The 351,129-nt window shown below is 50.1% G+C and carries 329 protein-coding genes, 8 tRNA genes, 2 rRNA genes, 1 other RNA gene, 2 pseudogenes, 1 CRISPR repeat array, 3 riboswitches and 1 other annotated feature (2 of these 347 only partly in view); of the genes and pseudogenes, 152 read left to right on the top strand and 190 right to left on the bottom strand.

Features of this window, described 5'->3' with window-relative positions:
• From TTER_RS03825 to TTER_RS03810, 4 genes are all read left to right on the top strand, one after another.
• Positions 1–1,710: ribosomal RNA gene (locus TTER_RS03825) — 23S ribosomal RNA — on the top strand; it begins 1,226 nt to the left of the window's first position.
• Between the two features lie 57 nt (positions 1,711–1,767).
• Positions 1,768–1,881, top strand: a 5S ribosomal RNA gene (rrf, locus tag TTER_RS03820).
• A gap of 39 nt (positions 1,882–1,920) precedes the next feature.
• The gene (locus TTER_RS16340; RefSeq protein WP_012874714.1) at positions 1,921–2,631 is read left to right on the top strand and encodes an endonuclease III domain-containing protein; all 711 of its coding nucleotides are present in this window, start codon (positions 1,921–1,923) and stop codon (positions 2,629–2,631) included.
• Positions 2,631–3,380 carry an MBL fold metallo-hydrolase gene (locus TTER_RS03810; protein WP_012874713.1) on the top strand — a complete coding sequence of 250 codons (750 nt, stop codon included), beginning with the start codon at positions 2,631–2,633 and terminating at the stop codon, positions 3,378–3,380. The genes TTER_RS16340 and TTER_RS03810 overlap by 1 nt, the downstream gene beginning before the upstream one ends.
• 39 nt (positions 3,381–3,419) lie before the next feature.
• Here TTER_RS03810 and TTER_RS03805 read toward each other — a convergent pair whose 3' ends face one another.
• The 3 genes from TTER_RS03805 to TTER_RS03795 all read right to left on the bottom strand — a co-directional run bounded on the left by TTER_RS03805 (position 3,420) and on the right by TTER_RS03795 (position 5,440).
• Positions 3,420–4,133 (bottom strand): metal-dependent hydrolase, encoded by a 714-nt coding sequence (locus TTER_RS03805; RefSeq protein WP_012874712.1) that lies wholly within the window; start codon positions 4,131–4,133, stop codon positions 3,420–3,422.
• Between the two features lie 61 nt (positions 4,134–4,194).
• Complete coding sequence (locus TTER_RS03800) at positions 4,195–4,623, bottom strand: VOC family protein (RefSeq protein ID WP_012874711.1); 429 nt, start codon at positions 4,621–4,623, stop codon at positions 4,195–4,197.
• A 28-nt stretch (positions 4,624–4,651) separates the two neighbouring features.
• Complete coding sequence (locus tag TTER_RS03795; protein WP_012874710.1) at positions 4,652–5,440, bottom strand: SDR family oxidoreductase; 789 nt, start codon at positions 5,438–5,440, stop codon at positions 4,652–4,654.
• 256 nt (positions 5,441–5,696) lie between these two features.
• On the opposite strand from TTER_RS03795, the gene TTER_RS03790 reads away from it, so the two are divergent.
• The 4 genes from TTER_RS03790 (at position 5,697) to TTER_RS03775 (ending at position 8,217) form a co-directional block, all read left to right on the top strand.
• Positions 5,697–6,677: a sigma-70 family RNA polymerase sigma factor gene (locus TTER_RS03790; RefSeq protein ID WP_012874709.1), complete on the top strand. Its 981-nt coding sequence runs from the start codon at positions 5,697–5,699 to the stop codon at positions 6,675–6,677.
• A gap of 123 nt (positions 6,678–6,800) precedes the next feature.
• Complete coding sequence (locus tag TTER_RS03785) at positions 6,801–7,415, top strand: sigma-70 family RNA polymerase sigma factor (RefSeq protein WP_012874708.1); 615 nt, start codon at positions 6,801–6,803, stop codon at positions 7,413–7,415.
• Positions 7,408–7,641, top strand: coding sequence for a mycothiol system anti-sigma-R factor (rsrA, locus tag TTER_RS16335; protein ID WP_012874707.1), 234 nt, complete (start codon positions 7,408–7,410; stop codon positions 7,639–7,641). The genes TTER_RS03785 and rsrA overlap by 8 nt, the downstream gene beginning before the upstream one ends.
• A gap of 21 nt (positions 7,642–7,662) precedes the next feature.
• Positions 7,663–8,217 carry a DUF3090 domain-containing protein gene (locus TTER_RS03775; protein ID WP_012874706.1) on the top strand — a complete coding sequence of 185 codons (555 nt, stop codon included), beginning with the start codon at positions 7,663–7,665 and terminating at the stop codon, positions 8,215–8,217.
• Between the two features lie 398 nt (positions 8,218–8,615).
• Here the strand turns inward: TTER_RS03775 and queG are convergent, their stop codons facing one another.
• Together queG and TTER_RS03760 are read right to left on the bottom strand one after the other, a co-directional pair.
• Positions 8,616–9,767, bottom strand: coding sequence for a tRNA epoxyqueuosine(34) reductase QueG (gene queG, locus TTER_RS03765; RefSeq protein ID WP_012874704.1), 1,152 nt, complete (start codon positions 9,765–9,767; stop codon positions 8,616–8,618).
• Positions 9,768–9,795: 28 nt separating this feature from the next.
• The gene (locus tag TTER_RS03760; protein ID WP_012874703.1) at positions 9,796–11,271 is read right to left on the bottom strand and encodes an MDR family MFS transporter; all 1,476 of its coding nucleotides are present in this window, start codon (positions 11,269–11,271) and stop codon (positions 9,796–9,798) included.
• A gap of 105 nt (positions 11,272–11,376) precedes the next feature.
• On the opposite strand from TTER_RS03760, the gene TTER_RS03755 reads away from it, so the two are divergent.
• The 4 genes from TTER_RS03755 to TTER_RS03740 all read left to right on the top strand — a co-directional run bounded on the left by TTER_RS03755 (position 11,377) and on the right by TTER_RS03740 (position 15,096).
• Positions 11,377–12,501 (top strand): acetoin utilization protein AcuC, encoded by a 1,125-nt coding sequence (locus TTER_RS03755; protein ID WP_012874702.1) that lies wholly within the window; start codon positions 11,377–11,379, stop codon positions 12,499–12,501.
• A 15-nt stretch (positions 12,502–12,516) separates the two neighbouring features.
• On the top strand, positions 12,517–13,281 hold the full coding sequence (locus TTER_RS03750) for a nucleotidyltransferase domain-containing protein (protein ID WP_012874701.1): 765 nt from the start codon (positions 12,517–12,519) through the stop codon (positions 13,279–13,281).
• A gap of 15 nt (positions 13,282–13,296) precedes the next feature.
• Positions 13,297–14,416 (top strand): peptide chain release factor 2 gene (prfB, locus tag TTER_RS03745; RefSeq protein WP_012874700.1). Its coding sequence is split into 2 segments (ribosomal slippage): positions 13,297–13,365 and positions 13,367–14,416, totalling 1,119 coding nucleotides; the frame shifts between segments, so codons are not numbered across the junction.
• A gap of 20 nt (positions 14,417–14,436) precedes the next feature.
• Positions 14,437–15,096 carry a DsbA family oxidoreductase gene (locus tag TTER_RS03740; protein WP_012874699.1) on the top strand — a complete coding sequence of 220 codons (660 nt, stop codon included), beginning with the start codon at positions 14,437–14,439 and terminating at the stop codon, positions 15,094–15,096.
• A gap of 97 nt (positions 15,097–15,193) precedes the next feature.
• Here the strand turns inward: TTER_RS03740 and rpsI are convergent, their stop codons facing one another.
• The 39 genes from rpsI to rpoB all read right to left on the bottom strand — a co-directional run bounded on the left by rpsI (position 15,194) and on the right by rpoB (position 43,908).
• Entirely contained in the window at positions 15,194–15,598 is a 405-nt protein-coding gene (gene rpsI, locus TTER_RS03735) for a 30S ribosomal protein S9 (protein ID WP_012874698.1), read from the bottom strand.
• 17 nt (positions 15,599–15,615) lie between these two features.
• Positions 15,616–16,056, bottom strand: a complete 441-nt coding sequence (rplM, locus tag TTER_RS03730; RefSeq protein ID WP_012874697.1) for a 50S ribosomal protein L13 — start codon at positions 16,054–16,056, stop codon at positions 15,616–15,618.
• A gap of 2 nt (positions 16,057–16,058) precedes the next feature.
• Complete coding sequence (truA, locus tag TTER_RS03725; RefSeq protein WP_012874696.1) at positions 16,059–16,781, bottom strand: tRNA pseudouridine(38-40) synthase TruA; 723 nt, start codon at positions 16,779–16,781, stop codon at positions 16,059–16,061.
• A gap of 27 nt (positions 16,782–16,808) precedes the next feature.
• Positions 16,809–17,165 (bottom strand): 50S ribosomal protein L17, encoded by a 357-nt coding sequence (rplQ, locus tag TTER_RS03720; protein ID WP_012874695.1) that lies wholly within the window; start codon positions 17,163–17,165, stop codon positions 16,809–16,811.
• Between the two features lie 2 nt (positions 17,166–17,167).
• Positions 17,168–18,208, bottom strand: a complete 1,041-nt coding sequence (locus TTER_RS03715) for a DNA-directed RNA polymerase subunit alpha (RefSeq protein WP_148211881.1) — start codon at positions 18,206–18,208, stop codon at positions 17,168–17,170.
• A gap of 102 nt (positions 18,209–18,310) precedes the next feature.
• On the bottom strand, positions 18,311–18,715 hold the full coding sequence (gene rpsK / locus TTER_RS03710; RefSeq protein WP_012874693.1) for a 30S ribosomal protein S11: 405 nt from the start codon (positions 18,713–18,715) through the stop codon (positions 18,311–18,313).
• Between the two features lie 49 nt (positions 18,716–18,764).
• Complete coding sequence (gene rpsM / locus TTER_RS03705; protein WP_012874692.1) at positions 18,765–19,139, bottom strand: 30S ribosomal protein S13; 375 nt, start codon at positions 19,137–19,139, stop codon at positions 18,765–18,767.
• Positions 19,140–19,151: 12 nt separating this feature from the next.
• Positions 19,152–19,265: a 50S ribosomal protein L36 gene (rpmJ, locus tag TTER_RS15280; protein WP_012874691.1), complete on the bottom strand. Its 114-nt coding sequence runs from the start codon at positions 19,263–19,265 to the stop codon at positions 19,152–19,154.
• A 21-nt stretch (positions 19,266–19,286) separates the two neighbouring features.
• Entirely contained in the window at positions 19,287–19,508 is a 222-nt protein-coding gene (infA, locus tag TTER_RS03700) for a translation initiation factor IF-1 (protein WP_012874690.1), read from the bottom strand.
• Between the two features lie 20 nt (positions 19,509–19,528).
• Positions 19,529–20,275, bottom strand: a complete 747-nt coding sequence (gene map, locus TTER_RS03695; RefSeq protein WP_012874689.1) for a type I methionyl aminopeptidase — start codon at positions 20,273–20,275, stop codon at positions 19,529–19,531.
• A 26-nt stretch (positions 20,276–20,301) separates the two neighbouring features.
• Positions 20,302–20,952, bottom strand: a complete 651-nt coding sequence (locus tag TTER_RS03690) for an adenylate kinase (protein WP_041424637.1) — start codon at positions 20,950–20,952, stop codon at positions 20,302–20,304.
• A gap of 26 nt (positions 20,953–20,978) precedes the next feature.
• Positions 20,979–22,280, bottom strand: a complete 1,302-nt coding sequence (gene secY / locus TTER_RS03685) for a preprotein translocase subunit SecY (RefSeq protein WP_012874687.1) — start codon at positions 22,278–22,280, stop codon at positions 20,979–20,981.
• Positions 22,281–22,282: 2 nt separating this feature from the next.
• Positions 22,283–22,744 carry a 50S ribosomal protein L15 gene (gene rplO, locus TTER_RS03680; RefSeq protein WP_012874686.1) on the bottom strand — a complete coding sequence of 154 codons (462 nt, stop codon included), beginning with the start codon at positions 22,742–22,744 and terminating at the stop codon, positions 22,283–22,285.
• 22 nt (positions 22,745–22,766) lie between these two features.
• Positions 22,767–22,955, bottom strand: a complete 189-nt coding sequence (rpmD, locus tag TTER_RS03675; protein WP_012874685.1) for a 50S ribosomal protein L30 — start codon at positions 22,953–22,955, stop codon at positions 22,767–22,769.
• On the bottom strand, positions 22,945–23,517 hold the full coding sequence (gene rpsE / locus TTER_RS03670; protein WP_012874684.1) for a 30S ribosomal protein S5: 573 nt from the start codon (positions 23,515–23,517) through the stop codon (positions 22,945–22,947). The genes rpmD and rpsE overlap by 11 nt, the downstream gene beginning before the upstream one ends.
• A 9-nt stretch (positions 23,518–23,526) precedes the next feature.
• Positions 23,527–23,904 carry a 50S ribosomal protein L18 gene (rplR, locus tag TTER_RS03665; protein WP_012874683.1) on the bottom strand — a complete coding sequence of 126 codons (378 nt, stop codon included), beginning with the start codon at positions 23,902–23,904 and terminating at the stop codon, positions 23,527–23,529.
• Between the two features lie 15 nt (positions 23,905–23,919).
• Complete coding sequence (gene rplF / locus TTER_RS03660) at positions 23,920–24,474, bottom strand: 50S ribosomal protein L6 (protein WP_012874682.1); 555 nt, start codon at positions 24,472–24,474, stop codon at positions 23,920–23,922.
• A gap of 19 nt (positions 24,475–24,493) precedes the next feature.
• A complete protein-coding gene (rpsH, locus tag TTER_RS03655; RefSeq protein ID WP_012874681.1) occupies positions 24,494–24,898 on the bottom strand; it encodes a 30S ribosomal protein S8 in 405 nt (134 codons plus the stop codon).
• A gap of 8 nt (positions 24,899–24,906) precedes the next feature.
• Positions 24,907–25,092 (bottom strand): type Z 30S ribosomal protein S14, encoded by a 186-nt coding sequence (locus TTER_RS03650; protein ID WP_012874680.1) that lies wholly within the window; start codon positions 25,090–25,092, stop codon positions 24,907–24,909.
• Between the two features lie 22 nt (positions 25,093–25,114).
• Positions 25,115–25,669, bottom strand: coding sequence for a 50S ribosomal protein L5 (gene rplE, locus TTER_RS03645; protein WP_012874679.1), 555 nt, complete (start codon positions 25,667–25,669; stop codon positions 25,115–25,117).
• Between the two features lie 10 nt (positions 25,670–25,679).
• Positions 25,680–26,003, bottom strand: a complete 324-nt coding sequence (rplX, locus tag TTER_RS03640; protein ID WP_148211880.1) for a 50S ribosomal protein L24 — start codon at positions 26,001–26,003, stop codon at positions 25,680–25,682.
• Positions 26,004–26,071: 68 nt separating this feature from the next.
• A complete protein-coding gene (rplN, locus tag TTER_RS03635) occupies positions 26,072–26,440 on the bottom strand; it encodes a 50S ribosomal protein L14 (RefSeq protein ID WP_012874677.1) in 369 nt (122 codons plus the stop codon).
• A 1-nt stretch (position 26,441) separates the two neighbouring features.
• Positions 26,442–26,699: a 30S ribosomal protein S17 gene (gene rpsQ / locus TTER_RS03630; RefSeq protein ID WP_012874676.1), complete on the bottom strand. Its 258-nt coding sequence runs from the start codon at positions 26,697–26,699 to the stop codon at positions 26,442–26,444.
• 8 nt (positions 26,700–26,707) lie between these two features.
• A complete protein-coding gene (gene rpmC / locus TTER_RS03625) occupies positions 26,708–26,899 on the bottom strand; it encodes a 50S ribosomal protein L29 (RefSeq protein WP_012874675.1) in 192 nt (63 codons plus the stop codon).
• An 18-nt stretch (positions 26,900–26,917) separates the two neighbouring features.
• Complete coding sequence (gene rplP / locus TTER_RS03620; RefSeq protein WP_012874674.1) at positions 26,918–27,352, bottom strand: 50S ribosomal protein L16; 435 nt, start codon at positions 27,350–27,352, stop codon at positions 26,918–26,920.
• A 32-nt stretch (positions 27,353–27,384) separates the two neighbouring features.
• On the bottom strand, positions 27,385–28,065 hold the full coding sequence (rpsC, locus tag TTER_RS03615) for a 30S ribosomal protein S3 (protein ID WP_012874673.1): 681 nt from the start codon (positions 28,063–28,065) through the stop codon (positions 27,385–27,387).
• 27 nt (positions 28,066–28,092) lie between these two features.
• Entirely contained in the window at positions 28,093–28,425 is a 333-nt protein-coding gene (gene rplV / locus TTER_RS03610; protein ID WP_012874672.1) for a 50S ribosomal protein L22, read from the bottom strand.
• A 10-nt stretch (positions 28,426–28,435) separates the two neighbouring features.
• Positions 28,436–28,720: a 30S ribosomal protein S19 gene (gene rpsS / locus TTER_RS03605; RefSeq protein ID WP_012874671.1), complete on the bottom strand. Its 285-nt coding sequence runs from the start codon at positions 28,718–28,720 to the stop codon at positions 28,436–28,438.
• A gap of 13 nt (positions 28,721–28,733) precedes the next feature.
• Complete coding sequence (gene rplB / locus TTER_RS03600; protein ID WP_012874670.1) at positions 28,734–29,555, bottom strand: 50S ribosomal protein L2; 822 nt, start codon at positions 29,553–29,555, stop codon at positions 28,734–28,736.
• A 24-nt stretch (positions 29,556–29,579) separates the two neighbouring features.
• Positions 29,580–29,879: a 50S ribosomal protein L23 gene (rplW, locus tag TTER_RS03595; RefSeq protein ID WP_012874669.1), complete on the bottom strand. Its 300-nt coding sequence runs from the start codon at positions 29,877–29,879 to the stop codon at positions 29,580–29,582.
• The gene (gene rplD, locus TTER_RS03590; RefSeq protein WP_012874668.1) at positions 29,879–30,550 is read right to left on the bottom strand and encodes a 50S ribosomal protein L4; all 672 of its coding nucleotides are present in this window, start codon (positions 30,548–30,550) and stop codon (positions 29,879–29,881) included. The genes rplW and rplD overlap by 1 nt, the downstream gene beginning before the upstream one ends.
• Before the next feature lie 24 nt (positions 30,551–30,574).
• Positions 30,575–31,189 carry a 50S ribosomal protein L3 gene (gene rplC / locus TTER_RS03585; RefSeq protein WP_012874667.1) on the bottom strand — a complete coding sequence of 205 codons (615 nt, stop codon included), beginning with the start codon at positions 31,187–31,189 and terminating at the stop codon, positions 30,575–30,577.
• Between the two features lie 10 nt (positions 31,190–31,199).
• The gene (gene rpsJ, locus TTER_RS03580) at positions 31,200–31,508 is read right to left on the bottom strand and encodes a 30S ribosomal protein S10 (protein ID WP_012874666.1); all 309 of its coding nucleotides are present in this window, start codon (positions 31,506–31,508) and stop codon (positions 31,200–31,202) included.
• A gap of 113 nt (positions 31,509–31,621) precedes the next feature.
• Positions 31,622–32,824: an elongation factor Tu gene (gene tuf, locus TTER_RS03575; protein ID WP_012874665.1), complete on the bottom strand. Its 1,203-nt coding sequence runs from the start codon at positions 32,822–32,824 to the stop codon at positions 31,622–31,624.
• Positions 32,825–32,874: 50 nt separating this feature from the next.
• Positions 32,875–34,968: an elongation factor G gene (gene fusA, locus TTER_RS03570; RefSeq protein ID WP_012874664.1), complete on the bottom strand. Its 2,094-nt coding sequence runs from the start codon at positions 34,966–34,968 to the stop codon at positions 32,875–32,877.
• A gap of 39 nt (positions 34,969–35,007) precedes the next feature.
• Positions 35,008–35,481: a 30S ribosomal protein S7 gene (rpsG, locus tag TTER_RS03565; RefSeq protein WP_012874663.1), complete on the bottom strand. Its 474-nt coding sequence runs from the start codon at positions 35,479–35,481 to the stop codon at positions 35,008–35,010.
• A 28-nt stretch (positions 35,482–35,509) separates the two neighbouring features.
• Positions 35,510–35,935 (bottom strand): 30S ribosomal protein S12, encoded by a 426-nt coding sequence (gene rpsL / locus TTER_RS03560; protein WP_012874662.1) that lies wholly within the window; start codon positions 35,933–35,935, stop codon positions 35,510–35,512.
• Positions 35,936–36,051: 116 nt separating this feature from the next.
• Entirely contained in the window at positions 36,052–40,278 is a 4,227-nt protein-coding gene (gene rpoC / locus TTER_RS03555) for a DNA-directed RNA polymerase subunit beta' (protein ID WP_012874661.1), read from the bottom strand.
• 18 nt (positions 40,279–40,296) lie between these two features.
• Positions 40,297–43,908, bottom strand: a complete 3,612-nt coding sequence (gene rpoB / locus TTER_RS03550) for a DNA-directed RNA polymerase subunit beta (protein ID WP_012874660.1) — start codon at positions 43,906–43,908, stop codon at positions 40,297–40,299.
• A 200-nt stretch (positions 43,909–44,108) separates the two neighbouring features.
• Between rpoB and murJ the strand changes: the two genes are divergently transcribed.
• A complete protein-coding gene (murJ, locus tag TTER_RS03545) occupies positions 44,109–45,653 on the top strand; it encodes a murein biosynthesis integral membrane protein MurJ (protein ID WP_012874659.1) in 1,545 nt (514 codons plus the stop codon).
• Between the two features lie 2 nt (positions 45,654–45,655).
• The gene (trmD, locus tag TTER_RS03540; protein ID WP_012874658.1) at positions 45,656–46,384 is read left to right on the top strand and encodes a tRNA (guanosine(37)-N1)-methyltransferase TrmD; all 729 of its coding nucleotides are present in this window, start codon (positions 45,656–45,658) and stop codon (positions 46,382–46,384) included.
• Positions 46,385–46,424: 40 nt separating this feature from the next.
• Here trmD and TTER_RS03535 read toward each other — a convergent pair whose 3' ends face one another.
• On the bottom strand, positions 46,425–46,679 hold the full coding sequence (locus tag TTER_RS03535) for an HU family DNA-binding protein (RefSeq protein WP_012874657.1): 255 nt from the start codon (positions 46,677–46,679) through the stop codon (positions 46,425–46,427).
• A 177-nt stretch (positions 46,680–46,856) separates the two neighbouring features.
• Between TTER_RS03535 and TTER_RS03530 the strand changes: the two genes are divergently transcribed.
• Both TTER_RS03530 and TTER_RS03525 read left to right on the top strand, forming a co-directional pair.
• Positions 46,857–47,720 carry a DUF1028 domain-containing protein gene (locus TTER_RS03530; protein WP_012874656.1) on the top strand — a complete coding sequence of 288 codons (864 nt, stop codon included), beginning with the start codon at positions 46,857–46,859 and terminating at the stop codon, positions 47,718–47,720.
• 93 nt (positions 47,721–47,813) lie between these two features.
• Positions 47,814–49,085 (top strand): S1C family serine protease, encoded by a 1,272-nt coding sequence (locus TTER_RS03525; protein ID WP_148211879.1) that lies wholly within the window; start codon positions 47,814–47,816, stop codon positions 49,083–49,085.
• A gap of 387 nt (positions 49,086–49,472) precedes the next feature.
• Here the strand turns inward: TTER_RS03525 and TTER_RS03515 are convergent.
• From TTER_RS03515 to TTER_RS03485, 6 genes are all read right to left on the bottom strand, one after another.
• Positions 49,473–49,548, bottom strand: a tRNA-Gly gene (locus TTER_RS03515).
• Between the two features lie 11 nt (positions 49,549–49,559).
• A tRNA-Gly gene (locus TTER_RS03510) sits at positions 49,560–49,630 on the bottom strand.
• 81 nt (positions 49,631–49,711) lie between these two features.
• Positions 49,712–50,629, bottom strand: coding sequence for an ABC transporter permease (locus TTER_RS03505; protein WP_012874653.1), 918 nt, complete (start codon positions 50,627–50,629; stop codon positions 49,712–49,714).
• A 10-nt stretch (positions 50,630–50,639) separates the two neighbouring features.
• Entirely contained in the window at positions 50,640–51,575 is a 936-nt protein-coding gene (locus tag TTER_RS03500; protein ID WP_012874652.1) for an ABC transporter permease, read from the bottom strand.
• Positions 51,576–51,588: 13 nt separating this feature from the next.
• On the bottom strand, positions 51,589–53,361 hold the full coding sequence (locus TTER_RS03495; RefSeq protein WP_012874651.1) for a peptide ABC transporter substrate-binding protein: 1,773 nt from the start codon (positions 53,359–53,361) through the stop codon (positions 51,589–51,591).
• Positions 53,362–53,489: 128 nt separating this feature from the next.
• Positions 53,490–54,869: a UDP-glucose dehydrogenase family protein gene (locus TTER_RS03485; RefSeq protein ID WP_012874650.1), complete on the bottom strand. Its 1,380-nt coding sequence runs from the start codon at positions 54,867–54,869 to the stop codon at positions 53,490–53,492.
• Positions 54,870–54,997: 128 nt separating this feature from the next.
• On the opposite strand from TTER_RS03485, the gene TTER_RS03480 reads away from it, so the two are divergent.
• Genes TTER_RS03480 through TTER_RS03470 form a run of 3 tightly spaced genes read left to right on the top strand, consistent with a single transcriptional unit; the run spans position 54,998 to position 59,044 of the window.
• Complete coding sequence (locus tag TTER_RS03480) at positions 54,998–56,161, top strand: metallophosphoesterase family protein (protein ID WP_012874649.1); 1,164 nt, start codon at positions 54,998–55,000, stop codon at positions 56,159–56,161.
• A complete protein-coding gene (locus TTER_RS03475) occupies positions 56,158–58,014 on the top strand; it encodes an ATP-binding protein (protein ID WP_012874648.1) in 1,857 nt (618 codons plus the stop codon). The genes TTER_RS03480 and TTER_RS03475 overlap by 4 nt, the downstream gene beginning before the upstream one ends.
• Positions 58,015–58,057: 43 nt before the next feature.
• Complete coding sequence (locus TTER_RS03470) at positions 58,058–59,044, top strand: ABC transporter ATP-binding protein (RefSeq protein WP_012874647.1); 987 nt, start codon at positions 58,058–58,060, stop codon at positions 59,042–59,044.
• On the opposite strand, the gene ftcD is transcribed toward TTER_RS03470, so the two are convergent.
• Together ftcD and TTER_RS03460 are read right to left on the bottom strand one after the other, a co-directional pair.
• Positions 59,031–60,548 carry a glutamate formimidoyltransferase gene (gene ftcD, locus TTER_RS03465; protein WP_049822944.1) on the bottom strand — a complete coding sequence of 506 codons (1,518 nt, stop codon included), beginning with the start codon at positions 60,546–60,548 and terminating at the stop codon, positions 59,031–59,033. The genes TTER_RS03470 and ftcD overlap by 14 nt on opposite strands.
• Complete coding sequence (locus TTER_RS03460; RefSeq protein ID WP_169302612.1) at positions 60,538–61,119, bottom strand: Maf family protein; 582 nt, start codon at positions 61,117–61,119, stop codon at positions 60,538–60,540. The genes ftcD and TTER_RS03460 overlap by 11 nt, the downstream gene beginning before the upstream one ends.
• Positions 61,120–61,222: 103 nt before the next feature.
• On the opposite strand from TTER_RS03460, the gene TTER_RS03455 reads away from it, so the two are divergent.
• Both TTER_RS03455 and TTER_RS03450 read left to right on the top strand, forming a co-directional pair.
• Positions 61,223–62,776, top strand: a complete 1,554-nt coding sequence (locus TTER_RS03455) for a 2Fe-2S iron-sulfur cluster-binding protein (protein WP_012874644.1) — start codon at positions 61,223–61,225, stop codon at positions 62,774–62,776.
• A 52-nt stretch (positions 62,777–62,828) separates the two neighbouring features.
• Positions 62,829–62,910: transfer RNA gene (locus TTER_RS03450), tRNA-Leu, on the top strand.
• Positions 62,911–63,129: 219 nt separating this feature from the next.
• Here TTER_RS03450 and ssrA read toward each other — a convergent pair.
• Positions 63,130–63,485, bottom strand: a transfer-messenger RNA (tmRNA) gene (ssrA, locus tag TTER_RS15275).
• 15 nt (positions 63,486–63,500) lie between these two features.
• Positions 63,501–63,986: an SsrA-binding protein SmpB gene (gene smpB / locus TTER_RS03445; protein ID WP_012874643.1), complete on the bottom strand. Its 486-nt coding sequence runs from the start codon at positions 63,984–63,986 to the stop codon at positions 63,501–63,503.
• A gap of 70 nt (positions 63,987–64,056) precedes the next feature.
• Between smpB and TTER_RS03440 the strand changes: the two genes are divergently transcribed.
• From TTER_RS03440 to TTER_RS03395, 11 genes are all read left to right on the top strand, one after another.
• Positions 64,057–65,061, top strand: a complete 1,005-nt coding sequence (locus tag TTER_RS03440) for a D-alanyl-D-alanine carboxypeptidase family protein (RefSeq protein WP_012874642.1) — start codon at positions 64,057–64,059, stop codon at positions 65,059–65,061.
• Entirely contained in the window at positions 65,054–65,815 is a 762-nt protein-coding gene (locus TTER_RS03435) for a pseudouridine synthase (protein WP_012874641.1), read from the top strand. Before TTER_RS03440 ends, TTER_RS03435 begins: the two co-directional genes overlap by 8 nt.
• Positions 65,749–66,465, top strand: coding sequence for a (d)CMP kinase (gene cmk / locus TTER_RS03430; protein WP_049822943.1), 717 nt, complete (start codon positions 65,749–65,751; stop codon positions 66,463–66,465). Before TTER_RS03435 ends, cmk begins: the two co-directional genes overlap by 67 nt.
• A gap of 89 nt (positions 66,466–66,554) precedes the next feature.
• Positions 66,555–67,184: a lysophospholipid acyltransferase family protein gene (locus TTER_RS03425; protein ID WP_049822942.1), complete on the top strand. Its 630-nt coding sequence runs from the start codon at positions 66,555–66,557 to the stop codon at positions 67,182–67,184.
• Complete coding sequence (locus tag TTER_RS03420) at positions 67,177–67,683, top strand: MogA/MoaB family molybdenum cofactor biosynthesis protein (protein ID WP_012874638.1); 507 nt, start codon at positions 67,177–67,179, stop codon at positions 67,681–67,683. Before TTER_RS03425 ends, TTER_RS03420 begins: the two co-directional genes overlap by 8 nt.
• Before the next feature lie 198 nt (positions 67,684–67,881).
• Entirely contained in the window at positions 67,882–68,817 is a 936-nt protein-coding gene (locus tag TTER_RS03415; RefSeq protein ID WP_012874637.1) for a hypothetical protein, read from the top strand.
• 23 nt (positions 68,818–68,840) lie between these two features.
• Complete coding sequence (locus tag TTER_RS03410) at positions 68,841–70,496, top strand: R3H domain-containing nucleic acid-binding protein (protein ID WP_012874636.1); 1,656 nt, start codon at positions 68,841–68,843, stop codon at positions 70,494–70,496.
• 1 nt (position 70,497) lies between these two features.
• A complete protein-coding gene (tmk, locus tag TTER_RS03405) occupies positions 70,498–71,148 on the top strand; it encodes a dTMP kinase (protein ID WP_012874635.1) in 651 nt (216 codons plus the stop codon).
• Positions 71,145–71,474 (top strand): cyclic-di-AMP receptor, encoded by a 330-nt coding sequence (locus TTER_RS03400; RefSeq protein WP_012874634.1) that lies wholly within the window; start codon positions 71,145–71,147, stop codon positions 71,472–71,474. Before tmk ends, TTER_RS03400 begins: the two co-directional genes overlap by 4 nt.
• Positions 71,475–71,546: 72 nt before the next feature.
• Positions 71,547–71,924, top strand: a complete 378-nt coding sequence (locus TTER_RS16330; protein ID WP_012874633.1) for a zinc ribbon domain-containing protein — start codon at positions 71,547–71,549, stop codon at positions 71,922–71,924.
• An 87-nt stretch (positions 71,925–72,011) separates the two neighbouring features.
• Complete coding sequence (locus tag TTER_RS03395; RefSeq protein ID WP_012874632.1) at positions 72,012–72,290, top strand: hypothetical protein; 279 nt, start codon at positions 72,012–72,014, stop codon at positions 72,288–72,290.
• On the opposite strand, the gene TTER_RS03390 is transcribed toward TTER_RS03395, so the two are convergent.
• The 5 genes from TTER_RS03390 to folP are packed head-to-tail and all read right to left on the bottom strand — an operon-like array spanning position 72,287 to position 77,019.
• A complete protein-coding gene (locus TTER_RS03390) occupies positions 72,287–73,501 on the bottom strand; it encodes a 6-phosphofructokinase (protein WP_012874631.1) in 1,215 nt (404 codons plus the stop codon). The two genes, TTER_RS03395 and TTER_RS03390, sit on opposite strands and share 4 nt — an antisense overlap.
• On the bottom strand, positions 73,485–74,582 hold the full coding sequence (locus TTER_RS03385) for a glycosyltransferase family 9 protein (protein ID WP_012874630.1): 1,098 nt from the start codon (positions 74,580–74,582) through the stop codon (positions 73,485–73,487). Before TTER_RS03385 ends, TTER_RS03390 begins: the two co-directional genes overlap by 17 nt.
• Positions 74,583–74,585: 3 nt before the next feature.
• A complete protein-coding gene (gene fabZ / locus TTER_RS03380; protein ID WP_012874629.1) occupies positions 74,586–75,026 on the bottom strand; it encodes a 3-hydroxyacyl-ACP dehydratase FabZ in 441 nt (146 codons plus the stop codon).
• A gap of 15 nt (positions 75,027–75,041) precedes the next feature.
• A complete protein-coding gene (locus tag TTER_RS03375; RefSeq protein ID WP_012874628.1) occupies positions 75,042–75,857 on the bottom strand; it encodes a lipoate--protein ligase family protein in 816 nt (271 codons plus the stop codon).
• 16 nt (positions 75,858–75,873) lie between these two features.
• Positions 75,874–77,019 (bottom strand): dihydropteroate synthase, encoded by a 1,146-nt coding sequence (folP, locus tag TTER_RS03370; RefSeq protein WP_241215213.1) that lies wholly within the window; start codon positions 77,017–77,019, stop codon positions 75,874–75,876.
• A gap of 105 nt (positions 77,020–77,124) precedes the next feature.
• On the opposite strand from folP, the gene TTER_RS03365 reads away from it, so the two are divergent.
• The 8 genes from TTER_RS03365 to TTER_RS03330 all read left to right on the top strand — a co-directional run bounded on the left by TTER_RS03365 (position 77,125) and on the right by TTER_RS03330 (position 85,306).
• Positions 77,125–78,204, top strand: a complete 1,080-nt coding sequence (locus TTER_RS03365) for a M24 family metallopeptidase (protein WP_012874626.1) — start codon at positions 77,125–77,127, stop codon at positions 78,202–78,204.
• Positions 78,205–78,412: 208 nt separating this feature from the next.
• Positions 78,413–79,504, top strand: a complete 1,092-nt coding sequence (locus TTER_RS03360) for a sigma-70 family RNA polymerase sigma factor (RefSeq protein WP_012874625.1) — start codon at positions 78,413–78,415, stop codon at positions 79,502–79,504.
• Between the two features lie 26 nt (positions 79,505–79,530).
• Positions 79,531–79,968: an acyl-CoA thioesterase gene (locus TTER_RS03355; RefSeq protein ID WP_012874624.1), complete on the top strand. Its 438-nt coding sequence runs from the start codon at positions 79,531–79,533 to the stop codon at positions 79,966–79,968.
• Between the two features lie 55 nt (positions 79,969–80,023).
• Positions 80,024–80,677 (top strand): class I SAM-dependent methyltransferase, encoded by a 654-nt coding sequence (locus tag TTER_RS14585; protein ID WP_083768764.1) that lies wholly within the window; start codon positions 80,024–80,026, stop codon positions 80,675–80,677.
• Positions 80,678–80,804: 127 nt separating this feature from the next.
• Entirely contained in the window at positions 80,805–81,761 is a 957-nt protein-coding gene (locus TTER_RS03345; RefSeq protein WP_012874622.1) for a TIGR03557 family F420-dependent LLM class oxidoreductase, read from the top strand.
• A 151-nt stretch (positions 81,762–81,912) separates the two neighbouring features.
• On the top strand, positions 81,913–84,099 hold the full coding sequence (locus TTER_RS03340; protein WP_012874621.1) for a S8 family serine peptidase: 2,187 nt from the start codon (positions 81,913–81,915) through the stop codon (positions 84,097–84,099).
• 95 nt (positions 84,100–84,194) lie between these two features.
• A complete protein-coding gene (locus TTER_RS03335; protein WP_012874620.1) occupies positions 84,195–84,683 on the top strand; it encodes a VOC family protein in 489 nt (162 codons plus the stop codon).
• Positions 84,684–84,763: 80 nt separating this feature from the next.
• Positions 84,764–85,306 carry a DoxX family protein gene (locus TTER_RS03330; protein WP_012874619.1) on the top strand — a complete coding sequence of 181 codons (543 nt, stop codon included), beginning with the start codon at positions 84,764–84,766 and terminating at the stop codon, positions 85,304–85,306.
• A gap of 60 nt (positions 85,307–85,366) precedes the next feature.
• On the opposite strand, the gene TTER_RS03325 is transcribed toward TTER_RS03330, so the two are convergent.
• From TTER_RS03325 to TTER_RS03280, 10 genes are all read right to left on the bottom strand, one after another.
• Positions 85,367–86,011: a Sec-independent protein translocase subunit TatA/TatB gene (locus TTER_RS03325; protein WP_012874618.1), complete on the bottom strand. Its 645-nt coding sequence runs from the start codon at positions 86,009–86,011 to the stop codon at positions 85,367–85,369.
• A gap of 24 nt (positions 86,012–86,035) precedes the next feature.
• Positions 86,036–86,938 (bottom strand): phosphoribosyl-AMP cyclohydrolase, encoded by a 903-nt coding sequence (gene hisI, locus TTER_RS15265; protein ID WP_012874617.1) that lies wholly within the window; start codon positions 86,936–86,938, stop codon positions 86,036–86,038.
• Positions 86,914–87,669 (bottom strand): imidazole glycerol phosphate synthase subunit HisF, encoded by a 756-nt coding sequence (gene hisF / locus TTER_RS03315; RefSeq protein ID WP_012874616.1) that lies wholly within the window; start codon positions 87,667–87,669, stop codon positions 86,914–86,916. The genes hisI and hisF overlap by 25 nt, the downstream gene beginning before the upstream one ends.
• Before the next feature lie 6 nt (positions 87,670–87,675).
• Positions 87,676–88,407 (bottom strand): 1-(5-phosphoribosyl)-5-[(5-phosphoribosylamino)methylideneamino]imidazole-4-carboxamide isomerase, encoded by a 732-nt coding sequence (hisA, locus tag TTER_RS03310; RefSeq protein WP_012874615.1) that lies wholly within the window; start codon positions 88,405–88,407, stop codon positions 87,676–87,678.
• The gene (gene hisH / locus TTER_RS03305) at positions 88,404–89,045 is read right to left on the bottom strand and encodes an imidazole glycerol phosphate synthase subunit HisH (protein WP_012874614.1); all 642 of its coding nucleotides are present in this window, start codon (positions 89,043–89,045) and stop codon (positions 88,404–88,406) included. The genes hisA and hisH overlap by 4 nt, the downstream gene beginning before the upstream one ends.
• A 5-nt stretch (positions 89,046–89,050) precedes the next feature.
• Complete coding sequence (gene hisB / locus TTER_RS03300) at positions 89,051–89,641, bottom strand: imidazoleglycerol-phosphate dehydratase HisB (RefSeq protein WP_012874613.1); 591 nt, start codon at positions 89,639–89,641, stop codon at positions 89,051–89,053.
• Between the two features lie 3 nt (positions 89,642–89,644).
• Positions 89,645–90,757 carry a histidinol-phosphate transaminase gene (gene hisC / locus TTER_RS03295; RefSeq protein ID WP_012874612.1) on the bottom strand — a complete coding sequence of 371 codons (1,113 nt, stop codon included), beginning with the start codon at positions 90,755–90,757 and terminating at the stop codon, positions 89,645–89,647.
• A complete protein-coding gene (gene hisD / locus TTER_RS03290) occupies positions 90,757–92,058 on the bottom strand; it encodes a histidinol dehydrogenase (RefSeq protein ID WP_012874611.1) in 1,302 nt (433 codons plus the stop codon). The genes hisC and hisD overlap by 1 nt, the downstream gene beginning before the upstream one ends.
• A 17-nt stretch (positions 92,059–92,075) precedes the next feature.
• On the bottom strand, positions 92,076–92,954 hold the full coding sequence (gene hisG, locus TTER_RS03285) for an ATP phosphoribosyltransferase (protein ID WP_012874610.1): 879 nt from the start codon (positions 92,952–92,954) through the stop codon (positions 92,076–92,078).
• A gap of 112 nt (positions 92,955–93,066) precedes the next feature.
• A complete protein-coding gene (locus TTER_RS03280) occupies positions 93,067–94,377 on the bottom strand; it encodes a DUF1015 domain-containing protein (RefSeq protein ID WP_012874609.1) in 1,311 nt (436 codons plus the stop codon).
• Between the two features lie 195 nt (positions 94,378–94,572).
• Here TTER_RS03280 and TTER_RS03275 point away from each other — a divergent pair, with 195 nt between their 5' ends.
• The 3 genes from TTER_RS03275 (at position 94,573) to TTER_RS03265 (ending at position 96,745) form a co-directional block, all read left to right on the top strand.
• Positions 94,573–94,875, top strand: a complete 303-nt coding sequence (locus TTER_RS03275) for a hypothetical protein (protein ID WP_012874608.1) — start codon at positions 94,573–94,575, stop codon at positions 94,873–94,875.
• Between the two features lie 113 nt (positions 94,876–94,988).
• On the top strand, positions 94,989–95,765 hold the full coding sequence (locus TTER_RS03270) for an electron transfer flavoprotein subunit beta/FixA family protein (RefSeq protein ID WP_012874607.1): 777 nt from the start codon (positions 94,989–94,991) through the stop codon (positions 95,763–95,765).
• A complete protein-coding gene (locus TTER_RS03265; RefSeq protein ID WP_012874606.1) occupies positions 95,762–96,745 on the top strand; it encodes an electron transfer flavoprotein subunit alpha/FixB family protein in 984 nt (327 codons plus the stop codon). Before TTER_RS03270 ends, TTER_RS03265 begins: the two co-directional genes overlap by 4 nt.
• Positions 96,746–96,758: 13 nt before the next feature.
• Here TTER_RS03265 and TTER_RS03260 read toward each other — a convergent pair whose 3' ends face one another.
• Positions 96,759–98,243: an ABC transporter ATP-binding protein gene (locus TTER_RS03260; RefSeq protein ID WP_012874605.1), complete on the bottom strand. Its 1,485-nt coding sequence runs from the start codon at positions 98,241–98,243 to the stop codon at positions 96,759–96,761.
• Positions 98,244–98,424: 181 nt separating this feature from the next.
• Between TTER_RS03260 and TTER_RS03255 the strand changes: the two genes are divergently transcribed.
• On the top strand, positions 98,425–99,426 hold the full coding sequence (locus TTER_RS03255) for a Gfo/Idh/MocA family protein (protein ID WP_012874604.1): 1,002 nt from the start codon (positions 98,425–98,427) through the stop codon (positions 99,424–99,426).
• A gap of 36 nt (positions 99,427–99,462) precedes the next feature.
• Here TTER_RS03255 and TTER_RS03250 read toward each other — a convergent pair whose 3' ends face one another.
• From TTER_RS03250 to TTER_RS15560, 11 genes are all read right to left on the bottom strand, one after another.
• Complete coding sequence (locus TTER_RS03250; RefSeq protein WP_012874603.1) at positions 99,463–100,326, bottom strand: hypothetical protein; 864 nt, start codon at positions 100,324–100,326, stop codon at positions 99,463–99,465.
• A 12-nt stretch (positions 100,327–100,338) separates the two neighbouring features.
• Positions 100,339–100,938, bottom strand: a complete 600-nt coding sequence (locus tag TTER_RS03245) for a polysaccharide deacetylase family protein (RefSeq protein ID WP_169302610.1) — start codon at positions 100,936–100,938, stop codon at positions 100,339–100,341.
• A 77-nt stretch (positions 100,939–101,015) separates the two neighbouring features.
• Positions 101,016–102,872, bottom strand: a complete 1,857-nt coding sequence (locus tag TTER_RS14580; protein ID WP_012874601.1) for an MGDG synthase family glycosyltransferase — start codon at positions 102,870–102,872, stop codon at positions 101,016–101,018.
• 414 nt (positions 102,873–103,286) lie between these two features.
• Positions 103,287–104,087 (bottom strand): hydroxyethylthiazole kinase, encoded by an 801-nt coding sequence (thiM, locus tag TTER_RS03235; protein WP_012874600.1) that lies wholly within the window; start codon positions 104,085–104,087, stop codon positions 103,287–103,289.
• Positions 104,088–104,104: 17 nt separating this feature from the next.
• Positions 104,105–104,899: a bifunctional hydroxymethylpyrimidine kinase/phosphomethylpyrimidine kinase gene (gene thiD, locus TTER_RS03230; protein ID WP_012874599.1), complete on the bottom strand. Its 795-nt coding sequence runs from the start codon at positions 104,897–104,899 to the stop codon at positions 104,105–104,107.
• Positions 104,900–104,905: 6 nt separating this feature from the next.
• The gene (thiL, locus tag TTER_RS03225; protein ID WP_012874598.1) at positions 104,906–105,910 is read right to left on the bottom strand and encodes a thiamine-phosphate kinase; all 1,005 of its coding nucleotides are present in this window, start codon (positions 105,908–105,910) and stop codon (positions 104,906–104,908) included.
• Positions 105,907–106,557: a thiamine phosphate synthase gene (gene thiE, locus TTER_RS03220; protein ID WP_012874597.1), complete on the bottom strand. Its 651-nt coding sequence runs from the start codon at positions 106,555–106,557 to the stop codon at positions 105,907–105,909. Before thiE ends, thiL begins: the two co-directional genes overlap by 4 nt.
• A complete protein-coding gene (gene tenA / locus TTER_RS03215; RefSeq protein ID WP_012874596.1) occupies positions 106,545–107,237 on the bottom strand; it encodes a thiaminase II in 693 nt (230 codons plus the stop codon). The genes thiE and tenA overlap by 13 nt, the downstream gene beginning before the upstream one ends.
• Positions 107,238–107,301: 64 nt before the next feature.
• Positions 107,302–107,423: riboswitch (TPP riboswitch) on the bottom strand.
• A 70-nt stretch (positions 107,424–107,493) separates the two neighbouring features.
• Entirely contained in the window at positions 107,494–107,685 is a 192-nt protein-coding gene (locus tag TTER_RS03210; protein ID WP_012874595.1) for a hypothetical protein, read from the bottom strand.
• Between the two features lie 170 nt (positions 107,686–107,855).
• Positions 107,856–108,536 carry a hypothetical protein gene (locus tag TTER_RS03205; protein WP_012874594.1) on the bottom strand — a complete coding sequence of 227 codons (681 nt, stop codon included), beginning with the start codon at positions 108,534–108,536 and terminating at the stop codon, positions 107,856–107,858.
• 177 nt (positions 108,537–108,713) lie between these two features.
• The gene (locus TTER_RS15560; RefSeq protein ID WP_012874593.1) at positions 108,714–113,660 is read right to left on the bottom strand and encodes a PAS domain S-box protein; all 4,947 of its coding nucleotides are present in this window, start codon (positions 113,658–113,660) and stop codon (positions 108,714–108,716) included.
• 139 nt (positions 113,661–113,799) lie between these two features.
• Between TTER_RS15560 and TTER_RS03190 the strand changes: the two genes are divergently transcribed.
• Positions 113,800–114,339 (top strand): hypothetical protein, encoded by a 540-nt coding sequence (locus tag TTER_RS03190; protein ID WP_041424332.1) that lies wholly within the window; start codon positions 113,800–113,802, stop codon positions 114,337–114,339.
• A gap of 20 nt (positions 114,340–114,359) precedes the next feature.
• On the opposite strand, the gene ispH is transcribed toward TTER_RS03190, so the two are convergent.
• Positions 114,360–115,241, bottom strand: coding sequence for a 4-hydroxy-3-methylbut-2-enyl diphosphate reductase (gene ispH / locus TTER_RS03185; RefSeq protein ID WP_012874591.1), 882 nt, complete (start codon positions 115,239–115,241; stop codon positions 114,360–114,362).
• 562 nt (positions 115,242–115,803) lie between these two features.
• Here ispH and TTER_RS03175 point away from each other — a divergent pair.
• From TTER_RS03175 to TTER_RS03165, 3 genes are all read left to right on the top strand, one after another.
• Entirely contained in the window at positions 115,804–117,024 is a 1,221-nt protein-coding gene (locus TTER_RS03175; RefSeq protein ID WP_420894130.1) for a sodium:calcium antiporter, read from the top strand.
• 58 nt (positions 117,025–117,082) lie between these two features.
• Positions 117,083–118,435 (top strand): ornithine cyclodeaminase, nickel-pincer nucleotide-dependent, encoded by a 1,353-nt coding sequence (locus TTER_RS03170; protein WP_012874588.1) that lies wholly within the window; start codon positions 117,083–117,085, stop codon positions 118,433–118,435.
• A 310-nt stretch (positions 118,436–118,745) separates the two neighbouring features.
• A complete protein-coding gene (locus TTER_RS03165; protein WP_012874587.1) occupies positions 118,746–119,111 on the top strand; it encodes a helix-turn-helix domain-containing protein in 366 nt (121 codons plus the stop codon).
• Positions 119,112–119,143: 32 nt separating this feature from the next.
• Here the strand turns inward: TTER_RS03165 and TTER_RS03160 are convergent, their stop codons facing one another.
• The 3 genes from TTER_RS03160 to TTER_RS03150 form a co-directional block, all read right to left on the bottom strand.
• Entirely contained in the window at positions 119,144–120,319 is a 1,176-nt protein-coding gene (locus TTER_RS03160; protein ID WP_012874586.1) for a DUF4268 domain-containing protein, read from the bottom strand.
• 89 nt (positions 120,320–120,408) lie between these two features.
• Complete coding sequence (locus tag TTER_RS03155; RefSeq protein ID WP_012874585.1) at positions 120,409–121,566, bottom strand: C39 family peptidase; 1,158 nt, start codon at positions 121,564–121,566, stop codon at positions 120,409–120,411.
• Between the two features lie 82 nt (positions 121,567–121,648).
• A tRNA-Asp gene (locus TTER_RS03150) sits at positions 121,649–121,722 on the bottom strand.
• A gap of 80 nt (positions 121,723–121,802) precedes the next feature.
• Here TTER_RS03150 and TTER_RS03145 point away from each other — a divergent pair.
• From TTER_RS03145 to TTER_RS03135, 3 genes are all read left to right on the top strand, one after another.
• Entirely contained in the window at positions 121,803–123,572 is a 1,770-nt protein-coding gene (locus TTER_RS03145) for a dynamin family protein (RefSeq protein WP_012874584.1), read from the top strand.
• A gap of 12 nt (positions 123,573–123,584) precedes the next feature.
• Positions 123,585–123,776 carry a hypothetical protein gene (locus TTER_RS03140; protein WP_012874583.1) on the top strand — a complete coding sequence of 64 codons (192 nt, stop codon included), beginning with the start codon at positions 123,585–123,587 and terminating at the stop codon, positions 123,774–123,776.
• An 81-nt stretch (positions 123,777–123,857) separates the two neighbouring features.
• A tRNA-His gene (locus tag TTER_RS03135) sits at positions 123,858–123,934 on the top strand.
• 478 nt (positions 123,935–124,412) lie between these two features.
• Here the strand turns inward: TTER_RS03135 and TTER_RS03130 are convergent.
• Positions 124,413–124,973: a DUF488 domain-containing protein gene (locus tag TTER_RS03130; RefSeq protein ID WP_012874582.1), complete on the bottom strand. Its 561-nt coding sequence runs from the start codon at positions 124,971–124,973 to the stop codon at positions 124,413–124,415.
• Between the two features lie 88 nt (positions 124,974–125,061).
• Here TTER_RS03130 and TTER_RS03125 point away from each other — a divergent pair, with 88 nt between their 5' ends.
• Complete coding sequence (locus TTER_RS03125; protein ID WP_338131989.1) at positions 125,062–126,462, top strand: TrkH family potassium uptake protein; 1,401 nt, start codon at positions 125,062–125,064, stop codon at positions 126,460–126,462.
• A gap of 12 nt (positions 126,463–126,474) precedes the next feature.
• Entirely contained in the window at positions 126,475–127,149 is a 675-nt protein-coding gene (locus TTER_RS03120; protein ID WP_012874580.1) for a potassium channel family protein, read from the top strand.
• Positions 127,150–127,339: 190 nt separating this feature from the next.
• On the opposite strand, the gene TTER_RS03115 is transcribed toward TTER_RS03120, so the two are convergent.
• Entirely contained in the window at positions 127,340–127,531 is a 192-nt protein-coding gene (locus tag TTER_RS03115; protein WP_041424330.1) for a hypothetical protein, read from the bottom strand.
• A 578-nt stretch (positions 127,532–128,109) separates the two neighbouring features.
• Here TTER_RS03115 and TTER_RS03105 point away from each other — a divergent pair.
• Genes TTER_RS03105 through TTER_RS03095 form a run of 3 tightly spaced genes read left to right on the top strand, consistent with a single transcriptional unit; the run spans position 128,110 to position 129,834 of the window.
• On the top strand, positions 128,110–128,640 hold the full coding sequence (locus TTER_RS03105; RefSeq protein WP_041424329.1) for a hypothetical protein: 531 nt from the start codon (positions 128,110–128,112) through the stop codon (positions 128,638–128,640).
• A 16-nt stretch (positions 128,641–128,656) separates the two neighbouring features.
• Entirely contained in the window at positions 128,657–129,316 is a 660-nt protein-coding gene (locus TTER_RS03100; protein ID WP_012874577.1) for a hypothetical protein, read from the top strand.
• A complete protein-coding gene (locus TTER_RS03095; RefSeq protein WP_012874576.1) occupies positions 129,289–129,834 on the top strand; it encodes a hypothetical protein in 546 nt (181 codons plus the stop codon). The genes TTER_RS03100 and TTER_RS03095 overlap by 28 nt, the downstream gene beginning before the upstream one ends.
• 264 nt (positions 129,835–130,098) lie before the next feature.
• Here the strand turns inward: TTER_RS03095 and TTER_RS03090 are convergent, their stop codons facing one another.
• Positions 130,099–131,214, bottom strand: a complete 1,116-nt coding sequence (locus TTER_RS03090; protein ID WP_012874575.1) for a glycoside hydrolase family 172 protein — start codon at positions 131,212–131,214, stop codon at positions 130,099–130,101.
• A 110-nt stretch (positions 131,215–131,324) separates the two neighbouring features.
• Here TTER_RS03090 and TTER_RS03085 point away from each other — a divergent pair, with 110 nt between their 5' ends.
• The 4 genes from TTER_RS03085 (at position 131,325) to TTER_RS14575 (ending at position 135,114) form a co-directional block, all read left to right on the top strand.
• On the top strand, positions 131,325–132,170 hold the full coding sequence (locus TTER_RS03085; RefSeq protein WP_012874574.1) for a sugar phosphate isomerase/epimerase family protein: 846 nt from the start codon (positions 131,325–131,327) through the stop codon (positions 132,168–132,170).
• Positions 132,171–132,204: 34 nt separating this feature from the next.
• The gene (locus tag TTER_RS03080; RefSeq protein ID WP_012874573.1) at positions 132,205–133,569 is read left to right on the top strand and encodes a nickel pincer cofactor-dependent isomerase, group 22; all 1,365 of its coding nucleotides are present in this window, start codon (positions 132,205–132,207) and stop codon (positions 133,567–133,569) included.
• Positions 133,570–133,580: 11 nt separating this feature from the next.
• On the top strand, positions 133,581–134,600 hold the full coding sequence (locus tag TTER_RS03075; protein ID WP_012874572.1) for a galactitol-1-phosphate 5-dehydrogenase: 1,020 nt from the start codon (positions 133,581–133,583) through the stop codon (positions 134,598–134,600).
• 85 nt (positions 134,601–134,685) lie between these two features.
• Positions 134,686–135,114 carry an NUDIX hydrolase gene (locus tag TTER_RS14575; protein ID WP_169302609.1) on the top strand — a complete coding sequence of 143 codons (429 nt, stop codon included), beginning with the start codon at positions 134,686–134,688 and terminating at the stop codon, positions 135,112–135,114.
• A gap of 36 nt (positions 135,115–135,150) precedes the next feature.
• Here TTER_RS14575 and TTER_RS03065 read toward each other — a convergent pair whose 3' ends face one another.
• Entirely contained in the window at positions 135,151–136,674 is a 1,524-nt protein-coding gene (locus TTER_RS03065) for a carboxypeptidase M32 (RefSeq protein ID WP_012874570.1), read from the bottom strand.
• A 99-nt stretch (positions 136,675–136,773) separates the two neighbouring features.
• Positions 136,774–136,847, bottom strand: a tRNA-Val gene (locus TTER_RS03060).
• A gap of 107 nt (positions 136,848–136,954) precedes the next feature.
• Positions 136,955–137,016, top strand: a riboswitch (Fluoride riboswitch).
• 54 nt (positions 137,017–137,070) lie between these two features.
• Between TTER_RS03060 and TTER_RS03055 the strand changes: the two genes are divergently transcribed.
• The 14 genes from TTER_RS03055 (at position 137,071) to TTER_RS02990 (ending at position 151,700) form a co-directional block, all read left to right on the top strand.
• Positions 137,071–137,799, top strand: a complete 729-nt coding sequence (locus TTER_RS03055) for a DUF6062 family protein (RefSeq protein ID WP_012874569.1) — start codon at positions 137,071–137,073, stop codon at positions 137,797–137,799.
• Between the two features lie 10 nt (positions 137,800–137,809).
• Positions 137,810–139,090, top strand: coding sequence for a DUF190 domain-containing protein (locus TTER_RS03050; RefSeq protein ID WP_012874568.1), 1,281 nt, complete (start codon positions 137,810–137,812; stop codon positions 139,088–139,090).
• A gap of 16 nt (positions 139,091–139,106) precedes the next feature.
• On the top strand, positions 139,107–139,598 hold the full coding sequence (locus TTER_RS03045; RefSeq protein WP_012874567.1) for a hypothetical protein: 492 nt from the start codon (positions 139,107–139,109) through the stop codon (positions 139,596–139,598).
• Between the two features lie 4 nt (positions 139,599–139,602).
• The gene (locus TTER_RS03040) at positions 139,603–141,084 is read left to right on the top strand and encodes an inorganic diphosphatase (protein ID WP_012874566.1); all 1,482 of its coding nucleotides are present in this window, start codon (positions 139,603–139,605) and stop codon (positions 141,082–141,084) included.
• Positions 141,085–141,205: 121 nt separating this feature from the next.
• Positions 141,206–144,562: a formate dehydrogenase gene (gene fdh, locus TTER_RS03030; RefSeq protein ID WP_012874565.1), complete on the top strand. Its 3,357-nt coding sequence runs from the start codon at positions 141,206–141,208 to the stop codon at positions 144,560–144,562.
• Complete coding sequence (locus TTER_RS03025; RefSeq protein ID WP_012874564.1) at positions 144,562–145,401, top strand: 4Fe-4S dicluster domain-containing protein; 840 nt, start codon at positions 144,562–144,564, stop codon at positions 145,399–145,401. Before fdh ends, TTER_RS03025 begins: the two co-directional genes overlap by 1 nt.
• 11 nt (positions 145,402–145,412) lie before the next feature.
• Positions 145,413–146,342 (top strand): NrfD/PsrC family molybdoenzyme membrane anchor subunit, encoded by a 930-nt coding sequence (nrfD, locus tag TTER_RS03020; protein WP_012874563.1) that lies wholly within the window; start codon positions 145,413–145,415, stop codon positions 146,340–146,342.
• 6 nt (positions 146,343–146,348) lie between these two features.
• Entirely contained in the window at positions 146,349–146,570 is a 222-nt protein-coding gene (locus tag TTER_RS15555; RefSeq protein WP_012874562.1) for a hypothetical protein, read from the top strand.
• A gap of 20 nt (positions 146,571–146,590) precedes the next feature.
• Positions 146,591–147,460 carry a formate dehydrogenase accessory protein FdhE gene (locus TTER_RS03015; RefSeq protein WP_012874561.1) on the top strand — a complete coding sequence of 290 codons (870 nt, stop codon included), beginning with the start codon at positions 146,591–146,593 and terminating at the stop codon, positions 147,458–147,460.
• Between the two features lie 119 nt (positions 147,461–147,579).
• Positions 147,580–147,846 carry a hypothetical protein gene (locus TTER_RS03010; protein WP_241215212.1) on the top strand — a complete coding sequence of 89 codons (267 nt, stop codon included), beginning with the start codon at positions 147,580–147,582 and terminating at the stop codon, positions 147,844–147,846.
• 148 nt (positions 147,847–147,994) lie between these two features.
• Positions 147,995–148,801, top strand: coding sequence for a GNAT family N-acetyltransferase (locus TTER_RS03005; RefSeq protein ID WP_169302608.1), 807 nt, complete (start codon positions 147,995–147,997; stop codon positions 148,799–148,801).
• Complete coding sequence (locus TTER_RS03000; protein WP_012874558.1) at positions 148,798–149,355, top strand: GrpB family protein; 558 nt, start codon at positions 148,798–148,800, stop codon at positions 149,353–149,355. Before TTER_RS03005 ends, TTER_RS03000 begins: the two co-directional genes overlap by 4 nt.
• A gap of 19 nt (positions 149,356–149,374) precedes the next feature.
• Positions 149,375–150,898 (top strand): gluzincin family metallopeptidase, encoded by a 1,524-nt coding sequence (locus TTER_RS02995; protein WP_012874557.1) that lies wholly within the window; start codon positions 149,375–149,377, stop codon positions 150,896–150,898.
• A complete protein-coding gene (locus TTER_RS02990; protein WP_012874556.1) occupies positions 150,891–151,700 on the top strand; it encodes an inositol monophosphatase family protein in 810 nt (269 codons plus the stop codon). Before TTER_RS02995 ends, TTER_RS02990 begins: the two co-directional genes overlap by 8 nt.
• Before the next feature lie 5 nt (positions 151,701–151,705).
• On the opposite strand, the gene TTER_RS02985 is transcribed toward TTER_RS02990, so the two are convergent.
• Positions 151,706–152,557: a serine hydrolase gene (locus TTER_RS02985; RefSeq protein WP_049822934.1), complete on the bottom strand. Its 852-nt coding sequence runs from the start codon at positions 152,555–152,557 to the stop codon at positions 151,706–151,708.
• A 175-nt stretch (positions 152,558–152,732) separates the two neighbouring features.
• Between TTER_RS02985 and TTER_RS02980 the strand changes: the two genes are divergently transcribed.
• From TTER_RS02980 to TTER_RS02970, 3 genes are read left to right on the top strand one after another with little or no spacing between them, the layout of a single operon-like run.
• Positions 152,733–153,512, top strand: coding sequence for an alpha/beta hydrolase (locus TTER_RS02980; RefSeq protein ID WP_012874554.1), 780 nt, complete (start codon positions 152,733–152,735; stop codon positions 153,510–153,512).
• Between the two features lie 43 nt (positions 153,513–153,555).
• Positions 153,556–153,801 (top strand): 4Fe-4S dicluster domain-containing protein, encoded by a 246-nt coding sequence (locus TTER_RS02975; protein ID WP_012874553.1) that lies wholly within the window; start codon positions 153,556–153,558, stop codon positions 153,799–153,801.
• A gap of 29 nt (positions 153,802–153,830) precedes the next feature.
• Positions 153,831–154,751, top strand: coding sequence for a proline dehydrogenase family protein (locus TTER_RS02970; protein ID WP_012874552.1), 921 nt, complete (start codon positions 153,831–153,833; stop codon positions 154,749–154,751).
• On the opposite strand, the gene TTER_RS02965 is transcribed toward TTER_RS02970, so the two are convergent.
• From TTER_RS02965 to TTER_RS02955, 3 genes are all read right to left on the bottom strand, one after another.
• Positions 154,748–155,089: a zinc ribbon domain-containing protein gene (locus TTER_RS02965; RefSeq protein WP_012874551.1), complete on the bottom strand. Its 342-nt coding sequence runs from the start codon at positions 155,087–155,089 to the stop codon at positions 154,748–154,750. The two genes, TTER_RS02970 and TTER_RS02965, sit on opposite strands and share 4 nt — an antisense overlap.
• Before the next feature lie 20 nt (positions 155,090–155,109).
• Positions 155,110–155,463 (bottom strand): zinc ribbon domain-containing protein, encoded by a 354-nt coding sequence (locus TTER_RS15550; protein WP_148211876.1) that lies wholly within the window; start codon positions 155,461–155,463, stop codon positions 155,110–155,112.
• A gap of 102 nt (positions 155,464–155,565) precedes the next feature.
• Positions 155,566–157,056: an NCS2 family permease gene (locus TTER_RS02955; protein WP_012874550.1), complete on the bottom strand. Its 1,491-nt coding sequence runs from the start codon at positions 157,054–157,056 to the stop codon at positions 155,566–155,568.
• 139 nt (positions 157,057–157,195) lie between these two features.
• Between TTER_RS02955 and TTER_RS02950 the strand changes: the two genes are divergently transcribed.
• Positions 157,196–159,553, top strand: a complete 2,358-nt coding sequence (locus TTER_RS02950) for a DNA-directed RNA polymerase subunit alpha C-terminal domain-containing protein (RefSeq protein ID WP_012874549.1) — start codon at positions 157,196–157,198, stop codon at positions 159,551–159,553.
• A gap of 4 nt (positions 159,554–159,557) precedes the next feature.
• Here TTER_RS02950 and TTER_RS02945 read toward each other — a convergent pair whose 3' ends face one another.
• The 11 genes from TTER_RS02945 to TTER_RS02895 all read right to left on the bottom strand — a co-directional run bounded on the left by TTER_RS02945 (position 159,558) and on the right by TTER_RS02895 (position 170,756).
• Positions 159,558–160,274, bottom strand: a complete 717-nt coding sequence (locus TTER_RS02945) for a cyclic nucleotide-binding domain-containing protein (RefSeq protein ID WP_041424326.1) — start codon at positions 160,272–160,274, stop codon at positions 159,558–159,560.
• Positions 160,258–162,561 (bottom strand): ATP-binding cassette domain-containing protein, encoded by a 2,304-nt coding sequence (locus tag TTER_RS02940; protein ID WP_012874547.1) that lies wholly within the window; start codon positions 162,559–162,561, stop codon positions 160,258–160,260. Before TTER_RS02940 ends, TTER_RS02945 begins: the two co-directional genes overlap by 17 nt.
• A gap of 110 nt (positions 162,562–162,671) precedes the next feature.
• Entirely contained in the window at positions 162,672–164,051 is a 1,380-nt protein-coding gene (locus TTER_RS02935) for an NAD(P)/FAD-dependent oxidoreductase (protein ID WP_012874546.1), read from the bottom strand.
• Between the two features lie 180 nt (positions 164,052–164,231).
• On the bottom strand, positions 164,232–165,029 hold the full coding sequence (locus TTER_RS02930) for an LLM class F420-dependent oxidoreductase (protein WP_012874545.1): 798 nt from the start codon (positions 165,027–165,029) through the stop codon (positions 164,232–164,234).
• Between the two features lie 100 nt (positions 165,030–165,129).
• Complete coding sequence (locus TTER_RS02925) at positions 165,130–165,369, bottom strand: heavy-metal-associated domain-containing protein (RefSeq protein ID WP_012874544.1); 240 nt, start codon at positions 165,367–165,369, stop codon at positions 165,130–165,132.
• Positions 165,370–165,382: 13 nt separating this feature from the next.
• The gene (locus tag TTER_RS02920) at positions 165,383–165,628 is read right to left on the bottom strand and encodes a hypothetical protein (RefSeq protein ID WP_012874543.1); all 246 of its coding nucleotides are present in this window, start codon (positions 165,626–165,628) and stop codon (positions 165,383–165,385) included.
• A gap of 4 nt (positions 165,629–165,632) precedes the next feature.
• Positions 165,633–166,340, bottom strand: a complete 708-nt coding sequence (locus TTER_RS02915; protein WP_041424606.1) for an ABC transporter ATP-binding protein — start codon at positions 166,338–166,340, stop codon at positions 165,633–165,635.
• Positions 166,341–166,408: 68 nt separating this feature from the next.
• Positions 166,409–167,176 (bottom strand): ABC transporter ATP-binding protein, encoded by a 768-nt coding sequence (locus TTER_RS02910; protein ID WP_012874541.1) that lies wholly within the window; start codon positions 167,174–167,176, stop codon positions 166,409–166,411.
• A gap of 12 nt (positions 167,177–167,188) precedes the next feature.
• Entirely contained in the window at positions 167,189–168,385 is a 1,197-nt protein-coding gene (locus TTER_RS02905; RefSeq protein ID WP_012874540.1) for a branched-chain amino acid ABC transporter permease, read from the bottom strand.
• A gap of 12 nt (positions 168,386–168,397) precedes the next feature.
• Positions 168,398–169,321: a branched-chain amino acid ABC transporter permease gene (locus TTER_RS02900; RefSeq protein ID WP_012874539.1), complete on the bottom strand. Its 924-nt coding sequence runs from the start codon at positions 169,319–169,321 to the stop codon at positions 168,398–168,400.
• A 73-nt stretch (positions 169,322–169,394) separates the two neighbouring features.
• Positions 169,395–170,756, bottom strand: a complete 1,362-nt coding sequence (locus tag TTER_RS02895; protein WP_012874538.1) for a branched-chain amino acid ABC transporter substrate-binding protein — start codon at positions 170,754–170,756, stop codon at positions 169,395–169,397.
• Positions 170,757–170,916: 160 nt separating this feature from the next.
• Here TTER_RS02895 and TTER_RS02890 point away from each other — a divergent pair, with 160 nt between their 5' ends.
• Complete coding sequence (locus TTER_RS02890; RefSeq protein ID WP_012874537.1) at positions 170,917–172,422, top strand: sulfite oxidase; 1,506 nt, start codon at positions 170,917–170,919, stop codon at positions 172,420–172,422.
• Position 172,423: 1 nt separating this feature from the next.
• Here the strand turns inward: TTER_RS02890 and TTER_RS02885 are convergent, their stop codons facing one another.
• From TTER_RS02885 to mptA, 5 genes are all read right to left on the bottom strand, one after another.
• Positions 172,424–173,101 carry a DUF4230 domain-containing protein gene (locus tag TTER_RS02885; RefSeq protein ID WP_012874536.1) on the bottom strand — a complete coding sequence of 226 codons (678 nt, stop codon included), beginning with the start codon at positions 173,099–173,101 and terminating at the stop codon, positions 172,424–172,426.
• Positions 173,102–173,120: 19 nt separating this feature from the next.
• Positions 173,121–173,531 carry a VOC family protein gene (locus TTER_RS02880; RefSeq protein WP_012874535.1) on the bottom strand — a complete coding sequence of 137 codons (411 nt, stop codon included), beginning with the start codon at positions 173,529–173,531 and terminating at the stop codon, positions 173,121–173,123.
• 49 nt (positions 173,532–173,580) lie between these two features.
• Complete coding sequence (gene cobA, locus TTER_RS02875) at positions 173,581–174,375, bottom strand: uroporphyrinogen-III C-methyltransferase (RefSeq protein ID WP_012874534.1); 795 nt, start codon at positions 174,373–174,375, stop codon at positions 173,581–173,583.
• The gene (locus TTER_RS02870; RefSeq protein ID WP_012874533.1) at positions 174,372–175,052 is read right to left on the bottom strand and encodes a precorrin-2 dehydrogenase/sirohydrochlorin ferrochelatase family protein; all 681 of its coding nucleotides are present in this window, start codon (positions 175,050–175,052) and stop codon (positions 174,372–174,374) included. Before TTER_RS02870 ends, cobA begins: the two co-directional genes overlap by 4 nt.
• 202 nt (positions 175,053–175,254) lie before the next feature.
• Positions 175,255–176,697 carry a GTP cyclohydrolase MptA gene (gene mptA, locus TTER_RS02865; protein WP_012874532.1) on the bottom strand — a complete coding sequence of 481 codons (1,443 nt, stop codon included), beginning with the start codon at positions 176,695–176,697 and terminating at the stop codon, positions 175,255–175,257.
• 166 nt (positions 176,698–176,863) lie between these two features.
• Here mptA and TTER_RS02860 point away from each other — a divergent pair, with 166 nt between their 5' ends.
• On the top strand, positions 176,864–177,442 hold the full coding sequence (locus TTER_RS02860; RefSeq protein ID WP_012874531.1) for a BP74-related protein: 579 nt from the start codon (positions 176,864–176,866) through the stop codon (positions 177,440–177,442).
• Positions 177,443–177,501: 59 nt separating this feature from the next.
• On the opposite strand, the gene TTER_RS14570 is transcribed toward TTER_RS02860, so the two are convergent.
• The 5 genes from TTER_RS14570 to TTER_RS14565 all read right to left on the bottom strand — a co-directional run bounded on the left by TTER_RS14570 (position 177,502) and on the right by TTER_RS14565 (position 181,450).
• Positions 177,502–178,236: a C40 family peptidase gene (locus tag TTER_RS14570; RefSeq protein ID WP_083768760.1), complete on the bottom strand. Its 735-nt coding sequence runs from the start codon at positions 178,234–178,236 to the stop codon at positions 177,502–177,504.
• Positions 178,237–178,553: 317 nt separating this feature from the next.
• Positions 178,554–179,009 carry a PRC-barrel domain-containing protein gene (locus tag TTER_RS02850; protein WP_012874529.1) on the bottom strand — a complete coding sequence of 152 codons (456 nt, stop codon included), beginning with the start codon at positions 179,007–179,009 and terminating at the stop codon, positions 178,554–178,556.
• Positions 179,010–179,027: 18 nt separating this feature from the next.
• The gene (locus TTER_RS02845) at positions 179,028–179,786 is read right to left on the bottom strand and encodes a hypothetical protein (RefSeq protein WP_012874528.1); all 759 of its coding nucleotides are present in this window, start codon (positions 179,784–179,786) and stop codon (positions 179,028–179,030) included.
• Between the two features lie 66 nt (positions 179,787–179,852).
• Entirely contained in the window at positions 179,853–180,503 is a 651-nt protein-coding gene (locus TTER_RS02840) for a DedA family protein (protein WP_012874527.1), read from the bottom strand.
• Between the two features lie 164 nt (positions 180,504–180,667).
• The gene (locus TTER_RS14565) at positions 180,668–181,450 is read right to left on the bottom strand and encodes a 3D domain-containing protein (protein WP_012874526.1); all 783 of its coding nucleotides are present in this window, start codon (positions 181,448–181,450) and stop codon (positions 180,668–180,670) included.
• A 282-nt stretch (positions 181,451–181,732) separates the two neighbouring features.
• Between TTER_RS14565 and TTER_RS02830 the strand changes: the two genes are divergently transcribed.
• On the top strand, positions 181,733–182,683 hold the full coding sequence (locus TTER_RS02830) for a D-2-hydroxyacid dehydrogenase (protein ID WP_012874525.1): 951 nt from the start codon (positions 181,733–181,735) through the stop codon (positions 182,681–182,683).
• Positions 182,684–182,945: 262 nt separating this feature from the next.
• Positions 182,946–183,314, top strand: coding sequence for a SaoD/DsrE family protein (locus tag TTER_RS02825; RefSeq protein WP_012874524.1), 369 nt, complete (start codon positions 182,946–182,948; stop codon positions 183,312–183,314).
• A 64-nt stretch (positions 183,315–183,378) separates the two neighbouring features.
• Here the strand turns inward: TTER_RS02825 and TTER_RS14560 are convergent, their stop codons facing one another.
• Complete coding sequence (locus TTER_RS14560) at positions 183,379–184,512, bottom strand: LCP family protein (protein WP_012874523.1); 1,134 nt, start codon at positions 184,510–184,512, stop codon at positions 183,379–183,381.
• A gap of 47 nt (positions 184,513–184,559) precedes the next feature.
• A complete protein-coding gene (locus TTER_RS02815; RefSeq protein WP_012874522.1) occupies positions 184,560–185,528 on the bottom strand; it encodes a nucleoside hydrolase in 969 nt (322 codons plus the stop codon).
• A 74-nt stretch (positions 185,529–185,602) separates the two neighbouring features.
• On the opposite strand from TTER_RS02815, the gene TTER_RS02810 reads away from it, so the two are divergent.
• Entirely contained in the window at positions 185,603–186,904 is a 1,302-nt protein-coding gene (locus TTER_RS02810; RefSeq protein ID WP_012874521.1) for a (Fe-S)-binding protein, read from the top strand.
• A gap of 17 nt (positions 186,905–186,921) precedes the next feature.
• Here TTER_RS02810 and TTER_RS14555 read toward each other — a convergent pair whose 3' ends face one another.
• On the bottom strand, positions 186,922–187,887 hold the full coding sequence (locus tag TTER_RS14555) for a sortase domain-containing protein (protein ID WP_012874520.1): 966 nt from the start codon (positions 187,885–187,887) through the stop codon (positions 186,922–186,924).
• A gap of 92 nt (positions 187,888–187,979) precedes the next feature.
• Between TTER_RS14555 and TTER_RS02800 the strand changes: the two genes are divergently transcribed.
• The gene (locus TTER_RS02800) at positions 187,980–188,792 is read left to right on the top strand and encodes an SAM hydrolase/SAM-dependent halogenase family protein (RefSeq protein ID WP_012874519.1); all 813 of its coding nucleotides are present in this window, start codon (positions 187,980–187,982) and stop codon (positions 188,790–188,792) included.
• On the opposite strand, the gene TTER_RS02795 is transcribed toward TTER_RS02800, so the two are convergent.
• Positions 188,789–190,150: an arginine deiminase gene (locus TTER_RS02795; protein ID WP_012874518.1), complete on the bottom strand. Its 1,362-nt coding sequence runs from the start codon at positions 190,148–190,150 to the stop codon at positions 188,789–188,791. The genes TTER_RS02800 and TTER_RS02795 overlap by 4 nt on opposite strands.
• Before the next feature lie 222 nt (positions 190,151–190,372).
• On the opposite strand from TTER_RS02795, the gene groES reads away from it, so the two are divergent.
• From groES to TTER_RS02780, 3 genes are all read left to right on the top strand, one after another.
• Entirely contained in the window at positions 190,373–190,681 is a 309-nt protein-coding gene (gene groES, locus TTER_RS02790; RefSeq protein ID WP_012874517.1) for a co-chaperone GroES, read from the top strand.
• 34 nt (positions 190,682–190,715) lie between these two features.
• Positions 190,716–192,335, top strand: coding sequence for a chaperonin GroEL (gene groL / locus TTER_RS02785; RefSeq protein WP_012874516.1), 1,620 nt, complete (start codon positions 190,716–190,718; stop codon positions 192,333–192,335).
• A 129-nt stretch (positions 192,336–192,464) separates the two neighbouring features.
• A complete protein-coding gene (locus TTER_RS02780) occupies positions 192,465–193,367 on the top strand; it encodes a BON domain-containing protein (RefSeq protein WP_012874515.1) in 903 nt (300 codons plus the stop codon).
• A gap of 254 nt (positions 193,368–193,621) precedes the next feature.
• Here the strand turns inward: TTER_RS02780 and TTER_RS14550 are convergent, their stop codons facing one another.
• Complete coding sequence (locus TTER_RS14550; RefSeq protein WP_012874514.1) at positions 193,622–194,371, bottom strand: PDDEXK family nuclease; 750 nt, start codon at positions 194,369–194,371, stop codon at positions 193,622–193,624.
• A gap of 124 nt (positions 194,372–194,495) precedes the next feature.
• On the opposite strand from TTER_RS14550, the gene TTER_RS02770 reads away from it, so the two are divergent.
• Positions 194,496–195,998, top strand: coding sequence for an aldehyde dehydrogenase family protein (locus TTER_RS02770; RefSeq protein ID WP_012874513.1), 1,503 nt, complete (start codon positions 194,496–194,498; stop codon positions 195,996–195,998).
• A 10-nt stretch (positions 195,999–196,008) separates the two neighbouring features.
• On the opposite strand, the gene TTER_RS02765 is transcribed toward TTER_RS02770, so the two are convergent.
• The 3 genes from TTER_RS02765 to TTER_RS02755 form a co-directional block, all read right to left on the bottom strand.
• Positions 196,009–196,668, bottom strand: a complete 660-nt coding sequence (locus tag TTER_RS02765; RefSeq protein ID WP_012874512.1) for a DJ-1/PfpI family protein — start codon at positions 196,666–196,668, stop codon at positions 196,009–196,011.
• 52 nt (positions 196,669–196,720) lie between these two features.
• Positions 196,721–197,800, bottom strand: coding sequence for a Gfo/Idh/MocA family protein (locus TTER_RS02760; RefSeq protein WP_012874511.1), 1,080 nt, complete (start codon positions 197,798–197,800; stop codon positions 196,721–196,723).
• 95 nt (positions 197,801–197,895) lie between these two features.
• The gene (locus TTER_RS02755; protein ID WP_169302607.1) at positions 197,896–198,261 is read right to left on the bottom strand and encodes a response regulator; all 366 of its coding nucleotides are present in this window, start codon (positions 198,259–198,261) and stop codon (positions 197,896–197,898) included.
• A 183-nt stretch (positions 198,262–198,444) separates the two neighbouring features.
• Here TTER_RS02755 and TTER_RS15735 point away from each other — a divergent pair, with 183 nt between their 5' ends.
• Genes TTER_RS15735 through TTER_RS02745 form a run of 3 tightly spaced genes read left to right on the top strand, consistent with a single transcriptional unit; the run spans position 198,445 to position 200,808 of the window.
• Positions 198,445–198,618, top strand: a complete 174-nt coding sequence (locus TTER_RS15735; protein ID WP_012874509.1) for a hypothetical protein — start codon at positions 198,445–198,447, stop codon at positions 198,616–198,618.
• Positions 198,611–199,600, top strand: a complete 990-nt coding sequence (gene galT, locus TTER_RS02750; RefSeq protein WP_012874508.1) for a galactose-1-phosphate uridylyltransferase — start codon at positions 198,611–198,613, stop codon at positions 199,598–199,600. The genes TTER_RS15735 and galT overlap by 8 nt, the downstream gene beginning before the upstream one ends.
• Positions 199,597–200,808 (top strand): galactokinase, encoded by a 1,212-nt coding sequence (locus TTER_RS02745; protein WP_012874507.1) that lies wholly within the window; start codon positions 199,597–199,599, stop codon positions 200,806–200,808. The genes galT and TTER_RS02745 overlap by 4 nt, the downstream gene beginning before the upstream one ends.
• Here the strand turns inward: TTER_RS02745 and TTER_RS02740 are convergent.
• The gene (locus TTER_RS02740; RefSeq protein WP_012874506.1) at positions 200,787–202,205 is read right to left on the bottom strand and encodes a phytoene desaturase family protein; all 1,419 of its coding nucleotides are present in this window, start codon (positions 202,203–202,205) and stop codon (positions 200,787–200,789) included. The two genes, TTER_RS02745 and TTER_RS02740, sit on opposite strands and share 22 nt — an antisense overlap.
• Before the next feature lie 26 nt (positions 202,206–202,231).
• Entirely contained in the window at positions 202,232–203,275 is a 1,044-nt protein-coding gene (locus tag TTER_RS02735; protein WP_012874505.1) for a helix-turn-helix transcriptional regulator, read from the bottom strand.
• Positions 203,276–203,417: 142 nt separating this feature from the next.
• Here TTER_RS02735 and TTER_RS02730 point away from each other — a divergent pair, with 142 nt between their 5' ends.
• On the top strand, positions 203,418–204,311 hold the full coding sequence (locus TTER_RS02730) for an HD domain-containing protein (RefSeq protein ID WP_012874504.1): 894 nt from the start codon (positions 203,418–203,420) through the stop codon (positions 204,309–204,311).
• Position 204,312: 1 nt separating this feature from the next.
• Here the strand turns inward: TTER_RS02730 and TTER_RS15730 are convergent, their stop codons facing one another.
• On the bottom strand, positions 204,313–204,468 hold the full coding sequence (locus TTER_RS15730) for a hypothetical protein (RefSeq protein ID WP_169302606.1): 156 nt from the start codon (positions 204,466–204,468) through the stop codon (positions 204,313–204,315).
• 203 nt (positions 204,469–204,671) lie between these two features.
• On the opposite strand from TTER_RS15730, the gene TTER_RS02725 reads away from it, so the two are divergent.
• Positions 204,672–205,271, top strand: coding sequence for a Crp/Fnr family transcriptional regulator (locus TTER_RS02725; RefSeq protein WP_041424323.1), 600 nt, complete (start codon positions 204,672–204,674; stop codon positions 205,269–205,271).
• 222 nt (positions 205,272–205,493) lie between these two features.
• Here TTER_RS02725 and TTER_RS15725 read toward each other — a convergent pair whose 3' ends face one another.
• On the bottom strand, positions 205,494–205,799 hold the full coding sequence (locus tag TTER_RS15725; protein ID WP_169302605.1) for a hypothetical protein: 306 nt from the start codon (positions 205,797–205,799) through the stop codon (positions 205,494–205,496).
• 343 nt (positions 205,800–206,142) lie between these two features.
• Here TTER_RS15725 and TTER_RS02720 point away from each other — a divergent pair, with 343 nt between their 5' ends.
• The 5 genes from TTER_RS02720 (at position 206,143) to TTER_RS02700 (ending at position 210,864) form a co-directional block, all read left to right on the top strand.
• Positions 206,143–207,522, top strand: a complete 1,380-nt coding sequence (locus TTER_RS02720) for a WD40 repeat domain-containing protein (RefSeq protein ID WP_169302604.1) — start codon at positions 206,143–206,145, stop codon at positions 207,520–207,522.
• A gap of 82 nt (positions 207,523–207,604) precedes the next feature.
• The gene (locus TTER_RS02715) at positions 207,605–208,639 is read left to right on the top strand and encodes a hypothetical protein (protein ID WP_012874499.1); all 1,035 of its coding nucleotides are present in this window, start codon (positions 207,605–207,607) and stop codon (positions 208,637–208,639) included.
• A 50-nt stretch (positions 208,640–208,689) separates the two neighbouring features.
• Entirely contained in the window at positions 208,690–209,319 is a 630-nt protein-coding gene (locus TTER_RS02710; RefSeq protein ID WP_041424322.1) for a hypothetical protein, read from the top strand.
• A 14-nt stretch (positions 209,320–209,333) separates the two neighbouring features.
• Complete coding sequence (locus tag TTER_RS02705; protein WP_012874497.1) at positions 209,334–209,978, top strand: hypothetical protein; 645 nt, start codon at positions 209,334–209,336, stop codon at positions 209,976–209,978.
• Between the two features lie 124 nt (positions 209,979–210,102).
• Complete coding sequence (locus tag TTER_RS02700; protein ID WP_012874496.1) at positions 210,103–210,864, top strand: HD domain-containing protein; 762 nt, start codon at positions 210,103–210,105, stop codon at positions 210,862–210,864.
• A 1-nt stretch (position 210,865) separates the two neighbouring features.
• Here TTER_RS02700 and TTER_RS02695 read toward each other — a convergent pair whose 3' ends face one another.
• The 3 genes from TTER_RS02695 to TTER_RS02685 form a co-directional block, all read right to left on the bottom strand.
• Positions 210,866–211,618: a sugar phosphate isomerase/epimerase family protein gene (locus TTER_RS02695; protein ID WP_012874495.1), complete on the bottom strand. Its 753-nt coding sequence runs from the start codon at positions 211,616–211,618 to the stop codon at positions 210,866–210,868.
• A 22-nt stretch (positions 211,619–211,640) separates the two neighbouring features.
• Positions 211,641–212,705, bottom strand: a complete 1,065-nt coding sequence (locus TTER_RS02690) for a Gfo/Idh/MocA family protein (RefSeq protein ID WP_012874494.1) — start codon at positions 212,703–212,705, stop codon at positions 211,641–211,643.
• 85 nt (positions 212,706–212,790) lie between these two features.
• Complete coding sequence (locus TTER_RS02685) at positions 212,791–213,714, bottom strand: ribonuclease Z (RefSeq protein WP_012874493.1); 924 nt, start codon at positions 213,712–213,714, stop codon at positions 212,791–212,793.
• Positions 213,715–213,839: 125 nt separating this feature from the next.
• Between TTER_RS02685 and TTER_RS02680 the strand changes: the two genes are divergently transcribed.
• The 4 genes from TTER_RS02680 to lon all read left to right on the top strand — a co-directional run bounded on the left by TTER_RS02680 (position 213,840) and on the right by lon (position 218,079).
• Entirely contained in the window at positions 213,840–214,325 is a 486-nt protein-coding gene (locus TTER_RS02680; protein WP_012874492.1) for an Hsp20/alpha crystallin family protein, read from the top strand.
• A 112-nt stretch (positions 214,326–214,437) separates the two neighbouring features.
• A complete protein-coding gene (locus tag TTER_RS02675) occupies positions 214,438–215,184 on the top strand; it encodes an RNA polymerase sigma factor (RefSeq protein WP_012874491.1) in 747 nt (248 codons plus the stop codon).
• Between the two features lie 28 nt (positions 215,185–215,212).
• A complete protein-coding gene (locus TTER_RS02670; protein ID WP_012874490.1) occupies positions 215,213–215,635 on the top strand; it encodes an Hsp20/alpha crystallin family protein in 423 nt (140 codons plus the stop codon).
• Between the two features lie 17 nt (positions 215,636–215,652).
• Positions 215,653–218,079 carry an endopeptidase La gene (lon, locus tag TTER_RS02665; protein ID WP_012874489.1) on the top strand — a complete coding sequence of 809 codons (2,427 nt, stop codon included), beginning with the start codon at positions 215,653–215,655 and terminating at the stop codon, positions 218,077–218,079.
• A 59-nt stretch (positions 218,080–218,138) separates the two neighbouring features.
• Here the strand turns inward: lon and TTER_RS02660 are convergent, their stop codons facing one another.
• The gene (locus tag TTER_RS02660; protein WP_012874488.1) at positions 218,139–218,810 is read right to left on the bottom strand and encodes a YceI family protein; all 672 of its coding nucleotides are present in this window, start codon (positions 218,808–218,810) and stop codon (positions 218,139–218,141) included.
• Between the two features lie 85 nt (positions 218,811–218,895).
• Positions 218,896–220,083 carry a S1C family serine protease gene (locus TTER_RS02655; RefSeq protein WP_012874487.1) on the bottom strand — a complete coding sequence of 396 codons (1,188 nt, stop codon included), beginning with the start codon at positions 220,081–220,083 and terminating at the stop codon, positions 218,896–218,898.
• Between the two features lie 256 nt (positions 220,084–220,339).
• Here TTER_RS02655 and TTER_RS02650 point away from each other — a divergent pair, with 256 nt between their 5' ends.
• On the top strand, positions 220,340–220,552 hold the full coding sequence (locus TTER_RS02650; protein ID WP_012874486.1) for a hypothetical protein: 213 nt from the start codon (positions 220,340–220,342) through the stop codon (positions 220,550–220,552).
• Positions 220,553–220,594: 42 nt separating this feature from the next.
• Here TTER_RS02650 and TTER_RS02645 read toward each other — a convergent pair whose 3' ends face one another.
• The 3 genes from TTER_RS02645 to TTER_RS14545 all read right to left on the bottom strand — a co-directional run bounded on the left by TTER_RS02645 (position 220,595) and on the right by TTER_RS14545 (position 223,399).
• Positions 220,595–222,205, bottom strand: a complete 1,611-nt coding sequence (locus TTER_RS02645; RefSeq protein ID WP_012874485.1) for a multicopper oxidase domain-containing protein — start codon at positions 222,203–222,205, stop codon at positions 220,595–220,597.
• Positions 222,205–222,579 carry a DUF6220 domain-containing protein gene (locus TTER_RS02640; RefSeq protein WP_012874484.1) on the bottom strand — a complete coding sequence of 125 codons (375 nt, stop codon included), beginning with the start codon at positions 222,577–222,579 and terminating at the stop codon, positions 222,205–222,207. The genes TTER_RS02645 and TTER_RS02640 overlap by 1 nt, the downstream gene beginning before the upstream one ends.
• Positions 222,580–222,745: 166 nt before the next feature.
• Positions 222,746–223,399 carry a response regulator transcription factor gene (locus TTER_RS14545; protein WP_012874483.1) on the bottom strand — a complete coding sequence of 218 codons (654 nt, stop codon included), beginning with the start codon at positions 223,397–223,399 and terminating at the stop codon, positions 222,746–222,748.
• A gap of 79 nt (positions 223,400–223,478) precedes the next feature.
• On the opposite strand from TTER_RS14545, the gene TTER_RS02630 reads away from it, so the two are divergent.
• The gene (locus TTER_RS02630) at positions 223,479–225,545 is read left to right on the top strand and encodes an ArnT family glycosyltransferase (protein WP_012874482.1); all 2,067 of its coding nucleotides are present in this window, start codon (positions 223,479–223,481) and stop codon (positions 225,543–225,545) included.
• 43 nt (positions 225,546–225,588) lie between these two features.
• On the opposite strand, the gene TTER_RS02625 is transcribed toward TTER_RS02630, so the two are convergent.
• Together TTER_RS02625 and TTER_RS02610 are read right to left on the bottom strand one after the other, a co-directional pair.
• Positions 225,589–227,052, bottom strand: coding sequence for a sulfatase family protein (locus TTER_RS02625; protein WP_012874481.1), 1,464 nt, complete (start codon positions 227,050–227,052; stop codon positions 225,589–225,591).
• Positions 227,053–227,282: 230 nt separating this feature from the next.
• A CRISPR array of direct repeats spans positions 227,283–228,410; the repeat unit is 29 nt; unit sequence CGGTTCACCCCCACGCGTGTGGGGACAAT.
• A gap of 1,318 nt (positions 228,411–229,728) precedes the next feature.
• Complete coding sequence (locus tag TTER_RS02610; RefSeq protein ID WP_012874479.1) at positions 229,729–230,010, bottom strand: hypothetical protein; 282 nt, start codon at positions 230,008–230,010, stop codon at positions 229,729–229,731.
• Positions 230,011–230,172: 162 nt separating this feature from the next.
• Here TTER_RS02610 and TTER_RS02605 point away from each other — a divergent pair, with 162 nt between their 5' ends.
• Together TTER_RS02605 and TTER_RS02595 are read left to right on the top strand one after the other, a co-directional pair.
• Positions 230,173–230,361, top strand: a complete 189-nt coding sequence (locus tag TTER_RS02605; protein ID WP_012874478.1) for a hypothetical protein — start codon at positions 230,173–230,175, stop codon at positions 230,359–230,361.
• Positions 230,362–230,779: 418 nt separating this feature from the next.
• On the top strand, positions 230,780–231,055 hold the full coding sequence (locus TTER_RS02595; RefSeq protein ID WP_041424317.1) for a hypothetical protein: 276 nt from the start codon (positions 230,780–230,782) through the stop codon (positions 231,053–231,055).
• Positions 231,056–231,747: 692 nt separating this feature from the next.
• On the opposite strand, the gene TTER_RS02590 is transcribed toward TTER_RS02595, so the two are convergent.
• From TTER_RS02590 to TTER_RS15540, 3 genes are all read right to left on the bottom strand, one after another.
• The gene (locus TTER_RS02590) at positions 231,748–232,119 is read right to left on the bottom strand and encodes a hypothetical protein (RefSeq protein WP_041424316.1); all 372 of its coding nucleotides are present in this window, start codon (positions 232,117–232,119) and stop codon (positions 231,748–231,750) included.
• Positions 232,116–232,400 carry a hypothetical protein gene (locus tag TTER_RS02585; protein ID WP_041424315.1) on the bottom strand — a complete coding sequence of 95 codons (285 nt, stop codon included), beginning with the start codon at positions 232,398–232,400 and terminating at the stop codon, positions 232,116–232,118. Before TTER_RS02585 ends, TTER_RS02590 begins: the two co-directional genes overlap by 4 nt.
• A gap of 487 nt (positions 232,401–232,887) precedes the next feature.
• Positions 232,888–233,121 (bottom strand): hypothetical protein, encoded by a 234-nt coding sequence (locus TTER_RS15540; protein WP_148211873.1) that lies wholly within the window; start codon positions 233,119–233,121, stop codon positions 232,888–232,890.
• A 99-nt stretch (positions 233,122–233,220) separates the two neighbouring features.
• Between TTER_RS15540 and TTER_RS16190 the strand changes: the two genes are divergently transcribed.
• Complete coding sequence (locus TTER_RS16190) at positions 233,221–233,343, top strand: hypothetical protein (protein WP_277422773.1); 123 nt, start codon at positions 233,221–233,223, stop codon at positions 233,341–233,343.
• Between the two features lie 1,403 nt (positions 233,344–234,746).
• Here TTER_RS16190 and TTER_RS02570 read toward each other — a convergent pair.
• Complete coding sequence (locus TTER_RS02570; protein ID WP_012874472.1) at positions 234,747–238,151, bottom strand: C39 family peptidase; 3,405 nt, start codon at positions 238,149–238,151, stop codon at positions 234,747–234,749.
• A gap of 466 nt (positions 238,152–238,617) precedes the next feature.
• Between TTER_RS02570 and TTER_RS02565 the strand changes: the two genes are divergently transcribed.
• Complete coding sequence (locus TTER_RS02565) at positions 238,618–239,880, top strand: MFS transporter (RefSeq protein ID WP_012874471.1); 1,263 nt, start codon at positions 238,618–238,620, stop codon at positions 239,878–239,880.
• On the opposite strand, the gene TTER_RS16325 is transcribed toward TTER_RS02565, so the two are convergent.
• The 3 genes from TTER_RS16325 to TTER_RS14540 all read right to left on the bottom strand — a co-directional run bounded on the left by TTER_RS16325 (position 239,864) and on the right by TTER_RS14540 (position 241,652).
• Positions 239,864–240,394 (bottom strand): c-type cytochrome, encoded by a 531-nt coding sequence (locus TTER_RS16325; RefSeq protein ID WP_012874470.1) that lies wholly within the window; start codon positions 240,392–240,394, stop codon positions 239,864–239,866. The genes TTER_RS02565 and TTER_RS16325 overlap by 17 nt on opposite strands.
• The gene (locus TTER_RS02555; protein ID WP_148211871.1) at positions 240,369–241,034 is read right to left on the bottom strand and encodes an SCO family protein; all 666 of its coding nucleotides are present in this window, start codon (positions 241,032–241,034) and stop codon (positions 240,369–240,371) included. The genes TTER_RS16325 and TTER_RS02555 overlap by 26 nt, the downstream gene beginning before the upstream one ends.
• A 108-nt stretch (positions 241,035–241,142) precedes the next feature.
• Complete coding sequence (locus TTER_RS14540) at positions 241,143–241,652, bottom strand: copper chaperone PCu(A)C (protein WP_012874468.1); 510 nt, start codon at positions 241,650–241,652, stop codon at positions 241,143–241,145.
• A 171-nt stretch (positions 241,653–241,823) separates the two neighbouring features.
• Here TTER_RS14540 and TTER_RS02545 point away from each other — a divergent pair, with 171 nt between their 5' ends.
• Both TTER_RS02545 and TTER_RS02540 read left to right on the top strand, forming a co-directional pair.
• On the top strand, positions 241,824–242,756 hold the full coding sequence (locus TTER_RS02545) for a sodium:calcium antiporter (RefSeq protein WP_012874467.1): 933 nt from the start codon (positions 241,824–241,826) through the stop codon (positions 242,754–242,756).
• A 124-nt stretch (positions 242,757–242,880) separates the two neighbouring features.
• A complete protein-coding gene (locus TTER_RS02540; RefSeq protein ID WP_041424314.1) occupies positions 242,881–243,117 on the top strand; it encodes a hypothetical protein in 237 nt (78 codons plus the stop codon).
• 99 nt (positions 243,118–243,216) lie between these two features.
• On the opposite strand, the gene TTER_RS15720 is transcribed toward TTER_RS02540, so the two are convergent.
• Positions 243,217–243,384 (bottom strand): hypothetical protein, encoded by a 168-nt coding sequence (locus TTER_RS15720; RefSeq protein ID WP_169302603.1) that lies wholly within the window; start codon positions 243,382–243,384, stop codon positions 243,217–243,219.
• A 108-nt stretch (positions 243,385–243,492) separates the two neighbouring features.
• On the opposite strand from TTER_RS15720, the gene TTER_RS02535 reads away from it, so the two are divergent.
• Positions 243,493–243,708 carry a hypothetical protein gene (locus tag TTER_RS02535; RefSeq protein WP_012874466.1) on the top strand — a complete coding sequence of 72 codons (216 nt, stop codon included), beginning with the start codon at positions 243,493–243,495 and terminating at the stop codon, positions 243,706–243,708.
• A gap of 359 nt (positions 243,709–244,067) precedes the next feature.
• On the opposite strand, the gene TTER_RS02530 is transcribed toward TTER_RS02535, so the two are convergent.
• Both TTER_RS02530 and TTER_RS02525 read right to left on the bottom strand, forming a co-directional pair.
• Positions 244,068–244,141: transfer RNA gene (locus TTER_RS02530), tRNA-Arg, on the bottom strand.
• A 128-nt stretch (positions 244,142–244,269) separates the two neighbouring features.
• Entirely contained in the window at positions 244,270–244,794 is a 525-nt protein-coding gene (locus tag TTER_RS02525; protein ID WP_012874465.1) for a cob(I)yrinic acid a,c-diamide adenosyltransferase, read from the bottom strand.
• A 128-nt stretch (positions 244,795–244,922) separates the two neighbouring features.
• Between TTER_RS02525 and TTER_RS02520 the strand changes: the two genes are divergently transcribed.
• Genes TTER_RS02520 through TTER_RS02510 form a run of 3 tightly spaced genes read left to right on the top strand, consistent with a single transcriptional unit; the run spans position 244,923 to position 248,318 of the window.
• Complete coding sequence (locus tag TTER_RS02520) at positions 244,923–246,467, top strand: ABC transporter substrate-binding protein (RefSeq protein ID WP_012874464.1); 1,545 nt, start codon at positions 244,923–244,925, stop codon at positions 246,465–246,467.
• A gap of 40 nt (positions 246,468–246,507) precedes the next feature.
• Entirely contained in the window at positions 246,508–247,437 is a 930-nt protein-coding gene (locus TTER_RS02515; protein WP_012874463.1) for a carbohydrate ABC transporter permease, read from the top strand.
• The gene (locus TTER_RS02510; RefSeq protein ID WP_012874462.1) at positions 247,434–248,318 is read left to right on the top strand and encodes a carbohydrate ABC transporter permease; all 885 of its coding nucleotides are present in this window, start codon (positions 247,434–247,436) and stop codon (positions 248,316–248,318) included. Before TTER_RS02515 ends, TTER_RS02510 begins: the two co-directional genes overlap by 4 nt.
• Before the next feature lie 15 nt (positions 248,319–248,333).
• On the opposite strand, the pseudogene TTER_RS16430 reads toward TTER_RS02510, so the two are convergent.
• The 7 genes and pseudogenes from TTER_RS16430 to guaB all read right to left on the bottom strand — a co-directional run.
• Positions 248,334–248,603 (bottom strand): annotated as a pseudogene (locus TTER_RS16430) (PDZ domain-containing protein); the annotation flags it as partial.
• A 27-nt stretch (positions 248,604–248,630) separates the two neighbouring features.
• A pseudogene (locus TTER_RS16425) lies at positions 248,631–248,861 on the bottom strand (NrdH-redoxin); the annotation flags it as partial.
• A 2-nt stretch (positions 248,862–248,863) separates the two neighbouring features.
• A complete protein-coding gene (locus tag TTER_RS14535; protein ID WP_012874460.1) occupies positions 248,864–249,565 on the bottom strand; it encodes an HAD family hydrolase in 702 nt (233 codons plus the stop codon).
• Positions 249,562–250,290 (bottom strand): bifunctional demethylmenaquinone methyltransferase/2-methoxy-6-polyprenyl-1,4-benzoquinol methylase UbiE, encoded by a 729-nt coding sequence (gene ubiE, locus TTER_RS02495; RefSeq protein WP_012874459.1) that lies wholly within the window; start codon positions 250,288–250,290, stop codon positions 249,562–249,564. The genes TTER_RS14535 and ubiE overlap by 4 nt, the downstream gene beginning before the upstream one ends.
• On the bottom strand, positions 250,287–252,068 hold the full coding sequence (glmS, locus tag TTER_RS02490) for a glutamine--fructose-6-phosphate transaminase (isomerizing) (protein WP_012874458.1): 1,782 nt from the start codon (positions 252,066–252,068) through the stop codon (positions 250,287–250,289). The genes ubiE and glmS overlap by 4 nt, the downstream gene beginning before the upstream one ends.
• A 313-nt stretch (positions 252,069–252,381) precedes the next feature.
• Positions 252,382–253,230, bottom strand: a complete 849-nt coding sequence (locus TTER_RS02485) for a ParB/RepB/Spo0J family partition protein (RefSeq protein WP_012874457.1) — start codon at positions 253,228–253,230, stop codon at positions 252,382–252,384.
• Between the two features lie 8 nt (positions 253,231–253,238).
• Complete coding sequence (guaB, locus tag TTER_RS02480) at positions 253,239–254,711, bottom strand: IMP dehydrogenase (protein WP_012874456.1); 1,473 nt, start codon at positions 254,709–254,711, stop codon at positions 253,239–253,241.
• 212 nt (positions 254,712–254,923) lie between these two features.
• On the opposite strand from guaB, the gene TTER_RS02475 reads away from it, so the two are divergent.
• On the top strand, positions 254,924–255,484 hold the full coding sequence (locus tag TTER_RS02475; protein WP_012874455.1) for a hypothetical protein: 561 nt from the start codon (positions 254,924–254,926) through the stop codon (positions 255,482–255,484).
• A 15-nt stretch (positions 255,485–255,499) separates the two neighbouring features.
• Entirely contained in the window at positions 255,500–256,465 is a 966-nt protein-coding gene (locus tag TTER_RS02470; protein ID WP_012874454.1) for a prephenate dehydrogenase, read from the top strand.
• A 1-nt stretch (position 256,466) separates the two neighbouring features.
• On the opposite strand, the gene TTER_RS02465 is transcribed toward TTER_RS02470, so the two are convergent.
• On the bottom strand, positions 256,467–256,940 hold the full coding sequence (locus tag TTER_RS02465) for a hypothetical protein (protein ID WP_012874453.1): 474 nt from the start codon (positions 256,938–256,940) through the stop codon (positions 256,467–256,469).
• Positions 256,941–257,152: 212 nt separating this feature from the next.
• On the opposite strand from TTER_RS02465, the gene TTER_RS02460 reads away from it, so the two are divergent.
• Positions 257,153–259,450 (top strand): lamin tail domain-containing protein, encoded by a 2,298-nt coding sequence (locus tag TTER_RS02460; RefSeq protein WP_012874452.1) that lies wholly within the window; start codon positions 257,153–257,155, stop codon positions 259,448–259,450.
• Positions 259,451–259,509: 59 nt separating this feature from the next.
• Here the strand turns inward: TTER_RS02460 and mrdA are convergent, their stop codons facing one another.
• Complete coding sequence (gene mrdA / locus TTER_RS02455; RefSeq protein ID WP_012874451.1) at positions 259,510–261,837, bottom strand: penicillin-binding protein 2; 2,328 nt, start codon at positions 261,835–261,837, stop codon at positions 259,510–259,512.
• 130 nt (positions 261,838–261,967) lie between these two features.
• Between mrdA and TTER_RS02450 the strand changes: the two genes are divergently transcribed.
• From TTER_RS02450 to TTER_RS02440, 3 genes are read left to right on the top strand one after another with little or no spacing between them, the layout of a single operon-like run.
• The gene (locus TTER_RS02450; protein ID WP_012874450.1) at positions 261,968–262,909 is read left to right on the top strand and encodes an AAA family ATPase; all 942 of its coding nucleotides are present in this window, start codon (positions 261,968–261,970) and stop codon (positions 262,907–262,909) included.
• 6 nt (positions 262,910–262,915) lie between these two features.
• Positions 262,916–264,112 carry a DUF58 domain-containing protein gene (locus TTER_RS02445; RefSeq protein WP_012874449.1) on the top strand — a complete coding sequence of 399 codons (1,197 nt, stop codon included), beginning with the start codon at positions 262,916–262,918 and terminating at the stop codon, positions 264,110–264,112.
• Positions 264,113–264,115: 3 nt separating this feature from the next.
• Positions 264,116–265,558: a DUF4129 domain-containing protein gene (locus TTER_RS02440; protein WP_012874448.1), complete on the top strand. Its 1,443-nt coding sequence runs from the start codon at positions 264,116–264,118 to the stop codon at positions 265,556–265,558.
• Here the strand turns inward: TTER_RS02440 and TTER_RS02435 are convergent.
• The 5 genes from TTER_RS02435 to TTER_RS02415 all read right to left on the bottom strand — a co-directional run bounded on the left by TTER_RS02435 (position 265,545) and on the right by TTER_RS02415 (position 268,049).
• Positions 265,545–266,087, bottom strand: a complete 543-nt coding sequence (locus TTER_RS02435) for an RNA methyltransferase (RefSeq protein WP_012874447.1) — start codon at positions 266,085–266,087, stop codon at positions 265,545–265,547. The two genes, TTER_RS02440 and TTER_RS02435, sit on opposite strands and share 14 nt — an antisense overlap.
• A gap of 104 nt (positions 266,088–266,191) precedes the next feature.
• A complete protein-coding gene (rpmE, locus tag TTER_RS16185) occupies positions 266,192–266,476 on the bottom strand; it encodes a 50S ribosomal protein L31 (RefSeq protein WP_012874446.1) in 285 nt (94 codons plus the stop codon).
• Positions 266,477–266,504: 28 nt separating this feature from the next.
• Positions 266,505–266,765 carry a 50S ribosomal protein L27 gene (rpmA, locus tag TTER_RS02425; protein WP_012874445.1) on the bottom strand — a complete coding sequence of 87 codons (261 nt, stop codon included), beginning with the start codon at positions 266,763–266,765 and terminating at the stop codon, positions 266,505–266,507.
• Positions 266,766–266,784: 19 nt separating this feature from the next.
• On the bottom strand, positions 266,785–267,096 hold the full coding sequence (rplU, locus tag TTER_RS02420) for a 50S ribosomal protein L21 (protein WP_012874444.1): 312 nt from the start codon (positions 267,094–267,096) through the stop codon (positions 266,785–266,787).
• 98 nt (positions 267,097–267,194) lie between these two features.
• Entirely contained in the window at positions 267,195–268,049 is an 855-nt protein-coding gene (locus TTER_RS02415; RefSeq protein ID WP_012874443.1) for a polyprenol monophosphomannose synthase, read from the bottom strand.
• A gap of 202 nt (positions 268,050–268,251) precedes the next feature.
• Here TTER_RS02415 and TTER_RS02410 point away from each other — a divergent pair, with 202 nt between their 5' ends.
• Together TTER_RS02410 and topA are read left to right on the top strand one after the other, a co-directional pair.
• Complete coding sequence (locus tag TTER_RS02410) at positions 268,252–269,322, top strand: mannose-1-phosphate guanylyltransferase (RefSeq protein WP_012874442.1); 1,071 nt, start codon at positions 268,252–268,254, stop codon at positions 269,320–269,322.
• A 159-nt stretch (positions 269,323–269,481) separates the two neighbouring features.
• Positions 269,482–271,617 (top strand): type I DNA topoisomerase, encoded by a 2,136-nt coding sequence (topA, locus tag TTER_RS02405; protein ID WP_012874441.1) that lies wholly within the window; start codon positions 269,482–269,484, stop codon positions 271,615–271,617.
• 117 nt (positions 271,618–271,734) lie between these two features.
• Here the strand turns inward: topA and TTER_RS02400 are convergent, their stop codons facing one another.
• Positions 271,735–272,118 carry a hypothetical protein gene (locus TTER_RS02400; RefSeq protein WP_012874440.1) on the bottom strand — a complete coding sequence of 128 codons (384 nt, stop codon included), beginning with the start codon at positions 272,116–272,118 and terminating at the stop codon, positions 271,735–271,737.
• An 861-nt stretch (positions 272,119–272,979) separates the two neighbouring features.
• On the opposite strand from TTER_RS02400, the gene TTER_RS02390 reads away from it, so the two are divergent.
• Positions 272,980–273,723 (top strand): ATP-binding cassette domain-containing protein, encoded by a 744-nt coding sequence (locus TTER_RS02390; RefSeq protein WP_012874438.1) that lies wholly within the window; start codon positions 272,980–272,982, stop codon positions 273,721–273,723.
• Between the two features lie 244 nt (positions 273,724–273,967).
• On the opposite strand, the gene TTER_RS15535 is transcribed toward TTER_RS02390, so the two are convergent.
• Positions 273,968–274,378, bottom strand: a complete 411-nt coding sequence (locus TTER_RS15535) for a hypothetical protein (protein ID WP_148211870.1) — start codon at positions 274,376–274,378, stop codon at positions 273,968–273,970.
• Here TTER_RS15535 and TTER_RS16320 point away from each other — a divergent pair.
• From TTER_RS16320 to TTER_RS02325, 13 genes are all read left to right on the top strand, one after another.
• Positions 274,332–274,952, top strand: a complete 621-nt coding sequence (locus TTER_RS16320; RefSeq protein WP_420894131.1) for a DUF7224 domain-containing protein — start codon at positions 274,332–274,334, stop codon at positions 274,950–274,952. The genes TTER_RS15535 and TTER_RS16320 overlap by 47 nt on opposite strands.
• Positions 274,953–275,880: 928 nt before the next feature.
• A complete protein-coding gene (locus TTER_RS02375; protein WP_012874435.1) occupies positions 275,881–276,072 on the top strand; it encodes a hypothetical protein in 192 nt (63 codons plus the stop codon).
• Positions 276,073–278,931: a DEAD/DEAH box helicase gene (locus tag TTER_RS02370; protein ID WP_012874434.1), complete on the top strand. Its 2,859-nt coding sequence runs from the start codon at positions 276,073–276,075 to the stop codon at positions 278,929–278,931.
• Between the two features lie 195 nt (positions 278,932–279,126).
• Positions 279,127–280,257 carry an RNA polymerase sigma factor gene (locus tag TTER_RS14530; protein WP_012874433.1) on the top strand — a complete coding sequence of 377 codons (1,131 nt, stop codon included), beginning with the start codon at positions 279,127–279,129 and terminating at the stop codon, positions 280,255–280,257.
• Entirely contained in the window at positions 280,214–281,236 is a 1,023-nt protein-coding gene (locus tag TTER_RS14525; RefSeq protein WP_012874432.1) for an ABC transporter ATP-binding protein, read from the top strand. Before TTER_RS14530 ends, TTER_RS14525 begins: the two co-directional genes overlap by 44 nt.
• The gene (locus tag TTER_RS14520) at positions 281,233–281,976 is read left to right on the top strand and encodes an ABC transporter permease (protein ID WP_012874431.1); all 744 of its coding nucleotides are present in this window, start codon (positions 281,233–281,235) and stop codon (positions 281,974–281,976) included. Before TTER_RS14525 ends, TTER_RS14520 begins: the two co-directional genes overlap by 4 nt.
• Positions 281,977–282,087: 111 nt before the next feature.
• Positions 282,088–282,306, top strand: a binding site (T-box leader).
• Positions 282,307–282,560: 254 nt separating this feature from the next.
• Positions 282,561–287,138 carry a glutamate synthase large subunit gene (gene gltB, locus TTER_RS02355; RefSeq protein ID WP_012874430.1) on the top strand — a complete coding sequence of 1,526 codons (4,578 nt, stop codon included), beginning with the start codon at positions 282,561–282,563 and terminating at the stop codon, positions 287,136–287,138.
• Positions 287,128–288,597 carry a glutamate synthase subunit beta gene (locus TTER_RS02350; protein ID WP_012874429.1) on the top strand — a complete coding sequence of 490 codons (1,470 nt, stop codon included), beginning with the start codon at positions 287,128–287,130 and terminating at the stop codon, positions 288,595–288,597. The genes gltB and TTER_RS02350 overlap by 11 nt, the downstream gene beginning before the upstream one ends.
• Before the next feature lie 105 nt (positions 288,598–288,702).
• Positions 288,703–288,833: riboswitch (cyclic di-AMP (ydaO/yuaA leader) on the top strand.
• A gap of 83 nt (positions 288,834–288,916) precedes the next feature.
• A complete protein-coding gene (locus TTER_RS02345; protein WP_012874428.1) occupies positions 288,917–290,203 on the top strand; it encodes an NTP transferase domain-containing protein in 1,287 nt (428 codons plus the stop codon).
• Between the two features lie 53 nt (positions 290,204–290,256).
• Positions 290,257–291,900 (top strand): glycerol-3-phosphate dehydrogenase/oxidase, encoded by a 1,644-nt coding sequence (locus TTER_RS02340; protein ID WP_012874427.1) that lies wholly within the window; start codon positions 290,257–290,259, stop codon positions 291,898–291,900.
• 30 nt (positions 291,901–291,930) lie between these two features.
• On the top strand, positions 291,931–293,430 hold the full coding sequence (gene glpK, locus TTER_RS02335; RefSeq protein ID WP_012874426.1) for a glycerol kinase GlpK: 1,500 nt from the start codon (positions 291,931–291,933) through the stop codon (positions 293,428–293,430).
• A gap of 35 nt (positions 293,431–293,465) precedes the next feature.
• Positions 293,466–293,963: an MgtC/SapB family protein gene (locus TTER_RS02330; RefSeq protein WP_012874425.1), complete on the top strand. Its 498-nt coding sequence runs from the start codon at positions 293,466–293,468 to the stop codon at positions 293,961–293,963.
• 543 nt (positions 293,964–294,506) lie between these two features.
• Positions 294,507–295,160, top strand: coding sequence for a hypothetical protein (locus tag TTER_RS02325; RefSeq protein ID WP_012874423.1), 654 nt, complete (start codon positions 294,507–294,509; stop codon positions 295,158–295,160).
• A 60-nt stretch (positions 295,161–295,220) separates the two neighbouring features.
• Here the strand turns inward: TTER_RS02325 and TTER_RS02320 are convergent, their stop codons facing one another.
• Genes TTER_RS02320 through ggt form a run of 3 tightly spaced genes read right to left on the bottom strand, consistent with a single transcriptional unit; the run spans position 295,221 to position 298,483 of the window.
• The gene (locus tag TTER_RS02320; RefSeq protein ID WP_012874422.1) at positions 295,221–295,706 is read right to left on the bottom strand and encodes a YbaK/EbsC family protein; all 486 of its coding nucleotides are present in this window, start codon (positions 295,704–295,706) and stop codon (positions 295,221–295,223) included.
• A 6-nt stretch (positions 295,707–295,712) separates the two neighbouring features.
• Positions 295,713–296,810 carry a type I phosphomannose isomerase catalytic subunit gene (locus TTER_RS02315; protein WP_012874421.1) on the bottom strand — a complete coding sequence of 366 codons (1,098 nt, stop codon included), beginning with the start codon at positions 296,808–296,810 and terminating at the stop codon, positions 295,713–295,715.
• Positions 296,811–296,857: 47 nt separating this feature from the next.
• Positions 296,858–298,483 carry a gamma-glutamyltransferase gene (ggt, locus tag TTER_RS02310; RefSeq protein WP_012874420.1) on the bottom strand — a complete coding sequence of 542 codons (1,626 nt, stop codon included), beginning with the start codon at positions 298,481–298,483 and terminating at the stop codon, positions 296,858–296,860.
• A 253-nt stretch (positions 298,484–298,736) separates the two neighbouring features.
• Between ggt and TTER_RS02305 the strand changes: the two genes are divergently transcribed.
• Positions 298,737–299,237, top strand: coding sequence for an Hsp20/alpha crystallin family protein (locus TTER_RS02305; protein WP_012874419.1), 501 nt, complete (start codon positions 298,737–298,739; stop codon positions 299,235–299,237).
• A 70-nt stretch (positions 299,238–299,307) separates the two neighbouring features.
• Here TTER_RS02305 and TTER_RS02300 read toward each other — a convergent pair whose 3' ends face one another.
• The 4 genes from TTER_RS02300 to TTER_RS02285 all read right to left on the bottom strand — a co-directional run bounded on the left by TTER_RS02300 (position 299,308) and on the right by TTER_RS02285 (position 302,796).
• Complete coding sequence (locus tag TTER_RS02300) at positions 299,308–300,150, bottom strand: ABC transporter permease (protein ID WP_012874418.1); 843 nt, start codon at positions 300,148–300,150, stop codon at positions 299,308–299,310.
• The gene (locus TTER_RS02295) at positions 300,147–301,064 is read right to left on the bottom strand and encodes an ABC transporter ATP-binding protein (protein ID WP_012874417.1); all 918 of its coding nucleotides are present in this window, start codon (positions 301,062–301,064) and stop codon (positions 300,147–300,149) included. Before TTER_RS02295 ends, TTER_RS02300 begins: the two co-directional genes overlap by 4 nt.
• Before the next feature lie 86 nt (positions 301,065–301,150).
• Entirely contained in the window at positions 301,151–302,044 is an 894-nt protein-coding gene (locus TTER_RS02290; protein ID WP_148211869.1) for a hypothetical protein, read from the bottom strand.
• A gap of 218 nt (positions 302,045–302,262) precedes the next feature.
• Positions 302,263–302,796, bottom strand: a complete 534-nt coding sequence (locus TTER_RS02285) for a sigma-70 family RNA polymerase sigma factor (protein WP_012874415.1) — start codon at positions 302,794–302,796, stop codon at positions 302,263–302,265.
• Between the two features lie 147 nt (positions 302,797–302,943).
• Between TTER_RS02285 and TTER_RS02280 the strand changes: the two genes are divergently transcribed.
• The 8 genes from TTER_RS02280 to TTER_RS02245 all read left to right on the top strand — a co-directional run bounded on the left by TTER_RS02280 (position 302,944) and on the right by TTER_RS02245 (position 311,703).
• Positions 302,944–304,593: an amidase gene (locus tag TTER_RS02280; protein ID WP_012874414.1), complete on the top strand. Its 1,650-nt coding sequence runs from the start codon at positions 302,944–302,946 to the stop codon at positions 304,591–304,593.
• Positions 304,590–304,820 carry a hypothetical protein gene (locus TTER_RS02275; protein ID WP_012874413.1) on the top strand — a complete coding sequence of 77 codons (231 nt, stop codon included), beginning with the start codon at positions 304,590–304,592 and terminating at the stop codon, positions 304,818–304,820. Before TTER_RS02280 ends, TTER_RS02275 begins: the two co-directional genes overlap by 4 nt.
• Positions 304,821–304,928: 108 nt before the next feature.
• On the top strand, positions 304,929–305,486 hold the full coding sequence (hslV, locus tag TTER_RS02270) for an ATP-dependent protease subunit HslV (RefSeq protein WP_012874412.1): 558 nt from the start codon (positions 304,929–304,931) through the stop codon (positions 305,484–305,486).
• Between the two features lie 63 nt (positions 305,487–305,549).
• The gene (hslU, locus tag TTER_RS02265) at positions 305,550–306,953 is read left to right on the top strand and encodes an ATP-dependent protease ATPase subunit HslU (protein WP_012874411.1); all 1,404 of its coding nucleotides are present in this window, start codon (positions 305,550–305,552) and stop codon (positions 306,951–306,953) included.
• Positions 306,954–306,968: 15 nt separating this feature from the next.
• Positions 306,969–307,937: a TIGR03560 family F420-dependent LLM class oxidoreductase gene (locus TTER_RS02260; protein ID WP_012874410.1), complete on the top strand. Its 969-nt coding sequence runs from the start codon at positions 306,969–306,971 to the stop codon at positions 307,935–307,937.
• Between the two features lie 245 nt (positions 307,938–308,182).
• Positions 308,183–309,841 (top strand): ribosomal protection-like ABC-F family protein, encoded by a 1,659-nt coding sequence (gene abc-f / locus TTER_RS02255; RefSeq protein ID WP_012874409.1) that lies wholly within the window; start codon positions 308,183–308,185, stop codon positions 309,839–309,841.
• Positions 309,834–310,613, top strand: coding sequence for an SDR family oxidoreductase (locus TTER_RS02250; protein WP_012874408.1), 780 nt, complete (start codon positions 309,834–309,836; stop codon positions 310,611–310,613). The genes abc-f and TTER_RS02250 overlap by 8 nt, the downstream gene beginning before the upstream one ends.
• 70 nt (positions 310,614–310,683) lie before the next feature.
• The gene (locus TTER_RS02245; protein ID WP_012874407.1) at positions 310,684–311,703 is read left to right on the top strand and encodes an SDR family NAD(P)-dependent oxidoreductase; all 1,020 of its coding nucleotides are present in this window, start codon (positions 310,684–310,686) and stop codon (positions 311,701–311,703) included.
• Here the strand turns inward: TTER_RS02245 and selD are convergent.
• Complete coding sequence (gene selD / locus TTER_RS02240) at positions 311,679–312,743, bottom strand: selenide, water dikinase SelD (RefSeq protein WP_012874406.1); 1,065 nt, start codon at positions 312,741–312,743, stop codon at positions 311,679–311,681. The genes TTER_RS02245 and selD overlap by 25 nt on opposite strands.
• A gap of 169 nt (positions 312,744–312,912) precedes the next feature.
• Between selD and TTER_RS02235 the strand changes: the two genes are divergently transcribed.
• Entirely contained in the window at positions 312,913–316,008 is a 3,096-nt protein-coding gene (locus TTER_RS02235; protein ID WP_012874405.1) for a GNAT family N-acetyltransferase, read from the top strand.
• Positions 316,009–316,085: 77 nt separating this feature from the next.
• Here the strand turns inward: TTER_RS02235 and TTER_RS02230 are convergent, their stop codons facing one another.
• The 3 genes from TTER_RS02230 to TTER_RS02220 are packed head-to-tail and all read right to left on the bottom strand — an operon-like array spanning position 316,086 to position 318,675.
• Positions 316,086–316,958, bottom strand: coding sequence for a glycosyltransferase family 2 protein (locus tag TTER_RS02230; protein ID WP_012874404.1), 873 nt, complete (start codon positions 316,956–316,958; stop codon positions 316,086–316,088).
• Between the two features lie 9 nt (positions 316,959–316,967).
• Complete coding sequence (locus TTER_RS02225) at positions 316,968–317,588, bottom strand: P-loop nucleotide/nucleoside kinase family protein (RefSeq protein WP_012874403.1); 621 nt, start codon at positions 317,586–317,588, stop codon at positions 316,968–316,970.
• The gene (locus tag TTER_RS02220) at positions 317,581–318,675 is read right to left on the bottom strand and encodes a Gfo/Idh/MocA family protein (protein WP_012874402.1); all 1,095 of its coding nucleotides are present in this window, start codon (positions 318,673–318,675) and stop codon (positions 317,581–317,583) included. Before TTER_RS02220 ends, TTER_RS02225 begins: the two co-directional genes overlap by 8 nt.
• 331 nt (positions 318,676–319,006) lie before the next feature.
• On the opposite strand from TTER_RS02220, the gene TTER_RS02215 reads away from it, so the two are divergent.
• Complete coding sequence (locus TTER_RS02215; RefSeq protein WP_169302602.1) at positions 319,007–320,653, top strand: glycoside hydrolase family 3 protein; 1,647 nt, start codon at positions 319,007–319,009, stop codon at positions 320,651–320,653.
• 347 nt (positions 320,654–321,000) lie between these two features.
• Here TTER_RS02215 and TTER_RS02210 read toward each other — a convergent pair.
• The 4 genes from TTER_RS02210 to TTER_RS14515 all read right to left on the bottom strand — a co-directional run bounded on the left by TTER_RS02210 (position 321,001) and on the right by TTER_RS14515 (position 327,775).
• A tRNA-Trp gene (locus TTER_RS02210) sits at positions 321,001–321,076 on the bottom strand.
• Positions 321,077–321,130: 54 nt separating this feature from the next.
• Positions 321,131–321,415, bottom strand: coding sequence for a hypothetical protein (locus TTER_RS02205; RefSeq protein WP_012874400.1), 285 nt, complete (start codon positions 321,413–321,415; stop codon positions 321,131–321,133).
• Between the two features lie 96 nt (positions 321,416–321,511).
• The gene (locus TTER_RS02200) at positions 321,512–322,393 is read right to left on the bottom strand and encodes a class I SAM-dependent methyltransferase (RefSeq protein ID WP_012874399.1); all 882 of its coding nucleotides are present in this window, start codon (positions 322,391–322,393) and stop codon (positions 321,512–321,514) included.
• A gap of 24 nt (positions 322,394–322,417) precedes the next feature.
• On the bottom strand, positions 322,418–327,775 hold the full coding sequence (locus TTER_RS14515) for a PAS domain S-box protein (RefSeq protein WP_012874398.1): 5,358 nt from the start codon (positions 327,773–327,775) through the stop codon (positions 322,418–322,420).
• 232 nt (positions 327,776–328,007) lie between these two features.
• On the opposite strand from TTER_RS14515, the gene TTER_RS14510 reads away from it, so the two are divergent.
• Positions 328,008–330,452 carry a SpoIID/LytB domain-containing protein gene (locus TTER_RS14510; protein ID WP_012874397.1) on the top strand — a complete coding sequence of 815 codons (2,445 nt, stop codon included), beginning with the start codon at positions 328,008–328,010 and terminating at the stop codon, positions 330,450–330,452.
• Here the strand turns inward: TTER_RS14510 and TTER_RS02185 are convergent.
• Genes TTER_RS02185 through argS form a run of 3 tightly spaced genes read right to left on the bottom strand, consistent with a single transcriptional unit; the run spans position 330,449 to position 334,841 of the window.
• Complete coding sequence (locus tag TTER_RS02185) at positions 330,449–331,741, bottom strand: sulfatase family protein (RefSeq protein WP_041424567.1); 1,293 nt, start codon at positions 331,739–331,741, stop codon at positions 330,449–330,451. The genes TTER_RS14510 and TTER_RS02185 overlap by 4 nt on opposite strands.
• 3 nt (positions 331,742–331,744) lie before the next feature.
• Positions 331,745–333,031: an arginine deiminase gene (locus TTER_RS02180; protein ID WP_012874395.1), complete on the bottom strand. Its 1,287-nt coding sequence runs from the start codon at positions 333,029–333,031 to the stop codon at positions 331,745–331,747.
• A gap of 4 nt (positions 333,032–333,035) precedes the next feature.
• On the bottom strand, positions 333,036–334,841 hold the full coding sequence (argS, locus tag TTER_RS02175; protein WP_012874394.1) for an arginine--tRNA ligase: 1,806 nt from the start codon (positions 334,839–334,841) through the stop codon (positions 333,036–333,038).
• A gap of 154 nt (positions 334,842–334,995) precedes the next feature.
• Here argS and TTER_RS02170 point away from each other — a divergent pair, with 154 nt between their 5' ends.
• The 3 genes from TTER_RS02170 (at position 334,996) to TTER_RS14505 (ending at position 337,381) form a co-directional block, all read left to right on the top strand.
• On the top strand, positions 334,996–335,301 hold the full coding sequence (locus tag TTER_RS02170; RefSeq protein WP_012874393.1) for a PRC-barrel domain-containing protein: 306 nt from the start codon (positions 334,996–334,998) through the stop codon (positions 335,299–335,301).
• A gap of 45 nt (positions 335,302–335,346) precedes the next feature.
• Positions 335,347–335,817, top strand: coding sequence for a D-aminoacyl-tRNA deacylase (gene dtd / locus TTER_RS02165; protein ID WP_012874392.1), 471 nt, complete (start codon positions 335,347–335,349; stop codon positions 335,815–335,817).
• Positions 335,818–336,682: 865 nt separating this feature from the next.
• Positions 336,683–337,381, top strand: coding sequence for a C40 family peptidase (locus TTER_RS14505; protein ID WP_012874391.1), 699 nt, complete (start codon positions 336,683–336,685; stop codon positions 337,379–337,381).
• An 80-nt stretch (positions 337,382–337,461) separates the two neighbouring features.
• Here the strand turns inward: TTER_RS14505 and TTER_RS02155 are convergent, their stop codons facing one another.
• From TTER_RS02155 to TTER_RS02120, 8 genes are all read right to left on the bottom strand, one after another.
• The gene (locus tag TTER_RS02155; RefSeq protein WP_012874390.1) at positions 337,462–338,643 is read right to left on the bottom strand and encodes a pyridoxal phosphate-dependent aminotransferase; all 1,182 of its coding nucleotides are present in this window, start codon (positions 338,641–338,643) and stop codon (positions 337,462–337,464) included.
• A gap of 21 nt (positions 338,644–338,664) precedes the next feature.
• Entirely contained in the window at positions 338,665–339,672 is a 1,008-nt protein-coding gene (locus TTER_RS02150; RefSeq protein WP_041424310.1) for a phosphotransferase, read from the bottom strand.
• Between the two features lie 26 nt (positions 339,673–339,698).
• Entirely contained in the window at positions 339,699–341,825 is a 2,127-nt protein-coding gene (locus tag TTER_RS02145) for an amylo-alpha-1,6-glucosidase (RefSeq protein WP_012874388.1), read from the bottom strand.
• Positions 341,826–341,907: 82 nt separating this feature from the next.
• Complete coding sequence (locus TTER_RS02140) at positions 341,908–343,533, bottom strand: C39 family peptidase (RefSeq protein ID WP_012874387.1); 1,626 nt, start codon at positions 343,531–343,533, stop codon at positions 341,908–341,910.
• Positions 343,534–343,662: 129 nt separating this feature from the next.
• A complete protein-coding gene (locus TTER_RS02135) occupies positions 343,663–346,434 on the bottom strand; it encodes a glycoside hydrolase family 2 protein (RefSeq protein ID WP_012874386.1) in 2,772 nt (923 codons plus the stop codon).
• A 38-nt stretch (positions 346,435–346,472) separates the two neighbouring features.
• A complete protein-coding gene (locus TTER_RS02130; RefSeq protein WP_012874385.1) occupies positions 346,473–347,336 on the bottom strand; it encodes a carbohydrate ABC transporter permease in 864 nt (287 codons plus the stop codon).
• A gap of 21 nt (positions 347,337–347,357) precedes the next feature.
• Positions 347,358–348,290 (bottom strand): carbohydrate ABC transporter permease, encoded by a 933-nt coding sequence (locus tag TTER_RS02125; RefSeq protein WP_012874384.1) that lies wholly within the window; start codon positions 348,288–348,290, stop codon positions 347,358–347,360.
• 66 nt (positions 348,291–348,356) lie between these two features.
• Complete coding sequence (locus tag TTER_RS02120; protein WP_012874383.1) at positions 348,357–349,850, bottom strand: extracellular solute-binding protein; 1,494 nt, start codon at positions 349,848–349,850, stop codon at positions 348,357–348,359.
• A gap of 425 nt (positions 349,851–350,275) precedes the next feature.
• On the opposite strand from TTER_RS02120, the gene TTER_RS02115 reads away from it, so the two are divergent.
• On the top strand, positions 350,276–351,129 hold the 5' portion of the coding sequence (locus TTER_RS02115; RefSeq protein ID WP_012874382.1) for a LacI family DNA-binding transcriptional regulator. It continues 292 nt past the right edge of the window; the window shows 854 of its 1,146 coding nt (coding positions 1–854); it begins with the start codon at positions 350,276–350,278; its stop codon lies off the right edge, out of view.

The raw sequence follows: 351,129 nt of genomic DNA, 5'->3' as shown, positions 1-351,129 counted from the left end.
AAGCTGCGACAGCCTATTTGGCTGGGTAGGGGAGCGTTGCGTAGGGCTGTGAAGGCGGAGCCGAGAGGTCCGCTGGAGCCATCGCAAGTGAGAATGCCGGTATGAGTAGCGCATTGCCTGCGAGAACCAGGCACACCGAAAGCCCAAGGTTTCCTAAGCAAGGTCAATCCGCTTAGGGTTAGTCGGGCCTAAGGTTGCAAGCCGGAGTGCTTGTGGCCGATGGACAACGGGTTGATATTCCCGTACCAGCGTCTGGTCGCTATGAGCGATGGGGGGACGCGGCAGGGTAGGCCGGAGCGGGGCAGTACCGTCCAAGCCTTCCAGGGAGTGCCGGTAGGCAAATCCGCCGGCACATATCCGTGGGGGTGATGGGGAGAGCCCGGGGCAACCCGGAGCTCAACTCGGCCGAACGCCCATACCGCCAAGAAAAGCCTCTAAGCCAGACCAGATGCTGCCCGTACCGCAAACCGACACTGGTGGGCAGGTAGAGGATACCAAGGTGAACGGGATACCCCTCGTTAAGGAACTCGGCAAAATGGCCCCGTAACTTCGGGAGAAGGGGCGCCTCCTTGGGTGATGAGCTCGAGGAGGCCGCAGAGAAACGGCCCAGGCGACTGTTTAACAAAAACACAGGTCCCTGCTAACTCGTGAGAGGATGTATAGGGGCTGATGCCTGCCCAGTGCCGGAAGGTCAAGGGGAGGGGTGCACGTAGCCCCAAACCGAAGCCCCGGTAAACGGCGGCCGTAACTATAACGGTCCTAAGGTAGCGAAATTCCTTGTCGGGTAAGTTCCGACCCGCACGAAAGGCATAACGATCTGGGCACTGTCTCAACGAGGGACCCGGCGAAATTGAAGTACCCGTGAAGATACGGGTTACCCGCGACAGGACAAAAAGACCCCGTGGAGCTTTACTACAGCTTGACACTGGCTCGGGGCTACGTATGCGTAGGATAGGTGGGAGCCTGTGAAGCCCCTCTTGCGGGAGGGGTGGAGGCGCCGGTGAAATACCACTCTTACGTGGCCTTGAGCCTAACCGGGCAACCGGGACAGTGTCTGGCGGGTAGTTTGACTGGGGCGGTCGCCTCCTAAAAGGTAACGGAGGCGCCCAAAGGTTCCCTCAGGCCGAATGGAAACCGGCCGGTGAGCGCAAAGGCATAAGGGAGCTTGACTGCAAGGCCGACAAGCCGAGCAGGGACGAAAGTCGGGCTTAGTGATCCCACGGTACCGCGTGGAAGGGCCGTGGCCTAACGGATAGAAGCTACCCCGGGGATAACAGGCTGATCCTGCCCAAGAGTTCACATCGACGGCAGGGTTTGGCACCTCGATGTCGGCTCGTCTCATCCTGGGGCCGGAGTAGGTCCCAAGGGTTGGGCTGTTCGCCCATTAAAGAGGCACGCGAGCTGGGTTCAGAACGTCGTGAGACAGTTCGGTCTCTATCCGTCGCGGGCGCAGGAGGTTGTGAGGGGATCCGTCCCTAGTACGAGAGGACCGGGATGGACGGACCTACGGTGTACCGGTTGTCAAGAGTTGGCACCGCCGGGTAGCCGAGTCCGGTCGGGATAACCGCTGAAAGCATCTAAGCGGGAAGCCCACCCCAGGATTAGACCTCCCCACTAGACCCCAGGAAGATGACCTGGTAGATAGGCCGCAGGTGCAAGCACCGTAAGGTGTGCAGCCAAGCGGTACTAACGGTCGACCGTCTTGCCCGCCTCCATCCTCCCCTTACGACAAGATCCAAATTACCCCATCCGCTACCCATAACACGGGAGCGTGGCTCAAGCGGAGGGGAACCACCCGGCCCCATCCCGAACCCGGTAGTGAAACCCTCCAGCACCAATGATACTGGCTCTCCCAGCCGGAAAAGTAGGCCGCCGCGCTCCCTACCCCTTACCACACCACACCTCTGCTATACTGCAGATATGCAGCAATCACAATGCTACACTCTCCCTCCTAAGGAAAAAGTCAAAATAATTGATGATATCCTAACTCGTACCTATGGCAACCCAGAGTGGGTATCACGTTTAGACCCCGTTAGCGAGCTTATACTAACTATTCTTTCCCAGCACACATCAGATAAAAACTCCGGAGCAGCATTTGATAGGCTCTACGATCACTTTAACGGTGACTGGAAAAGGGTCATGGAGGCACCTACTGAAGAGGTAGCCCAACTGATAAAGTCTGCGGGCTTAAGCAACATTAAGGCACCTCGCATACAATCAGTTCTAAAAGAGATTTGGTCCCGGCTAGGGTCTTTTGATTTACAGTTCCTGAAAGATATGCCTATTAATGCCGCCAAGGAGTGGCTCACAAGCATCAATGGTGTAGGACCCAAAACAGCCGCATGCGTGCTTATGTTCTCTCTAGGGTTACCAGTTATGCCTGTGGACACCCACGTTCATAGAGTATCGCTCAGGCTAGGTCTCATACCTCCAAAGACTAACGCAGATAGAGCTCATGATATCCTCGCCCAAATAGTTTCCCCCGAGCGCGCCTATCCTTTCCATATCAACTTAATCAGGCACGGGAGAAGAGTATGCAAAGCTCCTGTACCAAAGTGCACTATATGCCCATTAACCTGTTTATGCGTATACTTTCACCAAAACAGCCTTAGCATCAGAGAGGGGAAATAATGACTAGACTGAAGATTCTAGGAAGCGAGCCAGCATGGCCCTCTGCTAACCGAGCTTGCAGCGGGTATATCCTCGACATCGAGCAACAAACTATACTCATAGATGTTGGAACAGGCGTATTCGAGAGACTAAGGGCAACAGCAGATCCTGAGTCAATAACAGCTATAGTCATATCTCACTTACACTTCGACCATTGGGCTGATCTGATACCATATCGCTACTATCTGTCCTTAGAAGCAAAGCCTTCTAATCCTCCTAAGCTTTATCTTCCTCCAAACGGTGTTGAGATTCTAAGAAGAGTTGTCGAGCCTATAGATCCCAATCCAGATTTCTTTACAGGCACATTTGAGACTTTCGAATACGATCCACAGTCAGGATTACACATTGGAAAAGCACATTTCCAATTCAGGAAGATGTTACACCCCATAGACACATACGGTATGAGAATATCAACAAACGATAGGACCTTTGTATATTCTGCAGATACAGGATGGGAAGACTCGATCTACGAGTTTACAGAGCAAGCAGACCTGCTATTGTGTGAGGCCGCTTATGTCGACCAACCGGGGAATCCAAATGTACATATAACTGCCGAGCAGGCTGGTAAGATTGCTCAGGCTGGTAACGTCAAAAAGCTTGTACTGACACATCTACCTGAACGAAAAGCAGAGGTAGCTATAGGCTTAGCTAAAAGAGAATTCAATGGTGAGGTTGATTACGCCTACAGTTCTAGGGAATTTGAGGTTTGATCGCAGCCAAAGCTGCGATCAAACCTGAATATAGACGATTTACTTGAGGCTCTCACCAGGACGAATATCCAACACCTGTACACCCCCTATATCTCCTACCATATTTCGGAATTCTTCAGGGGTACCAGTGAGCACAGGGAATGTGCCATAATGCATCGGTATCACCTGGGTTGTCCCCAATAACTTAGTGGCCATAGCTGCTTCACGTGGCCCCATAGTAAAGTGGTCTCCTATAGGAAGCATGCATAGATCAGGCTTATACAACTCTCCTACAAGCTGCATATCTGAGAAGACTGCAGTATCACCAGCATGGTATATCTTGAATCCATTCTCCAACTCTATGACGTAACCTGCAGCTTCCCCCCCGGGAATAAGCTCTCCATCGTCGACAACACTGGAGGAGTGTACAGCGTGCACCATCGTGACTTTGATATCACCAATTCGCTGTGTCCCTCCTTTGTTCATAGGTGAAGTGTTCTGGATACCTTTGCTCCCTAGCCAAGTACATATCTCAAATATTCCGATGCAAGTAGCACCTGTTTGTTGAAGGATCTGTATAGCATCTCCCATATGGTCTGAATGACCGTGGGAGATGAGAACTAGATCCACATTACCTAACTGCTTCAGATTATCAGGACACTTAGGATTATTCATCACCCAGGGCTCCAGCAATATGCGCTTGCCTCCTGGCGTATCCACTATAAAAGTGGAATGTCCCAGGTAAGTAATAGTGGTATCATGACCTATCTGCATCCCTCCAAACCTCCAGATAATCTCCTAGATTAGTCATTGACAGCAATTTGTGTGCAAGAGATTATTCTCTATAAGCATCGAGGTCAAATTTTTCTTGAATAAGCCAGCCGTCTGGTATAGAGCCATACCTATTTTCATCAGACAAGTACAATAAGTTGCCGTCGGGGTCCATAACTGCCAGAATACCCTCATCTATTTGCCAAAAGACAACGCCTCTATACTCAAGCTCGCTAACCATAGCAGGGAGATCATTGACTACAAAACTTACGTAGAATGAGTTGTGTTTTGGTCCTTTGGGTAATTCTTGGCCTTCACCACCTGATAGTATCAGGATGCTAAGCCCTCTTGCGTCTTTTAGCAGAGCACGCTCTTTCGATTCGTCTATATCTACAGGGGATAGACCAATTACATCCACATAGAAGTCAACTAACTCATACCAGTCTTCAGCAAGCACGCATATCAAGCCCAAGCTTACTTGTTGTTTGCTCATAATCGATTTAACCTACCAACTAATACAACTAATAAATACACTGCAACGCTCCACCATCTACCTGTAATGTTGTCCCTGTGACATAAGAAGCTCTATCACTGACAAAGAAGGCTACAACATCTGCAAATTCATCTGGAGTACCGTACCGTCCAAGGGGAATGAAGCTCTCTTGTTCAGCTCGCACATCATCGACAGAGCGCCCCTCCCTGCTGGCGCGTATCTCGTCCAAAGATCTAACTCTATCTGTAAGAATTCTTCCGGGACATATGTTATTTATAGTGATATTGTAACGCCCAACATCCAGGGACAGCGTCTTGGCCATACCTACCACAGAAGCTCGTATAGAGTTGGACAGTATGAGCCCTCTGATTGGGGACTTAACCGATGTGCTGACGATATTAGCAATGCGTCCATATCGTTGACTCTTCATAATCGGTAATACCTGACGGATAAGCCGAACTGAGCTCATCATATTGAGATCAAAAGCCCTGTACCAATCATCATCATTGAAGTCTTCGAAATCGCCTGCAGGTGGCCCGCCGGCATTGGTAACTAATATATCAACACGTCCCCACTTTCCTACAGTGGTATCTACTAACTTCTTTATGTCATCTGGGTTCGTCACATCAGCCACCACAGGTAAGACACTATCTTCACCCCTTGAGATTTCATTTGAGGCCTTATCAACCCTCGCATGGTCTCTTGAACATATAGCTACTTTTGCCCCCTCCTCGACTAACCTGGCAGCAACAGCCTTTCCCAAACCGCTACTAGCGGCAGCAACTATAGCTACTTTCCCTGAAAGTCCCAGGTCCATAATCAATTCCTCCTCTAAATCGCTATTTTCGGCATAGAAGATGCTGTTAGGGTTATTAACTCTCTCAATATTGAAACCTTAGGAAACTACAATACGTAATCATTAATGACACAAAACTTGTACTTTGGGTGTTTATATCTATGAAAGCTATATCTCACGGTAAGGGAGGTGGTTCGGAGGGACTGTGCAAATTATCTTGTGAGTTTTGTTGAGGGGATTAGGAGTGCCTTGATAGGTCTAGACTGGAGTAAGAACCATGAACATGCACGTCACCGACGAACCCTTTGCTGAAGACTATGTGCAGGAGAATGACAGCTATATCTCTGCTGAAGAGAGTTCTGGATCCGAAGATTCAGTTTCTGTATATCTGAGGGATATAGGCGCTATTCCCTTGCTCACTCCTATGGAGGAGATAGCGCTAGCAAAAGCCATAGAAAAAGGCCGTCAAGCAACTAGAAAGCTACACCAGGATCTTAGCCCTGAGGAGAGAGAAGCCGCACTGAGAGATAAAGAACGAGGCGAGATGGCTCGTCGGAGAATGATCGAGTGCAACCTCAGGCTTGTAGTCTCTATAGCTCGAAGATACGCTGGAAGAGGCCTACCACTCTCCGACCTCATAGAAGAAGGCAACCTGGGACTGATGCGAGCTGCGGACAAGTTTGACTATCGTAGAGGGTATAGGTTTAGTACCTACGCAACGTGGTGGATCCGTCAAGCCGTGACTAGAGCTCTCGCGAGCCAGTCAAGAGTAGTAAGATTACCAGTCCACGTAACGGAGCTGATGCACAACATCACCAAGGTATCCCACAGACTTTCTCAAGAACTAGGTAGAGAACCTACCAGTGAAGAGATAGCAGCGGAGCTCAATATCACCCCTGAGAGGGTTAGAGAGGTAGTCAAGGCATCGCAATATCCAATGTCGCTCGAACAACCATATGGAGAGGATGGCGACGGCACAGTCGAAGAGATCATAGAGGATCCTAATATAGAGTCTCCTGCTGACCAGGTCTCAAGGGATATTCTAAGGGAGCAGATATTAGCATTATTAGACGATCTCACGGATAGGGAGAGGCAAGTACTGGATCTTCGCTATGGACTAACAGGTAACCATAGCTACACACTAGAAGAGGTGGGAAAGGTCCTTGGAGTTACTAGGGAGAGGATAAGACAGATAGAGAAAGAAGCTCTCTCTAAACTTAGACCTCATGCTGAATCTCTAAGATCTTTTATGGGATAATTCTCCAATCAACATAATAGCCAGTAGACCGGTACAACTGGTTAGGGATTTTTTGTCTTCTAATTCCAACTATAGGCTATAATAGATTTGTAGCCCGCAACATGATTGCGGGCAGAGTTGCTTATGGGACAGTATACAGATACACAACTACAAACTGAAGATCTATTCTTTGAAGAGGCCTTATCATACATAGATTCCCTGTACCGCACTGCCCTCAGATTAACCAATAACCCAGCGGATGCAGAGGATCTAGTACAAGAGACTTATCTTAAGGCTCATCGTTTCCGCGATAGTTTCAAGCCAGGAACAAACCTGCGTGCTTGGTTGTTCAGAATATTGACAAACACATTTATAAACGATTACCGGAAGAAGTCTCGCCAGCCTCAAACCACCGAGATGGGTGAGCTAGGCGAGATGGAAGATTACTATCTGTTCAGAAGGGTCAAAGAGGCTGGTGAGTCTCTTGGAGAGGACCCAGAGCAAACTGTCTTGAATATGTTTGTTGATGAAGAGGTAAGAGAAGCTTTAGACTCTCTACCAGAACAGTACAGGTTACCTGTGCTTCTGGCAGATGTGGAGGGCTTCTCTTACAAAGAAATAGCAGACGTTCTAGGGATTCCAGTAGGTACAGTGATGTCCAGATTACATAGGGGTAGAAAACAGCTACAGCAGAAGCTCTGGGAGTATGCTCGCCAAAGAGGGTATAAAGTAGAGCCTCCGGAGGCACAAAATGAGTGATTGCCACGAGGTACATCAAAGGCTGTACCTTTACCTAGATAGGGAATTGCTTCCGGAGGAGGTCATAGAGATAAGGCAGCATATTCTCAACTGTAAAGAATGCTTCGAGTTGGTGAGCTTCGAGTCCGGAGTGATCAAGCTTATTAAAAGGGATTGTGGGTGTGATAAGGCCCCAGACCATCTAAAGGCGCGTATAAAATCGATCCTAAAGAAGAAAACATATTAGTAGAGGTCGAGCTAATACTATATGGCAAGTGAGACTTACGACTTCGGAGTTATTGATAGACTAGGCGCGGACGCCGTTGGACTCCCGGGTCAGAGGACATTTCGCCTAAGATTTCTTAACGAACGCGGCGAGGGGGCTGACCTGTGGATAGAGAAAGAGCAGATGCAGGCACTAGGGCAGGCTATAGAGCAATTGCTTGCGCAGCTTAGTGATGACCCTTTTATAGACCTGGTAAGCAATGAACCAGAAAAGGAAGAACCCAACATTCAGCTACCTTTCCCACAACCGCCGACGGTGGAATTCAAGGTGGGGAGACTAGCTCTTGGCTACGACGAAGGGAAAGGGCGCTTTGCTTTGCTAATACATGATATTGAAGAAGAACAAGAAGGTGCACCTGATTTCAGGTGCTTGGTTACAAGGGAGCAACTCAAAGAGCTGAGTAAGCAAATTGACACCGTAGTGAAAGCGGGCAGACCCCGCTGCCCCCTATGCGAAACTCCGCTTACACCTGGTGTAGCTCACTTCTGTCCACCCTCTAATGGGCATGCTCGGGTGCAACTGGAGGACGAAGGATAAATAAATTGAGCCTGGTAGCTAATTTACAGCTACCAGGCTCGTACTTGGTCACTTGCGTGCCACCCTCTGTGACTAAATAGATGCCACCATCCTCTCCCGATTTATACAGAAGCCATCTCCTGAACTTATAACCCTGATATTGCGCATCTACGGGTAGCCTAGACTCGGAATCCCTTACGAATGATTGATTTCCTATTTTTAGGATCTCAGGAGGGTCAGGATTCATCCTAGGCAGAATGCCTCTCAATCTACTACAGTAACCACTACTCACCCGATAATTGCTAGGACCCTCCCATTTGTTCACCAGCGCTGCATGCAAAGGATAGTTGATCCACCCATAAATGCAGGTACTAGCAGCTATGATCACAGAGACCAGCAACAGCATATTGGCTCTAGAGTTATACCTCAATCTCATCTAATGCTAGCTGTATCTCCTCTCTTACATAACTATCTTCCTCTATTTGGAGGCGGGATTCCAAGGCATATTTAGCCTCAGACCCGCCGAGTCTACCCAGAGCCCAGGCAGCATGCCCTCTAACTAGGGGCTCGTGATCAGACAAAGCCTCCACCAAAACTGGCACAGCCCTTCTGTCGCCGGAGTTACCAAGAGCCACAGCCACGTTTCTTAATAAGCCCCTACGTTTGGTTCTTTTCACAGGGCTTCTTCTGAATTTGTTTCTGAATTCATCTTCAGTCATTCTCATTAGGCTTACGAGATCAGGTCGATGTCCCCACCCAGGTAGATCCGAAAACTCAGGATGATTAGGCTTCTTGCCCTTTATATTTACAGGGCAAACTTCCTGGCATATATCACATCCAAATATCCAGTCCCCGATAAGTGGCCGTAAGTCCCTTGGTATAGGACCCTTTAACTCTATCGTTAGATAAGAGATGCATCTTCTACTATCGAGAACACCAGGAGCTACCAGAGCACCTGTAGGGCAAGCTGATATACACCTTGTACAACTCCCACAAGACTTCCTTATATGCGAAGAAAGGGGGAGGTCTATATCAACTAAGGCAGTTCCTAAAAGTACCCAAGATCCATAGCCTGGAATCAGAATATTGGTGTTCTTTCCGTACCAACCTACCCCTGCCCTGGCTGCCACCGCTCTATCTATTACAGGGCCACTATCCACACTTATTCTGGAAGCGAAATCCTTGCCAGTTATAACCTTCAGCTTATCAAGGAAAAGCTCTATCTTCTCCTTTAGAAAATAGTGGTAGTCCTCCCCTAATGCATATCTAGCAACCCTACCCCTGATAACCCCATCATTTTCATTGGGAACGTTGGAATCTCTTAGGTACGAATACGCGAAAACTAGTATGCTCCTAGCTCCTGGTAGCATATCCTGAGGAGAGCACCCCAAATTTATGCGTTCTGGTGTTATCCACCTCATCTCACCAAAATAGCCTTTAGCATATCTTTCCAGGTATATCTGCCTTACATCATCAAAGGAATCAGCAGAAGTCACTCCTACCACATCGAGAGAACATTCCGTAGCCAGCTTCTTGATATCTTCTATGGTTAGAACAAGAGAAGTCTGCATAACACTTTACTATAACAAAAATGTGCTGCTAACCCTTGTCATTTATATCTCCAGAAGGCATAAAACATATGGCGATGAAGGTGATGCAGGCAGTGACTAACTGCCAGAAGAATACCGACTGGGAAGCATGAGAGATAGCTAACCTTACAGACTCCATGCCTTGGACAACAGCGCCGGATGAACCAGGCTGTAACAACTGGTTTATCATCTGAGGGGCTCTTGGGCTGTTAAGATCGGATATAAGTACGTTATTCGCTATTGCACCCAATAAAGCCACCCATATCGACGCGCCCATGCTCCTAAGAAACAAGTTAGAGGATGTAGCAACTCCCCTACGACTCCAATCTACCGCGTTTTGAATACCTACTATAAAAGCCGTAGTAGAGAAACCCATACCCGCCCCTATAACAAACGAAGCAACGGCAATCAGCAGGGGGCTGCTCAGATGTGAGAAGTAGAATAATAGCCCAGAACCCAGGACTAGGAAAACTCCTCCAACAACGGCTGTTATCCGGTATCCTACCCTCAAGATTAACCTTCCAGAAAGCGATGAGGCTATAGGCCACCCGATAGACATCGTTGCCAGCACAGCCCCAGCCACCGTAGCGGACGTACCCAGTGATCCCTGAGCAAACAACGGAACGTAGGTTGTAGCACCTATCATAACCCCACCAGCTAGCAAACTGGCTATACCAGAGACAGCTATCATCCTATCGGCAAATATCGATAGTGGCAGTATAGGTTCCGAAACCCTGACCTCAACCAATAGAAATGCAATAATAGATAGCACTGCAAACAAAAACACCGATATGCTTTGCGCGCTGACCCACTCCCAGTCCCTGCCTCCTGACGTGAGCGCCAGCAATAATGCTGCTGAACCTGCCATCAAAGCAATCGCGCCTACGTAGTCCACAGAATGTTGGTGCACTTGAGTCTTCTCATGAAAGAAAAATATGAGAACCAGGAGAGATAACAAACCAGCCGGTAGGTTTATTAGAAATACCCAGCGCCAGCTAGTGTTGTCAACTATTAACCCGCCCAAAGCAGGACCAACTATGGCAGATATCCCCCACACGCTACCCGTCAAACCTTGTACACGGGCTCTCTCCTCAATACTAAAGATATCTCCAAAGATAGTCATAGTAATAGGGAGTATCGCACCAGCGCCAATACCTTGAATACCTCTGAATATGACCAGCTGGAGCATGCTCTGAGCCAGGCCACATAGACCGGAACCCAACAAGAACACGAGAATACCAAACAGGAGAACCCTCTTACGACCATAAAGATCGGCAAGTTTCCCATATATCGGAACAGTGACTGTGGACGTCAGAAGGTATATCGAGAACACCCAACTGTAAAGACTAAAACCGCCTAAAATGCCAGTTATAGTCGGCATAGCAGTACTTACTACGCTGCTATCCATAGCCGAGAGGAAAGTGGCCAACATAAGGCCCACAACTATCAGCTTGCGCGAATTTCTTGCAAGACCTTCAGATACCACAAGTAACTCCGTTCACCTTCTAGAATTTGTATGATACAAGGAAAGAATCTACAAAGAACGGGTTTGACGGAAGAATAATCTATCTAGCTAGGAGTTAGCCTAATTATGAATAGACCCCTCTATGTTTTCTATGGGGATGAAATCCTAACCTATTACTTTGGGCCATCCCATCCATTTAACCAGAAAAGAGTAAAACTGTCTGTTGATCTTATGAAAGACCTGGGATTATTTTCCCATAAGAACCAACTACTACCTATACGCCAAGCATCCATAGAAGAGGCACTTGCCTTTCATCAAGAAAAGTACATAAATTTCCTGCAGGAAGTAGAAAAGACAGGAGACATCTATCTAGATCAAGGAGATACCCCAAGTTTCCGAGGATGTCTGCAAGCCTCATTGTGGATAGTCGGCGCCACGCTACAAGCTCTGGATGCAGTACTAACAGAATCCGTCTATGCGTTCAATCCGGGCGGAGGTTTACATCACGCACATAGATATAGAGCTTCTGGGTTCTGTATACTCAACGATGCAGCCATTGCATTAGAGATAGCTAGACGCAAATATGGCATTAATAAGGCAGCATATATAGATATAGATGTCCATCACGGAGACGGAGTATTTTACGGATTCTATGCTGAAGATTGGCTTCTAGACTTAGATTTACACCAAGATGGTAGAACGTTATTCCCAGGAACTGGATTTGTGCAGGAAATAGGTGAGGGGGGTGCATTAGGACTAAAGCGGAACATACCGCTTGCCCCCGGTGCAAGCGATGACTCAGCTATGTATGCTTGGAGAGAAGTCATAGAACCTTCGATAAGGGAGTTCAAACCTGAAATGATAGTCATGCAATGTGGGGCTGATGCTCACTACGGAGACCCGCTAGCCATGCTGAGTTGGAGCAACAACACCTACACCAACTTCGCAAGATCTATAGCTGAGCTATCAGAAGAAATATGTAACGGCAGGTTGTTACTTCTAGGGGGAGGGGGGTACAAACCCTCTAATGCGTGTCTGGCATGGGCAGCAATAGCTTTGACCGTTTCTGGTCAGGAGGCTCCAGACAGCTTACCTGATAGTTGGACAGAAAAGTTTAAGGAAGCCTATGGATATTCCCCCCCGGAGAGTATATTAGAGCCCGAAACACAAGACCCAAGAACTCTACAGTCAACCCAAAAGACTGTTCAAAACCTGAAGGCATTGATCCAAAGCAGAATAACCCCAAGCTAAATTAGGTTAAGAAATATGGAAGGCAACAAAGAGCAGGTAAACGAGCTGGTCATAAGACTATCCGGAGAATTAGCAGCACAAGGTGCTGCAGCGGTGATCCTTCTAGGAAGTAATGCCAGGGGAGATGCAGATAGCAGATCAGATATCGACATCTATGCGCTGGGAGAAGGGCCAGGATACACCCTTAGAATCATAGACAACAGATTAGTTTCCATCTCCTGGCACAAGATGGAAGATGAATACCTGGCATTCCATGCTCCTGAACGAGCAGTCTATACCGTACCCGCATGGAGGGATGCAGTCATATTATACGACCCCAGCGGGATTGCTGACCAAATCAAGAGGCATGCACTAGAATGGACTTGGGAAGAGATAGATCCAAAGAGGATAGACAGATACGTAGCGGACGAGATCACTGGACTCGCTGAAGAAGTAGTTAAGCTTGTTGTTAGCATGGATAAACATAATTGGACTAATGCAGCAGCTCAGAGATCAGTGCTAGCACTGAGAATCCCTGTCATACTGGCAGTACAAAAAAAGATTCTATATCGAAGCGAGAATGAGGTCTGGGATAAGATCTCTAACATTATGGGACATAAATTCTCCCAAGCTATGAAGCAGGCTCTACTCTGTGATGGTGTAGTCCTCACAGAAAGTTGTCAGGCAGCATTGGACATGTACTATATTGCTGCACAAGAGGTCTACAAGATGCTGAGCCCAAGACAGAAAGAGGTAGTTGACTACGCCTGTACGATTGCTAAGTGTAGTAAGACCAATTAACGGAGGTGAAAGCAAATGTACGAAGAGTTGAAGGACAAGATAGATAACCTCAGGGAAAGGATATCCACCTTCAAGGAGCATCTTTGACCTGGAGAATAAGCGTTTAGAGATAGAAAAATTGGAGCAACGAGCCGCCAGCAGCGAGCTATGGGCAGATCCTGCCGAAGCTCAGAAAGTGATGAAAAACCTGAATGATCTTAAAGATCAGCTTGAAGTATGGAGCAAGATAGAGCGTCGGCTGGAGGATGCAGAAGTATTACTGGATTTAGCATACGAAGAAGATTCAGCTTCGGATTTTCATGAAGCTGCTTCACAGATTCGTGCCCTGGAAAACCAGCTAAACCACCTTGAATTAGAACTACTTCTTTCCGGAAGTTATGACCAGGAGGATGCAATCATAGCTATTCATGCTCGAGAAGGTGGTATAGATGCTCAGGATTGGGCCTCCATGCTGGTCAGAATGTATCTCCGATGGGCACAAAGAAGAGGTTGGCAAGCCGAGCTGGTCAGCAGCATAGAAGGCGAGGAGGCAGGCTATAAGTCTGCCACTATAGAGATCAAAGGCAAATATGCCTATGGTTATGCCAAAGCCGAAGCTGGACAGCATCGTCTGGTAAGACTATCACCTTTTGATCAAGCCCATAGAAGGCATACAAGCTTTGCCCTTGTAGAGGTTCTTCCCGACGTTGAGGAAACTCCCGAAGTCCAGATAAGAGAGGAAGACCTGAAAATCGATACTTATAGGGCCTCGAGCGCAGGAGGACAGCACGTAAACAAGACGTCATCTGCGGTGAGGATCACACACATCCCGACAGGTATAGTAGTAACCTGCCAGAATGAGCGCTCTCAGTTCCAGAACAAGGAGACAGCACTAAAGATCCTTAGAGCTCGGCTACTCGAGTTAGAGCTGAGAAGGCAAGCCGAGGAACAAGCTAGGCTTAAGGGAGAACACATCGCAACAGGATGGGGATCTCAAATAAGGTCTTATGTCCTCCATCCGTACACAATGGTCAAAGATCACCGTACTGGCTATGAGGTCTCAGATGTAGAGTCCGTGCTGGATGGAGAAATTGATCCATTTATCGAAGCCTACCTGAGCCAAACACTAGCTGCAGGAGACTCGGCAAGAGTATAGTAAATGCTGGGAGGAACATCATGGCCACGCTCGAGTTCTGGGCCGACTACATATGTCCCTGGGCGTATGTAGCAAGGGTAAGGATAGACCCTCTTATAAAAGAGTACAAAAACAGTGTAAAGCTTGAGATAAAAGCACTACCCTTAGAGTGGGTCAATGGAGTCCCCACATCCAGGGAATCTCTAGAGGCCGAATGGTGGGTAGCTGCAGTTCATGATCGCAGAGCTGTATTTGGTTTGTACAGAGACAACACTTTCCCTAATACAGCCATCCCTGTTTTCAGAGCAGGTAAAGCTGCCCTATTACAGTCATATGACAAGTTCCTGGAATTTGACCTGCAAGTGCGTAGAGCTCTCTTTCAAGACGGGATGGATATCTCTAAAGTAGATGTATTGCTAAGTATCGCAAGTAGGGTAGGGTTAGATCTAGACCGCTTCAGGAAATATATGGATTCCGAGGAATCCCTCGAGGCTGTAAAACAGGATTACGAACAGGGACGGGAAAAGTTGGATCCCCAGGGCAGCCATTCATTTGTACTCCCGAACGGTAAGCATTTGTACAATCCGGCGGCAGCATCCATTACTTGGGATAGAGATAGGATAGTAGGTTTGAATCCGCCTCCCTGTATAGGCTCCAACTGTGATGAGATCTATAGATTGCTATTCGAAATCAGCAAATAACAAAATAGTTCAGGGAGAGATGGTTAATTATCACCCTCTCCCTGAACTATTCTCTTCAAGATGGCAAGATAGAAAGGCAAAATCAGCCTACAGGATATTATCGCTTAGTGTACTGTGGAGCCTTGCGAGCTCTCTTAAGTCCCACCTTCTTGCGCTCTTTGACTCTCGGATCCCTTGTCAATAATCCTGCCTGCTTGAGGGACTGACGCAGGTTCTCATCAAATGCAAGCAAAGCCCTGGCAATACCATGGCGTACTGCCTCAGCCTGCCCAGTTACACCTCCCCCCTCGACCTTAGCCACCACGTTAAACCTGCCCTGAGTACCGGTAACACGGAAGGGCTGCTCTAGAGCAACTCGATAAGCATCTCTCCCGCCAAAGTATTCCTCGGCAGATTTATCGTTGACTATTATCTGGCCGGTACCCGGATAAAGACGTACTCGGGCAACAGAGGTCTTTCTTCTACCTGTTCCGTAGTAATATCTTACTGCTGTGTTAGTCAATCTGCCCTCCGTCCAATCTACTTCAGATTAGTGATTTTGTATTCTTTTGGCTGTTGAGCAGCGTGAGGATGCTCAGGTCCAGCATATACTTTGAGCTTTCTAAATAGGTCTCTACCCCTTCTATTCTTAGGTAGCATTCCTTTAACAGCAAGCTCAAGCGCCCTGGTAGGGTGCTTAGCAAGCATGGCTTCCAAGGTAGTTGCCTTTATCCCTCCTGGATAGCCACTATGTCTGTAGTAGACCTTTTGTTGTAGCTTCTTACCGGTAACGGATATCTTATCGGCATTGACTACAATTACAAAGTCGCCGGTATCAAGGAAAGGAGTGTACACAGGCTTATGCTTGCCCATTAACAAGCGGGCTATCTCAGACGCTAATCTACCCAGGTTCTGACCAGTAGCATCTATTAGCCACCAATCCCTAGTGTAATCATTAGCCTTAGGTGTATAAGTCTTCATGCTCAGCATTCTCCGTAACCTACTTCAACTAGTGTTAAGTTCTTTGCCGGGGCTGGCCCCGGAAGTAGCTGTCTAGCCTTGATCTCAACGGCCCTTAATAACTCAACGACCTCTATTTTACCAGTTCCGACCCATATTAGTGCGCTCACAATCCTTCTGACCATCTGGCGAAGGAAAGCATCAGCAACAATTTCAATACATAGGTTATTAGCCGCCTTATCCCAGATTACATTTATATCAAGTATTCGCCTCACGGTCCCACGCGGCCCCAATTCGCTCTGGGAAGCAAAAGCAGCAAAATCTTTCTCTCCCACCAAGGCCCTAGCTGCCTGCCTCATGCTTTCAACGGATATAAAACCAAAACGTGCTATCTCATCTTTTGAAAAAACGTATCTGTACCTTCTCCAGATTGCCGATTTCCGAGCATCAAAATTATCCGAGACCCTCTCAACCTTTCGGATCTCTATACCTTGAGTCAAGTATTTCCTTAGTTTTTCTAACAGCTCTTCTGGAGTACCAGGCCAATCCGCTTTTATAGTAGCTACCTGGCCTAGAGCACTTACGCCTGCATCAGTACGGCCTGCGAGTACAGCCCTACACCTGGAACCTGTTACCTTTTCCCAGGCATTTTCCAGCTCTTCCTGAACCGTACGTTTACCAGGCTGTATTTGTGATCCTGAGAAATATTCCCCCTTATAGCTTATTACTAATTTCCAGGTGCTCAAAGGGATCCCTTTTTCTACAAAACACTTTTATTCTATTATCTCGATAACCGCCATGGGAGCACCATCTCCTTGGCGGTTGCCAAGCTTATAGATGCGTGTATAGCCCCCATTCCTTCCACTCATTCTAGGTCCTATGTCATCAAACAGCTTAGCAACAGCTATTCTGTCGCCAAGTCTTGACTCAGCAAGACGCCGATTATGAGGCGTATCTTCCAAGCTAAGCGTGATCAAAGGCTCGACTATACGTCTGACAGCCTGAGCTTTAGCAAGTGTGGTGCGTACCTTATCGTGCTTGATAAGGGACACAGTAAGATTTTTTAGCATTGCGGCACGTTCATCGGGTCTACGGCCAAATTTCTGAGACCCTGCTACTCTATGTCTCATGGTTAACTTTCTCCCTCCATATTAGAAGTTGAAACTGACACTGCGTCACTAGAAGATCGAGCCAGTACCCCTATGGGTTGATCGTCCGGAGCGTTCTCTATTGCACCCTCTGGGAGATCAGATGGCAAATATCCAAACTCTTTGAGCTTGGCTTCAAGCTCATGAAGCGATTTGTCTCCAAAGTTTCTTATGCTGAGCAAGTCATCCTTGGTCTTACTAAGTACTTGCCCTACAGTCGTAATGTGGGCACGCTTCAAGGAGTTCAAAGTCCTGGCACTGAGACCTAGCTCATCAATACTCCTGTTGTCTACCTCAGGCACCGACATGGTCTCTGTTGGTAGCTCGATACCAAAGCTGGTCTCAGCGTTAGCATAGGCAGCTATAATCTGGAACTGCCCTACCAATATCGATGCCGCCTGACTAAGAGCCTCACCAGGGGCAATGGTACCATCCGTCCAGATTTCAATTATTAGGTTGTCGTAATCAGTACGCTGCCCAACTCTTGTGCGCTCAACGACATAATTGACCTTTGTCACAGGACTGTATATAGCATCGACTGGAATGCGTCCGATCTCAAAGAAGTCCTGCGACTCAGCAGGTACATATCCTCTACCTTTTTGCACGGTAAGTTGCATGCTCAAGGTAGCATCCTCAGAATCTAAGGTAGCTATAGGCTGGTCAAGGGAAACTATATCAACGTCTGCATGCGGCCTTATATCAGCAGCCGTTACAACCTTAGGTCCTGTAGCCTCTAATCTCAAAGTAACTGGTCTATCTGAATAACTTCTGACCCTAATACGCTTTATGTTCAATATAATGTCGGTTACATCTTCCTTCACACCAGGCAAAGCCATGAACTCATGCCTGGCACCCTCTATCTGTACAGAGGTGATAGCAGCACCCTCCAAGCTGCTAAGCAATACTCTTCTAAGCGCATTGCCTATAGTAAGACCATAACCAGGCGCTAGAGGTGATATACTGAAGCGTCCGTAGTTATCAGCTATACCTATGCATTCTACCTTGGGTGTTGTCAATTCAATCACTGAATCTAGCCTCCTCTGGGCTTGGACTCTCAAAAATATCAAATAATTGAGGAACTGGGGCATAACGCCGTCCAGTTCCCTTTAAGCTAGAACGAGAAATAACTAGACTCTTCGGCTCTTAGGCGGACGGCAACCGTTATGAGGTATGGGCGTAACATCAGAAATAGACATTACGTTAAGCCCAGCCGCCTGTAGAGAACGAATTGCAGCTTCGCGGCCAGCCCCAGGCCCCTTAACGAACACATCAACTTGTCGCATTCCATACTCCATGGCCTTCCTGGCTGCATTTTCCGCGGCTACTTGTGCTGCATATGGTGTGCTTTTTCTGGAGCCCTTAAAACCAGATGCTCCAGCGCTCGACCAACACAACACGTTCCCGCTGGGATCAGTTATAGTAATAATAGTGTTGTTAAAGCTGGATACTATGTGAGCTCTTCCGCGAGGAACTTGTCTGCGTTCCCTTCGCCTTGCTCTTGCTTGTGCTCTTCTTCTTGCCTCCTGAGACATCCTTACTCCTACTACTCTAAAATTTTTTAGTTCAAGCTATATCAGCAAACTACCTCTTGCTCTTACGTGCGCCAACGGTCTTACGAGGACCTCTTCTCTGCCTTGCATTAGTACGTGTTCTCTGCCCATGAACAGGCAGATTCCTTCTATGTCTTATACCGCGATAGCAGCCTATCTCTATAAGCCTTCTTATATTCTGCGCCACCTCTCGGCGGAGATCACCCTCCACCACATATTCATGCTCTATTACATCTCTAATACGAGCAACCTCATCCTCGGTTAGATCCTTGACCCTGGTATCTGGATTAACGCCAGTCTTTTCCAGGATCTTCTTACTAGACGTAGGTCCAATTCCATAGATATATGTAAGAGCCACCTCCACTCTCTTGTCTCTTGGTAGATCGACCCCAGCAATTCTCGCCATTTATATCTCCTTCTAACCCTGTCTTTGCTTATGCCTTGGATTAGTACAGATCACACGCACAACGCCTTTTCTTCTTATGATCTTACACTTCTCACAACGTACCTTTACAGAAGCTCTAACTTTCATGAGTAGACCTCTCCTACAACGTTATCTATATCTATAGGTAATTCTGCCCCTGGTAAGGTCATAAGGGGACAACTCAACAAGCACACGATCTCCAGGCAGGATACGTATGAAATTGAGGCGTATCTTGCCTGATACGTGTGCCAGTATCTCATGCCCATTATCCAGTTGTACCTTGAACATGGCATTGGGCAAGGCTTCTACAACCTTACCCTCAACCTCTATGACGTCTTTCTTTTTCGACAACCTGCTTTCCTTCTCCTACCCTACCTAGTTAGTATAAAAGGACCGTCTTCTGTGATAGCAACGGTATCTTCTATCTGCGCTGAAAGTTTACCATCCTTGGTTTTAACAGTCCATTTATCTTCTGCAAGAATCACCTCATGAGTACCCTCGTTAACCATCGGCTCTATTGCCAGAGTCATCCCTACACGAAGAATAGGTCCCTGCCCGGGAAAACCAAAGTTTGGAACCTGAGGATCCTCGTGCAGGCTTCTGCCCACTCCATGGCCCACATAATCCCTAACCACGGAGAAACCCTCAGACTCCACCACTGTTTGGATTGCAGAAGATATATCTCCTACTCTGTTACCAGGGACCGCTTTGCTTATGCCAGCATCTAGAGCCTTAGCTGTTACACTCACTAACCTCTTAGCAGCTGCAGACGCATGACCTACCCAGAAAGTCCTGGATGCGTCTGCATGAAAACCTTCATACAAAGCCCCAACATCAATTTTTACAAGGTCACCTTCACGCAGCTGCCTGCTGCTAGGTATGCCATGCACAACTTCTTCGTTTATACTTATACATGCAGAAGCTGGAAAACCATAAAGGTTTTTGAAAGAAGGTTTGCAGTTTTGGTTCCGTATGTAAGATTCTATAAATGCGTCTAATTCTCCCGTAGTGACGCCAGGCTTAATCTTAGGCACGAGAAGGTCAAACAGATCCCTCAACACCAGACCTGCCCTTCTCATCCTATCTATTTCTTTTTTGGACTTAAGTATTATAGCCAAAACGCCTTCCAGAAGTAAGTTTATGTCTACAAGTCACGTTTTAAGATCGTCATTATATCCTGGGTTACCTGCTCAACCGGTTTGTTAGCATCAACCTTATAAAGTATTCCCCGTGACTGATAGTAATTAACCAAACCCTCGTTTTCCTTGGCCCAGACCTGTAGCCTTTTTTCTATAGCCTCCGGGGTATCATCAGGACGTTGATACAACTCACCTCCATCCAGATCGCACTTGCCCGGAACCTTGGGAGGCTTAGTTTCGAGGTTGTAGACCGCTCCACAAGTCCTGCATATTAGCCTCCCTGTAAGTCTCTTCTTGACTACTTCGAGAGGAGCTACTAATTCTACAACTTTGTCTATCTGACTCCCATTACTGGCCAAGGCTTTATCCAAAGCTTGGGCTTGAGTTACATTCCTAGGGAACCCATCTAGGACAACTCCTTGCCCATTTAAGTGCTTGTTTATCTCCTGCACTATGAGCTCTATAACCACATCATCTGGAACGAGCTCACCAGCATCATAGTATTTCTTTACCAGTCTTCCCAGCGGCGTATCTAGCTCCCTAGCCTCTCTCAGTAGGTCACCGCTAGCTATATGTCTTAGGCCTAATCTTGTTTCAAGTTCGGCTGCCTGGGTACCCTTTCCAGATCCTTGAGGTCCCAATAGGATAACGTTCACTATCCAACCCCAAAACAATAAATTTCTTACTTTATGAAGCCCTCATATCGTCTCATCAGCAGCTGGGCTTCTAGCTGCCTCATCGTGTCTATAGCCACTCCTACTACTATCAGGAGCGCAGTGCTGCTTATCAGCACATTATTCAATCCCGTGACGATTCCAACTAGCCAGGGCAATATCGCCACGAATCCAAGGAAGAGAGCACCTATAAGGGTTATCCTATTCAGTACCTTCTGCAGATACACCGCAGTTGGTCTGCCTGGACGTATACCAGGAATGAACCCTCCTTGCCTCTGCAGGTTTTCTGGAATGTTCTGCTGCTGGAATATGACCATTGTGTAGAAGTAAGTAAAGACCACCACCAGGAAGAAGTAGCCAACCTGGTACAGCAAAGATTCTGGATTGAAGGTAGCCTGAACCCACTGTGCTATATCCCTAATTATCTGGCTACGAGCACCAAGGAAAAAGCTAGCTACAGTGCTAGGAAAGATCATGATTGAAATAGCAAATATCAACGGGATCATACCGGCATAGTTAACTCTTAGTGGGAGGTGGGTGCTACCTCCACCGCGTACTATCCTGGCACCACGCACACGACGTGTATACTGTATAGGTATTCTCCTCTCCCCTAGAGTTATCAGAACTATTCCAGCAATAGTGATAACAGTTACTACTACTATTGCTAAGATCTGGAAAAAGCTAATGAATGCAGTCCCACCACTAAGGACCTGACCAGCTATGCTTGGCAGGTTCGCGACTATACCACCAAATATGATGATTGATACGCCGTTCCCAATACCTTGCTCAGTTATAAGCTCTCCCATCCAGACTAGCAGCATGGTGCCAGCAGTCATGGAAGCGATCAGCGATAGGGTTGTAAGCCAGCTTGGACCAAACAGCCCAAATTCCGGTATGACACCTTGCGAGTGTAATAGAGATGCCTGACCATAAGCCTGGAGGGCAGCAAGCGGTACAGTTAGATAATGTGTATACTGGTTGATCTTGATACGTCCCTGTTCTCCCCCCTCCTTAGACAATTCCATAAGGCTAGGGATAACGGGTATCAAAAGCTGCATTATTATGCTTGCTGTTATATATGGATAAACACCCATAGCCACTATGGAGAAGTGACGTATGGTGCCTCCTGAGAATATGTTGAGGAGATTGAGCGTCTGATTCTGCTCAAAAAGATTCCTCAACCTCTCAAGATCCACACCCGGGATTGTTATCTGAGCCAACGCTCTGAATATAACTAGTATACCCAGGGTGAATAGTATGCGACGTCTAAGATCTGGTAGCCTCCAGGCATTAACAAGTGCTTGCAACATCTCTATATCAGTTCCTCTACACGACCTCCAGCAGCCTCGATTTTCTCTTTGGCGCTGGCAGAGACCTTATGTACCTTGACGGTTATGGCTCTATCAATCTCTCCCTCGCCCAAAACCTTTACAAGCAGGTCACCTCTCTCCAACTTCTTTCTAGGTACGAGCCCTAGATCTACAAAGACCTCTGGAGTGAACTCACTTATTGAGGGAAAACGCTGCAGGTCAGAGAGGTTGAAGACTTTATATTCCTTCCTGTTAGGATTTGTAAAACCACGCTTGAAAGGCATCCTTTGTATCAGAGGATTCTGTCCGCCTTCAAACCCTATCCTCAGATCATTGCCGGTACGAGCTTTCTGACCCTTGGTACCCCTCCCAGCAGTCTTACCATGACCAGATCCCGTACCTCTTCCGACACGCTTCCTATCTTTGTGAGCACCGACAGGTGGACGCAATTCGTTCTGCTTCACTTTCCCTCTTACACTCCCAAATTTATTCTTTGATTTCCTCAACAGAAACCATGTGCTGAACTTTCCTAATCATACCCCTAAAAACAGGGGTATCAGGTTTCTCTACTACAGAGCCGATACGCCTTAAACCAAGAGACTTAACGGTAGCTCTCTGCTTTGGAGTTCTATCGATTAGAGACCTTTTCAGGGTTATTCTCAACTTATTGGCCATTCTGAGCCTCCGTTGATTGGCCATTATTAACTGCACTAGAGCCATTATTACCGCTCTTTTGATTAGATGTAGAAACTCTTCTTCTCTGAGCCATAATCTGTTCACGTGATCTCATTAGAGACAACCCTTTGAGAGCGGCACGAGTAAGGTTGACTGGGTTATTGCTACCCAGGGATTTAGTTAGAACATCTCTGATACCAGCAGCCTCCATAACGGCACGTACACTGGCCCCTGCAACTACACCAGTACCAGGCGCTGCTGGTTTGAGTAGCACCTTAGACGCTCCGTACTTGACCGTTATCTCATGAGGAATAGTGCCGTTGTGTATAGGCACCTCTATCATGTTCTTCTTGGCATCCTCCGCGCCCTTACGAATAGACTCGGGCACCTCACTCGCGTGCCCCAAACCTACCCCCACATGGCCCTGTCCATCGCCAACAACGACCACAGAGCTGAAGCTGAAGTGTCTTCCACCAGCATGGACTTTCGCCACACGGTTTATCTGCACTACCCTTTCGGTCAGATTTTCAAGTTGATTCGAATCTATGCGTTTACGGGGCACTTTGACCTCCTAGAAATCAAGTCCTGCTTCTCTTGCGGCTTCTGCCAAGGCCTTTACCCTGCCATGGTACAGCCAACCACCACGATCAAATACTACCTTGCTTATACCCTTAGCCTTCGCACGCTCTGCTACGAGCTTCCCCACCTCTCTAGCTTCCTCTACTTTGGTTAGTTGAGCCATCTTGCTCCTGATCTCAGGCTCCAAAGTAGATGCTGCCACCAGGGTATGGCCTATAGTGTCATCGATAATTTGAGCATAAATATGCTTTGCGCTTCTAAACACGTTCAACCTGGGTCGTTCGGGCGTACCATTTACTTTCCCTCTGACCCTTATATGACGCTTTTGACGAGGAGAAAGCTTTTTACCAACGTACTTCGCTGCTCTCATTTATCCCTTTCACCCTTATCGTCGACCGCCACCAGCCTTGCCGGCCTTACCAGCCTTTCTCCTGATGACTTCGTCGACGTACTTGATTCCTTTACCCTTATAGGGTTCCGGTTCTCGCACAGACCGTATGCGTGCTGCCTCAGCCCCCACTAGCTGCTTGTCAATACCCTGCACACTTATGCGCGTGGGGCTCTCAACTACATAAGTTATGCCTTGAGGGGGCTGCAATCTTACAGGATGAGAGTACCCAACAGATAGCACCAAAGAGTCTCCCTCCTTGGTAGCCCTGTAACCAACACCGCTTATCTCAAGATCCTTACGAAAACCTTGAGTAACACCAATTATCATGTTGTTTATAAGAGTCCTGGTGAGACCATGGAGAGACCTATGATATTTTTCATCAGATTTACGAACGACCCGCAAGGTGGAGTCCTCACGGATAACTTCAATCTCCCCAACTATCTTCTGCCTTAGCTCACCCTTAGGTCCCTTTACTATAACCTCTCCATCCTGTACAGTAACATCCACGCCAGACGGTATCTGTATGGGAGCATTACCTATTCGAGACATCTCTCCAACTCCTTGCGATTTACCAGACGTAGCAGATTATCTCGCCACCTACACCTTGCCTATAGGCCTGGCGCCCAGACATAACCCCCTTGGGGGTTGATAGGATGGCTGTGCCTAGGCCACTAAGAGGTCTTGGGATCTGACTACGCTTGGTATAGATGCGCAAACCTGGCTTACTAATCCTCTTTATACCCCTTATGACTGGCTGTCTATCCTGATCGTATCGAAGAGTGATCCTTATTTCAGGCTGATTACCCTTACCAGGAACAACCTGGTAGTCCTCGATATAGCCTTCCTCCTTTAGGATCCTAGCAATAGCTTCCTTCATCTTAGAGGAAGGTAGTGCCACCACCTTATGGCGTGCCTGAGATGCATTACGCAATCTTGTCAGCATATCAGCAATTGGATCAGTTGTTGTTCCCATCACTTCTCCTACCAACTAGCCTTGATCACTCCAGGGATTTGCCCCTTAGACGCCAGTTCCCTGAAACATATTCTGCACATACCAAACTTTCTAATATAGGCCCTGGGCCTACCGCAGAGCTTACATCTGTTGTAAGCTCTGGTCTTGTATTTTGGTGGGCGTGAAGCCTTTACTATAAGAGCTTTCCTTGCCAATTAAGCCTCCCTATTCAATAGACTATGCAGCTTGTTGCCTTCGGAAAGGCATACCAAGAAGCTCAAGAAGCCTCCTTGCTTCCTCATCAGTTTTAGCAGTTGTAACTATACTGACCTCAAGACCTCTTATCTTGTCTATCTTGTCGTAATCTATCTCAGGGAAAACCACCTGTTCCCTGAGCCCCAATGTATAGTTACCTCTACCATCAAAAGACCTGGCAGAAACCCCTCTGAAATCTCTTATCTGAGGCAAAGCAATGTTGATAAGACGGTCTAGGAATTCCCAGGCCCTATCGCCTCTAAGAGTAACCATAACCCCTATTGGGTTACCCTGCCTGATCTTAAACTGAGCTATGCTCTTCCTAGCTCTCGTAATGACCGGCTTTTGGCCCGTTATGGCTGCAAGATCAGCAGACGCAGCATCCAAGGCTCTGGGGTTCTGAGTTGCCTCTCCCAGACCTATATTGAGGACTACTTTTTCTATCTTAGGTACCTGCATGGGATTAGAATAATTGAACTCCCTTTGCAAAGCAGGTACCACTTGTTCTTTATACAATTGCTTGAGTCTAGGTACCACCTATAACCCCCTAGCTTCTCTCAATACTTTCGTTACATCTTCGGCAGTATCTAGTCTTATGACCCTTCTCATCCCTCTTGATAGCAACTCTAGTTGGCGCACCACAATGAGGGCATACAGCCATTACGTTGCTTACATGTATAGGGCTTTCCATCTCAATTATGCCGGCCTGTTGGACTCCGGGGCGGCCTCGCTGATGCTTCTTAACAATGTTGACCCCTTCCACAACCACTCGGTTCTCGGAAGGGATCGATCTTCTTACTACGCCCCTTTTGCCCTTATCCTTGCCGGCGATGACCAAAACTTCATCGCCTCTCTTTATTCTCACTGCCAATACCTCAGTCAATTATTGTCGGGCACAAGATATTATTATATACAAGTCAAACTGCTTGCGCCAATAAATTAGAGCACTTCAGGAGCTAGGCTGATGATTCTGCTGAAGTTCTTCTCTCGGAGTTCTCTAGCTACAGGACCAAATATTCTTGTTCCTCTTGGGTTACCCTGCTGATTTATAAGCACTGCTGCGTTATCGTCAAACCTGATATAAGAACCATCTTCCCGAGCTATAGGCTGCGCAGTCCTCACTATGACAGCGCGCACAACATCACCCTTCTTGACAGCCCCATTAGGTTGGGCTTGCTTGACAGATGCGATGATTACATCACCTACAGAGGCGGTCTTGCGATTTGAGCCTCCAAGGACACGGATGCACATGATCTCGCGGGCACCCGTGTTGTCTGCGACACGCAATCTAGTCTGCGGCTGGATCATCTTACTTGCCTCTCTCCAGAATGTTTAATACCCGCCATCTCTTCTCTTTGCTTAGAGGGCGAGATTCAATGATCCTCACAATGTCACCCACCTTGGCCTCATTGTTCTCATCATGTGCTTTGAATCGACGCACCCTACGCACAGTCTTGTGATAAAGGGGGTGCTTCTTGAGGTAGGTGACTGCGACGACTACAGTTTTGTCCATCTTGTCGCTAACTACCTGTCCGACCTTTATTTGCCTTCTACCTTGCTCTCCCATATGAACTCCTACCGTCCACGACGCTCACGTAGTATAGTTAGTATCCTCGCTATATCCTTCTTTAGAAGCCTTATTCTGGCGGTATTGACGGACTTGCCTGTAGCCAGCTGAAACCTAAGATTAAATAGTTCCTGCTTGGCGTCTTGCAGTTGCTGCTTGAGCGCGGCATCATCCATCTGTCTAAGTTCTGAAGCCCTCATTTTACCAGCTCAACTCCTCTATTCACTTGTTTCTACTACTCCGCCTTCCCGCTCAACGATTCTGGTCTTTACGGGAAGTTTATGCCCTGCGAGCCTTAGAGCTTCTTCAGCCACCTCTCTGCGTACACCTGCTATCTCAAAGAGGACTCTTCCTGGACGGACAACCGCCACCCATCGATCGGGTGAACCCTTGCCGCTACCCATTCTTGTCTCTGCAGGCTTAGCAGTAATGGCTTTATCAGGGAATATTCTTATCCAGACCTTACCACCACGCTTGACATGGTGAGTTATAGCGCGCCGGGCAGCCTCTATCTGCCTATTGTCTATCCAGGCAGCTTCAAGTGCCTGCAAACCAAACTCTCCAAAAGCAACCGTTGTACCTCTGGAAGCAGTCTGTTCGTTAGTTTCACCCCTATGGGGTTTACGATATTTGACTCTCTTAGGCATCAACATAATTACTTAGCTCCTCCAACGCTTACTAGCCACTACCTAGAGCCTACCAGCTCTGTGGTAGCAGCCTGGCCTGAAGTTTCTGCTTCAGGTAGCACATCACCCTTATAAATCCAGACTTTGACGCCTATACGACCTCCAGGTGTATAAGCATGTACTTGGGCGTAGTCGATGTCGGCTCGGATGGTTTGCAGTGGCACACGACCGTCTATCTCAACGATCGATCTCGACATGCTAGAGGGGCCTCCAACCAGTCCTGAAACCCTGATTTTTATGCCCTTAGCTCCAGCACGCATAGCCCTCTGTACGGCTTGCTTCATAGCCCTCTTATAGGACACTCTCTTGCTTATCTGCTCTGCGATACTATCAGCAACAAGCTGAGCATCCAATTCAGGCTGTCTCACTTCTTCAATGTTGAGCGTTACCTTCTTTCCAGTCATATTTTCCAACTCGGTACGCAGAGCATCCACCGTAGCACCGCCTTTACCTATAACCACTCCAGGTTTAGCGGTGTAGACTGTAACGTTGAGATCGTCGCCCGATCTACTTATGACAACATGAGATATGCCAGCGTTCGACAGTCTGTTGAAGACTGTCGATCTAATCTTTATGTCCTCGTGCAGTTGCTGAGTGTAGTTACGCTCAGCAAACCACCTGCTCTCCCAAGTCTTTATGCCTCCGAGCCTAAATCCTATAGGGTTTACTTTTCTACCCAAAACTGTTCCTCCTACCTGATCTCCGCTTTATCTCTGATCAAGCACTACTGTAAGGTGTGATGTGCGCTTGACATATGGATGTGCTCTACCTCTGCTTGCTGGACGCCATCTCTTAAACCTCGGGCCATCGTCGGCATAAACCTCTGCAACGTAGAGAGTATCCGCGTCCAGCTCGTAGTTGTTTTCTGCGTTAGCTATAGCAGAGCGTAGAAGCTTATCGAAATCCCTTGCCACAGCCTTATTAGTATAGCGAAGAATGGCAAGGGCTTCTCCTACCGACTTACCTCTTATCACATCTGCTACCAGGCGCGCCTTTCTAGGCGAAGTCCTCACATATCTGGTTGTAGCTCTTACTTTCATCTCGCAAACCCTACTTCAACCTAGTAGATCTTTCCGTCGCACCACCATGTCCCCTGAAAGTACGGGTTGGTGCAAACTCTCCAAGCTTATGACCCACCATATTTTCAGTTATATAAATGGGGACATGCCTACGCCCATCATGGACAGCTATCGTATGACCAACCATATCAGGAAAGATGGTGCTAGCTCTCGACCAAGTCCTGATAATACGGCGCTCTCCACGAGCATTCATCTCTTGTATCTTCTTCAACAGCTTGGGATCTACAAATGGTCCCTTCTTTGTACTCCTAGACATAGGCAGAACCCCCTTACTTCCTGCGACGTACTATGTATTTGTCGCTTGGCTTAGATTTTCTAGTCTTGACACCCATTGCAGGCTTACCCCACTTCGTCTTGGGTTGACCTCCGATGGGTGCCTTACCCTCACCACCGCCATGCGGATGGTCTCTCGGGTTCATTACAGAACCGCGAACCACGGGCCTCCTGCCGAGCCACCTGGATCTACCTGCTTTACCGATATTTATAAGCTCATGTTCCAGATTACCCACTTGTCCGATGGTGGCCATGCATTCAACTCTAACCATCCTAAACTCACCCGAAGGCAGTCGAAGAGTGGCATAATCCCCTTCTCTTGCAACCAACTGAGCGGACTGTCCGGCGCTTCTAGCAAGCTGTCCACCCTTTCCAGGTGTGAGCTCAACGTTATGGATCTGAGTTCCTATCGGGATCTTGCTCAGTGGCAAAGCATTACCCACTCTTATCTCAGCATTAGGACCGCTCATGACTCTATCGCCTACCCGGAGCCCATTTGGTGCTATTATGTAGCGCTTCTCTCCATCAGCATATTGAATAAGCGCTATACGGGCAGACCTATTTGGGTCGTATTCTATAGCAACAACCACGCCGGGCACATCGAACTTATCTCTCTTGAAGTCGATTACTCTATACTTCCGCTTATGACCGCCACCTCTGTGACGAACCGTAATCTTACCCTGAGAGTTACGACCGGCTTCCTTGACAAGGGGCTTGAGCAAACTCTTCTCAGGTTCAGCCTTAGTGATCTCCTCAAAAGTGGAGACCGTCATGCCCCTTCTTCCTGGTGATGTCGGCTTATACTTCTTTATAGGCATCTTGACTCACCTTACCTCGTAATTCTAGACCCCTTCAAAAATCTCGATTCTCTGACCAGGAGCAAGCTTGACGATAGCCTTTTTCCAAGAAGAGGTTCTCCCTACGATTGGCCTACCGCCTCTTCTCCTCTTAAGCTTGACCTTAGATGGTACGTTGATCGTGTTGACAGCCAGCACGTTGACCTTGAATATCTCCTCCACGGCTGCCTTTACATCATGTTTTGTAGACTTAGGGTCAACTTCAAAAGTGTACTGCCCCTGATCCATCAAGAAGGTGTTCTTCTCTGTAATTACTGGTCGCTTGATAACATCGTAGGCATTCATTAGCTAGTCGCCTCCGTGAATTGAGCTGCTCGACGCTTCCCCACGCTACGCAGCAGAATTTCCTGTAGGGAATTTACCGCTCCGTCTTCCAAGAATAAATAATCGTACTTCAATAGGTCGGCGATATTTAGATTAGAAGCGTGTATGACCTTTACATTAGGAAGGTTAGACCCTGCCTTCTGTACGGACTCATTACGACCGTTAGTCGCGATGAGTACCTTTTGACCAGCAAGGCCTAGCTTCTCCAGAGCAGCTATCATTGCTTTCGTACGGGGTTCTATCTCAGAAAGGCCAGTAACTACTAACAACCTCTCCTCAGCTACTTTCTGAGATAGAGCACTACGAAGCGCCAATCTACGCATCTTGCGAGGCATCCTCTGCTCATAGCTGCGGGGGTGGGGCCCGAAAACCACACCGCCTCCCCTCCATTGAGGAGCCCGTATGCTACCCTGGCGAGCCCTACCTGTACCCTTCTGACGCCACGGTTTGCGACCTCCACCACTTACTTCGGCACGAGTACGAGTGTCATGAGTGCCAGTGCGAGCGTTAGCAAGTTGACGCACCAGTGCCTGGTGCATGACGGCAAGATTTGGCTGAATGCCAAATACGAGATCGCTCACCTCTAGCTGAGAAACTATATCACCATTTAGGTTATAAACTGGTAGTTGCACTTCCCTCTCCGTCACCTAATAGATTTATTTCGCCTTGCGAATCTGCAGAAGACCACCATTGGCTCCGGGGACGGCACCCTTGACCAATAGCAGGTTGCGATCCGTATCTACAGCTACCACGGTGAGCCTCTTCACTGTAACACGCTCGCCTCCAGCTCGACCAGCCATTCTCTGCCCTTTGAGCACCTTACCGGGGGTGGTAGTAGCACCTATCGATCCTGGAGCTCGGTGTCTATCTGATTGACCGTGAGTCTTTGGTCCTCCCCCGAAGCCATGGCGCTTAACCACACCAGTAAAACCTTTACCCTTCGAGGTGCCCGTTACATCAACTTTTTCTCCAGCCTGGAATATAGAAGCATCCACCTTCTGCCCAACCTGCAACTCAGAGATGTTATCTGCTTTGAACTCTCTGAGATGCCTGAGCGGTGGCAAATTCTTTAGATGTCCTCTTTCCGGCTTTTTGAGTTTCTTGACTTCTTCGAAACCCAGCTGTACAGCCTCGTAACCATCGCGCTCTTTAGTTTTAATGAAGGTCACGAAATTCGGCCCTGCCTGTATCACAGTAACGGGCACAAAACGGCCGTTTTCATCAAAAATATGAGTCATTCCAATTTTTTTACCTATCAAACCTTCAACCATAGCTCTCGCCTTACAGTTTGATCTCTATATCTACCCCTGCGGGTAGATTCAAGCTCATTAATTCAGATATAGTTTGCCTTCTAGGCTCTAGCACATCGATCAATCTCTTGTGAGTGCGAATCTCAAACTGCTCCTGAGAGTCCTTATCTATGAAAGGACTTCTGATCACGGTGAACCTCTTTATCTCAGTCGGCAAGGGCACAGGCCCGGCTACTTGCGCGCCTGTCCTCTGAGCCGTCTCAACTATCTGTTGAGCCGACTGATCCAAAAGTTTATGATCATATGCCTTTAGACGGATGCGTATCTTCTGCTTGGACACGCTCTTCTCCTGATACTAAAAGTTTTCAAACCCAATGGAACACCAGTCGTACCAAAGTCTGGAGCAGGCTATTATACCTGCTCCAGACTAGTTTCGTCATCCTATAATGGTAATTACTCTAGGATTTGGGTAACGACGCCAGCGCCCACTGTGCGTCCACCCTCCCTGATAGCAAACCTCAACCCCTCCTCTATCGCCACAGGCGCTATCAGCTCCACCTCCAAGTTCACATTGTCCCCAGGCACCACCATCTCTACCCCCTCAGGCAGCTTCACCTCCCCTGTCACATCCGTCGTCCGAATGTAAAACTGCGGCCTGTACCCACTGAAGAACGGTGTGTGCCTGCCTCCCTCCTCCTTCGACAACACGTATACCTCAGCTCTGAACCTGGTGTGCGGGTTGATGCTCCCTGGCGCCGCCAACACCATACCCCGCTCTACCTCTGTCCTCTCTATCCCCCTCAACAAACACCCTATGTTATCTCCTGCTACCCCCTCATCCAACGTCTTCTGGAACATCTCCACACCCGTCACTACCGTGCTCCGCCTCTCTGCCCTCAACCCTACTATCTCTACCGTGTCACCTACCTTGATCCTACCCCTCTCTACTCTACCAGTTACTACCGTCCCCCTACCCTTGATCGCAAATACGTCCTCTATCGGCATCAAAAACGGCTTGTCCACAGCCCTCTGCGGCGTCGGTATGTACTCATCTACCGCATCCATCAACTCCAATATCGGCTGATACTCCGGAGCATTGATGTCCGTGCTGCTGCTCTCCAACGCCCTGAGCGCACTCCCACGTATGATCGGCACCTCATCCCCAGGAAATCCATACCGCGTCAATAGCTCCCTCACCTCCATCTCCACCAGCTCCAACAGCTCCGGATCATCCATCATGTCCACCTTGTTCAAAAACACCACTATCGCAGGTACCTCCACCTGCCTCGCCAACAATATGTGCTCCCTCGTCTGCGGCATCGGCCCATCCGGCGCACTCACCACCAAAATCGCTCCATCCATCTGCGCCGCACCCGTGATCATGTTCTTGATGTAGTCCGCATGCCCAGGACAGTCCACATGCGCATAATGCCTCTTGTCCGTCTCATACTCCACATGCGCTATCGAAATCGTTATCCCCCTCGCCCTCTCCTCAGGCGCCTTGTCTATCGTCTCAAACGGCCGGTACTGCGCCTCCCCCTTCAATGCCAGCACCTTCGTGATCGCTGCCGTCAACGTCGTCTTCCCATGATCCACATGCCCTATCGTCCCTACGTTCACATGCGGCTTCGTCCTCTCAAACCTCTGCTTCGCCAACCTCAGGCCTCCTTAGTAAAGATTTTGTTAGTTATCTTATTTTCCAAAGCTTAGCGCTTATTCCTAGCCTGTATCTCAGCGCTAATAGATTGCGGAACCGGTTCGTAATGATCAAACTGCATAGTGTAAGATGCTCGACCCTGTGTCATAGAACGCAGATCGGTAGCATAACCAAACATCTCAGCCAACGGCACTTTGGCTCTAATAGCCTGGGCATTACCCCTTAGTTCCATGCCTTCGATATGGCCCCGCCTTGAGCTGAGATCACCAGTTACGGCTCCCATGAACTCCTCAGGAGTAACAACCTCCACCAACATTATTGGCTCCAGCAGTATGGGTCCTGCCTTCTGCGCAGCTGCCCTGAAAGCCATGGAACCGGCTATCTGGAAAGCCATCTCGCTGGAGTCCACTTCGTGGTAAGAACCATCGTACAAGATAGCCCTTACTCCTAGGACTGGATAACCAGCTACCACTCCATTATCCATGGCCTCTCTTATACCTGCCTCCACAGCAGGGATGTATTCACGAGGTATAACACCGCCCGTGATCTGATTGACGAACTCGAACCCAGTCTTGTCCTCTAGTGGTTCGAGCCTAATCCATACGTGGCCATACTGACCCTTGCCACCTGTCTGCCTTACAAATCTACCTTCCGCTTCGGCAGGGCGGGTGATGGTCTCGCGATATGCCACCTGTGGCCTACCTATATTCGCGTTCACCTTGAACTCACGCGTCATTCTGTCTACGATGACTTCCAGGTGAAGCTCACCCATACCGCTGATGATAGTTTGTCCACTTTCAGGGTCAGTCTGTACGCGGAAAGTTGGATCTTCCTCAGCCAAACGTGCCAAGGCATTGGCCATTTTGTCCTGGTCAGCCTTGGTCTTAGGCTCTATAGCAACGGATATCACCGGCTCTGGGAATTTAATGGATTCCAGCACCACAGGCGCGGATTCGTCAGCCAGGGTATCTCCTGTGAAAGTATTCTTCAAACCCACAGCCGCGGCTATATCGCCTGCGAATACTTCGGATACTTCCTCTCGGTGATTGGCATGCATCCGCACGAGCCGTCCTATTCTTTCTCGCTGGTTCTTAGTGGTATTCATCACATAGGAACCAGCCTTAAGGCTTCCGGAGTATACTCTGAAGTAAGAAAGCTTACCTATGAAAGGATCCGCTACAATCTTGAACACTAATGCCGAGAAAGGTTCGTTCTCATCGACCGTTCTCTCCACCTCTTCTCCAGTACGTGGATCTATCCCTCGTACAGGAGGTATATCTATAGGAGATGGCAGATAGTTCACTATAGCATCCAGCATTGGCTGGACGCCTTTGTTCTTGAGTGCTGCACCGCAGAGAACAGGCACTAGAGTACGAGCTATTGTAGCTCTCCTGAGGGCTGCCCTTATCTGATCGGGAGTTATATCTTCACCCTCCAGGTAGAGCATCATGAACTCTTCATCTGCTTCAGCTATAGCCTCTATCATTTGTTCTCTGGCTGCAGCAGCTTCTGCTTCAAGATGCGAGGGTATAGCGGTCTCTTCTAGACGAGTACCTAGATCATCTGTATAGATGATCGCGTCATAATCTATAAGGTCGACTACGCCCTGGAAGTCGCTTTCGGACCCAATCGGTAGCTGAATAGGAACTGGGTTGGACCCCAGCCTGTCGCGCATCATCTGGACAGTACGCTCAAAGTTGGCGCCCATTCTGTCCATCTTGTTCACGAAAGCTATACGTGGTACACCATAGCGGTCGGCTTGACGCCAAACGGTTTCGCTTTGCGGCTCAACACCAGCAACGGCATCGAATACCACTACACCACCATCCAAAACCCTTAGCGAGCGCTCAACCTCAACGGTGAAGTCCACGTGGCCCGGCGTATCGATGATATTGATCCTATGATCCCTCCAGAAGCAGGTTGTGGCAGCTGCAGTAATGGTAATACCACGCTCCCTCTCCTGTTCCATCCAGTCCATCGTGGCGGCCCCTTCGTGGACCTCACCCATCTTATGCACTCGCCCTGTGTAGAACAGGATTCTTTCAGTAGTAGTGGTCTTCCCGGCATCAATATGGGCGATGATACCGATATTTCTTGTTCTTTCTAGTGCTGTAAGTCTTTCTTTTTCTACAGTCGCTGCCAACTTTAACCTTCCTCTGAACTCAAAGAGTATTGTCAATATTTACCAACGATAGTGTGCAAATGCCTTGTTAGCCTCGGCCATCCTGTGGGTGTCCTCGCGCTTCTTGACAGTTGCACCCACATTATTCGAGGCATCTATTATCTCAGCTGCAAGCTTTTCGATCATGGTTTTACCAGCCCTAGCACGAGCTGACTGAATAAGCCATCTCATGGCTAGGGAAAGCCTGCGATCACCTCTTATCTCCACAGGCACCTGATACGTCGATCCCCCAACACGGCGAGGCTTGACTTCTAGCACGGGAGTTGCATTCCTGATTGCCTGCTCAAAAACCTCCATTGGATCTCTGTTTGTGCGTTGACCGACAAGGTCGAAAGCCCCATATACAATCCTCTCGGCAACTCCCTTCTTGCCATTCCGCATTACCTTGTTTATGAACTTGGCAACCATCACACTGTTGTAGCGCGGATCAGGCAAGACCTCCGGCTTCTTGAACGAATTGGGTCGACGTGGCATATCTACTTATTCCTCCACATGCACATTATTACTTAGGCTTCTTAGTTCCGTACTTGGAACGACCCTTCTTTCTATCCTTGACTCCAGCAGTATCCAAGGCACCACGCACAATGTGATATCTGACTCCTGGCAGATCAGGCACTCTTCCGCCACGAATGAGTACCACAGAGTGCTCCTGCAGGTTGTGACCCTCTCCCGGTATGTAAGCGGTGACTTCCATACCGTTACTCAGCCGGACTCGCGCCACCTTTCGGAGGGCCGAGTTCGGCTTCTTCGGGGTAACAGTTCTCACCTGCACAGCCACCCCTCTCTTCTGAGGGGCTCCCTTAGGCTGTGGTCTAAGTCTACCAGCGTACCTACCAAGAGCGTTGTTTGTGTACCTAAGTGCCGGAGCCTTAGTCTTCTTAGTTGGTTTCTGTCGTCCCTTACGAACTAGCTGATTTATTGTAGGCATTGAACACTCCTAGGTTTCCTACTCATTTGCAAATGCACACACAATTGTGGTTGGGCTGAGGATGCCCAACCACAATCAATAAATTTATCAGACGAAACCCTAGTAGTCAAGCTACTTTACTCAGTCTGCATCAGTCCTATGAGTGCCAGGTCATCAGTTGCAAGCTCAGTCTCCTCGGCTGTCCTCTTCTTCCAGCCAGAGCCAGCTGGTATGAGCTTACCTATGATCACGTTTTCCTTGAGCCCTCTGAGGTAATCTACGCTCCCGTTTATTGCAGCTTCGGTAAGGACCCTAGTTGTCTCCTGGAATGAAGCTGCAGACAGGAAGCTGCTAGTCCTCAGAGAAGCCTTGGTAACTCCAAGCAACTCATAGTATGCAGTAGCTGGGATACCTCCCTCCGCTATAACCCTGGAGTTTACCTCCATCAAGGTGAACTTATCTATAAGCTCACCGGGGAGCAGCTCAGTGTCGCCAGGGTCATCTATAGTTACCTTGCGTAGCATCTGACGCACGATTATCTCTATGTGCTTGTCGTTCGTGTTCACGCCTTGGCTTCTGTAGACCCTCTGAACCTCGTCTACGAGATATCGCTGAGCCTCTTCCCTACCATTGATCCTAAGTATATCGTGAGGATTAGAGTTACCCTCCGTCAGCTGATCCCCAGCGTTGACGTGCTGTCCATTCTCAACTCTGAGCCTGGCAGCTGCTGGTACTACATACTCTTTCTCCTCTCGAGTTATACCAGAGACTTCTATACGACCATCATTGATCACAGCTTGACCAGCCCTTCGAGCTGTTATATCAGCCCAGGAATCGCCTTCCTTCCACCTGGCCAATGCCATACCCTGCACAACTGATTGGCCACTCTCGATTAGCAACTCAGCGCCCTCTGGGAACTTATACTTATCGATGAACGGATACTCGTAGACGATCTTCAGTTTGCGAGTACCGTCCTCGTTCTCAGTGATTTCAACCGTACCGTCCTGCTCGGATATGAGAGCCTGACCCTTAGGTGTCCTGGCCTCAAATAGCTCTTCAACCCTTGGGAGACCACTTGTTATGTCTCCGGACTCTGTAGCCACACCACCTGTATGGAACGTACGCATCGTTAGCTGCGTACCAGGCTCACCGATCGACTGAGCAGCAATAATACCCACTGCTTCGCCTAGTTCTATCAGAGATCCTGTGGCCAAGTCGCGCCCATAGCACATCCTACAGACACCGAACGAGGTCTCGCACTCAAGTGGCGATCTGACTACTACCTCCTGAATGCCAAGCTCTAGAATCTTGTCTCTAAGCTCCTCTGTGATCTCCTGATTACGCTCAACTATAACCTCACCAGTCTCCGGATCGACCACGGGCTTGGCGGCTACTCGACCAAGCAGTCTCTCAGAGAAGGTAGGTATTAGACCGCTCTCATCCTCTTCATTCTTGAGTACTATACCGTTCTCCGTACCGCAGTCATCTTCGGTAACTATCACATCCTGGGCAACATCTACCAGACGCCTCGTTAGGTAACCAGAGTCTGCAGTTCGTAGAGCCGTATCTGCCAACCCTTTACGTGCACCGTGAGTAGATATGAAGTACTCCAGAACTGATAGACCCTCTCGGAAGTTCGAGACAATGGGCAGAGGTATTATTCTGCCAAGAGGATCCGCCATCAGTCCTCTCATGCCCGCCATCTGGCTGATCTGTTGCATGTTACCTCGAGCACCAGATATAGCCATCATCTTGATGGCGCCATAATCGTCCAGCGTCTCCTGTACGGCCTTGGTAAGTTCTTCCCTGGTTTCTGTCCATATCTTGATCGTCTCTCGCTCGCGCTCCTCAGCAGTGAGTAGACCGCGTGCGTAGTCCTCATCTACCATGCGGACTCTTTCATTAGCCTGAGCTATCAGATCCTTCTTGATACTAGGTATCTGGAGGTCATCTACAGATATGGTCATACCACCCTTAGTGGCATAATGGAAACCTATCCTCTTGATTACGTCTACTACCTGAGCTGTGCGCTCTCTACCATACCTCCTGTAAACCTCTGCCACAATGTTACGCAGCCCCTTCCTATCGGTGACCTCAGATAGGAGCTTAGGATCACGCCGCATCTCAGCAGGTAGAGCATCCAGGAATATAAGCCTACCTACAGTAGTCTCTACCGTCTGAGCGTCTCCATTGTTGCCCAGACGCACCTTGATGGGAGCCTGGAGGTCAATGTAGCCGAGCTCATAAGCAAGCTGTGCCTCCTCGGGGTTGGCAAACATCTTGCCCTCTCCCTTGGCTCCAGGACGAGCTTTGGTCATATAGTAGACACCCAACACTATATCGTGTGTAGGTGTGACGATCGGATCACCGTTTGAGGGCGACAACAGGTTTACCTTAGAGAGCATTCTCTCCTTAGCCTCCTGCTGAGCCGCCTGAGATAGCGGTAGGTGCACCGCCATCTGGTCACCATCGAAGTCAGCGTTGAATGCTGCACATACCAAAGGATGAAGCTGTATGGCTGAACCTTCGATGAGCACGGGCTCAAAGGCTTGTATACCTAGCCTATGCAGGGTTGGTGCGCGGTTCAGGAGCACTAGATGCTCGCTCGTAACCTCTTCGAGGACGTCCCAAACCTCCGGGCGCATGCGCTCAACTATTCTCTTGGCGCTCTTTATGTTTACTGCGTAGCCCTTCTGAACCAATCTGCGCATGACGAAGGGCTTGAACAGTTCCAGCGCCATCCTCTTGGGTAGTCCGCACTGATGAAGCTGAAGATCGGGACCTACCACGATTACTGATCTACCAGAGTAGTCAACCCTCTTTCCAAGCAGGTTCTGGCGGAACCTTCCCTGCTTGCCTTTGAGCATGTCAGACAGGCTCTTGAGCTTATGCTTGCTCGAGCCGGCTACTGGTCTGCCCCTACGCCCGTTATCAATCAGCGCATCAACCGCCTCCTGCAGCATACGCTTCTCATTACGGATTATGATCTCAGGGGCGCCAAGCTCCTGCAACCTCTTCAATCTATTATTGCGGTTGATGACCCTTCTATATAGATCGTTCAGGTCGCTAGTAGCGAACCGACCTCCGTCTAGCTGCACCATTGGACGCAGGTCAGGAGGCAGAACAGGAAGAGCCGTGAATATCATCCACTCAGGTTTATTCCCACTTCTCCTGAAGGCCTCTACAACTCTTAGTCTCTTTGTAGCCTTCTTCCTTCTTTGTCCAGAGGAACTCTGCATCTCAAGCCTGAGCTCTTCCGCAAGCTTATCAAGATCAATATTCTTTAGTATCTCAAGGATGGCTTCTGCCCCCATGCCGGCACGGAAAATATCACCGAACTCAGCCTGCAGCTGCCTGTACTCCGTATCAGTTAGCAGCGTCATGGGGCGCAGCATATCAAGAAGCCTCTTCTTCTCCTCGAGCTGCCTGCGCAGAGCCTCTTTCTCCTTATGAGCCTGCTCAGCAACCTTCTGGCGATCAGAGGAGCCCGCAAAGAGCAACTGCTCCCTCTCGGCCTCCATTAGGGCACGGGCGCGCTCAAGCTTATCGTCATACTCTCTCTCTATGCGTGCTATCACGCTCTCTACGATGTCGTGCAGCTCCTCTATCCTGGACTCGTTGATGGCTTCCCCTTCTTCCACCAACACATGCTGCCATGGCTGCCCCTTGCCGAACCATATCTGCTCAGACGCAGCCTCACCAATCATGGAAGAGAGCTGCTCTTCAAGAGCATTAGCCTCCTCATCTATCGCAGCAACTTTGGCTTTCTTCTCAGCCAGTATCTGATCCATGGATATCCTGCCCGCCTCTTCTATTCGGGCAACCTCATCTCTTGTGCTCTGGTCTAGATTTTCTATATTCGAAGAGAGCACACTCTCGATCTCAGCAGACCTGCTAGCTAGCTCCTCTTCCAGGGAAGCCTTTATCTTCTCCAAAGCTTCATTATCTACCCAGGTAACTATGTAGGAGGCGAAGTACAACACGCGCTCCAGGTTACGAGGAGACATATCTAGCAATAGACCCATCCTGCTGGGAGTGCCCTTGAAGAACCATATATGGCTGACTGGGGACGCCAGCTCAATATGGCCCATCCTTTCACGGCGCACCCTGGAGCGAGTGACCTCTACGCCGCACTTCTCACATATGACGCCTCTGTAGCGTATACGCTTATACTTACCGCAGTAGCATTCCCAATCCTTAGTTGGTCCGAAGATACGTTCATCAAATAGTCCGTCTCTTTCAGGCTTCTGGGTTCTATAGTTTATAGTTTCTGGCTTAGTGACCTCGCCATAGCTCCAAGCCCTGATTTGCTCAGGTGAAGCAAGGCTTATTCTGATAGCACCGAATTCATTAACCTGTACCATATCACTCTCCCTGCCGATCTATTCGCCCTTCTCAGGATGGCTTAGATCTATATCCAAATCACTTATGTACTCACTTTGACCATCGCTGGATATGGACACCGGCACCAAATCTTCATTGAGAACCTCAACAGACAACCCAAGGCTCTGAAGCTCTTTCATCAATACCTTGAATGATTCTGGCACGCCCGCACCACTTATTGGCTCACCCTTGACTATCGCCTCGTAAGTACGGACTCTACCAACTGTATCATCAGACTTGACAGTGAGCATTTCCTGCAAAGTATAGGCAGCTCCGTATGCTTCGAGAGCCCATACTTCCATCTCGCCAAACCTCTGGCCACCGAACTGAGCCTTGCCTCCCAGAGGCTGCTGGGTAACTAGGCTGTAAGGACCTGTGGATCGAGCATGTATCTTGTCCTCCACCAAGTGAGCCAGCTTCATGATGTACATGACACCCACAGCCACTGGCTGATCAAACTTCTCGCCCGTACGACCATCGTACAACTCTATCTTTCCATCTTCTGGTAGCCCTGCCCTGCGGAGCTCTTCCTTGATCATCTCCTCAGAAGCTCCATCGAAAACAGGACACGCCACCTTGAAGCCAAGAGTACTAGCCGCCCATCCAAGATGGCACTCCAGGATCTGTCCCAAGTTCATTCTTGAGGGCACACCTATCGGGTTCAGGATAACATCCACGGGTCTACCATCTGGTAGGAAGGGCATATCCTCTATCGGGAGTATCCTGGATATAACGCCCTTATTACCGTGCCTACCCGCGACCTTATCGCCCTCGCTTATCTTTCTCTTCTGGGCTATCATCACCCTGACCATCTGGTTTACACCAGCCGGCAGGTCATCATTTTCAACCCGCGTGAACACCTTTACGTCGATCACCTGGCCGTGCACACCATTGGGAACCCGGAGGCTAGTATCTCTAACATCACGGGCCTTCTCCGAGAATATAGCTCTTAGCAGGCGCTCTTCAGCAGTCATTTCCGTCTCACCCTTAGGTGTGACTTTACCCACGAGTATGTCGTTGGGCTTGACCTCAGCGCCTACATAGACTATGCCTCTCTCATCCAAGTTAGCCAGTGCCTCTTCGCCCACGTTGGGGATATCACGAGTTATCTCCTCCGGCCCGAGCTTGGTATCACGTGCCTCTACCTCGTACTTCTCGATATGTATCGAGGTATATACGTCATCTCTCACTAGCCTCTCGCTGATCAGCACAGCATCCTCAAAGTTACCTCCCTCCCACGGCATGAACGCCACAAGCACATTCTGGCCGAGGGCTATTTCGCCATTGCTTGTGCTGGCGGAATCAGCGATTATCTGTCCAGCATAGATCCTATCGCCCTTGTTAACTATCGGACGCTGGTTGAGAAGCGTATCCTGGTTAGTGCGAACGAACTTCTCGAGCTCGTAGGTCCTCAGGTTCCCGTCGTCTTCCTCGACAACTATCCTCTCGGCAGTAACACTACGCACGATACCGTCCGCCTTAGCTATCACCACCTGACCGCTATCTCGGGCAACCTGAGCCTCGACACCTGTGCCAACCACTGGAGAATCAGGCACCAACAGAGGCACAGCCTGCCTCTGCATGTTGGCACCCATCAGAGCCCTGTTAGCATCATCATGCTCAAGGAACGGAATCAACGAACTCGCTACACTGACGACCTGCTTCGGAGAGGCATCAACGTAGTCCACCTCATCAACTGGGACGATCATGAACTCTGTGCCTCCACGACGCAGGCGAATGCTAGCTCGAGCCTCGACTCTATCCTCAAGGAAGTAACCTCTCTCATCGAGAGGAGAGTTGGCCTGAGCAACAGTAAACAGATCTTCCCTATCAGCCGACAGGTACTCAACCTCGTTCAAGACCCTAGGCTTGACCTTGATTTCATCAAGACCTAGGGCGACTATCTTCTCAGCCACCTCCCGGGTTATCTCAGTACCTACAGGCACAACTTCTTGACCGTTGGAGTCCATTATAGGCTCCCTGGTTATATGGCCAACCATGGCATCGATAGAATCACCAGGTACCGACTTCACTACCTTCCGGTAAGGAGTCTCGATGAAACCATATTCATTGATCCTGGCATACGTTGCCAACTGACCAATAAGCCCGATGTTAGGACCTTCAGGAGTCTCAATAGGACATATACGTCCATAGTGAGATGGGTGCACATCGCGCACATCCAGACCAGCTCTATCTCTGCTAAGACCACCAGGACCAAGAGCAGACAATCTTCTCTTGTGGTTGATCTCTGAGAGCGCGTTCACCTGATCCATGAACTGCGATAGCTGGCTGCCGCCAAAGAATTCTCGCATAGCGGCCACTACAGGCCGGATGTTTATCAGGTTGTTAGGAGTAGCACTCTCAGCATCCTGGATGGACATGCGCTCCTTTATGACCCTCTCCATACGGAGCAGACCAACGCGGAACTGATTTTGTATCAGCTCACCAACCGCCCTGACTCGCCTATTACCCAGATGATCTATATCGTCCCCTTCCTCCTCGCTGCCAGGAGGTAGGTTATTCAACCTTATAAGGTTCCCTACGATGTTGATCAGGTCGCGTCCCGTTATCGTTCTTAGCCTTTCACCGTACACCCGGCTATCGATCTCGAAATCAAATGTGGGGCCATTAGACCTCGCAACTACCTCGCGTAGCTGTTCCCACTTGCGAGTGAGCTTATATCTACCGACCCTAGCCAGATCGTATCTGCGGGGGTCAAATAGCAACTGACGCAACAACGTACGAGCATTCTCAGGGTTGGGAGGATCGCCAGGTCTAAGCCTCCGGTAAAGCTCCACCAAAGCTTCCTGGCTGTTCTTTGTTGGATCTCGCTCGATCGTAGCTGCAAGATTCTGGTAGCGGCCATCGCGACTAACCTTACCATATAGAGCCCATAGCCACTCATCTGTACCAGGAGTAGTTGGGCCCATGTCGCCTTCAGCCTCAACAACCTCTGAATCTATGGCAGCAACTGCTCTCAGGAGAACGGTCACAGGAATCTTGCGCTTGCGATCTACCTTGACATATAGCACATCTTTGTTAGAGGTCTCGAACTCGAGCCAGGCCCCACGGTTCGGTATAAGCTTTGCGGTCCAGAGGGTCTTACCACTGGCTTCATCGAATACATCCTTGAAATACACGCCTGGCGATCTAACAAGCTGGGAGACAACCACCCTCTCAGCTCCATTTATAACGAAGGTACCCTTCTCGGTCATGAGAGGGAAGTCACCCAGAAATATCTCCTGCTCCTTTATCTCACCGGTCTCCTTGACCAGCAGGGTAGCCTTCACCTTCAAGGGTGCGGAATAAGTGAAATCTCTTTCTCTGCACTCCTTTTCGGTATACCTGGGCTCCCCAAAGAACTGACCGGAATCTGGCTTATCGAAACGGAGCTCCATTAGACGACCAGTGAAGTCTACTACTGGATTTATTTCATCAAAGAGCTCCTGAAGCCCTTCCTCCTTAAACCAGTTAAATGAATCCAACTGGATCTGAATGAGGTTGGGCATTTCAATGGTATCTGGTATACGAGCATAGGATTTTCTTTGAACTTTAGATGCTGGACGTGTCTGAGCTTCAACGCTAGGTCTGACCTGCGAGGTGTTCGTCATTTACTACTCTCCTCAAAACTTGGGGGAAATGAGACTGGCCAAATCTCTTGTTTTGTGAAAAGCTCTATCACAAACTCTCTCTAGATAGAATGCGGCCCTTTATAATAACAAGTAATCATCCTACGAGTCAATACTTTTTTAGCGAAATCCTCGTAGAAGACTCAAACTAGTAATATACCATAAACTGAGACAAAATAAAGGTGGATAAGCGACTAGCACGTTTTGCCATAATCACCACCCTTGCTTTTATAGTAAGCAGACTATTAGGTTTACTTCGAGATCAAATCATAGTAGCCCATACAGGTGCTAACTACCAGTTTAGCGCTTATGTATTGGCAATGCAGATACCAGACACGATATTTGTCCTCCTATCCGGAGGTGCACTTGCATCCACTTTCATTCCGAAGTTCCTCGAAGTAAAGGGCAATAAAGGGGAAAGATATGCACTGAAACTAGCTAAGGATATACTGTTGGTAATCGGTATAGGTACCCTGATCACATGCACACTCATATGGTTGTTGACACCGTACATAGTAGACCATGTTCTTCTCAGAGGATCTAACGATCCCAGAGTTCCTCAACTCACGTCGGAGTTACTGAGACTAGTGCTGCTGCAACCTATCTTTCTAAGCTTATCCACGGTAGCTACATCCATACTTCAGTCGTACGAAAAATTCCTCATCCCTGCCATAGCTCCGATCTTTTACAATCTTAGTATTATTGCCTCCGCGATATTCTTATATCCAATGTTCGGGATGATAGGCATAGCCTCAGGAGTAGTCATAGGTGCTATGCTGTTCCTGCTGCTACACATACCCCAACTAGCAAGACTTGGTTTGAGTAAAGGTCTGGGAATAAGTAGCCTAAGTTGGGAGGTAAAAGACATCCTCTTGCACATGGGTCCAAGACTCTTCTGTCAAGCAACAATACAGATAAACCTACTAATAGCTGTAGCATTCGCTAGCAGAATTGGTCCAGCGGAAGTAGCTGCTTTCCGCCTAGCCTGGGTGGTATTCTTTCTCCCTATAAGCGTCTTCAGCGCTAGCATAGGAACAGTTACTCTACCGAGGCTGTCACAGAATGCTGTAGAAAGGGAACTAGAAAGCTTTAGAAGGTTACTTCAAAGCTCTATTACCACCGTAACGTTTATTATACTTCCCGCATCCATAGGATTAGGACTAATAAGCACACAGGTGATAAGACTTCTCTACGAGCACGGAAAGTTTGGCCGATCCGATACCATAGCCACCGCAAGCATACTCTCACTCATGAGTCTTGGGATGGTCGGCTATGGCATGCTCGACCTACTACCCAGGGCTAGCTATGCATTATCCAAAACCCTGCCTCCAGTTATTAGCTCTCTGTTAGGAACGATCTGTAATATTTCTATCGTTGAGCTGCTTATCAGCAGGATGGGCATAGAGAGTGTGGTAATCGGCTTTATTACCTCGGCACTAGTCAACTCTACGATACTGATTATTTATCTATCTGTTAGCATTGGTAACCTCTTGGACAGAACATTCTTCACATCTATAGGTAAGCAGATAGTCGCCAGCGCATCGATAGTTCCGGTAATCTACGTAACGCAGCAATTTGCATCTTCAAACCTATTCCTGCAAGTATTGGCACCTGTAACCTGCGGATTAATTGTCTATGTATTAGTAAGCGTGATGTTTAGGCAGAAGGAATTAGAGATAATAGTTAGATCCCTAATACCCGAAAAAATTCTAGAGAGGGTAAGTTAGTTATGAGATTTGATGTCTTTACCCTCTTTCCACAGATGTTTCAGGGACCACTTACCGAGAGCATAATCAAGCGAGCAGTTGAAAGAGGCATAATCCAGATACATATTCATAATATTCGTGATTGGGCCACAGACAAACATAAAACCACCGACGATTATCCATATGGAGGCGGGCCAGGCATGGTCATGAAGCCCGAGCCTATATTCCTGGCAGTGGAAGAGGTTCTCGGGAAATCCCCTGAGGAAAGAGGAGATACACCCATCATTTTGATGAGTGCAAGTGGTCGAAGATTTGAGCAAAAACTTGCCGAGAAGCTATCTCAGAAAAAGCGCCTGGCCCTGATATGCGGACATTATGAGGGCGTTGATGAAAGGGTTAGGGAACACCTTGCAACCATGGAATTATCTATAGGGGATTACGTCCTAAGCGGTGGCGAACTACCGGCAATGGTGGTAATAGACGCCGTAGCCCGCCTGGTACCAGGAGTTATAGACGAGGAGTCCAAGAAGGAGGAGTCTTTTACCTCCGGGCTATTAGAATACCCACAATATACAAGACCAGCAGAGTTCAGGGACATGAAAGTCCCTGACATCCTGCTCAGCGGCAACCACCAGGCCATCGCCAGTTGGCGATTAGAACAAGCCCTTAAGAGGACACAACAAGTTAGGCCGGACTTAGCTGCTAAATGGGTGCAAGCACACCGAGCAAAGCAGAAAGAAGAGGACTGTTGATAACTGATATGCCAGTTATCAACAGTCCCATTAATGTAAGCTATTTGCTCATCCTGAAGGTAACTCTCTTCCCTCCAGGTATCTCTATCTCCTCACCAGTTCGGGGGTTTCTACCCTTCCTGGGTGACCTTTCAGTAACCTTGAAAGTTCCAAAGCCTCTTATGATCACGTCCTCCCCCTTCTCAAGAGAGGATCTGATTTCACTCAACATCTCTTCGAACACTTTCTGGACCTGCGACTTAGTCATACCAGTACGTTCTGCCACCTGATTTATTAATTCTGTCTTTCCAGGCATGTTAGTCCCTCCCGAAAACTTTTCTCTCCTGCTCACAATATATGTGAGTTGGCCGCGATTATAACATATACTTCAGCTATACTCACATAGTATATAGACCATATGCTACACGACTTTTGACTCTTAGCCGGCAAGATGCCTGCCACAATAAATAAAGTTTTATCAGGAGTGTACCTAATGATAAAGCCTTCTACGTTCTCCATAGTCGCCTTAGATCCAGCCACTGGAGAATTGGGCGTAGCCACCCAAAGTAAATTCCTAGCCGTGGGGTCGGTAGTACCCTGGGCTAGAGCCAAGGTGGGCGCCATAGCCACTCAGTCATGGGCAAACACTTCTTATGGTCCCAAAGGACTGGATCTGCTCGAGCAAGGACTTTCCCCTCAGGAGGTGTTAGATAGGTTACTAGAGGAGGATCCGGATAGGGAATTTCGCCAGGTAGGCATAGTGGACTTCCAGGGCAGATCCGCAACCTTCACAGGCTCTGAGTGCTTCCCCTGGGCAGGGGGTAGAAATGGTCCTTACTATGCCTGTCAAGGCAACATACTAGTTAGCGAAGACACAGTCATAGCCATGGAACAGACATTCAACGAAACCGGAGGAGAGTTAGCAGATAGATTAATAGCTGCACTGCAGGCTGGCCAGAAAGCCGGGGGTGATAGCAGAGGGCAACAATCAGCAGCCTTGTTAGTGGTCAAAGATAAAGGGGGTTATGGTGGCTTTAACGACATATACATAGATCTCCGGGTCGATGATCACTCATCACCTATAGATGAATTAGCAAGGCTGTTGAGACTGCATAAGCTGTACTTCCCCAGGGAGAATGAAGAGCTACTAGAGATAGACGATAATATCCTCAGCGAGATATCTAGCGCATTATCTTCTCTTGGTTACCTAGAAGATAGTAACCAAGACAAAGAATCCATCATGAAAGCCTTTGAAAAATTCGCAATGAAAGAAAACCTGGAAGAAAGGCTACGAGAAGATAACAAGATCTATCGGATCGTGCTTGACTTTCTTGCGGAGAAGGCAAGTAATCGTTGAGCATCATCAGAAGCACTAGCTTGGCCTATATCCTGCTGTGGGCATCTGTACATCAGAGAGGATTCATTAGGAGTAGACTATAGAGTAATGATAATGAAGCATCAATCATCCACCTCTTGGACACCACTGAAAAAGATATATCTATTGTTCTTAGTAGTGACGCTATTGCTAGCAGCCTGCAGTATAGGGCAGGAAACTGGCAGCCAGAACAAAAGCAGTACGCCCACGGAAGTTAGCAGTGTACCGAGCCCGAGTCCTGCCGCGAGTTCCTCTCAAAACCCTCCTCCTAGCCCGACCGCCACACATATAAGCAACTCATCTAGCAGCAGCGCTAGCGCAAATCAAAACAAGCATACTAATATCCCTCAATTCATCCGGCAGGAGGGGGATCTAAGCATACCGGAAGTAGTGCACATGGTGAAGCCTTCTGTAGTGGAGATAATAGCGTGTGAATTTGAGAATTGCAGTCGCGGTAGCTCCGGTACTGGATCAGGCTTCATCATCGACAAAGAAGGTCACATAGTGACGAATAATCATGTGGTGGAAGGTGCTCGCCGCGTAACAGCCATACTTTACGATGGTCGAATCAGAGAAGCCAAAGTCGTGGGCACAGATCCCCTCACGGACGTAGCCCTAATAAAGATAAACGACAACAACTTGCAGCCTGCGAAGTTAGGAGATTCCAGTAAGGCACAGGTAGGAGAGACCGTAGTAGCTATAGGTAGTGCATTGGGATTGATGGGCGATCCTACCGTCACCGTAGGGGTTATTTCAGCTTTGGATCGAGCTCAGGAGGAGCCAAGCACGGATCCGACACAGCCTGGAACCAACCTATATGGACTAATTCAGACGGATGCTGCAGTCAACCCTGGTAACAGCGGCGGGCCCTTGCTTAATCTCAAGGGCGAAGTCATAGGCATAAACACGCTTGGGGCTAGACTAACTGAAGGTGGAGTCCCCGTTCAAGGTATAAACTTCGCCGTATCGATCAACACAGCCAAGGATGTTGTCCAGGAGATACTACAGAAGGGAAGAGTTACCTATCCATATATAGGCATATGTACGACATTCATCTACCCTGAGGATGTAGTACGCCAGAACCTTCCTAATGTAAGAGGTCAACTAATAACACCCTGTGCACCAGGAGTTCCCGGAGTGAGACCTGGTACACCAGCAGCCAGGGCTGGTCTGCAGGAAGGGGATATAATCGTCGCCATAGATAATCATAAGATCAGCAACGAAAGCGACTTCGTCAGGATACTTAGAGAGCACGAGCCTGGAGATAGAATTACCCTAACAATAGAAAGAAACGGCAAGAAGATTCAAAAGGAACTAGTACTAGCGGAGAGACCATCTAATTCATAGTTCATAAATACTACAAAAACGAGAGTATCCCACAGGTAACATAATAGACAGAACCTGTGGGATATCTTTGTAGGGGCTGAGAGTTTATATGCGTAGGAACTGGGCAGATGTAGTACTCGAATCCTGCACGATCTTCGTATTGGTTATGGCTCTTTCTTACCTAGGAAGGTCAAAGTTCAGAGATCTTGTGCTAGATCTGGGTTGGCTGTCCTCTCACGGCCCCACCAAAGCATTCGCGGAATGGTATATAGCAACACCTGGGCATGCAGCTATCAGCTGCTTAGTTATAGCTGTAGCTATTAGTAGCTTATACATACTCTCGCAACTCATGATATTTAAAGCTAAAAGCTAGAAGGGGAGAGGATTAACCTCTCCCCTTCTAGACATTGGAGCGAGGGACGAGACTCGAACTCGCGACCTCTTCCTTGGCAAGGAAGCGTTCTACCAACTGAACTACCCCCGCATCATCCTAGGAGCGGGCAACGGGAATCGAACCCGTGCCTGGTGCTTGGGAAGCACCTGTGATACCTCTTCACCATGCCCGCTTGTCAAGGTTCATCTCGATTGCATCGATAGTATAGAAAGAGTACAGTCTTGGTGTCAAGACCAAGGTGGCTATACAAGACCTATCGCTTGGAACTGTAGGGATCCAGTACATCACGAATACCATCTCCTATATAGGAGAGAAGGATAACCAGAAGGACAAGCATAGCACTGGGCACGAAAACCTGAAACTGAGATTGAGAGAAGAACTTAACCGCGTCATTTATCATCCTGCCTATGCTTGCCATCGGAGGCTGAGTTCCGAGTCCAAGCAGGCTTAGAACTGATTCGTTAATTATTACTCCCACAGCATCCAAGGTTGCAGCTGTAATGACCAGGCCGGTAACGTTAGGCAACACATGATTTAGGAGTATACGCCGGTCCGTTACGCCCAAAGCTCTAGCTGCTAGAATAAATTCGCGCTCTCTTATAGAAAGTGTTTCACCACGCACAAACCTGGCCATAAGAGGCCAGCTTACCAGGCTAAGCGCCGTAGCTACTAGAAGTAGCCTACCAATACTCCCAAAGTGCTTGGTAACCCAATCCCCCCACACTGCAGCAACTAATATTGCCAAGAGCAAACCCGGAAAAGCAAAAAGCATATCCGCCAGGCGAGATAGCAGGTTGTCAACCCACCCTCCCAGGTAGCCTGCTAGTAAGCCAATGGTAGCTCCCAGAAGCACATTGATCGCTTCTACTACAAGTACTACCAGCAATGAGACCCTTAAGCCCTGCAATAAACGGGCAAGCGTGTCTCTTCCCAGGTTATCTGTTCCCAGAGGGTGAGAAAGAGAAGGTGCGCTATTAATAGCTAAAAAATCGGTAGCAGCTGGGTCGACTCTATATACAAAAGGGCCTATCAAAGCAGCTAACACTATAAGCACGAAGACAATAAAACTTACGAACGTAACTCTGTTGCGGCGAAATCTCTGCCAGTAGCTGTCTCTGACATGTGATGGCTCTGCTAGCAGCTGGATTGCAGATTCTTCTTGAGCCTGCATAGATTTCTTCCTAACTCACCCTTATTCTGGGATCCAATATCATGTAAGCCATATCTGTCAATAAATTCATGATAACTACAGCCACACCAAGGAGGATAGTAGTTCCCTGAATAACTGCGTAATCCCTCTGCTGAATCGACTGAACAGTGAGGAAGGCTATACCAGGAACATTAAGCAGGTTTTCTACCACAAAAGCACCTGTGATAAGAAAAGCTACTGAGGGTCCTATTACCGTGACTAAAGGTAGCATAGCGTTCCTAAAAGCATGTCTCCAAATTACCAGTCGTCTAGGCAGCCCTTTGGATCTAGCAGTACGAACGTAATCCTGGGTAAGCACCTCGAGCATGCTATTGCGTGTAAGGCGAGTTATATAACCAATATTGGCAGCAGCCAATATTACGACTGGTAAGACATAGTGCTGCCATGTTCCCCATCCAGCAACCGGCAAAGTAGGCAATCCAGCACTGTTCATAAACCTTATTATCTCCCAAGCAATAGGGATAAGAACGAATGAGGGAACAGCATAAAAAGCCAAAGTCAAAAATACTATTGACCTATCTACCACGGAGTTATGCTTTATGGCAGCAATGACTCCCAGTGGTATCCCAATCATCAATCCCAGAACTAGGCCCAAGCCACCTACCCTAAACGAGACAGGTACCCCTGACTTAATTAGATCCCATACGCTTCTACCCTCGTATCTATAGGAGAGTCCAAGGTCACCATGCAACAATCCCCATATATAACTCAGATATTGGGCCCATAACGGCTTATCCAATCCATACTCATGTCTTAGACGAGCGTATGTGGTTGGATCCTGGTGAGGCCCCATCAGTATAAGGATGGGGTCACCAGGAGCTAAGTGTCCTACCATAAAGGTTATGAACGTCAAGCTAAAGAGCACGAACAGAGCACTAAGCAGCCGTCGTGCTATAAACGATCCCATTGCGTTCGGCCTTTTATACAGTCACCTTAGACCAGTCAGGAGCCATTATGCCCTGACCAGTAAGTACAAGCCCCTTTACAGAAGGCCTGATCAGAGCAGTTACCAGTGGATTGTACAAAGGTAACCAACCAACCTCGTTTATAGCTATCTGCTCAGCCTGATTATAGAGCCTGAGTCTTTCCTTGAACTGAGAGCTAGCGCTCATAATATCGGCTTTCTCAGTTAGTTCATCGAACTTTTTATTGGACCAATGACCGTTGTTGTTTGGTGACTCAGTCTGTAGTTGCTGTGACAAGAAGTTTTGAGGATCTGGATAATCTGCTCCCCAAATACTTAGGTAAAACTGCAATCCTTTCGTAGGGTTCTCGCGAGTAACATCCAAATTCTTTGAGAAAGTACCCAACTCCATGGGCTGCAAGTTGACTTTTACACCTAGGTTAGTCTGCCACATGCTCTGCAATGCCTCGACAACACGTTCATTGTCGCCCTCCTGACCATAAGCAAGAGTTACATTAATAGAGGAGGGGTCAATCCCAGCAAGCTTTAGTTCTTGCTTTGCCTTATCTGGATCATATTCTAGACCCTTCACAGGCAAATCAGATCCTGGAATTCCCTGAGGCAATATACGATCGGTAGCGTGGACCGTACCGCCTAGCACTTTCTCCGCTAATGTATTGCGGTCAGTTGCGAAAGCAAAAGCTCTTCTGACGTGGACATTATCGAATGGCTTCAGCTTATTGTTGAAGCCTATATACCTCACAGCCAGAGCTGGTACCTCCTTGTAGTCGGGCTTGCCTTTTACGTTAGGAATCTCCTGCGCTGGGATACCATCCTGCCCACCCCCTGTAATATCTAACTGACCGGTTTGATAGAGTTGATAAGCAGTCTCGCTGTTTTGAATAAATGGCATCTGTATGTTTATCTGTGGTTTGCCCTGCCAATAATAGGGGTTAGGCTCGAGAGTCATGCTCTGGTTGTGTTTCCACTCTTTGATCCTGAAGGGTCCTGTGCCGAAAGCTTTGTTTGTCCAATCCTTACCACTCTCAACCAGCTTTCGGGGAGCAGCAAACGAGTACGGGAAGGTCATCAGGTCTAGGAAATAGGCTATAGGTCTTTCTAGGGTTATCTCTAACGTCTGCTTATCTATAACACGGACACCTTTAGCCTCTTTTGCCTTGCCGCTTGCTACGTCCTTTGCACCCAGGATATCCTGTAGCTGGAAAGGAGCAGCAAAGCTCTGCGTAGTTGGAGTCAAGGCTCTATTGATTGCATAAGCAAAATCTTCGGCGGTGCACTCCGAGCCATCTGCATACTTGAGACCAGTTCTGAGCTTGAATGTATAAACTGTACCATCTTTAGATACTTTCCAACTCTCCGCAGCGTCTGGCACAACCTCTAGCTTCTCATTAAGTTTGACCAGTCCAGAGAACACCAGGTTGATAATAAGAATGCTCTGAGCATCCTTAGGGTTAGCCGGATCTATGCTAGATGGTTCAGAAATACCTGTATTAGCCCACCTTAGTACCCCTAAAACTGAAGGAGTTGCCGCACCAGATACTTGAGTTGCAATTGGGGTGCTAACAACAGATACAGTCGGGGATGCGCTTGGTACTGTAGTCGGAGATGGGCTGGGAGACGAAGGAGGTTGCGAAGGATTTGGAGTTGCAGTTGGACCAGTGATGGATATTCCAGTAGTCGGTGTAGCAGTTGAGGATTTGCCACAGGCTGCCAACGCAAGCAGAGCACTGGTTTTGAGACTTAGCCCCAGGAACTTTCGTCTGTCCATATCTTACTCTCCTGAGAGGATTATGAGGTTACCACTGTTGAAGAAGCGGGCTAAGATTAGTATAATCCTCGCAAGCTTCATCATCAAAAAGTTAGGGGTTATCTGCTCAGCCGCAAGTATAGAAATAACTAATCCTCACCAGAGAGAGTAGACCATTCTCCATCGGGATGAATCAGCGCATCAGACTCTACTTCTCTGTACTTCCTGACTTTACCCCTACCAACCCCCACGTAGTGTAATCCTGCTTCCTGAGCCTTCAATGGATCTAGAACATTCCTGCCATCGATAATGATCGGCGTGCGCATAATAGAAGCCACTCTCTTGAGGTCGATGGATTTGAACTCTGTCCACTCAGTAAGTAGCAGTACAGCGTCCGCACCCTCAGCCACCTCATATACATTTCTGCACATCCTGACATTGGGCAATCTCCTTGAGGCCTTGGGCATGGCTACTGGGTCGTAAGCCTTTATCTCTGCACCCTCCTGTTCGAGCAGTCTCATAATCTCTACAGATGGTGACTCGCGTATATCATCAGTGTTGGGCTTATATGATATGCCCCATACGCCTATAGTTCGCCCTTCGATATACCCTAGCTGCTCCCTTAGCTTGAACAGGACTCTACGAAACTGGTGAGTGTTGACATCCATCACAGCCTTCAAGAGCTTGGGATCTGCTCCATGTATCGCTCCAAGATGTGCCAAGGCCATAACATCTTTAGGGAAGCAAGATCCACCGTAGCCTACGCCAGGACGAAGGAAAGCTTTCCCTATCCTTTTGTCCAATCCCATACCTTCGGCGACTACCGAGACATCAGCCCCAACCTTCTCACAGATATCCGCTATCTCGTTGATAAAGCTTATCTTGGTAGCAAGAAAGGCGTTTGAAGCGTACTTGATCATCTCGGCACTCTTGGTATCTGTAATAAGCACCGGGGCATCAATTGGTTCATACACCTGCCTTAAGCGCTCAGCAGCATACCTGTCTTCTGCACCTATCACTATGCGATCCGGGCTCATGAAATCCGAGATCGCTGATCCCTCACGTAAGAATTCAGGATTAGACAACACCTGAACCCCCGCTAATCTAGGATTGACTGTCGATATCAGCCTCTGCAAGCTCTGGCATGTACCAACAGGGGCCGTACTCTTGTTCACCACCAGCACATCCGAAGACTGTATTACCTCGGCGATCCTGGCTACAGCAGCTCGTAGTATGGTCACATCAGCGGCTCCATTGGAACTGGGAGGAGTAGGTAGACATAGAAAGATAAAATCTTTATTTATCAGCCCTTCACTGTAATCAGTAGTAAAGAATAACCTGTCGCTGGCAACATTGCGATGTACGAGCTCCTCAAGCCCAGGCTCGTAGAAAGGAATCTCCCCTCTTCGCAGACCATCAATACGCTCGACATCTATGTCTATACAAATCACTGAGTTGCCCAGCTCTGCGAAGCATGCACCAGTTACAAGTCCTACATAGCCAGTGCCTAATATTGCTATCTCATGCACAATCCTTACCTCGTAAGGTTATTAGTATTCATCACCAAATTTTCAAGGCAGTATATCAACCCTGTAGCAGATTCTTGCAACCTGCATCTTATATTGCGTGATCACCAATCACAACTTTACAATATTACGTGTCCAAATTACTTATCGTTGCTACTGCAGATAATCACCTAAGCAAACACTACGCCAAGCTAACTCCCCGCAAGCTAGAGACTAGAAGATCCTGGCTGCAGAGATCCTTTAAGGCGGCAGTTGACTATGCCATCCAACACAATGCCGATATATTCGTGCAGGCAGGAGATCTATTTGATACTCCTAACCCTTCCAACGCCGACTTGGATTTTGTGGCCTCCTGCTATAAGAGACTCCTACAGAGGGGCACAAAGATCCTGGCAGTAGGAGGGAATCACGATACGCCATCCAACCAAAGTGTGCAAGGTGGAAAATCACCACTAGCCCCGTTAGCGACGCTTGGCGCGCTCAGCTTGCCAGAACGCGGCAAACCATATCAGCTCAATGTTAACTTTGAAGGAAAAAATCTAAGTATTATCAGCTTCACACCCGATTTTGACAGCCGCTCAACTGATCCCCTTGAAACTGTCCTGGATCTCGGCTTAGAGCCAGACATCTTAGTAACTCATGCTGCAGTCGAGGGGCTTACACCTTCTATGGAAAACGATCCTGTAATCAAGTTCGAATCTATTAACAGGGCTCAGCAGCTCAGGCTTGTGGTCACTGGCCACATACATCAGCATCAAAGATTTCAGCTTGGTAGGGTCCAAGTGCTTATACCAGGGGCTACCGAACAGATAACGTTTGGAGAAGCGGGTAATCCTACGGGATTTGCTGCAATCAAAATATCTTCAGACATGAAGATAGAGATACAGCACGTAGATACTCCTCACCAGCCAAGAATCAACCACAACATATACATTACTGATGGAGACACGAACCTACATGAAAAACTCCTCTCAACTATCCTGGAGTCAGCTTCGCCAGACACACTCATGAGGTTAGTGTTATCGGGAGATATCTCAAGGACAACTTATCGATCTCTTGCGCTGGCACAGCTGCTGAAGGCAGGTCAGGAGGCTAATTTCCACTTTGAGATAGATACCACACGCCTGCTTGTGGTAGAGGAGTTTTCAGCAGGTATATCCAGAGGACTGAGAGTATCTCAAGTCGACGGAATCCGCGAGGTGGCTGAAGAACTGATAGGCGTCACAAACGAGCCCTCACAGGTCGATTTGATCCAAAAGGCAAGAGATCTCATACTGGAGCTTTACAACGAGTGATTACACTAGGGGAATTGCAAATCACCAATTTCAAAAGAATTAGGTCGCTCTGTATAACTTTCCCGCGTCAAGGAACAATACTGGTAGAAGGGCCAAATGAATCTGGGAAGAGTACCCTCTTTGAGGCCATATACTTTGCTCTTTATGGTCAACCCATAGTCACAGAGACCAATAGGAAATCTCTGGACGATCTCATAACTTATGGTGAAAACCAGCTTCGAGTAAAGTTATCGGTGCATACTGACAAAAATACCCTGTACATAGACAGGACCGTGAAAAGAAGCAAAGGGTCGACGATTACACTCAGGGTAATGAGCGGGTCTGGGATAGAAGAGGTTATAAACTCCGTTAGAGCAGCAAACAGCCGGATAGTACAGGAACTTGGTGGAATCGATGGCTCTGCTTTACTTAACTCCTGCTTAGTAGAACAAAAAAAGCTCTCCAAGCTTGAGGAACTAGATGCCAAAGAAAGGCGAGACTCCCTCATGAAGATACTCAACTTGGAGAAGCTCTCGTACATCGAGGACAGGCTTCGAGTACCCAAAGGGGAGATAGAGCAGCTCGATGCACTGAAGATTAGGTATGAACTTGCAAACTGCCTGTCGCAGAAGGAGCAGTTGCTGGTATCACTTCAGGAGCTGGAAGAAGACTACAGGAATGGGCTCATAAACATGGCCTCCAGCCAAAGCAAATCACTGTACTCTAAAATAGCCAGCGCTAAGAACGACCTTGGGCAGGCTACGGAGTTACAACAGCTATTAGCTCGCAAAAGGGAGCTCGAAGGAACCATCTCAGCTAATAAGCCCAATAGGTCATTCCTGGAACCTAATACCCTAGCAGCTTTATTTCTATCAGTAATTATCCTGCTTGTAGCATTGTTCGCAAATATAAGTTGGTTCATCAAAGGTCTATTACTCATAGCCTCTGTAGCCTTTATAGCTTACCTGGTGGTTAGCAATCTAAGGAGGTTAACCTCAAAGGACGCAACTTCTCAAGCTTCAGAAGCTCAATTATTGGCACTCGATCGTAAGGTCAGTGAAATAAGCACTAGTCTTGGGTTGAAAGATCTTAACGACTTACAAGACCTGGTAAACCATAGGAATATGCAGATAGCCGAATATGAGGCACAGATAAAGTTCCTGCAAACCAATCCTGAGATGGTGCTTGGTGTAGATTTGCAAAGTAGAAAACAAAAGATCGATCAGATAAAGCAGGAAATACAAGTACTTGACCATAGGATAAATTGGCTCAGAAGCGAAATACCTTCTGGCGAAGAAAACTTGCGCTCTCCTCAAGAGTACAAGAAGGAGATAGACAGGCTTGAGGAGGACATAAGAGTACGTGAAATTGCGGTGCATATCCTGCAAGAGTCAACCAAGCGCATAATCTCCAATGTACTACCTGATACTGAGAGGAACATGAACCTGCTTCTACCCGTCCTCACCGCTGGTCGGTACCACGATGCCAGAATAAGTGAAGATTACAAGATAGAAGTCTGGGACGAAGAAGCTGGTCGATACGTAGGGAAAAACATCTTCTCAGGCGGTACCAAGGACCAAATGAGCCTTGCATTGCGATTGGCCTTTGCCATCGCCAGCCTGCCACAGGAAAGGGGCACTTCACCAGGATTCCTGTTTATGGATGAGCCCCTGAGCTCGTTCGATGAAGAGAGGACGCAGTCCCTAATAGACCTGGTAACTATTGGAGAGCTGGCGAAGATATTTCCACAGATATGCATAATATCCCACAGCAAGTCCTTTGATCCGGGTACATTCCAGTACTTCATACGTATGGAGGATGGCAGAGTTACCTCTAGCAACCTAAGTAGACGAGAAGAGTTAAGCCTGGCCTAAAGAATGCTATAGCGACCACTAGCCCAACACTTATGGAGGCGATATGTGGGAAGAGCATCAAGATGACATAGCCATCGTAGCGAAGAACGTCTGGAAGGAATTCGATGGCACTCCAGTAGTCAAGAATGTGTCCTTTACAGTCTCACAGGGAGAGATCTTTGGCTTCATAGGACCTAGTGGGTCCGGCAAGACAACCATGGTAAGGATGCTAGTTGGGTATTATCTCCCTACGAAGGGTGATATAAGAGTACTTGGCATGCCTCCTAACAAGCTTGGACGAAAGGGTCGCAGGAGATTAGGATACTTGCCCCAAAGCTTCGTACTTTATCCCAACTTGTCAGTTATGGAGAACATGCGGTTTGCTGCATCCCTCTATGGGTTACTCCCTATACAGAGGCGAAAGTACATAAGAAACACTTTAGAGTTCCTGGAGCTTTGGCCTCACCGAAAGAAGTTAGCAGATGATCTCTCTGGAGGCATGCAACGCAGATTGGAACTTGCTGCTGCGTTAGTACACAATCCGGATATTCTGTTTGCAGATGAACCTACTGCAGGCATAGATCCAATCCTTAGAGAGCACATCTGGGAGGGATTCAGGCAACTCAAAGGGGAAGGAAAGACTCTCTTTGTTACAACCCAGTATGTTACAGAAGCAGAATACTGTGACCATGTAGCCCTAATGTCAAATGGACAGATAGTAGCTTACGACACCCCTGAAAACCTCAGGAGGACAGCTATAGGTGGGGATGCTATTGATGTTGAGCTAGAGGGCGTCATTCAAGGCGACTTAGCAGACGTAATACAGTTTGAAGAACTGAAAAGAGTTGAAAAACTTTCGGATAACACTTGGAGATTTTATGTGAACAATGCTAGCTCAAGCGCGCAGGTGCTGGTCACCTGCCTGAACTCGTGCGACATATCTGCAAGGTCCATAAAAGAGTACAGACCTAATTTTGACGAAGTCTTCGTAAGACTGCTACAGGGGAGAGAAAAAACAGCCCCAAGCGAATCGGATTCTACCCCCCATTGATTCTGGAGCGAACTATTGCCATCACCTCGCTGGATTTGGATCTGGCAGTGGATTCAATTTCCTCTGCCCGTCTCCTATATCCATCCGCCTGAGTACTATCCTTCATCAAGTTACAATTTATGTACACATTCAGAAGTGCTCCCCTCGCTGCTGCCTCAGCCATCAATGCAGATACACCAGCATCACTAACTGCATTAGCATTGCCATTACCTGCCACATACTCAGATAGCTCGAGCACCTCCACGCATTTCTGAGCGATAGTCAAAGGCACCTCACAAGCTCCAATCAATGCCTTTTGTATCTCAGCATTCCTTGCAGCTACCTGTTCTTCGGTATCTTTGGGCAATCTGAATGCATTCATTAGAGCATTATAAGCTTCCTCATCATCATGCATAAGCTGTAGCAAGGAGGACCTGAGTTCCCCACAGGAAGCTACCACCTTCCTCATATCCTCCTCAAATTGCATATATTTCTTCTTCCCTATGGTGAGGTTGGCCACCATAGACGAGAGTGCAGCTGCTATCGCCCCTACAAGTGCCGAGGCTGCACCACCCCCAGGTGTTGGTGCACTGCTGGCAAGGCTGTCAAGAAACTCTTCCAAATTCACCTCAGACCTCCTAGAAAGTATCGACATTTCTACAAGCTGACTAAAACTCAAGCTTGGTAGGCCAAGAGCATGCGAAGCAGCTCCAAGAGCCACACTAGAAGGCATTAGGCCCACAAGCTCACTACTGACCACGTAGGTTCCCTCCTGAGCAGCCAGCTGCTTCACCCTCTCAAAAACCACATGTAGTGGGGCCTTTACCGGGTCAACTATATTCATTGATACCTGAGCAAGTCCCAGGCTCTCCAACCATAAGCCCAATGCCCTGACACCCAGCATACCTCCAGAGGATTCTCTTATTCTGAAGGCTATCCTTCTTGCTACAGAAACGTCAGGTGTACCCAGAACACAGTTAAAGGCTATCAGTGGTCCCCTGGCACCTACAACACAAGCGCCTGCTGTCGGATGCGGCATGAAAGGGCCAAAATCTGGTTCCAGGAAATTCCCAGCTAGTATGGCTTGGGAATAAAGCCTTCTAACATCCGGTAGAGCCCTGTACTCGGGATGCCTCGCAGCCCACTCGTACAGGTATACAGGAACTTCGAGTTCATTTCCTACTCTAGATGCAACCTCAATTGCCGCCTTTACGCTATCCTCCTGAGTAGCTGCTCCAAGCGGGACAAACGGCACTACATCCACAACCCCTATTCTGGGATGCACACCCACGTGGTACCTTATATCTAACAACTCCACAGCCCTTCGTATCATAGACATTACAGCTTCAACTATTTGGTCAGCAGGAGCAGCCAGAGTGACAACTGAACGGTTATGGTCAGGATCTGAGTGTATGTTCAGGACGTAAGCTCCCAATGCTCTAGCAGCTGAGGCTATTGACTCTATCTTCGCCCTATCTCTGCCCTCGCTAAAGTTGGGTACGCACTCGAGCCATCTACCTAACAACTGCAGCACCACCCAGCATTTTGATATCGAATCTCTCAAGCATTCTCACTACAGCTTCCAAAGGCAAGCCCACTACATTGGTGTATGATCCTTCCATCCTCTCCACCGGCGAGAAAAACTCATCCTGAACAGCATATCCCCCAGCTTTATCCATAGGGGAGCCAGTTTCCACGTATGAGGCGATTTCCCCATCGCTATAGTTGCGCATCTTTACTCGAGTCGTCACTACGCTGCAAAGCAGCAGCGTTCCGTCACCAACACAGACAGCGGTATGCACTAGGTGTTCTCTGGCTCGGAGTGACTTTAACATCTCGAAAGCTTCCTCTCTGGAATTTGGCTTTCCGAGCGAGCGACCGTCGAGATCAACAACAGTATCAGCAGTGATCACCAGGTAGTCTTCAAAGCCAGATTTGGATACTACATTCCCCCACTTCTCATAGGCCAGTCGCCGTGCGAGATTCCATGGACTTTCACCTGGAGCAACATCTTCAGGAATATCAGGTGAGAAGATCTCAAACTGAATCCCCAGTCCAGAGAGTAGTTCTTTTCTACGTGGTGAGGAAGAAGCCAAAACGATCTTTCGATGCAGCATTCCATAGATAGACTAGCAAAAACTGTAAAAGCTTGAGTACAAATCCTAGTAACTGTAACTCCAAGTTGATAGAGTCGTTAGCGTGAGTGGAGAAGAAAGACAACTCAAGAAAATAAGAATAACTCTTCTACCAGCTGCCCAGAGATTTATCCTCAATGCAGATAAGACCCTAACGGAGCAGGAAGATAGCGCAGCCATGGGGATAGAGTCCCCATGTGACGGGGCAGGGTTCTGCGGGAGATGTAGAGTCCGCTTTCTTGAAAACGTCCCACCACCAACAAGTTGGGACAGGCTACACTTTGAGAGCAAGGAGCTATCTGCAGGCTTTCGCCTGGCCTGCAAGGCAAAACTAGACTCGGACTCTATAGTGGTAGTACCGAATAAGCCCGGTAAGGTGCGTATACAGGGCAAAGAGTACAAATACAACTTTGCACCTAGCGCGCAAAAAACAGTAATACATGCCTCACTATCAGATATTACAGATGATAACAGGCATATCCTGCCTATAACTATCCTGACAGCTTACAGGAAGGAGCTAACATTATATTCTGTCGGGAGCGATCTAACAAAGACGGAGCCCGGAGCAAGTAAGAAACAGTGCCAAGGAGTGGCAGCAGTCGTAAGAAACAGAAGAATCTCTGTGTGGGCCCACGATCTAGAGAGTGGCGAGGAGATCTTCACGGATACAGTCAAGGAGATCAGTAAGGGTCAGTCTCTGCAGGGCTTGCTAAGAGCAGCTTGTCTTAAGCACGGCAGACGACTTTCTGACATAAACGACGCACTCATAGTAACAGACGGAACCCTGAGGATAGATGAAGAGGAAGGCAACTATAAGATCTTTGGACGTGAGAAGCCTTCCATTTGCGGGCTTGCGATTGCTTCGATGATGGGAGCAGATATACAAACAGACGCGCCGCACATGCTTATGTCCCTGGAACCCTACCCATGGATTCTGCTCACCGTCGGAAACAGATGTCTACTCACCTGGGACTACAATGGCTTCTTCAGGAAGGATCTATTCAATTTTGAGCACGATATAGCTGATGAACTTAAACCAACCTTTGCACAGGCAATCGAAGCCACGATAGCCTTAAAAAGGATTGATCTAATTGATGATAAAGGACTGCTCCACCCCACATCCCCTAACAGAAAGATCCTAGAGATAGAAGTCCTTGATATAGTCCATAACGACAAGAACCTATCTATTCGAATTCGCACACAGACAGATACATTCCTGCTTTCCCAAGCGCACATACGGCAAGTTCAAAGGATCAAGGGGGTACTTGCAGATCTTCAGGATAAATTGCTCACCAAGGCAGATATAGATAGTAATGAGTTGGTGAAGATAGTGTTAGCAGGTAACTCCCTTGGATTTGCTTCTCAGAAAGGTCTGAAAGATCTAGGTATTCTGAGAGCATCCGAAGGCACAGTTATAGAATCCTTCCCTGATGCTGAGGCATTTGGCGCAAGGCTAATGTTGCTTTCGTCTCGAGCTTACAAGGACGCTAACAGGCTATTGGAAACCATCGAGGCCACCCCTAATCCAATGCTAAGCAGGGACTGGGCATCTAACCTCTACATCTCAACACAGAGCAAAAATAGCCACAAGCTAAAGCCTAAGGAAAAAGTCCTTTAGAAGCTCAACAGGACTTGAATTTGGCAGCTATGAGTTGATAGACTTTTTATGCGCGGAAGTGTCGGAATTGGCAGACGAGCATGACTTAGGATCATGTGCCGCAAGGCGTGTGGGTTCGAGTCCCACCTTCCGCACCTAAAGCGAACAAGACATATAAAAATAGCTGGAGGTGATTATCCTCCAGCTATTTTTATATGTAGGACTGGGCTGTTGACACACCACGCAAGCTGGAATCGTATACAAGGCCAGCTAACAGGGCTGCTTATTAACTAACGAAGGCAGCTTTCAAGCCCCGGAAAAACCAAGGCCTGAGAAACTAAAAAATAAAGCGGGGAACCTAAGGTTCCCCGCCCTGGTGGAGATGGGGGGAGTCGAACCCCCGTCCAGAGGCTTTGGACCGAAACATCCTACAGGCTTAGCCGATCTTTGCTTTCTCGCTTGAGTACTCCCGACCGGCAGGGTTACTCAAGCCAGCCGGATTTAGTCTTAGGCGTTCGCGCTCCGGCAAGCGCTAGCGCCGCACTCCGGTTTCTCGACGCCCATCTCAGCTCCACCGGAGAAGGAACTGAGTGGACGTAGCCGCAGCTAAATTAGGCGGCTAGAGCGTATTCTGTGTTGGCAGTTGTTTTTTTGCCCCTTCGTCACGGGGTCGAGGCATCCCCGGCCTGCAGTTTCGCGCCCTACACCCCTGTCGAATCCGGTCATCCCCATGTTTTCAAGGTGCCTATCTAACTCTATGCTTCATAGCCGCCTGGATCTCTCTTTGAGCATCCCGCTCGGCTATAGCCTGACGCTTGTCATACTCGCGCTTGCCCTTAGCAAGGGCAATTTCTATTTTAGCAATCCCATTCTTAAGATACAACCTTAGGGGCACCAATGTATAGCCCCTTATCTGCTGCTTGCCCGCCAAGCTAGCTATCTCTTTACGATGCAGCAATAATTTGCGAGGTCGAAGTGGATCATGATTGAAGTACTTCCCACTCTGTTCGTAAGGAGATATGTGCATGTTGTACACCCAAGCCTCGCCATTTTCGACTCGAGCATAAGCATCCCTTAGATTTACCTTACCCTGACGTATGGACTTAATCTCACTACCTGTGAGAGCTAAACCAGCTTCGATCTTATCTTCTATGGCATAGTCATGAAAGGCCTTACGGTTAACAGCAATAGTCTTCTGCCCTTCAGCAGATGATTGTTGAGTCTTTGACATTTCCCCCTACCTTAGCGCCCCTGTTCTCTACCGAGAGTATGATGATAACACATAATGTATAATCGCTGTGATGTGGTCCAAGGATCATAACAACCAAACACTAAGATGTATTTCATGCCTGTTTATCGTCTTTCTGCTCTTGATAGCAGGGATTATTGTTCCCATATCAACAGCCAACGCTGCATTACCCGCATCTAACGCTGTCGTCTTGCCATATCCGGAACCTGAGATAACTGCCAAATCAGCTCTAGTAATGGATCGTAGGACCGGTAAGATCCTATGGGCCTACAAACCTAACAAGAAGTTAGCCATGGCCAGCACTGCCAAAATGATGACGGCCATCCTTGCTCTACAGTATGCCGATCCAAATGAGGTCATCAAAGTCTATCCTCGTGACCTTGTAGGCGGATCCACTGCTTACCTGCGTGCAGGAGAAAAGCTAACCCTGACAGATCTCCTCAAGGCAGCCCTTATACCATCCGGTAATGACGCAGCAGTAACAATAGCAGATTACGTAGGACGAAAGTACCTGGGTGGGGTAGGGGACAATGGTATCCAAGTATTCGTTGATGAGATGAATGCTAAGGCACATGAGTTAGGTTTAGACCATACGGTGTTTCGTACTCCCAACGGTTTCGATGCTCCCGGGCAGTATTCAACAGCCTTGGACCTAGCCAAACTGGGGAGGGAGCTGCTCGATAACCCTCTACTGTCTTCGATTGTTGGAACTTATAGAACAAGGGTAATCGGACACTTGGGGGGAAAGCCTGTATATCACACGTTGGTATCCACCAATGATCTATTACCCATATATCCTGGTATGCAGGGTATCAAGACAGGCACTACGCCCGCAGCTGGAGAGAACCTAGTATCTTATGTGAAAAGGGGCAATATAGAGCTTATAGCGGTTGTATTAGGATCGCAAGACAGATTTGCCGATACTAGGGCTATCCTCGACTGGATGTTCAGTAGTTACTCCCTCGCAGAGTCGATTCTACCTATAACTTCGCCAACGACTGCGCATGTAAACTACCTTCAGATGTACCCCTACTATCTGGAGGCTAGAGGTGAATGAGCCAATACGTCTACACAAACTGCTCGCACAGATGGGCGTTGCGTCCAGAAGAGCGGCGGAAAGAATGATAGCTGAGGGGAGAGTCTCAGTAAACGGTCGTATCGTCAATACACCTGGAGCGATGGCCAGTCCTGAAGACGAGATCAGGGTGGATGGCAAGCTGGTACGACAGCAACCCAAAATGAGGTACATACTGCTGAATAAGCCAGCAGGCGTACTGAGTACAGCAAAAGATGAACGAGGCAGAAAAACGGTTATAGATCTACTCGGACAATCTAACCGCGTCTATCCGGTGGGCAGGCTTGATAAGGATTCTGAAGGATTGATGCTACTCACCAACGATGGTGAGCTTGCCCAAAGGATTACTCATCCACGCTACGGTGTGCACAAGCAATATATGGTAGAGGTAGAGGGTTATTTCTCGGATAGATCGCTTCAAGACCTGCTGCAAGGTGTGGAGTTAGAAGACGGCTTCAGCAAGCCGCTAGATGCCAAGATCATCAGCAGATCCCGTGACAAGAGCAAGTTACTTATCACGATGGGTGAAGGTAGAAAGAGGCAGGTACGCAGGACCTTAGCAGCATTGGGTTACAAGGTAAAGAGGCTAACGAGAGTTGCACTGGGCCCGCTGAGCCTAGGTAATCTCAAACCTGGTGAGTACAGAGAACTAAGTGATCAGGAGGCAAAATGGCTAAGGAGTCAGCTGGGGCTAACTCCAGAGATATCCAACATTCAGCAAAACCACGGACGATAGCCATAGACGGGCCATCTGGAGTCGGAAAGAGCACCATAGGCAGACTTTTGGCGGATCGATACGGATATCTATTCTTCGATACAGGGGTTCTCTACCGAGCACTAGCGCTCAAGGCAATTGAGAAGAACGTAGATCCCACAGATGAAGAAGCTCTGGCTAATATCGCATCAAGTATGAGAGTGGACGTATTACCTTCGCCTGCAACTTCTCACTCCATGTATAAGGTAATAGTTGATGGAAGCGACGTTACCGACAGGCTACGCTCCTCTGAGGTCGAAAATATAGTCTCAATCGTATCAGCGCACCCAAAAGTAAGACAGTCCTTGCTGGAGCATCAAAGGCGTATAGCGAAATCTGGCCCGAGCGTAGTCGTAGGCAGAGACATAGGCACAGTCGTCCTGCCGGATGCACAACTAAAGATCTATCTAGACGCCGCACCAGAGGAGAGAGCCAATCGAAGATACAGAGAGCTTTTATCTCGGGGGGTAAACACCACCTACGAGCAGGTGCTCATGGACATCCACCGCAGGGATAAGCTGGACTCAAGCAGGGCAGCTTCTCCACTAAGGGTACCTAAGGATGCGGTAGTAATAGATACTACCGGTAAGAATATCCAGGAAGTATTAGCAGAGGTGGAGCATTGGATGTAAAACATCAACACAGTACAAACCGATCTCCAAAAGACCGACTCTCACATATAATAGCCAGGTGGATTATAGTCCACATAATTACCCCTCTAATGGTCAAACTAGAGGTCATAGGTAGGGAAAACATCCCCAAGGAGGGTCCATTCATAGCCGCTGCTAATCACCTGAGCAACCTTGATCCTCCACTACTGATGTCGCAGTTGCCACGTGTTCCCAGAGTAATGGCCAAAAGGGAGCTATGGAGGTTTCCAATAGCCGCAGCTTTCTTCAACTGGGTTGAAGCCATTCCTATCAAGCGTGAAGGATACGATAGAAGAGCTCTTCGGGAGGCTGAAGAGGTGTTGGCTTCAGGAAGACCTTTTGGTATTTTCCCCGAAGGTACCCGCAGCAGAACAGGCAAGCTACAACCAGGATTACCAGGAGTAGGGATGCTAGCGATCCGATCTAAGGTACCTGTGGTTCCAATAGCCTTTATAGGTACTAACCAAGTTTTCAAGGGGCGCAAATTCCACCCAAGAACTAGAATAAAGATGATCATAGGAAAACCTATTTCTCCCGAAGAGATACAGCAATTAGGAAATGCCAAAGCTGTAACAGACTATATCATGAGCAGAATAGCTCAAATGCTTCCACCAGATATGCGTGGGGTATACTCTGAAGAAAAATTCGAGAAAGAATCTGAGAGAGATCTATCCTCTAGGGAGGAACAGAGTAATGTTTAGAGCCGCAATAGTAACTGCATCGGATCGAGGTTTTGCAGGAGTCAGAGAGAAGGACGAGAGCGCAGAAGTTATACGCGATATGTTAAAGGACCTGCCAATCGAAATCGTTTCGTATCAAGTAGTGCCAGACGATCTAAACAAGATAGCCTCAACCTTGTTGACACTATCCACCCGTGAGGACGTTCATCTCATATTGACCACTGGAGGCACAGGACTATCACCCAGAGACGTTACACCTGATGCAACACTACAGATCATAGACTATGAGGTACCAGGTATAGCAGAGGCAATGAGATTGGAGGGATTGAAGCATACCCCCATGTCCATGCTCTCGAGAGCAGTTGCTGGAGTAAGATCTGACACCCTAATTATAAATCTGCCAGGCAGCCCCAAGGGCGTAAGGGAATCTCTTTCTGCCATCATACCAGCTTTAGTGCACGCGCTGGAAAAGCTCTCAGGAGATGAAGAAGATTGCTATCCACAACCAGAAAATAACTAGAACCTCTACAACGTAGCATCAGAGTTCCCATAAAATACTGTATAGAGGAATTACTATTAGCTAAAATTTGAAAGCGGATAGCTTATTCATATACACTCTAGTGTTAGGTAAATATTTAGTGGGGCAGGATTGATAAGGCCCATTCATATCACGGACCTACCGTATCTAATCAGGCGGCAGCGACTCACGTCGCTAGATATGCCAGAAACCTCGGTTAGAGGCTTCTCTCCAGTAGTTTTTGCTCTCAAGTCTTCACTTTATCCCATGAGAAAGCACTACCGAGCTTTCGCCTATACTACCCCAACCCATATAAGAAGCATATGCTATACCCATACAACTCAGAACGAGGACACACTGCACCTTGTAGCCCTTGGAGAGTTTGGAAATTATTCTCCTAAGACAGAAATCTACAGAGAGAAGTTGTTGTCTTCTGTGTGCGCTTGGGCTGTGAGGGAGGGCAAACAGAAGGTAGTAGCTAAAGTGGCAGAGGATGACCCTCTTGTTGAGGTACTGGTAAGTCTAGGCTTCACTAGAGTCACTGAGGAAAAAGTATTTAGCCGCGAGATATTCAATGCAGGATCCGGTCCGGCTACACCTGAAACTAGCCTGGCTGAGCAGGACATATGGGATGCATGGAGGCTATATAACCACACAGAACCCGCAACGATAAGAAGGGCTGATGGTCTGACTCCGAGCATGTGGAAGCGTAATCATATGGAGAAGACCCAGCGCAAGGAATGGATTGTGCGAAACCCGGAAGGTAACCTTGCTGTATACGGTAGTCTGAAAAGTGGGAAAAGGAATTATATTCTGAATTTCTTCTATGACCCAGATATCCCAGAGTTAGAGCAGAGCCTGCGCCTAGCCCTAAACCTGGGTATCAACAAGATATCGCAAATAGGACATGTTCAGGTTTATTGTACAGTCAGGGAACATCAGGACGAATTGGAGTGTTTATTAAATGATGAAGGGTTCTCTCTCCTACATAACCAATTACGGCTTGTCCTGTACACTACAGCATTCGTCAAATCCAAAGACAACCAAACAGTACCGTCAGTCGAAACAAACCCGGCAGCTCTCCAGACAGGCTTCTTCCAGAAGAAAGATACTACACAAAAAGACGCTATAATTTAGTTATGTCAATAAACGAGGTGCTTATGGTGCACGAACTGAGATACGAACACAACGAAGAATACACAGTAACAGATGATCTGGATGCCATGCTTGCGGCTATTCCACCTCGTATCAGCAGGCCTCTCAAGGAGATGCCTGACCTACCTGATTTAATCGAGGTGGTAATGGACCTTGGCAGGCTACCTGAAGCTAGGTTTCCACATAGAGAGGTTACCCTAGGGGATAATGAGGTAACCCATGAGGATCTACGCTATGTCATAAGCAGGATCGGAAGCTTCGGGGACGATAACAGAGCGGGAATCGAGAGAACCCTGCATCGTATAAGTGCTATACGCAATCGTAAGGGAGATGTGATTGGTATCACATGCCGAGTGGGCCGGGCGGTTATGGGCACGATAAATATCATTCGTGACCTAGTAGAGACCGGCAAGAGCATCCTGATACTTGGCCGTCCTGGTGTTGGTAAGACCACCATGCTGCGTGAAGTCGCAAGGGTACTATCAGAAGACCTGAGAAAACGCGTGATAATAGTCGACACTAGCAACGAAATAGCTGGTGATGGTGATATACCACATCCAGCGATTGGACGTGCAAGAAGAATGCAGGTACCCACACCTAGCATGCAGCATGCTGTGATGATAGAGGCCGTGGAAAATCACATGCCCGAGGTCATCATAATCGACGAGATCGGGACTGAGCTTGAGGCAGCAGCAGCGCGTACTATAGCTGAGCGAGGCGTACAGCTGATAGGTACAGCACACGGTAATACGCTCGAGAACTTGATGATGAACCCTACCCTGTCGGACCTAATAGGCGGTATACAGTCCGTCACATTAGGCGACGAAGAGGCTAAGCGCAGGGGCACCCAGAAGAGTATCCTCGAGCGCAAAGCTCCTCCGACATTTAATATCCTTGTAGAGATACAAGATAGGGATAGGGTAGCCATACACCCAGATGTGGCTGAAACGGTAGACGCTATCCTTCGTGGCTATGAGATCAAGCCAGAGGTCAGATGGAGAGACGCTACTGGCAAAGTACATATCGAGAGAGGCGTAGCCTCGTATTTCCAGGAGCGTCCCTCCAGACGCCTCGAAAACAGGATGGACAGCGGAATCGATAGAAAAAGTGTCCCAGTAACTACTGAGACACAGAACATCCCGAGAAACACCAAGCAGGAAAGTGAGGAAACACTGCCCGAGGCTCAGGAGCCTATAATCAAGCCGAAGAAGGTCTATCCTTTCGGTGTAAGCCGCAACAAGCTGGAGCAGGCAGCTATCAGGATGGGAGTCCCTATCATAATAGTCAAGAATCTTGACGAGGCAGAAGTAGTTATTACAGTAGATAACTACTACAGAAAAGCGCCTCCAGCTATAAAGGATGCTGGGACGAGAGGCAAATCCGTATACGTACTGCGAACCAATAGTGCTACACATATAGAGCGCCTGCTGTCCAGCTTGTTTCACATACCGATTCCAGTAGACCCAGTACTGTCGGCTCAATACGAAGCCGAGGAGGCAGCACAGAAGATCCTGAACGATGAGGTTCCAGCCGTCAAATTATCTCCTCAAACACATTCCATAAGGAGAATGCAGCACCAGATAGCTGAGAGATATAATCTCCAGTCGCGTAGCAGCGGCAAAGAACCTTTTCGAAGCGTGACCCTCTTCAAAGGGGAGTAGGGTGTTCATAACTTTCGAAGGACCGGAGGGCAGTGGCAAAACTACTCAAGCTAGAATGCTTGCCACTGCCCTTGAAACACTGCAATGTAAAGTAGTACTAACCCGCGAGCCTGGGGGCACACTCGTAGGCGAAGAGATTCGAAAGATACTGCTCGGACCTTTAGGCAAAGATCTTGACCCTAAGTGCATTCTCCTGTTATTCTCTGCCGCAAGAGCACAGTTAGTCAGGCATATCATCAAGCCTGCAATAGACTCAGGTAAGATAGTCATATGCGACAGATACGCTGACTCCACCAGGGCTTATCAATGGGGGGGTGATGGGATACCAAGGGACGAAGTAGAAAGAGCCATACAGCTAGGGACTGAAGGCTTGGAGCCGGACATAACTTTCTACCTAGACTTAAGCCCGGAAGAAGGACTAAGACGACGCAGAACCGATTCGGCCAGAGGGGCAGAGAGCGGCTGGAACTCCATGGATGCCAGAGAGTTAGAGTTTCATCAGAGAGTTAGAGAAGCCTATCTATCCCTGGCTAAGGAGTACAGTTCAAGATTCTATGTAATAGATGCCGCAGGGCGCATCGAAGATATTCACAGGACTATAATCGAGATCGTCAACAAGAAGCTACAATCGCGCATAGGAGGGAAGGTTTGAAGTTAGTCATTGCAATTATCAGCAGTCGAGATACCAATGCACTGCTAGATGCACTCAACCGTGAGGAGATAGGAGCAACGCTCATCAACTCAACTGGAGGATTCCTCCGAGAAGGTAATGCTACCGTCTTTATTGGAGTGGAAGACGAGCGAGTAAATAGAGTCATCACCATTCTGTCGCAGACTTGTAAAACCCGAACTCGATTAGTAAGCCCCTCAATCCCGGCCATTGAATCCGGCGAATACTTACCTACCGGGCCTATAGAAGTAGAGGTGGGCGGCGCAACTATATTCGTCCTGCCCGTAGAAAGATACGTGCGCATATAAGTACCGAAAGTGAACACCAGCTTATACGAGCTTGTACGGCTGGGGCTGGCTCTTGCTGGGGCATTTATAGCCATGATATGGATAGCATTAGCCCTTTGGACGTACAAGGACTCGCAGAGCAGATCAAACAACATTCTAGTCCCTATACTCTCAACCATCCTGGTAGCAGCCACTTTCTTTATAGGATGGTTGATATATCTAATGCTGCGCCCCAGTTATACCCTTGAGCAGGTACGCCTAATAAAGCTCAGAGAAAGAGAATCACTCGCTAAAGCCTCTGAAGTAGAACTATGCCCAAGGTGCAAGACGCGCGCACAACCAGAATTCAAATACTGCCCGATCTGCGGATTAGATCTTAAGAGCACTTGCCCAAACTGCAGACGGTCGGTCCGAATTACATGGAACATATGCCCTTACTGTGGGCATCAGCTTGAAGACCTAGAAACCTAACAAGTCTGTGATATAGAAATAAGTTACATTATGTCTTATAATTATTGTCCACATAGCGTATCTATTCCCAAGGCCGGAGGTCACATTATGCATAACACAGACACCTCCCGACAGTGCGCAATATGTGGACATCCTCTACCCGAAGATCACTTCTACATCGAGGAGCGCTGGAGCAAGAGTGAGGTAGAGAGCAGCCACATAACCCCTCAGAGACTTAGCAGGTCACAGATAGATGATCAAGGCAGATATGTATTTTACTTCTGCCGATGGAGGCATCTAGGAGATTTTCTCTCGGAGTGCGGCTTGACATCTACCCAGCGTAGAGAAAGAGATGAGCACGCAGACTCCACCTACCAAAAAGCCTAGATTGTCTTCAGGGCTATTCTCTTGCCTTGCAGGCGCGGAAAGCTCACGGCACTCCCACCAATAAGTGGCATTGCGTACTCCACAAACGCCTTTGTAACGAAATTGCCCTCTGGCGAGATGTATTCCTCAGGTAAAAGTTTTTGCTGGTTGGCTATCTTCTCCAGCTCTACCAGACCAGGCTTACTCATATAGGGGTCGTTTGATATCCGTTCTATGGTTACCATGCGGTTGGTAGTACCCTTGGTAACCTCTTCTACAGCATATCGTCCCACCATATAAGCCTCTTCCAGATCCACCTGGCTAGCCATTGCCATAGACATCCTCTGGATGGTGCCCGGCTTATCGTACCGAGCTCGTAGTCCCAGATCACGGCTAACAAGATCAGCAAGATAAGCTGCGGTGCCTGAGATATACTTGTGACCGAAAGCGTCTTGACTAAATACCGGATCAACCCTAGCTATATGGTTGCCGTTCTCATCTCGCACTGTTTCGGCAACTACAACCAGCACATAGCCGTACTTCCGATAGCAATTCTCAACGTCTTCCAGAAACTTCTCCCTAACTAATGGCCGCTCAGGCACATATATAAGATGTGGCGCATCCGTCTCTCTGACCTTACCAAGGATCGATGAGGCAGCTACCCATCCAGCATCCCTACCCATAACCTCTAGGATCTTGACTGGATCTACCCTACGCATGGCTTCGGTGTCTAGACCAATCTCCTGGGTGACTGTGGAGATAAATCGAGCTATGCTTCCATAGCCGGGAGAGTGGTCTGTGTATGGAAGGTCGTTATCTATGGTCTTCGGCACAGCTACCGCATATAATTCGTAATTTGCTGCTTGAGCTGCTAAGGCTATCCTATGGGCTGTATCTGCGGAATCGTTACCACCTATATAAATAAAGTACCTTACATCCAGAGAGCGCAGGATCTGTAGAGCTCGATCTATATCATCATCAGAGAGCTTGTAACGATTGGAGCCTAGTGCAGCAGATGGTGTTTTCTTGATTTCTTCCCATACACCGTCAGGCTCAGCTCGCAAGTCTACTACCTCGCTACGGAACAAACCTTCCACACCGTGCAACATACCGTAAACTTCACCCACAGCAGGACTCTTCAGGGCAGTCTGAACCACTCCGACCAAACTGGAGTTTATAACCGCCGTACAGCCACCGGATTGACCTACTATCAGGTTACCTTTTACAGCCAACTTTACCTCCGCTCCTCAATAATCTTATGGCAGCATCCACCACAGATTCGGGATCTATATCTCCAAGATCACAGGCTTGAGAAACATTACCCATTTTATGCCCCACATATAGAGAAGGCTTCGGTCTGTTAGGTGCCCTTATGCATACAGAGGGTGGTGCACCTATTTCTTCACATGGCCCCCAAGCCCGCTCATTGGTGGGTCCCCACAGTGAGACTATCTTGGTGCCCACTGCCTCGGCTACGTGCATAGGACCGGAATCGGGACCTATATAAAGGTCACATCTAGAAAGCACTGCAGCTAGAACTTGCACGCTAGTCTTACCAACTAAGTTTACCAGCTCTGTCCTTGAGGCTTTGATTACCTCCTCAGCCCCTCCTACCTCTTCAGGTCCTCCAATAAGGATGAAGCTACCACCCAAAACTTGATGTAGTCTATCAATAACCTTGGCGTAAAGCTCCGCACGCCATGCGCGTCCTGGGATCCATCCTCCTAGACCATGGTGCACAGCTATTAATGGTCTAGCTATGTTATTTCCCAATAAGCTATCAACCTTGGCGTAGGACTCGGGACAGACCTTTATGCCCAAATTGCCACCACTTGCACAAGGCGCTAATGCTAGTACTATATCCCGCCAGTAAGCTCCCTCACATTTGGCTCCAAAACCCTGGTCAGGCAGGGAAGCGTTGAGAAACCACCCTCTACCATTATCAATACCAGCCCTAAGAGGTGCGCCCGATGCAAGTGCTATGGAGAACAACTTAAGGGTACCCAGAAAAGTAGTCATATGATGGGCAAAAATGACGATATCGTAGTGTCGTCTGTATACGGACCATAGGAGCTTTATCCAAGCGATGATCGACCGAGGTGTGAAAGCCCTAATGCCCTCTATGAGCTTCCGATCAAATGTTATTACTTTGTTGACTCTTTCATCACAGGCGAATACTTCACCTCCGGCACTGCCGAGTAAAACATCTATACTGTATTCAGGCAGGCAGGAGCTAGCTGCATCCACAGCCGCAGTCAATATAACTGCATCGCCCAGGTCCCCTAGTTTGACAATAAGTAGGCGCCTGCTCAAATACTATTCACTCCCAGGCCAGTCGCCTAGAGCAAAGATGAATCTCCCCTCAGTAGTGACAGTATCACCCACCCTGGCTACTCCTTTACCTGTGCCGATCTTACCTCTGACCCGATCCAGGACCACTTCAAGAGTAAGTACATCCCCGGGCTTAACTGGTTTCCTGAATCTTACATCATCTATACCTGCGAAGTAGGCAAGCTTGCCTCGATTTTCCTCCATGCCAAGTATGGCTACAGCACCCACCTGAGCCAAAGCTTCCACCTGTAACACACCAGGCATTATGGGCATACCAGGAAAGTGCCCCTGAAAGTAAGGTTCATTAGCGCTCACGTTTTTTATTCCTACTGCACGTACCCCATATTCTATCTCGATGATTCTATCCACTAGTATGAAAGGATACCTGTGAGGGATTATCTTCTGTATTTCTTCAGCTTCAAGCACAGTAACCTCCAAAAGCTATTTCTTACAGGACCATTCTAGGGATCTATACTTATCGTTTGCCAGTTGCCCTGCAAGCTGTCTTTCGTAACTGGTGAGATCACCTACACACAACTGTAACTGCCAGACAAGACTAAACCCCTCAATCAGGGCTTTTTCCACGTCTTCTCTTTCCGGTACAAAACCAAGAGCCTCCTGCAGGCAGGTTGCCTTGTTCTTGCTGGACTGAAATGCTAACAGTCTGGTGTCGTTATCTGGAAAACTCAGCCCCATAAACAGCTTATATTGAGGATCCGTTAGTGGTATTGAACCATGTTGGAGGAGGGCTTTCCTTGTTCTAGTCTGAGCACTACCTATCAGCTTACGACCCATGTAAGTTAGCTCGTATTGTGAAGGTATTGTAGAGCAGGCAGGATTAGTCCTGAGCAACCTGGCATCCCCCTTTGGAGCAAGCTGTACATCTGCCCCCAGAAGCCTTAGACCAGCAACCAAACAGGAGGATATCTTCCTATAACTCTCAGTTACTGAACCGCTCACTCGTTCATCAGACAGAGGCGCTGCTATACTGTAGGTAACCTCACTTGTGCTGTGATAAAGGGCCCTACCTCCGGTAGGTCGTCTTACCCAAGTTATACCAGGAATAGATCTTGCATCCTCGTTTAAGTCAGAATATGGTTGAAATCTTCCTAATGAGTAGCAACCAGGTGACCAACCATAGAGCCGTATAGTAGGAGGAGCCTTGCCTTCATCTACGGCCGCTAGCATGGCCTCATCTATGCCCATATTGGTAGCACCATCACAAGCACGATCTAATATCAGACGCCAGCTTTGCATGACAGAAGGTGTACTCCTACAGGAATTCCCTTCGCACTATTGCATCAGCCACAAGGCACACGTCAAGCATCTGCTCAACATCATGCACTCGCACTATATCAGCTCCAGCAGCCACGGAAAGTGCTACAGTTGCGGCCGTGCCAAACTTTCTCTCCTGAGGATCTTTCCCGGTTATCCTGCCGATAAACCCCTTCCTGGAAGTACCTATCAGCACGGGATAACCCATTGACTTGAACTCTCCAAGACGAGCGATTATCTCTAAATTATGTTCAATAGTCTTTCCGAAACCTATACCAGGGTCTATAATTATGGATTCTCTACGCACCCCTGAATCCAGCGCCCTACTCACCCCGGCCTCTAGTTCAGAATAGATCTCGCTGATGAGGTCATCGTATTGAGGATTGTCCTGCATATCTTTTGGTGTTCCCTTCATGTGCATCACAACCACACCAGCTTCATAAGCAGCTACTAGCTTAGCCATTTCTGGATCGCGCAGGCCAGACACATCGTTAATGATATCCGCTCCCGCTTCCAGAGCAGCCTGTGCTGGACCCAAGCGGTAGGTGTCCGCTGAAATAGGGACATCAGTCATAGGCCTAATCCGAGATATCAGGTCTTTGAGCCTACTTGCTTCCTCTTCCTCCGGGATAGGGTCTGATCCCGGCCTGGTACTCATTGCGCCTATATCGATGATATCTGCTCCCTGATCGAGGAAGGTCTCCACCCGAGATACCGCCGCCGATATATCCTCCAGGCCATCGCCAGAGAACGAATCGGGGCTTATATTGACAATCCCCATAACTAGAGTCCGAGATCCCAGCTCTATAGTCTTGTCCCTGGCGTATAGCACACTAGGGGTATTCATCCTTAGGACATTACGAATCTGTCTTGAAAGGTCTTTATAGGAACTGGCCAAACGCCCAGCCCACCACTCACATCTCTGAGAGCTGCCTATCACCAGGGCTCCTTCTTTTCCACTCAAGACAGCGAGTCCTTCATTCTCAGCATATCTGAGAATAGCATCGTCTAAGCTTTCTTCCGACGATACCCTAAGAACCACAGGCTGGTAATCTTCGTCTGTACTAATCGTTGCTCCCAGCCTGCTAGCTTCAGCTCTAATGATATCTGGTCTTGGGGTTATCCTACGAACAATAAATCTCATCAGTCTTCCTCTGGCGGGCAGTATACCATAACTAAATGACAGACATGCACTCGGTTGACTAACTATAAGCTATAGACCAATAATTGCTCCACAAGGAGGTAACAGGTGTACAGGAATAGGATAGAAAGAGCTCAACAGATAATGAGAGAGCGAGGAGTAGATGCTCTGATCCTGGGGCCAGGATCGGACCTCTTATACCTCACTGGTTACAACATTCATTCAAGCGAGAGATTGACCGCTCTGCTGGTCTTTGCACACGCCGACCATAGGCTATACATCCCCGAGCTAGAGGCAAGCAGAGTCACTGACCCATCACTAAGCCTTGTAATTTGGAAGGAATCAGAGTCTCCTACCAAACTGATATCAAAAGAGCTAGCTGCACAGGGTGTACAGACGATAGCAGTAGGAGACCAGCTGTGGAGCATCTTCCTCCTAACATTACAGGAAGATATAAAGCATGTCAGGTGGATACCTGCAAGCACAATACTCGCACCGATGAGACTGATAAAGAACGCCGAAGAGGTAGAGTTCATGAAACGGGCGAGCAAGGTGGCGGACCGTGTATGGGAAAGGATCTTGACGATTGATCCCAGGGGACTCACCGAACGTAAGATGGCTCAGATAGTATCCGACTTGCTTTTAGAAGAAGGTGCCGAGGATATAGCCTTTAACATAGTAGCCTCTGGGCCTAACAGTGCTTCCCCACACCACTCTCCTTCTTCCAGGACAATATCAGAAGGGGACATGGTCATATTTGATTACGGCGGTCCTTTGATGGGCTATAACTCAGACATAACTCGTACCCTACATGTTGGGAGAGCTGATGAAGAAGAGCTGAAGGTTTACAAAGCTGTTAAGGAAGCACAGCAACTAGCCTTCCTGGCAGTGAAGCCTGGGATTCCAGCGAGAGAGGTAGATAGGGCTGCTCGGGATCACCTTGGATCGCTAGGTCTAGACAAATTCTTCATACACCGTACTGGGCATGGGCTAGGATTGGATGTGCATGAGCCGCCATACATAACTCCTGATAGTGATCTACAACTTCAAGAAGGAATGGTCTTCAGCATTGAGCCCGGGGTATATATCCCCGGCAAGTTTGGAGTCAGAATAGAGGACATAGTGGTAGTAACACAACAGGGTGCCGAGCGTTTAAACCTGGCAACAAGAGAGCTTATAGAGGTCTAGTCCTGATATGTGCTTGCATTGGAGGCAGGCAGGATATATACGCTAACAGCCAGACCTTACACGTACATGGTGATAAACTAATAAGTTACAATTCAATTGTTGATTACGAGGGATTAAGCATGTTGCTTCAACCCCAATTGGTACATCTCTTGCAGAACTAGGCCTAGTTTTGTAACCCTATGACCCATAGCATTAGGAGGGGTCGACCATGGCGCAAAAGACGAATACCGAGCTTGAAGAGGCCATAAAAAGATTGATCACCCTTGGGAAGAGCAAGGGTCATGTAACTGAAAGAGATGTCTTCGAGCTTGTTCCCGAGGCCGAAGATAACATTGACTGCTTTAATCAGGTCAGTGATGCTCTCATTCGGGAAGGAATAGAAGTTCTTCCTGAGGAAACCACAGAAGCAGAAGCCGGACCAGAGGAAGATCTGGACCAGACCCTAGAAGAACTGGAGAACGACGGTTATCTCACCGATGCTGTCAAGATTTACCTTCGAGAGATAGGGTCTGTTCCTCTTCTTACTCCTAAGGAGGAGGTCGAGCTAGCTAAGAGAATAGAGAAGGGCGATACCGAAGCCCTACAAAGGTTCGTCCTGGCAAATCTTCGTCTAGTGGTAAGTATAGCCAAGAGATATGTAGGACGAGGTCTGCCTTTGTTGGACCTAATACAGGAAGGTAATATCGGCTTGATGCGAGCGGTCCAAAAGTTCGATTGGCGCAAAGGGCACAGGTTCAGCACATACGCTACTTGGTGGATTAGGCAAGCCATTACACGTGCTATAGGTGATAAGTCCAGAGAAATCAGGCTTCCAGCTCATATAAATGAAGAGCTCAATAGAATCAACAGGATAAGACAGCAGCTCTCACAGACTGTAAATCGTGAACCCACACCTGAAGAGATCGCGGAAAAGGCTGGCACTAGTCCAGAGCGGGTAAGAGAACTCCTTGGGTACTTACAGCAACCTGTATCTCTCGATACGCCTGTCGGGGAGGAAGCAGATAGTACTCTTGGGGAGTTCGTCCCTGACGTTCGAGCCAATCCTGAGGAAGAAGCTACTGATGAGGTACTCAAAACCGAGATGGATAGAGTACTGGATGAGGTGCTTACCCCTCGCGAGAAACGCGTCTTGCAGCTAAGATATGGGCTTGGTGATGGTCATACTTATTCGCTAGAAAAAGTGGGGAGAGAACTAGGAGTCACCCGCGAGCGAGTGAGGCAATTAGAGAAGCAGGCACTTGAGAAACTCCGTAGAGGCCCCGCTATAAGAAAGCTTGCCGAATATATGGAGGAACGTTGATACTCAATCTGGAGGTATAGGCATAGTTGGCCGCACACAAGACTCAAGTAAGGGTAAGATACGCACATACTGATCAAAGTGGTGTTGTATATCATACACGTTATATAGAATGGTTTGAGGCAGGCAGGTCCGATGCAATGCGTGAGCATGGTATGCCCTATAGTGAAATAGAAGCCTTAGGCATCCTACTGCCCGTAATAGAGGTCTACGCGCGTTACCATAGGCCTGCTGTATATGAACAGCTACTCGATATCTGGACCTATGTAGGAGAACTTACCCGGACTAGAATTAGATTTGACTACCGAATTACTGTGGCCGAACAAAATGACCCATTAGTCACAGGTTATACTGTACATCCCTTTATAAGCAGAGATAACAAAATACTTCGACTGGACCGTATGCCCGAATTATGGCAAAGGCTACAGGAAGCCGCACGAGAGCTCTCTCACGATGCTGTGCATTGAAAGTCCTTGCTGTACATTGAAAATCCTTTGACCTAAGGTAATCTTCTTGCCTCAAATGAACGCAGTTCAACGTATCTTCGGAGCAGCACTAAGGCAGGTAATATTTCCCGCGCTGTATAACTGTCTGGCTGTTATATATGATCCGATCAGTTTCTTAGTATCCGCTGGACAGTGGAATACTTGGCGACTATATGCTCTAGATTACATACGAGGCAAAGAGGTCTTGGAGATAGGTTTTGGCACGGGCAGGCTGCTTGCTGCTTTGTACTCGCTTGGCTACTACGTAACAGGTATTGATCCTTCCACTAGAATGCATGCTCTGGCTAAAAAGAGGCTGCCTGAAGAGCTCACTAAATCTAGACTTATAGTCTGTAGAGTGCAAAAGATGCCATTTCCTGATGCATCTTTTGACACAGTAATCAGTACTTTCCCTACAGAATATATCCTGCAGGAAGACACATTCAGAGAAGTTCATCGCGTCCTTAGAGAAAATGGCAGATATGTGATAGTGCTCTCGGGAGAGTTGTTGCCAACGAATTGGTACAACAAGGTACTTATCAAGGTATTTAGTATCCTCGGATACAACACATGTCCAGCCCATATCTACGATAAAGTCCCTTATAGAAAGTATTTCGTAGGCAGGCGCATCACGCGGCAAAACAACAAGAGCCTTGCACACATACTGATCCTCGAAAAGGTCCCCAACTAGACATACGCTCAGGCATTCTACATTAGCGCTCAAGACAATGGCACGTATATTGCAAAACTTACAGCCATCCATCTTCCTTTACAACATCCCTTGACAGTCGGTAAGTGAGGTACATGGAGGATTCGAAATGGCAAGTATTGGTTATTCTCTTTCATGCGAGGAGCACAGACCTAACGACCTAATAAAATATGCCAAGATGGCAGAAGAGGCAGGATTTGAATTCGCCCTTATATCCGACCATTTTCACCCATGGACGGATAAGCAGGGGCAAAGCCCTTTTGCGTGGAGCGTACTTGGGGGGATAGCGCAGGTAACAGACAAGTTGATACTTGGTACTGGAGTTACCTGTCCCATCGTGAGATACCATCCCACAATCATAGCTCAAGCTGCAGCCACAATAGCCGATATGATGCCAGGTAGGTTTTTCCTGGGATTGGGCACAGGAGAGAACCTGAACGAACACATACTTGGACAGCACTGGCCTGAACCAAAGATAAGGCTGGATATGCTCCAGGAGGCCGTAGAGATCATAAGAAAGCTATGGGAAGGAGGATACAAAAGCCACTACGGGAAGTACTTTAAGGTAGAAAATGCACGTATCTATACCTTGCCCGAACAGCTACCTCCGATAATGATCGCCGCATCCGGCACTCATAGTGCACAAGTAGCAGCTAGCATAGGCGATGGCTTTATAGGTGTTGGCCCTAGTGGCGACCCCATTGACGCCTTTAACAAGAATGGCGGCGCAGACAAACCTAAGTATGGGCAATTGACTGTCTGCTGGGCAGAGAGCACTGAAGAGGCCGTCAAAACAGCCTATGAATGGTGGCCTAATGGAGCTCTGAAAGGCGACTTGAACCAAGAACTACCCTTACCACTTCACTTTGAGCAAGCATCTAGCATGGTAACAGAACAGGATGTAGCTAAGTCTATAACGTGCAGCTCAAATCCAGATGACCATTTAGCGGCTATACAACAAATGTTGGACGCGGGCTATACCCATGTATATGTACATCAAGTGGGCCCTAATCAAGATGGATTTATAAGATTCTATCAGCAGCACGTTCTTCCAAGATTACAGTAATCCCCTCCATTTCTATTCTCCTAATCAATAGATGAAGGTAGCCAAATGTCATAAGCTACCTTCATCTATTGATTTATTTCATAAATGTTGTATGCTACTAACTATTCTCAAGCTAGATAAGGGGAATTAATAAAAAGCGAGGGGATAGAAGATGAAAACAAAAGCAAGGTTGTGGATTTGGTTAGTAGTATGCCTAGCCATAGCGCTGTCCGGTTTTTCGATCTCATACGGGAAACAAACTTCGGATAGCACTACTAGTAAACCGAGTTACACCACCGAATACGCATTGGTTCAGTTAGTTGGAGACCCTCTCTCAACCTATTCAAAGACTAAGCCACTCCAGGGAAAGAAGATAGACTTCAACAGTTCGCAAGTCAAATCATACCGAGCTTTGCTGGCAGAGAGAAGGAACGAATTCAAGAGCTGGCTACGAGAGAATGCACCTAATGCTAGAGTTACGGGAGAATATGATCTTGCACTCAACGCAGTGTCTGTGAAATTAAATGGGACGAGCCTTGACACGTTACGTAAATCTCCCCTAGTCAAGACTGTTGAGTATGAGGGGCTTTATTATCCCACAGATGCTAACGATCCGGACCTCAACATCATCAACGCACTGCAGGCATGGGCACAGGGCGGTGGACCTGCTAATGCCGGCAAGGGAGTCAAGGTAGCCATAATTGACTCTGGGATAGATGTGAATCACCCATGCTTTGATGATTCAGGATACCCACAGCAAAGACAGTTAGGTGATACAAGATTCACCAACAACAAGGTCATCGTAGCCAAGGTCTTTTATAACAAGGCTAAGGTACAGGGCCTCACACCAGAAGCTATTGATACTCATGGCACACACGTAGCTGGAACCGTAGCCTGTAACCTGGACACACCTGCAAACGTTAATGGTGTCGATATTCCCTATAGAGTATCCGGTGTGGCTCCTAGAGCGCTTCTAGGCAACTACAATGTATTCCCTGGTACAGTTGGTAGTGCCAGATCAGAAGACATCCTGAATGCTCTTGAAGAGGCATATAAGGATGGCTTCGACATAGCCAACATGAGCCTTGGGGGAGGTTACCGAGGAGTTCAGGACCTGCTGACCCAAGCAGTTGATAATCTGGATCGCGCCAATATGGTGATAACAGTATCGATGGGGAATAATGGGCCAGGATACTTCACAGGTGGCTCTCCAGGCTCTGCTGAAAGAGCTCTCACAGCAGGAGCCAGCACTGTGCCTCACTTTGTAGGTGCACCTGTGACCGTAGATGGTAAGGGGACATTTGGTGCTGCCGCAGGCGATTTCGCCACAGTTTCAGAGAACCTTACCGCACCATTGGCCGTAGTCACATCCAATGACAGTCTAGATACTGCATGCACGGTTCCTCAGCGCGATCTATCAGGCCACATAGCATTGATATCCAGAGGAGTATGCTCCTTCTCTACCAAGATCAGAAACGTACAACAGGCTGGAGCTATAGCGGCTTTGGTAGCAAACAACGTTGCTGGTGACCCGACAGCTATGGGACAGGATGGCACACCCAACCAGCCAACCATACCTGCCTACATGATCTCTAGAGATGCTGGCCAAGAGCTTCTGGATGCTGATGGTAATAGCACTACCATATCGGCTTCCCTAAGCTACTTCCTTACGAATAGTGTGGATATTATGGCAGGATTTAGCTCATGGGGGCCTACCCGCGTAGATTACAGAATTAAGCCAGATGTTGTGGCACCCGGCGTGAACGTACTAAGCTCTATACCGGGTGACTGTGGAGAGCTGGGTTGTTGGGCTTTCTATCAGGGGACCTCAATGTCGGCTCCGCATCTAGCAGGCTCTGCGGCTGTGATCAAGAGCCAGCATCCAGATTGGAGCTCATGGCAGATCCGATCCGCCATCACAAACACGGCTAATGATGATGTACTGAAGGATTATAGAGACGGTACCACTATAATTAGAGATTCCCTGATCCGGGGCGCTGGTCGCGAAGACCTGCTGGCTGCTGTAAATGCCAAGGTAGCTCTGGATCCAGTAAGCATAACCTTTGGGCTCATACCATCAGGATCTGGGCAAAGCAGCAGCAGGACAGTCACTGTAGCTAATATAAGCGGTACTACGTTGACAGGTCTCAGCGTACAGATCACCGATGTAACTGGCAGTGGAGTGACTTATAATGCCAGCATCTCCAGTTCTACACTGGCAAATGGAGAGCAGGACACCATTAGGGTGAACATGAAAGCTAGCAAAGGAGCTCCTACTGGCTTCCACGAAGCTACGCTCCGAATATACTCAAACGGTACTGAGATAGCACACGCTGAGATACTTACTGTAATAAAGTGAGGCTTATAGCATAAAATAGCGCAGGGCATCCATGTGAGGATGCCCTGCAACTTCTTATTCATGATACATGTAGGGAACCTAAGGATAAATCAATAATGTCAGACTATATAGTACCCCCAGCTACGAAAATAGGACATGTTCACCTCAAGGTCTCAGACCTTGAGAGGTCTCTCTGGTTCTATCAGGAAGTACTAGGCTTCGAAGTTATAGCCAAGATGGGATCAAGTGCAGCGTTTCTTTCTGCAGGTGGATATCACCACCACATAGCCATAAATACATGGGAGAGCTTAGGCGGCTCTCCACCGCCTTTAGGATCTACAGGGCTTTATCACTTCGCTATCAACTATCCCACTCGGAAAGATCTGGCAACTATATTTGACAGACTACTGCAGTATAATTGGCCTATAGACGGCGCCTCGGATCATGGCACCCACGAAGCTATATATACCCACGATCCAGACATGAACGGCATTGAGCTGGCATGGGATCGTGATCGAAGCGAGTGGCCAACGACTAACGGTAAGATACACTTCTACACTCGACCACTCAATGTAGACAGCCTGTTGTCCGAAATCCAAAAGTAACAGTCGATATCGGCTATCCTCCAGGCACGGCTCTTGCTAATATTTAGTTACGAACTAACTAATATAAAGGAGGATCACATATGGAGGATGCCGCCAAACTGATACTACGTCTCACCACTGGGTCCTTGGTAGCCGGTCATGGTGCCCAGAAGCTCTTTGGTCTGTTTGAGGGCCCCGGACTTGAAGGCACTTCCGGTTGGTTGGAGTCTATGGGGCTAAAGCCAGGCAATGCTTGGGCTTGGCTCGCAGGGCTTGCTGAGTTTGGTGGAGGTGCACTCACAGCGCTAGGCTTAATGAATCCCCTAGGACCATTAGGAATCATAGGTGCCATGTCTATGGCGACAGCCAAAGCTCACTGGGGCAAGCCCATCTGGGTTACAGCAGGAGGCGCAGAACTACCAGTCACAAATATAGCAGTAGCTACTGCTATAGCCCTTGCAGGTCCGGGCAAATACTCACTAGATCACGCTCTAGGGATAAAGCTCCCCAGATGGATGTTTGCTGCAGGACTTGCAAGCATACTCAGCACCGTCGTTTATGCCAAGATTACCAGCGAGATGCTAGCTAGCCAGCAAAGTGGACAACAAGCTCAAGAGGCTAAGCAAGAGCAAGCTGCCGAATAGATTCTAAAACACGAGCAGGGTAAATAGAATCAAATTACCCTGCCCGTGTTTTAGTTTGGGCTATATAGGAGGAAGCTTGGGCCTACTAGGCAAGTCAAGATTACTCTCGTAATCCTCCGAGGTAGAGGCTACATCGGTAGATTCTGTAACATCTGGTTCGTGGAACTCAGGAGTAGAAGTATCTGGCAAACGACGGTAATGGTCACCCCAAGCTACATGCCCCTCAGCGGGCTTGATCTTGATCTCCCCATCAAGAGAATTAGATCCAACTGATTGCTGCCTCTCGATCTCTCTAAGAACCTTCTCGACCTCATCCTCAGAACTCTCAGTAGATGCTGCCTCTTCGTTAGCTGAAGAATATATGTCCGCAGGAGCATCTTGAGAGGCAAGCTCCTCAGAACCAGACTGGAAGGAAGACTCCTGGTATATGGGGTTCTCCTCTTCAATTAGCTCAGCTTCCACCTTTTGTGTATCTATATCCTCGTCGAGCACAGAACTGTTGGAGTGGTTATAGTTATTGTCGCTATACCTTGGCTCATCATTCAGAGAGAGGCTGAGCTCGCGTGTCACGCTATCGGTAGCGCTCCTAAACTCTCTTATCATACGCGCAACGGTCTTACCGGCCTCGGGAAATTTCTCTGGGCCAAGAACGATAAGCGCAATTATAACTATTACCAACATCTCCATCGGGCCGATACCGAACATAGGCTACCTCCATGCGGCATTATATCATCTTGGGGCAGAAGCCTCACCTATAAAAGCCGCCATGTAATCCTTTGATAATAGATCTTGAAGATCAGATCTAACTACTTCCATAGGATCTAACCCAGCCAAACGACATGCAGTTCCCAGAGCACGCCAATAAATTAGTAATTTGTTCTTTCTGTTATGTTCCTTGTTACCAATGGCAATGAGGTGCTCTATCTGGGAAACCTCCTGTTTCTCAGAATCGATAAAAGCACCATGGATCTCTTCAATTGAAGGACGATCATCTAAGAGCACGTAGCATAGACAAGTCCAATAGAGCACCTGGTAGGCCTCTAACTTAGCATCCTCATAGTAGCCTTTGTGTACATGAGTACCTTCGAGCACACCTAGAAGCTCTTGCCACTCTTCCAGTAACCTAGCCCAAGGATCAGGCCCAGCACCATGCAATATCTTGGAGGTACTCGAGCTATCTATGGTAGGCTGTCTACTAAGCCAATCATAGGCTCCTAACAGCACAGACAGGTCAGAATATACATCTTCAGGATCAAATAATGGCGGCTCGATCTCGACGAGTTCTCCATCCTCAAGACGGCGATAGAAGCAGGAGAAATGACCTGTGTGGCATGCCCCTGGCAAACGCTGGTCTACTAGGATTAAAAGAGAGTTTAGCTCGCAGTTTGGCCTTAACTCCCTGACATGCAGAGTTCTACCCGAGGTCTCGCCCTTAAGCCAAATTTTCTTCCTGCTGCGGCTCCAGAAATGCACCAAACCTGTTGATAGGGTGCGTTCTAGCGCCTCTCTGTTCATAAAAGCTACCAATAACACTTTGAGGGTAGCAGCATCCTGTACTACCACCGGTAGTAGACCATGCTCATCATACTGGAGCATATCAACAAGATTTACAGCCTTACTGGTATCCCGCATTCACTCATCCTCTTTTTTGCCTGGGATACGGTATAGTGACCATAGTGGAACATAGATGCAGCCAGTACCGCGTCTGCTCCATGCTGAATCGCTTCTACAAAGTGGTCGGGAGTTGATGCTCCACCAGAAGCTATAACTGGGATCGAAACAGCAGAGGCAACAATGTCAAGTAGATCCAGATCGTAGCCCTCTCCCGTGCCGTCACGGTCGATACTAGTCAGCAGGATCTCACCCGCACCTCTATCCTGAGCCTCACGCGCCCAGTCTACAGCTCTTTTGCCTGTGGGTTTTCGTCCGCCATGGGTATACACATACCAGTCATCAGTTTCTTTCTTGGCATCAATCGCCACCACTATGCACTGGCTACCAAAACGCTCAGCACCGGCCGTGATGAGGTCAGGATTCCAGGCTGCCGCAGTGTTTATAGCTACCTTATCCGCACCAGCTCGCAAGACCCTGTGCATATCTTCTACCGAAGAAATTCCACCAGCAACGGTAAGCGGTATGAAGATCTCGTTTGCAGTGCGGTTGACAAGGTCGATTATGAGTTTTCTGCCCTCCACTGAGGCTGTTATGTCCAGAAACATGAGTTCGTCTGCACCTTGAGCGTTGTATATAGATGCTAACTCTACCGGGTCTCCCGCATCCGGCAAAGGGGTGAAGTACTGGTAGTTCTTCACCACCTTACCATCTTTCACATCCATACAAGGTATTACTCTCTTCGTGAGCATGACCGGCTACTCCATATATTCCTTAGGCGCAGAATATGTGGTTATGACTTCCTCAGGGAGCCTGCCCTCATATAATGCCTTGCCTACTATCACAGCATAGACTCCAGCTTTGCTAAGTTCCTCTAGGTCCTCTGGCTCACTTATTCCTCCACTTGCTATAACCGGCACGGAAACATGGCTCATCAATCTCTGCACGGCGGCGATATCAGGACCTGTCATTGTGCCATCGGTCTCGATAGCAGTGAAGAGAATGTAGCCAACACCTGCATCCTCTACCAATTTCGCTACTTCCAGGACGTCTAATCCCGAGGACTTAGTCCAACCATCGATCGCAACAACACCATTGCGAGTGTCCAGAGCTGCCACGACCATATCAGGGTATTTAGCACAAACTTCCCTAAGGAACTCAGGATCTTTTACAGCAGAGGTACCAAGCACTATCCTGCTGGCTCCTAGCTCGACTATACTCTGGATATCCTCCAAAGTCCTTAGTCCTCCTCCTACCTGCACCTGGGGGCCAAACTCCATGATTACAGATTTGATCACATCGACATTTACGGGATGGCCCTGACGAGCACCGTCTAGATCGACAACATGTAACCATTGTGCTCCGATAGCCTTCCACTTTCGTGCAACGACAACAGGATCATAGGAGTAAACTTTTTTTCTTGAGTAATCACCTTGGGTGAGTCTGACCAGCTGACCTTCTAGGATATCTATCGCAGGGATTACGATCATGTAATAGGTACCTCTCCTCTAACGATACGCATAAAGTTTTCATACATGTGAATCCCGATATCGCCGCTCTTCTCCGGGTGAAACTGGGTGCCAAGCACATTGCCTCTAGCCACAGTGGACACTATCGCGCCCTCATAATCGGTAGTACTAACAACTATATCCGGCTCTTGATCTACTACAACATGATACGAGTGCACGAAATACACATACGAGCCTTCCTCAACCCCTTCTAACAGAGGATTTTGCCGTATTATGTTCAAACTATTCCACCCCATATGAGGCACTTTGGTGCGTCCTCGAAGAAGAGCCACTCTCCCTGGAAGTATACTTAACCCCTTGGTAGGTCCCTCTTCGTTCTCTCCAAACAACAGTTGCATACCAAGGCATATACCAAACAGTGGTTTGCCCCGATCTACCTGATTAAGGATCTCTTGATCAATATGCTTCTCCACTAGAAAATCCATAGCGGATTTAGCGGACCCGACGCCCGGCAGTATTATGCCATCAGCTTTTGCTAGATCTTCGGGGACATCAGTTATAAGAGGAGTCCCCCCTGCTTTCTCTACTGCCCTCGTCACACTATGCAGGTTACCTGCCCCGTAATCAACTATTGCTATTAAAGGCGATGAATCTTTCATACAGCTTAATCCAGAGCTCCTTTAGTAGAAGGAACATCACTACCATGTATGGTAATAGCCTGGCGAATAGCCAGGGCAAGGGCCTTGAACATAGCTTCTATGGAATGATGAGGATCATGTCCATATAGCAGTTCTACATGCAGGGTAACGCCAGCTTCCTGTGCAAAGGATCTAAAGAAATGCCCCACCAGGTAGGTCTGAAATCTACCCACATGAGATTCCAGACCAGAAGCCTTGTACACTGAGTAGGGCCTTCCACATATATCTATTACTGCCCGCGCCAACGAGTCGTCCATAGGAGCGTAGGCATAACCAAACCTGGCTATACCAACTCGATCGCCCACAGCTGCTCTGAAAGCTTTGCCCATAACCAATGCAACATCCTCGGTAGTATGATGATCATCTATATGCAGATCACCTTTGGCTTGGACCAAAACATTCATACCGGAGTGGCGGGCAAGTGAGATTAACATATGGTCCAGGAAGGGGATTCCTGTATCTACCTCGGCACGTCCTTCCCCATCAAGAGTCAACTCGACCCTTATATCAGTTTCAAGAGTTTTTCTATGAAAGCTGCCAGTCCTGCTCGCTATCATGATTTATCCTATCAACACGGAGTTCTTGATATCATCCAAAGCTTCGATCAGGCGATCAGTATGCTCAGGCAGTCCAACGGATACGCGTAGGCAATCTTGTATCCTAGGCTTGGAGAAGTGTCGTACAAAAATACCTCTCTTCGCGAGCTCTTCTCTCACAAGCTTTGCATCTCCATTGACTCTACACAGGAGGAAGTTAGCCTTGGAAGGATAAGGCTGAAGTACACCTTGCTCCCTGAGCTTAGTGAACATACGCTCTCTTTCCTCTACAAGCCTGCGCACGTTGTCCTGTAACCTGTCAATGTCTTGTAGGGAAGCTAGAGCAGCAGCCTGCCCTGCAACTGTAACGTTATATGGCTGCTTGATCTTCAGCAATTCGTTGACTATGATCTCGGACGCTAATAGATACCCCACTCTCAAGCCAGCAAGACCCGCAAGCTTACTGAAGGTTCTTACTATAAACAGGTTGGGATACCTAGGCAACAATCCTACGAAAGTTTTACCGGCGAATTCATAATAAGCTTCGTCTATTACCACGGGGATGCCAGTATCTAGCAAGCGTACAACATCCTGTTCTGATACGAGATTACCAGTAGGGTTGTTAGGCGAACAAATAAATACCAGTTTTACCGGCCAGGCTGCTAGAACCTTGAGTATGGACTGCAAATCAATGTTCCAATCGTCACCCCTAGGAACATCTATGACCTCGCCAGCATTCTGTAGAGTAAATAACGAATACATGCTGAACGTAGGCTGACAATCCACCACAGCTTCTCCCGTCCCAACGAACAGGCGGATCAGTAGCTCTATGATCTCGTCAGCCCCCGCACCTACCAACACCTGTTCAGTAGTTACACCCGCATATTCAGCTATCTTCCTCCTAAGGGATGTCGATAACGGATCAGGATACCTATTGATATCCTGCAGGTTGGCAAGAGCCTGATACACCAAAGGAGATGGCCCATAGGGGTTCTCGTTAGCATCCAACTTAACTATCTGAGATACATCCAACCCATACCTCGCCGCCAGGGAGTCTATGGTCTCCACTCCCCTATAGGGCTCGAGAACTTCCAGATGTTGCCTAAGATATTTCCTTACATCCTGCTTTGAACTCATCAGACAGAAAACCTCACCTCAATAGCTCTAGCATGTCCTTCCAGGTTCTCAGCACGTGCCATAGCTGTTACAGCATTTGATATAGATCTTAAGCCTTCTTGTGTAAGCTCCTGCACCTGTACCCACTTACCAAATTCCTCGGTCGACAGAGGACCAAATGTGCGTGCGCTCCCACTGGTGGGCAGCACATGATTACTACCCACCGCATAATCTCCGGCAGGAACAGGTGAGTACCTTCCGAGGAATATGGACCCTGCGTTATTGATACCTTCCAGAATCTCTCTAGGAGAAACAGTAACTATCTGAAGGTGTTCTGGAGCATACTCATTGACAAACCCTACAGCCTGAGCAAGATCCTCTACTAGGAGGATGAAACCATTGCTCCTGAACGAGCTGATGACCCTGTCCCTATTTGGCAAGTCTTCCAGCTGCCTCGTCAGCTCAGATAGTACCGCCTCCGCGAGGCTTTCGGAGGTGGTAACCAGTACGCTTGCGTTATCAGGAGCATGCTCAGATTGCGCTATAAGATCCGCAGCCGTCTCTCTAGGATCAGCCGTATCATCCGCGATAATTACTAGCTCAGAAGGTCCCGCAGGCTTGTCTATATCCACATCACCAAACACAAGCATCTTGGCAGCAGTAACGTACACATTACCTGGTCCAAAGATCTTCTGAACTGGCGGTATGGTTTGAGTACCGTATGCCATAGCAGCTATAGCCTGCGCACCACCGATACTGAACACCCTGGTGACGCCCGAAAGCGCTGCCGCCGCTAAAGTCGCTTCTGGCACCTTGCCATCAGGTCCTGGGGGTGTGCACAATACTATCTCACTACAGCCTGCTACCGATGCTGGTACAGCGTGCATCAGGACGGTAGACGGATATCTAGCTCCACCACCCGGCACATACACCCCTACCCTCTCAATAGGGCGCCACACACGCCACACCTTTACTCCCGGTGAAGTCTCTACTACAGGTTCAGGATGTATCTGAGCACTATGAAACGCCCTGATATTAGATGCGGCGATGGACATAGCCTCTGCCAGATGCTGGTCTATACGATCCAAAGCAGTTTCGATCTCTACGCGGGGCACCTCTAGGGAATCAAGTTTTACCCCATCAAAGCGCTCTGTATACTCCCGAACTGACTCATCACCCTTCTGGCGCACATCTTCCACTATCTGACGTACGACAGAAGTCACATCCATAGAAATGGCCCCAGATCTATGTGTTAGCCTTCGACGCTCTTCAGGTGATAGATCTGCTAGCCTTATAGTGCGTACGGGAGCTACGCTGTTCAAAACGGGACTCCTTTCAGTTAGAGTAAAAGCTTTTCTATAGGATTGACCAGTATCTCGGAAGCTCCAGCTTCCCTTAGTTTCTCGATAACTTCCCAAAACTCGCTCTCTTGGATAACGGTGTGTACCGCCACCCAATCTGGATCAGCCAGCGGTACAACCGTTGGAGATTTAAGTCCCGGTGTGATCTTACGGATCGCAGGCAGTGCCCATCTAGGGGCGTTCATCATCACGTATTTGTATTGCTTGGCGGCAAGTAGGCTCTTGATCCTGAGAAGCAGCCTGTCTATGTTGGGTTTTACATCAGATGACTCAACGGTCTCAGGATTAGCTATCAACACGGCCTCGGATTCCAAAACGGTGGCTATAGTCCTTAGGTCATTTAGTACCAGAGTGCTACCGGTGGCACTTATGTCTACGATAGCCGAGGCTATTCCGAGCGAAGGTGCTACCTCTACCGACCCAGATAGCACTACCAATTCCACCTCTACTCCCAAGTTCTGAAAGTATCGCTTGGTAGAGTTCGGATAGGAGGTAGCAACCCTTTTACCATGCAGTTGTTCAGGAGACTCAATATTGGAATCATTGGGCACAGCTACTACCAAGGAGCAGTATCCAAATCCCAAAGGAAGGAGCTCTTCAACCCTAGCCTCTTTCTCGACTATCATGTTGCGGCCGACAATACCTAGATCTACGGTGCCATCGGCTACATACTCAGGGATATCATCATCGCGACCGAAAAGTATATCAAGTGGGAAATTGCGGCAAGGAGTCAACAGGCGTTGTTGATAGCTCTCAAATTGCAGCCCTATACCTCGGAGGAGCGAGGTAGTTCCTTCCGTCAACCTACCCTGCCTCTGCATAGCCAGCCGAAGCCTGCGCTCTTCGCCGGTACCCAAAGCCTACCTCCTTACAAAGCGGGACCGCATGTTTGTAGTAGCAGAGAGACCACAATCAAAACCACCAAGATGACAAAGGTTATCTGAGACCAGTTTCTTCTACCCTTGCCCATTAACGCATAACCTCCGCTATTCGCGGCAAACGCACATCCAGCCTATTGATTATCAACCCTGCTGGGAACTTGGGATAGAAGTAAGTGCTCTTATGAGGCATCCTGTCACCAGCATCAGCTACTGCCCTCAGTTGATCGACCCCTGTAGGTCGGACAAATGCAGCCAATTGGAAATCACCATCATTAACTGCAGCAACTGCATACTCAATGCTTCTAGTGTATTGCACGTATTCTTCAATATTTCCAAGGTCCATATCCAGTAATTTCCGGAACACTAGCTCGTGCAGAACGGCCAAGTCCAGCTTCTTCCAGGCTTCGGACCTATCCTCTGGAAGATAAGCAGCAACCTCGTGGTCTGCCGTGAAAAGCCAAGCTCCTCGACGGCCGTATATTAAGAAAGCATAATCCCAGTCATTACGAAGTATCTGTTGTACAGCTCCCTCACTGGTCGAAATCAACTCAACGTTATCAACACTAAAGAACTTACCTGCTCTACCAGGAAGTTCGTCCACCAGAGTCGGAGCCAGATTTTTTATAAGTCTGTGTGTAGGCAGCACTACGAGGCCAGGATCATCGAAAGCAACCAGGCTCATAGCAACATAGTTATAGGCAGCATTATCGTAGTTACCATCCTGAAGCCTACGCTCATCTCTGTAGGCCAGCGCTGTTTCATAGCGGTGATGGCCATCTGCTATGTAGATCCTGGAGTCTCTCATAGCACTATGGATTGTAGCCAGTTGCTTAGCATCGGTAATTGCCCAGACTCTATGCTCAACATCAGGTTCAAAGGCTACAATCAGGGGTTCACCCGCAGATACCACCGAGGCTATTACCTCAGCTACTGGCGGCTTCTGCTCATAAAGTCCAAATATAGAGCTGGGAGCTACATGGGTGGCCCTCAGGAGTTCAAGCCTGTCCTTCTTAGGGCCGGCAAAAGTACGCTCGTGAGGGATCACCACGCCGGCTTCCCAAGGCTCCAGGCGAACGCCTGCTACCAACGCAGTGCGAGTGTAGTTCTTGCCGTGGCAGGTAAAAGTCTGCTGATGTACAAACATAGCAGGTTCAGGAAACGGCTGTAAAACCCCAGAAGCCACCCATTCCTGAACGAGCTTAGCGGCTTCCTCGTAGGGGTTAGAATTACTGCGGGCAGAGGGCAACTCTATGTGTATGGCGCTATAAGGGTGCCTTGCCCTGTAAAGAGCACACTCTTCGGCGCTAATCACATCATAAGGTGGAGTAATTACAGAAGAAACATCTCCAACCAATTTGGCGTTATATATAAATGGGAGAATCGGACTCAGCTCTGCCAAAGGGACTACCTCTAGTTGTTTCTCAGGTCAATTGTAGTAATCGCAAAGAGCTGATGTCCAGTCGCAACCTTTGGCATGCTAGCTGCTATACACTCTTGGTAACTACCTGTGTAGGTACTATGTCTTGAATTGCCAAGCTGTTATACTTATTATGAAAGCCAAGTAGGCCGCAGGCCCGGAAATGGAGTTGGAGTTATGAACCAGAGTGAGATAAGGGAAGTCAAGGAAAACCAGGCCAGCGAGACCCAGAGGCAGCAGCCCAAGGTCAAGACTTATGACCGTTGGCAGCTATTCTTCCTGGATAGATTGCACAGACTTTGCCTGCTTAGGGAACAGATAGATTCGGGCAACATTGAGGACTACAAGGTAAGCGCACTCAAGAGAGCCATCTTCTCCACCCTGTTGGACTGCGACGCGGCAGGTGTGGGCGAAGAGGCTCGACAAATGCTGTACGGCCCTTCTTATAAGAGCAGTAAGCCACAACAACAATCCGAGTAATAGTAATCCCTGTAGATAAGACTCGAGGGGCGGGAGATAACTCCCGCCCTTTATTGCTTTATAAAGCTGTTTATCAGCGTATAATACCCCCGTACAACTGCTTGGAGACTCATATGCGAATTGTTGTATGTGTGAAACAAGTACCAGATCCTTCTAAGGTGGATTTAAAGGTAGATAAACATACACTCCGGGTAGTTAGAGAAGGAGTACCTAACGTCATGGATCCAGGAGACGAGGTAACCCTGGAAGGGGCTTTGCGCCTAGCAGAAGCTACTCCAGATAGCCAAGTAACATTGGTATCCATGGGACCGCAGAGCGCTGTAGAGCCTCTGCGGATGGGTCTTGCTATGGGAGCAGATGCTGCAGTATTAGTTTCGGACGAAGCTCTGGAAGGTGCGGATGCTTTCGTCACAGCACGAGTATTAGCATCAGTTATATCTACTATGCCCTATGACTTGATAATGACCTCAACTGAGAGCTCAGACGCCTCAAGTGGGTTAGTACCTGGTATGCTGGCCGGTCTGCTAGGGGTGCCTCACATCTCTCTGGTAAGAAAACTGTCCATGGATAACAACAGCCTAGGTATAGAGCGACTAACAGCAGATGGTTATCAAGAAGTCTTGAGCAGTACACCGGCGCTGCTCACTATATCCAGTGGGGCTTACACACCAAGGTACCCAACTTTGCGGGGTATCATGCAGGCAAAGAACAAACCGATAAAGATATTGAGCATCAGCGAGATAGGACTATCCTCAGATGACCTTGAGAATATAGAAGAGGTCATAGAGATTGTAGAACCCCAAGTTAAAGCAGAGCCTCAAATAATTACAGATATCAATGAAGGAGTGGAGCGTATACTTACCATACTGACTCAGAGGGGACTGCTATGAGCAACGATATCTGGATATATGGAGAACACAGTAATGGCAGACTTGCCGAAAATACACGGGACATTCTAAGCAAAGCCTCCAGTATGGGGCGCACGTCACTGATATTACTTGGGAGAGAAGCAGATAGAGTGGTAGATGAAGCCTGTGAAGCAGGAGCCTCTGAGATAATCGTAGACGCTGACCCTAGATACGATGAATATTTGGCTGAGCCACATGCCAGAACCCTGTACAGGTTAATAGATCAAGGTACGCCCCCTAGAATTCTGTTGTTCACATTCGATCCGCCCTCAAGAGACATCGCCTCCAGACTAGCCTCAAAGTTGGGGACGGGTGCGCTCTCCAACGTGCTGGATGTTAGTGAAGAAGATGGCCTTACGGTGGCTGCTGTCCAATGGGGATGGAGCTACACTGCCAAGTGCAGACTCAAAGGTAAAAATCCTCACATACTTCTGATAAGGCAAGGCGCATTTTCAGACCACTCCCTAAAGATGGCAAATGCAAATAACGTGGGGGGTATAACCAGGTACATAAGCATGTTCGAGCCGGACGAAACCTTCCCACGCGTTATCAGAAGTACAGTGGAAAGAAAACCAGGTCCTACTCTTACGAACGCCAGGTTGGTCATAGCTGGTGGAAGAGGTATGGGTAGTGCTGATAACTTCAGGCTCATAGAGGAACTGGTAGCCATGCTAGATGGGGCTATTGGCACTACAAGAGCTGCCGTCGACGCTGGTTGGCGACCCTACACTGAGCAAATAGGGCAGACAGGCGCTAGCATCAGACCCGATGTGTATATAGCTTGTGGTATATCTGGCGCCGTGCACCATATGAAAGGTGTGCGGGGATCCAAAAGCATAATAGCCATCAATAAAGATCCAGATGCACCTATCATGCGTATGGCTGATGTGGGGATTGTTGGCGACGCTGTCGAGCTACTAAGGCTTCTACGAGAGAAGTTACAGGAGAGACTTGGCAGGTGAAAGGCACTAATTACTAATCGTTAGCCACCAGTGCTCCTTGCTCCACAATTCTACCATCGGACATCAGCATCTGATGAGTTATAAAGACCGGTATATCCTCATTATAATGACTGGTGAGTACCAGGCTTGTCCCATTTCTAGCGATATAACCAAGTATCTTCGATACATTTGATCGCGATCTGAAGTCCAAGCCATCGAAAGGCTCATCAAGCAGAAGTATCTTAGGACTATTGACGAATGCCCTAGCCAGAAGCACCTTCCTTAGCTGACCATGCGACATTCGCCCTAAAGGTTTACCAGTTAGCTCTCCAATCTCCATAAAGCGCATAACTTCCCTAACTCTGAGCATCTGCTCCTGGGAAAAAGGTCTTTGGGGTTCGAAAGAAGCCTCAAAACCCGAAGCTATGACCTCTTCTACAATAAGATCTCTTCTGAAAATCTCCTGCATCTCAGGAGAATAATAGCCAATATACTTCTTGATCTCCCACAATCCGAGCCTATCTAGACCAAACCTGCTGATGGTTCCGCCCAATGCGGGGCGATAATCTCCCAGAATAAGTCGGAGGAACGTGCTCTTACCTGCGCCATTGCCTCCACGGATAATCCAGTGCTGACCAGGATGGAGCATCCAGTTTATACTCTTCAGCACTTGACGATTATTTAAGTAGACATCTGCTCCCTGAATCTCTATTAAGGATGGGCCTTCGGTAGTCAGCTGTTCATTGTGGATATGAAGACTTTCCCTCCAGACATTAGTCTGTTCGTTCTCTGTTTCAACCTCCTGAAGCAAATGATAGTATTCGGATATCCTCCCCTGCCAGACTACCCTGCCATCCTGCAAGCGGATCACATGGGTTATAGATGGAAAGACATCCTCATCTCTATGTGAGGATATCACTATCGACACTCCAGATAAGGCTATTTGGTCAAGCATATTTAGAATATCTCTCCTGGCAGCTGGATCCAAGCCAGAACACACCTCATCAAGCAACAGAAGAGCAGGTTGTCTAACCACAGCTCTAGCTATCAGCACCTTACGTAACTCGCCATACGACATCTCTTGAATCGGTACGTCCATCAGATTACGGATAGCTAAACGATCCACCCAGCAACTAGCGAGAGATATCTGGTCAGTATTCAAGGGACTGTATAGTAGGAAGGTATCTGAGAAGGCGGACAGTACCACTTGCCAGCCTGTGAGAGAATACTCCAGATTTTTGAATTTAGTTTGTAGTTCAGGAGAGACAATAGCTATGTGCCGCTTGGCATCTATCGGGCTCCTGCTAGGGGTACCTGTGAAGTTATATGTACGGGTCCCAACCCTAGGTTCTGGCCATAGCTCAGCCCCTAAGACCCTCATCAAAGTGCTTTTTCCAGAACCGTTCGGGCCAACCAGCAACCATTGTTGTCCACGCTCGATAGTCCAGCTAATATAGTGCAGAACTCTTTCCCCTTGAAGAGAAGCACAAATCCCCTTGAGCTCAACTAAAGCGTTCACCCCGTAACCTCAGAAGCAACGGATGTAAAAGGAAAGGTCATAACAAATGATATCGATCAATACCTATTACACACAAGCATAAGCAATAAGATGTAGTGCTTACTTATAACCTTGACCTTCTAATCATGGCAGAGGGTAAAATCCACTGGGCACACAAAATAACATATCAGGGAGTTGAAAGGTGACTGTTAAGATAGGACTAATCGGCTGTGGAGGAATCGCTCATCAACATGCGAGAGGGTATACAAAGTACCCAGATTTAGTCAAAGTAACAGCGGTATGCGACATAGTAGAGGGTAACAGGCAGGAGATAGCAGACATCGTTGGTGGAGCAGAACAGTACAGTGATTACCACAAGATGCTGCAAGAAGCAGATATAGATGGCGTAGATATACTCCTACCACACCATCTGCACAAAGATGCCATCGTTGCGGCCGCGAAAGCTGGCAAATACATCATGTGTGAGAAGCCGCTATGCTTGAACATGCAGGAGGCTGAGGAGATACGTCAAGTAGTACGTGAGAACGGTGTTACCCTCATGTGTGCCCACAACCAGCTGTTCTATCCTTCCGTCCAGAAAGCCAAGGAGATCCTGGATCAGGGATTACTGGGAAAGATCTACGAGATTCGAACCGTGGACACTTTCTTTAATAAGTGGGTGAATGCTAATGCTGGGTGGAGGGCCTCTCGCGAGTTAGTGGGCGGAGGTGAACTCATAGATACTGGGTATCATCCTTCCTATCTCCTTCTCTATCTAGCTGCCAGTGAGCCTGTAGAGGTAGTCGCTATGCTCAGCAGGCACAGGCTGAACATAGAGGGTGAGGATTCAGCACAGGTACTTGTACGCTTTGAAAATGGCGCAGTCGGTAACATCGTGACCAGCTGGGCTTACGATAAACCCGAAGGGTGGTCTCAGTTTCTAGTGATAGGCGAGAATGGCCAACTTTACCGCAAAGATAACAACCTAGTCCTCGCCCTTGATGGGCAAGAACCTCAGGTTTATGAGTTTCCAGCAGTCAACACTTTCCACATAGAGATGGGCGAGTACGCGAAGGTAATTGCTGAGGGTAAGCGTCCGCTTCAGAACGAGGAAGATGGTATCAGAGTACTAGAGCTTATACTCGGAGCCTACAAGTCTGCAGAGGAGAAAAGAATCGTCTCCCTAGGAGCTGTCACCGCTTAGAATCGAGGCCCTGGGATATTCCAGGGCCTCACTTTTTCACTTTTTTGTAGAGGCGGTTGAGGCCCCAATTCGAGATATATTTGAAGATACAGAAAGCATCAAGGTGCCAACCATGCTCATACTTATTCCCAGCATGAGCAAAACTCTCTTGAAGTTGTCTGCTGGCCATGTCTCACCAAATAATATAGGTGCTGCCGCCAAGGGTAACATGTTACTTATAGCCAGAATGATAGGGGATACAGTTGAAGCGGATCCATATCTTAAAGCTCTTACCTCTTCCCAAAAACCCCACAGGCTAGTGACTACAAGGCCAATTAGAAGCAATGCTAGTGGTAATAAGTGTTTACTTGATATATAGATGGCTATAGCCTTGTTACACACCCCGCTAAATGCATATGCAGATCCTGAGGCTATAGCTTCCAATGACACCCTCTTAGACAATTGAAATATTTCAAGCAGATATGGAAGCGTAGCCAGGCTTAAAAACAGAATGCACAGAAGAAACCATTGCACCAAGCTAGGTGTAATATTCCCCATAGGTGGAGATGCTATAACTGTTAGCATTGTTCCTAGCAACAATACGCCTACAAGAGCAAGGTCCCGCCTGCCAATCATCTCTCTTAGGCTCCAACGTGCCATGATTAACAGGAATCCAACACCAGCTACACTGAGCACTCTAGCCAACGTCAGGGAGATAAGCCTCAAGGATAGAACTTCGAACACCCAGCCAAGAGCGTTCATTAAGACTATGAGGATCACGCTATTAGCCTGATTTAAAAGCCAGGATCTAGATATAAACCTGATACCTGGCAAGTGCGTCCTTACGAGAGCCGCCAATACAACTGTGGCAAAATTGTAGGCCAGGCTAGATAGAAGAATAAACAGTATACCTAACAACATCGACCCTATTCCTTAGACTAGATCACAGAGGAGGGTGGTATGCATCCCTTTATCCGCAATATGTTGCAGAATGATCGGAATTGCCTCGATCGTACGCAACGGTGCGCCTGGATAGGAATACCTATCAGAATCGTGCAAGAGTATGATATCACCAGCCTCTGGAGTTCCGATATTCTGAGCTATTTGTAATGGCGTGGCTTCGGGCATCCAATCTTTGCCCCACCGTGACCATAGCACACGCATCCATCCCTGTCTGACGCTCTCTACCCAAGAGGCCAAAGAAAACACACCATAAGGAGGACGTATATATCTTGGAGAAACGCCTGTTGTGTCCTCGATGATTACTTTGCACCTACGCACATCCTCTATAGTCGTCAATGGGGCACGCAGGAGATGGCTCACGTGCCTGTATCCGTGTATGCCTATCTCATGGCCTGCGGCAACCACTTCTCTCAGCAGATTGGGATGGCGCTCGACCTGTTCACCCACCACGAAGAATACCGCCTTAGTGTCATATCTTGAAAGAACGTCCAAGATCTTTACCGTATATACATCTGGACCATCATCAAAAGTGAGCACAACAGAATCGCTACTGTCTACCCTTCTGATCACAGGAAATAATAATCCGCCCATACCAAGACGAGAAACAGCAGGCAGTGCATGGGCAATTATAATCCCTGCGGGCAGAGCTATAAACCATTTATAGCTGTGCACGTCAATCCCCTAAGCCTGATAGCGTCCATTGTCGAATGCAGGTGATGAACAGCTTCTGATGGAGATAATCCCCTAGCATCAACAATGATAAGACCTTTATCTGGAAAATGTCTGCCTGTTTTATGCCAGGTGGCAAGATGTGTATGCTTAGGCATTTCGATCAATTCGGTAATGTTCGGACTCCCTGCAGGGAGAAAATAATGAGGATATTCACCGGTATGATCCTGGATCTCATGAGCTATCAAAGCTGCATGTCTCCGTTCGCTGAATGGAGAGTGCAGTCTACCTTGATATGAGGGCTCAGACACACCAAACTGCACTTTTCTACTAGGGTACAGACCAATCGCAGCCTTGTCATCGGCAAAGATCGTTATGCATCCATCAGTATTCCAGGCGGCTTGCTCTATAGCCCTGGCAGTTAGAGGGTCGCTTACTCTCACCCCTATAGACACCCTACCTTTAGGAGCATGATAGCCAACCACCGGCAATTTCAATGCCCTTGAAGCAAGCACTAATCCTGTTGGAGTAAGTGATAGCCACAGGAACACACTGGCAGCTATGATGCCATACCCAACTCGGCGCAACCAGTCTGTAGCATTACTTACACCAACGGTTGCACGTGCAGGTCGAGCAATTGTGCTATCTACAGCATCTACCACAGAGGGTGTAAGAGAGGAGGGTATCGGCGTATGTAATGATCTCTGTCCGCTCATGACCTCAGTCAATAGATTAGTAAGTTCTTGAGGTGTACGGGCACAACAGACTGCTCCCGCTTGCTCCATGACGCGTACGTTCATCTCTCCGTGCCCAGGTACTGGATTGTACATTATGATTGGCAGCCCCACATGTAGGGCCTCCAGGCAGGTAACTCCACCCGCATTCTGTATGAGACAATCAGAAGCTGCCATGAGATCAGGCATGTTATCAGTCCAACCTAAGATCTTGATATTAGGTGTATTCCCAAGACAGGCTTCTAGGTGTTTCTTTAGACCAACGTTCTTACCCGTTACAACTATAGTAAATGCTCCTGCTGCAGCTGCATGCTCGGCCGCTCCTCGTATATCGCCAATACCCCAAGCGCCACCAACTACTAATGCTACAAAGGCCGCCTGTGGAATTCCCAGCTTAGTACGGGCAATACTCTTAGGAGGCAGATTATCAAAAGAAGGATCGACTGGCATTCGGACTACCCAAGCTTTCCCTCCAGCAGACTCCACCAGCCTAGCAGATTGCTCTGAGGTTACTAGATGCATATCCGCATATGGAGATACCCATAGTGCATGCACACCGTAATCTGGTATAACCGCAACCACGGGCACTTCCAGCTTACCAGTCCTTCTGAGATATCCTAACGCAGCAGTGACCAATGGATAGGTCGATATTACAATGCTTGGTTTACTCTCTTCTATTACAGGCAGTAACCTTCGAGAAAAGAATACCCCCACAAGCAGACGAATTAGGCGTGCAGACCAACCAAATGCAGTCAGTTTGAAAGTCACATCCCACATTAGCGATCCAAGAGATTTTCTGGACCAGCGCATATGCCTGAGCATTCTGGCGTAGGAGCCTACCATTATCCAGTTGATGAGATCTCCCATCAGTCTCAATCCATCTTCAACATGTACGGTGTAGCCATTCCTTTCAAGCTCTGCTCTAACTGCTTGTCCTATAGCCTCATGTCCACCACCAACAGAGGCGGTGAGAATAATTGCAATCGGCTTGCCTTCATTTCGTACAGTAGGTGTTGATGAAGCATTTGTACGACAAGATAAGTATCTTAGGATCAGTACTACTAGGGCGATAAGAAGTATAGATAACTCACCGATGATCAAGACACCCTCCAGGTAGTAGAAGAATTTTAAGGAATATGGTGCTGAACGATAGTTTTTGGCCCAGCCAAGTATCAAACGAAGAAGCTACAAAGGATGTTCCTATCAAGCAACGTAATCAACCCTATAGAGGTAAGTCTGCAGGGACAAACTAAGACAAGCCTGAGGATCAAAGGTGGGAGAACTCGAACTTATCAGCGCTTTAAAATGCAGCCTTTTGTTCGTACCAAGAATTTAAGTAAGGTTTTTCGACGAATATTGAAGTCCTATGAGTCTCTGCACCCCTGGCGCCATTTCTGTTCTTACTTCTAGCTTTGACGGCCCCACAGGGTGCAATGCATTGTTAATCACTCAGTTATTTTTGTCTTCTTGGAATTCATCGGTACAGGGAAATTAGATTCCCTGTACCGATGGAAGTTAATCCTCCACCTCGCGAATATCTATTCCATCCACTCCCTTAGTGAGCAGGGCGGCAGCCTCATCCAACAGTTTGCTCCTGAAAGTTCCAGGTCCTGGCTCATGTTTGGCAGCACGCTCCGCAGCTACACCGTAAGATCCTAAAGCCAGGGCCGTCTGTAGAGCAGGATCTTCGCCGGTAGTAAGGAAAACACCCACAGCCGTAGTAGCCATACAACCTGAGCCTGTGATCCTTGCGAGCAAAGGATGACCATTATGGACCTCAAAGACTTTATTCTTACCAACAATCACATCGAACACACCTGTAACGGCGGTAACCACTCCAAAACGCTCAAAGAACCTTCTGGCTACATCTCTAGGGTCTTCATCGCCTACAGCCTCCACCCCCCTGACTTGGCCTGAGCCTACGAGCGCCCCTATCTCCCCTCTGTTACCCCTAACAACAGTCACCGGCAGCTCCTCCAGAATGCGCAAGGCCGTCTCAGTGCGCAGTTTAGTGGCACCTGCTCCAACAGGGTCAAGAACTATGGGGACATTGTGTGCTGCGGCAGATCTGCCAGCACGCATCATAGCCTCAATAGACTCTCCAGAAAGAGTTCCTATGTTGAGTATCAACGCCTTTGCTGATGCCGTCATTTCCTCCACCTCTTCAACCGCATCAGCCATAACGGGGAGAGCTCCCAGGCCCAGAGTAAGATTGGCAGTATCGTTTGCCACAACTATATTGGTTATATGATGGACCAGAGGCTTATTCCTGGCTACTATCCTTAGAGTCTCAACAGCTTTGACTTCGTAATTCAATCCTACCCTCCTTGCTTTTAATCAAGATCTGCTTCCCATTTAGGAAAATGCTGTAGTGGACCATGTCCAGCCCCTATATGAGGAGCCTGCCTTATGGCCTCGCTCACGTACCTTTTAGCTATGGAGATAGCTTCGTAAACGCTTCTACCTCTGGCGATCTGGGCAGCTATAGCGGAAGAGAATGTACATCCAGTCCCGTGAGTGTTGTTTGTATGTATACGCTCGCCCCTGAACTCGTGAAACCGCTGACCATCAAATAGCAGATCTACCGGATCACCCTCGAGATGCCCCCCTTTTACGATCACATATCGGGCGCCCATTGAGTGCAATACCCTGGCAGCTATTCGGCGGTCCTCCTCACTCTTGATGCTAACATCAGTCAGAACCTCGGCCTCGGGTATGTTGGGGGTTATTACCAGAGCCAGGGGAATTAACTTCCGTCTCATGGCCTCAATGGCATCCTCTTTCAGGAGTCTATCGCCGCTCTTAGCTACCATCACTGGATCCACAACCAGGTTCTCTATCTCCCACTTCTTGACCTTATTGGCTACAGCCTCAATGATCTCAGCGCTAAATAACATCCCAGTCTTGGCAGCATCGGTACCTATATCACTCATCACAGCATCAATCTGCGACTCGACAATCTTAGCCGGCAAACCATAAACATCAGTAACGCCCAAAGTATTCTGAGCAGTGATTGCGGTGATCACAGAAGTACCAAATGTGCCCATAGCAGAGAAGGTCTTAAGGTCGGCCTGTATGCCTGCACCACCACCAGAATCAGATCCAGCAATAGTCATAGTACGCTTCATGATTAATCACCTCTTGAAGTGATCCCATCCCTTGCTAAGTATGCTTGCATCATTCAAGCCTTCCAGCTGCAGTCCTGCACTCTGCGGCAATATCTCTCCTATCAATGTAAGAGGAGTACCACCCAGACCATTATCAGAAGCTATACCGTCCAAGACGCGCCTGTCTCCTGTTAGCAACAGTTCGTAGTCTTCACCTCCAGACAGAGCCCAACGTAACGCGTCCTTCCCTAGCGTGGATGCAACCTCTCTGACAGCGGTCGCTATAGGCAATCGATCGGTATACACAACAGCTCCGACTCCACTAGCCTCCAGAATATGCCCGAGGTCACTTATGAGGCCGTCGCTTATGTCGATCATTGCAGATACCGCCCCGGTAGCAACTAAAGATCTTGCCTCGTACAGCCTTGCCTTAGGTGTAAGATGAGAACTCGTAAGCTCTTCCCAAATACGCTCATCGCAATTCCTCAGTTTGCTGCACAGCAGCTCAAAACCGGCAGCAGAGCTCCCCAGCCACCCAGTTACATAGATACCATCTCCCGGAGCAGCACCAGATCTGAGTACAAGGTGTTCTGGCTCAACCTCGCCAAGAAGACAGACATCCACAAGGAGTCCGCTCCTGGAGCTAGATATATTCCCGCCTATCACATCCAGACCATACGCATGAGAGGCCGAGTATATACCTTCATAGAGCTCTTCGACGAGCTTGAGCTGGCATGAATCTGGGAGCGCAAGGCTTACCAAAGCGTGTCTGGGCTGACCACCCATCGATGCTATGTCACTGACATTAATAGCTATCGCTTTTTCACCCAGCTGCCTGGCTCCTGTGTATTCAAATAGAAAGTGGATTCCTTCCACCTGCGAATCAATAGTGGCAAGCAAATATTTATCTGAGCTAGTTCTCAAAACTGCCACATCATCACCTGGCCCTACGATCACATCCCGGCCATATTCGGGCAACTTATCCACTAGACGTTTTATAAGGCCAAACTCTCCAAGCTCATTCAGCTTCATCTATGTGTGGTCCCATATGAACTATGAGCATCTATTACAGCCCTCAGATTGCGAGCCGCCTGGGTTATATCAGAGGCTGCTACTACAGCCGATATCACCGCAACGCCACTCACACCCGTCTCAAGCACATCCACCAAATTCTCCTGAGATATGCCGCCAATAGCCACAACAGGAATATCCACAGATCTTACTATCTCTGCGAGCCCAGTCAAACCTATTGGGGGAGCAGCATCAGCTTTACTACCAGTAGGGAATACAGGACCAACCCCCAAATAATCCGCTCCTTGCTGTTGAGCCAACAATGCCTCCTCAACAGTTGATGCCGAGACACCGATTATCTTATTCCCCATAATCTTCCTGGCCATAGAAGCTGGTATATCGTCCTGCCCAAGATGGACTCCATCTGCATCTGAAAGTAACGCTACGTCCACCCTGTCATTGACTATAAACGTTACCCCAGAGGCACGAGCAATATCTCTAAGGCGCAGCGCAGTCTCTACTTGTTTCCTGCCACTTAACTCCTTATCCCTGAACTGAACTACCGTAGCCCCTCCCTCGATCGCGGCAGCTGCTATCTCTTCGTGAGACCTGCCACCTGATATTTTTCTATCTGTTATTACGTATAGCCTAAGATCTAAACTGGCCATTGTTCCTGTCTCCAAGCCATATCCCAGAACATCCACTCGTATCTGCTACTTGTGATAAATATCTTTTCCAGTCTACTTATCTCCATATCATCTGCATGGATCGTGGATTCGTCCAGTACTTGGCGTAACCATGCACCCACCTGTTCAAAATCATCCGAAGAGTAAGTCAACAGCCAATCCCTGTAGGGATGATCACTAGCGGGTGTTCCTTGCGAGCTAAAGTACTTGCCTACCTCGGCATAGATCCAGGCGCAAGGCAGGATGGCTGTGATGATCTCTGGCAGAGTACCAACGGAAGCTACAGCATGCAAGTGGCTGGTGTATGCGTAGTTAGTAGGTGCCATCTCCACGCTCAACATCTCTTCAGGAGACATACCGAAGCGTTGAGCGTATGAACGATGTAGCTCCTGCTCCACTCTTATGGTGTTGAGGAGGAGTTCTCCGAACCTCTCCATATGAGCCAGCTGTTGAGATCTGGTGGTTGCATATCCAAATATCTTAGTAAGCTCGTTGAGAAACAAGGCATCTTGGCATATATAGAACCTGAAATTCTCTTGAGGAAGGCTCCCATCTCCTAGGGAGGTTACGAAAGGATGCTCAAACTGCTTCTGCCAGATTGGCCTTGCAAGCTCGTACAGGTGTATGGAAGTAGAGCCAGTTTTCAGCTTAGCTTCACCCATTTGCTTCTCCTAAGCTCAATTCTTTATAGATAAACAAAAAGCCGTCGGGTAGAAGCCGACGGCCAAAGAGATCTGTATGATTCCCTGCGCCAGCATTACCCGGTTCAGGTTCCAACGGTCGGTGGAGCTCCCTGGGGATTGTCCACCCTCTCAGCCCGGCTGACCCGAGCTCCCGTATCCTCAATATTCACTTGCCACCAGACTATAGCAACGCTGATAACCTTTGTCAATAGAGCAAGCTAGAGCAAAGCAGACATCAGGCGCTGGATGTAGCTTCAAGTTCGCTCATGGAAGTTTCAGAGGTCAGAGACTCGCGAATGAACTCTACCTTGTACTTATCTGTAACTAGATAGCAGATGGACTGTACCACCCAGCCATCCCTCACCATAAGCTCTATGCCTTTGATCATTTCCTCTCTTGATTCATACTCGAGAGTAGAGATATCCATGATCCTCACCTCTTAATAAAACAGGAAGGACAGTAGAGGGGGTGGCTCACCACTTCCACCCCCTGCAACGGAGGGATGTCTGCTACTGTCCTACCATAAGCTTAAACAACATTGATCTAGAAAACGATACTCTAAAGTAGAGTTTTCGTCCTACACTTTAGAGTAGGAAACTAGTGTATGATCCTGCTGGAGTAGGTATGATTACCTGCGTCCTCTCTTGAATCTCTGTGCAGGTCTGAAGCACCTAACGCCATGACCTTCTCTACTTCCCACTCCAGATCCTCAGCTTTATCTAATACTTCTTCTGCGTCGTTGAATATAGTAGTTACCAATTTGTCCTGGAGCTTAGCAGCTATCTGCGAAAGCACATCTGCCAGATCTGCTCTGAGAGCCTCAGGAATGCTGCTATCAGTTTCAACTGATTGCAGCGCTTCATAACCATAGAGCGAATAAAGGTACATACCTACTCGATCACAACGATCTATTGAATCTTGCATGTTAGCTATAAGGGATTCAGGATCGAGAGCGCTTATCTGCCTAATAATATCTTCCTTGCGGCTAGCGGCCACCAGCATGTCATTAGGGCTAAGGGCGACTCCCGCATCCTTCAGTCCATCAATTGTTGCCCTAGCTATAGACTTAGCTCTGACAACCAGATCCTTAGCTCTACAACTGATCTGCTGAAGGTGAGGCCACCAACTTAGAACTATGGCTTCGTGCAGATGAGGAGTTTTGCAGGTTTCCAACAACCTGAGATAGTGTTCCCTTGACCTGCGTATATGACCAGTCTCAACCTCCAGCTCAGTTAACAACTTCTGTAATCTGCAATGATAAATACCAAGTGGTGTCATCTTGACCCCCAAAAGAATTTCCTGCCTCCCTCCTCCTGCACCTGACGATCCTGCGGGGAGGCAAATAGAGAAGTTACAGGATCATCAGGAACGATAATAGCAATAGCAGGAAACGGGCCACCACGCTAAAAGGGATAGGGGGTACCTACACTTAAGTGTAGGTACCCCCTATCTGGATTACTTGCTGCTTAGGCCATGTTGTACTGCCCAAGCAACCACCTGTGCTCTACTCTGGAGATGGAGCTTGGATAGAATATTCCTTAAGTGATACTTCACGGTATGCTCGCTAACCCCAAGTTGTCTGGATAAGTCCTTAGTAGAAGTGACCCCATTTACCAGCAATTGGAGTATCTCCTGCTCCCTATCTGTCAACATCTGCAACGAAGAACTCCTTACAGGCCTTGAGAACTCGTCGATCAACTTGCCAGCCAATCGAGGAGTAATAGCTGGTTCTCCGCGGATAACGTTCCGTAACAACTGGAAGAACTCCTCGGATTCCAGGTTCTTAGGGATAAAGCCTTGCGCTCCAGCCTTGATAGCCTCGAATAGATCTTTGTCTTCCTCGGAAGCTGTAAGCACTATGACCTTTACACTAGGTTTATCTGCGCTGATCAGTCTGATTGCATCCAGGCCACCCATTACAGGCATAGAGAGGTCCATGAGAACTAGGTCAGGGCTTAGGTTATGTACGAGCTCTACTGCCTCTTGACCATTACTGGCCTCCCCTACCATTTGGAAACCTTCAGACTCTAATAAGCTCTTAATACCATCACGAAATAGCGCGTGATCATCGGCGATGACAACTCTAAGGCCGGTCTTATTAGTCATATCTTCTATCTCATGAGAGATGGGTACCCTTACTATAACCGTAGTACCAACTCCAGGTTCTGAGTTGATGCATAATAACCCACCAATGGCTTCTGCCCTTTCCTTCATCATAGAGATTCCAAATCTCGGAAAATCACTACGACCTTGATCATGAACATCAAATCCTTGTCCATCATCTTCTATAGTTACTTGCAGCCAGTTGTCGACTTCTTCAAACTTCACCTTAGCAGAGGAGGCATTAGAGTGCTTTCGGACATTGGCCAGCGATTCTTGGATAATCCTCAAAAGCTGGATCTCAGCAGAAGACGGAATGGCATCTAGGTCCACATCTGGATCTATTTCCAGCTCTACTTTGATTGAACTCTGCTGCTCCCAAGTGCGGATGTAATCAAGCAAAGAGTCTTTCAATCTACGTTCGGAGTCAACAGAGGTTCTCAAGCCGAGTATATCTTCCCTGAGATCCGCATAAGCGGATCTAGCGGCGCTTGCCAACTGCTCTAGCTGAACAACAGCTTCCTCCACACTTCCGTGAGATAGCATTCTATACACGGCCTGAGCCTTGGTGTTAACATACCCCAGAACTTGGGCTAACGTGTCGTGCATTTCCCTGGCAATACGCGCTCTCTCCTGATTAATAGCAGCCTCGCGACGATCAGTTACATCCCTAAAGTTCAGTAAAATGCCCTTAATAGTAGGGTCATCGAGGAGATTAGTACCTATAACCTCCATGTATCGCCATGTGCCATCCTGCCGCCTGAACCTGAGCTCCGTGGTAGAAGGCTGCCCATTCGTAGGCAACAAATTACCAAGGAAATCCTTATACCTGTCTATATCGTTGGGATGCAGAATATCCTCTACATTGACACTAAACAAGCTATCTTTTGCATATCCAAGCACATCCTCAATTGATGGGCTTACATACTTTATAGCTCCTGAGGGATCACAGATAAGAAGAACATCAGACTTGCTCTGTGCAAGCACTCTAAGATGACTTTCAGATATCTGAGCCTCAAGGTTGATCCTCTCGATACCGTTAGCTATGACGTTAGAAACAGAGCGCAAGAAATGAAGATCCGCTTCATCGAAGCCTCTATTCTCTTTCCTACGAGCGACTAACACCCCGTAAGGCTCATCCCTGCCATGCACTATCATTGTTAGATAGTTTGCATCTTCATCTCTACCTCCCCCGCCTAGTGCATTTGGAGGATTATCGCTACTCCAGAGTGCTCTCCACCATTGCGAGATATCTGGGACCTCAAGATGATTCGGAGTAAGGCTAACATCCCACCCAAGAGAAGACCTCAGTATAAGCTGATTTTTATCTCGATCAAACCCATAGTATCCGATGCCTGTAAGTCCTAGTGCTTGAACAGAGACAGATAGAGAATCTTCTAGCAGATCATCCAGGTTCATATGAGCCAAGGCCCTTTGGCCCAGCTCTGCCAACATGTCTTGTCTCTTTACCTGAAGGGCTAACAAGTTTTCGGATCTCTTGCGCTCGGTTATATCCCTGTCTATACCGAGTACAAGTTCTCTTCCTCCCACCATTATCAGCGAAGTAGTAAACTCGATTGGGAAGAGAGTACCATCCTTCCTTCGATGCCAATCCTCCCCCTTTACCACACCCTCTCGTCTTATCTGCGCCAGATGCCTATTCCTCTCATCCAAGTCGTCCATGCTTGGATCAAGCATGGAAATTGGTGAACCTATAAGCTCGTCTCTAGAATAGCCATTCATCTGGCAGGCAGCATCGTTGCAATCCACTATCCTCCAGGGAACCTCTAAGTCATATGGATCCAGAAGTAATATGGCGTCAGGGGAATGCTCAAAGAGCGTTCGAAAGCGCAGCTCGCTCTCGCGCAGGTTCTCCTCAGCGCGCTTTCTTTCGCTAATATCTCGATCGATACCGAGTATAAGTTCTCGGCCATTGACGGTTATTAAGGAAGATGAAGACTCAACTAATATCAGTCTTCCGTCCTTGCTCTTGTGCAGAGCCTCCAGTTTATCAGGACCGTTAGTCCTTAAGGAATGTAGGTGTTGCTCACACTCTTCTGGACTCATAGGTACTGGGTGCAGAATATCCAATGGTTGACCCACTAATTCATCTCTAGAGTAGCCATTCATCCTGCAAGCGGCTTCATTACAGTCCACTATCTTCCAAAAAACCTGGTCATCATGAGGATCTATAAGGAGAATGGCATCAGGAGATTGCTCAAACAGCATTCGGAATCTAGCTTCGCTCTCAAGTAAAGCCTCTTCCGATAGCTTCCTATCGGTTATGTCCTGTACGGTGCCTTCGTAAGCAATGGCATTTCCAGAGGCGTCTAAAATCTTCCGAATACTAATAAGCACCCATATAGCAGCTCCATCGACTCTGGTTATCTTCGCCTCGTAATCCTTGACGTATCCTTTGGCACGCAGTTCTTGCTTGAGGTCATCAAAGCAATCACCGTCGACGCAGACTCTCTGCAGACTATCTGCCTCCAAACCAATAACATCCTCAACACCGGAGTAACCCAATATTCTGGCGAAAGCAGGATTAGCCGCCACCAGCTTACCTTTCGCAGATAGCTGGAACATACCCTCAACGGAGTTTTCAAATATACGCCTGTACTTTTCCTCTGCTTCTCTTCTGGCTTGCTCCTGCCATCGATTGTGAACGAACGCCCCTATCTCGTCGGCTATTCTCTGAAGCACTCTTAGGCTTCTGGAATCTCTACCGTGGTTGCCCTCTCTCCAGAACTCAAGAGCTCCTGTTACCTTACCCCCTACAGTGATGGGAATAGCCACTCCAGTCCAGATCTCATCTCTTGTATTAGGACCATTAGCGCCGATTGAGTGGACGGCCCAAACGGGAGAGCCATCCTTTACGTCATCAATGATCCTATAATCAGCACCTAACAAGTGTCTGAAATCGATCTGTTTATCAACAGCTATACGCGCCGATCTCCAACTATGTAAGCATAGAGGGGAATCCTGATCACCCTGCTTAATCCATATGGAGGCATAATCCCACTTGAATGCAGGACCTACGATCCGTAATATCCTCTCACACACCTCTTCAAGAGAAGAAGCGCTCACTAGCAACCTGTTTACACCGTATTGAGCCGCTAACTGCTGCTCAGCCTCCTGCTGCGAGGTTATGTCTTCCTGTACAAACACCACTTCATGCAGCTCATTTCCGAGCTGCACAGGAAACATCACACCTTTCACATATTTATTGATAGTCTTAGCATAGCTATCTTCAAGCTGGATCTCATATCTGATGGGTGGAACTGATACAGATATCCCCTGAAAAGCTTGCCGTATATAGGGCATCAGACCCTTTTCAAGAAGCTGTCTATCAGAAAATATGTTGTAATAACCTATCTTGTTTCTATCGGTAAGCCATATCTTTTCCCAGGCCTTGTTGACTCTAATAAGACGACCGTCGGGATCAAAAACAGCTATCCCAAAGGGAGACTCTTCCAGGATTGCACTGTTCTCGGTTCGAAGACTGAGCAGGGACTTATATAGATCTCGGACATAGGTTATGTTGTTTAGAAGAATAAACCGCAACTCAGTATCCCGCAGTTTGACAGGCAAGATGGTAAATTGAACACAAATCTCTACGCCCGACTTCCTCAGTCCAATTATGTTGTCGATGGACAAGCTATCCGGTGAGAAATCATCTAACAGCTTGTCCAAGCTGATACTTTCGCCCTGCAAAGAAAACAATTCGCAGCCCAAGAACACATCCTGGACCTTAATGTCAGTTTCTTTACCTTCAAAACCTAGTAGTTCTAAAGCTGTGCTATTGATATAGAGAACATTATCGTCAGCATCCGCAATAATCACCCCAGCAGACATCTTGTAGAGAGCTGCAAATTGGGAGCTGTCCACATAAGGCGTAGAGGAAGGAGTATCTATTAGCAGCAATATAGCATTATGAGGACCAAACTGACCTTCCTCCTCTTGCATATTTATGGGGGAAGCGAAAAACCTAACCTCGGTCGGGAATTCGCTGCGCAGGAAGATCCGATCTATAAAGGTCAAATAATCCCCATCAATACTGGTACCTAAACGCTCAATTGGGCATGGCTCTGAGCGTTCGGGATGAGAACCATGCAAGACTTGGCAAGCAGACTTACCTATGACATCATCGGCGTTTTTACCTATTAGATCGAGAGCAGCCCTGTTAGCAAATATAACTTTGTTAGAGTGGCTTTCTATAACTAATAACGGTATGTAAGCCGATTGCCAAGGCAAATGACTTTCTGAACCAATCCCGGTGCCCATGGGATCTGAACTATCCATCCCCTTTCTCCTGCCGAAGGAGGGAAACATCAGCTTACTTGACAGTATAAAAGCAGTGAGCTAATTGGGCAAGCCAAAATAAAAACAAAACCTGCTATCCTTTGTATGGACTGTATGGACGAAATCTATGGGGGTAAAAGTGTCTGAAAGGGCAATTAGAGTATTGGGAGCTTTAGGGATACTCGGAGGTGTAATCCTCATAGTCAACGACCTATTATTCCTGTTAGGAGCCAATATCAATCTTAGCCCGCTTGTAATGTTGCTTCTTAGCCTGTGTGTTGTGGGTCTATACTGGAGATTACAACCTAGAGACAAAGCTATTGCACAACTAGGACTTGCACTGGCTTATATCGCAGTACTAGCATCCGTGTTCAACATCTTCTATATAGCTTTGGGAGGACCGCCTGCTTCTCCACAGGAACCTTCGCTTATAGGAGTAAGCACTATCGCCTCGCTGATGGGAACTCTATTCGCCCTATTACTGATAGGGTTGGCCCATGTAACAAGCACGGGTATAAAGGAAGGCTGGCGACTGATTCCGATAATGACAGGTATCTTCTGGATGCCCTTACAGTCAATAACATCTTACTTCCTAGGTAGGGGACTAATAATAGCAGGGCTACTCTGGATCTGCGTGGGATACGCCGTACTAGCCAAAGCTGATATCCAGAAGAACTGATCTAGAGTTTCTACTTATGCCTACTCTTCTGGCTCGATTGCCTCGATCGTTTTCACAACCTTCTCAATCACAGCATCTGGCGTTGAAGCACCAGCTGTAACACCCACAACCTTAGCACCCTTGAACCAATTCGGGTCTATCTCCTCTGGCCACTCTATATGGTAGGTAGGAACTCCCTCCTCGCTTGCAAGCTCAGCTAGATGCTTAGTGTTGGCCGAATCTCTACCGCCTACGACCACCATTACATCTACCTCATTGGCAAGCTCTACCACAGCACTTTGCCTATCAAGCGTAGGCTGACATATGGTGTTATGCACATGGAACTCATTGAAGTCGTCTGGGAGAAGAGATACAAGCTCGGCTATAAAGCTCTTGAATCTTTCAGCAGGTTGGGTTGTCTGTGATACTACAGCCAGCTTCTTAGGAACTCGCTTCTTAGAGCTAGTCAAAGCCTTAAGACGTGGCACAAGCTCCTTAGCATCTGTACTCACTAACGCAGTGTTTTCAGTCCATCCCACTATTCCTCGGACCTCTTGATGATTGGGGTCCCCATAGACCACCACTTGGTAGCCATCTTTGTGTAGCGACTCAGCAATCTTTTGAACCTTCGTCACGAGAGGACAGGTCGTGTCCAGAAGGCGAAGTCCTTTCCGCTGGGCTTCGGCATAAGCGTCGGGACCAGCTCCATGAGCAGTTATAGTAAGAGTGCCGCTATCCACCTCATCAACACTGTAAGCAACACCCACACCCCTTGCTTTGAGCTCACTAACTACTTGTGGGTTATGTACGAGGGTTCCCAGAGTTTTTACACCTCTACTATCGGATCCCATCTCATCAAATAGCTTCAATGTCTTCTTGACACCAAAGCAGAATCCTAATTCTCTTGCTAGCTTGACCTGCAAGACCCACCTCCTGGACATAAAATACCTACGCTAGTCTACCATTTAGTAAGGACTGAGCACAGTTAGATAAGCATCCATAGAACGTACTGTAGTGTAAGACCAACCAGTACTAGTATCGACACAAACAGAAATAAGGAAAGAAACCTGCTCCAAAGTAAGCCTTTGGGTATACCTTCTCGTAAGTAGTACTCAGATAACATCATAAAGCTAAAGGTTATAATCGCAACTACTACTACGCTTGACAGATAGAAGAAATGGCCTGCATCGCTATCACGAAATATTAGGTACAACAAGAGGGCGATCGATGGACGCCATATCTGTATGCCGCAGAAAAAGGACAGAACCACAAGAACTAGCCATAGAAGATAGCACAATACAATCGCTTTGACCTTGGTGAGAGAATATACCCTAGATCTCGATAGGATATTCATCTTAGGCACCTGGAGAGGATAGTTCTGGGTAATTATAAGACCACATCAGCTTTATGTATAGTAACCCTAGTAAAGGCTGTTGTTCTGCTAGGCTACGTAAAGCTATAATGCATAAGCACTCACACTCTTAAATGGGAAGATCTATAGGAGGGATAAGTTTGTCTAAGTGGTTGGCGGTTATTATCGCTGTAGCAGTAGTTGTCCCCGGGGTGATACTTAGATTCTTGCATCTTGAAGGTGCGGCCCCACTGCAAGCACTCATATATGGTATTGCGATAGTGGGAGCTGCGTTCCTGCTCTCATGGGCAGCTGAGGTACTGCAGATGGATGTATCTCAGGGTTTGGCACTAGCATTACTAGCATTGATTGCTATATTGCCCGAGTACGTAGTAGATGCCACGTTCGCTTGGCTGGCTGCTAGGGAGCCTTCATACGCAAGCTATGCAGTCGCTAACATGACGGGTGCTAACAGGCTGCTTATAGGTGTGGCATGGCCTTTGGTGGTGCTACTTGTATGGCTCCGAAGCCGGCGAAAGAGCGTTTCGCTGGAGCCTAGCCATGGGGTAGAGATAATAACCCTTCTCGTAGCTACCGCAATAGCTTTCATCATACCTCTCAACAGCTCTATAGGACTGATAGATATGGCCATACTGATAGCCATATTTGGAGTCTATATGTGGCAGCTTACCAGGATGCCAGCTGAGCATCCTGAGCTCGTGGGCCCTGCAGCAATGATTGGTAGTCTGCCCAAAGCTAGGCGCCGATTGATCACGGGCGTCCTTGGAGTTATTGCCGCAATAGGCATACTGCTGGTTGCAGAGCCTTTCGCTCACTCCCTGGTAGAAACTGGCACATTGCTGGGTATCGACGAGTTCCTGCTTGTCCAGTGGCTAGCCCCCCTAGCATCAGAAGCTCCAGAATTTGTTGTGGTATCCATATTCGCTTGGAGGGGGGCTGCAGCTGCAGCTTTGGGCGCGTTGGTATCTTCTAAGGTCAATCAGTGGACCCTTCTAATAGCCATGTTGCCTCTTATCTACTCAGTATCTGCCGGTAGGCCTGACTCGTTACCTCTCGATCACAGGCAGGTGGAAGAGATACTGTTGACAGCAGCTCAGTCCCTACTTGCGATAATACTGCTTCTTGACCTGCGACTATCTCTCGTTGGTGCAGGAGCACTATTCGTATTATTTGCAGCGCAGTTTGCTTATCCTAATATTCATATGGAGATGGTTTTCGTCTACGTGCTATGCTCGCTCGTAGCACTATTAGTTGGCAGAAAACATCTTACGAAAGCGTTCTCAGGATTGAAGACTGCGGTAACTGACCCCAAACAGTTTTCGGAACACACTTAGCAGAGGCTAACAGCAGCAAGATTTAACACATAAGTCGCCTCAACTAATTGGAGGAAGCATGCAAGGGCAAAATAACGGTCGAAGCTCTCTGCCATTCTATAAAACCATAGAGCTCAGAGGACACATAATAGACTCACACATCCTGTCCCAGGTCATGGATCTGGTGATGGACTATAACGCTGAGTTCTATATAGAGCAGTTTGAAGTAGGTAAACATAAATATGATCCCAGCTACGCAAGACTGATACTTTATGCCCCTACTCCAGAAACCCTAGACGAACTAATGGAGGCTGTTACCAAACTCGGAGCTCAGCTACTGGAGAGCGAAGAGGTAGATGCCCGTACCGAGCCTGCTCCCAAAGACGGTGTCTTGCCCGAAGATTTCTACTCGACTACCAATATGCCTACTGAAGTCAGGATAGACGGGAAATGGTTTCCAGTCGAGAACATCGAGATGGATGTGGCTATAGCGATAAGGCTAAACGAAGAGGGCAAGCCAATAGGCGCCTACACTGTGCCAATGTCCGACGTGCGGAAAGGAACCCCTATAGTCGTAGGACATCAAGGCATCAAAGTTTCCCCTATAGAACGTCCAAGAAGCCCCGCACTCCTTGGTTCACCGTCCCGAGCTTCACAAGGGCACGTCTTTAGCTTCATGAGCAGTGCTGTAAGCACTGAGCGTCCTAAGGCCGCGGCTATAGCCGAGATAGCACAGAGGATGAGAGAAATCCGAGATTCAGGTGGTACAACGCTAGTGGTGGGTGGGCCAGCAATCGTGCATACGGGAGCAGGACCTCAGTTGGCTGCTCTGATCAGACATGGTTTCGTACATCTATTGTTTGCAGGGAACGCATTGGCAGCCCATGATATAGAATCCGCATTCTTTAACACCAGTCTAGGAGTTTCTCTTGATGCCAATAGCGAAGGTGCAACCTACGAACATGGGCACGAGCACCACATAAGAGCCATAAATAAGATCAGATACTATGGTGGTATAAGACAGGCAGTCGAAGCAGGAGTGCTCAAACAAGGCATCATGTACGAATGCATAGTAAACAATGTGCCTTACGTACTGGCTGGATCAATCCGTGATGATGGACCTATTCCAGATGTCATTACCGATGTAATCGAAGCACAGCGAGCTATGAGGAGGCATATTCAAGCAGGAGTGGATTTGGCGCTGCTGATAGGTACCACTTTGCACTCCATAGCCGTAGGTAATCTGCTTCCCGCCAACGTACTTACTGTCTGTGTCGATATAAACCCATCGGTAGTTACGAAACTATTGGATAGAGGTAGCCTCCAAACAGCTGGTCTAGTAATCGATGCTGGAGGATTTCTAAGAGAGCTATGTTATCAGCTAGGGCTGAGAGAGAAGTCTTCCATTGATTCACCAACGAAAGTTCAGTGATTACGATAGCACTTAGTTAGCCAATTTTAGAGAATTTTGTCCTATCCTCTTGGGAACATTTCTGTATAAATAATGCGTAATAAATATGCCATCAGAATTTACGCGTGTTACTTGTATGTGAGATAATCTGGTGGCAAATATAGCACTTACGATAAAAAATCTACAGATTAGAATTAGACTTTCTATATTAGCTTTGTATATACTGTAATTTACACTAGTGTGTTCAACTTGATTGGGGATGTTTGAACTACACTATAAAGCTATAGAGAATACAGTAAAAACAAAGTAAAGCGGGGAGGCATAGGCAATCATGGCGAATCAAGTAGAACAAAAAGAAACCATCAGTGAGGTCATTCGGAGGGAACTTCAGAGGAGGCACTGGTCCTACAGAGTGCTGGCAGAGGCTGCCGGCATCTCGCCCGCTGCTGTTGGGCAGCACGTGCTCGGGCGTAGTATCCCAGAACCATCTACTCTGAAGAGGTATGCTGAGGCTCTTGGTCTACCATTCCAGTACTTGATGGTGATAGCAGGGCACCAGGAGCCACCTAAGGAAAACAGACCAGCAGATCTGCAGATGGCAATTGAAACTCTAGATAACATATGGTCAGATCTCCCACCCGAGGTACGCAAGCTAGTTACCAACTTTATATCTGAGCTGAAAGAGGTAAAAGAATAACTAGCTAAGGTCCAGCAAAGGGTATGCTGGACTCAGTAGGAAGCTTCTTCCTGCATATCATCTTGAGATGAACCAGTTGCCGAGTCGGGTGGCTGGTTCATCTTTTGTTCAAGAAAAGCTAGCATCTTGACTCTGGGAGCAAAGATCTTATAGAACACCTCGGAATGGTGCCTGAGCCATGCATGAGCCTCTATCCATCTATCTCTCTCTTCAAGTTGGACGTCTTTTGTCTCGATCGATATTCTGGCTTCGGTCCCTCCCGAGGCAAGGTTCCACTCCAAAGCACCAGCTATACGTTCTATCAAGCCCTTGTCCTGCTGAAGTAGCTGGAAGGTTTTCCAAGCATCTTCCTTCTTTATCCGTAGCTCACAGATACAACGACCTCTAGATGGACTGGCAATCAAGCATATCTCAAAGCCATCCCGATCCAATGGGATAGAATATTCTCGAGTACGCGTATCCTGTAGCGTAAAGGGTACTCCCCTCTGCCTGCAATACTCATTGAACTCCATCCAGAAGCCCTGATAATCCAACTGTTCATACTGATTTGATTCTTCGTATGTGTGCTCTGACTCAGAAGAATGATCATATCGTTCTCGCTGTGCGAGGGCAGGGCGATCTCTGGCAGGAAGCAATCCTTGATCTTGCTCCTCCTCGATTACTAGACGATGAGACCTGAGGCTATATCCTGTCTTCGAGCTTGGCTTGACCGTCAACCTGAAAACAGGTGCAGGCAGGCTATCACCTATACGCAGGAACTGCATCTCCACTCCGAATATCATTAGATCAGGGGAAGATCCATTTAGGAAATCAAGAGTTTTCTTATGTTGATCCTTCAGCTCAGTGCAAACCCATATCAGCACCCTGCTACCAAGCAAAGCAGCGCAGGTCATCAGTTTTCCTAAGTGGGTATCATCCGAGGTCGCAATCTGATTCTCTATCAGAACGATGTTGCCCGAATCTCTGTCTACAGCCAAAACATCTATCAAATACTCGCCTACGTGAAGGTTGACCTCTCTAGAGGCGAGATCTATGCCCACTACGTCAGACAATAGCCTGAGATTCTCATCACGCGATATCCAAGGATTAAGGTCGTCTTGTTCGTCAATCTGGAGTGAGTCTGCGGAAACAGGACGAATGCTGGCCAGCTTATCTGAGCCAATTCTTACTATCTCATTTCCCGCGAAGTAATTATCCTCCAGGTGCACTCCGAAGCTCCTCAAAAGCACTAACAAAATTATGTCATATAATTGACGCAACTACAATAGTACTTTTGTCTAATAAGTGCGAGCAAAAGCTAACTGCGCATATGACTAGCTTCCTCGATTAGCCTCCTTGCTAGCCTATGATCACTAGGGAATATAACGTAGGTTGTTCCATAAGAGTGCCCTAGCCATAGCCCTTCTACTTCATCCCGTTTGTAGGTTCTACGAACTGCTTCATCTGAAGAAGCTGCAGGATCATTTATTACTGGATCTCCATTAGAATCAAAGCCAGCCAGCACCACTATATGACCATCGCTTGATTCTATCGGCGCTCCAGTCAGCTCCCCCTTCCCCCAGGCGTAGCTAATAGCCAAGGGTACACCTATATCTATCCATCTTTCTGCATCTGCTAAAGATCTCATACGTACCAAATATGCCTCCAACCCTTTGGAAGCTGCATAGGCGACGTTGAAAGACCAATTCCCGTAACCTCCATACATCCAGTCAAAAACGCCCTGCACTGCATCCCTAACTCGATCACTACAATTCTGTCCTCCTATTCCCCAGTATCCGAGCAGCATAGCGATGCAGGTCGGGCTGCACCAGACATTCCCTCCATTAGGGTAGACCATCTGGGAGCATAGAGGTACATCTAGCACCCTCTCAACACAGGTGCGACTGGCAGAAGTATAACCTGAGAAAGAACTACTACCGGAGAGAGTCAGCATTACTGACTTGAGACAGGGAGAATCAGTACCTGTCGAGAATAAGCGCACAATTATCTGCAGGGCATCAGCTTTATAAGGCGTCTTTAGTTTCAGTACGTCGGTATCCACTCTGAGATATTGATCCTCAAAGGGCACTGAGTGGCTTGCGAACGCTATATCCGAAGACCACACCCCCATGCTGACTGGATGCATCCATTGCTCATTCAATCGTACTTTGAGTAAGACCTCAATCCAGGTCCCTGCTGGAGTCTCGATGTTCCAAGAAACTATAGCTTGTTGGGCGCCGTCAACATTTAGGATCGGGCTAACGGCCTCACCAACTAGGTATCTACCCCCGTTGTAGTAATTATGACCATAATATCCACCAAGAGGATAAGGGTCATGTTCTTCACGGGCAGTAGCAGTATCCAGAAAGAGATTACCAGATTGAGGGCATAGCCCTTCGAGAGACCAGCTATCAAATGTGTTGCTGTAACCTGATCCAAAGAGAAAGTAACACGAACCAGAAGGTGAGGCGATCATGTCGTGAGTATATCATACATACGAAGTGCCATGTCCTAAAAATATATAATTGCCATAGCACTTGGTGCTATGGCAATTATAGCGGAACCGACGGGATTCGAACCCGCGATCACGTCCTTGACAGGGACGTATGTTAGGCCACTACACCACGGTTCCTCGTGACGAGCTTATTATTACAAATCACGAGTCCAGACGTCAAATTCTATTGTGGCTATTTACTCTGTTATAATCCGCTAATGACAAATACTAAGCATACTGTACTTAACGAAGAGCAAAATGAGCTTCTTAGAAGGGAGCGCCAGCTATTTTCAGAACTGCTGGAGTTCCTTAGATCTTTTGATGCTCCTAGAAACGACATAGAATTAGTCGAACAGACGCTAGGTGATCTTGAAGAACTCTTTCTACTGGTTATAGTTGGTGAGTTCAACTCCGGCAAATCCGCCTTCATCAACTCGTTACTTGGTCGAGATATAGAGCCTGAGGGCGTCACCCCCACCACCGACAGGATCACCTTGCTGAGATGGGCTCACGAAAACTACGAAAGAGTGCGTGGAGACGGTGTACTCGAGAGAGGTCAACCCATCGATCTTTTGAGGGAAGTTGCCATAGTAGATACACCAGGGACTAATGCTATTATCAGGCATCATGAGGAGCTATCTAAGGGTTTTGTACCCAGATCTGATCTGGTACTGTTTGTAACCTCTGTTGATAGACCTTTTACCGAGAGCGAAAGAGAGTATCTGGAGATCATCAAGGAGTGGGGAAAGAAGCTCATAGTAATCGTCAACAAGACGGATCTTCTTAGTACGAAGGAAGATGCAGAGAACATCAAGGAATTCATACAGAGCAACATGCAATCCCTACTGGGTATAACCCCACCAATCTTCCTGGTATCGTCCAAGCTTGCTAGACGAGCCAAGGTAGCTGACAGCCAGATCGAAAGGGATGCTTTATATAAAGCCAGCGGTTTCGAGGAGCTAGAAGAATACATATTAGGCATACTAGAAGAAAGCAACAGGATAAGGCTAAAGCTAGAGAGCCCTCTGGGGGTAGCTGATCAGCTGGTATCCAGATACACTCTAGGAATCAACGAGAGAATGTCTTTGCTTGAAGACGACTTCAGGATGACTGAGAACATAGATGCCCAGCTGGAGATCTACAAAGAGGACATGCAGAGAGACTTCAGTAGCCGAAGAGCCGAGATAGAGAACCTGATACACCAGCTGAACGAAAGGGGCGATAAGTGGTTCGAGGAGAACATCAGGATAGGAAGGTTCTTTGAGCTGGTGAAGAAAAACGAGGTGCAGCAGAGATTCCAAAAGGAGGTAGTAGGAGATACCACAGAAGTTATCGACCGCCATATCCAGGAGCTGGTCGACTGGATGGTTGATCGTGATCTAAGACAGTGGAAGTCCATAGTAGATTACGTCAATCGGAGAAGGCAAGCGACCTATGATCACAACCTCATCGGTGAGATAGGCGGTAACTTCGAGTACAACCGTAACCAACTACTGCAATCTATAGCCCAAGATGCTAACAAGGTGGTCCAAAGCTACGACAGAGAATATGAAGCCAGCAAGTTAGCCCTATCCATTCAGTCCGCAGTAGCACAAACTGTGGCAATGGAAGTGGGTGCAGTAGGGTTGGGAACACTAGTGGCTATGTTAGCCACAGCTACTGCTGTAGATGTCACTGGACTTTTAGCAGCCAGCACAATAGCAGTACTTGGACTATTCGTTATCCCCAATAAAAGACGCAAGGCTCGTAATGAATTTAGAAGCCGGACGGAGGAACTGCGCCAAAAGCTGATAGAGGTGCTCACCAGGCAGTTCGGATTAGAGTTACAAAGGTCGATAGAGCGCATCAGAGAAGCTATCGCTCCGTATACACGTTTCGTGCGATCGGAGTATCAAAAGATGTCGAAAGCAAGGGACGTACTCTCCGAGATCAAGAAAGAGGTAGAAGATCTGAGAATCCAGATCGGAGCACCGAGAATAAGCGCGTAGAGGTATAGCCATATGAGAACAGCTGGCACAGTGTTCGGAATAATCCTACTTATAGCGGGCGTTATATGGGCGTTGCAAGGAGCTGGAATAATTCAAAGCAGTAGTCCCATGACAGGGCAAACATTCTGGATATTTGCGGGCATAATAACGGCAATAGTGGGAGCTGTGATAGCCTACTGGTCCTGGAGCAGGAGATCTACCTAGTGAGCGTTTCAAGTTATCGATTCACTAGGATGGCAGTTGACTTAGCCAAATCCTTAACGCTAGACTTTTCTAGAGCATTTGGTGGCTGTAGCTCAGTTGGTTAGAGCGTCTGTCTGTGGAACAGAAGGTCGTGGGTTCGAGTCCCATCAGCCACCCCAAGAAAAACTAGAAAATACCTGGAGTTACAAGCACAGCCCCTGCAAGCAACCCCTCCTGTAAGGACTGTGGGAACCACTTTGGAAGCCACTTCTGCTAGCTACTGTCCGCAAACAACAGCCTGTCCAACCTCTTGGCGGATGTCCTCTGCATCATGGGCAGCATATGGGAGTAGGCTGCAGTGTCAAGGTGATATCTGCGTGTCACATACGCTCGGCCAAGGTTTTGAAAGGATGCAGAAAAGCAGTTTAGGTACCAAAGAAAGGCTAATTCAGATATCGCGTCCGAAATTGACCGTAAGCTTAACAGAGAGCGAATAAAACTGGAACAAGATCTTATTCAGGGGATACATAGGTTACAACAAATCAACAGATCAGTAGCAGATGAAAGAAAAATCCTACAACCCAAGTTGGAAAAAGCAGCTAAGCCACTTGCTCAGGCCAAGGCTAATCGCAAAGCTTTGTAATGTTTCTCTCCAACCTACAAGCCAGGTAACTTCGGATGCTCGACCTTCTCATATATAAGAAGATCACCCTGCACATGGGCAAATTCGGTAAGAGTATGCATAGGAGCGTCTCCCTCACTCAATATATGCCTCACCTTGAAACCTTTTACAGTTAGAGCATCTGAGATAAGCTTGCGGTGGCAGCGCCAGTACAGTGCTTCCGAACACATAATAGCCGTAGTCCATTCCTCTGCCATACTTATTAGGTAGTCAAGAGCTTGCCTGAACTGATCCGTCATCATGTAATCGGCATATCCTCGAAACGAATCATTGAGCCAACCAGTATTGGGGGATGCTTCACTCGGTTTACGAAAGCCGCCTAGATCCCGTAAGTGAACGTATTGTATGCCTACTTCTCGCAAGGCGTTAGACAGATGATCTTTATTATATTGAGGAAACTTTCTTGAACCCGGCGCCACCCTCACATCACACAGCAATCTCACTTCGTATACTTGCAGGAGCCTTATGAAGTCCTGAAGACTCCGAGAGGAATGTCCTATGGTATATATGATCTTACTTTTCTCAGACTCATTCACTTTGAGTACCTAATTCTCAGCAGCTTGAGTATATAACTCTTTACAATTATCCTAGATTATAACTTCATACCTCAGGGAGTAATTACCCATAAGGGTCAAGAGAGCCAGAACTATATCTTCTCATATCAAGCTGCTTACAGGGAATGATAAGAGCCTGACGGAGCGGCCTCTGCTCCCAGCACAGAGACTGGTAATAGGATTTCTAGCAGTTATAACCCTAGGTACCCTCCTATTAATGCTTCCGGTAAGCTCAAATCATGGCTGGACGAGCCCCCTAGTAGCTCTATTTACATCGACATCAGCCGTATGTGTGACCGGCCTGGTGGTGGTTGATACCGGCACATATTGGTCCCCGTTTGGCCAGTTAGTAATACTTCTGTTGATGGAGGTTGGAGGCTTAGGGTTTGTAGTAGGGGCAACAGCACTGGTACTTCTGGGTAAGGGTAGACTGGGATTTCAGGAAAGAGAGATAGTCAGGCAAACTGGGACTACCCTTATCCTCGGTGGACAAAGCTCTTTCGTTACCAGGGCAGTGACCTTGGCGCTAGTTGGGCAGTTAGCAGGCGCGATTTTACTCCTCATAAGATTTATTCCAGAGTTTGGCTTGATCAGGGGCATATGGATGTCCATATTCCACTCGGTGGCTGCTTTTACCAACGGCAGCTTTGATCTGTTTGGTGATTATCGTAGCTTGGCAGGTTACAGGTCCGATCCATTGGTATTACTAACCATCGCAATGCTCATAATAGCTGGAGGCACTAGCCTTCTGGTAGCGGAGGACTTGTGGAGGCATAGGAGTTGGAGGAAATTCACGCTCGACACTAAGATCATAGTTATCGGCATACCAACATTACTCATTCTAGGTACTGTGTTTATAATGCTGATCGAAAGCAAGAACCCAAACACTCTTGGCAATAGACCGTTAGGGGAGCAGCTGCTCAACTCATTTTTCCACTCATCTGCAGCACGCACAGCCGGTTTCACAACATGGAACTTCGGACTCTCTGACGACCGTACGCTGTTTTTTGTAATCGGCCTTATGTTCATAGGTAGTGCTCCAGGTTCCATGGCAGGCGGAATCAAGATCACTACCATGGCGATTATCCTGGCAGTTGCTTGGAGCAATATACTTGGTCGTAGGGATACGGAACTAATGAGAAGGAGAGTTCCGCAAGAGCAAGTAGGGCAGGCACTGACGGTAGCACTTCTGGGAGTCTTGCTTATAGTTACGATTGCGCTAACCATCAGCCTGCTGGAGAGGGCACGATTCAGAGACGACTTTATCAAAGTACTATTTGAGGTTACATCCGCATTCGGTACGGTAGGATTATCTACGGGCATCACTCCAGAGCTATCAGCTCCAAGCCAAATTTTACTGATCATCACGATGTTTGTAGGAAGGCTTGGCCCAGTAACCCTAGCGACATCATTGTCTCATCGATCACAAAGCAAGTACAGATTCCCGATTGAGTCGGTGCGAATAGGATAACGGAGGGTTAGAGTGCCAAAAGGAGATAGGGCATCCAGACAATTCGTGGTTATAGGGCTTGGCAGGTTCGGTCTAACCTTAGCCAAGACTTTAACTGACTGGGGACATGATGTGCTTGGCATTGATCAAGACGAAAACAGGATACAGGAGGCGAGAGATCTAATAACACACGCCGTGCAGGTAGAAAGCCTGGATGAAAGAACGATATCCGAGCTAGGTCTTAGCGAGGCCGATGTAGCTGTCGTAGCTATAGGGGAGAATATAGAAGCAAGCATTCTAATCACCGCCATGCTGGTGGAAGCAGGCACAAAATATGTAGTTGCAAGAGCTTCCACTGACCTACATGGAGTTATCCTGCGAAAAGTAGGTGCTCATCACGTGATATATCCAGAAGTACAGCTAGGCGTAGAATTGGCACATCAGCTCCGCGTACCTGGAGTAGGAGAATACATCTCCATGGGAGAAGATGCGGGAATATATAAGCTGCAGGTACCCAAGGAGTGGACAGGTAAAAGACTTAGTCAGCTCTATAAGAGCATACACGATCCCTTATTTGCAGTGTTGGTGATTATTCGGACGGATGAGATCGTCACTACTCCTGGACCAGAAGAGGTACTCGCAGAGGGAGATACCATTGCCATAATATGTCGCGAAAGCCGACTGGATGAATTGCAGATATCCCTATAGATTATCCTGAACTCTTACCTTAGCGGATGTGAACTAGATACTATCTAGGTGCACTAAAGTGAGGTAAGTTTTTGATCCCTTTTCTCCCAAGCTCTCGGATATGGTGCCGATATCTTCACCTTTTAGTGCATAAGGTTGCATCTATTCGCTCATCATTGCCATAGCCAGCAAAATTACTTCCCGTACATCATCACGCTCTGCCTTGTGTCATGCTTCTCGATACCTGCTGCTTTATGCCCTGGAATGGTCCACCCATTGCCTGGTGCAACACTATCGCCTCGAAGTCCTTCCTATCCACTATCATCCGGAGCCTGCTGTCCCTAGGATTGGGCAAATCAGGTGGCACCAGTACCCTCACTATAGCCCAGAACTCTTTGCTCACCCAACGACTTGGTTCCTCAACTTCTGTATACCGCCCTCATTTGTTCGTTATCCCGATTTCAGGATAAGCTCTAAGAACTCCGAGAGGTCGCACGCAAATACTTCGAATCCAAATGTTGCCACACGCCTAAAGCACTCTAAGCACTTGCTGGGCACTTGCGTTTCCTGAGCTCGCCACCATTTGCTGAATTCATTTGCATAGAGCTATTGACAGGCAGGAAGCACAGGTGTATGCTTACTCTATCACCCCACAGGGCTAGGGTGAATGAGGTGGTGCATATGAAACTCAAGTTACCGCTTCTTCTGGTGCTCGTCTGTGTCCTAGTCTTATGGCCCCAAAGAGCACACAAGGCCCTCGCCCACACAGGCTGCGATACCTGGCAGGATACAGAGATGGATCCGAGGGTACGGATTACCGCACAATGGACCAAGAGCATTGGTGCGTCTGGAGATCCTGGCAGGGGAGTCATAGCCTAGATCGAGGAGCAGCCTCTATTCGCCGACTTCGTAGATCAACAGCTAAGTTTCATCAATAGCGCGGTGTGGCTAGCTACAGATTCCGTAGAGGGCACAGATGGCTTGTACTGGATCGAGTTGGGTCGGACTTATGATTGGGATGATGTAAACAGCGCTTACACTCACCATGATCACTTCTATTGGGGAAGGAGTGCAAAGGAAGGAAGCTCTCCATTTTTCAGGATGTGGTACATTTCCTATCCTCTGCCCAAGAGCAACGGCACGATGTATCGGTACAAGATCCAGTGGAACCCCAATGCAGATGCCGATGGCGGCTATGATATAGGGCTAAGGATCGAAGGCGATAGTACGAATTATCATTTGAACACGGCTCACATCAACAGACCCAATGCCTATCGTGTCTATCTAGGACTGGAGAGCAAGTACTATGATGGCAACGATGGCGATTCTTACTATAACTATGTTGCTCCTATCTACACCAATAGCTGGTGCTGGACAGATGATGAGAACCAGCTTCACCAGATAGTGAACCCTAGCATTCCCTCAAATCTGAACGAGCCGCCAGCACATATCGGCCTGTACCCGAGTGGTGATTCGGCCTGTTATCACATGAACCGCACCACCTGGTGCTAGGTAAGGGGTCAAATCAATGAAGAGCCCTGCAATAGCCTTCACCATCCTCATCGCGATCTTGGGGATGCTCTTGCTCTCAACGCTCAGCCCCTGGGCTCGGCAGGATCAGGACCCATCTCCAGGTTCGCTACGGGCAGTCCTGCCCACCCTGCCCACGGCAGAACAACCCACTCCTCTGCCTCAGGATGTGCTGCCTCCCACTGCCGTCGTCGAGAAGCTGACCTCCAGAGAAGAGTTGGTCGAGCGTGCGCGACATGTGGCTTGGCTCATGGGTGAGACCGACCCAGAGCTTCTGGATGTGCAGCAGACGACAATAGGGCAGGCCCTTATCCTCATCGGAGAATCCCCCGAGGATATGAACCTAGAGAGCCTGCTCCCTCCTGAGCACCACACCCAGCCGTTGGCAGCCTATCCCGTGTACCTCGTGCGGATGGGCGGAAAATTCCAGCCAACCAGCGCTCCTGGAGGCAAACTGCCCCCCAGGATCAGGGGGATAATGTACGTCATCGTAGACGTCAATACTGGACAGAGCATAGGGTACGGGTTCACGGGGCTTGAGCCCTATCCCACTCCCACACCTTATAGAACACCATATGGCTTCCTACGTTCTCAACTCATCTACTACAGGGTGCATGCGGAGGTGCTCAAATGGGAAGAACGCCAGAGCACGGGTTAGTGATAATAGCATTGGTACTGGCTGGGATAGCTGCCATCGCGATCGTGACTTCCTCAGGGACTCAAGACGCCAGACAGCAGGCAGGTCAGCTAGGGGCTTCAATAGAGCTCACAGCCGAGCCCACAAGGACACCCCCAGCATCCACCAGCAGCCCCGAGTGGATACCTCCCACTCCTGATCCGACCCAGGTGGCCAAAGCTACTACCCAAGAAGCACTAATAGAATGGGCTAAAAAGACTGCACAATCTATGGGGGAGCCTAGTCCTTCACTAGTAGATGTAAGGGAAACAACGTTTGCTGGAGCATTGAAGCTGCTAGGTCTTCATCCTCAGCCTACAGACCCTCCAGACGATCACCCTGTATACGTGTTGCGTATGAAAGGCAAGTTCAAGCCATATCACAGTATAGGTGCGGTAGATGCAACCCCTGTACCGGGAGTTATGCATATGATAATCGATGCCAAAACCGGATACACACTAAGGATAGGATACATAGAGTCCTCTGATGCTAACCCATAACTAGTAAGAACAACTAAGAGACAACATTCTACGTCATCCTATCTCCCTGATCTACGAGCAAGGATCAGGATGCTACTTCCAAATGTACAACCCTGCACTTGCTCACTTTCAGGAGAATGAACGTCACCACGTGTGCAACATAAGCAAGGTAGGAGCAGCACTTAGGCCATATCCTCGTACAGGCTGCTCCTACCTTGATACTCCTAACAGTAATTATCATGCTTACCAGCCAGGGTTAGCACATAGTCGATGCATCATGAGTAGCTAGCTTGGACGCTCGTTCCCCCAAAGTTTACCCCCTCCCATTGACTGTCTCCACGCATGTCTCCACCTGTGAACATCTGTAACTGATATGGCGGGCATAGGATGTCTAGCCTCGCTGGGAGGTAGCTGTGGGAAGGGCTTGTGAGGCTCTGTCTGATACCAATAGGCAACAGTGCATATATCAAGAGTTAGGTTGTTGGCGTGTCCATGTTCTATAGAGGCCCTAATTGACTCCTGGAAGTGAATAGGGTCCTCTATATGGAATCTATATGCATGGGCCCTGCCCAACCACCCGAAGCTGTGATCGACGTGCGCATAACCGAAATAGGGATGCTGATATTCCTCGGCTGGAGACCAGGAAGTACAGAAGTAATCCTCAGTGCCCGTACCATGCAGGGTGCCAGGCCAAGGCTCACCGTCTATGAGAAACATATCATCCCCTTCTCCATACCACATCGGGCTGGGGCAATCTACAAAGTAATTCACGCCAACATAATGCCCTCTACCTTCTGCATCTAATATCAGGTAATTGCCCTCGTCGGATGGATGCTTGAGCTCTGGGGCTAGACAACTCCACTCATTCTCACCAGATGGGTCCGGGTCAGTTATTTCCCGATTCCACCATGCGTGGAATCTACCCAGAGAGTCGTCTACTTCGGGCCATTCTTCGTAGTCTATGTAAAAATAGAACGCATCTACCGGAGTTGGACTCTGATTCTCCACCTCAATTCTGGCCCCATTGCCAAAAGGCATTGGGAAGTAGCAGTTCAGTCCGCGGCCAGACCTTGGAGATGCTGCCAGTGGCAAGGATACAAAGTTGTACTCTAAGCCCCAGCCCTGACCAAAGAAATCTCCCACTGGGCTTTCGACGCTTGGATTATCCTCACCATCCCAGTACATGCGTAGCACGATGTTTCTGCGATACATCGGATCCCTGCTGGCTATGGTAAACCAGATGTGTTTTATAGCACCTGCCCCCTCGATGCTGGCTAGATCTACCCGTTCACCCGCAGCTATCTGTATCCTGTCAGCATTACCGCCGGTTCGATCGTAGCTAGAGATCCTCTTTGACCGCGCGGGGCGTATTTGAGCGATATTAGCTAAAGGGCTATGCATACCTTCCTCCCTTGGAAAATGCTTTATAAAGCTTGAATTAGATATTGCACTAATTGCCCAAAATAAAGCAAGCTATAAGCATACTCCTGAATTCTTCAAAGGAGAATGAAGTGCAGACAAAGCATAGTTACAGAGGACTAAGCGCCGTTCCAATGATCTACTTCAAAGCCATGGTACTCGAGAAGACCATGGACCTATCAGAGTGGTTCGATATAGCCAAGGAACTGGAGCTTGATGCCACAGAGATTCACGACAGATCTCTAAGAAGCAGGGATGATGCATACATAGATGACATAGCACAACAGCTCGAGCATAGAGGTCTAAAAGTATCACAGGTAGTAGGAGCAGCCGACCTAACCAATCCTAATCCTGACATTCGAGAATCCGAACTCGCCACTACGTTCAATAATATAGACATCGCAGCGAGATTAGGGGCAACATGTGTCCGCATAACGGCCGGACAAGCACATGATGCTCTTAGTCATGAGCAGGGAGTGAAGCTTGCGGTAGAAGGCATAAAGAGAGCAGTAGAATACGCAACTAGCAAGAATGTGTGGGTAGCTTATGAAAACCACTACAAGGACTATTTCTGGGAGAAGCCTGATTTCTCGCAACGCTCGGAGGTATTCTTAGAGATACTCTCCAGACTCCACGACGTACCGATCAAGGTCAATTTCGACTGTTCAAATCAGGTCATGATAGGGGAGGATCCGGTTAATCTTCTTAGGCAGGTCGTGGACTACGTGATCCATGTGCATTGCAGCGATCGAGTGGCACCTAATCAGTATTTGCATGCCGTCACAGGAGAGGGGATTGTAGATTATCGATCTATATTTGGTATCCTCAAGCAACACGGATACAGCAGTTGGCTGTCTGTGGAGTACAATGGCACTGAAGGACTGGAAGGGCTTCAAAGATCAATCAACAATGTAAGAAGATTGTGGCAGGAGGCCTAGGTTAGACAAGCACCTATACCTTGGGAGGACTCGGATGTATATACCCTCAGATGTCACAGAGCTGGTAAACGAAATACCTATGCCCGTACTCTATAGGGTCAGACAGAAGAGAGAATATCCTATCGTGGAGGATATACAAAGCGAAGTTGCCCGCGAACTTAGCGAAAGCAACATCCTGTCTAACATCAAAAGCGGAGACAGGATAGCGATAACGGCGGGTAGCAGGGGAATTATCTCCCTCCCCGAAGTTATCAAGGCTGTAGTAGCCGAGGTGAAGAAAGCTGGTGGCGAACCCTTCATCATTCCCGCAATGGGGAGCCATGGAGGGGCAACGGCTGAGGGACAGAGACAATTGCTGGCGGACCTGGGAGTGACAGAAAGCTACGTTGGAGCACCTATCCGAGCCACAATGGAGGTGGTAAAAGTAGGGGAGGTACCAGGCGGTCCAGCAGTGTACATGGACCTCTACGCCTCTCAGGCTGACGGGATCATACTTGTCAATCGGGTCAAGCCGCATACGGATTTCCACGGTAACGTCGAGAGTGGGTTGGCCAAGATGTGTGTTATTGGTCTGGGCAAGCAGGTGGGGGCAGAGACGATGCATCTTTATGGCGCTAATGGGTTCCGCAAGTTTCTATCCCAGGCCGCGCAGATCTCAGTAAGATCCAAGCCAATACTCGGAGGTGTAGCAATAGTTGAGTCGCCATCCGGCAAGCCAGCCAAGATAAAGGCGTTGCTTCCTAGCGATATAGGTGGTCCTGGGGAAGAAGAGCTTCTGAAGGAAGCCTACGATCTTCTGATGAGAATACCCTTCCGAGAGCTGGACGTGCTGGTAGTGGATTATATGGGGAAGAATATTAGTGGAACCGGTATGGACACCAACGTAATAGGAAGGACTATGGTCCATGGCGAGCCGGAACCACACAATCCAGACATCTCAGTTATAGTAGTGCTTAGATTAACCGAGGAAACTCATGGCAATGCTTCGGGCATAGGGCTAGCGGACGTTACCACACAGAAGCTACTAGAGCAGATAGATTTCAAGGTTACTTATACTAACGCCATCACATCGGGCATCTTCGGCATGCAGAGGGTTCAGATACCCATAGTCATGCCGGATGACAGGTCCGCGATATCTTTGGCTATACAGTGTTGTGGCCGACCAGACGCCGAACACGTCAGACTTGCAAGAATCTATAGTACTCTAGATCTAGAAGAGATACTCATATCTGAGTCTTTGCTTACAGAGGCCAAGTCCAACCCCGATATCGAGATTCTCGGACCGGAAGGACCGTTGTCATTCCAAGAAAACGGCGACATAACACCTTGGCCCGGTGCAGTATCTCATGTACATGCTACTGGCCTGGAAGCTGGAGTAGATGGCATAGAAAACTTGTAGGGAGAAAAGATTTGAAGGCTTTAGTGTGGCAAGGACCTTATAGTCTAGAGATCGTAGAGAAGGATGTTCCCAAACCTGATCCGGGTTTTGCGCTCGTGAAAGTTGAAGCATGTGGTATATGCGGTAGTGATATCCATGGTTATACAGGAGAGTCTGGAAGGCGCACACCTGGCATGATAATGGGTCACGAGTTTGCTGGAACAGTCACCGAAGTAAATGGTGAAGCCAGAGACGTAGCTGTTGGGCAGAGGGTCGCAGTAAATCCCCTTTGGGGTTGCGGTAAATGCTTTTACTGTTTGAGAGGAGACCCGCAAATATGTCCCAATCGCCTAACAATTGGCGTAAACATCACGGAATCTGGAGCTTTTTCAGAATATGTAACCGTCCCAGTAAGTAATCTGGTCCCTATAGCTGATCATGTTAGCTTTGAAGAAGCTTCTACGGCCGAACCTCTGGCTGTAGCACTAAGAGGTTTTCATCTATCCGGCTTGTCACAAAACGATGTTACGCTTATATGTGGAGCAGGCACTATAGGGCTCTGTGCATTACTCGTATGTAAAGCTCATGGACTCGAAACAGTGTTCATAACAGATAAGCTCTCACACAGGTTGGAAGTTGCAGAGAAGATAGGAGGTATCTCCGTTGCCCCTGAAGACAATCCAGCTGAAAGGGTTTTATCTAGTACGAGCGGCTTAGGTGCTAAGGCAACACTGGATGCTGTGGGAATAGGAGCAACTATTACCCAGTCGCTGATGGCCACCATGAGAGGCGGCAAAGTAGTCTTGATAGGACTGGCTACCCCAAAGGTAGACATAGCTCTTTACGAACTGGTACCCCAGGAAAGGCTGATTCAAGGGTCCTACGCATACACCCCCGATGAATACAGACAAGCTGTCCAGCTCATAGAAGATGGCATAGTAGATGTCAAACCATTAATAGAGAAAGTTGTACCCCTTAGTCAGGCCCCGGAGTCTTTTGCAGCACTAGCCTCAGGAGGAGACAAATCCGTAAAAGTAGTTGTGAAGCCCTAGGAATATCGCCTGGATGATCATTAAATTGCTTCTTCACGTCTATAAGCTTCTGCCCTCTAGGTTGCAGGAGATTGCTTCTTGGTTGTTGGCCTCAAAAATGACCGTAGGGGTCTGTGTAGCCGCATTCGACCCAGAAAACAGAATCCTTCTCTTTAGGCACACATATCACCCTGGTGGCATGTGGACCCTTCCTGGTGGACACCTCCATATCGGTGAATCACCGGAGGCAGGGCTTATTAGAGAGCTACGGGAAGAATCCGGTGCGGAAGTTAAGCTCATTAGCCTCATAGATATAGAAGTATCACCGCACTGGCCTGGACATATGACCCTGTATTACCTGGCAGATTTGTTGCATCCTCCCAAATACTCCTCTGCCGAAGTAGAAGCTTGGGACCTATTTAGCCTCAATGAACTACCAGCACGAATACTCCCAGAAGCGAGGAGGGTTATAGCCCGGGCTCAGGAATTTATAAATACTCATCATGACAAGAAATCCAACGAGGCAAAGGTATAAGATAAGGGGTATGTGAAGGTCACATACCCCTGCACATTACTCCTCTAACAGACCATAGATCTCCCCGTACTTACTTCTCAAGTAGCTGATATAGGGCCCCACATCCAATCTGCTGCCCGTAGCGCGCTCCAGCAATTCCTGTGGGACATATTTCCTCCCATGCACATGTATGTGTTCTCTCATCCATCTTAGCAAGGAGCCTATATCTCCGCTGGACAGATCAGAAGGGATGGATGGATAATCCTCAACCGCCTTGGAGTACAACTGTAAGGACATTACATTCCCTATCGTATACGTTGGGAAGTAACCAAAAAGACCGCTCGACCAATGCATATCCTGCAATACACCATTAGCATCACTATCGGGCACAATACCTAAGTACTCCTCCATCTTCGTGTTCCACAGGCGAGGGAGGTCATTTACATCTATACTGCCCTCTATCAGGCCCAGCTCCAGATCAAACCTGAGCATTATATGGAGATTGTAGGTGACCTCATCAGCCTCCACTCTGATCAAAGAGGGTACTGATTTATTCACAGCGCGATAGAAATCTTCGAAGGAAACATCACCAAACTGCTCAGGGAGCATCTCCTGAATGCGTGGATAGTAGAATGACAGGAAATCCTTTCCCCTACAAACTACGTTCTCCCACATTCTGGATTGTGACTCATGCACCCCTAACGAAGCTGGGGAGTGCAAAGGAGCACCCTCAAACTCCTCCGGTATGCCCTGCTCATAGACAGCATGTCCGCATTCATGAGCAGCAGCGTACAGGCATGAATCCATTCTGTTCTCGTAAACCCTTACAGTTATTCGCACATCCCTGGAAGCTAGCCCCTGGGTAAATGGATGGGCAGATATATCTATCCTCCCAGCATCAAGGTCATAGCCAAGCAATTTAACCAAGTCCTGGGCCAATGACATTTGCTGCTGGAAGGGAACATGCCTACCGAGGATTGCATCATCCACCATAGATTGTCTGTCTGAGATGGCAGCGACTAGAGGGACCAGTTGACTTCGAAGGTTGTCGAATAATGCTCTTACCTCTGAGGTGGTCATCTCAGGCTCAAATGCATCTAGGAGAGCATCATAAGGATGTTCCTTGTAGCCAAGGGACTGGGCTAACTCCTTCTCAAGATCAACTATCCTTTGCAGATAGGGTGCAAACATTGCGAAATCATTCTTCTTCCTAGCCTCCTGCCATACCTGGACGCCATGGACCTCGGCCTCACGAAGGCGAGCCACGAGATCAGGGGGCACCTTAACATTACGCTCAAAGTCCCTACGAGCCACTTTAACCATGAGAAAGTCAGGGTCTTCGGGATCTTTTCCCTCCACTTCTTTTTCAGCTCTATCAAGCAGGTCTCCATATTCCTTAGAGGTGCTCATTTCATGAGCAAGTCGCCCTACAATTGCTGATGCCCGCGCTCGGGGCGATGCTCCAGCAGGAGGCATGTAAGTTTCCTGATCCCAGGTCATGAGGCTTCCCGTATAACCCAATGCGCTGATTATCTGCCACTTTTCCTTCAGGGCTTCCAGAGCAGATTTGCCTTGAGACATTAGAAACTCCTTGAAGCAAGTAATACGAAGACAAGAGACTAAGGTCTATCCCTAGTGTAGCACTCGAGAGAGGCACAGGAAATGCAGGACAAAAAATAGTGGGCGGTAGTGGACTCGAACCACTGACCTCCACGATGTCAACGTGGCGCTCTAACCGACTGAGCTAACCGCCCAAATGACTGCTATACACAATTTACGTCAGAAGGAACTAACCTGTCAAGCACTGGTCAAACTTGACAAATTGACTTGTCCAGGAGTCTGAAATATAATCTGGTGTAAACTGAATACAGGCGATGAAGCTCGCCTTAAGCGCCGCACAAGGCTGATAGCTTCTACCAAGATTAATCTTGGTAGAAGCTATTTTTATTACTATCCACTTAGATAAAAGGGACGGGAATGAGCCACGAGAGTCTATATTATGATCTGTTAGAAGCCATAAAAAACGGAGAATGTCCTATATGTTCTGTAGCATTACGCGCGGTCGCTAGCTGGATGGATAGTGTTTCTTATGAATCTGTAAATGATCCGCAAGTTAGAGATTCACTACGTGCCTCGTATGGCTTCTGTAACAAGCATGCTTACCAATGGCTGGATCAGAGACATCTACTAGGAACTGCCATAATATACAGTGATGTGCTTGAGCATATTAACGAAGACCTGCAGCAGCTTGAATACCAGAGACGAGACTTAATCACCTCTGTAAGCACGCTTATAACTGGCAAGAACATTCATGAGCATCATAGCAAAGTACCAATTAACTCCACAAAGGTATGCCCTGCTTGTACCGTCCAGGCAGAGTCCGAGAAGATAGCGAGAGAAGCTTTTCTAGAAGGGCTTTCAGAACAAGAGTTTCGTTCTACCTACGAACATTCTCTAGGATTATGCTTGATACATCTGCGATCTGCGCTTCAGCTTGCTCCAAATAGTAAGATCTTTCATTTCCTGAAAGAGCATTCAATAAAGCAAAATGATGGTCTGCGCAAACAGCTGCTTGAGATCATACGCAAGCATGACTATAGGTTTAGGTTCGAACCCATTACAGAAGAAAGAGGAGCAGACCTGAGAACCATACGTCACATTGCTGGTGAGGCTGGGATTAGAGGTTTGGATTTGGATAAGACATAGGAGAAGAGCAATGAACGTTATAGGTAAGGCTAAGAGGGTGAGGATCTATATAGGAGAGTCAGATAGCTACCAGGGCAAGCCTATGCATACAGCCATTGTGGAGATGCTGCGGAAAGAGGGCTATGCTGGGGCAACAGTGCTAAGGGGTATAGAAGGCTATGGGCGAGGAAGTAGGTTGCATACTGCCAAAATCCTGAGATTATCCGAAGACCTACCCCTGGTGATAGACATCGTGGATATCCCTGAGAAGATCGAGAAACTTTTGCCCATGCTTCAGAGCATGGGAGTAAATGGGCTTATAACTGTCGAAGATGTAGATGTGCACTCTTATGGAGAATTCCATCCAGGGAGAGAGCTGAGAAACATCAGAATAAAGGAGATTATGACTCCAAACCCCATATCTATAAACGTGAGCTCTCCAATAGTTGACGCTATCGAGCTGCTATACAATCAAGTATTCAAGGCCCTCCCTGTGATTGATAACGAGAAACACGTCTTGGGGGTGATAACCAGCTCCGATCTTGTCAACCAGGGCATACTGCCCTTCTATCTGCCCTTATTAGACAAAACCGACGTAGATAAGAAGGATCTCCACAACAAAGCCTACAACTCAAGCGTATCCAGTGTAATGAGTAAACCAGCAGTGACTATAAATCAGGATGCAACTGCTCAAGAAGCTGCTAACCTAATGGCCTCAAAGAAGATAAAACGTTTGCCAGTTGTAGATGATCAAGATAAGCTTGTGGGGATAGTCAGCAGGGTAGATATCCTAGCTGCAGCAATGCATACCAAAGCAAGAGAGGAAGATCTAAAGCCTCCTTCACAGATCTCAAGCAGTACGAAAGTAAGCGACATTATGCACACTCAAGTTCCAACAGTGGATTTAGGTGCACCTATATTGGACGTAGTAAAGGGGCTACTAGAATCGCCGATACATAGGCTGATAGTAGTAGACGAACAGAACAAAGTGAAAGGCATAATCGGTAGTAGTGACCTAATGAATGCAGTAAGCAGTCACAATAGGGCTGGTATTATGGAGATTTTAAGAGCCCAAATACTCAGGGATGAGCGCTCGATGGAGCATATTCGTAAGATCAGAGCCCGAACTGCCGAGGACATAATGAACCGCGAAGTAGTTTGTATTAGTGCGGATGCAGACATAAGTAGTGCAGCAGAACTTATGGTGAAACAAAGAAAGAAGATCCTGCCTGTAGTCGATGATTCAGGAAAGCTTGTGGGAGTGATTGCTCGTGACGAAATCCTCTCATCGTTATCAATACAGGCAACATAAGTTAGGAGCTTTCTAATTGGAAGAGGAATGCGTAACTCTACAAATAAAGTTACTATCCACTACCTACCTAAGTATCAAACAGCTGGCAGAGGAACAGGGATGGGACGAGGAGAAATCGCTGAGATTTCTCATTGATAAAGGGCTAGCAGACTTCCAAACAGAACGTTTACTAGGCACTGAAAGTAATGATGAGAAAACCTTACTAAGACGCCTCGCAGATTGTGAAGGCAGATATAGCGCAATGAAGTTTAGGGCATTCTCCCTGGAGAGAGATAATCAGACTCTGCAGTTCAAAGTGGCGGGTTTGGAGGGCTCGGTTGAAATGTGGAAATCCTGGTCAGAACAGGTAAAACAAAGGCTCTTCGAACTTTCACAGGAGAACCAAAGTCTGCGGGACCAGTTGTCCCAGCTTGAAACCAAAGCTCTCAATGTACCTATGGTTAGTACTAATAATCCTGGCTTCAGATCTTTTTGGCAAAGGATTCGCAGCTGGATAATCGGAAGGTAGGGAAATGTCTCACCAGGAACTTACAAGGCATTGGATCCAGGCTGAGGAAAAGACGGTTAAGGTGCTGATAACAGAGGCTGGTAAGGAGTACTTGGAATATACCTATGACGACCGCGCACGACAGCTGTTGGTTAGTCAATTGATAGCTCACAAGTCTAATTTACTTGTAGATACTGGATTAGTACCGAGAACAATAACCGAAGATGGCACAAGTCTTAAAGCATGGGTGTTCTCAAGTCTATCCGTAGCACCCGGAACATACGTCCTTGTAAGAGTGATCGGTCTATTGAAGCCTAAAGGCCTTCAAGTGAACTGCCCTACAGTATTATTAGCTACTATCCCCGGAGATCCTGTTTATGTATCTGCAGAAACGCCGCAGGACGCAATAAATAGCCTTCCAGTGGACGTAAGACAATCCCTCTTAGAGGAATGCAAATACGAGTTGCTAAGTAAGGAAGACGCGCATCGGACGCTGCAAGCGGCAATTGAACGATATATCCACTCACAGAGAAAACTACAAAGTGGATGGTCTTCATCACCTGCTTGGATGGCCTCGATGCTGCAGGAGCATCGGCTGGATGAATCTGAGGTTCATACTCAATATGAAAGGGAAGTTCTAAGGCTTCCATATAGGTTTCAAAAATACATAGCAGAATGCTTACACCCTGAGGAAAGAATACTATTGTATGTCCTCAGACCGCCCATTTCAGAAGGCCGAGAGATACTAGGATTGTTAGGAAAGAGGCGTCTTGCAGAGGGCATCCTGCTCATCACAGATCAGCAGGTTCTATTTGTGGAAGATGTGAGACCCCCCAGCAATTCTACAGGTATCCACTGGGGTTACGTAGCTCATGTTTTTCCACCAGAGAGGCTAGTAGACGTCAGAGTCCTTACAAAAGGACAAACAGCTACATTAGCATTGGACCTGTGGTCGAAGTCAGATCAGCATCACCTAGAATTCACATTCCCAGGGGAACAAACTTTTTGGTTGGCAGAAGCCGAAAGCTTATTACGGAGATACCTACCATATCCTGAGAACAGTAAGAGTCCGAGACGAATCTATGAGGACAAAGGACTGAACGACCGAGATTACTCAGGAGTGCTAGACCTGTCTGATCTTGAAGATCTTAAGTCTCTCCAAGAGCTCAGAAGCTCTATACTTCGCCAAGAGGATGTACTATTATCTGCCTTCACACCAAGTAGCTCTACTAACTCAGCCAAACTCGTGACCTGCACTTCAGATGAGCTGTTGATATTCGAGGTACCCGATAAGGTTTCGAGAATAGACATCTCAAGTATAAGCCTAATTACCCTCAAGCATTCTCTACTCGGCAACGAGCTGTTGATCAGGACCTCAAGGACTTATGGTAAAGAAATAGCCTTAGAGATCAACGGGCCCATCATCGAGAACTTCCTCCAACTAGTCATCTTCCTGCGTAGAGCCATGACCAATAATACTAAGGAACATTCCGCCTCAAGAAATTAAAATAAATCTATATTTTCGACATATACTTATCAAAAAGTATTGACTAATTCCGCAATCATCAGTAAAATCCCAGCACTTATGGTTTTAGGCTCACTAGGGTGCAATGTAAGGAGTAGTAGACATGAGTACCACTATCTCGAGGAGGGACTTCCTTAGGCTCTCTGGTGGGGTTGCTGCCGGTACTGCTCTCGGAGGACTAGTAGCTATGGGGGTGGACCTTAAGCCCACTACAGTGAAAGCTCAGGAGGCGCGTATAGTTCGTGCCAGAGCGGTACCTAGCGTCTGCCCTTATTGTGCAGTAGGATGTGGCACTTTAGTACACACAGTGCAGGGTGAAGATGGCAGACCCAAGATAGTCAACATAGAGGGGGACAGGAACAGTCCAATCAATAAGGGAACTTTGTGTCCTAAGGGAGCAGCTAGCTTCCAGCTCCATGTTAATCCCAACAGGGTCACTAAAGTGTTGCATCGAAAGCCAGGAGCCACCGAGTGGGAGGAGATGGATCTGAACGAGGCAATGGACAGAGTGGCTCGCCTCGTGAAGGAGACTAGAGACAGAACCTTCGTCGAGAAGGCTGATGATGGCACTCCACTGATGCATACCCTGGCCATATTTTCATTGGGTGGAGCAACCCTGGACAACGAATGGAACCATCTGCAACAGAAGCTCATGAGAGGGCTAGGCGTAGTAGCCATTGAAAACCAGGCCCGTATATGACACAGCTCGAGCGTTCCCGGTCTGGGAACAAGGCTAGGACGTGGAGCCTCCACGACCTTTCCAGCTAATCTGACAGCTTCCGACTGCATAGTTATACAAGGATCAAACATGGCTGAGTGTCACCCCGTAGCCTTCAGGTGGGTGATGCAGGCCAAGCTCAATGGTGCGAAACTTATCCACGTCGACCCTCGGTTTACTCGCACCAGTGCTATGGCAGATATTCATGCGCCTATACGTTCGGGTTCAGACGTAGCATTCCTAGGGGGACTGATACGCTATGTAATCAACGATGAGAGGTGGCAGAAGGATGATTTCTTCCGGAATTATCTGCTGCATTACACTAATGCCGCCACTATAATCAACGAGGATTACAAAGATACTGAAGACCTCGCTGGCAAGTTCTCTGGATGGAAACCGTATGAGGGTGATCCTATAAATGGATTCATAGGTGAGTACGATAATACTACTTGGCAGTACGCACGTACTCCCGTTGGCGATCAGGGCAGATCGGCCTCTACAGCACAGTCAGGAGAACAAAGCGTAACCTCGGGTAACCCGGGGCAAAAACCTGAGAATCCTCAGGGACCTCCTTACGATAACCTGGTGAAGTCGCTACTAAAGCCCGCACCTAGAAGGGATGAGACCCTTCAGGATCCTAACTGCGTATTCCAGATAGTGCGCAGACACTTCGATAGATACACCCCAGAGATGGTTGAGAAGGTCACTGGCTGTCCTAAGGAGACATTCCTCAAGGTAGCGGAGACGATTCTGCAGAACTCAGGAAGAGATCGTACCACCGCATTTGCCTACGCCCTAGCATGGACTCAGCACACAGATGGTCCCCAGACCATAGGGTGCTGTGCCTTGCTCCAATTACTGCTTGGGAATATCGGCAGGCCAGGTGGTGGCATCCTCGCTCTGAGAGGGCATGCCACGATCCAAGGATCTACAGATATACCTACTCTCTACCACAGTATACAGGGCTATATGCCAGCACCTGCACACACCAAGAGCAAGAACCACAAGACTCTTGGAGATTACCTGGCACTGGAGACTCTCCCTACCAGCTATTGGGCTAACACACCCAAGTTCATGGTCAGCTATCTGAAATCTATGTATGGTGATGCAGCTACACCGGAGAACGACTTCGGATACGACTGGCATCCCAAGATAGTCGGTGACCACTCACACATGCCCACGTTCGTCCGCATGATGAACGGAGAAGTAGAGGGCATGTTCGCCATAGGTCAGAACCCAGCTGTTGGGGGGCAAGACGCTGGTTTCCAGCGCAGAGCTTTGGCCAAGCTAAAGTGGCTGGTGGTCAAAGACAACTTCATAACCGAGACAGCTACGTTCTGGAAGAATTCACCAGAGGTACGCAATGGAGAGATAAAGCCTGAAGACATACAGACCGAGGTGTTTTTCTTCCCATCTGCCCAAGTTGCAGAGCTTGAGGGCAGCTTTACTAATACACAAAGGCTCATGCAGTGGCATTATAAGGCTGCAGAATCCCCTGGAGACTGTAGATCAGATCTGTGGTTCACCTATCAGCTTGGAAAGAGGCTCAAGCAGCTTTATGCAAACAGTGACCTTCCTAGAGATCAGGGATTCAAGAACCTTGTATGGGACTATGATCTGGATGAAGAGTCCAAAGCTCTAAGGCCAGATGATGATCTATCGGTCGATATCAATCCAGAAGGGGAACCAGACGTATACAAGATCCTGAAGGAGATCAACGGCTTCTACACCGCAGAACCCAGTAAGCACCTAAAGAGCTTCTCAGAGCTCAAAGATGACGGATCAACCACATGTGCTTCCTGGATATACTGTGGAGTGTTCCCGGAACCCAAGATGAACCTTGCCGCAAGCAAAGTTCCAGATCCGCCGGATGCTCAGCCTTGGCAACCCAATCTCAAGTGGGGCTTTGCATGGCCAGCGAACCGACGAGTGCTCTATAACAGAGCATCTGCAGACCTGGAAGGCAAACCTTGGAGCGACCGCAAGAAGTACGTGTGGTGGGATCCCAATGCTGACTACACCGATCCTGTGACAGGCAAGACCAGCAAGGGTGCTTGGGTAGGGTATGATGTGCCGGACTTTGCTAAGAACAAGCCACCTAGCTACAAGCCACCTGAAGGTGCTATAGGTCTGGACGCACACTCCGGGACCGATCCATTTATTATGAAAGCCGACGGCAAAGGATGGCTCTTTGTACCTACTGGCCTTGTGGATGGACCTCTACCTACTCATTATGAGCCCATAGAATCTCCCATACGTAATCCACTGTACCCACAACAGCAATACAGCCCGGTGGCCAAGATATGGGAGCCTAAGGAGAAGCTGGCTGAAATAGGAGATCCCCGCTATCCGTACATCTTGACTACGTACAGGCTAACGGAGCATCACCTCTCAGGAGTGATGAGCCGTTGGCTACCTTGGCTAGCTGAACTACAGCCGGAACTATTTCTGGAGATCGGCCCTGAGCTCGCCGAAGAGAAGGGCATCAGGAATCTAGATTGGGTCAAAGTAAGCACACCCAGAGGTACGATCAGGGCCAAGGCTTTGGTTACACGACGTATGCGGCCGTTCAGGATAGGCGACGAAGGCAAAATAGTACATCATGTGGGGTTGCCCTGGCACTGGGGTTATGAGGGGGTGGTAACAGGAGATGTTACCAACAACTTGTCGGCCCTAGTGGGTGATCCAAATGTATCCATACATGAAGCGAAAGCTTTCGTATGCAACGTGGAGAAGGAATAATGGCAACTACAGCTCAGAAATTCCAAGCTAGACCAATGGGATTCTTCACGGACACAACCATCTGCATAGGCTGCAAAGCATGTGAGGTGGCGTGCAAGCAGTGGAACGAGCTACCAGCCACTAACGGTGGAGCCAATACGCTCAGCGGTATCAGCTATGATAACACTCGCAAGCTGGATGGCATACACTGGCGACACGTAAAGTTTATAGAAGATTTCACTCCTGACAGGTCAACAGCTCGTTGGCTGATGATGAGCGATGTGTGTAAGCACTGTGTACAGGCTGGTTGCCTGGAAGTCTGTCCAACGGGTGCCATTATCCGTACTGAGTACGATACAGTTGTCATACAATCTGATGTCTGCAACGGCTGTAGAGCCTGTATAGCAGCCTGCCCGTTCGGGGTGATAGATATAAACCCAGTATCCCGCACGGCCCAAAAATGCACCCTGTGTTACGACAGACTACAGGCAGGACTAGAGCCCGCATGTGCTCAGGCATGTCCAACGGATTCCATACAATTTGGGTACATTGACGAGCTCAAGCAGAGAGCTAATCAAAGACTGAGGCAACTCAAGGAACAAGGACACACCAAGGCACAACTATACGGTGCCGATGAGAATGGACCTCTTGGAGGACTCAACGCTTTCTATCTACTCGACGACGATCCTGAAGTTTATGGATTACCCAGAAATCCACAGCTACCATCCAAGAACCTGGCGCCGAGCTCAGGACTGTCGGTGCTTGGTGCGATAGTGATGGGCATACTTGGACTTGTAAGTTTCCGTAAGAACCGAATGGATAGGTTCGCAGCGGAGGCCCAAGAGCGTGGGGGAGAATAGGAGGGGTAGAGATGCCAAGTCAGGTATTTACCACTGCACCACACTGGGAATGGTGGATAGTGCTGTACTTCTTTGTAGGCGGCATAGCTGGGGGGAGTTTCTTTATATCTGCCCTTATAGACCTACTCAGAGGTGAGGCCGACAGGTCTATCTCGAGGATAGGCTATCTAATAGCGTTCCCAGCCATCATAATCGGAACAATACTGCTCATCATAGACCTAGGCAGGCCAGAGAGATTTTGGCACATGGTCATGCAATCAAAGACATGGCTGCCTGCTTTCAAGTGGTGGTCTCCTATATCTTTTGGCACCTGGATAGTAACGGTCTTCAGCATGTTCGCCTTTCTGGCATTTGTCGCCGTAGTTGTCCAAGGTAAGGGAGTTACTAGGCCGTTTTATGGGCTCTTCTATCAACTGGGAATAGTGAGTAAAGCCATACAGATGCTTGGAGCTATCGCAGGGCTAGCCGTAGCAGGATACACAGGGATACTCCTTACTGTCACAAATCGCCCTGTCTGGGCAAACAACAACTTACTAGGATTTCTCTTCATGGTCTCTGGTGTCTCAACAGGAGCAGCTATGATCAGCTTATTAGCTGCTAGCAAGAGGAGACAACACGAAGGAGCTCTTTACTCTGTTCACCGCATGGACACTTGGCTGCTTGTACTGGAGCTAATCCTAGTTGTTGCACTAGTAATATGGCTATCTCCAATAATATCCTGGGCCTCGGCAGTCGCTCCAGGATGGTTACTCTCCTGGGGGATAATATTACTGCTGGGCGTAATAGTAATAGGTTTACTGATACCTCTGGCACTACAGTGGAATCCGAGGATCATGCCAGGGAGCGCGTTACTTGCAGCAGTACTGGTACTTATAGGAGGGTTCGTACTGAGGCTAGTTGTCGTGATATCTTCCGAATTCCTTGATAAGGTCAGGGCGTAGCTAGCTATGATTAGACTAAGAAGAAACAAAATATTGATTCTGCTAGCTTTGTCTATCATGCTGCTTGTAGGGTGTAGCCCAGAGGCGGAGAGAACTAGAGGTGGCGGACCTGGAGCTGATATTAGAAACAGGGGCCCTGTCGTGCGCTTGCACGACGGCGCAAACCCAGCATACAAGGTCCCCGAAGAACTACCAACCCCCTGGATTATGGACACGTCCGAGCAGTAGCATTTTGAAAGAGGAGGATCATGCAGGTCAGAGCTTATAGGTCGCTACAGGACATTCGGATCTCTAATCCGGAGTACTCTCCATGGATAGACCTGATAGAGCTGACTTTTGAGGAGTGTGACAAACCGGAATGGTCGCAGGTCGAGATCTTCCCAAATATTGGATCCCGAGATCCTGCACCATACATCCATGGGGCTAACATCTCCCTAAGACAGCAGCTACTGCAGGATTGGGCCCATAAGCTCCTTACCAAAGGACTAGGAGAATCCGAGAGTATCAATAAAATGATCGAGAGCAACCTGCCTGAGCTGACCACCGCAGCCATCAGCCAGGACATGGCCAATGCCGAGGCTATTTGTAGTCAGTATGGCCTGGATGAGAAATCTATGGAGGTGATGTTACCCTTACTAGTAACTCCTCTACTAAGATCCATATCGATCAAGGCTGCAAGCTATGCAGCAATCGATGCTGGAGAGAGAAGGTATTGTCCTATATGCGGCGCATGGCCATTGCTACTGGAGTACCGAGGATTGGATAGAAGTCGATATCTTAGATGCGGCAGATGCGCCTTCGGGTGGGAGATTAGCTGGTCCATGTGTCCCTTCTGCGGAAATAGAGATCACAGATCACTCGAATCCATCTCAACACAGGTCAACAGCCTGAGAAAAGTAGAGACCTGCTCTCAGTGCAAGAGTTATATCAAAGCCATCACTACTTTGGACGCCCTGCATCCGGATGAGCTGCTGGCGGAGGACCTAGCATCCGTGGAGTTGGATCTCATAGCGCTATCAAACGGCTTTCAAAGACCGAGCGGACTTGGATTTCAACCTATAACCTTGGTTACCCTTAAGGGAAGCAAGAAAGGTCTCTGGCCATGGATAAAGACCTAAGGTCAACGGAAGATCTAGTTAGACCTTCAACGTTTTGTAAATATCTGCTATATGCCCTCCAGGCTAGTGAAGGCAGAAGAAAGAAGCGTAAGAGAAATACAACTCCGGATGCCATTGGGATGGGCATCAAAAGAGATATTATGGAATCTGTGGTTCGTGAGGACCCACCACCCGAAAGCTTTCAACAATGGTTGGCAGCATACTGCCTCAGGCAGGGAGCAGGCGACGGTCCATTTAGAGCGATGGCTATAGATCTCTACTACGAGTGGCAGACTGCCCTAACATCGGCTGAGTTCCAGCAATGGTTGCTATCTGGAGCACCCTCGGAGGATGCTGAACCGGACTCTCCTTCTGCATGCCAATCACAGAAAAATTTGGTCTCCTAGTACATAACATTATTGCATCAGATAGAACAGAAATCTACGGTAGCGTATACTTATCTTTGCCTAGTTTTCGATTTTAGGGAGAGTCCTTGCCATGCTAATCCGCCCCGCAAGTACTACAGATCTAGCAAACATCAACACGATTATCCAATTGAACGAGGAAGATACGGAAGTTCAGACACCTGACATACCAAGCTACATCCAACATGAGTTGAAGACTGGAGAGATGTACGTCGCTGAAGACTCAGATGGTGAGCTGATTGGCTTCTCCGCCGTACTGAACCGAGGGCAAGTCCACTACCTGGCCGAGCTATTCGTACATCCTCAAAAGCAATCGCAGAAAGTAGGGCAGACTCTACTTGATGTGACACTTAAAGGCAAAACAGGAATTAAGTGTACTGTGTCATCGGAGGACAAAAGGGCACTTGCTCTGTATATAAGACAAGGTATGCAACCTCGATGGCAGAACTTCGTACTCAGAGCGGGGAGAGAGGAGATAAAAACACCCTTGTTGGATGTTCAAGAGCAGGTGGAACTCGTTAAAGCTACACGGCGAGATCCCAGAGTACTCAGCATTGATTCACAGGTTTCCGGCAGACATAGGGTTCAGGACCTGGAATACCTGGAAGAAACGGGCTACGTACCTTTGCTTGTTTCCATATCGGGGGAAACACAAGGATATGCGTACTATCAGATCGATCAATCCACAAACCGCTGTGAGATCGGACCAATAGCATCTCTGAACAGCAAATTATCCAAGGACATTACACTCTCCATCGTCAATTTCTGCCTACAACAAACAGCATTCAAAACTCTGAGCATCTCAGTTCCAGGACCACACCCTGCACTTCGTCCACTACTGACAGCTGGGTTCAAGATAGCATACGTAGAGACCTTTCTATCAAGCGAGGTTTTCTTTGATCCACAGGAGTATATTATGCTGGTTGATATCCTATGAATTCCTGGCGTGCGGATCCAGTAATAGTCGTCCCCTATGATCCTGAGTGGCCTAATCTATTCCAAGCCTTCGCTCACACTATCAGAATAGCCTTGGGAGAAGCAGCCCTGCGAATAGATCACATAGGATCGACATCAGTTACGGGGCTGGCCGCTAAACCGGTAATAGATATTCAGATATCGGTTGCGTCTCTGGAGCCTATGTCACGGTACCTAGACCCACTGACTGATTTAGGTTACGTCTGGGTAGCCAATAACCCAGATATTACTAAACGATACTTTCGTGAGCCCCCAGGTCAAGTCAGAACTCATATACACGTGCGTAAGGCTGGGAGCTTTTCAGAGCAGCTATCGCTGTTGTTCAGGGATTACCTCAGAGTTCACCCACAAACAGCACAGGAATATGCACAATTGAAATACAAGCTGGCAAGGAAGTTCAGAAATGACCGGGAAAAGTACACAGATTCCAAGAGCCCCTTTATATGGAATACTATACGAAGAGCAAGTGAATGGTCTCAGGTAACTGGCTGGGAACCTGGACCATCTGATGCTTAGGGTTTGGAGGAAACATAGCATGACTAACACACAGATAGAAGATATTGTAAAGGGCATCCACGACAGTACTTACGACATAGAGACTGAAAGTCGTCTGGCCAGAGTGGGACTGAAAGATTCCCAGGACATAGCCAGCATACTTGCAAAATATTCCTGGCTATATAATTTGGAAACTCTCGAAACAATACGAGAAGCTTATGATTCCGAGACCGATCCCAAGCAGAAGGAGCGCCTTAGGCGCATATACTACTACCTGCTAGACGGCTACATCGAAACCCAAACGGCAGAGATAGAAGATCGCATCGTCTCATTCGAGATGAACGCTGTGGTCAATATAGATGGGCAGGAAGTCCCATACCATAACCTTCATAAGCTCATATCAGAAGAACCCGACTACGACAAAAGAGACAGGATTAGAGAAGTCATGCTTGGGGTGGTTGAGCAAACCAACCCTGACAGAATGGAGATCATTCGTAAAAGGTTACAGACGCTTTCGGATGAGTTTGGGTACTACTCCTACACTGCGTACAACAGTGAGAAGAAAAGACTCGACTATGACCTGTTGAGATCTCAGCTCCAAACATTCATGACCGAGACTGAGGACTTATATCGAGAACTCATGGGAGAGTGGGTTTCTAAGGCTCTCGGTCGGCGTCTTGGAGAGATAGGTAGCCATCACTTTGCTTATATGGACAGGAAGCCAGAGTACGACCAGTACTTCCCCAAAGATAAGTTAGTGGAAACCTACCGTCGCACGATGGCGGGGATGGGGATTAACGTGGACGAGCAATCTAACATACATCTTGATACGGAAGATCGCCCCAAAAAGAATCCCAGAGCCGTATGCTATGCACCTGATCCACCATTCGAAGTACACCTAGTCATCAAGCCTATTGGCGGCATGGACGATTACGACGCATTCTTCCACGAGGCAGGGCATGCTCAGCACTACGGCAACGTCAGAGCAGATCTGGATTACATCTATAAGGTCATAGGTACCAGCTATGCACTGACAGAGATCTACAGCTTCCTGATGGAATTTCTCACCATGAATCCCAATTGGTTAGTTGATATGCTGGGTGTGCCAGAAGACAAAGCCAAGGAGATCTCTTACTACAGCAAGCTCTCAGAGTTCTTCCTCCTCCGTAGATATATAGCCAAGCTGAACTATGAGCTCCTGTTCTTTGAAAACCCAATGGATGAGCACAGAAACATGCAGCTCTATACTAATGAGCTATCTTCTGCCACGGGGTTTATTTACCCCCCACAGAACTTCGTGAACGACATGGATAGTGGATACTACTCCGCAGACTACCTGAGAGCATGGATAACTGAAGCCATGCTTAGGGAGCACTTACAGAGCCTGTATGGTGATAGGTGGTACAGCAATCCGGATGTAGGCAAGTTCCTGAAGGATCTATGGAGCACTGGTGAGACTATGGAGAACGAAGATGTAGCAAGGCAGATGGGTTACGCGCCTTTTGACGTGCAGCCGCTTATAAGGCAATTCACCATGTTGAAGGATCTACACTCCAATGCATGAAGAGTACAAGGATTTTCAGAAATCCGCGGTGGAGATAGCCAAGCACGTTGGTAGCTGGCTAAGAGAACAGTTCGGAGAGAAAATTCAGACACGTTTGAAGGCAGACGACTCCGTAGTCACAGAACTGGATTTGGCAGCTGAGAAGATTATCCTGGAGCAAATAAAAAGGAGATACCCAGATCACCAAGTCCTGGGAGAAGAACTATCACCACACCAGCTAATGGACCACTGGACTTGGGTGGTGGATCCAATCGACGGGACCCGTAACTTCGCACTGGGGATTCCTATATGGGCAGTATCAGTGGCTCTCATGGAGAATGGCGAGCCGGTAGCAGCTGCCATACACCTGCCGGTGACGAACGAAACTTACCATGCTTCCAAGGGCAATGGAGCGTGGCTAAACAACCATCGCATAGATGTCGGGCAGAAGGAGCACTTAAAGGATGCTATCGCCTCCACAGATTTGCTGCCCATCGATTATGCTCAGCGAATACCCCCTCTCGTCCTGCAGGGGATCTTTATGGCCGTCAGACGAACGAGAATGCTTGGGTCAGTCTGCTGTGGCATGTGCTACGTCGCTTCTGGCAAGCTGGACCTATACTACCGCCCAGAAGTGAACGTATGGGATGTGGCTGCAGGAGTCTTGATCGTGAGAGAGGCTGGAGGCGAAGTTAGGGCCTTCGACGGTAAAGATTGGGATTCCAGAACCAGCTCTATACTTGTAGCCAACTCTACATTGGTCCAGAAATTCCTGGATCTCAAATCGGATCTGAACGCCAAGTATGGATTTGAGGTGGATTAACCACCTCAAATCCACTCCTTATATATCTCCAAAGCTATCTTGGCAATAGCGATCTCGCCTTCGTGATCAACCTTCCATGAAAGATCCCTGAGATCTTTAGTCAGTATACATATCACCCATTGCCTACCATCGGCGAACCTTATGAGAGCAACATCATTTCTTACTCCATCTACAGCTCCAGTTTTGTTAGCCACTATAGCGCTGTCGTAGTCTCCGCTAACGGAATCATAATCTATCGGAAGAAGCCTGGGGATCATGTTCCTATCATGCTGCTTAGCAAGTATCGCTATCATCTCTTCGCTGGCACTCTCGCTAATCACATTCCCCTCAGCCAGCTTCTGGAAGATCATCATCATATCTCTTGGAGTTGTTCTACCTAATCCTTTTGGCTGATCAGGTTTAATGCTCTTGAACCCTACCATGCGATGAAGCCTGGTGTTATGGGCGCCTAGAGAATCCATACAGCGATTAATGGCATCTATCCCTAGATAGTCTATAAGCATGTTCGTCGCAACATTATCGCTTAGAGCGATCATGGCCACGCATAGATCCCATAGCGTGAGCTGTAGACCTGAACGGAACTCCTTCAGAATGCCCGAGCCGCCGGTTCTAAATCTATCTTCCAGGATTAGCCTGTCATCCAGAGAAACATTGTCCTCATAGACTCGCCTAAATAGCTCTATCATGATAGGGACCTTAATCACGCTGGCTGTGTTGAATGTTTCATCAGCATTAATGAACAGCTCTCTTCCCTGTGTCAGGTCCTTTGCCGCAACACCAAAATAACCTACGGAATCTATAATATTTGCTATCCTCTCCTGCAGAGACAAACCTATCACCTCGTTATTGATACTCAAGCCAAGATTATACTCATGTGAGGTCGTGTATTTGTCGATAAATTCCAGGTAGTCCGTATAGTTCTAGCTTTATACTTGTAGCTGATAGTTGGATAAACTTCTACAGCATTTATTCTGGCATATGGCTTGCTGATCAATCTCCCGGCCAAGACTAATATACGACTTAGAGGTTGCAATGGAAAGGACAGTAACTATCGATAGCAATGGGCTTAGTCTGTTCGGAATAATTCATACCCCCGAAACCAACTCGCCAGGGCCTGCGGTGTTGATGTTACATGGACTAGGGGGTACGCACATAGAATCCCACTTCATTTATACCAAGACTGCTAGGGCGCTAGCATCTAGAGGAATTACAGCCCTCAGATTTGATTTCAGAGGCTCAGGCAATAGTCAGGGAGATTTCATGAATACCACCCCTCAGGGGGAGATAGACGACGCAAATGCGGCTTTGGATTTCCTTATGTCTCAACCAGAGGTAGATCGCTCTAGAATAGGAGTATTGGGCTTGAGCATGGGAGGCTTCGTGGCTGCCTGTCTTGCTGGCCAAAGGCAGGAAGTGAAAGCTCTCGTGTTATGGTCCGCAGTGGCTAACATGGGAGAGCTACTAGACAGCAACACAGATGACATGAGGCTAGCGCAGCTACAGTCCTCAGGGTATGTAGACCTTGGAGGGATTCCTCTAAGCAGGGAATTTATCGAGCAAGCACACCAGATCATACCGGAACAACAGATAAAGCAGTATAAAGGTCCTGCGCTAGTAATACATGGATCTAATGACGAGACTGTTCCCGTTGAACATGCTTACAGGTTCAAGAACGCGCTCGGAGATCAGGCCAGACTAATGATCGTAGACGGGGCCGATCACGTTTTCTCCTCGCTAGAATGGGAAAGGGCTGTGATTAATGAGACTGTAAACTGGTTCAAGACACTTGACACTGCACCGGTCGCAAGATAGCATAAGCTGCGTTCATAAAAACTAGAAAGAGGATGGTGTCGATATGCCATATGTTATTACAGAGCCATGCATAGGAGTCAAGGATGCCTCCTGTGTGGAGGTCTGCCCTGTAGATTGCATATACACCGACGATGAAGCCCCCATGTACTATATACATCCAGACGAATGTATAGACTGTGGGGCTTGTGAGCCCGAGTGCCCGGTAAGCGCCATCTACCCGGAGGATAGTGTGCCCGAGCAATGGCAACACTACATACAGATCAACGCAGATTATTTCAAAGATAAATAAGCTTATTAGAAGGAGTGACGCAACCGGCCATGCTTAGAAAGTTATTACTTTACCTTAGCAATCAGGCTTGGTTGCGTCATTTTATCTCAAGGTATCCTGCGTTTAGAAACATAGCTTGGCGCTTTGTAGCCGGAGAGACCATAGAGTCTGCATTCGGAGTCGTCCAAAGCTTGCGTAAACAGGGTATAGAGAGTGCCCTTGACTACCTCGGAGAGAACGTCACCGACTTATCCTCTGCTAGAGAATCTACAGACTTTTATTTGAGCCTACTCGATAGAATGTACTCTTCGGGTATAGGCAACTATGTATCTCTTAAGCTCACACAACTTGGCCTGGATATAGACGAAGAAATATGTAAGCGTCACTTAGAAGAGATAGTCTCCAAGGCCGAAGGCTATGATATATTCGTCCGCATAGATATGGAGAGCAGTGCTTATACCCAGAAGACCCTGGATATCTTCAAGGATCTGTACCATAGACACAAGAACCTCGGAGTGGTCATACAAAGCTACCTACGTAGGTCTTATGATGATGTTCAAGAACTCGTGCGTATGGGAGCGCGTATTAGGCTGTGCAAGGGAGCATATTTGGAGCCACCGGAGGTAGCATATCAGGATAAGAAGGATGTAGACAGAAACTACATAATCCTGATGGAATATCTACTTACAAACGGCAACTACCCAGCCATAGCTACCCATGATGAGAGGATAATAAACCACGCAAAGAACTTCGTACAGAAGAATTCTATACCAGTCGACAACTTTGAGTTCCAGATGCTGTATGGTGTCAGAAGAGACCTTCAACGTACGTTGGCCGCTGAGGGCTATCGTGTAAGATGCTACGTTCCATTTGGTAAAGAATGGTACCCGTACTTCATGAGAAGGCTTGCTGAGAGACCAGCCAATGTTGAGTTCATAGTGCGCAGTATTATAAGAGAAGCTATAAGTTAGTCAGCCTGGGAGGTGGGGTTATCATTCTTCCTTTCAGGGTTGTAGTCTTCCGATATGATGTCATCTATAGTCAGTAGTTCCTCCTCAGGGGGAGCATCCTCTTCCTCAAAGAATTCAAAAGACAACTCATCCTGTGCTTCTTCCTCGCTCAGAGCTAAATCCGTCTCGGTAGTTGCCTTCTGAAGCCAATCGGGAACGGCATCCTCAGAGTGCTTAGACACCTCAAGCAACCAATCCGGAAGCACCGACTGCTCCTCTAGCTTGGCACCACAACGGTTGCAATAGTTGCTACCCGCCCTATTGGCTAAACCACATACTTGACAGTAGATAGCAGACACTTCTCCTCCTAAGGATATCTCTATTTGAATCTCCTAGAGTACTCCGTCCTGGCTTCAGAGACTACTTGCCTGAACCTGGACCATCTATACCCCAGATTCGACCCAAGCCTGCCAGAGCGGGCAGAGGTTCGCCCATCCCGCATGTACAGATAGAATTTTATCATGGCTTTCAAAAGGTCAAATACCAGCTCTTCTATGGCTACTGGCAGGCGATCCCGCCAGGTCGAGCGAGAAGACGACACATTACCACTAGAAAACCCGCGATCAAACCTACTCCAGAAACTACTCCCAGATGCCAATGGAGTTGCACAGGTCAGGCAGTAAGCAGCATCTGGAGGGTTGATTCTTCCACATCTATCACAGGTCTTCATCATAATATTCCCTTCATCGCGTATCCAAACATCCAAAGTTTATTAATTAAACACCAAATCAGGGGAGATAACCTCCCCTGATTTGGTTGGGTTACCGAAGATAATTTAGATAAGGTACTTGTCCAGTACCCCCTGCAGGAAGTAGAGAACAAAGGCTACGGTGACTATCCACAGTCCTGGGTGTACCTTCCTGGCTTTACCAGTAAAGATTTGTATCAGAGTGTAGAGTATGATGCCAGCGCCGATACCATCCGTGATCGAATAGGTGAAGGGCATTACTATCATTGTGATAGCTGCGGGGAAGCCAACCTCAAAGTTTCCAAAAGGTATAGTGGACCTTGGCCCGGAAGCTGTATGCTCGACCTCGTCAGCAGTTTCCTCGGACTCAGCAAGAGTAGTCATCATCATCCAACCCACTAACACGAGGGCCGGTGCGGTTGCTTGGGCAGGTATCACAGACGCCAAGGGCGACAGGAACATCATCAGCAGGAAACATATACCCGTCACTACGGAGGTCAGGCCAGTGCGTCCACCAGCCTCTATACCAGCAGCACTTTCGATGTAGGTAGTGGCACTGGAGGCGTTCGCGAAACCACCTACCACGGCCGCAAGGGAGTCTACCAGCAGAGGCTTCTTGACATCCGGGAAGTTACCCTGATCATCAAGATAACCAGCCTTACTACCAACACCGACGAGAGTACCCATGGTATCGAAGAAATCACTCAGCATTATCGAGAAGATAACCAGCAGGGCACTTATTGTACCAAGCTTGTTGAATACTCCTGTGAGGTTCACATTACCTATGGTGCTGAAGTCAGGAGCAGAGATTATACTGCTTGGCCACTGCGCGACGCCGGGCACTGACCAGGCACTACGATCAAAGAATGTTGTATTTATGATCGTAGCAAACAGGGTCGTCAAGAGGATACCTATAAGCAAGTAGGCATTACCTACAATGGGGTGTATCCTAGCCCCTACACTCCTGAGGAAGATCATCACCATCATGCCAAACACAAACACCAGAATAGGAAAGGTTGTTAGGTCTCCCAACCTAACAGCTGTAGTATCTGGCGTACCGGGAACAACAAAGCCTGCGTTCACCAGTCCTATAAAGGCGAGAAATAGACCGATACCTACCGCTATAGCTCTCTTGAGCTCGGTAGGTATCGCCCTCATAATCGCCTCTCGGAAGTTAGTTTGAGTTAGCACCAAGATGATTAGTCCTTCAATAACTATCACACCCATAGCTTCAGCAGGAGTCAGCCCCATAGCAGCAATAAGCTGGTAGGCGACTACGGCATTGAGTCCCATACCACTAGCTATGGCGAATGCCTTGTTGGTGTACAACCCCATCAGTATAGTCATCACACCGGCTACGAGAGCGGTAGCTGTGAGGGTGGCAGCCGGAGGAAGACCTCTGCCCTGCAGGCTTAGCACTGAGGGATTAACAAAGACGATGTAAGACATCACCATGAAAGTGGTGATGCCAGCCATAACCTCGGTCTTTACAGTAGTGCCGTACTCAGAGAGCTTGAAAACTCGGTCCAGTAACCCCCTCGAAGGGACGGCACCAGTCTCAGCTGATACCTTCGACATAGAGTACCCCTCTCCTTGAAAGATAATAAGATAATATGTATTCAGACAGAAGTATTATAAGTGTTCGCAAGCTACTGTTTGCAAACAGTTCGATGTTATAATTCTGATTAGACAATATTCAGTCGGAAAGGCCCCTCAGATGGACCCTCACGACCAGTTAGCCAAGATATCTCCTTCTCTAGCTAGAGCTCTAAGGACCTCAGGATACAGCAACCTGGAATCATTATCCCAGGTGACGGTAGAGGAGTTCTTGTCTACAGTTAGGGTCAACTATTCCGAGCTGCAAAAGATCAGAGACACACTACGATCACAGGGGCTGGATTTCAAGGAAGATAAAGTCAGGTATCCATTTATTAATCCTATGCTGCTCCAGCAAGTAGCATCCGAAGGCATAGACCTGTCTCAGACCAGTCTGTCGAGCATTGGATTACCCAGTTGGGCACAGACCCCTCTAGCATCGGCGGGAATAACTACTGTGCAAGACCTGGCATCAGCCTCGACTTTCTATATTAGGGCCATACTCGGCTATGTTGGCAGATCCCAGGCACTCGTAAAACAGTACACAGAAGAGTACTTGATGAAGCTGCTGAGATTATCCAAATCTCATGAGGTCGATAATAGTCTTGAAAACCTGCAGTTGAGTCCTAGAATCAGGGGTATCCTGCGGCGAGCTGGGATATTTACAGCAGATCAGTTATATAGGCTGACAGATGAGGAGCTCCTAAAGCTCAAGGGAATAGGTAAGGCTGCTCTGGAGGAGATCAAGGCTGTAAAGCTAGGCGACGCAGACAACAAGAGAAGCATAGAGGAAGAGAAGCAGAGGTTAGACGATGCCGGGATTAAGATTCCCGGCGGTATATCTGAACACCCAATATCGAAACTGCCACTGTCGATGTCGATCATTCACAGGTTAGAACTAGCAGGCATCAAAACTATAGGGGACATTACTGGAGAGAATTTCTCGAGACTCCAGGAGATTCCTAGAATTGGCAAGGTAACAGCAAAGAGGATATTAGAGGCTATACAAAGCTATTCTGAACAACTCCCCGCAGAGGTAGAGCTAAGTTCTGAAACCACTCAAGAAGATGTTAGTATTACAGAGCTGGACAAAGAGATCACAAAGCTCATCCAAACTATTAAGTCGCCCAGAGTACGAAGGGTGCTCGAAGCCAGGTTTGGAGTAAGCGGCAAGATACTCACCCTTCAGGAGATAGGAGCAGAACTGAAGCTATCCAAAGAGCGGGTAAGGCAGCTTGAAGAGCGAGGACTAAGACTCATTAGGAAACAAAATGCTGAACTGATAACGAGATTGATCGCGCCTGCCGTTGAAGCTATGAGTGCGGTTGGTGGAGTTGCTACTCTCAGGTACCTGCTGGATAGATTCCACACTACGTACAAGGTCGCTGATATGAATCCCGCGGGGGTAGCACGCTTCCTCTTTGAAGTCAGTGACTTATTAGTCCCTCTTCAAGGCAGAAGGTTCGCACTCAGAGAAGCTCCAGTGCAACAGGTAGAAGACCTGCAAGAGCTCATGAAGGGGCTACTGGTCAAAAGGCTTAGTCCCATGCCAATCAGGAGCTTTGAAGAGCTGCTGGCTTCAAACAGTGATTATGTCACATTAAAGACTACTTACCCTAACTTTTCACTAGAGGAGTTTGTGAGAGCTACCCCTAGCTTATACCTTACCCCTTCGGGAGACGTTGCGCTGCAGGAGTGGAAGAGAACTAAGATAGACAATATAGTCATGGCTTTAAGGGAAATAGGTAAACCAGCTCATTACAAGACCATAACTAAGCATGTAATTGATCACCTCCAAGATAGCACCTCTCCAGAACCTATAAGTACAGAGAGCATACATAACATACTATTGACAGAACCTTATTTCATTCGCCTCGGCAGAGGATTATTCGGATTGACCGAATGGGGCACCATAGATAAAGAGCTGGAATCCGGAATAGAAAACCTGATGCTGGCAGTTGGAAAGCCTATGCACGCAGAAGAGATAGCTGAAGCAATAGGTCGCGACCCCAAGGACATCAGCAGGGTTCTAATAGCAAGCCCCAAGTTTATCCCTATAAGAGAGAACTACTGGCTATTTGGGGAGGAGTATGACGCCAAGTCTGTATCATCTAGACATAGACTGCAGAAAACCGTGAGAGAGCTTGTCAGGACACCTGCTGGAAGCATAGTCGCTCGAATACAAATCAGCAGATCTACCTATAGAAGTGGCAGTCTAGCGGTAAGCTCTGATCTTCACACTATATTCCCCTCTGAAGGAGAGATAGTGGCGAAGTGCGGCGACACACAAGAGTCGACACATACCTACAGGCTACGCAGAGGTAGATCACATATATCCGGACTACGCATGTTCATGAGATCTCACCAAGTCACACCGGGACAAAGTATATATATAGAAGCTCTACAGTCAGGTGAGTACCGATACCGGTTATACACCGAAGAGCAATGGGCTAGAAGAATAAGTCAGGAAAACACTTAGCAATCTACTCAGCCTTGTTCTCATCCTGTCGTGACACGAGTTCTCGTAGTCGCTCAAGCGAATGTAAGAATAACTTACCATCTTCCCTAGATAAAATCCCCTGATGTATCAGCCATTCCAGATTTATCGCAGCGCTCTCCTTGGAGACCCCTGCTAACACCGCCAGCTCTTTTGTGTCAGGCACGCCCTTGAGCCATATTCTATCCTCTTGCTGTACACCTAGCTCATCAGCTACCTGTATCAGCAGATTCGCTAGCCTATCTAGGCCAGAGCTGATGGCAGACATCTCTAATATCCAATGCAAGCTACATGCGGCTTCGTACAGACCTTTTGTTAGTTCGGCCACTGACTGATCATCTCTGGGCAAGAATCCCCAGCCCAAAGATTCATCCCAGCTAACGCACACTGCTTGCTCAACTGGTTCAAATCTAACTAGACTGGTAGCTTGGGATTTACTGATAGGCAGGATTAGCTTTCCACGTTCTATCCGTCCTATTCTCGAAGGTCTGCCGGACACTTTTTGTTCGTACACGTTTAGCTTACCGTCAAGCAGCAGCGTTGGAGACTCCACGATTACAGTCTCAGGTGCCGAATAAACGATTTTATTGCCTGAGCTTATATCGAGCTCTGTCTCGTTCAAATCTATCAGGATGTAACCCGAGATCAGGAGCTTGTACCTGAGGTCTCCCATTCGCCAGGAGAACTCACTTCTTACCGTCAAAGTTACCACCCTGCAATAGATTCTCCAAGTGCTTTTGCAACTCGGTGTACTCTTCGATGATCAATCTAGATCTATGTTCATCAAGGAAAATGCCAGGGTCCATAAGCACTCTTTCTATCTCTGACAGGCGGGCACGGATAGACTCAGCAACAGCTTCTGGATTATCTCCCTGAGAATCTCCACGTTCTGCTTGGCTATCTACCTGACTAGATGGACGGAATTCATTACTTTTGCTCAGAGTCAAGTATTCCTGAAGTACAGCTGCGAGCTCACCCTGATTTTCGTATAGGGCAGGGTCTTCCAATGCGTTCTTGAGTTCCCTCAGCCTTCTCTGTGCCTCAGGCTCTAACTCATCGGGCTCAAAGGATGCAGATCCCAGCATTTCCAACTGCTCTAGCAAGGAAGCCTTCTTTTCCCAACGCTCATTTAGGTCCTGCAGCCTACCTTGAAGCTCTCCATACTCAGATAGGAGAGAATAATAGTGCTCTCGATCCTGGTACAAGCTATCATCCTCAAGGTGAGCTTGTAGCTCCTGGAGGCGATCCTCAGTATCGCTGATCTCAGTTTCAAGATCTTGAACTTGTGCACGCAGTCTAAGGATCTCTCTTTCCTTAGCCTTGGGCTTTCTGTTAGCTTTATGCTGCGCCTGACTTGGGGCAGGCTTAGTACTTACCTCCAGCTTAACCTCAGACACCTTAGCCTTATAATCTGTGTAGTTGCCCAAGTATGGTGTAATATGCGTATCTTCTACAACGATTATCTTCTGGGCAAATTTATCTATAAAGTATCGATCGTGAGATACTACTACGCAAGTACCAGGGAACTCACGAATAGCAGACTCTAACACCTCCTTGCTAGCTATATCCAGATGGTTTGTGGGCTCATCCAGAAGCAGCGTATTTACAGGTCTTAGCAGCAGCAGGAGCAATGCGAGCCTGCTTCTCTCACCACCACTGAGCACGGATATGTACTTCTCTACATCATCGCCTCTAAATAGGAACCTACCAAGCAGGTCGCGGATATCAGTGACTGTCCATCCCTGTGGGGCTTGCTCCAGAACCAGGTCATATATGGTCTTGTCACTCTGCAGAATCTCTGCCTGATGTTGGTCATAATATCCGAGCCTGACGTTATATCCAAGGTGTATCGATCCGGAGGAAGGCTCTTCCATGCCTGCCAGTATTTTCAGAAGGGTAGTTTTACCACTCCCATTAGGCCCTATTATGGCAATCTTGTCACCGCGCTCTACAAGGAGATCTATGCCTTCCAGGATCTTGTGAGAGCCATAAGACTTGGAGATGTTCTTCAGAGCAAATACTTCCCGACCACTGTGACCAGCATAGTTGAACTTGAAGGCTATCTTTCTTGAGAAGATCTTTGGTGCTTCGACCTTCTCTAGCTTCTGAAGCATCTTCTCTCGGCTCTGGACCGCTCTGGCTTTGGTCGCCTTGTAACGAAATCGCTCTATAAAAGCCCTCTGCCTCTCAAGATACTTCTGCTGTCTTTGAAAGGACTCAAGCTGATCCTGAAGCCTTCGCTCCTTCTCAGCAACATACCAGCTGTAGTTACCTTGATAATCTGTGGCTTTACCATCCTGTAGCTCGATAGTACGAGTAGTCAACTTATCCAAGAGATATCGATCGTGCGAGACAAGGATCACAGCACCTTTGTAGCGTATTAGAAAATCTTCAAGCCACTCGATAGCATGTAGATCCAGATGATTGGTAGGCTCATCCAGTAGAAGGATATCTGGCTCCTCCAGCAATACCTTGGCAAGCGCTACACGACTCTTCCATCCACCGCTGAAATTCGATACCACCCTTGAGAGATCGTTGGGCGTGAATCCCAAGCCATGTAGCACCTTGCCCACTTCCCTCTCGATCGTGTAGCCCCCAAGCCTCTCAAACTCAGAGCTGAGTCGCTGGTACTCGACAAGCAGCCGGTCCAGCTCTTCCCCTGTAAGCGCGGACATCTCCTGTTCGAGCTTGCGCTGCTTGGACTCTATCTCCAGCACCTCTCCAAACACTGAAAGCATCTCGTCATGGAGAGTTCTGCTGGAGACTATGAAGCTGTCCTGAGGCAGATAGCCAACTTTGAGCCCTGGCAGAAGAACTATCTTGCCTCCAGAGGGCTGTAGTTCGCCGCTGATCGCCTTGAGAAGAGTGCTCTTACCAGCGCCATTGGCCCCGACCAAGGCTACCTTTTCTCCGGCATTAACCTTGAAGCTTACGCCGGAGAGTATGGGCTTTCCATCTAGAATTATCTCGAGATCTATAACCTGTAGCATAGAACGCTCAACAAATTGTTCTCTTGTATTTATAAAAATTCTACATCAACAGAAAGCATAAGGGGTGGAATATGACCACCCCTTATGTAATTTGTTACAGAATGTATAAGCTATTCTGCTACTGACTCGCTTGGCACTTTGGAAGGTGTAACAGGTAATTTACTAGTCTCCCTTCTGTCAAATACTCCAAACAGCCAGTCCACCAGCACGCTTGCCTTGTTCTTGAAGCCTTCGAGCTTATACAGGTACACAGCGCGCCACACGAGCCATCCTATGAACCCGCTGAACTTTATACCCATTATGTTGGCCACAGCATTGTTCTTCCCCAGGCTGACGAGCTCACCCTGGTACTTGTACTTCAAAGGCTCCAGCGGTTCGTTCTTTAGGGTATGAATTATATTAATAGCTGCAGTCTTTCCACCAGCAATCGCCACAGGCGCGTTGGGGGGAAGTGGCCTCTGCTCACCGGGCATAAAGTACATCGCACAGTCACCAATCACATATATCTCAGGGTGGTCAGGCAACTGCATGAAGTCATTAACTCTGACCCTGCCATCCCTGCCTTTCTCTCCTGGCAGATCAGCGACCAATGGATTGGCCTTCACACCTGCCGTCCATACTACCGTCTCGCTCGGTATGAAGCTCCCATCCTTGATGCGCACTCCACCCTTCTCTACATCAGCCACAGGAGTGTTGAGAAGAACTTCTACGCCCTTCGATTGTAGGGTCTTCATAGCGTTCTGGCGCAGCTGATCATCCAAAGCAAGGAGTATACGATCCAGGGCCTCAACCAATACGACCCTCACCTCACCAGGATCTATCCCGGGATATTCCTTGAGAAGTACGTGGCTCGCCAGGTCACGTAGGGATGCTGCGAGCTCCACTCCAGTAGGACCAGCCCCTACAATCACGAAAGTCAGCAACCTGCGGCGGACCTCAGGATCCTGCTCTACCTCGGCGCGTTCAAAGGCATCTATGATATGATTGCGCAGCTCTATGCCATCGCTAATCGTCTTCAAAGTAAACGAATTTTCCTCTGCACTGGCAAGACCAAAGAAGTTATTGGTCGCTCCTAGAGCTACAACCAGATAGTCATAGTAGATTGGGCCGTCATCCGTGTAGACGCACTTATCTTCTACAGATATCTTCTGCACATTGCTTTCCTGAAAGCGGAAGCCATCGGCCTGAGTAGCATACCTTACTGGATGGGTAACGTTATCCGGTTCAACCCCCCCAGTCGCGACTTGATAGAGTATGGGCGTAAACAGGTGGAAGTTAGCGCGATCCACCAGTAATACATCCAGATCTAGGCCATCTCTGTTGCGAGCTAAGGTTCTTGCAGCTGCCAGCCCTCCGAACCCTGCTCCTAGTACTACCACCCGAGTAGAGTTGTTGCTTGAGTAATAGCCCCCTCCTCTGCGCGTTGCCTGCAATGCAACCAAAGCTCCTACCGATCCTAAGAGTCCTATTCCGAGTAAAGCCTTTTTCATTCCCGCTCCCCTAGCAAAATTTACTTTTGGTGAGAAGACTTTTATCGACAACTATAGTGACATCTACTTGCAAATAGGATAGCATAAATAATCCGTGAGTTCCTATTAGGACCCCGGACAAAAATATACCACCAGGATATCCTGGTGGTAATAAGTATACTAAGAATGAATCACTGGGACCTATCGACTGGCTGCTTCCTCTACAACAGGCTGTCTACTGTTACGCCACTCGACCAGCTTAGCTAGCGGCTCGAGGTTATAATCAGGGCCATCAGCGCCCACTATCAGATGGGTTACACCAGCTTCCACGTAGTAATCCGCCTTGTCTACCCACTCATCACCTATCATTATGGAACGTTCTATCTCGCTGGGGTCTCTCCCCACCTTTTCACACCATTCATCTATGACTTTATTCAACTCCCTGGCCTCATCGGGAGTGCCAAAACCGTTCCAGGCATCTGCGTACTGCGCTACTAGGCGGAGAGTCACCTTTCTACCACTGCCACCTATGAGAATGGGTATGCGACCTCTAACTGGACCCGGATTAAGCTTTTTCCAGCGCTCAATGATTATAGGCAGCGACCTTTCCAGATCCTTCAGCCTGCTAGCAGCGGTTCCAAACTCGTAACCATACTCTCTGTAATCTTTTTCAAACCATCCCGCACCGATACCAAGGATGAGTCTTCCTTTAGATATATGGTCCACCGTACGGGCCATGTCTGCGAGCAGATTAGGGTTCCTGTAGGAATTGCAGGTCACCAGGGCGCCAAGCTCCACTCGCTTCGTTACCTCGGCCATACCGGCCAGCATAGTCCAACACTCGAAGTGCTTGCCGTTAGGATCTCCCGAAAGTGGAAAGAAATGGTCCCAGTTATAAAGTACGTCTGCACCTATATTCTCTGCTCTTATCCAGGCATCTCTGATCTGATCATAATCAGCATGCTGTGGCTTGATCTGCACTCCAACTCTAAGTCGCACGCAAAAACCTCCTAATACAATCTTCTAATTGGGAGAAGTGCCACAGCTTAGTATAGCAATGAGTATGCCAGTCCTGAAAAAGGATTCTATATCGTCTTCTTTACCTATAGCCGTTGGAGTAGCGCTGTACCATCAGCCCAGTGGATTCTATTAATGCCTTTATCTCTTCGGGCGAGACTTCTTCTGGATCGTATTTCACCTGCACCAAGCGTGCGGGCAAGTTTATCACCACTTCCTCTATCCCAGGCACCCCATCTAGAGAACTATAGACTGCGGATCGATCACTATCCTGTGTCATTCCAGGTACGTTGAAGCTCACCAGATCCAAAGTAGAAGCCACTTCCACATACTCCTTAGCGATTTATACGAAACGTACAGTTAAGGCACCATATCGAGATTGTACGACTATAGGGGTTAGCCTTACCAGCCAGGGGACCGCCACAGGCTGGGCAAGGAGCATCCAAGTCTACCACCTGGTCAGGAGTAGACATCAGTTTTTCAGATATCTCGGCCATGCGGTGTGTGAGCTTGTAATCTCCAACTGGATCTCTATCGAAAGTTTTCTCGTCGGTCTTAGGCTTAGCAGGTCCACCATACATTTATCTATTCCTCACCAAGATAAGATTTACGCACCATATCGTTCTCTTGTAGCGCCTTAGCGCTGTCAGCCAGTACTATCTTACCTGTTTCTATTACATAGCCTCTATGGGCTACGCTCAGGGCCATAAGAGCATTCTGCTCCACCAACAGTATAGTCGTACCTTGCTCATTTATCTCTTTGATGATAGAGAAGATCTGCTCCACCAGAATCGGCGCCAGGCCCATTGAAGGCTCATCCAGCAACAACACTTTTGGTCGGGCCATCAGAGCACGAGCTATAGCTAGCATCTGTTGCTCACCACCAGACATAGTACCAGCCTTTTGGTTTATTCTCTCTTTCAACCTGGGGAAAAGAGTAAAAACCCTCTCCATATCGGCCCTGATTCCATCCTTGTCGTTGCGCAGGTAAGCCCCCAGTTCCAAATTCTCCTTCACACTCATTCGAGGGAAGATCCTCCTTCCCTCCGGGGCGTGACCTATCCCCCTGGCAACTACTTCATGAGGCGGCAACATATCGATTCTTTTGCCCTCAAGCTTTATGGTGCCCATTCTCGGATGTATAAGTCCTGAGATAGTGCGCAAGGTAGTAGTCTTACCAGCACCATTACCGCCTATCAGGGTAACTATCTCTCCACGCTGTACGTGCAAGGATATGCCTTTTAAGGCATGTATATTGCCGTAGTAGACATGTATATCCTCCAGCTCCAGCATAGACTCCTGTTTTTCATGAGGAGCACCAGTCTGTTGCAATACACTTGTCACTGCAGATCTGTGTTCTGTCATGCTGTTGCAGCTCTCCCTAGATAAGCTTCAATAACTCTTGGATCGGATCTGACCTCGTTAGGCGTTCCCTCAGAGATCTTCTCTCCATAATCGAGCACAGACACTCTATCGCTTATCCCCATGACGACCTTCATATCATGCTCTATCAGGAGAATGCTTAGCCCCAGGTCTTCTCTCAACCTACTAATAAAACGAGTCATGGCGGCCGTTTCCTGGGGATTCATTCCTGCTGTAGGTTCATCCAGCAAGAGTAGCTTGGGATCTGAGGCAAGCGCACGAGCGATCTCCAGCCGCCTCTGATCGCCATAGGAAAGATGCTTTGCTGTAACATCCTCCACTCTCCTAAGGCCAACGAAGGCTAGAAGTTCTCTAGCTTTTCTAACTGCGCTCTCTTCCTCTCTTATAACAGATGGCGGCCTGAATATCGCCCCAATAAGCCCTGCCTTCAGCCGCACATGCTCTCCTACGAGTACGTTTTGAAGAGCAGTCATGTTCTGAAACAACCTTATATTTTGAAAGGTCCTACACATGCCCAACTTCACGATCTCGTGAGGAGGTTTACCGGTTATGTCGTGGCCATCGAATTCTATCCTGCCAGAGGTTGGCTTATACAACCCTGTCAGGATGTTAAAAAAGGTAGTCTTACCAGCACCGTTAGGACCAATGATGCTGACTATAGATCTCTCTGGAATGGTAAAATCGACTTCTCTTACTGCTACCAATCCTCCGAATTCCTTAGTAACTTTGTGCGCATGCAGAAGCATATCCTTTCCCTCCTAGGAACGGGCTCCACCAGTAGAATGGGTTTCGGATCTTACATCGTATAACTGCTCAGGTGCCTCCTCGTCCTCATGCAGTTCAGCCATACGTTCAGCACTTGGGAGTATCCCCTCGGGTCGCAGAAGCATCATGATAACGAGGGTTAGGCCGAAGATAAGATATCTGTACTTAGTAAGGTCGAGGTTGAGCAGGAAAGACCAATTAGTCCTCTCGCCAAGTGTCTGGCCCCATTCCGATATTTTGTCAGCCAGCACTCTGTCAAAAAGCCCCAGCAGGAACCCTCCCACTATTACTCCCCAGATGTTACCCATACCTCCCAATATAACCATGCACAGGAGCAATACTGAGGTGCTGAATTCGAACTGGCTAGGTGCCGCAAAGGAGTACCGGCTGGCAAACATAACTCCTACAAATCCCGAGAAGCTAGCACCCATAGCAAAGGCAAGCAGCTTGGTTCTAACCAAATCTATACCCATCGAAGTTGCTGCTATCTCATCCTCCCGCATGGCCATCCATGCCCTACCTATGCGGGAGTCCCGCAGGCGACGGGCGATGAAGATAAGTATCGCCCCAATAGCGATCAGCAGGTAGTACCAGGCTATAGTGCTCTGTGGCCCACTACCCAGACGGAAACCAAATATCACAGGTTGATCTATAGCATTCAGTCCCTGTTCTCCATAAGTTATGCTGTGGGCATTTAGGAATATAACTGGTACTATCTCGCCAAATCCCAAGGTAACTATCGCCAGGTAATCTCCTCTTAACCGTAGTGTAGGCGCGCCAAGAATCACGCCACATATCGCAGTGATGAAGAATGCAAGGATTAGTGAGAACCAGAAGTTAACGTGTAGAAATGGCATGTTCGAGGAAAGGAACTGTGCCACCGGGCTTCTAGGGCTAGTCAGTATAGCGATCGTATATGCACCTATCGCGAAGAATGCTGCGTACCCCAGGTCAAGCAATCCGGCATAACCCACTACTATATTCAGGCCAAGGGCCAAAAGGATATAGGCTATGATAGGGAACATTTGGTCTATCATACTGAAGTGCAACACAAGCCGCATCAGGGGGTCTACGACCCATGGCCAAGTTAGCGCCGCTAGTATAACTATAGTGGCCGTAACAGTGTTTACCTTGTCTTTCCTGTAGTTCTCCCTCAGGCTGTTAATCTGTTTTGAGACCCATGAAGCCATGCAGCATCCCTCCTATGCCTTATCCCCTACCTGCTCGCCCAATAGACCAGAGGGACGAAATACCAGGATAATGATCAGGATCGCGAATATAACGGCATTGGTCCATGTAGACTGTAGGTAGTAATTACTGAAGGATTCAACTATACCGATGATAAAACCTCCAAGCACGGCACCACTCAGGTTGCCTATGCCTCCAAGAACAGCGGCTGTGAAAGCTTTGAGCCCCGTCTCAAATCCTCTGGTGAACACCATAGTACCCGTATGGAGACCGTACATCAGACCAGCAGCTCCAGCAAGCGCGCCTCCGAGCAGGAAAGCAAACGATATGGTCCTGTTTATGTTGATGCCCATCAAAGCCGAAGCATCCCTATCCTGAGAGGTAGCCCTCATAGCCTTACCGATTTTCGTATGCAGGACGACAAACCTCAGCAGAATAAGCAGGATAACAGTCATAGCAATTACTAGAAGGCTGCGCAAGTAGAATCTCAGTCCAAGACCAGTCCAATCAAGCAGATTGACGGGAGGTATCCATAGCCTCGGGAAACTGACGGGCGAGGGACCTTTCCAAGTTAGTCCAATCTGGATGAGTATGAAAGATACTCCTATAGCACTTATAAGGGGAGCCAAACGAGGGGCGTTTCTGAGTCTTCTGTACGCTACCCTCTCTATGATCACATTCAACACCCCACCAAATATCATGGGAACTACAAGTCCAAGCAAGAAGGCGATAACTTTGACGTAAAATGGGCTTCCGCTATCTACGCCGATAGCATCAAGAACCGTCAATGACATAAAGGATGTGAGCATGAAGAGATCGCCATGAGCGAAGTTAATTAGCTCCAGGATACCGTAGACTAGTGTATAGCCGAGAGCTATGAGCGCAAACACCGCTCCCAGAGCGATACCATCTAGAAGAACCTGGAGAAATGTCTCCATAAGCTACCCTCTCTACTTAATCAGCAGATCTCGTAAAAAGGGGCGCGAATTACAGGTTCGCGCCCCGAGACCACTAACTACCAGCATTAAGCTGCTTCACCCAGACCCACTTACCATCCTTTACCTGGTATCCATGGTAGGTCCTGAGGGTCGTATCTCCACGCTTATCAAAGCTCCATTTGCCTAGCGCACCATTGACGGTACCCAGGTTGTTCAGCGCTTTGAGGACATCCTTGGGATCCTTGCTACAAGCTTTATCTATCGCGAGCAGGGCAGCTAGCATAGCATCGTGACCGAAGATTGCATAAGGCTCGGGCTCGGAGCCGAAAGTCTTCTTGTAGTTTTCGTAGAACTCTTTGCCTGGACCAGTAAGCTTGTCTGGAGGCGCTGCAGCCACTGTTCCATAGGCCCCCTCAGCAGCATCACCAGCACCATCAATAAAGGAGCTCTCGAGAATACCGTCAGGGCCCATGAACTTTATCTTCTCTGGATCGGGCTCTATGTCTCTAAGGTCCTTGACAAGCTGAGTACCACCAGTCTCGACCAACCCTCCAAAGTAAACCAGGTCAGCCCCTTTATCCACAATCTTCTGCATAAGTGAAGCATATGAACCCGCTTGGGGATCTATACCCTCAAATCCCAAGACCTCCAAACCTATCTTCTGAGCATGCTCGCGGAAGACCTGAGCCAGACCTAGACCATAAACTTCCTGGTCGTTGAGCACGTAGACCTTCTTTGCCCCCAACTCCTTTGCCCAGTTTGCAGCGGCAGTACCCTGGAGGTTATCTGCAGGCACTACTCTAAAGTAGTTTCTGGGACCATTCCTATACAGGGACTCATACAGCTTGGGATCAGGAGGACCAGGCTGGGTCAGGTTTATGGCCGTATTGGCGGGACTTATCATCGGAATGCCTGCCTCGTTCAGAATAGGGATAGATATAGCGGCAGCACCCGAGTTGAATGTACCCAGATACACGGTAGCCCCGTCTCTGATGGCCCTGTTAGCATTCTCAGTCTCTTTCTCCTGAGTCCACTTACCAGCAGCTGCAGTAGCATCATCAAGCGCTTTGAACTCTACCTTATACCCACCTGCCTTACCACCATGCTCCTGAAGGGCCAGCTTCATACCGTTCACGACGGATACGGTCTGAACACGAGAAGGACCAGTCATGGGCAAGCTGGAATAGATCAGGAGCGTCTCGTTCTTCTCAGGACACTTTGCACCAGTCTGAGTTTCCTGAGCTGCCGGGGAGCCAGACGGCGAAGCACTCGGTGAGGCAGCAGTTGTAGGAGATGGCGAAGGCGAGCTCCCAACACCCTGCGTACCCGGGGTTGGCGTTTGCCCAGCAGTAGAGCCACCACATGCAGATAACAACAAGCCAAAGATTAAGACAAGAACAGCGATAAGTGATGGTTGTTTATCCCCTTTCCTCATATTCCCCTCCAATTGCTCTTTAGTGATATTTCTCGGTAAGTGATAACTTTGTGCGGGAGTATAATAACGATAAAGTCAAGTGTCAAGAACCAAATTGTCACAATATTCGGACAAAAGCATGTAACATTTGCCATAGAAAAGCGGAGATATATACTAAACTGTGGAAGCGCACAAAGAAACTGGCCAGGAATACAAGCTGGGTTATGGGCTGCTTGCAGCTGTCTTTGCGATTTTACTCATAGCCTTCTTTCGAATCTTATTCCAGGTCCGTTCACCAATCGAGGTTTTACTTGATAGGCTGCTCACGCTGATTCCCATGAGGTGGTTCGAGTCCCTCCTGGGTTTCTTTGGTGGCTACGCTAAGCCATTTGCCTATCTTGTTGCCGTCCTGGTAGCAATAGTTGGTGGCGGGCTGTTTCTGCTCATAGCAAGGTTTTTATCCTCAACCTTTGGCACGACACTTAGAAAGACGTTTAGTATCCTGTGCTTGGCACTAGCGATATTGCTTGCAATACTTGTCTTGTCTCTTGGAAGCTCACCATCGACTCTAGCCCTTACCCTGGGCGCGGTATTTGTGTACTATGCTGGGGTGCAGTACTTCGTATCCTCGAGTCAGGCTCCCAAAAAAGATGTGGCTGATAGCTCCAGAAGAAGGTTTCTAAGACAGTTAGGAGCGACTGTGATAGGTGTAGCAGCAGCAGGAATCGTGGTATCCATAATACAGAGACTACTCAGTCAGGCAACTATCACATCTACCGGCAAAGCAAGTGGCAATATGCCAGAACCATTCACCCCAAATGATGAGTTCTATGTGGTCTCCAAAAACATCCTAGATCCTAATGTCGATAGTACCTCTTGGAAACTTAGAATAGGAGGGCTAGTACAAAAGCCATTTGAACTGACGCTAGATGAGATCAAGCAGCTACCCCCTGTAGAGCAGGATCAGACCTTGGAATGTATCTCTAACCCAGTGGGAGGAGATCTTATAAGCAATGCCAAGTGGAAAGGCATTAGGTTGAGAGACCTCCTGGAGCAAGTCCAGGTCAGAGAAGGGGTAATAGATATCAAGTTCACCTGTGCTGATGGCTACACGGAATCGATCCCCCTGGAAAAGGCTATGGAACCTACAGTGCTGCTTGCTTATGAGATGAATGGAGAGCAGCTGCCTTCCAAACACGGCTCTCCTCTCCGCCTGCTGGTGCCCAACATCTTTGGTATGAAGAACGTGAAATGGGTCGAACGAATAGAAGCGGTCAATGAGGACTACAAGGGTTATTGGCAACAACAGGGCTGGAGTGATATAGCAACCATCCAAACCATGTCACAGATCAGGGTTCCTGCCAGTAACTCTGAGATACAGATAGGTGAAGAGACAGAGATAGCAGGCATCGCCTTCGCTGGGTCAAGGGGTATAAACAAGGTTGAGGTGAGTACAGACGCAGGAAAGACTTGGCAGACCGCACAGCTCGATCCGGAGATAGGACCATTATGTTGGCGGTTCTGGCGCTACAGGTGGACACCTGAATCTGAGGGTTATTACACTTTGGTAGTGAGGGCGCAGGACGGCGAAGGTAACTGGCAGACTGAGGAGAGGCAGCCAACACTACCATCCGGAGCAACTGGCTATCACTCCATCCAGGTAAGAGTAACCGGCTCGAGCCAATAGATTACTCCTTCCAGGATATCTGGACTTGAGAGTAACCCATGGATGTCATAAGCGATCTTATTGACTGTTCAGCGTTCTGCTTAGCATCTTCCAGCAGGCCATCTTCTACAGCAGCCTGTCTGATTTGATCCTCGGCTGTAGCTCTGACCTTGCTTTCCAGATCCTTATCAGGTTTAGAAAATAGCCCCGTACTGCGTTCGTAGACATAGCTCTTCTCGTTATCCAACCTGCTATAGAACACCTGAGGCTGGGGCAGTGTGAGCTCTACTCTATCACCCTGCACTCTTATATCTTTTTCACTGATCTTGGAAAGATCCACCCCTGCAACCACTTCCCCATGCGCTATAAACAGAATCTTATCCCCTAACAGAGCACTGGGGATATACTTTCTGGTCTTGCTGGCCCCAATTACCTTCTCTACGGTATATTTAGCTGTTTCGAGTCTTGAGAGCTGCTGAATGCTCTTTATAACCTCATCCTGCCGGGTATCGATCACGACTGTTTCCCTAGGAACCAGCCCCTTCGCAAGGTTAGAGACCTCGGTTCTTACGTAGAGACAGGAACCCACTATGAGAAATACAGTGATCGCCAGCACCATAGCCAAAAGGATGAATATCCATCTTACAAATCCCCTGTTTCGGGCTGGCTCCGGAGATAAGCTAGGAGACGAGGAAGACAAAGCTATTATTTCTCCTTGACTAGCTTGAATGCGCAGCTTTGTACTGAGGCGAATCCTTAGAGATCTGCATTAACTCTATAGGATTACCATCCGGATCGGAAATCCACGCCTGCCAGTTGTTATCTCGACCTAATATAGGACCTCTGGCTATATCCACCCCTTGCTGTCTCAGATCCTGAAGCGTAAGCCCCAGATCATCGACCAGAAGGCATAGATGTCGATAGGATGCACCAGCAGAGCTTCCAGCTCCAGACCCATTTGGGAAGAGTTCTATGAATCTATCCCCCGCTACATGCAGGTAGACGAGCATCAATGAGCCATCATCGTTATATAACCTGAACGCCTCATTTATGCCTAGCTTTGCATAGAACTGAATAGAGCGTTCTATATCAGCTACTGAGTAAGCTGGATGACCTATGTCAAGTATCATAACCCCTCCCCCTAGCATGTTACAGAGAAATATACTACGCAGGATCTATTTAGGCAACATGTGCGTGCATCACTTCTTCCGGAGTCTCCCCATAAGCAATAGCTCTAGAGAGTTCCATACCTATCTCGACAGTATCTCCCACAACCAGCACAGCTGGAGGAGTTATGTGTCTTGATCTGGCTATGTGTACGATCTCTTGCAGCGGAGCAAATATCACCTGCTGCTCGGGAGTAGTGGCCCATCTAACCAGCGCAGAAAGTTGTTTGGGGTTCCTACCATGAGAGATGAGATTGGACACTATTCGTTCCAGATTCTCTACTGCCATCAGGAAGACAAGTGTATCCGAAGCCTTAGCCAAAGCCTCCCAGTCGAATACCTTGTCGCAAGAATTATCCCGATCATGGCCAGTAGCTATGGTTACCGAGCGAGCGACACACCTGTGGGTGACCGGAATCAAAGCAGCTGCAGGACCTGCCAGGGAAGAGCTGACACCTGGTATCACTTCAAAAGGCACCCCAGCACTTGCAAGAAACAGGGCTTCTTCAGCTCCTCTTCCAAAGACAAAAGGATCTCCTCCCTTGAGCCTCACCACAAATTTGCCCTCTCTGGCCTTGTCCACCAGCAATCTATTTATATCTTCCTGCTGTATTCGGTGTCCCCCAGGAGTCTTACCTGCATCAATTAGTTCAGCGTCCTCGCGGCAGTAGTTGAGAATACCTTCGCCTATTAGGCGATCATGCACGATCACATCTGCGCACCCCAGCCTCTTAGCTGCCTTTATAGTAAGCAGTTCAGGATCTCCTGGACCTGCCCCAACTATAGAAACGAACCCGGATGAGCTCATGCTCTTGCCTCCAATTCAACCTTATCCGAAGCCAGCCTGCTCCAAAGCAGTTCTGTAGCCTCGTCTACCTTGCCCTCCCAAACGAGTGACTTCAGATCGTCATCCAGTGCCCGCTGCCATTCCTCTGGATCTATAGTAAATCTGGCAGGGCCAAGCCTTTCCCTTACTGTGGCGGCTACCTCAAGCAGGTGGGCCCAATGTGGGGGAAAGTCACGCTCTATCTTTCGGCGAACATGGCTGGCTATAGCAGGACTCAAGGCATTGGTAGATATGGCTATCACCAGCCTACCTCTGCGAACCACAGCTGGAGCAATAAAATCGCAGTTAGGGATGTCGTCCACGGCAAGGACCGGGATATTCCTCTCCCTGGCCTCCTTTGCTACCTTAGCATTGGCTGACTTATCATCGGTAGCAGCAAAGCATATATAGGCGCCCTCCAGATCTCCATAGGTATACTCCCTCTGTATCCAGGTAAGGGCACCTTCGATAGCCTTCTCCCTGATGTAGTCAGAGACTTCTGGAGCTATAACCACTAGCGGATCAGGGCCGCATGGGATTAAGCCCCTAACCTTGCCTGTGGCTATCTCACCACCACCTACAACCACTACCTTCTTTCTGCAGAGATCCAGGAATGCAGGGTAGTAATCATAGATCTTATCAGCGTGCGTCCTGGCCATAGCCTACCTCTCAATTGCAAAAAAGTGCAATATATCACATATTCTCCCCTGCTTATTTCTGGATAATATCAAAAATCAAGATAGAAAGGCAAAAATCTGCTCTCTAATGCAGCATCATTTCTGCTGCAATTAGTTGCAATTAGTAACGACCGACTATCAATAATCTATAGCTATTTTCTTGGGCTGGGATTATTTGCAAGGTTCATCCTAGCCACTCTTCCAAAGTGGTACAAGTAGAAGGGCTGCGGCCATAAATAACCTGTTCTCTTAGCTCGCCAAAAGTGCCGAATCCTTCAGCGTAAGCATCATGTTTGTGTATGCTCTCAAAACTTACCACCCTAGCTAACAGGAAGTCTTCCTCAGGCAGGTCAGAGTAAGTATTTACCGCTGATCTCAGTATCTCCCGAGCCACATCCTCTACGAAGCGAGGTCTACGATGGGCCTTGTGAACTACGAAGAACTCGTCCGGGCGTTTGAGAAGACCGTAGTTCTCCGAGCTCATGGAGGACTCGGCGATCTCTACCAAGTCCTCAGCTCTTACCATTGCATCTGTCCCAAGAAGTATAGTAGCCTTTGATCTCTGGTTATGCGCGGCGGTAGGTATAGCGGCCAGTATCTTCTCTGCCTCTTCTGATGTAAATCCCTCCTCGGCCAGCCTCTCCCTAGAGTGCTCGAGTATCATATCCTGTGCACAAGGGCACGCCGTCATACCCTCCGCTTCTATCCCTACCATCCGCCGATAACTATCCTGCTTACAAACTGCTATTCCAAGCAGGGTATACATCTCATCTGTTGGGATTCCTGATATAGGGGCATACCTACGAAGTGAGAACTTTGCCCTTATTCTTACCTCGCTCCTAAGGGCTTTCTGGGCATTTACGATCCTCTCAGCGATCCTAAGAGCAAGAGATTCCACATCCGGAGCCTCATCAGCAACCGCATCATCCAGAGTTTCATCAAGAGCATGGCTGAAGCGAGACATATGAAGCCCTTTCTGGTTTGGGCCTATATCTGCCAGCAGGCTTATCTCGGCCTGCAATACCCTGGATCTAGATCCTTTACCCAGCCTTATCATCCTCTGTACGTTCGTCACTCCCACACGACCAAGACGCACAGCTACTTCTGGCTCCTGCCCCTGCACATCACGAGACAAGCGTAATGCCAGCCCCCTTCTTGCCTTTCTGACACCAGACTTATCTACTTTCTCCAGGAGCTGAGCGATAGACTCACCTAAAGCTGGGTGGACCATATCAGGAGCGATCTCAGCAAGAGGCACTAATACAAAAGCTCTCTCGTGCATGTAAGGATGAGGAACTTCTATATCTTCTGATTTGAGGACCAAATCGTCGTACAGCAACAAATCAAGGTCTATTGGCCTGGGAGCGTTCCTGAAAGAAGGCCTCCTACCCATCCTGTGCTCTATAGACTTGAGGAATTTGAGCAGATCTCTTGGCTCAAGATCAGTTTGTCCCTCAACTACCGTATTCAGAAACTTAGGCTGTTCTTTGTATCCCACTGGTTCGGTTTCGTATATAGAGGCAATCTTATCGATCTTCACCCTTGAGCGCAGAGACTGGATGGCCTCAGCTATATTGGCATATCTATCTCCCAGATTAGATCCCAATCCTATGTAAACAGTGTGCACTTCTATCTACCTCCAGAAAGGCTCAGAACCTGTTGTACCACTTACAGCTTATCTGAGCCAGTACAGGAACTAAAGATGAATCTAGAAAAGTCTATAGGAACAAAAGACGCATAAAGATAGTTATTTGATCAAAATTCAAAATCAATCTCCTGGAGGGGTAATTAGTATGAGGGGTCTTCTTCGATTTATCTTTCTGGCCACACTTATAGCCACTTTGGGATTCGCTTTCCTCCCTGATAACTCTCTAGCCGAGGAGGAATCTGCAATAATAGCAACCTTTGACGTCAATGGAGAAAAGTTCAAGGTACTGGTACGCAATCCAGCAACTATAGCTCAAATACTAGATCTAAAGGAAGGTAAGAGCACCGCCAGCATTCCTAACGGGAAGATATTACCTGGTGCAGGGGAGATGAACCACAACGCTCCATACAGTTGGCATCTAGACCCACAAGATATATCGATGGCGGATTTCACGATAGAGCTCTGCGATGGAACACCTAGCTATGTGGAAGATAACGTCAAGTACTTTATAGAAAAGGTCGGAAGATACTGCCCCTGGTCAGCAAAATTAGTCTCGGTGGAGTACGTGAAAGGATCTCAGGGTACTGCGCCCAAACTCCCTAACAGCGGCGCAGGCAGCATGTATGAGCCTCGGGAAAATGATGTTACGGGTTCAATGCTTGCTGCATCCATTCTCATCCTAGCAGGAAGCACCATATACTTCATCAGGAAGTTCCTGGCGTAAGAAATACAAGGGGGCTCGGCTATTAACCAGAGCCCCCTTGTAGATGTTGGCTGATCTATCTAGTTCACAAGACGACGCGCACCGAACCAACGGGTTGCAAAGTAGTCCCAGTTGATATTACTCCAGTGGACACCGGTCTCTGGAGATCCAGCATCGATCATCCAGCCGTCACCCACATAAATTCCGACATGGGAAAGCCCTCTCCACCAAGTGTTCTGGAAGAACACCAGGTCGCCAGGCTGCAACTCACTCTTGGACACTGACCATCCCATGCTGTACTGACCCCACAGGCTTTCAGGTATCCATATACCGTTGAGCCTGTACACCCACTGGGTAAAGCCAACGCAGCTGAAGCCCTCAGCAGGAGTGTTGCCATAGTAAGCATATCTGTAACCTACATAGCGCTTGGCTGTGTTGGCTATGGCAAGACCCCTGCTTGAGTAGGTGTTGGAGTAAGTAGTGTTAGTGTAGCTGGTACTCTGAGAGGAAAGCTCAGTAGTACCGGATGCAGCAGGCTGAATATAGTAGCCATGGACATAACCAGTCAGTCCATCATAAGACACACGGTACCACTCATAGTTATAGGGGCCAGAAATAACGTACACCCTTGCCTGTGGGGGAAGAACACGCATGATGGAGTAGTTGATGCTTGGTCCGGTTCTAAAGTTCAGCCAGGTAGTGGTATAAGCGTATTGTCCGGGTACGCCAGCAGCTTTAGAGCTGACTGCCGGCACAGCGGATAGCACCAGCGCGATCAACAGGGCACACGAGAACAGCTTAAGTTTCACAGACATCCCTCCGTTCTTTCTTCTAGTCTTTTGCTGCTATCTGGGCTGCTGGTGGTGAGTTAGCAGCAGCCTTGCAATAGAGTGAAAGGAATCCAACTATGATTCCTCTGCACTACTCGACTAGTCGATCACCTCCTTTCCACTAAGAATTCGGCTTTGGTGTTGCAGCAGTAGCTTATCCGTATAACAACCGGCATGTCAAGATTTCAGAAGCCTGTTGCTGGTAAGAAAAGTGTTAATGTTTGGTTAAAGGCAGAAATAAAATAAAAGAGCGAGGAAGATTTTTCCTCGCTCTTGATATGCTTTCCTGTTTACCAGGTTTGCTATTGGATAGGTTCTATCGGCTCCCCAGCATGGGAGGGCTCCTGCCCCTCCATAAACTTCACATACTGCTTGTCTACATTTAGATAGACTACATTATCCTCTACTCGGTCTACAGCAGAGAAGGGTACCTTAACCTCTTTCTTGAATATCAGTCCTTCCTTAACCAGCATGTAGCTGGAATCAACATCTGTGGTAGCGACCACATCATCAACAGTGCCTATCTTCCCATCTGTAGCCATAACGGTGAAACCCTTAACATCTGGGAGCTCCACAGGTTGCTCCTTTTGCTTCTCCACCTGTTTCATTGCCTCCAGGGTTTCAGGCGGAACAGAGGCTTCAACATGCTGGTAATCCTCAGAGGAGAGCTCACTTTCGGGCGCTATGTCCATATCGAGTCTCTCGTCAGAAAGTCTCCGCTCCTTTTGCTCTTCGTAGTTGCGGTCACCAGTGCTCATCTCTCACCTCCATAGTGACTAAGTACTACTAGAAGCTCGATTCTCGTCCTCTGACTGAATATTCATGCTATCTTCCCGATGACGAGATGCACGACTACCTTCGCTTTTGTCTTTCGGGGGTTTCAACACACCCGTATCATCCGATGTTTCCTCTGCGGGCGCAGCACCGACCTCCCCATAAGTGGGATTAGATGCAGAATGAGACTCAGATCCTTCTTCCTGCTCCTGCACATACTTCCAGGATCTTGACGCGGCAGCATCCTCCATACCAGTCAATGAGGCCGATGCCTCTGCAGTCGTATTTTGTGAGACTATCTCTTCAGTTTCATGCTCCACTGAAGCAGGCGGCTCTGGGGGAGGTGGGGGACTTGGAGCAGAAACAGGCTCATTCACGGGCTCATCCTGAACCCCAGCCCAAAGTTCAGCACCTTGCTCTACACTCCCAGCTGGGTTGTCTGGGATCAGTGTAGCCTCAGCTATCACTTCATTCTGCCTAGTGATGTGTGTAGGTTGAGCTGAGGAAGCAGTTGCGTCCACTCCACTGCCGGTGGCAGATCTTGCCACGTTGGTCAGTCTATCTGCAGTATTCTTAGCGGTGCTCGCAACGATTTGCCCTATCTGTCTTGCCGCTTGCTGGATCTCGACCCTGGTATCAGCAAGCGCACCACGACCCTGTTCTAAGGCAACCTCAGTGCGAATACTTGACACTTTGTTCCTTAACCAAAGCGCTAACCCACCGAGCAAAGCCAAAGCTAAGGATACTTTGCCTAATCTCATTGAACACCTCCTCGCTAAAAGCAAAAAGCCTTAGCAGGGGTTTATTCGCAGGAGTCATGCCAAGCGTTATTCGAGGTCCAGGCTATTGGGTAGCTTACTGCTGGATCTGGACCTGCGTCTCAGGACTAAGAGAAGCACCGCAGTTATAAACACCAGAACGAATATCTGCCCCCCTAGACCTATATAGTTGAGGACTCTTAGCACCTCATCCCTACTTGTCCCTACCCAGTAACCAATTACGCTATTTATTATGCTCCAGAAAGTTGCCAAACCAAAAGACACCACCAGGAACCTGTGGTAAGGAAGTTTGCCCGAGGCAGCACCGCCCATGAACATGGTTGACCTAGTGAGGGTATGTATGTAAGCAGGAATCAGGGCTGGGATCGCCTTCAGGCTCCAAATGTTAGGTGCATTAGCTGATCGGCCTTTGGTAAGCCTTTCAAGTACTCTGGATCCTCTTCTCCCTACTATGTAGTCTATATGGTCGCCAACCATGAAACCTAAGATACCGCAGAGGATCACACCCAGAAGGTTCAGATCCCCACCCTGAGCGTACATCCCGCCTAGAGCGATCATTATACCTCCTGGAAGAGCCCACGATACCAGGAATGTGTGTTCTAGCATGGCACCAGCAAACACTATGAAATAGCCATAGCGGGCGTAGAAAGGCTCAAGAAAATCCAGGATCTTGTTTATGATGTCGGCCAGATCAGGCACATCTACCCCCTAGTGTTTTTGAGAAAATAATAGCATCTGTTAAGTCTGGCAATTAGGACTGTTATTATCTCCAATATGTTCCCTAAAAACTCAAGCCGAGGAGAGTTTTATATCTCCTCGGCTTGAGGAAACTCCGCCACGAAAGCAACTGTTGGTGCTAAGGACTAGGGGATTATGGTTATAGTCCTCCACTGCATGCCATATTGCCTGGCCTGTGCTACACTGGGGAACCATATATCTATTCTCCAGCCCTTGATAGCTCCGCCAGTGTCCTCAGCAACGAACACCTGATTTCCGAAGCCCGAGATGTACATCCTGGTTCCAAGAGGTATGTATCTGGGATCAACGGCAACTGCTCCCCAGTGAACTCGACGACCGTTAGCCATGTAACCGGTAGAGCCAAACTCGGCGCCATTGAAACCAGAGGTCAGCACGCGATAGGTCCTTCCAGAAGAACTTACCTGAGTGCTGCCACTATTGCTTTCTGAAGGTCTGGAAACCGCCACCTTGGTATTGGTAGTAGATGAGCTATCAGAAGCAGCACTTTCCTCTGAGTACTCTTGCACGCGCACTTGCGCAACCTGAGCAGGAGGTGTGTTATCAGCGCGGCTGACCCTGTAGAGCCACCAGCCAGCAGCCCAGCCTGCGTTACCAGCGGAGTCATAACCGGTCACCTTGTACCAGCCGTACCCATCACTCCAGATTGGACCAGCTACTACGGTAACCACTTGTCCCTCTCGCATGGTCGTTAGCTTGTCATATCTCAGGCCAGGACCAACACGCACCCTCAGACCCGCACCTCCAGTGTTACGTACCTGTACCTTGTCTCCCTTGTAAAAGGTCACACCATAGTATGCATAACCCTTACCAGGGAAGGAGGCGATTGGTAGAACTAGTGCCAAAAGCAAGACACAAAGAGATAACTTATTGGACAGCAAGTTTTTCACGACATCCCTCCGTCTGAATTTATAGTTTTATCCAATAATTGCCCTGCGACAGAGGTGGCGGCTGTATCGCAGGGCGCTTTATCATACTAATACCCGCAAATTCCAGACCTTCAAAGGTTAAGGTTTGGTTAGCAACCTTACTGCCGAGTATAAATGATGCATCTGTAGTTGTCAATAACGCCACAAGTACCCATGATCTACAGGTGACGATTGTTGCGTTGACACGATCGATTAAACTCAGATAGTCTGTTACCAGATCAGGAATCTGGGAGAGGAAACAAGTTGGAGAAGATCGAGATAATCGCTAACTCAGCAATCATCGAGAGGTTTGGCGATCAAATCAGATCCGTGGATCAAGCCATAGAGCTTATACCCATCGAAAAGGCCTTGAGCGAGGATAGTATCCATCCGCAGGTTCTAATTAGGTCTGAGATTCCCAACGATCTACTAGTTCAAATCCTGGACAAATTTGCATCTATCAGATGGGTTCATAGCTACAGCGCCGGTGTGGAAGGACTTATACCAATCCTCCAACATCGAGACCTGGTGTTGACCAACAGTGCTGGGCTGCATGGTGAGCCTATAGCAGAGTGGGTTATAGCTATGACACTGGCACATGCTAAAAGATTCCACCTCCTGTTTAGACACTTTCAGGCCCATGAATGGCAGGCGGAGGAATGCGATGAGCTCGGCGGTAAGACAATGGTAATTGTAGGGGCTGGAGGGATAGGAGCTTCGATAGCACGTAGGGCGAAATGCCTGGGGATGAAAGTCGTGGGCGTAAGATCAAGCGGCAGGAGCTCTGAGCACTTTGATGAAATGCTAACATCTGACAGTCTGCATGCAGCGCTAGGGAAAGGTGACTATGTAGTCATAGCTACTCCTCTTACGCCCCAGACTCAAGGCATGATAGGCGAGTCTGAACTCAGAGCAATGAAGAGCTCTTCCGTGCTGCTAAACATAGCTCGAGGAAAGATAGTGCAGACAGAAGCACTCATGAAGGCTTTGTCCGAAGGCTGGATAGCAGCAGCGTATTTGGATGTGACTGACCCTGAACCCCTGCCTCCGGATCATCCACTGTGGTCCACCCCTAACGTCTTCATCACAGCTCATACCTCAGGATATTCACCATATTCGGCTGAGCGACTAGTGAGATTCTTTTGCGATAATCTGAAACGCTGGCTGCAAGGGGAGCCACTACTTAACCAGGTTGATCTGAGCCGAGGCTACTAGCTCCGCTAGAAGCTAAAGTGACGGCTTCCGGTTATATATTCTATTCCGGTTATATAGAAGTAGTGCGCACGCCGCTTCAAGACATCATGATTTGTTTTCTTCTGTAGATTTCCATATAACTGACTAGATCTGGTGAGCCAAAATACGCTGCCTCTCTATCTGGAGAGGACGTTCCTATGTTGCTTGCGCAGGAGTAAACGATACTAGTATCATTTAATGATCCTTGCAAGGATACAAAGACTAGCGTAGAAAGGGGTCAAGTATGAAAGTAGCCTACATATTCAGCACAAGCGGCCATACTGTCAGCTATAAGTTGGGGAAGATGATTTTGCCGCAGCTCGAGGAAGATCGACACGGCGCCGAGGTCATCGGTATGTTCTTCTTTGATGACAACACATATATGCTTCGAAAGGGTGATCCGGTAGGGGAGAGACTCTCCAAAGTCGCAAAGGATAAGGGCATAATGCTGATGCTCTGTGACCAGTGCGCTGTAGAGCGAGGACTAGCTGAGATCGGACCGGACGGCAAGTGCTACCCGAAGGATGTGGTGGAGGGAGTACAGGTAGGTTGTTTCCCCGATCTATACGCGGCCTTGGGAAATAACCCACCCGACCAGGTCATCACTCTATAACTAGTTTCGTTATAACCAGTTTCGCTGGGCACTAAATCTATGCCCAGCGAAACTTCAGTAAAAGCTATGGATGACCAGCTTGCGGCCCGAACACCTTCTTCAGGATCGGGTTTATAGCATTCCAATCGGCGTAGACTACCGACTGGCCATCTGGAGTCATACCTATAGGACCTTCTATCGAGTAGAACTCGATGTTCTTCTTGGGCAGAGATGCTGCCCATCTCCCAAGCTTTAGCTGCTCGGAAGGTGAAAGGCTCGTCTCTACGTGCCCCTTTATTATGTTGAGTAGAGTGGGGGCTTTCAGCAGGATGGACGGGTTCTTAGCCTTCTGCTGAACAGCAAGTATGATCTGTTGCTGTCTCCTCATGCGCCCAAAGTCGCTATCAGCATGTCTTGTACGTGCGTACTTTAGAGCCATCTCACCATCCATGTGCTGCAAACCAGCATTGAAAACCACACGCTCGTATCCGCCACTTTCCGATGGGTACTGATTATCCACTATCTTCTTAGGTACTCTTATATCAACACCACCTATAGCGTCTATGCCTTTGATAAAACCCTCAAAATCTATAGTTGCATATTCGTCGATATCTATACCAAAATTCTGCCTGAGGGTCATTATCAAGAGCCCTATGCCGCCACCAACTTGATCTTTGTACTTGGGATTCTCCCCCAGGGCATAAGCTGCATTGATCTTCCAGTAGTTGAAGCCTGGCACATTTACATATAAGTCCCTTGGTATGCTCAGCACATAGGCACGATTGTGCTCGAAGTCAAGAGAGGCTAATATGATCGTATCTGATCTGGGAATCTCATTGCCCCGCCTATCCACACCAAGCAGCAGGAAATTTATCCTCTTCTTGCCATTCCATTCCTTTATATTACTTTGAACAACCGGTGTGGCCTCAGCAGTAGGAGATGGTACCCATTTAGATGGATCGTACGGTGTCAGCTGACTTGCTACACCTCTGGTTGCAGTAGCCTGGGGAGTAATGATAACTATCGGTATACGCCCAGTCGGCGCAGGAGTAAGAGCTCCTTGGGCTTGTGTGGGGATCTCGTGATATATAGCCCTGCTGGTCTGCCAGGTCTTAGCAGCCAGATAGAGAGCTGGGGCAGCAATTAGCACTATTATGGCAATCGCCACCCATAGAGGAGATATATTAATTCTTCTACCGATCCTGATCCTAGTCCCCATTATCTACCCCAATTGAAGTTTTATAGCCGTAAATTAAAGTAGCTATATTATCTTACTTGATAAGATGCAATAGAATCCACCAGGTGTGACACAAATGCATCGCCATCCACCTTCATGATCACCTCTGTGTTAGACTCACCGATAAAGTAGTAAGGTTCCGAAGTCGCTCGCATGCTTTCTGACCTTCTATCGGCTACCGTCTGCCCAAGGCCCGGACCAACCACCGTGTTCACCCACACTGGACAAGTCACCGATTCGCTAACCTCGACTTTACCAACAGCTATACCAACTGCGAGCGCATCATGCATAGCGCAAGCCATGTATCCTAGCGACTGCGAGTAGAACTGCATATAGAACGGTACTATACGTAGTAGCCACTCGGTAAGAGGCGTTCTAGCCTGCTTCCATGCATCTAGATGTTGCTCTAGGAGCAAGGTCTTCATGGTAACATCCAGCCCTACCATAGTGACCTTCCAAGGGGCGCTAAATACTATTTGTGCAGCCTCTGGGTCATGAGCTATGTTGGCTTCTGATACCGGCCCGACGTTGCCTGGGTGCTCTACGGTTCCTCCCATCACCACAACATGAGGTATTAGCTGAGGCAGCTTAGGCTCCTTGAGAAGCGCTATGGCGGCATTTGTCAGAGGTCCAGTGGTTATAAGGGTGATCTCTCCTGGATTTTCACGAGCAAGCCTGATTATCTGATCTGCTGCATGCTCATCAGAAGGAACCAGTCCTGAAGGTGCAAAGTTTGCATTACCCAAGCCATCCTCACCATGTACGAATTTGGCCATAGAGAGAGGTCTTATCATCGGTTTGGGCGCACCCACCGCTACCGGAATGTCGGTCCTGTTCATGACCTTGAGCAGTTTGAGCGTATTCTCGGCCGCCACATCGGCTTCAATGTTGCCGTGGACCGACCCTATACCTAGCACATCTACATCCTGAAGAGCCAGAGCATAAGCCACGGCTATGGCATCGTCTATGCCCATGTCGCAATCTATGATGACCTTCATCGCTTCCTCCTTAGAGTAATCTTGTTTGATGCTGTTTTGGTTACTCGAACAGCCTGATATTAGTTATACTTCTTGTGTGTCCTTCGAGTAATACACTACAGAGCTGGGATGAACTCGACCCCCCAGCATACGATATAATCAACGCATGCGTCCAGTGCGGCCTCTGTTTGTCGGTATGTCCCACCTACCTGCTCACTTTCAAAGAGACTTCTTCTCCGAGAGGGAGAATCCACTTATTAAAGGCCGTATGGGAAGGAAAACTTGACGCCAGAGATCCAATCCTGGATCACCAAATGTATGAATGCCTAGACTGTAGGGCCTGCGAGGCCATATGTCCCTCCGGAGTCAGATATGGGGTGCTGGTAGAGTCGGCCAGAGCACAGCTGGAAAGAAAGCATCCACGTAGCCTTTGGGTGAGAGCTCTGAGATGGATAGTGTTTAACAAGTTGTTTGCAAGCATGGCCCTATTCAGAGCATTTAGCAGGGCCCTCTGGCTATACCAGCGTATAGGACTCTCGCGTATAGCGAGGTCGACGCGCATACTGGATATACTCCATCTTGCTGACAAGGAAGCATTACTGCCACAAATCCCTTCCAAGTTCTTTGTTCCAGAGGACCAAGCATTACCACCTAAGGGTAACAAGAGGTTCAGGGTTGGGTTATTTGCAGGATGCATCATGAGCACCGCCTTTGCGGAGATAGACAGGGCAACGATACGAGTTCTACAGCACAATGGCTGTGAGGTCGTAGTCCCGAAGAGGCAGGGATGCTGTGGCGCTCTCAATGTGCACTCTGGAGAGAGAAGGAGCGCCACCGAGATGATGAAGGCCAACATACAAGCCTTCGAAAGACTTGATCTCGATTACATAATCGTGAACTCTGCAGGCTGTGGAGCAACGCTCAAAGAATACCCTCACTTCTTCAAGGACGATCCTGGGTGGCACGAGCGAGCAAAGCATTTCTCATCACTTGTCCGAGACGTAAGCGAATTCCTGAGTGAGGTGGGCATGAGCGGCCCTAATAGAGCTGTGCCTGTAAGAGTTACTTATCAAGACCCATGCCACCTGGCGCATGCTCAGAAAGTATACAGACAACCACGAGAGCTGCTGGCTTCCATACCCGGAGTAGAGCTGGTGGAGATGCAGGAATCCAAACTCTGTTGCGGTAGCGCCGGCATATATAACATCACGAATCCTGAAATTTCAAACCAGCTGCTGGAAAGGAAGCTGGAACATGCACTAGCTACAGGTGCAGAGGTCATAGTGTCCGCTAATCCCGGATGCATGCTCCAGCTGCAGAAAGGACTCCGCCACCGCGGACTCGACATACAGGTAAAACACCTGGTCCAGATCCTGGACCAGGCTTACGGTGATTGAAAAACCAGAAGTTTATCCTAACTGATCTTCTCGGTGAACACCACCAGCTTCTTGTCATATCTCTTAGCCTTCGGGTCCCATGAGCCATCACAAGTGATAAGGTTCAGGCGCGACTTATCTGTGGGGCCAAATATATCGTACAGAGGTGCGTCCTCGTCAAAGTAGGACTGAATCTTCGTGACTTTGAAGTTAATCTTATGTCCATCTTCGTCAATTACGGACACCACATCTCCTATCCTGATGTCTTTCAGCTTCCAGAATACTGCCGGACCGGTGGTGGAATCCAGGTGACCTGCTATTACTGCGTTACCTTGCTGACCTGGGACCGGACCCAAACGATACCAGGCAACATCCTCCCACTTCTTGGGCACGTCCATGGCCCCATCAGGAGTCAACCCCACATACTCAACGGCAGCATCTACATCCAACCTGTCATTCTTTATGATTAGGCGCACTGGAGGGGGGGCTGGTCTTTGTGCGCTAAGCAGCGTGGCTAATATGTACCCTTCCTTACCATTATAGCTTGCAGGGAACCACAGGTTGCCATCGGCTCCTTGCATAGGGCCCTTGGTGGTTCTAACCGGCTCTCTGTTCTTGATAACTAGCAAGGACTGTGATTCGGTGGAAGGTCTGGCCCTGAGATTGACACCCACGTATCCTTCCCGAATGCCGTCAACATACATCGTCCGAGTGTATTTGGTGCTTGACTCTTTAGGTGGAGTGTTAGCTGGGCTGGCTTGTGCAGGCGTAGGAGAAGGACTGGCCACAACCCCGTCAGCCGTAGGTGTAGGCTGAGTAGCTTCATAGACAGATGGAGACGGGGCAGGGGTTGGGCTGGAAGCAACGACTTCCTGCGACCTGGCAGTGGGAGATGGTATCCCAGCACTGCTGTTAGCATTCCCACCACAAGCATTTATGAAAAAAGAGAACGCCATTACAAAAATAAGCCAGAAGCTGGCATTGAAGATCCTAATCTTAGACATGTCCTTCCTTTTCAAAAGTAGTTTTGGTAGCCTCTTCATAAAAGTATAACGTAGGTACCAACGATAGGGTTTTGTGAGTCATGAGCTCAGATATGTCAAGACTTCCCAACTTAGTGACTTTCATTACAGATTTTGGACTAGACTGGGGTCCAGTTGGTATATGCCATGCCGTGATGAGGGGCATAAATCCACAGATCAGCATAGTAGATATCTCCCATGGCATCCCGGCTTTCGACATAAGAGCCGGCGCATGGGTACTAACCTCAATCTTCCCTTATGTGCCGCCGGCAGTGCACGTAGTAGTGGTCGATCCCGGAGTAGGAACCCAGAGGCTGCCGATAGCGATCCTGTGCAGGCGCGGAGATGTGCTTATAGGCCCAGATAACGGAGTGCTGATACCGGCAACACGAAGGCTGGGGGGTATAGTCGAGGCAAGGAAAATCTCTAACAAAGCGCTTATGCGCCCGGATATATCTTATACCTTTCATGGGAGGGATATTTTCTGCCCAGTAGCCGCGCACTTATCTTCGGGCGTGAGCTTTGAAGATGTTGGGGAGATACTGCCGATAAGCGATCTCGTGCAAGCGCCCTGGAGAGAACCTGAGATATACGAACACAGGGTCGTTGCAGAGGTGGCAATTCTTGACAAGTTCGGTAATATACGAACCAACATAGAGGCGGCTGATTGGCCGCTTTCAACTGGAGAAAAGATTATCCTCAAGCATAAGAACAATCAGGTAAATCTGGCCGTAGCCAGAACATTTGGGGAAGTAAACAGAGGAGACCTGCTCATTTACGAGGATTCTTCGCGCTTCATCTGTATAGGGCAAAACCTTGGTCATGCGGGGAACACCTTGGGCATAGGTCCCGGCGATACCATCCAGCTGGAAAGAGCCCGTAGTTAGATATCATCCCGCCATAAGGGCATAGTGAGGCAGTGAGGCCCACCACGTCCCCTGGAGAGTTCACTACCAGGGATCGCTATCGCCAACTTCTTACCGCTCCCTATAGCTATCATGCTGACCAGCTCCGGATAGGAAATCCATCTCCCGTCTACAAGGAATACCCCATCATTACTGGTGCTGGCATCTTCGGGGAAGACTGCATCATCAATCCTAATGATCTCGTAACCAAGGTGCCTGTGCAACTCTTCCAGAGTAGCTTCGTTTCTCTCGTAGACCACTACTACTCCGGGGTATATAGCAAAGAAATTAGCACCGTCCGTCCACTGTTCTCTGTCCTGTTGCAACCTGTCGCTGCCACCGCACTCGACCCACTTCAAGTCTATACCTTCGCTCCTGCTTAGCACTGTTGGCAGGGGATCATCGTGCTCCTTTATCCTGATCCTATTGCCAAGTAGCTGTACTTCGAGCACCGTAACACCCTCGCTCCCGAGACCCAATATCAGCGGAGAGTAGATCACACACTCATCCTGACTCAGGAAAGTGATGATGGTATCAAGATGCATCCAAGCCCTTCTTGGAGGCATCAACACCACATATATCTTCTCCACATCAGCAGATGCCTTCATCAAGCTCTGAGCAAGTCTGTCTATCCCTTGGTAGTCAGTCCTCTCAGAGCATCCAACCACCAGCGTGCGCTCATTCAGGACCAGCACATCCCCTCCCTCTATATACCCCTGCTGGGCTTCCTGAGAGCTATCCAAGGCATCCATCAGTAAGGTGGAGGCAATATCTGGATGCCTTAGAAGCACGTGCCTTAGGAGTAATGATTCCCGCCTGCGCACCTGCAGATGCATGCTGCTCACGATTGCAGAGTCACCTACTACCACGGCAGGATCACGCATAAATATCAGGTTAGGTAGAGGTGTAAAGATCCCACCTTCGCCTAAGTATCTGGAAGACAGAGAGTCATAGCCATTAACCTGTGGTCTACCTATCAGCACATCGGCCAGTATTTGTGGTGGTAGGGTTAGCAACCAGCTCTTTGCATCCTGCCTGTTCATGCCCAGAGGAGTATCAACCCTGAGTATTTCATCAACCAGCTCCGCTCTACAAAGATCATCTGCCAACGAATGGGATAGCAAGTCCTCAAGATAAAAGACTCCTCCTATTCCAGTTGCGACCTCAAGGACAGAGGCAAGTATGCGATGTTCCAGACTTGCTCTCGGGAGCCACAGCAGCTCCTCGAACAGCATCTCTTCCCTATTCTCAGGGGTCAGCAAATCCATCTCCCTGCCGGGCTTGTGAAGCAGGACCTTGCGAAGTCTACCTACCTCGTTGGTTACGTGTAATTTTGACATAGCAAGGGAAGTATGCCATAAAACGGCCTGCTATTACACTCAGCGACAGCCTACCCAGGATAACAGGTCATGGGCAAGCGAGGCCATTTTTAGCACTCTAACCTCAAAAGTGCTAAAAACTCTTGCAGGATAGCAGGACATTGTTGTAGAATACGTGCCGGAGCTAGCAGTCTGGCACTGAGAGTGCCAATAAGAAATTCTCATAAGGAGGAAGGGAGGCAAATGACACAGTCGGCAACAAAGACGATCCGACCGCTAGGCGATCGCATAGTAGTCAAGCCGATCGAGCGGGAGGAAGTTACCAAGAGCGGTATAGTTCTGCCTGACACTGCCAAGGAGAAGCCACAGATGGGCGTGGTGCTCGCTGTAGGACCTGGCAAGATCCTGGAAAATGGTCAGCGGCAGCCCATGGATGTGCAGGTAGGGCAGACGGTACTCTTCGCCAAGTATGCAGGTACAGAGTTCGAGCTTGATGGTGAGGATGTTCTAATACTGCGCGAGAGCGACGTAATGGGCATTCTTGGCGAGTAAAAATTCTCGAAGAAAAGGAGGTTGATGTAGAGCTATGGCGAAGCAGATAGAGTTCAATGAGTCGGCACGCGCTTCCCTCAAGGAAGGTGTTGACATCCTGGCGAACGTAGTTAAGGCTACCCTTGGTCCGAAGGGCCGCAACGTAGCGCTGGACAAGAAGTTCGGTGCTCCTAATGTTACCCATGATGGTGTGACCGTAGCTAAGGAGATCGAGCTTGAGGACCCATTTGCTAACATGGGGGCTCAGCTCTTGAAGGAAGCGGCTACCAAGACCGAGGATGTAGCAGGTGATGGTACCACCACATCCATCGTTCTGGCTCAGGCTATAGTTCATGAAGGACTTCGCAATGTAGCAGCCGGCGCAAACCCAATGCAGCTCCGCAAGGGCATCGAGATGGCTACTAAGAAGGCAGTGGATGCCGTCAAGGAGCTGGCTACTCCAGTTAAGGGTCGTGAGGATATTGCCCAGGTTGCTACAGTATCTTCCGCAGACTCCGAGATCGGTAACCTCATTGCTGAGGTGATGGAGAAGGTAGGCAAGGACGGTGTAATTACCGTCGAGGAGAGCAAGGGCCTCGGCTTTGAGGTAGAGTACACCGAAGGTATGCAGTTCGATCGTGGTTATATCTCCCCCTACTTCGTAACCAATGCTGAGAGGATGGAGGCCGTCATCGAGGAGCCTTACATCCTGGTAACCGACAAGAAGCTTTCGTCCATCAACGACATCCTGCCAACCCTCGAGAGAGTCCTGCAGGTAACCAAGAACCTGGTAATTATTGCCGAGGATGTAGAGGGCGAGGCACTAGCTACACTGGTAGTCAACAAGCTCCGTGGCACGATCAACGCTCTCGCTGTGAAGGCACCTGGCTTTGGTGATCGCCGCAAGGAGATGCTCCGCGACATAGCGATCTTGACCGGCGCTCAGGTAATCAGCGAGGAGGTCGGTAGAAGGCTGGATAGCGTCCAGGTAGAGGATCTGGGTCGTGCCCGCAGAGTGGTAGCTACCAAGGACGAGACCACTATTGTCGAGGGTTATGGTGATCCTAACGCCATCAAGGGCAGGTGCGAGCAGATAAGAGCTCAGATCGAGACCACCACTAGCGACTTCGATCGCGAGAAGCTGCAGGAGAGACTGGCTAAGCTTCAGGGCGGAGTGGCTGTGATCAAGGTTGGCGCTGCCACCGAGGTCGAGCTCAAGCTGCGCAAGACCCGCGTAGAGGACGCTCTATCTACGACCAGAGCTGCAGTTGAGGAAGGCATCGTTCCTGGCGGTGGAGTCGCTCTGCTGTACGCATCCGAGAAGCTCAACCCGGATGATGCCGAGGGCGACGTTCGGACCGGAATCCTGATTGTAAAGAGAGCGCTCGAGGAGCCTATGCGCCAGATCGCCGAGAACGCTGGCCAGGACGGTGGTGTTGTCGTCCAGACCGTACGCCAGGCTCTGCACGAGGGCAAGAAGGGCTACGGCTATGATGCCTGGGCAGATGAGTACACCGACCTGGTGGAGCGCGGTATCATGGACGCTGCCAAGGTGACCACCTCAGCTCTGGAGAATGCTGCTTCGATCGCGGCCATGATCCTGACAACTGAGGCTCTGGTTACCGACATACCTGAGAAGGAGAAGGCTCCTTCCACTCCACCAATGGACTACTAGTCCAGTAGACTTACCAGCAGGCCGCGATCGGGATCGATCGCGGCCTGCTGTTTTTAAGCATTGTTGGCCCAATAATTGCTCGACTAAAACTTGCCACTATCCAGGGACTAATAAAGGAGGTGGATAAAGATGGCAAGAATAAACGTAAAAGTCCCGGAAATAAGATGGGAAACGCAACGAGTCAAAATCCCGGAAGCTAATGGTAAGCTTGGCCTGCCTCAGAATATCGGTAAATCGCTTGAAACGATGATCTCCAGGAGATCTCAGCCTCCTAAGGTGGACAATAAAAGCAGATTGATCTTCCTGGGAATAGGAGCTGTTCTAGGTGCGATAGCGGGTCTCCTGTTTGCTCCAAGGACGGGTAGAGCGACTCGATCGTATATCCTACAGAAGGGGCAGAGGTACCTAAGAGTTACCAGCAGACAAGCTAACAGAACCCTGAGGTACACGAGCCACATGGTAACGGGAAAGGCCAGGGCCCTGTATTACAGAGTAGCTCAAAAGACTGATTATGACCTTACACCCGAAACTATAGAGCACCGAGTTGAAACCAGGCTGGGTGAGGATCCAGTAATAGGAAGACTGCCCAGACTCAATGTAAATGCTGAGCCAGGCGGGGTGGTGTACCTTAGAGGATCAGTGCCCCGGGAGAACCTGAGGCACCGAGCGGAGCTTATCGCGTCGCGGGTGCGAGGAGTAACTGAGGTCATCAACGAGATCTCAGTAGTGCCAGAAGGTGAAAAGCTCAAGGAGACTGGCAATCACGATCTGGGGTTGATGAGGCAGGTAATTAACAAGATCCTTGATGATGATAAGCTCAAGGAGCACGCAATAGAGGTCGAGGCCGAGGTGGGTGGTACGGTCTTCCTGCGCGGCACGGTCCACACAGAGAACGAAAGGCTTAGAGCTGAGAAGCTTGTAAAGGGTATGCCTGGGGTAAAGACCGTTGTGAACGACCTAGCGGTAGTAAGCCCGGCTAAGGACATAGTAGAGGGTTACAGGGAGAAGACACCACCTCAGCAGACCCACTAACCGACCCCATAGCGGGAGGAGGGTTGACCTCCTCCCGCTCCTATCTTGCTTCTAGTAGGACGGTCTGCTGGGGGTGTAGAACAGCCAAAAGAGGAACAGCATAGCAATTAGCGGATAAATAAAGTAAAATCCGATCATTTCCAACCCCTTTCCAGTCCAACTGCTTGTTTCTTCATTGACTGAAAAGGAGTATAGTTTTCTTATCTAAATTGGCCGCAAAAAGATCAACAGCAAGCGTAAAACAAGCATAAAACCTAAAACAGTTGAAAGCTGGCCTGTGCGTAGCAGCGAACCAAGCCATGGCTCGCATTGCCCGTATCCTCTTGCACTAGGGATAGGATTCTTCTACCTGCGGGGAGAAGATTACCCTCCAGGGGCTCATTATCTATAAGGACCTTAGACTGGACTTGCAGTAATTTATCCTTGCGATTGTCGTATGCGCATTCCAGAGAGGCTATTGTCCTGCCCTCAATTTCTATATCCAGGTGGTCCGAATAGACCCATATAATGCATTCCTTGCCCGCCCAATCTGCCCCCAAAGACAGAACCTTACCCAGGAAGTGGACACGTCCAGATGATGATACTCGCCTAACTAACCTCCTGTGCCACCTAACGCGATCGTAGTGCTCCTGGGATGCCCAGGGAATAAGCCTACGAAGGACTTTCTCCCTCTCCTTGTAGGATCTCACAGGTCGGATTAGAGACAGACAGTCGTGCAGATAAAGCAACCTGATGTTATGCTCCGGGTATTTCTCACGCATTAGCCTGACCTTCCGGTTCTTCAGAGTTACCAATCTACGTTTGTGCATGGTGAGCTCCACGTAGAGATCGAACTCTTCAAGGTAAAAGTCAGGCGTAAAGGCTACCATAGGAGATCCATCAAATCTGCGGCGGAGGACGAATGTGTGAGGTTCATACTGCCACCGAAGGCGCAGGAGATCCAATATAGCGGCAAACCTCTCTTCCATTGAGTTTGCAAAGCGCGACTTACGCCTTCGTCTCATCGGAGAAAACTCCTGCTCTCTAACAAACATGATAGTTGCAATCTTGATCCAAAGCAACAAACTGGCATGACGGATAGTGTTATAATCCGGCTGCTAGAGGCGGTATGTGGAGGTAAAAAGGGTTATGAGAGAGTACATGAACTACATCGACGGCAAGTGGGTACCTTCATCCACAGGGGAAACCTTCAAGAGCATAAACCCCGCCAATGGGGAAGTGGTAGCGGTCCTGGCCAAGTCTTCCAGAGAAGACGTAGATAAAGCGGTACAGGCGGCGCGCAGAGCCTTCGATAAGTGGAGGCTATATCCTGCACCTAGACGGGGAGAAATACTCTATGAGGTCGGTCGCATCCTGAAAGAACGCAAAGAAGATCTGGCCAGACTTATGACTCAGGAGATGGGGAAGGTTCTGACAGAGGCTAGGGGAGACGTGCAGGAAGGCATAGATATGGCCTTCTACGTGGGTGGAGAGGGCAGGAGGCTCTTCGGCGTTACCACTCCTTCGGAGATGCCTAATAAGTTTCAGATGGCAGTCAGGGACCCAGTGGGCGTCGTAGCAGCTATAACTCCCTGGAACTTCCCGATCGCGATCCCTACGTGGAAGCTTATGCCAGCGCTAGTGGCCGGCAACACCGTAGTGTTTAAACCGGCTTCTGATACCCCTGCGCTGGGGGCTGAGCTGGTAAAGATCTTTGAAGAGGCGGGGCTACCTCCAGGTGTCCTTAATCTAGTGACAGGTACAGGAGAAGAGGTAGGTAAGGCCCTGCTTGAACATCCCGGTGTGGATGTAATCTCGTTCACCGGATCCACTGACACTGGCTCGCAGGTACTAACACAGACTGCTAGCAAGAACAAGAAGATCAGCCTGGAGATGGGCGGCAAAAACGCGATAACTGTGATGGATGACGCAGACATCGATCTGGCGATTGAGGGCATTCTCTGGAGCGCTTTTGGCACCACTGGTCAGAGATGTACGGCCTGTAGCCGACTGATAGTTCACAAGAGCATACGAGACACGCTTACAGAGAAGCTTCTGTCCCGCATCCAGAATCTGCGACTGGGAGACGGGCTGGATCCAGAAACAGATGTTGGCCCAGTCATCAATGAGAGGCAACTCAACAAGATTCATCAGTACGTAGGTATCGGCAGGGAGGAAGGAGCAAAGCTTCTCATTGGCGGGGATAGAGCTACAGATGGAGAATTGAGCAAGGGCTTCTTCTATAAACCCACTCTATTTACAGATGTTGACCCTAACATGCGTATAGCACAGGAAGAGATATTTGGGCCGGTACTCTCGATGATAACCGTCAACAGCCTTGAGGAAGCCATAAAGGTAAACAATTGCACGAAGTATGGGCTCTCCAGCTCTATCTATACTAGAGATATCAACAAGGCATTTAGAGCCATGCGCGACTTTAATACAGGTATCGTCTACATCAACCACGGTACTATAGGGGCAGAAGTGCACCTGCCTTTTGGAGGCACCAAAGGTACAGGGAATGGACATAGAGAGGGAGCCGTATGGGCTGCGTTGGATGTATTTACCGAATGGAAGTCTGTCTATATAGACTTCAGCGGCAGGCTGCAGAGAGCACAGATAGATATCGATAAGATAAATATTGAGTCGTAGCCCCAAAGGGCTACGACTCCTCCTCTCTCTCTGAACTCGACACCCAGCCGGGAGCATCGCTTGCAGGGAAGGACTCCTCCGATGACTCCAGGACCTTGTCCTTGCCAGGAGCTGCTCCTCTGGAGGTATGCACGCCGGACTGGACTTCACTGATAAATCTGTCCAGAAAGTCCTCTATATAATCGGAAGAAGCAGCGCTCACCAGCGCCATATCGTTATGAACTGGGGATTTCACCCAGTGTCCGCCCGCATTCAGTATATCGACCCTGAGAGTGTGCCAGGATGACAGAGAGCGATTAGTGACAAGTCCTGATTCTATTAGAATCCAGGGAGCATGGCCTATAACTCCCAAGGGTTTACCTTCTTCCAGAAACTTGGTTACTATCTCGATCACTAGCGTGTTGCCTCTCAGAGCGTCAACTGAATACAGACCATCAGGTATGACCAAAGCATCATAGTCTTCCGGCTTGACTTGGTCAACAGCCATATCAGGTTCTAGCAACTGTCCTTTATCGAGTCCATTTACCGACTGTAGCGCAGCACCAGTCAAAGAGGCTATGACCAAATTCATCCCCGCAGCAGACGCCCTTTCCCTTATACTGAGCACTTCGTTCTCATGGACGCCATCGGCCGCCAGTAGAATTATTTTTCTCTGCCCGGAAAGAGTCACGGCACTAACCTCCTGCTCTTGCTAACTGTAGAGTTAGCACCTTCCATGCCAATTAGAGGTTAGTATCTATAATGACCTCATGCCCGCTCTCAGCAGACTTGTATATAGCGTCCAGCACACGTAGCACATCCAAGCCATGCTGGATGTTAGATTCAGGCTGCTTGTTCTCCCTGACACAGTCCACGAAGTGAGAGGTCTCCCCTGCAAAGGACTCATAGAGCATATATCCAGGCTGCCTCTGGCGCCACGTGTTGAACTCTGGTTTCTGGAGCACGGTAACACCATCTACAACGGTATATATGTCCAGGTCCTCGGTGCCTGTATGACGATCTATCTTTGCACCACCCTTGGTGCCAAACAGCTGGCAATATACCTCGTCCGGGTTCTTGATATGTGATATCCAGCTGACATCAAGCACTATCGTGCCGCCGTTATCCAGCTTTACAAAAGCTGTGGATAGATCTTCCACGTCTGCCTGCCCAGCGCTTGCCTTCATCACATCTGTGAACTTGTAATAGACGGACCCACTAACACTTACAGGTCTAGGATTACCCATAAACCAGAGGGCGAGGTCAAGCATATGAACTCCGAGGTCAATGAGAGGTCCACCACCGGACTTTTCCTTCTGAGTGAACCATCCTCTAAGGAAGAATTCAGCTGCCCCCCTCAGCCAGCCGGTCTTGGCATAGTAGATCTCACCCAGCAGCCCTTCCTCAATGCGTGCCTTGAGCAATTTACTGTCTGGCCTGAACCTGTTGTTGAAGGCGATCATAAAGACTAGGCCAGTTTCCTTGACCTTCTGAGCTATCTTGATCCCCGACTCCAGATTATGCGCCAATGGCTTTTCAAGCAGCACGTGTTTACCAGCGTCCAGGGCATCGATAGCCATAGGCGCATGGAGGAAATTAGGAGTGCAGATGCTCACGGCATCTACATTGGCTGACTGCAGCATCTCGTGGTAGTCTGCATAGATCTGAGCTTTCAGGTCGTACTGGTCCACTATCTGTTGGGCCAGTTCTGTGTTGACATCAGATACAGCTACTATCTCGACATCTTCACGTCTCTTGTACCCCTCTATGTGCCGCTGACCAGGCCAACCCACACCAATGATACCTATGTGCAACTTATCCATCTCTTCCCCCGAAAGCTATTTTGAATAAAAAAATCCGGGATAATCGTATCAACTTGCGGCTACATTGATCCAGTGAAGGTTGGCAATTCGTAGTCTTACTCGACAAGCTTCTCCAGCAGAGATAGAAGCTCCTGAACACACAGAGGCTTGATTCGAAAGTAGCAGTGCTGTAGCTTGTCCAGTATGTGCTGCTGTCGGGGCTTAGGCCTGGTTGCCGAGCATAGTATTATCGGCAGGTCTGGAAAAGACCTTCTCACTATGGAGGAGAGAGTGACGCCGTCGATCGCAGGCATATTTATATCCGAAATGATCACGTCGGGCATAAATTCCCCGACCACTTTCAATACTTCACTGCTCTCTGATAACGCTTTGACTTCGTACCCCTCATCCTCCAGCACATCCGACAGGAAAAGGAGTGTGGGGAGACTGTCCTCGACCAGTAAGATCCTTCCCTTGGCCACGCTGCAAACCAACTAGATTTCCCTTACTGAAGTAATCATCGCTACAAATATACTCATAGGATATGCGTTTACACGATAGGCATTTTTGGCTAGATCCAGGCAGTACTAATATCTCGCTCATTCGCTTGACAGGTGTTATGTTGTAGAATGCAAAGCACGCGAAGACCAAGGAAGAGGTTGGTTATGGCAGCAGATAGTCAATCTTGGCAGCCAGAGATGATCAAATCCAAAGAACAGAAGAAAGACGGCAGATACATAATCTACTACACTTTCACCGAGCACACCGACCAACAGCAGGTACCAGCGCATGGGCAGGATCAAGCCGTGACATCCTCGGAGGGGAACAAAGATGTCTGAGCTCAGATGGCATCCGCTACTCAGGGAATGGGTGATCACAGCCACACACAGGCAGGACAGAACTTTTCTCCCTCCAAGGGATTACTGCCCGTTATGCCCTACTAAGAGTGGCAAGCATGAGACAGAAATTCCAGTGGAGACTTTCGATATAGCGGTCTTCGAGAACAAGTTCCCATCGTTGCAGAGGCAACCACCGCAACCGGCGATAGAGCCTATGGGGATCTTCGATGTGCGGCCTGCAGAGGGTGTGTGTGAGGTAGTGGTATATACTCCGGAGCATGACACCACACTTACCGACCAGAGCGTGAGCCACATTCGCCGCCTGATAGCTGTCTGGCGCGATCGTTACATAGAGCTTGGTAGCTTGCCTTACGTTAAGTACGTGTTCATTTTTGAGAATAAGGGAGAGGTAATAGGTGTGACCTTGCACCATCCGCATGGTCAGATCTATGCATACCCTTTCATCCCTCCCCTTATGCAAAGGGAATTAAGTGCTCTTAGCGAGCATCGGGCGAAGACGGGAAGATGCCTGGTGTGCGATGTCCTGCAACAGGAAACTAACTATGGCAAAAGGATACTCTTTGAGGAAGGCAACTTTGTAGCGTTTATCCCCTTCTATGCGCGCTGGCCATATGAGGTGCATATAATTCCCAGGAGGCATTTCGGATCCCTGGCTGAGATAACGAGCGAAGAATCCTGGGATCTAGCTTATGCCCTCAAGAGAGTACTTGTTGGATACGACAAGCTGTTCGGGTTCAGCATGCCGTTTATAATGGCCCTGCACCAGACACCTACTGACGACCAAGAGCATCCTTACTACCACTTCCAGTTACAGTTCTATCCTCCACATAGAACCTCTACCAAGCTCAAATATCTTGCGGGTAGTGAAACTGGAGCAGGGACTTTCATCAATGACTCCCTGCCAGAGGAGAAAGCTCCAGAACTCAGGGCAGTCATACCAGATAAGGAGAGCATTGAATGACCGAGGAGTATCGCTTCAAGCATATAGGAGCTCTGATACGAGCGTTCGAGATGCGTTATGGTGGAAAGCCTACGATAGCCTCCAGAGCACCGGGAAGGATAAACCTCATAGGCGAACACACCGATTACAACGATGGCTGGGTGCTACCGGCGGCCATCAACTACGAGATAAACGTGGTGTGCAGGCCTAGAAACGACTCTTTGGTGAGACTGGTGGCCCTGGATATGGGCAAGGAATCCGACTTCTATCTGGAGAACCATAATCGCACTGACTTCCTGTGGCTAAGGTATCCACAAGGAGTAGCGGTAGAACTGCAGAATAGAGGTTATAAGCTCAGAGGTATGGAAGCAGTGTACATGGGCGACATACCTGTAGGGTCTGGACTGAGCTCTTCAGCAGCCGTGGAAGTCGCCTTCGTTCATGCCTTCTGTAGGGCAGCAGATATAGAACTAAGTGGTGAAGAGGTGGCCCTCATAGCGCAACGAGCGGAGAATGACTTCGTAGGTGTGCCTTGCGGAGTCATGGATCAGTTCGTTTCCTCGCTAGGCCGTCAGGACCACGCCCTGCTGCTGGATAGCAGGTCGCTGGAGTATCAGCACATACCCATAAATCTGCCGAACGTATCCCTGGTAATACTTGACACGGGCGTAAGCAGAGAATTGGCAGGGTCCGAGTACAAGAAGCGAAGGCAGGATTGCGAGGAAGCTGTAACCAGGCTGAGCACCAGGATATCAGGGATAAAAGCCCTAAGGGATGTGACGCTAGAGCAACTTGAAGAAAATTTGGATCTGCTTACCAGCACCCAGCGTAAGAGGGCGAGGCATGTGATAGAGGAAAACATGCGCACGCTCGAGGCGGCGGAGGCACTACGTAACGGGGATGCAGCTGCTATTGGACGCCTAATGAAGGAGTCTCACATAAGCCTCAGAGACCTGTATGAGGTGAGTTCCTTTGAGCTGGACACAATCGTCGAGATAGCCTGGGATACAGATGGGGTCATTGGGGCTAGAATGACAGGTGCAGGATTCGGCGGAGTAGCTCTGGCGCTAGTACATCAGGATGCTGTACCAACGCTCTATGAGAGAGTGATGCAAGAATATCATGCCAGGACAGGGAAAGAACCTAAAGTGTTTGTATGCAGGGCCGTGGACGGGGCAGAGTCTGCTCTCATGGAGGAAGTCCAGGTTCACTCCATATGGAACGTGTAGCGTAGGGCTGATCTAGCTGCCCAGTACCCACACATGCCATGCACTCCAGGGCCTGGAGGGGTAGAGGAGGAGCAGATATACATCCCACTCACAGGGATCTTGTAAGGCACATGACTTAGAACTGGCCTTGCCAAAACCTGCCATAGATCCAATACCCCTCCAGTTAGATCCCCAGCTACGAGGTTTGAGTCGAGATACTCCAGGTCTGTGGGGGCAAGTACTGATCTGGCCAATATCGTATCTCTGAAGCCAGGTGCGAGTTCCTCAATCGCGCTCTCTATTCTGTTTGCCAGATACTCCACCTCTTTGTTGGTGATCGATACGGGTACATGGCAATAAGCCCAGGCAGTATGGTAACCGCCAGGGCATCTGCCTGGATCAAAGACACTGGGCTGGTTGAGTATCACAAAAGGCCTCGAGGGTACATGCCCTTCCCAGACGCTTCTCTCAGTGTCAGCTATCTCTTCAAAAGTGCCTCCCAAGTGTACAGTCCCAGCAGACCTGCAAGCTTCGGATATCCAGGGTATAGGTGCGGACAGAGCCCAGTCCAACTTCAACACTCCAGGCCCATGCCGGTATCTCGCACATGCTCTTCTGTATCCAGATGGGAGTCTATCACCCAAGATGTCAACTACCTGCCTGGGAGCGAGGTCGAATAACACCGCTTTAGCGGGCGGGATATCACTTAGGCTGTGTACGGGAGCGGATAGCTGCACAACTCCCCCAAGATCCCTGAAATAGGCTGCCATAGCCTCTATTAGCCTGCCGGTCCCCCCTCGCGCCATAGGCCACCTGGTAATATGTGCTAGCGTGCATAAGAGCAGGATGGGAACGCTGGTAAGTGGTCTGGTAAGTGGCATAGCCCAATGAGCTGCTACACCTGCCAGTAAAGTCCTGGCATGGGAAGTAGAAAACAGCGCATCAGCGAGGACACTAAATGGAAGCAGAGCATGTACACCAAAACGTATATAAGATAGTGTCCGAGGAATCTTTATAGCGGGAGCCAGCAGGTCCCTCGCTAGTCCTGGCCACTCAGACACCAAAGGGCTTATCAATCGTGAGTATCTAGCTCCATCATCACCAAACTGTATAGCCGTCTCTTGAATTGATTCATGGAGCAACAAGACCTCTCTGGGTCCCAGAGGATGGGCTAGCGGCACGTCAGGGTACACCCACTCCACTCCCAGATCTCTCAGAGGCATCTCGAGGAAGAAAGGCGAGGTAAAGGCTAGAGGGAGGACCGCGGCGCCTAGGTCGTGCGTGAAACCAGGTAATGTGAGCTGTAGAGATGCCGCAGCTCCTCCTAGGTGGTCACTGGCTTCGAGCAGCAGTACTCGTAAACCCCTACGCGCTAGAGTTATGGCAGCAGCAAGTCCATTAGGCCCGCTGCCAACCACTACAGCATCCAGTATCGTCGTCCCCTCTACGAAGTCTCATGAGCAAAGTTTTTCGTGTCCTGTATCTCAACCGTGCATTGTCCCTCTTGCTTGCTGGCAGATTCTGTCAGGCCCAGGCCATATAGCTTAGCCAAACTCTGTACGTCGTTGACAAGGGACTCACGAAGAGACTTGGGCTCAAGCACCTCTGCCTCGGCTCCCCAAGAGCGTATCCAGGCACTTATCTCCAGGATGCCTGAAACTCTGCCCGTCCATATGACTGAGCCATCTGGTTCCTCCTTGAGCTCCTGCGTGGGGTGCCAAATAGCTTCCTTCACAGCCGAAGCCACCCTGGGGCTAAACCTGACCTTTACTTCGACAGGCTCATCTGACCAGATGGTCCAGCTGTTCTTGAGGAATTCAAGGGCATCGAAATCTCCCGGGATCTCGTATTTTTCATCAGTAAGCTCTATATCCTTTATGCGCTGTACCTTGAAGGTGCGTATTTCGTCGATCTCCACATCTCTGGCTATGACATACAACGCATGGCTTATACCCGAGGGCTGCATGAAATAGGGCTCTATTAGCCTCTCCTTGGGCGTTGATCTTCTGGAGGACAGGTACTGAATCCTTACCCTTCTGCCCTCGGCCCAAGCACTTGTGAGAGTCCTAACGGTCCTGTTGTACTCTCTGTCTAATGGCTTATTCTTGATCTCCCTAAGAGTCTCCGGGAAGAACCGAGATATAGGCTCGGGCATCACACTTCCTATCTTGCTCCAGGCCTCCTCGAGGTCGGGATTCTGCTTGTCCATGTAGCGAAGTGCCAGACGGTAGGAGAGGAACAGCCCCATGGCCTCGTGCAGAGAGAACCTGACTGGCGGCAGGTAAGAAGTCCGAACGACCTTCCACCTGCCGTTTTCTCTGGTCAAAGGGACCTCAAAGATCTGTTCCAAATCTTTGATATCACGATATATAGTTCTGATAGATACATCACAGAGCTCAGCCAGGCGCTGGATAGTAAGACCCTGCGGGTTCTGGTAAAGTATTCTCTCGATCCTCTGTAGTCTTCCAAGCTTCACGAGTCTCGACATCATCCCTTCTCCAAGAAGAAAACTAAGACTAATTAGACCTCTGATTGACGATTGTTATACCTTAACAGATAAAAATCTTCTAGAGTGTAACACGCATTATAATTTCATAGCTTGTAAGTTGTGCACAAGATGGAGGTGGATCTTGGAGGAAGAAAGCAACCGAGCTACAAGCATAGACAGGCAGGAGTCAGAAGGCTTTGACCTTCCCCAGGAACCAGGGCCGGAGGTATCGCCTTCAGGCACCACCCCGTTGCAGCCCTCGGAGATAATCAGGTTGCCGACAAGACATAATCCCACGCTCCAGAAACTAGTAGGTATTGTGAACTCCGATGAGGACCTGCATGCTATCTGGAGGTGCCAGAACGTCAACGGGGTTGACAGGCTGGGCATGAGCGATCACGGCCCAGTACACGTGCAGATAGTTGCCAATCTGGCTCTTAGGTTACTCCGCCTCCTGATGGCCAAGAACATACAACCCTCAATAGTCAAAGACCACGGCATGTCCGAGCACGATGCAGAAGTCGTTGTGGTACTGGCAGCACTCCTCCATGACTGCGGTATGTCCATACACAGAGATGATCACGAGTTCATGAGCCTCTTCATAGCACTACCCAAACTCCAGGAGCTGCTCAGTAACCTCTACTCTGCAGCTGAACGCCGAGTCATCATCTCAGAAACCCTGCACGCCATCATCACTCACAGAAGCGATGGTAGACCCCTCACTCTGGAGGCAGGCATAGTGCGAGTGGCCGATGCGCTCGATATGGCCCAGGGCAGATCCAGAATACCCTTCGAAAGTGGGCACGTCAACATCCACTCCGTGTCCGCTGCCGCCATAGAGAAGGTGGAAATAAACCAAGGGCAGGAGAAAGCTATAAGGGTCACTATCTATATGAGCAACGCAGCAGGCATCTTCCAGATAGATGAGCTGCTACGTCAAAAGCTCAAGGGCTCAGGACTCGAGACACATGTGGAGGTGGTAGCTCAGGTGACAGGCGAGTCCGACAAGAGACTGGTGGAGACCTTCAAGTTCTGAGCTACTTGTACCCGGCCATCCTCAGCAAGCCCATAGCCTCGGATAGGTGCCTGTTGCCCTCCACCGTCATGATCTCCAAACAACCCCTCCCATGGAAACCTCCAGCCTCAAGTATGCTCCTGATCTCCTCCAGCGGCATGGCAGCCAGTGGCGCCACAGGTCCCCTTGATGTGCACAGATTTACTCTATGCTGCCACAAAGATTGACAGATGCATAGTGCTAGAGTAGCATAACATACAACTTTTAGGGTGGATGGATTAACACACCATTGTAAGACCGCGAGAGATGGATAAATCAATCCTACATCAGTTATACCCCTTCTCTGGAATGCCCCAGGATTTGTTGAGAACTCTAGTCAACATGACTTCTTACAGATTGTATGCACAGGGACAACTGATAATAGATCTGCAAGAAGGGAGAGATAGGACTCTTATCCTCGTCAGCGGCCTCGCTCGAGTCTATCGGATTTCCACCCAAGGCAAAGAACTCACCCTAGCCAAATTCGTAACTGGTGACATCCTCGGGCTTGCCCCTAACGACCCCATACTACAACCAAGCAACCTCCTGGAAGCGATAGCGGACGGGACGGGAATATGTCGTGTACCGCGTGAGCACTTTCAACAAATCATTATCTCCGATCCTGAGATTGCCAGCTATTGCTTTTGTCAGCTCAGCGAGCGCCTGGGGAAGGCATATGACCTCATAGAGGAGGTCGTGTTCATGGACGTATGCACCCGCCTGGCGCGCACACTTTCCAGACTGGCCAAAGCCAATGAGCAACGATTAGTTACTGCCACCCATCAGGAGCTAGCTGGTATGATAGGCACAAGCCAAGAGGAGGTCACCAGGAAGCTGCGCCATCTACGAGAACTGGGCTTGATAAACTATCAACCTCATCATCGTGGGATAGTCGTTCCCAACCCCGACCGCCTCCTGTCCGAACTGAACGATCTTACCTAGCTTGATATGCGCTAGCTCATATCACTATTAATGTCACCTGCTTACACTGAAAATAAGACCAGGTAAACTCTTGTCCCTCGAGGAGGGTGTGGAGCTGTGAAAGGCCAACAGAGCAGGCCATTTAGCCCATGGGGGCACCCACTAGTTGAGGAATCACTATTTTGTGTGCTAACTCGAGTCCATGGCTTAGGGCGGGCCCTGGCAGTAGCGTGGGTCCCGCTACTATTCGATCACAGAGTCACCCTTTTGGAGAACCTCCAGGGACTGCGAGCGTATCGTCCCTGCTTGCATCGCTGGCATGGCTATGGACTGCTCGTGCTGGCGCTCGGGCTTACTATCAGGTGTATGCTGCTCCATTAGTGGTAAGTGGAACTGAGATAAGGATAAACAGAAGTTATCAGGAGGTAAGCCTATGTCAACGGAGAAAGTAGTAGAGAAGCTCAGCAAGCAGGTAGATCGGCGACGCTTTCTCGGTATCGCTAGCAAAGCGGCACTTGGCTTCTTGTTGCTCCTCTCGAGCCGTCGCATCCAGACAGCTGAGGCCTACCACACCAACTGCACCAACTATAATACAGTCAGGACAAAATACTGCTGCCATCTCGGGTACCGAGACGACTGCACGTCTACCGAATCAAGCAACTGCTTCACTTACGGCACCTCGCACCCCAGTTGGTGGCTGTGGACCTGCTGTTACGGCACAGCACTTGTCGAGTGCCGCGAGTGCTGCAAGTATAGTTGCTCCAAGGCCGTATTGACACCAAGCTGTGGATCTTGTGGGGGCACAGCTAATGTTAACTGCTAGCAGGACGGATAGTACTTGTATTGGGAGTCTGCACACTCTAAGCAGCAGTTAGGTAGGGGGAATAACGCCGTGGCGAAGTTTGCACTGCTGGGGTCATTGCTGCTCGTAGGGTTGTTGCTGTCCGCGTGTGTCTTTGGTCGTGCCCCCAATGGTTCGGGCGACGTGATCGGCAACAAGAGTGTGAGGTCTTCAGGAACTGCGGGGAGTCCAACTCCGAGCGCTAGAGCCATCGGGCAGCCCCCTCTGACTACCAACACACCGACGCAGCAGGTATCGCCATATGCAGCACCCACCAGCATGACAACTGAGGCCATCCTCAGGAAGCGGCCGATCGTCCTTGTCGGCCACAATGGTCCTGTGACGGTGCTGGCCTGGTCACCAGATGCCAAGATCCTCGCCTCGAGCTCGGGAGTTGTCACCAGGAACGAGACCTTTGACCCTACCGTGCGCCTATGGAGCGCCAAGGGAAAGCTGCTAACTACGCTCAGAGGTCATACAGCCCCGGTTACCAGCCTTGAGTGGTCGCCAGATGGCCAACTGCTGGCTTCCGGATCTAGGGATGGAACCGTCCGGCTGTGGGACGCGCATGGTAAGCAGATCAAGTCACTTCGGTTGGATGAAGAGCAGGTATACAGCCTGGCATGGTCGCCAGATGGACAGATACTGGCAGTGGGATCGATTCAGCAGGAACAAGCTGGCTCCACAGGGCTCATCCAGTTCAAGGGAGTCGTGCGGCTGTTCGGAGTGGATGGCAGGCTGCTCAAGATGCTAATCACGGATGGCGGTGGGGGCAAGTGGTTACACGTCGAATGGTCATCAGACGGCAGTACCCTTGCGGCTGGTGCCTGGGGATTCAGGCTGTGGCAGCGAGACGGTAAGCTCGTTGGGACGATTGGGAGATTGGGAGCTCCTGCCACGGTTATGATCTGGTCACCGGATGGTAGCATGCTTGCCACTGGCAACGAGGACGGCCTGGTGTCACTCTACGACCACAGAGGGAGAGTGGCTGCCCAACTGCCAGGCAACGGCCCGATAGTAAGCCTAGCGTTCTCCCCAGATGGTGGTAAGCTCGCCCTGATGTCCGGCAACTACGTGAGGATGTTTGATTTGCGCGATCCGCACGCCGAGCCCAGAACACTATATCGATACCTAGGCCCCCTTGCAGAGTGGTCGGCATCCAATATAGTCTGGTCTCCAGATGGAGTATGGTTGGCTGGGAGGACACCAGATAGCGTCCTCAGGGTGTGGCGCGCCAATGGTAGACGAGTGGTCACACTGCCTGGGTGCAACAACGAGGCCTCGGTACTTGCCTGGTCACCGGATGGTAAAGTGATCGCCGCAGGAGGCTCCCATGGAGATACGATATGCCTCTGGATATGGCCAACCATGTCCATCGCTGGCCCTTTGTGGGCCAGCGGGAGCCAGAACCAAATGGGTGGGCATCGATAGATGCATCGGCTAGAGTAGCATAACATACAACTTTTAGGGTGCATCCAAGTTCTAGAAGTCGGCCAAAGGGGAATATAAGATCATGAGAACGTGGATTCATATCGTATTTGCTATATCACTATTGGCTCTGATGTTTCCACAAGCAGTGAGAGCAGCGGTCCCAGCAGCTACTAGTTCTGTTGTTGGGAGATTTGTCCAGCAAACCGACAGCGTGTTCGGTTACCAGATGTTCGTGCCAGCAACTTGGGAGGAAGTGAACCTGGGAGACGCGCGTGGGTACATTCCCACAAATACAGGCGAGACCGACAATCAGATTCTGCTTACTGTAACCAATGCTCACACCTTAGCGGGAAATGGCAGCAGCAACATGACCGTCGTTGGGCTGGAGCTACTTAGGCAAAAAACCTCTTTGAGTGCCTGGACGCAGTTCCAGGAGCAGTTTTGGGAGGCACAGAATATCCCGTATGAACGGGTTCCAGGGCCACCTGCGGCCGCGATATATTCACTCAGCCAATGGGATCAGATTCAGCTTGTGGCATATACGGTATATCAAGGCAAGTTGCTAGTGGCTTCTCTTTATGGTTCTGGTATTTATGGCTCCAAAGAGCAGCTCGTGAGTGAGGGGCTGTTCACAGACTTCGCACTCATGGTTGGGAGCCTTGAGGCGGTGGAGGCCACGGCTTCTAAGGCTATAGCTGCTGATGAACTAGTTTCCATTACATCAGTTGATCGCACAACTGGCACCAAGTATGTCGGCAACTACCACTGCCATGGCAGCATTTGTGGCTACGATGAGTCCTACAAGATGATCACGCGATGGGATCCTACCAGGGATATGATCGAGCGGCTGTACGAGGAGCACTGGTACCGCCATAGCGACCTGCGATACTCATGGCTGTACAACACGTACGTAACCAACGACACCTACCCCTGTGAAGCCGGGACGACACTTCTGTTCAGGGCCATAGGCAAGCACACCTCTGCTAGCCAGTACAAGGTCAGTGACGATTGGTACCCCTACCGTATAGATACCAGACTGCGGACCAATACCTATCACGTGATGAACTTCGGAGACAACGCCATTCGGTGGTGCGCTGTCTACCAGCCATTCTACTAGCATTATAATCTGGATAGATAACTGTGTACCATGATTGGTAGTGATTGGAAATGTCTGATAGGATGAGAAGAGCTGCAACCGTGGTTGGGATCGTGGGAGCGATCGCCCTGTGGGCGGGCTTCCTTGTGGTGTGCAACAGGCTGGGGCCGGCAGGAGTGGAACCTACGAGCTACTACGAGGGGGATGTGTACGCGGTGAGCACTTCACAGGCAGGTCCACTGCGGCTGCTGCTGTGGCGCGTGAGCTACCAGCCCCAGCAACCACTAGGCAGAGCGATAGCGCTGACCTACACTGTAGTGTACCTGTGCCTAACAAACACTGGCAGCTCCCCCGTCATCCTGTATGAGACGCGTGAGGGGTCCAAAGGAGAGCCTCCACCTCCGCCTCCCTATTACCTACTGGACGACCAGGGGCATCGCTACCCGGCAGTGGGGGCTGGCTGGTCCTGGAGGACAGGAGAGCCCGAGGAGAGGTTCATTGGCAAAGCCTTGCCTGGCAGGACGGTCGATTTCACATTAGACTTCAATCCCATACCGACACATGTCAGGCATCTAGTGCTAGTGATGGAGGACGTGAGAACCCAAACAGGGCAGAGCTATGACCTGCGGGTAGAGGTGCCGCTGCCGGGGGAGCATGAGGGGCAGGAAGGGAGCACCCTGGTGGGGTGCCCTGGTTTCTAAGAGGAGTGACAGCGATGAGTCGCAAGATTATCTCATGGTTGGTCGTACCGCTACTGGTGATCCTGCTGGCAGGAGGCATCCTCGTAGCGGCAGCTCTCCGATCATCCCAAGTACCCACAAGGCCAGGAGGAGGTCCCACGAGCGCTCATAGCCCCCTCATCGGGCTATTGATTCCCAAGACGGACCGCAAGTTCGGCTATGGTATGCTCGTGCCAGCCAGATGGCAAGCAGTGGACCTGGGTGACAGACGGGCCTATGTGCCTCCCGACTCCCAGCACAAGTCGGATCGTCTCGTGCTCACTGCCACTAACTACAGAGTGTTGGCAGATAGGAACAAGAACCTACGGGTCATGCAGCTTGAGCTGTTTAGGCAACATCCCGATCCTGTTGGCTGGACCAAGGCCATCGAGATGTCTTGGCGGGATACCGGTATGAGGTTCCAGAAGGAGAGCGGCCTTGCCAACGGAGTAATTTACTCTGTGAGGCCAGCAGAGGATCAAATGCAGCTTGTGGCCTTCTTGGTGGATGCTGGGCAGCCAATGAATCTGACGATGGAGGGATATGGCACCTACAGTTCTAGAGAAACGCTCGTGAGGGAGGGATTACTTGAGGACTTCCAGACGATGGCCCAAAGCCTACACGCCGTCGATACCAAATAGGTAAGAGCCGAAGAATTCTCCCACGCCGAGCCAAGCGGCCGGCCCTCCTTTCGTGATCTCCGAAGCCTTCAGGAGAGTCAATCTGTCTGGCACCACCCCGTTGCAGCCCTCGGAGATAATCAGGTTGCCGACAAGACATAATCCCACGCTCCAGAAACTAGTAGGTATTGTGAACTCCGATGAGGACCTGCATGCTATCTGGAGGTGCCAGAACGTCAACGGGGTTGACAGGCTGGGCATGAGCGATCACGGCCCAGTACACGTGCAGATAGTTGCCAATCTGGCTCTTAGGTTACTCCGCCTCCTGATGGCCAAGAACATACAACCCTCAATAGTCAAAGACCACGGCATGTCCGAGCACGATGCAGAAGTCGTTGTGGTACTGGCAGCACTCCTCCATGACTGCGGTATGTCCATACACAGAGATGATCACGAGTTCATGAGCCTCTTCATAGCACTACCCAAACTCCAGGAGCTGCTCAGTAACCTCTACTCTGCAGCTGAACGCCGAGTCATCATCTCAGAAACCCTGCACGCCATCATCACTCACAGAAGCGATGGTAGACCCCTCACTCTGGAGGCAGGCATAGTGCGAGTGGCCGATGCGCTCGATATGGCCCAGGGCAGATCCAGAATACCCTTCGAAAGTGGGCACGTCAACATCCACTCCGTGTCCGCTGCCGCCATAGAGAAGGTGGAAATAAACCAAGGGCAGGAGAAAGCTATAAGGGTCACTATCTATATGAGCAACGCAGCAGGCATCTTCCAGATAGATGAGCTGCTACGTCAAAAGCTCAAGGGCTCAGGACTCGAGACACATGTGGAGGTGGTAGCTCAGGTGACAGGCGAGTCCGACAAGAGACTGGTGGAGACCTTCAAGTTCTGAGCTACTTGTACCCGGCCATCCTCAGCAAGCCCATAGCCTCGGATAGGTGCCTGTTGCCCTCCACCGTCATGATCTCCAAACAACCCCTCCCATGGAAACCTCCAGCCTCAAGTATGCTCTTGATCTCCTCCAGCGGCATGGCAGCCAGTGGCGCCACAGGTCCCCCTTTGATATGTAGATGCGCTGTGTAGGGAGCGCATATTTTGGCCTGTTCCTTTGGGTTCTCGCCCACGTATAGGCAGTTGCCCATGTCAAAGTAGATGCCAACCGCTGGATGATTGAGTCCCTTCACTAGCTCAGCTAGAGCCCAGGGCTTGTACCAGTTGACGTGCTCTAGGGCCAAGGTTACTCCCAGGTCCAAAGCCTTGTCCGCCAGCGGTAAAATATGCTGCCTGTAGATACTTAGGTACTCGCTCACTTTCAGGCTCTCTTCCTGTGTGGCCAGCAGTATAGCATCAGCACCTATGTCATGAGTGAAGGTTATAAGCTTGTCCACATGCGATACTATCTCTGCTCTTTCCTCATCGTTGAGGGATGCGAAATGCCCAAAATGTCCCATGCTGGTGGAGAGTATAGGTAAGCCGGTACTTTCCACGATGTTCTTGTAGTAGTCGGCGGAATGAGCATCCAGCCCTGCTATCTCCGAACGAGTGAGCGCCAGCTCAACGAAGTCGTATCCCAGGGCCTTTAGTATCCTCATGCGATCTTCCAGAGTATCACCTAGTACGCAATCCTGACGAGCTCCTATAAGCACCTTCTTTCTCCTCTCGAAAATTTTACCAGGCAGCCTGCGGGGCCTCCGCCCGCAACAATTCGTTGACATCTACAGGCATGCCAGATCTTGCAGACCTATCATTGGCTATGGTTACAGCCAGTGTGCGCACTGCGCTGAGGTAATCAGATCTAAGGATCGCTGGATTGGAGGTCTTCACCGCCTCTATAAAGGCTTTGTCCTCCTCCAGCATTGGGTCATGTTCCAGACCAAACTCCTCGACATCATCTCCACGTCGGACCTTGAGTGAGATATCCATCGAAAGGATGTAGTCCTTGCAGAAGATGTGAACTCCCCTTAGATCTGGCAAGCCAGAAGGGCCGGTAAGGAAGTTGATAGCGAAGCTGCATACGGCTCCATTGTCGAACGTGAAGGTCGAAGAGTTAACGTCAAATATATCGTACTCCGGATTGTCCAGGTTGTTTATTCGTGTGGCAGCGGCTGCATAGACCTTACGTATCTCCCCCACCAGGAACCTGAGAAGATCCACCTGATGAGTGGCCATCTCTATCATCATGCCACCAGATCTATCCTGTCGGTGATACCAGCTGGTACCAGGGGTCCTGGTAAAGCGCAGGACTATGGTCTGTCCGATAACGGTATTCCTCAAGAGCTCAATGGCCTTATCTATAAAGCCCATGTACCTCAATTGATAGCCCGCGGTAGCTATGACACCCTGCTCGTTTATCCTGCGCAATATGTCGTTGGCGACTCGCAGATCCAACGCAACGGGCTTCTCTACTAGCATGTGCAGGTTCGCATCCAACGCAGCATGTTCTGGATCGCCATGTGCAAACGGGGGCAGGCAGATGTAGACCGCATCCAGCCGCTCATTTCTTATCATTTGTCTGTAGTCAGTGTACGTAGCGGCTTCGATCAGCCTGGGCTCTACGCCCTCGGCTTCCGATCTGGTCAGGATGTTCCTGTTTACGTATTCCCTGGCCTCTTCTACCCTGTTGGGAGCTATATCACATAGAGCGACAACTTCTGCATCCTCTATAGATGCCAGGTTAAGCAGATGACTTGTAGCTATTCCTCCTGTTCCTATGAAGCCAACACGCACTGTCATATCTTTTGAAATCCTTTCAAGGTTTATTAGGCAGGTGTACCCCCAATTCACATTGTGCCACACATGGTACCTTGTTGATAACGATTTAGTCCTCGTAGCTCAAAGAGATCTCTGTGCCATCCTGCGCTGCGATGGCGTTGGGGAATATCCTGCGAGCATTCTCTATGTACCTGGATGGATCCGCCATCATAGGGCTGTAATGAGTCAACCACAGAAGCCTTGCACCGGAAGCTGAGGCTACTTTTGCAGCTTCAGCAAAGGTCATGTGGGGCACATCCCAATCCTTAGGACGCATGCTTTCGTCCCCATACATGCCCTCGGATATGAGCAGGTCGGGAGGTTGGATCTTAGAAGCAAAGGACACAAGATCCTCAGTGAACCTGGTGTCGGTGATAAATACTAGCTTCAGCCCTTTTCTGGGCGGGCCCAGGACGTCTTGAGGTTGGATCTCTCTTTCACCCACAAAGACGCTCTCGCCTCGCTGGAGGCGCCCCCACAGATCTCGGGGAACCCCCAGGGAATTAGCTCTTTCTACGTCGAATTTGGGACTTCTTGGCACGTACAGAGAATAGGAAAGGCAAGGTACGTCGTGCTCCGTGGGACCAGCAAACAGCTTCAGATTATCTGTTACATCCACCTCATCTCCGACCTCAAGGGGAATGAAATAGACGGGATAGGGTAACCTTGGGGCAAAGACCCTGATAGACTCCAGCACGGGCAACACCGATGGCGGGCCAAAGATGCGGAGAGGCTCCTCAGCTCCCCTCTGGCTGAAAGCCAAAGTCAGTAGCAGTCCTGGCAGGCCCAGCACGTGGTCGGCATGTGAGTGCGTGAGCAGGATAGAGTCTATTCTCCTGATGCCCCAACCCTTAGCTCGAAGAGCTACCTGAGTGCCCTCCCCACAGTCTATGAGGAAGAGTTTGCCGCCGATCCTTATCAAGGCTGATGAAAGATACCTGCCTGGCAGGGGTAATGTCCCACTTGTTCCTAAGAGAGTAACATCAAGCATAAGATCAGCTGAAATCCTCAAATTATTGGCGATTCAATCACACACTATACCCTATAGACTGTAGCCTTGGCACACGCAATGCTCACGCTCACATCGGGAAGAATATCTCTGCAGGAGGTAAGAAGATGTCGATACAGAGATGGGATCCATTCAGAGAGATGATGAGTCTTCGGGACGCAGTCAACCGCTTGCTGGAGGAAAGCTTCGTGAGTCCCTCGCTACTGATGGGCACAAGGGAATCTTCCTTCCCGGTGGATATTGAAGAGACGGATGACAACTTCGTGCTGAGGGCATCCCTGCCAGGATACAAACCCGAGGAGATCAACGTATCCATAACTGGTGATACGCTCACGATCAGCGCCGAGCACAAGGAGGAAGGCGAGAGGAGAGAAGGTAGCTACCTGGTGAGAGAGCGCAGGCTTGGAAAGGTGACGCGTACGTTCACCCTGCCAACGAGGATAAGTGGCGACCAGGCCAGTGCCAAGTACGAGAATGGGGAGCTAGTACTCACTCTGCCGAAGGCTGAAGAGTCTAAGCCAAGGAGAATACAGATCACGACAGGTGCACAGACCTCTCAGCCATCTATAGAGCCTCAATCCACTACTCAGTAAGTTTAGCTCTGTGGCTGTGCCGGCCGGCACAGCCACAGATGCCCCTGGTTTTATATAAGCAAAACTAATACACTTTATTACGTACAACACCATAATATCCCGGGGGATATCAGTGACAGCTAGAGTTGAAGCTAGTATAAGGGAACCTGAAGATTTCCCACGAGAGGCCATCAAGTACCTGAGACCATTGGTAAACTACGCTCGCAGGCGCATTAGATATTACGAATCGACAGGCGAGCTCGCCCCAGGGTTCGTGCATCCGATAGAGGTTGTAGACCAGGCCCTTGTGGAGGCACTGCGCAGGTACCGAGAGTTACCTCCAGACAGCCCGCTGTACCCATGGCTTAGAAGGTTTGTAAGAAGAGTACTGAACAACCTGGTGAGGGAGGCTCGGCAGAGGCGCAGGGAGATTTCTCTCGAGCAACCGATAGGAGGTAACTACGACTCCGACTACCTGATGGAACGACCTATAAGGCTGATGGATGTACTCCCTGACCCAACAGCTCCGATCCCTGAGGAGATAATAGAGAGGCGGGAGTTCCAGTCAGCGCTGGCCAGCATAATTGGTCATCTGCCTGAATCCTGGAGGGAGCCATTCCTGATGCACGTGGTTGATGGTATGAGCGTAGAGGAGATAGCCCGCATCGAAGGGCAGAAACCAGAGGACATACGCTACAGGATAGAGCTGGCCAGGAATTACCTCAAGGAGATGCTGACCGAAGAGTACGAGGAGCTGGAAGGGTCTGCACCTTCTGAGGATATATTCTCCAAGGTGGAGAGCATGCACCTGGAAGATGAGCAGAGCAGGAAGATCCAACAGAAGCTAGAATCTGCTACAAAGGATATATCTAAAGCCTGAAGTTCGGATAGTGGAGAGAGGAAACCCTATGCGCTACAGATACCTGCGCTACCAGTACACGATCAGTGCTCCTTTTGATGATCTGAACGTCATGAGCGGGCTGCTGGGCATCCGGCAGCCCATGTTCCGACTGGGCTCCACAGTATGGCGGCCTATGACGGATATATGTGAGACGCCAAGACATATAAACATCATCGTCGAGCTCGCGGGTATAAAAGCCGAGGACATAGACGTCACCCTGTACGAGAACGCGCTAGTGGTCGAGGGCGAGAGAAGCATAAACATCTGCGGGGAGGATGGGGTGTACCGACACGCCGAGATTCGTCATGGGCCATTCCGACTGGAGATCGCCATTGCCACGAGTATAGATCCTGAGGGTGTCGAGGCAAACTACGATAACGGCATACTTCGCATCACGCTTCCCAAAGTAGCTGAGAACAATAGAAGCTAATGACCATGGAGGCTGATATGAACAATCAGGAACAGCCGGAGGCTAATATACCCAGCCTGTTGCCTGTGCTGCCTCTAAGGGATTCGGTGATATACCCCTTCGCGGTGCTGCCGATAGTTGTAGGGCAGGAAAGGTCCATACGCCTAGTAGACGACTCCATGAGAAGCCGAAGGCTGATCGTATTAGTAGCCCAAAGAAGCAGGAACGTCGAGCAGGCGGGGCCAGATGATATCTACAGGATAGGCACCGTAGCAACCATACATCACCTGGTCAGGGCACCCGATGGCACGCTGAGAATAGTGGTACAGGGCGTGCAGCGGGTGAGGATTCTAGATTTTATATCTACCCAGCCCTACCTGGTGGCCAGAATCGATCCTGCCCCGGACCAGACCGAGAACAACGTGGAGGAAGAAGCCCTCCGAAGGGTGGCCGTCGATCTGTTCCGCAGGATGGTGGAGATATCACCAGACCTGCCAAATGAGATTCTACCCACTCTGGACAGCATTCAGGACCCTATCCAAACCTTCTATTTCATTGCGGGAGCCATCCAGCTCGATGTCGACACCAGGCAGGAACTGCTTGAGCTGGAGCCTCTGGAAGTCAAGCTAAGAAGGCTGGTAGAGATCCTCCAGAAGGAGCTGTCGATAAGGGAGATAAGCCAGCGCATCCAGAGCGAGACGCAGGAGAGGCTTACCCAGGCCCAGAGGGAAGCTTACCTGAGAGAACAGTTGCGTACTATCCAGTCCCAGCTGGGAGAAGGTCCTGAGCAGTCCGAGGTCAACGAGCTCAGACGCAGGATCGAAGAGGCAGGACTACCCGAGGAAGCCAGAAAAGAAGCCGAACGGGAGCTGAACAGGCTGTCCACCATCCCCATGGCTTCACCAGAGTACGCTATCATCCGGACATATCTGGAGTGGCTGGCGGACCTGCCATGGAACAAACTCTCCGGAGGGACCATAGATACGCAGAGAGCCAGGGAGATCCTGGACGAGGACCATTACGACCTGGAAAAGGTAAAGGACAGGATAATAGAGCACCTGGCCGTGCGCAAGCTTAGAGAGCAGAGGGTAAGCAACCTCTCTGGCCAGGAAGGTACGGGTGAGCAAAACACAATACCTTCGGGATCTGGCGACACGCTGAGAGAACCAATACTGTGCTTTGTTGGTCCGCCGGGTGTTGGTAAGACCAGCCTGGGGCAGAGCATAGCCAGGGCGCTGGGGAGGAAGTTCATCCGCATGAGCCTGGGAGGCATAAGGGACGAAGCCGAGATACGAGGCCACCGCAGGACCTATATAGGAGCCATGCCAGGCAGAATTATCCAGGGTATGAGGAGGGTTGGCACCAAAGACCCAGTATTCATGCTGGACGAGATAGATAAGATAACAGTAGGTTTTCAGGGAGATCCCGCAGCTGCGCTGCTGGAGGTCCTCGACCCCGCACAGAACCACAGCTTTGTTGATAACTATCTGGGAGTGCCGTTTGATCTCTCGCAGGTACTGTTCATAGCTACGGCAAACACGCTGGATACCATCCCTGCGCCCTTGCTGGACAGGATGGAAGTAATACAGATATCGGGCTACACCGAGCAGGAGAAACTCTTTATAGCCCAAAGATACCTCATACCCAAGCAGATGCGAGCTCACGGCATCCAGGATAGCGAGCTAAGGTTCACCGAGGAATCCATCAGAAAGATCATCAGAGAATATACACAGGAGGCAGGAGTCAGGAACCTTGACAGGCAGATAGCAACGATCTGCCGCAAGGTGGCCAGGGCAATAGCAGACGGTGCGGCTCAGTCCATCGAGATCACCCCGGACAATCTGCAGGAATACCTGGGACATCCCAGACACTTCCATAGCACTGCCGAGAGGATAACGCGACCCGGTGTGGCCACTGGTCTGGCGTGGACACCCACAGGCGGAGAGATCCTGTTCATCGAAGCCACCATGATGCCAGACCCTCATCCCAGAGTAATACTCACAGGCATGCTAGGAGAAGTAATGAGGGAATCAGCGCAGATAGCTCTGTCCTACGTCCGGTCAGAGGCTGACCCTCTGGGGGTGAATCCAGACGCTTTCACGGGGAAGACTGTGCACATACACGTTCCTGCAGGGGCTATACCCAAGGACGGCCCATCTGCGGGGCTGGCCATCGTGGCTGCTCTGGCTTCCCTGGGCTCAAGCCGGCTCGTACGCAGCGACGTTGCCATGACTGGTGAGATCACGCTGAGGGGCAAGGTTCTTCCAGTGGGTGGCATAAAAGAGAAAGTGCTTGCTGCCCACCGAGCGGGGATCAAGACGGTGATCCTCCCCAAAGAAAACGAACAGGACCTGGAGGATATACCCCAAGAGCTGAGGGATCAGATGCGATTCGTGCTGGTAGACAACATCGAGGATGCCATGCAGGTCGCATTAACCGAGTTGCCGGTGCTTGAGGAAACCTGATGCATGACAGGTGTACAGATATGCCTGCTTAGGCATATCTGTACACGAAGCAACCAGCTCTATGAGGATACTGCCAGAAAATCCAGTTCCAGGCGGACCTCATCCGACACATTGGCCACAAACGGCACCTGAGGAATGCTTATTCCCCAGTCGGCATACTTGATAGTGGCCGTTGCCTTACCAGTTAGCCTGCTCTGGCTCTCGGGCTTGACGGTAACATCAAAAGTTACTTCCCTGGATACATCTTTGATCTTCAGGTCACCTGTGACCTTGAGGTTGTAGGTTCTGCCGATGGCAGGATCGCCTGGCAGGCCAGTGATCTCTCTGGGAGTGAAAGTTATGAACTCATAGCTGCTGGTCTCCAGGATCCTGTTCTGGATAGCTCGATCCCTCTGCGAGCTATCTGTCTGGAAAGTACGGGCGTTGATGCGTATGGTGCCCACACGAGTGGATGATACGTCGTTCGGATCTATGGATATCTGCCCTGCTACCTGGTTGGTGGTTCCCACGACCGTTTTGGGAGAGCCGTTCAAAACCTCATCTATGATGAACCTGGCCTGGGAGCCATCCTGACTGATGGTGAATACGCGGGCGTCAGTATCCCCGGAAGGCGTGGACACGGGATCAGCGGTTATGGGCCCACTTGGTGCTGCTGTGGGCTTAAGGTAGCTATAAGCCACTGCTGCTATGAGCAGCATGACCACCGACAATAGTGCAACTAACCTCTTCATCTATCCCCCTGCAAACCATTTTTGCCTATATGGTAAAGGGGGTGGTGACGCTGAAGCCACCACCCCCGTTGATGGCACAGGTTTACTAGCCTGACAAGCTGGATGGCCGCTCGGTGAGCGTTACCTCTTTGGTAATCGTCCTGCCATCCCTCCTTATAGTGAGCGTTATCTTATCTCCAGGCTTGTGCTCCCTCAGGAGCTCCACGAACATGCTCTCGTTGGTGATTCTCTGGCCATCTATGGCGATTATTATATCTCCTCTGCGCAGGCCAGCCTTCTCGGCCGGGGTACCAGGCTCGACGCTCGCGACGTATTGGCCCAGCACATGAGGCAGGTTCTCTATAACTGATACCTCAGGATACAGGAACTGCGTTCTTATCCCGATGTAGGGGTATACCACCTTACCTGTGCGTATGATCTCATCTGCCACTCTCTTGGCGGTGTTTATAGGTATGGCGAAGTTGATACCTTCAACCGTCACCCCCGACTCAGTGCTGCGCTGCCCCAGGGTGTTTATACCCACTACCTCGCCCTGCATGTTGAGCAGGGGGCCACCGCTATTGCCAGGGTTCACGGCAGCATCGGTCTGTATAAGCCCGAACAGGCTGTTGCCCGTCTGGGTGATTCCCGGGTAGTAACCAGGTTGCTCTGATATAGGCTCCTCTTCAGATCTGTTGAGAGCTGAAACCACACCGGTGGTGACGGTAGGGCCTCCCGGCAGGCCCAAAGCATTACCTATAGCCACTACAGGCTCACCCACCTGCAGCTTGGAGGAATCTCCCAGCCGCAGAGGCTTCAGGTTAGAAGCCTCGACTTTCAGCACTGCCAGGTCCGTGGTGGGATCGGCCCCTACGAGCCTGGCCGAGAGTATCCTGTTGTCCGGCAGCACAACCGTGATTTTATCAGCGCCTTCTATCACGTGGTTGTTGGTCAGTATGTGCCCTTGAGTGTCTATGATGAACCCCGAGCCGGTCGCATATCCTTGAGAGATACCCCTTATGTAACTGCCATCGGATGTCTGCTGGGCGATGATCTCAACGACCCCATCCTTTACTTCCTGCACCAGCTGGGGCACATTGAGCGTAGCGCTGGTCAGGCTGTAGAGCTGATTACCAGTACTGCCGTTGCTCGAGCTGCTTGTGTTGGTTGAAGCCACGGACGTCGCCGTAGGTGTAACGGTGGTACTACCAGTGGTTGCTGGTGCAAACTGGCATGCCGCTAGCAGGGGCAACATAACCAGCACCAACAGCAATCTCCTGATGCTGCCTTTCATGATTCTAGCCTCCATTGTGTGTTCCTGATCGTCTAGTTCAAATGTATCCCAGGCAAATCAGACGACCCTAATACCTGGATAAGAAAAACGTAAGAAATAGCGCCCGGTAAGAAGGAAAACTTCAGGGGTCTTGGCTTGTTAATTGCTACTGACTTTCTTACCAGCCTCTTATTGCATCCAGACCTGTTCCTTAGGTTGTGTGCGGACAATGGGGAGTAGATAAGGTTTCAGGAAGGTATGACAGAAAGGAGTGGATATGCAGAAGAGAATCGTCATGTACTCTAATCGTAACGAGATGGACAGAGGGATAAACAGGTTGACAGTCGAGGGCTGGATGGTGCAGTCCATAACTGCCCTTGAGTCCAGGAGCTACAGGGTGGAGTTCGTGCGCTCCTCTTACGAGGAGGAGAACCTGCAGGTCAACGCCCAGACTATAGCTCCGAGCGAGCCTCTATCCAGTTTCTCCTAGAGCCTGGTGGGGGCCTGTGGCCCCCACCTCCATACTCATATACTAACTGACTCTGATGTTCCCCATCATGGCCATATCCTCATGCTCAAGGTTGTGACAATGGAATACGTACTTGCCCTTGTAGCCGTCGAAACGCGCAAGGATCTCAACAGTATCTCCCTGGCCCATGTCCACCGTGTCCTTCCAGCCTGCATCGTAAGGACCGGGGGGTCCACCGTTGCGACTCAGCACCTGAAAATGAGCCAGGTGTAGATGCACTGGGTGGTGGACATTAGTGGTGATACGCCAAATCTCCGTGGCACCAAGCTCTACATCTGCATCTATCCTCATCGGATCAAATGGCTGACCATTGATGGTCCACATAGCTACGGGGGCTACAGATGTGTGGCTGCTGTTGCGAGCCACACCACGCGCAAAGACGAACCTCCTCCTTACCAAGGCATCTGAAGCTGCCAGCCTTTCGATCTCGGACAGCCTTGATGGGATTTGACTGTATTCATCCGCTTTCCCAGAGACTCTAAATTGCATTACTAAGGCGGTCTTGCCATTGCCCAGCTCATTTCTCAGGGTTATCACATCCCCTGACTGGTAGGCTGAGAAGTCGACGATCAGATCGTACCTCTCGGCCGGCGCTATTTCCAACTTGTGCAGTCTTACAGGCGATTCCAGGAGCCCGACATCACTACCTATCTGGGTGAAAGAATAACCTTCGGGGGGCGGTGGGTCGAGCACAAGCCTGTACCTTCGGGCGTTAGAAGCGTTCAGTACACGGAACCGGTAGCGCACACGAGAGACGTTCATGTAAGGCCAGGGAACTCCGTTTACCAGGATGACGTCTCCCAACACCCCATCCATGTATTCGTTGACGACTCCGGGCTGCCCCATCAGGGATGGGTCAACCGACGGATACATAAGAGATCCATCCTCGTCGAAAGACCTGTCACAGATCATGAGCGGGATATCCCTGTCCTCCGACGGCAAAGGCAGCGATCTCTCCTGGTCATCAGTAAGCAGGTAGAAACCTGCCAGCCCCCTGTAAACCTGTGGGCCGGTGAAATCCATCCGGTGATCGTGGTACCAGAGGGTGGCAGCCGGCTGCTGATTGGGATACTCATACGAGTATTCGCCGTGTCCTATGACCCTGAGGCTATGTCCTTCAAGCTGATGTATATGTGACTGGCCTGAGGGGAGAACCAGGTCCGTTGGATAGCCATCATGCTCAGGTGGCGTCTTACCTCCATGGAGGTGCACCACGGTAGGTATGGGCAGACGGTTTTGATGCGTAACCACCACTTTTCTGCCACTCGTAGCCCTGATAGTCGGCCCCGGGAACATACCGTTATACCCCCATATTTCTGTCCGCGAGCCAGGCAATATCTCTACACTGGCGGGCATCTGGACTACTCGATAGTAATCCGTATCCGAATCTCGCCTGACCGGCCTCAGGACAGGAGGTATCGGCAGAGGATTCTCAAACTCCCTGGGGAGAGGGATGCGGCTCTGCAAGCGGGTGCCTGTCAGGCCGACATCGAAGAACCTGTCAGCAAGCCTGGCCACACCACAACAGGTTCCACAGCAGGCCAGAAGCAGCCCCCCTGCTCCTATAGCCCCCATCTTCATAAACCGCCTGCGGGAGAGCCTCGCGCCGCTCATCAATCCCCTCCCAGAACTTCGCGCCACGAAGAGTAGGTAGCCAAAATGGCTATCAGGAATATCATCAACGCATTCACAGGGTGCAAGGCCGAGATGAAGGGGACCTCTCTTATGTTGGCGGTTGCGTACTGCACTATCAGCAACAGGAATAAACCTATGGAGGATAACCTGGCCCAGGCAGACATACGCCCTAACAGGGAGAACACTATAAGGAACAGAGGGATCCATTCAAACACATGCACAAGAGTGATGTGCCAGGTCCAGTACACGGGGGTATAAAAGACCGCCAGCCCTGCAAAGAACACCTGTAAAAGGACGAAGAGCGTAAATAGCGATATCAGGATGCTATAGAGCACCGCACTTACACGTGACATATTCGCAGCTTGCCTCCCATTTATTACGAGATTAGTTCGAGGAAAGCAGCCCCAACGAACCAGGCAGCTTTCGGTGGCATGCTAGCGAATGAACCGGTTGGCAAATAATCCACCAAAGGGTAGATTTCGGTGGTTTAGAGGGGTTGAAATGCGGATTGATGGAGGTTTATCTGATGAGTCCGAGCTCTCGGGCGCGGGAGAGAGCTTCTACCCTGTTCTTGGCACCCAGCTTTCTGTAGATGTTATTTACATGACTTTTGACGGTGCCAACTGCAACGTACAGCTCCCTCGCTATCTCGCTGTTGGTATGACCAGAGGCCATGAGGGAAAGGATCTCAAGCTCGCGTTCGCTCAGGGGTTCCAGCAGATCCTGGTTTTGAGTCTGGCCTGCGGCAGGTGGTGCCTCCGGCAGATACTGGGGTTTGACACGATTTTCCAGCGTCTCAGCAGCTGGATAATAAGCCCTTAGGTAGAGGTCAGAGTCGGTCTCAGAACGAGCAAGCACACCCTCTCCCACCAGGGACTCCAGCACAGACCGGGAATCTTTAAGCGACATCCCGGTAGATGAGGCAAGCTGAGCGGGAGTAATTGTGCTACTCTGATGAAGAATCCTGACTATCCTGGCCATGGTGACAGGGTCTTTGCCTGTTGATCTCCCTCTAGCACCCAATAAAATTGCTAGCAGCAGCGCCGTGGCACAGAGGGGGAAGATCCACCAGAAGCTGGAAAGGGGCGCCAGAGTAACGGCTACCAGCCCGGTAAGGAGGATATAAGTTATAAGCAGAGCCAGATCTAAAGTACGTATGCCGTTTGAGGTCATAACATTCCTTAAGGGTAAATTTATAAGATAAGACCGAAAAAGTTATCCTTATTATAGTGCCAAAAGGCAGTTGACATTTATGCCGAACACGTCTTTGAAAAAGCTGGCCTACAGAGCTTTACCATTAGCCATAATCCTGGGGGCATCGATCCTACCTCTTTACTGGTTCAGCAAGTACATGATAATCCGGCCAGATAGTGCCTGGTATCTGCTGCAGGGGTTCAACCTCCTGTCAGGCAGAGGCTACACGGTCTTCGATCAACTGCCAATGCCGCTGCGCGGTCCAGTGCTGCCGTTCGTAGTGGGCACGTTGAGCATGCTTCTGGGTAACGATCCCATGCAGGTTGCCTGGGGCATGAAACTACTCTCTCTGGCTAACCCACTGATCATATTCCTGATCACATCGCGGCTGAGCGGCTATTGGGCAGGCTGCCTGGCGGCACTCCTGTGGAGCTTCCTTGGTATCTCGGGACACCTGGAGCACGCGTTCACGGTCGATAGCCTGCTGCTGACGTTCGTCCTGCTGCAGCTGGCCATAATCTTGTCCGATGTGGAGTCACCCAGGGCCTGGAAGCCTATAGTCTCGGGACTACTGCTTGCGTTGGCCGTCCTTACGAAGGAGACGGCAATGGTACTCCTGCCTGTGGGCATTATCTACTGCCTGTTGATGTGCAGAGGCTTCAGATGGCTCGTGCTGCACTACGCGGCCGCGGCGATCGCCTGTGCCCCGTGGTGGGTGTGGGTGTGGCTGAAGGTGAGGGAGATATACCTCTTCTCCAGCACTCAGGAGACGCTCTTACGATTTCGCTTGCAGGAGTGGATCGTATACATCCCCCTCCTGCTGGTGGCGTGTATCCTGGTGGCAGTTGTATTGAGCCGGCGCGGGCTGCGCCTGAAGGCCACCTGGTACGACCTATCAGGTTACCGACTGGCTGGTTACCGGCAGGGCGCGGCAGGAGTCGTCAATGGATGCTGGGTGTTAGCGGTCAGCTGGATGCTGCTCAGAGGCGCTGAGGGCGAAGTCTACAATACCAGTACCTGGAGCTATATATGGGATGTGCTGCGCCCGGAGTTTCATTTGTGGATACTCGTACCTCTGGCCTATGTGTTCGCCCTCAGACAGTCGTTCGCCAAGAAACCATCCTGGGTGGTCTACACCCACTACATGTTCCTGTGGACGCCGCTGGCCCTGCTATTGATGGTTATCAAGCTTGCGCCTCGTCAGTGGCTGGTCTATCAGGCTCTGGTCTACATAGCGATCGCGGCAGTGATATTCACTTTGGCAAGGAGAGCGATTACCCTCCTGCGGGACAATAACCAATTCGTGGGCAAGGTGGCAGGGGCCCTGAGCCTGGCAATGCTCGTGGCACTGCTGACCTTGACCGGCACATCGCAAGTCAGGGCTCTTACCTCTCCTCCAGAGGGCTATAACATATGGGAGACGAACGTGCAGGCAGAGATGGCCCTCTATCGATGGCTATCTAACAACGTGCCCGAGGGGGAGTCGCTGGTCATCGCCACACACGACCGTAAGGCGTCGCACCAGCTCAACTTGACCGCCTTCCTGACGGCCAGGGACTACAGGTGGGTGCCACTACAAATACGACGTGTGAAGATCGGTAAGCTGCTGAACCGCAGCTATAGTAGGCTCACCACGCCGGTGTGGTTAGACAGCCAGTACTACTGCTCCTTCCGGTATCTCTCGGTTGCGGCGGTGCTGCGTCAGATGTCAGCTGCGGATGCGGAATACATAGTCGTCCCGCTGAGGGCCAACTCCTACCCTGGGAACAACGCGCTGGTAAGATCCATGCTGCGGACAGGACTCTTTGATCTGTCGTACTACCGTACCGTCACATTGTATAGCCCGGAAGAGCACAAGGACATCCAGCTAACACACGTGGTCCTCAGGCGCAATGGCCTCAAGCTGGGCAAAGCGACGGAGGTACCCACTATCCTTGATAGCTCCACGCTCGAGCGCCTTGGAGAGTGCGCAGCCGAGTCGGCCGGTGACAACTCCGAGCTGGCGATAGTGCTCGCGCTACCTAACGGCATGACGCTTCAACAATTCACCCCGGAAGGCAAAGCCGAGTACCAGGAGATATGGAGATGGGCTTACAGCTCAACCACTCCCCAGCCCGGCAGGTGAGTTCGACTATTCCACCCTCTATCAGCCGTGACTCACCAGTACATCAAAGCTCCGCCCGGTGCCTGGCAGCCAATGCCTGCGCGTGGTGGGGACGACCTGTCGCTCTCAGGCGCTCGATGTAGGCAGGTAGCTCTCCTCGGGTGTAGTAGGGACCACCCTCCCGCAGCACCGTCATCATCGGGTCGACATCATGCAGGCTGGTAGCGGCCATATCGCTGTACCACTGCTCCAGCATCCCCATAGCACGGTCGACTATCTGGGGCATCTCACCCGACAGGTCATGTTCCTCATGAGGATCCCGGGAGAGGTCGAACAGCATCAGAGGCTGCAGCTGCTTGTAGCCATCATGATAGGTGCGCAGACAGATATAGTTATCAAACCGGACTGATCTCTGGCAGGACCAGGTGTTCTGGCTTATGACAAGGTATGGACGGCCAGCTTCTGTCCCGGATCTGAAGGCTTCAGCGAAGGACGTGCCATCCCAATTATCCGGCACCTGCCCTCCCAACAACTCTAGGAGCGTAGCCGCCCAGTCGTACTGATAATGCAGTGCTCTATCCACACGCGGAGAGCTCGTAAGACCAGGCCAGCGGACTATCAACGGCACCCTGCAGGTGAACTGATCCGCCGTCTGGTGATCTCCCCAGACATTTAGCTCCCCCAGGTTCTCGCCGTGGTCAGCACCTATGATGACGACCGTTTCATCCAGGACTCTGAGCTCATCCAGCACGCTCAGCAATCTGCCCACATGCTCATCCGCATACCTGACACCCACGTCGTAGCCGTCTATCCACATCCTGACAGCTTCCATGGAATCGATCTGGGCGGGAACTCTTGGGTACCTGAGATGAAAATCTTCCTGACCCCAGCCAGAGGGTTCCTGTGCGCTATGTGGACCATAGCCCTCCCAGCACCTCTGGCGAACCTCTTCCGTCAGCCAGCTGGGCAGAGGCTCACCCTCGAAGGGATTCTCGAACTCCACAGGTGTGCGGTAGGGAGTGTGAGGATCCCAGTAGTTGATGTGCAGGAACCAGTTATCGGACTGGGCATTGCGCTGGAGCCAGTCAACCGCGACAGGGGTAACCTCATCAGCGACATCCATCCCCCTCTTCCCAGGGTTGTAGATCTCAGTAAAGCCAGCGTACCAGTGCCATGCGGAATGTCGCTCACCAAAGGAGCTAACGGTGACGGTGCGCATGCCGAGGCTGCGCAGCAGAGCCATCCAGCCTGTCCTGTCGAACAGGTCTCGGTGGCCGCGATTCGGGCCCTCACGAAATGGTTCGGAGGCAACTCCACCGTGATTGACCACGCCAGTATGAAAACCAGAGCGACCACTCCACAGAGCAGTGCGTGAAGGCAGGCAGGGAGCATCGGAGATGTAGCAGTTCTGGAAGACCACCGCCTCGCGAGCCAGCGAATCGATGTTTGGGCTGGTATTCCTGTGGTAGCCATAGCAGCCCAGATGGTCAGGACGCAGGCTATCTATATCTACATAGAGCACACGCATAAGCACCCCCCTTCAAGTCGTTCCACAGATCAATCGGCGTGCTTACATCCTAACACAATGGCTACTGCACGCCCCGGAGACAATCCGTATTATCCTGACTGGAGATGCAGCTGTAACCGGGATAACAGCCACCCGTCCACAGTGGCCAGGGGAACTTTCCCGCTCTCTAATGGGGCATTAGTGAGCTGCCAGGGGAGGGATGAAAGCTGCACAGATCACGCCCGCACCGTCGGTTCACCCCCACGCGTGTGGGGACAATGGCATCGCCCGCAGGCCGACGGGCGCCGTGAGCGGTTCACCCCCACGCGTGTGGGGACAATGCACATATATGTAGTTCTCCCAGTCGAGTTTGCGGTTCACCCCCACGCGTGTGGGGACAATCGCAGGTAGCCCGTGCGCACGGGGGCGTGCATCGGTTCACCCCCACGCGTGTGGGGACAATTCCGCGAGGCTACCGCCTGGACCCGCGCCCTGCGGTTCACCCCCACGCGTGTGGGGACAATGGCATCGCCCGCAGGCCGACGGGCGCCGTGAGCGGTTCACCCCCACGCGTGTGGGGACAATCCTTCGGAATCCGTCGAGATGGCGCGTGAGGACGGTTCACCCCCACGCGTGTGGGGACAATGTTCAGGCGGGCAAACACCGCCCGCACGGTGCCGGTTCACCCCCACGCGTGTGGGGACAATGCCTGGCGGGCGGGAGTGAGGAGTTGGCCGGACGGTTCACCCCCACGCGTGTGGGGACAATGTGGCAACGACCACATGATCCGCTGGGCGTGCGCGGTTCACCCCCACGCGTGTGGGGACAATCTGCAGGAGGGGCAGGGAGGCGCTGTGAAGGTCGGTTCACCCCCACGCGTGTGGGGACAATCTTTTGGCTGCCTCCATGCCCTGAGCCTTGGCCGGTTCACCCCCACGCGTGTGGGGACAATTACCAGCGGGAGGGGCAGAGCCGGGCGAGGTACGGTTCACCCCCACGCGTGTGGGGACAATTTCCCCTTCTTGGCCTGCGATCCCAGCAGCATCGGTTCACCCCCACGCGTGTGGGGACAATCTGGGCCTGCGAGAGCGCCTGCAGGTCCTGTTCGGTTCACCCCCACGCGTGTGGGGACAATAGCGTCGGGCTCGCACTCCGGGCACACGGGCCCGGTTCACCCCCACGCGTGTGGGGACAATCACTGCAGCGCTGGGGGCAGGTGCTGGGCCGGCGGTTCACCCCCACGCGTGTGGGGACAATTCTGCAGCGCCACCCCCGACAGCGCGCCCGCGCGGTTCACCCCCACGCGTGTGGGGACAATGGTGGTCACGACCACCACGTCCGCTTACAGGCCGGTTCACCCCCACGCGTGTGGGGACAATACTTGCTAACTCCGCATTCTACCTGGGGGTTTTGTTTAGATACCCCGTTTGGTATCAGTCAGCCCCTACTCTACAACCCTCCGCCCAGGCTGTCAAGATACCCCCAACATGCCCAGGCTCCACTCCATGCAAGGGCACAAACCCTTATTCCCGATTTCCCGGTTCTTAAGTAATCGGGAATTCGGGAATTTCTCCCCGAGTCCCTGGAGGAGTGCGCCTGCCCCCCCACCCCCCTCCGGGGGACTGCCCCAGGCGGGATGCCTCTCATGGAGAGTGGTCTCCCCACCCCACTCCCCTGTGGATCTTCCACCACGCAGTGGTGAGGGAGTCTTTGTGTTATGGAGAGGGGATCTCTCCAGACCTCTCCCTTGGGGCACCCCAGGGCTGGGTGTATGGGGTATTCATGGAGCAGACTCTCCACACCGCTCCCTCTGTTGGATCACCCAGGGACTGGGTGTGTTAGGGATTCATGAGAGGGGACTCTCCACCCCACTCCTCTGTGGATCACCCAGGGCTGGGTGTGTTAGGGATTCATGGAGAGGAGGGGGACGGGAGTCGCCGCCCCTCCTCTCCATGGCCTCACCACCCCCCACAAAGCTGCACCATAGTGCCATCCAGGGAGGTCGTGGAGAACATATGAGTGCTCTGAGGTGTCCTGCTCTGTCCCAGGGACCCCCTCTCCCCTAGCCCCTCTCCCACCACTGGAGAGGGGGACGCTGAGTGGTGTCCAGGGGACTGGGATATGGGGTAGGGATTAGTGGAGTCCAGGAGGGTAGTTTGGGGATGGGAGTGTGAGGGTGGGGTGGTGAGAGATGCGAGTTGCTGCTCCCTGGGGGCGAGAGGGGCGAGGGGATCACGGTGCAGAGTGGGGCCTGGAGGGGTTAGGGAGGGTTCAGGGAAGGGAGTGGAGTGTGCTATGAGGGGCAGGGGGCGGGAGTCATCCAGCGTTATGGTAAATTCCCGATTTCCCGATCCCTTAACAATCGGGAAATCGGGAATTAGGGGTGTGGGGGTCGGTGTGCTGTTGGTGAGGTGTACCTTCCTGCAGGGGATATGGCGGCACTGGCTGGCAGCTCCCACCAGTGGGCACAACCCCCGCATGAGGTGCCCTGCCACGGGAAGACGCTCCCTGCATACAGGATCTGCCTGAAAGCTGCCAGCTGGTATGGCGCGTCACTCCCTGGTGTAGCAGTCCTGCCTTGTGCCTCCGCAGTCCACCAGCTTCACTGCCTGAGGGGTGCCCGCTGGAGGCAGGTGAGGGCAGGGTATGCCTTCCGATGGGAGTAGATGTTATGGTAAATTCCCGATTTCCCGATTCTTAAGTAATCGGGAAATCGGGAATTGCTTCGAAAGGGTCCGTCGTGAGAGGGGTGCATGGGGCCTGGGGGCTGGAGGTGACCCTGCGCTGAGGAGTAATTAGAAGTAGATATATCAAGGCCTGCGTGTGGCCCGGGAGTGAGGTGTCGGGGCCAGAGGAGGCCGCCTGTCCCACGATGGACTGAAGCCTGGCAGGACCAGAGGTGCCCCTTGCCTCCACCCACTCCCTGGGATTGCTCCGCAGGAAGCAACGCCACAGACGGATGCCTGAGCGCAGGGTCATGAGGACTTCCCTCAGGCGATGCTACCACCATGGTGCGGGGGATCACTCATCTACAGCATTATGGTAAATTCCCGATTTCCCGGTCTCTTAACAATCGGGAATTCGGGAATAAGGGTGGTGGGTGTGGGGTATCCCTGAGGGCGAGCTGTTGGGGAGGCCGCTGTGGGGCTGTGTGGTAGCGCAGCTGGGAGCTTTGAGTGCAAGGCCATGGCAGGCACCAGGGACTACAGGGGCAGGGTACGCTCTGGGAGTCCACTGCCTATGGAGTGGAGGCAGGATCTGCCCACGCCTCACACCTGGGTGCTCGAGACCTCCCCGTGGTGCAAGCCCGCAGGGAGCACTTATGACTAATTCCCGATTTCCCGGTCCCTAAAGAATCGGGAATTCGGGAAGAAGGGTGCTACATGAAGGGGGTCATGGATTGGCGGGGAAGGGCTCGGAGGATTGTGAGCTGGGGGTGCAGGGCTGGGGAGGGATATGCGGGAGCCACCTCCTCAGGGGACGTGGGGGAGCTGGGAGGTGCTGGAGCCTCGGGGCAGCTCCCGGGGCAGGGGACCCTGGAAGGCAAAGGGGAAGGGATAGGGGCTGGAAGGGTCTGCCTCCCGCTTGCTCACCTGCTCCGTGGGTGCCTGTGCATGTGAGGGGTGTGGTCACGGGGAGTGCCAGGCAACCTCTACGATCCCCAAGGCAGGATAGATGTTATGACTAATTCCCGATTTCCCGATCCCTTAACAATCGGGAATTCGGGAATAAGTGGTTGTGGTCTTGCATGGAGGGATGGGACACGTGGGATCGTGGAGGTGGGGCGCAGAGCGCTGTGAGAGCTATCCCCTGCTGGAAGGGCGCTACCGGTGAAGGTGGCAGCGTCATGCGTGGTCCTGAGGATCCGGCAGGGGCCATAAGAGCGGTGGGGGGAGCGGGCCAGATGCCTGGAAGTGGGCACTCGCGGGGTCAGTTGGGTCCTGGCAGGGATGATGGACTGGAAGGTGGGGTGGAGGCGAGTGGATGGCAGGCAGAGCTTGCAGGCCATGAAAGCTGCTACTAGACTTCCGGCTGGCGGTGGTCGTGAGATCAGGTGATGGGGCAGTTGGGACTGAGGGTTCGGCACAGGGAGAGTACATTGGGTCAACATAGAGGACGGTAAGTGTTATGGTAAATTCCCGATTTCCCGATCCCTTAACAATCGGGAAATCGGGAATTAGTGGCTGTGGCCTCTGCCAGACCACTACCGGCAGTGGCTCAGTGGGGACCTGCAGGGGCCGGGACTGCGTGGTACTCTCAGGTGCAGTCCAGGGGATGCCTCCCGGCATGGAGTCAAGGTGATGCCTCCAGGCATGGATGGCGGGGATGCACCCTGTTGCCACCTGACCACAAATAGACAGGGCTGTAGGTGCCCCCGGGCATGTGGCAGGGGTGCTGGGAGGTGCGGAGCTATCTGAGGTATCTGGGATGCACGGTCCTCCTGCCAGTCAGGCCACAAGGCCAGGTGTTCCAGCAGCTATCTGGGATACGTGGAGGGTAGTAATTATATATTATATATGCCCTACTTTTGCTATAGGACATTGCTGCCTCCATGCCTCCACCAGAGCCGGACAGGAAGACCCACAGCCTGGTGGCTTACCCAGCCAGTGCTGCCTCCAAGCCTCCACTACACCAGGGTATACCCTCCTCAGGAGGTGCAAACATACAGGTCCTCAGGGTCCCCCTGGGAGCATGGTGCGGCTGGCAGGCCTGTCCTCACACCGGGGCAGAAGCTTGCAGGCCCTCAGCGACCGGGGGGAGACAGGGCCCCTGGTATCCCCCATAAGGCATGCCCCCTACCCCACATCGCTCCAGGCAAGCCCAAAGCACAGGACGTCTACATGGGACCGTTCGACCCTGGCATCTTCCCGTGCTTGCCTGGGAGGCCAGGGCGCACAGGAAGACCCACACGAGCCCCAGGGCATCCATCTCCCCGGAAGCTCCCTTCGACCCGGAGCAGGTGAGGAGAGCGGTACCCACCCCTCCCTGCTCCCCCCAATTGCGGGACACCTGCACCCCCAGCGCCCCCACGTGAGCCCCCAGGGGGCTTTGGAAGAGCACCACCAGGCCACACGTGCCCGAGGTCATGCCCCGCCCCTGCTGGATGCGCAAGGGGCCCTGGCAACGATCTCGGGGGTACAGGCGAGCACCTCGGGCACGCGCACGAGAGGTACCCTGGAACCCCTGCCAAGGACATGCCCTCCAGGCGTGATGTGAGGGCTATTGCCCAAGGGGCGTGCAAGCTCCCCAACGACAGCCCTCACCCCTGTGGGTTGCGGGCTATTGCCGGGCTCATGGGAGAGCTCCTGCGCCACTGTTGCCGCCCACGCCTGCAGGGGAGCGTGAGGGATCACCTCCCCCCTTATCACGTCACCACTCCCCCTCCATGCCACCAGCTTGTCGGGCTATTGCTTGAGCCCATGACATCACCACTCCCCTTACAGAGCATCAGGGCAAGGGTTATTGCCAGCTCATAGCATGGCCACTCCCTCCAGGCCACGAGTTCGCGGGATCACTCCCCGGCTCATGGCAACACCATGACCACACCCTCAGGGCCATAGAGCCACCCCTACACCACTTCCCACCCGGGACTACACCCGGGCAGGCACGGCTGGCCTCCACCCCCCAAGACCTCAGGGTACACACCCCACATCACACACCCCTTCAGGGAGGCACAATATTAGAACAAAATAGAACACCATGCATGTCGGCCCCTGCGCAGCCCCCTCTTTCGATCACACCATGCAAGGTATGCCCAGGGGAGAGCCCGGATCAGCCCACAGCACCTCCCCCCTTCACCCACGCCCCCAATTCCCGATTTCCCGATTGTTAAGAGACCGGGAAATCGGGAATTAGTCATAAGTGTACTCTTTGCAAGCCAGGCAACGCGGCCCTGGATGTGTACCCAGCGCTCCACCTCACACCTCCCCCGACTCTCCATATGCAGGGCACTCTCATACCTGGCAGGGGATTGACGACGCACCACATACCCCCTCCACCTCCTTCACAGGTCCTCAAGCTGCCAGTGTCCAGCCCCTCAAGGTCAGTTCCCCAGTCCTCAGTAGCCTCGATCAGGCGTCTCCTCCTCATCACCCTCATAGCCCCCCTGCACCCATCGCCAGGCAAAGCCCCACACCCCTTATTCCCGATTTCCCGATTGTTAAGGGACCGGGAAATCGGGAATAAGTCATGACTGGTCTGCCCCTGGCCCGCACTGTCCCCACCCTGTGGGGAGGTACTCCTGCCAGGCATCACTACCTCAAGCCCATCCCTGCGGTCATCCCCAGGATCCTGCCTCTCAACGCCACCTAGTGCCTTTCCAGGGGACGAGTGCATCCAGGCAATCCCCTCCCAATCTCCAACCCTGCACTCCCTCTTTCCGAACTCCCCATCCGCCAATCCATGACCTCCACCCTAAGGGCCTCCACCCATGCCCCAGGCGTGGGATACCCCCCTCCCATGCAGTCCCCTTATTCCCGATTTCCCGATTGTTAAGGGACCGGGAAATCGGGAATTTACCATAATGCTAACTTCCCTGGTAGCATTCCGCGTGCTCAAGGGGGTGGGTGCTCCCTCTCCCTGGTCTCCATGCCACACGTCGCCACATCCCATCCCGCTAGTCACCTTCCTAACCCCTATTCCTACACCGCATCCCTCCCAAAGCCTCCTTGCTACCCCCTCAAGGGTCCACTCCGCAGCTGCGATCCCACAACCTCGTTGCCCCCTGCAAGTGTGGAGAGTGCGTCTGGGGCAATCAAGCCCTTTGGAGAGCTGTCCACTGCCCCGTGCAAGTGTGGATATCACCTTTTCACCGCCACCACCCTAATTCCCGAATTCCCGATTGTTAAGGGATCGGGAAATCGGGAATTAGTCATAACACTACCCTCTCCCACCACTCCAATCCCACCCTTATCCAACCCCCTAACACCCCCAACCGGTCCCTCTCCAGCAGGGGGGTGGCCCTTGTCCTCCCACTACCTCAGTCGGCCACCCTCCCTCATCCTCTCCAACTCCATCCCCAACCCACATCCCTAAACTCCATTAACCCCTACTCTATGACCCAATCCCCTAAACAGCACCCAGCGTTCCCCTCTCCAGTGGTGGGAGAGGGGCTAGGGGAGAGGGGGTCCCTGGGACAGAGCAGGACACCTCAGAGCACTCATATGTTCTCCACAACCTCCCTGGATGGCACTATGGTGCAGCTTTGTGGGGGGTGGTGAGGCCATGGAGAGGAGGGGCGGCGACTCCCGTCCCCCTCCTCTCCATGAATCCCTAACACACCCAGCCCTGGGTGATCCACAGAGGAGTGGGGTGGAGAGTCCCCTCTCATGAATCCCTAACACACCCAGTCCCTGGGTGATCCAACAGAGGGAGCGGTGTGGAGAGTCTGCTCCATGAATACCCCATACACCCAGCCCTGGGGTGCCCCAAGGGAGAGGTCTGGAGAGATCCCCTCTCCATAACACAAAGACTCCCTCACCACTGCGTGGTGGAAGATCCACAGGGGAGTGGTGTGGGGAGTCCCCTCCATGAGAGGCACCCCGCCTGGGGCAGTCCCCCGGAGGGGGGGCAGGGGGGCGGGGGGGAGGGGGCACTCCTCCAGGGGCTCGGGGAGCCCACTCTCCATACTCTCCATGAAGAGCTTCACCCAGTGGTGGGTGGCCTGCCTGGGCAGCGCAAACTCAGCGCTCGCCCAGGCAGTTCCAGGCATCTTATTATCTTACGTACCAGGTGCCTATCTTCACCGGCGACTGGGCGCGTCCAAAGTCGTCTACGATCGACATATAGATATTCATGTTTCTGCCGGCTATCTGGCGTGTGAAGAAAACGTACCACGTGATCGTCATCTGTGTCCCGCTGCTGGAAACTTTGATTCGAGGTGGATCTATGCTTACGTATCCATTGCGTATGCGGTCGGGAGCTCCGGGAGCTACGCCACCAAGCCATGTGGAGTTGTCCGCGCTCTTGAGCCACAGCTTGTTAGAGTTGGCTTCATACTTGGCCATGAGCCCCTTATACCCCGAAGGGCTGGAGTTGATATAGAACGTGACACGCCGAATGTTGCTTGCCCCGTCTGGGTCATACCAGGTAGTCTTGAAGGCTACCCAGGATCTGTTGCTCGTGCCTGAGTTCCTGGGAGATGTAGTGCCGACATAGGGCGACCTGTCGACGATCCATGTTCCCTCGCGCTGCCATGACTGTGCACGTGCAAAGTCATCTCGTACCATCAGGTAGGTATTGTATTGTCTGCCGCTGAGTGCGGTCCCGTAGCTGATTGCCCACTTGATGGTCAGAGTGTTGCCACTGCGGGAGATAGTCGTCAGGTTGGGGAACAGCGTTGCAAGGCCGTTCGACACGGATGAGGAGGAGCCGGGAGATACTCCACCAAGCCATGCAGAGGAGTTGTCGTCCTTCAGGTACAGCTTGTTGCCGTTAGCATCGTATCTGAGCTGTACCGCCCGCGTATCGCTCGTGCTCGTGCCTATGAGCAGCCTGGCATCGGCTATGTTGCTGGCCCCATCGGGATCGCTGTAGCTGGCGGTGTAGTAAACCTTCCTGCCGGGGCTGGAGATACCACTCCCAGGGGTGACGTTTCCTACTGCTGGAGGGGCATCTACCGTATACGTACCGAACTTTAGCCATGGAAGGGCACTATCTGGGGTGTAATTGTCGGCCGCAACGCTGTAGATGCTGTATTGCCTGCCGCTGAAGCTCTGGTCGAAGTTGAGGCCCCAGGTGATGTATAGTGTGTTGCCGCTTCTCGAGACGGCACTGCTTGCACCCAGAAGCGTTGCTCGACCATTGCTCTGGGATTGACTGCTGCCAGGCGTGACGGGGCCAGCCCAGTAGGTGTTGTCCCCGCTACGAATGTACATTGCGTTCTGGGCGGTGTCGTATCTTACCCAGACGCTGCCGCTACCCGTAAGCTGGGTATTGATGAGTAGCTGTGCGGTACGTATGTTGCTGGCACCGTCGGGGTCGCTGTAAGTGGCACGGATCTGTACCGTCCTGCCCGGGGATACGACCGCTCCTGAGTCAGCCACTGCATCCGCGGTAGCTGGACTGTTGAGCACCCAGCTACCCTCCTTTTGCCACCCGCTGGAGGCTCCGTACTTATCTTTTGCCTGCAGGTAGACAACATTTGTGGAGCCGCTAGCCGAAGTTGGCCTTGAGACCGCCCACGTGATGACCATCTGGTTGCCTGAAGTGCTCACTGTGGTTTTACTGGGATCCACCGAGCCATAAGAACTCTGCAGCGTATAGCTGGAGCCTGCAGATGCCGTCGACAGGGTCGAGGAGCCATCCGGTGACAGCAGGTAGATCTTTCCAGTGGCAGTGTCATAGGCTGCCAGAAGGTCGTTGGATGGATTGTCGGGGTCGCTGACGCGGATCATGGCGCGCGATATGGTGCCAGCCCCACCCGGGTCAGAGTAGGTAGCCTGTATCGTCTGATACTGGTTTGGACCGGACCTGAGGCTGGAAGGCGACACAGACACGCTCGCAGGCGGCTGGTTCACATATATGGTGTCGCCGCCCATGCCGCCTATCCAGTCACTGTACGAAGGGTAAGACGTGCTGGAGCTGGATATGAGCCCCTTGGCGGTCACCCGGATGTTGGCCTGGCCTTCAAAATCTTCCGGAGCAGTGACGGTCCAGGTAACAGTTTGCGAGGTACCGCTGTAGGTTACCTGGGGCAAGCCCTGGGTAGCATCATCGGTGGTAAATCCACTGGGGAGCAGGATCGTCGCAACGCTGTTGCTCACCTGTGCCCAGCCAGTAAGCGGTGTTATGGCTGGGTAGGTTATTGTGGCGGTTACCTTGAAAGTGCTGCCACCCTGCACAGTCCGTGGAGCTGAGACGCTCACCTGCCATGGGGTGATAAGGGCTGCCCACCTCTTGAACTTGGTCCAGAGGTTATCTACGAAGAACTCCTGGTTGAAGTGCACGTCCGGGCCATAGTATGGGGCTGTGTACCAGGGATCATGCACTATGAACTCATCGGTCGAGTCGTCGTAGCCTTTGACCACTCTGAAGTGGCCGGTGATGTGCCGACTGTCATACCAGGTGAGGACCACGACTGGGTAGCCTGCTACTATCAGTCTCTTGAGGTCACGGTAGCGGTTGGGGTAGTCAGGATCGCTGGTGCCATAGTAAGACCAGAAGTATTGTATGGCGGCGTATCCCAGCCGGCGCTGCTTGTAACCCTGCAGATTGGGATCCAGCACCGCTTTGCTGATGTAGCTGAAGCGAGCAGCTCTGACCAGGTCATCAGAGAAGGCACCGCTCCAGCTTCCCCAGTCCTTGGCAGGCATGGCATCAGCGATGTCGTACTGGCTGATATCAGGTCCGTACAGGTCAAAGATCATCTCGAGGGATGCTGGGCCACAATAGTAGTTGTTCTCCTGGTAGTAATGTGGAACATCCAGGTTATACCTTGTGGGGAGGGTACCGCTCCCTGTATCGGCCTCGGTGCTCTGAGGGGAGAGCGTAGCCCTGCGCTTGGCCTTCTGTACTTCCAGTTCAGAGTACTTGCCGGGCCTGGCATCATAGGTCGCTCCAGCCCCCTGTGCCTGCAGAGTTACGGACGTACCCTGCCTGGATGGCCTGTCGACATCCAGAGCTCTGCCATCAGGAGACTGCCAGTAGAGTCGGTTGTCCCTGCCAGCTACCAGCTTCAGTGAAGCTGCGGAGGTGCCCAGCATCGACGCAGCGCGCGATCTGCTGGTCTGCGGGAAGCCCGTAGGAGCGTAATTGGTGGTGTACCACTGCCACTTGCCACCGTCGGGCGAGACACCTATTAGGCCCACTACGTCTCCACTGCGAACTATAGGGACCACATAGTAGGCGGGCGTACGTCCATCGGGGTTGTAAACCAGCTGCGGGGTGCCGACTGATGCCCCACCGACCCTGTCAGAGATCTTTGATATCAGGCGCTGAGCGGTGGCGGCAGCCTGAGACTGTGAGTCGCCCGCCGCACTGGCTGATGAGCGCACCCCAAATACCAGGAGCACAGCCAGCAGCAGTGCCGGCAACCACAGCAGGTGCACGCGCTTGAGGTGGCTGTGGTGATAAACACCTCTAAGCACTCTCCTGCACGACAAGCATTTATCCCTCATCATAAGCAGACATCCCTCCATTCCAGACAGCAATAGCTTTCAGGCATGTGTAGGCCCAAAAGTGTAAAAAATACGTAAATGTTACACTTTACAGGGTAATGTAGCGTTCATGCACAGGCAATAGGACAAAAGTCATGTATGGCTATGGGAAGCTGGTTTGCTTTTAGGAACGGGCTATGACTATAATGAGCGCATGCATCTCTGCGAGCTTAGACCTGTCTTCATCCAGCTTGCTGACTCTGCCGCGTAGGTTCGGGCGCCTGGCCTGCGCGGCGGTGGTCAAAGGCGCACATTCGAAAGACGCCAGCACTCGTCTCGGCGTACTTCGTGGTGCTTCCAGTTGTCCCCGTATCTGTAATACCTGCTAATGGCCTCCGCATGACTTCGGCCCGCAGGCAAGAGAGTGCCGCAGCGGGCTGGGCGCTATAAGGCTCCCCTTATCAGAAGTTTTATGGAGGTGTCTTCCTGCATGGCTGTGTCTGGTAATACTGTGGTTGGTAGCATATGGCGTAATCGGGATTTCCTGCTGCTTTGGATCGGCCAGAGCGTATCGATGCTGGGCTCACGTGTCTCGCAGTTCGCCTTCCCCCTCCTCGTGCTCGCGGTCACGGGCTCGCCGGCACGAGCTGGTCTGGTGAGCGCTCTGGGCACTCTGCCGTACCTGCTGGTCACTCTGCCAGCCGGCGCTCTGGTGGATCGGTGGGACAGGCGCAGGATCATGCTCCTGTGTGATCTTGGAAGAGCAGTAGCTCTGGGCAGCATACCACTGGCATTTACCATTGGAAGCCTGAGCTGGCAGCACCTGGCAGTGGTAGCCATGATCGACGGTACGCTCTCAACGTTCTTCAGCCTGGCACACAGCTCGGCGCTGCCCCATGTGGTGGATCGCAGGCAGCTCTCGCAGGCGCTCTCGGCTGCCTCGACGACCGATCAAGCCTCCCAGATGGTAGGACCCCTCATTGGAGGCCTGCTGTACACCCTCGGGAGGGGATTACCCTTCCTGGTAGATGCAGTCTCCTACGTCGTATCCGGAGCCATGCTGATGGGTGTGCGCAGGCACCTGCAGGGACACGCACACGCCCCTTCGGGGAAGAAGATCTGGCATGACGTGCGCGATGGCATCCACTGGCTGTGGAAGGAGCCGATGCTGCGCTTCCTGCTGGGAGTGGTAGGCACGATCGACCTCTGCAGCTACGGCTACACCCTGATCATGGTGGTGCTCGCACAGGAGCTGGGGGCTACACCCTTCCAAATGGGGGTGTTGTTCGCCACTGGAGGTGTGGGAGGAATATTGGGTGCGCTCGTGACCCCCTGGTTACACGCCAGGTTGCGCTTCGGCACCATGCTGCTGGGGGTGATCTGGGTATGGGTGCTTACATGGCCTCCCTACGCCTTTGCTCCTAACCTGTGGGTGCTGGGGGTGGTGAACATAGTAGGCTGGGTGTTGGTTCCCATGTTGTACGTCACGGAGGGCAGCTACAGGATGACCGTCGTGCCCGATGCTTTTCGTGGACGGGTAAACTCTGTGTGGCGGATGCTGACTATTGGTCTGCAGCCGGTATCAGTGGCGATAACAGGATGGATGCTGGGAGCACTTGGCCCAACATGGACCATCCTGCTGTCTACAATCCCTCAGGCAGTGGCCGCGATAGCGGCCCTGCTCTATAAGCCGCTGAGAGAGGCCCCGAAGCTGGCTGAGATCGCCCGTGATACAGCTACTTCAGGCTCTTGATATAGGCGATGATCGCCTTGATCTGATCATCGCTCAGCCTGCCCTGGTAGGACGGCATTATGGGGTTATAGCCCTTGACGACCTGCGACTGTGGCTCGAGGATGGACTGGCGTATGTAATTGTCGTCGGCCTTCACCTTCTGCCCGTTCGTCAGCTCCACAGTCTTCCCATAGAGACCCTTCCAGGTGGGGCCAGTAAGCGGCCTGCCGTTAGTGGTATGGCATGAAAGGCATCCAGCACTGCGCGCCAGCTTCTCTCCCTCGGCAATGAGCGCCGCGCTGGAGGCGGGAGTGGGACTTGCCTGCCCGCTGGACGCCACCGGCGTGGGAGATGATACAGACGCGGTAGGAACAGGTGTGGGGCTTGCCTGCCCAGCAGACGCCTGCGGAGTGGGAGAGGGGGAGGGCGCTAATGTAGCCACGCCACCGCCACCACCACAGGCGGCCAGCAGCAGCGAGAGCACCCCCACAGATACGATTCTGGCTACTTTAGCTGAGCATGCGTTCCAGGTCACGAGTTATCACCTCCGTATTAGTACCATAGCTGTAGACCATGATCAGGCGCCCATCTGGGTCTATCAGGTAGATGCTCGAGCTGTGATTGACGGTGTAGTTAGCGCCCTCGTCCTTGTTGAGCTGGTAGTAGAGACCGTAGTCGCTTTTGATGGCATCAAGTACCTTGTGGTCTCCAGAGAGCCCTATGAACGAGGGGTCAAAAGACCTCACATACCTGCGCAGCACAGCAGGGGTATCACGGTCAGGATCGACGCTGACAAACACAAAGCTCACGTCTTTTGCCTTGCTGCCCAGCTGCTGCTTGATCTGACGAAACTGTGCCAGGGTAGTAGGACACAGGTCCGGACAGTGGGTATACCCAAAGAACAGGAGCACGTACTTCCCACGCAGATCGTGCAGAGAGAGCTCTCCACCATTGCTCGATGGCAGAGTAAAGTTCTTCAGAGGCGCAGGAGGATCTATCCTGGTCCCCTCGCCATTGGGGCCAATCGTGCCGGCACGGATATCAGCCAGCTGGCTGTCAGTCGGGCCTGTGCTGCCCTGCATCCTCTGTGCAACCAGCAACGCTATCAGCCCTGCCCACATGAGGGCCACTATCGCGATGCCTGCCCACATTATCCTGGGAACACGCAAGAGCATACTCCTTTACTAGCCTGCTACGAACTCGGTGGGAAGCCTGTGCGTTACCTGAGGGGACTCCCTTGTAACTATACCACTTACAAACGTGCCTGGCCTGCTCGAAGATAGCTACTGCCTGCGCACCTCGGCACGCACCATGACTTCCCCTGCACGTTCAAAGCGCAGACGCAATACCACTTCATCTCCAGGAGAGAGCTGCTGCCTTAACCCTTCGAGCATGATATGATACCCTCCGGGTGATAGCTCCACCTTGCCATGGGCTGGAATCGGCAGACGATCAACCATGGTCATAGATGCTACACCTCCCTTGACCTCGGTGCGGTGGATCATCGCGCTGGAAGCGATGTCCGTAGAGACCCCGATCAGGGCATCCTCCGCCCCACCGTTGTTGGTGATCGTCATGTAGGCCGAGCCCGTACCGCCCGGCACAACTCGTACCCAGGCTCCACTTACAGATATATCTTCGGAAGCAGGAGTGAGAGGCGGGCCGCCCTGTGCCATCGTGGTGCAGCCCGCCAGCAGGAGGAGTAGGGGCATCAGACAGGTGCCAAGGACAGCAAAGCGCTTGATGTGCTTCGCAAGCCAGTGTTTGCTCTCGTAGGGGTGCATTTCCTGCATGGGTGATACTCCTTATGTGGGGGAGTCCAAGGCCCCGTCTGCACCTGACCCAGTGTACCACCGGGGTGGGAATAAGTCCCCAACCAAAGGGTCAGTCTTGGCCTGACCTTTTGGTCAGGTTTTGCTCGCCGGCAGGCATAATATACGAGGAATACAGGTTCTGGAGGGGACATGGAGCTTCTGCTGGCTGTACTGGCTGTCATTGCGGGCATGGTCCTCCTGGAGGCAGGCGCCGATAAGCTGACAGATGCTGTGCAGTCCCTGGCTACAAGGTTGCGCTCTTCGGAAGCCGTGGTAGGGCTGCTCACTGTCGGAGGCGAGTGGGAGGAGCTGGTGGTCGTGGTGGTCGCAGCCCTGACAGGTCATATAGAGATAGGCATCGGCAACATCATCGGCTCCTGTATAGCTAACCTTGCAGGGTCACTGCCGTTGGGGATGTTATGGTCCAGGAAGCTGATTCCCGACAGAGCTGCAAAAATCTACTCGGTAGTAATGCTGATCGCAACGGCGCTGGCTACTGGAGTCCTCTGGAAGGGGATGAACACGGGAGAAGGATGGCTGCTGGTCGCAGCCTTTGTGGTGTACTGGAGCTCCCTGCCACTTGTGATCGCCCGGGGCTGGCTACCCTCCTCGGCTGCCGAGGAGGAATCAGAGGAGGGCAACTCCCTTGTTATGCTGGCGATTATCCTGGCCTCGCTCCTGGTACTGGCTCTGGGTGCAGAGCTGGTAGTAAGGGGATCTGCGGAGATCGCACGAAGGCTGGGAGTCTCTGAATACGCCATAGGCGCCACCATCGTCGCCATAGGCACGACGCTCCCGGACAAAGCTATCAGCCTGGTGGGAGGCATGAAGGGTAGCTCGGGAGTGGTGCTGGCTAATGCCACTGGCTCCAACATATTCGTCCTGACGTTGCTGCTGGGATTGTCAGCCATCCTCGGTGGAGCGGGTGGCTCATCGATCGGCATAGATATGTGGTTGCTGCTCGGGGTTTCGATAGCGGTGACGGTCATGATACTGCGAGAGCGTCTGGGACGCGTGGAAGGTGCCCTGCTGCTGCTGTTCTACGCGGCCTATATCGCTTACGCGCTGTGGAGAGGCGCTTAGACCTTGGCACAACATGTGCAGTAACTATTCAAAATAGTTGCACAATCAACTGCAAAGATGTAAATTATAGTCAATACTTGTTGCTGCATTGCAGCACACGCATAGAAGAGGCTTTGAGAAAGTCGTGGAAGGCTATACATACGAGACCGGTGAAGGAATGCTGTATGCCTGCCCCTTCTGCTGGGGCAGCGGACTCATAGATAACATCACCTGCCCGGAGTGCGAGGGTAAAGGGCACCTGCAGGGGCAGCCCATCGGATGGACGACCTGCCCCAACTGCCAGGGCCAGGGGACAAGCGTAGTTGGCCTGTTGCAGATGGAATGCCCCGACTGTGGTGGTACCGGATTAGTGCCGCTGTAGATTGGCCTGAACATCGACCTGCCACATCCACCGACGCACGTCCTCAGGAGCCAGGGGAGCGCCTGACCAGCTACACCCCTGGCACGAGCTGCAAGCACTTCAGCACAGCGCCGAGAAATCTTCCTGGCTGAAGAAGATGCCATCCAGGTGCGATTCCCCAGGAGACTCCCGCAGGACCATAAGAGCACAGGAGCCCAAATCTACCTGCCCCGAGATATGGTGCACAGGGAGTGGATCGGTCCACCCTGCACTAGCCTTGTTGAACACTGGGCACCCAGAGGACCCATCCGTGCACCCGGAGATAGTAACCCGGCTCCCAGATGGCAACCTGAACCAGCAGCTGCTACGATCATCTTGTAGTAAGGAGGCAAGGATATGTGGCCCTCAGACGGACGCAAGCAGATGATGCGCAAAGCGGACGCGTTAATCGAGGAGGCCAGGCAAAAGCTGGGTAATGGCCCAGAGTTCATAGGCTGGGCGCTTGATCTACAACTGCGATTGCGCCAGGCAGCAGGCAAGGCCTACGCTGAGACCGTACTGTCGGATGCTCACGAGGAGACTAATCATCTACCCAGCAACCGGGAGATGTAAGCCCCGACTCACTAAGACCATCGCACCTGGAGCGAAGCGGCATGTTAACCAACGCCCTGTTGAGCACATCACGGTCAACAGCTGTTCTGGAAGAGTGGTGCACACCACGGATGGTGCGTTGGCCGCCCAAGCCAAAGCACCCGTATCAGCGCATCAGCATAGTAACAACCGCAGGAATCCAGCCTGGCAAGCCCACCCCACCACTGATAGCCAGGTGATGCAGCTCTCCACCCATCAACCAGGCGCCGCATCAACCGCACCAGACAAACACCCCTTTCATCGCGGCTCACCCCCACGCGCCTGGGACGATTTCCTCTGGGTCCTCTGATATTGCCGAGCCAGGAACTGGTACTCTGCGGCGCGCCAGGAGGGACTCGAACCCCCGACCCGCTGCTTAGAAGGCAGCTGCTCTGTCCAACTGAGCTACTGGCGCTCGACGATTCAATTATAGCATAGGGCATCCACCCCTTATCAAATCCCCAGTTGCAATCAGGGCAGAGCACCTCACGGTGGCTCTACCCGGTGTATGCTGCTAGGTAAGCTGATGTCTGGGATAGTCAGCTAGCGGTTCTGGTATTCCTCGTACCTTCCGAGCACCCATACCACGTCGGACAGTCTGTTGAGGTAGCGCAGCACCTGCTGGTTGCTTATCTCCTCTAAGTGGAACAACCGCGCAATGATCCTCTCTGCTCGCCTTATGACGGTCCTGGCCACATCAAGTGCGGCCCCGGCCATGGTATCCCCAGGCGTAATAAAGGCCCTGGGAAGCTCCACCTGCGATTTCAGCTCCTCCAGCAGTTTGTCCAGCTTCTCGACATGCTCTGCAGTTATCTTATACCTGCTCTTCTCATAGTCCTCGTCCGGAGTGGCCAGCTCGGCCATCATGACGTACAGGTCCTGCTGGATCTCATAGATAGCTGTCTTCACCCTCTGATGATTGCTCATGGCACGGGCGAGGCCAAGAAATGAATTAGCCTCGTCCAGGGTCCCGTAGGACTCGGGCCTGTCATGATACTTGGGCACCCTCTGGCTACCCCAAAGGTTTGTGAAGCCATCGTCACCTCTGCGTGTACTAACTACCGGCACTTCTTCCTCCTCTACATGAACATTCTCACTGATTGTAATCTCTAGGTTATCTTCTTGGAACCAAAATTGCGACAAACAAAGTCGCAATCTTCATGTTTAGATAGCATAGAAAGAAAGGTGGCACTGAGATGAACGGGCACCATAACAGAGAGCAGGACCAACACAAACTTTCGAGGCGCAAGGTACTCCAGTTGGGCAGCAAGCTAGCCATACTGACGATCGGGGGACCAATTCTGGCTTCCTGCGGAGGGGGCGGGGGTGGAGGCACCCCAACCGCAGGCATGACATCTCCATCGCCCTCGCCGGCTTCTCCCTCGCCTGCAGCACCGGGGGTAACTCCGGAGGCCACTCCTGCAGCCTCCATGGCTCCTTCGGCAAGCCCCACACCAGCCTCGACCGCCGCCACTGGCGCTACCGGCTGGCAGGTGAGGTTCAAGGAACAGGCCACGATAACCGCCTGGGGCTTCAACACTGATAACACAACCGCCAGGGTAAGGGTGAACCTGTTCAAGCAAACTTACCCCAACATCCAGCTCAGGCTGGTGCCGGAGATCACAGACCAGAAGATACTGACAGCCGTCGCGAGCGGGCAGGTCCCGGACCTCTTCTGGATAGGTCGTAACAGCGTAATCAGCTGGGCGGCAAGAGGGGCTCTTGAGCCGTTGAACGACCTCATCGAGAACGACGACAGGTTCAACATGGATAACTTCTACGAGTCGGCAGTCAAGGAGGTCACCTGGGACGATCAGATATGGGCCATCCCTCAGTTCATGGATGTGAGAGCTCTGTGGATCAACCATAAGCCCCTGCAGGAGGTGGGGATAAAGCCTGATGACGTTGATCCCAAGAACTGGAACCAGCTGCAGCAGTACGGCGTGAAGCTCACAAAGAAGCAGGGGAACAGGCTTACCAGGTGGGGCTTCGACCACAAGGTGCAGGATGGCTACATGTGGATGTGGTCCTGGGCGAACAACAGCAACCTGCTGAGTGAGGATGGCAGGACCGCCACGTTCGCCACACCGGAAAACATCGAGGCACTGCGATACGCCGCTGAAACCATACAGAAGCAGGGAGGCTGGAAGGCATTTGACGCCTTCAGGCAGACGTGGCAATGGGATGCTCAGCATCCGGTTATCCAGAATCAGGTGGCCCTGACGCTCTACGAAAGCTGGCTGCTAGGGATGATCGCCGAATTTGCTCCTGATCACCCCTTCAACGTCATTCCCTTCACCGACAAGAGCGGCAAGATAGTGACAGCGGTAGGTGGACTGGCCTGGGCTATTCCCAAGGGAGCAAAGAATAAGGAGGCCGCGTGGGAGTTCATCTCCTTTATGTCAGATGCCCAGGTGTGGCTACGAGGGGCAAAGGCCCAGGCCAACGAGGAGAAAGGCAAGTACGTACCATCCCTGACGGCCAACAAAGAGGCGGACAAGCTCCTGCGGGAGCAAGTTTACTCCCCAATTAATGACGCTATAGACTCGGCAGTGGCGTTGTTCCCAAGGCTATTGAACAACAGCCAGGCGCCGCCACCTTCACCGGTCAACGCCGAGATAAACGACATACTGAACAACGATGCTGTACTCCCGGCCCTCAGGGGTGAGAAATCGCCCGAGGATGCCCTGAAAGCAGCGCAGGAGAAGGCGCAGGCGGCCATAGACAAGTTCTTCAAGTAGCTCGCCCGTAGCCTTTTCACCATAAGCGGGAGCGATGGCCATGAGAAGCGTACAGGCTCAGAGAAGATACAAGAAAGAGGAGGCCATCACGGCCCTCCTCTTCATATCCCCATGGATCATTGGGTTCCTGGTTTTCACAGCAGGCCCCATGCTGGCGTCGATCTACTTCAGTCTCACGGAATATAACGTGCTTCAGCCGCCGGAGTGGGTAGGTCTTGCAAACTACAAGGAGATCCTCACCAACGACCCGCTGTTCTGGAAGTCCCTCTACAACACCGTATACTATACAGCTCTGTATGTCCCTCTCCACCTGGCGGTAGCACTGGGGCTGGCGCTGCTGCTGAACCTCAATGTCCGTGGCGTACCGTTTTGGCGAACGTTCTTCTACCTGCCCTCGATCACTCCGGTGGTCGCTGTGGCCATCCTGTGGAGGTGGATCCTCAATCCTAACAGTGGCATACTCAATCGCTTTCTGGCCTCCGTAGGGTTGCCAACTCCCGGATGGACTACTGATCCCAACTGGATGAAGCCTGCGCTCGTGCTCATGAGCCTCTGGGGGGCCGGAGGTGCCATGCTGATCTATTTGGCCGGGCTAAAGAACATCCCGAGAGAGCTGTACGAGGCCGCCCAGATCGATGGAGCCGGGAGATGGGCCAGGTTCCTACACATAACCCTGCCTATGATCTCCGGAGTTATGTTCTTCAACCTAGTGATAAGCATCATCGCGTCCTTGCAGACGTTTGCACAGCCCGTACTGCTGTTCAACACCTCGGAGGGTGGTGGAAGCACCACGAACGATGCTGTACTGCTGTACATCGTCTATCTCTTCCGCCAGGCGTTTAGATACTTCCACATGGGATATGCTTCTGCCCTGGCGTGGATAATCTTCGTGATAATCGTCATCTTCACGATCATACAGTTCAGGCTGTCCCAGCGCTGGGTCTACTACGAAGGGGGTGAGCAAAAATGACCACGAAACCCCAGGCAGCTAGAGTCAGGGTAGCAGCCAGTCCAAGAAAGCTCTCATTGTCGCACATCGCGGAGAGATTTCTCATATACCTGCTCCTGTCAGTCCTGTCCTTTGTGTTTCTGGTACCTTTCTTCTGGCTGGTATCTACCTCGCTCAAACCACGAGCTCAGATCTTTGCCTCTAACTGGATACCTGACCCCATAGTTTGGGGCAACTACGCGGAAGTGCTCAGGAACACAGATTTCGTTCTATGGACCCGTAACAGCCTCATAGTGACCTTCCTGGCGGTGGTAAGCGTGGCGTTTTCAAGCGCACTGGTCGCTTACCCCTTTGCCAAGATGAGCTTCCCCCTCAAAGGCCCACTGTTTGCGCTTATACTGGCGACGATGATGCTGCCGGGCGCAGTGACGATGGTGCCAACCTTCCTCATATGGAAGAAGCTGAACGCCGTGAACACCTTCTATCCCCTGTGGGCCGGCAACCTGTTTGGATCTGCCTTCTACATATTCATGTTGAGGCAGTTCTTCCTGACCATACCCAACGACCTGAAGGAAGCCGCCATCGTTGATGGCGCATCTCACCTCAGGATCTTCTGGAGCGTAATGCTGCCCCTGGTGAAGCCGGCCATGCTGGCAGTGATACTGTTCGAGTTCGTGGCTAAGTGGAACGACTACATGACTCCACTTATATACCTGAACGACCCAAGGAAATATACCCTACCCCTGGGAGTAGCTACCTTCATGAACAGCGCGGGGTTCGAGACAAGATGGGACCTCTGGATGGCCAGCTCCGTGCTCATGACCATCCCGATAATAATACTCTTCTTCATGGGACAGAGGTTCTTCATAGAGGGAATCGCCACCACAGGCCTCAAAGGCTAGAGGCCCCGGGCCAAGCTACAGAGTGACTGTGGACCTGAGCGTGTCCTGCCCTCTGACCCACACCAGCGTGACCTGAGAGCCTTTCCTGAGGTTCTCTATGGCCTTCTCCAGGTCCTCGGCGTTTCTTATGGGTCTGGCGTTGACCTCGGTAATGATATCCCCAGGTCTCAGTCCAGCACGCTCGGCAGCAGATCCTGCGGCGACCCGACCCACATAGGCGCCAAATATGGGCACTACACCATGCTCGAGGGCTATACGGCTGGAATCGGCAACGCTGACCCCAAGGCTGGCCTTGCCCTCAACAGCGCTTTGGAGCACCCTATCCAGTCTCTTGCGGTCGAAACCTATGATAATCTCGTTGCCTACCCTGATGACCGGAACACCCTGCTGGCCACTTATCCTGATCATCTCGTAGGCCGCATTCCTGTCCACGCTCACATCCTTCTCTACGAAGGGTATGTTCTTCTGTCTGAGGTAATCCTTAGCCTGCCTGCAGAAACCACAGGTAGGAGTCGTATATATGACCACTTCGGGTAAAGCCACGGTTACACCTCCCTCTTAGCCAACAAAGAGGCAAATTCTACCAGCGATGAGACTCTTTCGCCAGTCCAACCCTGGTGTTCGCCCTTACGGTCAAGCAGTACAGCTCGTATGCCACAATCCAGAGCCCCGGCAACATTCTCAGGAGTATCATCTATAAAGCATGCCTGACTGGGCCTATACCTCAGCCTGGCCAGCGGTACGTTGTAGGCCCTTGGATCCGGCTTTTGGTACCCAACAGACCAGCTGGCGAACACCTCCTGAAAATATCTCCCAAGACCAGCGTAGTTGATAGCGTCACACATCGATGGTCCACCATTTGTAACAACCACGAGAGTGTAATCTCTTCCCAAAGCCTCCAAAGCCGGGATAACATCTGGGTAAACGCTTACCCAGCGCGCCCAGTTGCCTCTCTCAGCCACTTCGTCGACCAGCGAACTATCATGATCGATTCCCAGATCCTCCAGAAACATCGCTGCGTACTTCTGACGATCTGCCCTCTCTGCCTCGGAAGTACTGCCAGGTACCCTGGTGGGGCTCATCCACCACTGATGTGCACGCCGTATGGCAGCTCTGATCTGCTCTCTGGTGAGATCGTAGCCCATATCAGCCATCACGCGCTGGAACACATCTACAGGGGAAGTTATCTCTATTAGGGTGCCAAGTGCATCGAAGAGAACAACTCTTAGATCTTCGGCATGACTCATGGCACAACACCCACATGGACAGTAACCGTACCCAGGGCCAGGGGGTAGTACCTTACTTTCACCAGTCCGGCCTCACGCATCACGCGCGCCACTTCCTCCGGCGATGGAAAGACGGACAGGGACTCAGGAAGATATCCGTAAGCACTCCGCGATCTAGCCAGAGCACCCCCTACCACGGGCACCAGGTGATAGAAATAGATCCTGTAGATGTCGCGGAATATGGGCAGCGTGGGCCTGGACAACTCCAGATGTACTACTCTGCCTCCCGGACGCACCACTCTGCGCATCTCGGAGAACATGCCCTTCAGGTCAGTGACGTTCCTGCCCGCGAATCCCACGGTAGCGGCATCGAACTCCCCGTCGGCAAAGGGCAGCGACAGTGCATCAGCCCATTCGAATTGAATAACTCCATCCAGGCCAAGCCTCTTGATCTTTTCATGCGCCAGGCGGAGCATGCCCTCGCTGAAGTCTATGCCCACTACCCGTCCAGTTGGGCCCACAGCTTTGGCCAAGGTTATGGCAAAATCCCCGGTACCCGTGGCCACATCAAGGGCGGAATCCCCCGGTTTGAGCCCCGAGAGGCGCACTGCCGTCCGCCTCCATAACCTATGCAGCCCCAAGCTTATGATGCTGTTCAATCTATCGTAGACGGGCGCTATGGATGTGAACATCTCGCGCACGTACTGGGCTTTTTGTTCTGGTGGAGGCAGGTATCTGGTCTTCATTTTACTGTCACGCTCTTAGCAAGGTTTCTGGGTTTATCGGGATCTGTACCCCTCTTTATAGACAGGCAATAGGCCAGAAGCTGGGCTGGTACAGCATTAACTATAGGCGATGCATCGCCCACGTCCGCGACAGGAATCCAGTAATCGAAAACGTCCGAGCATTTGGGTGAGATGCCTATGATAAAGCCTCCTCTGGCCTTTAGTTCCTGTGCACCTGAAAGTATAGCAGCTTGGGTCTCGTCCGAGGGAGCAAATACTATACAGGGAGTACCCTGTTCGATGAGCGCTATGACCCCGTGTTTGAGCTCCCCACCGGCAAATCCCTCGGCATGGATGTAAGTTACTTCCTTGATCTTGAGTGCGGCCTCCAGTGCCGAGGAGTAGCTGAGCCCCCTGCCTATCAGGAAGATATGCTCTCTATCATAAATGCGCTCCGCAAGCGCCTCTACCTTGTCCCTGATGCCGTCTCTGAGAAGCTCCTCGACGCCATCGGCTGCACGCAACACCAGCTCTTTGCCCTCATCAAGACGCCCATCCAGGGCATAGGCTGTCATCAGGAGCACCGCGAGCTTGGCTGTGTAGCTCTTGGTAGCGAGTACGCACTTCTCCGGCCCGGCCCCGAGCAACACCGAGAAATCCGCCATGCGATAGAGCGTTGACCCCAGCACGTTCACCAGCGCTGCAACCTGCACACCCTTTTCCTTCTTAGCCTTGATCAGCGGCTCGATAACATCTATAGTCTCACCACTCTGAGAGAGAGCTATCACAAGGCTCTGAGGAGTCAGGAAATGCTCCAGATACCCAAACTCGCTGCCTACAGCGAAGTTCACGTGAAACCTTGCAATGCGCGAGAATAGGTACTGACCCGTGAGCGCGGCGTTGGCAGCCGTGCCGCACCCTATAAAGAACGTACCATAGGAAGCCCTCATCATCTCCGCCAGGGTGGTCGCGTTCTCCCCCTGTGTCATGGCGATCGACCTGAGGATAGAAGGCTGCTCATGGATCTCCTTTATAAGGTAATGGGGATAGTCGCCGAGCTCTGCCTGCTCCAGGCTCCACTCCAGCTGAGATACTTCAAGCGATGCTGGGTCCCCAGTCTGTATATCTCTGGCGCTTACCCCTTCCCGAGTTATCAGGAGCATCTGACCATCGGCTATGAAGGCCACCTTCCTGGTATGAGGCAGCAGAGCCGAGGCATCGGAGGATATATAGTACCCGTCTTCTCCGTAGCCCAGCACCAGCGGAGAACCATTTTTGGCAGCCACCATTACCCCTGAAGAGCTGTCGAGGGCCATGACAGCGTTCATGCCCTCAAGCTGCATGAAAACCCTGCGGAGGGCATCTGCAAATCCAGCGGGATCACTACCGAGTCCCTTCGTCTCCTCCTCCAGCAGATGAGCCACGACCTCGGTATCGGTCTCGGACCTAAGTTTGTGTCCCTGGCTCAGCAGCTTATTCCGGAGCTCAGAGAAGTTCTCTATTATGCCGTTGTGGATAACAGCTATACGACCAGTACAATCCAGGTGGGGGTGAGCATTGTAGTCAGTTACGCCACCGTGAGTGGCCCAGCGGGTGTGGCCAAAACCCAGGAAGCTGTCGGGCATATTCACCTGCGCATCGCCTATCTTTCCAACCTGCTTGGTCAGGTTTATGCCCTCGTCGGTTACTACGGCCACTCCCCAGGAGTCGTAACCCCTGTACTCCAGACGCTTTAGCCCGTCTAGTACCAGACCAGCAACATCCCTGTCCTTACCAACATAACCAAATATACCGCACACAAAGGACCTCCTTACGAACACAAAGATGTACTAACACCCCTCAGGGCATGAGATAAGTTTATGTTCTATACGGTCCTCGTGAGCGAACGGAGCAGCACGGTCGGGGATTTGTCCAAGCGGTCACCCGCAAGATTTGTCCCCTTCCTAACGACCACTGCGGGCCGGAAGGCCACCCGCCGAAGATTTCGATAAGCCTTCCCCTCGTCACCTCTTAGCAAGAGGTCTGGCGCTTCCTCGATAAGATCCTTCGCTCTCGAGTCCGGTAACATTCTAGAGTTACAGCACCAACAAAGCAAATAAAGCGTAAACAAAATTATCTCGACCTGTCCCCGACTATCACCTCATATATGGACTGTAGCTCCTCCTCAGAGTAGAAATGTATTACTAGCTTGCCCCCCCTGCGTGATCGGGAAAGGGATACCTTCGTTCCCAGAGCCTGCCTGAAGCGTTCCTCCAGATAGGTCACCTCTGGATCTATAGCCTGGGAGGATCTCTGCCCAGAGTTGTCCCTGAGGCGCTTGACCAGTTGCTCGGTCTGCCTGACACTCAGGCCACGCTCGACCACCAGCCTGGCAGTGTTTATCTGGCTCTGAGGATCGCGAAGCCCTAACAAGGCTCGGGCGTGCCCCTCGGAGATCTGCCCCTGGATCAACATCTCCTTGACCTCGGGCGCAAGCTCCAGCAGCCTGAGGGCATTGGCTACAGCAGGCCTGCTCTTGCCTACTCGCTCCGCGATCTCATCTGTGGAGAAGCCAAACTTCCTCTGCAGCTCTCTATACGCCTTGGCCTCGTCGATAGGGTTGAGATCTTCCCGCTGAAGATTCTCGATAAGGGCGAGCAGCAGCATATTGTCGCTCGCCCTGGCCTCCCGGATCACCACAGGCACCTGCTGGACGCCCGCCATCTTGGCTGCATGAAGGCGCCTGTGGCCGGCGATCAGCTGGTAATGATCTCCCTGCCGTTGCACCAGCAGGGGCTGCAATATACCATTTTGTTTTATGGACTCCACCAGAGACTGCAGCCTCCCCTCATCCATGGAGCCCCTGGGCTGGTAGGGATTAGCTATGATCTGATCTATATGGACCAAATTATCGAAAGTACTGCTGGTTTGCGGTATGAGAGCATCCAGCCCTCTTCCTAGTCCACCCTTAGGTCTGGACATCTTGCCCCCTAACGCAACCTGTAATTAGGAGCTTCCCTGGTGATAACCACATCGTGAGGATGGCTCTCTCGGAGGCCGGCGTTGGTAATGCGCATGAACTTAGTGTTCTCCTTCATCTCACGGATGTTCCTCGCACCGCAGTAGCCCATAGCCGAGCGCAGACCACCCACCAGCTGATAGACCAGATTAGAGAGGGGTCCCTTATAGGGCACTCTAGCCTCTATCCCCTCAGGTACCAGCTTGGATACGTTGCCTATATCCGCCTGTCCGTAGCGGTCCCTGCTATATCCTCTCTGCTTCATGGCAGCAATGGACCCCATACCACGGTACTCCTTATACCTTTCACCCTGGTATATGAGCACCTCTCCTGGGCTTTCGTCGACACCAGCCAGGAGGCTACCGAGCATGACTGTGTCCGCTCCGGCAGCTATAGCCTTGGCGATATCGCCAGAGTACTGTATGCCTCCATCAGCTATGATAGTCGCACCATAGGGAGCCACTGCGCGGGCACAGTTATAGATGGCCGTCAGCTGAGGCACGCCCGCACCTGCAACTATCCTCGTGGTACAGATCGCACCTGGACCTATACCGACTTTGACGCCATCGGCTCCAGCTCTTACGAGATCTTCAGCACCCTCTGGAGTGCCCACGTTACCGGCTATAACGTCCACATCCCAGCGAGCCTTAATCTCTCTGACTATATCTATCACGGCCTTGGTATGGCCATGAGCAGTGTCCACAACTATGACATCAACCCCGGCAGCTATAAGCGCCTCCGCCCTCTCCAGTCCCGCAGGCCCCACTCCTACGGCAGCCCCTACTCTCAGCCTGCCCTTCTCATCCTTAGTAGCCATCGGGAACTGAATCTTCTTCTGGATATCCTTGACCGTTATAAGACCTTTCAAGCGGCCCTCATCGTCCACCACTGGCAACTTCTCTATCTTATATCGGTGCAGTATCTCCCTGGCTTCCTCTAGGGTGGTGCCTACTGGGGCCGTTATAAGGTTCTCGGAGGTCATAGCGGAGCTTATCGGCTTGGTCAGGTCGGTCTCGAACCTGATGTCTCTGTTGGTAAGTATACCTACAAGCTTGCCCTCTTCATCTACCACAGGCACACCGCTGATGTGATACTTCTCCATAATAGCTACCGCGTCGGATAGCTGAGCATACGGCGGCAAGGTAACAGGCTCGACGATCATCCCAGCTTCAGAACGCTTTACCTTGTCGACCTCCGCTACCTGTTCCTCTATGGACAGGTTCCTGTGGATTATGCCTATCCCGCCCTCACGTGCCAGAGCTATGGCCATCCTAGCCTCTGTAACAGTATCCATAGCGGCAGAGACTATAGGGATGTTGAGGCTTATGCGAGGAGTCAGGCAGGTTGAAGTAGAAACCTCAGATGGCAACACCTCGCTATAAGCAGGAACCAGCAAAACATCATCAAAAGTGTAGCCTTCAAGAGCAAACTTGTCGTCCAGCACCGCCTCACCTCCAGGATATTATGTAATTGTAAGCTTGCGTGAAGGCCAATGTAAAGTAGATACACGCCGCCGCAGAATGCTTTTTCGAATATTCTTATTCCTATAAGGGCCAGGAAGCCAACTCTATAGCAATTCTTTTACATAGGGTTGGGGGTGCTAAGCTCATCTATTATGCTTACTAAGGGTTATATATCAGTTATCTGGAGGGTGAGTTGTCCTTCAAGAAGTCAGCCCTGCTGCTTTGGCCCATATCCGCCCTGGCCTGGGCAAGTATCGCCTACTATATCTTCAGCATCAACATAGGCGCCGAAAGCGATATCTTTGCCGTTACAAGGCTGCTCTACTATGGGTTGTTGGTGATAGCCCCTATCACGGCAGCAATACCGATATGCCGCCTCACAGATAGCCGCATATTCTGGTTCGAGAGCCTGATATATTGGGCAGGGCTGCTCTATATGTTCACCTTCGTTCCCCCTGATAGATATGGCCTGCCTGGCTATCTCCTCTTCATGGTAATGTTCTTCGGCGCATGCTATACGATCTTCATGCCTATAGGCTATGCGATCGGCTTTCGCCTCTTCACACTGCGAGCACACAAGAGAGACGTGAACCGGGCACGCAGAGAAGCCTACCTGCTGGCATTGTTTCTTGCGCTAAGCGCAGCAATGAACGTGGCAGGATTATTCAACCTGATAAACGCAGTCCTGCTTTTGCTTATACTTATACTGATAGAACTATTCGCACTAGCCCACAAATCGGGCTCTGAAGCATAACAATAGGCAGGATTTATGTCACGCATAGCAATAGTAGGATTAGATCTAGTAGGCACATCCCTGGGCCTGGCACTAAAAGACTGGCTGGCCAAGCAGAAAACAGATAGCAGCACCATTCCCCTGCAGATCGCCGGCTTCGACTACGATCCTGACAGACAGAAGAGAGCCGAAAAGCTTGGCGCTATAGACAAAAGCTTCTGGGGGCTTCCCAGCGCCATCGAGGACGCAGCAGTCATAATAGTCACGGGCCCTCTGGAGGAGGCTTCAAGAACTATCGCGGAGATCATACCGCTCATCAATTGGAGCACGGTGATAACCACCACCAACCCACGCATAGCAGATACGCTCCAGATCTTCAACACCTACGTCCACAAAGAGGAGCAGATAAGCTTTGTTGCTGGCCATCCGATGATATCCCTGGCAAGGGAGGGTTCTCCAAGCAAAGAGCTATTCAGGGGGATGATGTATGGTGTATTCCCTCACTCCGGGGCCAAGGCGCAGGATATAGACCTCATAGTAGGTATCGTGCATGCTATAGGCGCTAAGGCTTATTTTGCAGACCCGACAGAGTACGACTCACAGTTTGCTGCCACTAGTCTTTTACCCGCCATGCTAGTGGCCATACTGGCAAGGACCGTCAGGAGCGACTCAGGATGGCAGGACATCAGCCGGTTCTCGCAGACTGATCTAGAGCAGATAGCAAAGTTCCTCGGACCGTTTCCCGAAGAGCTGGCCACAGATGCCCAGAATCATGCCAAGGACCTCAAGCGATGGCTGGAGCGCTATCATGAGCAGCTAGGTGCCCTGATAGACTCCCTGGACAGGGATAACCAGGACACACAGTCAGAAATAAGACAGCTGCTGGAGCAAGCCAACCAGGTACGGCAGGAATGGGGCGAGAAACCAGGCAGAGAAGCCACCGAGACCACCGGCCTGCAAGATTTTATAAAGAGGATGTTTGTGGGCAGACGCAACAGATAACCTAAGGCACCAGCTGCCAGTCCGGAGGTAGTTCGTAACGGAACAACATCCTGGTAGGTTTGCCGTTGCGACGTACTCGTCCCCTATCTTTCCTCTCTATGTCTGCATAGGAGTTCTGCACCTGGATTATCCTCTTGGCTATCAGGTTGAATATGACCAACCCAGCCTTTACGGGCATCAGGCTAACTTCGCGCGTGATGTTGTCTATAATCCTGAACGGAGGAGTGCCCTCAGGAGCTGTGCTGGAGAGGACGTTCCTGATAGCCTCTGGATTCTCCTTGGTGTTGTGCTCATCAAACACCGCCAGTCCATGCAGAACATATCGCTTCAGGTCAGGATCGTAGGACTCAGAATAATCGAGCAGTTCCTGCAGGCTGCGCGGGTTCTGAGAGCATGCAGCTGTAAAAACCTTCATGGCATGACAAGGAGCCACGAAGCTTACGGTACCAACAGGGTCTATGATGTTAAATCTCATGACATTCATACTCCCAACATAGCACACACCCCATCCAGTTAGCAAAGAAAGGGCTCTCCAGTAAACAGGGGTTTATACCAGTGTCCCCAGCAGCAAAGAAGTTTCAATAGTATCGTAGACAGAGAATGCCCACTTCCTGTATCATCTGTGCAGTTTCGCACTCACTCATCCCTGGTCGTGCCCACAATACAAAAACTTGAAGAGGAGGATGCATGAACATCAAGCCCCGTCTGTTTTTGCGTCTTTGTCTAATCCTGGTTTTGTTGGCATCGGTAGCAATCTGTATGCAGAGTCCCCCAGTCAAGGCAGACCAGCCCGAAGCCCGATTGATAATAAATGAGGTGATGAGCAACCCCATAACTGACTGGAATCATGATGGCGTCGTCAACAGAGGAGACCAATGGGTGGAACTCTACAGAGATGGTGGCAGTTATGTAGACCTTGACGGATGGATCATCGATGATGGCCCTGGCGGGTCATTACCCTACCGCTTCGACTCCTTCAGCACAGAGTGGAGATATATAGTCGTATTCTCGAGTCAGACTCTTATAGATTTCGGCCAAGCTGGAGATGTTGTTCGGATCTATAAGCCCGACGGCTCACTGTCCGACGAATTAGAAGTGCCCGAAATGCAGGACGATAGCTCGGCATCCCGTTATCCTGATGGCTCAGATAGCATACGAGTGGACCTTGTCCCTACGCCCCTCTATCCCAATGGCAGCAGAGGCGTAATAACACCCCCTACTCCCACCCCTGATCCCACCCCGACACCCGAGTCGATGACCATAGATAGCGCCAGAAGGTCCCCCGCAGGCAAGTTAGTGCAGATCAGGGGCACGGTAACAGCCCCTCCTAACTCTGTCGGCAACAAGAGGATGTATGTCCAGGATTATACAGGTGGAGTCCTGGTGCTTACAGCCTCGAGTATCACGGGCATAGCGACAGGGCAGGAAGTCATAGTTACTGGGACTATGGGTACTTACTATGGTGAAATAGCCCTGAGACCCGTAGATGGTGGTATAAAGCTTACTGGCCAGAGTTACGAAGTTTCACCCATGGACATAAGGGCCAGGGATATAGGCCCCAGGTTTGAAAGCAGGCTGGTAAGGCTCTCTGGCGAGGTCTCGGCCTCCAGCAAACCGGACTTAATGCTCGTCGATGGCAGTACGTCCATACCCGCCAGAGTACATATATCGAGCCCAAGCACAGTGTCCTGGCTGTCCCCTCAAAAAGGTGACCAACTACAGGTCACAGGTATATTGTCCTCCGTAAATGGGCGCTACAGGTTGGTCCCAAGGTTCAACTCCGACATCTCGATCACCAGGAGTGCGGATCTGCCAGAAAGCAAGCCCATCAACTACCTGCGAACCAACATCGCGTTCGCCAGGACGCTGTCCACAGATATTCCAGTAGAGGTAACCGGTATTGTCACAACACCCCCTAACTTGCTTGGCAAAGGCACTATGTATGTGCAAGATACCAGCGCAGGGATACTGGTCACTGGCAACCTTACCAGGCTGCATCCAGGTCAACAGGTTACGATCAGAGGAAGAACATCCATATACTACTCGCAGCATCGAATCGAGGCAGACAAGATAGAACCGTCTCAAACTTACACGCAAGTCATGCCTAGAGATATATCTCCAGTCGATGTAGGACCATCTACCGAAGGACTCCTGGTTAGACTGTCAGGCGCGGTATCAGGGTCTAGCTGGCCATCAATCTACCTGAATGGTGGGGCTACCAGGATATATTTCGCAGATGGTACCAGGATCAAAAATCCCAAGGCAGAGGCGGGCGACTACCTGACAGTCGTTGGTATAGTGAGCCGATGGAACGATAACTACAGAGTAATGCCGAGATTTGCATCCGACATCATACTCAGCAAAACCATCCAGAACACTCAGTGGCTGGACACCACGCTGGGCGCTCTGCGTTCCTTGCCAATGGGCACAAGAGTGAGGTTTACGGCCCAGGTCACAGCGCCTCCAGGATCGCTTGGAGAAGAGAGAATGTACGTTGGATCCGGTGGACTTGGCATAGCTCTACACCTCACAAACGACAAGTATCCTAAGCTTATCGAGGGAGATGTTGTGCAGGTCCAGGGCGTACTGGACACCTACCATAAAGAGAGGATAGTCAGGCTCGAGAGCGGCAGTGATATAACGCGCTTATCTGTAGGAGCTCCCGTACAGCCTGTCAGGGTCTCAACCAGCAAGATAGGGCGTGATCTCGAAGGAGCTTTGGTCACGATTGCTGCCCCTATCACCGCACGCTCATGGCCCAGCCTCTATATGAACGACGGCTCTGGAGAGGTGGTGGTCAAAATAGACGAAGGAACCGGCATACCCAGATTCGAAGGGGGCAAACATGACTTCGCACAGATCACCGGAATAGTATCCCGCTGGGATGATACCTGGAGATTGCTACCCAGGAAAGCCAGCGACATACAGATCGTCACTATCCCCAAGGGAATGCCCGCTACGGGGCAGGGGGGCAGTCGTAGCTAACCCAAACACACAGGCAGGTGGGTAGATAATTCCCACCTGCCTGTGAACCAATTAGGGTTCTACCTGGTTCTTGCGTTCACGTTGAAGTAATCGGCAAGCACGTTCTTTACTACCGGTGCAGCGATCACGGATCCCTCGCCCGCGTTCTCGGCAAGGGCTACAACCGTGATCGAGGGTTTATCAGCAGGAGCATAGGCAGCAAACCAGGCAAACGGCAGCTTCTCGTCCTGCTGCCCGGTACCGGTCTTGCCAGCCACAGGGATCGGGAAGTCCTTGAACACATAGTAAGCTGTACCAACCTGCGAAGAGGTCACATCCTTCAGGGCTCTATGGATTACATCCATCGTTTCCTGGCTGACCGGGGCACGCCCGAGAACAGTAGGCTTGTACTTCTTGATTATTTTGCCGCTGCCGTCACCAGCAACTATCCTGTCTATGAGAAGCGGTTTATAGATAGTTCCACCGTTAGCGATGGTGGAATAAACCATCGCCACCTGTAAAGGCGACACGTTGAGCGCACCCTGACCAATAGCCAGGTTGACGTTATCGCCAGGCCCCCAACCCGGGTAGGGGACACCTGGCCCCGGCACCTGTCCCGAAGCATTCACCACACCGTCAACATCTGGTGATCTACCTAACCACCACTTCTTGGCAAACTCAGAAAGGTAATCAAACCTCTTCTTGTATAGCGCCAGGCCAACCTCGTAGAAGACTATATCGCAGCTCTGCACAAGACCACTTTCCAGGCTTATCCAGCCGTGTCCTCCTGGCTTCCAGTCCCTTCTGGGGGGGTTCTCCCCCAGCTTGTTCCAGTAACCAGGGTCGTAGAACATGCTAGTAGGCTTGTATATACCAGCCTCAAGCGCTGCCGCCAGAGATATCGGCTTGAAAGTTGAAGCCATGGGGTAAGAGGACCCTGTAGCTCTGTTGATCAGCGGATAGCCTGAGCTCTTACGATTGAGAGCCTCCCATTCTTTCTGGGATATACCTACTACAAAATCGTTGGGATCGTATGAGGGCTCACTTACTAGCGCAAGAATATCGCCATTGTTGGGGTTCATAGCTACGATAGCTCCTCGGTATCCTCCCTTGGAGAGCTCCTGCTCAGCCTGTATCTGTAGGTCCAAGTCAATATTCAGGTAGATGTCATCCCCAGGGACTGCCCTGACCTCCTTTATGACCTTCACTATCTCGCCGTCAGGAGTGACGACTGCGAGCTTGCCACCAGGTTTGCCACGCAGGTAAGGCTCGCCCCAGGCCTCCAATCCGGCTCGACCTACCACATCGGTAGGAGAGTAGTCCTTATATTCCGGCTTCTTGAGATCCTCTGCGGTAATAGCTCCGACGTAACCTATCACTTGAGCCAATATAGGACCTTGTGGATACTCCCTGCCTACCCTCTCTTGGAAGGCAACACCAGGAATATCACCGACCTGCTTTTGCAGCTGCGCCGCCTGTTGCTTGGTGAGATCCCTGATCGGCATGAACCAGTCAGGCTGTCCTCCCTGATAACGGGACTTTATGTAATCCTCAGATACACCAAGCGCCTGGCTAAGCCTTTGAAGGAGCACCTTCTCATTCTTTATCTGACCCGGCACCACCCCTATCTGGGCTATAGTACCCTCTATTGCTAACGGCCTCCCCTTGCGGTCGTAGATGCTCCCTCTGGGTGCTGAATAGGGGAACATCCTTATAAGGTTGTCGCCGCTCAGGTCCTTGAATATCATGTTGGGTCCCCATTGGACCTTCCAAACGCCATCCTCCTTGACAAGGGTGAGGAGATTCTGCTCCTTGATATCTCCCACAAGGCGGGTATGAATGGTCACGTTAAATGGGAACCTGATTATGTTGCCGTTGCCAGCATTTATAGCATCTGAGGTATTGAGAGACGCATCCACAGATTGGATAGTAGCCATGGCAGCTATCTGCTGATAGCGGGTCACGAAGTATTGGCGATCGTACTGCTTCTGAGATTCGTCCGACAGAAGCTTGTACATGTCACTATAGCTACCTGCCTCCCAGTTAGCGATATACGCCTTGGCGGTCTCCACCGGAGACTTCGAGGGGGTAGATGTGGCCGTCGGCTTGGGTTGAGAAGTAGGCGTGGCTTCAGGAGTCACCACCGCAGTAGGTGGCACGTTATTGTTAGGAGAGGGGCTTGTAACTGTCGTCGGTCTAGATGTGGGTTGAGCAGCGATATTGGATGTAGGTGTAGCCTGCGGGGAGGCGCCTCTTAGCCCTATGTTGGACAGGATATTATTTCCTGCCCTGGTCGTATAGAGCAAGGAGCCAACGAGGATAACTACCACCAGAGCTATCGCCAGTATCCGTAGCCTCCTGGCCCTCCTCCGACGCCTATAACCCGAATATCTACCGTATCGGTACATTAGACCTCCTCTCCAATTATGTTCTGTTCCCTAAATGATAACAGACCAGGCACAACACTTCAGCTAGACAGTTCGTAAGCACCGAAGTATCATTATCCTGAGTCCTGCTATTATTCAATAAGGAGATATTATGTCAGCCAGAGAGCTTGCAGAGGTCATAAAACAGAATGTTCGAAGAGTCCTTGTGGGCGCCGATAAACCTACTGAGATGCTGCTGGTAGCGCTTGTTGCACAAGGACACGTGTTGATCCAGGATGTGCCTGGAGTCGGGAAGACAACTCTGGCGCGCGCCTTGGCCAAGTCCATCGATACCTCATTTAGTCGTATACAATTCACCCCTGACTTGCTTCCTTCAGATATCACCGGAGCCTACTATTACAACCAAAGGGAATCCCAATGGTTACTGCGCGAGGGCCCAATCTTCGCTGGTATCGTCCTGGCGGATGAGATCAACCGAGCAGCACCCAGAACCCAGTCGGCTCTGCTTGAGGCCATGCAGGAGGGACAGGTCACCATAGAAGGGGAAACCAGAGATTTGCCTTCTCCCTTTCTGGTAATAGCCACCCAGAACCCTATAGAGCTGGAGGGTACATTTCCTCTTCCCGAAGCTCAACTTGACCGCTTCCTTCTCAGGATATCCATGGGCTATCCGTCCAGAGAGGACGAGAAAAGGGTCTTGCTGACCCATTCCCCACAGAGCATCAGACATATCGAGCCTGTTACATCCACACGACAGATCTTGGACGCCACCGAAGAGGCAACTGCAGTCACGGTCGAGGAATCGATAGCTGAATATATAGTAGACCTAATAAGAGCCACCCGAGAGCATCCAGCAGTGCAACTGGGAGGAAGTCCAAGAGCCGGTACAGCACTCCTGCGGGCATCACGAGCTCTAGCTGCGCTCAGAGGCAGAGATTACGTCCTCCCAGACGACGTAAAGGAGCTAGCAGTACCAGTGCTGGCACACAGATTAGTTCTCACTCAGGAGTCGATGCTTCGTGGGCGAAGCGCAGAGGAAATACTGCAGGAGATAATCGAGCAAATACAGGTGCCCGTAGAGGCGGAAGCATAGGTCGTTATGCAGGAAAGACACCACGTCTACTGGCTAATATGCGGTCTGGTCTTGCTCCTTGGAGGAGCTATAGGCCGCAACATAGTGATCACCACACTGGGATTGGTGCTGGTCGGCACTGTAGGAGTCTCCTGGCTATGGTCTCGGTACGCACTCCGAGGAATAAGATTCCACAGGAAGGTCTTGAATCCCAAAATCTTCCCTGGGGAAAGCACCGAGATAGAGATGGAGGTCACCAATCTCAAACCACTCCCCATACCCGAGCTACGTATCCGTGAATACCTAGACAGATCACTGATTCCCTCGGGGACCACCAGCAGGGGGCCCTACGGCTCGAACGTACATATATGGCACCACGTATCGATAGGACCTCTAGAAAAGGTCAGGTGGCGTTACAAAGTGACGTGTACTCGCAGAGGATATTACAGAGTTGGCCCCATACTGATGAAGACCAGTGATCCTCTTGGATTCTTTGACAGTGAATCGCACGTTCCTGCCACTAGCAGAATACTTGTGTACCCAAGGTTGGTGCCTATCGAGCAGCTAGCACCCCAGTACAGGCTGCCGTTTGAAGGGAGCAAGACCACACCTGGTGTCATAGTAGACCCTAGCAACGTGGTCGGTGCAAGACCCTTCGTGCCCGAAGACACCAGGAGGCAGATCCACTGGAGAGCCACGGCCAGAAGCAGCCAATTGCAATCCAAGATCTGGAGGCCACTGCAGGCGCACAGCATGGTCATATGCCTCAATCTGGAGGGGACGACGGTTCCATGGGTACCTCCGGATATCGATAGTGTGGAGCTGGGCATAAGCGTGGCTGCAACACTCATAAATCAGGCCAGCCAATCCCGCTGGGCATGCGGGCTGATAGTCAACAGCCTTCATCCGGGCACATGGAACCCCGTAAACATCAGACCGTCACGAGACCAGAAAGCTTTCATGAACATGATGGAGATACTTGCCAAAATCCCAGCACATGAGAGCATGAAATTTACAGATGTTCTGGCTCGCGAGCGTCGCCAGTTCCCACAGGAGGCAATAATCGTAGTCATAACCTGCGTGATGACTCCGGGGATTGAAGAGCAGATCCACATCAATCGAGCGCTTGGGAGAGAGGTTATAGTTATAGATCCCAAGCTGGCGGTCACCAATAGCAAGCAGGCTGCAGCCTCTGCAATTACCGAGAACGTGAGGCAGGATTAGAGTATGCTCAGTCAGATCATAGCCCCCAAAAACTGGGTAATAGTTCTGTTGACAGGATCGGAATCTTGCTTGCTTTACCTCGCGATGCTGGTCTTCTCATCTGAGCCTCGCTTTGTTCCACCTATGATATGGATGTGGCTCCTGGGTGTGATCGCCTACTTTATACCTAGACTTTTTCAGGGTCGTAGCCACGAATTGTATGCAGGCATGACAATTAGTTGCTTCCTGGCAACTAGTGTGCTCTCAGTGAAATACCTATGCTACCCCCAGATCGCTTGGAGCGACGCCGACTGGATAAGGGACTACCTGCTTTCGCTGCTGGGCGAGGGGAATCTGTCTGTTCATAATCCGGGATTCGTATCCCTGGCAAGCATCATCATCTGGTTACGGCAGGTACTAAGGAACACTCCAGATTCCGAAGATATCGAGTACTATCTGCGCATTGCCGTCATACCCATCTCAATTCTCACTGTTATAGGGATAGGAAGACTAGGCAATAACCCCAGCGTTACATCGCTGATAGTACTATCCCTGGCAGGATGTTATACCTTGGGCATAGCATCCTTAGCCGTAAGCAACTCCTTCCGCCAGGAAGGCGAAGAGCTTATCGGCAAAGGGATCGTAGGAAGATGGCTAATCTCCTCCCTATTCCCAATAGCCATCCTGGCACTTCTAGGCATAGGCTTATCCCTGCTGCTGTACTCACCACAGACATCGCTGATAGACATCCTGTTGAAGATTGTCTCTACTATCTTGGGATGGATATTGCTCATCATTAGCCTGATAGTTCAATTGATCCTGGTACCAGTAATCTACCTCATAGCCAAGATCTTTGAGCCAGCGTTGAACAGGCTGAATCTGAACCCTCTACCCGAACGACCTCCCAGGAACGCTCAGGAAGACCTCGAACGTATCATCAGGCAACGCGGTGAGGGATTACCCCAGCACACGCTCGAGATCGCGCTGATAGTGGGTGTACTGCTGATAGTCCTGTTTCTGTTGATCAGGCACAGGCCATCCCGAGATAAACTTACCAAGGCAAGCGTACAAAGAGAGCACGCTTACGGAGACCTGGAACTGGGGAAGACCCTGCGTAACCTGCTGGCAAGGTTGGCCAGGCGGGGTAAAAAGATGGCCACAGATCCTCTTATGTTCCTCCTCAGAGACTCCAGATGGCGTTACACTGCCGAGGTAAGAAGAACATACCGGGAAGTACTAGGGCTCTACCGGGAAATAGGCAAACCCAGGCTGCCCTACGAAACCCCATTGGAACATAGCACTCATCAAGGGCTATCCTCGCTTGTAGAGCTAGCTGACCTCTACGATCTGGCCAGGTACAGCCGAAAGCCATTGACCGCACAGGATGCTGCAAGAGCTAGAGAACTTGCAGAGGAGATAAGAAGTAAGCTAAGGGTTGAAACCAACTCATCTTCTAGCCACAGATGAGCTGCTGATGCAGGACGTGAAACGCGACTACAGCCAACGCCACGTGAACGTTCAAGGACTTTATCTTGCCATACATAGGGATGTACACAGCGTTGTCACAGACCGATAGAGTCCTGGTCGTAACTCCATGGTACTCATGCCCTACAACCAGGCATACTCTGTCCGGATACTTCAAGGAATAATAAGGGACTGCTCCCTCAGCCACCTCGATAGCACAGGCCATGTATCCCATCCCTTTGAGCTCAACTAGAGCCTCGTCAGCATGCTCCACATACCGCCATGGGATACGCCTGTGCGCTCCTCTGCCAACACCAGCGATGGTTGAATCAGGAGGAGTCGGCGTCTTACCAGTTAGTATTATCTCCGAGGCCTCGCACCCATCAGCTATGCGAAAAGCAGCGCCCACGTTAACCGGGTCTTCCAGATCCTGTAGCAGGAAAACCAGGTCTACCTCTGGGCGCTGCACGCCTCTCAGGAAATCCTTCAATGCCTTCGCCTTCAGCTGGCGTAACCTGGGCTTGTCGCTCATGACTTATCCAGACCCCACAATACAAGAAAGTTGCTGGGCTGATCACTAGCGATAGGCTCCAGCAACTTTCTTGCTAACAGATATACTGACTCGGCTTTTATAGACTATTGCTCCTGGGACTCTGCCTCCGCAACTGTAGGACGCTCCTCAGCTGGAATCGTCACGGGTGTACCACCACCCCTACCAGCCTGACGCCTCTCCAGCCTGCGCATGAAGCGGTCTACCTGACCAGCAGTATCCACGATCCTTTGCTCGCCGGTGAAGAATGGATGGCACTTAGAGCAAAGGTCAACCCTTATATTGGGCTTGGTGGACCTGGTCTTCCAGGTATTTCCACAAGAGCAGTGAACTGTTGCTTCTACGTACTGAGGATGAATGTTTGGCTTCATAACTACACACCTATTGCTTCTTGATAAACTACTGAGCCAGAGGTACTACACTGACCTTCTTCTGAGTCTTGGAGTAGGGGGTGAACTTTACGGTCCCCTCTACCAGGGAGAAGATCGTATAGTCCTTACCAAGGCCCACGTTATCACCCGGCCTGATCTTGGTACCCCTCTGGCGAACTATGATCATGCCAGGCTTGACATACTCACCATCGAACTTCTTGACGCCCAGGTACTTAGGATTGCTATCTCGACCGTTTCTAGAGCTTCCAACACCCTTCTTATGAGCCATCTGTGCCTCACCTCACTTTCTAGGCAACTATTTCGTCTATCTTTACTCTGGTGTAGTTCTGCTTGTGGCCTGCCCGCCTGCGATAACGCTTCTTAGCCTTGAACTTGAAAATCCTGATCTTAGGTCCCCTCTCCTGATCCAGGACGGTAGCCTTTACGAGAGCCCCCTCTACTGTAGGGGTCCCAACTTTGACGTTCTCGCCATCGGCAACCAGAAGCACGTCATCGAACTGAACGGCCTGGCCAGCCTCTGCAGGCAACTTCTCCACACTAAGCTGATCACCAACAGCTACCTTATACTGCTTGCCGCCGGTGCGAATTACAGCGTACAATTACTATCCCTCCGTCGAGATGGTAAGAAGCTTTCAAATGAGCAAACAACAAAAAGCAGGGCAAAATGCCTTGCCCTGGCGACTGCTAATTATAACAACTATCTCTCGCTAGCGTCAAAATCGTCACTTATATCCTTGCGCTTCACCAAAGCCCAAACCATGCTCAAAAGAGCAAATATGCTTATGGCGACCGCTCCCGGCTCTCCGTACTTGCCCCCTATGCGAGCTATGCGTCCCCATGGCAGGTTAGGAAATTTCAGGCGCCCCAAAGTATATAGGGCTTTATAGATCTCATATCTGCTTATCTTGCTCTTGCCCGCTATCCTGTCCACGAAGATTATGGGCAACTCAACCACCCGCATGCGCTGCGTTTCTACCTTGTAGAGCATCTCTATAAGGAAGCTATACCCACTGGAAAGGATGGTATCAGGATCTACCCTTATAAGAGTCTCTCTTCTATAGCACCTGAAACCTGCGGTGCAGTCATGAGCAGAAAGTCCCAGTACCGTCCTGGCCAGCCAGTTAGCGAAGCCGCTTATAAACCTGCGGTGCACCGGCCAACCGGAAGTACCACCTCCTGGCACATAACGAGAACCTATGACCAGATCTGCCGAAGCAGCGAGCTCAAGCATCTTCGGCAAATAGCACGGCTGATGGGAGAAGTCCGCGTCCATGGTTATTATGTATCGGTAATCCCTGTCTAGTGCGAACTTGAAGCCAGCCCGATATGCGGTACCTAGACCAAGCTTTCTGCTTCTCTGCATGAGATGCACCTGAGGGTGTTCTCTCTGGAGAGCCTTTACGACCTCGGCGGTACCATCAGGGCTGTTATCATCTATTACCAGGATATCGAAATCATCACTTTGAGCCAGGATCTCGTTTATTAGATTACCTATGTTGTCACGCTCGTTGTAACATGGCACTATAACGAGCGCTGGCCTGATACTTTTCAAGTCCTTCGCAACTCCTTGCAAGAGTTAGTAGATCACAGAATACAACAATACCTCTAATAGCATAAAATCAGCCACAGATGGAACCACAAATTCAAGGCTGAAGCAATTTGACCATCTAGGCAACCCTTTGTCAAGGGCTTGCGCACTACTTGTAGGTTATAATGCGGCTCGAACATGAGACTTCATTTGGGAGGTTAGGGAGATGTATGTAATTGTGCTGGCAGGTGGCGGTGGGACTCGACTATGGCCCCACAGCAGATCCAATAACCCCAAGCACCTGCTAAGGCTGGTAAAGTCGGATACTACTATGATCCAGGAAACGGTCAGAAGGATTTTGCCGCTTACATCCCCGGACAAGATCCTGGTGGTCACTAACCACAAACACGCAGATGAGGTAAGAAAGCAGCTTCCTGAGATCCCTCATGATAACGTGCTGGAAGAACCAGTCGGGCGTAACTCAGGACCAGCCGTCGGCTACGGAGCGCTGCATGTGGCCCATGTTGACCCTGAGGCAGTTATTCTGACCTGCCCAGCAGATCACGTGATACTCAAGGAGGAAGAGTTTCGTTCTGCCGTAAAGGCGGCTGCTCAGGTAGCCCTCGATAACTACCTGGTCACCATGGGCATATCTCCAGGCTATCCGGATACAGGCTACGGTTACATGGAGCTGGGAGAAGAGATAAAGCAAGTCGATGGCTATAAAGTCCACAGGGTGCTCAGGTTCACTGAGAAGCCCGACCTGCAGACAGCCACCGAATATGTGAACAGCGGCAGGTTCGTATGGAATAGCGGCATGTTCATCTGGAAAGCCTCGGTGATCCTCGAAGAGATCTCCAAATACATGCCCAATCTGCACGCGGCACTCCAAAAGATCAAGGATGTAGTAGGAACTCCAGAAGAACGCCATGTAGTTAATGAACTGTGGCCACAGCTGGAGGATCTCAGCATCGACTATGGAGTGCTTGAGAAATCTGACAGAGTGGTTACCATACCTGTAGATATAGGCTGGAGCGACGTAGGTGACTGGGGAGCACTCGCGGAGATCCTCGAAAAGGACGAGAATGGGAACTCCCTAATAGGGGATGTTATGACGTTCGACACCCGAAATTCATTAATATATAGCTCTGGATGTCTGGTAACCACAATCGGACTGGAGGACATGATAGTGGTATCGACTGGAGATGCCGTGCTAGTGTGTCCAAAGAGCAGGGCTGAGGAGGTGCGCAAGATAGTTAACAAGCTGAGGGAGATGGGCAGAGATACCCACCTGTAGGAGTTCTACTATTGGCATAATTGCTGCTCTCGGCGTGTTATAAAGTCGGATGATATATTCATCCTTGACATTGCGATTACCTGAGTACTAAGCTTGTGATCCAGTTCGAAAAACATTAAGTTCGAATAAATAGAGGTAATCCTTAGAGGTTGATAGAGCATGGCAAACAAACTAGTAATAGTTGAGTCGCCTACCAAGGCCAAGACGATCAGCAGATATTTGGGCAGAGGCTACTCGATCAAAGCCTCTATGGGGCACGTCCGAGACCTCCCCAAGAGCAAGCTGGGAGTAGATACCGAGCACGACTTCCAGCCACAGTACCTCATACCCAGAGATAAATCAAAGACAGTTAAAGAGCTCAAGGAGAGCGTGGCCTCGGCACGAGAGGTGTATCTAGCAACTGACCCCGATCGTGAGGGGGAAGCTATCGCCTGGCATCTGATACAGGCCACTGGTATGGACACTAGCAAAGCCCGAAGAGTCGTATTTCACGAGATAACACCAGATGCAGTACGCAACGCCATGGCTAATCCTCGCGAGATCGACATGAGGCTCGTAGATGCTCAGCAAGCTCGAAGAGTCCTTGACCGACTTGTCGGCTACAATATCAGCCCTCTTCTATGGAAGAAGGTCAAGAGAGGACTATCGGCAGGAAGAGTACAATCAGTGGCCCTGAGACTGGTAGTTGATCGTGAGCGAGAGATCCAGTCCTTTGTGCCAGTAGAATACTGGACCATCTCTGCCGACCTTGCCAAGCAACCAGCGAAGGGCAGGAAGCCGAGTCGGAAGGATCAGTTCAGGGCCTTACTGGTAAGGATCAACGACGAGAAAGTAGAGATCTCCAACGAGGAGCAGGCCAGGGCGATAATCGAGGCTCTGGAAGGTGCCACGTACAAGGTACTTGAAGTCAAGCAGCGGGAGATCCAAAGAAAGCCCGCGCCTCCCTTTATCACCAGCACCATGCAACAGGAGGCATCCAGGAAACTTAATTTCAACGCCCGCCGAACCATGAGCGTGGCCCAGAGTCTATACGAAGGAGTATCACTGGGCGATGAGGGTGATGTCGGTCTAATAACTTATATGAGGACCGACAGTACCAACGTGGCTACTGTGGCTCAGGAAGAAGCCAGGCAGGTCATTGCCCAGTTGTTTGGGGACAAGTATCTCCCTGAAAAGCCGCCGGTATACACCAAAAAGGCCAAGAACGCTCAAGAAGCACACGAGGCCATAAGGCCCACCAGCGTCAAGAGGCATCCTGATGCCATAAAGCAGTACCTTACATCTGACCAGTACAAGCTCTACAAGCTTATATGGCAGAGGTTTATAGCCAGCCAGATGGCCAACGCAATAATAGACGGCACCACCGTCGATATAGCAGCAGAACCCAGGAGCGGTGGAGCCCCCTATATCTTCAGAGCTACAGGCTCGGTAATAAAGTTCGATGGCTTTTTGGTAGTGTACCAGGAAGGCAAGGACGACGATCAGGAAGAGGAGCTGGGCAGTAAGGCTCTGCCTCCTATGACAGAGGGAGAGGTGCTGAACCTGATACAACTGTTGCCTGAGCAGCACTTCACACAACCTCCCCCGAGATATACCGAGGCATCGCTGGTGAAGGCTCTGGAGGAACAGGGTATAGGGAGACCTAGCACCTATGCCATAATCCTCTCCACGCTGCAGGAAAGATACTACGTGGTCAAAGACGGCAAAGCATTAGTACCAACGGAGCTGGGTATGCTCGTCAACGACCTGCTGGTCGAGCACTTCCCGGACATAGTCGACGTAAACTTTACATCTCAGATGGAAGAGGAGCTAGATGATATAGCCTCCGGAGAGCGCGCATGGGTGCCGGTGATTAAGGAATTTTATGGGCCGTTCGAGCGCAAGGTGCGCATAGCGGAAGAAGAGATGCAGAAGGTTGACATTCAGGACGAACCGGCAGGCGAAAACTGTCCCAACTGCGGCAGACCCATGGTCTTCAAGATGGGCAGATATGGCAAGTTTATAGCCTGCTCTGGTTTCCCTGAGTGCCGTACGACCAAGGCCATAGTCAACCGCACAGGGGTGCAGTGCCCAGCCTGTCGGCAGGGAGAACTGGTTGAGAGGCGTTCCCGCAAAGGCAGGAGATCTATCTTCTATGCATGCGACAGGTATCCAGATTGTGAGTTCACGATAAGCGCCAAACCCCTTCCACAGCCCTGCCCGGCCTGCGGTGGCCTCCAGGTCGAAGATGGCAAGAACGGGCAAAAGTGCATCAGGTGCGACGGGCAGGGAAATATACTGCAGAAAAGCGCTTAGAGAAAGTAATTGGAGGCCGTTATGGCCTCCAATTACTTTACAAATAACTCTCCAGATCAGGAGAGTAGGCAGCGTACAACTTACCCAGCTAGCCCCAAAGAGTCCTAATGCAGGGAATTAGGCTGTGTCTGCGGGCACTTCCACCCTCTCGAGCCTTACCCCAGCATTTTCCTGGGATGTAGCCTGCTCGCCCTGTTCCACAGTTTGCTGGCTTCCCCTCACACTGCGAACGGCCTTAGGAAGTAGTGCCACGAGCAATAGCCCAGTGGCCATCCCCGAGCCCAACATCAAGAATCTGCGGGATGTGCTGATCCCCTGCTTGCTCAAGTTCAGGGACTGCAGTTTGTGCAATATCTCCTCGTTTCTTTGAGCAACGCTCTTTATAATAGCCTCCTGCCTGGATTGTAGGGCTTCCATAACCACCTGGATCTTATCTTCAGGGATATCGAATGTCTCGTTTCTCCACACAACTTCAGGTATAGGAATGGAGATCTTAGCCATAGCTCACTCCTCTATACTAGATAATGCACTTCCAGCAAGGCATGGTATAAGAATAAAACAATCTCTCCCTTATGACAAATCCTGCTTCCTGCATTGATCTGGTAAATAAGCCCTATGTTTGGCCTAACGCCCATCCTAAGGATTAATCGACCTTAGAACATCTGACTGAAGGTGCCAACAAGTAACAAGTGGGATTATCTCAGTGCCTGTTTTTATTTATGTGATTAACGCTAGTCTAATTGATAATTACAAACTTAGATATTGACAATATTACGCATACGTACATCGCAATGTAAATAACTCGTTATTTTAGTGTATAAGGAAGAATGAAATGTTAATAACAAAAAAGTATATGGCGATCACTACAACTTTCATTTGCATATTAGCTTTAGCTACTGTAGCTCAAGCAGAGGGTAGCTGGACCTCATATATAACTGGTGCATTGACAGGGTTTGATTCGCGTACGTGGTACGATGGGCACATGGACCATGCGCACACAAAGATTAGATTTGCCGGATGCCGAGATAATAACTATGCCAATGACCCAAACGATAATGTTACAGTCCAACTGACGAAAGAAGGTTTTTTGTAGATAAAAACATGGGGAGAATTAATTTCTTCTGTTGGAACTCTGCGACAGGAGATTACGGAGAAATGCAAGAGGCTGGTAATTATCACTTTACGGTTGTAGAAATAAACGGTTGTACCAATTGTAGCTTCAATATAAGTACATCTAATCCCGGAGTTTGGGTGTCTTACTAAGCCCTACACTAGCATGTTGAAAAATCTTGTTAATAAAATACTGCTTGGTACTGAAGCAATAAAATCTCGGTGTAAGGTAGGTAATTGAGCAAAAAGAAAATGAGCATTTCTTTTAGAGGAATTACATTTCGTTATTGGAGATCAGCATCGCCGGTCTTGGACGAGTTCTCCTGGGATGTGCCCATGGGTAGAACGGTGTTGCTAGGGCCTAATGGCGCAGGTAAGACCACACTGTTGTCTATCGGTGCTGATCTATTGCGACCCAAACGTGGCCAGGTGCTTTTGGGGAATCTCAACCCGAGACGACGTACACAGAGAGGGCAGTATAGAAGAGCTGTCGGCTGGATGCCTCAGCAGATACGCGCAGTTCCAGGGCTGACTGCAAGGGAGCAAGTGGCCTATGCAGGCTGGCTAAAAGGACTGAGCAGGTCAGGCGCTTGGGAATCTGCTGCTCAGGCTCTGGACAGAGTGGGGCTAAGGAACCTAATGGATAGAAAGGCTTCTGAACTCTCTGGCGGGCAGTTGCGAAGAGTAGGTTTGGCACAAGTCCTGGTACACAGTCCATCAGTAATGCTTCTAGATGAACCTAGCGTGGGACTCGATCCTGCCCAAAGAGCACGTTTTCGAGAGATACTATACGAGTTACCACCAGATATCCCTGTAGTGGTATCTACTCATCAGGTCGATGATTTATCAGAGTTGTTCAATACGGTCGTGGTGCTAGAATCTGGCAAGCTACGCTTCACGGGCACTGTAGAGGACTTCATGTCACTGGCTCCCTCTAATCTTGATGGTCGCAACGCCGAGATCGCATACTCTAAGGTGATCAATGGAGAGTATTGATGCCATTTCGTACCATCTTACGTATTAGTCCAGCTGTTTGACTCTTTCCTGCCCTAGTAGTCATTTCAATAGCTATTTCGAATACTATAATTACACCACCAGAGCCTTACTCGCCCGCATTGACTGGTGCAGGTGAATTCGCGATCGTATTGGTAGCTCCGATCTGCGCTGCAATTGCAGCATGGGAAGGAGGCCGCCTGCGGCGTGCTCGTTGGTGGCGTCTCCCACACGTACGTTCTTTAGCTTATATTGCGCTCTCAGCACTTGTAGCTCCCATTTGTGTAGGATGGATTACCATTGTAATTTCCACAGCATTTAGACTATTGAATGGAGAAATCTTGTTACCTGACCTACGTATATTATCTGTAGCCTTTGTTGTCATCCTGGCACAGGCCGTATTAGGATTCACGATCGGTATCTGGCTGCCTACCGTAGTAGCTGCCCCACTAACGTTGATAGCATTGTTCTTATGGATGACCTTACCTCCTGGGCTCAATACATTTTGGGTAAGGCACTTAACCGGCGATTTCTCTGGATGCTGTAGCTTGAACACTGATATTGCTCCCAGTGCCATAGCGGGCTCAATTCTCCTGGCACTAAGCTTTCTAGTGGCATCTCTAATCCTTTTGACCCAGAGGATAGGGCTTATTCGCATATCCGCCTCCCTGCTAATAGCTATTGCGGGTTTCACATTGGGAGCATCACTGGTAAGAGGATTGGGTCCAGAACCTCTAGTTCCTCGGAATCCCAAATTACTGGTTTGTTCAAACCAATGGCCCAAAGTATGCGTGTGGCCAGAGCACAAGTCCAGACTTAATGAGGTATCTGAAATCGCAAGAAGAGCTGCTACTGCCTGGAAGTCAACCGGAATAAATGTGCCAAATACCTTCTCTGAGTACAGTTCACTTCAACGAAATGAAAATAGCTTTGGCTTCAGCATCCTGGCGAATAGAGTCATCATCACTAACTCAATGGCCTATAGCATGCTACCTCCGACGCCTGATTGCCCTGAGGATAAGCCCTGGTTAGGAGGCGAAAACCAGGAGTATCTGAATGCTTGGTTAGACGAGGTGGCGGGACTAACTCCCAATCAAATCTCTAGTGTGTTCTCCCCAGATGTACTGCAGACTGTAGCGCGAGTGCGTCACATGTCAATATCTGAGCAAAGGGCATGGTACGAAAGGAATTTCCGTATGGCACAGAGGTGTGCATCCATATCGCATCGCTAGCTTTATAGAGGTGAATGAATGACTTTATGGCTCAAAGTGCGCCGTGCTTGGATATGCACAATAACTGTTTTGGTGACAGTCCTTCTAATTGATCTATCCAAGTACTTATACCTGGCAATACCCAACCTCCTCGGCGGTGATATGCTCAAGATGCCGATGCCTCTAATACTTGGAATAGCTATATGCATAGTTCTGGGTTGGGGGTTAGGGAGCGGAAACCCTCCTCTAGAGGCAGTTGCCAGTCGCCCAACACAGCTACTTGATACAACCTATACTCTAGCTATCACACTATTAAGCCTAATTTTATGCATCATATTGCATTCGATAAGCAAAGCTGACGTCATCCTTGCTGCCGGACGTAACGTGCTAGGCTACGCAGGAATTATGTTGTTAGGACGGAGTTTTCTTGGATCAAATGCAGCTACCGTTCTACCCACAGGGTTCGCGATTATTGTAGCTATGCTCGGACAAGACCAATACGGTAGAACCTATGACTGGGCTTGGCCACTGGCGGGATCCGAATACAAGCTGTCTTGGGTATTGGCTGCGATACTCCTTATTGTTGGAATTACTTGTTATTTGGGCCGAATGACAATCCTGAACAATAGCGCTTGGGGAAACGAAAACTAAAGCTTTGCGCAAATCTAAACCTAACATATAGCATTTCTAGGAAGGACTTAACTAAAAAGGACAGTGGCCAGGAATGGCTCACCACTTCCATTCCTGGCCCTCGGAGGGATGTCTGCTCCAAACTTCCTGTCCCTACTTTTAATAACGCATAATAGTTCCAAAAGTTTCCATCCAAAATAAAAAGTAATTAATTTTCCCCTTAATTCGAGCTTTACAGGCTTGAGTGTAAAGCTGTAAGCCGTGAACAGGTGTATGTATAATAGATGCGGTTACTTTCGGAGGGAGCAATAAATAAAGTATGTGGCAGGCTCAAACTTTCATGTCTCAGGATGAAGAAACCGCCCTGGCTGAGATGCTCACATGGCTCAATGAAAACGAAGAGATCATAGTTGAGTATCAGGCTATACAAGTTCACCAACCTGACGGTACCCATGTTTGTGTAGTCGCGTACCGAGCTCGTCGTCTAGAGCCGCAGGCTTTTATTACTTAGATGCTTCTAAGTCACGAACACATAAAAAGTAGCTTCGAATCGCTCTACCCCTTTGAACTGGATGATTTTCAGAAGGAGGCTATAGACGCCTACCTTAAGGAGGGCTCCGTGCTCGTGGCTGCCCCCACAGGTACAGGCAAAACCGTAATAGCCGAGTTCGGAGTACATGATGCGTGGCTAAGGGGTCATCGCGTCATGTACACCACGCCCATCAAGGCCCTCAGCAACCAGAAGTACAGAGATTTCAGAGCCAGATACGGCGACGATGTAGGACTGCTCACCGGAGACGTGATAGAGAATAGCCATGGGCGCATACTGGTAATGACAACTGAGGTCCTGCGTAACATGCTGCTACAGACTCCCTGGGAGCTGGAAGACGTAGCATGTGTGGTCTTCGACGAGGTGCACTATCTATCTGACCCAGAGCGAGGTACGACCTGGGAAGAGGCCATAATCCTATGCCCAGAGCACATACAGCTGATATGCCTGTCAGCCACGGTATCTAACGCTCAGGAAATAGCCGACTGGATAAGCAGGGTACATCGGCCCACAAAGTTGATAGCTCACTACGAGAGGGCCGTACCACTTTCCTATTACTACTTCATAGATAACACTATCCTGCCGGCCTTTGATAAGAACGGCAAGCTCAACAAGAAGCTCCTTAACCTTGGCGGAGAAGCAAGGCAGAGGTTCAGAAGGCGTGTGAACTTGTCCGTCCAAGAAAGCTTGGAGAGTGAGAGAACGGAACCCAAGCCTCCAGATATCGTCCGTGTCCTGAGAGACAAAGACATGCTGCCTGCTATATATTTCCTTTTCAGCCGCAAGGATTGCGAGATCGCAGCCGAGCTATGCAGGTCTATGCGCCTGCAACTAGTAACCAGCAAAGAGCAGAGAGACGAGATAAAAAGGGTTATAGACTTGTTCTCTCAGAGGATGCTGCCAGAGGATCGCAATCTTGCGCAAGTGAAGACAGTGCTGGACCTAGCCAGACAAGGGATAGGCTTCCATCATGCGGGGTTGCTCCCCATCCTCAAACAGCTCGTGGAGGAGCTTTTCTCCAGAGGACTTATGAAGGTCGTATTCGCCACCGATACTCTGGCCCTGGGAATAAACATGCCAGCCAGATCAGTGGTTATAGGACAGATGAGCAAGTTCGATGGGCAGGGAGTGCGCCCCCTCATACCCAACGAGTTTCAGCAGATGGCAGGTAGAGCTGGGAGGAGAGGCATAGACAAAATAGGGCATGTAATTGTCCCCTACAGCTCATGGGTAAGCTTCAGGGAAGCCATGGAAATAGCTACCGGAGAACTCCACCCCGTACAGAGCGCTTTCGTACTTCGCTATAACACCGTTCTCAACCTCTGGGATCCTCCCAAAGGCGACAGGGTGCTGTATGTTCTGCAGCAGAGCCTAATGCAGTTTCAAACCAACAGGCAGATCCGTGAGCTATCGGAAGAAATCAAGCAGTGGCAGGTTCAAATAGACTCCATAGACAGGGGCTGCCTCATAGGTTATTCCGATGGCGAGGAGCTGCTTAGCGAGTATCAGGAACTCAACCACACACGTACAGCCATCGCTAAAAGACTGGAGGAGCTAAGGAGAGAGCAAAGAGCCCTGCAGGAAAGACTCAAAGAGCTTCCCTGGAAAAAGCCTTCCAGGGAAGCTCTGAGGAAACTCTTTCGATCTCTTGTCCCTGGGACCATGGTTCACCTATCCCAAAAGGGATGGTGTATATATGCTGGCAGGAGTGCAGATGGCACCATACATCTTATATGCGATGGCAAAGTACACAAGCTCGCTGCCTACAACGAGATAGACTATCTACCTAACCCCGAAGATCGCATAGACCTCCCGATAGAGATTTCGGAAGATGTTTGTTCAGGCGAGATAGTTGAGCTGGATGAACTCGTATGGCGCAAGCTACAGGCTAATATCCAGCAACTGGAACTACCAGATCTCGAAGCACTAATACGCAGACACCGAGAACAGATAGCTCTATCCATCTCTGATCAGATGGAGGCCTTGAAATTCGACGAGGAGCAGACCCAGGCTGAGCTCAACGACCTTCTAGAGCGTATACGCAACCATCCATGCGATGCTTGCGAAGTCCGTAAGCAGCACCAAAGGAACATTAGAGAAGCTGCTCGCCTGATGCAGAGAAGAGCAGAGGCCGAACTAGAGCTGGAGGAGCGATCTCGCGAGAGCGAGCGCCAGATCAGAAAAGTTCTCAAAGGCATAGTATCGGTGCTTCACCAATTTGGATATCTAGAGGATGGATACCAAACCGAGAAAACAGATCTGCTTGCCAATCTGTTCGACACTAACGGATTAATCATCTGCGAGATGATATACAGGGGTTATCTTGACAACCTGTCACCTCCAGATATAGCAGAAGTGTTATCATGGTTTGCTTATGACCGAGATCGTCAGTTCAGCAACATGCACATACTCCCCAAGCACCTTATCAACCTCAGGAGGCAGTTAGATGATCTGGAGACCAGGATACTGCGTGCTGAATCCAGAGCAGGAGTCCAGATCTCACAAGGCTATAACCCATACTTCTTCGGTATGATGCGAGCGTGGTGCAACGGCGCCAGCCTGTCACAGATCCTGGACAAGGTGGATATAGGCGAAGGCGATCTGGTCATGACCTTCAACAAAACCCTGGATCTCATCAGGCAGGTCAGAGATATGCTCGTGCAGGCAGACCCTGGATCACCCTTGCTTCCAAAACTTGACCAGGCGACCGCACTTGCACGCAGAGGCATTATAGAGCAGAGCTACAGACTAGGCTTCAGCCTGGATGACGATACTAAAGAGATCGCAGAGTCTCCATTACCAGAGAGCACTATAGAGTAAATAGCCCCGAGAATCGAGTCCTTGAACAAGAGAGCCCCAAACTATATCATGACTATCCCTCCAGAAATGGCTGTCCGGTGGCAAAGCAGCCAGCCCCACACGGGATTCCTAACAAGGAGCCTATAATGTGTAATATTTCTCCTCCAAGTGGCGATATACATATGGAAAAGGCACTCGGAGGCTACCAATCACACCATGACACCAAACGCACAATCATTTGAGGTACAAGAGAGGGAAAGGCTGGTACGGATCTACAGGAGTCTTACTGGAGATCCAGATACCGCTGAAGATCTGGCACAGGAAGCCATTATCGAGGCCTGGCGCAACAAGCACAAGCTTCATGACCCGTCCGGCAGGTGGAGGTGGCTGTCCAATATAGCTCGTAAGGTTTACCTGCGATGGTCAAGAGATAGGGCCAGAGACTACAGGCGCATGGAGATTGTTGGCCAAGATTTGTCCAACAGGCTAGAGCTCATGGAGGATCCGGAGCTGTCGATCGAGCTTGAACGTGAGGAGCTAGCAACAATACTTGACGAAGCCTTACGCCATCTTCCGGCAGAGACCAGATCCATCCTCCTGCAGCATGTAGTTGAAGGAATGCCGCAGGCCGACATAGCTCGAAAGCTTGGGATTTCCGAAGGAGCAGTAGCTGTCAGAATACACAGAGGCAAACTGCTTCTTAGAAAGATACTCCTCTCCCGACCCGATTACGTAGGGATCTACAACATAGGTGCCTCGCCAAGCTCATGGCAACCCACAGATATATGGTGCCCCTTCTGCGGGTTAGACAAGCTACAGGGCAAGCTGGACCCGGCAACCGACACGTTTATGATGAAGTGTCCTACATGTACCCCGTCACCCGACGATCAGCTCATCAACGGGAGCAATATAGGTATAGCAAGATCCTATACCACACTAAATGGCGCGCTCAACAAACTCATGAAGGAGGCTTGCGAATATTATGGGCAGGGTTTACGCACTCGTAGGACGCAATGCCTAAGCTGTGGCACAACGATACCTTTGTGGATCGAGCTAGCTCCAGATAGCGAGTGTCCAATAAAAACCTCCATGCACTTCATCACCGCTATATGCCAGCATTGCCAGGAGGAGAGCAGGTCGTTGCTCGCCGGCCATGCTCTCAGTTTGCCCCAAGGCAGGGCGTTCTGGAAGGCCAACAAGAGGATACGTATGTTGCCTGAGCAGAACGTGGAACGAGAGGGAAGAAAAGCTGCGGTCACAGCCTTCGAGAGCGTTTCCAGATCCGCAAAATATGAGGTTGTATATGCGCTTGACAACTACGACATCCTACTCATCAACAACCGATAGCGAACGGTCTGCACTGGCAATAGACGTAAGAAATCTGACCAAGAAGTACAAGAACGGCAAAGTAGCCAACGACCATCTCTCACTACAGGTGGACAGAGGCACCATATTCGGCCTACTTGGGCCCAATGGAGCCGGCAAGACCACGCTGGTCCTGCAGATACTAGGGTTGCTGGCCCCAACTTCCGGAAGCATATATGTGGAAGGTATAGACGTTATAAGCAATCCTGAAAAGGTCAAGCCCCTGGCTGGATACATGCCACAAACCCGTATAGCCATGCGTAATTTGGAGGTAGATAGAGCCCTATACATCACAGGGAGGCTGCGTGGGCAATCTCACGAGCAAGCGCGCAAGCAGTCAGAGGGCTTGCTGGAGATGCTGGACCTAACCGAACATCGCAAGCAGTTTATTGACAGGTTATCTGGTGGACTACTAAGGGTGGCAGCTATGGGTATGGCACTAATGGGAGATCCCCATTTGGTAGTGCTAGATGAGCCCACCAACGAGCTGGATCCCGTCAGGAGAAGAATGGTATGGGATGTTATCCTTGGCCTCCAAGACTATTACAAGCACCCGGTCACTTGTCTTTTGGTCACCCACAACGTACTGGAGGCCGAAAGGATAGTTGAGAGAGTAGCCATAATAGACAAAGGCAAAGTAGCAGCCATAGGCACCCCTGGAGAGCTTAAGTCTCAGTTGGGTGATGAAGTTAGGCTAGAGGTGGTTATCAAGCCCGATGTCCTTACAGAAGAGATTGCTCTTAAGGTCGAAGAGACCCTGCATGATTTCGGAAGAGTCATCCCATTTCGTCAAGGTCAGTACGCGGTATTCGTCCCACGCGTGGGGGTAGGCAGCGCCACTGACAAAATACTTGGTGCGCTTGATGGCCTCGTGGATGACTTCAGGCTTTCCCCACCCTCCCTCGAAGACGTGTACATCCACGTTACCGGCAGCAAGATAGAGCTGGAGGATGAACAATGAGAAGATTTTGGCTGGAGGTACGTTACCTCTTCACTATTCAAATACTTGAGGAAAGGGGATGGCTGGCAGGTACTATATTCTTCACTACTGTGTTCCCCTTGTTGTTGGTGTTTGGTCTCGGGCTCATAGGCAGTGGACAAACTAAGGAGGGACTAACCTATATAATAACGGGCTCCACCATCTCTTCGCTTACTTTCGTAGGCATCACCATGGTAGGACAATCCCTGGGCTGGATGAAGGACCGAGGCGACTTCTTGTACTACGCATCATTACCTATCTCCAAGTCCAGCCTCATAGTAGCTGTCATGGCTAGCAAGCTGGTACTACAACTGCCAGGGATCATCGCAGCTCTGGTAGGTGGCACCCTGATGTACGACTTACACTTCAAACCTAATCCAGTAGTAATAATCATACTCCCGCTAACCGCGCTTGCTCTCTCAGGGCTAGGAGCTGCAATAGGATTGCTCAGTCCGAGCTATCAATTGGTTAACATTTTCAGCCAGGTGGCTGGCATTACAGTGATGTTCGCAGCCCCTGTGATGATTCCCTGGGAGAGTCTACCTAGAGTTCTCCAATGGTTTGGTTGGCTGCTACCCCCCTCATATGCTGCCGATGCATTGCGAAGGGCTGTGTTAGGCATAAATGACACAAGGCTCATGATGGATCTCCTGGTCCTGACAACATGCGCCCTCGTATCCATCATAGGTGTAACAAGGGGACTGAGGTGGCGTTTAAGATGATGTCTACGTATAACCTGCAAGAACTGCTGCGGATTTTTGCGCGAATTTGCACGAAATCTTGACGAAAACTATTGCTATCCCGAGAGAAGTTTGTTAAAGTAAATCACAAATAGAAACGCTGTGAAAGGGAATAGTAGGGGTAACGAAGACGCTCAGAGAGCCGAGGGCTGGTGTGACTCGGACGCTTCTTATCCCGAACGCGGCCCTGGAGCGGTCGGCCTGAAATCTTAGTAGGGTCGAACGGGTTACGCCCGTTAGCGCGCATGAGTGGTCGTCACCCGAAGGTGGCGGCAACAAGGGTGGTACCGCGAGGCAGCCCTCGTCCCTTGAGCTGGGATCGAGGGCTGTTGTGGTTTAAGGATCTCACAATGCTTGTTAGAGATTTTCCTGTAAAAACACAGAAGCTCTATCTAAACATCAAAGTCCTTAGCATTGGCCTTCTAGCAGCGATTGAGGGAGGTTGATGGTCAGGGGTTAGTCGGAAAAGTTGCCAACCACCTGACGAAGCCTCCCAGACCAGGAGGCTTCGAGCTTTATAAAACAAAATTTGTTTTTCAAAAAATCTTTGAGAAGAGGGTCTGGATATGGGGAAAAGAGAAGAGTTGCAAGCTACATGTAAGCGTCCATATGGAATGCCCGATGCTGAGGGACTATATGACCCTTCCTTTGAGAAAGATGCCTGTGGTGTAGCGTTTGTAGTTGACATCAAAGGAAGGAAATCCTCCGATGTCGTCCAGAAAGCACTACTTGCACTCCAGAATCTTTTGCATAGAGGAGCAGTAGGTGCCGAGAAGAATACTGGAGATGGCTCAGGCATTCTGATCCAGATCCCTCACAATTTCCTTAAGGCTGAGTGCTTGAAGCTTGGCTTCGAGCTACCTGAGCCCGGCGAATACGCCGTTGGCATGGTTTTCCTGCCCAAGGTAGAGGAACAAGCAAAGCCCTGCCAGGAATTGTTTGAGCAGGAGATAATGCGCGCCGGGCAAAAGGTGCTTGGGTGGCGCGACGTCCCGCAGGATAACAGCATGATAGGCGATATAGCCCGCAGCGGCGAGCCTCTGATGCGCCAGGTGTTCATAGGTAAAGGGGAGGCCATAGAGGACGAGGAGCACTTTGAGCGCGTGCTCTACCTCATACGCCGCCGAGTGGAGAAGGCGGTAGACAACTCGAACATACCCTCCAAAGACATGTTCTATGTACCAAGCCTCTCATGTAGGACTTTGGTTTATAAGGGCATGCTGTCGGCGGACCAGCTACCAGCCTACTTCGCCGATCTGAGAAGCCCCTTACTGGAAAGCGCTATCGCTCTGGTTCACCAACGATTCAGCACCAACACCTTTCCCACATGGTCCCTGGCGCATCCATTCAGGATGCTAGCTCACAATGGTGAGATCAACACGCTCCGCGGCAACATTAACTGGATGCGTGCCCGAGAAGGGCAGATGGAATCTGAGCTGTTTGACGATGATCTAAGGGACATCCTGCCCGTAATTCAGGAGGGAGGAAGCGACTCAGCAACCCTAGACAACGTCCTTGAGTTGCTGGTAAGAGCTGGGCGCTCTCTACCCCATGCTATGATGATGCTCATCCCCGAGGCATGGTCAGGCCACGAGGGTATGAGTGAGATCAAGAAGAATTTCTATGACTACCACGCCTCCCTTATGGAGCCCTGGGACGGACCTGCCGCGGTGGCCTTTACAGATGGCCGCCTGGTGGGTGCCGTCCTAGACCGCAACGGCCTGAGACCGGCCAGATATTACGTTACAAAGGATGATCAGGTAATACTGGCCTCGGAAGTGGGTGTTCTGGACGTAGCGCCAGAAGATGTGGTCTATAAGGGCAGGATTGAGCCGGGCAAGATGCTTCTAATAGATACCGTCGAGGGGCGCATAGTCGATGATGCCGAACTCAAGGCTCGTATAGCTAGTGAGAAGCCCTATGGCAGGTGGCTATCGGAGAACCGAGTCAAGATAGATGATCTGCCCGCACCTCCTCACGTGCCTGAGCCAGATCACAATACCGTACTCCAGCGTCAGCAGATATTTGGCTACACGCATGAGGAGAACAGGATCATAATCATCCCCATGGCAAAGAACGGTGAAGAGCCTATCGGTTCTATGGGCACAGATACCCCTATAGCTGTGCTCTCCGAACGACCACAGCTGCTATTCAACTACTTCAAGCAGCTGTTCGCTCAAGTTACCAATCCTCCTCTGGACGCCATAAGAGAAGAGCTGGTAACATCAGTGGACACCCTGCTCGGTCCTGAAAAGAACCTGCTTAAGCCTGAGCCCGATAGCTGCCGACAGATAGAGATACCTTCACCCATCATAGACAATGAACAGCTCGCAGCGATAATAAACTTCGAAGCTCCCGGATTCAAGACAAAGGTCCTGCCAATGCTCTTCTCAGCTCGCGATGGAGTAAAGGGACTGGAGAGAGCGCTCGATAAGCTCTTTGAAGAAGCTGACAAGGCCATAGATGAAGGCTACACGATACTGGTGCTCTCCGACAGGGGCGTAAATAAAGATCTAGCGCCGATCCCCAGCCTTCTGGCCACGGCAGGACTACACCATCACTTGGTACGCAACGGCAAGCGTACCAAGGTGGGACTGATAGTAGAGACCGGAGAGGCCAGGGAGGTACATCATTACTGCCTGCTCATAGGCTACGGAGCTGGCTGTATCAACCCATACCTAGCATTTGAGACCATAGATGACCTGATAAGAGATGGGCACATTACTGGCATAGACCACGCTACGGCCGTCAAGAAATACATCAAAGCGGTCAACAAGGGCGTGCTTAAAGTTATGTCCAAGATGGGTATCTCCACCCTGCAGAGCTACAGAGGTGCCCAGATATTCGAGGCCATAGGACTGAATCAGGAAGTAGTCCAGAAATATTTCACTGGCACCCCTTCCAGGATAGGGGGTGTTGGTCTCGATGTCATAGCTGAAGAGGCCCTGGCGCGCCATAGAAGGGCTTTTCCAGAAAGACCGATTCCAGGCCAGCCAGATCTGGAATGGGGTGGAGAGTACCAGTGGCGTCGAGACGGCGAGTACCACATGTACAATCCGGAGACTATAGCCAAGTTACAATATGCTACTCGCTCGGGCCAGTACAACATATTCAAAGAATACTCTCGCCTAATAGACGACCAGAGCAGGAAGCTAGCTACTCTGCGTGGCTTGTTCGAGCTCAAGTTCTCGGACAAACCTGTGCCCCTAGATGAAGTGGAGCCCGTAGAGTCCATAGTCAAAAGATTCGCCACCGGAGCCATGTCCTTTGGATCGATCAGCCAGGAAGCTCACGAAACCCTAGCCATAGCTATGAACAGGATCGGGGGTAAGAGCAATACGGGCGAAGGTGGCGAGGACCCAGCCAGGTATATCCCGGATCCTAACGGCGATTCGCGCCGCAGCGCCATTAAGCAGGTAGCGTCAGGCAGGTTCGGAGTCACAAGCGAATACCTGGTAAATGCTGACGAGATACAGATCAAGATGGCCCAGGGAGCAAAGCCTGGTGAAGGAGGACAACTTCCCGGGAACAAGGTCTATCCCTGGATAGCCAAGGTCAGGCACTCGACTCCCGGCGTGGGGCTGATATCTCCTCCGCCTCACCACGACATATATTCCATCGAAGACCTGGCACAGCTTATATATGACCTCAAGAACTCTAATCCAAGGGCCAGAATAAGCGTCAAGCTGGTGGCGGAGGTTGGGGTTGGGACTGTGGCAGCTGGTGTGGCAAAGGCTCATGCCGATGTCGTGCTCATCAGCGGCCATGACGGAGGGACAGGAGCCTCACCCATATCCAGCCTCAAGCATGCAGGTATCCCATGGGAACTGGGTCTCGCTGAAACACAGCAGGTCCTGGTCAAGAACAACCTCAGGAGCAGGATCGTCGTACAGGTCGATGGGCACCTCAAGACTGGTAGGGACGTGGTGATCGCAGCCCTGTTGGGAGCCGAGGAGTTCGGTTTTGCAACAGCTCCGTTGGTGGTACTCGGATGCATTATGATGAGAGTCTGCCACCTGAATACATGTCCTGTAGGCATAGCCACACAAGATCCAGTACTACGAAAGAGGTTTGCCGGTAAGCCCGAGTACGTGCAGAACTTCTTCTACTTCATCGCCCAAGAAGTCAGAGAGCTCATGGCTCAGTTGGGCTTCCGAACAATGGATGAGATGATAGGCAGAATAGACAAGCTCGACATACGTCCTGCCGTCAATCACTGGAAGGCTAAGGGAGTCGACCTATCATCGATCCTGCATCAGCCGGAAGAATACAAGTACTACGCGATAAGATGTACCGAGTCACAGTATCACGGACTGGAAACAGCGCTTGATAATCAGCTTATAGAGCTGTGTAAGGACTCTCTCGAGAACGGCACACCTATCCGGATAGAGATGCCGATAAGAAACGTCAACAGGACCGTGGGCACTATGCTAGGGAGCGAGCTCACACGCAGGCACGGAGGTAAAGGGCTCCCGGACGATACTATCCATATAAAGTTCAGAGGCTCTGCCGGACAAAGCTTTGGAGCCTTCCTGCCAAAGGGCATAACTTTGGAGCTGGAAGGAGATGCTAACGATCACGTTGGCAAGGGACTGTCCGGAGGCAAGATCATAGCTTATCCTCCAAGCGAGTCCAGGTTTGTTCCTGAAGAGAATATCCTGATAGGTAACGTGGCCCTGTATGGTGCTACATCTGGCGAGGCCTACTTCCGGGGGAAGGCTGGAGAGAGGTTTGCAGTCCGCAACAGCGGCGCCCATGCGGTAGTTGAGGGAGTTGGTGACCATGGCTGTGAGTACATGACCGGTGGCAGGGTAGTAGTACTCGGAAAGACAGGGCGTAACTTCGCAGCCGGTATGAGCGGAGGTATAGCATACGTCCTGAATGAAGACGGTAACTTCGAAAGAAGATGCAACCTGGAGATGGTCGAGTTAGAAGGACTGGAAGAGGATGATATCGAGACCATTCACAGGATGATACAGAAGCACTATGAGTACACGAACAGCTCGGTAGCAGCGAAAATCCTCGATAACTGGGACTACTACCTGCCCATGTTTGTGAAGGTTATGCCCAAGGACTACAAGCGAGTGCTACAAGAGCAGAAGCAGCAACCTCAGGAAGTTGTGGAGGTAAGCCATGGTTCGTAACAAACTTACAGCTTTCATAGAGATAGCTAGGCACGCTCCGCCTCGTAGGCCTGTCGAGGAGCGCGTAAAGGACTGGAAGGAGGTTTATGTCGACCTCCCTGAGGACGTCGTGCAAGTACAGGCTGCACGTTGCATGGACTGCGGCGTGCCGTTCTGTCATCGAGGTTGCCCGCTCGGGAACTTGATACCTGAGTGGAATGACCTTGTGTACAGGAATCACTGGAAGGAAGCTATAGAGAGACTGCATGCTACCAATCCTTTCCCCGAGTTCACTGGCAAGCTGTGCCCAGCCCCATGTGAGGATTCCTGTGTGCTGTCTATCAATTCAGACCCCGTAACTATCAAGCAGGTGGAATGGAAAATCATAGACCACGCCTGGAGGGAGGGATGGATCAAACCCAATCCACCTGCCATTAGGACAGGGAAGAAGGTCGCGATCGTAGGATCGGGCCCAGCAGGTTTGGCGGCCGCCCAAAGGCTGAATCAGGCTGGGCATTGGGTAACAGTCTTCGAACGCGATGACAGGATAGGTGGACTTATAAGATACGGTATTCCAGAGTTCAAGATGGACACCTCTATCCTGAACCGCAGGCTCAACCTGCTTGAACAGGAGGGGATAGTCTTTAAGCCAAACGTCAACGTGGGTGTGGACATCACGGCTGATGAGCTTCTAAGGGAATTCGATGCAGTAATCCTTGCAATAGGTGCAACCAAGCCCAAGGACATACGTGTTCCCGGCAGGGATCTGAAAGGCATTCACTTTGCGATGGAATACCTCACCATGCAAAATCGCAGGTGCGAAGGTGACTACATACCCGATTCTGAGTTCATCAGCGCGGAAGGTAAGGACGTCATTATTATCGGAGGAGGAGATACCGGAGCTGACTGCCTAGGAACCGCTCACAGGCAGAGAGCCAAGTCCGTAACACAGTTCCAGCTATGGGCTCCGCCACCTAAAGAGAGAGCTCCTAACAACCCCTGGCCAGAGCTGCCGTATGTCTTCACAATCTCGGCGGCACATGAAGAAGGTGGCACCAGAGAGTTCTGTGTATCCACCAAGGAGTTTATAGGTGATGAAAATGGTCACGTAAGGGCCATACGCGCTGCTCGCATAGAAGTGGAATACGACGAGCATGGCAGACGTCGAGCAAAGGAGATACCAGGATCCGAGTTTGAGATGCCAGCTGACCTGGTCCTACTAGCGATGGGGTATGCAGGACCGGAAACTGACGGCATCGTCTCGCAACTGGGACTTGAGCTAACAGAGAGGGGTAACATAGCTACAGACGCTCAGAAGATGACTAAGATACCTGGAGTGTTCGCTGCAGGTGATGCCCGCATAGGACAGTCTCTCATCGTATGGGCACTGCAGGAGGGTAGAGACGTAGCAAAGTATGTCGACCTCTACCTGACGGAGAACCAGAGGGACTCAGGGCAGGAAAAGAACTACGCTGCGTAGAACAAAATCTAGAGAAGATGTAAACGGGAGTGATGCCAGCGTCGCTCCCGTTTGCATTTGGCATAGTTCTCAATTTCTTAGTATGCTATAGTTCTAGAAACAAAATATATAATTTGGCCGAATCCCTTGAAGGGAACGGGGGAACCAAAAGTAATTGGGGTGAAGTCCGTCTGGACAGGGTAGCCTTTCGACCCTAACCCGTCAGCTAACCCCGTAGGCGTACGAAAGGAGGCAATCACAGGACCATACCGCTTGGCCCGGAGCAAGCCTCCGGGCTTTTCTTATGTCTCATTATTTTCCTGTTTAACTGGAGGTGGGTATGAGCAAGCATGCTCTTGGAGCGATTATTCCCGCTGCAGGGCTTGGTGAGAGGTTGCAGTGCGTCGGCAGTCCTAAGCCCCTGGTAAAGATCGGAGGTCTGACCCTGCTTGAAAGAACCATCCGCACGCTGAGATTGGGAGGGGTAGATGGAAAGATCGTGGTCGTAGTAGGCCATAGGGGTGATGAAGTCTCAAAGTTCGCCGCTTCCAGAAAGCTGGATGTGGTTATAGTTACAAATCCGGATTACCAAAGGGGTAACGGTACATCCGTGATGGCAGGGCTTGATCATATGCCCGAGCGATTCGTAGTGGCAATGGTGGACCACCTACATCCACCCCAGTCTGTGAAGACATTACTGGAATGCGAGGGTGATTTCGTCGCCGCTGTAGATACGAAGCCAAGTTTTGCAGATGTCGAAGAGGCTACCAAAGTGCGACTGGAAGGCGACAAGATCCTGGACATCGGTAAAAAGATACCTGAGTTCAATGCGATAGACACCGGTCTTTTCCTGTGTCACAGGGATTCGCTCAGGGAATTAGTCCCAGCACAGGATGAAGCCTTGAGCTGGAATACGGTCAAACGTATGTGGCTGGCTTCCGGCAGGCAGATAATTGCCTGTGACCTCCAGGGTTTGCCCTGGATTGACGTCGACACTCCAGAAGATATGGCAAAAGCCATAGATGTGATCATGAGCTGGGCACCCTCGGGGAAGGATGGCTTTGTCTCCAGAAACTTTAATAGGCACATAAGCAGGCGAATAACCCGATTACTGGCCAACACACCTACAACGCCCAACCAGATAAGTATCATGAGCCTGCTGCTGGCTGTAGCTGGTAGCTTGCTTATCGCCAGAAGAGCTTATGTCCCTGGAGGACTACTAGTACAACTGTCCTCGATAATAGATGGTTGTGATGGGGAGATAGCAAGGGTCAGGCTACAGCAGTCAAATCAAGGAGCTATATTTGATTCCGTATTGGACAGATGGGCTGACTCCGCAGTAATTACAGGCATGGCACTAAGCTCTGAATCTAGATCCTCTCTCGTAGCAGGCTCCCTAGCCCTTTCAGGTAGTCTGCTAGTACCTTACTCCCGAGCAAGGATAGAGGCTGAACTAGGACAGATACCCTCGAGCATGTTATCTATAGGCATGACAAGAGATGTACGTTTAGCTTTACTGGCAATTGGTAGTATACTAAGAAAGCCAAGAGAGACACTGCTTTCTATAGGACTGCTGTCAAACTTGGAAGTACTGCGCAGGTTACTACAACTAGCCAGAGCAAGCTAGCCACCTAATCCAGTTGTTTTGCAGGGAATCTATAAACTGCTCGGGGTGAATTCATGGATGAGCTTTCCAGACAGGAAGAGTGGAAGTCAGCAACTTCCAGAAACTTCGACTTAGCAATCATAGGCGGCGGAATTATGGGTACGGGAATAGCCCGTGACGCTGCCATGAGAGGGCTGAAGGTAGCACTATTCGAGAAAGAGGATTTTGGTCACGGCACAACCGCCGCCGCTACCAGGCTCATACATGGTGGGCTAAGATACCTTGAGATGTACGACTTCAAGTTGGTCAGGGAAGACCTGAGAGAAAGAGAGATTCTCCTGAGGATAGCCCCACACCTGGTCTTCCCTCTGTCTTTCATACTCCCTCTATATGATCGGGGCTTCATTTACAGAAACAAGCTTAGAATAGGCATGATCCTTTATGACCTACTCAGCTACGACAAGAGTCTGCCCAACCACACATTCCTAAGTAGGGCTGAGACAGTTAGACGACTACCTGGCATAGCTGTTGACAAGCTACAAGGGGCAGCCATGTACTATGATGCAACCGCACCCCTCACAGAGCGGTTGTGCGTTGAAAACGTCATCTCCGCCAAAGAAAACGGTGCTGTAGTACTTAACCATGCCAAGGTAGTTGGCCTACTAAGATCTAACAGTAGCATCAATGGCGTTAGAGTTCTGGATCTTCTCGACGGTCGGGAGTACGAGGTAACATCCAGGCTGGTGATTAATGCTTCCGGGCCTTGGCTAAACCAGGTGGCATCAGACCTCGGGCTGGGAGATGATATCATCCGAACAACTAAGGGGGTTCATCTGGTAACTCCAAAAATCAGTGAAGATGCAGCGGTATTGTTTGCCCGGAGCGACCAAAGGCTGTTCTTCGTAGTTCCCTGGCTAAAGTTCTCCTATATAGGTACCACCGATACCGACTATAAAGGTGACATGGATGAAGTCACAGCTACTGAGGAAGATGTAGATTACTTGCTGTCTGAGGTAAAGAGAGCCTTTCCAGGGCAAAGCTTCGACACCATCTACTACACAACCGCCGGAGTAAGATCACTTGCGAAGATAGAGGGCGTGCCCGAGTCCAAGGTGACAAGAAAGCATATAATCCTGGACCACTACAAAAGGGATGGCATCAAGGGCATAATCTCGCTTATAGGCGGCAAGCTGACGGCCTACAGGGGCATATCAAAGGACGTGGTAGACCTCGCCTGCGAGCAGCTTGGTGTGAAAATCCCAAGCAGGACCGCGGCTGTACCCCTGCCCGGGGGATATACTGGTAAATTCTCAGATTATCTCCTCAACCAACTAGCCGGCTCCGCCGACAGATATCCGTTGGATGCTGAGCAGATAGAGCACATGATAAGGCTGTATGGGTCCAGGTACAAAGAGGTGGCAGCTATGACCATCGAGGACCCAGATCTATCATCAAGGCTACATCCTGACTACCCAGATAGCAGAGCTGATGTCAAGCACGCAGTTACCAAAGAGTATGCATGTACCTTAGCGGATTACATGCTACGAAGAAGCGACATAGGGTTTTCAGAAGATAGAGGTGAGAAGGCGGCAAGCGCCGTAGGGGCTGAGATGGCAGCCCTGCTGAACTGGACCAAAGATCGCCAGGACCAGGAAGTAGAGAGCTACCTGGCATTCGTTCGAAATTCTCGCCTCAGTATACCTTCTGGCACTTTCTAGGCTGATACTTGGTAACGACAGGAGGAGTAGATGTCCAAATATGTGCTTGCCCTGGATCAGGGCACAACATCAAGCAGAGCTATAATCTTTGACCAAGAGGGGAACATAGTATCTCTAGCTCAAAGACCAATAGATCAGATCTATCCTCATCCAGGCTGGGTCAATCAGGATGCTGAGCATATATGGGAAGTAACCCTCTCGGTGATGAAGGAAGCAGTCCAGCAATCACAGCTGGGCATCTCTCAGATAGCTGCTATCGGTATCACCAATCAGCGAGAGACGACGATTCTCTGGGATAGAGCCACAGGCAAGCCTGTAGGCCCAGCGATCGTCTGGCAGAGCAGGCAAACATCCCATCTAGTGGACGATATATTCAGGCGAGGCAAGGCGGAGAGATACCAGCAGATAACTGGACTTGTGCCAGATGCTTACTTCTCTGCCACCAAGATCCTCTGGATGCTGGAGCAAGACCCCGAAGTGCGCAGGAGGGCTGAACAAGGTGATCTGGCTTTTGGCACGGTAGATAGCTGGCTACTATGGAAGCTTTCCGGAGGCAAAGTACATCTCACCGATTATTCCAATGCATCTCGCACCATGCTCTTTGATATAAACGAGCTCGAATGGTCTGATGAGCTATTGGCAGACTTGAATATCCCTAAGCATATACTCCCAGGTTTATGCGACAATTCCGGGATTATCTGCCATGCTGATAGCAGCATCCTCGGCGCTGAGATCCCTGTAGCGGGAGTGGCTGGAGATCAGCAAGCAGCCCTATTTGGGCAGACTTGTTTTTCACCTGGGGAAGCGAAGAATACCTACGGTACAGGCTCCTTCTGTCTCATGAACATAGGGGAAAAGCCTACTCATTCAAAGCATAAATTGCTTACCACTATAGCTTGGGGTATCAATGGCAAAGTCGAATATGCTCTTGAAGGCTCAATATTTGTCACCGGAGCAGCAGTTGGTTGGCTCAGGGACGGTTTGGGAATTATAAAGACCTCAGAAGAGGTAGAGCAGTTAGCCTCCTCTGTGAAAGATAGTGGTGGTGTCTTCTTCGTGCCGGCGCTGGTGGGACTGGGGGCACCATATTGGGATCAATACGCTCGTGGTACAATAATTGGTATCACAAGAAGCACTACAGCTGCGCATATAGCTCGAGCTACCCTGGAAGCGATAGCCTTCCAGACAAGGGATGTGGTAGAAGCTATGATCGCCGATTCCGGCATAGACCTGCATGAGCTTAGAGTTGACGGGGGTGCTGTAAAGAACGACTTGCTCCTACAGATACAGGCTGATATTCTTGGTGTTCCAGTGGTACGACCGACCATGACAGAGGTAACTGCACTGGGCGCCGCCTATCTGGCAGGATTGGCAACCGATGTATGGGCTGACCAGCAAGATCTGAAGGCACACTGGAAGGAAGACCGTAGATTTGAGCCTTCCATCAACGCAGATCAGAGAGAATCTCTCTACTCAACTTGGAAGCGGGCTGTAGAAAGAGCTTGTAGGTGGGAAAAACCCACTGAATAATCAGAGACCTCAGACCTGGAAGGAGATGATCCATTTTGGAGGACTTTATACCCTCCATTCATGACCTGATAATGAGTGGGCAGATACTCCTGTCCCTCCTGTTAGGAGGTGTCATAGGCTTCGAGCGAGAGGCCAGAAACAAACCAGCAGGACTGCGCACCCATATGATGGTGGCGGCCGGCACAACAGCCTTCACGCTCGCTTCAATCTATGGATTCAGCATGGTCAGTGGCCAGATAACCAGGGATCCAGCGCGCGTCGCGGCCCAGATAGTGTCGGGGATAGGATTCCTGGGTGCTGGTACCATATTTAGATCTGGTTCCAGCATCAGAGGATTAACCACAGCATCCACTATCTGGCTGGTTGCATCCATAGGTATGCTCGTAGGGGTAGGAATGTACTGGCTGGCAATCTTCACCACGGTTATATCCACGGTAGTGCTAAGCTTCATGCCAGCACCCATTTATAAACTGGAAAGGCGGCTTAGAGTAGGCGAGCCATCGATTACACCTGACGACGATGACGAGCTGTAGACCGGATCATCATTGGAGCTGAGGCCAAAACTCTTGCTTGATCGCCTGCCTCTTGCAGCTTGGCTAGGCCAACCTGCATCTTCGCTATGCCTGCGCCGACGAAACGCTCAACAATAAATTACCTCTGACTAACGCCATACCACTTGACAAAGTCCTTTTATATATAATAGCCTTACTCCTTAAATAGCGGAGTATGCAATATGTTTAAAGTAATTGCGGCAATAACGCCCCTCATTATTGGTATCCTGCTTGTCCAGACCGCATTTGCTAATAATTACGGAGTAAGCCTTCACAAGTCTGCTACCTGGAACCCACTGGAGACTGCACTGTAAATCCGATTACGACTGTAAGCTACATCACTACTATGCTTTTGAAGATCAAAATGATGCTCCACAAGTCTGAACATAACGGGTACAGAAGCGGCACCTGGAAGTACTATTGCTACGAAAGTTTTGAAGAAGGTGGAAGAAAGGCTGATATAAGCGTCTGCTACAGCGACACCCATACATGGTATATCTATGGGTACTAAGCAGGAGACCAAAGATGAAGCGCTCATGGATCATAGGATTAACATTGGCTTTGATAACATTATTTACCGTAACCGTAGGTGTGCTGGCGATCGGAGGCGTAAGGAGTAATACTTACAAACAAGCCGCCTCTCAGGAGACGACGCTGGATGAGGCTACCAAGCAGGAGCTCTCCCAAAGGGCACTGCGTTTTACTTTGGAACACAAGGTGTTGAGCGGTACCCCGCAAGTGTTGCTGGCGAGGGACCTGGTGCTTGACGATCTGTTGGGGCTAGGTATGTGCCCCTCGGCAGACATCGATCCAGCCAATGAGCACCTGGCAATAGTAGTAGTTAAGGCAGATGTGGACTGGGGAGACGTACAGGGCCAGACTAATAAGCCTCTGGAGGCACGCAGGTTTGGCTACCTACTGTACATACTCGATAGCACAGCTCCTGGTAGTGGTCCCAAGCTGGAGGTTGCATCCAGGTTCGGAGGGAGCTTCCGGCACATCCTACACGATCCCAGCCTCCCAGATGACGTGCCAGCAGGAGCACCTCCCGGCACTCGCCAGGTGGACAAGGCTATCACGCTCGACAAGTGCCCTCCTATAGGGAAGGAGTACCACACGCCTTCGGGCCAGGTGGAACCTCCAGTGAATCCCACAACAGTTGTGGAGAAACAGAATTAGCCTGTTCGTTGATCCTGTTACTATTCGGAACGAGATAGATAATATTGCAGAGGATATCAGCTAGGAGCCCTGCTCCTGTTGATCCTTTATATCGCAGGGACGGGCTCCTGTTATCCTGAGTAAGTCGGTCGTAGCTATCGCAAAGTTGACCCTGTCCGTGCCGGCAGCTGCGTACACCACTTCGTAGTCCAGAAGATCTCGGTCCATAAGGACAGCAAGCGGCTTTTGAGTATGCCCCACAGGAGGGACCCCTCCGATGGTGTAGCCAGTTAACTCTTTCACCGTCTTAGCGTCGGCCCTCTTAACCTCCTGCCCGACTATCCTTGCCAGCTTGTCTACATCCACCCTGTTCTTTCCTGACACTAACACCAACAGGTATCCATCTCCGGCCAGAAATATGAGCGACTTCACTATCTGCCCGACCTCAACTCCTATAGCATCTGCTGCGGCCTGGGCTGTATGCGTCTTATCTTCGTATTCTATGGGTGTTATTTCTACTCCAGCAGATCTTGCAGCCTCCACAACCCTGGAAACAGCTTGTTTCATCTGTGACTACCTCTGTACTACGCTAGCTATATCGTTATGCCTGATATCACCCCCTAGAGCTAATACCTGCTCCAGGGAATAACCAGCCGAAAGCAGAGGTTCCACAACATCCTCTTTCAACCCTCTGGGCACGTACATACGCAGCATTCTTACATCTTCGCTTTCAGGAACTATCCGTAATCTACCTAGAGCTGCTGGGACTAGCGTCGTCGTGCCTGGCCGCAAACTAATTTTATTATCAGCCCACTCCAATTTCACAGCACCTGATACCAGAGATAAGATCTCGAATCTATCGCCTTGGAAGTCCAGTTCGAATGCGACAGATCCAGCCATCAGCTCGGCTACAAAGTACCTGCAAGCCACAAGGTAAGACCGTGTTACCCCATCCCAGGCAACGCTTAGTGGCGTATTCTTGTGCTGAGCGGTAGCATGGTAGTCCAGGGTCTCCAGGGACTCCTTTATATGAAGCTCCCTTGGCTTGCCATCGAAGCCTACTCTACCCCAGTCGTATAGTCTATAAGTTATATCGGAGTTCTCCTGAATCTCGGCCAGAAGGATTCCGCCCCCGACAGCATGTACAGTACCAGCAGGGGCAAAGACCACATCCCCCGCCTGTACATCTATGTACTCGAGCAGCTCCTCCAACTTATTGTTTCTGACAGCGTCCTCGACCTCTTCTGGTGAAGTGTCTTTCTTCCAGCCGTGCACTAGTTTGGCACCAGGTTCAGCATGTACTATGTACCAAGACTCGGTCTTGCCTTTGGGATAGCCAGCTTTTGTCCTAGCATACTCATCATCCGGGTGAACCTGTACGGACAGGAACTCATTGGCGTCGATATATTTGAAAAGGAGAGGGAATATGCCGTCGTATGATTCCCAGATGCTTGCACCAAGCAGATCACTGCCGAGCTCGTCAACCAGCTGGTCAACTGTCATCCCTCTATAATCGCCATAAGCCACGACGTTGCCGCCATACGCTTCCCAAGACTCTCCTATGGGGACATCCGGAGGTAGCTTCTTGCCAAGTATGGTTTCGAGCTTCCTTCCTCCCCATATCTTTTCCTTGAGCTCGGGCTCAAAAATAAGTGGATACAACTTAGGCATCTGTAATCCCCTCTCTCCTGATCTAATTTTCTTCCAATAATTTTAGATCACCAGGCAGCTGCATAACCTTCGCCTCGCAGGTCGGAAGCTCCAAGCAGAGCTCCATTGGAACCAAACTGCACAAGCTGCACTATTCTATCTCCAGCCCATGCACCTATAACATCTATTTTATGCCCCTTTTTCTCCAGCTCAGCAAGAATGTCCTGTCGAACTCTATTCTCTACGCGGATATTGTTTCCCTCCAGAGAAGCCCACCATGGAGCATCATTAGCCTCAGCTATGTTCAGGTCAAAGTCCACCAGGTTTGAAATCACCTGCAGGTTAGTCTGTACCTGATAATCGCCACCAGGCGTTCCCCCTACTATCCAGGGCTTGTCATCCTTCATGAGTATGTAGGCATTGAGAGTATGTACGGGACGCTTTCCAGGCTCTAAGGTGTTGGGATGTCCAGGCTGTATAGTAAACCCATTCATCCTGTTGTTAAGTAACACACCGGTATTACCAGCAACCACACCGCTTCCGAACACAAAGAATATGCTCTGTATCCAACTTACGGCATTACCTTCTGAGTCAGCCACCGCTAGATAGGTAGTGTCCGTGTTAGATCTACCCAGGTGACCAAATTCGGGCTGAGGATTGGCACGACTGAGGTTGATTTCCTCTGCCCTGCGCCTACCCCACTCTTTGGATACCAATTCTTCTACTGGGATCTTGCTAAACTCAGGATCTCCTAAATACCTAGCCTTATCAGCAAACGCCAACTTCTTGGCTTCAATAAGCACATGAAGCGTATCTGCCGAAAGGAGCCCCATACTCTTCAAATCGAAATTCTCAACTATATTCAGTTCCTCAAGTAGTATATGGCCCTGAGATACCGGGGGTTGCTCCAAGACTTTTACTCCTCTGTAAGAGGTACTTATAGGTACAACCACAATGGTATCATGCTCTCGCAAATCATCCTCGGAAAACACACCACACTGTTCCCTTATTCCTCTTACCATCTCCTTAGCGATCTCGCCTTGATAAAAGCCATCAACACCTCGATCAGCTATAGATTCTAAAGTCCTTGCCAACGCAGGCTGACGAAGTATGTTGCCTGGCTTAGGGTCTATAGAGAGAAATTGCTGCCTGGCATAGGGAGACATACTAATGATTGAGGCCAGAGTGGATATACTGCGAGCCAATCTAACACTAATCGGGAAACCGTCTCGAGCATATTCTATGGCTGGCTGCAAAACCCTCTTGAGAGGTAATTTACCCCATCGCCTGGACACCTCACACCAGCCATGCACCGCCCCGGGGATGGTGGCAGCAAGAGGTCCCCTCTCAGGGATCCCTCCTGCAAAGGCGCTAATATCGATCTCCCTAGGAGCTCTCCCGCTTCCGTTGAGAGCATACACCTTATTTTCCTTCGCCACATAAGCTACCAGAAAGACATCACCCCCCAGATGACTGGATTGTGGCTCTACTACCGTAAGCACTGCTGCAGCAGCCAAGGCAGCATCAAAAGCATTTCCTCCGTCTTTGAGAGCCCACATAGCTGCATCTGAAGCCAATGGGTTAGAGGTACATACCACTCCTCTAAGCCCCATAGAAATCCTCTCAAAAGAGTGAAATGGCAGATCCGAGATAGGCACCTCTGCCTTTGGACTTCTTTGCTGTAGATCAGACAACTTTCCACCTCCGAGATCAGGTATTTTCACAGCCGACACTAAGGGGGCAACCGCTACTGAGGCTAGAAACCTTCTTCTTGTTACCTTCATGGGCTGCTTCTTCATATCGGCATTCTATAACAAAAACTATATGTAGTACTACCGGTAATAAAATCGTATCATTTTACTGATTAGACTTGACATTAGTTATGAGATTTTGTATATATAAGGGTGAAGGATGAGTCGGGAGTCTACAGAAAGGAGGTGAGCGGATATGCTGAACAGGAACTTCTGGGACCCCTTCAGAGAGATGATTAGACTGAGCGAGGCTATGGACAGGCTCTTTGAGGAGAGCTTTGTTAGACCCACTAGCTGGATGCTCGGCAGAGGCGGTGAGACTGGTTACTGGGTGCCAATAGATATCGTTGAGACAGACAACGATTACATAGTCAAGGCTTCTCTGCCTGGGTTCAAGCCCGAGGACATCCAGGTCAACATTACGGGCGAGACCCTGACGATCTCTGGTAACTACAAGGCCGAGGAGCCTAAGGACGCAAGGTATGTACTCCGTGAGAGGTGCCTAGGTTCCTTCAGCAGAACGATCACTCTGCCTGTGCCGGTTGAGGCGGACAAGGCTGTGGCTCACTTCGAGCATGGCGAGCTGACTCTGACTCTACCCAAGGTAGAGGAGGTCAGGACAAAGCAGATCAAGATAAGCGTTGGCGAGCAGCCTCAGCTGAGCAGCACAGCGGAGTCCGCTCAGCCACAGGCATAGAACCCCTCCACAATATAAGCTGGTGAGCCATTCTTCATTGGCTCGCCAGCTTTTTCTTTTTTATAGGTCTTTATAGGTCACGACGGGCGAAAATCCAGTTAGCTATCAGCAAAGCCAGTGTGATATAGGCAAACGCATAGACTACCATCATGTTGCTAGGTGGGGTATCAGAGCTTAGAAGAGTCGGACCCATCTGTAAGGAGAACCTGGGTTGTATAACATAAGAAGCCAATCGCCAAAGAGTATCACTTGGGATCACCAGATTGGTTGCCAGCCCAATGTTCTTGAGAGTCGAGCTATCGAGTATCTCGCCTACCTGCTTTACTATCCCACCCATAAGGGATACCCCATACAGCATGAAAACCACTATGCCGTTGGTCAGGCTAGAGAAAAGAGTGCTGCCTAGCACGGTAATGGACAGTAACACGATCCCCACAAGCACTACCAGAAGCGAGCCATATATGTACCTGGGAGGTACGTAGTCTCCGATGAGCTTGCCCGTAATCACCACGGCAGCACACATAAGCAAAACGTAGATCGCGAGCATGAACGCATAACCCAGCCATTTGCCCAGCACTATCTCCCACCGCCTTATAGGCTTAGGGACTATAGAGTGCAGGGTGCCGTTATCTATCTCCGAGGCTATGCTCCCCACAGAGGCAAAGATAGCCATCACTCCACACAGGAAATTAACTGTGTAGAACCCCATGAGCACCAGAGCGTTCGCAAAGAACTCAAAGCTAAATGGTGGAGGATTACCAGAAGCAATCCGCTCATCAAAATTGTTCTTCAGAGATGAAAAACCCCAAACATATAGGGCGACAAACACTATGCTGAGCAATATGACGCCTATGACAAGCTTCTTTCTCAGAGCCTCTTTGAATGTGAACTTAGCTATTAGTAACGACCTCATCTGTCACCTGACACCTGTACTATATCTACGAATATGTCCTCCAGAGACCTCTGCCTGGGCTTGAGTTCATACAGGTTGGCACCGCTTGCCACAAGCATTTCGACGAGTGCAGGCACTTCCTGCTCCGGAACAGAGACTGAGAAGTAACCATTGTTGGAATGATCCATCAACCTGAATCTGTGGGAAATAGCTTCCAGAAGCGATGGCGTGACGTTAGTTGCTCTAACATCGACTATATGCTCGGCATGGAGAAGCTCATCAACCGGTCCTATAGCTGCTACCTTACCTTCCTTTATGATCGCTATCCTGTCACAAACTCTCTCAACCTCGCTTAGCAAGTGAGAGTTCAGGAACACAGTAACACCATTATCGCGCAGGAAAACTATAAGATCTCTTACGTCTCTCCTGCCTATAGGATCCAAAGCACTTGTAGGCTCATCCAGGAAGACAAGCTTGGGATTAGCTATGATGGCCTGAGCTATACCTATCCTTTGCAGCATCCCTTTAGAAAAGGTCCTCAGCCGACTGTCCGCTCTGTGCTCAAGCCCTACCAGCTTCAAAACCTCAGGGATACGCTTCTTTCTCTCGGACTTGGACATGCCATAGAGAGAGCCATGAAAGTCCAGGAACTCGTAGGCCTTGAGCCATTCATGAAACCTGAAATGCTCAGGGAGGAACCCTATCTGCTTACGGGCTCCAAGATCGCCCAGCTTTTTCCCCAGCACGCTCACTTTGCCTGCTGTAGGGGTTATCAGGCCGTTGAGCATCTTGATTGTAGTAGTCTTGCCTGCACCGTTAGGGCCAAGGAAACCAAAGACCTCCCCCTGCTGTACCTCCAGCGATAGAGATTCAACCGCAACTTTATTTCCGTAAACCTTACGCAGGTTTTCAACATATATAGCTGGAGAGGACAAAGCCTTTACACCTCTTGTTATCTTGTAGATTCGTGGGTAAATCTGCCCTGCCAAGGGATAAGTTTTTGGCAGGGCAGATTGGAATTCTAAGGATATACCACAGACCTTGCTATAGATATGGCATCTTCACTACTTATCTTACCACCTATCGCATAGAGCCTGTCATCATGCTTCCACAGCAGCAGGTTATGCTCTCCTGTGCGGTCAGAGACCAGAAGGCCTTCGGACCTACCTATCCTCACGTTCTTGCTATCTCCTCCTGGCGGTACGGGTATCACCAAGGTATGTTGCCAGTCCTTTATGCTCTGGATCTGCTTGACCAGATCAGGCGGCAACCCAGGAGTCATAAGTATGTCCTGTCGGACATAGTCCATGTTTACGCCCTCAGGAATAACTAGCGTCGGGCTTTCCCCTTGCACGAAGACGAACCCAGAGTCATCCTGCCCGTACCTCATAACGACCGCACTGGGAACGTCCAAGGTAAAGGTCTTACCATCAAGCTGCTTGGGCAGAGTAACTCCCTGGATTCCGGCCTCCTTTAGCTCGGCCCTTATCTTCTGTAGATCGATTGTGAAGCTGGCACTCTCAGGACCAGACACGTAGATCTCCTCGGGAGACCCCTGCTTTGGAATGGTAGCTACTGGCCCCTTATACGCCTTGGAAGCCTCATCAACAGAGCTAACCCTTCTTATATTGTGCTCTTTGAGCTCCTTCTGCAAGTCGGCTTTGTCGTACTTGCCGAATCTTGCAGCCATCTGCTGGTTCCACTTCTGCTGATACTTCTCGGCAGGGATATTAAACGGCAACTGCGAGGGATCTATAGTAATAGCTGTGAACTTCTCAACCCTCATAACGTTAAGCAGCGACTCAGCTGCAGATCTTATAGGTGTAAGCAGTACTAGCACCGGCAACAACACTAATAGAGCCACCAAAGCCAGCACTGGTCTAGGATTTCGTCTACCAAATTCGCTGAATTCCATGTTCTTGCTCCTTTCTACCCTCGAGACAAAACTCCTGTAGGACTGCTGGGCCGAACAATTAGCCGAGTTATTAGCTAAGAGCTTGCCGGCTGAGAGCTGTTTTCGCTGCGATATGGACTCCAGCCTCCGGGAACATGCCTTACATGATCGTACGTGCTCCCACAGCTCCTGACGGTAATTATCGAGCATCGACCTTAAATCGCCTTCACTTGGACATCTCATTTTCCTTCTCCTCTTTCCAGGAGGGTAGCAAACTGTTTCTCGGCACGTACCAGGATAGTACCTACTGAGTTCTTGGATATACCTGTAACCTTAGATATCTCATCGTAGCTAAGCCCATGATGTCGCAGCAGAAGCACTTGCGCATACTGTGGACGCATTCTGGCCAGAATATCCCTAACTTCCACGCTCTCAGCATTGGCTAACACTATGTCAGTTGTATCCGGTGCGACTTCATTAGACCACAACGATTTAATCTTTGATATAAGCCTGGTTCTCCTGTTATTTGACCTTATCCTGTTCAGCCCTTCTCTTGAGGCCACTTTGTATAACCATGCCCTGTAGTTGGAATTAGCAGCTGGAGGCCGCGAGTAGAGCTTCAGGAAGGTCTCCTGAGCCGCATCCTCAGCTTCTTGAGAATCTCTAAGCATACGGTAGAGATATAGATATATTTCTTCCCAGTAAGAAAGGAAGATGCGCTCGAACTCATCAACCTGGATCTCTTTAGCTTCGGCCATATCGATAAGGGCCAAGTTTTACCTCCGTTAAACCCTCTACCACAATATATAACACCAGCCCCGGTAGATCATGTGACAATTCTGAACTAAGATACTTGTGTTTCTCGTTTAATGTAAACTTCCTACAGAAGGCTAAAACCTTCCCTGATGGGGAAAACATAGATGGAAGTCACAGAGATTATAGGGCGCCTCAAGAACAACCTCAGTTCCCAACATATAGAGTTTACAGACCAGGATATAGAGAAGATAGTGGAGTACGGATTCCTGCAGAACGTGCTCCTTACAGAGGATATCATGCAGGGGCTGCCTTACGACGTAATACCAGAGTACGTCTGGCATACTTCTCCCCTCGAAGTAGACAGGTCACCTAAGGATAGCGGCGACCGGATGGCACCGGTCAGTACCACTTCTAAACTCTCCAAGAGCGGAGAGCTACTAGATCTGCCTCTGTCAGAACTATCTGAGATGGTCAGGAGCAGGAAGGTATCACCCGTTGAGCTGGTCCAATCCTGCCTGGATAACATAGACAAGTATGACAAGAGGTTGAATGCCTTCCAGCTCGTACTAGGTGATGAAGCCCTGCAGCAAGCGAAGCGAGCGGAGGAAGACATAGTAAGAGGGGAGTACAAAGGGCCAATCCATGGTATTCCCATAGCAGTCAAGGATCTATTTGCGCTCCGAGATCACCCTACTACAGCTGGCTCTCGAATACTTCAGAATTGGGTGCCGGACTATGACTCCGCCGTGGTAGAGCGCATCAAAAGTGCCGGAGGCATAGTAATTGGTAAGACCAGGATGTCGGAGTTTGCATACTCTCCGGGAGCCAATAATACGATATACGGCCATACTCTTAATCCTTGGAACAACGATAAGGACGCTGGGGGATCAAGTAGTGGGTCCGGGGTGGCAGTCGCTACCCGTATGGCGCTGGTAGGATTGGGATCGGATACAGGAGGGTCCATACGCATACCAGCCGCACATTGCGGGATAGTCGGGCTGAAACCCACCTTCGGCAGAATCAGCCTGTTTGGAGCCGTGCCTCTATCCTGGTCCCTGGATCATGGGGGGCCGCTAGTTAGATATACCTCTGACCTTCCACTGGTAATGGCATTGCTTTCAGGCCAAGACAAGAGAGATCCCAGGACTTCACCAGCAAGCGAGTGGCCCTATGGAGACAAGGTTACCAATGAAGATACCAGGAGTCTAAGAGTAGGGGTGATCGGATACACGGGTAGCGACGACCCAATAGGAACACATGATGTAGTTACCTGCTGGATGAAAGGGGTAAGAGCACTCGAAGAGGCTGGGTCTCGAGTCGAGGAAGTAGATATACCTGACCTGGAGAGGCTCTGGGTGCTGAACGGAGCACTAATAGGCGTAGAGGCCGCTACCTACCACACTCATTGGTTGAGGACCAACAAGGAAGCCTATAGCGAGTTCGCCAGATACAGGCTTATGTCAGCTTTTGCATACGGTCCAAACATATTCATGAGGATACAGCAGGCAAGAGCCCTGCTTAGAAGCAAGCTAAATCACTTGTGGGACAGATTTGATGTGATCACTACGCCAGTAGTAAGACATCCAGCTCCTGATGCTGGAACTCCTTCTCATACCCTTTATACAGGTCCTTTCAATTTCCTCGGCTGGCCAGCGCTATCAGTCCCAGTTGGCGTCTCTTCCGAAGGCACCCCCGTGGGCATGCAGCTTGTGTCCGCGCCGTGGAGGGAAGACCTCCTCTTAGTATGCAGTAACGTTGTTGAGGCAGCCTTAGGACCCCTTGCCCTAAGCGGAGATAGGGAAAGCACACAATGAGCATAAGAGATGTAGTTCTTATCATTTTGGGGATAGCACTTGCCATCTTTGTGGTGCTTATGACCTACATAACGATCTTGGGAGTTATGGGACATGGCATAATGGCCTCGCTTATGCATAGGACAGATGGGGTGATGTTCTTCGTGATGGCTGCATTTCCCATATTTGGAGTACTCTTGGTGCTTATACTGGCTATCTGGCTATCTAAAAGAGAAGGCGGGCTCTAACCCATGCTACATACTAATACACTCAGCTGTTATACTCATCCAAAAGAAGCACCTCCAAAAATAAACTAATCTTTATGCAGAGCTATAAGGTATAATCAAAGGTTGATTATGTCACATAACCCACCAATGATGCGCGCAACAACTATACTTGCAGTGCTTCGAGATGGCCTCCTAGCAATGGCAGGCGATGGACAAGTAACCTTCGGCGATTCCATATTCAAACATAAAGCTAGAAAAGTTCGCACCCTATACGATGGCAAGGTCCTGGTAGGCTTCGCTGGAGCGGTAGCGGATGCCCTCACCTTATTTGAGAGGTTCGAGTCCCAGCTTCAGCAGTACAGCGGCGATCTACGTAGATCTGCCGTGGAACTTGCCAAACAATGGAGAACCGATAGGTACCTGCGCCCACTGGAGGCAGAGCTTATCGTGGGAGATCCTGGGCAGCTGCTGCTTATTACAGGACAAGGGGAGGTCATAGAGCCGGATGAAGGCATCCTGGCTATAGGGTCTGGCAGCGTTTATGCTCTTGCCGCTGCACAGGCTCTACTTAGGCACACTAATATGGACGCAGAGCATATAACCCTGGAAGCTATGAAGATAGCTGCCGAGCTCTGCATCTATACTAACGACAATATAACGATCGAAACCATAAGGGCAGAGAACTAAACTACACCAACTGCTTTTAAGGCTTTTGGATCGAGCTAAGCTCGATCGGGAGGTTTTGAAAGAATGCAGGATTTTACACCTAGACAGATAGTAAAGGAACTTGACAAGTACATAGTTGGACAGGATAAAGCTAAGAGAGCTCTAGCCGTAGCTCTTCGCAACCGCTACCGCAGGCAACAGCTTCCACCCGAGATCAGGGACGAAGTCATGCCAAAGAACCTGATGCTGATAGGTCCCACAGGAGTTGGTAAGACCGAGCTGGCGCGAAGACTAAGCAAGCTAGTTGATGCCCCGTTCATCAAGGTAGAGGCTACTAAGTTTACCGAAGTGGGATACGTAGGTCACGATGTAGAGAGCATAGTGCGCGAGCTCGTCGAGACCAGCGTTAACATGGTCCATATGAAGGCCATGGATAGAGTCAAGGAAGAAGCAGAGAAAGCTGCCAACGAGCGACTGATCAACTACCTTGTCAGGCAATCCCCCAAGTACAAGGTTCTGCAGGAAGAGCTGGAGAGCCTCGCAGATTCGGAGCAGGAATCTGCTGCAGCATCTACCAAGAAGGTCGTACTCGAGAGGAAGATGAAGCGCCAACGCAAGCGCATGGCTCAGATGCTAGCAGAACGCAGACTTGACGATGAAATAGTCGAAATAGAGGTGGATCCAGATCCTGACCTCTACTCAGTCGTCGATATTTTTGCTGATATAGGGGACTCTGACGAGTCTGAGGATGCCACTCCATTGTTCAGCCTAGATCAATCTAACCGCAAGCGCAGCCGAAAAGTCTCTGTGGCAGAGGCTCGCAGGATATTGGTGCAAGAAGAAGCACAGAAAATGATCGACTTTGACGCGGTGATAGATGAGGGAGTTCAGAAAGCTGAACAGGATGGCATCGTCTTTATAGACGAAATAGACAAGTTGATCAGCAACGGCTATGACTCCAATGCCGACGTCTCTGGAGAGGGCGTGCAGAGGGACCTGCTGCCAATAGTAGAAGGCTCTAACGTAGTCACGAGATACGGGACCGTCAAGACCGATCACATACTTTTCATAGCCGCTGGAGCTTTTCACGACAGCAAGCCTTCGGATCTGATTCCAGAGCTTCAAGGAAGGTTCCCACTGAGAGTAGAGCTGGAGGACCTGGATGCAGAGGACCTCAAAGCCATCTTGGTAGAACCGGACAACTCATTGATAAAGCAGTACCAGGCTCTCTTGGGGACAGAGGGTGTGGAGCTTGAATTCACGCCTGATGGTATAGATGAGATAGCCCGCTTTGCGCATGAGATGAATCTCAAGATGGAGAATATAGGCGCAAGAAGGCTGCAGACTGTCATGGAAAGAGTGCTGGAAGATGTGGCCTTCGATGCTACAGACCTTGAGGACAAGCATGTACGGATAGATCGAGCCTATGTGAAAGCTCGACTAGAGAACCTTATAGAGAACGAAGATCTTAGCAGATTCATACTGTAGGCTAAGGAGGATGGGGTGAGCATAGCAGTATCCATCATGATAGAGGGCCAGAACGGCCTCAACTGGACACGCTGGCAAAAGATTGCAGATGCGGTCGAGAATCTGGGGTTTGCAGGATTGTTCAGATCGGATCATTTTACCAATCCGGAGCCTCCAGAGCTGGACTCTCTTGAGGCATGGGTTTCACTGACCTATCTTGCTGATCAGACGCAGAGGATACATTTTGGCCCTCTAGTCTCTCCCGTATCCTTCAGAGACCCAATCATGATGGCCAGGCAGGCCATAGCTATTGACGATCTTAGTGGCGGACGCTTCATACTCGGAGTTGGTGCAGGCTGGCAAGAACGAGAGCATAGGATGTTCGGCTACGATTTGGGTGATGTTCCCACACGTACTAGAAGATTTGAAGAAGCACTGCAAGTCATACACCTACTTCTCACAAGCGATTCGTCAGTATCTTTTGATGGCTACTTCTATAAGCTAAGAGAGGCAATTCTCTTACCCAGACCAAGCATAGTCGGAGGCCCGCCCATACTAGTGGGAGGAAATGGCAAGAAGAAGACACTGCCTCTCGCTGCCAAGTACGCAAGAGTGTGGAATGGTGTATGGCTTTCGCCAGAAGATTTCAAGGACAGGTCCGAAACTCTGGATGAGCTCCTGGCAAGAGAAGGAAGAAGCCCGCAGGATGTTCGACGTACCATGATGACGAACCTGCTGTTTGCTGCCGACGACAAAGAGCTGGATCAAAAGATAGCAGATCTAAAGCGCACAAGATCCGAGCTGAGCAATCTAAGTACTTTGGAGGCAGTGCGGCAGATCCAAAAGCAAAACTGGATAGCGGGCACTCCAGATCTAGTGCTGGAGCAACTGCAGGCTTACGAGGAGGCTGGACTACAGGAGATAATGCTCCAGTGGTGGGATTTCGATCATCCGGAAAGGCTACAACCGTTTGCTGAAACCGTGCTACAACCAATAACCAGATAGATACTGTATAATTAGGAAAAATCTTGGAGGTTGGAGGCTTGCTCAGCTAGGATCGGGCGATCATAGCTTACTTATGTTCTGAGGTATATTCTCCTCTGCGCTTATGTCCGATCCTGGTTGAAATTTAGTCACAATCCAGAAAGCATAAAAAGCTAGATCGCCCTATAGCCACAAGAGATCTCTCTTGTGGCTATTATTTTTGCTTCAAGCAGACAAGAATATCCCTAACGGAGAGACAGACTATATTGTTGAAGGTCAGTAATATAAGCAAATCCTACGATGGGCACGTAGTGCTACAGGATATATCTTTCGTGGTTAGTTCCGGTGAGCATATAGGCTTGCTAGGAGCTAACGGGTCAGGCAAGTCTACCTTGTTAAGGTTGATTGCAGGTCTGGAGGCTCCTGATACAGGTAGCATTTGGATAGATCCTAATAGCAGAGTTGCCTACTTACCACAATACCCAGAAAGCGACCTGGAACTTACAGTAAAAGAATCTATAGATAAGGCTCTAGGGGGTTTATATGCCGTTGAAGAGCAGATATCCGAGATAGAAAGAAAGCTCTCTTACACCGATCATGCATCTATAGAGGACCTGCTGGATCAATACACCAAACTCAGGGAGATGTTCGATTTACTTGGCGGATACGAACTTGAAGCCAAAGTAGATGCAGTATTGAAAGGATTACGCTTTGATGGAGAGCTTGATACACCCGTAAGTCATCTTTCAGGGGGAAACAAGACCAAGCTATCTATAGCCAAGGTAATACTCTCAGATGCAAACCTGCTACTGCTCGATGAGCCCACTAACTATCTGGATCTTAGCTCATTGTTGTGGTTGGAGGAGTTCCTGTCTAAGAGCTCAAAGTCTTATATCGTAGTGTCCCATGATCGCCGATTCCTGGATAAAACGGTAGAGAGCATCCTCGAATTGGACAAGAGAACCCACAGTATAAGGACATGGCCCGGGAATTACACCGCTTATAATCGACTATCCACTATGGAGAAAGCCAAGGCCTTGGAGAGATATCAGGACTTCAAAGCAGAGACCGAGCGTATACAACAGGACATCCGGAGAACCAAGGAACAGGCAAAGAGCACTGAGAGCAAAACTAACAGCGATACTGCACGCCGCCTAGCCAAGAAGGTGGCAGCTAAAGCAAAGGCTCGAGAAAGAAGACTTGAGAGGTACCTAGAAGAAAACAAAGTGGAGAGGCCCCCAAGAGAATGGAGCTTAGACCTGAGGGATCTTGGGAAAGAGGCTATTGATGACAACAGGACAATCCTGGATATACAAGGACTGACAGTAGAATTCGACGGCAAAAGAGTGATCGACAATCTGTCGCTTCATCTCAGAGGTAGAGATCGCGTCGCGATACTAGGTCCAAACGGATCTGGGAAGAGCACGCTCCTAAAAAGCATCCTAGGTCTAGTCCCCTACAAAGGACGCATAACCATAGGACAAGGAGTAAGAATAGGATACATATCACAGGACCTTCTAGAGGTATCGGGTGATGAGAGGGTTATTGACATCTTTCGGTCACGCGTGAGCATGCACGAGGTGGATGCGCGTAATTACCTGCACAAGTTCCTGTTTCAGGGAGACGAAGCTATTAGACCAGCGAGTCATCTAAGCTATGGGCAGAGGATCAAACTGGCCCTAGCTCTTATAACAGCATCAGCAGCAAACTTCCTGGTACTCGACGAACCTACCAGTCACATAGATATGCCGGCTATTGAATCTCTGGAGGAGTCCCTGTCTTCCTACACAGGCCCGCTATTACTAGTATCTCATGATAGATACTTCCTCAAAGAAGTAGGGGTAAACAGGCTCGAAGTTATATGTAATGGTAAATTAATAACCTACAGCAGTCTTGAGGAATACGAGGAGGTGCTCCATGGCTGAGCGAAACCTTGCAGGCAGGATAGCCATAGTGACGGGAGCTACCCGAAGAATGGGTATAGGGGCGGCCATATGTCGCGAACTTGCCGGGCGTGGAGCTGACATTGCCTTCACCCATTGGAACGACTACGATCGTAACATGCCCTGGGGAGGAGATGAAGATGGCCCTGGGCTGCTGAAGACCGAGTTGGAGTCCTGTGGTGTTAGAGTTCTCAGCATACAGGCAGACTTATCTAATCCTGACTCCCCTAAACAGATACTAGACCAGGTCGAGCAAGAGCTAGGCCCCCCTTCTATCCTAGTCAACAACGCCGCTTACTCCATAAACGACGGTTACGAACAGCTAACCGCAGAGCTTCTTGATGCTCATTACGCGGTCAATATGCGTGCAGCTATTCTCCTCTCTGTGGAGTTTGCAAGACGCTTTACCCTGGGCGAAGGCGGAAGAATCATAAATATGACCTCAGGGCAATCACTCGGTGCGATGCCTAAGGAACTAGCCTATATCGCCACTAAGGGGGCAATAGAAGCCTTTACCAGATCGCTTGCTCCAGATGTTGCTCCTTTAGGAATCACTGTAAATGCTGTAAACCCCGGACCAACAGATACCGGATGGATGAGCGAAGAACTCAAGTGTGAGCTGTTACCGAGGTTCCCCATGGGCAGGGTTGGGTTACCTGAGGATGCCGCAAGGCTTGTAGCGTTCCTGGCATCCGACGACGCTAGGTGGATTACCGGGCAAGTGATTCATTCTGAGGGAGGTTTTCTGCGCTAAGCTCATAAGATTTCACACTGGTACATCAATTGCTGACATCAAGCGCAGATTTTCTAACGGAGCAAACGTGATGAAATGGAAGAACATGCTACTGGCGGCATCCACGCTTGGGGTTGTCGCAGGCACTGCTATAAGGCGTAGAAGAGAGTTGGACCTGAGGGGACAGGTGGTCCTCGTAACAGGAAGCTCAAGAGGGCTTGGATTCCTGATAGCTAAAGCGTTCGCTCATGAGGGCTGCAGAGTAGCGATATGCGCCCGGAACGAGGAGGAGCTCGAACAAGCTAGAGCACAACTGGAGAGCCATGGAGCAGATGCAATAGCTGTCAAATGCGATATTTCGGATCGTGATCAGGTAAGCGCCATGGTCGATACGGTGACCAGGCACTTTGGAAGGATAGATATACTCGTCAACAACGCGGGCATAATGGTAGTCGGGCCAGTACAGACTATGAATACAGAAGATTTCCAGCAGGCCATGGACGTAATGTACTGGGGCATGTTCTACACTACCATGGCCGTGCTGCCACAGATGATTCAGCGTAGAGCAGGCAGAATAGTCAATATCACATCTGTAGGAGGCAAAATAAGTGTACCCCGCCTGCTGCCTTATACTGCTGCTAAGTTCGCAGCAGTAGGCTTCTCAGAGGGTCTCAGAGCAGAGATGAAAAAACATGGCATCTACGTGATCACGGTCGTACCTGGACTCATGAGGACTGGTTCACACTTGGGAGCGTACTTCAAGGGTAAACACAAGGCCGAGTTCACTTGGTTCTCACTCGGAGCCTCAATGCCTGTAGTGGCCATGGATGCGGAAGTAGCAGCTCGACAGATCGTAGAGGCTACCAGGAGAGGCACCAGCGAGAAGATACTTTCCTGGCCAGCACATCTGATAGTAAGGATTCATGGACTTATACCAGGCATAACAACAGATATGCTCGGAGTCATCAACAGGCTTATACCAGAAGATCCAAACTCAAAGGAAAAGATCAAAGGCGAAGAGATACTAAAGATGATGGGAAACTCTCCCATTGCCAAGATAATTAGCTCCTTGGCGCAGAACACAACTCAGGGGAGCAAACGTACGCCATAGCCCTCACTGGCGAAACCTATAATCCATATCGACTGGCCTCTCTGCTCAGCCCGAGCAGTAAACTCATCTGCCTGCTCTTGGGGCACAGCGATGAGCAACCCCCCAGATGTCTGGGGATCCATAGCAAGCTTGACGAGGTTCTCGTCCACAATAATGCTGTTATCGTAACTTATTTTCTTCCTGCCATCTTGCTCGCCAGTAAGGTAGCTTCTGTTGCGGTTTAGTCCCCCTGGATATATGTCCTGCCTGATATAATCCAACGCACCTGGCAGGACTGGAAGCTTAGATAGCTCTATATTGAGACAGACGTTACTGGCTTCCGACATCTCGAATGCATGACCAAGCAAACCATAGCCAGTAATATCCGTCATAGCTCTTATACCTAGCTCAACTGCTAGCTCAGACGCCACCTTATTTAGCCTCAGCATGCTATCCACCGCAGCTTGTATGTCTACGTCCCTAACCTTACCACTCTTCAGAGCTGTAGTTATCACTCCTGTGCCAAGAGGCTTAGTAAGTACCAGCAAGTCTCCCGGTTTGACAGCTCCTTTGGTAGTTATCTTCCCAGGATGTATTAAACCGGTCACACACAAGCCGTACTTAGGTTCCTGATCCATAACTGTATGCCCACCACCTATCACTGCACCTGCCTCTTCAACCTTGTCCATACCACCTCTAAATATCTGCGCTAGCATATCAAGAGGCAGATTGCCTGGCCATCCAGCTATGTTTAGAGCGAGAATAGGAGTCCCGCCCATAGCATATATGTCGCTGAGGGAGTTGGCGGCAGCTATAGCACCAAACGTATAGGGATCATCGACTATTGGGGGAAAGAAGTCAACAGTCTGTACTAGAGCCTGGCCCTCGTCAAGCCGATAGACAGCAGCATCATCTGCCACGTCCAGGCCCACTAGCAGATTAGAAGTATTGCGACCGGTAAATGGCTGCAGAACCTGCGCCAGGTCACCAGGACCTAACTTAGCCGCTCAACCAGCACATGAAGCTAGAGATGTAAGCCTGATTCTTTCCCTATCATCCATGATCCTAACACCAAACAGGCTGCTGCGAAATAAAAGTTGGATGAGCCTGTAGATACTTCAAGTAATTATATACTGCGATGACTGCGATAGGGATGTAGTGGGCGAATTGTAATCCGAGGCTGGATGCTATACTTGAAGGCTTGGGGACTTACTTTTAGGGGTAAAGATAATGGATTTTGAGATACGGGAATTCAGGGAGTCCGATATTCCAGAGATAGCAAGGCTGTTCAAAGCCTCTGATCCGGCATGGCCAGGGGGCTTCTTCTTTGGCCAAATCGTTCCTGAAGACGCGCTCAGGCGAATGAGTCAGGAGGAGAGGATAAACAGCACCTATCTGGCATGGGCAGATGGCAAGGTAGTAGGTTTCATCAACTTATTGGAAGTACCACAGGAGGAAAAATCCGGGTACATAGGACTTCTCAACAGTGACCCCGCCTATCATGGTAGGGGCGTGGGCAGGGAACTTCTTAAGCGTGCCATCCAGCGTTGTGTGGAGCTCGGCTATGAGACTGTAACCTTACACACATGGCCTGGCAATACTCGCGCCGTGCCCTTGTACAAAAAGACTGGTTTCTTCTGGGGGCCAGAACCATCAGGATTTGGAGAGCTAAGGAACTTCCTCCCACTGCTGCTATCGCATCCGCTGACCAAGTGGTACTTCGACCAGATTGACTGGTACGACCATATGAAAAGGGACCTCCAGCTGGGCGTAGACGAGGAAAGGCGTAGCAACGGCACGCTTATCTATACCTATCGCTGGGAATCTCCAATTGGAAACCTGACAGCCATATTTGATCAAAAGACCAACAAACTGGTTACCTTAGATACTCCGAGGATCTATCTATCCCTTGAAATTCCTAAAGCCCTTATGACCGCCGGAGAGAGCCAGAAAGCTATGCTGGTAGTTGAGAATAGAGCACACGAGGCGCTAAGGATAGCTCTAGCAGCAAGCGGCAAGGGTGGCGTGGAAGCTCAGGGGCTCCACCCGCTAGTTCTTGCGCCTGCTGAAAGGAGTAGCATCCCTATAGACATAAAGACATCTGAAGACAAGCGTGGGGACAGCTCGTTGAAGCTGGAAGTAGCCATTGGTGAGCATAAGGTCGAGCTGGAAGGTTATATCAAAGTAAAGCCCAGGATCGACATACATTTGAACAATGTGCTACTGGAGCCACAGAGGATTAAAAGAGCCCTGCTTTCTGTAGGGAATCTCTCTTCCGAACGTGCAAACTTACAGCTCGCGATAAATACCACAGCAGGCTTGGAAGCCCGATTGCAAGCGGACTCCATTGCACTCGATGCTGGAGAATGGGCTCATATTCCAATTGATCTGCAAGCAAATCACAACGGTTCGTACAAATTGATCGTAAGATATCAATCAGAAGACGGTGATCGCAGAGAAGAAAGCTTCGAGCTAGTAGCTGTGACGCCTGGTGACATCTACTACCAAGAGAAGGACAACACATTACGTATATATACGGACAGGCTTGAGCTATCTCTAAATCTACAGGGATATGAGCTGTCGGTTTTCGACAGGAGAACAGAAGGCAAGGTAATAGACGTCTCAGTCAACCCCGGACCTCCATATTGGCCCGAAGCATCAATCGAGCACGATTCTGAGAAAGATATATGTTTTGAGGGCAGAAGCTTAATAGTAAGAGCACCTATATCACTCAAAGCAAAGCCTAAGGTAGCCATCGATAGACTATACAAGTTCTGTCCAGATGGACACCTCAAGATAAGCTATAGAGTTTTAAACAAGCATGAGAACCAGGACGTCGGGCTAACGACCTCTATATCGCCACAACCAGGTAATACTCTTAGGCACCTCTACTTTGAGACCACTGAGGGAGTTCGCAGTGTAAGGTTGAAAGAGGTATACCTACCCGAATGGCAACCGCATTACCAGATGAATCCTGACTGCAGGTGGGCAGCCATAGAGACTGTCGAGTGGACTATTGGTCTGCTATGGGATGAGAATTATGAGGCTAGATGTCCGGAATGGTCAGACTTCTCCCTGAAGTGGCCAGAACACCAGCTCGAGGCAGGACAGGCCATGAGCACAGGAGAGATAGATTTGATCCTCAGCACTGGTAGATGGCAAGACGTAAGGAGGGAGTGGCTGTACCGCAACAACAAGAATGTAGAGTCCGCGGACGAAGAGCCTTACGTAGGGCCAAGAATTAGTCCCAAGCCTATAAGGGTCTACAACCAGAAAGGTAGAGCGAAGCTAACCTTCAGGTCGTTCAACCCACGTGAGGTACAGGCGAAGATAAGCCTCAAGGGCAGTGATGGCTTTGAAACCCTGCCAGCTGAGTACACCCTGCAAGGCGTTAGCAGCATCAAAGCCGCATCAGCTGATATAACCGTAACATCTACTAAGCCCAGGGGCGTGGGGGAGATAGAAGCCCTTGTAGAGTCTCCTGTATACACCGGCAAGGTAAAAGCGCCCGCTATAGTACTTGGCAATACAGACGAAGTCAGAATCACTCAAACCATAGATAAGGGCGAAGAAGTCTGGGTTATAGATAACGACTGGATGACATTTTCCGTATGGCCCAGAGTCCTTGGCACTATCTATAGTCTAGAAGCCGATGGTAAGCAATGGCTTTATCACAACTTCCCAGAGCCCAAACCAAGAAGATGGTCCTATCCGGTATACGGAGGTATTTACCCTGTACTCTGGGAACAAGGAGGCTATCATCCTAGCCAACTGGGAAGGCTAGCAGGACTCAAGTTCGTAGTAGACGAATATCATACTCACCTGGACTCCCAGATCCCACTCCATGGGATAAGGCTTACGACTACTGTTGAACACGATAGCCTTCTAGGTTTGAGATTCGAGGTCAGCTACTTGACTGCACACGATAGTAATATACTGATCGTTAATACAGTACTAAGGAACACGGGGCCAGAGAGGAACATAAGTTACTCCTTACAGGTCAATCCTGCTATCGAACCGGATTTCCCTGCTCTTCTCAGACTATATAAGGACCCTGTGATTATACCTGGGCTACAAGACATGCCAGACATGAACGACACTAGGGCCATGGGAGTACAGTACAGCAACGATAAAGTGCTAGGGTTAGTAACCGGAAATGAAGGCGTAATAACCGGATATTCAGGAGGCAATGAGGAATCGAGGCTAATAGCAGATCATAAGCTGAAACTATCAGGGGGTCAGGAAATAAGCCTATGGCATTACCTGGTGCTCGCTGAGAGTAGTCACGATATGCTTCTATACACCTCTCTAGCCGACATAAAGTAAACCCAGGTGTGAGACCAAATGTAGATCTTTGGTCTCACACCTGCTCTGTCAGCTTTTAGTCATGAACCTCATATACTCTACCAGTACTTCCATGCATCCGGTTTTGGCATCGGGGTATGGGGCGCATGTGTCTTGATCATCTCTGGCAGAAGCATTAGAGCATGATGGTCACGAGAGCGATATTGATCAGGAAAATTACTAGGCACCTCAGCAAAATAAGTACCCGATGGCACAATCCCGCACCCACCCCAAAGCCTCATGAGAATGTTCTGTACCAGCGCATCCTCGCCTACTAGCTTACGAGGCAGCCTGCGCCAGAAGGAAAATCCCCCTATTTCCAGGAGCTTTCTCCTGTCATACATGACACAGGCGCCTATCCAACTTACTTTGTACAGGCGAACATCGCCGGGAGGTAGACCTAAACCCTGAGCCACATGAAAGAGGTTAGCTGCAGTATGAAGAGTGGCACGATGCCACTCGGGATCACCAGGATTCACTATCTCTGGTCGCACTCTACTAACCCAGTACTCTATATGCTGTTGATGTGGCCTTACATCATCTATATACGTAGGCTGGGTTGGGAAGGCTCCCACAAAAGCACAGCCCTGTTCTTCAAGCACATTCGCCATCTTCTCTACGACCCAGGACTCCATAATTACATCATCATCGAGGTACAGAACCGCATCAGCGCTCGAAACTCTTAGGAGAAAGTCTCTCTGCTCTGCAATTCCGCAACGCTCTTTACGATGATACCAACACACTCTATTACCTCTAGCTTCTATTAGTTTGCAGAGAGACCTGACAACTTCAGAGCGAGTAGCAGGCTCATCGCTCTGATCAGCTACTATCACACCTAAATCAGTCCTGCTTTGCAAAGCCACCCCGCTAAGGGTCATGATCAGCGACTGAAGCCTATTCATAGTGGGAATGAGTACATCCACACTTATCATGGCTAGACCTCAGGATGCTAAGATCAGGTTGACTATATTGTTGATCGTCTGTTGCACGTCCATACTTGATGTATCTACAAGAGTAATCCTCAGATCACCCCGGCTTCCTTCGTTCAGGAACCACCTGTTGAACTCCAGCATTCTGTTTATGAAAGCTCTACTCGAGGAATCTCTCCATCCAGGTCTAGTCAGGAGTCTGTCACGCAATATCTCATCCTGACACGTCAAGGCCAAGTAGATGACCCTGGAGAAATACCTTTGCTCCGGGCAAGACTCCACTGTAGGAGGGAACAAGGATCCACAAAGCACTACACTAATACCGCTCTGGTGTATATTCTTAGCTAGTCTCAGCCAGAGATTGGTATATGAAGCATAATTATCTTCCGGCTTTGCTTTTACCTCGCCCCAAAGAATATCAGTCTCAAGCACTATGTAACGACCAGAAAGCGCCTTGGCCAGCTGCAAACATATGGTGCTCTTACCGGTGCCACTAGCTCCGGTTATCACATACAGCGGCTTCATGACGAACTGGTAACCCTCACCACAATAGGGACAGAAGGCCGTAGATGAATCCAGATCTATGGCCTTCTCGACTGAGTAGAGCCCGCAATATGGACAAACGTTAAACATTTTGCCTGATGCTTTGTAAGCTTATCTCTCTGCCCTCAAGCGCCGATTTATAGCATGCCTCTACGATCTGAACACGCCTCAATCCCTCATGACCAGCATGAGCAGACCAATTACCACTGCGTATGGCATCTATAAAGTTCTCTACAACAGCTTGGTGCCCTGTACCCTGCCAAGTCTGGGGTGCTATAGTAACTGGAACATCCCCATGATCAGTGAATATGCGCAAAGTGTCCTGCCACCCATAACGCTTCACTCGCATCTGAGCACCGCCTTCAGTACCGTATAGATCAAGGCCAAAATCATCATCATAATCTGCTTGCACTGCCCAGCTGGCCTCAAGGCAAACCGTAGTTCCATCCTCCGTCCGCATAAACGCCGTGGCCAGATCCTCCACATCAAAATCAGCTCCAACAAACATCTTTTGAAGGCCGCTCCTACGTACGCCTCTGCCTCTGTGGCCAAATTCCGCATATGTCGAGGCACTGACGGTAGTGATTTCCGGTTCACCTAGAAGGAACATCAGCTGGTCCAACACATGCACTCCAAGATCGATGAGAGGCCCACCACCAGATAACTCTTTGCTTGTGAACCATGACCCAAGACCGGGAATACCCTGTCGACGCATCCAATAACCTTTGGCATAGTAAATCTTGCCTAGCGTTCCACTGTCGATATACTGCTTGAGGATCATGATGTCACCACGCTGGCGATGGTTAAAAGCTGTCTGCAGCACTCTTCTATTGCGCAGCGCTGCATCCACCATCGACTGAGCCTCCTCCGTATTGCGTGCCAAAGGCTTCTCACACAGAACATGCTTACCGCTCTCAAGTGCGGCTATGGCTACGTGCGCATGCAGGTAGTTAGGGGTACACACACTTACAGCATCTAGATCACTTCTTGCGACTAGATCCTCCCACCTGGAGTACAAGTTGGGTATAGAGTACTCTTTCCCCATGAGCTGCAGGCGGTCCTCCTCAAGTCCTGCAAGGGCAACCACCTCTACACCGGGAATCTTTTTGTAGGCCATTGTATGTACGTTACCAGCAAAGCCTAAACCAACCACCCCAACTCTAATAGTCTGATCCATCTAGTAGATCTCTCCTCCTTCTTTTTCTTCTGCTCTACTAGTCTAGTACAAAACCCCCGGAATAGGCGAAAGCAATCGTAACTCTTTAGTCCTTTGAGCTATTTCTTTGGTGAGACGAACAAAATTTATGTAAAACCTAATTGGCAGGAATAGTGTAGAACCCAGAATGAAAAGCAGAGCTAAAGAAATGGTACCTACCATCAAAAGACTACTGATGGCTATTTGCATTCTCGTATTGATAGGAATATCAGCTTGCCAAGATGTGGTCTATCGAGGAAGTGCGATAACCCACGCATCATCCTCAAGCTGGGCAGAGGCCACCTTATCCAAAATGACCCTTAGAGAAAAGATAGGGCAGATGTTTGCAGTGTACGTCTACGGAGATAGCGCTTACGACACAGATCCCTGGGCAGTAAATGCGAACAGGAAACTATACGGTGTGGACAACGCATCTCAAATAATACAGAAGTATCATGTTGGTAGTATCATATATTTCACATGGACTGGGAACATTAAAAATGCCCAGCAGGTAGCAAGGTTATCAAATGGTATCCAAAGAAGCTCCATGACCCAAAGAGTACCAGTTCCCACGCTCATATCTACGGATCAGGAGGGAGGCATAATATCAAGGTTACCTTCTCAAATCGTCCGTTCCCCTGGGAATATGGCGCTAGGAGCCGCAAGAGACAAAACGTACGCATTTAGAGCCGCTTACATAGTCGGCAAAGAGCTCAGAGCTCTAGGGATCAATCAAAACTTGGCCCCGGATGCTGACGTAAATATCAACCCATTCAACCCAGTGATAGGTGTAAGGTCCTTTGGGGACAGATCATGGCTTGTGGCCAGACTAACAGCTGCGCAAGTGAGAGGGTATCAAAGCGTCGACGTAGCAGCAACAGCCAAACATTTTCCTGGACACGGCGATACGAACATCGACAGCCATACAGGACTGCCCGTTATAAGGCACACCCAGAAGCAGCTGGAAGATATAGATCTGCCTCCTTTCAGAGCTGCTATCGATTCAGGAGTCGACGTTATCATGAGTGCCCACATAGTCGTGCCTTCGCTAGACCCTTCGGGTAGGCCAGCAACCCTCTCCAAACCGATCCTAACAGGGCTACTACGCCAAAAACTTGGGTTCAAGGGCGTAATAATGACAGATTCTCTAGAGATGGCAGGGGTCCGGCAGATGTTTCCGGATAGCAGAGTGCCAGTGGAAGCTATCAAAGCTGGAGCAGATCTGCTACTTATGCCTCCGGATCTAAACCTAGCGATAAACTCGGTAGTAAATGCCGTGGAAAGAGGAGAGATAAGCGTTTCTCGCATAAACGCTTCGGTGCTACGTATCCTCGAACTTAAGGCGCGACTGGGGTTGCCAGCAAATCCCTACGTCGATGCCGACTCGGTAAGCAGCCATGTCAAGACTCACTGGCATATCCTTAGCGCCGCTGATATCTCTAACCACACCATCACTATCATCCGCAATTCGGGCGTGCTTCCACTGAAACCCAATTCGGGTCGAACAGTCTTGGTAACTGGTTGGGGAGATGAACCCACAATAGAAGTAGCCGCAAAGATGTCCAGCTATGGCGTAAGAGTCACGAGGTACTCCACAGGGGACCACCCATCTTCGAGCGTGCGTGACCATGCAGTCTACCTGGCAAGGCAGAAGAGCTTGGTAGTCGTGCTAACTAGAGATATTCAATGGGATACTAGGCAGCGAGAGCTTGTGAAAAGCCTGATACAGACAGGGAAACCAGTAATAGTACTCTCTGTTGAGCTTCCGTATGATTTAGCTTATGTTACAAGTGCCAAGACCTACGTGGCGACCTATAGCTATAACCCTGTCTCTTTGCGGGCAGCGGTGAGAGTAATGTTTGGAAAAGCTTCACCTGTAGGCAAGTTGCCTGTACGCATTCCAAAAGCGAACGCCCCCCAGGAGACTCTTTATCCATTTGGGTATGGCCTGGGGTACTAGTATAGCTTAGGGTCAGATGCTAAGGCACTGCAATACGTAGAGGGTATATAGTGCCCTGTTCCCGCTGTTCCAAAGGGTAGTTATCACACTTGTATTCCCAGGTTACGTAGCGCACTCACGCTGGATTAATGTTGAAGGCAGCTTAGGTTGGTACAAGTTAGGCCCGAACCAGGGTGATCACCATGATGCTCGGGACATAATAGTCTGTCTTGCCTCCATTTGAAACTAGAGGAAAGAAACAAGATGATTAGAAGATCGCCGTAAGAAAATCACAAAACGAAGCCCCTTTGTGCTCTTTCTTGCAAAGGGGCTTCGTTTTATATTCTGATATGTTATCTCGGCCAAGATGGCAGGGGCAGAGGGACTCGAACCCCCAACCGCCGGTTTTGGAGACCGGTGCTCTACCAGTTGAGCTATACCCCTATAAATCTCAGATGAAATTATATGGAGCCAGTAGCTAGCATGTCAAACCAAATACTACTCTTGCGTAGGGCCATGCAGCTCGGGACTTACAACGGTCATAGGTACATAGATGTAAACAGGGTTGCTATCATCCTCCTGCTTGATCAGGGTATTGCTGGCAACCAACTCCTCAAGAGCCGGGATTATCTCCTCTTCAGGGATGCCAGTCTGGTCGGCCCACCAGGATGCATCACCCTTTAGTGGCTCTGGGCTCTTCTCGTAAATAGTCGAATCATATATGTATTGCTTGATCTCCCGAGCTGTATCGCTCAGATTCGTGGACTCGTATCCGTAGCTCATATGCCTTTCCCTAGTATGCGCTTCAATACTTTACCTACAGTTATTACAGGTTAGCAAAATTAGCAGGCTAAAGAAAGTTAGCAGGCTCGCCCCAACTTACTTATAAGCCACGACACCGAAAGCTTGAGGTCGGGGCACTACTTTCTTGAAGCCTGCTTCCTGTAACCTGATTACTACTCCTCTGGTCACTCTGTGTCCCATCTTGTGTTCGGGATTACCTATGTAATGGAACAAACGCCCCCTAGGTCTGATCACTCTATATAACTGCTTGTAGAAGTCCAGGGAATAGAGGTCTCCGGCAAGGCTTACTATAGGAGGATCATGGATCACTCTATCAAAATATTGATCCGGAAATTCGCGAATCACCTCGAAACTGTCACCTACTATGACCTTGATTTTGGGGTTCTCGAACAGTTCCCTGGACCAAGGGTTAAGCTTGGCTATCTCCACAACCTCTGGATCTATCTCCACAGTTATGACCTCGTCCGCAGTCTTCGAGGCCATGATGGCCGTGTAACCCAGCCCCATAGCTGTGTCCAGGACTTTGCCAATTACTGGAGCTATAGCCTTGATCTTTTCGGCAGTATCCTTGAGAGGGTCCGTACCCTTGATTCTGTGCATGGGGAAGCCCCCTGCTACCAGAGTTGGCGCACCATCTGTGGCTAGCAGGCTATAGAATCGGTTGGTGTATCCTGAATAGCTTTGAATTGGGACTACTTCCTCTCCACGGAGGATGAAGCACTTGTTTGAAAGCCTGCCGGTGCGAAAATGACCAGCTATCTCCTCAATCACGGACCAAGAGACTCTAAGGCCATCGGGTAGCTTAACTCCTTCCGAATCCAAGAGCACCTTTACCTTAGTGAGGCCGAGATCAAAAGAGGACTCAAGCTCATTGACACCCGACTGGCGTGCCTCAAGCAGCTTTCTAGCTTCGTCTACAGAAAGCCACAAGGTATCATGGGCAACAACTGATGACATCACTTCATATTCTACTATTTCTAACTATCGGAGAGCATGCCTGACCAAAATATCGGTGATCCGATCAGGCTCCATGGGTCTGGAAAAGAAGTACCCTTGAGCCAGATCACAGCCCAGAGTACTTAAAGCATCAACTTGGACCTGCTTCTCAACCCCCTCAGCTGTCACAAGCATGCCAAGCGACTTCGCAAGCATTACAAGTGCATGCACTATTGCCGTACTATCAGGATCTACACCCAGCCCCATAACAAAAGTCCTGTCGACCTTTAATACATCCAGGGGGAACTTCCTGAGGTAGCTCAGGCTGGAGTAGCCAGTCCCTACATCGTCAAGAGCCAGCTTAACTCCCAGGTCTTTGAGCCCCTTCATGGTTCTGGCTGTAGAAGCAGCATCATCCATCGCTACGGTCTCCGTTATCTCCAGTTGCAGGCACGAGGGTGAAACATCCATATCTTGGAGTATGCTTGCCAAGTCCTCCAGCATAGTGGCTTTCTGGAACTGCCTGGCAGTAAAGTTCACGCTTACCAACGGCAATTCCCCAGCAACTCGCTTCTGCCACTCCTTATGCTGCCTACACACCTCGCGCAGCATCCAGTCGGTCAAAGGCATTATGAGCCCCGTATCTTCCAGCTCCTTAAGGAACTGATCTGGCAGAAGAAGTCCCCTCTCTGGATGATGCCAGCGCAGCAGCGCCTCAAGCGCTACGACTTCCTTATCTCGCAGCCTTACCACAGGCTGGTACACTAAGCTGAACTCTTCCCGCTGTACAGCTCTGCGCAACTCAGACTCGAGCTTCAGCTTCTCTAATGTAAAAGTGCTCATGCTAAGATCATAAACTTCGTACCTTGCCCGCCCCCTACTCTTAGCCCAATACATAGCAACATCTGCATTATGTATAAGCTCCTCTGCATCAGAGTACTCATTACTAAGTGCTATACCTATGCTGGTGCTTATATAGAGCTCTTGACCATTGATCAAAAACGGCTTCTCCAGCTCCTTTATAACCCTTTCGGCCACCTGCTTGGCGTACTCCAGCTCGCAGATAGGCTCCAGGAGGATGGTAAATTCATCGCCACCTCGGCGTGCTACAGTGTCCGCAGAGCGGACTACACTCAACAACCGATTGCCTACCTCTATCAAGAGCTGATCTCCGTACTGGTGGCCAAGACTGTCATTGACATGCTTGAACCTATCTAGATCCAGGAAAAGCACTGCACAACAGGAGTTATACCTCTTGGCTCTGGCAAGCGCGCCTTTCAGCCGATCCATAAAGAGCGCTCTGTTAGGGAGTCCCGTCAGGGCATCATGAAATGCCTGATACGCAAGTTTATCCTCAAGCTTCTTCTTATCGGTAATATTGACGAGAACTCCCTGCCAGAACAAAGGCTGCCCCTCGGCATCCCTAACTATAACCGCTTCGTCTCGCACCCATACGATCTCACCGCTCTTAGAGATCATCCTATATTCTTTTCTAAAAGGTATCCCCAGCTCTTCGGCTTTTTCCATAGAAGTAGCCACATCCTCGTAATCATCAGGATGTATTATTCGCGACCAGGGATCAGGGTTACTTGTCCATTCCTCAGGGGTATAGCCAAGCATATCTTCTACTTGGGGACTTATATAGGAGACCACTCCCCTCATCCCCATTTCTTCTATATAAGTGACTGCTGGTATCTGCTCCACGAGTTTTCTATATCTTGCCTCAGCCCTCATTAGATCCTGAGCAGCCCTTCGGTACTCTATAGCAGCAGCCAATATGTTGGATACGGATTGGAGAAAGTTGATATCGTCCGGGGAAAATATCCTGGGCTCAAGGCTATATGCGCAGAGCAGGCCATAAGGGGAGCTCTGCCCTCCTATGCCGACCGATATGGCACTCCTGATAACTCCACTTTGTAGATAACGGATCTCAGGCGGATATATGTTGAACGAGGCCTTATCGGGAGTCGGGGGATGTCCTTCCCTCGCAGCTGTTAAACGAGACCCTATCACACCCTCTGGCCAACCATGTCCAGCCTCCAGGACAAGAGTCTTACCATTGTCTACATCCCTCAGTATTGCTGAATACTCCACATCCAGAACATCAGCGACTGTGTCAGCAGCTTTACGCAATAGAGAATCCTGGTCATCTTCAGCGAGCGCTAACTGGCCCAAATAAGCCACAGCTGCTTGCTGCTTTGCCCTTGCCTGCAGTTCCTCTTCAGCCTTCAGGCGTTCACTTAGCTCTTTTTCAAGCTGTTGATATAACCGGGAATTCTCCAGGGCTATGGAAGCCAAATCGGCTAACCTGTGTAATAGATGGAGATCGTCTTCAGAAAAGACTTTGCCCTGTGTAAAGCTAACGAATCCCAATGAGCCAACAGATCTACCATTGAGGAAGATTGGCACTGCCATCACAGCATGGAAGACTAGTTCATCAAACATCCTGGCACGATGAGGCCACGAGATGTAGTCTTTGAGAATAACGGGCTTACCTGTACGCCATACGCGTCCAGACACCCCTTCTCCAGGCTCCAGCCAGGTATTCTCATAGTCTGTAAACACACCCGTGCCAACCCAGAGCCTCAACTTACTGGTGTCATCATCCTCTAAGTACACAAAGCCGTTTTCTTCATTGAAGAGAGGAGCAGCACGAGTAAGCAGGGTGCGGAAAACATCACTAGGGTCCAGCCTGCGCATGGTAGCCAGTGCGATCTCGTGGAGAGCGCTGAGGTACACGTTCTGCCTCCGTAGTCTCTCCTCAACTTTCTTCTGATCGGAGAGATCGACAATTACGGCCACTAGACCTACAAGCATCCTGCGCTTGTCACGTACTGCTGATATCTCCACCTGAGCAGGAACAACCCTGTCTTCCAGTGGGAAATCCACCTCACCTCTCCAGCTGCCCTCCCTAAGCACTACCTGAATCACTTCTCGAATGTTCTCACTCTTATCTATAGTGGAGGCAAGCTCGAAGACTTCCTTCCCAATAGCTTCCTGAGGGGTATATCCGAACAGGTCACTTGCCGCCGAGTTCCAATGTACTACCCTCATCTGCATATCGCAGGCTATCACCGCCACAGGCACCTGATCCAACAGCCTCGCCTGGAAGAGGATCCTAGAGTCAGCTTGCTTCCTGCTAGTTATATCCTCAAGCATGCACACAGCCAGATCCACATCACCCGAGTGCGATCTAATAGCAGACACAGTCAGGTTGCCCCAAATCTCGTGTCCATCTTTGTGGATATATCTTTGCTCTACGTGGTAGTGAGTGTTCTTGCCAGAGAAGATTCGAGTGAACCTACCTCTTAGAGTAGACTCGTGATCTGGGTGCACAAGCTCTAGGAAGTTCTTCTCTATCAAGTCATTCTGGGTGTAGCCCAGTATTTTGGTCAATGCTTTATTAGTCTTTAATATCCGTCCTTCCTGGTCAATCAGGGCCATACCTATAGCTGAATCTTCAAATATAGCCTTGAATCTCTCCTCACTCTCCCGCAGTGCCTTAGCAGCCTCTATCCTATGAGTAATGTCCAGCATCGAGCCTACGGCCCTTATAGCCTTGCCACTCGCATCGCGAACTATATACCCGCGGTCAAGCACGTAAGCGTAGCTGCCATCTGCCTTCCTGAATCTGTACTCCTCTGCCCACACATCAGCATCCGAATTGATAGCTCCGTAGAGGCTCTCCCTCAACCTTTCGATGTCATCTGGGTGGCACCGTTCCTCCCACCACTCAATGCTGGTTTCAAACTCGTGATCAGCCTCGTAGCCAAAAAGCCTCTGGATGGCATCATTCCAGATAATTCTGTTTGTGGAGAGATCCCAATCCCAGATAGCATCATTGGTGGCCCTGCTTATGAGCTGATTACGCTCCTCACTTTTACGTAGGGCCTCAGCTTCCAAGCTAAGCTTCTCAACAAGCTTGGCGTTCTCAATAGCGATCGCAGCCTGGTCTGCCAATATGACCAAGAGCTGCAGGTCTTCGTTATCAAATTGATTCAGTCCCACTTTTGAGAGGGTGATTACGCCCACTACTCTGTCGTCGTACTTTATGGGCACTGCAAGCATCGACTCGTCGATATCGTTTGTTCCTGGTATCAGCCGCGTGCGGGTATCCTTAGCGGCGTCGTGGAGCAATGCAGGTTCACCATGCTGTGCTACCCAACCGGTTATCCCCTCTCCGAATCCGACTCTTAGGTTGTCTACCTCCTCAGGAGAGTATTCAGAATGGTCCGTTATGACCGCTGCGGGTACCAGATACTCATCGGATGCCAGGAATATGCGGCAGGCATGGAAATCAACCAGTTGGCGCAGCTCCTCAGATATAGCCTTAGCTATCTTCCTAACATCGTTCAATCTATTCAAGCGAGAAGCTATAGACTGTATAACCCTTAGCCTATCTGCTCTCGAAACGGCAGCATTATATAGGTGCCTGTTTCGCAAAGCCGTAAAGGCCTGCTCTGCTAGGGATGAGAGTATAGAATAGCTTATATCCTTTGGATGGTTTTCATCTTGGTAGAAAACTCCTAGGACTCCCATTGGACCATCCTCAGGCCCAACCCTCACACACACGCCAATTAGCCTGCTGGATGGAGTTCCATCTGCCAAATGCAATTCATACAGGGTTGGCTCCGGAGAGAGCAGCTCCCTGGATAGACGTCTTAGCCTGTCGTAAGTCTCTACATCGATCTCGGCAGTGGATATAGCACGATCACCAGCGGGTTCATGAACAAGCAGGACCGCAAAATCGGCATGGAGCAGTTCATTGGCAGTGTCTACTAGGAACCTGAGGGCAGCCTCTGAATCCTGAAAGTTATTGATAGACTTAGATACTTTATATAAGGCATCTACCTGTCTTACACGGTCTGAGAGCTCATTTATGAGGTTAAACTTCTCTATCGCCAGAGCTGCATGTTCCGCGAAAGTTTCCAGATCTTGTATTAGGTCCTCGCTAGGGACCTTCCCGCTTACTGGTTCATCTACTGAGAAGAAACCAATGACCTCTCGCTTACTGTCCAAAAGAGGCACTATCAAGAAATGATAGGGATCCCAGTCCTCTGGACTCTTGGCTTCCGGTATGTCAGGTATTACATACATATCATCGGGTACATCCTGTAATACCTGACGAGAGTGCCATGGTGGCACCAGGTAGGACTGACTGATTCTGAACTCTTCCTTTAGAAGCTTATTCCAGAAGTCAAATGTGGTGTAAGTTCCCAGAAGTATGTCGTCTGTCCCGGTAATAACCCGGAAACCTTCTCCTTCCCTTACGTTTACCAGGATTACTTGAAACCCAGTAGCTCTTATAGCAGTAGCAGCCAACTTAAGCAGACTAGCCTTAAGTTCCTCGTATGAGTTCAACTTGTCGCTTTGAGAGGTCTCTATAACTTCCTCTTTAATCACTCTAGTTTCCTGTCTTTTACATCACGTCCAGAGTTGTTATTACCCTATTATGAGTTTACTTTTGCTTATCTGCAATGGTTATATAGTACTAATTTCTTTGAAGCACTTAAATACCATAATTTACCTACCAAAGGGAACTAATATACCGTACCATTTTCCTATTCCCCCCTACTTGCATTTATGTAATCATCTACTTTAGAATTTGCATTTTTGTAAATCGGGGAGATTCGTAATGAAAAACAGCTTAGTAGCTATATTTGCTACTGCTTTACTATGCTTGACAGTACTGACGACTCCTTCGGTCAAAGCTGTTGGTGACTACGGTAATGTAGAAGGTAGAGTTACCTACAACGGACTGCCAGTAAAGGGAGCCTCTATATCAGCCGGTGGACAGTCTGTTATATCGGACTCTCAGGGTAGATTTAGATTTGATCCCCTACTAGTACAAGACAGCTGGCGAGCTATAAACGTTACAGTCAGAGCATCAGGTCTTGGCGTTTGGAGGCTATACAATGCAGTCATCATCCCTAACGATACCCTAAGGTTGGATGTGAAGTTATCAAAGCACGATGTCACACTTTCTCAGCCCCTTCCGGGGACCACCAAAAACAACTTAGCACCGTCGAAGGTCTCACCTGAGCAGGATCAGAATCTCAAACCAGCAGCCACCACTTTGGGCTCCCAAAAGGTCCCCCCAGGAGTGATTAGGGTCTACGTTACTGACAAGACAGGACTCTCGCCCGAAGATATGTGGAGCTGTAGATATGATCCAGTACCTAAAGGTGAGGTTGTGGAGGTACCTTTCAAGGACTACGTTAAGCATGTCCTCCCAAATGAATGGTTTGCTAGTTGGGACATGGAGTCCCTACGAGCTGGAGCCATGGCAGTAAAAAGTTATGCTTGGTACTACGTGTCCAGAGGGGGCAAGTGGTACTGGCTGGGAGCTGATGTCATGGACACTACCTGCGATCAGGTATACAACCCAGCGGTCAGTTACGCGAGCACAGACCAAGCAGTGGAGAATACCTGGTACCAAAGACTAACCGAGAATGGCTATATAGTCCCCGCTTTCTACAGAGCCGGCACCAAAGGTGATCCAGGAGAGCAAGGCTCCGATGTCATGAGCCAGTGGGGAAGTCAGTACTGGGCTACCAAAGGTAAGACTTGGGACTGGATCCTGCATTACTACTACGATCCTGTTGATATCTTGCCAGCTACAGAAGCCGACCTAAGAATCTACTCAGGACCTAACGTGACCAGCACCACCCCCACTTGGGGAGAGCCTTTCAACGTCAAAGTGACCGTCAAGAACTATGGCAGCGAACCTATGCAGCTCCAAGAGCTCTACATCAAACTTCGAGGGCCCAATGGTGAGATACTCGACCTGGGAGGAGATGACAACTCCAACCCCATCGACCCGGGAGAAGTGCGCACTATTAGTAAGTATGTACCAAGGCTTGCAATAGATTACCCTGGGCTATACGGCAACTATGTACTAACTGTGACCTACATAGATCCAGGTGGATTCTTAGCTCCTGGACTGCCACCAGGCGAGAGCTCCACATCTACATCTATACCACTTACAGTGGTAGCTCCGTCTTACAAGGCCCAGATCTATTCGATAACTCCTGATTCCCCCAGCTACTACGAGCAGACAACAGGAAGCCTGACTGTGAAGCTCAGAAACACAGGCAACGCCACCTGGTACAAGAACAGCTCTAGCATCCAGAACGCAGTTAGACTAGTTACATATAATGATGCCTTTCACCCGAGCAGATTTTATGTGGAGGGGAGTTGGTTATCATCCTCCAGAATCCTCATGCAGGATTCCCTGGTCATGCCCGGGGGCATCGGGACTTTTAGGTTCAAACTAAATGGTGACCTACCACCAGGAAACTATACAGAGTATTTCAGGCTTAGAGTGGAAGGATCTTTTGGATCCACATACAGGGGCTTCTTTGGGGATCAAGTTGCCGTGAACATTAGCGTCCTTGATGACTCCACTCCCCCGAGCATTACTATTAATGCCCCTAGATACTCTACAGAGAGGTCTTCAGAACTGTCATTCCCTATAAGCTGGCAGGGTAATGACGAGCAAACTGGTGTGAAGGACTATGACATCTACTGGAAGAATGGAACTGACTACGTACCCTGGAAGAGCGCAACAAGCTCCACTTCGGCCACATTTGGCAATGGAGATCCTATAAACTTGGCACAAGGAGGTAACTATCTGTTCAGGCTTCGGGCTGAAGATATTGCGGGCAACGTGAGCTCGTGGAGAAACTTCAGAGTTATTGTACCCTTTGATGATACGAGATTTAGCTACAACTCCGGCTGGCGCAGCTATTACAATCCTTATGCCCGGCATTATCTGCACACCTATCACTACGCTTATTCCTATGGCCGACAGGCCACTTTCTCCTTCTATGGACGCAGAGTGGCATGGATCGGCGTCAAAGGACCCACAAGAGGCATGGCCGAGGTATGGATCGATGGGTCCAGGATCGCGACCGTGGACCTCTATGCTCCAAGGTATAGCACCAGGACGGTGGTATTTGAAAAGTCTTTGGGCACCCGCAACGCTCGACACACAATAACTATCAAGGTGCTGGGCAAACGCAATCAATTATCAACAAGCAACAGGGTCGATATCGACGGTATAGCAGTTCTTCGCTAAGGCGATTCCTTTAATACATTGAGAGCTTTCCGATAACTTGGGGAGGCTACAGGTCCCTGGAGCAGAGGATCGTCTGTGGCCTCCATCCATTGTAGAAGCCTTCCTCTGAGATCTCTCTCAATGTCAGCATAATCAGGATTACCTGCTAAGTTATGCTCCTCCAGGGGATCAGACTCCAGATCATACAGCTCGATCACTGGATGCTGTGTTGCACTGTAAAGCTGAGTGAACCTGCGGAATATAACTCCCATCTGGATATCGCCAGGCACCTCTACCAGGAAGCTTGATTCAAAGTTAACTATGTACTTATACCTATCCGTTCTTATCGCGCGCATAGGATCGTAATAGCTGTGGAAGGTCTTCTCAGCAAACACCTCATCACGTACCGCGCGATCATCTACCATCGACGGAAGGAAAGATTTCCCCTGCAGGAATTCCGGCAGAGGATCGATACCGATCATAGCAAGTAGAGTGGGGAGTATATCGACATTGCTCACCAGGGAATCGATCTTTTGCCCGGTTGGAAATGAGCCAGCAGGCCACCTCAACAACAGAGATACACGTAATCCCGGATCATAGAGCGTACATTTGGCTCTGGGCATGGCAATGCCGTGATCCGTAGTAAACACGAATATAATCTCATTCCTGAGGCCGTACTGATCTACAATTTCTAGAACATCCCCTACCAGCTTGTCGGCTACCTCCACAGACCGATAGAACTGCAGCATCTCATCCCTGCTCTCTGGGGCTTCTGGTAGAAAGCCGGGAACAAAAACCTCACGCTGGGACTGTACGTCCAAGCCTTCACCTTCATATGGACGATGAGTCTGGTTCAGGTTTATTTCGAAGTAGGCAGGAGAAGCCTGGAAATCGTGAGCCTGCACTATTCTCCTGAACTCATTTACTACAGCTTCCCCTCTTCTGTCATGAAACATCAGGTCAAAACCTAACCTTGATGGGTTAGTAGTAACGTGCTGATGCCCTAGCAGGAAAGTAGCATAGCCTAAGTCTTTGAGTATCTGAGCTATATGTTTCTCATCAGGATATAGGTCCCAATCGAAGGGATGATGGGTCAGTCCCATTACTCCGTTGCTATGTGGATAACGCCCGGTGGCTATCGCCGATCTGCTTGGGCTGCATTGAGGGGCCACACAGAAAGCATTAGTGAACTGTAGCCCCTCACCTGCCAATCTGTCCAGGTTAGGTGTGGCAGGGGTGGGTACGCCATAACAATGTAGATAAGTACCAAGATCATGACATGTCACGAGCACTATAGAGGGACGATTCACCACTTAAACTCCTTCCCTGACCAGAGGCATCACAAGGCTTCTGGGGCCGCCCCTTGCTCTGGTCAACTCTAAACCTCTCAGGGTTATGACACATCTCTCACAAGAGCGGATGCTATCGGGATTACTTAGCGCATCGGTAGCTTGAATGATCTTATAACCCCTCTTGCTAAGCTCATTTAGAGTGTTCTCTGGAGAGTTGTAAGAAATAATCTTCCCAGGCGAGACGGTAAGTAAGCTGGCTCCCCCCCACCAGTATTCACGCTTCTGAGTAACTGTATCGCTTCCTCCACAGGGGATGATATCTAGGGGTTCACCTATCGTACTCTGCAGAGAATCAAGTAGATCAACCACCTGCGTCTTAGGCTGCTTGCCTTGTTGTAGTACTACCTGGAGCACATCCACAGAGTATTGACTGTGCCCCTTGACCGCCGGAGGAAAGGCTACATACTCGAAGGGAGAAATTGCCGATAGCACCGCATCCAGATGAGGTATGTAGTCCGGAAGCATAATCACAAACAGGTAGCAGGTATCCTCCATAACATTCTGAAGGTGCCTTATAAGCCTCTCAACTGCCGAAGAGTTGGTCCGAACGCCATGCCCTATCAGCAAAATATTGGGTCTAGGCTGCAAGATGTTCCCTCCTTCTAGGTAGCAAGGAGAGCTGTTCTCATCCTCCATCATCCAGTTATGCCACGTGATATCCTGCCCTATAGAGGCATGCTGCAGGATAAACCTCCATAACAGGTTTTCTCGTCTGCGCACCTTCTGAGAGTTCCATCCCACAAACATCTCTTGACCGATGACAGCCGCCAGGTCGCGCACAAACATCAGGTTTGGTACGGGCTGAAGTTGATATAGATTATGCCTTATGAAGTCGGAAATCGAGAGGTCCGAGCCTACGAGCTTACCAGTTATCAGTAGACGAGCCAAGTAACTGGCATCATTTTGGGATTCATCCTCGAAAGCGGCTTTTAGCTTGATGGTATCCTCAGCGTGCAGCCCTTCCAAATCTGACACACCCTCTACTAACCTGAGCTTATCCAAAGGATCTGAGGAGGACAAAGCCTCCTCAAGGAGGGCGGTAAACTGGAGAACCTCAACATTAAATATTTCCCGTAAGACTTTTACCAGGGTAAGGTGTTCCTCTCTGGCACCCTTCTCATAGAGGATATCGCTAAATAGAAAGTCACGCAGCCTGGAGGGAGCAACCATGGAGAGCTCCCCCCCTGGGGTATGTACCAGGGCCTTCCGGAGCACACCGCTCTCGGAGCTCACTTGCAAACTACTCATCTAGCTACATGACCTCAGGAGCTTCTATACCAAGCAAGTACAAGGAGTTTGCTAGACACACTTTGGTAGCATATACCACGGCTAGCCTGAAATTGCGTACTTCCTCCTCTGCTCTCAAAACAGGGGAAACTCTATAGAACTCATTGAAAGTCTTAGCAAGCTCGTACACATAGTTAACAACATGCAGAGGCTTGTACTCCCTGGCAGCCCGCTCCACGCTCTCGTTCAAACGCGAGATCATCTCAAGCAAGTTGGTTTCCACGGTCGACAGCTCCCCTATTCTGAGGTTTTCCCAATCTATGTCAGGAGCTTTCTCGAGTATTCGACAGGCTCTCGCATGAGCATACTGAACATATGGTGCACTAAAGCCATCAAAATCCAAGGCTTCTTCCTTATCAAAGACCAGCACTCGAGTATTGTCGCGGTTGAGCATCCCAAACTTCATGGAGCCCATACTTACTATGCGGGCTATCCTTTCCTGCTGCTCTTGAGGCATCTCAGGATTCTTCTCGCGAACCACCTCGAGCGCCCTCTCGTACATCTCTGTGGCGAACTCGTCATACCCCACAGTCGTGCCCTCACGCGAGGACATGGGACCCGTCGGTAGAGAAACCAGCTCGTACGGTATGTGCTGGCTGTTACGTGCCTGCTCATAACCTAACAGCTCTAGCACCTTGAACACCTGCTGGAAGTAAAGCGTCTGTCTGACATCTACCACATTCAGTATACGATCGACCTTGTATTCATCGAACTTCGTACGGGTCAAAGCAAGCTCTTTCGTTTGATATAGAGATGTGCCGTCGCTGCGCTGGAGGACAATGGTCCTGTAGGTCTCCTTTTCTAACCCAAGTTTCTGATCAATTCTTACAATAGGAGCGCCCTCATCTATCTCGGCAACCCCCTTGTTCAGAAGGTCCTGCACAATCTTCTTGCCAGGCTCCTCGAAGTCACTCTCGTAGAACCAAACATCGAAGTTTACGTCCAATTCTTTAAATATCCTGCGGAAATAATTCAGGCTCCACTCACGCGTTCGCCTCCAGAGCTCTACTACCTCTGGGTCCCTTCTGTCCCAGCGTGCAAAGAGATCTCTGTACTCACGCTGATAATCGGGATTGGACTCTATGGCACTGTTGGCCTCTACGTATATACTTTCCAACCATGGGCCGATCTTATAAGGGTCTGCAGGAGGCTGTTCGCCACTGTGCCACTTATTGTAGCCCCATAGCCACTTGATAACGTGAGCGCCTATATCACCTATATAAGACGCCTTAAGCACCTTTCGATAGCCTGCAAAATCCAGTATACGTGCTATGGAGTCTCCTAGAGCAGTGTTCCTCAGATGACCTATATGGAACTGCTTGTGAGTGTTAGGCTGGCCGTACTCTACCATCACGGTCTCAGATTTCGGATTGCCTCGCCCGTAACTATCCCCCTGCTCGTGCACTGTAGCAAGTAACCTCAAGGCTACGTCTGAGGGCTCAAAGAACATGTTTACATACCCATTCTGGGCCTGAACATCCGCAAATATACCCTTTCGGGACAGGTAGTTGGCTATCGATTCGGCCAGCGATTGCGCCCTCTCACGGGAAGCTGCCTCCAGCAACTTACGAGCTTCCTTCTTGGATAATCCCTCAGGGATATCTACTTGAACCTCATTCCTGGCCAGCTGATGACACACCGAGGTGGCTAATCCCCATTGCCCAGAGAAAGGTATCTGCCTAAGATCTATATTTTCAGGCTGGGGTAGGCCCAGCTGTGCTATTGCTTCCCTGATTGCCTCTTTGGCCTGACTTATCTCCTGCTGTAACACCTACAACTATCTCCAAACCTGTACTTTCATTACGACTCTCAGATTATAAGGTAAGCCATCCTAAGTGATCCAGAATACTAAAGACTCTTGGCATAGAGCGTGCTGCGTATTATTATGGGTAGGTGTACATAAATTTTACCCGGAGGGTACGTACATGTCGCAGGGAGGAGTAATTGACCAGATAAGAGAAGGCATGGAAGTTCTATCCTCGGATGGCCAAAAGTTGGGCAAGATCAAGAACATCTGGTACGGAGCAGCTTCTGGTATGTCGTCCGCATACAGCGACGAGGAGAGTTGCATAGAGGTCAGAAGCGGAGGGTTGTTCAGCAAGGAGACCCTTTACATACCATTCCGCGAGATCGTAGATGTATCTGGTAACAACGTCAAGATTAAGGCTGATGCCCAGACTGTACACAAGAATCCAGCTTGGCATACAAAGCCTTCATGGATAGGCCAATAATAGAGCTTCTCTAATATTCTCGTTGGTGGTTGTTAGTTTTTACTTATGAAGATTCTTCTGCAAAGAGTGAGCAGAGCCGAGGTCCGTGTTGATGGATCTCGTGTAGCAAAGATAGATAGAGGTCTCCTGCTGTTCGTAGGTATCGCTCAGGATGATGACCCCGAAGTCATAGCTCCAATGGCGGAGAAGGTCGCTAACCTGCGGATATTTGAGGATGAGCAGGGGAAGATGAACTTGTCTGCCCTGCAGGTAGGCGCAGCCATTCTTGTCGTCTCACAATTTACGCTACTTGCTGACGCACGCAAAGGCAGGAGGCCAAGCTTCATCGAAGCTGCCCCTCCCGACAGGGCAAGCGCGTTCATAGACTGCATGGTAAGCTGCTTTAGAGATATGGGGTTTGAGGTCCAGACCGGACGATTCGGGGCACATATGGAAGTAGAGCTAGTGAATGATGGCCCTGTAACCATAATGCTGGACTCTCGAGAGATACTTAGAAGACAGACAACGATTGACTGATTTTCGAGAAATTGATCTCACAGGTACTTGACATTAATCACTTATTTTGTTAAGCTCAGGGTACGAGAGGCGGGGAGCCGAAAGGTTCTCCAGCAACTAGAGAGGAGGACAAAAGCATGAGGCTCTATCCTCTCAAGATTAATCTCCACGTCTTGGAGGTGAGGTTCCAAGTTGACAGTTAACGCCCGTGAAGGGCTAAACGGAACCCTTAGGTAGTACTGGGGCGTAATCGGCTCCAGGGCCTCCAGACGGAGGTGTAATGAGTGTGGGAACACTCGAGGCTTGGATCCTCAGATCCAAGCCTTGTTTTTTGTTTTATTTAAAGAGTCTCCTAAATGAGACTTCCACTCAACCTTATATTTCAAGACATAGCCTTACCCGTCAACTGAATTCACCGATATTCGTAAACAACAGGCATGTATGCAGCGCCACTCACCTACATTCCCAATTGATAGATCGATTCTGTCTGTGGGTGTGGTCATTCATCCTTAGTTAGAGGTCCAAATTAGTACCATTTTCCTATTCCCGTAATAGAAGCTGGTCAGCTACACTGAACGCGGTTAACCTATTATTAACATTTTTGTGACCAAATAAGAGGCCAGAAATTATTGACAGCCGACTTATGAGATGATACTCTTTACCCAGCTTGTGAAGATTGTCACAAGTAATCCGAAGCGTCTTTATCCATATAGTTCATCCCGGCCGTTGGTTTATGTAGTAGGAGGTATGGATATACGGAAAACGGAGAGATGAGCTAGAGATCGTAAGAAGTTTATTTCTAAACAGGTCCCCCTGACCTGCACTCACCACACTCACCACCAGGCTAGGGGATGGAACAAAACAGCGAGAAATCGGAGGGATGTCTGTGATCAGGAAAATTTTGGGGCTGTTTCTTGCCCTGGTAGTAGCCTTTGTGAGCTTAAGCTTCGTATCGCCAACTAGCGAAGCTGCCTATGTGAGACCTGGCTCTTATGCCACCACTACTGCAAACCTTAATCTGCGATCCGGCCCGAGCACCTATTACTACGTAAAGCGTGTGATCCCCTACGGCGGAAGGGTGTATGTGCTTTCCGGTCCCTATAATAGGTATTGGTACAAGGTCCGATGGAGCGGCACAGTAGGGTATGTTCATGGATATTACCTGCGCTCCGGTAGCACTGTTAGAACCACCAGCTACTATTACAGCAGCAAGGGACAGGCCATAGCCAACACAGCCAAGCGCTATGTAGGTTACAGGTATGCCTACTATGGCAACACTCCTGCTGAGGGCTTCAGTTGCGTTGGCTTTACCCAGTGGGTATACAGGCTCAACGGTATATGGATACCTGAAAGCCTGTGGGGCCAGTACAGCATGGGGTGGGGTGTATCCCGCAGCAACCTACGCCCTGGCGATCTGGTGTTCTTCCAGAACACTTTCTGGAGAGGTCTATCTCATGCTGGCATATACGTAGGCAATGGCTGGATGATAGACTCGGGGACGCCTCAAACTGGAGTCCACTGGAGCTACATCTACGATAGCTACTGGCGGTATCGCTGGTTCGGAGCTCGCAGGCTCGTCAACTAGAGCTCGGCGGATCCAGAGGGCTACAAAATTAGGGAGGACCAAGTCCTCCCTAATTTGTTTTAGTTAGAATTTCTGGTTCTTTATAGTAGTTTACCTAGAGGTGATAATCTCTCGACAGCCTTAGCTATTGTCTCTATCCGCTTGGGGAAAGCAAACCTGACTAGCCCTCTCCCAAGCTCCGGGTTATGATAGAAGCTGGAACCCGGGACAACTGCTACTCCGTAGTCATCAATAAGGTGATTGGCAAATTCTACATCATCACCCAGGCCGAACTTCTCGATCTCTGCCATAATATAGTAAGCGCCTTTAGGCTTATAGGCCACGAAACCTATGTCTACTAGTCCTTGGTAGAGTAGATCCCGCCTCTCCTGATACTCTTGGCGCATCTTGATATAGTACTCATCAGGCATCTGCATGGCTACAACACCTGCTTCCTGAAGAGGTGCTGCTGCACCTACAGTGAGAAAATCATGTACCTTCCTGATGGCTATAGTTATGTCGGGTGGTGCTATAACGTATCCCACTCTCCATCCGGTTACACTATAGGTCTTACTAAGGCCATTTACGACTATGGTTCTGTCTCTCATCCCCTCAATGGTCATCATCGAGATGTGTTCGCTATCATCGTAGACTATATGCTCATATATCTCGTCTGTAAAAACCAGCACATCGTGTTCCTGACATAGCGCAGCTATGAACTCGAGCTCATCCTTGCTGTACACCTTCCCAAGAGGATTATGAGGAGTATTGATAATTATTCCCCTTGTCCGAGGTCCAAACAAAGACACTAACTCGTCGCGATCGAAGGACCAATCCGGAGGATTCAGAGAGATATACTTAGGCTGAGCACCAGACAAGATGCAGTCAGGACCATAATTCTCATAGAAAGGTGAGAAGATTATAACCTCATCGTCGGGATTAAGCGTGGCCATTAGGGCAGATATCATGCCCTCGGTAGCACCACAACATACCGTTATCTCCGTCTCGGGATCAACATCCACCCCGAGGAACTTCTTGGTCTTCTGTGCAATGGCCTCCCTGAAATTGCGCGCGCCCCAGGTTATAGCGTACTGGTTAATATCCTCTTGAATTGCTCTGCAAGCGGCGTCCTTAATCTCCTGGGGGGCTGGGAAGTCTGGGTAGCCTTGCGCTAGGTTGATGCCATTAGCTCCGTGCTTATCTATTACCCTGCGGGTCATCTCCCGAATGACGCTCTCAGTGAACGTCTCAGCCTTATAACTGGTCCTACGCTTCAGACGCACGATCAAACCTCCGGATTAAAATCAGCCTGCAAGCTCCAGAAGCTTTCTGGCCTTGGGTAGATGCCTTGAATATAACATTATCTGACCTATCGGGTCTGGAGTATATCCAGCTTCGGCTATCCAATAAAGTGGGACCCTTGCCATCTCATATGGCAGCACACTGATTTCCACGTCCAGAAGTGGCCATCTTGATAAGTAGTTGTAGCGGTCCACAAGCCTGCCTACCCTCGGGAAAAAGCCATTTTGCCAGTTGTCTCCTTCTAGGCGGTCAAAAGCCCAATATAGACTGTAAGCTACCTCAAAAACGCGCTCACGCTCAGCCATGAAATCGAAATCTATGATACCTACTATCCTACCACCCTTTACCAGGACATTGCTCCAGCCATAATCGCCATGTACTACCTGTCGTGGTAGCCTATCTGCATAGCCCTTCCACTCACGATCGAGGGCCTCCAGGATATCTCTAGCCTGTTGCCTGATATGCAGGGCGTCCTCCGCGCCCAACTCCCTTGCCTTCTCAACGCATATAGCATCAGTGTCTTCCAGCATCTTGAGAGCTTGCTCAGGGGTAACGTAAGTGCTAACCAGTGGGGGGAATAGATGGTCTACATGAAGCGTAAGTAGATACTCATGCATCTTCGCCAAGATCTCGAAGGAGTGCATATAAAGGTCCCAGCTGTCTATACATGCATCGTGGGGGATATACTCTTGCAGCTCGACCAGCCTATCTCTGATCTGTATCCAGGTTCTATCGTCCAAAGTCCTACCGACCTTGGGGACGGGAAATCCCCTATCCTTAAGCGACTGCATCACGGTGTGTACGCTTTCTAGACGCTCAGCTGTGGTCCATGGTCTATGGGCTCTAGCTACGAATGCTCCCTGAGAGGTCTTCAAGAGCACAATAGTGTTCACGGCCCCGTTCAGCAGCTTCTTATCTAGAATTGCCCCCAATCCATAGTTTTGGGCGATAACCGCCAGATCCTGGTCACTGAGGGTAATCTTAGGGCCGGTAGGAACTTCGGTGTACACTGGTATCACCCCATCAAGAAGTATGTTTACTCTACTAGGATAGTTATGTCTCCCCTAGATATTACTTCAACTTCTCCATCTCTGCTAACAGCAAAGTGCACTCTTTCATGTGCCACTCGAAGGTTTGATACCTCTATGCTCTCTATCCAGGCTGGCAAGCTAGGACTAAGCCTCAGAGTATGGTTCAGGCCATCAGCCTCGATGCCCAGCATGCTGCGCAACATCATGAAGACTGTGCCTGCAGCCCATGCCTGGGGACTACAGCTGACTGGATATTCCGCAGGTCTCCTCAGGTTATCTTCATCTCTCTGAAAGCCACACATTAGCTCAGGGAGCCTATTGAGTCTGAAGTACCGAGAGGCCTCCAATATCTGATAGGAGACTTCGTTGGCCTCATCCCTGAAACCATTCTTATAAAGACCATATATTATCAGAGAGTTATCGTGAGGCCAAACACTGCCGTTGTGATAGCTCACGGGGTTAAAATTAGGATCATGCAAGCTACGTGTCCTGATCCCCCACCCGGAAAGCATATCTGGCTGCATGAGCCTATGCACGAAGGCAGGCAGCAGCTCAGCATCGACTATATCACACATCAGGGCATGACCAGGATTGCTTGTTATGTCTTTGATAGGCACTTTTCTGTCATCCAGCCCTTGCGCAAAGAAGCTAGCCTCCGATACCCAGAAGTGCTTGTTGAAGGCTTCCTTCAGATTAGCTGCCTCAGATGCCAACCTATTGGCTAGCTCCTGATCTCCCATCTCGGCTACAAGCTGAGATAGCCATAGCTTGGCAGCGTACGCGTAAGCTTGCACCTCTACGAGCGCTATAGGTGGAGAGACCAAGCTCCCATCCGGGTATAGAATAGAATCCTGGGAATCTTTCCATCCCTGGTTCCTGATGCCTAGCTCGGATCTAGTTTTGTACTCCAGGAAGCCATCGCCATCAAGATCTCCCCATCTATCAATCCATTCCAAAGCTCTCATGACAGAGGGCAGAAGTTCTGAATAGAGAGCCCTATCGCCGGTCCACCTCACAACCTGAGCAAACAGCATCACGAACAGTGGAGTAGCATCCACACTGCCATAATAAGGGGTATGCGGGATCAGCTTCCTGTTTGCAAGTTCCCCAAACCGCATCTCATGCATGATCTTGCCGGGCTCCTCATCTCTCCAGGGATCATCCTCCTTCCCCTGGTACTTTGCCAGGAACCTGAGCGTAGCTATAGCTAGGTCTGGGTTCAGGGGTAAAGTCTGCATGCTAGTGATGATAGAGTCACGCCCGAAGGGCACCGCGAACCATGGTATGCCCGCATGAATTGCCCTACCTGTGGGATACTCGCCCGTAAGCGCTTTGATATCTAAAGTGCTTCTCTCAATGAGGTTGTTTAGATCGACATTATCTGTGAAGAACTTGGTGCTACCATCGAGCCAAGACTCCGTCTCGTGCCTCTGCCTCCTGAGGATGAGATTGTAAACTTTGGCCCCTTCGTGGGCGTGCCTACGGACCTCCACTGGCTCCGACTCAACCGGCTCAAAGATCATCTCTATATCCATAGTGCCCTGAGGGGTGAGGTCCACATCCCACTCAGCTCTCACCACATGGGTACCACCAGAGTCCTGTGTGTGCACACGAGAGGGCGAGATGGCAAAGAAGATGTACAGCTTCCTAGTAACACCATCCTGCCCCAGATAAGTCAAAACTACCGTATTACCTTCTATATGAGGATCTAAGAGCTCGCCGCGCTGTCCTGAGGCAATGCCACGGACCTCAAACATATCCATAAAATCTGCAGCCAGGTCCATAGCCAGCACTGTCCGCACCTGGAAGTTGTTGAAATTCTGCAGGACAAGCCTCTGCGACAACGAACCATGCACTGCATAAGACCTGCTAACTGTCAAAGTACCAGCAGGTATCCTTGTACCATCCTCATCTTCAAAGCGGCGGTTCGTGAGAATGATATTGGCCTGATAAGTGGTGTCGTCATCGTGGCTTAGCACGTCCAGGCTCTGCCCTGCAAGGTACATATGCAATAGGCTTAGGTAGCGGGTGTCTCTGTAGTAGAGCCCATTAGGTTTATCGTTTTGAAGGATATCACCGGAGAACTCACACACCATGAAGGTATGATTGTCCGATATCACAAGATAATCCATCTAGTCCTCCTAGATAGCGATCCTGTTACAGGAAATATTAGTCCACAATGATTCATGGACGTTAGCCCTTAGTATCCTCAGGTTAATCTCTCTTACTATCTTTGCTCTGCCTCTGCTCACCGCTGGAGCTATTCTTTGAACGCTCAGTTTTCGGCTTTTTCGGTTGTTTGGGAGCGTACACATATACTCTAGTAAGACCGTATCCCTTAGAGGTGTAGTATGCCAGAGTCTTATAAGTAGTGCCATCCCAAGGATCGTATATTCTGTAGCCGTCGGGTGTATGTCCGCTCCCACCAACTACCAGCACCCAGTGGGAGAGGAGAGAGGTATCTAGCGTGAGGCCGTCTGAGAGCCAGACCATGGCCGGCCTTCCCATGGAAAGCGCTAGATCCAGCGAATACCAATCAAAAGCCCAAACACCCCAGAGCTCCAGCTTGCCTTCACTGAAGTACTTAGATGCCCAGGTCCAGTAAATTGGGCAAGCATTTCTACCAAGGTCTTTGTTCAGCTTCCTGGGATCAGTCTTGATACCGTAAGCATTAAAGGACATGCTCACGACAGTGATAGCACATCCCGAGTTGCCCATCGTATCGCTACAGGTGCGAATTATATCGAAGCGCCATCTAGGATCGTTCTGAGATTGTATGGGAATAGGATACTTGCTTTTGATGAGTGGTATATCCGATTGTGGTGCCTTCAGATCAGCTGTCCGATATGATAGCTCCCCCGTAGTAGTGTCCACGGTCCATATCTTGCCGGAGTTGTAATCCAGATACTGAAGGTCCCCATAGGGTGTCCACCTTATGGGGTTTTGAACGTTGCCGTAAAATAGACTGGTGTTAAATGAAGGATCCTTGACAACCCTATGCTTATTGCTGCCATCAGCGTTCATCACCCATAGTTCAATGCCAGGCTCCTGCCCAGGGCCTGAGGCAACTACATAAGCTATCTGCTTGCTGTCGGGCGACCACACGGGACTGGCTACCCAGAGCTGCCACGGGAAATCGCCAATAAGACGTCTGTTCCTACCATCTATGCCAATAGTGTACATCTTCATTCTAGGAGAGTGTGACTTGACAGATACCGCGTAGGTAAGCGTCCTGTTGTCCGGCGAGAGTCGTATATACTTCTCGAACATACCAGGGAAGTAACGAGCGGGCTCCGTTAAAACCACGCGTCGGACGCCATTTCTAACAGCGAACACGTAGGTCGTGTAACCCTCTATCTTGAGCTGAATTTTATATTCGGGGCCAGGCTTAGGTATCTGGAGCTTAGGCTTAGTGGGTCTGTAAGGCTTCTCAAGTGAGGTCTCCTCGCCGGAGCCCGAGTCGGAACTACCTTTGCCAACTACGGAGTTAGATCCCGTCTGGACAGGATCCTTGATAGGCTGCCCGGAGCCGTTGCCTATCTCACCGTTACTGTTGCCTGCATCATCGCTGCTACCCCCTTCAAGGTCAGATCCCCCAGTATTCGCTCCGCCATTACTAGGAGGCTCCTGGGAAACCACTTTTGTAGGGGAAGTTGTTGGAGTGCCAACGGTCCCAGAATCGGAGGGCAATCGCGTTGGTGTGCTTACCTTGGGAGCTTGGGACATGTTCTTCTCAGCTCCCCCAGCACTAGTATTACCACCTCCGCAAGAGGACACAAGTAATGCAAGGACAACCAGCGCATGCAGCAAGGCACTGATTGTACAGGTTTTCGCTCTCATCGTCAGGTATAACCCCTCCTGATTGTATTCCCACAAGGTTACAACGTACTTGCCCAGTATATCACGAGAGCGAGACTTGTACCCCTGGGGAAATACGCAGAGGGAGGGGCCACTGTCCCCTCCCCAAGATCACACTAGACGACGCTCAGGATAGAACTCTGGAGAGGCGATATGGTCCACAAGGTCCGCCAGCATGGCATCTGAAACCGGAGCCTCGCTCCGAGCGAGGTCAAAGGTTGTGTGCAAGACCATACCCTTGCCTACTCTATACTTAGTGGTTACAGCAGCCGGCAGTGCCAGCCAACCCACGAACATACCAGCAAGCACGTCGGCGTTATGCTCAGGCATGTATCCCATAATTACGTGCCTAGGCATGACCTCCCTGAAAAGAAAGCCTAATGGGTTCTGGACATATACTCGTGAGAAGCTGCCCGGCAAGATCCAGGTCCAGCTTTGGCACCAATTGCCCTGCCAGGGACTACCAGCTCTGGGCCTAGTGAACAAGTAGGGACAGGTTTCATCTGCCACGAGCAGCAACTTGCCCCCACCCTTCACCCACCTATCTAGTTCGGGTGTGACTCTAGTTGCCACCGCGATCTCAGCATCCTTCAGATCCGAAACCAGGTCACAGCCCATGCTCCTGAGTCTAGTGGACAAATTGGACTCAGGAGCTACTACGGCAAGAGGGACATCTGCACTAGTCCTCCTGCTAATCGCGGGCAGGCACATTAGCTCAAGAGTATTAGCCGCCAATTTACGGCCTCCATGCTCCAGCCATACCTCGATCTCGATCAGGGTAGGGGAATCGACATCAGGCAATCTGAGCTTGATCTCGCCAGCATTCACCACCTGGCCCTGCTGAGCGGTGATATCTGCGGAGAGCTGCTGCCTTCCCCCTCCTAGCTGCTTGCTGGCGTAGTAGACACCGGCTCCCGAAATGCTACCCTCAGACCATTTAGAGTATCTAATGGGCACTTTCAGCTCCTCGCCAGCCCAGTAGGAGCCACGTCTTCTGTCAGGGATCAAGACATCATCCGTATTGATTAGGCTAAACTTCTCGTGAAGGTACTTTGGATTGCGGTAGAAATCCAGCAGACCATTAGCTTCCCAGTATGCATCAGTGAACTCAGTAATGACATACCCAACGATGGACGGATACAGCCTCATCACCTCTATCTCCGCCCTCAGAGCTTCGTACTGGTGCCTCTGAGTTCCCCGTGCAAGATCCTCATAAGAATCCCATACTCTGTCCAGGCCGAGCGCATGGAACCTTCTTGCCACCCCAGTGGGATGTGTGGCCTCGGAGGCGATACCGCCACCCCAGCCACCAGTCATAAACCACCAGGGCTCACCTTCCTGCTCCGCATCCTCTTTAGTTGGCTCCAAAGATGGCAATCCCCAGTTCCCGAACTCACTCACCACTAGGGGTTCATCCCCCCTGGGTTCGGAGTCTTCGTACGGGCTCCAAGTCCATAGAGGAGCCTGCGCAAAGTGCTCTACCCAACTTGCAAAGAACTGGTACTCATCAGGCATAAGGGCATAAACATGGAAGTCGTTTATGTCGGATTTCACGTGCAAGTTGGGGCCTCGGCTACCGTAACAGGCGGAGTTGTCTACGACCAGCCTGGTGGGGTCAAGCTCCTTAGCCTTGTGGTACATCTGCTTCAGCCAGCTGCGATCTTCCTGAGACATCACAAGATGGGTGCCCCAGTCCTCATTAACTATGGTTCTGATCACCAGTGAAGGATGGTTGAAATCGCGATCTACCATCTCTTCAAGAGTCTGCAGGACTTCTCTCCTCGTGCTCTCAGGCACAGGCTTGACGTTATAGGAATTGGGCTCTCTGCCCACCGTCCCCCAGGAGGGAATCTCCTCCCAGATAAGAATCCCCAGCTCATCTGCCACCTCGAGGTACCAGGGGTGAGGAACCTTTATGTGACATCTCATGGTGTTCAACCCAAGCTCCTTCGCAAGCCTGAACTGCTCGTAGACGTACTCCTTGCTTGGAGGGGCATATATAGTACCAGGGTAGAAATCTTGATCCAGAGCCCCCCGCATGTACAAGGGGGAACCATTCAGGAAAAACTTTCCATCCCTGGCCTCGAAGCTTCTAACGCCAAACCTCTCGGTTACGGTATCTTCCCCACACCTAACGCAAGCCTCATACAGATTGGGTGAATCTAACGACCATAACTTGGGATTTGTCAGTTGCAAGGTCAGTTCGCAAGTAGACCCTGCAACTAGACCGGAGGCGGCGGCACACACCTGGCCTTGGTCAAGCACCTCAACCCACAGTTCCTTGCCGTTAGCAGCCTCGCTGGTTGCTACTCTGAACGTCACGCTACCACTCTGTGGGTCCGTGTAGATCTTGACACCGTTGATATGTGCGACTGGCAACGACTCTAGCCACACGCTCTGCCATATACCGGATACATCTGCATACCAGGTCTGCTTGCCGTGGAGGATGCTGGCTGCCTTTTCGAACTCCGGATCCACCTCCTGGTCAAGCCATCTAGGAGCCCATTGGTACCTATAGCCCCAGTCATCGACCATGACGAGGATCTCGTTCCTGCCTGAGCGTAGAGCATGAGTAACATCCAGACGGAAAGGCGTATACCCTCCACTATGCCTACCCACTTCGACGCCATTTACCCAGACCGTACATTCGTGATCCACGGCCCCAAAGCATAAGCGAAACACCCTGTCGTTGGGCAGATCAGGGTAGTCTATGGTCTTCCTGTACCAAGCCCTGCCGGTATATCTTCTCAGCTCCGGCTTAGCCGCCTGCCAGGCGGAGGGAACATCTATCGTGTCCTCAAAGGCCACATCAGCAGAGCTGAAGCTGCGATCCTTGTCAACGCAAAAATCCCATGTACCGTCCAAACAGATCCTGTCTCTCATAATACCCCCAACTTGTTAAGTTTTGAGCTATCGAGAAGCTACCTGCCTCCCAGTCCACCAGTCAGGGCTATACCCTGCACTATGCGCCTTTGGAAGATAGCGTAGACTATAAGTACCGGAGCAGAAGCCAGCGTAGCAGCCGCCATAGTCAAGCCTTGCTGTACATAGTTGCCCTGCCCCAGGAAGGCCAGCCCCACTGGCAAAGTGTACATAGTCCTCTCGCTGAGCACGACCAACGGCCAGAACAGGTCATTCCAAGAGCCAAGGAACGTAAAGATACCCAGAGCCACCAATGCAGGCGATACTAACGGAAGAGCTATCTGCCAGTAAATCCTGAATCTATTGGCTCCATCGACGAGAGCGGCTTCTTCCAGCTCCTTAGGAATAGTTATGAAATACTGCCTGAGCATGAATACCCCGAAGGCATTGGCACCTGCAGGCCATATAAGTGCGTTATAGGTGTCAAGGAACTTTAGGTCGCGCATCAAGAGGAACACGGGTATGAAAGTTACAGCTCCAGGTATCATCAGGCTTATAAGGATGATAAAAAATATCACGTCCCTTCCTGGGAACTCCAGGCGAGCAAAAGCATAAGCAGCCAGCGAACACAGCAGCAGAGTCAGGAGCATCACACTGGTCGACACGAAGAAGCTGTTGAACAGCCATCTGAGTACCGGAAGAGTAGGATCCGCAAGCAGGCGTTGAAAATTATTCACCGTTGGATGCTCTGGTAACCACCTGACCGGCCATTGGTTCTGGTCTGCCTCGGGTGTAAATGCCTGGGACACCATGTACGCGATAGGAGCCAGCGTAATTATGCCGAGCGCGATCAGATATACGTAAGTTATCACCAATTCCAGAGATATCCTGCGAAAGCTAACCTTAGCGATAGCAGAGGCCATGATTTTCCCTCCGATGATTAACTAATACTCGACCCTGGCTCCGAACAGCCTAAAGAATACAAGAGAAACGATGATCATTATGACTGCCAGCGCCACAGCCATGGTCGAGGCGTAGCCCATGCGGAAGAACTTCCAACCCGTTTCCCACAGATACATCATTACAGTCTTTGAAGCCGTACCAGGCCCTCCACCCGTAATGAGCAGAGGCTGTCCGAAGACGAGCATATGCGCAAGGAACTGGGTTACAACCACAAACAGAGTCACCGGCTTGAGCAAAGGCAACGTTATGTTGAAGAAAGATTGAATACTGCTAGCACCATCGATCTTAGCGGCCTCATAGAGGTGTTCCGGTATGTTCTGGAGCCCCGCAAGGAAGACCAGCATGGGGAATCCAAAGCCCCACCATACGGTGAATATAGCCAGGGTAGGTATAACTATCCTGGGATTATTTACCCACCCTATCTGAGGGCCATTAAGGACATAAGTTATGTAGTAGTTAAGCAAGCCGCTGGTTGGATCAAATACCCTGTTTCCAACCACGCCCATCACGGAGACCGAGAGTAGCACTGGAGTGTAGAAGAGCACCCTGAAGAACTCCCTGCCCGGAATGTTACGCTTGAGGGCGGCTGCGGTAAGCAGGGAGACCACTACCATCAGGGCCACGGTCAGCACCGTGAAATAGAGCGTATGGCCAAGAGTTTCCCACCACTGATCATCTCGCATCAGGGATTGATAGTTCTTCAGACCAACAAATCTTTGAGTCTTTGCAAGCACGCGCCAGTCATACAAGCTCATCCTTATTCCCTGCAGTATGGGCCAGGCCGTAAAGACCGTAAAGAAAAACAGAAAGGGCAATATAAAAAGATAATTGGGAAGCTGCTTGCGCAGGGTCCTCATTCGGGATCTGGAGCTTACCCTGGCTGCTGTAATATCTCCTAAGCGAGTGGTGTTCATATGCAGACCTCCTGACGCCAGGAGAAGGGCCCGAAGGCCCCTCTCCTGCCCAAAGTCAAGACCAAACTAGTAGCGATCCAAAATATCCTGAATCCTGCGATTGGCCTGAGTCAAGGCATCCTTGACCGACATCACCTTATTCAATGCAGCATCAAACGCTGGTTCATACTGGGCCTGTATCTCGGTTATGGCCACATGCTGTGGTTCAGTGCGTCCGATAGTCTGGAACTCCTTGGCGAAAGCACTCACAGACCAGAGCTTCTGGATAATACCGCTGTTCTGTACAGACAATTTGGCAGGCACCTGACCGGAGTCTGCCCACTCAGCGTTGTGATCCTCCAACCACTTGATCAGGTTTTTAGCTCTCTCAAGACGATCACCCTCTATACCATTGGGGATTACGAATATGTGAGCGCTCATCCAGGCAGCCTGAGTGCCATCGGACAGAGAGGGCAAGGATGCAGCCTTGGTAACAGGTGGCAGAAGCTTAGGCCTATCCTTGAAGAAGTTTAGCATCCAGCTGCCCTCCCACATCAGAACAAGCCTGTTATTGGCATACAGGTCGGCTGGCGATGTAGTGCCAGCGCCTGTGGGAGCAGCTACCCTATGCTCGTGGACCAGGTCAACCCAGTACTGGACAGCCTTGATGCAGTTCTCGCTATCCAACGAAGCCTTCTTCTTCACAGGGTCAAACACCTCTCCACCGAACTGCCAGATCGTGGACAGCAGTGTGGGCCTCAGCCAGGAAGGGTGCGTTGCGTACACGGCAACTTTCTTGGGGTTGAACCCGTTCTCATCCGGATGCTTGCCGTTTTCATCAGTAGTGAGCTTATAGCACCACTCCAGGTACTCCTGCCCGTTCTTAGGAAGCTTGTTCGGATCCAAGCCGGCATCCTTTATAAGCTTCGTGTTGTACCAGAGTCCCCAGCCGTGGTTGTCCCAGGGAACACCATAGGCAACACCATCTATAGTGATCTTCTTCAGAATCTCCTCGTTGTAGTCGCTCTTATCTAGAATACCAGCGTTGAAGAATAGGTCATCGGCCGATTGCAGCACCCCCTGCGTACCAAACTGGGCCATGGCCCATTCGTGCATGATCGCCATGTCAGGTGGTGTGCCCGCAATTATAGAGGTCGGAAGCTTCTGGTAGAACAGGCCCCAGTCGTAGGTCTCAGACCTAACAGCGATTCCTTTCTCTTTGGTGTACTTCTGCAGCAGGACCTGCATAGTCTCCCCATCTGCACCGCCAAGACCATGCCAGAAGATAACTTTCTCAGTCCCCCTTCCTATTTCCTGCACGACAGGCGTAGGAGGAAGGGGAGTTGGGGCCACGGTCGGCTTCCCACCGGGCGAAGCGCTCGGCGAAGGTGCGGTGGTCGGCGATGGTTGAGGACTACTGGTAGGGGTACTTACCTGACCACCAACGGGAGCTGTCGGCGTGGAGCCAGCCCCGCCACCACATGCCGCCAGGGCAATCCCCACGGCTCCCATACCTATTGCCTTGAGCGCCTGCCTTCTTGTAAGCAAACTGCTAGATCTTTCCTGCCTCTCCTCGCTCATCTCTTGATAGCCTCCTGAGTGAAATTCAAGAATAAAGGGTTTGTGCCATGAAGAAGCCTTTGGGAAGAACCCAGACATGAAAGCCAGGACAAAACCCTTCGAGCTACCACCTCCTCCTGCTAACACGTAGATATCTTGTTTTTACAACGTTGTAAACTATTTGTCGAAATACTACAAAAGACCTAAATCATTGTCAAGAGAAAGAGTGCGACCTTTGGGAGCTGCCCACTCACCCACTTGCCCCTATGGCAGGGATGTGGTGTCTGAAGCACCTATTTTTCAAGAGGGTACTTCACCCGGCGGTGGGTAAATCCCCGAGAGCATAGGGTACAAAGACTCCCTCTCCCTGTGGGAATGGGCTGGGGGTGGGGGCAATCCATCCCGGAATCCGCAATATGTATAATGTTGCCTGGGAGATTTGCTCTATGCCTCGATCAGATCAGATAGACGATAAGCAGAATAAGCTCGGGAAGGCCAGAAGGTTCCAGGGTGCAAGCCTAAGGGACGTGGCCAAGCTTGCTGGAGTGTCGGTCAAGACCGTGTCCAACGTAGTCAATAACTATCCCCATGTGACCGAGGAGACCAGGATGCGTGTGCAGCGCGCCCTCGAGGAGCTCAATTATCGGCCCAACCTGTCTGCCAGGAACCTGCGTAATGGTAAGTCGGGGCTTATCGCTCTTGCCGTACCGGAGATCGACTTCCCCTACTTCTCAGAGCTAGCACGCTTGGTCATCAAGGTTGCCGGAGAGCGAGGATACACGGTGCTTATCGATCAAACAGGTGGCGCAAGGGACAGAGAAAAGCTCGTACTGGCAGGCATACGCCCTCAGATGGTAGATGGCATTATCTTTAGCCCTATAGAGACGGGGAAGGAGGATCTGCTGGAGCGAAGGGACGATACTCCCCTAGTTCTGCTCGGCGAGGGGGCCACCGACGGCATACTGGACCACGTAGGCATAGACAACGTCAAGGCCGCGCGCGTGGCTGTACGACACCTGTTGGATCTCGGTCGAAGGCGTATCGCAGCGATCGGTGCACAGCCTGGGGTCGTCGTACAGACCGGACACCTGCGACTCAGAGGATACTATGAAGCCCTGCAAGAGGCAGGTATAGGGATCGACCAGGACCTTATAGCCAGGGCGCCAGTTTATCATAGGCATGAGGGCGCCGAGGCCATGAGAAAGCTGCTGGAACTCAAGGACCCGCCGGATGCGGTGTTCTGCTTCAATGATCTACTCGCACTGGGTGCCATAAGGACCCTTATAAACTTTGGGCTGAG

This window comes from Thermobaculum terrenum ATCC BAA-798, assembly GCF_000025005.1.
Taxonomy (GTDB): domain Bacteria; phylum Chloroflexota; class Chloroflexia; order Thermobaculales; family Thermobaculaceae; genus Thermobaculum; species Thermobaculum terrenum.
Note: the sequence above shows the minus strand (reverse complement) of the source record. Positions and strands in the feature narration are given on the sequence as shown.

Coding starts and splice junctions, on each gene's coding strand:
- TTER_RS02140 (WP_012874387.1), bottom strand. CDS start 343,533: ATGAGAGCGAAAACCTGTACAATCAGTGCCTTGCTGCATGCGCTGGTT.
- TTER_RS02410 (WP_012874442.1), top strand. CDS start 268,252: ATGTATGTAATTGTGCTGGCAGGTGGCGGTGGGACTCGACTATGGCCC.
- TTER_RS02745 (WP_012874507.1), top strand. CDS start 199,597: ATGACCGAGGAGTATCGCTTCAAGCATATAGGAGCTCTGATACGAGCG.
- cmk (WP_049822943.1), top strand. CDS start 65,749: ATGGCTAAGGAGTCAGCTGGGGCTAACTCCAGAGATATCCAACATTCA.
- TTER_RS03340 (WP_012874621.1), top strand. CDS start 81,913: ATGAAAACAAAAGCAAGGTTGTGGATTTGGTTAGTAGTATGCCTAGCC.
- TTER_RS14520 (WP_012874431.1), top strand. CDS start 281,233: ATGAGAAGATTTTGGCTGGAGGTACGTTACCTCTTCACTATTCAAATA.
- rpsH (WP_012874681.1), bottom strand. CDS start 24,898: ATGGGAACAACAACTGATCCAATTGCTGATATGCTGACAAGATTGCGT.
- rplB (WP_012874670.1), bottom strand. CDS start 29,555: ATGCCTATAAAGAAGTATAAGCCGACATCACCAGGAAGAAGGGGCATG.
- TTER_RS03010 (WP_241215212.1), top strand. CDS start 147,580: ATGGGCATCAAAAGAGATATTATGGAATCTGTGGTTCGTGAGGACCCA.
- TTER_RS02325 (WP_012874423.1), top strand. CDS start 294,507: ATGAAGCGCTCATGGATCATAGGATTAACATTGGCTTTGATAACATTA.
- TTER_RS02400 (WP_012874440.1), bottom strand. CDS start 272,118: ATGGCTAAGATCTCCATTCCTATACCTGAAGTTGTGTGGAGAAACGAG.
- TTER_RS02915 (WP_041424606.1), bottom strand. CDS start 166,340: ATGCTGGAGCTGGAGGATATACATGTCTACTACGGCAATATACATGCC.
- TTER_RS02625 (WP_012874481.1), bottom strand. CDS start 227,052: ATGCGTGTGCTCTATGTAGATATAGATAGCCTGCGTCCTGACCATCTG.
- TTER_RS02670 (WP_012874490.1), top strand. CDS start 215,213: ATGCGCTACAGATACCTGCGCTACCAGTACACGATCAGTGCTCCTTTT.
- TTER_RS14570 (WP_083768760.1), bottom strand. CDS start 178,236: ATGTCTGTGAAACTTAAGCTGTTCTCGTGTGCCCTGTTGATCGCGCTG.
- TTER_RS02995 (WP_012874557.1), top strand. CDS start 149,375: ATGACTAACACACAGATAGAAGATATTGTAAAGGGCATCCACGACAGT.
- TTER_RS02465 (WP_012874453.1), bottom strand. CDS start 256,940: ATGAGATTTAACATCATAGACCCTGTTGGTACCGTAAGCTTCGTGGCT.
- TTER_RS03345 (WP_012874622.1), top strand. CDS start 80,805: ATGGCAAGTATTGGTTATTCTCTTTCATGCGAGGAGCACAGACCTAAC.
- TTER_RS02940 (WP_012874547.1), bottom strand. CDS start 162,561: ATGCTACAGGTTATAGATCTCGAGATAATTCTAGATGGAAAGCCCATA.
- thiE (WP_012874597.1), bottom strand. CDS start 106,557: ATGGCCAGTTTAGATCTTAGGCTATACGTAATAACAGATAGAAAAATA.
- TTER_RS03495 (WP_012874651.1), bottom strand. CDS start 53,361: ATGGACAGACGAAAGTTCCTGGGGCTAAGTCTCAAAACCAGTGCTCTG.
- TTER_RS03055 (WP_012874569.1), top strand. CDS start 137,071: ATGAGCCACGAGAGTCTATATTATGATCTGTTAGAAGCCATAAAAAAC.
- TTER_RS03170 (WP_012874588.1), top strand. CDS start 117,083: ATGCAAGGGCAAAATAACGGTCGAAGCTCTCTGCCATTCTATAAAACC.
- TTER_RS16330 (WP_012874633.1), top strand. CDS start 71,547: ATGATATGGATAGCATTAGCCCTTTGGACGTACAAGGACTCGCAGAGC.
- TTER_RS02895 (WP_012874538.1), bottom strand. CDS start 170,756: ATGAGGAAAGGGGATAAACAACCATCACTTATCGCTGTTCTTGTCTTA.
- TTER_RS03155 (WP_012874585.1), bottom strand. CDS start 121,566: ATGATCGCCTCACCTTCTGGTTCGTGTTACTTTCTCTTTGGATCAGGT.
- cobA (WP_012874534.1), bottom strand. CDS start 174,375: ATGAGCTCATCCGGGTTCGTTTCTATAGTTGGGGCAGGTCCAGGAGAT.
- TTER_RS02565 (WP_012874471.1), top strand. CDS start 238,618: ATGGCTGTGTCTGGTAATACTGTGGTTGGTAGCATATGGCGTAATCGG.
- TTER_RS02440 (WP_012874448.1), top strand. CDS start 264,116: ATGCTCAGTCAGATCATAGCCCCCAAAAACTGGGTAATAGTTCTGTTG.
- TTER_RS03795 (WP_012874710.1), bottom strand. CDS start 5,440: ATGGACCTGGGACTTTCAGGGAAAGTAGCTATAGTTGCTGCCGCTAGT.
- smpB (WP_012874643.1), bottom strand. CDS start 63,986: ATGTCAAAGACTCAACAATCATCTGCTGAAGGGCAGAAGACTATTGCT.
- TTER_RS14585 (WP_083768764.1), top strand. CDS start 80,024: ATGAACGCAGTTCAACGTATCTTCGGAGCAGCACTAAGGCAGGTAATA.
- secY (WP_012874687.1), bottom strand. CDS start 22,280: ATGTTGCAAGCACTTGTTAATGCCTGGAGGCTACCAGATCTTAGACGT.
- rplC (WP_012874667.1), bottom strand. CDS start 31,189: ATGGTTGAAGGTTTGATAGGTAAAAAAATTGGAATGACTCATATTTTT.
- TTER_RS02470 (WP_012874454.1), top strand. CDS start 255,500: ATGTCACGCATAGCAATAGTAGGATTAGATCTAGTAGGCACATCCCTG.
- TTER_RS03095 (WP_012874576.1), top strand. CDS start 129,289: ATGGGAAGAACGCCAGAGCACGGGTTAGTGATAATAGCATTGGTACTG.
- rpmA (WP_012874445.1), bottom strand. CDS start 266,765: ATGGCTCATAAGAAGGGTGTTGGAAGCTCTAGAAACGGTCGAGATAGC.
- TTER_RS03040 (WP_012874566.1), top strand. CDS start 139,603: ATGTCTCACCAGGAACTTACAAGGCATTGGATCCAGGCTGAGGAAAAG.
- TTER_RS03800 (WP_012874711.1), bottom strand. CDS start 4,623: ATGAGCAAACAACAAGTAAGCTTGGGCTTGATATGCGTGCTTGCTGAA.
- TTER_RS02595 (WP_041424317.1), top strand. CDS start 230,780: ATGGAGGGATGGGACACGTGGGATCGTGGAGGTGGGGCGCAGAGCGCT.
- nrfD (WP_012874563.1), top strand. CDS start 145,413: ATGCCAAGTCAGGTATTTACCACTGCACCACACTGGGAATGGTGGATA.
- TTER_RS02520 (WP_012874464.1), top strand. CDS start 244,923: ATGAACGGGCACCATAACAGAGAGCAGGACCAACACAAACTTTCGAGG.
- hisB (WP_012874613.1), bottom strand. CDS start 89,641: ATGATAGCGAGCAGGACTGGCAGCTTTCATAGAAAAACTCTTGAAACT.
- rplW (WP_012874669.1), bottom strand. CDS start 29,879: ATGAATGCCTACGATGTTATCAAGCGACCAGTAATTACAGAGAAGAAC.
- rplN (WP_012874677.1), bottom strand. CDS start 26,440: ATGATCCAGCCGCAGACTAGATTGCGTGTCGCAGACAACACGGGTGCC.
- TTER_RS02655 (WP_012874487.1), bottom strand. CDS start 220,083: ATGAAAGGCAGCATCAGGAGATTGCTGTTGGTGCTGGTTATGTTGCCC.
- TTER_RS03275 (WP_012874608.1), top strand. CDS start 94,573: ATGAACCAGAGTGAGATAAGGGAAGTCAAGGAAAACCAGGCCAGCGAG.
- topA (WP_012874441.1), top strand. CDS start 269,482: ATGGCAAACAAACTAGTAATAGTTGAGTCGCCTACCAAGGCCAAGACG.
- rplR (WP_012874683.1), bottom strand. CDS start 23,904: ATGAGAGCAGCGAAGTACGTTGGTAAAAAGCTTTCTCCTCGTCAAAAG.
- rpsS (WP_012874671.1), bottom strand. CDS start 28,720: ATGTCTAGGAGTACAAAGAAGGGACCATTTGTAGATCCCAAGCTGTTG.
- rplV (WP_012874672.1), bottom strand. CDS start 28,425: ATGAAAGTAAGAGCTACAACCAGATATGTGAGGACTTCGCCTAGAAAG.
- TTER_RS02345 (WP_012874428.1), top strand. CDS start 288,917: ATGAGCAAGCATGCTCTTGGAGCGATTATTCCCGCTGCAGGGCTTGGT.
- dtd (WP_012874392.1), top strand. CDS start 335,347: ATGAAGATTCTTCTGCAAAGAGTGAGCAGAGCCGAGGTCCGTGTTGAT.
- TTER_RS03525 (WP_148211879.1), top strand. CDS start 47,814: ATGAAGCATCAATCATCCACCTCTTGGACACCACTGAAAAAGATATAT.
- rplM (WP_012874697.1), bottom strand. CDS start 16,056: ATGAAGACTTATACACCTAAGGCTAATGATTACACTAGGGATTGGTGG.
- TTER_RS02725 (WP_041424323.1), top strand. CDS start 204,672: ATGACTTCTTACAGATTGTATGCACAGGGACAACTGATAATAGATCTG.
- rpsQ (WP_012874676.1), bottom strand. CDS start 26,699: ATGGGAGAGCAAGGTAGAAGGCAAATAAAGGTCGGACAGGTAGTTAGC.
- TTER_RS02485 (WP_012874457.1), bottom strand. CDS start 253,230: ATGTCCAGACCTAAGGGTGGACTAGGAAGAGGGCTGGATGCTCTCATA.
- TTER_RS02120 (WP_012874383.1), bottom strand. CDS start 349,850: ATGAGCGAGGAGAGGCAGGAAAGATCTAGCAGTTTGCTTACAAGAAGG.
- TTER_RS02590 (WP_041424316.1), bottom strand. CDS start 232,119: ATGACCTCGGGCACGTGTGGCCTGGTGGTGCTCTTCCAAAGCCCCCTG.
- rpoC (WP_012874661.1), bottom strand. CDS start 40,278: ATGGTACAGGTTAATGAATTCGGTGCTATCAGAATAAGCCTTGCTTCA.
- TTER_RS02340 (WP_012874427.1), top strand. CDS start 290,257: ATGGATGAGCTTTCCAGACAGGAAGAGTGGAAGTCAGCAACTTCCAGA.
- TTER_RS02200 (WP_012874399.1), bottom strand. CDS start 322,393: ATGTCATCAGTTGTTGCCCATGATACCTTGTGGCTTTCTGTAGACGAA.
- rpoB (WP_012874660.1), bottom strand. CDS start 43,908: ATGACGAACACCTCGCAGGTCAGACCTAGCGTTGAAGCTCAGACACGT.
- TTER_RS02450 (WP_012874450.1), top strand. CDS start 261,968: ATGTCAGCCAGAGAGCTTGCAGAGGTCATAAAACAGAATGTTCGAAGA.
- TTER_RS02545 (WP_012874467.1), top strand. CDS start 241,824: ATGGAGCTTCTGCTGGCTGTACTGGCTGTCATTGCGGGCATGGTCCTC.
- TTER_RS15735 (WP_012874509.1), top strand. CDS start 198,445: ATGGCAGCAGATAGTCAATCTTGGCAGCCAGAGATGATCAAATCCAAA.
- TTER_RS02825 (WP_012874524.1), top strand. CDS start 182,946: ATGAAAGTAGCCTACATATTCAGCACAAGCGGCCATACTGTCAGCTAT.
- rplP (WP_012874674.1), bottom strand. CDS start 27,352: ATGTTGATGCCTAAGAGAGTCAAATATCGTAAACCCCATAGGGGTGAA.
- TTER_RS02145 (WP_012874388.1), bottom strand. CDS start 341,825: ATGGATTATCTTGTGATATCGGACAATCATACCTTCATGGTGTGTGAG.
- queG (WP_012874704.1), bottom strand. CDS start 9,767: ATGCAGACTTCTCTTGTTCTAACCATAGAAGATATCAAGAAGCTGGCT.
- TTER_RS03000 (WP_012874558.1), top strand. CDS start 148,798: ATGAATTCCTGGCGTGCGGATCCAGTAATAGTCGTCCCCTATGATCCT.
- TTER_RS03165 (WP_012874587.1), top strand. CDS start 118,746: ATGGCGAATCAAGTAGAACAAAAAGAAACCATCAGTGAGGTCATTCGG.
- TTER_RS02460 (WP_012874452.1), top strand. CDS start 257,153: ATGAACATCAAGCCCCGTCTGTTTTTGCGTCTTTGTCTAATCCTGGTT.
- hisI (WP_012874617.1), bottom strand. CDS start 86,938: ATGCGGGATACCAGTAAGGCTGTAAATCTTGTTGATATGCTCCAGTAT.
- TTER_RS15725 (WP_169302605.1), bottom strand. CDS start 205,799: ATGCGACGGCTCGAGAGGAGCAACAAGAAGCCAAGTGCCGCTTTGCTA.
- TTER_RS02795 (WP_012874518.1), bottom strand. CDS start 190,150: ATGTCAAAATTACACGTAACCAACGAGGTAGGTAGACTTCGCAAGGTC.
- TTER_RS03535 (WP_012874657.1), bottom strand. CDS start 46,679: ATGCCTGGAAAGACAGAATTAATAAATCAGGTGGCAGAACGTACTGGT.
- TTER_RS02435 (WP_012874447.1), bottom strand. CDS start 266,087: ATGAGCGACAAGCCCAGGTTACGCCAGCTGAAGGCGAAGGCATTGAAG.
- TTER_RS02130 (WP_012874385.1), bottom strand. CDS start 347,336: ATGGCCTCTGCTATCGCTAAGGTTAGCTTTCGCAGGATATCTCTGGAA.
- TTER_RS02860 (WP_012874531.1), top strand. CDS start 176,864: ATGAGGGGTCTTCTTCGATTTATCTTTCTGGCCACACTTATAGCCACT.
- TTER_RS02715 (WP_012874499.1), top strand. CDS start 207,605: ATGAGAACGTGGATTCATATCGTATTTGCTATATCACTATTGGCTCTG.
- TTER_RS02645 (WP_012874485.1), bottom strand. CDS start 222,205: ATGAGCGGCGCGAGGCTCTCCCGCAGGCGGTTTATGAAGATGGGGGCT.
- TTER_RS02900 (WP_012874539.1), bottom strand. CDS start 169,321: ATGGAGACATTTCTCCAGGTTCTTCTAGATGGTATCGCTCTGGGAGCG.
- rpmC (WP_012874675.1), bottom strand. CDS start 26,899: ATGAGGGCTTCAGAACTTAGACAGATGGATGATGCCGCGCTCAAGCAG.
- TTER_RS02870 (WP_012874533.1), bottom strand. CDS start 175,052: ATGGCCAGGACGCACGCTGATAAGATCTATGATTACTACCCTGCATTC.
- TTER_RS14550 (WP_012874514.1), bottom strand. CDS start 194,371: ATGAGACGAAGGCGTAAGTCGCGCTTTGCAAACTCAATGGAAGAGAGG.
- TTER_RS03265 (WP_012874606.1), top strand. CDS start 95,762: ATGAGCAACGATATCTGGATATATGGAGAACACAGTAATGGCAGACTT.
- TTER_RS03065 (WP_012874570.1), bottom strand. CDS start 136,674: ATGTCTCAAGGCAAATCTGCTCTGGAAGCCCTGAAGGAAAAGTGGCAG.
- TTER_RS02910 (WP_012874541.1), bottom strand. CDS start 167,176: ATGCTTCTGCATGCGCACAAAGTTACTAAGGAATTCGGAGGATTGGTA.
- TTER_RS03325 (WP_012874618.1), bottom strand. CDS start 86,011: ATGTTCGGTATCGGCCCGATGGAGATGTTGGTAATAGTTATAATTGCG.
- TTER_RS02170 (WP_012874393.1), top strand. CDS start 334,996: ATGTCGCAGGGAGGAGTAATTGACCAGATAAGAGAAGGCATGGAAGTT.
- TTER_RS14540 (WP_012874468.1), bottom strand. CDS start 241,652: ATGCAGGAAATGCACCCCTACGAGAGCAAACACTGGCTTGCGAAGCAC.
- TTER_RS03330 (WP_012874619.1), top strand. CDS start 84,764: ATGGAGGATGCCGCCAAACTGATACTACGTCTCACCACTGGGTCCTTG.
- TTER_RS03080 (WP_012874573.1), top strand. CDS start 132,205: ATGTATATACCCTCAGATGTCACAGAGCTGGTAAACGAAATACCTATG.
- TTER_RS02735 (WP_012874505.1), bottom strand. CDS start 203,275: ATGTCGAGACTCGTGAAGCTTGGAAGACTACAGAGGATCGAGAGAATA.
- TTER_RS02225 (WP_012874403.1), bottom strand. CDS start 317,588: ATGTTTAACGTTTGTCCATATTGCGGGCTCTACTCAGTCGAGAAGGCC.
- TTER_RS03375 (WP_012874628.1), bottom strand. CDS start 75,857: ATGCAAAGCTGGCGTCTGATATTAGATCGTGCTTGTGATGGTGCTACC.
- TTER_RS03145 (WP_012874584.1), top strand. CDS start 121,803: ATGACAAATACTAAGCATACTGTACTTAACGAAGAGCAAAATGAGCTT.
- gltB (WP_012874430.1), top strand. CDS start 282,561: ATGGGGAAAAGAGAAGAGTTGCAAGCTACATGTAAGCGTCCATATGGA.
- hisH (WP_012874614.1), bottom strand. CDS start 89,045: ATGAAAGATTCATCGCCTTTAATAGCAATAGTTGATTACGGGGCAGGT.
- TTER_RS03100 (WP_012874577.1), top strand. CDS start 128,657: ATGAAGAGCCCTGCAATAGCCTTCACCATCCTCATCGCGATCTTGGGG.
- TTER_RS15535 (WP_148211870.1), bottom strand. CDS start 274,378: ATGCGAATAAGCCCTATCCTCTGGGTCAAAAGGATTAGAGATGCCACT.
- TTER_RS03335 (WP_012874620.1), top strand. CDS start 84,195: ATGTCAGACTATATAGTACCCCCAGCTACGAAAATAGGACATGTTCAC.
- hslV (WP_012874412.1), top strand. CDS start 304,929: ATGTCACATAACCCACCAATGATGCGCGCAACAACTATACTTGCAGTG.
- TTER_RS02640 (WP_012874484.1), bottom strand. CDS start 222,579: ATGTCACGTGTAAGTGCGGTGCTCTATAGCATCCTGATATCGCTATTT.
- TTER_RS03015 (WP_012874561.1), top strand. CDS start 146,591: ATGCAGGTCAGAGCTTATAGGTCGCTACAGGACATTCGGATCTCTAAT.
- TTER_RS02980 (WP_012874554.1), top strand. CDS start 152,733: ATGGAAAGGACAGTAACTATCGATAGCAATGGGCTTAGTCTGTTCGGA.
- thiL (WP_012874598.1), bottom strand. CDS start 105,910: ATGAAGCTGAATGAGCTTGGAGAGTTTGGCCTTATAAAACGTCTAGTG.
- TTER_RS03410 (WP_012874636.1), top strand. CDS start 68,841: ATGGTGCACGAACTGAGATACGAACACAACGAAGAATACACAGTAACA.
- TTER_RS03740 (WP_012874699.1), top strand. CDS start 14,437: ATGGCCACGCTCGAGTTCTGGGCCGACTACATATGTCCCTGGGCGTAT.
- TTER_RS03250 (WP_012874603.1), bottom strand. CDS start 100,326: ATGTTGTTAGGTATACTGTTTATTCTTCTATCTAGCCTGGCCTACAAT.
- TTER_RS02515 (WP_012874463.1), top strand. CDS start 246,508: ATGAGAAGCGTACAGGCTCAGAGAAGATACAAGAAAGAGGAGGCCATC.
- TTER_RS15555 (WP_012874562.1), top strand. CDS start 146,349: ATGATTAGACTAAGAAGAAACAAAATATTGATTCTGCTAGCTTTGTCT.
- TTER_RS03755 (WP_012874702.1), top strand. CDS start 11,377: ATGAATAGACCCCTCTATGTTTTCTATGGGGATGAAATCCTAACCTAT.
- TTER_RS03470 (WP_012874647.1), top strand. CDS start 58,058: ATGTGGGAAGAGCATCAAGATGACATAGCCATCGTAGCGAAGAACGTC.
- TTER_RS02350 (WP_012874429.1), top strand. CDS start 287,128: ATGGTTCGTAACAAACTTACAGCTTTCATAGAGATAGCTAGGCACGCT.
- lon (WP_012874489.1), top strand. CDS start 215,653: ATGAACAATCAGGAACAGCCGGAGGCTAATATACCCAGCCTGTTGCCT.
- TTER_RS02290 (WP_148211869.1), bottom strand. CDS start 302,044: ATGGAATTCAGCGAATTTGGTAGACGAAATCCTAGACCAGTGCTGGCT.
- thiD (WP_012874599.1), bottom strand. CDS start 104,899: ATGAAGCGTACTATGACTATTGCTGGATCTGATTCTGGTGGTGGTGCA.
- TTER_RS02390 (WP_012874438.1), top strand. CDS start 272,980: ATGAGCATTTCTTTTAGAGGAATTACATTTCGTTATTGGAGATCAGCA.
- TTER_RS03025 (WP_012874564.1), top strand. CDS start 144,562: ATGGCAACTACAGCTCAGAAATTCCAAGCTAGACCAATGGGATTCTTC.
- TTER_RS03440 (WP_012874642.1), top strand. CDS start 64,057: ATGTGGTCCAAGGATCATAACAACCAAACACTAAGATGTATTTCATGC.
- TTER_RS02935 (WP_012874546.1), bottom strand. CDS start 164,051: ATGAAAAAGGCTTTACTCGGAATAGGACTCTTAGGATCGGTAGGAGCT.
- TTER_RS14525 (WP_012874432.1), top strand. CDS start 280,214: ATGCGCTTGACAACTACGACATCCTACTCATCAACAACCGATAGCGAA.
- hisC (WP_012874612.1), bottom strand. CDS start 90,757: ATGAGTTCAAAGCAGGATGTAAGGAAATATCTTAGGCAACATCTGGAA.
- TTER_RS03140 (WP_012874583.1), top strand. CDS start 123,585: ATGAGAACAGCTGGCACAGTGTTCGGAATAATCCTACTTATAGCGGGC.
- TTER_RS02710 (WP_041424322.1), top strand. CDS start 208,690: ATGTCTGATAGGATGAGAAGAGCTGCAACCGTGGTTGGGATCGTGGGA.
- TTER_RS03530 (WP_012874656.1), top strand. CDS start 46,857: ATGATAAAGCCTTCTACGTTCTCCATAGTCGCCTTAGATCCAGCCACT.
- TTER_RS02320 (WP_012874422.1), bottom strand. CDS start 295,706: ATGAAACAAGCTGTTTCCAGGGTTGTGGAGGCTGCAAGATCTGCTGGA.
- rpsM (WP_012874692.1), bottom strand. CDS start 19,139: ATGGCGAGAATTGCTGGGGTCGATCTACCAAGAGACAAGAGAGTGGAG.
- TTER_RS03090 (WP_012874575.1), bottom strand. CDS start 131,214: ATGCATAGCCCTTTAGCTAATATCGCTCAAATACGCCCCGCGCGGTCA.
- mrdA (WP_012874451.1), bottom strand. CDS start 261,837: ATGTACCGATACGGTAGATATTCGGGTTATAGGCGTCGGAGGAGGGCC.
- TTER_RS15540 (WP_148211873.1), bottom strand. CDS start 233,121: ATGAGGAGGAGACGCCTGATCGAGGCTACTGAGGACTGGGGAACTGAC.
- TTER_RS03790 (WP_012874709.1), top strand. CDS start 5,697: ATGAACATGCACGTCACCGACGAACCCTTTGCTGAAGACTATGTGCAG.
- TTER_RS02800 (WP_012874519.1), top strand. CDS start 187,980: ATGTCAAGACTTCCCAACTTAGTGACTTTCATTACAGATTTTGGACTA.
- rpsL (WP_012874662.1), bottom strand. CDS start 35,935: ATGCCTACAATAAATCAGCTAGTTCGTAAGGGACGACAGAAACCAACT.
- groES (WP_012874517.1), top strand. CDS start 190,373: ATGACACAGTCGGCAACAAAGACGATCCGACCGCTAGGCGATCGCATA.
- hisA (WP_012874615.1), bottom strand. CDS start 88,407: ATGATCGTAATCCCTGCGATAGATATCCTAGAAGGTCAGCTGGTCAGA.
- TTER_RS02650 (WP_012874486.1), top strand. CDS start 220,340: ATGCAGAAGAGAATCGTCATGTACTCTAATCGTAACGAGATGGACAGA.
- rplF (WP_012874682.1), bottom strand. CDS start 24,474: ATGTCTCGAATAGGTAATGCTCCCATACAGATACCGTCTGGCGTGGAT.
- TTER_RS02570 (WP_012874472.1), bottom strand. CDS start 238,151: ATGATGAGGGATAAATGCTTGTCGTGCAGGAGAGTGCTTAGAGGTGTT.
- TTER_RS03360 (WP_012874625.1), top strand. CDS start 78,413: ATGGCGCAAAAGACGAATACCGAGCTTGAAGAGGCCATAAAAAGATTG.
- groL (WP_012874516.1), top strand. CDS start 190,716: ATGGCGAAGCAGATAGAGTTCAATGAGTCGGCACGCGCTTCCCTCAAG.
- TTER_RS02230 (WP_012874404.1), bottom strand. CDS start 316,958: ATGATAAGTGTGGATGTACTCATTCCCACTATGAATAGGCTTCAGTCG.
- TTER_RS02125 (WP_012874384.1), bottom strand. CDS start 348,290: ATGAACACCACTCGCTTAGGAGATATTACAGCAGCCAGGGTAAGCTCC.
- TTER_RS02705 (WP_012874497.1), top strand. CDS start 209,334: ATGAGTCGCAAGATTATCTCATGGTTGGTCGTACCGCTACTGGTGATC.
- TTER_RS02220 (WP_012874402.1), bottom strand. CDS start 318,675: ATGGATCAGACTATTAGAGTTGGGGTGGTTGGTTTAGGCTTTGCTGGT.
- TTER_RS14530 (WP_012874433.1), top strand. CDS start 279,127: ATGACACCAAACGCACAATCATTTGAGGTACAAGAGAGGGAAAGGCTG.
- TTER_RS02315 (WP_012874421.1), bottom strand. CDS start 296,810: ATGCCTAAGTTGTATCCACTTATTTTTGAGCCCGAGCTCAAGGAAAAG.
- TTER_RS14555 (WP_012874520.1), bottom strand. CDS start 187,887: ATGTCTAAGATTAGGATCTTCAATGCCAGCTTCTGGCTTATTTTTGTA.
- TTER_RS03810 (WP_012874713.1), top strand. CDS start 2,631: ATGACTAGACTGAAGATTCTAGGAAGCGAGCCAGCATGGCCCTCTGCT.
- TTER_RS02780 (WP_012874515.1), top strand. CDS start 192,465: ATGGCAAGAATAAACGTAAAAGTCCCGGAAATAAGATGGGAAACGCAA.
- TTER_RS16340 (WP_012874714.1), top strand. CDS start 1,921: ATGCAGCAATCACAATGCTACACTCTCCCTCCTAAGGAAAAAGTCAAA.
- TTER_RS14560 (WP_012874523.1), bottom strand. CDS start 184,512: ATGGGGACTAGGATCAGGATCGGTAGAAGAATTAATATATCTCCTCTA.
- TTER_RS02970 (WP_012874552.1), top strand. CDS start 153,831: ATGCTTAGAAAGTTATTACTTTACCTTAGCAATCAGGCTTGGTTGCGT.
- TTER_RS15560 (WP_012874593.1), bottom strand. CDS start 113,660: ATGGATAGTTCAGATCCCATGGGCACCGGGATTGGTTCAGAAAGTCAT.
- TTER_RS02660 (WP_012874488.1), bottom strand. CDS start 218,810: ATGAAGAGGTTAGTTGCACTATTGTCGGTGGTCATGCTGCTCATAGCA.
- TTER_RS02205 (WP_012874400.1), bottom strand. CDS start 321,415: ATGAGCTACGGATACGAGTCCACGAATCTGAGCGATACAGCTCGGGAG.
- TTER_RS02280 (WP_012874414.1), top strand. CDS start 302,944: ATGGAAGTCACAGAGATTATAGGGCGCCTCAAGAACAACCTCAGTTCC.
- TTER_RS14535 (WP_012874460.1), bottom strand. CDS start 249,565: ATGAGTCATGCCGAAGATCTAAGAGTTGTTCTCTTCGATGCACTTGGC.
- TTER_RS03175 (WP_420894130.1), top strand. CDS start 115,804: ATGGGAAGATCTATAGGAGGGATAAGTTTGTCTAAGTGGTTGGCGGTT.
- TTER_RS02370 (WP_012874434.1), top strand. CDS start 276,073: ATGCTTCTAAGTCACGAACACATAAAAAGTAGCTTCGAATCGCTCTAC.
- rsrA (WP_012874707.1), top strand. CDS start 7,408: ATGAGTGATTGCCACGAGGTACATCAAAGGCTGTACCTTTACCTAGAT.
- TTER_RS02690 (WP_012874494.1), bottom strand. CDS start 212,705: ATGACAGTGCGTGTTGGCTTCATAGGAACAGGAGGAATAGCTACAAGT.
- TTER_RS02445 (WP_012874449.1), top strand. CDS start 262,916: ATGCAGGAAAGACACCACGTCTACTGGCTAATATGCGGTCTGGTCTTG.
- rpmD (WP_012874685.1), bottom strand. CDS start 22,955: ATGGCCAATAAGTTGAGAATAACCCTGAAAAGGTCTCTAATCGATAGA.
- TTER_RS03505 (WP_012874653.1), bottom strand. CDS start 50,629: ATGCAGGCTCAAGAAGAATCTGCAATCCAGCTGCTAGCAGAGCCATCA.
- TTER_RS02300 (WP_012874418.1), bottom strand. CDS start 300,150: ATGAGGTCGTTACTAATAGCTAAGTTCACATTCAAAGAGGCTCTGAGA.
- hisF (WP_012874616.1), bottom strand. CDS start 87,669: ATGCTCACGAAGAGAGTAATACCTTGTATGGATGTGAAAGATGGTAAG.
- TTER_RS02630 (WP_012874482.1), top strand. CDS start 223,479: ATGCCGAACACGTCTTTGAAAAAGCTGGCCTACAGAGCTTTACCATTA.
- TTER_RS02305 (WP_012874419.1), top strand. CDS start 298,737: ATGCTGAACAGGAACTTCTGGGACCCCTTCAGAGAGATGATTAGACTG.
- TTER_RS02955 (WP_012874550.1), bottom strand. CDS start 157,056: ATGTCGAAGGTATCAGCTGAGACTGGTGCCGTCCCTTCGAGGGGGTTA.
- trmD (WP_012874658.1), top strand. CDS start 45,656: ATGAGATTTGATGTCTTTACCCTCTTTCCACAGATGTTTCAGGGACCA.
- TTER_RS02975 (WP_012874553.1), top strand. CDS start 153,556: ATGCCATATGTTATTACAGAGCCATGCATAGGAGTCAAGGATGCCTCC.
- TTER_RS14545 (WP_012874483.1), bottom strand. CDS start 223,399: ATGACCTCAAACGGCATACGTACTTTAGATCTGGCTCTGCTTATAACT.
- TTER_RS02535 (WP_012874466.1), top strand. CDS start 243,493: ATGTGGCCCTCAGACGGACGCAAGCAGATGATGCGCAAAGCGGACGCG.
- TTER_RS02845 (WP_012874528.1), bottom strand. CDS start 179,786: ATGAGATTAGGCAAAGTATCCTTAGCTTTGGCTTTGCTCGGTGGGTTA.
- TTER_RS03395 (WP_012874632.1), top strand. CDS start 72,012: ATGCATAACACAGACACCTCCCGACAGTGCGCAATATGTGGACATCCT.
- TTER_RS02235 (WP_012874405.1), top strand. CDS start 312,913: ATGGATTTTGAGATACGGGAATTCAGGGAGTCCGATATTCCAGAGATA.
- TTER_RS03785 (WP_012874708.1), top strand. CDS start 6,801: ATGGGACAGTATACAGATACACAACTACAAACTGAAGATCTATTCTTT.
- TTER_RS03805 (WP_012874712.1), bottom strand. CDS start 4,133: ATGCAGATAGGTCATGATACCACTATTACTTACCTGGGACATTCCACT.
- TTER_RS02770 (WP_012874513.1), top strand. CDS start 194,496: ATGAGAGAGTACATGAACTACATCGACGGCAAGTGGGTACCTTCATCC.
- rplQ (WP_012874695.1), bottom strand. CDS start 17,165: ATGAGACATAGAGTAGCAGGGTCTCAGAAATTTGGCCGTAGACCCGAT.
- TTER_RS03205 (WP_012874594.1), bottom strand. CDS start 108,536: ATGACACCACTTGGTATTTATCATTGCAGATTACAGAAGTTGTTAACT.
- TTER_RS03270 (WP_012874607.1), top strand. CDS start 94,989: ATGCGAATTGTTGTATGTGTGAAACAAGTACCAGATCCTTCTAAGGTG.
- TTER_RS15550 (WP_148211876.1), bottom strand. CDS start 155,463: ATGATGAAGACCTGTGATAGATGTGGAAGAATCAACCCTCCAGATGCT.
- TTER_RS02680 (WP_012874492.1), top strand. CDS start 213,840: ATGTCGATACAGAGATGGGATCCATTCAGAGAGATGATGAGTCTTCGG.
- TTER_RS02880 (WP_012874535.1), bottom strand. CDS start 173,531: ATGATACTTGACATAGGTCATCCAGCTTACTCAGTAGCTGATATAGAA.
- TTER_RS02950 (WP_012874549.1), top strand. CDS start 157,196: ATGGACCCTCACGACCAGTTAGCCAAGATATCTCCTTCTCTAGCTAGA.
- TTER_RS02760 (WP_012874511.1), bottom strand. CDS start 197,800: ATGGATAAGTTGCACATAGGTATCATTGGTGTGGGTTGGCCTGGTCAG.
- rpsG (WP_012874663.1), bottom strand. CDS start 35,481: ATGCCACGTCGACCCAATTCGTTCAAGAAGCCGGAGGTCTTGCCTGAT.
- TTER_RS03210 (WP_012874595.1), bottom strand. CDS start 107,685: ATGGATATCTCTACTCTCGAGTATGAATCAAGAGAGGAAATGATCAAA.
- rpsK (WP_012874693.1), bottom strand. CDS start 18,715: ATGTCTCAGGAGGCAAGAAGAAGAGCACAAGCAAGAGCAAGGCGAAGG.
- tenA (WP_012874596.1), bottom strand. CDS start 107,237: ATGGGTGAAGCTAAGCTGAAAACTGGCTCTACTTCCATACACCTGTAC.
- hslU (WP_012874411.1), top strand. CDS start 305,550: ATGCAGGATTTTACACCTAGACAGATAGTAAAGGAACTTGACAAGTAC.
- galT (WP_012874508.1), top strand. CDS start 198,611: ATGTCTGAGCTCAGATGGCATCCGCTACTCAGGGAATGGGTGATCACA.
- TTER_RS02180 (WP_012874395.1), bottom strand. CDS start 333,031: ATGAGTAGTTTGCAAGTGAGCTCCGAGAGCGGTGTGCTCCGGAAGGCC.
- TTER_RS02610 (WP_012874479.1), bottom strand. CDS start 230,010: ATGACCCTGCGCTCAGGCATCCGTCTGTGGCGTTGCTTCCTGCGGAGC.
- TTER_RS02815 (WP_012874522.1), bottom strand. CDS start 185,528: ATGAAGGTCATCATAGATTGCGACATGGGCATAGACGATGCCATAGCC.
- TTER_RS02275 (WP_012874413.1), top strand. CDS start 304,590: ATGAGCATAAGAGATGTAGTTCTTATCATTTTGGGGATAGCACTTGCC.
- TTER_RS02375 (WP_012874435.1), top strand. CDS start 275,881: ATGTGGCAGGCTCAAACTTTCATGTCTCAGGATGAAGAAACCGCCCTG.
- TTER_RS02685 (WP_012874493.1), bottom strand. CDS start 213,714: ATGCTTGATGTTACTCTCTTAGGAACAAGTGGGACATTACCCCTGCCA.
- TTER_RS02850 (WP_012874529.1), bottom strand. CDS start 179,009: ATGAGCACTGGTGACCGCAACTACGAAGAGCAAAAGGAGCGGAGACTT.
- TTER_RS03775 (WP_012874706.1), top strand. CDS start 7,663: ATGGCAAGTGAGACTTACGACTTCGGAGTTATTGATAGACTAGGCGCG.
- rpmJ (WP_012874691.1), bottom strand. CDS start 19,265: ATGAAAGTTAGAGCTTCTGTAAAGGTACGTTGTGAGAAGTGTAAGATC.
- TTER_RS03420 (WP_012874638.1), top strand. CDS start 67,177: ATGTTTAGAGCCGCAATAGTAACTGCATCGGATCGAGGTTTTGCAGGA.
- TTER_RS02555 (WP_148211871.1), bottom strand. CDS start 241,034: ATGCTCTTGCGTGTTCCCAGGATAATGTGGGCAGGCATCGCGATAGTG.
- folP (WP_241215213.1), bottom strand. CDS start 77,019: ATGAGATTTATTGTTCGTAGGATAACCCCAAGACCAGATATCATTAGA.
- ubiE (WP_012874459.1), bottom strand. CDS start 250,290: ATGAAGACCAGATACCTGCCTCCACCAGAACAAAAAGCCCAGTACGTG.
- TTER_RS02215 (WP_169302602.1), top strand. CDS start 319,007: ATGACCCTTAGAGAAAAGATAGGGCAGATGTTTGCAGTGTACGTCTAC.
- TTER_RS02135 (WP_012874386.1), bottom strand. CDS start 346,434: ATGAGAGACAGGATCTGTTTGGACGGTACATGGGATTTTTGCGTTGAC.
- TTER_RS03050 (WP_012874568.1), top strand. CDS start 137,810: ATGAACGTTATAGGTAAGGCTAAGAGGGTGAGGATCTATATAGGAGAG.
- TTER_RS03750 (WP_012874701.1), top strand. CDS start 12,517: ATGGAAGGCAACAAAGAGCAGGTAAACGAGCTGGTCATAAGACTATCC.
- glpK (WP_012874426.1), top strand. CDS start 291,931: ATGTCCAAATATGTGCTTGCCCTGGATCAGGGCACAACATCAAGCAGA.
- TTER_RS02920 (WP_012874543.1), bottom strand. CDS start 165,628: ATGTATGGTGGACCTGCTAAGCCTAAGACCGACGAGAAAACTTTCGAT.
- TTER_RS03415 (WP_012874637.1), top strand. CDS start 67,882: ATGCCAGAAACCTCGGTTAGAGGCTTCTCTCCAGTAGTTTTTGCTCTC.
- TTER_RS02245 (WP_012874407.1), top strand. CDS start 310,684: ATGAAATGGAAGAACATGCTACTGGCGGCATCCACGCTTGGGGTTGTC.
- TTER_RS03425 (WP_049822942.1), top strand. CDS start 66,555: ATGGTCAAACTAGAGGTCATAGGTAGGGAAAACATCCCCAAGGAGGGT.
- TTER_RS14510 (WP_012874397.1), top strand. CDS start 328,008: ATGAAAAACAGCTTAGTAGCTATATTTGCTACTGCTTTACTATGCTTG.
- rpmE (WP_012874446.1), bottom strand. CDS start 266,476: ATGAAGCCAAACATTCATCCTCAGTACGTAGAAGCAACAGTTCACTGC.
- TTER_RS02990 (WP_012874556.1), top strand. CDS start 150,891: ATGCATGAAGAGTACAAGGATTTTCAGAAATCCGCGGTGGAGATAGCC.
- TTER_RS02250 (WP_012874408.1), top strand. CDS start 309,834: ATGGCTGAGCGAAACCTTGCAGGCAGGATAGCCATAGTGACGGGAGCT.
- TTER_RS02510 (WP_012874462.1), top strand. CDS start 247,434: ATGACCACGAAACCCCAGGCAGCTAGAGTCAGGGTAGCAGCCAGTCCA.
- TTER_RS16190 (WP_277422773.1), top strand. CDS start 233,221: ATGACTGGTCTGCCCCTGGCCCGCACTGTCCCCACCCTGTGGGGAGGT.
- TTER_RS02905 (WP_012874540.1), bottom strand. CDS start 168,385: ATGGCTTCATGGGTCTCAAAACAGATTAACAGCCTGAGGGAGAACTAC.
- TTER_RS03500 (WP_012874652.1), bottom strand. CDS start 51,575: ATGGGATCGTTTATAGCACGACGGCTGCTTAGTGCTCTGTTCGTGCTC.